General features: G+C 57.8%; 405 protein-coding genes, 2 tRNA genes and 1 riboswitch (2 of these 408 only partly in view). Of the genes, 186 read left to right on the top strand and 221 right to left on the bottom strand.

Annotation, left to right across the window (positions count from 1 at the left end):
• Window positions 1-63, bottom strand: the start of a protein-coding gene (gene panC / locus CFT68_RS18205; RefSeq protein WP_088845024.1) for a pantoate--beta-alanine ligase. Its footprint begins 792 nt before the window's first position; only the first 63 of its 855 coding nucleotides appear in the window; it begins with the start codon at window positions 61-63; the stop codon falls past the left edge of the window.
• Between the two features lie 120 nt (window positions 64-183).
• On the opposite strand from panC, the gene CFT68_RS18200 reads away from it, so the two are divergent.
• From CFT68_RS18200 to glmS, 3 genes are all read left to right on the top strand, one after another.
• Window positions 184-996, top strand: coding sequence for a glycogen/starch synthase (locus tag CFT68_RS18200; RefSeq protein ID WP_088845022.1), 813 nt, complete (start codon window positions 184-186; stop codon window positions 994-996).
• Window positions 980-2,470, top strand: a complete 1,491-nt coding sequence (locus CFT68_RS18195) for a DUF4270 family protein (RefSeq protein WP_170934852.1) — start codon at window positions 980-982, stop codon at window positions 2,468-2,470. Before CFT68_RS18200 ends, CFT68_RS18195 begins: the two co-directional genes overlap by 17 nt.
• A gap of 108 nt (window positions 2,471-2,578) precedes the next feature.
• Window positions 2,579-4,414, top strand: coding sequence for a glutamine--fructose-6-phosphate transaminase (isomerizing) (gene glmS / locus CFT68_RS18190; protein ID WP_088845018.1), 1,836 nt, complete (start codon window positions 2,579-2,581; stop codon window positions 4,412-4,414).
• A 74-nt stretch (window positions 4,415-4,488) separates the two neighbouring features.
• On the opposite strand, the gene CFT68_RS18185 is transcribed toward glmS, so the two are convergent.
• Window positions 4,489-5,154, bottom strand: coding sequence for a 3-hydroxyacyl-CoA dehydrogenase family protein (locus CFT68_RS18185; RefSeq protein ID WP_088845016.1), 666 nt, complete (start codon window positions 5,152-5,154; stop codon window positions 4,489-4,491).
• 59 nt (window positions 5,155-5,213) lie between these two features.
• On the opposite strand from CFT68_RS18185, the gene CFT68_RS18180 reads away from it, so the two are divergent.
• The 6 genes from CFT68_RS18180 to CFT68_RS18155 all read left to right on the top strand — a co-directional run bounded on the left by CFT68_RS18180 (window position 5,214) and on the right by CFT68_RS18155 (window position 9,733).
• Window positions 5,214-5,603, top strand: a complete 390-nt coding sequence (locus CFT68_RS18180; protein WP_088845014.1) for a RidA family protein — start codon at window positions 5,214-5,216, stop codon at window positions 5,601-5,603.
• Window positions 5,604-5,682: 79 nt separating this feature from the next.
• On the top strand, window positions 5,683-5,883 hold the full coding sequence (locus CFT68_RS18175) for a hypothetical protein (protein ID WP_088845012.1): 201 nt from the start codon (window positions 5,683-5,685) through the stop codon (window positions 5,881-5,883).
• A 73-nt stretch (window positions 5,884-5,956) separates the two neighbouring features.
• Entirely contained in the window at window positions 5,957-6,484 is a 528-nt protein-coding gene (locus tag CFT68_RS18170) for a pentapeptide repeat-containing protein (RefSeq protein WP_141106616.1), read from the top strand.
• A 151-nt stretch (window positions 6,485-6,635) separates the two neighbouring features.
• Complete coding sequence (gene gltX, locus CFT68_RS18165) at window positions 6,636-8,186, top strand: glutamate--tRNA ligase (RefSeq protein WP_088845010.1); 1,551 nt, start codon at window positions 6,636-6,638, stop codon at window positions 8,184-8,186.
• Window positions 8,187-8,399: 213 nt separating this feature from the next.
• Complete coding sequence (locus CFT68_RS18160; RefSeq protein ID WP_212590433.1) at window positions 8,400-8,771, top strand: hypothetical protein; 372 nt, start codon at window positions 8,400-8,402, stop codon at window positions 8,769-8,771.
• 179 nt (window positions 8,772-8,950) lie between these two features.
• Window positions 8,951-9,733 carry a TIGR00266 family protein gene (locus CFT68_RS18155; RefSeq protein WP_088845008.1) on the top strand — a complete coding sequence of 261 codons (783 nt, stop codon included), beginning with the start codon at window positions 8,951-8,953 and terminating at the stop codon, window positions 9,731-9,733.
• 94 nt (window positions 9,734-9,827) lie between these two features.
• Here CFT68_RS18155 and CFT68_RS21860 read toward each other — a convergent pair whose 3' ends face one another.
• From CFT68_RS21860 to CFT68_RS18135, 5 genes are all read right to left on the bottom strand, one after another.
• A complete protein-coding gene (locus tag CFT68_RS21860; RefSeq protein ID WP_170934851.1) occupies window positions 9,828-9,998 on the bottom strand; it encodes a hypothetical protein in 171 nt (56 codons plus the stop codon).
• A 114-nt stretch (window positions 9,999-10,112) separates the two neighbouring features.
• Complete coding sequence (locus tag CFT68_RS18150) at window positions 10,113-10,538, bottom strand: toxin-antitoxin system YwqK family antitoxin (protein WP_088845006.1); 426 nt, start codon at window positions 10,536-10,538, stop codon at window positions 10,113-10,115.
• A gap of 98 nt (window positions 10,539-10,636) precedes the next feature.
• On the bottom strand, window positions 10,637-12,163 hold the full coding sequence (locus CFT68_RS18145; protein WP_088845004.1) for a GH3 auxin-responsive promoter family protein: 1,527 nt from the start codon (window positions 12,161-12,163) through the stop codon (window positions 10,637-10,639).
• A gap of 135 nt (window positions 12,164-12,298) precedes the next feature.
• Complete coding sequence (lptB, locus tag CFT68_RS18140; RefSeq protein ID WP_088845002.1) at window positions 12,299-13,030, bottom strand: LPS export ABC transporter ATP-binding protein; 732 nt, start codon at window positions 13,028-13,030, stop codon at window positions 12,299-12,301.
• Between the two features lie 169 nt (window positions 13,031-13,199).
• Window positions 13,200-15,041, bottom strand: a complete 1,842-nt coding sequence (locus CFT68_RS18135; RefSeq protein WP_088845000.1) for a M61 family metallopeptidase — start codon at window positions 15,039-15,041, stop codon at window positions 13,200-13,202.
• Window positions 15,042-15,234: 193 nt separating this feature from the next.
• On the opposite strand from CFT68_RS18135, the gene CFT68_RS18130 reads away from it, so the two are divergent.
• A complete protein-coding gene (locus CFT68_RS18130) occupies window positions 15,235-15,612 on the top strand; it encodes a DoxX family protein (RefSeq protein ID WP_088844998.1) in 378 nt (125 codons plus the stop codon).
• A gap of 49 nt (window positions 15,613-15,661) precedes the next feature.
• Window positions 15,662-16,183, top strand: a complete 522-nt coding sequence (locus CFT68_RS18125) for a hypothetical protein (protein WP_088844997.1) — start codon at window positions 15,662-15,664, stop codon at window positions 16,181-16,183.
• 34 nt (window positions 16,184-16,217) lie between these two features.
• Here the strand turns inward: CFT68_RS18125 and recJ are convergent, their stop codons facing one another.
• The 12 genes from recJ to pdhA form a co-directional block, all read right to left on the bottom strand.
• Window positions 16,218-17,939, bottom strand: coding sequence for a single-stranded-DNA-specific exonuclease RecJ (gene recJ / locus CFT68_RS18120; protein WP_170934850.1), 1,722 nt, complete (start codon window positions 17,937-17,939; stop codon window positions 16,218-16,220).
• Between the two features lie 345 nt (window positions 17,940-18,284).
• Window positions 18,285-20,108 (bottom strand): tetratricopeptide repeat protein, encoded by a 1,824-nt coding sequence (locus tag CFT68_RS18115; protein WP_088844995.1) that lies wholly within the window; start codon window positions 20,106-20,108, stop codon window positions 18,285-18,287.
• 168 nt (window positions 20,109-20,276) lie between these two features.
• Complete coding sequence (locus tag CFT68_RS18110) at window positions 20,277-22,406, bottom strand: peptidylprolyl isomerase (RefSeq protein ID WP_088844994.1); 2,130 nt, start codon at window positions 22,404-22,406, stop codon at window positions 20,277-20,279.
• 241 nt (window positions 22,407-22,647) lie between these two features.
• On the bottom strand, window positions 22,648-22,917 hold the full coding sequence (locus CFT68_RS18105) for a hypothetical protein (protein ID WP_088844992.1): 270 nt from the start codon (window positions 22,915-22,917) through the stop codon (window positions 22,648-22,650).
• A gap of 9 nt (window positions 22,918-22,926) precedes the next feature.
• Entirely contained in the window at window positions 22,927-23,556 is a 630-nt protein-coding gene (gene lptC / locus CFT68_RS18100) for an LPS export ABC transporter periplasmic protein LptC (protein WP_245815437.1), read from the bottom strand.
• On the bottom strand, window positions 23,549-24,895 hold the full coding sequence (locus CFT68_RS18095; protein WP_088844988.1) for a porin family protein: 1,347 nt from the start codon (window positions 24,893-24,895) through the stop codon (window positions 23,549-23,551). The genes lptC and CFT68_RS18095 overlap by 8 nt, the downstream gene beginning before the upstream one ends.
• Entirely contained in the window at window positions 24,882-25,625 is a 744-nt protein-coding gene (locus CFT68_RS18090) for a type III pantothenate kinase (protein ID WP_088844986.1), read from the bottom strand. The genes CFT68_RS18095 and CFT68_RS18090 overlap by 14 nt, the downstream gene beginning before the upstream one ends.
• Window positions 25,626-25,805: 180 nt before the next feature.
• Window positions 25,806-27,740 (bottom strand): pseudouridine synthase, encoded by a 1,935-nt coding sequence (locus tag CFT68_RS21980; RefSeq protein WP_088844984.1) that lies wholly within the window; start codon window positions 27,738-27,740, stop codon window positions 25,806-25,808.
• A gap of 168 nt (window positions 27,741-27,908) precedes the next feature.
• A complete protein-coding gene (locus CFT68_RS18080; RefSeq protein WP_088844982.1) occupies window positions 27,909-28,292 on the bottom strand; it encodes a TraR/DksA family transcriptional regulator in 384 nt (127 codons plus the stop codon).
• 277 nt (window positions 28,293-28,569) lie between these two features.
• Window positions 28,570-29,046: a 6,7-dimethyl-8-ribityllumazine synthase gene (gene ribH, locus CFT68_RS18075; RefSeq protein ID WP_088844980.1), complete on the bottom strand. Its 477-nt coding sequence runs from the start codon at window positions 29,044-29,046 to the stop codon at window positions 28,570-28,572.
• A gap of 204 nt (window positions 29,047-29,250) precedes the next feature.
• Window positions 29,251-30,024, bottom strand: a complete 774-nt coding sequence (locus CFT68_RS18070) for a tetratricopeptide repeat protein (protein WP_088844978.1) — start codon at window positions 30,022-30,024, stop codon at window positions 29,251-29,253.
• Between the two features lie 49 nt (window positions 30,025-30,073).
• Entirely contained in the window at window positions 30,074-31,243 is a 1,170-nt protein-coding gene (gene pdhA / locus CFT68_RS18065) for a pyruvate dehydrogenase (acetyl-transferring) E1 component subunit alpha (RefSeq protein ID WP_088844976.1), read from the bottom strand.
• Window positions 31,244-31,309: 66 nt separating this feature from the next.
• Here pdhA and recF point away from each other — a divergent pair, with 66 nt between their 5' ends.
• Entirely contained in the window at window positions 31,310-32,422 is a 1,113-nt protein-coding gene (recF, locus tag CFT68_RS18060; protein ID WP_088844975.1) for a DNA replication/repair protein RecF, read from the top strand.
• A gap of 79 nt (window positions 32,423-32,501) precedes the next feature.
• A complete protein-coding gene (locus CFT68_RS18055) occupies window positions 32,502-32,825 on the top strand; it encodes a DUF721 domain-containing protein (RefSeq protein WP_088844973.1) in 324 nt (107 codons plus the stop codon).
• 234 nt (window positions 32,826-33,059) lie between these two features.
• Here the strand turns inward: CFT68_RS18055 and CFT68_RS18050 are convergent, their stop codons facing one another.
• The 3 genes from CFT68_RS18050 to CFT68_RS18040 form a co-directional block, all read right to left on the bottom strand.
• Window positions 33,060-33,623, bottom strand: coding sequence for an acyl-CoA thioesterase (locus CFT68_RS18050; RefSeq protein ID WP_245815436.1), 564 nt, complete (start codon window positions 33,621-33,623; stop codon window positions 33,060-33,062).
• 229 nt (window positions 33,624-33,852) lie between these two features.
• On the bottom strand, window positions 33,853-34,239 hold the full coding sequence (locus tag CFT68_RS18045) for a helix-turn-helix domain-containing protein (protein WP_088844970.1): 387 nt from the start codon (window positions 34,237-34,239) through the stop codon (window positions 33,853-33,855).
• A gap of 349 nt (window positions 34,240-34,588) precedes the next feature.
• Window positions 34,589-35,422 carry a glycerophosphodiester phosphodiesterase family protein gene (locus tag CFT68_RS18040; RefSeq protein WP_088844969.1) on the bottom strand — a complete coding sequence of 278 codons (834 nt, stop codon included), beginning with the start codon at window positions 35,420-35,422 and terminating at the stop codon, window positions 34,589-34,591.
• 117 nt (window positions 35,423-35,539) lie between these two features.
• Between CFT68_RS18040 and CFT68_RS18035 the strand changes: the two genes are divergently transcribed.
• Window positions 35,540-36,157: a DUF2939 domain-containing protein gene (locus CFT68_RS18035; protein WP_088844967.1), complete on the top strand. Its 618-nt coding sequence runs from the start codon at window positions 35,540-35,542 to the stop codon at window positions 36,155-36,157.
• A gap of 74 nt (window positions 36,158-36,231) precedes the next feature.
• Here CFT68_RS18035 and CFT68_RS18030 read toward each other — a convergent pair whose 3' ends face one another.
• The 5 genes from CFT68_RS18030 to CFT68_RS18010 all read right to left on the bottom strand — a co-directional run bounded on the left by CFT68_RS18030 (window position 36,232) and on the right by CFT68_RS18010 (window position 43,540).
• Entirely contained in the window at window positions 36,232-36,507 is a 276-nt protein-coding gene (locus CFT68_RS18030; protein WP_088844965.1) for a PLD nuclease N-terminal domain-containing protein, read from the bottom strand.
• A gap of 110 nt (window positions 36,508-36,617) precedes the next feature.
• The gene (locus tag CFT68_RS18025) at window positions 36,618-37,256 is read right to left on the bottom strand and encodes a rhomboid family intramembrane serine protease (protein WP_088844964.1); all 639 of its coding nucleotides are present in this window, start codon (window positions 37,254-37,256) and stop codon (window positions 36,618-36,620) included.
• Between the two features lie 63 nt (window positions 37,257-37,319).
• On the bottom strand, window positions 37,320-38,291 hold the full coding sequence (locus CFT68_RS18020) for a polyprenyl synthetase family protein (protein ID WP_088844963.1): 972 nt from the start codon (window positions 38,289-38,291) through the stop codon (window positions 37,320-37,322).
• Between the two features lie 285 nt (window positions 38,292-38,576).
• A complete protein-coding gene (gene rnr, locus CFT68_RS18015; protein WP_088844962.1) occupies window positions 38,577-41,093 on the bottom strand; it encodes a ribonuclease R in 2,517 nt (838 codons plus the stop codon).
• 431 nt (window positions 41,094-41,524) lie between these two features.
• On the bottom strand, window positions 41,525-43,540 hold the full coding sequence (locus tag CFT68_RS18010) for an ABC transporter ATP-binding protein (RefSeq protein WP_088844961.1): 2,016 nt from the start codon (window positions 43,538-43,540) through the stop codon (window positions 41,525-41,527).
• A gap of 343 nt (window positions 43,541-43,883) precedes the next feature.
• Between CFT68_RS18010 and CFT68_RS18005 the strand changes: the two genes are divergently transcribed.
• Window positions 43,884-44,870: an aldo/keto reductase gene (locus CFT68_RS18005; protein WP_088844960.1), complete on the top strand. Its 987-nt coding sequence runs from the start codon at window positions 43,884-43,886 to the stop codon at window positions 44,868-44,870.
• Window positions 44,871-45,232: 362 nt separating this feature from the next.
• On the opposite strand, the gene CFT68_RS18000 is transcribed toward CFT68_RS18005, so the two are convergent.
• Entirely contained in the window at window positions 45,233-45,886 is a 654-nt protein-coding gene (locus tag CFT68_RS18000) for a lipoprotein signal peptidase (RefSeq protein WP_088844959.1), read from the bottom strand.
• A gap of 380 nt (window positions 45,887-46,266) precedes the next feature.
• Here CFT68_RS18000 and CFT68_RS17995 point away from each other — a divergent pair, with 380 nt between their 5' ends.
• Window positions 46,267-48,060, top strand: a complete 1,794-nt coding sequence (locus tag CFT68_RS17995) for a hypothetical protein (RefSeq protein ID WP_141106614.1) — start codon at window positions 46,267-46,269, stop codon at window positions 48,058-48,060.
• Window positions 48,061-48,274: 214 nt separating this feature from the next.
• Here CFT68_RS17995 and ileS read toward each other — a convergent pair whose 3' ends face one another.
• Together ileS and CFT68_RS17985 are read right to left on the bottom strand one after the other, a co-directional pair.
• Window positions 48,275-51,721 (bottom strand): isoleucine--tRNA ligase, encoded by a 3,447-nt coding sequence (gene ileS / locus CFT68_RS17990; protein WP_088844957.1) that lies wholly within the window; start codon window positions 51,719-51,721, stop codon window positions 48,275-48,277.
• A gap of 152 nt (window positions 51,722-51,873) precedes the next feature.
• Window positions 51,874-54,312: an efflux RND transporter permease subunit gene (locus CFT68_RS17985; RefSeq protein WP_088844956.1), complete on the bottom strand. Its 2,439-nt coding sequence runs from the start codon at window positions 54,310-54,312 to the stop codon at window positions 51,874-51,876.
• A 238-nt stretch (window positions 54,313-54,550) separates the two neighbouring features.
• Here CFT68_RS17985 and CFT68_RS17980 point away from each other — a divergent pair, with 238 nt between their 5' ends.
• Entirely contained in the window at window positions 54,551-54,958 is a 408-nt protein-coding gene (locus CFT68_RS17980) for a hypothetical protein (RefSeq protein WP_088844955.1), read from the top strand.
• Between the two features lie 113 nt (window positions 54,959-55,071).
• On the opposite strand, the gene CFT68_RS17975 is transcribed toward CFT68_RS17980, so the two are convergent.
• A complete protein-coding gene (locus CFT68_RS17975; protein ID WP_088844953.1) occupies window positions 55,072-56,589 on the bottom strand; it encodes a glycine--tRNA ligase in 1,518 nt (505 codons plus the stop codon).
• Between the two features lie 359 nt (window positions 56,590-56,948).
• Here CFT68_RS17975 and CFT68_RS17970 point away from each other — a divergent pair, with 359 nt between their 5' ends.
• Complete coding sequence (locus CFT68_RS17970; protein ID WP_088844951.1) at window positions 56,949-58,355, top strand: inorganic phosphate transporter; 1,407 nt, start codon at window positions 56,949-56,951, stop codon at window positions 58,353-58,355.
• Window positions 58,356-58,547: 192 nt separating this feature from the next.
• On the opposite strand, the gene CFT68_RS17965 is transcribed toward CFT68_RS17970, so the two are convergent.
• The 11 genes from CFT68_RS17965 to CFT68_RS17915 form a co-directional block, all read right to left on the bottom strand.
• Window positions 58,548-59,033 carry a hypothetical protein gene (locus tag CFT68_RS17965; protein ID WP_088845134.1) on the bottom strand — a complete coding sequence of 162 codons (486 nt, stop codon included), beginning with the start codon at window positions 59,031-59,033 and terminating at the stop codon, window positions 58,548-58,550.
• 62 nt (window positions 59,034-59,095) lie between these two features.
• Window positions 59,096-59,587 carry a DUF4385 domain-containing protein gene (locus CFT68_RS17960; protein WP_088844950.1) on the bottom strand — a complete coding sequence of 164 codons (492 nt, stop codon included), beginning with the start codon at window positions 59,585-59,587 and terminating at the stop codon, window positions 59,096-59,098.
• 1,277 nt (window positions 59,588-60,864) lie between these two features.
• Window positions 60,865-62,490: an Ig-like domain-containing domain gene (locus tag CFT68_RS17955; protein ID WP_088844948.1), complete on the bottom strand. Its 1,626-nt coding sequence runs from the start codon at window positions 62,488-62,490 to the stop codon at window positions 60,865-60,867.
• A gap of 290 nt (window positions 62,491-62,780) precedes the next feature.
• Window positions 62,781-63,674 carry a class I SAM-dependent methyltransferase gene (locus tag CFT68_RS17950; RefSeq protein WP_088844946.1) on the bottom strand — a complete coding sequence of 298 codons (894 nt, stop codon included), beginning with the start codon at window positions 63,672-63,674 and terminating at the stop codon, window positions 62,781-62,783.
• 280 nt (window positions 63,675-63,954) lie between these two features.
• Window positions 63,955-65,823, bottom strand: coding sequence for a tRNA uridine-5-carboxymethylaminomethyl(34) synthesis enzyme MnmG (mnmG, locus tag CFT68_RS17945; RefSeq protein ID WP_088844944.1), 1,869 nt, complete (start codon window positions 65,821-65,823; stop codon window positions 63,955-63,957).
• Between the two features lie 307 nt (window positions 65,824-66,130).
• The gene (locus CFT68_RS17940) at window positions 66,131-66,859 is read right to left on the bottom strand and encodes a GNAT family N-acetyltransferase (RefSeq protein WP_245815435.1); all 729 of its coding nucleotides are present in this window, start codon (window positions 66,857-66,859) and stop codon (window positions 66,131-66,133) included.
• 130 nt (window positions 66,860-66,989) lie between these two features.
• Window positions 66,990-67,475 (bottom strand): rRNA maturation RNase YbeY, encoded by a 486-nt coding sequence (gene ybeY, locus CFT68_RS17935; protein ID WP_088844942.1) that lies wholly within the window; start codon window positions 67,473-67,475, stop codon window positions 66,990-66,992.
• A gap of 7 nt (window positions 67,476-67,482) precedes the next feature.
• The gene (locus CFT68_RS17930) at window positions 67,483-67,938 is read right to left on the bottom strand and encodes an ATP-binding protein (protein WP_088844940.1); all 456 of its coding nucleotides are present in this window, start codon (window positions 67,936-67,938) and stop codon (window positions 67,483-67,485) included.
• Between the two features lie 51 nt (window positions 67,939-67,989).
• Window positions 67,990-71,409, bottom strand: a complete 3,420-nt coding sequence (locus CFT68_RS17925) for a DUF4175 family protein (protein ID WP_088844938.1) — start codon at window positions 71,407-71,409, stop codon at window positions 67,990-67,992.
• 208 nt (window positions 71,410-71,617) lie between these two features.
• Entirely contained in the window at window positions 71,618-72,739 is a 1,122-nt protein-coding gene (locus CFT68_RS17920) for an MBL fold metallo-hydrolase (RefSeq protein WP_088844936.1), read from the bottom strand.
• Window positions 72,740-73,120: 381 nt separating this feature from the next.
• The gene (locus tag CFT68_RS17915; protein ID WP_088844934.1) at window positions 73,121-76,180 is read right to left on the bottom strand and encodes a M16 family metallopeptidase; all 3,060 of its coding nucleotides are present in this window, start codon (window positions 76,178-76,180) and stop codon (window positions 73,121-73,123) included.
• 487 nt (window positions 76,181-76,667) lie between these two features.
• Here CFT68_RS17915 and CFT68_RS17910 point away from each other — a divergent pair, with 487 nt between their 5' ends.
• The 3 genes from CFT68_RS17910 to katG all read left to right on the top strand — a co-directional run bounded on the left by CFT68_RS17910 (window position 76,668) and on the right by katG (window position 81,615).
• A complete protein-coding gene (locus CFT68_RS17910) occupies window positions 76,668-78,389 on the top strand; it encodes a M28 family metallopeptidase (RefSeq protein ID WP_088844932.1) in 1,722 nt (573 codons plus the stop codon).
• A 153-nt stretch (window positions 78,390-78,542) separates the two neighbouring features.
• The gene (locus CFT68_RS17905; RefSeq protein ID WP_088844931.1) at window positions 78,543-78,950 is read left to right on the top strand and encodes an STAS/SEC14 domain-containing protein; all 408 of its coding nucleotides are present in this window, start codon (window positions 78,543-78,545) and stop codon (window positions 78,948-78,950) included.
• A gap of 418 nt (window positions 78,951-79,368) precedes the next feature.
• The gene (katG, locus tag CFT68_RS17900; protein ID WP_088844929.1) at window positions 79,369-81,615 is read left to right on the top strand and encodes a catalase/peroxidase HPI; all 2,247 of its coding nucleotides are present in this window, start codon (window positions 79,369-79,371) and stop codon (window positions 81,613-81,615) included.
• A 154-nt stretch (window positions 81,616-81,769) separates the two neighbouring features.
• On the opposite strand, the gene CFT68_RS17895 is transcribed toward katG, so the two are convergent.
• From CFT68_RS17895 to CFT68_RS17870, 6 genes are all read right to left on the bottom strand, one after another.
• A complete protein-coding gene (locus CFT68_RS17895) occupies window positions 81,770-82,867 on the bottom strand; it encodes a glycosyltransferase (protein ID WP_088844928.1) in 1,098 nt (365 codons plus the stop codon).
• Between the two features lie 222 nt (window positions 82,868-83,089).
• Window positions 83,090-84,715, bottom strand: coding sequence for an MFS transporter (locus CFT68_RS17890; RefSeq protein ID WP_212590432.1), 1,626 nt, complete (start codon window positions 84,713-84,715; stop codon window positions 83,090-83,092).
• A gap of 130 nt (window positions 84,716-84,845) precedes the next feature.
• The gene (locus tag CFT68_RS17885) at window positions 84,846-86,684 is read right to left on the bottom strand and encodes an alpha-amylase family glycosyl hydrolase (protein ID WP_088844926.1); all 1,839 of its coding nucleotides are present in this window, start codon (window positions 86,682-86,684) and stop codon (window positions 84,846-84,848) included.
• A gap of 142 nt (window positions 86,685-86,826) precedes the next feature.
• On the bottom strand, window positions 86,827-87,534 hold the full coding sequence (locus CFT68_RS17880; RefSeq protein ID WP_088844923.1) for an SDR family oxidoreductase: 708 nt from the start codon (window positions 87,532-87,534) through the stop codon (window positions 86,827-86,829).
• A 98-nt stretch (window positions 87,535-87,632) separates the two neighbouring features.
• A complete protein-coding gene (locus CFT68_RS17875; RefSeq protein ID WP_088844922.1) occupies window positions 87,633-89,534 on the bottom strand; it encodes a glycoside hydrolase family 13 protein in 1,902 nt (633 codons plus the stop codon).
• A 281-nt stretch (window positions 89,535-89,815) separates the two neighbouring features.
• Entirely contained in the window at window positions 89,816-91,255 is a 1,440-nt protein-coding gene (locus tag CFT68_RS17870; protein WP_088844920.1) for a hydrolase, read from the bottom strand.
• A 423-nt stretch (window positions 91,256-91,678) separates the two neighbouring features.
• Between CFT68_RS17870 and glgP the strand changes: the two genes are divergently transcribed.
• Entirely contained in the window at window positions 91,679-93,331 is a 1,653-nt protein-coding gene (glgP, locus tag CFT68_RS17865) for an alpha-glucan family phosphorylase (RefSeq protein ID WP_088844919.1), read from the top strand.
• Between the two features lie 246 nt (window positions 93,332-93,577).
• Here the strand turns inward: glgP and CFT68_RS17860 are convergent, their stop codons facing one another.
• Both CFT68_RS17860 and CFT68_RS17855 read right to left on the bottom strand, forming a co-directional pair.
• Window positions 93,578-95,239, bottom strand: a complete 1,662-nt coding sequence (locus CFT68_RS17860) for an FAD-dependent oxidoreductase (RefSeq protein WP_088844917.1) — start codon at window positions 95,237-95,239, stop codon at window positions 93,578-93,580.
• A gap of 160 nt (window positions 95,240-95,399) precedes the next feature.
• A complete protein-coding gene (locus tag CFT68_RS17855; RefSeq protein ID WP_088844915.1) occupies window positions 95,400-96,797 on the bottom strand; it encodes a sensor histidine kinase in 1,398 nt (465 codons plus the stop codon).
• A gap of 224 nt (window positions 96,798-97,021) precedes the next feature.
• Here CFT68_RS17855 and radA point away from each other — a divergent pair, with 224 nt between their 5' ends.
• Together radA and CFT68_RS17845 are read left to right on the top strand one after the other, a co-directional pair.
• The gene (gene radA / locus CFT68_RS17850; RefSeq protein WP_088844914.1) at window positions 97,022-98,413 is read left to right on the top strand and encodes a DNA repair protein RadA; all 1,392 of its coding nucleotides are present in this window, start codon (window positions 97,022-97,024) and stop codon (window positions 98,411-98,413) included.
• A 347-nt stretch (window positions 98,414-98,760) separates the two neighbouring features.
• Complete coding sequence (locus tag CFT68_RS17845) at window positions 98,761-100,224, top strand: TlpA family protein disulfide reductase (RefSeq protein WP_088844912.1); 1,464 nt, start codon at window positions 98,761-98,763, stop codon at window positions 100,222-100,224.
• A gap of 84 nt (window positions 100,225-100,308) precedes the next feature.
• Here the strand turns inward: CFT68_RS17845 and CFT68_RS17840 are convergent, their stop codons facing one another.
• Window positions 100,309-100,671, bottom strand: a complete 363-nt coding sequence (locus CFT68_RS17840) for a hypothetical protein (RefSeq protein ID WP_088844909.1) — start codon at window positions 100,669-100,671, stop codon at window positions 100,309-100,311.
• Window positions 100,672-100,836: 165 nt separating this feature from the next.
• Between CFT68_RS17840 and CFT68_RS17835 the strand changes: the two genes are divergently transcribed.
• The 3 genes from CFT68_RS17835 to CFT68_RS17825 all read left to right on the top strand — a co-directional run bounded on the left by CFT68_RS17835 (window position 100,837) and on the right by CFT68_RS17825 (window position 103,762).
• Window positions 100,837-101,859, top strand: a complete 1,023-nt coding sequence (locus CFT68_RS17835) for an SPASM domain-containing protein (protein ID WP_088844908.1) — start codon at window positions 100,837-100,839, stop codon at window positions 101,857-101,859.
• An 87-nt stretch (window positions 101,860-101,946) separates the two neighbouring features.
• Entirely contained in the window at window positions 101,947-102,588 is a 642-nt protein-coding gene (locus tag CFT68_RS17830; RefSeq protein ID WP_088844906.1) for a helix-turn-helix domain-containing protein, read from the top strand.
• A 211-nt stretch (window positions 102,589-102,799) separates the two neighbouring features.
• The gene (locus CFT68_RS17825; protein ID WP_088844904.1) at window positions 102,800-103,762 is read left to right on the top strand and encodes a hypothetical protein; all 963 of its coding nucleotides are present in this window, start codon (window positions 102,800-102,802) and stop codon (window positions 103,760-103,762) included.
• Window positions 103,763-103,906: 144 nt separating this feature from the next.
• On the opposite strand, the gene CFT68_RS17820 is transcribed toward CFT68_RS17825, so the two are convergent.
• From CFT68_RS17820 to CFT68_RS17785, 8 genes are all read right to left on the bottom strand, one after another.
• Window positions 103,907-104,560, bottom strand: coding sequence for an outer membrane beta-barrel protein (locus CFT68_RS17820; protein ID WP_088844902.1), 654 nt, complete (start codon window positions 104,558-104,560; stop codon window positions 103,907-103,909).
• Window positions 104,561-104,766: 206 nt separating this feature from the next.
• On the bottom strand, window positions 104,767-106,062 hold the full coding sequence (locus CFT68_RS17815) for an erythromycin esterase family protein (RefSeq protein WP_088844900.1): 1,296 nt from the start codon (window positions 106,060-106,062) through the stop codon (window positions 104,767-104,769).
• A gap of 91 nt (window positions 106,063-106,153) precedes the next feature.
• Window positions 106,154-106,495 carry a hypothetical protein gene (locus CFT68_RS17810; RefSeq protein ID WP_088844899.1) on the bottom strand — a complete coding sequence of 114 codons (342 nt, stop codon included), beginning with the start codon at window positions 106,493-106,495 and terminating at the stop codon, window positions 106,154-106,156.
• 122 nt (window positions 106,496-106,617) lie between these two features.
• On the bottom strand, window positions 106,618-106,815 hold the full coding sequence (locus CFT68_RS21975; protein WP_088844897.1) for a FeoB-associated Cys-rich membrane protein: 198 nt from the start codon (window positions 106,813-106,815) through the stop codon (window positions 106,618-106,620).
• A gap of 221 nt (window positions 106,816-107,036) precedes the next feature.
• On the bottom strand, window positions 107,037-107,843 hold the full coding sequence (locus tag CFT68_RS17800) for an inositol monophosphatase family protein (protein WP_088844895.1): 807 nt from the start codon (window positions 107,841-107,843) through the stop codon (window positions 107,037-107,039).
• A 135-nt stretch (window positions 107,844-107,978) separates the two neighbouring features.
• Window positions 107,979-109,682, bottom strand: coding sequence for an apolipoprotein N-acyltransferase (gene lnt, locus CFT68_RS17795; protein ID WP_245815434.1), 1,704 nt, complete (start codon window positions 109,680-109,682; stop codon window positions 107,979-107,981).
• Complete coding sequence (gene rsmI / locus CFT68_RS17790; RefSeq protein WP_088844892.1) at window positions 109,672-110,424, bottom strand: 16S rRNA (cytidine(1402)-2'-O)-methyltransferase; 753 nt, start codon at window positions 110,422-110,424, stop codon at window positions 109,672-109,674. The genes lnt and rsmI overlap by 11 nt, the downstream gene beginning before the upstream one ends.
• Before the next feature lie 67 nt (window positions 110,425-110,491).
• The gene (locus CFT68_RS17785) at window positions 110,492-110,752 is read right to left on the bottom strand and encodes a 4a-hydroxytetrahydrobiopterin dehydratase (protein WP_088844890.1); all 261 of its coding nucleotides are present in this window, start codon (window positions 110,750-110,752) and stop codon (window positions 110,492-110,494) included.
• A gap of 113 nt (window positions 110,753-110,865) precedes the next feature.
• Here CFT68_RS17785 and CFT68_RS17780 point away from each other — a divergent pair, with 113 nt between their 5' ends.
• The 6 genes from CFT68_RS17780 (at window position 110,866) to CFT68_RS17755 (ending at window position 116,498) form a co-directional block, all read left to right on the top strand.
• Window positions 110,866-111,750 carry a GAF domain-containing protein gene (locus CFT68_RS17780; RefSeq protein WP_088844888.1) on the top strand — a complete coding sequence of 295 codons (885 nt, stop codon included), beginning with the start codon at window positions 110,866-110,868 and terminating at the stop codon, window positions 111,748-111,750.
• A gap of 297 nt (window positions 111,751-112,047) precedes the next feature.
• Window positions 112,048-113,274: a multidrug effflux MFS transporter gene (locus CFT68_RS17775; RefSeq protein ID WP_088845131.1), complete on the top strand. Its 1,227-nt coding sequence runs from the start codon at window positions 112,048-112,050 to the stop codon at window positions 113,272-113,274.
• A 306-nt stretch (window positions 113,275-113,580) separates the two neighbouring features.
• The gene (locus CFT68_RS17770; protein WP_088844886.1) at window positions 113,581-114,681 is read left to right on the top strand and encodes a 3-oxoacyl-ACP synthase III family protein; all 1,101 of its coding nucleotides are present in this window, start codon (window positions 113,581-113,583) and stop codon (window positions 114,679-114,681) included.
• Between the two features lie 248 nt (window positions 114,682-114,929).
• Window positions 114,930-115,430: a hypothetical protein gene (locus CFT68_RS17765; RefSeq protein WP_088844884.1), complete on the top strand. Its 501-nt coding sequence runs from the start codon at window positions 114,930-114,932 to the stop codon at window positions 115,428-115,430.
• 57 nt (window positions 115,431-115,487) lie between these two features.
• A complete protein-coding gene (locus CFT68_RS17760; protein WP_088844883.1) occupies window positions 115,488-115,697 on the top strand; it encodes a hypothetical protein in 210 nt (69 codons plus the stop codon).
• Between the two features lie 105 nt (window positions 115,698-115,802).
• Window positions 115,803-116,498: a metallophosphoesterase family protein gene (locus tag CFT68_RS17755; protein ID WP_170934849.1), complete on the top strand. Its 696-nt coding sequence runs from the start codon at window positions 115,803-115,805 to the stop codon at window positions 116,496-116,498.
• Here the strand turns inward: CFT68_RS17755 and CFT68_RS17750 are convergent.
• Together CFT68_RS17750 and CFT68_RS17745 are read right to left on the bottom strand one after the other, a co-directional pair.
• Window positions 116,495-117,301: a tetratricopeptide repeat protein gene (locus CFT68_RS17750; protein WP_088844879.1), complete on the bottom strand. Its 807-nt coding sequence runs from the start codon at window positions 117,299-117,301 to the stop codon at window positions 116,495-116,497. The genes CFT68_RS17755 and CFT68_RS17750 overlap by 4 nt on opposite strands.
• 93 nt (window positions 117,302-117,394) lie before the next feature.
• On the bottom strand, window positions 117,395-117,907 hold the full coding sequence (locus tag CFT68_RS17745) for a hypothetical protein (RefSeq protein WP_088844877.1): 513 nt from the start codon (window positions 117,905-117,907) through the stop codon (window positions 117,395-117,397).
• Window positions 117,908-118,051: 144 nt separating this feature from the next.
• Between CFT68_RS17745 and CFT68_RS17740 the strand changes: the two genes are divergently transcribed.
• The 3 genes from CFT68_RS17740 to rpiB all read left to right on the top strand — a co-directional run bounded on the left by CFT68_RS17740 (window position 118,052) and on the right by rpiB (window position 120,894).
• Window positions 118,052-119,344 (top strand): serine hydroxymethyltransferase, encoded by a 1,293-nt coding sequence (locus tag CFT68_RS17740; protein WP_088844875.1) that lies wholly within the window; start codon window positions 118,052-118,054, stop codon window positions 119,342-119,344.
• 152 nt (window positions 119,345-119,496) lie between these two features.
• Window positions 119,497-120,354: a twin-arginine translocase subunit TatC gene (tatC, locus tag CFT68_RS17735; protein ID WP_317044119.1), complete on the top strand. Its 858-nt coding sequence runs from the start codon at window positions 119,497-119,499 to the stop codon at window positions 120,352-120,354.
• A gap of 105 nt (window positions 120,355-120,459) precedes the next feature.
• Window positions 120,460-120,894 (top strand): ribose 5-phosphate isomerase B, encoded by a 435-nt coding sequence (rpiB, locus tag CFT68_RS17730; RefSeq protein WP_088844873.1) that lies wholly within the window; start codon window positions 120,460-120,462, stop codon window positions 120,892-120,894.
• A 256-nt stretch (window positions 120,895-121,150) separates the two neighbouring features.
• Here rpiB and CFT68_RS17725 read toward each other — a convergent pair whose 3' ends face one another.
• The gene (locus CFT68_RS17725) at window positions 121,151-122,563 is read right to left on the bottom strand and encodes a hypothetical protein (protein WP_088844871.1); all 1,413 of its coding nucleotides are present in this window, start codon (window positions 122,561-122,563) and stop codon (window positions 121,151-121,153) included.
• 224 nt (window positions 122,564-122,787) lie between these two features.
• Here CFT68_RS17725 and CFT68_RS17720 point away from each other — a divergent pair, with 224 nt between their 5' ends.
• From CFT68_RS17720 to CFT68_RS17700, 5 genes are all read left to right on the top strand, one after another.
• A complete protein-coding gene (locus CFT68_RS17720; protein WP_088844869.1) occupies window positions 122,788-123,222 on the top strand; it encodes a ribosome-binding factor A in 435 nt (144 codons plus the stop codon).
• Between the two features lie 121 nt (window positions 123,223-123,343).
• Entirely contained in the window at window positions 123,344-124,153 is an 810-nt protein-coding gene (locus CFT68_RS17715; RefSeq protein ID WP_088844867.1) for a class I SAM-dependent methyltransferase, read from the top strand.
• Between the two features lie 98 nt (window positions 124,154-124,251).
• Window positions 124,252-125,481: an FtsX-like permease family protein gene (locus tag CFT68_RS17710; protein ID WP_088844865.1), complete on the top strand. Its 1,230-nt coding sequence runs from the start codon at window positions 124,252-124,254 to the stop codon at window positions 125,479-125,481.
• 334 nt (window positions 125,482-125,815) lie between these two features.
• Window positions 125,816-128,788, top strand: coding sequence for a DEAD/DEAH box helicase (locus CFT68_RS17705; protein ID WP_088844863.1), 2,973 nt, complete (start codon window positions 125,816-125,818; stop codon window positions 128,786-128,788).
• Window positions 128,789-129,119: 331 nt separating this feature from the next.
• Window positions 129,120-129,782: a hypothetical protein gene (locus tag CFT68_RS17700; protein ID WP_088844862.1), complete on the top strand. Its 663-nt coding sequence runs from the start codon at window positions 129,120-129,122 to the stop codon at window positions 129,780-129,782.
• 28 nt (window positions 129,783-129,810) lie between these two features.
• Here CFT68_RS17700 and CFT68_RS17695 read toward each other — a convergent pair whose 3' ends face one another.
• Entirely contained in the window at window positions 129,811-130,272 is a 462-nt protein-coding gene (locus CFT68_RS17695) for a hypothetical protein (protein WP_088844860.1), read from the bottom strand.
• A 221-nt stretch (window positions 130,273-130,493) separates the two neighbouring features.
• On the opposite strand from CFT68_RS17695, the gene CFT68_RS17690 reads away from it, so the two are divergent.
• From CFT68_RS17690 to CFT68_RS17655, 7 genes are all read left to right on the top strand, one after another.
• Window positions 130,494-130,937 carry an SRPBCC family protein gene (locus CFT68_RS17690; protein ID WP_245815433.1) on the top strand — a complete coding sequence of 148 codons (444 nt, stop codon included), beginning with the start codon at window positions 130,494-130,496 and terminating at the stop codon, window positions 130,935-130,937.
• 93 nt (window positions 130,938-131,030) lie between these two features.
• Window positions 131,031-131,576 (top strand): hypothetical protein, encoded by a 546-nt coding sequence (locus tag CFT68_RS17685; RefSeq protein ID WP_141106613.1) that lies wholly within the window; start codon window positions 131,031-131,033, stop codon window positions 131,574-131,576.
• A gap of 98 nt (window positions 131,577-131,674) precedes the next feature.
• A complete protein-coding gene (locus CFT68_RS17680; RefSeq protein WP_088844856.1) occupies window positions 131,675-132,862 on the top strand; it encodes a class I SAM-dependent rRNA methyltransferase in 1,188 nt (395 codons plus the stop codon).
• Between the two features lie 467 nt (window positions 132,863-133,329).
• Window positions 133,330-134,829 (top strand): 1-hydroxycarotenoid 3,4-desaturase CrtD, encoded by a 1,500-nt coding sequence (gene crtD, locus CFT68_RS17670; RefSeq protein WP_088844853.1) that lies wholly within the window; start codon window positions 133,330-133,332, stop codon window positions 134,827-134,829.
• A gap of 107 nt (window positions 134,830-134,936) precedes the next feature.
• Window positions 134,937-135,620, top strand: coding sequence for a carotenoid biosynthesis protein (locus tag CFT68_RS17665; RefSeq protein WP_088844851.1), 684 nt, complete (start codon window positions 134,937-134,939; stop codon window positions 135,618-135,620).
• A 72-nt stretch (window positions 135,621-135,692) separates the two neighbouring features.
• Window positions 135,693-136,304 (top strand): TetR/AcrR family transcriptional regulator, encoded by a 612-nt coding sequence (locus tag CFT68_RS17660; RefSeq protein ID WP_088844849.1) that lies wholly within the window; start codon window positions 135,693-135,695, stop codon window positions 136,302-136,304.
• Window positions 136,305-136,510: 206 nt separating this feature from the next.
• Entirely contained in the window at window positions 136,511-137,125 is a 615-nt protein-coding gene (locus CFT68_RS17655; protein WP_088844848.1) for a TetR/AcrR family transcriptional regulator, read from the top strand.
• A gap of 88 nt (window positions 137,126-137,213) precedes the next feature.
• Here CFT68_RS17655 and CFT68_RS17650 read toward each other — a convergent pair whose 3' ends face one another.
• Together CFT68_RS17650 and CFT68_RS17645 are read right to left on the bottom strand one after the other, a co-directional pair.
• On the bottom strand, window positions 137,214-137,456 hold the full coding sequence (locus CFT68_RS17650) for a DUF6952 family protein (RefSeq protein WP_088844846.1): 243 nt from the start codon (window positions 137,454-137,456) through the stop codon (window positions 137,214-137,216).
• 12 nt (window positions 137,457-137,468) lie between these two features.
• Complete coding sequence (locus tag CFT68_RS17645; RefSeq protein ID WP_088844844.1) at window positions 137,469-137,792, bottom strand: thioredoxin family protein; 324 nt, start codon at window positions 137,790-137,792, stop codon at window positions 137,469-137,471.
• A 219-nt stretch (window positions 137,793-138,011) separates the two neighbouring features.
• Between CFT68_RS17645 and CFT68_RS17640 the strand changes: the two genes are divergently transcribed.
• The 5 genes from CFT68_RS17640 (at window position 138,012) to CFT68_RS17620 (ending at window position 141,886) form a co-directional block, all read left to right on the top strand.
• Window positions 138,012-138,605 (top strand): arylesterase, encoded by a 594-nt coding sequence (locus CFT68_RS17640; protein ID WP_088844842.1) that lies wholly within the window; start codon window positions 138,012-138,014, stop codon window positions 138,603-138,605.
• Between the two features lie 367 nt (window positions 138,606-138,972).
• Entirely contained in the window at window positions 138,973-139,755 is a 783-nt protein-coding gene (locus CFT68_RS17635) for a metallophosphoesterase family protein (RefSeq protein WP_245815432.1), read from the top strand.
• A complete protein-coding gene (locus CFT68_RS17630) occupies window positions 139,755-140,411 on the top strand; it encodes a hypothetical protein (protein ID WP_088844840.1) in 657 nt (218 codons plus the stop codon). Before CFT68_RS17635 ends, CFT68_RS17630 begins: the two co-directional genes overlap by 1 nt.
• Before the next feature lie 58 nt (window positions 140,412-140,469).
• The gene (locus tag CFT68_RS17625) at window positions 140,470-141,297 is read left to right on the top strand and encodes a metallophosphoesterase family protein (protein ID WP_245815431.1); all 828 of its coding nucleotides are present in this window, start codon (window positions 140,470-140,472) and stop codon (window positions 141,295-141,297) included.
• Window positions 141,281-141,886 carry a hypothetical protein gene (locus tag CFT68_RS17620; RefSeq protein ID WP_088844838.1) on the top strand — a complete coding sequence of 202 codons (606 nt, stop codon included), beginning with the start codon at window positions 141,281-141,283 and terminating at the stop codon, window positions 141,884-141,886. The genes CFT68_RS17625 and CFT68_RS17620 overlap by 17 nt, the downstream gene beginning before the upstream one ends.
• 42 nt (window positions 141,887-141,928) lie before the next feature.
• Here CFT68_RS17620 and CFT68_RS17615 read toward each other — a convergent pair whose 3' ends face one another.
• Both CFT68_RS17615 and CFT68_RS17610 read right to left on the bottom strand, forming a co-directional pair.
• Window positions 141,929-142,357: a hypothetical protein gene (locus CFT68_RS17615; protein ID WP_088844836.1), complete on the bottom strand. Its 429-nt coding sequence runs from the start codon at window positions 142,355-142,357 to the stop codon at window positions 141,929-141,931.
• A 154-nt stretch (window positions 142,358-142,511) separates the two neighbouring features.
• The gene (locus CFT68_RS17610; RefSeq protein WP_088844834.1) at window positions 142,512-143,882 is read right to left on the bottom strand and encodes a lysophospholipid acyltransferase family protein; all 1,371 of its coding nucleotides are present in this window, start codon (window positions 143,880-143,882) and stop codon (window positions 142,512-142,514) included.
• Between the two features lie 209 nt (window positions 143,883-144,091).
• Here CFT68_RS17610 and CFT68_RS17605 point away from each other — a divergent pair, with 209 nt between their 5' ends.
• A complete protein-coding gene (locus CFT68_RS17605) occupies window positions 144,092-144,904 on the top strand; it encodes a tetratricopeptide repeat protein (protein ID WP_088844833.1) in 813 nt (270 codons plus the stop codon).
• 104 nt (window positions 144,905-145,008) lie between these two features.
• Here CFT68_RS17605 and CFT68_RS17600 read toward each other — a convergent pair whose 3' ends face one another.
• The 5 genes from CFT68_RS17600 to CFT68_RS17580 form a co-directional block, all read right to left on the bottom strand.
• The gene (locus tag CFT68_RS17600) at window positions 145,009-146,085 is read right to left on the bottom strand and encodes a proline iminopeptidase-family hydrolase (protein WP_088844831.1); all 1,077 of its coding nucleotides are present in this window, start codon (window positions 146,083-146,085) and stop codon (window positions 145,009-145,011) included.
• A gap of 227 nt (window positions 146,086-146,312) precedes the next feature.
• Window positions 146,313-147,416: a chorismate mutase gene (locus tag CFT68_RS17595; protein WP_088844829.1), complete on the bottom strand. Its 1,104-nt coding sequence runs from the start codon at window positions 147,414-147,416 to the stop codon at window positions 146,313-146,315.
• Between the two features lie 189 nt (window positions 147,417-147,605).
• Entirely contained in the window at window positions 147,606-148,451 is an 846-nt protein-coding gene (locus CFT68_RS17590) for a prephenate dehydrogenase (protein ID WP_088844827.1), read from the bottom strand.
• A 128-nt stretch (window positions 148,452-148,579) separates the two neighbouring features.
• Entirely contained in the window at window positions 148,580-149,767 is a 1,188-nt protein-coding gene (locus CFT68_RS17585; RefSeq protein ID WP_088844825.1) for a pyridoxal phosphate-dependent aminotransferase, read from the bottom strand.
• A 143-nt stretch (window positions 149,768-149,910) separates the two neighbouring features.
• On the bottom strand, window positions 149,911-150,741 hold the full coding sequence (locus tag CFT68_RS17580; RefSeq protein ID WP_088844823.1) for a prephenate dehydratase: 831 nt from the start codon (window positions 150,739-150,741) through the stop codon (window positions 149,911-149,913).
• Window positions 150,742-151,378: 637 nt separating this feature from the next.
• Here CFT68_RS17580 and CFT68_RS17575 point away from each other — a divergent pair.
• Entirely contained in the window at window positions 151,379-152,164 is a 786-nt protein-coding gene (locus tag CFT68_RS17575; RefSeq protein ID WP_088844821.1) for a porin family protein, read from the top strand.
• 359 nt (window positions 152,165-152,523) lie between these two features.
• On the opposite strand, the gene CFT68_RS17570 is transcribed toward CFT68_RS17575, so the two are convergent.
• Window positions 152,524-154,488: a vWA domain-containing protein gene (locus tag CFT68_RS17570; protein WP_088844819.1), complete on the bottom strand. Its 1,965-nt coding sequence runs from the start codon at window positions 154,486-154,488 to the stop codon at window positions 152,524-152,526.
• Window positions 154,489-154,526: 38 nt separating this feature from the next.
• Window positions 154,527-154,823: a hypothetical protein gene (locus CFT68_RS17565; protein ID WP_088844818.1), complete on the bottom strand. Its 297-nt coding sequence runs from the start codon at window positions 154,821-154,823 to the stop codon at window positions 154,527-154,529.
• Window positions 154,824-155,072: 249 nt separating this feature from the next.
• Between CFT68_RS17565 and CFT68_RS17560 the strand changes: the two genes are divergently transcribed.
• Window positions 155,073-155,702 carry an RNA polymerase sigma factor gene (locus tag CFT68_RS17560; protein WP_088844817.1) on the top strand — a complete coding sequence of 210 codons (630 nt, stop codon included), beginning with the start codon at window positions 155,073-155,075 and terminating at the stop codon, window positions 155,700-155,702.
• A complete protein-coding gene (locus CFT68_RS17555) occupies window positions 155,689-157,125 on the top strand; it encodes a TonB family protein (protein ID WP_088844816.1) in 1,437 nt (478 codons plus the stop codon). Before CFT68_RS17560 ends, CFT68_RS17555 begins: the two co-directional genes overlap by 14 nt.
• A gap of 256 nt (window positions 157,126-157,381) precedes the next feature.
• Here CFT68_RS17555 and CFT68_RS21855 read toward each other — a convergent pair whose 3' ends face one another.
• Window positions 157,382-157,675 carry a hypothetical protein gene (locus CFT68_RS21855; protein ID WP_170934848.1) on the bottom strand — a complete coding sequence of 98 codons (294 nt, stop codon included), beginning with the start codon at window positions 157,673-157,675 and terminating at the stop codon, window positions 157,382-157,384.
• Between the two features lie 179 nt (window positions 157,676-157,854).
• Here CFT68_RS21855 and fumC point away from each other — a divergent pair, with 179 nt between their 5' ends.
• From fumC to CFT68_RS17515, 7 genes are all read left to right on the top strand, one after another.
• Window positions 157,855-159,261: a class II fumarate hydratase gene (gene fumC / locus CFT68_RS17545; protein WP_088844814.1), complete on the top strand. Its 1,407-nt coding sequence runs from the start codon at window positions 157,855-157,857 to the stop codon at window positions 159,259-159,261.
• Between the two features lie 104 nt (window positions 159,262-159,365).
• Window positions 159,366-159,962, top strand: a complete 597-nt coding sequence (locus CFT68_RS17540) for a GNAT family N-acetyltransferase (RefSeq protein ID WP_088844813.1) — start codon at window positions 159,366-159,368, stop codon at window positions 159,960-159,962.
• Window positions 159,955-160,347: a diacylglycerol kinase family protein gene (locus CFT68_RS17535; RefSeq protein WP_245815430.1), complete on the top strand. Its 393-nt coding sequence runs from the start codon at window positions 159,955-159,957 to the stop codon at window positions 160,345-160,347. The genes CFT68_RS17540 and CFT68_RS17535 overlap by 8 nt, the downstream gene beginning before the upstream one ends.
• Window positions 160,348-160,475: 128 nt before the next feature.
• A complete protein-coding gene (locus CFT68_RS22195; RefSeq protein ID WP_245815429.1) occupies window positions 160,476-160,952 on the top strand; it encodes a DUF6970 domain-containing protein in 477 nt (158 codons plus the stop codon).
• A gap of 87 nt (window positions 160,953-161,039) precedes the next feature.
• Window positions 161,040-161,543 carry a DinB family protein gene (locus CFT68_RS17525; RefSeq protein ID WP_088844811.1) on the top strand — a complete coding sequence of 168 codons (504 nt, stop codon included), beginning with the start codon at window positions 161,040-161,042 and terminating at the stop codon, window positions 161,541-161,543.
• Between the two features lie 99 nt (window positions 161,544-161,642).
• Complete coding sequence (locus CFT68_RS17520; protein ID WP_088844810.1) at window positions 161,643-162,263, top strand: thioredoxin family protein; 621 nt, start codon at window positions 161,643-161,645, stop codon at window positions 162,261-162,263.
• 908 nt (window positions 162,264-163,171) lie between these two features.
• The gene (locus CFT68_RS17515; protein ID WP_170934847.1) at window positions 163,172-166,126 is read left to right on the top strand and encodes an Ig-like domain-containing protein; all 2,955 of its coding nucleotides are present in this window, start codon (window positions 163,172-163,174) and stop codon (window positions 166,124-166,126) included.
• A gap of 104 nt (window positions 166,127-166,230) precedes the next feature.
• Here the strand turns inward: CFT68_RS17515 and CFT68_RS17510 are convergent, their stop codons facing one another.
• Complete coding sequence (locus CFT68_RS17510) at window positions 166,231-167,076, bottom strand: DUF4382 domain-containing protein (protein ID WP_141106610.1); 846 nt, start codon at window positions 167,074-167,076, stop codon at window positions 166,231-166,233.
• 118 nt (window positions 167,077-167,194) lie between these two features.
• On the bottom strand, window positions 167,195-170,278 hold the full coding sequence (locus tag CFT68_RS17505; RefSeq protein WP_088844807.1) for an AsmA family protein: 3,084 nt from the start codon (window positions 170,276-170,278) through the stop codon (window positions 167,195-167,197).
• 361 nt (window positions 170,279-170,639) lie between these two features.
• On the opposite strand from CFT68_RS17505, the gene CFT68_RS17500 reads away from it, so the two are divergent.
• A complete protein-coding gene (locus CFT68_RS17500; RefSeq protein WP_170934846.1) occupies window positions 170,640-171,662 on the top strand; it encodes a PorP/SprF family type IX secretion system membrane protein in 1,023 nt (340 codons plus the stop codon).
• A 67-nt stretch (window positions 171,663-171,729) separates the two neighbouring features.
• On the top strand, window positions 171,730-173,007 hold the full coding sequence (locus tag CFT68_RS17495; protein WP_170934845.1) for an SUMF1/EgtB/PvdO family nonheme iron enzyme: 1,278 nt from the start codon (window positions 171,730-171,732) through the stop codon (window positions 173,005-173,007).
• 228 nt (window positions 173,008-173,235) lie between these two features.
• On the opposite strand, the gene CFT68_RS17490 is transcribed toward CFT68_RS17495, so the two are convergent.
• Window positions 173,236-173,940: a ComF family protein gene (locus CFT68_RS17490; RefSeq protein WP_088844805.1), complete on the bottom strand. Its 705-nt coding sequence runs from the start codon at window positions 173,938-173,940 to the stop codon at window positions 173,236-173,238.
• Between the two features lie 216 nt (window positions 173,941-174,156).
• On the opposite strand from CFT68_RS17490, the gene CFT68_RS17485 reads away from it, so the two are divergent.
• The 3 genes from CFT68_RS17485 to CFT68_RS17475 all read left to right on the top strand — a co-directional run bounded on the left by CFT68_RS17485 (window position 174,157) and on the right by CFT68_RS17475 (window position 175,793).
• Window positions 174,157-174,537, top strand: a complete 381-nt coding sequence (locus tag CFT68_RS17485; RefSeq protein ID WP_088844804.1) for a carboxymuconolactone decarboxylase family protein — start codon at window positions 174,157-174,159, stop codon at window positions 174,535-174,537.
• A gap of 3 nt (window positions 174,538-174,540) precedes the next feature.
• Window positions 174,541-174,903 (top strand): hypothetical protein, encoded by a 363-nt coding sequence (locus CFT68_RS17480; protein WP_088844803.1) that lies wholly within the window; start codon window positions 174,541-174,543, stop codon window positions 174,901-174,903.
• A gap of 119 nt (window positions 174,904-175,022) precedes the next feature.
• On the top strand, window positions 175,023-175,793 hold the full coding sequence (locus CFT68_RS17475; RefSeq protein WP_088844802.1) for an exodeoxyribonuclease III: 771 nt from the start codon (window positions 175,023-175,025) through the stop codon (window positions 175,791-175,793).
• Between the two features lie 175 nt (window positions 175,794-175,968).
• On the opposite strand, the gene CFT68_RS17470 is transcribed toward CFT68_RS17475, so the two are convergent.
• From CFT68_RS17470 to thrA, 6 genes are all read right to left on the bottom strand, one after another.
• Window positions 175,969-177,231, bottom strand: a complete 1,263-nt coding sequence (locus tag CFT68_RS17470; protein WP_141106609.1) for a protoporphyrinogen/coproporphyrinogen oxidase — start codon at window positions 177,229-177,231, stop codon at window positions 175,969-175,971.
• A gap of 101 nt (window positions 177,232-177,332) precedes the next feature.
• Complete coding sequence (locus CFT68_RS17465; protein ID WP_088844801.1) at window positions 177,333-178,133, bottom strand: toxin-antitoxin system YwqK family antitoxin; 801 nt, start codon at window positions 178,131-178,133, stop codon at window positions 177,333-177,335.
• A gap of 12 nt (window positions 178,134-178,145) precedes the next feature.
• Window positions 178,146-178,823 carry a c-type heme family protein gene (locus CFT68_RS17460; RefSeq protein WP_088844800.1) on the bottom strand — a complete coding sequence of 226 codons (678 nt, stop codon included), beginning with the start codon at window positions 178,821-178,823 and terminating at the stop codon, window positions 178,146-178,148.
• A gap of 62 nt (window positions 178,824-178,885) precedes the next feature.
• Window positions 178,886-180,187: a threonine synthase gene (gene thrC, locus CFT68_RS17455; protein ID WP_088844799.1), complete on the bottom strand. Its 1,302-nt coding sequence runs from the start codon at window positions 180,185-180,187 to the stop codon at window positions 178,886-178,888.
• 19 nt (window positions 180,188-180,206) lie between these two features.
• The gene (locus CFT68_RS17450) at window positions 180,207-181,136 is read right to left on the bottom strand and encodes a homoserine kinase (protein WP_088844798.1); all 930 of its coding nucleotides are present in this window, start codon (window positions 181,134-181,136) and stop codon (window positions 180,207-180,209) included.
• A gap of 148 nt (window positions 181,137-181,284) precedes the next feature.
• A complete protein-coding gene (gene thrA / locus CFT68_RS17445; RefSeq protein WP_088844797.1) occupies window positions 181,285-183,726 on the bottom strand; it encodes a bifunctional aspartate kinase/homoserine dehydrogenase I in 2,442 nt (813 codons plus the stop codon).
• Between the two features lie 465 nt (window positions 183,727-184,191).
• On the opposite strand from thrA, the gene prfA reads away from it, so the two are divergent.
• From prfA to CFT68_RS17425, 4 genes are all read left to right on the top strand, one after another.
• A complete protein-coding gene (gene prfA / locus CFT68_RS17440) occupies window positions 184,192-185,262 on the top strand; it encodes a peptide chain release factor 1 (RefSeq protein ID WP_088844796.1) in 1,071 nt (356 codons plus the stop codon).
• Window positions 185,263-185,431: 169 nt separating this feature from the next.
• Entirely contained in the window at window positions 185,432-186,955 is a 1,524-nt protein-coding gene (locus tag CFT68_RS17435) for a hypothetical protein (RefSeq protein WP_088844795.1), read from the top strand.
• Between the two features lie 56 nt (window positions 186,956-187,011).
• Window positions 187,012-187,434, top strand: a complete 423-nt coding sequence (locus tag CFT68_RS17430) for a secondary thiamine-phosphate synthase enzyme YjbQ (protein ID WP_088844794.1) — start codon at window positions 187,012-187,014, stop codon at window positions 187,432-187,434.
• A 107-nt stretch (window positions 187,435-187,541) separates the two neighbouring features.
• Window positions 187,542-188,129: a hypothetical protein gene (locus CFT68_RS17425; protein ID WP_088844793.1), complete on the top strand. Its 588-nt coding sequence runs from the start codon at window positions 187,542-187,544 to the stop codon at window positions 188,127-188,129.
• 73 nt (window positions 188,130-188,202) lie between these two features.
• On the opposite strand, the gene CFT68_RS17420 is transcribed toward CFT68_RS17425, so the two are convergent.
• Window positions 188,203-188,790, bottom strand: coding sequence for a hypothetical protein (locus CFT68_RS17420; protein ID WP_088844792.1), 588 nt, complete (start codon window positions 188,788-188,790; stop codon window positions 188,203-188,205).
• Window positions 188,783-190,330, bottom strand: coding sequence for a 2,3-bisphosphoglycerate-independent phosphoglycerate mutase (gene gpmI, locus CFT68_RS17415; protein WP_088844791.1), 1,548 nt, complete (start codon window positions 190,328-190,330; stop codon window positions 188,783-188,785). Before gpmI ends, CFT68_RS17420 begins: the two co-directional genes overlap by 8 nt.
• 144 nt (window positions 190,331-190,474) lie before the next feature.
• Here gpmI and CFT68_RS17410 point away from each other — a divergent pair, with 144 nt between their 5' ends.
• The 8 genes from CFT68_RS17410 (at window position 190,475) to CFT68_RS17375 (ending at window position 195,836) form a co-directional block, all read left to right on the top strand.
• Window positions 190,475-190,873 (top strand): DUF4783 domain-containing protein, encoded by a 399-nt coding sequence (locus CFT68_RS17410; protein ID WP_088844790.1) that lies wholly within the window; start codon window positions 190,475-190,477, stop codon window positions 190,871-190,873.
• Window positions 190,874-191,023: 150 nt separating this feature from the next.
• On the top strand, window positions 191,024-191,884 hold the full coding sequence (gene nadC, locus CFT68_RS17405; RefSeq protein ID WP_088844789.1) for a carboxylating nicotinate-nucleotide diphosphorylase: 861 nt from the start codon (window positions 191,024-191,026) through the stop codon (window positions 191,882-191,884).
• 94 nt (window positions 191,885-191,978) lie between these two features.
• On the top strand, window positions 191,979-192,602 hold the full coding sequence (locus CFT68_RS17400; protein ID WP_088844788.1) for a hypothetical protein: 624 nt from the start codon (window positions 191,979-191,981) through the stop codon (window positions 192,600-192,602).
• A 63-nt stretch (window positions 192,603-192,665) separates the two neighbouring features.
• Window positions 192,666-193,049: a hypothetical protein gene (locus tag CFT68_RS17395; RefSeq protein ID WP_088844787.1), complete on the top strand. Its 384-nt coding sequence runs from the start codon at window positions 192,666-192,668 to the stop codon at window positions 193,047-193,049.
• Window positions 193,050-193,052: 3 nt separating this feature from the next.
• On the top strand, window positions 193,053-193,322 hold the full coding sequence (locus CFT68_RS17390) for a heavy metal-binding domain-containing protein (protein ID WP_088844786.1): 270 nt from the start codon (window positions 193,053-193,055) through the stop codon (window positions 193,320-193,322).
• A 120-nt stretch (window positions 193,323-193,442) separates the two neighbouring features.
• The gene (locus CFT68_RS17385) at window positions 193,443-194,180 is read left to right on the top strand and encodes a class I SAM-dependent methyltransferase (protein WP_088844785.1); all 738 of its coding nucleotides are present in this window, start codon (window positions 193,443-193,445) and stop codon (window positions 194,178-194,180) included.
• A gap of 81 nt (window positions 194,181-194,261) precedes the next feature.
• Window positions 194,262-194,993: a ZIP family metal transporter gene (locus CFT68_RS17380; RefSeq protein ID WP_088844784.1), complete on the top strand. Its 732-nt coding sequence runs from the start codon at window positions 194,262-194,264 to the stop codon at window positions 194,991-194,993.
• An 84-nt stretch (window positions 194,994-195,077) separates the two neighbouring features.
• A complete protein-coding gene (locus CFT68_RS17375) occupies window positions 195,078-195,836 on the top strand; it encodes a DUF2625 domain-containing protein (protein WP_212590431.1) in 759 nt (252 codons plus the stop codon).
• A 95-nt stretch (window positions 195,837-195,931) separates the two neighbouring features.
• On the opposite strand, the gene CFT68_RS17370 is transcribed toward CFT68_RS17375, so the two are convergent.
• The 4 genes from CFT68_RS17370 to CFT68_RS17355 form a co-directional block, all read right to left on the bottom strand.
• The gene (locus tag CFT68_RS17370; protein ID WP_088844783.1) at window positions 195,932-198,082 is read right to left on the bottom strand and encodes a glycoside hydrolase family 97 protein; all 2,151 of its coding nucleotides are present in this window, start codon (window positions 198,080-198,082) and stop codon (window positions 195,932-195,934) included.
• Between the two features lie 420 nt (window positions 198,083-198,502).
• Window positions 198,503-200,077, bottom strand: a complete 1,575-nt coding sequence (locus CFT68_RS22350; protein ID WP_088844782.1) for an OmpA family protein — start codon at window positions 200,075-200,077, stop codon at window positions 198,503-198,505.
• Between the two features lie 173 nt (window positions 200,078-200,250).
• A complete protein-coding gene (locus CFT68_RS17360) occupies window positions 200,251-200,583 on the bottom strand; it encodes a chaperone modulator CbpM (RefSeq protein ID WP_088844781.1) in 333 nt (110 codons plus the stop codon).
• 163 nt (window positions 200,584-200,746) lie between these two features.
• Window positions 200,747-201,673: a DnaJ C-terminal domain-containing protein gene (locus CFT68_RS17355; RefSeq protein WP_088845123.1), complete on the bottom strand. Its 927-nt coding sequence runs from the start codon at window positions 201,671-201,673 to the stop codon at window positions 200,747-200,749.
• 267 nt (window positions 201,674-201,940) lie between these two features.
• Here CFT68_RS17355 and CFT68_RS17350 point away from each other — a divergent pair, with 267 nt between their 5' ends.
• Window positions 201,941-202,357 (top strand): DUF6799 domain-containing protein, encoded by a 417-nt coding sequence (locus tag CFT68_RS17350; RefSeq protein ID WP_088844780.1) that lies wholly within the window; start codon window positions 201,941-201,943, stop codon window positions 202,355-202,357.
• A gap of 131 nt (window positions 202,358-202,488) precedes the next feature.
• Here the strand turns inward: CFT68_RS17350 and CFT68_RS17345 are convergent, their stop codons facing one another.
• The 4 genes from CFT68_RS17345 to CFT68_RS17330 form a co-directional block, all read right to left on the bottom strand.
• Window positions 202,489-202,758 carry a hypothetical protein gene (locus CFT68_RS17345; protein ID WP_088844779.1) on the bottom strand — a complete coding sequence of 90 codons (270 nt, stop codon included), beginning with the start codon at window positions 202,756-202,758 and terminating at the stop codon, window positions 202,489-202,491.
• A 126-nt stretch (window positions 202,759-202,884) separates the two neighbouring features.
• Window positions 202,885-203,082, bottom strand: a complete 198-nt coding sequence (locus CFT68_RS17340; RefSeq protein ID WP_088844778.1) for a hypothetical protein — start codon at window positions 203,080-203,082, stop codon at window positions 202,885-202,887.
• A gap of 45 nt (window positions 203,083-203,127) precedes the next feature.
• A complete protein-coding gene (locus CFT68_RS17335) occupies window positions 203,128-203,517 on the bottom strand; it encodes a septal ring lytic transglycosylase RlpA family protein (protein ID WP_088844777.1) in 390 nt (129 codons plus the stop codon).
• Between the two features lie 11 nt (window positions 203,518-203,528).
• The gene (locus CFT68_RS17330) at window positions 203,529-204,365 is read right to left on the bottom strand and encodes a glycoside hydrolase family 25 protein (protein WP_088844776.1); all 837 of its coding nucleotides are present in this window, start codon (window positions 204,363-204,365) and stop codon (window positions 203,529-203,531) included.
• A 113-nt stretch (window positions 204,366-204,478) separates the two neighbouring features.
• On the opposite strand from CFT68_RS17330, the gene CFT68_RS17325 reads away from it, so the two are divergent.
• Both CFT68_RS17325 and CFT68_RS17320 read left to right on the top strand, forming a co-directional pair.
• On the top strand, window positions 204,479-204,751 hold the full coding sequence (locus tag CFT68_RS17325) for a VF530 family protein (RefSeq protein WP_088844775.1): 273 nt from the start codon (window positions 204,479-204,481) through the stop codon (window positions 204,749-204,751).
• A 250-nt stretch (window positions 204,752-205,001) separates the two neighbouring features.
• A complete protein-coding gene (locus CFT68_RS17320; protein WP_141106608.1) occupies window positions 205,002-205,328 on the top strand; it encodes a hypothetical protein in 327 nt (108 codons plus the stop codon).
• 93 nt (window positions 205,329-205,421) lie between these two features.
• Here the strand turns inward: CFT68_RS17320 and CFT68_RS17315 are convergent, their stop codons facing one another.
• Window positions 205,422-205,802: an Hsp20/alpha crystallin family protein gene (locus CFT68_RS17315; protein WP_088844773.1), complete on the bottom strand. Its 381-nt coding sequence runs from the start codon at window positions 205,800-205,802 to the stop codon at window positions 205,422-205,424.
• Between the two features lie 237 nt (window positions 205,803-206,039).
• Here CFT68_RS17315 and CFT68_RS17310 point away from each other — a divergent pair, with 237 nt between their 5' ends.
• Both CFT68_RS17310 and CFT68_RS17305 read left to right on the top strand, forming a co-directional pair.
• Window positions 206,040-206,732 carry an alpha/beta hydrolase gene (locus CFT68_RS17310; RefSeq protein WP_088844772.1) on the top strand — a complete coding sequence of 231 codons (693 nt, stop codon included), beginning with the start codon at window positions 206,040-206,042 and terminating at the stop codon, window positions 206,730-206,732.
• A gap of 62 nt (window positions 206,733-206,794) precedes the next feature.
• Window positions 206,795-207,571 (top strand): PPK2 family polyphosphate kinase, encoded by a 777-nt coding sequence (locus CFT68_RS17305; protein ID WP_088844771.1) that lies wholly within the window; start codon window positions 206,795-206,797, stop codon window positions 207,569-207,571.
• Window positions 207,572-207,577: 6 nt separating this feature from the next.
• Here CFT68_RS17305 and CFT68_RS17300 read toward each other — a convergent pair whose 3' ends face one another.
• Window positions 207,578-208,132 carry a GNAT family N-acetyltransferase gene (locus tag CFT68_RS17300; RefSeq protein WP_088844770.1) on the bottom strand — a complete coding sequence of 185 codons (555 nt, stop codon included), beginning with the start codon at window positions 208,130-208,132 and terminating at the stop codon, window positions 207,578-207,580.
• Window positions 208,133-208,242: 110 nt separating this feature from the next.
• Between CFT68_RS17300 and CFT68_RS17295 the strand changes: the two genes are divergently transcribed.
• Both CFT68_RS17295 and CFT68_RS17290 read left to right on the top strand, forming a co-directional pair.
• Entirely contained in the window at window positions 208,243-208,677 is a 435-nt protein-coding gene (locus CFT68_RS17295; protein WP_088844769.1) for a hypothetical protein, read from the top strand.
• Between the two features lie 156 nt (window positions 208,678-208,833).
• The gene (locus CFT68_RS17290; protein WP_088844768.1) at window positions 208,834-210,726 is read left to right on the top strand and encodes a chloride channel protein; all 1,893 of its coding nucleotides are present in this window, start codon (window positions 208,834-208,836) and stop codon (window positions 210,724-210,726) included.
• A gap of 79 nt (window positions 210,727-210,805) precedes the next feature.
• On the opposite strand, the gene CFT68_RS17285 is transcribed toward CFT68_RS17290, so the two are convergent.
• From CFT68_RS17285 to CFT68_RS17270, 4 genes are all read right to left on the bottom strand, one after another.
• The gene (locus tag CFT68_RS17285) at window positions 210,806-211,057 is read right to left on the bottom strand and encodes a phosphopantetheine-binding protein (protein WP_088844767.1); all 252 of its coding nucleotides are present in this window, start codon (window positions 211,055-211,057) and stop codon (window positions 210,806-210,808) included.
• Between the two features lie 44 nt (window positions 211,058-211,101).
• Window positions 211,102-211,692: an efflux RND transporter periplasmic adaptor subunit gene (locus CFT68_RS17280; RefSeq protein ID WP_088844766.1), complete on the bottom strand. Its 591-nt coding sequence runs from the start codon at window positions 211,690-211,692 to the stop codon at window positions 211,102-211,104.
• 149 nt (window positions 211,693-211,841) lie between these two features.
• Window positions 211,842-212,291 carry an Rrf2 family transcriptional regulator gene (locus CFT68_RS17275; protein ID WP_170934843.1) on the bottom strand — a complete coding sequence of 150 codons (450 nt, stop codon included), beginning with the start codon at window positions 212,289-212,291 and terminating at the stop codon, window positions 211,842-211,844.
• Window positions 212,292-212,469: 178 nt separating this feature from the next.
• The gene (locus CFT68_RS17270) at window positions 212,470-213,324 is read right to left on the bottom strand and encodes a pirin family protein (protein WP_088844764.1); all 855 of its coding nucleotides are present in this window, start codon (window positions 213,322-213,324) and stop codon (window positions 212,470-212,472) included.
• 216 nt (window positions 213,325-213,540) lie between these two features.
• Between CFT68_RS17270 and namA the strand changes: the two genes are divergently transcribed.
• The 7 genes from namA to CFT68_RS17235 all read left to right on the top strand — a co-directional run bounded on the left by namA (window position 213,541) and on the right by CFT68_RS17235 (window position 224,189).
• Window positions 213,541-214,614, top strand: coding sequence for an NADPH dehydrogenase NamA (gene namA / locus CFT68_RS17265; RefSeq protein WP_088844763.1), 1,074 nt, complete (start codon window positions 213,541-213,543; stop codon window positions 214,612-214,614).
• A 291-nt stretch (window positions 214,615-214,905) separates the two neighbouring features.
• Entirely contained in the window at window positions 214,906-217,008 is a 2,103-nt protein-coding gene (locus CFT68_RS17260; protein WP_088844762.1) for a M13 family metallopeptidase, read from the top strand.
• Between the two features lie 120 nt (window positions 217,009-217,128).
• A complete protein-coding gene (locus CFT68_RS17255) occupies window positions 217,129-219,258 on the top strand; it encodes a M13 family metallopeptidase (protein WP_088844761.1) in 2,130 nt (709 codons plus the stop codon).
• A 307-nt stretch (window positions 219,259-219,565) separates the two neighbouring features.
• The gene (locus tag CFT68_RS17250; RefSeq protein WP_088844760.1) at window positions 219,566-221,680 is read left to right on the top strand and encodes a M13 family metallopeptidase; all 2,115 of its coding nucleotides are present in this window, start codon (window positions 219,566-219,568) and stop codon (window positions 221,678-221,680) included.
• A 147-nt stretch (window positions 221,681-221,827) separates the two neighbouring features.
• Window positions 221,828-222,253 carry a hypothetical protein gene (locus CFT68_RS17245; protein WP_088844759.1) on the top strand — a complete coding sequence of 142 codons (426 nt, stop codon included), beginning with the start codon at window positions 221,828-221,830 and terminating at the stop codon, window positions 222,251-222,253.
• Window positions 222,254-222,414: 161 nt separating this feature from the next.
• On the top strand, window positions 222,415-222,780 hold the full coding sequence (locus CFT68_RS17240; protein WP_088844758.1) for a BlaI/MecI/CopY family transcriptional regulator: 366 nt from the start codon (window positions 222,415-222,417) through the stop codon (window positions 222,778-222,780).
• Between the two features lie 2 nt (window positions 222,781-222,782).
• Window positions 222,783-224,189 carry a M56 family metallopeptidase gene (locus tag CFT68_RS17235; RefSeq protein ID WP_088844757.1) on the top strand — a complete coding sequence of 469 codons (1,407 nt, stop codon included), beginning with the start codon at window positions 222,783-222,785 and terminating at the stop codon, window positions 224,187-224,189.
• Window positions 224,190-224,299: 110 nt separating this feature from the next.
• Here CFT68_RS17235 and CFT68_RS17230 read toward each other — a convergent pair whose 3' ends face one another.
• The 3 genes from CFT68_RS17230 to CFT68_RS17220 form a co-directional block, all read right to left on the bottom strand.
• Entirely contained in the window at window positions 224,300-224,644 is a 345-nt protein-coding gene (locus CFT68_RS17230; protein ID WP_088844756.1) for a hypothetical protein, read from the bottom strand.
• Window positions 224,645-224,765: 121 nt separating this feature from the next.
• Entirely contained in the window at window positions 224,766-225,698 is a 933-nt protein-coding gene (locus CFT68_RS17225) for an alpha/beta fold hydrolase (RefSeq protein WP_245815427.1), read from the bottom strand.
• Window positions 225,699-225,836: 138 nt separating this feature from the next.
• Complete coding sequence (locus tag CFT68_RS17220; protein WP_088844755.1) at window positions 225,837-226,472, bottom strand: HAD family hydrolase; 636 nt, start codon at window positions 226,470-226,472, stop codon at window positions 225,837-225,839.
• Window positions 226,473-226,965: 493 nt separating this feature from the next.
• Between CFT68_RS17220 and CFT68_RS17215 the strand changes: the two genes are divergently transcribed.
• From CFT68_RS17215 to CFT68_RS17205, 3 genes are all read left to right on the top strand, one after another.
• Window positions 226,966-227,274 (top strand): hypothetical protein, encoded by a 309-nt coding sequence (locus tag CFT68_RS17215; RefSeq protein WP_088844754.1) that lies wholly within the window; start codon window positions 226,966-226,968, stop codon window positions 227,272-227,274.
• A 227-nt stretch (window positions 227,275-227,501) separates the two neighbouring features.
• Entirely contained in the window at window positions 227,502-229,166 is a 1,665-nt protein-coding gene (locus CFT68_RS17210; protein ID WP_088844753.1) for an MFS transporter, read from the top strand.
• A 102-nt stretch (window positions 229,167-229,268) separates the two neighbouring features.
• Window positions 229,269-229,673, top strand: a complete 405-nt coding sequence (locus tag CFT68_RS17205; RefSeq protein WP_088844752.1) for a hypothetical protein — start codon at window positions 229,269-229,271, stop codon at window positions 229,671-229,673.
• A 149-nt stretch (window positions 229,674-229,822) separates the two neighbouring features.
• Here the strand turns inward: CFT68_RS17205 and CFT68_RS17200 are convergent, their stop codons facing one another.
• Together CFT68_RS17200 and CFT68_RS17195 are read right to left on the bottom strand one after the other, a co-directional pair.
• Window positions 229,823-231,154 (bottom strand): TPM domain-containing protein, encoded by a 1,332-nt coding sequence (locus CFT68_RS17200; RefSeq protein WP_088844751.1) that lies wholly within the window; start codon window positions 231,152-231,154, stop codon window positions 229,823-229,825.
• A gap of 239 nt (window positions 231,155-231,393) precedes the next feature.
• Window positions 231,394-232,017 carry an Hsp20/alpha crystallin family protein gene (locus CFT68_RS17195; RefSeq protein ID WP_088844750.1) on the bottom strand — a complete coding sequence of 208 codons (624 nt, stop codon included), beginning with the start codon at window positions 232,015-232,017 and terminating at the stop codon, window positions 231,394-231,396.
• Between the two features lie 253 nt (window positions 232,018-232,270).
• Here CFT68_RS17195 and CFT68_RS17190 point away from each other — a divergent pair, with 253 nt between their 5' ends.
• Entirely contained in the window at window positions 232,271-232,672 is a 402-nt protein-coding gene (locus tag CFT68_RS17190) for a nuclear transport factor 2 family protein (RefSeq protein ID WP_088844749.1), read from the top strand.
• A gap of 219 nt (window positions 232,673-232,891) precedes the next feature.
• On the top strand, window positions 232,892-233,218 hold the full coding sequence (locus tag CFT68_RS17185) for a hypothetical protein (RefSeq protein ID WP_088844748.1): 327 nt from the start codon (window positions 232,892-232,894) through the stop codon (window positions 233,216-233,218).
• 118 nt (window positions 233,219-233,336) lie between these two features.
• Here the strand turns inward: CFT68_RS17185 and CFT68_RS17180 are convergent, their stop codons facing one another.
• From CFT68_RS17180 to CFT68_RS17170, 3 genes are all read right to left on the bottom strand, one after another.
• Window positions 233,337-234,005: a hypothetical protein gene (locus tag CFT68_RS17180; RefSeq protein WP_088844747.1), complete on the bottom strand. Its 669-nt coding sequence runs from the start codon at window positions 234,003-234,005 to the stop codon at window positions 233,337-233,339.
• Between the two features lie 121 nt (window positions 234,006-234,126).
• Window positions 234,127-234,708: a glycosyl-4,4'-diaponeurosporenoate acyltransferase CrtO family protein gene (locus CFT68_RS17175; protein ID WP_088844746.1), complete on the bottom strand. Its 582-nt coding sequence runs from the start codon at window positions 234,706-234,708 to the stop codon at window positions 234,127-234,129.
• Between the two features lie 70 nt (window positions 234,709-234,778).
• Window positions 234,779-235,492, bottom strand: coding sequence for a DUF1345 domain-containing protein (locus tag CFT68_RS17170; RefSeq protein ID WP_088844745.1), 714 nt, complete (start codon window positions 235,490-235,492; stop codon window positions 234,779-234,781).
• A gap of 362 nt (window positions 235,493-235,854) precedes the next feature.
• Between CFT68_RS17170 and CFT68_RS17165 the strand changes: the two genes are divergently transcribed.
• On the top strand, window positions 235,855-236,328 hold the full coding sequence (locus tag CFT68_RS17165) for a hypothetical protein (protein ID WP_088844744.1): 474 nt from the start codon (window positions 235,855-235,857) through the stop codon (window positions 236,326-236,328).
• Window positions 236,329-236,533: 205 nt separating this feature from the next.
• On the opposite strand, the gene CFT68_RS17160 is transcribed toward CFT68_RS17165, so the two are convergent.
• Together CFT68_RS17160 and CFT68_RS17155 are read right to left on the bottom strand one after the other, a co-directional pair.
• Window positions 236,534-237,217: a RibD family protein gene (locus CFT68_RS17160; RefSeq protein ID WP_088844743.1), complete on the bottom strand. Its 684-nt coding sequence runs from the start codon at window positions 237,215-237,217 to the stop codon at window positions 236,534-236,536.
• Between the two features lie 60 nt (window positions 237,218-237,277).
• Window positions 237,278-238,810: a DUF2079 domain-containing protein gene (locus CFT68_RS17155; protein WP_088844742.1), complete on the bottom strand. Its 1,533-nt coding sequence runs from the start codon at window positions 238,808-238,810 to the stop codon at window positions 237,278-237,280.
• A 380-nt stretch (window positions 238,811-239,190) separates the two neighbouring features.
• Between CFT68_RS17155 and CFT68_RS17150 the strand changes: the two genes are divergently transcribed.
• Complete coding sequence (locus CFT68_RS17150; RefSeq protein ID WP_088844741.1) at window positions 239,191-239,466, top strand: hypothetical protein; 276 nt, start codon at window positions 239,191-239,193, stop codon at window positions 239,464-239,466.
• Window positions 239,467-239,577: 111 nt separating this feature from the next.
• On the opposite strand, the gene CFT68_RS17145 is transcribed toward CFT68_RS17150, so the two are convergent.
• The 7 genes from CFT68_RS17145 to CFT68_RS17115 all read right to left on the bottom strand — a co-directional run bounded on the left by CFT68_RS17145 (window position 239,578) and on the right by CFT68_RS17115 (window position 248,518).
• On the bottom strand, window positions 239,578-240,279 hold the full coding sequence (locus CFT68_RS17145; protein ID WP_088844740.1) for a haloacid dehalogenase type II: 702 nt from the start codon (window positions 240,277-240,279) through the stop codon (window positions 239,578-239,580).
• Window positions 240,280-240,527: 248 nt separating this feature from the next.
• Complete coding sequence (locus tag CFT68_RS17140) at window positions 240,528-241,130, bottom strand: hypothetical protein (RefSeq protein ID WP_088844739.1); 603 nt, start codon at window positions 241,128-241,130, stop codon at window positions 240,528-240,530.
• An 81-nt stretch (window positions 241,131-241,211) separates the two neighbouring features.
• Window positions 241,212-242,711, bottom strand: coding sequence for a hypothetical protein (locus CFT68_RS17135; RefSeq protein ID WP_088844738.1), 1,500 nt, complete (start codon window positions 242,709-242,711; stop codon window positions 241,212-241,214).
• A gap of 93 nt (window positions 242,712-242,804) precedes the next feature.
• Complete coding sequence (locus CFT68_RS17130) at window positions 242,805-245,186, bottom strand: ribonucleoside-diphosphate reductase subunit alpha (RefSeq protein WP_088844737.1); 2,382 nt, start codon at window positions 245,184-245,186, stop codon at window positions 242,805-242,807.
• 566 nt (window positions 245,187-245,752) lie between these two features.
• Window positions 245,753-246,037 (bottom strand): GIY-YIG nuclease family protein, encoded by a 285-nt coding sequence (locus CFT68_RS17125; protein ID WP_088844736.1) that lies wholly within the window; start codon window positions 246,035-246,037, stop codon window positions 245,753-245,755.
• Between the two features lie 190 nt (window positions 246,038-246,227).
• Window positions 246,228-247,154, bottom strand: a complete 927-nt coding sequence (locus CFT68_RS17120; protein ID WP_245815426.1) for a DUF6624 domain-containing protein — start codon at window positions 247,152-247,154, stop codon at window positions 246,228-246,230.
• Window positions 247,155-247,555: 401 nt separating this feature from the next.
• A complete protein-coding gene (locus CFT68_RS17115) occupies window positions 247,556-248,518 on the bottom strand; it encodes a ribonucleoside-diphosphate reductase small subunit (protein ID WP_088844735.1) in 963 nt (320 codons plus the stop codon).
• A 464-nt stretch (window positions 248,519-248,982) separates the two neighbouring features.
• Between CFT68_RS17115 and rplU the strand changes: the two genes are divergently transcribed.
• Both rplU and rpmA read left to right on the top strand, forming a co-directional pair.
• A complete protein-coding gene (gene rplU, locus CFT68_RS17110; protein ID WP_088844734.1) occupies window positions 248,983-249,288 on the top strand; it encodes a 50S ribosomal protein L21 in 306 nt (101 codons plus the stop codon).
• A gap of 110 nt (window positions 249,289-249,398) precedes the next feature.
• Window positions 249,399-249,716, top strand: coding sequence for a 50S ribosomal protein L27 (gene rpmA, locus CFT68_RS17105; protein WP_088844733.1), 318 nt, complete (start codon window positions 249,399-249,401; stop codon window positions 249,714-249,716).
• 179 nt (window positions 249,717-249,895) lie between these two features.
• On the opposite strand, the gene CFT68_RS17100 is transcribed toward rpmA, so the two are convergent.
• From CFT68_RS17100 to hemW, 4 genes are all read right to left on the bottom strand, one after another.
• Window positions 249,896-250,669 carry a cyclase family protein gene (locus tag CFT68_RS17100; protein WP_088844732.1) on the bottom strand — a complete coding sequence of 258 codons (774 nt, stop codon included), beginning with the start codon at window positions 250,667-250,669 and terminating at the stop codon, window positions 249,896-249,898.
• Between the two features lie 10 nt (window positions 250,670-250,679).
• Window positions 250,680-251,357 (bottom strand): alpha/beta fold hydrolase, encoded by a 678-nt coding sequence (locus CFT68_RS17095; protein WP_088844731.1) that lies wholly within the window; start codon window positions 251,355-251,357, stop codon window positions 250,680-250,682.
• A 189-nt stretch (window positions 251,358-251,546) separates the two neighbouring features.
• Window positions 251,547-252,041, bottom strand: a complete 495-nt coding sequence (locus tag CFT68_RS17090; protein ID WP_141106607.1) for a hypothetical protein — start codon at window positions 252,039-252,041, stop codon at window positions 251,547-251,549.
• 274 nt (window positions 252,042-252,315) lie between these two features.
• Window positions 252,316-253,455, bottom strand: coding sequence for a radical SAM family heme chaperone HemW (gene hemW, locus CFT68_RS17085; RefSeq protein WP_088845120.1), 1,140 nt, complete (start codon window positions 253,453-253,455; stop codon window positions 252,316-252,318).
• Between the two features lie 119 nt (window positions 253,456-253,574).
• Here hemW and CFT68_RS17080 point away from each other — a divergent pair, with 119 nt between their 5' ends.
• Window positions 253,575-255,446 (top strand): BamA/TamA family outer membrane protein, encoded by a 1,872-nt coding sequence (locus CFT68_RS17080; RefSeq protein WP_088844729.1) that lies wholly within the window; start codon window positions 253,575-253,577, stop codon window positions 255,444-255,446.
• 101 nt (window positions 255,447-255,547) lie between these two features.
• Here CFT68_RS17080 and CFT68_RS17075 read toward each other — a convergent pair whose 3' ends face one another.
• Window positions 255,548-256,723 carry an alpha/beta hydrolase gene (locus CFT68_RS17075; protein WP_088844728.1) on the bottom strand — a complete coding sequence of 392 codons (1,176 nt, stop codon included), beginning with the start codon at window positions 256,721-256,723 and terminating at the stop codon, window positions 255,548-255,550.
• A gap of 226 nt (window positions 256,724-256,949) precedes the next feature.
• Between CFT68_RS17075 and CFT68_RS17070 the strand changes: the two genes are divergently transcribed.
• Both CFT68_RS17070 and CFT68_RS17065 read left to right on the top strand, forming a co-directional pair.
• Window positions 256,950-257,022, top strand: a tRNA-Met gene (locus tag CFT68_RS17070).
• A gap of 158 nt (window positions 257,023-257,180) precedes the next feature.
• The gene (locus tag CFT68_RS17065) at window positions 257,181-258,104 is read left to right on the top strand and encodes a pirin family protein (RefSeq protein WP_088844727.1); all 924 of its coding nucleotides are present in this window, start codon (window positions 257,181-257,183) and stop codon (window positions 258,102-258,104) included.
• A gap of 5 nt (window positions 258,105-258,109) precedes the next feature.
• Here the strand turns inward: CFT68_RS17065 and CFT68_RS17060 are convergent, their stop codons facing one another.
• From CFT68_RS17060 to CFT68_RS17045, 4 genes are read right to left on the bottom strand one after another with little or no spacing between them, the layout of a single operon-like run.
• Window positions 258,110-259,363 carry an ATP-binding response regulator gene (locus CFT68_RS17060; RefSeq protein WP_141106606.1) on the bottom strand — a complete coding sequence of 418 codons (1,254 nt, stop codon included), beginning with the start codon at window positions 259,361-259,363 and terminating at the stop codon, window positions 258,110-258,112.
• 12 nt (window positions 259,364-259,375) lie between these two features.
• The gene (locus CFT68_RS17055) at window positions 259,376-259,822 is read right to left on the bottom strand and encodes a response regulator (protein WP_212590430.1); all 447 of its coding nucleotides are present in this window, start codon (window positions 259,820-259,822) and stop codon (window positions 259,376-259,378) included.
• Window positions 259,823-262,138: an ATP-binding protein gene (locus CFT68_RS17050; RefSeq protein ID WP_088844725.1), complete on the bottom strand. Its 2,316-nt coding sequence runs from the start codon at window positions 262,136-262,138 to the stop codon at window positions 259,823-259,825.
• Window positions 262,120-262,683 carry a biliverdin-producing heme oxygenase gene (locus CFT68_RS17045; RefSeq protein ID WP_088844724.1) on the bottom strand — a complete coding sequence of 188 codons (564 nt, stop codon included), beginning with the start codon at window positions 262,681-262,683 and terminating at the stop codon, window positions 262,120-262,122. Before CFT68_RS17045 ends, CFT68_RS17050 begins: the two co-directional genes overlap by 19 nt.
• A gap of 667 nt (window positions 262,684-263,350) precedes the next feature.
• Here CFT68_RS17045 and CFT68_RS17040 point away from each other — a divergent pair.
• Window positions 263,351-263,686, top strand: coding sequence for an ASCH/PUA domain-containing protein (locus tag CFT68_RS17040; RefSeq protein WP_088844723.1), 336 nt, complete (start codon window positions 263,351-263,353; stop codon window positions 263,684-263,686).
• A 386-nt stretch (window positions 263,687-264,072) separates the two neighbouring features.
• Window positions 264,073-265,116 (top strand): DNA polymerase IV, encoded by a 1,044-nt coding sequence (gene dinB / locus CFT68_RS17035; RefSeq protein ID WP_245815425.1) that lies wholly within the window; start codon window positions 264,073-264,075, stop codon window positions 265,114-265,116.
• A gap of 20 nt (window positions 265,117-265,136) precedes the next feature.
• Here the strand turns inward: dinB and CFT68_RS17030 are convergent, their stop codons facing one another.
• The 4 genes from CFT68_RS17030 to CFT68_RS17015 all read right to left on the bottom strand — a co-directional run bounded on the left by CFT68_RS17030 (window position 265,137) and on the right by CFT68_RS17015 (window position 269,700).
• Complete coding sequence (locus CFT68_RS17030) at window positions 265,137-265,781, bottom strand: sce7726 family protein (RefSeq protein WP_088844721.1); 645 nt, start codon at window positions 265,779-265,781, stop codon at window positions 265,137-265,139.
• 133 nt (window positions 265,782-265,914) lie between these two features.
• On the bottom strand, window positions 265,915-266,241 hold the full coding sequence (locus tag CFT68_RS17025; protein WP_088844720.1) for a hypothetical protein: 327 nt from the start codon (window positions 266,239-266,241) through the stop codon (window positions 265,915-265,917).
• A gap of 154 nt (window positions 266,242-266,395) precedes the next feature.
• Window positions 266,396-268,999, bottom strand: coding sequence for an ABC transporter permease (locus CFT68_RS17020; protein ID WP_245815424.1), 2,604 nt, complete (start codon window positions 268,997-268,999; stop codon window positions 266,396-266,398).
• Entirely contained in the window at window positions 268,996-269,700 is a 705-nt protein-coding gene (locus CFT68_RS17015; RefSeq protein ID WP_245815423.1) for an ABC transporter ATP-binding protein, read from the bottom strand. Before CFT68_RS17015 ends, CFT68_RS17020 begins: the two co-directional genes overlap by 4 nt.
• A 158-nt stretch (window positions 269,701-269,858) precedes the next feature.
• On the opposite strand from CFT68_RS17015, the gene CFT68_RS17010 reads away from it, so the two are divergent.
• From CFT68_RS17010 to CFT68_RS16990, 5 genes are all read left to right on the top strand, one after another.
• Entirely contained in the window at window positions 269,859-270,575 is a 717-nt protein-coding gene (locus CFT68_RS17010) for an arylesterase (RefSeq protein WP_088844718.1), read from the top strand.
• Between the two features lie 144 nt (window positions 270,576-270,719).
• Entirely contained in the window at window positions 270,720-272,105 is a 1,386-nt protein-coding gene (locus CFT68_RS17005) for an ethanolamine ammonia-lyase subunit EutB (RefSeq protein ID WP_088844717.1), read from the top strand.
• Window positions 272,106-272,136: 31 nt separating this feature from the next.
• Window positions 272,137-272,502, top strand: a complete 366-nt coding sequence (locus tag CFT68_RS17000) for a VOC family protein (protein WP_088844716.1) — start codon at window positions 272,137-272,139, stop codon at window positions 272,500-272,502.
• A gap of 57 nt (window positions 272,503-272,559) precedes the next feature.
• Window positions 272,560-273,336 carry an ethanolamine ammonia-lyase subunit EutC gene (gene eutC / locus CFT68_RS16995; protein ID WP_088844715.1) on the top strand — a complete coding sequence of 259 codons (777 nt, stop codon included), beginning with the start codon at window positions 272,560-272,562 and terminating at the stop codon, window positions 273,334-273,336.
• A gap of 135 nt (window positions 273,337-273,471) precedes the next feature.
• Complete coding sequence (locus CFT68_RS16990) at window positions 273,472-274,974, top strand: M28 family metallopeptidase (RefSeq protein WP_088844714.1); 1,503 nt, start codon at window positions 273,472-273,474, stop codon at window positions 274,972-274,974.
• Between the two features lie 223 nt (window positions 274,975-275,197).
• On the opposite strand, the gene CFT68_RS16985 is transcribed toward CFT68_RS16990, so the two are convergent.
• The 5 genes from CFT68_RS16985 to CFT68_RS16965 form a co-directional block, all read right to left on the bottom strand.
• Window positions 275,198-275,473 carry a hypothetical protein gene (locus tag CFT68_RS16985; RefSeq protein WP_088844713.1) on the bottom strand — a complete coding sequence of 92 codons (276 nt, stop codon included), beginning with the start codon at window positions 275,471-275,473 and terminating at the stop codon, window positions 275,198-275,200.
• An 82-nt stretch (window positions 275,474-275,555) separates the two neighbouring features.
• Entirely contained in the window at window positions 275,556-278,063 is a 2,508-nt protein-coding gene (locus tag CFT68_RS16980; RefSeq protein WP_088844712.1) for a DUF5686 and carboxypeptidase-like regulatory domain-containing protein, read from the bottom strand.
• 212 nt (window positions 278,064-278,275) lie between these two features.
• Window positions 278,276-279,238: an NAD(P)/FAD-dependent oxidoreductase gene (locus CFT68_RS16975; RefSeq protein WP_088844711.1), complete on the bottom strand. Its 963-nt coding sequence runs from the start codon at window positions 279,236-279,238 to the stop codon at window positions 278,276-278,278.
• A gap of 139 nt (window positions 279,239-279,377) precedes the next feature.
• A complete protein-coding gene (locus tag CFT68_RS16970; RefSeq protein ID WP_088844710.1) occupies window positions 279,378-282,659 on the bottom strand; it encodes a T9SS type A sorting domain-containing protein in 3,282 nt (1,093 codons plus the stop codon).
• A gap of 314 nt (window positions 282,660-282,973) precedes the next feature.
• On the bottom strand, window positions 282,974-285,712 hold the full coding sequence (locus CFT68_RS16965) for a 4-alpha-glucanotransferase (RefSeq protein ID WP_088844709.1): 2,739 nt from the start codon (window positions 285,710-285,712) through the stop codon (window positions 282,974-282,976).
• 261 nt (window positions 285,713-285,973) lie between these two features.
• Here CFT68_RS16965 and CFT68_RS16960 point away from each other — a divergent pair, with 261 nt between their 5' ends.
• The 5 genes from CFT68_RS16960 (at window position 285,974) to CFT68_RS16940 (ending at window position 295,334) form a co-directional block, all read left to right on the top strand.
• The gene (locus tag CFT68_RS16960) at window positions 285,974-291,187 is read left to right on the top strand and encodes a translocation/assembly module TamB domain-containing protein (protein ID WP_141106605.1); all 5,214 of its coding nucleotides are present in this window, start codon (window positions 285,974-285,976) and stop codon (window positions 291,185-291,187) included.
• Between the two features lie 72 nt (window positions 291,188-291,259).
• On the top strand, window positions 291,260-293,719 hold the full coding sequence (tamL, locus tag CFT68_RS16955; RefSeq protein ID WP_088844707.1) for a translocation and assembly module lipoprotein TamL: 2,460 nt from the start codon (window positions 291,260-291,262) through the stop codon (window positions 293,717-293,719).
• 183 nt (window positions 293,720-293,902) lie between these two features.
• The gene (locus tag CFT68_RS16950) at window positions 293,903-294,154 is read left to right on the top strand and encodes a hypothetical protein (protein WP_088844706.1); all 252 of its coding nucleotides are present in this window, start codon (window positions 293,903-293,905) and stop codon (window positions 294,152-294,154) included.
• A gap of 196 nt (window positions 294,155-294,350) precedes the next feature.
• A complete protein-coding gene (locus CFT68_RS16945) occupies window positions 294,351-294,773 on the top strand; it encodes a BLUF domain-containing protein (protein ID WP_088844705.1) in 423 nt (140 codons plus the stop codon).
• 138 nt (window positions 294,774-294,911) lie between these two features.
• A complete protein-coding gene (locus tag CFT68_RS16940; RefSeq protein ID WP_088844704.1) occupies window positions 294,912-295,334 on the top strand; it encodes a hypothetical protein in 423 nt (140 codons plus the stop codon).
• An 85-nt stretch (window positions 295,335-295,419) separates the two neighbouring features.
• On the opposite strand, the gene CFT68_RS16935 is transcribed toward CFT68_RS16940, so the two are convergent.
• The 3 genes from CFT68_RS16935 to fdhD all read right to left on the bottom strand — a co-directional run bounded on the left by CFT68_RS16935 (window position 295,420) and on the right by fdhD (window position 299,303).
• Window positions 295,420-297,978 (bottom strand): FdhF/YdeP family oxidoreductase, encoded by a 2,559-nt coding sequence (locus tag CFT68_RS16935; RefSeq protein ID WP_088844703.1) that lies wholly within the window; start codon window positions 297,976-297,978, stop codon window positions 295,420-295,422.
• A 45-nt stretch (window positions 297,979-298,023) separates the two neighbouring features.
• Window positions 298,024-298,356, bottom strand: coding sequence for a DUF7009 family protein (locus CFT68_RS16930; RefSeq protein ID WP_088844702.1), 333 nt, complete (start codon window positions 298,354-298,356; stop codon window positions 298,024-298,026).
• Between the two features lie 80 nt (window positions 298,357-298,436).
• On the bottom strand, window positions 298,437-299,303 hold the full coding sequence (fdhD, locus tag CFT68_RS16925; protein WP_245815422.1) for a formate dehydrogenase accessory sulfurtransferase FdhD: 867 nt from the start codon (window positions 299,301-299,303) through the stop codon (window positions 298,437-298,439).
• Between the two features lie 157 nt (window positions 299,304-299,460).
• On the opposite strand from fdhD, the gene moeB reads away from it, so the two are divergent.
• The 3 genes from moeB to CFT68_RS16910 all read left to right on the top strand — a co-directional run bounded on the left by moeB (window position 299,461) and on the right by CFT68_RS16910 (window position 302,147).
• Window positions 299,461-300,558 (top strand): molybdopterin-synthase adenylyltransferase MoeB, encoded by a 1,098-nt coding sequence (gene moeB, locus CFT68_RS16920; protein WP_088844701.1) that lies wholly within the window; start codon window positions 299,461-299,463, stop codon window positions 300,556-300,558.
• A 90-nt stretch (window positions 300,559-300,648) separates the two neighbouring features.
• On the top strand, window positions 300,649-301,812 hold the full coding sequence (locus CFT68_RS16915; RefSeq protein ID WP_088844700.1) for a putative sulfate/molybdate transporter: 1,164 nt from the start codon (window positions 300,649-300,651) through the stop codon (window positions 301,810-301,812).
• 5 nt (window positions 301,813-301,817) lie between these two features.
• Entirely contained in the window at window positions 301,818-302,147 is a 330-nt protein-coding gene (locus tag CFT68_RS16910; protein WP_141106604.1) for a hypothetical protein, read from the top strand.
• A gap of 26 nt (window positions 302,148-302,173) precedes the next feature.
• Here CFT68_RS16910 and CFT68_RS16905 read toward each other — a convergent pair whose 3' ends face one another.
• The 4 genes from CFT68_RS16905 to moaA form a co-directional block, all read right to left on the bottom strand.
• Window positions 302,174-302,869, bottom strand: coding sequence for a ClpP family protease (locus CFT68_RS16905; RefSeq protein ID WP_088844698.1), 696 nt, complete (start codon window positions 302,867-302,869; stop codon window positions 302,174-302,176).
• A gap of 87 nt (window positions 302,870-302,956) precedes the next feature.
• On the bottom strand, window positions 302,957-303,253 hold the full coding sequence (locus CFT68_RS16900) for a nitrogen fixation protein NifQ (RefSeq protein WP_088844697.1): 297 nt from the start codon (window positions 303,251-303,253) through the stop codon (window positions 302,957-302,959).
• A 3-nt stretch (window positions 303,254-303,256) separates the two neighbouring features.
• Window positions 303,257-303,841 carry an RNA polymerase sigma factor gene (locus CFT68_RS16895; RefSeq protein ID WP_088844696.1) on the bottom strand — a complete coding sequence of 195 codons (585 nt, stop codon included), beginning with the start codon at window positions 303,839-303,841 and terminating at the stop codon, window positions 303,257-303,259.
• A 75-nt stretch (window positions 303,842-303,916) separates the two neighbouring features.
• Window positions 303,917-304,921: a GTP 3',8-cyclase MoaA gene (gene moaA, locus CFT68_RS16890; protein ID WP_088844695.1), complete on the bottom strand. Its 1,005-nt coding sequence runs from the start codon at window positions 304,919-304,921 to the stop codon at window positions 303,917-303,919.
• Between the two features lie 258 nt (window positions 304,922-305,179).
• Here moaA and moaD point away from each other — a divergent pair, with 258 nt between their 5' ends.
• Window positions 305,180-305,422, top strand: coding sequence for a molybdopterin converting factor subunit 1 (moaD, locus tag CFT68_RS16885; protein ID WP_088844694.1), 243 nt, complete (start codon window positions 305,180-305,182; stop codon window positions 305,420-305,422).
• An 82-nt stretch (window positions 305,423-305,504) separates the two neighbouring features.
• Window positions 305,505-305,921, top strand: a complete 417-nt coding sequence (locus CFT68_RS16880; RefSeq protein WP_088844693.1) for a molybdenum cofactor biosynthesis protein MoaE — start codon at window positions 305,505-305,507, stop codon at window positions 305,919-305,921.
• A 257-nt stretch (window positions 305,922-306,178) separates the two neighbouring features.
• Here CFT68_RS16880 and CFT68_RS16875 read toward each other — a convergent pair whose 3' ends face one another.
• A complete protein-coding gene (locus tag CFT68_RS16875; protein WP_088844692.1) occupies window positions 306,179-307,360 on the bottom strand; it encodes an NTP transferase domain-containing protein in 1,182 nt (393 codons plus the stop codon).
• Window positions 307,350-307,838, bottom strand: a complete 489-nt coding sequence (gene moaC / locus CFT68_RS16870) for a cyclic pyranopterin monophosphate synthase MoaC (protein ID WP_088844691.1) — start codon at window positions 307,836-307,838, stop codon at window positions 307,350-307,352. Before moaC ends, CFT68_RS16875 begins: the two co-directional genes overlap by 11 nt.
• Before the next feature lie 148 nt (window positions 307,839-307,986).
• Between moaC and CFT68_RS16865 the strand changes: the two genes are divergently transcribed.
• Together CFT68_RS16865 and CFT68_RS16860 are read left to right on the top strand one after the other, a co-directional pair.
• Entirely contained in the window at window positions 307,987-309,216 is a 1,230-nt protein-coding gene (locus CFT68_RS16865; protein WP_088844690.1) for a molybdopterin molybdotransferase MoeA, read from the top strand.
• Window positions 309,217-309,468: 252 nt separating this feature from the next.
• A complete protein-coding gene (locus CFT68_RS16860) occupies window positions 309,469-312,159 on the top strand; it encodes a glycoside hydrolase family 3 C-terminal domain-containing protein (protein ID WP_212590428.1) in 2,691 nt (896 codons plus the stop codon).
• Window positions 312,160-312,255: 96 nt separating this feature from the next.
• Here CFT68_RS16860 and CFT68_RS16855 read toward each other — a convergent pair whose 3' ends face one another.
• From CFT68_RS16855 to metH, 9 genes are all read right to left on the bottom strand, one after another.
• Window positions 312,256-312,687: a putative signal transducing protein gene (locus CFT68_RS16855; protein WP_088844688.1), complete on the bottom strand. Its 432-nt coding sequence runs from the start codon at window positions 312,685-312,687 to the stop codon at window positions 312,256-312,258.
• A 79-nt stretch (window positions 312,688-312,766) separates the two neighbouring features.
• Entirely contained in the window at window positions 312,767-312,913 is a 147-nt protein-coding gene (locus tag CFT68_RS21850) for an MFS transporter small subunit (RefSeq protein ID WP_170934842.1), read from the bottom strand.
• 27 nt (window positions 312,914-312,940) lie between these two features.
• On the bottom strand, window positions 312,941-314,344 hold the full coding sequence (locus CFT68_RS16850) for an OFA family MFS transporter (RefSeq protein ID WP_088844687.1): 1,404 nt from the start codon (window positions 314,342-314,344) through the stop codon (window positions 312,941-312,943).
• Window positions 314,345-314,687: 343 nt separating this feature from the next.
• Window positions 314,688-316,205 (bottom strand): N-acetylmuramoyl-L-alanine amidase, encoded by a 1,518-nt coding sequence (locus tag CFT68_RS16845; protein ID WP_088844686.1) that lies wholly within the window; start codon window positions 316,203-316,205, stop codon window positions 314,688-314,690.
• A 65-nt stretch (window positions 316,206-316,270) separates the two neighbouring features.
• The gene (locus tag CFT68_RS16840; RefSeq protein WP_088844685.1) at window positions 316,271-316,783 is read right to left on the bottom strand and encodes a hypothetical protein; all 513 of its coding nucleotides are present in this window, start codon (window positions 316,781-316,783) and stop codon (window positions 316,271-316,273) included.
• Between the two features lie 101 nt (window positions 316,784-316,884).
• The gene (locus CFT68_RS16835; RefSeq protein WP_088844684.1) at window positions 316,885-317,460 is read right to left on the bottom strand and encodes an energy transducer TonB; all 576 of its coding nucleotides are present in this window, start codon (window positions 317,458-317,460) and stop codon (window positions 316,885-316,887) included.
• Between the two features lie 269 nt (window positions 317,461-317,729).
• Entirely contained in the window at window positions 317,730-318,209 is a 480-nt protein-coding gene (locus CFT68_RS16830) for a tetratricopeptide repeat protein (protein WP_088844683.1), read from the bottom strand.
• A 124-nt stretch (window positions 318,210-318,333) separates the two neighbouring features.
• Complete coding sequence (gene metF, locus CFT68_RS16825) at window positions 318,334-319,290, bottom strand: methylenetetrahydrofolate reductase [NAD(P)H] (protein WP_088844682.1); 957 nt, start codon at window positions 319,288-319,290, stop codon at window positions 318,334-318,336.
• Window positions 319,291-319,474: 184 nt separating this feature from the next.
• A complete protein-coding gene (gene metH / locus CFT68_RS16820; RefSeq protein WP_088844681.1) occupies window positions 319,475-323,185 on the bottom strand; it encodes a methionine synthase in 3,711 nt (1,236 codons plus the stop codon).
• A gap of 71 nt (window positions 323,186-323,256) precedes the next feature.
• A riboswitch (SAM riboswitch) is annotated at window positions 323,257-323,370 on the bottom strand.
• A 433-nt stretch (window positions 323,371-323,803) separates the two neighbouring features.
• Here metH and CFT68_RS16815 point away from each other — a divergent pair.
• The 6 genes from CFT68_RS16815 to CFT68_RS16790 all read left to right on the top strand — a co-directional run bounded on the left by CFT68_RS16815 (window position 323,804) and on the right by CFT68_RS16790 (window position 331,610).
• Entirely contained in the window at window positions 323,804-324,925 is a 1,122-nt protein-coding gene (locus CFT68_RS16815; RefSeq protein ID WP_088844680.1) for a PA14 domain-containing protein, read from the top strand.
• 169 nt (window positions 324,926-325,094) lie between these two features.
• Window positions 325,095-326,228 carry an alkene reductase gene (locus tag CFT68_RS16810; protein WP_088844679.1) on the top strand — a complete coding sequence of 378 codons (1,134 nt, stop codon included), beginning with the start codon at window positions 325,095-325,097 and terminating at the stop codon, window positions 326,226-326,228.
• A 233-nt stretch (window positions 326,229-326,461) separates the two neighbouring features.
• The gene (locus CFT68_RS16805; RefSeq protein WP_088844678.1) at window positions 326,462-327,460 is read left to right on the top strand and encodes an SDR family oxidoreductase; all 999 of its coding nucleotides are present in this window, start codon (window positions 326,462-326,464) and stop codon (window positions 327,458-327,460) included.
• Window positions 327,461-327,746: 286 nt separating this feature from the next.
• Entirely contained in the window at window positions 327,747-328,346 is a 600-nt protein-coding gene (locus CFT68_RS16800; protein ID WP_088844677.1) for a gluconate 2-dehydrogenase subunit 3 family protein, read from the top strand.
• Between the two features lie 138 nt (window positions 328,347-328,484).
• Window positions 328,485-330,176 carry a GMC family oxidoreductase gene (locus tag CFT68_RS16795; RefSeq protein ID WP_088844676.1) on the top strand — a complete coding sequence of 564 codons (1,692 nt, stop codon included), beginning with the start codon at window positions 328,485-328,487 and terminating at the stop codon, window positions 330,174-330,176.
• Between the two features lie 96 nt (window positions 330,177-330,272).
• Window positions 330,273-331,610 (top strand): family 1 glycosylhydrolase, encoded by a 1,338-nt coding sequence (locus CFT68_RS16790; RefSeq protein WP_088844675.1) that lies wholly within the window; start codon window positions 330,273-330,275, stop codon window positions 331,608-331,610.
• A gap of 370 nt (window positions 331,611-331,980) precedes the next feature.
• On the opposite strand, the gene CFT68_RS16785 is transcribed toward CFT68_RS16790, so the two are convergent.
• From CFT68_RS16785 to CFT68_RS16765, 5 genes are all read right to left on the bottom strand, one after another.
• Window positions 331,981-333,492, bottom strand: a complete 1,512-nt coding sequence (locus CFT68_RS16785) for a catalase (protein WP_088845116.1) — start codon at window positions 333,490-333,492, stop codon at window positions 331,981-331,983.
• Window positions 333,493-333,764: 272 nt separating this feature from the next.
• Window positions 333,765-334,712: an SdiA-regulated domain-containing protein gene (locus CFT68_RS16780; protein ID WP_088844674.1), complete on the bottom strand. Its 948-nt coding sequence runs from the start codon at window positions 334,710-334,712 to the stop codon at window positions 333,765-333,767.
• 52 nt (window positions 334,713-334,764) lie between these two features.
• A complete protein-coding gene (locus tag CFT68_RS16775; RefSeq protein WP_212590427.1) occupies window positions 334,765-335,082 on the bottom strand; it encodes a hypothetical protein in 318 nt (105 codons plus the stop codon).
• Between the two features lie 73 nt (window positions 335,083-335,155).
• Entirely contained in the window at window positions 335,156-336,532 is a 1,377-nt protein-coding gene (locus CFT68_RS16770; protein ID WP_088844672.1) for an ATP-binding protein, read from the bottom strand.
• Complete coding sequence (locus CFT68_RS16765; RefSeq protein WP_088844671.1) at window positions 336,532-337,209, bottom strand: response regulator; 678 nt, start codon at window positions 337,207-337,209, stop codon at window positions 336,532-336,534. Before CFT68_RS16765 ends, CFT68_RS16770 begins: the two co-directional genes overlap by 1 nt.
• Before the next feature lie 155 nt (window positions 337,210-337,364).
• Between CFT68_RS16765 and CFT68_RS16760 the strand changes: the two genes are divergently transcribed.
• The 4 genes from CFT68_RS16760 to CFT68_RS16745 all read left to right on the top strand — a co-directional run bounded on the left by CFT68_RS16760 (window position 337,365) and on the right by CFT68_RS16745 (window position 342,083).
• Window positions 337,365-338,294 carry a LysR substrate-binding domain-containing protein gene (locus tag CFT68_RS16760; RefSeq protein WP_088844670.1) on the top strand — a complete coding sequence of 310 codons (930 nt, stop codon included), beginning with the start codon at window positions 337,365-337,367 and terminating at the stop codon, window positions 338,292-338,294.
• Window positions 338,295-338,350: 56 nt separating this feature from the next.
• Complete coding sequence (locus CFT68_RS16755; protein ID WP_088844669.1) at window positions 338,351-339,088, top strand: alpha/beta fold hydrolase; 738 nt, start codon at window positions 338,351-338,353, stop codon at window positions 339,086-339,088.
• Window positions 339,089-339,154: 66 nt separating this feature from the next.
• Window positions 339,155-341,164, top strand: coding sequence for a type I pullulanase (gene pulA, locus CFT68_RS16750; RefSeq protein WP_088844668.1), 2,010 nt, complete (start codon window positions 339,155-339,157; stop codon window positions 341,162-341,164).
• Window positions 341,165-341,243: 79 nt separating this feature from the next.
• Window positions 341,244-342,083, top strand: coding sequence for an MIP/aquaporin family protein (locus CFT68_RS16745; protein ID WP_088844667.1), 840 nt, complete (start codon window positions 341,244-341,246; stop codon window positions 342,081-342,083).
• Between the two features lie 107 nt (window positions 342,084-342,190).
• On the opposite strand, the gene CFT68_RS16740 is transcribed toward CFT68_RS16745, so the two are convergent.
• From CFT68_RS16740 to CFT68_RS16720, 5 genes are all read right to left on the bottom strand, one after another.
• Window positions 342,191-344,527, bottom strand: coding sequence for a patatin-like phospholipase family protein (locus CFT68_RS16740; protein WP_170934841.1), 2,337 nt, complete (start codon window positions 344,525-344,527; stop codon window positions 342,191-342,193).
• 201 nt (window positions 344,528-344,728) lie between these two features.
• The gene (locus CFT68_RS16735; protein ID WP_088844665.1) at window positions 344,729-345,100 is read right to left on the bottom strand and encodes a DMT family protein; all 372 of its coding nucleotides are present in this window, start codon (window positions 345,098-345,100) and stop codon (window positions 344,729-344,731) included.
• A gap of 112 nt (window positions 345,101-345,212) precedes the next feature.
• Complete coding sequence (locus tag CFT68_RS16730) at window positions 345,213-346,181, bottom strand: zinc dependent phospholipase C family protein (RefSeq protein ID WP_088844664.1); 969 nt, start codon at window positions 346,179-346,181, stop codon at window positions 345,213-345,215.
• A gap of 53 nt (window positions 346,182-346,234) precedes the next feature.
• The gene (locus CFT68_RS16725) at window positions 346,235-346,945 is read right to left on the bottom strand and encodes a LytR/AlgR family response regulator transcription factor (RefSeq protein WP_088844663.1); all 711 of its coding nucleotides are present in this window, start codon (window positions 346,943-346,945) and stop codon (window positions 346,235-346,237) included.
• 75 nt (window positions 346,946-347,020) lie between these two features.
• Window positions 347,021-348,109 (bottom strand): sensor histidine kinase, encoded by a 1,089-nt coding sequence (locus CFT68_RS16720; RefSeq protein WP_088844662.1) that lies wholly within the window; start codon window positions 348,107-348,109, stop codon window positions 347,021-347,023.
• A 212-nt stretch (window positions 348,110-348,321) separates the two neighbouring features.
• Between CFT68_RS16720 and CFT68_RS16715 the strand changes: the two genes are divergently transcribed.
• Window positions 348,322-349,425 carry a DUF5694 domain-containing protein gene (locus tag CFT68_RS16715; RefSeq protein ID WP_141106603.1) on the top strand — a complete coding sequence of 368 codons (1,104 nt, stop codon included), beginning with the start codon at window positions 348,322-348,324 and terminating at the stop codon, window positions 349,423-349,425.
• Window positions 349,426-349,557: 132 nt separating this feature from the next.
• Here the strand turns inward: CFT68_RS16715 and def are convergent, their stop codons facing one another.
• Both def and ruvX read right to left on the bottom strand, forming a co-directional pair.
• Window positions 349,558-350,157 (bottom strand): peptide deformylase, encoded by a 600-nt coding sequence (gene def, locus CFT68_RS16710; protein ID WP_088844660.1) that lies wholly within the window; start codon window positions 350,155-350,157, stop codon window positions 349,558-349,560.
• The gene (gene ruvX / locus CFT68_RS16705) at window positions 350,154-350,564 is read right to left on the bottom strand and encodes a Holliday junction resolvase RuvX (protein WP_088844659.1); all 411 of its coding nucleotides are present in this window, start codon (window positions 350,562-350,564) and stop codon (window positions 350,154-350,156) included. The genes def and ruvX overlap by 4 nt, the downstream gene beginning before the upstream one ends.
• A 419-nt stretch (window positions 350,565-350,983) precedes the next feature.
• Between ruvX and CFT68_RS16700 the strand changes: the two genes are divergently transcribed.
• Window positions 350,984-352,666, top strand: coding sequence for a S41 family peptidase (locus CFT68_RS16700; RefSeq protein WP_088844658.1), 1,683 nt, complete (start codon window positions 350,984-350,986; stop codon window positions 352,664-352,666).
• 87 nt (window positions 352,667-352,753) lie between these two features.
• Here CFT68_RS16700 and CFT68_RS16695 read toward each other — a convergent pair whose 3' ends face one another.
• Window positions 352,754-353,767 (bottom strand): transglutaminase-like domain-containing protein, encoded by a 1,014-nt coding sequence (locus tag CFT68_RS16695; protein WP_245815421.1) that lies wholly within the window; start codon window positions 353,765-353,767, stop codon window positions 352,754-352,756.
• Window positions 353,768-353,942: 175 nt separating this feature from the next.
• Between CFT68_RS16695 and CFT68_RS16690 the strand changes: the two genes are divergently transcribed.
• Together CFT68_RS16690 and CFT68_RS16685 are read left to right on the top strand one after the other, a co-directional pair.
• Complete coding sequence (locus CFT68_RS16690; RefSeq protein WP_088844657.1) at window positions 353,943-355,151, top strand: homogentisate 1,2-dioxygenase; 1,209 nt, start codon at window positions 353,943-353,945, stop codon at window positions 355,149-355,151.
• Window positions 355,152-355,327: 176 nt separating this feature from the next.
• Window positions 355,328-355,858 carry a hypothetical protein gene (locus CFT68_RS16685; RefSeq protein WP_088844656.1) on the top strand — a complete coding sequence of 177 codons (531 nt, stop codon included), beginning with the start codon at window positions 355,328-355,330 and terminating at the stop codon, window positions 355,856-355,858.
• 160 nt (window positions 355,859-356,018) lie between these two features.
• On the opposite strand, the gene CFT68_RS16680 is transcribed toward CFT68_RS16685, so the two are convergent.
• From CFT68_RS16680 to CFT68_RS16635, 11 genes are all read right to left on the bottom strand, one after another.
• Window positions 356,019-356,963, bottom strand: a complete 945-nt coding sequence (locus CFT68_RS16680) for a Rossmann-fold NAD(P)-binding domain-containing protein (RefSeq protein ID WP_088844655.1) — start codon at window positions 356,961-356,963, stop codon at window positions 356,019-356,021.
• Between the two features lie 87 nt (window positions 356,964-357,050).
• Window positions 357,051-357,341, bottom strand: coding sequence for a GIY-YIG nuclease family protein (locus CFT68_RS16675; RefSeq protein ID WP_088844654.1), 291 nt, complete (start codon window positions 357,339-357,341; stop codon window positions 357,051-357,053).
• Window positions 357,342-357,490: 149 nt separating this feature from the next.
• Window positions 357,491-360,721, bottom strand: a complete 3,231-nt coding sequence (carB, locus tag CFT68_RS16670; RefSeq protein ID WP_088844653.1) for a carbamoyl-phosphate synthase (glutamine-hydrolyzing) large subunit — start codon at window positions 360,719-360,721, stop codon at window positions 357,491-357,493.
• A gap of 93 nt (window positions 360,722-360,814) precedes the next feature.
• Window positions 360,815-361,183 carry a hypothetical protein gene (locus tag CFT68_RS16665; RefSeq protein ID WP_088844652.1) on the bottom strand — a complete coding sequence of 123 codons (369 nt, stop codon included), beginning with the start codon at window positions 361,181-361,183 and terminating at the stop codon, window positions 360,815-360,817.
• Between the two features lie 71 nt (window positions 361,184-361,254).
• On the bottom strand, window positions 361,255-361,500 hold the full coding sequence (locus tag CFT68_RS22435; protein ID WP_088844651.1) for an Imm50 family immunity protein: 246 nt from the start codon (window positions 361,498-361,500) through the stop codon (window positions 361,255-361,257).
• Between the two features lie 9 nt (window positions 361,501-361,509).
• On the bottom strand, window positions 361,510-361,668 hold the full coding sequence (locus CFT68_RS21845; protein ID WP_170934840.1) for a hypothetical protein: 159 nt from the start codon (window positions 361,666-361,668) through the stop codon (window positions 361,510-361,512).
• Window positions 361,669-361,762: 94 nt separating this feature from the next.
• Window positions 361,763-362,848 carry a glutamine-hydrolyzing carbamoyl-phosphate synthase small subunit gene (carA, locus tag CFT68_RS16655; protein WP_088844650.1) on the bottom strand — a complete coding sequence of 362 codons (1,086 nt, stop codon included), beginning with the start codon at window positions 362,846-362,848 and terminating at the stop codon, window positions 361,763-361,765.
• 524 nt (window positions 362,849-363,372) lie between these two features.
• Complete coding sequence (locus CFT68_RS16650) at window positions 363,373-364,512, bottom strand: aspartate aminotransferase family protein (protein WP_088844649.1); 1,140 nt, start codon at window positions 364,510-364,512, stop codon at window positions 363,373-363,375.
• Entirely contained in the window at window positions 364,512-365,492 is a 981-nt protein-coding gene (gene argC, locus CFT68_RS16645) for an N-acetyl-gamma-glutamyl-phosphate reductase (RefSeq protein WP_088844648.1), read from the bottom strand. The genes CFT68_RS16650 and argC overlap by 1 nt, the downstream gene beginning before the upstream one ends.
• Complete coding sequence (argG, locus tag CFT68_RS16640; protein ID WP_170934855.1) at window positions 365,482-366,672, bottom strand: argininosuccinate synthase; 1,191 nt, start codon at window positions 366,670-366,672, stop codon at window positions 365,482-365,484. Before argG ends, argC begins: the two co-directional genes overlap by 11 nt.
• Window positions 366,669-367,250: a GNAT family N-acetyltransferase gene (locus CFT68_RS16635; protein WP_088844646.1), complete on the bottom strand. Its 582-nt coding sequence runs from the start codon at window positions 367,248-367,250 to the stop codon at window positions 366,669-366,671. The genes argG and CFT68_RS16635 overlap by 4 nt, the downstream gene beginning before the upstream one ends.
• A gap of 620 nt (window positions 367,251-367,870) precedes the next feature.
• Here CFT68_RS16635 and argB point away from each other — a divergent pair.
• On the top strand, window positions 367,871-368,653 hold the full coding sequence (gene argB, locus CFT68_RS16630) for an acetylglutamate kinase (protein WP_088844645.1): 783 nt from the start codon (window positions 367,871-367,873) through the stop codon (window positions 368,651-368,653).
• Entirely contained in the window at window positions 368,641-369,711 is a 1,071-nt protein-coding gene (locus CFT68_RS16625) for a M20 family metallo-hydrolase (protein ID WP_088844644.1), read from the top strand. The genes argB and CFT68_RS16625 overlap by 13 nt, the downstream gene beginning before the upstream one ends.
• 68 nt (window positions 369,712-369,779) lie before the next feature.
• Here the strand turns inward: CFT68_RS16625 and CFT68_RS16620 are convergent, their stop codons facing one another.
• On the bottom strand, window positions 369,780-370,226 hold the full coding sequence (locus CFT68_RS16620; RefSeq protein ID WP_088844643.1) for a VOC family protein: 447 nt from the start codon (window positions 370,224-370,226) through the stop codon (window positions 369,780-369,782).
• Window positions 370,227-370,414: 188 nt separating this feature from the next.
• On the opposite strand from CFT68_RS16620, the gene argH reads away from it, so the two are divergent.
• Window positions 370,415-371,719: an argininosuccinate lyase gene (gene argH, locus CFT68_RS16615; RefSeq protein WP_088844642.1), complete on the top strand. Its 1,305-nt coding sequence runs from the start codon at window positions 370,415-370,417 to the stop codon at window positions 371,717-371,719.
• 92 nt (window positions 371,720-371,811) lie between these two features.
• Here argH and CFT68_RS16610 read toward each other — a convergent pair whose 3' ends face one another.
• The 4 genes from CFT68_RS16610 to CFT68_RS16595 form a co-directional block, all read right to left on the bottom strand.
• On the bottom strand, window positions 371,812-372,264 hold the full coding sequence (locus CFT68_RS16610) for a hypothetical protein (RefSeq protein ID WP_141106602.1): 453 nt from the start codon (window positions 372,262-372,264) through the stop codon (window positions 371,812-371,814).
• A 44-nt stretch (window positions 372,265-372,308) separates the two neighbouring features.
• Entirely contained in the window at window positions 372,309-373,865 is a 1,557-nt protein-coding gene (locus CFT68_RS16605) for a hydroxymethylglutaryl-CoA reductase (protein ID WP_088844640.1), read from the bottom strand.
• A gap of 79 nt (window positions 373,866-373,944) precedes the next feature.
• Window positions 373,945-374,484: an energy transducer TonB gene (locus tag CFT68_RS16600; RefSeq protein WP_212590426.1), complete on the bottom strand. Its 540-nt coding sequence runs from the start codon at window positions 374,482-374,484 to the stop codon at window positions 373,945-373,947.
• A gap of 331 nt (window positions 374,485-374,815) precedes the next feature.
• Entirely contained in the window at window positions 374,816-375,589 is a 774-nt protein-coding gene (locus CFT68_RS16595) for a WG repeat-containing protein (protein ID WP_170934839.1), read from the bottom strand.
• A 228-nt stretch (window positions 375,590-375,817) separates the two neighbouring features.
• Here CFT68_RS16595 and CFT68_RS16590 point away from each other — a divergent pair, with 228 nt between their 5' ends.
• Window positions 375,818-376,636 (top strand): phytanoyl-CoA dioxygenase family protein, encoded by an 819-nt coding sequence (locus CFT68_RS16590; RefSeq protein ID WP_088844637.1) that lies wholly within the window; start codon window positions 375,818-375,820, stop codon window positions 376,634-376,636.
• A gap of 138 nt (window positions 376,637-376,774) precedes the next feature.
• Window positions 376,775-377,560: an SDR family NAD(P)-dependent oxidoreductase gene (locus tag CFT68_RS16585; RefSeq protein WP_088844636.1), complete on the top strand. Its 786-nt coding sequence runs from the start codon at window positions 376,775-376,777 to the stop codon at window positions 377,558-377,560.
• 16 nt (window positions 377,561-377,576) lie between these two features.
• Here CFT68_RS16585 and CFT68_RS16580 read toward each other — a convergent pair whose 3' ends face one another.
• Complete coding sequence (locus CFT68_RS16580) at window positions 377,577-378,257, bottom strand: phosphatase PAP2-related protein (protein ID WP_170934838.1); 681 nt, start codon at window positions 378,255-378,257, stop codon at window positions 377,577-377,579.
• A 101-nt stretch (window positions 378,258-378,358) separates the two neighbouring features.
• Between CFT68_RS16580 and CFT68_RS16575 the strand changes: the two genes are divergently transcribed.
• The 3 genes from CFT68_RS16575 to CFT68_RS16565 all read left to right on the top strand — a co-directional run bounded on the left by CFT68_RS16575 (window position 378,359) and on the right by CFT68_RS16565 (window position 382,068).
• A complete protein-coding gene (locus CFT68_RS16575; RefSeq protein ID WP_088844634.1) occupies window positions 378,359-379,672 on the top strand; it encodes an amidohydrolase in 1,314 nt (437 codons plus the stop codon).
• Between the two features lie 83 nt (window positions 379,673-379,755).
• The gene (locus CFT68_RS16570; RefSeq protein WP_088844633.1) at window positions 379,756-381,069 is read left to right on the top strand and encodes an amidohydrolase; all 1,314 of its coding nucleotides are present in this window, start codon (window positions 379,756-379,758) and stop codon (window positions 381,067-381,069) included.
• A gap of 132 nt (window positions 381,070-381,201) precedes the next feature.
• Window positions 381,202-382,068 (top strand): ATP-grasp domain-containing protein, encoded by an 867-nt coding sequence (locus CFT68_RS16565; protein ID WP_088844632.1) that lies wholly within the window; start codon window positions 381,202-381,204, stop codon window positions 382,066-382,068.
• Between the two features lie 279 nt (window positions 382,069-382,347).
• Here the strand turns inward: CFT68_RS16565 and CFT68_RS16560 are convergent, their stop codons facing one another.
• Window positions 382,348-383,136, bottom strand: coding sequence for an SDR family oxidoreductase (locus CFT68_RS16560; RefSeq protein WP_088844631.1), 789 nt, complete (start codon window positions 383,134-383,136; stop codon window positions 382,348-382,350).
• Between the two features lie 306 nt (window positions 383,137-383,442).
• On the opposite strand from CFT68_RS16560, the gene CFT68_RS16555 reads away from it, so the two are divergent.
• Window positions 383,443-385,917 (top strand): M4 family metallopeptidase, encoded by a 2,475-nt coding sequence (locus tag CFT68_RS16555; RefSeq protein WP_088844630.1) that lies wholly within the window; start codon window positions 383,443-383,445, stop codon window positions 385,915-385,917.
• 134 nt (window positions 385,918-386,051) lie between these two features.
• On the opposite strand, the gene CFT68_RS16550 is transcribed toward CFT68_RS16555, so the two are convergent.
• Entirely contained in the window at window positions 386,052-386,807 is a 756-nt protein-coding gene (locus CFT68_RS16550; RefSeq protein WP_141106601.1) for a hypothetical protein, read from the bottom strand.
• 76 nt (window positions 386,808-386,883) lie between these two features.
• Window positions 386,884-387,618, bottom strand: a complete 735-nt coding sequence (locus CFT68_RS16545; protein WP_088844628.1) for a tetratricopeptide repeat protein — start codon at window positions 387,616-387,618, stop codon at window positions 386,884-386,886.
• 191 nt (window positions 387,619-387,809) lie between these two features.
• Here CFT68_RS16545 and CFT68_RS16540 point away from each other — a divergent pair, with 191 nt between their 5' ends.
• Window positions 387,810-388,715, top strand: a complete 906-nt coding sequence (locus CFT68_RS16540) for an alpha/beta hydrolase (protein ID WP_088844627.1) — start codon at window positions 387,810-387,812, stop codon at window positions 388,713-388,715.
• 1 nt (window position 388,716) lies between these two features.
• Here CFT68_RS16540 and CFT68_RS16535 read toward each other — a convergent pair whose 3' ends face one another.
• Window positions 388,717-389,265: a methylated-DNA--[protein]-cysteine S-methyltransferase gene (locus tag CFT68_RS16535; protein ID WP_088844626.1), complete on the bottom strand. Its 549-nt coding sequence runs from the start codon at window positions 389,263-389,265 to the stop codon at window positions 388,717-388,719.
• Window positions 389,266-389,526: 261 nt separating this feature from the next.
• On the opposite strand from CFT68_RS16535, the gene CFT68_RS16530 reads away from it, so the two are divergent.
• Window positions 389,527-391,080, top strand: coding sequence for a PA14 domain-containing protein (locus tag CFT68_RS16530; protein WP_088844625.1), 1,554 nt, complete (start codon window positions 389,527-389,529; stop codon window positions 391,078-391,080).
• A gap of 10 nt (window positions 391,081-391,090) precedes the next feature.
• Here CFT68_RS16530 and CFT68_RS16525 read toward each other — a convergent pair whose 3' ends face one another.
• From CFT68_RS16525 to CFT68_RS16510, 4 genes are read right to left on the bottom strand one after another with little or no spacing between them, the layout of a single operon-like run.
• The gene (locus CFT68_RS16525) at window positions 391,091-391,828 is read right to left on the bottom strand and encodes a phospholipase D-like domain-containing protein (RefSeq protein ID WP_088844624.1); all 738 of its coding nucleotides are present in this window, start codon (window positions 391,826-391,828) and stop codon (window positions 391,091-391,093) included.
• A 14-nt stretch (window positions 391,829-391,842) separates the two neighbouring features.
• Window positions 391,843-393,057 (bottom strand): glycosyltransferase family protein, encoded by a 1,215-nt coding sequence (locus tag CFT68_RS16520; RefSeq protein ID WP_088844623.1) that lies wholly within the window; start codon window positions 393,055-393,057, stop codon window positions 391,843-391,845.
• 53 nt (window positions 393,058-393,110) lie between these two features.
• Window positions 393,111-394,070 (bottom strand): cation diffusion facilitator family transporter, encoded by a 960-nt coding sequence (locus CFT68_RS16515; protein ID WP_088844622.1) that lies wholly within the window; start codon window positions 394,068-394,070, stop codon window positions 393,111-393,113.
• Between the two features lie 59 nt (window positions 394,071-394,129).
• On the bottom strand, window positions 394,130-395,050 hold the full coding sequence (locus CFT68_RS16510; protein WP_088844621.1) for a cation diffusion facilitator family transporter: 921 nt from the start codon (window positions 395,048-395,050) through the stop codon (window positions 394,130-394,132).
• A 209-nt stretch (window positions 395,051-395,259) separates the two neighbouring features.
• Here CFT68_RS16510 and CFT68_RS16505 point away from each other — a divergent pair, with 209 nt between their 5' ends.
• Complete coding sequence (locus CFT68_RS16505; RefSeq protein WP_088844620.1) at window positions 395,260-396,627, top strand: APC family permease; 1,368 nt, start codon at window positions 395,260-395,262, stop codon at window positions 396,625-396,627.
• A gap of 11 nt (window positions 396,628-396,638) precedes the next feature.
• Here CFT68_RS16505 and CFT68_RS16500 read toward each other — a convergent pair whose 3' ends face one another.
• The 8 genes from CFT68_RS16500 to CFT68_RS16475 all read right to left on the bottom strand — a co-directional run bounded on the left by CFT68_RS16500 (window position 396,639) and on the right by CFT68_RS16475 (window position 402,513).
• Window positions 396,639-397,151, bottom strand: coding sequence for a GNAT family N-acetyltransferase (locus tag CFT68_RS16500; RefSeq protein ID WP_088844619.1), 513 nt, complete (start codon window positions 397,149-397,151; stop codon window positions 396,639-396,641).
• A gap of 178 nt (window positions 397,152-397,329) precedes the next feature.
• Complete coding sequence (hemB, locus tag CFT68_RS16495; RefSeq protein WP_170934837.1) at window positions 397,330-398,322, bottom strand: porphobilinogen synthase; 993 nt, start codon at window positions 398,320-398,322, stop codon at window positions 397,330-397,332.
• A gap of 189 nt (window positions 398,323-398,511) precedes the next feature.
• Window positions 398,512-398,730: a hypothetical protein gene (locus tag CFT68_RS21560; RefSeq protein ID WP_141106600.1), complete on the bottom strand. Its 219-nt coding sequence runs from the start codon at window positions 398,728-398,730 to the stop codon at window positions 398,512-398,514.
• 164 nt (window positions 398,731-398,894) lie between these two features.
• Entirely contained in the window at window positions 398,895-399,182 is a 288-nt protein-coding gene (locus tag CFT68_RS21555) for a hypothetical protein (protein WP_141106599.1), read from the bottom strand.
• Window positions 399,183-399,521: 339 nt separating this feature from the next.
• A complete protein-coding gene (locus CFT68_RS21550) occupies window positions 399,522-399,779 on the bottom strand; it encodes a hypothetical protein (protein ID WP_141106598.1) in 258 nt (85 codons plus the stop codon).
• Between the two features lie 314 nt (window positions 399,780-400,093).
• Complete coding sequence (gene rocD, locus CFT68_RS16485; protein WP_088844617.1) at window positions 400,094-401,356, bottom strand: ornithine--oxo-acid transaminase; 1,263 nt, start codon at window positions 401,354-401,356, stop codon at window positions 400,094-400,096.
• Window positions 401,357-401,431: 75 nt separating this feature from the next.
• Window positions 401,432-401,944: a DUF2314 domain-containing protein gene (locus CFT68_RS16480; protein WP_170934836.1), complete on the bottom strand. Its 513-nt coding sequence runs from the start codon at window positions 401,942-401,944 to the stop codon at window positions 401,432-401,434.
• Window positions 401,945-402,036: 92 nt separating this feature from the next.
• Window positions 402,037-402,513 carry a hypothetical protein gene (locus CFT68_RS16475; protein WP_088844615.1) on the bottom strand — a complete coding sequence of 159 codons (477 nt, stop codon included), beginning with the start codon at window positions 402,511-402,513 and terminating at the stop codon, window positions 402,037-402,039.
• A 49-nt stretch (window positions 402,514-402,562) separates the two neighbouring features.
• Between CFT68_RS16475 and CFT68_RS22345 the strand changes: the two genes are divergently transcribed.
• The 11 genes from CFT68_RS22345 (at window position 402,563) to CFT68_RS16420 (ending at window position 413,034) form a co-directional block, all read left to right on the top strand.
• Window positions 402,563-402,838: a DUF5522 domain-containing protein gene (locus tag CFT68_RS22345; RefSeq protein ID WP_088844614.1), complete on the top strand. Its 276-nt coding sequence runs from the start codon at window positions 402,563-402,565 to the stop codon at window positions 402,836-402,838.
• Window positions 402,839-402,943: 105 nt separating this feature from the next.
• Entirely contained in the window at window positions 402,944-403,183 is a 240-nt protein-coding gene (gene rpmB, locus CFT68_RS16465) for a 50S ribosomal protein L28 (protein WP_044015540.1), read from the top strand.
• Window positions 403,184-403,419: 236 nt separating this feature from the next.
• The gene (locus CFT68_RS16460) at window positions 403,420-405,081 is read left to right on the top strand and encodes an aminopeptidase P family protein (RefSeq protein WP_088845113.1); all 1,662 of its coding nucleotides are present in this window, start codon (window positions 403,420-403,422) and stop codon (window positions 405,079-405,081) included.
• Window positions 405,082-405,319: 238 nt separating this feature from the next.
• Window positions 405,320-406,180, top strand: coding sequence for a DUF5602 domain-containing protein (locus tag CFT68_RS16455; protein ID WP_141106597.1), 861 nt, complete (start codon window positions 405,320-405,322; stop codon window positions 406,178-406,180).
• Between the two features lie 218 nt (window positions 406,181-406,398).
• The gene (gene rpmG / locus CFT68_RS16450; RefSeq protein ID WP_044510387.1) at window positions 406,399-406,581 is read left to right on the top strand and encodes a 50S ribosomal protein L33; all 183 of its coding nucleotides are present in this window, start codon (window positions 406,399-406,401) and stop codon (window positions 406,579-406,581) included.
• A 7-nt stretch (window positions 406,582-406,588) separates the two neighbouring features.
• Entirely contained in the window at window positions 406,589-406,750 is a 162-nt protein-coding gene (locus CFT68_RS16445; protein WP_088844612.1) for a DUF4295 domain-containing protein, read from the top strand.
• A gap of 186 nt (window positions 406,751-406,936) precedes the next feature.
• Window positions 406,937-407,908: a signal recognition particle-docking protein FtsY gene (gene ftsY, locus CFT68_RS16440; RefSeq protein ID WP_088844611.1), complete on the top strand. Its 972-nt coding sequence runs from the start codon at window positions 406,937-406,939 to the stop codon at window positions 407,906-407,908.
• Window positions 407,909-408,128: 220 nt separating this feature from the next.
• Window positions 408,129-409,442: a 30S ribosomal protein S12 methylthiotransferase RimO gene (gene rimO, locus CFT68_RS16435; RefSeq protein WP_088845112.1), complete on the top strand. Its 1,314-nt coding sequence runs from the start codon at window positions 408,129-408,131 to the stop codon at window positions 409,440-409,442.
• A 331-nt stretch (window positions 409,443-409,773) separates the two neighbouring features.
• Window positions 409,774-411,366, top strand: coding sequence for a bacillithiol biosynthesis cysteine-adding enzyme BshC (gene bshC / locus CFT68_RS16430; protein ID WP_088844610.1), 1,593 nt, complete (start codon window positions 409,774-409,776; stop codon window positions 411,364-411,366).
• Between the two features lie 108 nt (window positions 411,367-411,474).
• Window positions 411,475-412,371 (top strand): carboxypeptidase-like regulatory domain-containing protein, encoded by an 897-nt coding sequence (locus tag CFT68_RS16425; protein ID WP_088844609.1) that lies wholly within the window; start codon window positions 411,475-411,477, stop codon window positions 412,369-412,371.
• 84 nt (window positions 412,372-412,455) lie between these two features.
• Window positions 412,456-413,034: a 5-formyltetrahydrofolate cyclo-ligase gene (locus CFT68_RS16420; RefSeq protein WP_088844608.1), complete on the top strand. Its 579-nt coding sequence runs from the start codon at window positions 412,456-412,458 to the stop codon at window positions 413,032-413,034.
• A gap of 418 nt (window positions 413,035-413,452) precedes the next feature.
• Here CFT68_RS16420 and CFT68_RS16415 read toward each other — a convergent pair whose 3' ends face one another.
• Genes CFT68_RS16415 through mnmD form a run of 4 tightly spaced genes read right to left on the bottom strand, consistent with a single transcriptional unit; the run spans window position 413,453 to window position 416,555 of the window.
• Window positions 413,453-414,031 carry a GDYXXLXY domain-containing protein gene (locus tag CFT68_RS16415; RefSeq protein WP_088844607.1) on the bottom strand — a complete coding sequence of 193 codons (579 nt, stop codon included), beginning with the start codon at window positions 414,029-414,031 and terminating at the stop codon, window positions 413,453-413,455.
• A complete protein-coding gene (locus CFT68_RS16410; protein WP_088844606.1) occupies window positions 414,028-415,248 on the bottom strand; it encodes a DUF2157 domain-containing protein in 1,221 nt (406 codons plus the stop codon). The genes CFT68_RS16415 and CFT68_RS16410 overlap by 4 nt, the downstream gene beginning before the upstream one ends.
• Window positions 415,249-415,295: 47 nt before the next feature.
• Window positions 415,296-415,844, bottom strand: coding sequence for a hypothetical protein (locus CFT68_RS16405; RefSeq protein ID WP_212590425.1), 549 nt, complete (start codon window positions 415,842-415,844; stop codon window positions 415,296-415,298).
• 15 nt (window positions 415,845-415,859) lie between these two features.
• Window positions 415,860-416,555, bottom strand: a complete 696-nt coding sequence (gene mnmD, locus CFT68_RS16400; RefSeq protein WP_088844605.1) for a tRNA (5-methylaminomethyl-2-thiouridine)(34)-methyltransferase MnmD — start codon at window positions 416,553-416,555, stop codon at window positions 415,860-415,862.
• Window positions 416,556-416,691: 136 nt separating this feature from the next.
• Between mnmD and CFT68_RS16395 the strand changes: the two genes are divergently transcribed.
• The gene (locus CFT68_RS16395) at window positions 416,692-417,120 is read left to right on the top strand and encodes a thioesterase family protein (RefSeq protein WP_088844604.1); all 429 of its coding nucleotides are present in this window, start codon (window positions 416,692-416,694) and stop codon (window positions 417,118-417,120) included.
• A 251-nt stretch (window positions 417,121-417,371) separates the two neighbouring features.
• Entirely contained in the window at window positions 417,372-418,439 is a 1,068-nt protein-coding gene (gene rlmN / locus CFT68_RS16390; RefSeq protein ID WP_088844603.1) for a 23S rRNA (adenine(2503)-C(2))-methyltransferase RlmN, read from the top strand.
• A 95-nt stretch (window positions 418,440-418,534) separates the two neighbouring features.
• Here rlmN and CFT68_RS16385 read toward each other — a convergent pair whose 3' ends face one another.
• The 3 genes from CFT68_RS16385 to CFT68_RS16375 form a co-directional block, all read right to left on the bottom strand.
• A complete protein-coding gene (locus tag CFT68_RS16385; RefSeq protein WP_088844602.1) occupies window positions 418,535-419,113 on the bottom strand; it encodes a hypothetical protein in 579 nt (192 codons plus the stop codon).
• A gap of 183 nt (window positions 419,114-419,296) precedes the next feature.
• A complete protein-coding gene (locus tag CFT68_RS16380) occupies window positions 419,297-420,511 on the bottom strand; it encodes a hypothetical protein (RefSeq protein ID WP_141106596.1) in 1,215 nt (404 codons plus the stop codon).
• Between the two features lie 257 nt (window positions 420,512-420,768).
• A complete protein-coding gene (locus CFT68_RS16375) occupies window positions 420,769-421,737 on the bottom strand; it encodes a YihY/virulence factor BrkB family protein (RefSeq protein ID WP_088844600.1) in 969 nt (322 codons plus the stop codon).
• A gap of 139 nt (window positions 421,738-421,876) precedes the next feature.
• On the opposite strand from CFT68_RS16375, the gene CFT68_RS16370 reads away from it, so the two are divergent.
• Window positions 421,877-422,725: a hypothetical protein gene (locus CFT68_RS16370; protein WP_088844599.1), complete on the top strand. Its 849-nt coding sequence runs from the start codon at window positions 421,877-421,879 to the stop codon at window positions 422,723-422,725.
• Between the two features lie 67 nt (window positions 422,726-422,792).
• Here the strand turns inward: CFT68_RS16370 and CFT68_RS16365 are convergent, their stop codons facing one another.
• From CFT68_RS16365 to CFT68_RS16355, 3 genes are all read right to left on the bottom strand, one after another.
• Complete coding sequence (locus tag CFT68_RS16365; protein WP_088844598.1) at window positions 422,793-423,521, bottom strand: DUF3891 family protein; 729 nt, start codon at window positions 423,519-423,521, stop codon at window positions 422,793-422,795.
• 108 nt (window positions 423,522-423,629) lie between these two features.
• The gene (locus tag CFT68_RS16360; protein ID WP_088844597.1) at window positions 423,630-424,112 is read right to left on the bottom strand and encodes a hypothetical protein; all 483 of its coding nucleotides are present in this window, start codon (window positions 424,110-424,112) and stop codon (window positions 423,630-423,632) included.
• Window positions 424,113-424,140: 28 nt separating this feature from the next.
• Window positions 424,141-425,115: an NAD-dependent epimerase/dehydratase family protein gene (locus tag CFT68_RS16355; protein WP_088844596.1), complete on the bottom strand. Its 975-nt coding sequence runs from the start codon at window positions 425,113-425,115 to the stop codon at window positions 424,141-424,143.
• 207 nt (window positions 425,116-425,322) lie between these two features.
• Here CFT68_RS16355 and CFT68_RS16350 point away from each other — a divergent pair, with 207 nt between their 5' ends.
• The 3 genes from CFT68_RS16350 to kbl all read left to right on the top strand — a co-directional run bounded on the left by CFT68_RS16350 (window position 425,323) and on the right by kbl (window position 429,513).
• Window positions 425,323-426,402 (top strand): patatin-like phospholipase family protein, encoded by a 1,080-nt coding sequence (locus tag CFT68_RS16350; protein ID WP_088844595.1) that lies wholly within the window; start codon window positions 425,323-425,325, stop codon window positions 426,400-426,402.
• 514 nt (window positions 426,403-426,916) lie between these two features.
• Window positions 426,917-428,122, top strand: a complete 1,206-nt coding sequence (locus tag CFT68_RS16345; protein WP_088844594.1) for an alpha/beta hydrolase — start codon at window positions 426,917-426,919, stop codon at window positions 428,120-428,122.
• Window positions 428,123-428,265: 143 nt separating this feature from the next.
• The gene (gene kbl / locus CFT68_RS16340) at window positions 428,266-429,513 is read left to right on the top strand and encodes a glycine C-acetyltransferase (protein WP_088844593.1); all 1,248 of its coding nucleotides are present in this window, start codon (window positions 428,266-428,268) and stop codon (window positions 429,511-429,513) included.
• 185 nt (window positions 429,514-429,698) lie between these two features.
• On the opposite strand, the gene cdaA is transcribed toward kbl, so the two are convergent.
• Together cdaA and folP are read right to left on the bottom strand one after the other, a co-directional pair.
• A complete protein-coding gene (cdaA, locus tag CFT68_RS16335; protein ID WP_088844592.1) occupies window positions 429,699-430,544 on the bottom strand; it encodes a diadenylate cyclase CdaA in 846 nt (281 codons plus the stop codon).
• A complete protein-coding gene (gene folP / locus CFT68_RS16330) occupies window positions 430,541-431,377 on the bottom strand; it encodes a dihydropteroate synthase (protein WP_317044118.1) in 837 nt (278 codons plus the stop codon). The genes cdaA and folP overlap by 4 nt, the downstream gene beginning before the upstream one ends.
• A 190-nt stretch (window positions 431,378-431,567) precedes the next feature.
• Between folP and CFT68_RS16325 the strand changes: the two genes are divergently transcribed.
• From CFT68_RS16325 to CFT68_RS16305, 5 genes are all read left to right on the top strand, one after another.
• Window positions 431,568-432,122 carry a DUF1599 domain-containing protein gene (locus tag CFT68_RS16325; protein ID WP_088844591.1) on the top strand — a complete coding sequence of 185 codons (555 nt, stop codon included), beginning with the start codon at window positions 431,568-431,570 and terminating at the stop codon, window positions 432,120-432,122.
• A gap of 145 nt (window positions 432,123-432,267) precedes the next feature.
• Window positions 432,268-433,374: a BT_3928 family protein gene (locus CFT68_RS16320; protein ID WP_088844590.1), complete on the top strand. Its 1,107-nt coding sequence runs from the start codon at window positions 432,268-432,270 to the stop codon at window positions 433,372-433,374.
• On the top strand, window positions 433,371-434,435 hold the full coding sequence (locus CFT68_RS16315) for an ABC transporter permease (protein ID WP_317044117.1): 1,065 nt from the start codon (window positions 433,371-433,373) through the stop codon (window positions 434,433-434,435). Before CFT68_RS16320 ends, CFT68_RS16315 begins: the two co-directional genes overlap by 4 nt.
• Window positions 434,436-434,497: 62 nt before the next feature.
• Window positions 434,498-435,019 carry a shikimate kinase gene (locus CFT68_RS16310; protein WP_088844589.1) on the top strand — a complete coding sequence of 174 codons (522 nt, stop codon included), beginning with the start codon at window positions 434,498-434,500 and terminating at the stop codon, window positions 435,017-435,019.
• Between the two features lie 72 nt (window positions 435,020-435,091).
• Window positions 435,092-435,772 carry a sterol desaturase family protein gene (locus CFT68_RS16305; RefSeq protein WP_088844588.1) on the top strand — a complete coding sequence of 227 codons (681 nt, stop codon included), beginning with the start codon at window positions 435,092-435,094 and terminating at the stop codon, window positions 435,770-435,772.
• Window positions 435,773-435,856: 84 nt separating this feature from the next.
• Here CFT68_RS16305 and CFT68_RS21835 read toward each other — a convergent pair whose 3' ends face one another.
• From CFT68_RS21835 to pheS, 4 genes are all read right to left on the bottom strand, one after another.
• On the bottom strand, window positions 435,857-436,033 hold the full coding sequence (locus CFT68_RS21835; RefSeq protein ID WP_170934834.1) for a hypothetical protein: 177 nt from the start codon (window positions 436,031-436,033) through the stop codon (window positions 435,857-435,859).
• 149 nt (window positions 436,034-436,182) lie between these two features.
• Window positions 436,183-436,259 (bottom strand) — tRNA-Asn (locus tag CFT68_RS16300).
• A gap of 95 nt (window positions 436,260-436,354) precedes the next feature.
• Window positions 436,355-436,801, bottom strand: coding sequence for a Rieske (2Fe-2S) protein (locus tag CFT68_RS16295; protein ID WP_141106595.1), 447 nt, complete (start codon window positions 436,799-436,801; stop codon window positions 436,355-436,357).
• Window positions 436,802-436,980: 179 nt separating this feature from the next.
• Entirely contained in the window at window positions 436,981-438,018 is a 1,038-nt protein-coding gene (gene pheS, locus CFT68_RS16290) for a phenylalanine--tRNA ligase subunit alpha (protein WP_088844586.1), read from the bottom strand.
• A gap of 216 nt (window positions 438,019-438,234) precedes the next feature.
• Here pheS and CFT68_RS16285 point away from each other — a divergent pair, with 216 nt between their 5' ends.
• From CFT68_RS16285 to CFT68_RS16275, 3 genes are all read left to right on the top strand, one after another.
• Window positions 438,235-438,768: a hypothetical protein gene (locus CFT68_RS16285; protein WP_088844585.1), complete on the top strand. Its 534-nt coding sequence runs from the start codon at window positions 438,235-438,237 to the stop codon at window positions 438,766-438,768.
• Between the two features lie 113 nt (window positions 438,769-438,881).
• Window positions 438,882-439,205 carry a hypothetical protein gene (locus tag CFT68_RS16280; protein WP_088844584.1) on the top strand — a complete coding sequence of 108 codons (324 nt, stop codon included), beginning with the start codon at window positions 438,882-438,884 and terminating at the stop codon, window positions 439,203-439,205.
• Window positions 439,206-439,651: 446 nt separating this feature from the next.
• Window positions 439,652-440,290, top strand: a complete 639-nt coding sequence (locus tag CFT68_RS16275; protein WP_088844583.1) for a hypothetical protein — start codon at window positions 439,652-439,654, stop codon at window positions 440,288-440,290.
• A gap of 106 nt (window positions 440,291-440,396) precedes the next feature.
• Here CFT68_RS16275 and CFT68_RS16270 read toward each other — a convergent pair whose 3' ends face one another.
• Window positions 440,397-441,692, bottom strand: a complete 1,296-nt coding sequence (locus CFT68_RS16270) for a M16 family metallopeptidase (RefSeq protein WP_088844582.1) — start codon at window positions 441,690-441,692, stop codon at window positions 440,397-440,399.
• A 126-nt stretch (window positions 441,693-441,818) separates the two neighbouring features.
• Window positions 441,819-444,377 carry a SusC/RagA family TonB-linked outer membrane protein gene (locus tag CFT68_RS16265; RefSeq protein ID WP_170934833.1) on the bottom strand — a complete coding sequence of 853 codons (2,559 nt, stop codon included), beginning with the start codon at window positions 444,375-444,377 and terminating at the stop codon, window positions 441,819-441,821.
• Window positions 444,378-444,602: 225 nt separating this feature from the next.
• On the opposite strand from CFT68_RS16265, the gene CFT68_RS16260 reads away from it, so the two are divergent.
• The 4 genes from CFT68_RS16260 (at window position 444,603) to ytxJ (ending at window position 447,967) form a co-directional block, all read left to right on the top strand.
• Window positions 444,603-446,582 (top strand): alpha-ketoacid dehydrogenase subunit alpha/beta, encoded by a 1,980-nt coding sequence (locus tag CFT68_RS16260; RefSeq protein ID WP_088844580.1) that lies wholly within the window; start codon window positions 444,603-444,605, stop codon window positions 446,580-446,582.
• Between the two features lie 325 nt (window positions 446,583-446,907).
• Window positions 446,908-447,195: a hypothetical protein gene (locus CFT68_RS16255; RefSeq protein ID WP_088844579.1), complete on the top strand. Its 288-nt coding sequence runs from the start codon at window positions 446,908-446,910 to the stop codon at window positions 447,193-447,195.
• A 77-nt stretch (window positions 447,196-447,272) separates the two neighbouring features.
• On the top strand, window positions 447,273-447,605 hold the full coding sequence (locus CFT68_RS16250; protein WP_088844578.1) for a hypothetical protein: 333 nt from the start codon (window positions 447,273-447,275) through the stop codon (window positions 447,603-447,605).
• Window positions 447,606-447,622: 17 nt separating this feature from the next.
• Window positions 447,623-447,967: a bacillithiol system redox-active protein YtxJ gene (gene ytxJ, locus CFT68_RS16245; protein WP_088844577.1), complete on the top strand. Its 345-nt coding sequence runs from the start codon at window positions 447,623-447,625 to the stop codon at window positions 447,965-447,967.
• 122 nt (window positions 447,968-448,089) lie between these two features.
• Here ytxJ and CFT68_RS16240 read toward each other — a convergent pair whose 3' ends face one another.
• A complete protein-coding gene (locus tag CFT68_RS16240) occupies window positions 448,090-448,497 on the bottom strand; it encodes an OsmC family protein (RefSeq protein ID WP_088844576.1) in 408 nt (135 codons plus the stop codon).
• A gap of 114 nt (window positions 448,498-448,611) precedes the next feature.
• On the opposite strand from CFT68_RS16240, the gene CFT68_RS16235 reads away from it, so the two are divergent.
• From CFT68_RS16235 to CFT68_RS16225, 3 genes are all read left to right on the top strand, one after another.
• Window positions 448,612-449,409 (top strand): hypothetical protein, encoded by a 798-nt coding sequence (locus tag CFT68_RS16235; RefSeq protein ID WP_141106594.1) that lies wholly within the window; start codon window positions 448,612-448,614, stop codon window positions 449,407-449,409.
• 194 nt (window positions 449,410-449,603) lie between these two features.
• A complete protein-coding gene (gene lipA, locus CFT68_RS16230; RefSeq protein ID WP_394340118.1) occupies window positions 449,604-450,506 on the top strand; it encodes a lipoyl synthase in 903 nt (300 codons plus the stop codon).
• Between the two features lie 153 nt (window positions 450,507-450,659).
• Window positions 450,660-451,046, top strand: a complete 387-nt coding sequence (locus CFT68_RS16225) for a DUF805 domain-containing protein (RefSeq protein ID WP_170934832.1) — start codon at window positions 450,660-450,662, stop codon at window positions 451,044-451,046.
• 57 nt (window positions 451,047-451,103) lie between these two features.
• Here the strand turns inward: CFT68_RS16225 and CFT68_RS16220 are convergent, their stop codons facing one another.
• Window positions 451,104-451,712: a DUF4136 domain-containing protein gene (locus CFT68_RS16220; RefSeq protein WP_088844573.1), complete on the bottom strand. Its 609-nt coding sequence runs from the start codon at window positions 451,710-451,712 to the stop codon at window positions 451,104-451,106.
• 333 nt (window positions 451,713-452,045) lie between these two features.
• Here CFT68_RS16220 and CFT68_RS16215 point away from each other — a divergent pair, with 333 nt between their 5' ends.
• Window positions 452,046-452,240 (top strand): SH3 domain-containing protein, encoded by a 195-nt coding sequence (locus CFT68_RS16215; protein ID WP_141106593.1) that lies wholly within the window; start codon window positions 452,046-452,048, stop codon window positions 452,238-452,240.
• Window positions 452,241-452,370: 130 nt separating this feature from the next.
• Here CFT68_RS16215 and gcvP read toward each other — a convergent pair whose 3' ends face one another.
• Window positions 452,371-455,298: an aminomethyl-transferring glycine dehydrogenase gene (gcvP, locus tag CFT68_RS16210; RefSeq protein WP_088844571.1), complete on the bottom strand. Its 2,928-nt coding sequence runs from the start codon at window positions 455,296-455,298 to the stop codon at window positions 452,371-452,373.
• 264 nt (window positions 455,299-455,562) lie between these two features.
• Here gcvP and CFT68_RS16205 point away from each other — a divergent pair, with 264 nt between their 5' ends.
• Window positions 455,563-456,783, top strand: a complete 1,221-nt coding sequence (locus tag CFT68_RS16205; RefSeq protein ID WP_088844570.1) for an NAD(P)-dependent oxidoreductase — start codon at window positions 455,563-455,565, stop codon at window positions 456,781-456,783.
• Between the two features lie 130 nt (window positions 456,784-456,913).
• Here CFT68_RS16205 and CFT68_RS16200 read toward each other — a convergent pair whose 3' ends face one another.
• On the bottom strand, window positions 456,914-457,207 hold the 3' portion of the coding sequence (locus CFT68_RS16200) for a DUF1206 domain-containing protein (RefSeq protein ID WP_088844569.1). It continues 543 nt past the right edge of the window; the window shows 294 of its 837 coding nt (coding positions 544-837); the start codon falls outside the window, past its right edge; it ends in the stop codon at window positions 456,914-456,916.

The following is a 457,207-nucleotide window of genomic DNA, read 5'->3' as shown; positions in this document are numbered from 1 at the left end:
TCCTTCTCGACGCCAAGTTTCAGTTTGAGCATGCAACGCGGCAGCCGTTTGCAGTATCTGCATAAGTAGGAAGAGGCCTACCGACAGGCCGGCAGACGGATTTAGTTGAAAATTCCCTCAAAAATGTTTAATTTTGTGCATCCCAAAGTGTTGCCCTTTCCCATTCACACCAACTGACCTAGTATGTCCAAGTTGAGAATACTCTATGCTGCCACGGAAATCAACCCGTTTTTGCAGACCACCAAGGTAGCAGAGTTTTTGCGGCGCCTGCCGCAGGGAATGCAGGAAATGGGGATGGAAATCCGCATTTTCGTACCTCGTTTCGGCATTATCAATGAACGCAAGAATCGCCTTCATGAGGTAGTGCGGCTGTCCGGCATCAACATTGCCGTCGGCGAGGATGAGAAACCACTCATCATTAAGGTGGCATCTATCCCGAATGCTAAGCTACAGGTATACTTCATTGACAACGAAGATTATTTTCACCGCAAATCGGTACTGGTAGACAAGAACGACAAGTTCCACTCTGATAACGATGAGCGCGCTATCTTCTTCTGCAAAGGTGTACTTGAAACAGTAAAGAAGCTAGGCTGGGCCCCGGATATTGTGCATTGCAATGACTGGATGACTGGTTTGATTCCGATGTACCTGAAAACGACCTACAAAAAGGATCCGATTTTCAAGGACGCCAAGTCGGTATTCACCATCTATAACAATGAGTTCGACCACAAATTTGAGGGCGACATCATTGAGAAAGCGAAGATGCTGGATATTGATGATGACATGCTGAAGGCGCTGAAGTCTGCGGATTTCGGTGGCTTTATCAAAGTCGGCATGGAGTATGCCGATTCCGTTGTAAAATCCGATGAGGACTTCAGCGAGAACCTCAATACGCTATTCTCTGAGTATTCAGAGAAGAAACAACTTGGGCAGGTAGGTGCCGATGAAAACCTACTTACTTCTTACTACGCGCTTTATAATGAATTGGCCAACTAGCGCCATCCGACTAGCGTCGGTTACTCTCTTTTCCGGAGCACTCCTAGGCCTCTCTAGCTGCGAAGATGCTACTGACCTAGGCCTAGAGCTACCGGGTACTTCGCCGGTTAGCTCTGCCTTCCGCGACTTTTCGGTTTCGGCTTACACAGTCCGTCAACAGCCCGTTGAAACAATCAACGCCAGTCATTTTTTGGTTGGCCGTGTGCGCGACAGCAAAGTGGGTGTTACCACGGCTAAGTCGTTTCTGAATATGCAGATCGGGACGTCCACCGACTCCTTACCGTCTAAATACACAGAAACCAAGCTGGATTCTGTGGTCCTTAGCTTAGGGTATGATCAGGTGTATGGGACGGCTGCAAAGCCGTTGCGCTTTGATCTGTTGCAACTGCAGCAGCCCTTGGATGAGCGGACAGTGTACAACTCGCAGTCACAGGTAGCTACCAGTAGCCCACTGATTTCTGACATTGCCGGTTTTCTGAATAGGGATAAAGTTGTGCGTCAGCGTATATCGCCAAGCACGAGTGACACGTCCACGATTAAGGTTACAGTACCTGACCGCGTAGTTCGAGTCCGGTTCTTGAAATACTCGCAAACTGCGGCTTTGGCTAATAGCCTCTATGCAGCACTCGGTGATGCTAGTTTCAATCAGGCACGGCTCGATGCTATTATTCGAGGCTTGGCACTAGTGCCAACGGCTAATGCGCAGTCGGAGGATAACCTCGTGGCGTTTAACCGTAATATCGACACCCGGTTAACTTTCTATTTCCAAGGTAAAGCCACCGGGAAAACGGTAAGGCCGCACGCGTATTCGGTGTTCTTTGGTAATAACCCAACGCGTTTAGCCGCCGATGCCAAGTTCTTTACGAACATCTCTACGGAGCTGGCATCACCCTTGGCTAGCCTGAGCACTCCACTTCAGCAGGTATCTTCCAGCACGACTAACGGGGAAACGTATGTACAGGAGGGAACAGGCCTAGGCACCCGCATTGACTTTCAAGGCCTTGATGACCTGACGAAGAATGGTAACGAGCTGAACATTAACCGGGCTGAGTTGATCATTCCGATTAAGCAGTTTACCAATGGCCTCTTTCCATACGCCAGCAGCGTGTATCTACAAGAGGTGAACTCAGCTAACCAGGTACTACTACGGACCGTAGGTGCAACCGACTATGAGCGCGTAGTGCAGCTGGAAGTAGCAAAGGATGCCAACGGCAATTCTGTGTTGGTGACACCGATTGACTACCGTTATCCGGCAGCGGCTTCGCTTTATCCAAGTTACGCGGAGCCATCGGAGTATCGAGTAAGCATGACGGCGTACCTGCAGGCATACTTGCTTGACCGTTTGAATGGCGAGAAACCCTCGGGCTTGATTCTCTCGCCTACCCTGCGCAGTAGCACCGCATTATCGTTAAATCGGACCGTTCTGGATGCTAACGGCATCAAACTCCGCATTTACTTCTCTACTCTCAAGTAATATAATGCTGGCCTACAAAGGTCAGCAGCAATAGGGCGGCACGGCTTTTGCCGTTGCCGCCCGATTTTGTTTCTCATCAGATTTTTGCTCTGACACAACCAACCTGCTATGTGCGGAATTGTCGCTTACATTGGGCACCGTGAGGCTTGCCCCATTATTATCAAAGGCCTGCGCCGCCTAGAATACCGTGGCTACGACTCCGCTGGAGTAGCCCTTCTCAACGGACAGCTTAGCGTATATAAGAAGAAAGGGAAAGTAGCCGAACTGGAAGCATTCATTTCTGACAAAAACACCCACGCCAACATTGGTATGGGGCATACGCGCTGGGCTACCCACGGAGAGCCGAACGATGTAAACGCTCACCCGCACTACTCTACTTCCGAGCGGATTGCTATTATTCACAATGGCATTATTGAGAACTACGCTGCTCTGAAGACGCACTTGCAGCAGCAAGGCCACATCTTTCATTCAGATACAGACACGGAGGTATTCGTGAACCTGATTGAAGAAATTCAGAAGCAAAACAGCTGCACACTGGAAGAAGCAGTGCGCTTGGCTCTCCACGAAGTGGTGGGTGCCTACGCAATTGTGGTTTTGAGCAAAGATGAGCCTGGCCAACTGATTGCCGCCCGTAAAGGCTCGCCGTTGGTTATTGGCGTTGGCAAGGATGAGTTCTTCCTGGCTTCTGATGCTACCCCTATCATTGAGTACACCAATGAAGTAGTCTATGTAAATGACTATGAAATTGTGGTTATCAAGAACGGACAGCTGGATATCCGCACGAAAGAAGATGTGCAGCAGACGCCTTATATTCAGAAGCTGGAGCTAGAGCTCGACAGCATTGAGAAAGGTGGCTACGAGCACTTCATGCTGAAGGAGATTTTCGAGCAGCCTCGCTCAATTCTCGACTCGATGCGTGGCCGTCTGGAGCTGGAAGCTGGGCACCTGAACATGGGCGGTGTGCGTGCTTATGAGCGCAAGTTCATGAACGCCGACCGTATCATCATTGTGGCGTGTGGTACCTCTTGGCACGCTGGCCTAGTGGCTGAGTACCTGCTGGAGGATCTGGCGCGCATTCCTGTAGAAGTAGAATATGCTTCAGAATTCCGCTACCGCAACCCTATTATCACGGAGCGCGACATCGTAATTGCTATTTCGCAATCGGGTGAGACGGCTGACACGCTGGCAGCTATTGAACTGGCGAAGAGCAAAGGAGCTACCATTTTCGGTATCTGTAACGTGGTAGGCAGCAGCATTGCCCGCGCTACCGATGCGGGTGCTTATACCCACGCCGGCCCTGAGATTGGGGTAGCTTCTACCAAGGCCTTCACGGCTCAGGTAACGGTGCTTACTATCCTGGCTATGATTGTAGGCCACAAGCGCGGTGCGCTGTCTGACACTCGCCTGCGTGAGCTGATGATGGAACTCAGCAATATCCCAGCGAAAGTGGAGAAGGCGCTGTTGCTGAACACGGAGATTGAGCAAATGGCTGAGATCTTCAAGGATGTGCCTAACTTCCTATACCTAGGCCGCGGCTACAACTTCCCGGTAGCCCTAGAAGGAGCCCTGAAGCTTAAGGAAATCAGCTATATCCACGCCGAAGGTTATCCAGCGGCCGAGATGAAGCACGGTCCGATTGCCCTAATCGATGAGAACATGCCGGTGGTAGTTATTGCTACCAAAGACAGCTCATATGAGAAGGTCGTAAGCAACATCCAGGAGGTGAAAGCCCGCAAAGGCCGCATCATTGCCATCGTAACAGAAGGTGATGATGTGATTCCGCAGATGGCCGAGTTTGTGATTGAGGTGCCTGCTACGAGCGATGCCCTGATGCCATTGGTATCGGTAGTGCCGCTGCAGTTGCTCTCGTATCACATTGCGGTACTACGCGGCTGCAACGTCGATCAGCCCCGCAACCTAGCAAAGTCCGTAACAGTAGAATAATCTACTGTTCTGTATGCATAGCAAAGCCGCTTCAGGAAACTGGAGCGGCTTTTTGCATTTCCTTGCGGTGGCTTCTATAGCGTAAAGGGTTGGCCGCGCAGGTAGTAATGCTTCAGTAGCATGCATGGTTTGTAGCGGTCTTCGTGCGTTTCCTGGTATAAGGCTTCCAAGAGCAGATACACCTGGCCTAGGCCTATGGTATTGGCCCAGGCAAAAGGACCCATAGGAAGCTGCAACCACAGTTGCATAGTCTGCTCGATAGCAAGCAAAGTAGCTACACCCCCCTGAAGCAGATAGCAGGCTTCGTTGATGAAGGTACAAACCAACCGGGGCGAGAGCAGGCCTACACGGTCAGGGATAGTCAGGAATTTGGTGCCGAGAGCAGCGCAGGTTTCCGCCAGCTTATTGGTATCCTCAATCTGATATAAGCTGACCTCCAGATACTCCCGATGCAGCAGCGTTGGCAAAGCGCACAGCCCAAATACGGGCCCAAACGGAGGCGCTTCTTTATGGAACAGGTGGGCCAGACTACGGGCACCAATGGCATAAAACAAGGGCTGCCGGGGCTGCTCATAGTGTAGCTCCGGCCATTCGCGCAGATCAAACCCTACATCAGCGGCGCCAAGGCGCGTCAGCAAATCAGGTGCATCGGGTGGGCAAAAGTCGTAGGAGTGGCCTACGCCGAACTTGGCGCGCAGCTCCGCTTCCATCACTTCGCCGCCCACAATAAACAGGTGCATAGATTTTCCACTTACTTTGGCCTGAAGATAGACTTTCTGCTTTCGCAACCCACTCTCCTATGGCGCACTCCATTGTTTACTCCGATCAGGCCCCTGCTCCCATCGGCCCCTATAGCCAGGCTATTCAAGCCGGCAACACCGTGTACGTTTCCGGCCAGATTGCCCTCGACCCCAATACGGGCCAGCTCGTGGGGGATGGCGACGTAGCCCAGGAAACTCACCAGGTAATGCGTAACCTGCAGGCGGTGCTGCAAGCGGCCGGCCTGACGCTGCGCGACGTGGTGAAGTGCAGCATTTTTGTGAAGGACCTCGGCAACTTTGGCCTTATCAACGAAATCTACGGCAACTACTTTGAAGCCGACTATGCCCCGGCACGCGAAACGGTGGAAGTAAGCCGCCTGCCGAAAGATGTGCAGGTAGAAATATCCTGTATTGCAGTACAGCAGTGAACTAGTGAAATGATGCTCAGATAGGCCTACTGGCGCTAAAACGACCACTCACAACTGCAAAATTTCACCACATTAGTATATGAGGGAGATAGGCATATTCTTGTTTCTGGCCGGTTCGGTGGCCATCGTGATGCCGTTTGTGGCACCCACTAACTTTCGGTTTCCGCTGCTGGACTGGATGAACAACTGGGGCACCACAGCAGGCTGGGCTATTCGGGGTGGCATTACCCTGTTGGGACTGGTACTCTGGCTTTCTTTCAAGAACCGCGACCGTGCGTAGGCCTGCCAAGAAAGCTCTTAAGCCACTGCAGAAACCCAGCTACTTTCCGGCAGACCAGGTTCTTACGCGCACTATGCCGCCGGAGCTGGTAGGCCAGCTGGAGTTTGAGCATTATCATTTCATCGGTTTCGATCTGACGCAGGCCATTCTTTCTGGCCGCAACTTCAGCGACTGCCTGTTTGAGAACTGCAACTTGGCCGGTGCCAGCATCGGAAATACTTCTTTTCAGAATGTTGCTTTTGAGGGCTGCAAGCTGATAGGCCTACAGTTCCATGCCTGCCGCGACTTTCTCTTCGGAGTACATTTTGATAAGTGCCAGCTGGATTATGCTTCTTTTCTGGGTAAAGCCATGCCGAACACGCGCTTTGTAGGCTGCTCGCTGAAAGAAGTTGATTTCACCCAGACGGATCTTAGCCGCGCCGTATTTGCTGACTGCCAGCTGCAAGGCGCTATTTTCGAGCAAACCCGCTTGGCTGGCGCCGACTTCACTACGGCCCGCCAGGTATTGCTTGACCCGGGACAGAACGACTTGCAACAGGCACGCTTTGCGCTGAGTGGCTTACCGGGTTTGCTCACTAAGTATGAGTTGATTATCGAATAGACCTAGGCCACTTACGCGGCTGGTCTTTCCGTAAGCACAGCCCACTGTCGCAAACCTGCCGGCCCGTTTTATATCCTTTCTCCCTCCCCTCCTAATTACCTACCTTTGCGGCGCGTTTCGGACCTGAACCGGACGCGAATTTGCTGTTTGTATGGAAAGAGAAGTACGGGTACGTTTTGCACCCAGCCCTACCGGTCCGCTGCACATTGGCGGCGTGCGCACTGCGCTTTATAACTATCTGCTGGCCCGCAAGCTAGGCGGCAAAATGCTGCTACGCATTGAGGACACCGACCAGAACCGCTTCGTGCCGGGCGCCGAGGACTACATCCGTCAGAGCCTGGAATGGTGTGGCATTGTGCTCGATGAGAGCCCTTGGTCGGCTACGCCCGGCCCCCACGCGCCCTACCGCCAGAGCGAGCGGAAGCCCATGTATATGCAGTATGCGCAGCAGCTGATTGATAGCGGCCACGCGTACTACGCCTTCGATACTCCCGAGGACCTGGATGCCATGCGCGCCCGCCTGACGGCCGCCAAGGTGCCCAACCCGCAGTACAACAGTATCACGCGTGCCCAGATGCGCAACTCCCTCACGCTGCCCGCCGAGGAAGTAAAGCAGCTGCTGGAAAGCGGCGCGCCCTACGTGATTCGTCTGAAAGTGCCGCGCAAGGAGGAAATCCGCTTCAACGACCTCATCCGGGGTTGGGTAGTGGTGCACTCTTCTTCCGTGGATGACAAGGTGCTGATGAAGTCGGATGGTATGCCGACCTACCACTTGGCCAACATCGTGGATGACCACCTGATGGAAATCACCCACGTGATTCGGGGCGAAGAGTGGCTGCCCTCGGCGCCGCTGCACGTGTTGCTGTACCGCTATTTCGGCTGGGAAGACACCATGCCACAATTCGCCCACTTGCCTCTGCTGCTGAAGCCTGATGGCACTGGCAAGCTCAGCAAGCGCGACGGCGACCGACTCGGCTTCCCGGTATTTCCGCTGGAGTGGCATGGCAAAGACGCCGAAACCGGCGAGCCGACCGTGAGTAGCGGCTACCGCGAAAGTGGTTACCTGCCCGAGGCGTTCATCAACTTCCTGGCCTTTCTGGGCTGGAACCCCGGCAGCCAGCAGGAGCTCTTCACCATGGATGAGCTGATTGAGGCCTTCACCATTGAGCGCGTCAGCAAGTCGCCGGCTCGCTTCGACCAGAACAAAGTACGCTGGTACAATGAGCAGTATCTGCGCGCCAAGCCCGACCAGGAGCTAGGCCAGTACCTGCGCGATGCCCTGCAGGCGCAAGGCCTGGAAGTGCCCGCCGACAAAGCCGAGCAGATAGCTGCCCTAGTAAAAGAACGCGCTACGTTCCCCGCCGACTTAGCCAAGGAAGCCCAGCTGTTCTTTACTCGCCCCACGAGCTATGATGAGCAGGTGATCAGCAAAAAGTGGAATGCCCAGGTAGCCGGTGCTCTTGCCGAGTTTGCCAAGGAGCTTTCCACTGCCGCCGATACTACGCCCGACGCCATTAAGGCCTTGCTCACGCAGGTGCTGGAGCGCCAGGGTATCAAGATTGGGCAGGTGCTGCAAGCGTTGCGCGTAGCCGTTACGGGCGCCGCCGCTGGCCCCGATCTGATGCACATCATGAGCATTTTGGGTGCACAGGAAACAGCCGAGCGCATTGAGGCGGCTGTGAATACACTGCAAACTGCCTAAGCTGCTCAAGTGGCCTAGAAGACTTTTTTGCTCACCAAAAACGCCGGTTCAGCTCTTAGGAGTTGGGCCGGCGTTTTTGTGTTGGTGCGGAGTGGCCTACAGGCTTCTAGGCCACTATATCAACCGCTATCGGGCTAGCTTCGTACTACTGGGTTCAAGGCGACTTACCCGCGTAGGCCGCTTGCTGTTGAATCGACTTTAGCGACCTGCATCATGGCCAAGAAACCCGTTAGCCCGAAAAAGAAGAAGAACGACCCCGAGAAAAAAGCGCGCGTCCACAAGGAGCTGGAAGGCTTTGAAATCAAGGTAAACCCACTGGGCGAAATCACGTCCAACTACTCCATCGAGGACATCAACCAATTCCTGAACCGCCACGTGCGCGACAAAAAGCTCGTGAACCGCGACGGGCAGTTTGGCGAGAAAGATGAGGAGGAAGAAGACTTCCCGCTGGAGGAAGGCGCCCAGGAGCCCGAAGAGTCGGATGAGGATTTTATGCGCCGCACCAGTACCGAGGCAAAGAAGAAAGGCCCGAAAGCGGAAGCAGAACCTGAAGAGGACTTGGGGAAAGATTCGGACGACGAATAGAATTCGCGCTGGCTATTCTGATGCAGCAAGGAGCTGCTCACACAGGAAACAGCCTTTTTTAGGCCAGTAGTTCTTGTGTGAGCGGCTCCTTGCTACGTTTTAGAAGGCTTCCTCTGCTTATCAATTCATGTTTCGCTATACTTGAGGCAGCATTCCACACATCTTTCGCTTCCCTCGTTATGCAGTCACACGACGTTGATTACAAGATCCTCGGCAATGATATTCAGGTGCTCGAAGTAGAGCTGGATCCTAATGAAACCGTGATTGCGGAAGCCGGCGCCATGGTCTATATGGAAGAGGCCATTACCTTCGAAACCAAAATGGGCGACGGCTCCGAGCCAGACCAGGGCTTCATGGGCAAGCTGTTTTCGGCGGGCACGCGCCTGCTCACGGGCGAGTCGTTGTTCATGACGCATTTCACCCACCGCGGCGGCTATGGCAAAAGCAAAGTGGCTTTTTCGGCGCCTTATCCCGGCACTATTATTCCTATTGATCTGGGCACGATGCCCCAGGGCCTGATTGTGCAGAAAGATGGCTTTCTGGCGGCGGCCCGCGGTACCAAAATGGCCATTCACTTCAACCAGCGGCTGGGCACAGGCCTGTTTGCGGGCGAAGGTTTTATTCTGCAGAAGCTGACCGGCGACGGCAAAGCCTTCATTCATGCCGGCGGCACCATTATCGAGAAGCGCCTCAACAACGAGCTGCTGCGTGTAGATACCGGCTGCGTAGTAGCGTTCGAGCCCAGCATCGACTTCAGTGTGGCCCGGGCTGGCGGCCTGAAATCCATGATATTTGGGGGTGAAGGCCTGTTGCTGGCCACGTTGCGCGGTACCGGCCGCGTGTGGCTCCAGTCGATGCCCGTGAAGAAGCTGATTCAGGCTTTGGCTCCTTCTGGCGGCAATGCCCGCAAAGAAAGCGGCGGTGTATTGGGCAACCTAGTGGGCGGCATTCTCGACGAGTAGCTATATCCGCCCACAAGCAAGAGCCCCGTTCCAGCTACCACCTAAGAAGGATGTAGCTGGAACGGGGCTCTTGCATTGAAAATGAAGTAGGCCACTAACTAACCAGATTTACGGCTATGATGCCTAAACTGACTAGCAGCGTCAGGCCTAGCAGGCCTAATACGGCCATCATGACGCGGGTAGTTAAGATGGTGGGAGTTTCGGAAGATGCGCGGCGTTTACGCCGAGCCGTTGAGGGGCGGGAAGAAGCGGTTGCAGTAGACACAAGTGGGAATTGTAAAGAGAACCATCCACCAATATATGACTTTGCAAATACGTTCTATAACGTTCTGAAAAAATGTTTATATGATTTTTATCAGCTACTGTTCAGCTTCTAGTATTACCTCGCAGGGCTCTGCAGCAAGCCGTTGATATAATATTCGGAGAGCAGTGGTTTGCCAGCGTCGGTGTACTGCTTCCACTCCCCAAACCAGTAGAAACGGCCACCATCAGCGCGCAATATATAGCGGGCCTGTCCGCTTTTGGCAAGCCGGCCATTTGGGTGGTAGTAGGTAAGCTGAAGTTGATGAGCCGGGCTGCGGAGGTACCGCTCCTTGTGCTCGAGCATCCGGCCAGGAGCATAGTATCGCCACTGGCCTACGGGCTGCCCGTGCCGGTACCGGCCTTGATTGGCTACCTGGGTTTCGGCTGCATCAAAGTATTCCCGCCAGCGGCCGTGCCGCTTGCTCTCAGCATCCAGGTGGTTGCGGGGGTGGCCTAGCGGCAGCGTAGCACAGGAAGCAAGGCAGACAATCAGCCCCAACAAGTGGCATAGCCGCCAACTCCTCCTTTGTGTAGCCGGGTATATTCTTCCGTAGTTCATCAGGCAAACGCTTGATAGCTTGATACCAACGGAAGTTATAACTAATTATTTAGTTGATCTAGGATTTCCTCTAAAAACTCACGGGAATTACTGAGGCGTGGCACTTTGTGCTGGCCGCCTAATTTTCCTTTACCGGCCAGCCACCGCTCGAAAGTGCCCGCCGGAGCCACTACTAAGTGCGGCGGAGCCAAGGCAATATCGCGGTGTCGTTTAGCGTCATAGTCGGAGTTAAGCTGGCGGAGGGTCTGGTCTAATACTTCTCCGAAACGGCTGGTATCCGGCGGGGCCTGCACAAACTCCAGCACCCACTGGTGCCCACCGCGGGAAGCGCCATCCTGCGTATCGAAGTAAACAGGCGCGGCGGTAAAATCGCGGATGGTGGCGCCGGTAGCCTGACAGGCGGCGGAAATGGCGGCGTCGGCATTTTCCACTACTACTTCCTCGCCAAAAGCGTTCAGGAAGTGCTTGGTGCGCCCCGATATCCGGATGCGATACGGAGCCAAGCTCGTGAACCGCACCGTATCGCCGATTTTGTAGCGCCAGAGGCCGGCATTGGTGCTGATGATAAGCGCGTAGCTCTGGCCTAGCTGCACCTCATCCAAGCCTATGGCTTTCGGCTCCGGAGCCTCCCACTGGTCGGCGGGCAGGAACTCGTAGTACACCCCATGGTTGAGCAGTAGGAGCAAGTCCTCTGAGTTGGGCTCATCCTGGAAAGCGAAGTAGCCTTCGGAGGCGTTGTAGATTTCGAGGTAGCGCATCTGCTCCATCGGAATAAGCTGCCGGAACAGCTCCCGGTATGGCCCGAACGCCACCGCGCCGTGCAGGAACAGGCCTAGGTTGGGCCATACCTGCCCAATATGTTCGGCGCCGGCCAGCTCCACCACGTGGCGGATCAGTACAATCATCCAGGTAGGCACGCCCGCTAGCGCCCGGACATCTACCTGCAGTACGTGCTGGGCAATGCGCTCAATCTTCTCCTCCCACTCATCCAGCAAGGCCAGCTCTAGCGGCGGCGTACGGATAAACTCGGCCCAGGCCGGGAGGTTCTGCATGATGACGGCCGAGACGTCGCCCACGCGGGAAGCAGTGCTCTCAGCCCGGAACGGGTTGGCCTGGTGGGTGCCGCCCAGGGAGAGCGTTTTGCCCGCAAACACATCAATTTCCGGGTACAGATACGTGGCCACGGCCGACATATCGCGGCCGGCGCGGTAGTGGCCATCGTGCAACGATTCGCGCGTGACCGGGATAAACTTGCTGCGGGCGTTGGTAGTGCCGCTGCTTTTGGCAAACCACTGGTTGGGGCCGGGCCACAACACGTTGTTCTCGCCGCGCAGCACTCGTTCTAGGTCAGGGTACAGGTCTTCGTAGCTGCTGATGGGTACACGTTGGGCAAACTCCTGAGCCGATGGGGCATCAGCGAAGCCGTAGCGCTGCCCCCATTCCGTACCGCGAGCTGTGCGCAACAGGCCTTGCAACAGGCTCTGTTGCACATCGTGAGGGTGCTGCCGAAAGTGCTCGATGTCATCTAGTCGGCGCTGCACGGCCCACGTTAGAACGGTACTGATCACAAGGGTGGGAATAGATGGGGCTTGAGAATGGGCTTCTGTACCGTAAGCGGCGGCAGAAAGTTACCATAATTGCAACTGGCCTAGAACTGTCATTCCGCCCTGCGGTCGGAATGACAGTTCTAGGCCACCTCCTCGCTACACTTTCCGCTTCAGCTCGAAGTGCTTGCCCAGGTACACGCGGCGCACCATCTCATCTTCAGCCAGTTCTTCGGCGGTGCCGGCTTTCAGTAGCTTGCCTTCGAAGAGCAGGTAGGCCCTGTCCACGATGCTGAGCGTTTCGTTCACGTTGTGGTCGGTGATGAGGATGCCGATGTTCTTGTGCTTGAGCTTGGCCACGATGCCCTGTATTTCTTCCACGGCAATCGGGTCAACACCCGCAAACGGCTCATCCAGCAGCACAAATTTGGGGTCTACGGCCAAAGCCCGCGCAATTTCGGTGCGCCGCCGCTCGCCGCCGCTCAGCACGCGGCCCAGGTTTTTGCGCACGTGGGTCAGGCTGAATTCATTGAGCAGCTCTTCGGTTTTATCGCGCTGGGCGGTTTTCGAGAGGTTGGTCATTTCCAGCACCGACAGGATATTCTCCTCCACCGTCAGGTCCCGGAACACGCTGGCTTCCTGGGCCAGGTAGCCGATGCCTAAGCGGGCGCGCTTGTAGATAGGCAGGTGGGTAATTTCCTGATCATCCAGGAAAATGCGGCCCTCGTTAGGCTTCACCATGCCCACCGTCATATAGAACGAGGTGGTTTTGCCGGCCCCGTTCGGCCCCAACAGGCCTACGATTTCGCCCTGCTCTACTTGCAGGGACATATCGTTCACCACCGTGCGCGACTTGTACTTTTTAACCAGGTGTTCGGCTCGTAAAATCATCGTGCGGCAAAGGTAAGGGAGGAATGAGGGTATGAAGGTGATAAGGTAACTAGAACGTCATGTCGAGCTTGTCGAGACATCTCGCTCGAATCGTTGGATTACCACCACAACGTCAGCACGCGAGATGTCTCGACAAGCTCGACATGACGTTCTGGTATCGGTGTACCTTCTACCCTTTAAACAGCCCGTCCTGCAGGGCCTGCTGGGTGGGGGTGGGCGTAGGAACGGCTTCTACGAGGTTCTTCACTTCTACATCGAACTCCCGCGGTGTGGCCTGGCGCTCCTGCTCTGGCCCATTGGCACCAGTGCGGAATTTCACCCGGACCGGATCGGCCGTTTTGGGCTCTACCAACGGGCGCAGTAGCTTTTCAGCCGACTGCATATTCACGGCTTGCCCATTGATGGCCAGAATTACGTCGCCTTCGTTTAGGCCGAAGGCATTTTCCTCAGCTTTGGTTTTCATGGCCCGGAACTGGTCTTTACCCTGGTCGTAGCCGAAGCCAATATTGCCGAAGGCTTTCACCTTGGCCTGGCCTACAGGTGCATACGTCCAGCCAATTTTGCCGAAGTACTCCTGCAGCGGCAGGGGCTCCGCTCCTATCACATAGCGGTCGAAGAACTGCTGCAGCTGCGGATTCGTGAGGGCCACTACTTCCGGAATCAGCTGGCTGTCCTCGAAGGAGCGGTTAGGGCCGTATTTCTCGCGCAGGGCTAGCAGCACGTCGCGCAGAGTCTGGCGGCCCTGGCTTAGCTCCCGGATGCGGATATCCAGCAACAGGCCTAGCAGCGCGCCTTTCTCATACACGTTGTTGTACATGTCTTTGTAGGGCGCTTCCAGAATCTTGCGGCTCATTTCCGTGAACGACACATCCTTGAACTCCTGCGACTTATCGATTTTGCCCTTCATCCGCTCCCGAAACTCGTCGGGCGTAATCAGGCCGCCGCGCACCTGCACCAGCTGCGACACGTACTCCGTCACGCCCTCATACAGCCACAAGTGCTGCGACATTTTCGGGTTCTGGAAGTCGAACTCCCCTATTTCCTTGCTATGAATGTTAAGCGGGGCCAACATGTGCAGAAACTCATGCGAGGCCACTTCCAGCACCATGCTCCGCATACGGTCCTGGTCCGGAATTTCGGGCAGGAAATAGAGGGAGGAGTAGCTGTGCTCCATGGCCCCGTAGCCGCCGTTTTTGCTATTCAGCGGCGAGGTGAGGCTGGGGAAGTACATCAGAAACTGATACTTCGGCACCGGCATCTTCCCAAAAAACTTGGTCAGCGCCTCCGACATCGGCCGCAGCATTTCGCTCACCTGGGCTGCTTTTACTACGCCGCCCTCCGATAATACGGCCACCGAAATACGGGCGCCACCGGTGCTGAAGCTGGCTGTATCGGGCTTGTTGTAGAGCACCGGACCATCGGCCAGGGTTACGTAGTCGTTGGCCGAAAACACGTCTTTGGTCGGCGACTCATGGCGCACATCCAGCGCCGAGGCGCCATAGAAGTCGGCGGGTTTCTGCACGCTTACCTGGTAGGGCAGCATCTTGTAGCCTTCCAAGTAGCCATAGAAACCGTAGTGGTTCAGTGTGACGTTGCGGCCGGCTTCAATGTTGGTGCCGCCAGGCTGGAAAATGAACGAGTCGTCCTGCTTGGCGTCCCAGGTATCATCCACGAGGTACTCTAGGCGGGCCAGGTTCTTGGCGTTGTCGATAACGAACAGATTGGGGCCGTTGTTCTTTACTTTCAGCGGTTTGTCCTTCGAGTCAAATGCCTTGAAGCTGGTCACGAACCGTCCGTAGTCTTTTTTGGAGTACGAGCCCGGCACCACGGAGGGCATTACATAGGTAACCTGCGCCTCCTTTATGGGGGGCGTTTGCACCACCACTTTCACCCGGTCGTTTTGAATATTTTGCAGGTCGAGGGCAATCTGATAACCGGCTGCCGATTGCTGGGCCTGCGCCGTAGCGGCCACGGCCAGCCCCAGCCCAAGGGCCAGATAGAACGTTTTCATCAAGTGAGGTAGATAGTGAATGGAGGGCTATAACGCCCATGCCAAGGTACGCATTGTGGCGCGCCTACTGGCCTAAGGGCGCTTTCGGGCTGCGCTGCTGGTGGGCTTGTTCAACTACTCTTGCCACAGCCAGGCTCGCGCCTGAAAAGCCGTAGGGCAAACCAAACAGTGGCCTAGCTCGTCAGGTAGCTATATGACCTTATTCTGGAAGTTGAGCCGCTATCCGCTGGCTCTGTTATTTATCGGCGCCGGCATCACCCATTTCACATCCCCCGAAAAGTTCGTGCGCATCGTGCCGCCGTATTTACCGGCTCCCCTCCTGCTGGTCTATATCAGTGGGGTAGCGGAAATAGCGGGTGGCCTAGGCTTGTTGCTGCCCGCCACGCGCCGCCTGGCCGGCTGGGGCCTTATTGCGCTGCTGGTGGCCGTGTTTCCGGCAAACGTTTATATGCTGCAGGCACATGGCGCAGGCCTACCGGTGCCTCTGTGGGCGCTGTGGCTGCGGTTGCCGCTGCAACTGGTCCTGATTGCATGGGTTTGGCGGATTTCGAAGCCAACAGTGAACGGTTGAGGTAGGCTAGTATATTTGCCGCAGGTATTTATCCAACTTTCTTTATCTGATGCAAAAACAGGCTGTACTACTCTCCGTTACCTTATCCGCCCTTTTCTCGCCTTTTATTACTCAGGCGCAAATAATTACCGACGTTACGAAGGCTACTGCCGCCCGCGATTCTCTCCTGCAGTTAGCCGCCAGCACCCGGCTAGAGTTGAGTGAGAAAACCCGATTCGAGATTACCGCGCGCCGTATGGGAGCGCGCCGGCATGTGGTGCAAGGCTTCAACCCCGCCGCAAACCCCAACAAGTTGCCCCAGGACCGCGTGCAACGCATGAATATCTGGAAGCAGAAGACCGTGTACCTGCGTAATGGGCAGGTAAAAGAGACGTTCGTAGCCAAGATAAATGGCCAGAAAATCTTGCGGGAACGTCGGCTGAACGGGACTACTACCTGGCTGAGCATAGGTCGCACACAAGACCTGTACAGCCCTACCGCAGCAGGTAGCCGGAACTTCTACGGCACCTATACCCGCGACGGCTATTTCACCTGGAATGGCACGCAGTATGCGCTGCCCAAACCTCTCTAGGCCATCTGTAAGCGCGTGGAAGAGCCGCTGAGGCTTACTCCCAACGAATATCTTTCACGCGCAGCTGCAGCGTTTTCACACCCCGGTACTCGTTCATTTCCACGGTATAGCACACGTGGAATGGCTGGCCGCGCTGAATTTCCTCTAGGTACTCACCCAGCCCGAAGCCAATGGCATCCACGGTGTGGCGGCCATCTTGGGTAAGCGTGAGCTTAAGGTGAGAGTTGCCCACAATGCGTGCTGAATCGGGCGTTACGTACACCTTCTCCGACTCAAACACCGGGTTGGAGTTGCCCGGGCCGAAGGGCTCCATCTGCCGAAGCAGGTTGAAAAAGCCAAGTGTAATGTCGCTGAGCTGCAGCTTCTGATCTATTTCCACCGGCGGAATCATCTGCTCCGGTAAAATGCGGCCGGCTACAATACGCTCGAACTTCTCGCGGAAAGCGGGCACGTTCTCTACGGGCAACGTCAGGCCGGCGGCGTACATGTGCCCCCCAAATTGATCCAGCAGCTCCGAGCATTCCTCAATGGCCTGGTGTACATCGAACCCGATTACGGAGCGGGCTGAGCCAGTGGCTTTGCCGTTGCTTTCCGTGAGAATGATGGTAGGCCGGTAATACTTATCGAGGCAGCGCGAGGCCACAATGCCCACCACGCCCTTGTGCCAGTCCTGCTTAAAGAGCACGGTGGAGCTGGCCGTGCGGTGCATGTCGTCCTGCTCAATCATTTCCAACGCCTCTTTCGTGATGCTGGTATCGAAGCCACGGCGCTCCTGGTTGGTTTTATCTACTACCCCGGCCTTTTCCTTAGCTTCCTCGGTGCTTTCGGCCAACAGCATGGCTACCGAGCGCTTCGCGTCGCCCATGCGGCCGGCGGCATTAATACGCGGCGAAAACCCGAATACTAGGCTGCTGATGTTGAGCTCGGCATTCTGAATGCCGGCCAGCTCACGCAACGCATCTAGGCCAGCTCGCTGAGGGCGCATCCGGTCGTTGAGCAGGCGCAGGCCGTGGTAGGCCAGGGTGCGGTTCTCCCCCGTGATGGGTACAATATCCGCCGCAATACTCACGGCCACAAAGTCCAGCAGATCGTGCAGAGGCTCTTCCGGCAAGCCCTGATTCTGGGAGAAGGCCTGCATCAGCTTAAAGCCCACGCCACAACCCGAGAGTTCCTTAAAAGGGTATTTGCAGTCGACGCGCTTAGGGTCGAGCACGGCCACGGCGGCCGGTAACTCCGCGCCGGGTAAGTGGTGGTCGCAGATAATGAAATCGACGCTTCGCGCATTGGCGTAGGCCACTTTCTCCACGGCTTTCACACCGCAGTCGAGCGCGATGATGAGGGCATAGCCGTTTTCGGCAGCGAAATCAATACCAGCTTCCGAGATGCCGTAGCCCTCTTTATAGCGGTCCGGAATGTAGTAGTCGATGCGCTCAGGGCCGAAGAACGTGCGCAGGTAGCTATACACCAAGGCCACGGAGGTGGTACCGTCCACATCATAGTCGCCGAACACGAGCACTTTCTCGCCCATATGCAGGGCCTCCACGAGGCGGTCTACGGCGCGGTCCATGTCGCGCATCAGCAGCGGGTCGGGCAGCGTATCCAGCGCGGGGCGGAAGAAGGAACGGGCCTCCTCAAAGGTGCTCACCCGCCGCTGGCAGAGCAGGGAAATGATAGCCTCGTTGACGCGAAGAGCGTCGGCCAGGTGCCGGACTTTTTCGGCGTCGGGCGCCGGCTTGCGAATCCATCGTTTTTCCATAATTCTGCCAGAAGCCGCTAGGGGCGGTATCTTCAAAAGTACAAAGAAAAACGGCGCAGGCCGCGTTTCCTTCCGTCTTCTGGAGTCAGATTCCGTAATTTCGCTGCAGCTATTTCTCCCCTATTGTATCATGAAGAAACTCCGCGAATTCTATCAGGAATACCGCCAATACATCCTCACCGACGGCCTGATGTATCTGGCGTTTTTCGTGATTCTGGGTCTCATGTTTTTGTTCTTCGCCTGAGCGTTTTTGTGTCATTCCGAGCGCGGCGAGGAATCTGAGTTATTAACCTGGAGACTTACCTAGATTCCTCGCTACACTCGGGATGACAGTTCGGGAGTGGCCTAGAGCGCCGCGTCGCCGCGCAGCTTGCGGAAGCGCTTGCGGGCTTCGGCTACATAGATGCTACCGGGGTATTTCACCAGCACGTCGTTGTAGAGTTGCTGGGCTTTCTGCTTATCCTGTAGGTTTTCTTCCTGAATACTGGCGGCCAGAAATAGCGCATCATCGTTGAGCACATCGTATTTGGGGTTAGCCGTAATTTTATCCAGTGTGGCCAGCGCGGCGGCATAGTCACCGGTGCGGCGTTGGAGCTGAGCTTTCAGAAACCACGACTCATCTTGCAGGGCATGGCCGGGGTACTTCTGCAGCAAAGCATCTAGGCCACGTAAGGCATCCGGAATTTTATTCTGGAACACGAGCTGCTCTACGGCGGCGTAGTCGCGCAGGGCCACGCCGGCGGTGTCCATAGCGGTATTGTCGGTGATGAGCAGGCTGAGCTGCATGGCATCATTGGCAATTTCGCGGCTGGTGGCTTGCTTGAGGATGTCCAGATGGCTTTGGGCCAGCTTGAAGTCGCCGGCAAAGTAGCTTAGGCGGGCATTGCGCAGCTTGGCATCATAGCCCAGCGGCGTATCCTTATGGGTCTTTTCGACCTGCGAGTACAGCAGCGTAGCTTCCCAGGGCTCACCGCGCAACAGGAAGATATCGGCCAAGTCAATCTTGGCCTGGTCTACCACATCCAGGCTGGCGCGCGGCATATTGATGACTTCATTCAGCAGGGCAATGGCCTTGTCTTTCTGGTCGAGCTGAAAGGCCAGCAATGCCGCCATACTGCGCAGCACCGGTGCCGTTTCGGGCGTACGGCCCAGGTCGGTGAGCACCTGTTGGTACTCCTGCAACAGACCTTGCAGCTGCGCCGGATTGATGGGGTACGTATTGCGAACCTGCTCCTCACGGGTCTGCACCAGGCGCTGCCTAGCAATGGCATACCACGGTGGCGCCTTGTACTCGCGCACCACGTAGTCGTAGCCTTGGATGGCGCTTTCGTAGTCTTTGTTGCGGCGGGCTATTTCTGCCACATCCAATACGCGCTGCCCCTCGGTGTGGCCCCTACGGTCGAGGGCTTTGGCCTGCACCAGCGCCCCCGTGAAGTCGCGGCGCTGTACTTGCAGCCACAGCAGCAACTCGCTGTACACGGTACGCTCCGGGTTCTTCTGGACCTGGCCTAGCAGCTCCTTTTCCAGCGTCTCGAAGTCCTTGTCGTCCTGCAAGCTGTTCTGGAGCATATTGCGCACGAAGGGCAGCTGCCGCTCGTCATCCTGCACCAGCCGCAACGTTTCCATCACCACCTTGCTCTGTTGGCCGGCCTGGGTGTAGAGCTGGATAAGTTGCGGGGCAAACTCGGTATCGTTTTTTGAAAGCTCCCGTCCGCGCAGATAGGTTTTGGCGGCCCACTCCGGCTGGCTGGCTTTCTGAAACTCGGCTGCCACCGGTAGCACTTGCTCGGTGGTCAATTGGCCTAGCACCTTCTCAAACTGCTTTTGCGCGGCTGCATTGTCGCCGGCTTTCTGGTAGACTAGGCCTAATGTAACGCTCAAGGTCACATCAGTGGGGCGCTGGCGCAGGGCCTTTTTTACCAGTTTCTCAGCCTCCTTATGCGCGCTGGTAGCCTGTAGGGCAGCCAGATAATCGGGCAGCACATTGGGCGCTGTTTGTTGCTCGGCGCGGAGCCGGCCAAACAGGTACACGGCCTTGTCGTTTTCGCCCTTGCGCACATATTCACGGGCTAGGCTGGCGGAGCCATCGTCTGTCTCTTGCTGGGCGTGCAAGGGAGCGGAGGCAGTTAGAAGCACAAAGGAAATCAGCAGAGGACGAAGGCGGCGCATACAACAGGGAGTTTCAGCAGCAACGGGCCGGCGCCCGGATTCATTTCAAGATAAGCAGGAAATCTGTGGGAGTGGCCTACGGATACGCCCCACCTCCTCCCTATCAGTTAACAAAAAAGGACCGCACCTTGCGGCGCGGTCCTTTTAACATCTGACCTACGAAGTGGCCTAGAAGAACTTGGTGCGGTTATCTTTCACGTTGGCGTGGGCCTTCACCGCCTCAAACGTGAGGCCATCTACGCGGGCGGCGCGCTGAGCGGCCAACTGCTGACGTACGGCTTTCACGTCGGTATTGGTGGTGGGCTTCTGCACACTCACGGGCTCTACAATTAGCACGCCTTGCTCACCCTGGAAGGGAGCCGACTTCTGACCAGGCTTCAGACCGAAAGCTTTGCCCACGGCTACTGGCTCGCTGCCCAGGCCCGGAATCATGCCGGTGCCCAGAGCTACGTTATCAGCCGTTTTTACCTGCGCGTTGCTGCCGTAGGCCTGTGCTATTTGCTCCAGCGTGCCTTTCGAAGCGCTGAGCTTCTTAATGATCTGCTCAGCCTTCAGCTCGTTGCGCACCAGCGCCGATACTTCGGGTTTCACGCTGGCTACGTCGGCCACGCCCTTGCTCCGCTCGCCGGTCAGGACGGCAATTACGTACTGGTCGCCGATTTCAAACACCTCCGATACGTTGCCTACTTTCGTTTCAGCACCGCCCTCGGGATTTACGCCATAGGCCCAGCGTACCAGCTGGCGGGCACCCTGCAGGTTGTTCACTGCCTGGTCGCCGCGGCCGAGGCCTTTGGCTTCTACTTTCTGCAAGCTCTTATCCTTTGCCACTGCGGCGCGGAAGGAGGCCAGATCAGATGCCGAACCTTTCAGCTGCTGCGCCTTCTGGTACGCGGCGTCGCGGGTAACATCGGTTGGCTGAATGGTTTTCTGCACCGCGGCTACCTGATAGGTCTGGGTGGTTTTGGGAGCCGTAATCTTGATGATGTGGTAGCCAAATGAGGTCTTTACCAAGTTTGGCAACAGGCCAGCGGCAGTAGCGCCGAACACGGCTTTCTCAAACTCCGGCACCATACGGCCCTGTTGGAACCAGCCCAGGTCGCCACCGGTGGCGGTAGTACCATCGGTACCATACTGACGGGCCATGGCCGCGAAATCAGCCCCACCTTTGATTTTGTTCAGAACGTCGGTCGCCTTGGCTTTGGCCGCGGCATCGGCCTCGGGCGTAGTTCCTTCGGGCTTGATGAGGATGTGGCTGGCGCGGGCCGCAGCCTGCGTGCCGGCCTTCTGGCCCGTTACTTTGAACAGCGAGAACGTGCCGTTCTCAGCATATGGACCATATACTTTACCTACCTGCAGCGGCAACTGCGCGCGCAGCTTCTCGGGCATATCAGCGGGCGTGAGGTACGCCCCGTTGTAGGGCTGGTCAGAGTTCAGCTTCGCGAACAACGAGTCGTTGGGAGCCGTGGTGAACTGGGTAGCCAGCTCGTCTACCGTCTTGCGTACGGCGGCGCTGTCTTCTACTGAGGCCGTTACGGGAATCGTTACGTACTCAATGCTGCGGCCATCTTCTACTTTGTAGCGGCCTTTGTTCTTATCAATGTAGGCCTGGATTTGCTCATCGGTCACCTTCACGCTTGAATCGGAGATGGCGAAGTAAGGCACCAGGAGGTAGCGCAGGTTGGCTTTGGTGTTCTGGGCTTCATCAAAGCGCTTGGCTTCCGCCGACGTCACGTAAGTGCTCTGCTTGAGGAGGTTGTTGTACTTGATAGCCAGCCGCTCCGGACTCAGGTTGGTTTCGAAGTTGCGGAAGGCCTCCTGGGTCTGCGGGGGCAGCTTATCGAGGTTGCGCAGGTACTCAATCACCTTTGCACGGTCGAACTGGCCCGTCTGGGGGTCAGTGAAGGCCTGGCGGATGCTGGGGTGCGGGTTTTCGCCCTGCACCATGTCCGTCAGCTCTTCGTCAGATACTTTCAGACCCAGCTTATCAAACTCCTTCTGGAAAGCAATGCGGTACAGGATCTGGTTCCAGGCCTGGTCGCGCAAGTAGCCCATGGCATTTTCGTCGGGCTGGCGGCCTTGCTGGGCAATGAAGCCTTGCTTGGCCTGCTCCAGAGCCGCGTTGAAGTCATCGTACTCCACTTTTTCACCGGCCACTTCGCCTACTGTGCGGTCGTTGCCACCAAAAATGCTGTTGCGCCCGTAGAGAAAGTCGCCTCCCAGCATAAAGAGCAGCAGGCCGATGATGATGGCCCCGACTGCCCAGCCCGATTTTTCGCGAATCGTGTTAATTAATGCCATTACTTAAAAAAAAGCACAGGTAAAAAAGTGAATGAGGTGCAAAATAACCAGAATACCCCGGACATTCAAAGTTACGCCCCGAACGAGTGGCCTAGCGACGTCCAGTAGCGGAAACTATTGATCAGCAGATGGCAAGAATCTGGAAGCAAGCAGGATACTGAGTAAAGCAAAAAGCCTTAGCTCATGGTACTTCATGAGCGAAGGCTTTTTGCTGATTCTTGCTGGCACGCCGGCGGCTGGACTACCGTTTTTTACCTTTCGTTTTGGGCTTACTCTTGGCCTCAGCAGCAAGCCGAGCGGCTTCGGCTTCCGCCACAGCTTCTTTATGACGCTGCTTCAGATACCGGAAGTAAATGATGGCTCCGAAGGAAATCATGTAGAGCCAGTAGTTGTGGTACAGCCCATCCATATTGCCCTCTCGTAAAGTTTGGAAGGAGGCCACCACGAACGTAAAGATGGCCAATACAAACAGTAGCGTGCGCCCAATGCCTGGGTCCCAAAAGCGTTTCATACAGGTAGTTTAACGAACCGGCGCCGGGACAGCCGCTGGAGTTGCGGGCACTGGCGCCGGAGCCGATGTTGGGGCCGACGGATCGACGGCGAAGACGCCCGTAGGGGTTAGAATCTTGTAGCGCGAGAAATCCTGGTTGGCCGTGAGGCCTCGTCCTGTCAGCTTTTCCGTGGGCGTCGTGACGCGCACTTCCATGTCTTTTTCGGTGTAGATAGTGGCCTTCGACTTATCGTAGAAGGCCTCCTCCGTGTTCATGCGCTGCTGCTTTTCCACGTTGGTTACCTGCACGTTGCCGCGTACGGTGTAGAGGTTTTTGTTTTTCTCCAGCTTCCCGTAGTTGCCCGTGATGGTGTTAACCACGGTTTTCCCGTCTTCGCCGAGAAACGTGAGGTTCACGCCCTTCGCGTACACCTGGTCGCCGTTCTCATAGATCTGCTCCAGGGGCGCCGTGAGCCGTACGCGTAGTTTTGCGGAGTCGCTGATGAGCGTGAGCACCTGAGTGGTTTCGAGCATTGGGCCAGAATACGGAGTCCGTTTCTTTACTTCCTCCGCCTGCTTCTGGCAGCTCATCAACCCTACTAGCAGCAGACTGCTGCTCAGCACAACTCTCCCTAGGCCACTCATCTGTTGCTTACTCAATCTTACGCTTGATGAACCACCGGTTGTTCAGGGTCACGCCTAGCTGCATCCGTACGTAGTCTTCCTTCACGTTGCGCTCCACGTTGCCATCGGAGGTACGGGTATCGGTGTTACCACGCTGGCCATACTGGAAGCCCAGGCTGATGGTGGTAGCATCAAGAGCCGTAGCCGTTGGTAGCGGGAAGGCAAAACCCCAGCTCACTGATCGGTCGTAGAGCGTGTTGCCGCCGGGGCGGTAGGGCATCTGGGCCACGTTCAGGCCAGCCCGATACGTTACACGCTTGAAATAGCTGTCAACAGAAGTAGCATCTGGGGTCAGTTCGCCGCCCAGGCCTGCCCGATATGTGTCACTGAGCAGGACTCCGGAGGAACCACCGGCCTCACCAAAGGCCCGAAATTTAGACCACTCCTGCTTCGAGCCATCAAGGCTCAGGCTCCAGTTTTTGTTGTTATCGAAGCTGATGCCCACTTGGGTTAGCGCCGGCACTGTGGCTTTGCCCTTCACATCAGTTGTCAGGGCCTGCGAGGAAATAGCTACTCCTTCTACTGTCTCCCGGTTTAGCGAGGTGGTGCGCTCCCCGTTCAGGTTCGACTGGAAACTATATACGCCTCCCAGGTTGAAATTCACCTTGTCCTTGATCTTTCCGCGATAGTGCGCTGCTCCGCGGAACGTAAAGTCCGAGTAGTGCACATGCTGCAGGAAGATGTTGCGGTCAGAGTTAAGGTTCGTGGAGGTCGAGTTGAAGATGACCGTGCCCGCCTGCTGATCAATGCTACCAAATACGTAGCCCACCGATGCGCCCAGCGTTACGCCCTTCGCTACCCGAAGCGCCTGGCTTGCGTAGGCCTCTGCTAGGCCACCACTACCCTTGTATTGGGTTTGAGCCTGCGAGGTGGGGTCGCCCTGAATGGTGGTTATCGAGTTCGACTCGTAGTCGACGGTGCTGTAAGGCTTGAGGCCAATAGCGCCCGCTACCCGGCCTGAAATCGGAACCGACAAGGCCAGATAGCCCAGATTGCCCGAGCCCGTCCGCTGTGAGGTAACCGAGTTACGCAAGGTTTTGAACTGCCCTGTGTAGCCGGCTTCAAACGTAGTGCGGGAGGTGTAGTAGAGCAGCGCCGGGTTCAGCTCATTTACGTTCACGTTGTTGGGCGCTGCTACTCCAACTCCGCCCATGCTCATTTGCCGGACGCCGCCTTGGTTACTGGTAGCATCGCCGAGGCCTAAGCGCGAATAAGGCGAGTTGCCGAGCCCTTGGCCGTGCACCGACGAAGCTGCCGCCAGTAGGCCTAGCAGCGAAAGACCACCAGCAAGGCCGGCGAAATTAGGTTGAGACATGGTGTACTAAAATTCGGTGAAGCCCCATTAGCACGAGCTCCGGTATGACAAAGATAGAGCCTTTCAGCCGGGCATGGAAAAAAGCCGCATCGCCCCCGGCCAGGACCACCGCCAGGCCAGGATAAAGTGCCCGATATTCCTCCACAATTCCCCGGACCTCTGCTGCCGCACCGTTCAACACCCCACTCCGGATAGCCGACTGCGTGTCGTCGCCGGTGAGGGGTATGGCGGCCGCTTGGTCCGGGGGCGCCTGTACTAACGGCAAGCGTCCGGTAAACGTGTGCAGGGCCTGAAACCGCATGGCTAGGCCAGGTGAGATGCTCCCGCCTTTAAATATGCCCGCTGCTTCTACTAGGTCGCACTTGATTGCGGTGCCCGCATCCACAATCAGCACATCATGCGCCGGCAGTAGCCAGGCAGCTCCTACGGCGGCGGCCAGCCGGTCGGCGCCTAGTGTCTGAGGCGTTGCATAGGCATTCCGGATTGGCAAAGGCGTGGTAGCGGGTGCAAACTCCAGCACTAGGCCAGGTAGCAACTGGCCTAGCTCTGCCGCCCATGTTGCCGTTGATTCTGCCACGGAGGCGACAATGGCGTGCTCGGGCTGCAGACGCTTTAGGGCAGCCCGCACTTGGTCAGGCGTCTGGTGAGTGGCCGCTTCTACCAGCACATCATCCTGGAAGAAGCCATACTTCACCGCCGTGTTGCCAATATCGAGGGAAAAACTACGCAAGCCGTGAGAAAGTGAAATGACGAAATCAAAGAGCAAATGAACCCTTTTGTCCCACAAAAATGGTGAAGCTGCGTTCTGCCGAAGTAGAAGAGTCAGGGTTTTGATGAACCCCTGACTCTTCTTTTCAACATTTCACAACTTCACCACTAAGAGCCGCCCAGGAGCTGAGCGGTTGCGTGCTTACATAAAATACTTCAGGCGAATGACTTCTTTCTCGGAGAGGAAGCGCCACTTGCCACGCGGCAGGTCTTTCTTGGTCAGGCCAGCATACTGCACGCGGTCCAGCGTCACTACGTCGTAGCCAAGGTGCTCGAAGATGCGGCGCACAATGCGGTTGCGACCAACATGAATTTCGATGCCCACAAAGTGTGGGTTGCCCGCCACTACAGCCACGTCATCAACTTCCACTTTGCCATCTTCCAGCTCCAGACCATCGGCAATCTGCTTCAGGTGTTCTTCTGTCAGCGGCTTATCGAGCTCTACCTGGTAGATCTTCTTGTTGCGGTGCGAAGGGTGCGAGAGTTTTTGCGCCACTTCGCCATCATTAGTGAAGAGCAGCAGACCTGTCGTGTTGCGGTCGAGGCGGCCTACTGGGAAGATACGCTCCTTCGAGGAGTTGGCCACCAGCTCCATCACCGTCCGACGGCCCTCTGGGTCTTCTGTCGTTGTGATGAAATCCTTAGGCTTGTTGAGCAGCACATACACCAGTTTCTCGCGGTTGAGATTGGTTTTGCCGTACTGCACCGTATCGTTGGGCTTCACTTTGTAGCCCATCTCCGTAATCACTTCGCCGTTCACCTTAATCTCGCCAGCGGCAATCAGCGAGTCGGCTTCCCGACGTGAGCAGATGCCGGCGTTGGCGATATAGCGGTTGAGGCGCGTTTCATCGACGCTGGTCTCCTCTTCTTCCCGACGGCGCTTGTTGCCACGGGTTTTGTCGTCTTCGTAGAACTTCAGGTTTTTGTAGTCGGGGGCTTCGCCGGCTACTTCGCCAAACTTGCGCTTGCCAGCCTGGTTCGAGTCTAGCTCGCGGCCGGTACGCTTGTTGGTAGTGCGCTCCGGACGGTCGCCGTAGGGGCGGGCCGGACGCTCCTCGCGACGGTCATTACCGAATGCTCCGCGGTTCTCCCGCTCGCCGTAGGGGCGCGGGGCACGCTCTTCACGCCGGTCGCTGAAGTTGTTGGGCCGAGCAGGGCGCTCCTCCCGCCGGTCGCCACTGAAGCCACCGGGGCGGGCCGTGCGCTTCTCACCGAAGCTGCCACCACCGTAGCCACCTTCTTTGCGGTCAGTGAAGCTGCGCTGGCCTAGGCCACCTTCGCGGCGTGGTGCCGGGCGTTCTTCACGCGGCTCGAAGCTCTCACGGCGTGGGGCACGCTCCTCGGCATCGAGGCCATCGGGACGACCTTTGAAGTCAAACGGACGAGCTGCCCGAATTTCGCGGTCGGGGCCGCTGCCGAATTCGCGAGCTGGGGCGGTAGGCTCTGGGCGCGATGGGAAACGTTCAGCCGGAGGGGTATCAGGCTCGTTGGGGTTTTTCTTGTTGAACTTCCGATTACGTTCCCCGGCACCACCACGCGGAACTGTCGGCTGACCTTCCTGACGGTAAGGCTGACCGGGCCAGTTTGCCTTGGGCTCATAGGGCCGGGCCGGGCGCTCATCCCGACGGTCGTTGTCGCGGTCGGAGCGGCCTTCGCGGCGGTCATCAAAGCGGCGTGGGGCATCGCGGTCAAAAGAGCGCTGCGGACGGTCGTTGCCGTACTCACGGTTGCCGTATGGGCGGGCACCACCGCTGGGCCGGCCTTCGCCACCCCGGTTAAAGCCACCGCCCGTTGAACCGAATTTCTTGGGACCACCAAAGCTGGAGCCAGAGCCGCCGAACTTCTTGGGGCCACCAAAGCTGCCACCACCACGAGGGCCAGACGGCCGATCATTGGCATAGCCGCCACCGCTGCGTGGTGAGTCGCCGAAGCGAGGGTTGCCACCCGTAGGCCGGTCGTCGCGGCTACGGCCGGGGCCACCTGTTTTGCGGAAGCCCTCAGGGCTGCTGCCCGAAGGACGATAAGAAGAGCGGCCTGAGCGGCCAGGCGTGTCGCCGGAGTTGTGTTGCTTGCCCATAATGGAAGAGCGTGCGTGCCGTATCGCTACGGTACAGGTGAAAATTCAAAAAATGTGCTGCTGAACTGTTGCAACGAACAGTGGCAGAAAACAGTGCCCGGACCAGCGGCGCGGCTCTTAGCAGAGCCCCGGTCGTGGGTCCGGGCAGAAAAGTGGCCTACCGCAGGTTTAGTCGCGGCGAGCCATTTTGGCTTCAATAGAATGCTGCGTATGTGGTACTGCGCGCAACCGCTCTTTAGGGATGAGCTTGCCCGTACCGATGCAAACACCATAGGTGCCATTCTTGATGCGTACCAATGCATTTTCCAGCTGTTGGATAAACTTCATCTGGCGCGAGGCCAACTGGTTTAGGCTTTCCTTTTCAGCGGTGTCAGCACCATCTTCCAGTACCTTCGAGGAAGAAGCAGTATTGTCGGTACCTGAATCGTTCTTGCGGCTCAGCGTCTCTTTGATAAACGACACTTCTTTCCGGGCAGCTGTGAGCTTATCCTGAATGATTTGCTCGAACTCAGCCAGATCTTCCCTGGAATAGCGTAGGGATTCGTCACTCATGTTGGTGCAGGGAGCTAAGAGATTAATGATAGAAGACGATTACCATAACTGCAAAGCAGCAAATCGACCCAATGTGCTTTCAACAGCGGGCCAAGAAAATTAGTTTAGGATTTTCTTGGCCCTGCAGGTGCCGCCATGTTGCCTGGTTGCTTTCTGTCAGGTATTTCTGGCCGCAAAGCTACGCTTTTGTGGCTTATCCAACTACAGTTGAGTTTAAGTGAGCTGGTAAGCATTTTACACCCGCTAGGCCACTGCGCTCATTCTGCTAGCAATTCGCCTAGAAGCCGAGCATATGAATGGCGGCCACGGCACCCTCTACTCCTTTGTTGCCATGCTTTCCGCCGGCCCGGTCCCAGGCCTGCTCCAGCGTGTTGGTAGTTACCAACCCAAAAATAACCGGCTTGTTAAACTTGAGGCCTACGTTGGTGATACCGCTGGCCACGGCATGGCAGATGTAGTCATCGTGCTTGGTTTCTCCCTGAATAACCACACCCAGACAGATTACGGCATCAATCTCCTCGTGCTGCGCCAGCAGTTGGGCGCCTAGCGTGAGCTCGAAGCTGCCGGGCACAGTGTTTCGGAAGATGTTCTCGGGCTTAGCGCCGTGCTTGATGAGGGTTTCGTAGGCACCTCGCGCCAGCGTGTCGGTGATATCGCGGTTCCACTCGGCTACTACCAGCCCAAACCGTTTCTCGGAAATGTCGATGAAGTTATCGGAAGTGTAGTCGCTCAGGTTCTTTAGTGCGGTTGCCATGGATGAGGTATTGATGATAAGTGAAGGAGACCGATAGGCCTAGCCTGCATGAATACTGCTGCAACTAGCCTGCATGAATACTGCTGCAAAAGAAGCAACTATCTGCACACCTACTTCTCCGGCCCCACTTTGTTTGATGTGGCCCGTTTATAAACAGAAAAGGTGGCCTAGGCCACCTTTTCTGTTTGCAGTAAGCAAGTATACCTATTTACCAGTTAGTCCTTCGGCGCGGGCCTTGTACTGCTTTGCCTCAGCTGCTTCAGCGGCGGCGGGGTAATCGTTCAGGATTTTATCGTAGGCAGTGACGGCACCCGCGTAGTCCTTCGCCAGCTCCCGGGCAGTAGCTTCTTTCAGAAGATAACCCGGCGAGAAGAACTCGTTGGCGTTGTGGTTAGCCGCCTTGTTATAAAAGTCAGCTGCTTCTTTGGGCTGGTTCAGTTCCAGGTGGGCATCACCCAGCAAGGCATAAGCCCGGGCCTGTACCAGCAGGTCATCGGAGCTGAAGTCCTCCAGGTAATCAATGGCCTCTTTGTACTTGCCTTCTTTGAGCGCACCAGCACCCGCATAGAAGTTGGCCAGGTTGCCGGCAGCCGAACCGCTGTACTCAGAAGCAACGCGCTCCAGGCCCAGGTTACGACCGTCGCCCTTCATGGCTTTCTGCAGGGAGTCAGCTTCCCAATAGCTCACGGCCCGTAACATGGCCGCTTGTCCTTTCTCGTCCTGCGAGCTGCGCCACATATAATAGCCAAAGGCACCTGCTACCGCCAATATTACCACAGCCGCTAGGCCTAGCAATACGTTCTTGTTACGGCGCAGGAAATCCTCCGACTCCACCAAACGGATAGCCAACGCATCCGGGTCTTCCAACAACGGGTGCTCCGGATTGTAGGCTTCAGCGGGCTGCAGTGGATCCGTGGACGTTACCTGCTGTTGCTGGCGGGCCTGGGGACTCTTGCCTGTAAAAGGAATCTTTGACATGGGGTAGCTCAAAAGGGCAGCCGCGTGAGGCTGGTTTAATGCCCGCGTACTAGTCGCGGATGTACGGATAGTCCTGCTGTACGTACACGTCTTTGTACAGCTCGTCGGGGGTTGGGTACGGCGAGTTCTCAGCAAACTCTACGGACTCTTGTACCTGCGCCTTGATCTTCTCATCGATAGCCGCCAGATCCTCTTCCGTGGCCATGTTATGGGTCAGGATGGTGTGGCGTACCGATTCGATGGAGTCGCGGGAGCGGTAGTCTTCCAGTTCTTCCTTCGTGCGGTATTTAGCTGGGTCACTCATGGAGTGGCCTTTGTAGCGGTAGGTTTTGAACTCCAGGAACGTGGGGCCTTCGCCTGCACGCGCACGCTCAGCGGCACTGGCCACGGCGTTGTGCACATCCTCTACGTTCATGGCATTCACGGGCTCCGATGGCATGTCGTAGCTCTCACCCAAGGTGTAGAGCTCCGTCACGTTAGAAGTACGCTGCACCGAGGTACCCATGGCGTAGCCGTTGTTCTCTACCACAAAGATTACGGGTAGCTTCCACAGCATGGCCATGTTGAAGGCCTCGTGCAGGGCACCTTGGCGCACAGCACCGTCACCCATGTAGCAGATGCAGAGGTTGCCGGTCTTGTTGTACTTCTCGGCGAAGGCAATGCCAGCACCCATAGGTACCTGAGCACCCACGATACCGTGGCCACCTACGAAGTTCACGTTCTTATCGAACATGTGCATGGAGCCCCCTTTGCCTTTAGAGCAGCCGGTAGCTTTGGCAAACATCTCGGCCATGATGGCGTTAGGGGAAGTACCCAAAGCCAGCGGATGAGCGTGGTCACGATAAGCGGTAATCCACTTGTCGTCTTTCGTCAGGGCTGACACAGCACCTGCTACACAAGCCTCCTGGCCGATGTAGAGGTGACAGAAGCCTTTAATTTTTTGCTGACCATATAGCTGACCAGTCTTCTCCTCAAACTTGCGAATGAGCTGCATCTGCTGATACCACTGCAGATACGTTTCTTTCGGAAACTCAGGAGTAACGGGCTGGGTAGCCTTGGGGGCATGGGTTGCGGCGGCTGCCTCAGCATTCGCTGGCGGCAACACCGGATCAGGCTGCTTCACCGTTTTGGTGTCCTTAGAGGATGCAGCGTTAGGGGTCGACGATTTTTTCGTCGAATTGGAAGCCTTGGAGGCAGCCTTTACTTTCGTCTCCGCCATCTTGCTCTCGGTTGTTCGCGTTTGGGATGCGAAAGTACGTAAAAGGATTGCAATTCCGAACCGCGCATGATTCTAGAAACGCTGCATTTATTGTTCTTTAAGAACTACGACGAGGCAAACCTTTTACTCTCCCCTCACATCAATTGCTTTGTGGGCGACAACGGCAGCGGCAAGACCAACCTGCTAGATGCCATTCATTACTTGTCGCTCACTAAGAGTGCCTTTACCACTTCTGATGTTCAAAGCATAAAACAAGGCGAAGAGTTCTTTGTGGTGAAGGGCAAGTTTCAACTGGAAGCAGAAGCAAAAACGGAATTGATCCAGTGCAGCCTGCGTGCCGGCCAGAAGAAATCGGTGCTCCACAATAAGCAGGCCTACGACCGTATCTCCGATCATATCGGCCGCTTCCCGGTAGTTCTTATCTCTCCCTACGATACTGACCTGATCAGGCAAGGCAGCGAGGAACGGCGCAAGTATTTCGACAGCCTAATTTCGCAGCTCGATCATGAGTACCTAGAACTACTGATTAAGTACTCGCATCTGCTCAAGCAGCGCAACTCCCTGCTCAAGTTGGCCACCGACCGCCAAGTTGGCTACGACCGGGACTACCTGTTGGTATTGGATGAACAGTTGGCTCCGCTTGGTGAGGAGCTGGTTCGTAAGCGTCAGGAATTTCTACAGGAGTTTGAGCCCGTATTTCAGCGCCACTACGAGCAGCTTGCTGATGGTAGCGAGGTAGTAACGCTTACCTATAAGAGTGAGCTTCCTGGCGCCGACTTTCTTAAGCTCCTCCGACTGCAGGAACGCAAAGACCTTATGTTGCAACGCACCACCACGGGCCCTCACCGCGACGACGTGACGTTTCTTATGAATGGCCTAGCGGTTAAAGGCTATGGCTCGCAGGGCCAGCAGAAGTCGTTTGCCATTGCGCTCAAGCTGGCACAGTTCGAAATCCTGGCCGCGCGCAAGCAGCACAAGCCCCTGCTCCTTCTTGATGACATCTTTGACCGTCTGGACGAGAAGCGCATCACTCGCCTTATGCAGTTGGTAGCTAATCAAACTTTCGGGCAGATATTCCTGACGGACACTCACCTAGAGCGTACCTATCAAATCCTCTCTGCCCTCTCCGAAGATATCCGGCGTTTTCGGGTTGACTCTGGGGTCGTGACTCTGCTTTAGCCCAGCTTGGACTTATCTTTGCGCTACGCCACTTTCGACCTTTAAAAGGAGGCTTTCCTTCGCGCGTTATTTTACTAAAATGGCTTTTAAAAAACCTTATTCACCAGAAAATTCTCGTAAGTCGGATATCGTGCCGCTGAAGGATGGGATTAAGGCTTTGTTGAAAGCCTACCGTCTGCAGGGCAAATTGAATGAGGTAGTAGTAGTGGCCAGCTGGGAGAAGGTAATGGGCAAGGCAGTTGCGATGAAGACTCAGGAGGTCTATGTCAGCAACGGCAAGCTTTTCGTGCGGCTAACTTCTGCCCCGCTTAAGCATGAACTCTTCATGGCCAAGACCCGTGTGCTGGAAATCATCAATGCAGAGGTTGGCGAAGAAGTAATTAAGGAGGTTGTGTTCCTCTAGGCCTCTACCCCCTTTTGCCATTCTGTTCCTGTTTGCTCCAAGGCCCGCTAAAGCAGCTACATTCTCTGCGCTAGTTTGGCAGGACTTATTCTTTGGCAAGCTCTCAGCTCATCTTCGGTACTCGCACTCGAGTAGCTCAGTCGCATTGCGCATTGACTCTGCCCTACTTCAGCTTGGTTAACGACTTCAGGTAAGCTTTAAATCTTCATCTGACTGCTGACCTCTTGGGGCTGCTCAGTAGCCTATTTGGCACCGCTCATTTTGCAGGAGGCCCATCTGCTCCACTGCGGCTATCTGAGTCAATGCATTGTTGAACTCCTCTCGGTACTGGGCATTGAACTCCCGGCGCTTGATGGCCTCAAAGAATCGGCGGGTATCCTCGGGTGTCTCCAGCAGGAGCTTGGGGACTTGAGTGGGCTTGCCTTCATCATCCTTGGCTACCATAGTGAAGTAGGAAGTATTGGTATGCTTCACTGTTCCCGTGCGCACATCCTCGGCTATTACCTTAATGCCGACGAGCAGAGAAGTGCGTCCGACGTAGTTCACGGATGCCAGTAAGGAAACCAATTCTCCCACTTCCACCGGCTGCAGAAAATTGACTCCATCCACACTCACGGTCACGCAGTAATTACCGGCATGTTTTGAAGCTGCCGCGTAGGCCACCTTGTCCATTAGGGAGAGCAGAATACCTCCGTGGATCTTCCCGCCAAAGTTGGCATAAGAAGGAATCATCAGCTCGGTAAGGGTAACCCGTGAATACGAGACACCGCGCACTTCTGGTAGCACTTGAGAGGGCATAAAGACAGCCTGATTGGTACGTGTAATGCTTCTGTGTTTGAATAAGCAAGCAGCCTGACTAGGCCTGCTCTTTGATGAGACCAGCAGCCATGAACCACGGCTCTTATGCTGTCACCTCACCCCGTTGTGGTGATTGTTTTTCCACCTGCCCACCTGTTGTTGTAAAGCTCTTGTCAGGCGCGGCGACTACTAGACAGCAAACAAAAATGTTTCACGTGGAACAAATTTGTCACTTAGGACCATACACTCGTAACAGCAGTTCATTATATGCTTCCAACAATGCAATGTACTTCGTCTGGAGGGCCAAAAGCTGCTTGGTTAAGTCTGAATCAGGCAAAGCAGGTGTAACACTCTTAGTTGTTACACTATGAGAAACGCTACTCGATACAGATGGCGTTACAAAAGGAAGAGATGCTTGTTGTAAAGATGTAAAGTAATGTGAAAAATCATGTCCAATTACATCACCGACACGCTTTACGAAAGCGTAATCAAGTGTATCTTCTTTGAATTTACGATAGATCGTTGGACGTGTAATACCCAGCTCCTCCACGATACGCGTGATGGATATACCACTGTTTTTGATAGCTTCCTGGAGTATTTCGCCTTGATTTGGCATCTAACGAGGTTGTTACTTTATGTTATGTAAATATGTAAAAAGTGTTTCAAAATACAAAACATAGTTACGTAACAGTGAACAGTTGAAGCAGTGTAACGCATAAACAATGTTACAAATGAAACACGTTACATTATGAACAGTGTAACAATACAACAATGTAACATACATCACAAGGCGTAACAGTTACAATGAAAAACGGCTGAAATAGCTCGTGAGAGCCATTTCAGCCGCAGCAAGTCCTTCTTTACTGTTGTCGAGGCATTACACAGGGTATATACTTCCGCCCACTAACAGCACCACCATCAAACGCGACTGAGTCCGTGTAGTAAACATCATTGGAGCGAACTGTTCAGTGCCGAAGAGCAAGGAGCCTATCAGGATAGTCCGTGGTGATACCGGCAGGTTCGAACGCCAGGACGCGCACTATGTCCTCGGGGTTATTCACCGTCCAGGGCACAATGGCTACTCCTTGCTCACGCAGGAAATCTGCTAGGCCAGTAGTAAGTAAGGGATGGTGCATGCCGTAAACAGCAGGGAGAAATCCGAGCTCCTGTAGGTGCTCTTCTACTGGGCGGTCATCCTCTACTAGCAAGCAAAGCGGAAGGCCCGGTGCCTGCATTTTGGCTACCTGCAGAATGCGTTTATCAAAGCATAAAAGGGTGGTCCTCTCCCCTACCCCGGCGGCAACAATCTCAGCGTAGACCAATTCAAAAAACTCCGCCGGCAACGGGTGAAATATTCCAGCACCGGCAGGCGAGCTTTTTATCTCGATGCTATACCCCACGGGCGCCCGAGTGTGCATAGCTACGTAGTGTTCTACCTCCTCAAAAACTTCGCGCAGCAAGGGCTTATAGGCGGGCTCAGTCTGCTGCTCCGGAAAGCTTTTATGGCGCGTAAGACCGCAGTCGTATTGCCGGATGGTAGCGTAGGGCAAGGCATACAGGTTGTGCTGCAGCCCGGTCTCGAGGCTGATAGGAAGCCCATCAGGAGTGCGGCAAATAGCAGCGGAAAACCAGGGCTCATGCGATACCACAACTTGCCGATCGGCGGAGATGACAACATCCAATTCCAGAACATCTACCCCTAAAGCCAGCGCGTGGCGAAACGCTGGCAGCGTATTTTCGGGGCGTAGGCCACGGCAGCCACGGTGGCCATGTATAGCCGGGAATGTGTTTTGAGGCATAGAAGTTGAGTTTGCTATTGCCTTACTACGGAAAAAATGAACTCAGATTCACTTATCAACTCATTCCCATTAGGACCGTTAGTGTAACCGTCCTACTTCAACTTTACCATTGCTTACATGAAGAGAGTAATTCTGGTACTTATACTGCTTGGCCTGGCTGTAGGCGGCTATGTGTATTACCGCAGCCTTAGCAAAAGCCCAACCTTCTCACTAATGCAGGCAGCCAAAGCCACCCAAACGCACGACATGGCGGAGTTTGAGCGCTACGTGGATATCAGGAGCGTTACGGGGAACCTAGTGGATCAGGTAGCGGCCCAGAGCGAGGAGCTGGACAACTTTATTCCAAGAGGCTTTGCACTCAAGCACGCTCTGCCGCTGTTGAAGCCCCAGCTCACGGAAGCGGCCCGGAAGGAAGTGCAGCTGTACATTGAAACCGGCGCCGTTGCTGCTAGAGAATCGGCGCGCCCAGCGGGACTATTGAATCTGTCGGTGCTGGGTATGATGGGTACGGTGGCCGGGCCAGGGAGTCAGTTCCGAGGCATCAAATACACCCGGGAACAGGGTGATCAGGCCATCGTAGGCCTAGAGGTTAGCCAACCCCGGTACGACACTACCTTGGTAGTGGAAGTAAAAATGCGCCGGCAGGATGACCACTGGCAGGCGACGGAGATAACCAATTCTGGCGCGCTCATCAAGCAACTTGCCCGTTTAGAAAAGCAACGCCTTGTCAGGTAGAGAGCCACTTCAAAGAATACAAAAAGGCCCGTCGCAGTTTCTGCGACGGGCCTTTTTGTGGAGTGATTTAGCGGTTAGGCTTTGCCCCGACCAGCGAAGAAGTAGTAGAGGATGAGGCCACCTAGGGGGAAGAAGAAGATGATAGCGGCCCACAGGATTTTCTTGCCAATAGACCAAGACTGACGGAACACATCAAACAGCGCCAGCACGTCTAGCGCTAAGAGAACGTATCCCCAAGTAGCCAGGCTGCCATCGGCGCTATAGCGGCTGCAAGAAGATACAAGGAGAGTGAGAGCCAGCAGAGGCGCTGCAAAAAAGAGTCGGTTTAGGTAAGGTGCAAGCTTATTCATGGTTGAGGGAGAGTAGGTGAAGGGATTTTCAGAGACTCTTTACGCACATTCCCGCAAATGGATATTCAATACCATGTATTAATATAGTTAATTAACTGATAATCAGTTAATTAACTTAGAAATCCTCTGATTTGGTCCCAGAAATGCGGCCCGGCTTTGGGAATCAGCACCAGTGTCACGATCAGGCCATACAGCGCGCCATAGAAGTGGGCATCATGGTTGATATTATCGCCCCGCTTACGGCCCATGTAGTACGAATAGGCTAGGTACAGGAAACCGAAGATGAAGCCGGGAATGCCCAGGCTAGGTGGCAGAGGAAACACGCCAATTTTGGAGGTAGGGGCAAACAGAATGGCCGAGAAGATAACGGAAGCCACTCCGCCCGAAGCACCCAGACTACGGTAGCCAGGATAGTTGCGGTGGCGCAGGTAGGTAGGAATATCTGAGATTACGATACCTCCTAGATAGAGCAGCAGGAAATATAGAATGCCATTCGTGGGCCCGAAGTAGCCCACGAATACCTGTTCCACAATCATGCTAAAGGAATAAAACGCCAGCATATTGAAGAGCAGGTGGCCTAGATCGGCGTGCAGAAAGCCGGACGTAATGAACCGATACCACTCGCCACGTCGGCGCACTTCGTAGGGGTTGAGCACCCATTTATCCATCAGCTCCTGATTAGACCAGGCATAGATGGAAATACTAACGGTGAGGGCGACCAGCACCAGGGTAGGACTTAGATTGAGCATTAGAAAGAAGCTAGAAAGAAGGGAAAAGACCGACTGCTGTAGGCCACAACTGGCCTACCAAGGCTACTGCTCACGGTCCATGAGTTGGAGAGCCAGCTGATGCAGGGGCTTTTTACGCTCTGCGGGGGCCGCTACTCGCTCCAAGTGCTGCAGGGCGTCCTGGAAGTAAGTATTGATGAGAGCTTCCGTCTGAGGGCGTATTTCGAGCTCATCGTAGATAGCGCGCACGGCTTGCACCTTTGCTTCGGCATCCGTTACGGGCTGGCCTACGTGGCGAGCCAGAGTGGCCTGCTGAGCAATGTTGGCCTGGGCCTGAGCAGTGAGCAGCAGGAAGGTCTTTTTATCGGACAGGATGTCGCCGCCCACGCGCTTGCCGAAGGTGGCTGCGTCGCCATACACATCCAGCAGGTCGTCGCGGAGCTGGAAGGCTACCCCGATACCTACCCCAAACTGGCGCAGGTGGTCGGCATCTTCACGGGAAGCGCCGCCCATCAGGGCCCCCAGCTCCAGCGCGAAGCCGAGGAGTACGGCCGTTTTCAGCCGGATCATATCGAGGTATTGGGCAATAGTGACTTCCGTTTCCGTCTCGAAGTTCATATCCCACTGCTGGCCTTCGCAGACTTCGGCGGCGGTTTGGGAGAAGCGGCGCAGCACGTAGGCCAATAGCTCGGGCTTCACGTCCAGGAAAAGCTCGTAGGCGCGCACCAGCATCACGTCGCCGCTCAGGATGGCCACATTGGGGTTCCACTTCTCGTGCACGGTGGCCTTGCCCCGGCGCAGGGGCGCCTGGTCCATTAGGTCGTCGTGAAGGAGCGTGAAGTTGTGAAAGACTTCAGTGGCCAGCGCGGGCTTAACTACCGGGTCCAGATCATCGGTGAACAGGTGGGCGCCGAGCAGCGTGAGCAGCGGGCGAATGCGCTTGCCCCCGAGGGCCATGATGTAGCGAATGGGCTCGTAGAGCGCGTCGGGCGCTTCGCCGTAGCGTAGCTGGCCTAGGCCAGTGTTGAGGCGGTCGGTGAGTTGGGACAGGTCCACAGAAACGAATATGGTTCGAAAGGGAAAGGTACGGAGGAGTCGGTTGGGATGGAGGAGTGGCCTAGGGTAGTGCCATGGACAGCATCTAAGCCGCTCCTATTATTGTAAGGAGGCACGACGAAGTAATCCTTTTCTCAACGCGTGAAGCCCCTAGAAATGATAAGCCCTTACCTCCGCTAGGGAAGTAAGGGCTTTCAGATAGCCATTGTTTTGCGCTCGATGCAGGAAAGATTGACGCCGCTTAATGCGCGGAATGTCGTGCCTTCTCGCAATGACAGGGGTGGCCTAGCGGCGCTTGCCGCCGCCAGACTTTCCGCCGGGGCGGCCGCCACCGCTGCTGCGCTCAGGGCGGTAGCCGCGGGGCTTGCTGCCCATGCGGCGCTCTTCCTGCTCACGGCGCTTTAAGGCGTCGGGGCGGTTATCTACTAGTTCGAAGTCGATGGTACGGTCGAGCAGGTTGGCGGATTTTACCACGACCTGCATCTCGTCGCCGAACTGGATAATGCGCTTGGTGTTGCGGCCCACGATGCGGTAGTTGTCGCGGTCCAGCTCGAAGAAGTCGCCGGGAATCTCGTTGAGACGCACCATGCCTTCGCACTTGTTCTCCTCGATTTCCACATACAGTCCGCGCTCCGTGAGGCCCGATACCACACCGGTGAACGTCTCGCCGATAACCTCCGACATGAACTCCACCTGCTTGTACTTGATGCTCGCACGCTCAGCGGTAGCGGCTAGTTTCTCGCGCTCAGAGGAGTGCTTGCACTCTTCTTCCACCGGGCCGACCTCCACGTTCTTGCCGCCCTCCAGGTAGTGCTCCAGGAGGCGGTGCGCCATCATGTCGGGGTACCGGCGGATGGGTGAGGTGAAGTGCGAATAGTGGTCGAAGGCCAGGCCGAAGTGGCCTAGGGGCTCAGTCGTATAAATGGCCTTGCTCATGGTACGCACGGCCAGCGTCTGGATGACGTTCTGCTCCGGGCGGCCCATCACCGTCTCCGACAAATCGTTGAGCTCGGTGCTCAGCTTTTTAGGGTTGGTGAGGTCGAGGTTGTGGCCAAACTTCTTCGCGAAGAGAGCGAAGTTCTGCAGGCGGTCTGGGTCCGGGGCTTCGTGCACGCGGTACACCATCGTGAAGCGCGGCTTGCGGTTCTTGAGCTTGAACACGAACTCGGCCACCTTGCGGTTGGCCAGCAGCATGAACTCCTCAATCATCTTATGCGCGTCCTTGCGCTCCTTCACATACACGCCCTGCGGCTTGCCGTTCTCATCGAGCTTGAACTTCACCTCCTGGGTTTCGAAGCTGATAGCGCCCTGCTTGAAGCGGGCCGCGCACAGCTTCTTAGCGATGCTGTTCATCAGCTGAATTTCCTCGGTGTAATCGGCTTCCAGTCCTTCGATGCGCTCCTGAGCCTCTTCGTACGCGAAGCGACGGTCGGAGTGGATGATGGTTTTGCCGAACCACGAGTTGTAGAGCTTGCCGTTTTCGTCGAGTTCAAACACGGCCGAGAAGGTTAGCTTGTCCTCATTCGGGCGCAGGGAGCAGAGGCCGTTGGAGAGGCGCTCGGGCAGCATCGGAATCACGCGGTCCACGAGGTACACCGAGGTAGCGCGGTGCTTGGCCTCGCGCTCCAGCTCGGTACCGGGCTGCACGTAGTGGGTCACGTCGGCGATGTGCACCCCGATTTCCCAGTGGTCATTCTCCAGCTTCCGGATAGATAGGGCGTCGTCGAAGTCCTTCGCGTCGGCCGGGTCGATGGTGAACGTCGTGATGTCGCGGAAGTCGCGGCGGCGCTCAATCTCGGCATGAGCAATCACCTCCGAAATAGACTCCGACTCGGCTTCTACTTCAGATGGAAACTCGAAGGGCAAGCCGAACTCGGCCATGATGGCGTTGATCTCAGCTTCGTTTTCGCCGGCTTGTCCGAAGCTGCGCACCACCTCGCCTACGGGTGAGCGGCCAGCGCTATCCTCCGGAAACTCCGTGATGCGCACCAGCACTTTCTCGCCGTCGTTGGCATCGTGCAGCTTCTCGAAGGGCACGAACACATCGAAGTACAGCTTGCGGCTATCCGGCTTCACGAAGCCCACGCCACCCTTCACATACAGGCGGCCGACCACTTCGGGACGCACGCGCTTGAGCACTTCCACCACATCACCGACGGGGCGGCCGTCGCGGGAGCCGCGCAGGCGTAGGCGCACCAGGTCGCCGTGCATGGCAAACTTGAGGCGGTCAGTAAACACGCGCACATCGGTGCCGCTCTCCTCACTGATGACGAAAGCAAACTTGTCGGTGGCCAGGGAAACCGTACCAATGATGGTCTGCTCGCCCTCCCGACCGGGCCTACGGCGCGTGTCCGGCTCGTCGGCATCGGGGAAGTCAAAGCCGGCTTCGCGGCGACGGTGCACCACGGGGTCTTGGCCGAATTCCGTCTCGATAGGGCGGCCGCTACGGCGGGCGGGCACGGGCATGTTCTCGGGGTTGCGGGCCCGCCGGCTGCTGGCCGGAGCGGTAGCAGCTTGGGCAGCACCGGCGTCCGTGAGGCGGTACTCGTCGTTTTGGAGTAGGGTAATCAGGCCCGCTTTTTTGAGGGCTTTGAGGTGGTCGAATATCTCCTCGCGCTGCCCTTTGGTAGTGACACCGAGGCGGCGGGAGAGCTGGCGGTAGGCCAGTACTTTGGTGGGGTTGTCGCGGAAGATCCGAAACACGAGGTCTTTGGATACCGATGCGGCAGCGGTGGCTTCTTCGCCACGGGCCGCCTTCGCGCGTGGGGCGCGGGGGGCGGCGTCTTCGTCTTCTCTTTTCATCAGAAAATAAGAGCCGCCAGTGGTTGTCTTTTTCGCAGGCGGCGGGTTGATAAGTGGGAAAGCTAGTAGCAATACGAGGCTTTCCGGGGTAAGGGTAATGAGGGACTAAACGGCGCCTCTGAGAGATGATACGGAATATATCGGCAAATAACTATTTCCGCCTATCGCGGCAAGGTTATGGTTGCGTTACGCGGGGGTTTAAAGAAACAGTAGTTGTCTGTTCACCCGCACGTCATCCTGAGCTTGCCGAAGGATCTCGCGTGCTGATATTGCAACGCTAATCCAACGGAGCGGTAGAGATGCTTCGGTCCCTGGCTTGATGCGCCACATGCTCAGCATCACAATTACTGTGACAACGTCAGCACGCGAGATCCTTCGGCAAGCTCAGGATGACGTTCTGATTATTGATCCGAAGGAAGCTAGCTAGCCTGCTAGGCCACTCCTGCTTCTGCCCGGCTGGCTACGGCCGCCCGGATATCCGAGGGTTCGTCCTTCGGGATGGCGGCTAGCAGCTGCTGGGTGTACTCGTGCTGGGGGTTAGCGTAGAGGTCGGCGGCTAGGCCACTTTCTACAATCTGCCCCTGGCGCATTACCAGCAACCGGTCCGACATGAAGCGGGCCACGGAAAGGTCGTGGGTGATGAAGAGGTAAGTGATGCCGAACTCCTGCTTGAGGTCGTTGAGCAGGTTGAGCACCTGGGCCTGCACCGATACGTCGAGGGCTGATACGGACTCATCGCAGATGATGCACTTGGGTTGGAGCGCCAGGGCCCGCGCAATACAAATGCGCTGGCGCTGGCCGCCGCTGAACTCGTGCGGGTAACGGAGGTAGTGTTCTTCCTTGAGGCCTACGGTCCGGAGCAGCTCCATTACGCGGGCTTTCTGTTGCTGGCGAGTACCGCCTACGCCGTGCACCTGCATGGGCTCCTGGATGGCCTCGCCTACCGTCAGCATGGGATTGAGGGCAGCGTAGGGGTCCTGAAAAATCATCTGAAACTCGCGGCGGCGGCGGCGGAGCTCCCCGGCTGGGAGCTTGGCCAAATCCACCCCTTCGAACAGAATACTACCCGAGGTTGGTTCCACCAATCGCAACAGCGTGCGGCCAAGCGTAGTCTTGCCGCAGCCCGACTCGCCCACCAGCCCCACCGTCTCGCCGGGGTAGATGTCGAAGCTCACGCCGTCCACGGCGCGCACGAATTCGGTGGTGCGATTGAAGAAGCCCTTGCGGATGGGAAAGTGTACATTCAAGTCGCGCACCTCCAGCAGTGGCCTAGCGCCGGCAACGGGCACTGTTGGAGCTTCCGCAGCTTCGTAGGCCACTGCCGGCTCCGAGGCTACTGTAGTTGGCACGTCAATCTCGGATACGGCATCAACTCCTACGCTTGGCGTTTCCAGCAGAGGCTGGCCAGATTCTAGGCCGGGAGCCGTTTCTAGGCCAAAATGCGGGGCTCCAGGGCGTGAAACAGGATGTTCCACGGGGAACGTTTTGGTGGTTTCACTATTGTTGTGAGAGGCCAGGCCACCTTGTTCACCAATTTCATTAGCAAGCAGTTGCGCAGGGGCAGTTTCAGTAGCAATAAAGCCTCCATCGGCCGTTTCACGCATGAAATCGGCTACTACGGGCAATCTTTTTTTGCCAACTGATAATTTTGGACGGCAGGCTAGCAAACCCTTCGTGTAGGGGTGCTGGGGGTTGGTGAAGATGTCGAGCACGGGGCCCTGCTCCACTACCCGGCCGCGGTACATCACCATGATGCGGTCGGCAATTTCGGCTACCACGCCCAGGTCGTGGGTGATGAAGATGACGGCGGTATTGTGCTGGCGGCGCAGGTCGTCGATGAGGTGGAGCATGCGGGCTTGCACCGTCACGTCGAGGGCCGTGGTGGGCTCGTCGGCAATGAGGATGGCGGGGTTGCAGGCCATGGCCATGGCAATCATCACGCGCTGCTTCTGGCCGCCGCTGATTTCGTGGGGGTAGCTGCTGAAGATCTTTTCGGGGCGCGGCAGCTGAGCCATCCGGAACAGCTCTACGGTGCGGGCCTCGGCTTCCTTCGCGCTAAGCGTGGTGTGAAGGCGCAAGGCTTCCACCACCTGGCTGCCGCAGGTGTACACCGGGTTCAGGGAGGTCATGGGCTCCTGGAAGATCATCCCGATGTCGTTGCCGCGCACGCGCTGCAGCTGCTCCTCGGAGAGCTTCAGTAGGTCCACCTCCCCGAGTGCCTCCGACTGAAACCGCGCCTCGCCGGACGTGATGCGACCGGGCGGCAGCGGAATCAGTCCCATCAGCGCCAACGACGTCACGGACTTGCCCGAGCCCGACTCGCCCACAATGGCCAGCGTCTCGCCCCGCCGCAGATCAAACGAAATGTTCTCCACCGCCCGCGTGTCGCCGCGGTGGCTGGAGAAGTCGATGGTCAGGTTACGAACAGAAAGAATGGGCTGGGACACGGCGACGGGAGACGAGGCGGAAAAAAGTAAAGATAGGCAGGCGGGCAGTAGCTTGCGGCGCAAGTCTACCGTATGTCATTCCGAACGAAGTGAGGAATCTGGGAACAGGCCTAGAAGCTCAAAAGCTGCTTAGAAAGTTGAAAGAAACGTCATGCTGAGCGCAGTCGAAGCATCTCTACCTCTGGCTAACTCAACATTGGCCTAGAATAGCAACGAAGCGGTAGAGATGCTTCGACTGCGCTCAGCATGACGGTTTGTAGGGGCCTAAACAACCTCTAGGCCACTCTCCAGATTCCTCGCGGCTCTCGGAATGACAACCTAAAACTCAACCCAACCAACACATATGCAGTACCGCAAACTGGGCAAAACCGGCTTCGAGGTTTCCGAAATTAGCTTGGGCACTTGGCAGGTAGGTGGCAAATGGGGCGACCCATTCAGCCACGAAACTGCCGACGCCATCCTCAACAAAGCCGTGGATAGCGGCATCAACTTCATTGACACCGCCGACGTGTACGGCGACGGGCAGAGCGAAAAGGCCGTGGGCCGCCTCGTGCGCAACCGCTCCGAGCGCGTGTACGTGGCCACCAAGTGCGGCCGGCAGCTGCAGCCTCACGTGAATGAGGCCTATCAGCCCGAGGCAATCCGCAAGTTTGTGGAGGCCAGCCTGCGCAACATGCAGCTGGAAACCCTGGACCTGATTCAACTGCACTGCCCACCCACGGAGGTGTACTACCGCCCCGAAATCTTCGAGGTATTCGACCGACTCAAGGAGGAAGGCAAGATCCTGAACCTGGGCGTGAGCGTGGAGAAGGTGGAAGAAGGCCTCAAAGCCCTCACGTTTTCCAACGTCACCACCATTCAGCTTATCTTCAACATGTTCCGGCAGCGGCCCACAGAGCTGCTGTTTAGTGAGGCCAAGCGCCACGAGGTAGGCCTGATTGTGCGCGTGCCGCTGGCCAGTGGTCTGCTCACCGGCAAGTTCTCGCCCCAAACCACATTCTCCCCCGACGACCACCGCCAGTTCAACCGCGACGGCGCGGCCTTCGACAAAGGCGAAACCTTCGCAGGCGTCGACTACGAGACTGGCTTAGCGGCCGTGGAAGAGCTGAAAAAGGTGTTCCCTGGTCAGCCCAATCTCGCTCCTATTGCCCTACGCTGGGTACTGATGTTTGACGAAGTAAGCTGCGTAATTCCCGGCGCTTCCAAGCCCAGTCAGCTGGAGTCAAACCTCAACGCCGCAGAGATACCCGCGCTATCAGGTGAGCAAATGGACGCCGTACGCAGCATCTACGAGCAACGCATTAAGCCGCTGGTGCATAACCTGTGGTAAAACAGTGGCCTAGAACGACACATTAGCCGCTCGTCATGCTGAGCAGGTGGCGCATCAAGCCACGGACAGAAGCATATGCGTGCTGATATTGGATTAGTAATTTCCACCCTTGCACGTCATCCTGACGCAGGAAGGATCTTATCACGTGTGAACGACTGGCCTACAAGCCCGTTCACACGTGATAAGATCCTTCCTGCGTCAGGATGACGCGGTTCCGGTGAGAAACAAAGCGGTAGAGATGCTTCGGCAAGCTCAGCATGACTTTTTTTTGGTCTACAGTTGGCCATTGTAGGCCATTACATGACGTAAAAAGGCCCGCTGGAATCATTCCAGCGGGCCTTTTTTGTTGCTTTTAGGCTTCCCTAGGCCACTTCTGAGGCTTCCGCGTCGTGGTGGGCTTGGGCTGCGGCGGTATCGTCGGCGGCTACGGGGTGGGCATCATCTTCGTGGTGCGCAAAAAAGCGGTTCTGGAAGATCAAAATGAGGGCCACGCCTACGAAGATGGCGGAGTCGGCAATGTTGAAAATGGGCCACAGCGAGAGGTGGGAGCCACCTACCAGGGGCCAGGAAGCGGGCAAGATGCCTTCGTAGATATCCACATAGAGCATGTCAATCACCTGCCCGTGAAACCAGGGCGTGGGCGCCGTGATGGGGGCATTATCGTAGATGATGCCGTAGAAAATGGAGTCGATCAGGTTACCGATGGCACCGCCCAGAATCAAGGAAACGCAGGTGATAAGGCCTTTCGGGGCGTGGCGCTGCCAGAGCTTGTAGATGTAATAGGCGATGCCCGTTACGGCCACCAATCGAAAGCTGGTAAGGAGAATTTTACCGTAGGGAGGCGGCAGTTCTACCCCGAAAGCCATGCCAGGATTTAGGGTGTAATGCAGCTTAAACCAGTCGCCGATGAGATGAATCTCGTCGAAACGGTCCATGTAGGTGTGCACCGCCCACTTCGAGAGCTGATCAATGAGGATGACCAGCAAGGCCACCAGGTAATACTTCCAATACTTCATAAGCACAAAGTGACGCAGAATTTTTGACTCCGCTGCGTGGCGCCCCACCACAGCCTCTGCGCCGTTGGTATATGTTCTGAGGTGGCTTTTGTGCCGATTTAAACCCGTTTTTCGAGGATTTGTGCGGCGTTATGCCAAACGCTCTCTCAACGACAAACTTACTCCAAACAAATGTTTTTCCGGGCGCGCCACCGCATGCAGTTTCCGCAGGATTTTGACGGGCCAGATTCCGCCTAAAGCAGAAGGCCAAACCAGCCGCTACTGGCTTTGAAAAGGAACGTCTTCTGGAGAGTAGTGAGATGAGAATATCAGTTGAAGCAATACTAAACTAAATTTTTAGTTATACATTCCAGCATTATATCATTTCATCTGCTATAGCTATGTTAATCAGCCAGAATCCGCTTTCGCATCTGCCGCTCAGGGCATCCTTGGTTGCGCTGACTATAGGCCTAGGAGCCTGCGCCACGCCGCATCCGCTCACTCGCAGCAACGAGTTGCAGCACACCATGACTACCACGTTTTATAACCGCCAGCTCAACACCAGCCTGCTGCTCAACGGTGACTACGACCTGGAACTGCACCCCAAAAATAAACCCGACGACGTGACAAAGGCGCGGCTAAAGCAGCTAGGCCTGTCGCGGCGGCAGTCAGCGGTGCTGTTTACCGGCCAAACTAACCTCACGCCTACGTACCGTCTGCGCAGCCTGCGGATAACCGGAAACCCCAACTGGCGCGCTCTGGGTTTTCAGGAAAACGGCACGGGACGGTTCCAGCACACCGGCACTGTCGGCGCGGATTTACTGATGGAATACGCCGCGCCCTTGCCCGATAACCAGGGCTGGCTGTACCTCATTGCCACAGATGAAGCCAGCTCGCGCGCCGATACTTCCATAAAAGACCGCAGCTATGAGATGGACGCGGAGTTCGTGACGTTCACGTTTCCTTCGGTGCAGCAGGGGCGCTGGCCGCGGGTGGTGTCGCCGGTAAGGCTGGCGAATGATGCCTTTCTGAGTCGGCCCAACGGGGATTATCTGGCCCCGCTGTCGGCACTGGCCCAGAGCCGACACGCTCCCAGCGCGGGCAATGACCCCAGTATTGATGGCATGCTCTGGCAGATGCTGCAGCAGTATCACGCCATGGCCGGCAACACCGATTCGGTGGAATATTTCCAGCAGCAGGGCTGGAACAATGTGCGAATTCCGGCGCCCATCTCCCCCACGGATACCACCCACCGCCCCAACTCCGCCCCCACCGATACGCTGGTGAGCGTGGACGCGGTACCAGAAATCCTGCGGAAAACAGCCGGCGTGCAGGTGGTGATGCTGAATGAATCGCACACGTTTGGCCGCCACCGGGCGCTGGCCGCCGCCTTGCTGCCAGGGCTATATCAGCAAGGCTTCCGGTATCTGGCCCTGGAAACGCTGGAAGACACGGCCGCCAACACTCTCAACCCGCTGCCCCTGAAAGCCGGTTTCTATACACGCGAGGCCACGTACGCCAACATGATCCGCACGGCCCGTCGGATGGGCTTTACCCTGGTGGCCTACGAAGCTACCCGCGACCAGAAGGAACGGGAGTTAGGTGAAGCTACCAACCTGTACAACGCAGTGCGCCACGACCCGGCCGCCAAGGTGTTCGTGTACGGCGGCGGAGCCCACATCAACCGTTTGGTTATGCCCAGTCAGGTCGATAAAAAGTGGATGGCCCAGCAACTCATCGACCTCACAGGCTGGCGCATCCTGAGCGTTAATCAAGCGCGCATGAGCAACGAGGCGCGGAGTGGCCTAGCGGCAGTACCCATCGGCACGGCCCAAGTAGTGTACCAACTGCGCAAGGGTAAACGCCTCTCTCCCTATCCCGAAAACGACCTGGTAGTGCGCAATAATCTCGATCTGGCTCAGTTGCCCCTGCCCTATTCCGATGCTACCAATGCCCAGCCGGTTTCCCTGGATGTACGCCCCTTCAAGCCCACCGCCACCACCGGCCGCCGGATGCTCCAGCTATACCTACAGTCGGAGCTGGCCGTGCGCGAGGATATCTCGCCCGTTTACACCCACGAATTGCGGCCTTCTGACGACGTTCTGGCTATTCACCTGGTGCCAGGCCGGTACGTGTACCGCGTGCTCTCAGAGAAACTAAAAGAGGAGAAACGGGAGGAGCTGATGGTGAGGTGAAGTAAGATTAGGCTAAAACTAGACCGTCATTCCGAGCGCAGTCGAGGAATCTCGCGTGCTGATGTTGCAGTAGTAATTCGGACGTCAGCACGCGAGATTCCTCGACTGCGCTCGGAATGACGGTCCATCGGAATGACGTTCTAATCAAATCACAAAAATGGCCGCGCATCAGTTGATGCGCGGCCTTTTTGAGTTTTACGAGTGTCCTAGGCCACTAGCTGTTGGCTACTTCCAACTGCACGGGCACGGTGTACTCGTCGAACTCCAAGACAGAACCACCGTTCAGGTCCGGGGCGAAATTCAGGGCTAGGGCCTGCACTTCTTCGCGGATGTAGTCGCCGAAGGACTGCACGGCGGCTTGTAGATCGGGCTGGTGGCCTAGCGTCACGCGGATTTTGTCCTGCACTTCCAGGCCGCTGTCTTTGCGCAGGTTCTGGAGGCGGTTCACCAACTCGCGGGCCACGCCTTCCTGGCGTAGCTCGTCGGTCAGGGTCACGTCGAGGGCTACTGTCAGGGGGCCGTCAGTTGCAACGAGCCAGCCGGGCAGGTCTTGGGTACGGATTTCCACGTCGTCGGGAGCCAGCGTAAGGGCTTCGCCATCTACTTCTACAGCCAGTTGACCAGTCTTTTCGAGCGTGCTGATTTCCTCCGGCGTCATCTGCTGAATGCGGGCACCTACGGCCTTCAGTTTGGCACCGTACTGCTGACCTAGGCGCTTGAAGTTAGGCTTCACCGACTTCACCAACACGCCGCTGGTATCGTCGAGGAACTCCACGTGCTTCACGTTCACCTCGGCGCAGATTAGGTCTTCTACCTTGCCTACTTGCTCGCGCGTGCTCTCGTTGAACACCGGCACCAGAATGCGCTGCAGGGGCTGGCGCACCTTCAGCACCGACTTCTTCCGCAGGGAGTGCGTGAGCGAGGAGATGCGCTGGGCTAGCTCCATCCGCTCCTCCAGAGCCTTATCGATGCGGGTTTCATCGGCCTGCACCAACAGTGTGAGGTGCACCGATTCAGGGGCCAGCGGCGTGTTTTTAGCCACCGCTTCCTCGCGCATGCCGTCGGTCATGTTCTTGTACAGCCATTCTGCGAAGAAGGGCGCAATAGGAGCCATGAGCTGCGAAACCACCACCAAGCATTCCTGCAGGGTTTCGTAAGCGGCGCGCTTATCAGTGCTAAGCTCGCCTTTCCAGAAACGGCGGCGCGAGAGGCGCACGTGCCAGTTGGAGAGCTGATCAGTCACGAAATCCTGGATGGCGCGAGCAGCTTTCGTGGGGTCGTAGCCATCGTAGTAGCCGCGCACTTCCACAATCAGCGACTGCAGCTTGCTTAGAATCCAGCGGTCCAGCTCGCTTAGCTCCGTGTACGGCACACGGTCAAACTCGCGAGCCTGGAAGCCGTCGAGGTTAGCGTAGAGGGCGTAGAACGAGTAGGTATTGAACAGGGTGCCGAAGAAGCGGCGCTGCACCTCCGTAATGCCGGCGAGGTCAAACTTGAGGTTGTCCCAGGGCTGGGCGTTGGCAATCATGTACCAGCGTGTAGCGTCGGGGCCAAACTGGCTGATGGTAGCAAACGGATCCACGGCGTTGCCGAGGCGCTTGCTCATCTTGTTGCCGTTTTTGTCCAGCACCAAGCCATTGGCCATCACGTTCTTGTAGGCCACGGAGTCCTCCAGCATTACAGCCAGGGCGTGCAGGGTAAAGAACCAGCCGCGGGTCTGATCTACGCCTTCAGCAATGAAATCAGCCGGGAAGTTCTTCTCGAACTTCTCCTTGTTCTCCAGCGGGTAGTGCCACTGGGCGTAGGGCATGGCGCCGCTATCAAACCACACGTCAATGAGGTCGGTTTCGCGGTACATGGGCAGGCCGGAGGGCGATACTAGGAAGATATCGTCCACGTAGGGGCGGTGCAAGTCCATTTTCTCCCCGTTGGCGTAGAGGTTATGGGTCATGACTTCAGCCGCTACAGCCTTGTCAATCTCCTGCTTTAGCTGCTCTACAGAGCCAATGCAGATTTCCTCCGTGCCATCCTGGGTGCGCCAGATGGGTAGGGGCGTGCCCCAGTAGCGCGAGCGGCTCAGGTTCCAGTCTACCAGGTTTTCGAGCCAGTTGCCAAAGCGGCCGGTGCCAGTGCTGGCGGGCTGCCAGTTGATGGTTTTGTTGAGTTCGATGAGCCGGTCTTTCACCGCCGTGGTCTTGATAAACCAAGAGTCCAGGGGGTAGTAGAGCACAGGCTTATCGGTGCGCCAGCAGTGCGGGTAGGTGTGCTCGTACTTCTCCACTTTGAAGGCCGTGCCGTCGCCTTTCATGCGGATGGCAATGCTCTCGTCAAGGGTTTTGTAGTCGGCACCGCTCTGGTCGTGGCCATCATAGTTTTTCACCCAACGGCCCCCAAATTCGCCCATTTGCTGCACGTAGCGGCCAGTACGGTCCACGATGGGGCCTAGCTTGCCCTCATCGTCGGCTACCATCAGCGCGGGCACATCAGCCTGCTGAGCGGCCCGGAAGTCGTCGGCGCCAAATGTGGGCGAGATGTGCACGATGCCGGTACCATCCTCGGTGGTCACGAAGTCGCCAGGAATCACACGGAATGCGCGCTCCTCACCCTCGAAAGCCGGAAAGCCTTTATCCTGACCGAACAGGCGCTCGTAATTGATGCCTACTAGGTCGGAGCCTTTAAAAGTATTCTCGATGCGCCAGGGCAGTACTTTGTCGCCGGGCTTGAAGTCTTCAAACGAAGCGTTTTTGCCTTTCTCCGAGAAGTACTTTCCTACCAACGCCTCCGCCAGCACCACCCGAACGGGGGCGTAGGTGTAGGGGTTGAAGGTGCTCACCAGCACGTACGGGATGTTTTTACCAACGGCTAGGCCAGTGTTGGCCGGCAACGTCCAGGGCGTAGTCGTCCAGGCCAGGATGTACACATCCGGCTCCGACGCACTATCGCCATACAAGGCCGCCAGCGGCACCTCGTCTATCTTGACATTGCTGAACAGCACCTCCGATTTCTCGTTGCGCATTACCTTGAACTGGGCCACGATGGTCGTGTCCTTTACATCGCGGTAGGTACCGGGCTGGTTTAGCTCGTGCGAGCTTAGGCCAGTTCCGGCGGCTGGCGAGTAAGGCTGAATGGTGTAGCCTTTGTAGAGCAAGCCCTTGTCGTAGAGCTTCTTGAGCAGGGCCCAGCAGCTCTCGATGTACTCGGGCTCGAAGGTGATATAAGGGTCGTCGAGGTCAACCCAATAGCCCATTTTCTCAGTGAGGTCGTCCCACTGGGCTTTGAAGCGCATCACGGTTTCGCGGCAGCGCTGGTTGTACTCCTCAATGCTGATTTTTTTGCCGATATCCTCCTTTGTGATGCCTAGCTCCTTTTCTACCTGCAGCTCAATGGGCAGGCCGTGCGTGTCCCAGCCGCCTTTGCGGTGCACTTGCTTGCCCAGCAAGGTCTGGTAGCGGCAGAAGATATCCTTCACCGTCCGGGCCATCACGTGGTGAATGCCGGGGGCGCCGTTGGCCGAAGGCGGACCTTCATAAAACACGAACGTAGGCTGCCCCTCGCGGGTGCTCACGCTCTTCTCAAAGATGCCGTTCTGCTTCCACCACGCCAGGATATCGGTGCCGACCTGGCCATAGTTGAGCGGCTGCTTGTATTCGGGGTAGTTCATATGATCAAGGGGAGCTAAGCAAATTCTACCGTCATCCTGACGAAGGAAGGATCTTCTCACGCCGAAACGACTGGCCTAGAACAGTTCTACCGCAGGTTGTTCTAGCGTGATAAGATCCTTCCTTCGTCAGGATGACGTTCTATTTTAATGGGTTACCCGTTCAGCTTGGGCTGTACCTGAATGCGGTTCAGGTTCAGTTCCAGGTCGTCATCCTCCTCGTGGTAGTTATCATCGTAATGACGAATACTGGACTGGTCGATGACATCTTCGTCCTTGCCGTGCTCAAAGGTAACGAGCAAGCAGGGCAGCAGAATCAGGTTGGAGAAGTTGGTTATCAGCAAGCTGGCCGACATCAATAGGCCTAGGGCCTTCGTGCCGCCAAACTCCGAGAAGGCAAACACCGAGAAGCCCAAAAAGAGCACAATGCTGGTGTAAATCATGCTGGTACCCGCCTCCGAAAGCGTGGTACTGATGGCGGCTTTCACGCGGCGGCCGTTGGCGGCCATTTCCTGCCGAAACTTGGCCAGCAGGTGAATGGAATTGTCGCCATCAATACCCAGGGCAATACTGAAAATCAGGGCCGTACTGGGCTTCAGCGGAATGCCGAAGTAGCCCATAATACCGCCCGTGAGCAGCAGCGTGAAGAAGTTGGGCAGCAGGGTGAAGAATACCGCCCGGATGCTGCGGAACAAAATCAGGACCACTAGGCCCACTAGCACAAAGGCAATTACCAGGCTTTCCTTGAGCGTGCCGATGAGGTATTCGTTGCCTTTGGTGAAGATAATGGTCGTGCCCGTCAACTTCACATCAATGCCCGTACCGTTGAAAATCTTGTTGATTTCGGGCTTGATGCGGTTGTTGATGAGCGTATCGAGGTTATGCGAGCCTACATCGGCAATCTTCAGGGAGATACGGGCGCGCTGCATGGTGCTATCCGTGAAGGAGCGCAGCAGCTTGCTCGTGAGCTGGCCCTCATTGCCCTTCGTGGACTGCGAGTGGGCTAAATAGCTGAAGATGTAGTTCTTCTCGGAGTTATCGGGGAGGCGGTAATACTCAGGAGCGCCGTTGTAGAACGCCTGGGTGGAGGCTTTCAGGAACGTAACTACGCTCACTGGCGTGGTAAGTACCGGCTGGGTGCGCAGGAAGTTCTCTAGGCGGTCAATGCGCTCCAGATTCTTGAGTTTCAGCAGGCCTTTGGGCTTGCCGGTATCTACTACCATTTCCAGCGGCATCACACCGTTGAAGTGCTGCTCGAAGAACTTCAAATCGGAGTTAACCGACGAATCTTTGGGAAGATCATCGACCATATACGACACCGATTTCACCTTCGTAACCCCGAAGGAGGCCAGGATGATAAGCACCAATGCCGTCAGATAAACGGTAGTGCGGCGCTCCAGCACCAAGTAATCGAAGAACTCTAGCAGCTTGGTCAGGGGCTTGGCTTCGAGGTGCTCCAGTTGCTTGGGCGTGGGCGGAGGCAGAATCGTGAAGATGATGGGCATCAGGATGAACGACACCGCAAACGCCACGAAAATATTGAGGGTAGCCACCAGCCCGAACTGGTACAGAATGGCAATGTTGGTAAAGCAGAACACCACAAAACCGATGGCCGTGGTGGTGTTATTCATCAGCGTAACCAAGCCAATCTTGCGCACTACCCGCGCCATAGCCAGCACCTGGTTACCCGATTTACGGTAGTCGTAGTGGTATCGGCTGAGTAGGTAGGTGCAGTTCGGGATGCCAATTACGATGATAATGCTAGGAATCAGGCCCGTGAGCAGGTTGATTTTGTAGCCCAGCAGCACCATGCTTCCGATGCACCACGTCACGACGATCATGACAATGAGCAGCGGGAACACCACCGCCGACCACGTTCGGAAGAACATGAGCAGCGTTACGGCCATCATCACGATGGTGAGGCCTACAAAGAGCTTCATTTCAGAGGCTACTTTGGTGGTCATGGTGGCCCGCACATAGGGCAGACCGGCGTAGTGCATCTTGATGCCGGTCTTCTTCTGGAAGTGCTCGGCGTGGCCTAGAATCTCCTGCATCACGGCTTCGCGCCGGCTGGAGTTCAGGTACTTAGGATCCATGGTAAGGGCCAGCAGGGTGGCTCCCGTAGTGGGCGAAATCAGCTGGCCTTTGTAGAACTCCTGGGCATTTACTACCCGCATCAGAGAGTCGAGTTCTTGCTGCGTACTGGGGAAATTTCGGAAGATGGGCTCGGCCCGGAATGTCTGAGAGGCGGTATCCTTCACCAAACGCGGCAGGCGCGTGACGCCCAGCACCCCATTCACGCCTTCCACCTTGCTGAGCGTATCGGTGAGGGTGCGCAACTCGTTGAAATTGCCGAGCTTATACACGGAGCTGTCCTGCATGCCTAGCACCAGCACGTTGCCATCTTCGCCGAAAGTCCGCTTGAACTTCTGGAAGTACACCATGTCGGGGTCGTCGGGCGACACCACCTGAGCGAAGTCGTAGGTCATCTGCACCTTGCGGGCTTCCCACGCCATAAATACCGTAATGACCGCCAGCAGCCCAATAAGCAAGCGGCGGTTCTTAATGACAAACAGGGCGAGGTTTCTCCACATAGGCTGCTAAAATGCAGCAAAGGTACGCAACACCCCGCACCTATCTGGTGAAGCTAACTGACTAAACCTTACCCACTCCTCATAGTCTAAGCTGAGCAGGAAGCCACCTGAGCGAAAAATTTCTTTTCGAATATAGGCAACATTACATGCTGCCTTTTTCGTAAGACACCGCAAATCAGCATGTTGGCAACCACATAAATTGCACTTAGCAAAGCATAGGTTGTCATAATTCAGTTCAATGACTCTTTTTCTCGCCCCCGAAGCTTCCCTCACCTATAACGCGACTTCCCAAACGCTGCATCTGAATTATGATGCGACCGACTTATCCGTGTCGTTCGGACAGGCCTACCAGCGGGCTTTGGAAGAAATGCTGGAGCACAACGTGGGCAAGCTGCTCCTGGATCTGAAGCGCAACGCGCCCTCCACCGACGACGAAACCGAACAAATCCTGCAGCCCCTCGTAAACGCGCTACCTGCTCTCCAAAACCGTCCGCTCTATATTGCGGCGGTGGTTTCCGAAGGGCAATACCAGCACCAAATCAGCAACTACACCGCCAACTGTGCCGTGGCACTCACGCCGCCGCATATTGAGTTCAATTACTTCACTTCCCGCCGCGACGCTAATGCGTGGCTCAGCGAAAACTAAACAACCCGCGCTCTACCCAACTCCTTCTTTCTTTCCAAAACAAGAGGCCCCTGGAGCAATCCAGGGGCCTCTTGTTTTGTGGCTAGGCCACTTAGCTTACGTGCCGGAGTGGCCTAGAGCTTTTCGAAAATGCGGGAGAAGCTCACGGCCTCGCCGATGTAGCCGCGCAGCTCCGAGATGGGCATGCGGGTCTGCTCGCGGGAATCGCGGTGGCGCACCGTTACGGTGTTGTCTTCCAGCGTCTGGCCATCCACCACAATGCAGAAAGGTGTACCAATGAGGTCTTGGCGGGTGTAGCGCTTGCCAATGGCGTCGCGCTCCTCCATAATCACCCGGAAATCGTAGCGCAGGCTATTGAAGATTTCCTCTGCCTTTTCGGGCATACCGTCTTTTTTCACCAGCGGGAAGATGGCGGCTTTGATGGGTGCCACGGCAGGGTGCAGCTTCAGGAAGGTGCGCGTTTTGGTTTGCTCCTTCTCGCCTTCGCCTTCCGTAATGGTTTCCTCAGTGTAGGCCTGGCAGAGCGTAGCCAGGAACAGGCGGTCGGCGCCCACGGAGGTTTCTACCACGAAGGGCACGTAGTTGCCGTAGGCCTTGCCGGTTTCGGGGTCGATATCGGCATCGAAGTACTGCTGCTTTTTCTTCGAGAGGGCCTGGTGCTGCATCAAATCGAAATCGGAGCGGGAATGAATGCCCTCGATTTCCTTGAAGCCGAAGGGGAATTCAAACTCGATATCGACGGCGGCTTTGGCGTAGTGAGCCAGCTTGTCGTGGTCGTGGAAGCGGAGCTTGTCGGCGGGCAGGCCTAGGGCCTCGTGCCAGCGGCGGCGCGTCTCTTTCCAGGTGGTGTACCACTCGCCTTCGGTGCCAGGACGCACGAAAAATTGCATTTCCATCTGCTCGAACTCCCGCATGCGGAAGATGAACTGGCGGGCCACAATCTCGTTGCGGAAGGCCTTCCCGATCTGGGCAATACCAAACGGCACCTTCTGCCGCGCCGACTTCTGCACGTTCAGGAAGTTCACGAAGATGCCCTGGGCCGTTTCGGGGCGCAGGTAAATCTTACTGGAGTCATCGGCCACGGCGCCCACCTGGGTTGAGAACATCAGGTTGAACTGGCGCACGTCGGTCCAGTTGCCGGTCTTAGACACTGGGCAGAGGATCTGCTCATCGATGATAAGCTGCTTCACGCCGGCCAGGTCCTCGCTGGTGAGCAGGCGACCCATTTCAGCCAGCAGCGTTTCGGCGCGGGCTATTTCGCCGTTTTTCTCGTACTCGGCGGCCTTGTCTTCGAGCAGCACATCGGCGCGGTAGCGCTTCTTGCTGTCGAGGTTGTCAATCATAGGGTCGGAGAAGCCATCAATGTGGCCGGAGGCTTTCCACGTGAGCGGATGCATGAAGATGGCCGCATCAATGCCCACCACATTCTGGTTGAGCTGGGTCATGGCTTTCCACCAGAGCTGCTTCAGGTTATTCTTGAGCTCCACGCCATTGGGGCCGTAGTCGTACACGGCGGCCAGGCCGTCGTAGATTTCCGAAGAAGGGAATACGAAGCCGTATTCCTTGGCGTGCGACACGATATCGGCCAGGGTATTTTCGGCCGTGGCGGCGGGTTTCTGCTCGTTGCTCATAGTAGGAGAGGTGGTTGTAGGCCAGTAAGACCGGCATTCCGGCGCAGGAGGAATCTGAGTTAGCACCTAGGCCACTCCCCAGATTCCTCCTGCGTCGGAATGACAGCTACTTGCTGGCAAAAGTAGCCAAAGCTTTAGCTTATCGTTTATACCTCAGCCTGAAAAGGCTCCGCAAACGCTGTGTATTAGGAAAAACCTGTACTTGCCAGTGGCCTAGCCAACCTGGCGCGCCGGCCTACGTTTAGCGCCTCATGCCAGGGACTGTTCGGCTGTTGCGGTAACAATTTCATAATCTTGCGCCCCTTTCCGGTAATCCTACCTTTGATTACCAAAACTGAATCTTCACCAATCCCCCCCTTATGTTTGGCTTAGAGCCTCATGTGCTGCTGCTGCTGATTGCCTGCTTGGTAGCAGCCTGCGCCTTTGAATTCGTCAACGGTTTCCACGATACGGCCAACGCCGTGGCCACCGTCATTTACACCAACACGCTGCGGCCGTGGGTGGCCGTTATCTGGTCGGCCTTCTGGAACTTCATCGGGGTACTCACGGGCGGCATTGCCGTAGCCATGGGCGTGGTGTACCTGCTGCCCGTTGAAAGCCTAGTGGATCAGAACGTATATCACGGCATTGCCATGGTGGGCGCCCTGATTGTGGCCGCCATTCTCTGGAATGTGGGCACGTGGTACTACGGCATTCCGGCCTCCAGCTCGCACGCCCTGATTGGGTCTATTCTGGGTGTGGGCATTGCTTACAGCTTCCTGCCCGACTCACACAACGCGGCCGTAAACTGGGGCAAAGCCGGCGAAACGGGCATTGCCCTGCTCGTAGGCCCGCTGTTCGGCTTCTCGCTGACCATTGTGATGATGTTTCTTTTGAAGCGTTTTGTGCAGAACAAAGCCATCTTCAAGGAGCCGCACAAGCGCAAGCCCCCACCCCTCTGGATTCGCCTGATCCTGATTGTTACCTGTACGCTGGTGAGCTACTTCCACGGCTCGAACGACGGCCAGAAAGGCGTAGGCCTCATGATGCTGATTCTGATTGGCATCGTGCCTACCTACTTCGCCCTCGACCACAGCAAGAACCCGCTGGATATGCGCGACTCGCTGGTGAAGGTAGAACAGGTGATGCAGAAAGTGAACGTAAGCGAGCTGAGCGCGAAGGACCGCGAGTCGGTGGCCAGCATCAAAATGCAAACCAATGCCCTCGACAGCATCTTCGTGGGCAAAACGGAAATCGGCCAGCTGCCGCAAAGCACGCGCTTCGAGATTCGCAAAGCCATCCTGCTGCTCGGCAACGACGCTAAGAAAATCCAGGCCAGCGACAAAGTAAGCCTGAGCACCGCCGACCGCGACACCCTCAAGGGTGGCCTAGACAATATGAAAGGCTTCACGGACTATGCGCCGTGGCAAGTACTGGTAGCGGTATCTGTTTCGCTGGGCCTAGGCACCATGATCGGCTGGCAGCGCATCGTGAAAACCATTGGTGAGCGGATCGGTAAGGAACACCTGACCTATGCGCAGGGCGCTTCCTCGGAGCTGGTAGCCGCCGCCATGATTGGCGCTTCTACGGCCTACGGTTTGCCCAGCAGCACCACGCACGTACTGTCTTCGGCTATTGCGGGCTCCATGGTAGCCAACCGCGGCATCAAGAACCTGAACCCCCAGATGGTGCGCAACATTGCTTTGGCCTGGGTGCTCACGCTGCCAGTTACCATGGCACTGGCCGGTGGTCTGTTTCTGCTGTTCCGGGCTATTCTGCCTTCTTAGCCTTTCTTGAAATTGCAACAAAAAAGCCACCCCAGATCGGGGTGGCTTTTTTGTTGAGCTCTGATTATCAGGACTTGCCTAATTCCGGACTTTAAGGTTCAAATAGAGAAGAACCAGGTAGAAAGCACCGGATTATTAGATAGTTATCAACTTATCAACACAAAATTCGGGGTGATTTGTGGATAACTCGTTTTAGGCAGGCCACTGCACTTCCAAGTCTTCGTTGATGAATACCCCGAAATTCACAAATTGGAGCTGGTCTTCATCGAAGTACATATCAATCATTTCCTTCTCGTAGGAGAGGCGTACCTCGCCGGTATCCATCTTCTCCACTTCGCTCTGCTCGAAACCGTGGCGCTGCATCAGCTCCTGTATTTGCTCGGGGCTCTTGCCATGAATGGCCTCGCCGAACAGGCGGATACCCGGGTGGTCTGTCTCGATGCAGCTCAGGCGGTAGTCGTCTTCGCGGTCAAAGTAGAGCGAGTAGCCTTCTTCCAGGTAGTTCCAGGCCTGGTGCTCAAACTCGTCGTCGTCTTCCGACTCTTCAATTTCTTCGGGCTCGCCCATCAGGGCGCGGACCTCGTCCATGGAGGCACCGAACTTCAGCGGACCCATGCCAATGCCGAGGGTGATTTCGTTTTCTTCGGTACTGGAGGATTGGTTGGCGGGCGTTTGCATAGCCATATTGGTGAGGGTGGAGGTTCAGAAAATTTAGGAAAGTAAAGGTAGGTATTCGGGGGTCACTTGCCGTAGCGAGCTTCAAAATCGGCGCGCTGCTGCACGTAGTTGGGGTGCTGTTTGGCCTCGTCCCACTTGCGTTTGAAAATGGCGGCAGATTCAGCTTTTTCGGGGTCTTCGGGGGAGCGAGGAAGCTCTTCGCGGCCGTGGGCACCGCTCTGTCCTTTTTTGTCGTCGGGCACGGGCCCATCATACTTCTTGCCGCCGCGGTGATTGGCGTAGCGGCGGGCCCTAGTAAAGCCCATCTGCAGAAACTTGCGAGCCATGTCGGCGCCCACAAAGTCATTGGCCTTTAAGTAGGCCTCAAACAATCCGTAGATAGCCTCGCTAGACTCCCGGGCCACTGCAGGGGTCCGGAAGCGCCAGTGAGGCAGAATCTCGCCTTTATAGGGCTCTACCAGTAGCACGCCCTGCTCGCCTTTGCCCACGCGGTAGAACTCCGGATGTTTCCGGAAGTCTAGGGAGTGAAAATCAAGGGTGTAGTCGAAGGGCATACGGGCCGGCAGTTCTGTAAAAACAAAAGCGGTTCGGAGGTACCTATACGCCCAATCGGCTGCTTGGGGTGCTTGACGGGGCAAAACGGTTTTGCAACCGTGGAAAACCCTACAACTTTTGTGGATAACCGGCTACTTGTTAACAGGTTGACTCCGCTTCTGTATTTTATGGCTAGCTAGGTGCCGGTGCTTCGGAGTTTATCCCCAACCATGCGGCTAGGCCTGTTGACAAGTGGCTGAACTCAATATTTGTGAGCTGCCACCTCCCAGTTTGGTTTTTCTGCCGGCCTCAGGTGCTTTCCCTGAACATGCGCAAAGCTGAAGTGGCCTACGCAATACCCCGATGCTTGCCGGAGCCGATTTGCGAAACTGTTCGGGCGCTAGGCCACTCCAGAGGGCGCATCCGAAAAAACGGGGACCCGGTCCGCTTATCCACAGGTTAATAACTTTTAAAATATTTTTTCTTAAAGTCTCTTTTTAAATCTCTGTCGTTAGGGGTGTTTATAAGTGGATAAAAAGAACGGGTTATTCACATGGCTGATAACTTGTGTACAAGACCTAAGTTATGCACCGTCTATCAACAGGGTGTGTGGATATTAAAATGCTGATTATTAATTACTTGATACAGTTTTTCACAATCCACATACCTTGTCCACAAATCCACAATCCACAGGGTGGGTAGTGTGTGGATAGTAGAATTATCGGGGGATAGTTATCCACCCTTATCCACCATCAAAATCCCCTGTGTTTACCTGGGAGCAGACAAAAAAACTTGTCCTCAACTTCTCCACGCGTTATCCCCAGGTTTCCCCACCATTATCCACAGATTATGCCCTGCCGATAAACAAGAGTGGAAAACTATGTGGATAGCGTGCACACAGATCACCTAAAAGTAGCCTAGCAAGCTGGAAACCCCGATCTGGAATGTGGATAGCTTTATAGGGCCATGGATATATAGCGCGTAATAGCACTTTCCCGCGCTGGTAAGCCGCATCTAGCAAATGGAGCAAGCACAGTGCCCAACCAAGCCTCGGCAGGATCCACTACTAAGCCACGCAGTCTAGAATTGAAAGCCAGACAATGCCAAAATGCTCGCGGAAGCAGTCGTCCGTGAAACAGGGTATTGAATCAGTAAGCACCTTATGCTTAGGCAAGCGGATGACAGAGGAAGCTGTGACGACCTTTTTATAACAACTGGCATAGCCCACCCGAAGAGGGCAAAAAAAGCCCGGCCCCTGTATAGGAACCGGGCAGTAGTGGCCTAGGAGTAAACCAGTTTAGAAGCTCAGGGATTCTATGATGTCGAAGTTGGCGCGCACCTGAATGGTTTTTGGGAAGAAATAGATGGGCTCAGGTGGCACGCGGAGCTGTGGGTCGCCGCCCTGCCAGCGCCCGTCTTTGTTGGTGTCAATAAGCACCCGCATTTTGTATGTCGCCGGGGCCAGATAATCGAAACGATAAGTGCCTTTGGGGCTTTTCAGAGTAGCTATAACCTGGTTATTGGCATCGAGCAGCTGAAGCTGGAAGCTGGTGTATTTGGTGCTGATAGATCCGCTTAGCGTACCCGTGGTAGATTGGTCGGTTAGGCGGAGGCGCAGCGGCTTCAGGCCCGTAGGTTGGTCAGTTACGCTTTGCACCATGGTACTATCAAGAATAATAGTGACGGTTTTGCGGGCCTGTGTACTAAGATTAATGCTCAGCACCGTGCGTTCCGGGCTAAGAGAACCATCCTGGGGGAGCCGAAGAGGCCGTCGTTTCAGGGAGTCTTCTATAAGTGTTCCGATGGGCTTGCCCGCTACCAGGCGAATGGGCTCATTAAACACAAACTTCACCTGCCCCTGGCGGTACACATCGCGCGGGTTGCCTTCTACGCCATAGCCTGGGCCGCGCCGCGCCGGCGCCGTACCCTGGAAGCGCACATTCACGGTATCGCGGCCTACGTTGCCGGAGCTGTCGGTGGAGGCTAGCAGGAACCGGCCTTCCGTAAGTCCCGGAATGCGGTGCAGCACTACGGTGCGGCCTTTTTCGGTGAGTTGCACCGCTTCCTGAAGCGCGGGCGTAGGAGCCGCCGCACCCAGCGGAGCAACTGTCACGCTTTGCAATCCTTCGTTGTAGGCCACCCGGAACTGAGTCGGCTCGGGCTTTTGGGTAGTAACCAGGGGCCGGCGGCTATCGGGCTTGGTGAGGGCCAGGCGCAACGAATCGGAGCCTGTTCCGCCCACCGTGAACAGGTCGGGCAGGTACGCAATTCGCTCTCCTTCCTCGTAGCGGTTGCTCTGGTTTTTATCAGCCAACGCATAAAGCTGGTAGCGGCCGGCCTTCAGATACCGCAACGAGAAAGCTCCTTGCTTGTTGGTGCGGGCCAAGTAGTAGGGCCGGCCGCGCCGGATGTTAGCCGTATCGGCTTCGGGGTACAGCACCACCGAGGCCTCCGCAGCCGGAAGGCCCGTCAGCAACTCCGTGACGGTACCACGCACCGAACCGGAATCTAGTTGAGCGCCGGTGCTGAAGCTCACTTGGGCCTCGGGCGCCGGGTTGCTCTCCGTAATGTCAGAAATAGAGTTGCCGAAATTGAACGAGTAGGTCGTATTCGGCTCAAAGGGCTTATCGAAGAGCAGCGTCACGGCGTTGCGTTCCTCGCGCACTTTATACTTGTTGTCGTCGCCGATGAAGGGGGCAATAATGAGGTTCTTCTGCAGATCCTTCACCTGTACCTGCTCTGAAAACACCAGCCGCACCGACTGTCCCTGCACGTTGCGGGCTTCATTGGCCGGCTCACTGCTCACGAGTTTGGGCGGGATGGTATCCCGCTCACCACCCTGCGGAGAGCTGATAGCCGCGCAGCCGCTCAGGCCCGCGGCGGCGGCCGAAATCAGAAGAAAAGAACTAGCGCGAACAGACATGCAGAAGGGTACGGAGGTCAGAGGAAGCAGTGCTGCGGGCAAGTAGGTACACCCGGCCAGACTACTGCTGGCCTACCAACGCCCAACTACAGGCGTTGCGTGTGCACCCCATTGCCCGCGATACGCGGCACGGCGAAGGTACAACGGTCGTCGCGGATGCTGTTTATCCTAACGCGCTAGGGCCCGCAAGCCTGCTGCAAAGAGAGAAGAGGCTAGTAGGCCACTGATACAGCGCTTACTAGCCTCTCCCCTACCCTGCCGTAGGCCAGGGTAAACTATATGCCGAGCTATCAGCGCCTGGCCACTACGTAAATCAGGCTGGAATACTGGCCATCATGCTGGGCCGCGTATTGGTTTGATTTGTAGCCCGCCTTCAGGACGGTGAGCAGCCCGCCGCCCCGCTCGGCGCGGTGCTTTTCGCTGAGCATGCTCACGTAGTAGGCATCCAGCACCATAGGCAGCACTTCCCTGACCGTCATTTTGTGCTTTTTGAGCAGCTGGGTCATGGTTTTAGGACTGAAATGATAGAGGTGGCGCGGCACGTCATACGCGGCCCAATCCTGGCGGTAATGCTGAGCATCGAGGCTGTCCACGTTGGGCACCGCAATGATAAGCGTACCGTCGGGCTTCAACAACCGGATGAGCTGCTGCAGGGTATCATTCAAGGTGTGAACGTGTTCCAGTACGTGCCAGAGCGTAATGGCATCAAACGTGCCGGGCTCCAGTGCTTCCAGGTTCTCACTGCCAATCGGCTGGCCTACGCGCAGGCTGGCTTCTTCGCGGGCTCGCGGGTTGGGCTCTAGGCCACTCACCTGCCATCCGCTCGATTTGGCGGCGGCCAGAAAGTGCCCCGTGCCGCAGCCATAATCCAGCAGGTGGCCTTTGCGCGGTGCCTGCTTATTCAGCAAAGCCACCTTGCGGCGCATAGTAAAGAAGCGCGCCACCTTGTAGGCCTGGTTGATAACGCCCCCTGCCCCACTGTTGTGCGAAACGTACTCCTCCGACTCGTAGTACCGCCCAATATGCGCTTCATCGGGACGCGGATTGGTGAATTGGAACGAGCAAGCGGCGCATTGCTGAATAGCAAAGCTTTCCTTGCTGACCGATTTATCCTCTACCACGAGCTTGTTGCGAAGCTCCGTCTTGCCACACACCGGGCACTTTTCCAGACGTTCGTAAACCACTGAGTTGTGCTAATAAGATTGATTCGCGAAGCAGCCAACAACAACTAAGCCGGTCTGCCTCCGGATGCGAAGGTACAAAACGAAGCTGCCACAAATCCGAGAAGAATCTGTGGCAGCGGCAAGCTGAACCATGAGATGAAGAACGTCATTCTGAGCGCAGCCGAAGGATCTCTACCTCTAACTAACCTAATGTTAGTACAACGAAGCGGGAGAGATGCTTCGGCAAGCGGACGCCAGATCAAGCATGACGTTCTCTTTTGTTGGACCACGTTCCTATTTCCTATCGACCCAAATACACCATCAGCACCGATACATCGGCCGGTGATACGCCGCTGATGCGGCTGGCTTGGCCTAGGGTTTCGGGCTGAATCTTGAGCAGCTTTTCGCGGGCTTCGTGCGAGAGTGCGGGCATGGCTTTGTAATCAAGACGACCTTTAATAGTGAAGTTCTCCAGCTCCTGCACGCGGGCGGCTTGCTGATGTTCCTTCTCCAGATAGGCCTCGTACTTCACCAGAATCACGGCCTGCTCCAGGGCATCGGGGCGGTACTGGCCTAGGGCCAGCGTGAGACCGGGCAGCACCAGCGCTAAGTCTGGCAGCTCCACGTTGGGGCGGCGCAGCAGGTTGACGGCGCGGGTTCTTTCGTGGATAGTAGCCGAGCCCATTTCTTCCAGCCAACCATTGATTTCGGCGGGCTCAATGGCAAAGTTTTTCAGCAGTTTCACTACTTCGGCCGTTTGCTTTTCCTTCTCGCGCACGCGCTCCATACGCTCATCTGAGGCCAGGCCCAGGGAGTGGCCTAGCGGCGTAAGGCGCAGATCAGCGTTGTCCTGGCGAAGCAGGATGCGGTGCTCGGCGCGGCTCGTGAACATGCGGTAGGGCTCGTCGGTGCCTTTGTTTACGAGGTCATCGATGAGCACACCGATGTAGGCCTCGCTCCGCTTCAGGATGAAGGGCTCTTTGCCGTGGACCTTGTTGTGAGCATTGATACCCGCCATCAAACCCTGACACGCGGCCTCCTCGTAGCCCGTGGTGCCGTTGATCTGGCCCGCGAAGTACAGGTTTTGGATGCGCTTGGTTTCCAGCGTGAGGTGCAGCTGGGTCGGCGGGAAGAAGTCGTACTCAATGGCGTAGCCGGGGCGGAACATCTTGGCATTCTCGAAGCCGGCAATTTTGCGCAGGGCGCGGTACTGTACGTCCTCGGGCAGGCTGCTGCTGAAGCCGTTCACATACACCTCCACGGTGCTCCAGCCTTCGGGCTCCACAAAAATCTGGTGGCGGTCCTTATCAGCAAAGCGGTTGATTTTATCCTCCACCGAAGGGCAATAGCGCGGCCCCAGGCCCTTGATGCGGCCCTGGAACATCGGCGACTTCTCGAAACCCTCCTTCAGGATTTCGTGCACCTCGGGGTTGGTGTAGGTGATGTAGCACGGGCGCTGCTTGGTGAGCGTGGGCGTATCGAGGTAAGAGAATTTGCTCGGCTCGGCGTCGCCCGACTGCTCTTCCATTTTGGAGTAGTCGAGAGAGCGGCCGTCCACACGGGGCGGAGTACCGGTTTTCATGCGGCCGGCCTCAAAGCCCAACTCCTTCAGCTGCTCCGTGATGCCGGTGCTGCGGCTCTCGGCGGCGCGGCCCCCGCCAAACTGCTTCTCCCCGATGTGAATAAGGCCGTTCAGGAAGGTGCCGTTGGTCAGGACCACCGACTTGCCCCGGAACTCGATGCCGAGCTGGGTTTTCACTCCTACCACGGTGTCGTTTTCTACCACGATGCCCGTCACGGCCTCTTGCCAGAAGTCCACGTTCAAGGTTTGCTCCAGGGTCATGCGCCACTCCTCGGCAAAGCGCATCCGGTCACTCTGCGCGCGCGGGCTCCACATGGCGGGGCCTTTGGAGCGGTTCAGCATCCGGAACTGAATCATGGTTTTGTCGGTGATGATGCCCGACTGTCCGCCCAGCGCATCCACCTCGCGCACAATCTGCCCTTTGGCCACCCCGCCCATGGCCGGGTTGCACGACATCTGCGCGATAGTGTTCATGTTCATCGTCACGAGCAGGACCTTCGAGCCCATGTTGGCAGCCGCGGCGGCCGCCTCACATCCGGCGTGGCCGGCTCCTACTACAATAACGTCGTACTCTTCTTGCTGAAACATGGATCACGGATTTAAACGGATTTGACGGATTGCGCGGATTTCAGGGGAGAGCCTGGCGGGTTTTCGGCCGCGCCTCGTGGACCGTTGGGAGCAAACAGGAACTATGAACCGGAAGTTCGCGCCGCCTGCCAAACGGGAAACGCCCGCGTTTGGGCAGGCGCTTCTTCCGGAAATCAAGCTCAATAAGCCGCGCAACACGCTCAAAACGTGCGCAAAGATACGCACTCGTCTACTTTTTTGCGCACACCGGGCTGGTAGCTAGTGGCCTAGGCCACTCACGGGCACGCCGGCCAGCCGTTAGGCCACTTCAAATCAGCTCATCAAAGTCAAAGTCCTGCTCCGATAAATCGGCCATCAATTCCGCCGATTGGCTCGCTACCACCTCCCGTGAGTACGGCAGCCATAGGCCACTCACACAGTCGAATACCTCCGTAGCACGCGGGCAGGGAAACAGTTTGTAGTCGAACTTAGGGTAATTGTGCACGACGTAGCCGGGGTAGTAATGTGCCTTCTGGTGGCCTAGCGCATGGTTGATTTTCAGCAGCATCAGGTACTTGCCCAGGCTGCGCTTGCGGTACTCCGGGTGGTAGAAGTTCATGATGCCCGCCAGGCTCTGTAGGCCACTATCGAAGATACCAGCGGCAATTAGTAGGCCTCCATCTCGCACTTCTATCACCTCGCTGTTAAACACGTTGTGCTTTGCCCCAGCCAGCATAAAGGCCTCCACGGTTTCGGGCGCATCAAAGGTGATGGAGCTGCGGTACTGGGCATAGAGCTCTTCCAGCTCACTGGTGATTTTAAACGGACGAATGAACGTGGAAAACCGCTCATTGAGGCGCAGCAGCCGACGTTGCTCAGGGCCATACTGCATGTCGGCTAACACGAAACGCAGCCAATGCACCGTGTAGAATCCACCGTCAATGGGCAGAAACCGGCAGGTGAACAGATCCTGCTGCATCCGGTAATAGCCTTGGCTTAGGTAATAATCCAGCATGTCGCCCCTGATAATGGGCATATAGGAAGGAGTAGCGGACATGCGGCAATGAGTCAGATAGAAATATACAGTGGCCTAGCAAGCAGCGCGGCGTGCTCGGCTAGGCCACTCCAAAATAGAAAACGCCCGCATTAGGCGGGCGTTTTTCTGAACTTAACTCGGAACAACTGGCCTAGAAGGTGCGCAAGGACAGGCAGTAGTCCTCTTTCTTGCGCATGGCTGTCTGGCTAAGTAAATCCTTATCGGCGTAGCCCAGCAGGTGCAATACCCCATGGATCATCACGCGGTGCAGCTCGTCGCGGAAGGGCACGCCCAGCTTTTCGGCATTTTCCCGCACGCGCTCCACCGAGATGAAGATGTCGCCTTCGATGATATCCGAGGTATCGGCGTTGTCGAAGGTGATGACGTCGGTGTAGGTATCGTGGTCTAGGTACTCTACGTTTACCTTATGTAGGTACTCGTCGGAGCAGAAAATATAGGTCAGCTGCACGATTTCGTACTCGTGCACCTTAGCTACTTGCTCGACCCAGGATACCAACTCCTCCGCGTCGCCTAGCTCAAACTCAACGTCTTCGACCAGAAACTCTATACCGTGCACTTCGTGCTCGTGGGTGGTATCGTCCTCAAACTCGTCGTGATCCTGGGGCAAGTCGCTCATACCTTACTTAGTTGCTGGTAGCAGCAGCATTGGTGGCACCGTTCAGAGCAGTTTCCTGGGTAGCAGGCAGCAGAAAGGTGAGCTGCACATTGCGGCCGTCCTTCTGAAAGTCTACCTCATCGGCCAAGTGGCGAATCAGGAAAATACCGCGTCCGCCAGGATTCTCGATGTTTTCGGGAGCCGTCGGATCAAGCAGATTGGTATAGTCGAAGCCTTCTCCTTCGTCCTCTACCTCAAACTTCACCCGGTCCTTCTCCACCTCCAAGGACAGGAATACATTCTTGTCTTTGTCGAACTTATTGCCGTGACGGATAGCGTTGTTAACCGCCTCAGTTACAGCTACCATGATGTTGCCGTAGATGTCGTCTTCGATGTGAAATGTATCCTTCGAATTGTCGATGAAACTTTCCACTACACGGATATTTTCGACCAGCGAAGGAATCTGAATTTTAACCTGCTTCATAAAAAAAGAAAAGAGGGAAAGCGGCGAAGGGGCGGTAAAAGTAACTTAACGCTACTTCATTTTCTGAAAATATTCACTCACCTCGCGCTGATAGTAAGGCGTGAGGGCGGGCGGAACGGTTCGGAGCAGTTCCGTCTGCCGGTTTTGCTGGCGTTTGTACTTGTCAAATGCCGGCGGAAAAACAGGCGGGCGGTTCTGGGCTGTCTGTGCTTCGCGCTTATCATCCTGGTCTCGTTCCCGGGCCGATTTCTCGGCTTCCAGCAAGCGAGTCAAGATTTGGCGCTGACGCATAACAGTTTGCTCCGTCAGCCGCTTGTTTACGAGGTCGGTTTCGGTTTGTTCCATCATTTTTTTCACGTCGCCGAGCCCCCCGGCGCCGTCTTGGCCTTTACCGTCTTTGTTGGAACCGGGCTTGCCACCTGTTTTCTGCTGCATGCGCTCCAGCTCCTGCATGGCCTGCCGTAGCATTTGCTGCTGCCCGGCCAGTTTGGCTAGCTCCTCGCTGAGGGCGCGGCCCTGCTTCCCGCTTTGCTGCAGCTGCTGAATCTGCTGGTTTAGCTGCTGCTGCATTCGCCCGAGCTGGCCTTCGCCGGCTGAGCTGCCTTTTTTCTTTTTGCGGCCCGGCTTGCCCCCACCCTGCTGTTGTTGGCTCTGGCTTTGGCGCTGCTGCTCCTGCATTTGCTGCAGGGCATCGTTCAGCATCAGGGCTAGGTTGTTCATGCTGGTCATGGCCAGCTGCTGCGAGCTGGTGGCCCGGCCCACGTTTCGCTGCCGAATCTGGTCGAGGCTTTCGTCCATGCGGCCGTTCATTTCGCCCACCTCGCGGGTCACGAAGCTTTGAATCTGGAAGACTTTTTTGGCCAGCGCATATAAGGAATCCTGCACCACGCGGGCATCGTCCTTGAGCTTGCGCTGGGTCTGGCCGAGCTGCACAAAGCGCGGGTCCGACTGGTCAACAGTGCGGAACTGCTTCATCAGGCTTTCCTCATCGAAGCTCAGCTTGAGCAGGTTTTCCAAGATGTCGCGTAGGTCGTCGATGTTCTGTTGCTGCTGGTCCGACTCCTCCTCTTCCTGCTGCTCTTGCATCTTCTGGGCCATCTGCTTCATCTTGTCAGCGGCTTGCTTCTGACTCTGGCTGGCCTTCTGGTTCTGGTTTTTCGAGAGCTGCTCCTGGCTTTCCTGCTGCTGCTGGTCCACGTCCTGCTGCTCCTGCTTCATCTCGTCGGCCCCGTTCTGGTCGTCGAGCTGCTTGTCCAGCTCCTTCATATCCTTGAGGTCCTGCTTCAGCTCCTCAAACTGCTGCTTCTGCTCGGCCTGCTTTTGCTGCAGCTCCTGTTGTTTCTGCTGTTGCTGGGCTTTATCCTTGGGAGCGTCGGAGCCGTTTTTGTCGTTCTTCTGGGTTTCGTCGGCTAACTTTTCCTGGTCCTTGGCCAGCTGCTCCAGCTTTTCGAGGGCCTGGTCCTGCTTCTGCTCAAACTGTAGCTGCTTAAACATCTCGAGGGCACGCTCCAGCTCTTTCTGCAAGGTGTTTTCTTTGTTTTCAAGCTGTTGCAGGAGCTTCTGCATTTCGGGCTGGTTCTGGTCCTTTTGCTGATCCAGAAGCTTCTGTAGCTCTTCGTAGAGCTTCTTGGTTTCGGGGTCCAGGAGGGTTTCCATCAGCTTCTGCAGCTCCTTGGCTTTTTCGGCCAGCTCATCATTTTTCTCAGGGTTGAGCTCATTTTGCTGCTCCTGAAGCTGCTCAAACTGCTTTTTGAGGTCATCGAGGGCCTGGTCCATCTGCTGTTTCTGGTCGAGCATATCTTTAAGCTGCTTGCGGTCCTGAAAGTTTAAGTCGCGCTTCACCTTCAGCTTGTCCTCGGCCTTAGCCAGCTCCCGCTCCATTTTCTTGCTCTCTTCCTTCGACTGGCTTAATTGGCTCTGCACCGCTTGGCTTTGGGAGGCCATCTGCTGGCGCATTTCGGTGCGCGAGGGCAGCCGGAATTCCGCCGCGCGGCTCCTGGCCGACTTCGGCCCGTGCACCCCGTCGTTGTCCCATACCTGCACGAAATACTCCAGCCGGTCGCCGGACTTGAGGCCTAGCGGCCGGATATCCCACTGGTGAGCGTAGCTCTGGTTGGGGCCACTGCTCAGGGGCAGAGCGCGGGTCTGGTAGGCCGCGTTAGGGCGGCCCTTGCTGAGCACGCGGTAGTGCAGCTGCAACCGTGAGAGGCCGTAATCGTCGCGCACGTTGCCGGCCAAGGCCAGAAAACGGAGCGAGGTAGTGTCCTGGAAGCTTTCCAGCGTTATTTCCGGCGCCTGGTCCGGAATTACGGTGAGCTGGTACTGAATTGGGTCGCGGTTGGGGCTGAAGCTGTTCTGGAGCTTTACCGTGTAATCCTGGCTGCGCAGAACCTTGCGCGTCACCCGGAACAGCTCGTCGTTGGCCTCGGCCGTCACGGTTTCGTCGGGGTTGCGGAACTGCAGCTGCAGCTTTTCGGTAGCGGCCGTATTGAACTCCCACTGCACGGTGCTGCCTTCCGGTACCGTGAGGTTGCCGGAGTTGCGGATGGTTTCGGTGGGTTTGCCGATGTAGGATGGGTAGGCCACCCGAATGACGAAGTCGCGCAGGTTGGGCCGCTCCCGCACCTTCAGGTCGTACTCCGTAGAGGTGACATTAGCGGCCGAAAGCTGGAAATTTACATCCTGCTGTAACTGTCGGAACTGGTACTGGAATCGGTTGCCCTGGCTGCGCGAAAGGCGGCGTGTGCGTCCACCGTACTCAATGATGATTTCGTTGGGCAGGGCCTCCCCTTCCACCGCTACATCCAAGGTAAAATCTTCTCCCTTGAACGCCTTAAGGTCTTTGTTCGCCACCACAAACCGGAACGGCGCGGGCGGGCTGTACTTGTTGTTGTAGTGCAGTATGCGCTCGGTACCCTGTACGAAAAGCGCCGGGTAAATCAATAATACCAGCATGACCACGGCGGCGGGCACAGCTATGTACTTCCAGAGTGGCCTAGTCTGACTCTTGATGTTGATGCCCTGGCTGAACTCTACACCGCGCAGCTGGGCCGCGCGCTGGTCGAGGCTGGCGGCCAGCAGGGCGTTGGTCTGGGCTTGGCCCCGCAGCTGCAGGGCGTTGAGCAGGCGGTCCTGCACATTGGGGAACAGCTCACCCACGCGTCGGGCAGCCTGCTCATCCGTCAGCATGCGGCGCAGATTGGTAAGCGCGGCCAGCGGCTGCCAAATCCAGTGCACAAACGCATATACTGACAGGCCTACGAACCCAAACAGCAGTCCGGCCCGCACCCAGGTGGGCAGGTACAGGAAGTATTCGAGCAGGTTGAACACCAGAAACAAGGTGAGCAGCAGCCCGCCGGCCACCAGCGCACCTCGCACCAACAGACTCAGATAAAATTTACGCTTAAAGGCATCGAGCCGGGCCAGCACATCGTCCAGCGCCCGAGTTGTTGCAGGGTCTTGCTCCACCATAGGTCTTCAGCCAGTTTCAGGCTTGGGAAAGATACGGATTTAGGGGCGGAGGCTGCATCAGCCCATGCCGTTCTCAGAACGACGTACGGGGAGGGGTAAATTGTTCCGTAGGTCAGTCTTGTCATTCCGAACGGAGTGAGGAATCTGGGACCTTACTTGGAGGTTAACCCAGATTCCTCGCTGCACTCGGAATGACAACCGGAGTGGCCTACCGCCACCACGCCAGCTGCGGCAAGGGCTGGCCTAGCGTGATGGGTTGGCCTAGTTCGGGCGTGGTCATGGGCAGGTTGCGGCGGGCTGCTTCTGCGGAAGCTCTTTGCACGGGCTCATTCCAGGCATGATGGGCTTCCGTGAAGGCGCCCCAGTGAACGGGCAGCAACAGCTTGGCCTGCACATCCAGCGCGGCCTGCACGGTTTGCTCGGGCATCATATGAATATTGGCCCACTGCGCATCGTACTGGCCGCACTCCATTAGGGCCAGATCAAAGGGGCCGTGCTGGCGGCCGATGGTTTGGAAGTGAGGGCCGTAGCCTCCGTCGCCGCTGTAAAACACGCTCTTCGTGGCCGATTTCATCACCCAGGAGCTCCAGGAGGTGGAGTTGCGGTTGGTGAGGCCGCGGCCGGAGAAGTGACGAGCCGGCGTGCTGATGATGGTCAGGCCGGGCAGCTTCACGGAGTCGCCCCAGTCCAGCTCGTGCACTTTGGCGGGTGCTACGCCCCAGGCCAGCAGGTGGGCGCCTACTCCCAGCGGCACGTAGAAGTTGCTGGTCTTATCCTTGAGGCGCAGAATGGACTGATAATCCAGGTGGTCGTAGTGGTCGTGGGAAATCAGGACGGCGTCGATGGGCGGTAATTCTTCGGCGGTAATGGCTAGCTGCGGATTGTAGCGCTTAGGCGTCAGGAAAGGCAGCGGGCCCATCTTCACGCTCAGCATGGGGTCGAGCAGGATGTTCTTGCCCGCTATTTCCACTAAGCTGGCCGAGTGCCCAAACCACGTTACGCGCACGATTTCCGGCGTTTTCTGCTCGATGCTGGCGGCCGTGAGTGGCTGGGTAGGGAGTGGCCTAGCGGGGTTGGCGTTGGGCGTTTTTCCAAACACAAACTTCCACAGCGCCGAGAAGGTGCTGCCGCCCGTCATCATCTCAGTAGGCACCAGGTTCTTGAACTCGCCATCCTCATAATGCCCCGACTTTGCGTAGGCCACTCGCTGCTCCTTGGTGGGCTTGCTGCCTAGCTCCGGGCTCAGGTTGGCGAAGGCCACGCCTGCCACTAGCAGAACGACCACAAAACCGGCCAGTAGCCGTCCAATGAGTTTAAAGGTTTTGCGCATAGAAGAAGGAATCTGAAATGGGCTGTTTGCTTGTGTCACTGCAGCTAGTCAGTTGATAGACGGAGTTATACAACAAATACTTTACGCCTTAAGCTGAGCGAACGGTCAGGGCTCTGGCGGGGAATACGGCGAAGCATCTAGCGCGCTGACGTTATTATAAAAAGCACGTCATCCTGACAAAGGAAGGAACTTCTCATGTTGGTCTGGGTGGCCTAGTACCTCGTGCTGACGTGAGAAGATCCTTCCTTCGTCAGGATGACGTGCTAGTGGAAGTGCGCTAGGCCACTACTTCCTCAACCGAAAACAAAACCGCCCTGCCCGACTAAACGGACAGGGCGGTTTTTACGGCTTGATACGCTTTACGAAAGCGCGTAGGCCAGTCTACTTGGCGTCGGCGGTTTTAGCGTCGGCTTTTTCGTCTTTGTCTTTCTTCGACTTGCGCTTTTCCTTCTTGCCGTTGGCATCCTTGGTCTTGAGCTTCATCTTCTCATTTTCCAGGGGTGGGGTCAGGCCGGTGGGGGCAGGTACTGTTGCTGGTGCGGAGGCCGTCAGGCGGTTGCCGTCGGCGTCCATTTCTACCACTTCGTAGCCCAGGTTAGCCAAGTCGGGGAAGGCTTTGGCCCGGTCGCCAACTACCACAATGTACATGTTGTCGGCGGGCAGGTACTTCTGCGCGCTGGCCTGCACATCTTCCTTCTTCAGGTTTTTCAGGATGTCGCTCTGCTGCTTCACATAGTCCTGGGGCAGGTCGTACTCAATCAGGCGGGTAAGGAAGGCGGCTTTCTGCTGACCGGTTTCGTAGCGCAGGGCATCGCTCTGGCCTACCGACGACTGCAGGAACTGCAGCTCCTCATCCGAAATACCGTTGCGGTAGTTCTGGATTTCCTTCATGAATTCCTTCACTGAAGCGGCCGTAGCATCGGCACGCACACCAGCCGAAGCCGTGTAGGGACCTACGTAGCGGGTGCTCTGGAAGCCCGAGCGGGCGCCGTAGGTGTAGCCTTTGTCTTCGCGCAGGTTCAGGTTGATGCGTGAGTTGAAGGCGCCGCCTAGCAGGTAGTTCGAGAGGAACGCCTTGTAGTAGTCACCCGTAGCATCGTAGGTGAAGGGCGTGAGGTAACCAATCCGGATTTCCGACTGCGCCGCACCTTCCTTGTTCACAAAATAAATGCGGGTCTTATCGGGATTCGCAGCGTTATCACCGGCGGGCAGCGACACGTTTTTCTTCTCCCAGCCTTTCAGGAAGGCCAGCTGCGGCGTCAGAGCCTTCTGGTCTACGTCGCCCACGGCTACCAGGTAGCTCACGTTGGGCGCGTAGTACTGCTGGTAGAACTGCTTCACGTCGTCCAGCGTCAGGGCCGAAACCGTGGCAGCCGAGCCGCTCAGAGGCGTATTCAGGACGTTGGTAGGGCCGTAGAGCAAGCGGGCATACGCCTTGTCGGCCATCACCACCGGCTGCGTGTTCTGGTTGGCAATGCCTTCCAACGTCTGCTTCTTGATGCGGTCGAAGTCGGCCTGGTCGAAGCGTGGGTGCAAGAGGCGCTCTTCCAGCAGCTTCATGGTCGCCGGAATGTTCTTGGTCAGGCTCTGCACATATACCGTCGTGTTGTCGTCGCCGGCCGATACGCGGATGGAGCTACCGAGCTTATCCAGCTCTGAGCTGAACTGCTCTCCGGTGTACTTCTGGCTGCCTTCATTCAGCATAGCAGCCGTGAGCGAAGCAATACCGGCTTTATTGGGCATAGTCTGCTCCAGGCGGTGGCCACCCCGAATGGTCATGAGCATGGTCACCGTCGGGATTTCCTGGTTACGGGTTCCCATGATGCGCAGGCCATTGTCCATCGAGGACTGCCAGATAGCGGGTACCTGCACCACTGGGTTGGTGCCCGCAGCAGGCTGCTTGGCGCGGTCGAAGGTATCCGTAGCCTTTACGTATTTTAGGCCAGCGTACTCGTCTTTGGGAGCTACATAGCCAGCCTTCGATACAGTATAATTATCGGCCTTGGCCGGCTGAACGCCGCCTGTTTTCGGCACTACGCTCAGGATTACCGCCGATTTGCCCTTCAGGTACTGGTTGTACACGCGCTGCACATCGGCCTTGGTAACGGAACGAATGTTCTTCAGGTCCAGAGGCAGACGGTTAGGGTTGCCGAAGTAGGTCTGGTTGGCGGCCAGCTGGTTTACCTTGCCGTTTACGCTGCTCAGACCATTAATCAGGTCGGCCTCTTCCGATGCCTTGAAGCGCTGAATGTCTTCGTCGGTTACGCCACGGGTTTCAAACTCCTTGATGGTTTTGCGCACCGTCAGCTCCAGGGAGTCGAGGGTTTTGCCGGGGAAGGGCAGCGCGATGACGGCAAACTCACCGGCCAGCTCGTTGGTGCTGCTGTAGGCCGAAGCCTGTACCGCTTTCTGCGTCTTCGTCAGGTTTTTGTACATCAGGGAGTTCTTGCCCTGACCAATAATCTGGGCCAACACGGCCAGTGGAACGTCGTCGGGGTGGCCGTTGGGCACCGTCGGGAACACCATGCGCAGCATCGGGAAGCGCACGTTGTCCTGGTAGCTTACGTAGCGGTCCTGGGTCAGCTTCACGGGAGCCAGCTTCTGGCTAGCCACGGCCGGGCCGCGGTTGATGGGGCCGAAGTACTTCTCCACCATCTTCACTACCTCAGCCGTCTTCACATCGCCACCCACGGTAAGGGTCGCGTTGTTCGGGCCGTACCAGCGCAGGAAGAAGTTTTTCAGGTCGTCAACGTTCGAGCGGTCCAGGTCTTCGAGGTAGCCAATCGTTGACCATGAGTACGGGTGGCCGTAAGGGTACAGTGTCCGGATGATATATTCATTGGCCTGGCCGTAAGGGGCATTATCCACGCGCTGGCCACGCTCGTTCTTTACCGTAGAGCGCTGAATCTCAAACTTTTTCTGCGACACGGCATCCAGCAGGAAGCCCATGCGGTCGGCTTCCAGCCACAGGCCGGTTTCCAGCTGGTTGCTGGGCAGCGTCTCGTAGTAGTTGGTGCGGTCGAGGTTGGTAGAGCCGTTCAGGGTGCCACCGGCCGAGGTTACGAGCTTGAAGTGCTGCTGGTCGCCTACATGGTCGGAGCCTTGGAACATCATGTGCTCAAAGAAGTGGGCAAAGCCCGACTTGCCAATCTGCTCCCGGGCCGAGCCCACGTGGTAGGTCACGTCTACGTGCACCAACGGGTCAGAGTGGTCTTCGGTCACGATGAGCGTGAGGCCGTTAGGCAGCACGTACTTCTCGTACGGAATCACCAGCTCACTGCCCTTGCGGGTTACTTTTTCTACCAGCTTAGCGCCGCCGGCAGTAGCCACGGCCGGTTTGGTTACCGTCTGGGTTTTGGGCGTTGCCTTTTGTTGGGCCATTGCCGGATTTAGCGTCAGGGAAGCGCCAAGGCCTAGCAGTAGCAGGTGATTACGGGTCATAAAGGGAAAATAGAGAATGAGGAAAGATCGTGGTGCGGAAGTTACGCCGCGAAAGACACACTAAAAAACCGGAAGATGCAGGCAGTGGCCTAGGCCTGTTTCGGGGGCTGAGAGCTGGGTGAAATGTGTTTGTATGAACGTCATGTCGAGCTTGCCGAGACATCTCGCATGCTGATGTTGCCACACTATGCTGTCATGCTGAGCTTGCCGAAGCATCTCTACCGCTTCGTTGTTGCAATATGCCTAGGCCAGTGATTAACCAGCGGTAGAGATGCTTCGACAAGCTCAGCATGACGTTCTTTTTTCAACAACGTCAGCACGCGAGATGTCTCGACAAGCTCGACATTACAATACCTTTCCAACATGTATCCATCCAACGCACTATATAAATTCAGCGGATTTTCAGCACCTTGAGGCAGAGTGGCCTAGTAGCCGAAAAGGTATGCTAGGTCACTTCTGTTCTTCCACACTTCTCCCCTACTCCTGTATGCGTTTTCTTTCCTCCGCCGCCTTGGCGGGCCCGGTGCTGCTAGGCCTGTTGGCCGGCTGCCAAAGCAACTCTACCACTACCGAAACCACCACGGCCACCACGGAAACGGCCGCCGCTACCGACACCGCTTTTGTCTCGCCGCCCGATGGCATCAAGGCCGCTGATATCGGCGCCCACATCAAAGTGCTGGCGTCTGATGAGTTCCAGGGCCGCAAGCCGTTCACAGTAGGCGAGGAAAAAGCTACTGCATACTTGGCCGATGAATTCAAGAAGCTCGGTCTGAAGCCGGGGCCTAGTGGCTCTTATTTTCAGGATGTGCCGCTGGTCGAAATTACGGGCACGCCGTCCAACACCATGCAGGTAACCGGCAAGGCCCAGAACCTGACCTTCAATTACAAAACCGATTTCATGGCTTTCACGGAGCGCGAAGTGCCTTCTGTGGCCCTGAAAAACTCGGAGCTAGTGTTTGCGGGCTACGGGGTGGTAGCGCCTGAATATGGCTGGAACGACTATGCCGGCCTCGATGTGAAGGGCAAAACAGTGGTGGTGTTGGTGAATGACCCCGGCAACGCGGGCAACGACACCACCATGTTCCAGGGCAAGGCCATGACCTACTATGGCCGCTGGATGTACAAGTATGAGGAAGCAGCCCGCCAAGGTGCCGCCGGCCTGCTGATTGTACACGATACCAAGCCCGCCGCCTATCCGTGGTCGGTGGTGCAGAGCAGCTACTCCGGTGCCAAGCTGCGCCCCCAAACCACCGATAAAGGCGCCAGCAAGTGCGCTATTGAAGGCTGGATAACGCTGGACGCCACCAAAAAGCTGTTCCAAGCCGCCGGCCTCAACTACGACCAGCTGTATGCGGCCGCCAACAAAAAAGGCTTCAAGGCACAGCCGATGGGTCTGAACCTAAGCGTGAGTGTGCAGAACAAGCTGAGCCGCCGCAACTCCAAAAACGTGGTGGCGGTGCTGCCCGGTGCTTCCCGCCCCAATGAATATATCCTGTACTCGGCGCACTGGGACCACCTGGGCATCGGCCCCGCCATCAACGGCGACTCCATCTATAACGGAGCCGTAGACAACGCCAGCGGCTGCGCGGCGTTGCTCAGCATTGCCAAAGCCTTCAAGCAGCTGCCCCAGCCTCCCGCCCGCAGCATTGTGTTTCTGGCCGTGACCGGCGAAGAGCAGGGCCTGCTGGGCTCCGGCTACTACGCCGCTCACCCGCTGTTTCCACTCAACAAAACGGTGGCGGATATCAACATGGATGCCCTCTCCTCCTTCGGGCCTATGCGCGACCTGACGGTAGTAGGCCTAGGCCAGTCGGACCTCGACGACTATGCCCGGGAGGCCGCCAAGGAGCAGGACCGCTACATCCAGCCCGATCCGCAGTCGGAGAAGGGCTACTACTACCGCTCCGACCACTTCAACTTTGCCAAGGTGGGCGTGCCCTCGCTCTACGCCAGCGGCTCCGCCGATAGCCGGGCCAAGGGCAAGGACTATATCACGCAGCAGCACAAGGAGTTCGAGGAGAAGCAATACCACCAGCCTTCCGACGAGTACCACGCCGACTGGGATTTGCGCGGCATGGAGCAGGATGCCCGTCTGCTGTTCCGCGTAGGCCAGCGCCTCAGCAATGAAACCACGTTCCCCGGCTGGAAATCCAGCTCCGAGTTCCGGGCCATTCGGGAGAAAAGCCTGGGGCAGAAACCACAGGCCTAGGCCAGTAAGCCGTACCACAAAAAAGAGCCGCTGAACTACAGCGGCTCTTTTTTTTGAAATAGCTGAGTTCATGCAAACATCATGGTAGGCTAGTTGCTTTACTCATGCTGCTAGGCCAGGAAGGGATGCCTTACCTTACGTGCGGCTTCTCTGATGCAACTCCTCGACACCGATTACCTGCGCCTCTCCTACCGCCCCGATTTGCGGCTGCTATTTATGCGCTGGACCCGGCCCGCCTCGCCGGCCGAGCACCGCGCCGGCTACCACGCGGCCCTCACGCTGGCCCGGCAGGAGCAGGCTGGCCGCTGGCTGGTAGACCTGCGCAGCCGCGGCCTCGCCGACCCCAGTGATTTGCATTGGGTGCTGCAGGAGTTTCGCCACGATTTTCAGGCGGCCCTGCCCGGCGCTATCCGCCGACTGGCCTACCTGACCACGCCCTACCACGCCGATGTGCTGCGGCCCCGCCTCACGGAGTTCAGTATGATGCCCGATGCCGGGGCCGAAATACGCGTATTTACGGAAGAAACGCCTGCCCAACAGTGGCTGCAGGAGCAGGCGTAAGTGGCCTAGGCCTCTGCCCAACGGTGGGTTTTCTATGGCAGTGCAAGTGGTAGCAGCTAAGACTACTGCTGCGCGTTGGCGGCGGACGAATAATGGGTTATAAATCAGGTAGACAGTGTATTAGCAAGTGCGGATTCACTGGCCGGACCTGCACTTTCTGATAACCTGCCGGCACCTGCCACCATCCAATACAAGAGGGCCTTCCTGAGTTACCATATGCAGGCTTCTGCTAAGGCCACTTAGACAGGAATGGCCTTGTACGCTTTTGTGCCTGACATCATTGGCGTATTTGCCCCAACCAGGCCATTGGGTGGCCTTTATTGCTCCGCCGAGCCTTATTTTTATTTGCCTATATAGCTATGCCTAAACCTTTTGCGGCGGCATGAATTGTAAGAGCAGATTAAACCCACGTTTCAAGATGCACGAAGCCCAAAGTACCCCAGAAGATTCCATCCTCTATGACCTCAATGAGCCAGCAGCGCAATGCCCGTTTAGCAGCGGGGCACTGAAGCAAAGCGCGGGCGGCGGGCGCCAGAACCGCGACTGGTGGCCCAATCAGCTCAAATTGAACATCCTGCGTCAGCATGCTGCTTTCTCTAACCCCATGGGAAAGGATTTCAACTACGCCGAGGAATTCAAGAAGCTGGATCTGGCCGCCGTTAAGCAGGATCTGTTTGCCTTAATGACAGACTCGCAAGACTGGTGGCCGGCCGACTATGGGCACTACGGTCCGCTCTTTATCCGGCTGGCCTGGCACAGCGCGGGCACGTACCGCATTGGCGACGGGCGCGGCGGCAGCGGCTCGGGCGCCCAGCGTTTTGCGCCCCTCAACAGCTGGCCCGATAATACTAATCTCGACAAGGCTCGCCTGTTGCTGTGGCCTATCAAGCAGAAGTACGGCCAGAAAATCTCCTGGGCCGACCTGATGGTGCTGGCGGGCAACTGCGCCCTGGAATCCATGAACTTCAAGACGTTTGGCTTTGCCGGCGGCCGCGAGGACGTATGGGAACCCGAGCAGGACATTTACTGGGGACCCGAAACCGAGTGGCTCGGCGACAAGCGCTACACCGACGACCGCAAGCTGGATAACCCGCTGGCCGCCGTGCAGATGGGCCTCATCTACGTGAACCCCGAAGGGCCGAACAGCAAGCCCGATCCGGCGGCATCGGCCCACGACATCCGCGAGACCTTTGGCCGCATGGCCATGAACGACGAAGAAACCGTGGCCCTTATTGCCGGCGGCCACACCTTTGGCAAAACCCACGGCGCCGCCGACCCCAGCAAATACGTGGGCTCAGAGCCCGCTGGGGCTACCCTGGAAGAAATGGGCCTGGGCTGGCGCAATAGCTATGGCCAAGGCCACGGCGGCGACACCATTACCAGTGGCCTGGAAGGCGCCTGGACCAGCACGCCTGCCCAGTGGAGCAACGACTACTTTGATAACCTGTTCGGCTACGAGTGGGAGCTGACGAAGAGCCCGGCTGGAGCATACCAATGGCGGCCCGCGAACGGCGGCGGGGCCGGCACCATTCCTGATGCCCACGACCCGGCCAAGAAGCATGCGCCCTTCATGCTCACCACCGACCTGGCCTTGCGCGTAGACCCCACGTACGAGGTTATTTCGCGCCGCTTTCACGAAAACCCAGATGAGTTTGCCGATGCCTTCGCCCGGGCCTGGTTTAAGCTGACCCACCGCGACATGGGCCCCAAAGAGCGCTACTTGGGCCCCGAAGTGCCCACCGAAGAGCTGCTCTGGCAAGACCCGATTCCGGCCGTTACCCACCCGCTGATAGACGACCAGGATGTGGCGGCGCTGAAAGAAAAGATTCAGGCTTCTGGGCTGTCGGCGGGGCAGCTGGTTTCCACTGCCTGGGCCTCTGCCTCTACGTACCGCGATTCCGATAAGCGCGGGGGCACCAACGGGGGGCGCCTGCGCCTGGCCCCGCAGAAGCATTGGCAAGTAAACAACTCAGCTGAGCTATCAACCGTGCTGCATACACTGGGCGGCATTCAGCAGGAGTTTAACCAGGCTCAGGAGGGCGGCAAGCAGGTGTCGATGGCCGACCTGATCGTGCTGGCGGGCTGCGTGGGCGTGGAGCAAGCGTCCCAGAAGGCTGGCCACCAGGTAACGGTTCCGTTCACGGCCGGCCGCACCGACGCTTCGCAGGCACAAACTGATATGATGTCGTTTGCGGCCCTGGAGCCGGCCGCCGATGGTTTCCGCAACTACCTGAAGCCGCATCATCGGGCAGCGGCTGAGGAGCTGCTGATTGACAAGGCCCAACTTCTGACGCTGACCGCGCCCGAGCTGACGGTTCTGTTTGGTGGCCTACGGACCATCAACATCAACTTCGATCATTCGGCGCACGGCGTGTTTACCATCCGGCCGGGTGCTCTGACTAACGACTTCTTTGTGAACCTGCTCGACATGGGCACCACCTGGAAAGCCACCTCCGATGCGCAAACTACCTTCCAGGGCCTCGACCGCAAAACCGGCGCCGTGAAGTGGACTGGTACGCGTGTAGACCTGATTTTTGGCTCAAACTCCGAGCTGCGGGCCTTGGCTGAAGTATATGGCTGTACCGATGCGCAGGAGAAGTTCATCACGGACTTCGTGGCCGTATGGGCTAAGGTGATGAACCTGGGTCGTTTCGACTTGGCATAAATCACCTAACCAAGTAGGCTGCCGGAAATAAAAACTGAGTTAACAGCCGCACACAGAAAAGGCCGCCTCTGAGCAGAGGCGGCCTTTTCTGTGTGCGGTTGGTACCAGCAACTCACAGTGGCGGGTTCCTTACAGGTTATGAAAGCGAAGTGGCCTAGACTTCCGCCCAACGGTAGCGGCGCTCTTTCCAGTGGATGAAGGAGGGCCAAGCTGTGTAGGCCAGGGCCGCTACCGACATCAGCAGCAGATACACGTCGTAGAGCAGCAACACCCCCAGATTTTCCCGCCAGCCGGCCTGGCGCAGGGTAATCAGCAGGAACAGCGTCTGGCATAGCACCTTGCCGGTGTATAGGGCCGCTATTGCTGGCAGCGGCAGTAAGCTAGGCCAGCCCAGCACTGTGTAAAAGAATCCATAGGAGCTGAACAGCAGGCCTAGCTGCCACGGCAGCCGCCCGGCGCCTTTCATCCAGCGCTTGCGCTGCCGCAGTAGGTGCTGCACCGTGGGTTGCGGCACCGATACGCCCAGGGCTTGGGGCGTGATGATGTTGCGGAAGCCCCACCCCTGGCCTACTACCTGCTCAAACAGCTGCAGATCTTCCGTAATGCTGAACGCCAGCGCCTCGTAGCCCCCAATCGACTCGTAGGCCGCGCGCGTCACAAGCATGTTGTTGCCGACGGCCGTGATGGGCAGGCCCAGGTCCGTGAGCACCCGAATCAGGCTCAGGCCAAACAGCCAATCAAGCCCCTGCAAGCGGCCAAATAGATTGCCTTCGGCAGTTGTGATGCCCGTGACGATACCCACGCCCTCAGGCGCCGCGCCCAGCATAGTTTGCACCCAATCGGGAGCCAGGGCCATATCGGCATCCGTGAACAGGAAATAGTCGGAGGTGGCGGCGCGGCACAGATGCGCCAGCACGTTGCTTTTGCCCTTGGATGTGCCCAGGCGGTGCCGGATAGGCAGCAACCGAAACTGAGGCTTGTCCTGGATAAATGCCTGCACCACAGCCAGGGTGTTATCGGTGGAGGCATCATCACCGATGAGAATTTCTAGCAATTCGGCCGGGTAGTTCAGTTGCTCCAGCGCCTGCAGGCAGCGTTCAATGGTGGCTTCTTCGTTGCGGGCGGCAATCAGGATGCTGACACGGGGCCGAGCGCCGGTGTCGCGGATGGCGGGGCGGGGCAGCACCAGCAACAACAGCACCAACAGAAATACCCCAAAGAATACCCCGAAGAAGAGAATCAGAAATACCATACACTATCGGCCGGAATAAGACGCAGCGCAGGAGGTGTAAAGATCGGATTTGCTGCTGGTTATATAAAAAGCATACGGCCAGAATAGTGGGGTTCGTTGCGGGGTAAATGCGGATTTTATACCCTGGTCCTTCGTATAAATACGGAGTGGCCTAGGGCAACAAAAAAGCCGCTTCCAGATAAGGAAGCGGCTTTTTTGTTGCCCTAGGCCACTCGTGAGAACTTACACGTTTGGTACAATAGCAGTTGGAGTATCGTACCCAGGTGAGTCTACTATTTCCGCTCCGGGTTTCACATCATCATTGTCTTTCACCCACAAGGTGAGCAGACCCGCCAAAATCATGGAGCCGCCACCCAGTGCAATGGTATTCAGGGTATTGCCCTGGAAAAGATGCATCGTGAAATAGCCCAGCAGCGTAGCCGCCACAATCTGCGGAATCACAATAAAGAAGTTGAACACCCCCATGTAATAGCCCATCCGGTTGGCCGGCAACGACCCCGCCAGGATGGCATAAGGCATCGACAGAATGCTGGCCCAGGCAATACCTACCATTGCCATCGAGACCATAATAAAGTCGGGGTTGCTGATAAGCTTCAATGACAATAGGCCTAGTCCACCAATCAGCAGGCAGATCATGTGCGTTTGGCGGCGGCTAGTGCGCGCCGCAATCAGCGGAATGATAAAGGCAAAGATGGCCGCCACCCCATTGCGGACGGAGGAAGCCAGGCTGAGCCAGTCGGCGCCATCGTTGTATTGCTGCTGCACGCGCTTCAGATCGGCTTGGTCTTGGCCCGTAGGCCGGGCGTGGGTGAGGTAGTAGCCCGTGAGGTTGGTCGTGAGAATCTTGGTGGGATTTTCAGCCTGAAACTGATTGATCTCCTTGATATCGTTCTGCAAGGAGGTCAGCTCTTTCTTGTCTTTATCGGTCTGAGCTTGCGTGGCAGCCTGGTTGATGAACGTCACCATCTTGGTGTACAAGCCCTGATCTACCTTCATGTTGTAGATATTGCTCGTGATGGCGTTAGTGGAGTAGATCCACATCGAGAACAGCGCAAACCAGGTAAAGAACTGCACCAGGGCCAGTTGGCGCATAGCCACCGGCATCTGGAAGATGCCCGCAAACGATTCCTTCAGGCCGTCCCAAATGCCCACCTGGGCGTTTTCCTTCCGGAACTCCTCCATGTTTTCGGGCGGAGTTTCAGTGGAGGTAAACACCGTGTACATCACGGCCAGAATGAAGGCCACGCCCCCGGCATAGAAAGCCCATTTCACGGAAGGCGGAATCTCGCCGGCGGGGGCCGTATTGCTGAGGTTGAACCAATTGGTAAACACCCACGGCAGCGCCGCCGCAATCACCGAGCCGACCCCGATAAAGAAGCTCTGCATGGCGAAGCCGCTAGTACGCTGCTCGCTGGGCAGCTTGTCGCCCACAAAGGCCCGGAAGGGCTCCATGCTCACGTTGATGCTGGCATCCAGAATCCAGAGCATGCCGCCCGCCATCCACAGCGCCGAGGAATTAGGCATAATGAACAGGGCCAGCGTAGCCAGGATAGCTCCAATGAAGAAGTAGGGCCGCCGCCGTCCCCAATAGGGGTGCCAGGTGCGGTCAGAGAAATACCCGATGATGGGTTGCACCAGTAGGCCAGTGAGCGGGGCAGCAATCCAGAGAATCGGAATATCGTCCTTGTTGGCGCCCAGCGTTTCGAAGATGCGGCTGACGTTGGAGTTCTGCAGCTCAAAACCGAACTGGATGCCCAAAAAGCCGAAGCTCATGTTCCAGATTTGCCAGAAGCTAAGGCGGGGTTTTTCGCGGGTGCTGGTGGAAGCCGCCGCTACACTGGTTGCCATGTGGTGGGAAGTGATGAAGTGATAAGAGAGGAAGGGATGAGGTGACGGGGTAATGAAGGGACGAGGTGATAAGGTAAAAGGTGAAAGCGTTTAACCATTTACCTCGTAACATCATCACCCCATCACTATCTTACTGCTTTGGCTTGATTTCGAAGATGTAGGCGCTTTGCGGGGCCAGCGTCACGTTCAGCGTCTGCACGGTGGGAGCCTGGTTGAGGATGTCCGTGAAGGTGTAGAACTGGTTGGGGTTAAGGCCCATTAGCTGTAGCACGTTTGGCGGAATGCGGAGCGTGGGCTTGTAAGTTTTGTCGGGGCTGAAGTTGGCCACGATGAGCAGCTGCTGCTTATCGGTGTAGCGCAGGTAAGAGTACACCTGGCGCTGGTTGTACTGCTGATCGAGGTTGTTGGCGTCCTGCATCTCGTAGAACTTGCCGCGCCGGATGGCGTCGCTCTGGCTCGTGAGCGTGAGCAGGCGCGTATAGAAGTCGTGGAGTTGTTTCTGCTCGGCACTGAGCTTGCCGCCATCAAACTTGCCGCCGTTCATCCACTTCTGGTGCTCGGGCACGCCCCAATAATCGAAGATGGTTGTGCGGCCGTCTTCGCTGGAGAAACCCTCCGAGCCATGCGCCGGCTCGCCCACGTGCTGCCCAAAGTAGAGCATCACCGGGCCGGTAGCCAAGGTGGCCGAAACCGTCATGGCCGGAATGGCGGCGCGGGGGTTGCCGGCAAAGTCTTTGGAAGCAATGCGCTGCTCATCATGGTTTTCCAGGAAGCGCAGCATGTGGCTCGAGAAGCCGCGGCTTTCCTCGCTCCACACCTTCGTAATGTCTTCGGTGCTGCCCTCATTGCGCATCAGGCGGCGTAGGCCATCATAGAGGCCAACCTTGTCGTAGAGGTAGTCGAAATGGCCCTTCTCGATGTACATTTTGTACGTCTTGGCGTCGTAGGCCTCTCCCAGGAAAATCAGGCTGGGCTTGATCTTCTTGAGCTCCGGAATCACCCAGGCCCAGAACTCCACGGGCACCATCTCGGCCATGTCGCAGCGGAAGCCATCCACGTCCTTCTTGGTCCAGAAGATGAGGATGTCGCGCATTTTCAGCCACGTATTGGGCACGGGCGTGAAGTGCTGGGCGCGGCCGTTCTGGTAATCGACGCCGTAGTTAAGCTTGATGGTCTCAAACCAGTCGTCCACCTTGGGGGCTTCCGAAAACACATCGTTGCCGGTGGCCTTGGCGGGCACCTCCTGAAACTTCTTGTCTTCTTTCGGCGCCGTGAGGGGGCCTAGCGGGTTGTAGCCCATAGGCACCACAAACGACTTGCCGGGCAGGTAATAGAAGTTGTTGTTGGGCGCGAAGGCCTTGGTTTTGTCGTCCTTCTGGCCTAGGTCTATCACGCCCGCCGGGTGCGCATCCGACTTGTAGGTGCGGGCTACGTGGTTGGGAATGAAGTCGATAAGCACCTTCATGCCGTTGTCATGGGTCCGCTTGACGAGAGCCTCAAACTCCTGCATGCGGTTCTTCACGTTCACGGCCAGGTCGGGGTCTACATCATAGTAGTCCTTCACGGCATAGGGCGAGCCGGCCCGGCCCTTCACCACGTCGGCATCATCGAGGGCAATGCCGCTCTTGGTGTAGTCCGTCATGGTGGCGTGCTCAATTACGCCGGTAAACCACACGTGGCTTACGCCCATCTTCTTGATGGCCTGCAGCGCGGTGGTATTGATGTCGTTGAACTTGCCGGACCCGTTTTCCTGGAGGGTGCCGTAGTGCTTGTTTGCGGCTGTTTTGTTGCCAAACAGGCGCGTCATCAACTGGTAAATCACCAGCTTATGATCCTGGGGTACTTCGTCGGTAGTGTTGGGGTCCGAGCTGGAAATGGTTTCTGCCACGGGAGCTGGGGGTTGCTGAAAGAAAGAGAAAGAAGCGAGTCCTAGAGAAAGGACGGCAACCGGCAGTACCAGGTTTTTCATAGAGGAGCAAGATAAGGATAGGGAAATAGTGAGATGGTGAAAGAGTGAGCGGGTGAGTTTGGCATTCGACTGGCCTAGAGGTGCAAGTGGCGCAACTGGCGCTGCCAAAACATCAAACTCACCCGCTCACAATTTCACCACCTCACCACTCCTGGGTAATCGGATGAATCATGAGTTCATCCACTACCACATGCGCGGGAGCTTCCAATACATAGCGTACAGCCTGGGCAATGTCGGAGGGCTTGAGGTGGGTTTTTTCCAGCTCGGGCGAGCCGGGGTGCGACTCGTTGAAGTACGTATCGACCATACCCGGATAGATGGTGCTGACTTTCACGCCGTAAGGCCGCAGCTCCTTGCGCAACGAGCCCAGCATGGCATCCTGGGCGTATTTGCTGGCGCCATATACGGTGCCGTGCTCAAAGGTGCGCTTGCTCACATCGGAGGCAATGCCCACAATATGGCCGTGGCCCTGCGCTTTCAGATAAGGTACGGCCGCTTTGCACATCAGGAAGGTACCCTTCACATTCACATCGAAAATCCTGTCCCACTCCGCGGCTTCAAAGTTTTCAAGCAGGTTGAAGGAGCCCACACCGGCGTTGCACACCAGAATATCGAGGCGACCAAAGCGGCTGAGCGTTTCGTCCACCACATTCTGGGCGTCGGCGGCATCCGATACGTCGGCGGGAATGGCTAGGCCCTGAGTTTTAAGGGTCAGATCTTCCAACTCATCGGAAGTGCGAGCCACGGATACCACTTTGGCGCCTTGCAGAGCCAAGAGCAAGGAAATGGCTTTTCCGATGCCTCGGCTGGCACCCGTCACGATGGCTACTTGGTCGGTTAGGTCGGTCATAAGAATCAGGCTTAGTGGGCTTATGCTGAAAAAAAGCAACCAGTGCTCCACGCATAAGTTACGAGGGACTGCGGAGGTTCCCGCAGTCCCTCGCCAGACTACTTCTTCAGCTCCACCACCAGCGCCGAGTAACCAGGCACCTTAAACGACTTCAAATCGGAAACGGAAGCGCCCGAAACCACTTCAGTACCCGACGAGAAGCCAGAGGTACGCTCGGCAAAGCGGGCGCCGTCTACGGTCTTTTCCTCGGGGTTGGCGTTCATCATAATCATGACGGTTTCGCCCTGGTCGTTGTAGCGGAAGTAGGTATAGATGTTATCCTGCGGGATAAACTGCATCAGCTTACCGGTTTGCAGCACGGGGTGAGCCTTGCGGTAAGTGCCCAGCTTGCTCACGTAGGCAAAAGCCTCCTGCTCCTGGGGCGTGCGGCCGGCGGCCGTGAACTTGTTCTGCTTGTCGCCGGAGAAGCCGCCGGGGAAGTCGGCGCGCACGAGGCCATCGGGGTTCGAGAAGTTCTTCATCAGAATCTCGGTTCCGTAGTAAAGCTGCGGAATGCCGCGGGTGGTGAGCAGCCAGGCGAAGCCCATTTTCAGGCGTGGCAGGCTCTCGCCAATCACCGAGTACACGCGGCTCATGTCGTGGTTGTCCATGAACACCACGTTGCGGGTGGCGTCTTCGTAGAGCCAGTCGCCTTGCAGTCCCTCATAGAGCCGGTTGAAGCTGCCCTTCTCCTTCAGCGCGTCCTGAATGCCGCTCAGCGACTGGAAGTCGAGAACGCCGGGTAGGTTGGACTTGAACCCATCCACGGGCGGCAGAATGTTGCGGGCGAAGAACGCCTGCTGGGCCGTGCTGCCCACCCAGGCCTCTCCGAACATACCTAGCTGGGGGTACTCATCCAGCAAGGCCTTGCCCCAGTCCATCAGGAATTTAGGGTCAGAATAAGGATAGGTGTCGATGCGGTAGCCGTCTAGGCCAGTGTACTCTACCCACCAGATGAAGTTCTGAATGAGGTAGGTAGCTACCAATGGATTGCTCTGGTTCACATCGGGCATGGTGGTGTCAAACCAGCCTTTGTTGTACAGGTCCCGGTCGCGCTTGGAGCCGTAAGGGTCGTTGAGGGCCGAGGAGTTGTAGTTGCTGCGCGTAAACGTAGGCCACTGGTTGAGCCAGTCTTTGGCCGGCTGATCCAGGAACAGGTAATTGTAGCTGCCCATGTGGTTGAGCACCACATCATGAATCACTTTGAGACCATTCTTATGCGCGTTCTGCACAAACTGCGCGTACTCCTGAGTGGTGCCGTAGCGCGGGTCAGAGTTGTAATAGTCCGTTACGGCGTAGCCGTGGTAGCTAGCCTTGGGCATGTCGTTCTCCACCACCGGCGTAGGCCAGATGGCCGTTACGCCCATGCTCTTGAGGTAGTCAAAGTGCTGCTCCATGCCCTTGTAGTCGCCGCCGTGGCGGGAGTACATCGAGTCGCGGGCTACGGTGCGGGCGCGGGCAGTTTTGATGACGTCGTTCTTCGCGTCGCCGTTGGCGAAGCGGTCCGGCATCAGGAAGTAGATGAAGTCGGAGCTGTTAATGCCCTGCACGCGGCTCTTGTCGGAGGTATTGCGGGCGCGCAGCTCGTAGTCGTACTTCAGCTTGGTTTTACCGCCCGTGAAGTTGAGATTCAGCTTGCCCGGCTTGGCATCGGGCGAAATGACCAGATTGACAATAAGATAGTTGGGGCTTTCCAGTTTCTGGGTGCCTTCCAGCGTTACGCCGGGGTAGGCGGCCATATTCAGCTTGCTGTCAGCAATGCCGGGGCTGTGCACCAGCAGCTGCAGCTTAGGGTTTTTCATGCCCACCCACCAGAACGTGGGGTCGATGCGGGTGGCGGAGGCGGCTTTGGCGGCCGGCGCGGCCAGCTCTGTAACGGTAGGGGCGGTAGCGGCTACAGCTGGAGCGGCCGAAGCCAGCAGTGCGCCAGCCAGGAAAGGAAGAAATCGGGTAGAAATCATCGGAAGGTGGGAATTCAGTGACGGTATGGCAAGGTACGGCACGAAGCCACCGCCTGACTAATGCCGAAATGCGCTGAATTAATGCTGTATTAGCTGATTCTAGGCCACTCTCCTCAGCTTCGATGCCAATAGGGCTTACCCCACCCCGACCTCTCCCGGAGGATGTGGCGCCTCAAGCCAGTGTGGGCCGGGGGTGGGGTACTAAAAAGCCCCGCCGCCTGGTTGAACCAGACGACGGGGCTTTCTAGCTAAATAAGTGGCCTACCAACAGGCCTAGGCGCCTACTGCAGCTTGGCTAGCCACAAGGAGGCGTTCAGGTGGAGGCGGGCGTGACTAACATTTTCGCTCCAGCCATTATACACGGTGTTGCCTGGCGAGCCGGTGCCATCGTCGGCTGGCGAGGAGTCGCCGATGATGACCACGCGGCCGGTGCCGAAGGTGCTGCTGGCCGCCATGGCCAAGCTGTTGCCCTGGGCCGCTGAGGTACGCCAGATCAGGCCTTGCACCGTGGCGTTGGCCGTGGGGTTGAGCGTCATGGTGGCGCCGTTGTGGTACGAGAGCTGCGACACAGCGCCCTGAGAGCCATTGAGAATGGGGTTAGTGCCCGTACGCACGTTAGAGCTGTTCTCCACCACGTTATCAAGGTTCACGGAGAAGCCGAAGGGGTTGGCTTTCACGGAGTTGTTCTGCATCAGGTCGTTCCAGATGGCGGGCGAGTCCCAGCCGTCATTGTTGCGGTCCGAAATGTCGTGGTCAGAAATCATGAACAGGCCACCACCGTTCTGCACAAACTGCAGAATAGCCGTTTTCTCGGCCGCCGTGAATACCGTGTTGGGCTCATCTACCACAAACACGCTGTAGTTGCTCAGGTCCTGCGCGTTAGAGCTGTTGCCATATGTAATAGCGGTGCCAGTTGGCAGCTGCTCCACGGTGTGGCCTAGCTTGACCAGGGCCACACCCCACGCCGAAACGGCGCCCGTCCAGTAAGTTTCCGGGGTGCTGCTCGTGATGCCGCTCTGGGCCGGCGAAGGATAACGCACAGATACACCGTTGTCTACATCCAGCACCCAGTCGGCGTTGCCGGCCAGCTCACCATGCGAGCCATCAAACAGGAATTTCTTGGCGCCGGTGGTAGGCGGCGGGGTCGTGCCGCCACCATACTGCTCCATCGTCACGTTGTCGATGTTGATGCGGTTAGTGCCGCCCGAGGTTTTGCGGATCTGCAGGCGAATGTTGCCGCTCAGGTTCACCGTGAACGACGCCGTGCTCAGGGTAGAGCTGCTGGTGGTAATGGTGCTGCCTACTTTGGCATAGCTGCTGCCGCTGTTCTGGCTTACCCACAGCTCCCACTGCGAGCTGCCATCGGTGCCATACACGGCGTGCTGCACCGTTACCACACCGGCGCCGGTAGTGGCGTTGAAGTTCATCGTGAGCGAGCCGACGTTGCGGACGCGGGCCGACTGCGCGCCGGTTTTGGGGTCGGCGGTGGTGTTGCCAAGCAGGGCGTCGTTCAGCGTCCAGAAGCCGGAGCCCAGCGTAACGGAGCCGGTAGTGTAGGCCGTTTTGGTGCCCGTCTCGAAGCCCTCGGGGAAGCCAGAGGTGCTGACGTCAGCCGTGGTAACGGTAGCGGCCGGAGCGGCCGGCGAGAGGTCCTGCTTGGCGCAGGCCAGCATCATGAGACTCAGAACCGAAGCCGTGAGCCAGCGAAAAGAATGGTGCATGAAAGGAAGGTTGGTTGTGGAAAAGTGAGAAAGGATGGATTTCTGTACTACAAAGCTACCGGGTGGAAAGCCCGCAGTATGGCTGGCTAATGTTACTGATTTGTTACCAAATGATAGACGCACAGCCAATTAGTGCCCCGTGGTTGGCAGCAGACTACGCCTACTCATGGCCTAGGCCACTGTTCTGCTCAGGTAGGGTGGCTACTCGCTAACTCTTTGGGGAAGGGTGGCCTAGGCCATTTTGTCGGAGGGGTTAATGATGGTTTTTTGTCTTTTATTGGTGGCCGGTTAGCATTTCGGGCGCTTTGGTTGAGTTAGGTCCTTAGAGTCCACAGTTTTCCGCTTTTTTTGGGCTTGAATTCGTACGCGAATTCCAAGGGTAGAACTTCTGCCCGTTTCCTCACTCAGACCTATTCTGCTCTCATGGCATTTGACTTTCAGATGTACCCTACTGCCCCCGAGTTTAGCACGCCGGCAGCCTATTTTTCGATGGAATTTGCGCTGGATCAGGCGCTTAAAACCTACTCGGGTGGCCTGGGCTTCCTGGCTGGCTCCCACATGCGCTCAGCCTACGAGTTGAAGCAAAACGTAGTGGGCATCGGCATTCTGTGGTCGTTTGGCTACTACGACCAAGGCCGCAACGAGGACATGAGCATGCGCGCCGATTTCCGCATCAAGCAGTACAGCTTCCTGCAGGATACCGGCCTAGTGTTCCCCATCACCATCCACAATGCGCAGGTGCTGGTGAAGGCCCTGTACCTGGCCCCCGAGACGTTCGGGACGGTGCCCATGTTCTTCCTCACCACCGATATTCCGGAGAACGATTACCTCTCCCGCACCATCTCGCACCACCTCTATGACGCCGATACGGCGGCCCGCGTAGCCCAGAGCATTCTGCTGGGCGTGGGCGGTGGCAAGCTGCTCGATGTGCTTGGCCGCCAGACCGATGTATATCACCTCAACGAAGGCCACGGCCTGCCGCTGGCATTTTACCTCTACGATAAGCACGGCCGCAACCTCGACGAGGTAAAGAAGCGCCTGGTGTTTACGACCCACACGCCCGAACTGGCCGGCAACGAGGAGCACCCCGTGAAGCTGCTGCACAAAATGTCGTTCTTCGGCAATGTGCCGCTGGAAGAAGTAGAGCGCCTTGGCCTGGTAGAAAACGACAGCCTGAACTATACGCTCACAGCCCTGCGCTTCTCGCGCATCTCCAACGGCGTATCGAAAGTGCACGGCGAGGTAGCCAATGAAATGTGGGGCGGCAACGCGGGCATTTGCCCCATTATCGCCATCACCAACTCGCAGAACGGCACCTACTGGCGCGATAAGCAGCTGCAGGCGGCCCTGAAAACCAACGACGATAAGGCGCTGCTGGCCCGTAAAAAGGAGCTGAAGAAAGCCCTGTTCGACATTGTGGCCGACCAGACCGGCACCCTCCTCGACCCCGAGGTGCTGACTGTGGTGTGGGCCCGCCGCTTTGCCGGCTACAAGCGCGCCGACCTGATTCTGCGCCACTTCGAGCGCTTCCTGGATATCGTGAACAATGCTGACCGCCCGGTGCAGGTAATTTGGGCCGGCAAGCCGTACCCCAAGGACTACGGCGCTATCGGTCTGTTCAACGATATTATCGCTAAAACCAAGAACCTGAAGAACTGCGCCGTGCTCACGGGCTACGAGTTAGGCCTGTCGGCGGCCCTGAAGAAGGGCTCCGATGTGTGGCTGAACACCCCGCGCTACCCTCGCGAGGCCTCGGGCACCAGCGGTATGACGGCCGCTATGAACGCCTCCCTGAGCCTGAGCATTGCTGATGGCTGGATTCCGGAGTTCGTGCGCCACGGCGAAAACGGCTTCCTCATTGAGCACACTGATATCAACCAGCCCGACCACGTGAAGGACGATATCGAAGCTACCAACTTGCTGGATGTGCTCGAAAACGAGCTTGTGCCGCTGTACTACACGCAGCCCGAGAAGTTCCTGGAAGTCGCCAAAACCGGCATGCGCGAAGTAGAGCCCGAGTTCGAGTCGCACCGCATGGCCACGGAGTACTACGAGCGGATGTACAACGCAAAGTAAGAGATTGGAAAGTGGCCCTAGGCCACTTTCCAATCCACCAATATAAAAGCCCATCATCCTGAGCTCTGCATAGGATGATGGGCTTTCGTGTGTTTAAAAACTCTTGGTCGTCATGCTGAGCTTGTCGAAGCATCTCTACCGTGAGTAACCAAATGAGTTAGACAGCGGTAGAGATGCTTCGACAAGCTCAGCATGACGGTCTTTTTCTGATTCTGGCTAAGTGACGCTCCCTAGGCCACCATCCACCTACTCATCCAAGTACTGGTGCACAAACTTGATGGCCATGCTGCCTTCGCCAACGGCGGATGCTACGCGGGCCATAGCGCCGGAGCGGCTGTCGCCGGCCGCAAAAACGCCGGGCACGCAGGTTTCCAGCAGGTATGGTTCGCGGGGGTGTTTCCAGGAGTCGGCGTAGCTCGGGTCCGTTACCAGGTCGCGGCCTGTGAGCAGGTAGCCTTTGCCGTCGCAGACCACCGTGTCACAGATCCACTCGGTGCTGGGCTTGGCTCCGATGAAGATGAACAGCGCCCGCGCCGGCCGTACTTCCTCCTGCCCGTTGATGTTCAGCACCACTTCCTCCAGATGATCTTGGCCCCGAACCGCGGCTACCTGCGTGAAGGGCAGCAGCTCAATATTCGGCGTCTGGCTGATTTGTTCAATCAGGTACGCCGACATAGACGCCGCCAACGACTTGCCCCGAATCAGGATGAACACGCGGCGCGCATAGGTGGCCAGGTACATAGCCGCTTGCCCCGCCGAATTGCCGCCACCCACAATGTACACGTCCTGCTCATCGCAGGAACGGGCCTCGGTGCGCGCGGCGCCGTAGTACACGCCCGCGCCGGTTAGCTCATGAATGCCAGGCACTTCCAGCGTGCGGTAGCTCACCCCCATTGTCAGGACGACGGCGCGGGTCTTCACCTCCAGGCCATTGCTGAGGGAAAGAATTTTGTAGCCGTCCTGTACGCGTAGGCCTGTCACTTCCTGCGGCGCCAGCAGCTCAGCCCCAAGCCGTACTGCCTGCGACCAGGCCCGGTGCGTCAGTTCGCTGCCACTCAGGCCGGTCGGGAAGCCCAGGTAGTTTTCGATGCGGGAGCTGGTGCCGGCTTGTCCGCCGGGTGCCTGCCGCTCAATCACCAAGGTTCGTAATCCTTCCGAGGCGCCATACACGGCGGCGGCCAGCCCCGCCGGTCCGGCCCCAATTACTACCACATCATAGAGCTCCTGCAACGCTTTCTGCGAGAGGCCTAGCCGCTCCGCCACTACGGCACGCTCAGGATTAGAGAGGGCACTCTGGTCCTCGAACACTACTACCGGCAAGTCAGCAGGTGTAAAGCCGGAGCGGGTCAGCAGCGCCTGGGCTTCAGGGTTGGTCTCGAAATCAAGCCACTGGTAGGCCACCATATAGCCCGCCAGAAAGTCCTTGAGCTCATGCGAAAGCGGCGACCATTGAAACCCAATCAGGCGCAGCCCCTGAAAACGAGGACGATACGCCGCTTGCCACGCCGACAGCAAATCGTGCAGCGTGGGGTAGAGCAGCTCCTGCGGCGGGTCCCAGGGCTTAATGAGGTAGTAGTCGAGGCGGGCGTGGTTGATGGCCCGGATGGCGGCTTCCGTATCGGCGTAGGCCGTCAGCAGCACGCGTTTGGCATCGGGAAAAAGCTGGCGGGTTTGCTCCAGCAGCTCCACGCCCTGCAGGCCCGGCATGCGCTGGTCGGCCAGTACCAGGGCCAGGGGCTCCTCGCGCTGCTGCAGTTCCTGAATAGTAGCCAGGGCCTCTTCGCCGGAAGCAGCCCGTAGCACCCGGTAGTCGCGGCGGAACTCCTGGCGCAGGTCGCGCTCAATGGCATTCAGCACCTGAGCGTCATCATCAACAGCAAGTAGAATCGGTTTTTTGGTGGCAGCCATCTATGGTGAAGTTGTGAAGTAGTGAAGTTGTGAAGTAGTGAATTTGTGAAATAGTGAGATGGTGAAATAGCGAGATGGTGAGATGGATGTTCGAGTGGCCTAGACCGCGCCACTTGCGCAAGCTGTCAGGCCAGAATGTCAAACTCACCATTTCACCACTTCACGATTTCACCTTTGGCAGCCACACGCAAAACTCGGTGTGGCCGGGCTCCGAGCGTACTTCCAGGCGGCCGTCGTGCTGCTCAATAATACGCAGCGCAATATCGAGGCCTAGGCCAGTGCCCTCGCCAGCGGCTTTGGTGGTATAGAAGGGTTCGAGAATGTGGGGCAGCACATCGGGCGGAATGCCGGGCCCGTTGTCAATTATAAACACGCGCACAAAGTCGCCGTCCAGGCGGGTGCGCAGCGTGATTTCGCCGCCCGGCGGCAGCGCATCAATGGCATTATCAAGCAGGTTGGTCCAGACCTGGTTGAGGCTGCTGACCTGACCTTTCACGAGTGGCAGGTTGGGGGCATAGTCGCGGGTAAGCGTGACTTTTTCCTCGCGCATGCAGTAGCTCAGGATGTTCACGGTGCTCTCCAGGCCCTCCTGCACATTCAGGGGGCTGAAGTCGCCGGCGCGGTCCATGTGGCTGTACGTCTTCACGTTACCAACCAGCGTGCTGATGCGGCCGCCGGCCTCCTTTACGTCGCGCACCAGGCACAGCGTGGTCAGCTGGCCCTCCAGCCAGGCCAGCGCCGAGGGGCGGCTGAGCTCAGGCAACGCCTCAATCAAGGGCTGCAGCTGCGGCAGCGTAAGTCCCGCACTCATCAGGCCAGAGGCCAGGGTGTACCCGTCGGGCACGCCTTGGGTTTCCAGCCAGTCTGCCAGCTCATCTTCCTGATCGGCACGGTCGAGGGAGGACATGGCGGGCGGTAGCTCCGGCGTTGCGGAGGCCACGGCCGCCAGCTTGGCCAGGGCGGCGGGGTCGGGGCAGTGCTGGACCAGCTCCAGCAGCAGGGCAGGCTTGGCCCGCAGGCGGTTGTCGAGGGCTTCAGTGGCCCGCATGATGGCGGCGGCCGGGTTGTTGAGCTCGTGCGCCAGGCCCGCCGAGAGCTTACCCAGGGCACGTAGCTTGTCGTCGCGCTCCTGGCCTCTTGTCTCCTGCCGGGCGCGGTCGTTCATCAGGCCTACGAGGCGCTGTACCAGCTCAGGGCTCACCTGCTCCAAGGCCGGAAAGTGCTTCCTATGCAGCAGAAACAGCGTGGTTTCGCCGTTGGCCAGCCCTAGCCCTTGAATAACGCGGAGCCGGGAATAGGGCAACACGCCGCTCACCTGGCCAGTTTCCACCCGAAAAATCGGCTCCCGATTGCCATTGCGCACCGCGAAGAACTGTAGGCCACCTTCCAACGAGGCCATCATAAACTCGGCTTCGTCGCCGGGCTGTACTACGGGCTCGTTGGGGGCGAAGTGGCGTACTTCCCCATGCGCCAGAAGCCACTCCAGCACGTCGGGCGGCAAATCGGCGAAGGTCGCAATGCGGGTAAGGGTATCGGAGGTGAGGGCAGATGCAGGCATAGGAAGAGGGCGCCGGAAAGGCCAGAAGCGGTGCAACGGTAGCAAAGTAGTCGGCTGAGTACCGAATTTACTCTTTCCTGCTCAGCTTTATTGAGAATAAGGTTGGGCCGTGAGCTACAAGCAGCGCGCCTCAGGATACCCGGCTAAAAACCCGTTTCTTACCAAACTTTTTAGCCTTTTTGCGCATTTCATTAGTTTACCCCGCTCATTCAGGAGCTCACTATATGGCCAAAATCAAGACCCTATTTTTCTGCCAGAACTGCGGCGCACAATCCGCCAAATGGATTGGCCGCTGCCCCTCCTGTGGTGAGTGGAACACCTACGTAGAAGAGGTAATCGAGAAGAACGATAACAACGCGGCGGCCGGTGCCTGGAAAGCCTCCACCACCGTAGGCAGCACGACCAGCAAAGCCGCCAAGCCCAAGGCTCTGGGCGAAATTCTCTATGAAGAAGAATCCCGCCTCGACACCCACGACGGGGAGCTGAACCGTGTGCTGGGAGGTGGCCTAGTGCCTGGCTCTCTGGTGCTTATCGGGGGCGAGCCGGGCATTGGCAAGAGTACGCTCATGCTCCAGATTGCCATGCACATGGGCAAGCAGCGCATTCTGTACGTGTCGGGGGAAGAGAGTGAGCAGCAGATCAAGATGCGCGCCGAGCGGCTGGGCAAGCAGCACCCCGGCCTCTACATCCTCACCGAAACCAGCACTCAGAATATCTTCCGTCAGATTGATCAGCTGCAGCCCAATGTGGTGGTCATTGACTCCATCCAGACGCTGCATTCTTCCCTGGTAGAAGCCGGCGCGGGTTCCGTGAGCCAGGTGCGGGAGTGCACCACCGAGCTGCTGAAATATGCCAAGGAAACCGGAGTGCCGGTGCTGCTCATCGGTCACATTACCAAAGATGGCTCTATTGCCGGTCCCAAGATTCTGGAGCACATGGTAGATACCGTGCTGCAGTTTGAGGGCGACCGGCACCTGAGCTACCGGATTCTGCGCACTATCAAAAACCGCTTCGGTTCCACCTCAGAGCTAGGTATTTACGAGATGCAGGGCAGTGGCCTACGGCAGGTCAGCAACCCTTCCGAGATTCTGCTCAGCCAGCGCACCGAAAGCCTGAGTGGCATGGCCATCGGGGCCACGCTAGAGGGCAACCGCCCACTGCTGGTAGAAGTGCAAGCCCTCGTGACGCCGGCCACCTACGGCACGCCCCAGCGCAGCTCTACGGGCTTCGATGCCAAGCGCCTGCAAATGCTGCTGGCCGTGCTGGAAAAGCGCAGTGGCCTACGCCTGGGCCAGCACGATGTGTTCCTAAACATTGCCGGTGGCCTACGCCTTGATGACCCGGCCCTGGACCTGGCTGTATGCGCCGCCGTGGTCAGCAGCCTCAACGATGTGCCCATTGCCGGGGAAGTTTGCCTGGCGGCCGAGGTAGGCTTGAGCGGCGAAATTCGGGCCGTGAGCCGGTTGGATCAGCGCCTTTCGGAGGCTGAAAAGCTCGGTTTTGCGGAAATGTACATCTCCCAGTTCAACGCGCGGGGCCTCGATATAGCCCGCTACGGTATTCGGGTGCACCCCTCTGCCAGGCTTGATGAAGTGCTGAACGGCTTGTTTGGATAAGCACCTGCGGGCCGCTGGCGGGCTGATGCATTCTGCTGGAAGTCAGTGAAAATAGAAGCGAAAAAGCAGTTGGTGGCGAAGCCCGAAACACACGTTTGGGGGCGCTAACTGGCTGCTTTTTTCGTTTAGTCAGGGAGCAAAATTGAGCAAGCGGCCTACGTTCAAAACTTTGGCCTAGAGGCGGGGTTACGAAAAAAGGGCCTTAGCGGATTGGACTTTCTCCTACTTAATGCCGTATCTTCGATACCAAAATTGGCTTTTACCGCGAATCGACTGAATCTGATAGCCCAATCAGACCAGCGAAAATGGACGACGCCAAGTATTCACGTATGTAGTTTCCTCCTCCGATGGCCTATACACTCCGCTTTGCTGCCGTTCTGCTTTGGGCGGGCCTTTTGGCTGCCCCGCTGGCGGGTAAAGCCCAGGGCACGGTGGTCCTGACTGGCAAGGTAAGTGGGCGCACCGCCGATACCGTGGCTGTGTCCATCCGCGAAAACCCGCTCGATCCGAAAGAACAGATTACCTATGCCCGCCTCGACGACAAAGGCGAGTTTCGCATGGCCGTGAAGGTGGAAGGCCCCGTACGGGCCGACCTGGTCTACGGCGACGATGTGGCCGACCTGTTTCTGGAGCCGGGCAACCAGCTGGATATTCGCTTCAAGGGTTCTGATATGGCCAGCTCCGTGCGCTTTAAGGGGCGGGGCGCCGAAACAAATTCTTATCTCTCGGAGGTAGATGAGCGGTTTGTGGAAAACGATGGCTTTCAGGTGCTGCCTGATAACATTATGCTCTATGAGCCCGGTTTCCTGTCGTTTCTGGACTACCGCCGCAAGGAGGAGCAGAAGTTTCTGGATAATTACGCTCAAGACAACCAGCTAAGTCAGGCGTTCAAGGACTTCGCCAAGGCCGAAATCGACTACAGCTACGCCAACGACCGGCTCACGTACCAGGATTTGCGCGAGCAAGTGGTGGCCACCGAGAGCCGCCTGAAGATGTCGCCGACGTACTACGACTTCCTCAACGATAAAGCCTTGATCAACAGTTCTTCTGCCATGGGGAGCGGCATGTATCAGGAGTTTTTACTCAACTATATCCACTACCTGGCCGAAAGCAACGGCAAGCGCCGCACCGATCCGGATTTTTACCAGGTGTGCTACGACCAGGCCAAGAATAAGCTTTCCGGCCCCGTACGGCCCGTAATTATGGGCCGCGTGCTACAGGAGTCGTTCCGGTTTGGGCACGTGAAGCAGTCGGCGGCTATGCTGGCTGATTTCAAGAGCGCCGATCCGCAGAACAAGTACTACCCCGTGCTTCAGCACGATTTCGAGTCGCACAAGGCCTTCGCCATTGGCTCGCCGGCGCCTGATTTCCGACTGGTTTCCTCGAAAGGTGACACCGTGACGCTGCAGCAGCTGGCCGGCAAGCTGGTCTACATCAACTTCTGGCGCACCACCAGCGGCCTGGCCCTGCGCGATCTGCCCTACGCCGCCGACCTGGCCAAGAAGTTTGATGGCAAGAACATTGTGTTCCTCAACATTGCCCTCGATGAAAACGAAGGCGCCTGGAAACAACTGGTAGTGAGCAAGCGCCTGCCCGGCATGCACGTGCGGGCCGCCGGTGGCCTACGCGCGGCGGTAGCCAAGGCCTATGGCGTGCAGGATGTGCCCGCTTACTTCCTGCTGGCAGAAGACGGTACTTTCCTGAACACCAAGCCCAAGCGTCTCAGCAGCCGCGCCGCCGTAGATGAAATAAAGGAATCCTTCGGCAAAGCCAATACCTACAGCAGCACGCTGCCGGCTGGCGGCAAATAGACTGGCCTAGAACCCGTTTTTTGCATAAGAAAAGCGCCGCTCATGTGCATGAGTGGCGCTTTTCTTATGCGGTTATCCGTAGGCCTATGCCGTCCGGAAACCAGTGGCTTGTTTGATAGAGCGCTCATTGCCAGTAGCGGGGTCGGCGTAGCTGTGCTCCCCAATCTCCACCGACACGCGTTTGCCCAGTAGCTGCTTGGTATCGAGGTCTTTACCGGCCTCAGGGTGGATGCCCACGGCGGAGTAGAGCGACAGCAGAATGGGCATGGCAGCCGGGGAGGTATAGAATCGCTGGGTCACGAAGCCATCCTCATTTTCCATGCGAGCGGCAAAGAACGGCACGTTCTGGTGCTCACTTTGGCCCTCCTGAATATCGGTAATCTCAACGGTATGACGACCGTCGGGCAGAAACCCTTTTTCCTGTCCTTTCTCAACTGAAATTTTCATGATCTGTAGCAAGGTTGGATATAGAGAGGTATACGAAGGCTAATAATATTAGGTTATATTGCTAAAAAAAATAGTATAGTTTGGGCTGTAGCTTGTTATTTTAGAGCTCGTGCTTGGGAGGATTTCCGGCGTTGCTTGTTAGGAGCACCGTACCTTTATCCCCGCATGGCTTCCCTCCTCTCCGACGCGCTCAACTTCGTTTCCAAGACCTCGCCCCAGCGCCTCTGGAATGCCACGCAGGTTACGGGCGGCTACCTGCTCAGCAAGCTTACGGGCAAAGCCCGGCACTGGGGCCTGCCGGTGGCGCTGTCGTTTGAGCCTACCACGAGCTGCAACCTGCGCTGCCCCGAGTGCCCCAGTGGCCTACGCTCCTTCACGCGCCCCACGGGCATGTTGCCCGACGAGCTGTTCAAGAAGACCATTGATGAGGTGGCTTCGCGGCTCTGGTACCTGATTTTTTACTTCCAAGGAGAGCCGTACCTACACCCCAACTTCCTGGATCTGGTGAAGTATGCCGCCGATAAGGGCATCTATACCGCCACCAGCACCAACGCCCACTACCTCAACGATGCCAACGCCAAGCGCACCGTGGAGAGTGGCCTAGACCGCCTCATTATCTCTCTGGATGGCACTACCCAGGAGGTGTATCAGCAGTACCGGGTGGGGGGCAAAATTGATAAGGTGCTGGAAGGCACCAAAAACCTGATTAAGTGGCGGCGGGAGCTGAAGTCGCAGACGCCGCGGGTGGTGTTTCAGTTTCTGGTGGTACGCCCCAACGAGCATCAGATTGAGGAGGCCAAGCAGCTGGCCAAGGAGCTGGGCGTAGATGACGTGTGGTTCAAGACGGCCCAGATCTACGACTACCAGAACGGCTCGCCCCTCATCCCGACCATCGACTACTACTCGCGCTACGAAAACCAGGGAAACGGTACCTGGAGCATCAAGAACAAGCTGGTAAACCACTGCTGGAAGATGTGGCATTCCTGCGTGATTACGTGGGATGGCCTAGTGGTGCCCTGCTGCTTTGATAAAGATGCTGAATACCGCCTCGGCGACCTGAAAACCCAGACCTTTCGCCAGCTCTGGCACGGCACCAAGTACCAGCAGTTCCGGGCTTCCCTGCTCAAAGGCCGCGACCAGATTGAGATGTGCCGCAACTGCACCGAGGGCACCAAAGTGTGGGGATAAGTGAAGTGGTGAAGTAGTGAAATAGTGAGCTGATGTTCGGTTGGCGCTTATCTTGGAGCTGGCTTTCCTTCTATCTCTCGCTACGCTATGTTCTCCCCTGCTCGTATCTCCACTATCCGCAAGAGTAAAGGCGTTTCGCAGGAGGTGCTGGCCGAGCAATCGGGGGTGAGTTTGCGCACCATTCAGCGGGTGGAGCAGGGCGACACCGTGCCGCGGGGCTACACGCTGCAGGCGCTGGCCGCCGCGCTGGAAGTACCGCTGGAAGCATTCCGGACGGAGCCGGAAGCAGTAAAGACTGAGCCTGACCCGCAGCCGGAGCCAGCTGCACTGCCAGAGTCATCAGTTTTTGCAGGCGTGCCACAAGTCCTGCGTCCAGACCCACAGTTTCTGCAACTGCTCAACCTAAGTGCGCTGGGCTTCCTGCTATTTCCGCTACTGAATCTGGTGGTGCCGTGGGTGCTGTGGCGGAAGCACTGCTACGAAGTAGAGCACGCGGCAGAGGTCGGGCGCCGAGTGCTGGGGTTCCAGGTACTGTGGTTGGTGCTTTGCGTCCTGAGCTACGGGTTGGCGGCGGTAGCGCATCTTTGGGCGCGGCTGTATCAGCTGGTACTACCCAATTTGTTTGTAGGGGTATTCGTCAGTTCCTACCTGATAAACCTGGTGGTGGTCTGCTACTCGGGATGGCAGTTGCGAAAAGGCCAATTCGATTTCTACCGCTTCCGGCTCTAAAAATGTAGCCTGGGCTTTAGCCTGTAGCCGTGCCAGGGAGAGTGCTTTAACAGCGGCCCGGACTGAAACCCGCTCAGCATTCTTATTTTTTTAATCGATTGATTGTCTGATATTTATTTGAAGTGGCGGCAAAATGACGGGTAAATGGCGCAAGCGGTAGGGTGGCCTAGCGGGTAGTTTTGGCTCATACTCCAACCCCCATTACCGCGTCATGAAACTCTTCCGCAACATCCTGCTTGCCGTACTTGCCCTGCTTCTGGTTAGTGGCCTAGGAGGCTACTTCTATATGCGCAAGAAGTTTGAGCCAGCCGCCAATCAGCTGGTGATAACGGGCCTACCTGCTACTTTCAACTTTGCGTGGGAAGCCGATAAATTAGGGCCGCATGCTGCGCTGCTCGTGCCCGTAACGCTGCCCGGCTGTCCCCGCACCTGCTACCTCCAGTTCGATACCGGCGCGCCTACTTCTTTGCTCTACGCCAACTCCTTGGCGGCGCTGCGCAAGCAGTACCCGGCTACGGCCCAGCGCTTGCTGCCCCAAGCGGATACTGTTCGTGACTTTACGTTTACGCTAGGCCAGGCCCAGGTTAAAGCGCGCCGGCTGAAGGCCTATCAGCATGGCGCCAGTGAGCTGCCCGCTGATAGCACCGAGCATTTTATCATCGGTACCCTGGGGGCCGATATAGTGGATGGTCGGGTACTGGTTCTCGACTACGCCCACCAACGCTTCAGCCTCAGCACCCAGCTACCCGACAGCCTGGCCCGCCGAACCGAGTTCGTGCCCCTCGACTACGCCAGCCGCCGTCTCATCCTGACTGCTCAGGTACAAGGCAAATCTGAAAAGCTGCTGTTCGACTCCGGTACCAGTGCCTTCGCACTCCTCACCAGCCAGGAGACGTGGCAGCAAATGGCCCGCCCCCAAGCTCCCATCCAGACTGGAACGGGCAATGCCATGGGCAATACGATAACCACCTACACTACCGCCACCGCGGCCGCCCTGCAACTCAACAACCTGACCGTTCCTCTCGGCACAGTAACGTATGTGGAGGGCACCAGAATGATGGAGAACCTGCTGATGCGCTTCTCCGGTATGGGCGGCATGCTAGGCAACGAGCCCTTCAGCCAGCGTACGGTCGTGCTGGATTTGCAGGGTGAGCGGTTTGGCGTGGTGCGGTAATGCGGCTTTCAGCTAGTAGTATAGAAAATACATATTTGTCTAACTTACAAAGAGTAATTTCAGAGAAAGAGGCGTGCTGCTGCGCTCTTTCTCTGAAATTACTAGCTCTCCGCATGGCTTTGTTAAGAGGCCTGGGTGTTGCTGTTAGCGGCTACCAAACCGGTAGCGTAGCCCTATGGCGCCGGAGGGCGTGACAACTCGTGGAGAACGCAAATCCATATTAACAGTGCCTTCGCCTATCGCCTCTAGGCCGGAGAAAAGCCGATAGCGGAAGCTGGGGCCTATGCTCAACGCTTTGTGATAGATTTTGGAATTGCGGTTGAATGAGATAGACGCCTCTTGAATAGGGTCATAGTTATAGCCCCTGCCTTTATAGGTTTCGTAGTCTAGCGAAAAACCGCCTATTGCATCCACCTGGAAACGCTTGTTCAGATCGCGCGTCAGCGTGTAGCGCCCTAAGGCCGTTAATGCTAGGGACGTATTCCGGTACTTGTTGGAATAAAACCCGGCGATAACATTTCCATTTGCATCCCTGGGGATGACACTATACGAGCCTGGGCTGGTGCTATAGGATGCCCCTAGCTGCACCGCCCAGCGTGGATTGAGCTGATAGCCGAGCGTAAGCTGCAAGGGAGGCACTGTGCTAGGATCAATCGACCGGCTCAGGCGCTGAGAGAAGTTGGTGAAGGCCGATACGCCAACATAATATCGGGGTGTTTCGGGCTCACTAGTTTGCGCAAAGCTGAGCAATGGAAATGAGAACAAAACGGCGCCAATACCAATAGAGCGAACAAGCATAAACAGGATAGGTAGAAAATGGAAACGAGTAGATGGTATAAGAAAGAGTATCAGGAAGAATCCTAAACAATGTAAAACGTTGCACTCGGGACAGTAAAAATACACTGACCAGGTAGCTTTGAAGCCTATAAAGCGGAAAGCTACCCGGTCAGTGTATCATAGATAGGACCTGCCGTCGAGGCCTTAGAAGTAGCCAAAGGCCAGGTTTAGTAATTCCACGGATACAGGTCTGGTGGGGTGTGCGTGTCGGCTTCGGTAGGCAGGGCGTGCAGGGCACGGGTCTGGTCGAAGAACATAAAGGCATCGTAGCGCTCCGGTATCTGGGTGGGCACGTAGTTGCCGAACTGCTCAAATTCTGGCCGGTACACTACCCCAATGGCGCGGTGGCCTACGGAATGCGCTAGCAGCGGATGGCCGCGCAGCTCTTCGGAAAACAGCAGGGCGTTGTCGCCTTTGAGCTGCTGGTGCAACATGTGTTCCCAGGAGCTCCGGCGGGCTTCGGGTACAGTCATTACCTCAGGAGTGGCACCCCACTTCTTTCCAGCTACCACGGTGCCCTGGTAGGTGCCAAAGCCCACGGCAAATACGTTGTCGCGGCCGTAGGCTTCCCGGGCCAGCTGGCCTACGTTCACCATCTGGTCGTCGCGCATGTCGGTGTAGCGGGCGTCGCCGATGTGCGTGTTGTGCTCCCAGATGATGGCCTTGCTGTTGGGGCCGTGGAGGTCGAGCAGGCGCGTGAGCGTTTCCATCATATGCTGGTCGCGCACGTTCCAGGAGGCCGCTCCGCCCCGGATCATGGCCCGGTAGTAGCGCTCGGCATTCACAGCTACCAGCGCGTTCTGCTCGGCATTGAACTTCTGCTCCTGCGCTCGTAGGCCACCCGGCGGCAGGTCTCTCACTTGGCGACGCAGGGCACGCAGCATTTCGGTCACTTCATCCTCACAGTCTTCCGACACGAAAGCCACCGCCTGAGCATATTCCTGCGGATCTTCGCTGTAAGGCTCAAAGCATCGAAACGCTTTATGCGCAGCTTGCACGGCTCCATCGCCCTGCTTTTCCACGTAGTGCAGAATCTCCTGCAACGACTCCCAGAGGCTATACACATCGAGCCCGTAGAAGCCTATCTGCTTGTCATCGGCCAGCGCTTGGTTGTGCTCTCGGAGCCACTCTACTAAAGCCACAATTTCCCAGTTTCCCCACATCCAGGTAGGCCACCGGTTGAACGTGCTCAGCACGGAGCTTGCCGGCGCGTGAGTAGGTGTATTATGCTTAATGGCAGCATTCACCTCGAAACAGTCGGGCCAGTCGCCTTCCACTGCCATAAACTGAAAGCCTTTCTCCTGAATCAGGAGCTTGGTGAGGGCCGTGCGCCAAGTATAGAACTCCGAAGTACCATGCGAAGCCTCGCCCAGCAACACAACGCGAGCCTCGCCAATAGCCTCCAGCAACGGGTCGAGGTCGGAAGCACGGCGCAGCGGGTGGGTAGGAAACGTCGTTTTCATAGTCGAGTTTGCCTAGGGCGGAAACACAAGAGTGCGCCGCAGGTGGATTGCGGCGCACTCTAAAAGCAGTGCCTGAAAAGGAAGGCTGTGCTTACTTGTTCTTCTTGCTCAGGTTTTTACCGAGGTCTTCTACCTGCTTCAGGAACTCCAGCGCGTCGGAGTCGCCGTAGGTGCCGTAGGCTGAGGAAATCGTGCCCCGCACGCCATCGGTGGTTTCGAGCGCGTATAGAATCGACATATCATCGGGGTCACTTTCGCCCTCGAAACGGTAAAAGTCTACGATGGTCACTTCGCTGGGGGCGTAGCTCTTATTGCGCTCGTTGTTGAGCGTATGCAAGCGGCCTTCCGTCACGCGAAAATCTTCGGTGTAGCCCTCCTTGTTGAGCTGGCGTTCTACGTTGATGAGCGAGCGTTCTTCTTCTTTATCTTGCATGGGAGGGGCGTTTTGGAAATGGAAAGAGTACGGTTGGGAGGGGGCCAACAAAAAGCCCCGCACCGGCTATACGTAGCCACTACGGGGACAGGTTATCCGAAGTGCAGAAGAAACGCGCGCCGCTACTGCCCAGCGCCTTTCGTGGCAGCTAATTCAATGGTGCGCTGCAGGCGGTCTACATCAATAACGGAGCAGGCACCGCCGCACCCTTTGGCACAGCCCGCGGCAGTTTTATCGAAGAAAGCGCGCCAAAACAAGCGTCCGACGTAAAACGCTGCGCCCACGAAAAGCAGAGCAATGAGGAGATATTGTAGCCACATAACGAGCACAAAACTACGACGGTAACGGAAAAGTTTAGCGAAGTGGCCTAGCGGTCTGACAGGCACCCCACCCCAACCCCTCCCCACGGGGAGAGGGGCTTATTTTACTACTACAACGACTTAGCTGATATTAGCTGACAATTGCAATACTAATTCAAGCCCCTCTCCCTGTGGGGAGGGGTTGGGGTGGGGTTTCGCATCAGGATGGGCCAACCACTGGCCTAGGCCACTTCTTCCTTCCAGAACTCCCGGATGGTATCCTGCATCTCCTGGTGTACGAGGCCATTGCTGGCCACTACCTCGCGGCCGAAGAGCGGGTCACCATCTTCCAGGAACTGGGTCACGCGGCCCCCGGCTTCGCGCACCAACAGAATGCCAGCGGCAACATCGTAGGAGTTGAGGTTGAACTCGAAGAAGCCCTCAAAGCGGCCAGCGGCTACGTAGGCTAGGTCGGCGGCGGCGGAGCCTACGCGGCGCACGCCGTGCGAACGGCGCATGAAGGCACCCAGCAGCTGCAGGTAGTCGTCCATCTTGCCGAAATCGGTGTAGGGAAAGCCGGTGGCAATGAGGGAGTTATTCAGGTCAGGAACGTCGGTGACGTGGATGGGAATCTCGTTGCAGAAGGCTCCGGCGCCTTTCGCGGCCCGGAAACACTCATCGCGGACTACCTCGTACACCACGCCCGCCACCAGCTCCTCGTGATGAATGAGGCCTACGCTTACGCAGTACACCGGCAGGCCGTGCACGAAGTTGGTAGTGCCATCCAGGGGGTCAATAATCCAGTTATAGCCTTCGAGGCGGTCGGCGCCTTCGGTGCCTTCTTCGGTGATGAAGCCGGCCTCGGGCAGTATTTCGCGCAGGCCCGCTACCAGCAGCTTTTCGGTTTCCTTGTCTACATACGACACCAGGTCGTGCACGCCTTTGGTCTCGATGTGGCTGCGGTTGAAGGTCAGGGCTTCCTGCCGGATGAATTGGCCCGCGTGGCGCGTTACGGCCGCCAGCTGAAAGCTGAGTTGATTGTAATCCATAAAGGGAAAGAAATATTCGCTTAAAAAAACCTGTCATTCTGTGCTCAGCAACGGGCCATTTCACGTCAGCGCACGGCGCTAGGCAAGTCGTGCAGCGTGAGTAGATGCTGCGCTCAGCTCAGGATGACAGACAGCTTAAGCGGTCAAACGTTTTTTGTTTAGCTGGCTGAGCACGCCCGTCAGCACAATTAGCAGGAAGGCCAGCACCTGCATGGTAGGCCCAATCAGCTCGCCATAGCGGACGTAGAACGTCTCTTCGGTGTTCAGGTGCACGGTAGCGCGACTGGCCGCCTGCACCCACCAGCCAGTGCGCTGCGTGATTTCGCCTTTCTGGTTGATGAAGCCCGAAATGCCGGTGTTGGCTGAACGGGCAATGTCGCGGCGGGTTTCAATGGCGCGCAGCGTGGCGTACTGCAAATGCTGCTCGTGGCCCGGCGTGTCGGACCACCAGCCGTCGTTGGTGATGATGCCCAGCAGCGTGGCGCCGTTCTTCACGTAGTCGCGCACAAAGTCGCCGTACACCGATTCGTAGCAGATAATCGGGCCGATGCGCAAGTTCGGGTCGGCGGTTTTGTACACCGTGCGGTCAGGCTGCGAGCCTAGGCCACCGGCCGCGCCGCCCAAATCAATCACGAAGGCCGAGAGCCATGGCGGCACGCCCTCCACGCCCGGCACCAACCGCGACTTATGGTAGAACTCGGGTGGAGCTGCCGCCCCGCGCAGGTGCACAGCAGCATTGAATAGATCATAATAGCCGGTGCCTTCGCGGAAGCGCGCCGTGGGGCTGGCGGTTTCTTTAGAGTCGTAGCGTACAGCGGAGGTGAGGCCCGTAATTAGCTCTATGCCAGGATGCTGGGCCAGCCACAGCTGGAGGCGCTGGGCGTTGGGGTTGAAGCTGAATACTTCCTCAGGGTACACTTCATCCAGAGAGGTTTCGGGCCAGAACACCACTTTGGTTTGGGGCGTCAGGTTCTGTTCGGTGAGCGTGAGCAGGCGCGTAATCTGCTCCGTGTGCGGGATGAAGCGGGAGCCGCCTTCAAACTTCTCCTCAAACGGATCGACATTCGGCTGAATCACCAGCACTTCAGCCGTGGGGCCTTTCTCCTGGTATTGGCTCCCGATAAGGTAGGAGAGGCCAATCGGCAGCAGAATTGCCAGTGCGGGCCAGTACCATTTCAGGCGTAGGCCAGTAGCGGCCGGGCTGCTTCCATCAGCAAGTGGCCTAGCAGACCGAGTAAAGCCAAACCACGCCCCAAATACCAGCAGGTTCGTCGCCCAAATCCAGACGGAGCCGCCCAGGAAGCCGGTGTATTCATACCACTGCACCAGTTGGTTGGCCTGCGCGAAGCCGTTGCCGAGTGTCAGCCAGGGCCAGGTCAGGAACCAGTGCAGGTGCAGCTGCTCGAAGGCAATCCAGTAGATGGGCAGCGAGAGGTAGCCGATGAGGTGGCCTAGGCGCTTCTTGGTGTGATAAAACGCCATAACGGGCGCGCTCAGCATGAGCGCATTGCAGACTACGGCCGCAATGCCACCGCCTAACGTGCTGTAGCTCACCCAGTACGTAGTGAACAGGTTCCAGAGTACCAGCGTGAGGTAGGTGTAGCGCCACACCTTCCAGCCGCTGGCTCCGCGTTGGGTTAGTAGCTGCTCCGCGCGTAGGTACGGCACCCAGGCCACCAGCAGCACCAGCGCCAACGGCGCCGGGTGCACGGGCCAGCCCAGCCACAGCAGGAAAGCGCTCAGCATAGCCAGCAGGCTGGGGAGCCAGTAGGCCAGTCCGGAAACAGGTAAGGTCGCCGCGGCCGCTGGGGCTACGGGAGAAGTTGGTTTAGTCAGCACTACGGTCGTCGTGGTTGGCGTAACGGTCTTCTTTAACTCGCTCTTCTTTCTCGCGGCCCTGCACCACCAGCACAATCTCACCTTTAATGGCGGCGCGGCCCGCAAAGTTGGCGGCCAGCTCGGGCAGCGTGCCGTTCACGGTTTCTTCAAACAGCTTGGTCAGCTCCCGGCTTACGGAGGCCAGGCGGGCCGGGCCCAGCACTTCGGCTAGCTGCTCCAGGGTCTTCACTATCCGGTGCGGCGACTCGTAGAAAATCATAGTGCGAGTTTCCTGGGTCAGTTCCTTCAAGCGCGTCTGGCGGCCTTTCTTGACTGGCAGAAACCCCTCAAACGTAAACCGCTCGGCCCCAAACCCCGATTTCAGCAAGGCCGGCACGAAGGCTGTGGCACCTGGCAGACACTCTACCTTCAGGCCCTTCGCCAGGCACTCACGCACCAACAAAAAACCGGGGTCCGAAATTCCGGGCGTGCCCGCATCCGATACCAGCGCCATGGTTTCGCCCTTTTGCAGGCGCTCCAGCAGGCGCTGCACGGTCTGGTGCTCGTTGTGGAGGTGGTAGCTGAGCATGGGCTTTTTCAGGCCGAGGTGCTGCAGCAAGCGGCCACTGGTGCGGGTGTCTTCGGCCAACACGGTATCTACTTCGCCCAGCACCCGAATGGCGCGCAGCGTAATATCCTCCAGATTGCCAATGGGCGTGGGCACCAGGTACAGAACGGTCGGGACGGCAGAAGTATCAGACATAGACGCAAAGGTAAGGGGCTTTGGGTGCCCGCATTTCCAGGAGGAGACACTTACCGCCTAGTCCGCCTTATGCGTCCTGGGGCTGACCGTCGTAGGCCAGGGCCAGCTTATCGATGGCGGTAGCGAGCTTATGGTCTTTGTCCGTGACCTTGTAGCCCGCGCTGTGGGTGCGCAGCCGGAAGTTCACCACGTTGTACTCGTTGCTCCACCACGGGTGGTGTTCCTGGTACTCGGCCTCCTCGGCCACATCGGTCATGAAACTGAAGGCCGCCTGAAAATCCTTGAAGCGGAAGGAGCGGGTAAGCGCGTTGTCGTGTTCTGTCCACATAGTCGATAGGCCTAGAGATGGTGCGCACTAAAGCCCCAAGATAGGCGGCAGACCCCAAAGCCGCCGCTCCTAAAGCAACTGTTCAGCTTTCTGATCTAACCGCAAGTTTTTGAATGATAGACCATTGCCTGGCTATACTGCTGCTGGTTAAAGGCAATATTTCTGACTTTCTAGGCCAGTGCGCGGCGGCCCCCACTGTTTTACTGGCTACCTTTGCCGTACCAGCGCTCTACCTAATAGCGGCGTTGCCAGTTGCTATGCCTCTCCCAGATTCTTTGCTGCCCCTCAATGAAATGCAGCGCCTGGAGGCATTGCGTCCGTATCAGGTACGCGGCACGGCGCCCTTTTTTGAGGAGTTTATTCGCGTGACGGCCAAGCTGTTCGGCGTTCCTATTGCCGTTATCTCCTTAGTAGAAGCCGATGCAGTATGGTTCAAAGCCCAAACCGGCCTAGCCGGCACCGGGCAGGTTCCTCGGGCAGATAGCCTGTGCTCCGTGGCCATCCTGCAGGAAGAAACAACGGTGTACGAAGACTGGCAGCAAAACCTGTGTGCCCTAGTCAATACCGACGCCATGCACCAGCTGGAACTACAATTCTATGCCGGGCACCCTTTGCGCACAAGCGCGGGAGAGGCCATCGGGGCCCTGGCCATCATCGACCGGCAGCCGCGTCCGTTCTCGGAGGAAGAGAAGGCCGTGCTCGTCAGCCTGGCTGCCGTAGCCATGCGCCTGTTGGAGCTGCAGGTGGTGCTGGAAGATGCTACGCTACCTATCCCGGCCCTGTGGCCCGATATCTACATTGCCATTGCCGACTCTCTAACCCGCCTCGATACCCTCACGGCCCTGGCGGAGTGGGAGGAAAGTCCGCACACAGATTCTGCCCTGGCCTACCGCCGTTCTCGCTACGAGGAAATGGCTAGCGTGGCGGCCGGCATGTATGGGCACATCGGCAACGCCATTGCCCGCTTCGTGGATCAGAAAGGGCAAAGCGCGCTGTAGGCCACTCACTAGGCCTGTCCCAGGAAATTTTTTTCGTGAGGTATACAGTGTCCGGCGGTAGGCCAAGCTAACCAGTTCGCTGGCAAGTGAAGCAGTTTTTCTGTGAGTATTCTGCTGACACTGAATCCGTTGCTGCAGCTTGATGCGTGGTATAGATTTCGGGAGCCCAGGTAGTTTCTATCGGGTAGCGTGAACAATCTTGGCGCTAATTTCCTTGTAGAGCCCAATATTCTTAAGCCGGGCCTGGCAGCATTTTGCCAGCAGCCCCATCAAACTGGCGCACCTGTCGCCGCCCGCATGAGCAAGCAACGTTACTTTTTCCTGATTCTGATCCTGGGCACCCTGTCGGCGCTCGGGCCGTTTTCTATTGACATGTACCTGCCGGGCTTCCCGGCCATTGCCCAGGATCTGCACACCGATGTAGCGCAGGTTTCGCTTTCCCTCTCCAGCTTCTTTGTGGGCGTTTCGGCTGGGCAATTGCTCTATGGGCCGCTACTGGATCGTTTCGGGCGCAAAAAACCGCTTTATATAGGGCTGCTGCTCTACGTGCTGGCTTCGGTGGGCTGTTTCGCGGCCCATTCTATCGATTCTCTCATTGCCCTGCGCTTCGTGCAGGCGCTGGGCAGCTGCGCGGCCACCGTAGCCTCGGTGGCCATGGTCCGCGACCTGTTTCCGGTGAAAGACAGCGCTAAAGTGTTTGCCCTCCTCTCCCTGGTTATCAGCGTTTCGCCGATGCTGGCGCCCACCGTGGGCGGCTACATGGTGGCGGCTTTCGGCTGGCAGTCGGTGTTTCTGGTGTTGTTCGGGATGGGTTTCCTGATGCTGCTGGCCGCGTTCTTCTGGCTGCCCGAAAGCTACCCCGCCGACCCCACCTACTCCCTGCACCCCAAGCCCATCCTCACCAATTTCTGGACGGTGCTCAAGAATCCGCAGTTTTTCACCTACGCCTTCACCGGCGCCATGACGTTTGGTGGCCTACTGGCCTACGTATCCGGCTCGCCCCTTGTGTTCATGGATATTTTCGGGGTGAGCGGCCAGCACTACGGCTGGATTTTCGCCCTGCTCTCCGTGGGTTTCATCGGCTCCAGCCAGGTAAATAGCTGGGTGCTGCGCTACTACCGCAGCGAGCAGATTGTGCTGGTGGCCATGGTATGCCAGTCGGTTATTGGGTTGGTGTTTTTGCTGGGTACCACGCTCGGGTGGTTTGGCGTGGAGGCTACCGTCGGGATGCTCTTTCTGTTTCTGTGCTGCCTGGGCTTTGCCAATCCTAATGCGGCGGCCCTCTCCATTGCGCCATTTGCCAAGAACGCCGGTAGTGCGGCTGCGCTCATGGGAGCTACCCAAATGGCGGTTGGTGCCCTGGCTTCGTTGGGCGTGAGCCTGTTCAATACCCACACTGCTGTGCCCATGGTGACTATTATGGCGGCTTCTGCCCTGCTGGCCCTGCTTATTCAGGTAGTAGGCCGCCGCATCATGGGGCAGCCCGTAGCGGTGGCTGAAGACGCTGCCGTACTGGTGCATTAAGTCAGAATAAAATGCAGGAGTGGCCTACGGCTCTATTAATCCTGCTTTAATGTAAAAAGAGTTGATATTGAATAAGTGACATTTATTTTCAAAGGATAAGTTAAGGTTTATAACTGACAAGATGCTAATGCTGTGTTATTTTAAGGGTTATGATGTGTTTGATAGATTCATTGCGTTATACTCCAGGTCAGTAGTCCTATTTTGAAAAGTTTGAAATTGTAAATTGCTTCAAGCTGTTCGGGCACAAAAGGCCCTTATTATGTTACTTTTGAATTAACTGACACAAGTGCCGCACTCAAAAAGTACATGAATAACACCTCCAGGATTTATTCCGTCATCACTGGCTCAGGAAGCTATATTCCTTCTAGCATCGTCAGCAACCAGGATTTCAGCGACACTGCGTTTTATGATTCTACGGGCAAGAAGCTGGAGAAACCCAGCCAGGAGATAGTAGAGAAGTTTGAGCAAATCACGGATATCGCGGCGCGGCGCTATGTCAACGACGACCAGGTAACCTCCGATATAGCCTTTCTGGCCGCCGAAGAAGCGTTGCGCTCCTCCGGAACGGATAAAGAAACGCTGGACTATATTATTGTAGCCCACAACTTTGGCGATGTGCCGGCAAAGAACAAGCGCACGGATATGGTGCCTAGTCTGGCGGCTCGTGTCAAGCACAAGCTCGGCATCGAAAACCCGTTCACGGTGGCCTACGACTTGCCGTTTGGCTGCCCCGGCTGGCTGCAGGCCGTCATTCAGGCCGATTACTTCCTACGCTCCGGTGATGCCAAACGCATCCTCGTAATTGGGGCCGAAGTGCTGTCGCGCGTTTCTGACCCCCACGACCGGGACAGCATGCTCTACGCCGATGGGGCCGGAGCTATCCTGCTGGAAGGCGTAGAAAGCACGGAGCCCGTAGGCATCATTGCCCACACCACCCGCTCCGATACCGAGCGCGCCGCTCACCTGCTGCGGATGGGCCCCTCGTATAACGCCGACTACGTAGGCGACGACCTGTTCCTGAAGATGGACGGCCGCAAGCTCTATGAGTACGCCCTCAAAACGGTGCCCCAGGCTATTCAGTCCTGCCTCAAGAAAGCCCACGTTTCTCTCGAGAGCATTCATAAGATCCTGATTCATCAGGCCAATGGCAAGATGGATGAGGCCATCCTCAAGCGCCTCTACAGCCTCTACGAGATACAGGATGTGCCCGCCGATGTGATGCCCATGACGATTTCGTGGCTCGGTAACTCTTCGGTAGCCACCTTGCCCACGTTGCTCGACCTGATGCTGAACGATAAAATGGATCGGCACGAAATCAACGATGGCGACACGCTGGTGTTTGCCTCGGTAGGTGCCGGCATGAACATCAACGCCGTAGTTTATAAAGTACCGGAGAAGGTGGCCTAGCCGGCGCTGTTTTCTCAATCTGCAGTACGCCCGCGCTGCTCCTGAACCGGAGCAGCGCGGGCGTACTGCTTTTGGGGATTGTAGTCCAGTTGCTTGATAATTAACTAGGTAAACAAGTTGATAGAAGCTATGCGAGAGGGCAGGGCGGCAATTTTATACAGCCTTTAGACCCCTGCTATCTAAACCCAAATCCCGAAACCACAGTACATCCTAGGGTACGACCTCCCACTCTCTATCTGAGCACTACCATGGCCATCGACCCTAATAAACGCCCCGTTCGCGTCATCAACGACGACACCACTGACCAGGAGCTTGCCGCCGGACACATCATTCCCGGCGCCGACCCACCCAAGAATGAATCGGCCCGCGGCGGCTTTGGCAACCGCGACGGCAAAGAAGGCTACGGCACCGATAGTGAATCGGGCATTACGGCCGTATCAGTAAACGAAGACGCAGATAAAAGCCGGCACCCCGGCGACAACATGCGCAGCTCGGAAGAAGGCCGCGAAGACCGCCCTAACCAGGATTTGCCCCAGGACCGCGACGCTGAACTACAGCCGCGTAGGCCGGTAGATGAGCTGGATGCCGACGACGACCGGCCTGGCAAAGACGAAATGCGCAACCCCAACTCCCGCGTAGGAATGGGCCAGATGGAGCAACAACAGCCTAACAACGACGAACTGGCCCGCCAAGGCACCAACGCCGACCTAACTGACCGCAACGCGGCAGAGTCGGGCATTGAGGTATAGTGGCCTAGGCGTCAGGTTCTAATTAAGTTTTTACAGCAACCTTTACACCCTCTCATCATGGCACATCGTAGCAGCGAAGAGAATATGGAATCGAAGGAAAAGCAGGACCGGCCCGCCGACATCGGCCAACCCAAAGCCGATGCCTTGCCCGCCAACCAGCTCAGCGAAGAAACAGAGGAGCGCCTGGAGCAAGAAGCCACTGATGCTGGCTTACGGCACCCAAACCGCAATCTGCACAAGCCTGACCTCGACAAGCCTGGCTACTAACGGCCGGGTGCACAAACACAAAAAAGCATCTGCCCCCAGCAGATGCTTTTTTGTGGCCGGAGTGGCCTAGTACATCTGTTTTCATTCTTTTACCGCCCGTTCCGTATGGCCCGCTACGTCACCACCGATATTCACGGCTGTCTGCAGTCTTTCCAGCAGTTAGTTGAGCACAAGCTCATTTTCGGGCCTGAGGATGAGCTGTATGTGCTGGGCGACTACGTCAACAAAGGCCCCGATAGCCGCGGCGTGCTGGATTACCTCATGCAACTACCCCGGCGGGGTGGTCGGGTGGTATGCCTGCGCGGCAACCACGACCAGGAACTGCTGGATGCCGCCCGGGGCCTGCACCATTTGGCCTGGGCTTCCGCTGACCGAGAGCTGACGTTGCGGGGCTTTGGCGTAGGCCAGGTCGAGGACATTCCGGCCCGCTATCTGCAGTGGCTCGATGACTTGCCGTATCAGTATGAGCTACCCGATTTCGTGCTGGTGCACGCGGGGTTCGACTTCCGCCTGCCGCCCGCTGAGATGCGCCGCGACTGGCCTACAATGCTCAACATCAAGGAATTTGTGTTTGATGCTTCCCGGCTCGGTGGCAAGCGTCTGGTACACGGACACGTGCCGACTCCCACTGAAGAAGTGCAGCGCCGCGCAGACAATCATGCCCAAGCCATTGGCTTGGATACTGGCTGTGTGTACCGGCACAACCCGGAACTGAGCCATTTAGCGGCCCTGAACCTCGATACCTTTAAGTTGATGCTGCAGCCTAATATAGAAGCCGAGTACCCAATTGCGCGCCGCTAGCGGGAAATAACTTCGGCCTTCAGCATCCGGCGGGCGGCCTGCTGGTAAGGGTTGCTGGCGTCGTCGGCTACGGCCTGCAGGGTTGTCTGGGCCTGTTCGGGCTGCTGGTTGCGCCAGTAGGCCATGCCCAGGTGGTAGCGGGCTTTGGCGGCTAGTGCCGAGCCTGGTTGCTGCGCCACCCGCCTCAGATAGGTTTGGGCTTCCTGGGTTTTCTCCGCTTCTTCCTGGCCTTGGCTCAGCAGAAAAATGCCCGTGTAGTACAGCAGGGTATCCTGGCCTAGCGTGCTGGTAGGTATGCGCCGAAGGGCGTGCAGGGCATTGGGGTAGCGCCCGGCCTGGTACTGGCTCATAGCCTCCGCCAGCAACGGCTGCCTGTCTTCCCGAATAGCCGCACTAGGCAACCCTGCATCGGGCACGTAATATTGCGTCCAGGAGGCTTCCAACGAGGAGCTAGCGGGGCGGAGTACCAGCCAGAGGGCCAGCAAAACAGCGGCGGCAATACCTGCTACTAGGCCCCAGCGTATTTGCGTTTTGCGCTGCTTGCGCCGGATGCGCGCCAAAGCTTCGCTTCGCTGGTCGAGGCGGCGGTCCAGAGATTGGAGGCGCAGCCGCAGGGTTTCGTGGCCGGCTACCCAGCGCAAATCGGCCGTGAGCTGCTCGTAGGCCTGAAATGCCTGGCTCAGTACTGGTTCCTGCTCCAGGCGGTGTTCAAATGCTTCCTGTTCGGCCACGGACATCTGCCCATCGGCAAAGCGCTCTAGCTCTTCGAGATAAGGGCGTATGTCGGGAGACGATGACGTCATGCGGAACCAAGAGAATAGAAGTGCCGATACCGGCACGGAAGCAACAAGAGAGTAAATCAGGGGCTAAGCTACACAGAAGCAAGCAGCCGTGCGCTACGCAGCGGGCTGCTCTACCCGCAACCGCAGCTCGTAGAGCTTACGCAGGCACGCCGACTTCTGCAGGCGTGCCACTGTAGCATTAGCGAAGCCCATCTTGCCGGCCACTTTTTCAAAATTGTAGCCGCGGAAGTAAAAATACATGAGCACCTTCTGGCAGTCGGTGCCGAGCTGCGCGAACAGGCCTAGCAGGTCTCGGCGGCGGCTGGCCTCCGCCACGGGCAGCACAGCGGTGGTGCGGGCTACGCGCACCTGCTCATCGGCCATGCCATAAACGTAGGCCCTTAAGTCGGGAGGGAGCTTGGTGAGGCGCCCGTCCAGCACTTGGTCGTAGAACTCTACCAGCACCGTCCGGAGAAGCTCGTAGGCCTCCGCCGAATTAATGGAGTGCTGGCGCCGGGCCCAGCGCGCAAACAGGTCGCGGTTCTGCTCATAGAAGCTGATCAGAAACGACTGGTTGCCGATACGCAGGCTGGTCAGGACTTCGGCTAACTGCTGGGAAGAGTTCATGACGGCAAGATAAGCGGAACAGCGGTGAAGTTGTGAAATGGTGAGGTGGTGAGTTTGCCATTCGAGTGGCCTAGGTGCACTACGCGGGAAACTCACCACTTTACCATTTCACAACTTCACCATTGATCCCCTACCTTTGAACATATGGAAACGCAAGCCACCACCCTCGCCCTTGACACCGCCGTCTTCGACCTGATTCAGAAGGAGAAAGAGCGGCAAACCCACGGTATAGAATTGATTGCTTCGGAAAACTATGTTTCGGAGCAAGTGATGCGGGCGCAAGGCTCCATCCTCACCAACAAATACGCCGAGGGCCTGCCCGGCAAGCGCTACTACGGTGGCTGCGAAATTGTGGACCAGATTGAGCAGCTGGCCATTGACCGCGCCAAGGAGCTGTTTGGCGTGGAGTGGGTGAACGTGCAGCCGCACTCCGGCGCCCAGGCCAACGCGGCCGTAATGCTGGCCATCCTCAACCCCGGCGACAAAATTCTCGGTTTCGACCTGAGCCACGGCGGCCACCTCACCCACGGCTCGTCGGTGAACTTCTCGGGCAAGCTGTATAAGCCTTCCTTCTATGGTGTGGAGCCCGAAACCGGCCTCATCGATTGGGAGAAAGTAAAGGAAACTGCCCGCCGCGAGCAGCCCAAGCTTATCATCTGCGGTGCCTCGGCTTACTCCCGCGACTGGGACTACAAAGCCCTGCGCGAAGCCGCCGACGAAGTAGGTGCCCTGTTGCTGGCCGATATTTCGCACCCTTCCGGCCTCATTGCCAAGGGCTTGCTGAACAATCCCTTCCATCACTGTCACATCGTAACCACTACCACCCACAAAACCCTGCGCGGCCCCCGGGGCGGCCTGATTATGCTGGGTAAAGACTTCGAGAACCCCTTTGGTCTGAAAACCCCAAAAGGTGAGCTGCGCATGATGTCGGCCCTGCTGGACTCGGGCGTATTCCCTGGCACCCAGGGTGGCCCGCTGGAACACGTTATCGGCGCAAAAGCCGTGGCTTTCGGTGAAGCTCTCAGCGACGCGTATACTGACTATACCCACCAGGTTATCAAGAATGCGCAGGCCCTGGCCGGTGCGTTTGTGGAGCGCGGCTACCAGATTATTTCTGGCGGCACCGATAACCACCTGATGTTGATTGACCTGCGCAGCAAAGGCCTCACGGGCAAGCTCGCCGAGAACACGCTCATCAAGGCCGACATCACCATCAACAAAAACATGGTGCCCTTCGATGATAAGTCGCCCTTCGTGACCAGCGGCATGCGCATCGGCTCGGCCGCCGTTACCACGCGTGGTCTACGGGAGCCCGACATGGTGCGCATTGTGGAGTTCATCGACGAGGTGCTCACCCACAACGCCGATGACGCCCGTCTGGCTCGCATAAAGGGCCAAGTGCAAGAGTGGATGCAGCAGTATCCGCTTTTCGCGTAAGGTGATAAGGGCGGCCGGGTTGGCTCGCCGCACAAAACGAAAGTAAGGCGGGCAGCATCCTGGCTCGCCTTATTTTCGTTTGTCTTTCGGCGGCTTCCTAAGCACACTCACTGGCTGACCGTTTCACTACCTCACTCTTTCGCTACTTCCCCTTGAATACCGAACAACCTGTGCGGGGCGACCAGCACGAAATGTCTTTCATAGACCACCTGGAAGCGCTGCGGTGGCACATCATCCGAGCGGCTATTGCCGTGGTGGTGTTTGCTACCGGTGCCTTTTTCTCCAAGGAGTTCCTGTTTCACGACCTGATTCTGGGCCCTTCTCGCCCCGATTTCTGGACTTATAAAATGTTCTGCCGGTTCGGGGCCTGGATCGGAGCACCCGATCTGTGCATTGATAAAGTAGGCTTCGTGATTCAGAACCGCGAGATGAGCGGGCAGCTGACCATGCACATTAGCACGAGCTTCATTGTAGGCCTGGTGCTGGGCTTCCCATATCTGTTCTGGGAACTGTGGCGCTTCATCAAGCCGGGCCTGTACCCGCATGAGCGCCAGAATTCACAGGGTGCGGTGTTTTTCGTGTCGGTGTTGTTTGCGCTAGGCCTGTTGTTTGGCTACTACATTGCCGCGCCCATGAGTATCAACTTCCTGGCCGGCTACGTGGTTGACCCCACCATTGAGAACCAGATCGACATGCAGAGCTACCTCAGTACGCTCACAACCATGTCGTTATCCTGTGCATTCGTCTTTGAGTTACCCATGATTGTGTTCTTCCTGGCAAAGGCCGGTCTGATTACGCCCGAAATCATGCGTGTCTATCGCAAGCACGCTATTGTGGTGATTCTGGTGGTGGCGGCCATCATCACCCCGCCCGATGTGTCGGCTCAGATCATTGTTACCATTCCTATTATTCTGCTCTACGAGCTGAGCATCAATATTGCCCGCGTGGTAGGCCGCAAACGAACCGCTTCGCTCAACGCTCAACTGGTCGAAAACCAAGGTGTTGCTTGATTTAAACACATAATTGCTTAGCGAAAGGGCTGGTCTGGTAAACGTTTCGTTGCACGACCAGCCCTCTCGTTTGTACTTCCTCCTCATCCCAATTTTTTCTCTACCATGAGTAACCGGATTGCTATCGGCTCCGACCACGCCGGCTTCGAGTATAAGCAGATGCTAGGCCAGTGGCTGCGCGATAATGGCTACGACGTGCAGGACTTCGGCACCCATTCTCCCGCCTCCGTCGATTATCCTGACTTTGTGCATCCGCTGGCTTCAGCCATCACGCGTGGTGAGTTCGAGCGCGGCATTTTGGTGTGCGGCTCCGCTAACGGCGTGTGTATCACGGCCAACAAGCACCAGGGAATTCGGGCCGCCATTGCCTGGGAAGAAGAACTGGCCACCCTGGCCCGCCAGCACAACGACGCCAATATCATCTGCATTCCGGCCCGTTTTATCAGTGAGGAAACCGCCCGCGGCATCGTAAGCCAGTTCCTAAACACCGCCTTTGAAGGCGGCCGCCACCAAACCAGAGTAGACAAAATCAGCTGCTAAGAGGTGAAGTGGTGAAATTGTGAAGTGGGGAGTTTGCTGTTCAGCATGAGCTAGGCCACCCTGCTGTCATTGCGAGCGGAGCGAAGCAATCTTTCTTTCCGACTGCGTCACCGTCTAGTCAATTAAAAAGCCCTTACCTCCACGGTGGAAGTAAGGGCTTTTGGTTTCGTCAGGACTTGGCCAGATGTGAAGGACGGATTGTGTCACGCTGCTCGTAATGACAGGCCTAGGCCACTAGCACATTAAACTCACCTTCTCACCGCAACCGATACACCCGCGCTGTGTTGGTGGGCTGGTAGCGGCCGAAGATGGCGGGTATCTTGTACTGAAGCTCCGGCATCAGGCCCGCCTGATCGATAATGTAGCGCGGCGGAGCTTGCTCAAAATTGCGGGCGAGGCGGAAAACGGCATCGTACTCATTTAGGTGCGCGAAATCTACCTGGCCTAGCTGCCAGTCGAGGTAAGGCGAGGCCAGGCGGTTCTGCAGATACGGCCGCTGATCGGGGCCCAGCACCAGCAGGCGCTGGCCCTGCAGAAACTGGTAGGCCGGATTCGGGAGTACGGCATAGCGGCTTTCGGCCGGAATCTGCAGCACCTGCTCCAAGTGCAAAACAGTACGGTAGCGGATTACGAGTACGGTTGCTAGCACGGCCAGCAGCAGCACCTCGGGCACCCAGGCGCGGCGGGCTTTCTGCCACAAAAACAGACAGTAATACGTAATCGGGGGCAGGAACAGCACCAGCGTACCGGTGGCCATACCGCGCCCAACGGCAGCCATGGCCGCCGCCGCCAGCAGCCACACCAGCATCAGCTGCTGAAACTTAATCTGGAAAACCAGACCCAGCGGGGTAGTAAAGCTGCGCACTAGGCCCAGCAAGAGCAGCACACCCGGCAGAATCATGAGCCGCAGGAGCACCCACAGCGGCAGGCCGTCGGTTTCATTTACGAGGCCGAGCAGAGTGGGCTGCAGATGAAACTGCGCGAAGCCCGGCAAGGAATCGGTGTAGAGAAAGAACGTGCCGGCCACCGCGTACGGAAACAGGAAGCCACACACCAGCAGCAGAAAGCTCCTGAAGGAATTGGCCGCGAAGATGATAACCGCAAACAGGCCTACGAGCAGAAAGAGCGCCAGCGGCAGATAGCACAACGCGGCCAGGCCCACCAGAAAACCCGCCCGAAACAAGCGGCGGTTGTCGTAGCCCTCCCGTGAAGTCGGCAACAGGGCACTTAGGGCCGCCACAATAAAAGTGTGGCCTAGCAGCAGCGGCGACAACGTATCCAGATCGGAGGTGAGGCTGCCCAGCAGCAGATACGTAAGCGCGCCCACGTAGCCGCGCTCCGGATGCACATCGGCGCGGTTCAGCACAAAGTTGAAGCGCAGGGCCTGTAGGGTGAGTAGGGCCAGCGCCAATATGCGGTAGAGCCACAAGGGGCGGTTGCCCACAAATTCCAACAGCCCAAACAGCGCCGCCGCCAGGGGAGCCGTGCTGTCGTACAGGTCGCGGTAGGGGAGGGCGCCTTCGCGTAGCCGCTCGCCCACCAGCAGGCAGTGTAGCTCTACCGGCGTGAGAGCCACGCCCCACCACAGCAGCGGAAGCCGGATGGCCAGCAGCAGTACCACGAGGGCAAACAGCCGCGTGAGCAGCGAGCTTTTAAAAAATTGAAGCAAGGAAGATCGAAGCTAAAAAGAGACGTGAGTGGGCCGGGCTAAAGGTGGCCTAGGCCACCTTGGCCCAGCCAGAACAAGGCAAAGATAACCGCCTAGGCCACCAGCACGACCAGCCTTATCGCGGAGGTTTTGCTCGTGGCTGCTCCTAGGCCAGTCTGTCGCAACTTCCTTCCGCCAACTTCCTGCGCTGCCAAGCCCCTAACTTCCTATCTTTGCGGATTCTTATGGAAAGCAAACGACAGCAAAAAGTAGCCAGCCTGCTCCAGCAGGAACTGGCCGCCGTATTTCAGCGCGACCTCCCGCACTTGTTCCCGGGCTTACCACCGGGCATTAGCCTGGTGCGCGTTTCGCCCGACTTAGGCGTGGCCCGCGTGTACCTGAGCCTGCTATTGGCCAAAGATGCCCAGGCCCAGCAGGTATTGGTAGAGGATAACGTAAAGGTGATTCGGCAGGCCCTGGCCAAGCGTGTAGGCAAGCAGCTGCGCATTGTGCCCGACCTGCAGTTCTTCATTGATGACTCGGCGGCCTACGCGGCCCACATGGACAAAGTGTTCGGCGACCTGCACATTCCGCCGGCCCCCGCCGAAGGCGAGTCCGATACCGACACCGACGGCCAAAAGCCCCAGCGTCCCAAGCTGTTCGCCGACGAAGACGAGTAGCTAAGGTGAACTTGTGAGTTTGTGAAGTTGCGAAAGGCCAGTAAGCCAGTGTGCTGAACTTCCTCTCTACACTTCATCAATCCACAACTTCACAACTTCACAAACTCACAATTTCACCTCCTTGTACTACGACCCGATTAAGAAGTCGCTCGGCGAAGTCTTCAACCGCACTCCGCTGTTGCGGCGCATCTTCTATCATCTGCTGGATTTGTTGCTGCTCCGCACTTGGCACGTGCACCGCGAGTTGCGGAAGTGGTCGAAAGGCCGCACTGAGGAAGCCATAAGCATCCTCGACGCTGGTTCCGGCTACGGACAGTACACCTACTGGATGTCGGGCCTGAGCAAGAAGTGGGAAATTCTGGCCGTAGATGTGAAGGACGAGCAGGTGGCCGACTCCAACCGCTTCTTCCGGCAGATAGGCCGCACCAACGCCCAGTTTGCCGTGCAGGATCTGGTGCTGTATCAGCAGCCCAACACCTTCGATCTGGCCCTGTCCGTGGATGTAATGGAGCACATTCTGGAAGATGTGGAAGTGTTTCGTAACATTCACGCCTCCCTCAAGGATGGCGGCATGCTGCTCATTTCCACCCCCTCTGACCAGGGCGGCTCCGATGTGCACGCCGATGGCGAAACCAGCTTCATTGAGGAGCACGTGCGCGATGGCTACAACATCCACGAGATTCAGCAGAAGCTCCGTACGGCCGGCTTTGAGCGCATTGAGGCGCAGTACAGCTATGGTGAGCCCGGCCAGGTTTCGTGGCGCCTTAGCATGAAGTACCCTATCCTCATGCTTGGCTACTCCAAATGGTTTTTCGTGCTGCTGCCCTTCTATTATCTGGTTACGTTTCCGTTCTGCCTGTTGCTGAACTGGTTCGATGCCAATACCAAGCACGACTCCGGCACGGGCCTCATCGTGAAAGCCTGGAAATAGACCTTTTGCGTTTGGCGGCGTATCTTGGTCCAGTCTAGTTGAGTCCTATTTAGTCGTATTCCGCCTTTTCACCAGCTCCGCCTCTCCGCGCCCCGCACGTGAACGTACCCTTGCTCATTGCCCGGCGTTATTTTCTCTCGAAGAAGAAGCGCAACATTATCAGCATCATATCGAACATCTCCATGATTGGCGTGGCGGTGGGCACTATGGCGTTGATCATCGTGCTGTCCGTGTTCAATGGGCTGGAGGATCTGGTGCGCAGTCTTTACGGCAAGTCTGACCCCGATTTGGTTGTGACGGCTGTGGAGGGAAAGTCGTTTGAGGTAAAGGCCCCGCTGCTCACGCGCCTGACCACTACGCGCGGAGTGGCCCTGGTTACCCAAGTCATTGAGGACAACGCCCTGCTCCAGTACCACGACCGCCAGATGGTGGTCAAGATGAAAGGCGTTTCCGATAACTACCACTACCAAAGCAACATCGATTCGGCCATTGTGGATGGCGACCACCGCCTGCACCGCGACGGCGCCAGCTATGCCCTGCTGGGTGCGGGCGTGCAGCACGAATTGAGCATCACGCTCAACAACCGTTTCTCTCCTATGCGCCTGCTGTACCCCAACAACACGGGTAAGAAAGCGCTGTCGATGAACCCCGAAACGGCTTTCAATGAGCAAAGTATTCTGGCTGGTGGCGTTTTCTTGATTGAGCAGCACATTGATGACAGCTACATCTATGTGCCGCTTGACTTTGCGCAGGAACTGCTGAAATACGGCAACCGGCGCACCTCCCTGGAGGTGAAAGTGCGCAAAGGCAACAGCGTCAGTGACGTAAAAGGAGCGCTAAAGAAGCAGCTGGGCTCCGGCTTCAAAGTGCTTGATTCGGATGAGCAGCACGTGAGCTTACTGAAGGCCATCAAAGTAGAAAAGATGTTCGTGTTCATCACGTTCGCCTTCATTTTGCTCATTGCCTCCCTCAATATCTTCTTTTCGCTGTCGATGCTTGTGATTGACAAGCGCAAGGATATTGCCGTGCTCATGGCCATGGGTGCCAGCACCCGTACGGTGCGCAACATCTTCCTGTTTGAAGGCGCCATTGTAGCCTTAGTGGGGGCCATAACTGGCCTAGTGCTAGGCGTGAGCATATGCTGGGCCCAGCAGACTTTTGGCCTGGTGAGCATGGGTATGGCTACTAGCGTAGTCGATTCTTACCCTGTGAAGATGCAGGCGGCCGATATCGCCCTGACCGCTATTGCTATCATTATTATTACCATCTCCGTCTCTATCCGACCAGCCCTGAACGCTTCACATTTGGATGTGAGAGATAACCTATAGGCCTAGGTTACGGTTGAGCTATAACGGTTGAGCTCTACGAGCGCACCATCACTTAAGACAATTCCTAAAGAGGAGCGCATTTAGGTATAAGTGTCTATAATTCAGGCAAAAACATCTGTGTGCCCTCTCGGTTTTTATAGAAACCTTTCGGGTTGATGTGATTTTACCTAAGAAAGGCGTTTATCTTCGTCTACTCACAAGGTGTGTTAGGCTGCCTTGAGAGGTAGTTGGTCTGGATAATGTAACTATTCTTGGAATGTATTTTACTATTCGTGAAAAAATCGGCTATTTAGCGATTATTATTACTTCCATTGCCGCCCTTTAGCCGCCGACTATGAAGGTTTCGACTTCACAGCCTTTTCAAATCGTCTACTCTTTACTCGAGCATGAGTATTTAGGGTACCTGTTTGAGTCGTATGTAGTGCAGCGCAACCAGCGCGGGCAGCTCACGCTTCAGCATCAAACAGTATCCGCTAAAAATGCGCCAGAATTTGCCGATGGCCTGGATGAAATTGATTTTGAGCTAATTGCCCTTACCGATCAGGTGCAGCAGGATGCAGTTATCAAGGAGTTTTGGCCGAAAAAAGCGACACCAGCAGAGTTCTTTCTAAAGATTTACGACGCCGAAAAAGGCGATAAAGGACTACAGGAAACCATCGGTCAGTTTGTGCAGGAGCGCATGGGCCAGATTCTGGAGCGGCTCCAGGGCAAGCTGGTATTTATAACGGGCAAAGATGGTGAGCCCACCTGGCGCGAAATAAGCGTAGCACCAGAGCCGGCGTCGGTATTGTTCCATTTCCGGCGCAACGAGGATAGCACGCACTACTTTCCTACTATACAGTATCAGGGGCAGAAACTCGATTTTCAATACAAGAACGCAGTTATAATCAGTGAACAACCCGCCTGGCTGTTGCTGGGTGATGTGCTGCACAACTTCCATAAGGAGGTAGATGGCAAGAAGCTGAAGCCCTTCCTGAACAAGAAGTTCATTGTTATTCCGCGGCAGGTAGAAGACAGCTACTTCCAGCGCTTTGTGGCACCGCTGGTGGAATCGTTTGATGTGCATGCCCGCGGCTTCGATATCCGCTCGGAGCGTTACGTGGCTAGGCCACAGCTAACGTTTTCGGATGCTCCGGGCGCCACCGTCATGACGCTGGAGCCCAGCGTGAGCCGCACTCCGGTGGCTCCAGCACGTCGTGCTGCGGTAGCTACAGCCACAGCAGAATCTACCGTTTCCGACCACATTCACTTCGACCTTTCCTTCCGTTACGGCGACCATACCGTGCACACCGGCTACGATAAGCGCGTGTGCGTGAAGCTGGAGAAGCAGGACGACAGCTATATCTTCCACCGCCTCATCCGCAACCTCGACCGGGAGCAGGAAATCATTGGGGAGCTGCACGACCGGGCCCTGGAAGTGCGCAACGGGCGCGCCGTGTTAGAAAAGGCCACTGCTTTCCGCTGGCTCCACAACCACGCCGATGAGCTGGTGCGCCTGGGCTTCACGGTGCAGCAGGGAACCACCTCGGGGAAGGACTACTTCATCGGGGCCATTACGGTGCAGGTAGGCATCACGGAAACCAACGACTGGTTTGATGTGCACGGCACGGTGCAGTTTGGGGAGTTTGAAATTCCCTTCATTCGGTTGCGCCCATACATCCTCAACAAGCGCCACGAGTTCCGGCTGCCGAATGGGCAGATTGCCATCATTCCGGAAGAGTGGTTTGCGCAATATCTGGAGCTGTTTGCCTTCAGCGAGGAGCACCATCACACGCTTATGTTGCGCAAGCACCATCTGGCGCTGGTGTCAGATCTGCAGAATGGCAACCTTGCTACCGTGATGATGAGCAGGAAGCTGGAAAAGTTGCGCGAGTTTGAAACCGTGGAAGACAAGCCCATGCCGGTGGGCTTCCGGGGGCAGCTGCGGCCTTACCAGAAGGCTGGCTACAATTGGCTGCACTTTGTGCAGGATTATCACTTCGGGGGCTGCCTAGCCGATGATATGGGCCTGGGCAAAACCATCCAGACGCTGGCCTTGCTGCTGCAGCGTAAAGAAAGCGGGGCGGCCAAAGGTGCGGCGTCGTTGCTAGTAATGCCTACTTCGCTGGTATATAACTGGATGAGTGAGGCCTTTAAGTTTACGCCTGGCCTACGGCTGCTCATCTACACGGGCACTTACCGCGACAAAAACGTGGAGCAGTTCGCGGACTACGATGTGGTGCTGACCAGCTACGGCATTGTGCGCCTGGATGCCGAACTGCTGAAAAGCTACAAGTTCGACTATGTGATTCTGGATGAGTCGCAGGCCATCAAGAACCCCAGCTCCACTACCTCGCAGGCCGTGCGTGGCCTACACTCGCGCCACCGCCTGATTCTGACGGGTACGCCCGTGGAAAACAGCACCATGGACCTCTGGTCGCAGATGTCGTTCATCAACCCTGGCCTACTCGGGTCGCAGTCGTTTTTCCGAAAGGAATTCCTGAAGCCTATTGAGAAAGGGAAGGATGAAGCCAAGACGAAGCGTCTGCATGCCCTCATCAAGCCCTTTATTCTGCGCCGCCACAAGGCCCAGGTGGCCACGGAGCTGCCCGAGAAAATCGAGAACCTGAGCTACTGCCCCATGACGGAGGAGCAGCAGCACTGCTACGAGGAAACCAAGAGCTTCTACCGCAACAAGATTCTGCAGAGCATTGAGGAGCACGGCACGGCCAGCACCCAGTTTATGCTGCTGCAGGGCCTGACCAAGCTGCGCCAGATTGCCAACCACCCCCGCATGGCCGACGCCGACTATACCCACGAATCGGGGAAGCTGCGCGAGGTAATCCGGATGATTAAGAGCGTAGTATCGGAGGGGCATAAGGTGCTGATATTTAGTCAGTTTGTGAAGCACCTGGATATTGTGCGGGCTTCCCTGGATGAGCGCCAGATTGAGTACGCCTACCTCGATGGCAACACCCGAGACCGGCACAAGGAGGTAGCGCGCTTCCAGAAAACCGAGGAGCTGCGCGTGTTTCTGATTTCGCTGAAAGCGGGCGGCGTAGGCCTCAACCTCACCGCCGCCGACTACGTGTTCATCCTCGACCCGTGGTGGAACCCCGCCGTTGAGGCCCAGGCCGTAGACCGCGCCCACCGCATCGGGCAGCAGCGCACGGTATTTACCTATAAGTTCATCACGCAGAATACAGTAGAGGAGAAAATCCTGGCCCTGCAGAACAAGAAAATTCAACTCGTCACGGACCTAATAACCACCGACGAGGCCATCATCAAAAGCCTAACCAAGGAAGATATTGAGGAGTTGCTGGGATAGGTGACTATCTTAGCCGTTCCTTACTATCCAAGTTATTCTATTCTAGATGGGTTTATTTGATGCTCCCAAGCCTGTGGGAGTTGAAATAAAGGGGCAAGTACTATACTGCGTAATCTGCCGGCACAACCGATTCTGGCGGCGGCACATTCGGCTAGATCCGGCAGAACTGTTCCAATCGGACTGGTTCGACCCCACGGCAGTGGCCTACACCTGCGATAATTGCGGGTATGTGCACTGGTTTATGCCGCAGTAGGCCACTAACGGGCGCTGGGTTATGCAGGAAGAATAGTAGTTTAGGGATATATTACCAATTTCCTATTCCTGGTGTTCTATGACTTCTTCTTTTTGGCTGCGGACTGTTGCCGTGGCTGGCTGGGCAACGCTTGTGGCGAGTAGTGTTTGTGCCCAAAGTACAGCGCCGGCTTCCGGACGTTTTTCTCTGCAGGCCCATTATGGTATTAATGGCAACTTCTTCACCTCTTCGCAGGTAACGGAATTTTCGGGAGAGTATATCCGTACCAACTTCCTCGGTACAGCGGGCGGCGGACAAGTGGCCTACCATCTCACGCCCAGCAGCTCGGTGGCGCTGGAGTACACCCGAAGCGTAAACTCAAAGCCGGTTCACTTCACCCAGTATATAGGCCCGTATGGCTATGCGCAGGAAAGCGACTTGCGCATTCGCTACATCAATAATGCCTTTCAGGCAGTGTATGAGCGGCAGTTCAGCCCGCAATCCAACTGGAAATACCACGCCGGGCTGCTCTACATGACCACAGCCTCGCAGACGCTGACTACCGGGCGCTACCTGTCTGTGAGTGAAATTAACCGCCGCAATAGCTACTCCGAGGAAGCTGGGGTGGTGGCCGGTCTGGAGTACTCGCGACCGATTGACACGCACTTCCGGCTGGGCCTGCGGGCGCGCGGCTACTACCTGATTTCGGTCACTACACTGGAGATGGTCACGCTTACGCCCACGCTGACGTATCGTTTCTAGGCCAGTAGCAGCGCCGCTATCCACTTCACTAGGTGAGACGGGTTCCTTCGCAATTATAGGGGCACTTCTCGTAGCTGCCGGCTACCAGCGTCGCTACTGGCAGGTTGTCTTTGGCGCTGAGGATGTCCACGCCGTGTTCATCAACCCCGACTATGGCAATGCCGTGGAGGCCCTCGTCGTCCAGGGTGCGGTAAATCCGGATGCCATAGCAGTCGGTGGTTTGTCTGATGGCCTCAATGACCTCGATGTTGCAGTAGTTAGAACTCGTGTTGTCCTTGTATTTCTTCTTATACTTTTTGGCCAGCTTTGTTGCCTCCGAGACGGGAATGGATTGACCGGCATTGGGGTTGAATTCCTCTGTAAATCGCTTGTCGGAGTCCCCTTTGGGGAATCCTTTGGGCTTTGGGTTTCCTTTTTTGCGTGAGCCCAGCAAGTAAACAGCACCTGCTAGCAACAGGCCAGCACCAAGAAGGGTGTTCGTGTTTTTCATGGCAGAATAAAGAATTACGGTACCTGATGAGCACCCTGTTATGGAAGCCTTGTTCTATAAATATATATACAAAAAATTGGATATAATGGAAAATATCCAGTTGCTTCTTTTGCCATCCTGCATCAAGGCTCGTTAAACAAGCAAGAGCGAGCCAGACCAACAGCGGCTACCAGCTGAACAAAGAGCTTACCGCGGTGGTACTACCTCATATGTACTTCACTATGAGTACCCACGTAGCCGCGCCGCCGGCGCAGGTGTGGGCTGGCTTCACCCGAGAGCTGTTTTTGGACCTTGCCCCGCCGTTTCCGCCGTTTCGTCTGCTGCGCTTCGATGGCTGCCGACGCGGCGACGAGGTGCACCTGGAGCTAGGCGCGGGGCCCTTGCGCCAATTGTGGACCAGCCTCATTACTGGCCACGGTGTGGAGACGGATGGCACCTACTATTTCGTGGATGAAGGCCAGCAACTACCGAAGCCCTTGCGGTTCTGGCGCCACCGCCACTTGCTGCGGCCCGCGCCCGGTGGTGGTACCTACATCACCGAAGATCTGGAGTACCGGACTGGCCTAGGGCTGCTGGATACGCTAATGCGGCCCCTGATATGGGCGCAGTTTGCCTGGCGTAGGCCTATCTACCGGCGGTGGTTTGGTCGTGTGAGCCGGGGCTAGGCAAGCGCGGCATCAGTCGTACGGCGGTAGTGCCCTGATTCTCGTATACGCAGCCACGCAACCAGTATCTTGCCGCGAACCTGTCTTCTCCCTATGTCGATTTCTACTCCGTCTATCCGCCGGATGCTGCGCTCCACCGTGTATGCCGGGCTGATAACCAGCGCTCTGGCTCTGGCCAGCTGCCAAAGCACCCGGCCAGCGTATCTGTTTCAGCCATCTGCTACGGGAGCTGCCGCTACCGTAGTACCAGTCCGGTCCTCGGCTCCACCGGAGCCCCAAGCGCCGGCTACCATACCAGCCCGGCAAGAGGTAACGGCGGCGCACCTGGGCCAGTCGGAGCCACTGGCACCGGCGCGGCAGTCGGTTCGTGCACGTCTGACGCATCGGGAGGTTCTGCGGCAGCCTGTAGTGGCCTGGCAGCGCACCGTGCGGCCGGCCGCGCAAGCCGCCCGAAACGTGACCCGTCCTCGGCACAGCAAAGAAGTAGGGCTGGGTACCACGGTGCTGGGCGTGCTAGGTCTCATTGTGTTGCCGATTGCGTTGCTAGGCCTACTGATTTGGGGTGGTCCGGTATGGGCAATTCTGGCGGGGCTGGCTGCCGTGGCAGTTTTGGTGGCCTATCTCGACCCGTTTGGATAAGAACAGCGCCACGGCCTCATCGGGAACAGAACTCCGGAGGCTAGGCCACCGCCGGGCTATGGCGTACCTTTGTTGTCCGCTTTTCAATTTTTGCAGCCATGCCCGCCACTATCACGCTCAAACCCGGTAAAGATCAATCCCTTCGTCGTCGCCACCCGTGGGTGTTTTCGGGCGCCATTGGCCGCATGCAGGGCGAGGTAGTAGAAGGCGAAGTAGTGCTGGTGCAGGCCTCCAATGGTGAGCTGCTGGGTGTAGGCCACTACGCGCCCGGCTCCATTGCCGTGCGCATGCTCGATTTCGGCCCCGATGCCCAGCTGCCCGACGCGGCCTTCTGGGAAGCGCGCCTGCGCAATGCCTACCAGCTGCGCCAAGGGCTGGGCCTTACCGGCACCGGCAACACCAACGTGTACCGCCTCACCCACGCCGAGGGCGACGGCGTGCCCGGCCTCATCATTGACGTGTACGGCGACGTAGCCGTGATGCAGGCCCACAGCGCCGGCATGTACAAAGCCCGTCCGCTCATCGCAGAAGCCCTGCAGGCCGTGATACCTGGCCTACGCGCCATCTATGACAAGAGTGCCGAAACCGTGCCCGCCAAGGCCGCGCCCGGTGCCCAGAATGGCTACCTATTCGGGGAAAGCAATGGGCAGGAGCATATTGTGCACGAGAATGGCCACCCGTTTGCTGTCGATTGGGAGTCGGGCCAGAAAACCGGCTTCTTCATTGATCAGCGCGACAACCGCAGCCTGCTGGCCCGCTACGCACCGGGCCGCCGCGTGCTGAACACGTTCTGCTACACCGGCGGCTTCAGCAGCTATGCCCTGGAGGCCGGCGCCGAGTTGGTGCACTCCGTGGATAGCTCCAAAAAAGCTATTGAGCTGACCGAGCGCAACGCCGCCCTCACGGGCCTGGAGGGCAAGCACGAGGCCTTCGCGCAGGATGTGTTTACCTTCATGAAAAGCACCGAGGAGCAGTACGACCTCATCGTGCTCGACCCGCCGGCCTTCGCCAAGCACCTCTCCGCCCGCCACAACGCCCTGATGGGCTATAAGCGCCTGAATGCGGCCGGCATCAAGCACATTGCGCCGGGTGGGCTGCTGTTCACGTTCAGCTGCTCGCAGGTAGTTTCGGCCGAGCTGTTCGAGGGTGCGGTGCTGGCGGCCGCCATCGAAGCTGGCCGCCCCGCCCGTATCCTGCACCGCCTCACCCAACCCGCCGACCATCCCGTGAGCCTCTTCCACCCCGAGGGTGAATACCTGAAGGGGCTGGTGCTGGCCGTGGAATAACACAGCATGGAGCGTGCGTTGGATGATCCGTGGCGCTTCCCGGAGGCTCATTCCTGCTCCATCTCTCAGCAAAGTCTCGTTTACAGAGGCCTAGGAGAGATAGGGCAGGGAGGCCCGTTAATAGGCGTCTGCTTCTGGCATGATGCCCACGGCCAGCAAATTGAGCTGCCCGGTAGCTACGGTGGCCCACCCATATGGGAGCCTCTATGCTACCGCGTCGCTCTGCCGCTTTGGTCGAGGGGTTTGTTTGAAGACCAGCAGCTGGCTATTCTGGACACGCAACTTCGTAAGCTCGTTGTGTTCCGCCGAGGCTTTCGCGTATTACAACTGCAATCATTTGATGGGTTGCAGATAACTGGAATAGATAGCCCGATCTACAATCCTAGGCCAGTATCTTTTGATGCAGGTGTCGAAGCCATAAAGCGGGTTTTCGAGTTATAGCTGCAACACAAGTTATATACCTTTCTGTGGCTCGTCTAAAAACTTCCTCTGCTCCCAAACAACCCGTCGCCATTATTGGCGCCGGTATTGGCGGTATTGCTTCGGCGGTGCGGCTGGCGTTGGCCGGGCACAAAGTCACGGTGTTTGAGGCCCAGGAAAGCTTTGGGGGCAAGATGCACCAACTGGTGCTGCCGGGCGGCTACCGCTTTGATGGAGGTCCGTCGTTGTTTACGCTGCCGCACCTCGTTGATGAGCTGTTTCGGCTGGCTGGCCGCGACCCGCAGGACCATTTCCGTTACCAGCGCCTCGACCCCATTACGCAGTACTTCTTCCCCGATGGTACCCAGCTTACGGCTTGGGCCGATGAGGATAAGTTTGCCCAAGAGATAGAGCAAAAGCTGAGCGTGCCGGCTGCGGAGGTATTGGCCTTTCTCAAGCGCAGCCGACTGGCCTACGAAGCCACCGCCGATACATTCCTACAGAAGTCCTTGCACAAGGCTAGCACCTACCTCTCGCCGGATGTGCTTAAGGCCTTGGCGGCGTTGCCTACGTTGGGCCTCACCAGTACCATGCACCAGCGCCACGCTTCGGCTTTCCCGCAGGAGCCGCGCCTCGTGCAGCTCTTTGATCGGTTTGCGACCTACAACGGCTCCGACCCGTACCAGGCGCCGGCCACGCTCAGCATGATTCCGCACCTGGAGCATGGGCTGGGCGCGTTCTATCCCGAAGGCGGCATCTATGCCATTGCTGAAAGCCTGGTAAAGCTGGCGGAAGACCTGGGCGTGCAGTTCCGCTACAACGAGCCGGTGGAGGAAATTCTCACGGCCGCCGGCAGCGTGACTGGCCTACGGACGGTTAAGGATGTCTATGATTTTGGGCTGGTGGTCAGCAACATGGATGTGGTGCCTACGTACCGCCGTCTGCTGCACAAGGAGCCCGCACCGGAGCGTACCCTGCGGCAGCCGCGCTCCTCCTCGGCCCTGATTTTTTACTGGGGCATCGGGCAGCACTTTCCGGAGCTGGGCGTGCACAACATCTTCTTCTCGGAGGACTACAAGCGCGAGTTCGACGCAATTTTCCAGGAAAAAACCATTGCCGCTGACCCCACGGTGTACGTCAACATCACGAGCGGGCACACGCCCACCGATGCGCCAGAGGGCCACGAGAACTGGTTTGTGATGGTGAATGTACCTCACGACCAGGGCCAGGACTGGCCTACGCTGGTGGCCCGCACCCGCGCGGCAGTAGTGGCCCGCGTGAGCAAGGCCCTGGGCACCGATGTTGGCCAGCTGATTCGGGCGGAGCACGTCTGGGACCCGCCAGGCATTGAGGCGCGCACGTCCTCGTTTGGCGGGGCGCTCTACGGCAGCTCTTCCAATAACTCCATGGCGGCGTTTCTGCGGCATCCCAATTTTTCGCAACAACTAGAAGGGCTGTACTTTTGCGGGGGCTCAGTGCATCCGGGCGGTGGAATACCGCTCTGTTTGCTCTCGGCCCGTATAGTGGCTGATCTAATCAAAAAGTAACGCCCGAAATACTGGCCTAGACCACCGGGACTCGAACCAGCCGCCGACCAGCTTGTTCTGGAGTCTGCGTTTTACCTTGTGGCGCCTATATTCTCACTTCCCCTCTGATGACCGAATCAACCCAACAGCCCCAACGCCTTACCACCCTAGCGCCCGATGCTCAGCAGCGCCGGCTGCGGATGGCGCAGGGCGTGCTGCTGCTTTTCCACGTGACGGGATTTCTGGGGCTGGCGTTTGCGCAGGATAAGTCGTTCTACCTGCAGTTTGTGCCGCTCAATCTGCTGCTTACGGCGGGCCTGCTGGTGGCCTTCCAGCCCCGCCGCGATGCCAACTTCTGGAGCTTTGCGGTCGTCGTGATGCTGGTGGGCTTCTTCGTGGAGGTGGCCGGTATCCGGACGGGCGTCATTTTTGGGCAATATGAGTACGGGCCTACGCTCGGGACGCAATGGCTGGGCGTGCCCCTGATTATTGGTCTCAACTGGTTTATGCTCACCTATATGGGTGGTGTGCTGGCCAGCCACTTGCCGTTGCCGGGCTTTCTGCGGGCCGTGGTGGCCGCCCTGCTACTAGTAGGCATGGATATCTGTCTGGAGCCGGTGGCCGTGCGCTACGGCTTCTGGAACTGGCGCTATGATATTATCCCGCTGCAGAACTTCAAAGGCTGGTTTGCGGTGGCCCTGATCCTGCAGGTGTACTTCAACCGCATGGATTTCAGCAAGCGTAACTTGCTGGTACCCTTTGTGTATTTGCTTCAGTTGTTATTTTTTTTCGGCCTGAGTATGCTGGCCTAGGCCTCGGCAGCGTTAGGGCCCCGTTGGTGAGTGCAGACAGACGGGTGCCTCAATAGTTTTTGACTTATTCTTATGGAGGAAATCGTACTCCACCAGCTATTAGACCGCGCTAACCAGCTGCTCCAGCAGGTGGGGGTGGGCATTTTGCACGAGGAGCAACTGGCCGTAGCCCTCGATTTATCCCTGACCTCTTTTCGGGAGGTATTCGGCAACAAAGCCGGAATGCTCTACCTGGTAATCCAGCGCAACCTGCAGCGCCAGCGCCAGGAGCACGATGAGCTGCTGGCCAACCTGGCTACCCCCGTCGAGTGCATATTGGCACTGCTCCACCACAGCCTTCAGGAGCTGCGTCGCTCGCCTCATTACGATTACCAGGTGCTGCGGCAACAGTACCCCGACTGCTGGGTCCTGATTCAGGACTACCTCTACGACTACTCGCTGCCCCTGCTCACGCGCCTGCTGCGGGAGGGCATGCGGGAAGGCCAGTTCCGATCCGATCTGGATGTAGGCATGGTGGTACACATTATGCTGGCTCAGCTTAACCTGGTGCTCAACGAGGAGTATTTCCCGCCTGAGCACACCAACCAGGCCGATGTGTACCGCAACATGTTTGCTCCCTATGTGCGCGGCTTATGCACCGTGGAAGGCCTGCGGATGGTCGCCTCTCACTTCGACCGGATGTAAGCCTGAGGGCGGTAGAAACCTTAAAGGCCCTTCTGCTACCGCGCTGCCAGACTCCGTGCCCAGGAGCCAGCCCCTGCTGAAGGCAATGGAGCAAGCTAAACAGTGGGTATACTCTTTGCGGGGCTATGCTAACGCGACAGGAAAAGAAGTGTACTTTAGGGGTGCTCAATGTGGCACAAATACGCGCTGCCTCACCCTACCTTTCTATGAATCAAGCTGCTAAGGAGCGCCTCTTGGAACAGGCGCCCTCCCTGTTTGCCCGTGCCGGCGGAATCACTGCGTTATCGGAGGACGGCTTGCTAAGCCAGTTGGGACTGAGCGCCACAGAATTTCAGGAGACCTTCCAAAATAAAGACGAGTTTGTGACCCAAGCCGTACGGTTTGATCTGGACCGGCAGAAGCGGGAGCACCAGGAGCTGTTTGCCCGCCTGCAAAGCCCCGTAGAGCGCATGCTGGGCCTGTTGCAGCACGGCATCGGGGAGATGCAAAAGGCCCCCCAAACCGATTATGTGGTGGTACAGCAGGAGCACCCGCGCGTGTGGGAAATGCTCATGCAGCACCTAGCCAATTACTCCGCCCCCCAAATTCATTCACTGCTGAATGAAGGCATCCTGCTCCGGCAGTTTCGCGGCGACATTAATATTGAGCTGGTCACCAAAATCATTCTGGAGCAGATGAACCTGATTCTGAATACCAACGTGTTTCCGCCCAGCCGCTACAACCTGGCGGAGGTGTTCCGCAGCATCTACCTCTACTACATCCGCGGCATCTGCACCGAGGAAGGCATTCGGCTAGCCGCCGCGCACTTTGCGCGGCTCTAAAACCGGCTACCTGGTAAAGCAAAACGCCCAACGACTACTGGAGTCGTTGGGCGTTTTGCTTTACCAGGCCTAGGCCAGTACGAGTGGCCTAGCTGATGGATACACGCACTTTTTTGGTGTATTCGCGCAGGGCATCCTTGAACTGGGAGCCGTGCTCCTGCATATGGTTCAGAATGAAGATAGCCGCGAAAATGTGGGTAAGCTGCTCGCCCTCATCTTCGCCTTCCACTTCAAACGGCAGCGGCTGCTCTTCCAGCAGCGCCTCTTCAGCCAACACAAGGTTGTCCAGGGTCTGGGTTTCTACCAGACGCTTAATGGCGGGCATCTTCATGGCAGCCGGGCGTTAGTTGGCGTGCAGTTTAGAAATCAGCTCTACCACGGCCTCTTCTTTGCTGGCCGACAGCGTGTCGATCAACTCACCATTGCGGAACACCGCGAAGCAGGGCAGGTTGGTAACGCCCGCCAGCTTACGGGCCTCGGGGCTGGTTTCGGCGTTTACATCCAGGAACGCAACCTCCTGGTTTTGTTCAGCATCCGAAAGGCGCTTGAACTTAGGCGAAAACAAGCGGCAATTGCCGCACCAGTCGGCGTAGTATTTCACCACTACCTTCTCGTGCTGGTCAAGGAGCTGACGGAAATCGGTATCAGTGGCTTTGGTAACGGGCATTGCAACAACAATTGGGTGAACAACAAAACAGCCAGTCAAGAATAATTCTTAACTGGCCGCAAAGGTAAGGCGCCCATTCCGGAAAAGCCTAGGCCAGTCTGAAACTAACCGCGCCACCTGGCAGCAGAGGGGCGGGGCCACCGGCTGCCAGGTCCCGAACCTGCGCCCAAACCCGCACGTTAGCAACTTCGGCGGCCCGCACGGCTAGCCCACTTATGTATGCAGAACATTGTTTTTTTCGGCGATTCCCTCACGGCTGGGTACCAGCTCCGGGCTCCAGAGTCTTTCCCGGCCCGCATTCAGGAGAAGATAGACGCGCTAGGCCTCTCCTACAAAGCCCACAACTACGGCGTAAGCGGCGAAACCACGGCCGGTGGCCGCCAGCGCATAGCCTCTGTGCTCGGGCGCTTCCCACGGATAGAGGTGTTCGTGCTGGAGCTGGGCGCCAACGATGGCCTGCGCGGCATTCCGGTACGCGAAACCACCCAGAACCTGCAGTTTATACTGGATGAAGTGCGCCGCCAGCACCCCGAAGCCCGGTTGGTGCTGGTAGGCCTGGAGTTTCCGTTTGATTTGGGGCCGCTGGCCACGCTGGGCGGCGGCCGCTACGGGCACTATGCCCAGGAATTCAAGGCGCTGTTTCGGCAGCTGGCGGAGAAAAACGAGGTCGATTTTGTACCGTTTCTGCTGCACGGCGTCATTGGGCAGCGCCACCTCAACCTGCCCGATGGCGTGCACCCGAACGCGGCCGGCCAGCGCCTGCTCGCCGATAATGTGTGGGCTGTTCTACGGCCGGTGCTGGAGCGCGCCTAGGCCTGTTGCCGGGATTAGGTAAACGTCTACGCAGGTCAAGACCAAACCTGTGCGGCTGAGCTTATGAGGCGGCAGCGGTAGGAGGGATGCCGAGGATTTTTTTTGATGGAAACGGTCTGTTTTCTACAGAATGTCTTTAGAATCCATTTTCGGCCTTGCAAGCGTTTAAAATAGGGTGGCGATGGAAACGCTTGGCTGCTTAACCCCTGCTACGGCTGCCTTAAGGCGTTTTACAGGCAAACAAACGGACGAGCTGGCCGGTATATAGCCTCGTCCTTATTCTTTCAGGAGAAAAGGTATTCGTTGTTTCTGTGTTGAGGTATGTTCTCCTTTTTTCCGCTCTCACTCTCTCTTTACCCGGCTTTCCGTGCTGGCGGCCTTCGGGCTCAGCAGCTGCGAAATGCTGGAATTCAGTCCTAATGATCATCGCTCGCCCGATGACAAGCAAGACCTGACCAGCAAAAATCTGGCAACTTTGGCCGCGCGGCCGTTGCCTCCCGGCGATACGCTGCGGTTTGTATATACCGGCGACTCTCAGCGCTTCTACGATGATGCGATGGACCTGGTGAAAAGCGTCAATCAGCAGCCGGGAGTCCAGTTTATGCTGGTAGCCGGCGATATTTCCGATTTCGGGATGGCCCGCGAAATGTGGTGGGTGGATGATCAGCTCCGCAAACTCAAGATTCCGTACCTCACCGTGGTCGGCAACCACGACCAGGTGGGCAACGGCCGCGAAGCCTACAAAGCGGTGTTCGGGCCGCTGAACTACTCCTTCATCTACGGCGACACGAAGTTCATCATGACCGATACCAACGGCCGCGAGTACAACTTCAATGGCCGCATTCCGGATATGGGCTGGGTGAACGAGCAGCTCCGCGACAACTCTACGCGCCGCCACGTGGTCATCTCGCACGTACCGCCCCAAGATCAGGACTTTGACCCCGCCGTGAAGGATGCCTACGTGAGCGCTCTGCGCGAAGACCCGCGCCTGGTATTCGAAATGAACGCGCACCGCCACGATTTCAGCATCGGGCAGCCTTTCGGCGATGGTGTTACCTACGTCAACTCCTACGGCTTCGAGAAGCGCCGCTACCTCATCGTGACGGTGTGGGGCGACAAGGAGTTTCGGCTTAAAGAAATAGCATTCTAATGGCACCACACCTACTACTGGCGGCCTCTCTGGCCTGCCCGCTGGCGGCGGTTGCCCAACAGCAGCTTATCACCCAGGTCGCTCCTGATACTCTTACGGCTTCCCAACCGACTGGCCTAGGCCAGTCAGCCGCCGCGCCGCAGCCCTGGTACCGGCCGCGCCACCTGGTATTGCAAACCGGGGGCGGCGTGGGTATGGTGGCAGTCGGGGCTGGCTATGGCTTCTGGAAAGACCGTAGCGAGCTGGATATACTGGTGGGCTACGTGCCCGAAAAATACGCCGGCTCTCACCTTACCATCTTCACGGCCAAATACATGTACTCGCCGTGGGTAGTGCCGCTGGGCGAAAAGTGGCAGCTGCGCCCGCTCACGGTGGGGGCCTATGCGAGCTATACGCACGGCGTCATCAACGATGGCACCAGTGGCCAGTATGAGAAAGGCTACTACTGGTTCTCGCGGGATACGCGCGTGGGGCCTTTGCTGGGGAGCCGCGTTTCATTTCGGCGCCAAACACCGTCTGGGCAGTCGCGCAATGCCTCCCTGTACTACGAGCTCGGCAGCAACGACCTCTACATTCTCAGTTACGCCCTGAACCGGAAGGGACTTTCACCTACCGATATCCTGACGCTAAGCCTGGGGCTGAAATTTGATTTCTAGGCACGGATAAGACCGAAGCAGATGAGGCTTCGTATGGCTGTTGAAAGACTTGCGTACTATGCTGAATCGTTGGGGTTTATGGAGCTGGATAGTTGCGCTGGCAGGGCTAACCGGCTGTGCCTGGGTAGAATACAGCCCCAACCAAACCTACGTGCTGGCAGCAGAACGGGCCCAGACCGCGCAGGCCCTGGCTCGGCTTCAGCAGCGGCCCCGCGCCACCTCTGATACCGTCCGTTTTGCGTTCGTGGGCGACACCCAACGCTTTTATGACGAGACAGAGGCGTTTGTGGCCAGCGTAAACCAGCAGCGTGCCCTCGACTTTGTGTTCGTGGCCGGCGACATTTCCGATTTTGGCCTCACGCGGGAGTTCCGGTGGGTGCACCAGCGCCTGCAGCAGTTGCGGGTGCCCTACCTCACCGTCATCGGCAACCATGATTTGGTGGGCAACGGCCGGGCCATTTACCAGGCCTTTTATGGCCCTCTGAACTACACCTTTCAGTATGGCGGCACCCGGTTCATTTGCCTGGATACCAATGGCCGCGAGTACGGCTTTGGCGGCATGGTCCCCAACCTGACATGGCTCCGCAAGCAGCTGGCCGATACGCTTACGGCTCAGCGAACCGTGGTGCTCAGCCATGTGCCGCCCACTGATGAGGACTTTGACCCGCAGCTAGTGCCCGCCTATACCGAGGCCTTGCGGGGCTGCTCGCAACTGGTGTTTCACCTGAGCGGCCACGTGCACCGCTTTACGGCCGGCCAGCCCTTCCACGATGGCGTCACGTACCTGACCACCTATAGCCTGGAGAAGCGCCGCTACCACATCATCTCGGTGTGGGGCCAGCGGCAGTACCGCGTTGAGACCGTGACCTATGGGCCGAAAGCATAACCTGCTGCTGGGGATAGTGGCCTACGGCAGCGCTATGCTGCCAGCAAGAGTAGCGGCCCAAACGGCCCCGGTGCCAGCCGCCGGACCTTTCTTCCTGACCCTGCACGTGGCCGGAGGTATTGGCCTTGTGGCCCTGGGGGGGGGCTACCGCCTGGCTCATCAGCGCCTGGAGCCGGAGCTGCTGGTGGGCTACCTGCCGCGCCGGCTGGCCGGCCGTCCCACGGCCATCATCACCCTGAAAACCACTTACCTCCCGTTTTCTCCCCGGCTAGGCCACTCCCGTTGGGAGCTGAGCCCTGTGGCCGTTGGTGGGATGGTCAATTACACTACGGGCCGGCAGTATTTCCTCACCAATAATACTGCGGGGCGCTACCGGCCGGGCTATTACTGGTGGTCGTCGGCGGTGCGGGTTGGGGCTTTGGCCGGTATGCGCCTGACGCGCGTAGGCCACTCCGCAGCAGAATACGCGCCGCGTACGTCGCTCTATTCGGAATTCAGTACCAACGACTTACACCTGGTAAGCGCCCTCACCAATCGTTCCCTCAAACTCACCGATATACTCACGCTGGGAGCAGGAGTGAAGAGGTAATACGAAACCGGGTGAAGTGGCCTAGGACTTGGCAAAGTTGATTTACCGAACGAAAATTGTCCCGGGGGCATGCTTGCTGGGATCTGTCTTCGACGGCAAAACCAACCAGATGTCCACTCGCGTTATGGGCTGCTCAGGCGTAGGGAGCAGAACATGAAGTTGCCCAATGGCCTCTGGCGCAATTCTGAGTGTGGCTACAGCCTGCTGATCGAGCAAGTGCCCGTTGATGGCAAATTGAAGCGGTGCGCGCAGGCCTAGCTGGCGGCCAACCTGTGCAAACGACTTGCTCCGGACCCGTTTGGCGGAAGTAATGTCGATAACGCCAGTTGGGCTGAGATGCAGCAACTGTGTGTTAGCTGCCTGAGGGCCCAGACTGTCCAGGCCTTTATACACCATTACCTGCTTGATTTCCTGCGTCTCCTTTTTCGTGAACTTCGGCAGTAACCCATTGATTATAACCGTGGAGTTCAAGACATACACAGGGTCAGGAAAAGTAAGGGTTGGCCGAGTATAAGAGGTCGTTTCTTGCGCGTATCCTGTACGCGCAGCGCCACATAACCCAAGCACACCAATCAAATAGAGCCAAGAATAACGCATAGTGTTATCTGCAGTAATGGATCGAAAATTAGCGCTTAGCCAGATAGGTGGTTCGGGCTTCGCGCAGCAGAATCAGGAGCTCCTGACGCTGGCGTAGCAGATTTTCCATCAGGGGGCGCTCATGGCGGAACAGGCGCAGGGCCCTGAGGCGGCGCAGGCGGCCTGCCAGATTGCCCCAGTAGCTCAAGGCATAAAAACCAGAAAGCGGCAAGCTGATAAAATATAGCAGCGTCCAGCGCCAGTCCTGGGTGAAATGGTGTACCAGCGCCGTTTGGGCCGCGTAGGCCACCGTGAAGGTTATCATGCCCGTTACCAGCATGATGGGCGCCACAAACACGGCATCTTGGGTGGCCCGCTTCGCGATGATGGATGGGATGATATAAGGCAGGTAGTTATTGATGGCGCCATACAGATACAGCGGAGCGCCCAGCAGCAGCCGTGCCGCCGAGGATATTCCCCTGCTCGTGCGGCTTCCTTCGTTGCTACGGGCTTCCAAGGCATCGTCGGTGAGGCGGAGGCGCTGCAGCTCCTGGTGGTAGGTGCGTATCTTCTCCTGAGCCTCGCCTAGGCCACCCGCGTCGTGGGCTTCAAAAAAACGAACCGCTTTGAGCAAGGTGCGGCTTAGCTGAAAATTATCGTAGAGGGTTTCTTCGTTGTCCTGAATCAGGTGCTGCCCGAAGGTGCGCTCTACCTGCGTTATCAGCTCATCCTCTTCGTCGGTGCGGGTAATTACCAGGCAGGCCTCCATGCGGCGCCTAATTTCCTCGGTCAGCGCATCGGCCGCCGCGTCGGGGTCCTGACGGTATTGGTCGGCGTATTCGGCTACCAGAATAGGCTCGGCTAGGTTCACAAAAACATCGGAGCGGAAGCGTTGCGGATCGAAGTAATTGATGCCCATGGGCAGGATGTGCACGCCCAACGTAAAGTTATGACGCGCCTCAGCCCCCAGCGCAATGCGGGCAGCGCCGGTTTTCAGGGGCCGCAGTCGGCGCTCGGCCACGCTGGTGCCTTCCGGGAAAATCATGATGGTGCCGCCCTTATCGAAGTAGTCGTAGCAGCGCCCGAAGGCCTTTTCGTTCTGGGCTTCCAGCTGGGCCGGCGTCAGGGTTTCGGCGCCCGTGTCCAGGTCCTGCCGCCGGTAGATGGGGATGGAGTTGCCCGACTCCATGATGGCGCGCAGAATGGGGTTCTTGAAAAACGTGCTTTTGGCCAGAAACGCCACCGGCTGCTTCCGGTTGATGGCTGCCACCAGCGGGTCCATGAGCGTGTTGGGGTGGTTGCTGGCAATGAGCAGTGGGCCCTTCATCCGGAGCCGCTCGGGGTGGCGCACTTCCAACTGACGAAAAAAGACACGCAGGGCCACCTGCACGAGGGGCTTCATCACAGTATAGAAGAGCATAGCCGCAAGAAAGCAGATTTTGGTGGGTTGAGCGTGTACTGTGCCAGGGCCGGCGAAGTTGTTGAGCTTACAGCAGAAAGCAGGCTGCGGGGCAGAATGCGTTAGGCCAGTCAGGTGTTGCGCCTAGGCCAGGTAAGCGGTGCAGAAAGCTGTTGCGTCTGCAATCAGGCAAATTCCCACATCTTTGGGTGTTTCTTATCCATTTCGTCATGCGTCAGCTGCTTGTATTTCTGGGGGTATTGCTCGCGCCGGCCGTCGGCCTGGCCCAAACAAAGGCCGCTACAGAAGCGGCTGCACTGGCTACGGCTCTGCGCAAAGCCAACGATTTGGTGCTGGAGCGCCGCTACGAGTCGGCGTGGAAGCTGCTCAAAATCACCGATCAGATGAACGTGGAGCCTGCCGTGGCTCTGAAGAAAACGGAAGTGGCGCTCAATTATCATGTGGGTACCAATGAGCTGAAGCGCTTTGCCTTCCGCGACCTTCCGCTGCTGGCGCCTTCCCTCGACAGCCTGCGCCAGTTGGGCAAAGACTCCATTCGCTACTCCTTTCCGGTGCGCCGGGTGCTGGAGAAACTGAAGAACCGCTACCCCGACAACTACAAGCTCGACCGCGCTCTCGGCGACTATTATTTCGCGGTGCAGCAGTGCGACTGCGCCGAGGAGGACTTAGGTGAAGATGAGGTGTTTAAGCGCACCATCAAGCACTACCAAGAGGCCCACGACCATGGGCAGGGCGACTACCTCTCGTACTATGCGCTGGGCTACGCCTACCAGCGCCTCGGCCGGTTCAAAGAGAGCCTGGTGCCTTTTGAGCGGTCTATTCAGCTCCGTAAAAACTACCCGACCTCTCACCTCAACGTGGCCTTCGTGTATCTGGAGCTGAAGGAGTTCGAGCAAGCCCGCAACCATGCCCGCCAGGCCCTAGAGCTCTTCCCCGATAAACCCCACAAGGATGACGCCGCCTTCCTGCTAAGTGAAATAGAAGAGCGGATGAAATCTTCGTCCGCCGCAAAGGCTCCCTAGGCCTATTGACGTTACCTTCCCATACCTCATAGCACGTCATCCTGCGCAGAGCGCAGGATGACGTGCTATGAGGTATGGGCGCGCTCAGTTGCACTCGTTATCTATTACTTCAGCGTGGTACCTGCTTTGAACGTGCCGTCGTTCACGGATTTCAGGAATTTGGTAAGGCCGCGGAAGTAGGTCTGCTGGTCGTCCCACATGCTCATGTGGCTGCCTTGCGGGCAGAGCAGATAGTTGCCCTGCTTCACTTTGTGGCTCATTTCCTCCATGTCCTTAGGATTCATGGTGTCGTACTGGCCGCCAATCATGAGGGTGGGCACCGTGATTTTGTCGAGGTCGTTCCACCGGTCCCAGGTAAGCAGGCGGCCAGCGGTTTTGAACTCGTTCGGGCCCTGCATCAGCTCGTACACATGCTGATTGACGTGCTTGAAAGAGCGCGCCACTGGGTCGGGCATTTCGGCCATGCGCAGCAGGTGCTGGGAGTAGTAGTTCTTAAACACCAAGCCCTCGTACGTCGGGTTGTGGTAGTCCTTTTTCACCTCAAACTTCTCCAGCGAGTCCAGCAGACTAGGCCGTAGTTGGGCCCGAAGTGTCTTGTTGTAAGCATCATAGCGCGGAATGCTGGCCACCATGTTCGAGATGACGAGGCCGGCCAGATGGTCCTGGTGCTTGAGGGCGTACTCCAGGGCCAGAATGCCGCCCCAGGAGTGGCCTAGCACGTAGAACTTATCGATTCCCAGGGCCTGACGCACCTGCTCCACCTCATCCACGAAGCGCTCCGTGCGCCACAGATCGTCATCCTTAGGCTGGTCGGAGTAGTAGGAGCCGAGCTGGTCGTACTCGTAGAACTGGATGCCTTCCTGCGGGAAGAAGCTTTCGAAGCATTCCATGTACTCGTGCGTCATGGCCGGGCCGCCGTGCAGGAGCAGCACCTTAATTTTGCCCGTCCCAAACCGCTTCGTCCAGACGTTGAAGGTGCCCTTGGGGGTTTTAATCGGTATCAGCTGCACGCCACCGCTCCGCACACCCGTTTCAAACGGCTGCAAGTAGCCCGTGGTAACCGTGTTGGGCGACTTATCATCAGGCGCCGAAGGAGCATCGGGTTTCTGCTGGCAGCCGGCAAACAGGAAGGTGGCGGCCAGCGCTAGGCCAGTCAGGCGGGTGAGGAGAGGTGCGGGCATGAGGTGGGGCGTGTTAGTTGTTCAATAGTAGAAAGAACTGATCAAAAGCCCACTAGGCCAGTAGAGACTGTACCCGCTAAAAACCAGAACGTCATTCCGAGCGCAGCCGAGGAATCTCGCGTGCTGATGTTACAGGAGTAATCCTACATCAGCACGCGAGATTCCTCGGCTGCGCTCGGAATGACGTTCTTTCTACCTCGTCACCTCCCTGCCTTCTTACCTAAACCCTATAGGTTCTCGCGGTTCATTACGCGGTTCTGGCGGTTGATAGACTCTAGGTGAACAGCATCGAAATACTTCAGGATGAAGTCTTTGGTGAGGCCGAGCTGGTTGCCTTTCTGCACGCCGCGCTCCAGAATCTCGTTCCAGCGGTTGGTTTGCAGGATGGTGATGTCGTTCTCCTTTTTGTACGTACCGATATTCTCGGCTACCTGCATGCGGCGGCCCAGTAGGTGCAGAATCTCATCGTCGAGCTGGTTGATTTGCTCGCGAAGCTTGGTGAGCACCGTAATAAACTCCTGCTGATCAGTGGTTTCGTGGCGCCAGATCAGGCCGTCGAGCAGCTCGGCGAGGCGCTCCGGCGTCACCTGCTGCTTGGCGTCGCTCCAGGCATTGTCGGGGTCGATATGCGACTCCAGCATCAGGCCGTCGAAGTCCAGGTCAATCGACTTTTGGGCGATGCTCGCTAGGCCAGTCCGGTTGCCGCAGATGTGGCTGGGGTCACAGATGATGGGCATATCAGGCAGGCGGCGCTTCATCTCGATGGGCAGGTGCCACATGGGGGCGTTGCGGAAATCCGTGTTGCCGTAGCTCGCGAAGCCCCTATGAATCAGGCCGATGTTCTTGACGCCGGCCTTGGCCAGGCGCTCCACGGCGCCCATCCACAGCTCCAGATCGGGGTGCACGGGGTTTTTGATGAACACGGGAACATCGGTGTTGCGCAGCGCATCGGCCACGGCCTGCACCGAGAACGGGTTTACGGTGGTGCGGGCTCCAATCCAGAGCACATCTACCTCGAAGGCTAGGGCATCTTCCACGTGCTTGGGCGTGGCCACTTCCACGGTGGTCGGTAGGCCAGTCAGCTGCTTAGCTTTCTGCAGCCACGGCAGGCCCTTGGTGCCAACCCCCTCAAACAGGCCGGGCTTGGTGCGGGGTTTCCAGATGCCGGCGCGCAGCATGTCCACTTTGCCGGTGGCGGCCAGGCGGGTGCAGGTTTCAATGAGTTGCTCCTCCGTCTCGGCCGAGCAGGGGCCGGAGATGATCAGAGGCTTTTTAGCCAAGAAGGTTTTGTGTTCGGCCTGGTCGGCGGGGGAGGTGATGAGCTGTTCCATTATATAAGGTTGAGTTTTTGCTGTTGGAGTGGCCTAGCGTGAGGCCGGGAAGGAAAGTGTTTATAAGAACGTCATGCTGAGCGCAGTCGAAGCATTTCGCTCAAATCGTTGAGTTAGTTTGGCAACCTCAGCACGCGAGATGCTTCGACTGCGCTCAGCATGACGTTCTAAAGGCTGTCTAACCAGTCGTTATTTCAGAATTTTCTTGATCAGGTTGGCTTGCTGTATCTGTTGATAAACAGCCGAGTAGTCTTCCTGATTCAGCAACTCGCGGAGGTGTTGGAGCTGGTGAATATGCTCGTCCAGTACATCGAGCACGTTCACGCGGTTCTGGCGGAAGATGGGTACCCACATGTCGGGCGAGCTTTTCGCCAGACGCACCGTCGATTCAAAACCACCACTTGCCAGCGCAAAGATCTGTTGTTCTTCCTTTTCTTTCTCTAACACAGTGAGTGCCAGGGCGAAAGAAGTGATATGTGAGATGTGCGAGATGTAGGCCGTGTGCAGGTCGTGGGCCGTGGCATCCATGTACACCAGATGCATGGCCAATCGGCCAAATACCGCTTCTACCCGCGCCACGGCGTCTTCGGCGCTACGGGCGGCGTCGCAGATTACTAAGGTCTTATCTCGGAACAAGCCGGGGATGGCGGCCGAGGGTCCGGAATATTCAGTACCTGCCATGGGGTGCACCGCCACGAAACGGGCGCGGTTTGGGTGAGTTTCCACAGCGGCCAGCAACGTGGCCTTCGTGGAGCCCACGTCAATAACCACTTGGCGCTCCGTGGCGGCATCCAGCACCTGAGGCAGAACATGTAGCATCGCATCCATGGGCACGGCTACCACCACTAAGTCTGCTCGCTCCACAGCGGCGGCCAGGTCGGCTTCTATCTCATCAACTAGGCCTAGAGCTATAGCTTGCTTCTGGTTTTCAAGGCTTTGGTCTACGCCAATGATGTGGTGCGCTAGGCCAGTCTCCTTGAGGCTAAGAGCCAGTGAGCCGCCAATCAGGCCGATTCCGATTATTGTGACTACCATCGGTGAAATGGTGAGGTGGTGAAATGGTAAGTTTGCTGTTCTGGGGATTGAGCGGAACGAAGAACCTGCGGACATCAGGCATGCTCCCCGACGATACCGTTGCAGCGGGAGCAGGCCCTCCGTTCCTCTCAAACTGCTGCGGAAGTGCTGAACTGTTTGGCTTGCTTAATGCGGCCTAGCGCGGCTTGCAGCACTTCTTTGGTCTGGCACAGGCTCACCCGAATAAAGTGGTTGCCATTGCTGCCGAAGATGCCGCCGGGCGTAATGAACACGTTGGCATTGTAGAGAAGCTCGTCGCTAAGCGCGTACCCGTCGGCGTAGCCTGCCGGGATAGGCGCCCACACAAACAGGCCTACCTGGTTGCGGTCATATGTGCAGCCGATGGTATCGAGCAGCTCAAACACCAGCTCGCGGCGGGCGCGGTAGTGGGTGTTTAGCTCCTGGTACCAGCTTTCATCTAGGTTCAGGGCCTCCACGGCGGCCAGCTGCACGGGTAGGAACATACCCGAGTCGAGGTTGCTCTTGAAGCGGAGTACCTCCTGCAGCAGATCGGCGCGGCCCGCCAATAGGCCTACGCGCCAGCCCGCCATGTTGTGCGACTTGCTCAGGGAGTTCAGCTCCAACACCACTTCCCGCGCGCCCGGCACCGCCAGCAAACTCTGGGGCTGCTCGGTGTTCAGGATGAAGCTGTACGGGTTGTCATGCACCAGCAGGATGTTGTGCGCTGTGGCAAAGGCAACTAGCTTGGTGAAGAACGCGGTATCGGCGGCGGTGCCGGTGGGCATGTGCGGGTAGTTCACCCACATCAGCTTCACACGGCTCAGGTCGCGCTGGGCTAGGGCATCGAGGTCGGGGAGCCAGTGGTTCTCGGCTTTCAGGTCGTAGTCGATGGGGGTAGCGCCGCTCAGGTGGGCGGCGGCGCGGTAGGCCGGGTAGCCAGGGTTCGGAATCAGCACCTCATCGCCGGCCTCCAAAAACGTCATGCTCACATGCATGATGCCTTCCTTAGAGCCCAGCAGCGGCAGAATCTCCGATTCCGGGTCTAGGGTCACGCCGTACTGCCGCTGATACCAGCCCGCCATAGCCTGGCGCAGCGCCAGCACGCCTTTGTAGCTCTGGTAGGCGTGCGTGTTCGGCTGCTCAGCCGCGCGGGTCAGGGCCGCCACCACGTTGGGGTGGGGCGGCATATCGGGCGAGCCGATGCCCAGGTTGATAATCTGCTTGCCGGCTTTGTTCAGGCCATCAATCTCGCGCAGCTTCTGCGAGAAGTAGTATTCCTGAGTATGCTGAAGGCGGCTGGCTACGGAGACTTGCATGGGTTGCTGTGTTTGATCTGAATGTCATCCTGAGAGAGGCAAATGTCCTCGCGTGCTGACGTTGGGAGTTCTGTGTGATTAGTAGCGAGCGAGATGCTTTGACTACGCTCAGCATGACGTTCTTTTGAATCGGGGGGCTGGTATTAATGCGTGGTGCCTTTGTGGTAAACCCCCAGTACTTCCAGTTTCTCCGTCACGGGGGCAATGTCGCGGAGGGCGGCTTGCAGTTGTTCTGGCTGTTCGAACTCCAGGTCGGCGTGGAAGTAGTACTGCCAGGTGCTGCCCGGCTTTGGGCACGACTGCAGCTTGGAGAGGTTAATTCCCAGATCAGCAATGCGAACCAGCACCCGGGCCAGGCTGCCTTGGGCGTGCGAGGTATGGAAATAGAGCGAGGCTTTGTTGGGCTGCGCGACTTCCAATGCGTTTTCGGGGCGGGCTACTACCAGAAAGCGGGTGTAGTTTTTCTTCTCGGCATGGATGTCTTCGGCCACTATTTCCAGACCAAATAGCTCGGCGGCCAACGTACCCGCCACCGCGGCCACGCCCGGCCGGCCCTGCTCCCGTACGCGCTGGGCGCTCAGGGCCGTATCCTCCGATTCTACCAGCCGCCAGTGCTGGTACTGGCCTAGGAAGTCGGCGCATTGCAGCAGCGCCATGGGGTGGGAGTGCACCTCCATAATATCGGAAAGCTGCTGGCCCGGCAGTGCCATCAGGTGCTGCCGAATACGCAGGTACACCTCGCCCATCACCCGCAGCCCCGATTTGCGCAGCAGCGTGTAGTTTGGCAGAATGCTGCCGGCAATGGAGTTTTCAATAGCCATCAGGCCGGCTCCCGTGCTGCCGCTGGCTACCTGGCGCACCACCTCGCCAAACGTAGCGCAGGGCGCCGTCAGCGTTTCGGGGCCGAAGTAATGGCGGGCGGCTATCTGGTGGAAACTACCTTCAAAGCCCTGGATGGCGACGGTGGGGAGCATGTGCGGTTACTAAGAAAAAGACATTAAAAAAGGCCTCCGGAGTGCGGGGCCTTAGTTTTGCTGTGGTGGCTGCTCTTGGTCAGCTTCGGCAAATCAGGCCCTGCTTCTTCGGAAAGAAGTAATAGTAGCCGTAATAAAAGAAGCGGGAAGTGAGCATGTGAAGCGAAAGTGTGGGCGTAAAAAAAGCGCCTCCCGAGGTTGTCGAGGGGCGCTGAAGAATTTCGGTTGGGAAAGCTACAGAGGGGCCGCTCGACTACGCGTTGGCGTAGTAGAAGGTATAGCTAAAATAGAAACGGCCGGTAGTCTGAAGCATGAGTATCAAGTGCTTTGATGTTGGCAAGGTGGGGCGCGTGAGTGGTAATTCCAAATTAAACTTTCAAAAAAACAGCTAACAAACGTTCGCTAAAATTTTAAAAAACGCACCGTTTTATGCGTGGAATCAGTTCGCAAGCGCAACCATACTAACGATATAGCCCGGGGTAAAAACAGGGTTTCTGCTTCTGGTAGGCCTATAATCATTGATTGTTAAGACAGATGAAAAAAGATTGGCACGGTTTTGAAATAGTACCCTGTCAGAAGCTAGTTACCCACCCTGCGCAATGCGGCAACTGGCTCTTTCCATCCAACTCTTCCTGCCATGAATACGAAGCGACTATTCGGCCGCCTGGCCGCTGCTACCCTATTAATTTCTGCTTTTACTACCGCTTCTGAGGCTCAGGTCCAGACGCACCGTGTGCCTGCTTATACCGGCCCAGCGAAGGCTCGCTCGGTTCCCGCTACTCGCTCTTATTCTACGTCCTCCTCTTCCGCTACGGATGGCGTGAAGTTCGGTATCCGGGCTGGCGCGAACGTGTCGGACTGGTCGGGTGATGCCGTGAACAGCGTGATGGACCTGGCTGAGTACACCAACGGCGCCGTGACCAAGGAAATGAAGCCCGGCTTCTATGCTGGCCTGTATGCTACGCTGCCTCTGGGCCCGCGCTTCGCTATTGAGCCTGGCGTTGGCTATTCAGAGAAAGGTACCGTGCTCAATGGCCGCATTCCGCTGGAGCAATTCGATTTTCTGAACGCCAAAGTAACCGCTACGGCCCGCATGGCCTACCTCGATATTCCGGTGCTGGCCAAGGCCTACCTGACGGATGGACTCTATGTATATGCAGGTCCGCAGGCTTCGGTGCTACTCTCGGGTAAGGCTCGCGTAAAAGCCAGCGCCCTCGGCTTCTCGGCTTTCAATACCGATTTCGACATCAAAGACCAGTTCCGCCCTGTGGACTTTAGCGTGGTGGGTGGCCTAGGGTACCAGTTTCAGAGTGGCTTTGGCCTGAGCGCCGGCTACGACTACGGCCTGACCTCGCTGGATAAAAACAACAATTTCGATGCGCAGAACCGCGTCATCAAGGCTTCCCTGAATTACTCGTTCTAAGCTCTCTCCCAACTCCTATTCCCTGCACAAAGGCCCCGCCGAACTTTCGGCGGGGCCTTTTTCGTGCACGAGCAATAGCGCGGTAAGGATGCATCACGAAGGATGGATATAAAAAACCGAAGTCGGCCCAACGGCCCTGGCCGGCGGCGAGGCTGCAACCAGCACCGCCCAGACCGCTAGTGAGTGAAACATGGACCGACTTCGGAAGGACATTACGCTGCCTGATTCAGACAAAAGTGTTAAGGCAGAGGCTTAGCTGAATCTAGGAGTATAGCTAACTTAAATAGGTTGCATGCTGCTGATAATCTGTTTGTTAGTTTGTGGTTTGAATTCGATTGTACTTCATTAAACAGTAGCTCTTACCGCACCCCGACCTCTACCGGCGCAGGCTTTATGCCTTCTGCTAGCTTAATGAGACGGACCAGTTCCGAGCGGTAGCCCTCGGGGTCGAAGGTCTTGGCACCTTTGGCGAGGGTGGCGGTTGTTTCCCAGGTGGCAGTGCCCCGGTAGTCGCTGTGGCGCAGCAGCATCCCGAACTGCGCCACGGCCGCTGCAAAGCGCAAGTTCTCACTGGCCTCGGCGAGTGGCCTAGCTAGGCCAGTAAGGGGCTGTTCCAGCAGCTTGCTGCTAGCGCCCTGGGGCTCCTTATAGCGCAGCTTCACGGTCAGCAATTCGGCTGATGCATTAGCTACAGGAGCAGCAGGAGCCGGTTGGTACTTCAGCGCATCGATGGAGGCGCGGGCACCCACGGGTACTACCTCGTAGAGGGCCGTTACGGTATGGCCCGAGCCCAGCTCGCCGGCATCTTTGCGGTCATTATTGAAGTCTTCATCAGCCAGCAAACGGTTCTCGTAGCCCACCAGCCGGTATTCACGCACCCGGGCGGGGTTGAATTCTACCTGCAGCTTTACGTCCTTGGCCAGGGTGAACAGGGTGCCGCCAAACTGCTGCACCAGCACCCGGCGGGCCTCGTCGAGGTTGTCGAGGTAGGCGTAGTTGCCGTTGCCTTTGTCGGCCAGCAGCTCCATTTTCTTGTCCTGGTAATTGCCCTGGCCTACGCCCAGTACGGTCAGGAATACGCCGCTTTCGCGCTCTTCTTTAATGAGATTCTCCATGGCCTGGTCGCTTTGTTCGCCCACGTTGAAGTCGCCATCGGTACAGAGAATCACGCGGTTGTTGCCTGCCTTGTTGAAGTTCTGCTGCGCTACCTGGTAGGCCAGTCGGAGGCCAGCTCCGCCCGCCGTGGAGCCACCCGCTTGCAACTGTTCGATGGCCGCGAGAATATCGGAGCGGTGGGAGCCAGCCGTGGGCGGCAGTACGGTGCCGGCGGCACCGGCGTACACCACCAGCGCTACTTTGTCCTGGGGGCGCAACTCCTTGGTCAGCAGCCGCAGTGCTTGCTGGACCAGGCCCAGGCGGTCGGGGCCCTGCATGGAGCCTGATACATCTACCAGGAATACTAGATTGGCCGGCGGCAGCTTATCGGTGGGTACCTTGCGGGCCTGCAGCGCCACTTGTACCAGCTGGTGCTCGGGGTTCCAAGGGCACTGAGCCTGCTCCGTGATGACGCGGAAGGGTGTGGCCGCCGTAGGGTCGGGCTGTGGATAGTCGTACTGAAAATAGTTGATCAGCTCCTCGGTGCGCACGGCATCAGGGGGCGGCAATTGGCCTTGTTGCAGGAAGCGGCGCACATTGCTGTAGCTGGCCGCGTCCACATCAATGCTGAACGTGCTCAGCGGTTCCTTATTGGTGGTATGAAAGCCGTTTTCGGCAATGCTGGCATAGGTTTCGCCAGCGCCGGGTTCGGGCTGAGCAGGAGAGGTATAGCCATAAAGGCCGTTGGCCGCTTGGCGGCCTTGTCTTTTCAGGGTTCTACTTCCCCGTATCGTAACTCCGGCGGCTTTGCCTGAAATCACGGAGGTTACACTGCCCGTCACCTCTCTATGCTGCACTATTGGGGCGCTACCCGTAACTACCACCTCACTCAACTGCTGCGAATCGGCCGCCAGCCATACGTTAATAATTGACTGCCCGGTTAGCTTTATTTCTCGGCTGATAAACCCAATAGTGCTGAACATGAGTGCTTTCGCCTGACGAGGAACCTGAAGGGTGTAAGTTCCATCCGAGTTCGTGCTCACACTTATAGTCGTTCCTTTCACCAGCACCGTCACGCCTGGCAGTCCTTGGCCGTTGGTTCTGTCGGTTACTTGGCCCTTCACGGTATAGGTGGCGGCCGGAGCCGAGGTAGCAGCCGCAGCTGGTTGTTGCGCCACCGAGACTGACGGCACCAGCACCATCAGCGCGAAATAGAGAATCCGCTTCATGGGAGATAAGAATAGAGGTGAAAGGATAATAGGTGTTTTTAAGGTCGGCTAATGGCAGGCTCTGGGCGTTCCTGATCCCAGCGGCGCAGGGTTCGGGTGCGGCGTTTAGCTGCCTGGGGCATAGAGCGAGCTTCTTCTGCCCGAATGGTCACGCACTCCTGCGCATTGGGCAGCCACCACGGCAACACCGGCGACGGCCCGGCTTGTGGGCGCGCTGCGGGGGCGTAGGCCACTGAATCAGGGGCCGGTTCTGGTGGTAGTTCCACGGTTTGGGCCAGCGAGGTGCCCGGGAAGAGCAGAAGACCCAACGGGAGCAGAAAGTAGATGTAGCGCATAGCGGCAGCGAGTAGGCGAGTACTACTGGCTTGATGCCGCTAGGCCACTCATTCCACACGGCTTGTAGAAAAATTCTAAATTTTTTTCTACAGGCCAGTAGTCAGTTAGTGGGCCGGGTGTGGGGTGAATGGCAGGCGAGGCAGTACACTGATCTGAGGACCGATCTAGGCCAGTGGGAGTCAGCACGGGAAGAATTTTGCTGCCAATCCCGTAGCTTTCGAATCTGCCACCCTGCCCTTTCTAGCTGCATGTTTTTCCGCCGACGTCCTGCGCCTGCTGCCGAGCTCTCCGATGCGGAGTTGCTGCTGCGCTACCGCGCCGACGGCCATGTGCACGACTTGGGCGCCCTCTATGAGCGGCACATGCCGGCAGTGCTGGCTACCTGTCGGCGCTACCTGCGCGACGAGGAAGATGCCAAGGATGCCGTGATGCAGCTGTTTGAGCAACTAGTAGAAAAGCTGCGCCGGCACGAGGTGGAAAACTTTGCCCCGTGGCTGCACACTACGGCCCGCAACCACTGCCTGATGGTGCTGCGCGCCCGGCAACGGGCCGGCCCCGCGGCGGGTGGCGCACTAATAGTGCACTTTCCGGACGCTGCCGGTATGGAATCGGCGGCCAGCCGGCATCTGGTAGCTGATGACCCCGCCGAAGCCGACCTCCACGAACAGCAGCTCCAACAAATGGAACACGCCCTGGCCGAGTTGCCGCCGGGACAAAAGCAGTGTCTGGAGCTGTTTTACCTCGAAAAGAAATGCTACCGCGACATTGCGGACCTCACAGGTTTCGACCTGAATGCTGTAAAAAGCCACATCCAAAACGGTAAGCGCAACTTGCGCCGCCACCTAGAATCAACTGCTGCCTCCAATGCCTCTCCATAACGCCACTTCTGAGCCCACCACACCAGCCGGCCGGCATTTGCCGGTGGAGGTGCTGCGCCGCTACGTGGCCGGGGAGTTGGGTGCTGCTGAGCAGCACCAGGTAGAAAGCCACACCCTCGACTGTGCACAGTGCGCCGATATTCTGACGGGCCTGGAAATGCAGCCTGTTGCCACCACGGAGGCCAGCCTCCAGGAACTGCGCCAGCGCTTGGGCGCACGCGTGGCCGAGCTGGCCACAGAAAACGAGCCAATAGCTGCACCGTTTCTGGCGTGGCGCCAACTGGCTGCGGCAGCCGTTTTATTGCTGACGCTGGGAGCCGTGGCGTGGTTTACCCTCCGGCGTTCTGCCGCTCCAGAAGTTGCGTCTAACAGCCAGCGCGCAGTAGAGCGCTTGGCTATTCGGGCCCCTAGGCCACTGCCCACGCCGCAACATGAAGCCGAGTCTGCTGCAGTTCTCGATGCGCCTATGCCGCCAGATGTAGTGGCCCGCGTAGTAGCCCCGTCGAAGCCGGCGCCTATGGTGGCGCGCCGCCGCGCTAGAAGCCCACAGTACGCTAGGGTAGCGCCCAAGGCTCCCAATGGAGCTGATGTAGCACCTGCCAGCGCCGCTATGAGCATGTCGGAAGCTGTGGCGGGAAACGTTGAATCTGGCCTGGATACTACCATAAGTATTGCCAAGTCTAATGCTGGTGAGCAGAAGCAGGAATATGCCGTACAAGCTGCCTCCGCAGCAGCCGAAAAACCAGGTGCAGCATCTGCCATGCGGACTAGTGGCCTACCGGCCAAGCGCAACATGAAATCGGCAGGTGCTCCTTCTGCTGCGTTGGCGTTGCGCACCGTGTCGGGACGCATCACGGACCAGACCACCGGGCAAGGCGTGCAAGGGGCGACGGTGCTAGTGCCTGGTACTCAACAAGGAGCTTCTACCGCTGCCGATGGCTCGTTTAGTCTGACGGTCCCCGTCAACACCCCACAGCTCAGCATTAGCTCAATTGGATACGCTGCCAAAACACAACCCCTAAAACCCAACGACTCCACTCTGGCGCTGGCCCTCGCACCTGACAATAAAAGCCTCAGTGAAGTAGTGGTAGTACGCCGTGAAGCCGCGCCCACGCCTATGTCGGTAAGCGCTATGCCCGCCGGTGGCTATGGCAGCCTGAAAAAATACCTGAAAGACAGCCTAGATTATCCCGAAAAAGCCCTGGAAGCCCATACCGAAGGAACGGTGCGGCTACGCTTTGTCGTAGGCGAGGATGGTAAGGTCAGCGACATCAAAGTCATCAAGAAGGTCAGCGACGAATGCGACGCCGAAGCCGTGCGCCTGATCCAGGAAGGCCCCGCTTGGTTCCCGGCCATTTCTAACGGCCGCCGCACGGCTCGCCAGGTAGAAGTGAGTGTGCCCTTCAAAATAGAGGGGCGCTAGGCCACCCATTAGCCTCAGGAAGCAGCATAGGCCTCCTGTCATTGCGAGCGGAGAGAAGCACCCGCAGGACAGCGCAGCTAATCCTTCCTTGCTCGTATGCAGTACGTTAAAGAAACAGAAAGCCCTCACCTCCAGCGCGGAAGTAAGGGCTTTCCAATAAGCTAGCAGTCGGCGCGGCTGAAAGGAAAGATGGCGTCGCTTCGCTCGCAATGACAGGAGGCCTAGGCCACTAGCACGACAAATTCACAATTTCACCTTAGCCGCTGTAGCCGCCGCCGCTTTCGGGCTCGGTGGCGCTGCCGCCGGCTTTGTCGGGAGTGGGGAGGTCGGGCTCGGTTTTCACGTCGATGTGGCTGTAGTCGGGGGCGCCGTTGCCGGCTACGGGCACGGGCGTTTCGTCGTCGTTGGAGGCAGACGCGCCGGATACCCGGGTGGTGGTGGCTTCCTGGTTTTCTTCGTGGGGCGGCGTGATGGCGGCGCTTTGGGTGGTAGTAGGCGTGGCGGGCGAGGTGGACAGGGCGTCGGACTCGTCTTCGAAGGTCTTTTTCATGGGAAGGAATGGCTGGTTAAGTACTGGGCTATACGCAGCCGACTTGCCTAGGGCCGAGCCAATGGTGCGCAGAATTTTGGGGTAGCCGCGCACGGCGGGATGACGTTGTGTACTTTTGCGCCGTGCCGGCATGCGGCGCGCTTTCTTGTCACCTTATTCTCTTCTCACCCACTAGAAGCATGACTCAGTTCCGCACCGAGAAAGATACCATGGGCACCGTGCAGGTTCCCGCCGACGCCTATTACGGCGCCCAAACTCAGCGCAGCATCGATAACTTCCAGATTGCCCAGGACATCAACCGGATGCCCAAGGAAATCATCCGCGCCTTTGCCTACCTCAAGAAAGCCGCCGCCCTCACCAACCGCGACGCCGGCATCCTCGACGCCGACAAAGCCGAGCTGATCGGCCGCGTCTGCGACGAAATCCTGGAAGGCAAGCTGGATAAGGAGTTCCCGCTGGTGGTGTGGCAAACCGGCTCGGGCACGCAGAGCAACATGAACGTGAACGAAGTAGTGGCCTACCGCGGCCACGTGCTGCAGGGCGGCAACCTCCTGGATGAGAAGAAAGTGCTGGCTCCGAACGACGACGTGAATAAGTCGCAGAGCTCAAACGACACGTTCCCGACGGCCATGCACATTGCCGCCTACAAGATTCTGGTAGAAACCACCATTCCCGGCATCGAGAAGCTGCGCGACACGCTGAAAAGCAAGAGCGAGCAGTTCATGCACATCGTGAAAATCGGCCGCACCCACCTCATGGACGCCACGCCCCTGACCGTAGGCCAGGAGTTTTCGGGCTACGTATCGCAGCTCGACCACGGCCTGCGCGCCATCAAAAACACGCTGGCTCACCTCTCGGAGCTGGCTTTGGGCGGCACGGCGGTAGGTACCGGCATCAACACACCCGCCGGCTACTCCGAGAACGTGGCCAAGCACATTGCTGACCTGACGGGCCTCCCGTTCATCACGGCTGAAAACAAGTTTGAGGCCCTGGCCGCCCACGACGCCATCGTGGAAGCTCACGGCGCCCTGAAAACGGTAGCGGCTTCGCTGATGAAAATCGGCAATGATATCCGTCTGCTGGCTTCGGGTCCGCGTGCCGGCATTGGCGAACTGCATATTCCTGATAATGAGCCCGGTTCGAGCATCATGCCCGGCAAGGTAAACCCCACCCAGTGCGAAGCCATGACCATGGTTGCCGCGCAGGTAATGGGCAACGACGTTGCTATCAACATCGGCGGCATGAACGGCCACTTCGAGCTGAACGTGTTCAAGCCCGTGATGATCTACAACTTCCTGCACTCTGCCCGCCTGATTGGTGATGTGTGCGTGTCGTTCAATGATAAGTGCGCCGTGGGCATTGAGCCCCTGGAAGCCAACATCAAGAAGCACGTAGATAGCAGCCTGATGCTGGTAACGGCCCTGAACCCGCACATCGGCTACTACAAAGCCGCCGAAATTGCCCAGACGGCCCACAAAAACGGCTCTACTCTCAAGGAAACCGCGCTGCAGCTCGGCTACCTCACCGAGGAGCAGTTCACGGAGTGGCTGAAGCCCGAGGACATGGTAGGCGAGATTAAGAAGTAAGCCAGAACGGCCCTCAAAAAGCAAAAGCCCCCGCACTACTTCGGTGCGGGGGCTTTTGCTTTTTTCGGCATCTTTACGGCGCATTCCCCTCCGACCTGTTCCGCATGGATTTTGCCCGTTGTATTGCGCTGGAAAATAGCCGTGTTCGCCTTCGCCCACTGGAGCTTACCGATTTCGAGGACCTAAAGGCCGTTGCCTTCGACCCCGAAGTGTGGCGCTTCCTGACCACGCCCATGCCCCGGAATAGCGTGGATCTGGCCGCCTACCTTGCCCAGGCCGTCCGCGACCGGGAGGCTGGCAAGCGCTACCCCTTTGCCATTATCGATAAGGAAAGCGGCCGGGTGGTGGGCAGCACCAGCTATGGCAACATTGCGCTGGATGATAAGCGCCTGGAAATTGGCTGGACGTGGCTGGGAAGCGAGTATCAGCGGACGGGCATCAACCGGGCGGCCAAACACCTGCTGCTGAAGTATGCATTCGGGGAGCTGGGCTGCGAGCGGGTAGAGCTCAAAACCGATGCCCGCAACTGGAAATCCAGAGAGGCTATGCGCCGCATGGGCGCTACGGAAGAAGGCACGTTGCGTAGCCACTGCCTCACGCAGGGTGGCCTACGCCGCGACTCCGTGTACTTCAGCATTCTGAAATCGGAGTGGGACCAGCTCTGCCATACGGTGTTTCAGCAGTTTGATGCCCGTGGATAACACACCGTCGCCTCGCTCAGGCATGATGCGCCGCCGGGCAGCTAGCTTCGGCTTTGCCTTTCGGGGCGTGTGGGCGGCGCTGCGCTCGGAAGTGCATCTGCAGTTTCATGCCGCTGCTACGGTAGTAACTATAGGCCTAGGCCTGTATTTTGGGCTGGAGCGCTGGGAATGGGTGGCCGTGGCGGTAGCCATCGGGGCCGTGTGGAGCGCGGAGCTGGTGAATACAGCCATTGAAGCGGTGGTAAATCTGGTGTCGCCGGAGTACCACCCGCTGGCCGGGCGGGCTAAGGATGTAGCGGCCGGCGCAGTGCTGGTGATGGCCGTGGCGGCCCTGGTAGTAGGCCTCCTGATTTTCGGGCCCCGGGTATGGGCGCTCCTGGCCTAGCAAGAGTGCTGGCACGCTGCAACAACTCCTGGGGTAGCTTCGCGTAACAGGAGTTTGTGTGCATCTTTGCCGCCCGATTGCGGGGCGGCCCTCCCTTCTTTCCCGCTACTCACTTTCTAATGATACTAATGATGCGCTTTCCCGCCTTCCTGACGGCTGCTTCTCTCTGTATGCTGTTGGGCAGCTTCGCCTGCCAGCGTAACGTAGTCGTCACGACGCCTACCGATGCGCCTCCGGCCGGCACCAGTGGCATTACCTCTACCCCGGCTCCTGCCAGCGCCAATACCGTGGAGCCCACTCCCTCCCAGACCGAAGCACAGTTTGACAACACCAAGCGGCCGGCCTGGCTGGAAAAACGCATTCAGTACCACCTAAACGAGAAAAAACAGAACCCGCCTATTCAGATCATGAGCTACCTCTACAAAGGCAAGCGCGTGTATTACGAAACGGTAGGTTGCTGCGACCAGTACACCAACCTCTACACCAGCGACGGCAAGTTGCTCTGCCACCCCGATGGCGGCCTCACTGGCCGTGGCGACGGCCAGTGTACCGACTTCGCCGATGCGCGCACCGAGGAACGGGTTGTGTGGCAAGACCCCCGTTAAAAGTAAGAGGTATTGAATTGATGAAGTGACAGAACATCAGACTTCTTTACCTCATCACTTCAGTACCCATTACCTTCTTTTTTTACCATGATTAACACCAACGAAAAGCTGGGGGCCTACAATGTGTGGGCCAACGACACCCTGCTGCGTCATCTGGATGGCCTAGTGGCCACCGGCGCTACCATTCCGGCCAGCGCACTACGTCTGTTCAGTCACGTACTGAATGCGCAGGCTATTTGGCTGGGCCGCCTCACGAGCACCCCCAGCCCCGTAAAAGTATGGCAGGAGCACGATTTGGCTACGCTGCACTATTGGCACGAGCAAACCTCAGAGCGTTTCCACCAGTACGGCATCCAGGCTGATGACACGGAACTGCAGCGCCTGATTACCTACACCAACTCCATTGGAGAGGCCTACACCAGCCAGGTATCGGATATTCTGACCCATGTGCCGGTGCACGCCAACTACCACCGGGCCCAGGTAGCCCGCGACCTGCGCCAGAACGGCCTGGAGCCCATCAACACAGACTTTATTACCTACTGCCGCGAGCTATCCGCGCAGGCCGCTACTGCCGACGTGCCCAGCCTGTAAGCACTGGCCTAGGCCACTTGTCAAACCCTTTTCGAACGGCTTCGGCCATCGAAAAGGGTTTTTCGTTGTTATAGCGTCTGTCACATTTAGCTGTTTCTTATGTCTACTAACACTTTGGTTCCTGTGTTAACCCCCGACCGCTTAGCCACGGCGCATACCTACGCGAGCTACCGCCAGCTTATTGATGCGCTACAGGTAGAGGGAAAAACAACGGGTACCCAACAGTCGGAAATGCTCACGCACTACACTCACCTGAATGTGCAGCGCATGCAGCGCCTGGATAAAACCACCCACATACTCCCCGAACTGCAGGCGGCCGCGCAGAGCCTTAAACAGCAGTATGTCTGGCTGATACTCACGGAAGGGTGGTGCGGCGACGCGGCGCAGATCGTACCCGTGCTGGAGGCTGTAGGCCAAGTCAGCCAGGGCCACATCAATACGCACTACCTCCTGCGCGACGAAAACCTGGATATAATGGACCGCTACCTTACCAGCGGCAGCCGCTCCATTCCGAAGCTAGTAGTGCTCCGGGCAGATACGCTCACGGAGGTGGCGCAATGGGGCCCGCGCCCCGCCGATGCCCAAGCCCTATTCCTGAGCCTGAAAGCTAGCGGCGCCACCCACGAAGAATACGCCGAGAAAGTCCACGCCTGGTACGCCCGCGACAAAACCCAAGCTACGCAGCAAGAGCTGCTGGCATTGGTAAAAAGACTGGCCTAGCGGCTCAGTAAACACTAACATCCAAAGCGCTGATTGCCTTCATGCGAAATATTCGTCTGGAGGCAATTAGCGTTTATGTTAATATGGATTATTAAAATTATTATAAATTAACAAGGGCTTGATACAAGACATTATAACTTATACTTCATGAAGAAGTGTAAGTTAGGCATCAGCCTGTTTTCCTATTTTGCTACTCATTTACCAATTTGAGTCATTATTATGTGAATATTGTTATAAACACATCATTTTATTGTATAAGTTATAGAGGTGCAGGTTAAGCGAATGTTAAATTCGAGTAGGCGTTGAATAGTTATATATAGTGTGTTAGTTTTGACCGAGTTATCACAGGTTTTTGATTTCGATAACATCGTCTAGTTCTTTCACTCTAATCCATTTCTATGAAAACACATTTCCGCGCAGGGCTACCGATGCTGCTATGGCTCGTGCTAAGTCCGATTCTACTTTGGGCTCAGCCGACCATTTCGAGTGGTAGCAGAAGCACGTATATTCCTTCTAATTCTACCAGGGTAGGGATTACATTACCCACTTTAACCAACACCGGTGGAAGTCCTGAGTATAATATAACTGCTTATTCACCAGATAATACGTTAGGGCTGTTATACGTGGGAAACAGTACTACCCCGTTAGGGTCTGTTGCTGCCACTGGCAAAGACTATCCAGGTAACATTGCTGTTGCTGTAGCAGCCCCGCAATTGTACTTCACAACGCTGAATAAGACAGGCACTGTAACTTTCAGTTTTGTTGCTTCGGATTTGAATGGTGGAGGAAAGCGGCAATACACTGGTACGCCTATTACATTCACTATTACGATCAGCAACCCGGCCACATCCAACAACGTCCGGACGGCTATCATGCCGAGCAATGCGGAGGCTACATCTATTTCCTCTTTGTCGGCTACAATAGCTGCTAATAACACTATTAGCAGCTACACCATTAAGACAGTGCCTTCCGGTGGAAGCCTATATATAAGCACTGCTACAACCACCGCACTTGCGGCTGGAAATACACTCACACCAGACCAGATTTCCCAACTGCAATTTGACCCGAACGGTGCGCGATTCGGTGACCTCAGCTTCACGTACACTGCCACCAACAACGACGGCCTAGAGTCAAATACAGCCACCTACACTATTCCGGTGGCTAACGTACCGCCAGTAGCGGTGAATGACGTAACGGTGCCAGTAACACGCAATCAATCCGCCTCCATTTCAGTCGTGGCCAATGATACGGATACCGACAAAGACGCGGGTGGCCTAGGCGGCATAGTGAACTCCACCGTTGATCTGGACCCCGATCAGACGAGTATTCAGCAAACGCGCACCTTGGCAAACAAGGGAACGTTTACGGTTAACTCTAGTGGCGTAATCACCTTTGTGCCAGTAAATAACTACGCAGGCATCAGCACCATTACCTACACCGTGCAGGATGCCCAAGGGCTGACTTCCAACCAGGCAACTATCCGGGTGGAGGTGAAAAACGTTACGACGGCCTACGATGACAGCAACGAGGTAGAGAAGAATACGACCGTATCCGGCAACGTTATCCTCAACGATATCGACCCCCAGAATACCGGTTTCACGGTGACGGTGGTAGCAGGCAAGAACACCACCCACGGTGCCCTTATCCTCAACTCAAACGGCTCCTATACTTACACCCCCGCCACTGGCTTTTTGGGAACGGATAGCTTCACTTACCAGGCCTGCGATAAAACCGGAACTCCCCAATGCAGCCAGGCTACTGTTACGCTCAACGTCTACGACCCAGCGGTGCAGTGTATTTCAGCTACCGGCCCGAACCAACTGGTGAATTCTAGCTTCACGGACGGCAACATCGGCTTCAATACCAACTATGAATACAAAGCCAACGTGGCCGGTAACCAGGAACTGGTGCCGGAAACCACGTATGCTATTGGGGCCGATGCCAGCGAATATCACCCCAACTTCTTCGGGACCGGGCACGGAATAGGACCAGCTAGTGTGGTCGGGAACAGCTTCATGATGGTAAATGCCACCTCGGCTATCCGTACGCTGTATACCCAGACGTTTAAGGTCCAGCCGAACCGCTACTACACCTTCTCGGCCTTCTTCAATAACCTGCTGAACTCGGGCGGAGTTGATCCGGAAGTGGGCTTCGTTATCAACGGAGAATCTACTTCGGGCACTATCACAGTGGCTACCACCCCCAATGAATGGGTGAAGTATTCGGACGTATGGTACTCCGGCGACAACACGACGGCCACGTTCGAAATCCGGAACCTGACTCTGGCCGCTGGTGGCAATGACATCGGGATTGATGACCTGTATTTCGGAACGTGTAATGCCGTGCCGGTTGCGAATAACACGCTCACGACAGCTATTCCGAGCAACACAACGCCAGCCGCTGCCATTGTGAAGATGGATGCCACCGACTCCGATGGCAGCATTGTAAGCTACACCATCAAGTCGTTGCCAGTCTTCGGAACCTTGTATGTGAATGGCATTGCAGCGGTAGTTGACAAGGCCTATACGCCTGCGGAGAACGACAAGCTCACCTACTTGCCAGCAGCAGGTAATAATGGCAACTTCACGTTCACGTTCCTAGCTACGGATAACAGCACTTCCATCAGCAACGTGGCCACCTATACCATTCCGGTAGGTAACACGGCGCCGATAGCTAAGAACGTGACCACAGCGCCGGCGGTGCCTAACATTGCAGCGGCTACAGCCATCAACCCGATGAATGCGACGGATGGCGATGGCACTATTGCTAAGTATGTGATTGTGACGGTGCCCAACCCGGCTCACGGAACGCTGTATGTGGGTGGCACACGAGTAACGGCCGGCCAAGTTGAGGTGCTGCCTGCTCAGCTCGGTCAGCTCACGTTTGACCCCACCGGCTCTTACGCGGGCAATACGACCTTCACGTACTACGCTATCGATAACCAGAACAACATTTCTAACACGGCCATCTACACAGTGCCTATCAGCAATGAGTTGCCGGTAGCACAGAACAAGACCTACAACGGCATGCGCAATACGGCCAGCACCACGCCTCTGAGCGCGCTGACCGCTACGGACGCCGATGGCTTTATTGCTTCTTTCACCATTGCATCGTTGCCTGCAAGTGGCTCATTGACGCTGAATGGTGTACTAGTAAGCAAGGACCAAACGATTCAGCCGGACCAGGCCAGCGAGTTGTCGTACACGCCCGCGAAGTCGACAACGGGTAATTTCTCGTTCACTTACTACGCTACAGACAACCTGGGTGGCGTTTCCAATATCGCTACCTATAGCATTCCGGTTAGCGGACCGCTTCCTGTTGAACTGGCTGCGTTCGAGGTGAAAGCTGTGGGCAACAGCGCTCAGCTTATCTGGAATACGGCTACGGAACTGCGCAACGACCGTTTCGAGGTAGAGCGCAGCTTCACCGGCCAGGCATTTGCGACGGTTGGCACCGTGAAGGGCCATGGCACCACGAATACCGGCGCGGCTTACCGCTTCACCGATGCCAACGTGCGGGCGCAGGCTGCCAGCGGCACCGTGTACTACCGCCTCAAGCAGGTAGATACCGACGGAAAGGCTACTTACAGCTCTGTGCGCACTGTTGGCTTCAGCAAGCAAGCCGCTTCCATTAGTGTAGCACCTAACCCCGCTACTACCGAGGCTACGCTGGACCTGACGACCTTGCCCCTAGGCCAGTATCAGGTAGCTATTTTCGATGCCACGGGCCGCATCGTGTACAAAGCAGGCCACGCGGGCGGTGAGCAAGTTGGTCTTGCCATGAGCACCTGGCCTACCGGCATGTATTTGGTGGTGGTGCAGGGCGGCAACGGGAAGTTTACCCAGCGCCTCATCAAGAACTAGCGCTGAGAATTCCTTACGACACAAAAAAGCCCTGGCTACTGTAGCCAGGGCTTTTTTGTGTCGTTTCAGTTATTGATACTGGCCTAGGCCAGTGCCAACGAAAGCTAGTTTACCGATACCTGGCCTAGGTCCGTCACCTGGTCGTTGGTAACGGTTACGCCGGTGCGGGTTACCACCTTGTAGGCAGGCTGGTTGGCTGGCGCCGTAGTGCTGGGATAGAACTGCACGCGGTAGGTGCCGGAGGGCAGGCTGCTCAGCTGGAAGGCACCCGAAGCATCGGCGGCCGTGCTGAACGTATCGGGCACGGTGATGGAAGAACGGATGGCCAGTACCTGCGGCAAGGCGGCGGCTGGCGTAATGGTGCCGCGTAGGCCACCCCGGATGTCTTGGGCAAGTACCCGCACCACGGGCTTAAGCAGGTAGCGCTCCTTCTTGTCGTTGCCGGGCTTCCAGTTGCCGCGCTCTACAATCGACTTGGCCACATCGAAGTCCAGCAAGAGCTGGAAAGTTTCCTTTTCACGCAGCGTTGCCTTATCGAGCTTCAGCTTGACGCCGGACGTCTGGCCGCTAGGGGTTTTGAGGTCGTAGCGCTGGCCGTCGCGACCAATCAGGTAACTGTCGGGGCCGAGTATTAACCGAACTTCCTTCAGGTCGCCGGGAGCAAAGTCCGTATCGACTAGCAGGGCTGAGCGGCCGTTTACGTATTCCAGAATATTGATAGTCTGGGCCTGGAACGGCAGCACCTGCCAGCCATCGGGGTTGGTATCTTCCTTCAGATGCACTTCAATCTGGCGCACATCCAGTACCACCTGCTGATAGTCGCCGGGCGCATCGGTCATGCGTACTTGCAGCTTAGAGGAAGTAGCCGACGACGAGTCGTTGTCTTTGCTGCAGCTAGCTAGCGCAATAGGTGCCGCTAGCAATAGGGGAAATAAACGGGAGAGGTTCATGGGAATGGGGAGGTTGTGGAACAAAAAAACGGAGCAGTCAGCCTGTTACGCAGGCTCGACTGCTCCGTTGCGCAAGAAGTTAGCCAAACTTGCGAAGGAGAGCTAGATAGAAAAAATTCTATTCTCCGCTTTTCGTGCTATCCGCTTTGGCGGGCTCCGTAGGCTCTGCGGCCTTGGGCGTTTCGGCTGGCTTGGCCGGTTGGGTTTTGGGCTTGCCGAAGAGAATATTGTTCAGGCCTTGCTTGGCCTGGGTCTGCAGTTTGCTTTGGGCTTCCAGGCGTTTTTTGTCCAGTTCCAGCTTGGCCTTATCCGTAAACTCCTGCTGCTTGCGCTGCAGTTCGCGCTGCAAACTGTCCTGGGCTACTTTGGCCTGCGCCTGCAGCTTAAGCTTGGCATCGTCTACTTTGGCCTGCACAATGTTGCTTACCAAATCCTTGGCCTGGGCCTTCACGCTGCCGGTCGTCAGTTTCACTTGGGGGTTCGTGACGGTGCCGCCAATATTGAGGCCCAGCGTCACGCGGTCGGTGCCCTGTAGGTTCTGCACACCTGTGAGGCGCGTAAGCTGGCTGTTGAGTTGATTGCCGAGCTTGCCGGTAGGCACGTTCAGGGCCGTGATGTACTCTAGGCCACCCGAGCTGATATTGTTGGAGCCGCCTACCGTCATCTTGATCTGGCCTACGGTCAGGTCAAACGGCTTCACCACAAAGTTGCCGTTGATGATTTCCGCCGCCACATCCTTGTTATCCACGGCAAACTTCTTCAGTTCCTGAAACTGCGTGAGTGCGCTGATTTTGTCCAGCACCGCCGAGTTAGACACGGCCGCCCGCACAATTTCAAATAAGCCTTTGCCCGTGAGCGTGCTGTACTTGGGCATCATATCGGGGCCCATCTCGCCGCTCACGTTGAAGTTGGTCGAGAAAATGCCTTCCAGATTGCTCACCAGCGGCACCAGCACCTTCACCGAGTTGAAGGCCTTGAAAGCGTTCTGGAAGTTGAGGTTCTTGATGTTCAGGCCCAGATCAAACTTGGGGTGCGCCAAGTCTTTGCTGCTATAGCTGCCGTTGGTAGCAAAGCTACCGCCGAGAGTGTTGAACGTGAGGTTGTTGAGGGTGGCTACTTCGTTGCGCACCGTCACGGTACCCTTCACGTTGTCGAGCTTGAGGTTGTCATAAATCACCTGGCCTACAGTGGAGTTCAGCACCAGATCGAAGTCTTTCGGAATCTGGAGTACGCCCTGCGCCGTAGCCGGGGCCTTGCCATTGGCGGCCACGGTGGGCTTAGCCGATACTTCGTCTACCATCCACTCATTCACATTGAAGCGGCTGCTGTTCACCGTGAGGTTGCCGCGCAACGGCTGGCCTGGCACAAACAAGTAGCCCATATAGTTGGAGATAGTGCCCGACGCCGCAATGTCCGACGAACCCATGAAGCCCGTCATGTTCTGCAGCACAATCTTGTCGTTGTTGAAGGTGGCGGTGGCCTGCGTCACCTTCATTCCCTGCGGCAAGTCCTTGCTCTTGTAGGTCACGTTCTGGGCTTTCACGGTGCCCGAGGCTACCACCGTCTGGTAGCGCCCCGCCTCAATATCAGCCATGTTGCCTTTGGCGGCCACGTTGCCGCTGAGGCGGCCCGTAACCGTCATGCCTTCCAGCGGGAAAATCTTCGTGATCTTGGTGAGGTCTACTACGCCTTTCACGTCGGTATCGAAGCGCATTTTGTCTACGCCCTGCGTAGCTACGCGGCCTTCCAGCGGCTCCCCATCCAGTAGCATCCGGAACTGCGGGATGTCCACGCGGGTATCGTTGAGCTGGCCCGTAGGGTTCGTGACGGTGCCATTCAGCGTCAGGTTCTCAATCGGCGCCGGAAACTGCTTGCTCTTCACGTAGCCGTTGGTCAGGTTCATCTTGGCCTGAATCACGGGCATCTGGGTTTTGGAGTAGATGCCTCGGGCCGTGCCATCCACGAACAGCTTGCCGCGCAGCAGCAGGTCTTGCACCGGGTACACTTTCATCATCTCGGCCAAGTCCACGTTGACTTTCACGCGCCCATCTACTTTCATCGGCTCCAGGCCATCAATGGCTACATTGCCATCAATGGGGTTGCTGCCTAGGTCCAGGTGAAACTGCTTTACGTTCACCTTCATGTTGTTCGTGAAGCCCGAGGGGTTGTCCACGTTCATGTCTACGTTGATGTTGCGGGCCGCCTGGGGCAGGTTAGGGTACTGGAACATGCCGTTTTTCACCTGCAGATTCACGCCGTAGCCGGGCATCTTCAGCTCATTCTGCACGCCCTTGAAGTAGCCATCAAACGCCACGTTGCCAGTGGCTTTCATGTCCTTGAACTGTTCGGTGTAAGCGCCAGGCACCAGACTCAGAATGTTCTTGAAGTCGGTTTCCAGGGCCCTAAACGTTAGGTCGTAGATGATGTCGGTATCGTTGGGCAGGCCTACGGTGCCCTGGAACGTGGCCGGAAAGTCGTTGAGCTGCACCTTGTTGTCTTTGAAGGTGAACAGCATCTTCTCCAGATCCATGGCCATCGTCACGTCGGCCGTCAGCTTCTTTTTGCTGATATAGTCCATGCCGTCGTAGTTCATGGTGAACTGCTCGGCGGTGGTCTGGCTCACCATATCAAACACGTTGCGCTCGAAGTCGCCGGAGCCGGTGTGGTTTACGTGGCGCGCCTCCATGGCAAACGGAATGCTGCGGTCGTCGTAGCGCAGGTGGCCATCTTCAATCTTCCAGCCTTTAATGGCGAGGCTCACGGCCGTGGTATCTTGCCCCTTAGCGGCGGCCGCGGAGTCGGACACGAACACGTCCCAGTTGGCTAGGCCACTCTTGAGCACGCGCAGGCTCAGGTCGGGCTGCTGCAGCGTCACATTCTTGATCTTGATCTGGTCGCCGCTGATAACGCTCATCAGGTCCAGGCCCACATCGAGGCGGGGCAGGTAGGCCAAGGTGTCGCGCGAGAAGGAGTCCTGCCCAATGATGCGGAGCTGATCCAGGCGCAGGGAGAGGTCGGGGAAGGTGCTGAGCAGCGTCACGTCCACGTTGCCGGGGTCGTACTGCACTTTGGCTTTCACGCGCTGGGCCAGCTGCTGATCAAACGCCTGCCTGATTTTATCCTTGAACAGGAACGGTGCCGCGGCCAGCGCCGCCACCAGCACCACCACAAAAATCAGGAGGCCAAGAAAGAATTTACGCATAGGAATAGAAGGGAAAGAGACGAGGGAGGCCAAGGCGTAGGCCAGTCTGCTACTGGCCTACGGCGCACCAAGTAAACGACAAACATTGACTGAACAGTTTACTGGTCGTTTAATGGAGCAGAAAACCACTTGGCGCGTTGCACAAAAGCATCAGCAAAAATAGGGCAGAACCTGTGCGGCCACAGAGCGGCTGCCGTATGGAGGCATCGTGGGATACTACTGCCTAACGGGTTTGCACAAGTAGAAAGAAAAGATTTGCCCATTTTAGGGCAAGGAAGTGGCCTAGCGGCTGTACCAAAGCGCCGGGTTGGGCGTTAGAAAAATCTGTATGCCTCCACGTCTATTGTCCTTTTTCAGGTGTTTGTATCGTCCGTTGCCCAAGCGCTGGGCCGTGGCTTTGCTTGGGTTAGGGAGTGGTGGCGCGACGCAGGCCCAGGATCTGTACTTCGCGCAGCCCTACGCCAACCGCATGTACCAAAACCCGGCCTACGCGGGCTTGCTCGATGATTACAGCCTCACGCTCAGCTACCGCAACCAATTCCCGACCCTGGCCGGCACCTTCCAAACCAGCCAACTTGCCGCCGACTACCGCCTCCAGGACCAGCGCAGCGCCGTAGGCCTATTGGTAAATTATGACCGTACCGGCGGCATCGGGTACACTCGGTTTCAGGCCGGCGGTGTGTATGCTTACCATGCGCGCCTCACGGAGCAGCTGAGCTTGAGTGGCGGCGCCTCCGTGAGCTACGGCCTACAGCGGGTGAGCTACGGCAACCTGGTTTTCGGCGACCAACTCTCGGATGATGGAGTAGTGCGCGACCAGACCCTGGAGGTAGTAGACTACCAGCCGGTACATTATTTTACGGCCGGACTGGGTGGTTTGCTCTATACGGAACGATTTTGGCTGGGTGCTTCCGCGCACCATGTAAATCAGCCGGACCTGGGGTTTGTGACCCAGGCCAAGCTGCCGGTTCGGCTAAATTTTCAGGGAGGCTATAAATACTACTTTCTCAAGACGAACGTTAACAAGCAGTTCCGCGAAATAAGCCTCTCGCCTACGGCTTCCTACACCCAACAGGGTGGCTCCCAGAGGGCCGAAGCAGGAGTCTATTTTACGGCCACACCCATCACGTTGGGAGCTGTGTATCGGGGCATCCCGCTACCGGGCGCTCAGCACCCTCAGCAGCTGCTAACGGCCATAGCAGGACTGAGTGTAGGTGGGTTTCGGTTGGGGTACAGCTATGATGTGAGTCTGAGCCAGTTCAGTTCCGACTTAGGGGGTGCCCATGAAATCTCTTTGTGCCTTCGGGAGTTCGATTCGCTGGAAGCCGCCTGGCGACGCCTGAAACGACGGAATTACCCGTCAATTCCTTGTCCGGCGTTCTGAAAGGTTGTATTATTGCAGCAACTTGCCTTATCTAAACCCTTTTCTCACAGGTAGTTTAAACTCAATCATGAATTTCTCCAAGTACCTGCGCTTTGCTGTAGTTGGCGCCTGCGCGCTGGCGGCCTGCAAAGGCGGTCCGCCCACCGCCCAGAAACCCGGTAAGTACAGCTCCACCACGGGCATTGAGTACAATACCGAGGAAGGAATGAAAGTAGCGGACTACCAAAACATGCCGGATGGTCCCGGTCTGGTGTTTATCGAAGGTGGGCGCACGGTGTTGGGCTCGGCTGAAGAGGACGTAGCCATGACCCACGACAACCTGGAGCGTACCGTTACGCTGGCCTCGTTCTACATGGACGAAGCCGAAGTAGCGAACATCCACTGGCTCGAATACCTCCACTTCGTACGCAAAGACTCTGCTGAGGAGTTCTACCTGTCGGCGCTGCCCGACACGACGGTGTGGGCGCGTGAGCTGTCGTTCAACGACCCTTATGTAGATTACTACTTGCGTTATCCCGGCTTCCGCTATTTCCCGGTAGTGGGTGTTAGCTGGCTGCAGGCCAACGACTATTGCACCTGGCGTACAGCTAAAGTGAACGAACGTCTGGCTGGTGACAGCGAAGATGGTGGTAGCAGCAGCGGCGGTGGCCTGTTCAAGCGTAAGAAAAAGTCTGATGCCGGCGACGCCGCTGAAGGCACTTCTGATGATGGTGGCAAAGCGAAAGTGGCTATCGAAAACGGTAACACGCTCCCGAACTACCGTCTGCCCACCGAGGCTGAATGGGAGTACGCTGCTCAGGCTCTGATTGGTACTCAAGAAACTGGTAACGAAAACCAGGAGAACAAGCGCATTTACCCATGGGATGGCCGCCAGGTGCGGAATCCCTATGGCAAGAAGATGGGTCAGTTCCTGGCCAACTTCAAGCGCGGCCGCGGCGACTACGCCGGTATTGCTGGCTCGCTGAACGACGGCGCCATGATTACGGAGTATGTGTATGCCTACGCTCCAAACGATTATGGCCTGTACAACATGGCCGGCAACGTAAACGAGTGGGTGCAGGACATTTATCGTCCGCTGTCGTTTGAAGATGTGGAAGACCTGAACCCCTTCCGCCGCAACGGCTTCCTTGACCCTTCCGAGAAATACGACAAGAATCCCAACTCTTTGGGTAAAGGTGGTTACCAGTCGCTCATCGATGACCACGTTCGTGTTTACAAAGGTGGCTCTTGGCGCGATGTGGCCTACTGGCTCTCGCCTGGTACGCGCCGCTTCATGGCTGAAGACTCGGCTACCGCTACTATCGGTTTCCGTTGCGCCATGATCAACGCCGGTTCTAACCGCTAGAATCACGGATTGAAACGAATTCGTTGGATTTCACGGATTTCGTTCTTTAAATCAATAAAAAAGCCACCTTCTACGAGGTGGCTTTTTTATTGGAATATCAGCAGATACAGCAAAGGGCTAAAAGTGTTTGTCGTCAGATAGTCTGTGGATAGAAGCCTCGGACTCTGGACTGCGATCCAAGCTGCGGCGCATCCGTGAAATCCGACGAGTCCGTTTCAATCCGTGGCCCTAGCGGTCGGCGGTGGCAATGGTGGCAATGCTGACCTCGGAAGCACCAGCCGCTAGGAGCACCGCCGCGCAGGCCTCCAGGGTGGCTCCGGTAGTCAGCACATCATCCACGAGGAGCACACGCTGGCCTTGCACGGCTGCTACATCAGCCACTTCAAACACAGACGCCACATTTTGCCAGCGTTGCAGACGGTTTTTTCGGGTTTGCGAAGTAGTGTGAGCGGTACGGCGCAAAGCAGAAGCGTGCCACGGCAGGCCTAGGCCAGTCGATAGGCCTTCCGCAAAGCTATCGGCTTGGTTGTAGCCACGTTGGGCCAGCTTCCGGGCATGCAGCGGCACGGGCACAATAAGGTCAAACTCGGCCTGGAAACCGGCTTCCGTCAGCTCCTGCCCAAACCACCGGCCCAGCACCCGGCCTACGTCCTGCTGGCCCTGGTATTTGAGCTGGTGTAACAAGTGCTGCACGCGGCCTCGGCGCAGAAATCGTACGTAGCTCAGAGCATGCTTGATCGGTAGCCTGCCCCAGAAACGTCGGGCTAATGGGTTTTCGGCGGGCGGCAACTTGTGGTAGTCGGTATAAGGAAGTTGGGCCCGGCAGCTGGTACAGATATGGTTTTCGCCGCGAGCCAGCGGATCTTCGCAGGCCAAACAGACCCGCGGGAATACCAGAGAAACAAAATCAGCTAACAGAGCAGGGATAGGCATAGCGTATCAATAACAGCTGCATAAAGGCAGAAGGAGCTATATACGAGCAGCTAACGTTGGGTAGGCCAGCATCTTGTGGTTTAGCGCAAGGGTACTGGTGAACTTCTCCCTAATTTTAAGTTTTAAATACGACACCGGAAAGCTACGGCGCGGTAGCACTGGCCTAGCGCCGGACTGCTTCGCCGGCTTTCCTCCACCCGAACCTCGCTACTACTTATGAGCCTCGTCACTGAATTCAATGATTACCGCCAACGGATGAATGAAAAAATCCTGGCGGCCGATAATAAGGTCATCAAGCGCTTTTTCAACCTCGATACCAATACCTACCAGGAAGGTGCGCTGTCGGTGAAAACCAAGGAAATCGTAGGCCTGGCTTGCTCCATGGTGCTTCGCTGCGACGACTGCATCAAGTATCACCTCGGCAAATGCTACGAGGAAAAGCTCACCGACGAAGAAGTGTACGAGGTATTTGCCATTGCCAACCTCATCGGGGGCAGCATCGTGATTCCACACTTCCGTCGCGCCGTGGAGTACTGGGAGGCGCTGAAGGAAGAGTCGGCCACGCCGGCCCCGATCCACGCGGAGCACCAGGCCTAGGCTATGCTGCACCCCGACGAAACCGAAGCGCAATTTGAGCAGCGCTGGTGGGAACTGATGAACCTGATGCGCGAACGGTTCGGCAAAAAGCCCGACATGAATGCGCTGCTTCTGCTCATTGGTGTGCAGGAGCTAGGCCAGGGCGCCGGCCCTTTCACCAAAGAGCAAAAGCAGGACCTGATGCATATTGCCACCTGCAAAATCTTCAGCTACTCGGGCTTCTATGAGCTTGATAACGTGGACGAAGAAGGCTGGCCTCATTACCGCCTCGTGCGCCCCGTGCCCTTCGCCAACCTGAAAGAGCAGGAGCGTATGCTGAAGTGGCACGTGCTGGAGTATTTCGACGCCCAGGAAAACGAGGAGTAATAAAGAGCTGTCATTGCGAGCAGAGTAAAGCAATCCTTCCTTCTTGTCAGGGTGTAGTATCCTTTGCAACGAGAAGGAAGGATTGCTTTACTCTGCTCGCAATGACAGCATGTGTTTCTATGAAAATCATTTCCTACAACGTCAACGGGCTGCGCTCAGCCTTGAGCAAGAGCTTGCTGGACTGGGTGCGCGAGGCCGACCCCGATGTGCTGTGCCTGCAGGAGATTAAGGCCGGGCGGGAGCCCCTAAACGTCTCGGGTTTTGAGGCGCTGGGCTACCATGCCTACCTGCATCCGGCCCAGAAGCCAGGATATAGCGGCGTGGCTACGTTTTCGAAGCAAGTGCCCCTGAACGTGGTACACGGCTGCGGCACGGCACTCTACGATGACGAAGGCCGGGTCTTGCGCCTCGACTTCCCGGATTGCTCCGTATTGAACGTGTACATGCCTTCTGGCACGAGTGGCCCCGAGCGGCAGGCATTCAAGGTAGAGTGGCTGCACTTCTTCCGGCGCTACGTGCGGGAGCTGCAAGCCGCCGGGGCACCACCCCTGGTCATTGGAGGCGACTTCAACTGCTGCCAGCGCGACATCGATCTGCACAACCCCAAGGCCAACCAGCAAAGCCCCGGCTTCACGCCCGAGGAGCGAAAATGGTTTGCCGATTTTCTGGAGGATGGCTTCGTGGATACCTTCCGTCATCACCACGGCGACGCCGTAGGCCACTACTCCTGGTGGACGTATCGCGCCGGTGCCCGCGCCCGCAATGTGGGCTGGCGCCTGGATCATCTGTTAGTAGACAAAGATTTAGCGCCCCGCGTACAGGAGGCTCATCTGCTCCGCGACGTCATTCATTCCGATCATTGCCCGGCAGTGGTGGAGTTTATGAGCTGATTCAGCTACTAACCACGTAGGTTTGACCCAATAAGCACGCGTCATCCTGACGAAGGAAGGATCTTTTCACGTTAGAACGACTGGCCTAGAAAGCGCCGTTTCAGCATGAGAAGATCCTTCCTTCGTCAGGATGACGTGCTGTTTGCGTCGTTTGATAAACAGGTTTTTTGAAGTCCTACTCCACCAGCAGCATCTCCGCTACTTCGCGGCCGGTGGCCATAGCAGCGTTCAAGGACGGGTAAGCCGTATGGTCGCCGCAGCGGTACAGGCCTTCTACTACTTTCAACGACTGGCGGTAGGGCTGGCCGGCGGCATAGACCGGCAACGCGTGCGGAATAATGTAGGTCCGCAAATGGCGCCACTGGCCTACTACTGGCCCAAACCAATCCGTTAGCTCCTGCAGCAAGCGGGCCGTAAGTGCTTCCTCGCCTAGGCCATGCTCGCCGTGCGTGCTGACGGAAACCAGCGTCTGGCCGGTTGGGGCATAGTCAGGAGCAACATCGGAGGAGAAGCTCACGTTGTGGGCCAGCGCGTCTGGGGCCGCATTAAGGCGCAACAACTTATCCTGATGGCCCGGCGAACTGGGGGCAGCAAAGTAAGTGCAGGTGGTATGCCGCCACGTCGTTTCGGGTACTTCGGAAGCAGTCAGCAGCTTTTTGGCGGCTTCGCCATCCACGGCTACCACAATGGCGGCGGCTTCAATGGTTTCATCGGTCCAGAGGCGCACGGTGTGGCCTACGATGGCATCGACGGGCGAATTCAGGCGCACCGTGCCGGCGGGCAGGCGCTGGGCCAGCTGCTCCGGAATCTGCTGTATGCCCAGGGCCGGCACCACGGCTTCGCCTTGGGCAAACTGCTGAAATACAAACTCGAAGAAATTGGCGGCCGTGCTCAGGCCCCGATCAAGGTACACGCCGCCAAAAAACGGGCGGAAGAAGTTGTTGATGATCTGTTCGCTCCAGCCATATTCTCGCAGAAAAGTCACGGTATCCTGGGCGTTGGTGGTGTTGCGGCTGATGAGCTGCTCGCTGGAATACCGGCCTACATGATGCGTAAGGCTCAGGATGCGAAGCTTATCTTCCAGCGTGCCAATGGGCGAAAGCAGAGAGGTAAAAGCGGCCGTGGGCTTCTGCAAGGGGTTCTGCACGGTAGTTTCCCGGCCATCGACCAGCCGAATAACGGCTCCTGAGCGGAAGGCTTTTAGATTCAGGGCGCCATAGTCCATGAGCCGCTGCACCTCAGGATACTTGGTCAGGAGCACTTGGAAGCCCCGATCGAGCCGGAAGCCCTCGGGCGTTATGTCCGTCCGGACCCGACCGCCCACGGCATCACTGGCTTCCAGCACCAGTACGCGGCGGCCAGCCCGGTGGAGGTAGCAGGCGCAGGCCAGACCGGCCACGCCGGCGCCAATAATTACGATGGGAGCAGAAGAAGACATACGCATTACAATGGGGCGGGAGAGAAAATGGAGCCGCTAGGCCTATACGACATGCGAGGGCTGCCGATACAGAAGAAGGCCGTGCGGTTCAGCACCAGCCGCTATTTGGCAGATGGAGGACAGACAGGCCTGGTTTTAAACTGCTCGGCCTCGCTATAGTTGTCCCAATCGGTGATATAAATCGTGGGCTCATCGGTGTAGTACACCCCACTGCTCCTGGCAAAACCGCTGACAAACCGGCCTTTGCGGTAGTTCTCTTGTGCCACCAGAGCATTTTTGCCCGTTAGCTCCTTTACCTGCCAACGCCCATCAGGCCGACCATTAAGTACGGGTCCACCCAAGCGTACCTGCTCCTCGGTACGGTACCACGTGCCCGTGCCGTCCTTTACCAGTTGCTCGCCGGTTTCGCTCCAGAACTGTTGGATGAGGGTAAGCGTGCCATCTCCAAAGCTCAGTACCTGGCGCTTGGCACCCGATGGATACCAATAGCCCCAGTTCCCGATCTGGCGACCGTTATGGTAGGTGCCGCTGGCTGCTACGGTGCCATCAGGATGATAAATTTCAAACGGGCCTTCCTTCCGCCCTTGTGCATTGTAGGCGCCCTTCAGGGCCGGCTGGTTGTTGCTGAGCCAGTAGTCGCGCACAAACCCGAAGAACTGGCCGGCGCTGTTTATCCGAGTGTGGCGCCGGATGGTGGCGCAGCCGGGCAGGGTAAGTTCGTAGTCGGGGGTGTAGTACAGCGCTACGCTATCGGAGCCCAGCACGCAGTAGAACGCGCGTAGGCTCTGCGCCGCGGAGTCTGGCTGCTGCGCGGCTGCTGGGCTGCTCATCAATAGGCCTAGCAGACCGGCCAGGAACAGGATACTGCTGCCACGACGCTTTATACCGGGGATACTGTACATGCCGGAGCGAAGTTAAAACAGCGGCTTGCGTTTCTTCATGACTTTGCGGGTTTTCATGGTGTAAAACTCCGCTACTCCGGGCCGTTTCAGGCTTACGCGCCATACGCCCATGGCGTCGCCCACTTTGTATCCTGTGGCCTGATCCTGAGCGTATTGCTTTTTGATGAGGGCATAATCAGCCGGCGTAATATCCTGGCCTACAGTGCCGTGGCAGCGCAGGCACAGTGCATCCGTCAGTACCAGGGGGCGCTGGTACGTAAATTCCTCGGCTGATAGGCGAGCCACGCGGCGCGTGGTATCGGTTGGCACCAGCTCGGCAGGAGTCAGCTCCGCCTGTGCGGTTGGGTTGCGTGGGCGGGTGCTCACGCGCCGTAGCGACGCCTGCATGGATTTCGCCAGGGAATCAACCTGCGGGAAGGTTTCGGGGCGGCAGTAGGGCAGGGCCGCTGCCAGGCCACCTTCCTGCAGTTTTTCCGTGAGCACCCGGCGCAGTTCCCGGTCGGCGGTTTGGGTAAGGGAGTCGCCGGCCCAGCGGGTGGCCCGCAGTAAGTCGGCAGGCATGATGCGCTTCACCTGCCAGTTCTCGGCCTCCACGGCCAGCTCTTTGGTATTGCTGAGATGTTCCACCTGATCGGGGCGGCAAGCCGGGAGCAGCAGGCAGAGGAGGGCGGCGCGGAGGACGGTACGCATGGGAGTAGGGGAGAATGAAGGCGAAAAGGTAACAGCCAGCCGCCACAAATGTCAGGAGTGGCCTAGCGCTTTTCCAGCAAAAATGCCCGCAGCGCCTCATACTCAGGTTCCAGCCGGATGCTGCGCTTGGTCCTCGAAAGTAGCTCGTGCAAAGCAGCCGGCACCGGCACCACTTGACCGGTGGCGGGCTCCACGGCTTCCGGGAACTTCACGGGGTGCGCCGTTTCCAGGAAGATGCCCTGCACCTCAGGGTGCTGCTTGAGGTAATCTTCCAAAGCAAAATACGCCACTGCACCGTGCGGATCCGTCAGGTAGCCCGTGTGCGCATGCACGCGCCGGATGGTGGCCGAGGTATCCGCATCCGACACCGAGTAGCCCGTCAATAGCTCTCGAATTGTAGGGTAGTCGTGCGCAAATAGCTCCAGAATCCGCCCGAAGTTGCTTGGGTCGCCCACGTCCATGGCGTTGGAAAGTGTGGCCACGGCCGGCTGCGCGGCGTAGCTGCCCGAGCGCAGGTACGCTGGCACAGCATCGTTGGCGTTGCAGGCCGCCACAAAATGCGCCACCGGCAAACCCGAGACGTAGGCTAGTAGGCCCGCGCACAAATTGCCGAAGTTGCCGCTGGGTACCGCTACTACGGGTGGCGCCATGTGGCTAGGCCACTGCGCCAGCGCGTAGCAGTAGTACACCTGCTGAGGCAGCCAGCGCGCCACGTTGATGGAGTTGGCGGAGGTGAACCGTCGTTGGCTCATAAGCTCCTGGTCGCGAAAGGCCTGCTTCACCAGCCGCTGGCAGTCATCGAAGTTGCCGTTTACTTCCAGCGCCGTGATGTTCTGGCCTAGGGCCGTGAGCTGCTGCTCCTGCACTGGGCTTACTTTGCCGGAAGGGTAGAGGATGACTACTTCTACGCCCGGCACACCCAGAAAACCGCTGGCCACGGCCCCGCCCGTATCGCCGGAAGTAGCTACCAGCACCGTTACGGGCTTGGTTTCGTGGCGCGAGAAGTGGCCTAGGCAACGGCTCATGAACCTTGCCCCAACATCCTTAAACGCTAGTGTTGGCCCATGAAACAGCTCCAGGGTGCTGATGCGGTCCGTGACGGGCACCAGCGGAAACGGGAAGTCCACGGCCTCGGCGCAGATACGGCGCAGCTCGGCTTCCGGAATGGTAGTGCCCACGTAGGGGTGCAGCACCGTGTAGGCCACTTCGGCGGGAGCCAAAGACGGCAGCTGCTCCACAAAGCCGGCCGGAAAACGCGGAATGGTTTCGGGAAAGTAGAGGCCGCCATCAGGCGCCTGGCCGGCAATGGTAGCCGCCCGGAAATCTACGGGTTCGGTCTGGCGGTTGAGGCTATAATAGCGCATGAGTAGACGTCAATAGAAGTTATTGTATCCGGCAGCCTTGCTGGTTGATAGTGGTGAGATAGGTATGATGATCGAGGCCTAGGCCAGTATATACCTCCCGCATAACCGCCTCCACGGCTTGCGCCGTAGCCTCCTCGCGGCTGAGCATAAACAGCGACGGACCCGAGCCGGAAATGCCGCCGCCGAGGGCTCCGGCCAATCGGCTGCCTTCCTTCACTTCGGCAAAACCCGGAATCAGAATGCTACGCACGGGTTCAATAATCACGTCTTCCAAAGAGCGGCCGATGAGGTCGTAGTCTGATTGCAATAGGCCGGCCACCAGAGCCCCCACGTTGCCCCACTGCCGGATGGCGTCTTTAAGGGGTACCTGCTGCTTAAGAATCTGGCGGGCGTGGGAGGTCTTCACCTCAATCTGCGGATGCACCACCGTCACGAACAATGGCGGCGCCGATAGCGGCACGATGTCGGGGAACGGCGTGGTGGCCCGAATCAGGGTAACGCCGCCGTAAATAGCCGGCGCAATGTTATCAGCGTGGCGCACCCCGGAGGCCACTTCCTCGCCATACATGGCAAAATCTACCAGCTCCGCCTTGCTGAACCGCTCCCCCAGCAACCGGTTAGCGCCCACAACGGCGCCAGCAGCACTTGCCGCGCTGCTGCCAATACCGCTGCCCGGTCTGATGGCTTTATTGATGCGCACCTCAATGCCCACGGGCTCTGGCACCGCCCGCAATAGCGCCAGCAGAGCAGCGCCGGCTACGTTGCGCGTGGGCTCGGTCGGCAGGTCGTAGTCATCTTCGTTGATGATGGTCACGCCGGGCTGCTCGGTCAGGCGCAGGTGCATGGTGTCGTTGGGCTCATTCAGGGCAAACCCCAGCACATCAAACCCGCACACCACATTGGCTACCGTGGCCGGGGCCAGCACCGTAATCGATTCAGAAAAATTCATGTGGGGGCAAATGATAATCAAAATGCTGTCATGCTGAGCGGAGTCGAAGCATCTCTACCTCTGGCTAGCTCCTGTCGTGAGGACGAAGCGGTAGAGATGCTTCGACTCCGCTCAGCATGACGTTCTATACTTATTTAGTAGGTTAATGCTACTGCACCGCTCGCAGAATGTCCGCAAATACGCCGGAAGCCGTGACATCGGCGCCCGCGCCTGCTCCCTTAATGACGAGAGGCTGCTCGGTGTAGCGGTTAGTGAAGAACAATACGGCGTTGTCCTTGCCTTGGAGGGCGTAGAGGTCGTGGCTGGGGGCAAGGGACTGCAGGCCTACGCGGGCCTGACCGTCGTTGTAACGAGCTACAAAGCGCAGCTTCTCGCCTTTGCCGGCAGCGGCATCATACAGGGCCCGGAAATGGGGCTCGTGTACAGCAAGCTGTTCATAGAAAGCGGCCACATCACCTTCCAGGCAGGAGGCGGGCAGAAACGAGTCGTTCTCAATGTCACTCAGCTCCAGCTGTCGGCCCGACTCGCGCGCCAGAATGAGGATTTTGCGGGCTACATCTACGCCGGTTAGGTCAAGGCGCGGGTCGGGTTCCGTATAGCCTTCGTGTTGGGCCTGGCGCACCACTTCCGCAAAGGGGCGGCTGCCATCATAGTTATTGAACACAAAGTTGAGCGTGCCGGACAGTACGGCCTCGATGCGGTGCACCTCGTCGCCGCTGCGTAGCAAGTCGTTCAGCGTCCCGATGACCGGTAGGCCAGCGCCCACGTTCGTTTCAAACAAAAACTGCGTGTTGAACTCACTAGCCAACGTTTTGAGGCGGGCGTAGGCCACATATTCTGAGGAAGCGGCTACCTTGTTGCAGGCCACCACGGCCACCGAGCGGGCCAGCAGCGGCGCGTAGCAAGTGGCTACTTCGGCGCTGGCCGTCACGTCCACGAACACGGTGTTGCGCAGGTTCAGGGCCAGAAGCTGCTCCGTCAGGTTCGGCAAATCCAGGGGCTGGCCCCCGGCCAGGGCCGGCTGCCAGTTCTGCAAATCCAGGCCTTCTTCATCCAGCACAAAGCGGGAGCTGTTGGCCAAGCCTACCACGCGCAGGTTCAGGCGCAGTTTCTCGCGCAGCCAGGTTTGCTGCCGTGCCAGCTGTTCCAGCAGTTTACTGCCCACGTTGCCCACGCCGGCCACCACCAGATTCACCTGGCGCGTAGTGGCCTCAAAGAAGGTTTCGTGGAGCAAATTGATGGCCTTGCGCACATCCTGCTGCCGAATAACGGTGGAAATATTCTTCTCCGAGGAGCCCTGCGCAATGGCCCTTATGTTGATGCCGTTGGTGCCCAGTGCCCCAAACATGCGCCCACTGATGCCGGGGTGGTCTTTCATCTGCTCGCCCACCAGCGCCACAATGGCTAGGCCACCTTCCATGTCCAAGGGGTCCAGGCGCCCATTCCGGATTTCGGCGTCAAACTCGGCATCGGCGGCGTGCTTGGCGCGGGCTGCTTCTGCCTCGCTCACGGCCACGCAAATGGAGTGTTCTGAGGAGCTTTGGGTGATGAGAATCACGTTAACCAACTCCCGCGCCAGGGCCGCAAACAGCCGCCGCGAGAAGCCCGGAATGCCTACCATGCCGCTGCCTTCAAGCCGCAGCAGCGCCACCGGTCCAATGCTGGATAGCCCGCGAACAATGGAGTGGTTGGCCGGCGGCTCCACTTCCACGAGCGTGCCGGCATCCTCGGGTGCAAATGTGTTCTTGATCCAGAGCGGAATCCCCTGCTGACGAACTGGCTGAATGGTTGGTGGGTACAGTACCTTGGCGCCAAAGTGCGAAAGCTCCATGGCCTCCTGGTAGGAGATGCGCGGGATAGGCCTAGCGTGGCGCACCAGGCGTGGGTCGGCTGTCATCATACCACTCACATCAGTCCAGATTTCCAGCTGATCTGCCTCCAGTGCTCCGGCAAAAATGGCGGCCGTATAATCGGAGCCGCCGCGGCCCATCGTGGTCGTGCTACCGCCCGCTTCGGAGGCCACAAAACCCGGCGCTACCAGCAACGGCACTCCGGCCACTGCCACGGCTTCCTGAATCTGCTGGTTCGTAACGGTGAAATCTACGGCGGCGTGGCCGTAGCGGGCATCCGTACGGATGAGCTGCCGGCTATCCAGCCATTGATGCGCTGTTCCGCGCGCCTCCAGGCCTGCCGCCACCACACGCGACGACAGCAGCTCGCCGTAGCTCACCAGCCGGTCCAAGGTGCGGTCAGACAGCTCGCCCAAGGCAAATATTCCGTCGCAGAGAGTTTCCAGCTCATTGCAATGTGTTTTCACGAAGCTCAGCAGAGCGCTTTGGCCCGTAATGGGGAGTAGGCCGCGCACCATTTCCAAGTGTCGCTCCTCCAGGTGCCGCAATTGCTCGCGGTAGTGCGCGTCGCCTGCAGCGGCCCGGCGGCCGGCTTCAATTAGCGCATCGGTCACGCCACCTAGGGCCGATACCACCACCACGGTAGTAGTGCGCTGAGCAGCGGTTTCTGCCAGCGCCAAAACGCGTTGCATATTGTCGGCCGTAGCCACCGAGGAACCCCCAAATTTCAGAACCTGCATAGCGTGTAGACATGAAAAAGCCCGCATCGGCCCGGTAGCTCCCTGGTGGAGCTTTCCGGCGAGGCGGGCGGCGAAGAATCTAAAGGATAAGAGAAATCCGCGGCCCGCGTCAGCGGGTTGTTGTCGTGGTTGTCCCTGTAATAATGACTAAGCAAGTCATTATCATGCGGAGTGAAACAAAACGGGCGATCAGAGCAACCATACGTGCGGGTTTGTGGCGGTAAGCTAGGAATTATTCTGAAAGAGCAATGTTTACCAAATAGCTGTTTCTACGATTTCTACGAGGGCAGTTCACCGCTGTCATTCCGACGCAGGATGAATCTGGCTTAACCAGTAAGGGTTCGACCCATATTCCTCCTGCGTCGGAATGACAAAGTACCGCTTCTACCACAGGTAGTTTACCCGCATTTAGGGTCGGATTCGTTTGCGTACCTTTGCACTCCCAATACTATTTCTGCAGGCACGATGCTAGATAAACTGGAGGCCATCCAACAGCGTTTCAACGACGTGAGCGAGCAGCTCACGCACCCCGACGTCATGAGCGATATGAAACGCTTCAAGACGCTTAATAAAGAGTACAAGGATCTGAACAAGATCGTGGTCGAGTATAAGGCCTATCAGAATGTGCTGGCCAACATCGACAGCGCAAAGGAAGTAATTGCCACGGAAAAGGACGAGGACTTCCGCCAGATGGCCAAGGAAGAACTAGAAGCGCTCTATCCCGAGCAGGAGCGCCTGGAAGTTCTCATTAAAGACTTGCTGCTGCCCCGCGACCCCAACGATTCCAAGGATGTAATCATGGAAATCCGGGCCGGAGCCGGTGGCGACGAAGCGGCTATTTTTGCCGGCGACTTGCAGCGTATGTATATGCGCTACGCCGAAAAGCACAACCTGAAAATGGACCTGATTGACGCCACCGAAGGTACTTCGGGCGGCTACAAGGAAATTATTCTGGCCGTGAAAGGCGAGGACGTGTACGGCAAGCTCAAGTTTGAGTCGGGTGTGCACCGCGTGCAGCGCGTGCCGGCCACCGAAACCCAGGGCCGCATTCACACCTCGGTGGCTTCTATTGTGGTGATGCCGGAAGCCGAAGAACTGGACGTGCAGATTGATATGAACGACGTGCGCAAGGACCTGTTCATGTCGTCGGGCCCCGGTGGTCAGTCGGTAAACACCACCTACTCGGCCGTGCGCCTCACCCACTTGCCTACTGGCCTAGTGGCCCAGTGCCAGGACCAGAAGTCGCAGCTCAAGAACTTCGATAAGGCCCTGCAGGTACTTCGCTCGCGCCTCTATGAGATCGAGCTGGCCAAGAAAAACGAGGTAGAAGGCGCGGCTCGCAAGAGCATGATCGGGGGCGGCGACCGTTCCGACAAGATCCGCACCTACAACTACCCCCAGGGCCGCGTAACCGACCACCGCATTGGCTTCACAGTGTATAACCTGAGCAGCGTGATGGACGGCAACATCGACGACTTCGTGGAGCAGCTCCGTCTTGCGGAAAGTGCTGAGCGTCTGAAAGAAGGCGTGGCCTAGTCGTACTAAGTCGGCTGTCAATCCGTTTGTCATGCTTGATCTGGCGTCCGCTTGCTGCCGCGTCTCTACCACCACTGGCTACCCAACTGGCCTACGAAGCGGTAAAGATGCGGCAGCAAGCAGATACCAGATCAAGCATGATGCTTTTATACCCCCTGTTAATTCCTCTATGCGCTTTGTGCTTCCGCTGCTGCTTGTGTTGTGTTGCCTGATGGCCCTACTGCCAGGCTGCGAGCCGAAAGAAGACCTGCTGACCACGGACAGCAGCGCCGCGCTGGAGTTTGATCGGGATACCATCAAGTTCGATACGGTGTTTGTCTCCGTAGGCTCCGTCACGAAGCGGCTGTGGGTGTACAACCGCAACTCCCGGGCCGTGAAAGTCGAGGAAATCGGGATTCAGAGCCGGCCGGGTATCACGTTTTCCTTGCTTATTGATGGCGACGCCAGCACCATTGTCCGTGATATAACCATCCGGGGCAAAGACAGCCTGCTGGTGTTGGTGCGCGCCACCATCGACCCTACGCCCAACGACGAGAAGCCGTTTCTGGTAGAAAATGACCTGCGCTTCCGCACTAATGGCAACGACCAGCAAGTGAAAGTGGTGAGCTACGGCCAGAACGCCTACTTCCACAATGGCGAAACGCTGAAAGGCAATATGGTCTGGAAGGCCGATAAGCCGCACGTTATCTACAACTACGCGCTGGTAGACTCTTTGAGTACCCTCACCATTGAGCCCGGCGCCCGCATTTATAGCCACGCGGGTGCTTTTCTGGTGGTAGCAGGCAGCCTGCGCATCAACCCCAACTATAGGCCTACGGGCGAGCTGAAGCCCGATGACCGCAACATTGTGCGCTTCCAGGGCGACCGGCGCGAGGCACTGTACACCGAAACGCCCGGCCAGTGGGGTGGCCTGGAGTTCGAGGCCAGCAGCCACGACAACGTTATCCGGTTCACGGAAATCAAGAACGCCTCCTTTGGGCTCTTGATTTTCAATCCCTACAACCGTCAGCCGCGCCCCAAGGTGACGGTGGAAAACACGGTTATCAAAAACATATCGAGCGCGAAGCTGGCTTTTGCCAGTGATGGCCTAGCCTTGGAAGGAGCTGGAATTCTAGGCCTGTCCGGCGACTTCAGTGTGCGTAATACGCTGCTCACCAACTGCGGCGAGTTTGCTGTGTGGGGCGTGCAAGGTGGAGTGTATGAGTTCGATTACTGCACCATTGCCAACTACACGCCCGAGTTTAGGCGCGAAACACCCTCGGTGCTACTGTCCGATGGCATCAAGATTAATGGCGTTCTCAGGCCAGCCGTTGCGCCCAGGTTTACCATGCGCAACTCCATCGTCTGGTCTTCGTCGTTCCTGAATGAGGACGAGCTAATTTTTGTGAACGGCGAGCAGTACGCCAGCAACATCAGCATCTCCAACAGTGTGTTACGCACAAAACTGTACACCGCCGGGCCCCTGAGCCAGGCTAAGAATGGCAACATTCTGAATCCGGTGGAAGGGCCCAATTATCTGTTCAAGAGTACTCCCTCGCGGTTTCGGGGTAAAATGTACAGTTATGAGCTGGACACGCTTTCGCCAGCCAGCAACAAAGGCGTGCCCCTGCCCGGCCTGACTATCGACCTGCTCAACCGCCCCCGCAACCCCACCACTCCCGATATAGGGGCCTACGAGCGCAAAACCCCGTAAGAAGTAGTGCTGTAGGCCACTTTGGCTACGCCTGCCAAGAGTTTGATTTCCTAGCTATGCAATTCATCCAGAAACGTTTGCGCCTGCCGGCCGTGAGTCGGGGCTTCCATTTGATTACGGATTTGCTGGAAGCCGAACTGCCAGAGCTGGAGCAGCTTCAGATGGGAATGGCCCACTTCTTCATCCAGCATACCTCGGCCAGTCTAAGCATCAACGAAAACGCGGACCCCACCGTGCGGCATGATTTCGAGCAGTTCTTCAACCGCATGGTACCCGAAAATGCTCCTTATTTCCGCCATACCCTGGAGGGCCCCGATGATATGCCGGCGCACCTGAAAGCCAGCCTGCTAGGCCACGCCGTGAGCATCCCCATCAGCAACGGAAAACTTGCTTTAGGCACTTGGCAAGGCATTTATCTGGGAGAGCACCGTAACCATGGCGGCCGCCGATGGATACTGGCTACGTTGATGGCGCAATAATATTTTGTGGCGCAACAGCCCCTTTTTTAGCTAGTGTAGCAAGGGGAAAGCAAGCCACGCGCATCTGTTTTGCGTATAGGCCTGAAAAAGGTTTTTCGCCTGCTACTATGTTTGCCGTGCTTCTGCTTTCCTCATCCACCAAAGCCATGTCGGCAGCTTCGCTTTACGCTATGCTGCTGCTAAGTGCCTGTAGCCCCGACGATACGGGCACCGATGAGCGGAAACCTGCTGCGCCCCGGCGCCAGGTAGCCAAGGCTACCAAGCCGGCCGCTACACCCGCTCCCGCCGCCCGCGTTGTTCGCCTCACCAACGATTCTCTGGCAGGCCAGCCTTTCGGGCCGGAGCCTACGGTGCCGGAGCTGCTGAGCGCAGGAGGGCAGGTGGTCACGCGTCAGCCTTTCCGCAACTTGCATGAGGCAGGACAAATAGATACCATTCTGCTGCTCAAGCACCAGGGCAATCTGTTCGAGTTCTACCGGGCGCCCGAAAAGGATCTGCTGCGCGATGCTTCCATTACCAATTTCCAGCCGGAATATGGCCGTCGGCTCCGCTCCCGCATGGAAGCCGCCCACCGGCCGGCCGCTGGCACTAACGAGCAGGTCAAAATCGGGGATACGGAGCGCGCCAACTACGTTTCGGTTACGTACCACAGCGGCCGGATGAGTGCCGTGCACATAGAACCCTACGTCGACTAACTCCAACCCTCACACATAACAAGGCCCCGCATAAGCACTTACGCGGGGCCTTGTTGCGTAGAATAATGGTGTGTTACTGCACTCTCCCTTGGGCGGAATACCGTACCGAGTCAAATAGAATCAGCTTCTGGATGCCGTCTACCCGGTAGGCCGTCAGGTGGCCATCCTGGCACTGTAGCTCCAGCTTCTTCTGTGAGTACACCAGCGGGTTATCCTGCGCCAGCGTAGCCGTGAGGGTGCGGAGCTTATTGCCTTCCGTAAGCACAGATAGCTGCTCTACTGGAAAGTCCTGGCCTGGCTGGCGGCGGTAAGTACGCTGCGTGAGCCCTTCCGGGGTAGTCAAAGAATCGACTGCGTACGTGCCGCGCAGGGCGGGCTTGTTAATATCGGCCTGCTGAAATATCTGCAGCTCCTTGGTCCAGTCCACCTGCGGTACGCGTGTGGTTTCCAGCACACCATTCCGCAGCTTCACCTGTTTCTCTACTGCCGGGTGCTGCTGGTTGAGGCGAGCCGTTTCCTGGCCAAGAAAACCAGCAACATCGAAATACAGCGGCGGCTTGCTTGGCTGGTTGGAACTAGCCCTAACCGGCTGCTGCTCCTGCCCGCAGCCAACGGCCATGAGCAGAAGCAGCAGGAAGGAGGCTGTGGTAGCCTTATGCATTCGGTGCAGTTTCGGGCTGTAGCAGGCTCTGGCCAGTCATAGCCTCCGGCTGCGGTACGCCCATCAGCGCCAGCACAGTGGGGGCAATATCGCCCAGCTTGCCATCGGCCAGAGTGCCGTGGTAGTCATTGTCGGCCAAGATGCACGGCACCAGGTTGGTGGTGTGGGCCGTGTTGGGCGAGCCGTCGGGGTTCACCATGAACTCGGCATTGCCATGGTCAGCAATCACGATACAGGCGTAATTGCTGACCAGTGCGGCCTCTACCACGGCCTGCGTGCAGGTATCTACTGCTTCGGCGGCTCGTACGGCGGCTTCGAACACACCGGTGTGGCCTACCATGTCGGTGTTGGCAAAGTTCAGCACCACAAAGTCCGCCGATTTTGCCTGCAGCTCCGGAACCAGGGCATCGCGCAGCTCAAAGGCGCTCATCTCGGGTTTCAGATCGTAGGTAGCTACTTTGGGCGAGTTGCGCATGATGCGGGATTCGCCTTCAAATTCTTTTTCGCGGCCACCCGAGAAAAAGAACGTCACGTGCGGATACTTTTCCGTTTCGGCAATCCGGATCTGCTTCTTGTGGTTGGCTTCCAGCACAGCACCCAACGTATCCTCCAGATTATCCTTTTCGAAAATCGGGGTGACGCCCGCAAACGTGGCGTCGTAGTTGGTCATGGTGAGGTAGTGCAGATTCAGCCTATGCATGTTGAAGGCATGGAAATCCTGCTGTGTAAGCGCCTGCGTAATTTCACGGCCCCGGTCGGTGCGGAAGTTGAAGCAAATCACCACGTCGCCTTCCTGGATGGTCGCCAGGGGCAGCCCATCAGCACCTACTTTTATGATCGGCTTCAGAAATTCATCGGTCACACCCTCTTTATACGAGTCGAGCATCGACTGAATCAGGTTCTGTGAGGCAGTGCCTTTGCCGTTCACCAGCAGATCGTAGGCCACCTTCACCCGTTCCCAGCGGTTGTCGCGGTCCATGGCGTAGTAGCGGCCCACAATGGAGGCAATTTTGCCACTGGCCCCGTGCTGCAGGTGCTGCTCTAGGTCGTTTACATAGCTCACGCCACCCTTGGGGTCGGTGTCGCGGCCATCGGTGAAGGCATGGATAAAGACTTTATGCACATCGGCGTCGTGCGCAATGGTGCACAGCGCCTTCAGGTGTTCGATATGCGAGTGTACGCCGCCATCAGAAAGCAGCCCCATCAAATGAACCGGCTTGCCGTTGGTGCGGGCATAATCGAGGGCATGCGCCAAGGCTGGCATGGCGGCCAGCTTCCGCTCCCGGATAGATTTATTGATGCGCACCAGATCCTGGTAGACTACGCGGCCGGCCCCAATGTTCATGTGGCCTACCTCAGAATTTCCCATTTGCCCATCCGGCAGGCCTACGGCTTCGCCGGAAGCCTGGAGCTTGCTGTGCGGAAAGCGCTGAAACAACGAATCGACGTAGGGCGTGCGGGCCTGATCGATGGCGGATACCTGTTTGTTCTGCGCCAGACCCCAGCCGTCCAGAATCACCAACAATACCTGTTTGTTCATAGACACAAAGATACAAGCCACCCACGGAAACACGCGCATTTTCCTAACTTAGCAGCGAAGAGGAGGGCACAGGGGAAGGATTTCTTTACTGATGCCATGTTGGCATAGTTTTCGCGAATACCACTACGTATTCTTTACGCTAGCATGAAACGTAACCTCTTTTTGGCTTTTGTTCTTGTATGGGGCCTGCTGCTGTCAGTAGGTGCTCTGGCCCAAGGCGAAGCTTTCGCGCCCATTCGCAATGCCATCCGGGGAAGTTCTTCCCAGGAGCTGGCCGAGTATTTCGCTCCTACTGTGGAGCTTAGCTTCGACGGAGACAAGCAAAGCTACAGCGCCACGCAGGCCGAGTTCGTGATGAAGGACTTCTTCGCCAAGAACACGCCGGCTTCTTTCGACTTCATTCACTACGGCGGCAGCAATGAGGGTACGCCTTATGCTGTAGGTAAATACGCCGGGAAAAACAGTGCTTACCGCATGTTCGTGAAAATGAAATCGGTAGGTGGTGCCCAAAAAATAGGCACAATTGATTTCTCGAAAGAGTAGTCTTCCTTTTGCTTTTAACGCAACGCGCCGCAGATTATTCTGCGGCGCGTTTTTCTTTTATTAGGCCCTGCCGTTGGCTGGGTGAGGCAGTCGGGCTATGGCCCTATGGTGCAAGGCTGTAATCGGGCTGTTTTTTGCTATTTTTGCCCCGTGCAAACCCCGCCCTACCTCACTCCGGAAGCTCTTTCCGCTTTCATTCGTACTGCCCTGGCCGAAGATATCGGCGATGGCGACCATTCTACGCTGGCCTCTATTCCTGCCGATGCGCGCAATAGGGCTCAGTTGCTGGTGAAGGATGCCGGGGTGCTGGCCGGGGTGGAGTTGGCGCATTTCATCTTCCGGGAGGTAGATCCGGAGCTCCACGTAACGCAGCTGCTCTCCGATGGTGCCCGCGTGCAGCACGGTGATGTAGCCTTCACGGTGGAAGGCTGTGCCCGCAGCATCCTGACAGCGGAGCGCCTCGTGCTCAACTGCATGCAGCGTATGAGCGGCATTGCCACCCAAACGGCGCACCTGACTGGCCTACTAGCCGGCACCAAGGCCCGCCTGCTCGACACGCGCAAAACCACCCCCAACTTTCGGCTCTGCGAGAAGTGGGCCGTGCTTATTGGCGGCGGCGTAAACCACCGCTACGGTCTGTTTGATATGATTATGCTCAAGGATAATCATGTGGACTATGCCGGCGGCATCAGGCCCGCTATCGAAGCTACGCACCAGTATTTGGCTAAAACGGGTCGGAAGCTGGCTATTGAAGTAGAAACCCGCACTATCTCGGAGGTGCAGCAGGTACTGGAAGTAGGTGGTATAGACCGGATTATGCTCGACAATATGGGCCCGACGCAACTTCGGGAAGCCGTGGCCCTGGTAGCTGGGCGCTATCCCCTGGAGGCCAGCGGCGGCATCACGGAGCAAACCATTGCCGAAGTAGCCGCCACCGGCGTCGACTTCATCTCGGTGGGTGCCCTCACGTATTCTGTCCGGAGCCTCGACCTCAGCTTAAAAGCTTTTTAATGAGTTGCCAGGTGCCGGTTGCCAGTTGTTAGTATCGTTCTACTACTAACTCGTAACCAGCAGCCGGTAACTGACAACTGACAACTGATATATCATGCAACTCCCTAACCAACGCGGCGGCTATCGGCAGCAGCAGTCCCAGTCGGGGGCTTCACCGCTCGCCATCGTCACCAAGAAGCACCAACTCGACACCGACACTTACACCCGCATTGCGATGGGACGGGTGTGGCGCAAGGAGTGGTGGTATGCCCTCATTCCGTTTGCCGTAGGCCTGTTACCGGCCCTGATCTGGCCCTCCTGGTGGTGGCTGGCCTCGGCTCTGGTCCTGACGCTGCTGTACGTGCTATTCCGCTCCGCTCAGATTACGGGCGCTACTACCATGGAGCAAAGCAAGCCGCTGTTTGAAAAGCTCAGCTATGAGTTTGATAACAAGCAGATTGTGCTGCGACGCAATGAGCGCGAAGGCATGCGCCTGACCTGGGACATGATTGGCCATGTGAAGCGCGAGGCCGATGGCTACCTGCTCACACTGAAGGGCCCCGACGAGCTGCCGGCCGAAATTACGGGCTGGCGCCGCTGGGCTGCCAAAACCTTCGACACGCCCATCTTCCTGCAGGTGCCCGATAAAATTTTTAAAGGCGGCAACGACCAGAAGCTGTTTGAGGCCATGATGCGCCGCAAAAACCTGGTGCCCGCGCTGCCTGGCCAGGTGGCCTAGGCAACTTCTGAGGCCGGCCTTTCGTCAATTTAACTCATTTCGTATCAGCTCATTTTTCTTCTCATGACCAAGCAACTTGCGCTTTCCGCTCTGGCCCTGGCCACTCTCGCCCTGAACGCGTGCAGCAGCGAACCATCGGACTGGCGTCCGGAAAATAAGGTATCCGTGGATTTGGTAGCGCCCGGCTCCCGCTCCTCCGATAACTTCGACCAGCACACGGAAGCCGCCGCACACCAGGAAAAAGGTGCCGCCATTGAGCGTCCCATCAGCTCCGGCGTTGACCTGGAGTCGCACAATGAGCCCAAAGCCGACCAAGTGAAAACGGCCAACGCGAAAGATGCTGCCGAAACCAAGAACACGGAGGCCGTAAACAGCGTGAAGAAAAGCAACCCCACGCCCGCTCAGCAGCCCAACGCCACGAAGGAAAAGGCTGGTACTCAGGAATAAGCTATGCAAGGATTTTCCTGGAAAGCTCTGGCTACTGGCCTAGGCCTGGTAGTGACGGCCACGCTTGCCAGCTGCGAGCAAAAGACGGCTACGGAGCAGCAACCCGTTACGACGGAAACTGCGCCAGCCACTCCGGCAGTAACTGCGGCCTATATCTGTCCTATGGGCTGCGAAGGCAGTGCCAGCGATAAGCCGGGCACGTGCCCAGTCTGCCAAATGAAGCTGGAGCCAAACCCAGCTGCTAAAGCTGCCGCCGCTCCCGACTCCCTTTGATTTTACCAAACAGACGTCTATTTTTGCAACCCTGTTGCATGAGTAGGCGTCTGTCTGTTTCTGGGCTTTTTAGAAAAGGGCGTGCAAACGCCCTTTTTCGTTGTGTCTGTTTTATTGCTTATGCCCACCACTTCTCTCGAATGGTTTAGTACCTGGTTTGATTCGCCGTACTACCACTTGCTGTACCGCGACCGGAACTACGCAGAAGCACAGCGGTTTCTGGCGGCGCTGCTGCAGCGGCTACATCCTAAGCCCGAGGCCCGGCTCCTGGACCTGGCTTGCGGCAAGGGCCGGCACGCCATCTACCTCAGCCAGCAGGGCTATGACGTGACGGGCATCGATCTATCGCCCGAAAGCATTGCCCACGCCAGCGAGGCGGAGCATAGTCGGCTGCGCTTTCGGGTGCATGATATGCGTGAAGAGCTGCCCGGCGAGTTCGACTTCATTTTCAACCTGTTTACCAGCTTCGGCTATTTCAAGGAGGAAGCGGAAAATGTGGTGGCCCTTCGCCACGCGGCTGATGCCTTGAAGCCCGGCGGCAAAATGGTGATAGACTTCCTGAACACGGAGCGCACCATTCGGGAGCTGGTGGCCCACGAAACCAAGGAAGTAGCCGGTACCACGTTTCAGATCCACCGGCATCTGCAGCACGACTTCATCGTCAAGGATATCCGTTTCCAGAACCCGGCCGGGCAGGAGCAGCACTTCCAGGAGTGGGTACGCGCCCTGGACCGGGAGCGGTTCGAGGAGTACTTCCGGCTAGCTGGCTTACGGCTGGTGGAAGTGCTCGGCGATTATCAACTGAACCCTTTTGATGAGGCGACCAGTCCACGAATGATCTTCATCCTCAAAAAATAAGAATGAGTGTTCGGCTAGGCCTGTCGTAGTGGCCTAGGGCACGGCAACTCACCATTTCACCATCTCACAACTTCACCGCTCATGTGGTTTGCCGTTTTTGCGTTGTTCTGCACGGTGCTGGGAGCTGGCTGGCTCACCCGCCTGATGCCCACAGCCCGCACCACCTGGATGAAGCCGCTGCTGGCTTTTAGCGGCGCCTATCTCTTCACGCTTACCATTACGCACCTGCTGCCTGAGGCACTGGAGATGATGCCCGGTCACCGTATTGGCTACTTTGTACTGGCGGGCTTCTTTGGGCAGCTGGTGCTGGAGGTGTTCTCGCAGGGCGTGGAGCACGGCCATGTGCACCACCACACGGAGCACGCTGGCCGGGTACCGTTTCTGTTGCTGTTCTCGCTGGTGCTGCACTCGTTTCTGGAAGGCAGTATCTTGGTGAAAACCCCGGAGGCCGGCGATGTGAGCAACAACTTCTACGCTATTCTGGCGGGTGTGGCGTTGCACCACATTCCGGCGGCGTTTGCCCTGATGGCGGCACTCTTGCTACGGCTGGGCAGCTTCAACAAAGCGCTGCCGTATCTGGTACTGTTCGCGCTGGCCGGGCCGGCGGGTATCATCATGAGCAACTTCGTGGTGCTGGAAGATTTGCTACAGAACGGCCTCTACGCCTGCCTGCTAGGCCTAGTAGCCGGCAACTTCCTGCATGTTTCTACCACTATTCTCTTCGAAACCAGCCCCGACCACAGCCTCAACCTGCGCAAAGTAGTAGCCACCGTGGCTGGCTTGGCGCTGGCGCTGCTGGTGGATTTGGTGTAGGCTAGTATAGAGAGGTTTGGGGAGTATGTGCGCGCTTAATATTACGTTTAACTATCATTAGCTATAAACTCAATACGTATTCTCGTGCCAAGCAAATCGCATTCTGTTCATTGCCTTCGTTACTGCCTCAGCCTACTAATTCTATTACTGCCTGACTATGATTTGCTAGCACAGGTGCCAGCCACGCGGCCGCTATCTGAATTAGTTAATACACAAGAGCCAGGGTGGGAACTCGTGAGCCAATGGATTCGTGAGGCTAAGAACAAGGTACAAGTCTTACCAAAAACACCCGCTCGTGCCGATAGCACCTTGCTGGCTGCTCAAGTCACAACTCGGTCGCCCATGGGAGCTGTTATTTATGAGACGGGAGGGCTGCTGATTGAGGGTGGCTGGCTAAGGGTGCTGGGCTCTGGTAGCCCAAAGATGAACCGCACCCTTATGGGCTGGAACGAAGGCAAGCCCGCGGGCATGTTACTGGTTGCCGATGATGTATTAGGAGGGTTCTATGCCCTTAATGGCGGCGCATTTGGTCAGGAATCATGGGGCAAGGTTTTCTACTTCGCTCCTGATAATCTCCGTTGGGAAGCCACGAACAAATCGTATTCTGAGTTCCTGCTTTTTTGCTTTTCAGGCGACTTGCAGGCGTATTACCGCAACCTTCGCTGGAAAGGGTGGGAGCAGGAAATTAGCGCCTTAACTGGCAATCAAGGTTTGGCTTGTTATCCCTTCCTATTCACGAAAGAAGGGAAGAATGTGGGCAAGGATAAACGTGGTACGGTGCCAATTCAGGAACTGTGGACTTTTGGTCAGGATATGCAACAGCAGTTAGACGGTCCACTATGACTATTTCTTGGGTGTGATATTTATAAGCTTATCACGAAAAAGCGGCCCGCTCTACCAGAGCGGGCCGCTTTTATATAGGCCTAGGCCAGTAAAACTTACTGGCCGGCTTCCATAATGCTGATGGCGTAGCCACCGCCGGGGGCGCAGAGCTGCGAGAGTTTGGTTTTGTTGGTCACGGTCATCTTGCGGATAGCGTAGGCCTGGGGGTTCTTCTCGTAGTGGGCGTTTTTGCCGTCGGCGTAGATGGTGGCGGTGTACTTCTTGCCGGGGTCGAGGAAGCTGAAGTTGATCTTGGAGGTGCGGCCCTGCTCGTCGCAGGTGCTGCCCACGAACCAGTTGCTCTTGCCCTTGGCTTTGCGGGCAATGGTGATGTAGTCGCCGGGCTCGGCTTCCAGCACTTTCGAGTCGTCCCAGTCTACGGCTACGTCCTTGATGAACTGGAAGGCGTCGAGGTGCTTGTTGTAGGTTTCGGGCAGGTCGGCGGCCATTTGCAGGGGACTGTACATGGTCACGTAGAGGGCCAGTTGGCGCACCAGGGTGCTGTGCACGAAGGAGTTATTGCTGGGGTTGTAGGCGCTAACCTTGGTCTGGAAGATACCAGGCGTGTAGTCCATCGGGCCACCAATGAGGCGGGTGAAGGGCAGAATGGTGGTGTGGTCGGCGTTGTTGCCACCAAACGACTCATACTCGGTGCCGCGGGCGGCCTCGTTGCCGATCAGGTTGGGGAAGGTGCGGGCCAGGCCAGTCGGGCGCACGGCCTCGTGGCCGTTCACCATGATCTTGTGCTCGGCGGCTTTTTCCAACACGTACTGGTAGTGGTTGTTCACCCACTGGTCGTAGTGGTGGTGGCCTAGGGGCACGATGTCGCCCACGTAGCCGGTTTTCACGGCGTTGTAGCCGTACTTGTTCATGAACTGGAAGGCCGAATCCAGGTGGCGCTCATAGTTGCGCACCGAGCCTGAGGTTTCGTGGTGCATAATGATCTTCACGTTCTTGCTGGCGGCGTATTGCTGCAGCTCCTGCACGTTGAAGTCGGGGTAGGGGGTCACGAAGTCGAACACGTAATCCTTGTGCTTGCCGAACCAGTCTTCCCAACCCGTGTTCCAGCCTTCCACCAGCACCGCATCAAAGCCGTGCTTGGCGGCAAAGTCGATGTACTCCTTCACGTGAGCCGTGTTGGCGCCGTGGGTGCCGTTGGGCTTCACTTTGCTGTAGTCGATGGAGTCAAGCTTGATGTTCTCCTGATTGGTGTACGACCACGTGCTTTTGCCCGTAATCATCTCCCACCACACGCCCACATACTTCACGGGCTTAATCCAGGATACGTCTTTGAACTTGGTGGGCTCATTCAGGTTCAGCACCAGCTTCGATTCCAGAATATCACCGGCTTTATCGCTCACAATCACGGTGCGCCAGGGCGATACGGCAGGCGTCTGAATCAGGCCTTTGTCACCTACGGCATCGGGGGTGAGGTGCGAGGTCAGCACGAAGTTTTTGTCGTCGAGCTCCAGGTGCATAGCGGAGTAGTCGATGAGAGCGGCCTCATGGATGTTGATGTAGAGGCCGTCCTTGCTCTTGAGCATGAGCGGCGTTTGCACACCCGTAGCGGAGAAGGGCGTTTGCGAAGCGTTCGGCGTAGTAGCTTCCTTCATCAGCCCACGCACCTGCGAGAGGTTGCTCGTCACGGTGCTGTACTCCTGAGTATCGTAGTCGCCGGGCAGCCAGAACGCTTTATGGTCGCCGGCCAGCGCAAACTCCGACTTCTCTTCCTGAATGGTGAAATAGTCGAGCTTGGCCTGGCGCGGGAACTCGTAGCGGAAGCCCAGGCCATCGTTGAACACCCGGAAGTGCACAATCATGGTGCGGCTGGTGGCGGCCTGCGTGAGCGTCACGGCCAGCTCGTTGTAGTTGTTGCGGATGTTCTTGGTTTCGCCCCACACCGGCTGCCAGGTTTCATCGAAGGTGCTCTGCTTGGAGCCCGCCACGGTGAAGCCGCTGGTCAGAGCCTCGACCTTTTTCAGCTCCAGGCCTAGCTTGCTGGTTTTGATGACGGGCCGCCCTTTGTACGTCAGGCTGTAGGTCGGCACACCATTGGCCTGCAAGGTGAAGTCCAGCGTCAGTTGCTTGTTCGGCGACTTAATTTCCTCAGCGTTGGCTAGGCCACTGATGAGGCAGGCGCCCAGCAGAAGCGCATATTGGCCCAGGCTCCGGAAGGAGAGTGGCCTAGAAGCGGATAGAATATTCATGGGTGGGAAAAGAAGGTGGCGCGTTGAAACAAAGTAAGGCTTCTTCCGGCAAGTCAGCGAAAGAAAGCGAAGGCAAGTTCACTTCTTTGCCGGGAACCTGCTACCGCGCCGTTGCCGGGTTCCTGTGCGCTATTGACCAGCTAGGCCAGTTTGGGTGGGGTCGGCAAGGTAATGCAGAGTCTAGAGTGGCCTAGAGCACACTTAAGACCGTCATGCTGAGCTTGCCGAAGCATCTCTACCGCTTCGTTGATTCCCGCTAGGCCAGTATAATTAGCCAGAGGGAGAGATGCTTCGGCTCCGCTCAGCATGACGGTCTTTTTGCTGGCTGATTCTTTGTTATTCGGAAACCCACAAACAAAAAAAGCGGCCCGCTCAAGTGAGCGGGCCGCTTTTAGGAGTGGCCTAGGCCTGTCGCAGGAATTACTTCCGGCGCGGGGCAGCCTTTTTCACGGGTGCCTTTTTGGCGGGAGCTGGAGCGGCTTTCACCGGAGCAGCTGGAATTTCCGGAGCGGGACCGTACTTGGTTTCAGCGGGGTTCGGGTCGCCGGGCAGGTACACATCGAACTCTACGCGGCGGTTGAGGGCGCGGCCAGCATCGGTGTCGTTGGTAGCAATGGGCTTGCTCTCGCCGTAGCCGTGTGACACGATGCGGTTCTCAGGGATACCCTTGCGGAGCATGTAAGCGCGGGCCGAAGCAGCACGCTCATCCGAGAGACGCAGGTTGTAGGCGTCATCACCCTTGCTGTCGGCGTGGGCCGAGATGCCGAGGAAGTAGTCTGGGTAGTCGTTCAGGATCTGCACCAGCGCATCGAGGGTCGGGAACGAAATCGGCTTCAGGGTAGCCTTGTTGAACTCGAACTGGATGTACTTGGTAGCTTCCTGCAGACGCTTCTTCTCTTCCACCTTCATTTCTGGGCAGCCTTTGTTCGAGGCGGGGCCTGGGCGGTTGGGGCAGCGGTCCTGGTAATCCGGAACGCCGTCGCCGTCGGTGTCAATGGGGCAGCCGTTGGCGTCTACTTTGGTTCCGCCGGGGGTGTCGGGGCACTTGTCGTTCTGGTCGATTACACCGTCATTATCCGCGTCGGGGCAGCCTTGGAGTTCGGCTTTGCCGGGGGTGTCGGGGCACTTGTCGTCGCCATCGCGCACACCATCACCGTCGCGGTCGGGGCAGCCTTCGAGGGTAGCCAAGCCAGCCTCGGTGGGGCACTTATCCTGGTAATCCGGAACACCGTCCTTGTCGCCGTCAAGTGGGCAACCGTTCATGTCAACAGCTACGCCAGCAGGCGTGCCGGGGCACTTGTCTTTACGGTCCGAAACGCCGTCGTTGTCTTCGTCCTTGGCTTTACCCAGGTTTACGTTCAAGCCTACGGTGTGCTGCAGGAACCGGTCGTCGATTTTGTTATCGTCGCGGTTAGTCTCGCCGTCGATGTTGGCGCCCAGCGGGAAGTGCTGGCCAGTCTGCACGAACAGGCTGGCGGCATCGCCTAGGCGGAAGCTCAGACCCGCGGCCCCGAACAGATCGAAGTAGTTCTTGTCTTCGTCAGTAGAGCGAACCTGGTTGTTGCGGTTCAGGGTGCCTTCACGGCTGATGTAGGTCAGGCCGGGAGCCGCCAGCAGGTATGGCCGAATGAACGACTCTTCCTTAAACAGCTTGAATTTCAGGCCCAGGTTTACGTTCACCACGTTGGTAGCGAAATTGCTGCCGAAATAAGGCGCGCTATTCGGGGTGTTCTTCTTGAACTCTACGTAGTTACCGCTCAGCTGCAGATCCAGACCATCGGTCAGGTAGCGGCTGAAGGTGATACCGGGCGCGTACTTGTTTTCGCTCCAGTCCCAGTAGTCGGAACCGAAACTGCCTTTGTACTGCATGGCGCTAACGTTCAGGCCAATGGCGGTTTTGCGGTCCGAGGTCTGTGCGTGAGAAGCCTGCGGAGCCAAAGCCCAAGCTGTTAGCCCCAGCGCTAGCGCTTTGGAGAGGGGAATGCGTGGAAGCATATGATGAGGAAAAAGGTGGCAGAAAAAAGTCTGCAAGGCAGACAGGCCCTTTATACCCTCGTTGTCTAGAAAAGTTGTACTTCTCATATCCAACCCCGTCTCCGGATACTGCTATACCCTACAAAATCAGGCTCATTCCTGTAAGCTCAACCGTAGGCTGAAGCAAAAGAGGCCTAGCGCAAGTCAATATCCTGCAGGGGCGAGCTGCCGCGTAGAAACAGTTCCAGCTGCCGCACACGGGCTCGTTGCAGCTGCAGTTCCTGCTGGAGCAGCACGAGGCGCTGGCGCATATCCAGCACCACTTCCAGGCTGTCTTTGCTCAGGCCCAGCTCGTGGTGCAGGCGAGCCAGGCGGGCCACGTGGTCGGGCTCTTCCAGCAGGGCATCAGGCGTATCGGCGGCGGGCTGCAACAGGCCTAGCTCCACAAACTCCCGCACATCGGCCTCACTCAGGCCATAGCGGGTAGCGCAATCGTGGAAGGTGATGGTGATGATATGCGTTTCCATAAGCTGTTTTCAAGAATAAGGAAGGGCAGGAGAGTGGTTTGCAGGTGGCCTAGCGGCGCTTGTCATTCTGAGCACATGGCCATTCTGGGAGCTGCCTAACTGGCCTATAGCGGCTCCGTAGCCCAGTTTAAACCCTGGGCTAGTGAACGACTGGCCTACGGGGCTACAACTCCGGCCGCAGAGCGGCGAGCTGGCGAAACAGCTCCTTTTCGGGATCTGTCAGGTGCTGGGGCAGCGTCAGGGTCAGGCGCAGGTACAGGTCGCCGAACTGGCCGGCGTGGCGGTACACCGGGAAGCCCTTACCCCGCAGGCGCAGACGGGTGCCGTTCTGGGTTTCGGGCTTGATGTTGATTTTCACGGGGCCCGAGAGTGTTTCCACAATCTGCTCGCCACCCAGCAAGGCTTTATAAATGCTCACGGGCACATCCATCGTCAGGTCGTGGCCACTGAGGGTGTAGCGCGCATCGGGCCGGATGCGGATAGTGATGTAGAGCGAGCCGCTGGGCCCGCCGTTGCGGCCCGGCGCTCCTTGGTCGCGGAGCCGGATGGTCTGCCCGTCTTCCACCCCCGGATGAATGTTGATGCGCAGCTTTTTGTCGTTGACGGTGAGGGTGCGCGGGCCGCCCTCATAGGCATCTTCCAGCGTCAATTCCAGCTCGGCCTGGTAGTCCTGGCCGGCGCGGGCCCGGGCGCTGCCACCCTGCCCACCACCGCCGCCAAACATGGAGCTGAAGAAATCAGAGAAATCAGCCCCGCCGAATGGGTCGCCGCCCTGGCCTCCGAAGCCGGCTCCGCCACCTTGGGCATACTGCGACCAATCGAAACCGCCGCCTCCGGCACCGCGGCCGGCACCGGCCTGCTCATAGCGCTTCCAATCGGCCCCTAGCTGGTCGTATTTCTTGCGCTTCTCTTCGTCGCTGAGTACCTCATTGGCCTCGTTCACCTCCTTAAATTTCCGCTCCGACTCGGCATCGTTGGGGTTTACATCGGGGTGGTATTTGCGAGCCAACTTTCGGTATTGCTTCCGGATTTGCTCCTTCGTGGCGTTCTTATCGAGCTCGAGAATCTTATAGTAGTCTTTGTATTCCACGTTGTTGAACAAAAAGTAGAATGAACGGGCGTTACCTCCGCGGTGGCCTGCCTACTGGCTCCCTAATTCGTGTTGGGCGAGCCTATTGGCCAAAACTGTACTCAGGGTAAGGAAAGGGCAACTACAACATTTTGAAACGAACTCGGGCCACTTAGGGTTGCTTGCCGAAATGACGGCGGAATTTTGGTCCGTGGTTTGTACTTTAGGTGCCTTGAACTCTTCGCTCCCCTCGTTTTCCCTCACCCATTCCCCCAATTCCCCCAGATTATGAAGTTGTACGCTATTTTGGCCATGGCCGGGCTAGTAGGAGCCAGCGCGTTGAGCGCCCAGGCCCAGACGAAATTACCACCGCGCAAACCCGTGCAGCCCCGCGGAAAAGTGGTTATCAAAGGTGAAACCATGAAAGACGGTTTCATGATGAAGGAAGGCAAAGTAATGATGACGCGCGATGCGCACACCGATGCCCTGACTTCGGAAACCACTCTCGTGAACGGCACCAAAGTAAAAGCTGATGGCACCGTGACCATGGCCGACGGCACAACCGCCATGCTGAAAGAAGGCGACTACATGTCCCTGACCGGGCGCATGACCACGGCCGCCTACAAAGCGCAGCAAGACAGTCTCTTGCAGGTCGCCAAAGAAGGTGGCAAAGGCAAAATGAAAATGAAGAAAAAAGGGAAGTAGGCCTAGCTGCTTAAGGCTCAAGGTGCTCCCTTGTAGCAGTAACAGGAAACCCGTTTTGGTGCTCACCAAAACGGGTTTTTACTTTCTAAGTAAACCAGCAACCAAGCTATACCATGCTGGGTACTCCGCTGCTACTGCACCGGCCTGGCAGGAATCGGAACCGGAAGCGACGAAGGACGACTGGAACGGCGGAATTTCCGGTTGAACGCAGTGGTGTCTTTGATAGCGTAGGTGCCTTTCGCGGCTGGCGCTTTACTGACAGTGCCTTTCCCGGCTGATGTGCTGGCTTGTTTGGTGGGCGGCGTTTTCGGCTTAGAACCAGGAGTGGTTTGGGCCTGAGCCGCCAGGGAAAGGCCGCCCAGCGCTCCGGCGGCTATAAGGCACAAAAGATGCTTTTTCATGATAACCGGCCGATTAGTAGTATGTCAAGATAAGCATACTACACGCAAACCGCCAGAAGCGCGGGCATACTCCCGCAACTGGTAGCTGACTTGTTGTGTACTCTGCCGCTAGGCCACTGCTAGGCGTTAGCGGCGCTGGGTGTAGTCTTCCAGAATAAGCTGCACCTCGGCTTCGTCGCGGGCCTCTACCAGCTCATCAATTACAAACTGCACTTCGGCCTCAGACCAGCCTTGCTCCTCGGCGGCTTTCACGAAGGCGCCCAGACGCACAAAACGGTCGGAGCTGGCGGGGATGGTCCACTGGATTTTTTTGCGGATGCGCATATAGCTAAGAATGAGGAAATTAAACGAAGTAAGAGTGGCCTAGCCTTACTTGTGGCCCACCACTTTCAGCTCCACCGGAGCTACGCCGGCATCTACAATTCCAATCTTGCGCGCCGCTTTCTTGGAAAGGTCAATGACGCGGCCTTTGGCGTGCGGGCCCCGGTCCGTAACGGTGACCTTCACGGAGCGGTTGTTGCGCGGATTCGTGACGCGTACTACCGTGCCAAACGGCAGCGTGTTGTGGGCTGCGGTGAGCTTATTGGGGCGGTAGGTGGTGCCGCTGGCTGTTTCGCGGCCGTTAAATTTATCGGCGTAAAAAGAAGCTTTGCCTGACTGTGTGAAGGTACCCGAGCTACTCGCGCAGCCCGCCAACAGGCCTAGGCCTGTTGCCAGCACAAACGAGTGAGAAAGCCGAAGCCAGAATGAAACGCGCATAGGCCTAGAGGTTATTTAGGAGTGGGCACCGCGCTTTTTTCCGGAATGCGCAGCGCCAAAAGTCGTTGAAAATTGCCCTGAAACACGTTGAAATCGACGGTGCCGCGAATGCCGGGGATGTAGGCCTCATCGGAGTGTTGCCAGATAATCCATTTTTCGCGGGGCAGTTTGGGCTGGTCTACCTCGTAGTGCGCCAGCCACAGCGGGTACTTATCAAAGTGGCCGGCCAGATAGCGGCGGTAGAAGCTGTAGTTAGAATACAAAATGGGCCGCACGCCATAGTGGCGCTCCACTAGCCGCAGCCAGGTAGCAATGCCGCGGCGCATCTGCAGCACATCATGAAACTCGGGGTGCTCTACATCCAGCACGGGGGGCAGGTCGCCGGGCTGCAGCGGTACGGTGCGCGTAAACAGGTTGGCCTGTTGGGCGCCATCGTAGTTGGGCTGGAAGTAATGATAAGCCCCGCGGTACACGCCGGCGGCCCGGGCCTGCTCCCAGTTGCGGCGGAAGCGCGGGTCGCGTAGCGTAACGCCTTCGCAAGCCTTAATGAACGCAAACCGCACCTGATGCTCAGCTACTCTAGGCCAGTTGATTTGGCCCTGATACGCCGATACATCAATGCCGTGCACCGAGTAGCCGGCCAGCAGCGGCGTCTTCTCCAGGCCAGTCAGGTGTTGGCTGCGCCAAGTGGCGTACGCGCGCCGAGCATAGCGGTTCACTTGCCGGGAGTAGCGCCCATAAAACACAGCACTGCCTACCACCAAGGCCAGCAAAGCCAGCAGAAGCGGCCGGCGCCAGGCAGTTGCGCGGCGACGTGGGGTAGGTGGACGAGAGACTTTCGTGGGCATCGGCATCCCAAAGGTAACGTGCCCGCTCACTCTTCTCGTGTCCTCTGCCGCCAAAGAAGCGGATGGAATCGGTCTTTTCCCGACCTTCGTAGGCCACTCACTCTCTTGCCGCCATGCCCGAAGCCCAAAACTCTGCCGATGCCCGCGACGAATCTGGTCACCTGATCCGGGAGCTGCACGGCATCAAGCTGGCCCAGATTCTGGAGTATCTGGTAGGCCACTACGGCTGGCCGGAACTGGACCGCCGCATCCGCATCAACTGCTTCGCCGTGGACCCCAGCATCAAATCCAGCCTTACTTTCCTGCGCCGTACGCCCTGGGCCCGCGCCAAAGTGGAGGAGCTCTACATCCAGACCCGCACGGCCGAGGTGCTTGGGAAAAGGTGAATTTGTGAGGTGGTGAAATGGTGAGTTGACCATTCTACTGGCCTAGACCACCCGTTTGTCATTGCGAGGAAGAACAACGAAGCACCCTAAGGATAGCGCAGCCAATCTTTCCTTATCGTTGCACGGAATTGTGGTTCACTGAACAGCCTTTACTCCTGTAATGGATATGGGCGGCTTATCAGTTGGCCACGCGCGCCTCCCCAATGGCCAACTCACCACTTACATTTTACCTTTCACAACTTCACTTTCCATGGCTGAAATCACCAAGAAAACGGGTCCTTTGGCATTGCTGGTGGGGTTTGGCTTGTTTCTGCTGTTTGAGATAGTGGCCTACCAGGTACTGAAGCTGGCTACCTCGGGGCTGGGCATCCAGGATCAAATGCAGCCCGAGAATACGATTGTGAGCAACTGGGTGAAAACGGTGGTATTTCTGCTGCTGCACCTGGCCCTGGATGTGGTGGCCGTGCTGGTACTCAGCAACCGGATGCCCCGCCGCCACCGCGGGCAGCTCATGGGCTGGTTTTATCTGTCCCTGCTAACGGGGTTTCTGTTACTGTGGCCGCTGTTCAACCAGTAACCACCGCGCATGAAAAAGCCACTGCGGCTAGCAGTGGCTGGTGAAACCATGAGGTCGGTCGGTCCCGACGTTATAGAGCAGCGGCTGAGTGGCCTAGCGCTGCTTAATAGTGATTTCGCGTTGCTGAGCAGGGTCACGGAACGGAATGCGCACCTGCAGCTCCTGGCCTTCAAACACCGCATCTACCCGGCTCGCGTCGAGGTTGGCCGTGAGCTTCAGCTGGTGGCTGAACAGCGGTGCCGACAACTCGTCTTCGGGCGTGTGGCGGAAGTCGGCGTACACCGTCAGGCGGTTGTTGTTGAGAAGCACGTGGAAGTTATCGGGGCTGACCGAAGGCAGCGCCACACGTACCACGATTCCTTTCTCCTGCTGGTCCACGCGCATCACTGCCTGCGCAATACCGCCGCCCAACGTGTTGAGCAAGTCTAACTGCGGAGCAATGTTGTGAATGAAGTCCTTGCTGATAAGATTCATGGTTGGGTTCCTTTCTAAGGTTATGCCGGACTAAATGCAAACCCTGTACCAACCTGGTTCTAGGCCACTATGCGGGGAGTTGCAGACACAATGGCCGTTATTATAGCCATTCCGGTTGTTTTCAGGACATTGTGTCTGAAATAAGGGGCGTATAGGCCACTCTTCGGGCCATCTTTGGCTGGCTGCGCCGCTTTTTGGGAGGTTGCGTATAGGGAAAGGGTACCATCCTTTCTGCCTATGCAACTGCAGCACTTTACTACTACCCGCACCGCCCGCTACATCAGCCTGGGCGAGCCGGGACCTGGAATTCAGCACATCTGGATTTGCCTGCATGGCCGCGAGCAAAACCTGCTGGACTTTGCCAGTCAGCTCGTTAACCTCGACACGCCCGAACGCCTGCTTATTCTGCCCGAAGGCCTTTCGCGCTACGCCCTGCCGGCCCTCGAAACCACGCCGGAAGCCGCTGCCACCGTAGCCAGCTGGTTTGCCCCCGAATCGGTGCAGGTTGATCTGGCCGATCTGACCACGTATCTCGATGGCCTCTCGGCCCAGGTATTAGCGGCTTGCCCGCCACACACACCCGTTACGGTGCTGGGCTACGGGCACGGTGCGGCCGCGGCGTGCCGCTGGCTGGCGCACGGCCGCACGCCTTACGAACGGCTGATTCTCTACGCCTCCATCTTCCCGGCCGAAATAGACCGCCAGGCTGTGCTGGCCTCCTTGCCCAAACAGCCCGTCACGGTCGTGACCACAACTATTGACAGCTTCACGCCGGAAGTAGCCGGCGAGGGCCTGGTGCAGGACTTGCAGGCGGCCGGTCTGCCAGCGCAGTTGCGCTACGTATCGGAAGGAGGGCTTACGCTCGCGGCATTAGGGGCTGCCTCGGAAGCACCGGCCGAGCCATCGGCTGCCCGGCCTGCTACCAGCTAAGCCACATACAATATGCCCGCAAAGGCTGTGGGCTCTGGTTTGTTCCCTTTTATCTTTCACCTATGTCTTCTGCCACGTCTTCCTCCCTCAACCTGACCAAGCTTCCTACGCGGGCTCCACGTGGTATGCAGAAAGAGCACATTGCAGCGGAGCTGAAACGCCTGCGTCAGGAGCTGGCGGAACTACAGAACTGTTTCTACGCCGAAAACCGCCACAGCCTGCTCATCATTCTGCAAGGCATGGATGCCAGCGGGAAAGACGGCCTCATTCGGCGGGTGTTCAGTGGTATCAATCCGCAGGGTGTACAGGTGCATGCCTTCAAGGAGCCTACCGATGAGGAACTGGCCCACGATTTTCTGTGGCGCATTCATCAGCACACGCCCCGCCGTGGCATGATCCAGATTTTTAACCGCTCTCACTACGAGGATGTGCTGATTACGCGGGTACTAGGCCTGGTAAATGCTGAGGAAGCCCGTCGTCGCTTTTCGGCCATCAATGCCTTCGAGAAGCTGCTGCAGCAGTCGGGAACTACGGTGCTGAAGTTCTACCTTCACGTCTCGCAGGAAGAGCAGCTGGAGCGCCTCACGGAGCGCGTGACGGACCCCAGCAAGCACTGGAAATACGAGGCCGGCGACGAGCAAAAGGCCAAGCAGTGGCCGCAATATCAGGCCGTGTATGAAGACGTATTTGAGCACTGCAACCCTGCCAGCTGCCCGTGGCACATTGTGCCGGCCGACCAGAACTGGTACAAGGCCTACGTAGTAGCGCTAGCCCTGCGCGATGCACTCCTGAAACTCGACTCCAAATACCCGGAGCACAAAGCCGACCGCCCCAAATAGAGCCGCCTACTGAGCGGGCGCAGCCGGTTCTACGGGGCGCCCAAAGTGCAGATACCCTTCAATATCCAGGTCGTTGGCTTCGAAGCCATTCTGTACCAAGATTTTCTGAGAGGCTACGTTTTCGGGAGTAGTGCGGGCCACCAGCTGGTGCACCATACCGGTTTGGGCCGCGTGCGCCACCAGGCCGGCTGCCAGCTCGCTGCCCAGGCCCCGGCCCTGCCAGTCTTCGGCAATGGAAAAGCCAATTTCGGCGGTGCCATCGGGGCTGGGTGGGCCATGGAAGCCGCCCGTGCCAATGAGCGTATTGGTCTCTACCTCGGCGCCGGCGCGCAAAATAGCATACCAGGCGTACCAGCCGGCGGCATCGCGGCCACCGGCCGTAAGCTTTTCCAGGAAGTAGCGCATTGCCTCTTCATCATACTCACCGGGGGGCCAGTGGAGGGGCATGGCTGCACCTAGCAGCATCGGGAAGTAGTGCGGCTTGTCTAGCTCGGCAATAAGTAGGGCGCGGCTGGCGGCCAGCAGCGTGAGGCGGGGGGTAAAGGCAATCAGCGGAATCATACGGCAGGAATATACGGGAGTTGGCCCCGAAAGTGGTAAACAACGGCCCCTACGGCCCTGTTCCGGTGTACGAATCTCTACCTTTAGGGCGAATCCCTCTGCCTTACCTCATGCCTGACCCCGCCCCCGATTACCTGACCATCACGTATCGCCCCGATTTGGATGTGCTGGTAGGCCGCTGGATGCGCCCGGTAACCCTGCCCGAAATGCAGGCGGGTTACGACCTGATGCTGGAAGCTGCTGTAGAGCATAAGTGCCAATACTGGCTGCTGGATGTGCGTCGGCGCATCAACACCGACGGCCAAGGGGCCCACTGGATGATGACCGAGTTTCTACCAGCGGTGGGCGTGCGCCTGGGGGGGCGTACCTACCTGGCCTACCTGCTGGCTCCGCTGCTCCTGCGCGACCAAAGCGCCGATGCTGCCTTTCCTACTCCTGAATCTATGGCGGATAAGCCTTTCATGGGCCTGCGGTTCACGGATGAGCGGGAAGCCATTGAGTGGCTTTTGGAGGGGCGCCGGAATAGGCTGGCCGGGGTGGCCTAGGCCAGTACTTCACGAAAAACTCAGAACCTGGCCGGACCTTTGCGGCGAGTAGTTCGTTATACTTACCCCCAACGGACCCCAATGGCTCCGTTTGCGGTCCGATGATTCTTCCGACGCTGTGCCGGTGAGCGGGCCCCTGGGGCTTTGTCGTCGCCCATGATAGCCACCCCCTCCGACGCCGGAATCCCGGTTTCCCCTTCGCTTACTCCTACACTGGAAGCTGCCCACATGCGGCCCCAATCCGGCCCCGATAGAAAACGCTTGTTTCTGCTGAGCCTGCTGGCCGTGCTGGTGGGCGCCATTATCAGTGGCGTAGGTAAGGTGCTCGTGCTCCTGATTCATCTGGTCACCAATCTCTCGTTTTTCGGGGAGCTGTCGGTGGCCAACCTCAACCCCGCCGATAACCACCTGGGTCTTTGGGTAATAGTGGTGCCGGCCATCGGTGGCCTGCTGGTGGGCCTGATGGCCCGCTACGGGGTGCGCGGCATACAAGGGCACGGCATTCCGGAGGCCATGGAGCAGGTGCTCACCAACCAGAGCCGCATCCGGCCCATCATTACCATTCTGAAGCCCCTGTCAGCCGCCATTTCCATCGGGACGGGCGGGCCATTCGGGGCGGAAGGGCCGGTTATTGCCACTGGCGGCGCCTTTGCCTCCAACGTAGGCCAGCTGCTGCGCATCACGCACACCGAGCGCAAAATTCTGCTGGCTGCCGGCGCCACCGCTGGCATGACGGCTGTGTTCGGAACCCCGCTGGCGGGGATATTCCTGGCTATTGAGCTATTGCTGTTCGAGTTTTCACCGCGCTCCATTATTCCGGTGGCCCTGGCCTGCCTGACGGGCGCGGCCGGGCACCACGTATTGTTCGAGGCCGGCCCCGAGTTTGCCATGCCTGTCGTAGCCATGCCCAGTAATATGGCGCTGGCGGGGTATAGCGCTATCGGGTTGGTGGTAGGCCTGTTGGCTGTGGGCATCACAAAGGGACTGCACTGGCTGGAGGCGGCCTTTGCGCGCCTGCCGCTGCCGTGGGTGCTGCACCCGGCGCTGGGTGGCCTAGCCGTGGGCGTGGCCGCTTACTTTGCGCCGCGCGTGTTGGGAGTGGGCTATAGCAACATCACGGGGCTATTATCGGGCTCCTGGCCGCTGCAGGCAGTACTGCTGTTGGGCGTACTGAAGCTGGTGGCGTGGTCACTGTCCTTGGGCAGTGGCACTTCGGGCGGCACCTTGGCTCCGCTGCTTACGGTGGGTGCGGCGGCCGGCGCGCTGCTGGGTGCCCTTCTGATGCAGGTTTGGCCGGAGGCAGGTGTAGTACTGCCCCTGGCGGCGCTGGTGGGCATGTCGGCGCTGTTTGCGGGAGCTTCCAGAGCGCTGCTGACCTCGGTTATTTTCGGGATTGAGCTGACCGGCCAGCCGTTTGCGCTGGTGGCCCTGCTGGGTGCCTGCACGGCAGCCTATGTGGTATCGTACTTCCTGATGGACCATACCATCATGACCGAAAATATGGCCCGCCGGGGCGTGCACACGCCGTATTCCTACGAGCCCGATGCGCTGGAAAAGCTTTCTGTAGGCCAGGTGCTGCTGCCCGGTGGCCTTACCCTCAGCGCCGATAATACGCTGGCCGAAGTACGTGAGTGGCTGGCTCAGCAGAAAGCCCGCAAAATTCCCACTCACTTTATTGTAGTAGATGCCGATGGGCGCTTTCAGGGGCTGGTGAGCTTCGTGGAAATCTATGCCTACCACCCCGACCTATTGGTGCCGCTGCATACCATCATCCGGCAGCACCCCACGCCCGTGCTGGTTTCCGACTCGCTGCGAACCGCCGTTACCCTGATGGCCCGCGCCAACGTGGATGTGCTGCCCGTGGTAGATGCCCGCAACCGCCTGCTGGTAACGGGCGTACTTTCCTACCAGGAGGTGCTGGCGGCGTACCGCTCCCGCTTGCGCGAGGAAGAAACCCGCGTAGCCAGCATCTCCCTGAAAAACCAGGGCGTCCGGATTCTGCTGCGTGGCCAGAAGCTGCTGCAGGTCCAGAAGTTCCGGAGCCGCTAGGCCACCCCCGCATACTCCAACAAACGCCACCGGCCCCGACTTCACTGCTGAAATCGGGGCCGGTGGCGTTCTTGTTTAACTAAGCGGCGCTGACGCTGAGATGGGCATCGACGCAGTCCAGGACATCCTGCACGGTGCGCAGGGTCTCCATCTCGGGGTCGGGTATCTCAATGTGAAAGCGGTGCTCCAGGTTGATGACCAGTTCCACCAGATCGATGGAGTCTAGGCCTATATCTTCCTGCAAACGGGTGCGAGGAGTAAAAATGAGCGTCGGGATGTGGCGCTTTTTGCGGAGCATGCGCTCCACCTGCAGGCGAACAAGCTGTTCCATATCGGGTAGGAAAGCAGAGAAAAAGGGAAATAAACGCGTGAGGATTACTCAACGCTAGAAAGAAGCAAAGTGGTATCGGCGGGCATGCCTGGCACGAAAGCCGCTACCGCCTGAGCAGGCGTGAGGTAGTCGCCGGGCGCTACGCTGCGGGCCGTCACGAGGCCGTCTTCGGGCGCCGTCACGAATTCAAATGCCAAAGCAGGAGAGGTGCGGGCCAGCTTTTCCTGCAGGGTAACCAGCTGGGCACGAGCCGCCGTTAGGGCGGCGGGAGCCGTGGCAGGCTGCTGGGCAAGAGCGGCATAGCGCGCCTGCTCCTGGGCAATCTGGGTTTGCAGATGTTGCTGCTCCACCGTTTTAATAGAGTGAGCCAGCTTCAGTAGCACTTGGCCTTTGCGCACGCGCTGGCCTACACTGAAGTACACTTCCCACACGCGGCCTGCCCGCGCCGTGCGAATATCCTGGCCGGCAGGAGTCTCCTCAGCAGGTGCAATAACGCTGCCTTCAGCTACAAAATAGGTGGTTAGGGTTTGTTCCGACGCGGTGGCCGGGGTGGTGGCGGGAGCAAGCAACAGCGGCAGCCCCCAGCTACTCAACGCTACCAGCACAACGAGCAGCACGCCAAGTAATTTTTTCATGACACAAAAGGAAATAGCCTCACCGAAAGTGGCTCGTCGGTCAGCACTGGCCTGGCGGGCGCCCTGTCCGGGCGGAGGGGTAAAGAAGGGAAATAGCAGAAAATCAGTTAGTAACCATTCTGGTTACATTTTGGGGCAAATAAAAAAGCCTAACCCGTGGCTTTGGGACAGTGTTCTGGCAAGCGGGTGGCTAGCTCCTGCATCACCTGATCCAGCGTGACAGCCGCCAGGGCCGTGCGCATGGCATCAATAGCATTGCCCAGCACACCCTCCAAGGTTTGCTGCATCACGCGGCCCAGGTCGCAGTTCTCGTTGGGGTTGGTGCTGCCCACCGAGAATAAGTCGGTTTCCTTTTCCTGCGCTGCCCGAAACACATCAAGCAGCGTAATCTCGGAGGCGGGGCGTGCGAGTAGGGTTCCGCCTCCGGCCCCGCGCTGGCTTTGCACCAGGCCTGCCTCGCGCAGGTTGCCCATCAGGCGACGCACCACCACGGGGTGCGTTCCCGCGCTGCTCGCCAGCACATCCGACGACACCGGCTGCCCCGGCGAATGCGCCAGGTAAGCCAGAATGTGCGTAGCAACTGCGAAGCGAGTATTCATGAAAGGATACGTAACAGAATCGGTTACAAATGTACGAGAAGAAAAGATTGCGCACAATCTTTTCTCGTAATAAGCTACTGAAGAAGTAGAACCGTCTGTCATTGGGAAGGTTTGTGCCCCTTGAAAGCACACAACAACAGACGGTTTACCGCAGCAATTACTTTACCTGGTGCCTAAATTATTCTTCCCAGCGGCCAAACTTGCCGGCCTGATAATCCTGGTAGGCCTCCTGAATTTCCTTTTCCGTGTTCATCACGAAGGGGCCGTAGGCCACTATGGGCTCTTGGAAAGGCTTGGCGTGGCCTAGTAGCAGCACCGCGTCGCTGAGCCCTTCCACGTGCAGATAGTCGCCATCGTAGTTAAACTCTACGAGCTGGCGGGCTTCTACCTCCTGGCCATTCACGCGCAGGCGGCCCCGCACCACGTAAAAAAAGATGGTTCGCTCCGCCGTGATGTTGAGCTCCAGCGTGCCGCCTTCCAGGAAGTTGATGGTGGCCAGCTGGATATCGGCCAGGGGCTGCACGGCCCCGGCCGCCCCAGCCCAGTTGCCGGATATGGCTTTGATGGCTACCCGGCCTTCCTGCAGCACCACGCTCGGAATTTCGGGCTCCTGTAGGCCTATGTAGCGCGGTTCCACCATTTTATCTTTGGCGGGCAGGTTTACCCAGAGCTGCAGAATCTCCAGGGGGCCACCTGTCTTTTTAAATTCCGGAGAGGATATTTCGGCATGAATCAGGCCGCGGCCCGCCGTCATCCACTGAATACCGCCCGGCCCGATAATGCTCTGGTGGCCGCCGGTATCCTGGTGCATGATGTCGCCCTCCAGGATAAACGTCACCGTCTCAAAGCCGCGGTGGGGGTGGGGGCCGAACGGCAAGCCGCGGTTGTTGGCCGGGTACACCTGCGGGCCGTGGTGGTTCAGGAACAGAAACGGATCGAGGTGCTCCACCGATTGCGTGGGCAAGGCTCGGTATGTAACGAGGTCAGCAATAGGAGCACTGACGGCGCGGTGCAGGTGTTTGATGGTGCGCATGAATGAGGCTATGAGGGAGGGGGATTAGAAAGTTAGTACCCCTCCTTGCTTGATGCGCAACATCATCTGAGGAGGGGAGCTAGTAGCTATTCTGAAACTAGCATTAGCATACCACCAGTACCCCGGAATGGTTTTTCAGGGGCTCGGCTAAAACCCTGTTCACTGCCCGGCAGTTTAGAGGTCTTTGCTTCTGATTCACTTTTGCCTCTTTTATACATGGCTCAGCTTTTCACGCCGCTCACCTTGCGCGGCATCACGCTTAAGAACCGCATCGTCATTTCGCCCATGTGCCAGTACAGCGCCGAGGACGGGTTTACCAACGACTGGCACCTGGTGCACCTGGGCTCCCGGGCCGTGGGCGGCGCGGCGCTTATCCTCCTGGAAGCCACGGCCGTATCGGCGGAGGGCCGCATCACCCCCGACGACCTGGGCATCTGGAAAGACGAGCACGTACCTGGCCTACGTCGCATTACTGATTTCCTGAAAGCCCACGGCGCCGTAGCTGGCATTCAGCTGGCCCACGCCGGCCGCAAGGCCAGCCACTCCAGCCCTTGGAAAGGTGGCGCCGTAGTGCCCGCTTCAGAAGGCGGCTGGACCACCGTAAGCCCCAGTGCCGTGCCCTTCACCGAAAATGAGCCTGCCCCTCACGAACTGACGCTGGCCGAGATTCAGCAGATAATCGAAGATTTTCGGGTGGCCACGCGCCTCTCTCTGGAGGCTGGTTTCCAGGTGATTGAGCTGCACGGCGCCCACGGCTACCTGCTGCACGAGTTCTTCTCGCCCCTGAGCAACCGACGCACCGACCAGTACGGCGGTTCTTTCGAGAACCGGGTGCGGCTGCTGCTGGAAGTAACCGAAGTTACCCGCGCCGAGTGGCCTACGGAGCTGCCGCTCATCGTGCGCATCTCCGCCACCGACTGGACTGAAGGTGGCTGGACTCCCGCAGAATCGGTGCAGCTGGCGAAGCTCCTGAAAGACCGCGGCGTGGACCTCATCGACTGCTCTACCGGCGGTAACGTGCCCGCCGCCCAAATCCCGGTCGGCCCCGGCTACCAAGTGCAGTTTGCCGAGCAGGTGAAGCGCGAAGCCAGCATCCCGACCGGCGCCGTAGGCCTCATCACCGATGCCCGGCAAGCCGAAGACATCATCGCCTCCGGCCAGGCAGATGTGGTGCTACTCGCTCGCGAATCGCTCCGCGACCCATATTTTCCGTTGCACGCCGCCTTTGAGTTGGGAGTTGATGTAGCGTGGCCGCCGCAATACGAGCGTGCCAAACCGCGCCGCCGGTAGTGGCCTAGCGGGACCCTTAGCAAGTACAGAAGGTCGTCATGCTGAGCTTGTCGAAGCATCTCGCGTGCTGCTGTTGAATAGTAACTCAACGTCAGCACGCGAGATGCTTCGACAAGCCCAGCATGACAATTTGTTTAGTTATTCTAGGGTAGTCTTTCTATGGTTCGGAGCTGCTTTCCATTTGGGAAGCAGCTTTTTTTGTGCCTAGGCCAGTCCTTGGCCTGCCCTCGCGCAACCCTTGCGCCCGCGCGCGCGACCTTCACTTTACTTCTTCCGCTTCTTCCCGATTACATGAACCCAACCACTACACCACGCCGGGCAACGGCGGCCGTATTTGCGTTAGCACTGGCAGGTTGCGCCACTAGTCAGCCTTCGGCTACAACTACTCCTACTGTGGCTGCTCCCGTGACAGCAGTAGCCTCTGTACCCGGTCGCAGTATCGCGCTGGCCGATATCGACCGCTCTGTGTCGCCCTGCGACGATTTCTTTCAGTTTTCGGGTGGCAACTGGCTGAAGAACAACCCAGTGCCGGGCTACGCCTCCAGCTGGGGCCCGCGCAACCTGCTCGGCGACCGGACCCAGGCTACGCTGAAACGGATTCTGGAAGAAGCTGCGGCTAACACTACGGCGGCCAAAGGCTCAAACGCCCAGAAAGTCGGCGACTTCTACGCTTCCGGCATGGATTCCGTAGGCCTGGAAAAGGCCGGGCTGAAATATCTGCAGCCCGAGCTGGCCCGCATTGCCGCCATCAAGGACCTCAAAACGCTGCAAACCGAGCTGGCCCGCCAGCAGACCTTGGGTACCGGCGCGTTTTTCCGGGCCGGCGTGGGTCCTGACCGCAAGCAGAGCACGGTGTACGCCGTGAACTTCAGCCAGGGTGGCTTAGGCATGCCCGACCGGGATTACTACCTCAAGGACGACGCCCGCTCCAAGGCCGTGCGCACCGCTTACATAACGTACCTGACCAACACGTTCAAGCTCATGGGTGACGCGGAGGCGACGGCCGGCAAGAAAGCCGCCACCGTCGTGCGCCTCGAAACCCGCCTGGCCCAGGCCAGCAAAGACCGGGTGGCACTGCGCGACCCCTACGCCAGCTACAACAAGATGACGGTGGCCGAGGCCAATGCCCAGTTCCCCAACATCAATCTGCCGGGGATGCTGGCGCAAAACGGCTTAGGTACTGCCAAGGAAGTAATTATTGGGCAGCCCGCTTTCTTTAAGGAAGTGAGCACCATGCTCAAGCAGGAGCCCCTGGCCGACGTGAAAACCTACATGACGTGGCAGCTCGTCAGCTCCGTGCCTTCGGCCCTGCCCAAGGCCTACTCCGACGAGGCCTTCCGGTTTGCGCAGGTGCAGAGCGGCGCCAAGCAGCAGCCGGTACGCTGGAAGCGCATGCAGTCGGCTACGGACGCCACATTGGGCGAGGCCTTTGGCCAGCTCTATGTCGATAAGGCTTTCTCGCCGGCGGCCAAGCAAAAGGCTCTGGACATGGTGGCCAACATCAAAGCCAGCATGGCCGACCACATTCAGACCAACACCTGGATGAGCGACGCCACCAAGCAGGAAGCCCTGAAAAAGCTGAATGCCCTACGCGTGAAAATCGGCTACCCCGATAAGTGGAAGGACTACTCGGCCCTGAATATCTCGCGCGAGTCGTACCTGAAAAATGTGCTGGCCGCCCGCCAGTGGAACTATCAGCAGAACGTGAAGAAGTTTGGTGGGCCCATTGACCGCAACGAGTGGGGCATGACGCCGCCTACTATTAACGCCTACTACAACCCGCCGATGAACGAAATCGTGTTTCCGGCCGGGTACCTGCAGCCCCCATTCTTCGACCCCGAGGCCGATGATGCGGTGAACTACGGCGCAATTGGTGGCGTGATGGGCCACGAAATGACCCACGGCTTCGACGACCAGGGCCGGCAGTACGACTCGGAAGGCAACCTGCGCGACTGGTGGACCAAGGAAGACGGAGAGCAGTTCACGCAACGCGCCGCCGTAGTAGGCCGCCAATATGATGCCTTCTCGCCGCTGGACTCTGTGCACGTAAACGGCAAGCTGACGATGGGCGAAAACCTCGCCGATTTCGCTGGTCTGACCATTGTGCACGCGGCCCTCGAGAAGCAGCTGCAGAAGCAGTACGGCAACGGTCCGCGCCCCATCATTGACGGCTTTACGCCAGAGCAGCGCTTCTTTCTGAGCTGGGCCCAGCTGCGGCGCACCAACATCCGCCCCGAAGCCCTGCGCCAACAGATCCTCACCGACCCCCACTCGCCGGGCCAGTACCGCACCATCGGGCCGCTCATGAACATGCCGCAGTTCTATCAGGCCTTCGGGTGCCAGCAGGGCCAGAAGATGGTACGGCCCGATGCGGAGCGGGCTGTTATTTGGTAGCCTAATGAGACGGATAAATTGACAGACTTTCAATTTATCCGTCTCAAGGCCTCTCTTTTTGTAATTACGAGGTGATATTCTTGTATATTACTTCACTTTTTCCATACCTCTACTTTCCACATGTTCGCAAAGAGCTACCTATTGCTGACGCTGGGTACTGCCGCTGGCCTAGCCCTCACGGGCTGCGCCTCCAGCACCCCGGCCGCTACAGCCACCACTACAACTGCCACCACCGCTACTGCCGCTACTACGGCTGAAGCAGCGCCGAAAGGCCCCGTGATGCCGGGCATCGGTCTGGACCTGTCGGCCCGCGACCTGTCGGTTTCGCCCTGCGACAACTTTTTCGAGTACGCCAGCGGTACCTGGGTGAAGAACACGCCCATTCCGGCCGCTGAGTCGTCGTGGGGTTCCTGGAACACCCTGATTGACCAGAACAACGTGGTGCTGCGCAACATTCTGGAAACGGCGGCTGCCAACAAAACCGCCACGAAAGGCACCAACGCCCAGAAAGTCGGCGACTTCTACGCCTCCGCCATGGACACAATGGCCATTGAGAAGGCCGGCCTGAAATACCTGCAGCCCGAGCTGGCCCGCATTGCCGCCATCAAAGACCTGAAGAGCCTGCAGAGTGCGCTGGTGCGCCAGCAGATGCTCCAGACCCGCTCGGTATTTGGCGTGGGTGTGCGCCAGGATTCCAAGAAAAGCACTGAGTATGCCTTGTACATGGGCCAGGGCGGCCTCACGCTGCCCGACCGCGACTACTACCTCAAGGATGATGCGCGCTCCAAAACCATCCGGACCGCGTACACCACCTACCTCACCAACATGTTCAAGATGTTGGGTGACAACTCGGCCACCGCGTCCAAGAACGCCGCCACCGTGCTGCGCCTGGAAACCAGGCTCGCCAAAGCCAGCAAAGATCGTGTAGCCCTGCGCGACCGGTACGCCAACTACAACAAAATGACGGTAGCTGAGGCCAACGCCCAGTTCCCGAACCTGGGCCTGACCGCCATGCTGCCCCAGGTAGGCCTAGGCGCTGCCAAAGAGGTGATTGTAGGCCAGCCCGAGTTCATGAAGGAAGCCAGCGCCGCCCTGAAGCAGGAGCCCGTCGGCGACTGGAAAACCTACCTGCGTGCTCACCTGGTAAACTCCGTATCGTCGGCGCTGCCAAAGGCATACGTGGACGAGTCGTTCCGTTTCAACCAAGTGATGAGCGGTGCCAAGCAGCAGCAGCCTCGTTGGAAGCGCATGTTGCGCGCCACGGACGGTACCCTGGGCGAGGCTTTCGGTCAGATCTACGTGGAAAAAGCCTTCACCCCCGAAACCAAGAAGAAGGCCCTGGAAATGGTGGCCAACATCAAGGAAGCCATGGGGGAACACATTCAGGCCCTGGAATGGATGAGCCCCGCCACCAAAACCGAAGCCATGAAGAAGCTCAACGGCTTCACCGTGAAAATCGGCTACCCAGACAAGTGGAAGGACTACTCTGCCCTGACCATCTCGCGCGAGTCGTACCTGAAAAACGTGCTGGCTGCCCGCCAGTGGGAGTTCAAAGACAACGTAGGCCATTATGGCAAGCCGATTGACCGCACGGAGTGGGGCATGACGCCGCCCACGGTGAATGCCTACTACAACTCGTCGATGAACGAGATTGTATTCCCGGCCGGCATCATGCAGCCGCCGTTCTTCGACCCGAAAGCCGATGACGCGGTAAACTACGGCGGCATGGGCGCGGTAATCGGCCACGAAATCACGCACGGCTTTGATGACCAAGGCCGGCAGTCGGACGCGGAGGGCAACCTGCGCGACTGGTGGACCAAGGAGGATGCGGCTGAATTCTCGAAGCGCACCGACCTAGTGGGCAAGCAGTATTCAGCTTTCTCGCCGCTCGACTCGGTGTACGTGAATGGTAAGCTGACCATGGGCGAAAACCTCGCCGACTTCGGTGGTACGGCACTGGCCTACAGCGCGCTACAGAAGCAGTTGAAGAAGCAGTATGGCTCTGACCCCCGTCCGCAATACGACGGCCTGACGCCTGAGCAGCGCTTCTTCCTGGCTTGGGCTCAGGTGTGGCGCACCAGCATGCGCCCCGAGGCCCTGCGCCAGCAGGTGCTCACCGACCCGCACTCCCCAGCTCAGTACCGCACCAACGGCCCGCTGATGAACATGCCCGAGTTCTATGAGGCCTTTGGCTGTAAGGAAGATGCCAAGATGGTGCGCGCCCAGGATGTGCGGGCCCGGGTTTGGTAAGCTAGTATAAGTAAGTAATAGATTGAAAAGCGGGTTGCCTTAGGTAGCCCGCTTTTCTTCTTTTAAAGTTGAAGCTGTTTTCGCAGCTCAATGAGAACATCAGAAAGCGGCTCGTCATGCTGAGCGGAGTCGAACCGAAGGTCGCCGTAGGCAAGCATCTCTACCGCTGGCTATCTAACTGGCCTAGCGTCTCTACAACGAAGCAATAGAGATGCTTGCCTACGGCGACCTTCGGTTCGACTGCGCTCTGAAGGACGTTCCGCCTAGTCCTTGTAAATACCTCATTCTCTCACTCCTTTCCATCACTATGAAAAACCGGAATACTCTTACGCTGGCGGCTTTTTCCATGGCCGGCCTAGGCCTGTCTCTGAGTAGCTGCAGCTCCTCAAAGCCCGTAGCAACTACCGCCCCCGATACCACCATGGCTGCTCCGGCGGCTGAGGCACCCGTAGTGAAAGGTGTGGGCCTGGATGTGGCTAACATCGACCCGGCCGTGGCGCCCTGCGACGACTTCTTCCACTTTGCCAGCGGCACCTGGCTGAAGAACACACCTATTCCGGGCAGTGAGGTGCGGTGGGGTAGCTTCCAGCAGCTCGCCGACCGCAACAACGCCGTGAGCCGCCAGATTCTGGAGGAAGCTGCCGCCAATACCTCGGCCGCCAAGGGCAGCAACATGCAGAAGGTAGGCGACTACTACGGCTCGGCCATGGACTCCGTGGCCATTGAGAAGGCCGGCATTACGCCCCTGAAGCCGGAGCTGGCGCGCATTGCGGCTGCCAAAGACCTAAAGAGCCTGCAGGCAGTGGTAGCCCGCCAGCAGGCGCTGGGCACGGGCGCCTTCTTCCGGGCCGGTGTGGGCCCCGACCGCAAGCAGAGCACTGTGTATGCCGTGAATCTGGGCCAGGGTGGCCTAGGCATGCCCGACCGCGACTACTACCTCAAGGATGATGCGCGCTCCAAGAGCATCCGCAACGCCTATGTGGCCTACATGACCAACACGTTCAAGCTCATGGGCGACGCGGAGGCGACGGCTGCTAAGAAAGCGGCAGCGGTTCTCAGCATCGAGACGCGCCTAGCCCAGGCCAGTAAGAGCCGCGTGGAGCTGCGCGACCCCTACGCCAACTACAACAAGATGACGGTAGCTGAGGCCAACAAGCAGTTCCCCAACCTGGGCCTGCCTGCCATGCTGGCTCAAAACAAGCTGGGCGCCGCCAAAGAAGTAATTGTAGGCCAGCCGGCCTTCTTCAAGGAGGTAAATACCCTGATGAAGCAGGAACCGCTGGCTAACATCAAGACCTACCTCGACTGGCAGCTGGTCAGCTCCGTGAGCTCGGCCCTGCCCAAGGCGTACTCTGACGAGGCCTTCCGCTTTACGCAGGTGCTTACGGGCGCCAAGCAGCAGCAGCCCCGCTGGAAACGCATGCTGGGCGCTACCGATGCGGCCATGGGCCAGGCCTTTGGGCAACTCTACGTGGATAAAACCTTCACGCCCGAAACCAAACAAAAGGCCATGCAGATGGTCACAAACATCAAGGCCAGCATGGCCGAGCACATTCAGCAGCTCGATTGGATGAGCGACGTCACCAAGCAGGAAGCCCTGAAAAAGCTGGAAGCCTTTAAAGTGAAAATCGGCTACCCCGATAAGTGGAAGGACTATTCGGCCCTGACCATCTCGCGCGACTCCTACCTGAAGAACGTGCTGGCCGCCCGCCAGTGGGCCTACAACGACAACGTGAGCAAGTTCGGCAAGCCGATTGACCGCAACGAGTGGCGCTTCACCCCGCCCACGGTGAATGCCTCGTACAACTCCTCCATGAACGACATCACGTTCCCGGCCGGCATCATGCAGCCGCCGTTCTTCGACCCAAACGCCGACGACGCGGTTAACTACGGCGGCATGGGGGCAGTAATTGGTCACGAAATCACGCACGGCTTTGATGACCAGGGCCGGCAGTCGGACGCGGAGGGCAACCTGCGCGACTGGTGGACGAAAGAGGACGCCGCCAAGTTTGAGCAGCGCGCTACGCTGGTGGGTAATCAGTACTCAGCCTTCTCGCCCGTTGACTCGGTGTATGTGAATGGCAAGCTGACGATGGGCGAAAACCTCGCCGACTTTGGTGGCCTGAGTGTGGCCTATAGCGCCCTGCAGAAGGAATTACAGCAGAAATACGGCAACGGCCCGCGCCCCAAGTACGATGGCTACACGCCGGAGCAGCGCTTCTTCCTGGCCTGGGCCCAAATCTGGCGGACCAATGCCCGCCCCGAGTATTTGCGCCAGCAGGTCATGACCGATCCGCACTCCCCGGCGCAGTTCCGGACCAATGGCCCGCTGATGAACATGCCCGAGTTCTACGAGGCTTTTGGGTGTAAGGAAGATGCCAAAATGGTGCGCGCCCAGAATGTGCGGGCCCGCGTGTGGTAAGCTCAACAGTACCAATTGTGAGCAATCAGTAGACTATTTCCAGAAATACTAGGCCTGTAACGCTCCCGTTTGGTGGGCGTAACAGGCCTAGTTTTCGTTTGCTCTTGGGCGAGCGAGCTGCTGAGGAAACTGGCTTAACTTCGTTCTATGTCAGAGACTACGTTGAATGACTTTTTGCACCTAATGCACCGGCCCGACCTGAGTATCCTGACGGCCCGGTGGCTGCGGACTACCTCGTCGCCGGAGCTGCGCACGGGCTATCATCGCCTGCTGGAATTTGCCTCGGGCTGCACCACGTGCCTGTGGCTGATTGACTCGCGCCGCCGGGAACACCTCAACAACAGCGACGTGCACTGGCTAGTGCGCGACTTCTATCCTATGCTCCGGACCCGGCTGGGCCAGCACGTGTATCTGGCTTACCTCATCTCGCCAACCCAGCTGGAAGACACCACCGACGACGAAACGCTGCCCGCCCTGCCCTATACGCACGGCGACTATTGCTCCATTAATCAGTTTACAGATGAGGGTGAGGCGGTGCAGTGGCTTACCAAGCACCTGCACCCAACTGTGTAGAGCTACGCTGCATTAACTTTATGTTCTTCTCCTCCTTGTAAAAAGGTGGCCTACGCATGGTGTAGGCCACCTTTTTTGTGCCTGTTAAAAAATTAATTAGGGGAAGCTGTTTCTTAATTACGAAATATTCGTAGTATTACGAAACAATCGTAATTACTGACATGGAACGACTTACTCAACCCGAAGAAGAAGCCATGCGCGCCTTCTGGCAACTAGAAGGTGGCTTTATAAAGGATGTACTGGAACTGCTGCCCGAGCCTAGGCCACCGTATACCACCTTGGCCTCTACGGTCCGGAACCTGGAGCGCAAGGGCTACCTGCAGGGCGAGAAGCTCGGCAATACCTTCCGCTTCACGCCCCTGATTGCCGCCGAGGAATACCGGAAGCGCTTCATGAGCACCTTCGTGGGCGACTACTTCCGCAACTCCTACAAAGAGCTGGTTTCCTTCTTCGCCAAAGACCAGAAAATCAGTGCTGAGGAGCTGAAGGAGATTGTACGCATGATTGAGGAAGGCAAAGCCGAATAGCCATGTCGGAGCTGCTGATCTATCTGCTGAAGGTAAATGGCGCCCTGCTGCTGTTCTGCGTCACCTATTATCTGGCCCTGCGTCGCCTCACGTTCTACGGCCTCAACCGGGTGGTGCTACTGGCTGCATTGCTGTTCGCTCCGCTTTATCCGCTGGTTGATGTGGCGCGCTGGTTTGCGCCGGCTGCCCCGCTACCCGCCGAGCTACTGGCCTACACGCCCAACTGGATAGCCCTGAATGCCACCGGCACTACCACGGAGCCAGCCTTGGGCCAGTGGTTGCTAGTGGCCTACTGGATAGGGGTAGCAGCCCTGGGTGTGCGGCTGGGCCTGCAGCTACTTTCCCTCTACCGCCTGCACCGTTCCTCGCGCCCCGCCGAGTTTGAGGGGGTGGCCTACCGGGCGGTTCCGGGCCCCGTGGCGCCCTTTGCCTTCTGGCAGACGGTGTATCTGAACCCCGCGCAACATACCGCCCGGGAACTGCCTGCCATCCTGTGCCACGAGCAGGTACACGTGCGAGAGTGGCACACGCTGGATGTGCTCCTGGCCCAGGTTAGCCTGCTATTCTACTGGTTCAACCCCGGCATATGGCTCCTGCGCCAGGCGCTGCACGAAAACCTGGAGTTCAATACCGATTACCGTGTGCTGCAATCGGGCCTGCTCGACAACAAGTCTTATCAATACAGCCTGTTGCACCAGAGTGTGCAGGCCCAGCCTAATTCTATCGTCAGCCATTTCAATTTCCACCTCCTCAAAACCCGTATCGCCATGATGAACAAGCCCCGTACTACCCGCGTGCAAGCCGCCCGTTACCTGCTACTGCTACCCCTGGCCGCTGGCCTCACGCTCTGGAGCTGCGCGGAGAAAGCCTACCTGCCGGAGCCTGCTTCAGCCAATACCAACCAAAATCAGGCGGCTTCTATGGCTGAAAATGCCCTGTATTTCATAGATGGGGTTACGAGTACCTACGCGGCCATGAATCAAATGAACCCCAGCGATATCCAAAGCGTGAACGTCATTAAGGGGCGCAAATTCATGCCGGGCTTCAACGAGGACGCTTTCACGCAAGACTTTGGCGCAGTAGGGGAGAAGGGGGTAATGCTCATTATCACCAAAGCCGGCCAGAATTCGGAGGCCTTGCGTGCATTTAACACGAAATACAACATCGTATACAAAGCCGCTGACCCGGAAGCGGTAAAAATTGCGTCCGATGTAACCAAGGGTAAAAAGATGTCAGTCAGCAACCTGCAAGGCAAATTGCTAATAGTTGATGGCCAGGAAGTAGCTCCCGAAGCTGCCAAAATAGAGGATGCCCAAGTCCGAAGCGTGTTTGTGCTTGATGCCGAAAAGGCTACCGCCAAATATGGTGAGAAAGGTAAAAATGGCGCTGTTCTTATTACAACCAAATAATGCTCGTTATGAAGTTATAGTGTAGTTTATCAAGTAGTTAATAAACGAAAAGAGCGCGAGGATAATCCTCGCGCTCTTTTCGTTTATGCATACGAAGAGTGGTTCGTGGTCTACTCCTGGCGGCGGAAGGGCCGGAAGGCGGAAGAAACGTTGGCCTTCAACGCAGGCCCCATGCCTTGGTGAGAGGCAAAGAAGCCGTCTATGGCGGCTGTGAGGGCGGCGCGGTCGTGCAGGTCTACATCGGCTAGCACATCGTCCTGGTTGAGGGGAGCGGGCAGCGTGCTGAGGCGGCAGCGCGGGATGTTCAGTGGGTGCTCGGCGTAGAGCACGGTGCCATCCTGGGCGGCGTGGGTGTGGCGGTAGCGCCAAGCCGTTTCGTAGGCCACTCCTTTGCCAAAAGCGTTGGGGTCGGCATACGTCTCAAAGCCTAATTCGCGCAAATATTCTTCAGTCATTCTGTAAGTTACGCATAATCTGGGCAGGAGGTGGCCTAGGGATCATCAGAAGCCCCGCAACTCAGGAAAGCCAAGGCAGCAGGTGCCACTACTTCTTCGGCCTCCGAGCTCTGCCAGCCACCTAGGCCACTTGCCGCGACTGCCTGGCAGCCAGCCATACACCGCCCGCCAGCAGCGCCAGCACTCCACCCACTACGGCCGCCTTGTTCAGGCTCCGGGCGGGTTGTGGGCTGCGGCTGGCCGATAACTTTTCGGGAATCTGCTGGCCGCTGATGGCGCGCAAAATCAGCTGAACGGTTTCCTGCGGCTGGTCCCATTGCGGCAGGTGGCCGCACTCATCAAACCAATACAGCTGAGCATCGGGGAAGAGCTTTAGGGCGCGCTGGGCCTGATACGGGAAGCACACGCGGTCTTGGCGGCCCCAGCCGATAACGAGTGGCTCCCGGATAGTGCCCTTCGGGGCCCCCTGCTGCTTTTCGCCGTAGGCCAGGTTGTACAGGAGTTCGTCGAAGGAAGGCGAGGCGGCATACGTCCGCACCTCATCGAGCGTCGCTTTCTGCGAAAGCCGCCAGGGCTTGGCCGAAAACTGCGCAAACAGCACACTGCGGCTGATGACATTGCCGGTAAGAGCGGGCATCAGGGGTTGCAAGGCCCGTATCAGCCGAATGGATCCTGCCACCGAGTAATAAAACGCCGGAATCTCCCAGCCACGCCAGAACCCACCGGGGTCCAGGGAAACTACGGCCCCCAGCACGCCGCCTCGCCGGGCCAGCTCCAGCACCAGCCGGGCTCCCATGGAGCTACCCACAGCATCAATCCCGAGCAGGTTGTGGTGGCGCAGGAACTCAGTTACGGCATCGGCCAGGGTGCTGATGGAAACGTCGCCGGGCAGGGGCGGGGTGTCGCCGAAGCCCGGCAGATCTACCGCAATAACCTCACGCTCTTTGGCCAAATCATCGATGATAGTTTGCCAGGAGCGCCAGCTGCCCCCAATGCCGTGTAACAATAGCAGCGGCTTGCCGCTGCCATGCCGGATAAAATGCATATCGTTCATAAGCTCTACACAAAAACGCTCCGTGGCCGCAGCCCGGAGCAAGGAATGGAGTACTGCTTACGGCCTGCACACCTAAGAGGAGGTACAGAATCTGGGTTGGCTTCTGAGACCACAGGAAAACGGCCGCTACTTACAGGCCTACAGTAGCTGGCGGAGGTCAGCGAGCTGGTTGATGCGAAGGGGTGCTTCCTGGGGGCTTACCTGACCAAAACCATAAGTAGCAAAGATGAAGGGCGTGTTGCTCTGCTGGCTGGCCTCATAGTCGCCGCGGGTATCACCTATGTACACGGGCGCTTGCAGACCATACTGGCCTACCACCTCCCGAATGTTCTCCGATTTAGGTAAACCCTTGGTGCCAAAGCACTGGTGTCCCTCGAAATAGTGGCCTAGCTGGCTGTTCTCGAAGAAGGCCTCCACGTAGCCACGCTGGCAGTTGCTAACGATGAACAGCCGATAGTGTTTCTGCAGATACTGCAGGGTTTCCTCCAGGCCAGGGTAGAGCGTGCCCCCAATTTCCTGGGCGGCCGTCAGTTCCTGCACGGCGCACAGGGCCCGGAACTCCTCGCGGCGCTCCGAGGGCAAAGTCGGAAACAGGCGCTCGTACACCACCCCGTAGGGCTGGCCCGTGACGGCCTGCACCTGTTCCAGCGTAATGTCGTGCTCTATGTAGTCTACGCTGTTTTTGGCGGTTTGGAAAGCTTGGGTAATGGCTTCGGAGGCATTCCAGAGGGTGCCATCGAGGTCGAATATTACGCTGTCGAAAGACTGTTGCATGCAAAAAGCTACGTTGTTATAAGGATAGGAAACAAGGCGCGGGAGTGACCTAGCAACTCCCGGAGGCAGACTTTGCTGCTTTGCCCCGAAGCCGGCAACGAGTGGACCGGATAGCGAAGCCTGCCAGGAGTACGTATGCCGGGCTTCTCTGACTGGGAAGACCGCTAAACTGCTGCAAATGGCAAGAGGCTAGGCCAGTGCTAAGCAGAACAATGGTACAGCCCGCCCTATTGGCCCCAACGGCAGCAAGGTAGCGGCCTTATTCCAAACCAAACTAACGACCATCTACCTGCTGCAAAACCCAGTAGCTACAGTGTTTTTTGTATGATAAATACAATTTTATCTAATCTATATCGTCTTTATATTTATTTTCCAATATTATAACGTTTCTAATTTTTAAGTCTTATTTTCGTCTTGCTGGATGCCTATATCGAAGAAGAGAAGCTAGGGTAGGATCTGAGCGAAAGGAATCTCACTTTTTTATATCTTTCCTATGTCCAAAATACTACTTCTGTTCTTGTGCGCCCTCATGCTGCTGCTAGAGCCTGCCGCAGCACTGGCCTCTCCGGCAGCTGAAACGGCTGCCACAGCTACCACCGAAATGGCTGCCAGCATCAGCAGCCGCATCGGCCACCGGCCCAACTACAAGAAATACCGCGGCAACAGCCGGCACAAGCCCAAAAAGCTGGGTGTTTTTCGTCGCTGGAAACTCTATCGCAAAGCCAAGCGCAAGCGCGCTACTCGTGCTACCCAGGGCCACCCCAGCATTAAGGTGGGCAAACCCGTACGCACCATCAAGTAGCAGTTGCTGCTTCCCCGGCACCGCCGCATTTTCCTTAACCGGAGAGTGCGGCGGTGTCCGTTTGAGGCTACCTCATAGCATATGGCGCAACTGAGCTGACGGGGCCTGTTACCAGAATTTCAGTAGGACAGGGCCCATACCTATTTCTGATTAAGCGCCGTACGCAGCTTTCTGGGGGGCTTAGGTGTTATAGCTCTAACGCCCCGTTTTCTGCTCTCCGCGCTGCTATGGTTTCCTCCCCTTCACCTGCTGTACCTACTCCAGAAGTCCGCCCTACGCTGTGGTCGCCTTTCACCTATTCTGTCTTCCGGGCTATCTGGATTGCCTCCGTGGTATCGAATATTGGCACCTGGATGCAGAATGTGGCCGGCGTATGGCTCGTTACCACGCTTACTACTTCGGCTTTGCTGGTAGCCCTCATGCAAACGGCCACCAGTCTGCCGGCTTTCCTGCTGAGCATGCCCGCCGGCGCCATGGCCGACCTCATTGACCGGCGCCGGCTGCTGCTATTCACGCAGGGGTTTATGGCGGTGGTGGCGCTGCTGCTGGGCGGCCTCACTCTGCTAGGCGAAATATCAGCGTTTGGCGTGCTGGCTCTCACCTTTGTGCTGGGTATCGGGGCGGCCATCAATGCGCCCGTGTGGCAAACTGTAACGGTGGAGCTGGTGCCGCGCCAGATTCTGGGCTCGGCCATTACCCTGAATGGGGTTAGCAATAATATCGCGCGGGCTATCGGGCCGGCTATTGGGGGCGCCATCATAGCGTACTATTCGCCGGGGTGGGTATTTCTGCTTAATGCGGTGTCGTTTCTGGGCACGTTTGCCGTTATCTATGCCTGGCAACGCACGGCCGATGCCCCTACTGGCCCCGCCGAAAACTTTACGGGCGCCCTGCGGGCTGGCATGCGCTATGTGCAGTATTCGCCGGCCATTTATGCGGTGCTATTTCGCACGTTTGCCTTCTCCTTCGGGGCCAGCGCCATGTGGGGCCTGCTTTCAGTCGTAATTGCGCGGCGGCTGCACCTGAGCTCCGGCTCCTATGGCGTCATGCTCTCCTGGCTGGGCGCGGGCGCTATTGCGGGGGCGTTCCTGATGGGGCGCGCCGGCAACCGCCTCAATTTCAACCAGCGGGTGCTCCTGGGCTCCTTGGTATTCGTGGGTACCAATGTGGCCCTGGCCCTGGCCCCATCGGTGTACTGGCTCTACCCGGTGATGTTTCTGACGGGTATCGCCTGGCTGATGACCATGACCAGCTTTAGTACCACCGTGCAGCTAAACGTGCCCAAGTGGGTGCAGGCGCGGGTGGTGAGTGTGTATATGCTGGTGTTTCAGGCGGGGCTATCGTTTGGGAGCGTGGTGTGGGGCGAGCTTGCTGACCGCACCACGCTGCAGGTGGCACTGCTGGCCACGGCCGCCTGGATGCTGCTGAGCATGCTGCTGGCTGTGCCCTTCCCCATGCGCTCCGGCGAAAATCTCAACCTGGAGCCCGCCGACCACTGGCCTACGCCGACCGTAGAGGGCAGCATCGACCCCGATGATGGGCCCGTGGTGGTCATGATTGAGTATGAGGTAGCGCTGCCCGATCAGCCGGCTTTCCATCTGGCGGCGCAGCAGCTCACCCGCCTGCGCCTGCGCGATGGGTCGTTGCGGGCCGGTGTGTTCACGGACGTAGCGCATGCTACGCGCATCACGGAGTTTTTCTATGTGGCTACCTGGGGCGAGCATCAGCGCCAGCACCACCGCTTCACGAAGGAAGACCTGGCCATAGAAGCCCAGGTGCTGCAGTTTCATGCCGGCCCCGAGCCTCCGCGGGTCACGCATTTCCTGGCTTTCCCCAAGAGCATCAATATAGAAGTGCCCACCACGTATGGGGCCATGGAAAGCCCGCAGTAAGCCGCTCAAACTGGCCTAGTACTTCTCTGTATAGCCTTTTACAGGCACGCAGCCCGGAGAAATGTGCCGGTCTGTGTCAGCAGATAAGTACCTTTGCAGGGAATGAAATTATTCTTTGAAAACGCTGCCGGACGTCTGCTGGAAGATCCTGCGGGCTTTATGCGGGCCAACTGGAGCCCAGGCCTACGCAGCTTCTCAGAGTTGCAGGCGCTCTTTGCACATATGGCCCTGGGTATGCAGCGCTACGGATGGAGCCGCATGCTGATCAACCAGACACAAATGCTGCCCTTTTCGCGCGAAGAGCAGCTCTGGATAGCGGAAAAGTGGTTGCCGGGTGCCGTGCAAACCGCTGGTTACCGCACCGGGGCTGTGGTCGTGTCGCAGGATGTGCTTACGCGCTTGGCTACAGCCTACGTTACTACCCATGTACAGGGGCTGCCTCTCACGTATCGCTCCTTCGAAACCGACGCGCAGGCTCAGGCCTGGCTCTTGCAGCAGCCCAACTAGCGGCTGCATTTCTGTTTTACTCTTTACTATTGTGGCCTAGGCCACTCCTAAGCACAGAGCCCGCCAGCACCTCCGCTCCCTAATAAGGAGAAAGGTACTGGCGGGCTCTATGGTTTAAGCGTATAGGAGACTATAGGCCTACAAATGGCCTACCATTCGCCGCTGTTGCTGTTGTCGTCATTGAAGCCGCCCCCGCCAGTATCATCCGACGATGTGTCGTCGTAAGAGGAGCTTTCGTCTTCGGAGAAATAATCGGGCTCCGCGGCCGTGTTGTCTTCCGAGAAGTAGTCGGGAGCGGACTCCTGGTTTCCGCTGTTGTCTTCGTTGGTGCCGCCCAGGGCCGGGAAGCCACCGCCCGCCGTGTAGGCGCCCGCGCCAGCAGCGGCGTCAGGTGCTGCGGGGGCCGGGGTGGGGTCGTTGTTCAGGTGAGCAGGGGTGTTGGTGTCGTGGCCGGAAGCCATGCGGTTGCCCAGGTAGGCACCAGCGGCGGCGGCGGCCCCCGTCATCAGTACGCCCCCCATGCCACTGCCCATGCCCATGCCCCCGCCCGAGTTGCCCCGGTTCGGGAAGAAATCGGGACCGGAACCTTGGGCTTGCGGGTTGTTGGGGCCACGCCCGGAGCTAGGCATTGGGTTAGGCTGACTGGGAGTGTTTAGGCGGTTAGGCAGGAAGTCGGGGGCAGGGCTGTTGCCAGGGTAGCTCTGTGCCATGGGCGCATTGTCAGGGGCTTGCTTCCGCTTAAAGAAGCGCGAAATCAGCCACAACACACCTCCAATCAGGGCAGCGCCCATCAGCAGGCTGCCTATGCCAAAGGAGGAAGGCTCGTATGCTGGAATAGGGGCCGCGGCCGGATCGGGGGTAGTGGCGCGGGGTGGTAGCTCATCCGTAAGGCCGGAGCCGGTGGCGTTGGTGCCTGCATCGGGGGTAGTGCCGGCAGCACCCGCCGCAGAGGCCGACTGATTCTGGCTGGTACCCTGCGGAGCGGAGCTGGGGTCGGCCGCTACCATCAGGGCATTCAGGCCCGAGCGCAACCCGGCAAAATAGCGGCCCTCCTTGAAGCTAGGCGTCATCTGCTGGTTGATTACGCGGTTGGTCAGCTCGGGCGTAATCTGGCTACGCAGCCCCTCGCCGGCCTGAATCGTGACTTTATGTTCCTGAGCCCCGAGCAGCACCACAATGCCGTTGTTCTTGTCGCGCTTGCCCACGGCCCATGCCTGGCCTAGCGCCCGGCCATAGTCGGCTACCTCGCGGCCGCCAAGGGTGGGCACCGTTACCACAACCAGTTGAGTGCCGGTTTTATCGGCGTACCGCCGTAGGCCACCTTCCAGCGTCCGGACGTCGGCGGGGCTCATCAGCTGAGCCTGATCATTTACAAAGCGAAACGGCGAAGGGCGAGGCGGTAGCTCATCGGCAAAGGCCGCGGCCGGTCGGCCTAGCCCCACCCACGTGCATAAGAGCAAGAAGAAAAGGAAACGATACATGTGTCAGGAATTGAAGTGAGAGAGACTGTTTTCTACCCGTTTTGTACGGGCCCAAGGGCGAAGAGGCTGCTCCAAAGGCGCAAGCTGAGCCGTATGGGCCGCTTTTGGAGCAGCAACCAGAAAGTGCAGGGCGCCTCACCTTTACGAGCAGCCCCCTGCACGCAAGAAGCCTGCTCGCAGGCGGGCAGGCTTCTCATGCTGGTTGCTTAAGGGTTGTGTAGGCCACTCCTACACGGCATTCAGGAGCCCACGCCTGAGCTTTGGGGCCGGTCTTGCATTTCCTGCATGTTTCCGGCTGTTTTCTGCTCGCTCTGGCTGCCGTTGCCGTTGCTGCCACTGTCAGACTGCACCGGCACATCGGTGGCCTGCTGGCCTACCCGCTCCGACATCTGGCCGCTCTGGCCGCCGGAGGGGCTGCCCTGGGTGCCACGCACTTCTATCCGGTGGCGCATGGTTTTTTGCTGGTCTTTGGGCACCGTGATGCGAAGCACGCCGTCTTCAAAGGCCGCACTGATATGGCTGGCGTCTACTGTGTCGGGGAGCTGGAGCGAGCGGTTGAAGGAGCCGTAGGAGCTTTCAACCAGATGGTAGTGGCGCTTTTGCTCTTCATTGCGGAAGTGTCGCTCCCCGGTAACGGTCAGGCGGCCTTGGTGGAAATCGACCTTAATGTCCTCGCGCTTCATGCCCGGCAGCGAAGCTTCAATCTCGTAGGCTTTCTCAGTTTCGTACGCATCTATGTGGGGCGAAAAGGTGCTCACACGTCCGCGGGATGCTATCGAGTCGTTGAAAAAGCGGTCGAGCATGGTGCTGAAGCTCGAAGAGGACAGGTCAGAAAAAGAATCCTGATACTTCTGAATAGCCATGGCTGTGGACTTTTAGGTGGTACAACTGAATTAAACCACCTATTACTACGCGCCCAGTAAATGAGGGATTCAGTATAGAAGTAAATTTTTGCATGATATAAATCATTGAAGTTCAATGCCCAACAGTTGGTTTTGCTGCCATCTGTAACCAAACGGCGGATCTCTAACTCAGGGCCCCTGCCCAGACGAGGCCAACTAGTCGCGGGCATCTTTTAAATTGGGCTTTCATCCGCCTTATTTAGGTCTGAACAACATGAACGAATCGCTTACTATTATCAATAAGTATCTGGACTTGGTGCAAGCGTTCAGCACGGATAGTACTGCTTACGCTGTGGTGCTGCATCCTGCCATCGAGCAAACCGAGTATCCTAACCTACTAAACAGAACCATTCAGCGCCGGTCCTTCTCCGAGATTCTGGATAACGCCCGCATTGCCAGAGAGCTCCTGCGCGACCCTCATTATGAGGTGCAGAATACGCAGATCAGCCCCGATGGCACCGTGATTCTGGAATGTTCGTGGCAGGCTACCGCCATCAATGATGTGGGGGCACTGGTGCGCAATCAGCGTATATCGGCGCAGGTTTGCCTGTTTTTTGAACTGCGGGAAGGCAAAATCTATCGGATGCGCCGCTACTCTTGCTACGATATGCTATAGAGCCGCCGCCATTGGGCCTCAGTGACCAGTGTACACCCGCGGACTTTTTTCCTGCCCAAGGAAAGAAGTCCGCGGGTGTGCTTTCCGGCTGACCCCAACTTGCGCAAAGCGTAGCCGTACTTCAGAAGCAGCCTCCGCCGCCTGCTGGCAGCCCTGATCTGCTGCCTTGCCTGCCGCCCAGCGGTGCCTGATCTTCCACCCGCTTTCTTCTGTAGTTGTATGCTCCGCTTCCTTGCCCTTGGCTTATTAGTATCTAGTCTGACTCTTTCTGCCGCGCCGGCCCAAAACCGGGCACCTGTGCAGCCTACGCGCCGCAACCCCACGGAGCGCATCAGCCCCATGCCGGGCGTGACGCTGCCCGCCGGCGTAGGCCAGGGCAAAGCCGACCCCGTGCCCGCGCCAACGGACGTGAAGCCCAGCGGTACGCTGCCCCTGCCCGAAGTGCCCAGCGGCAAAGTGACAGCCGGCCCCATAGACTCGGTGCAGGCCGAGCCGACCAATCGTCGGCGGGCTACCCCTGCGCCGGCCCGCAAAAAGCGGCCTTAAGTCATACTGGTCTACCACAAAGCATCCTACCACGCTCTGGCTTTCTTGCAGGTTAATTGTCTGGAAGCTAGGGCGCGGTGGGGTGCTTTTTTAGTGCTGGCCTAGGCTACCTGATTGCTTAACGGAAGGCGTACTGCAGCCCCAACAGGCTGCTGGCACCGGGTCCTAGGCCAAATAAGTAACTTGAGGAAATTTTCTTCATATTTATATTCAATGATACTTCGGCTACGGCCTGGAGCCTACTGGTGCAGGCGTAGCGGATGCCTAGGCCACCATCGAGGTAGCCATTTACTCCTTTAGAGTGGTAAAGCACAGGTCGCCAGCCATCGGCGCTGGTGCTGCCGAGTAGCTGGTTGTAGGTGCGGGTCTGGCGCACCGCGTATAGCCGAATACCTGTCAAAGCATTTACCTGAAAACGTCGCTCGGGCTTAGATAGCCGCCAGCGCAACGACGAGGGCACCCCCCAGACGCTTTCCTTGTAGGAGTTGTTTACATATTTGGGCGTACCGTCGTCGGCATAGTTATCATCCATAGAGCCGCCCCGGCCGTGGAGCACGCCCAGCTGAAGCGTTAGGCCGGGCGCGAGGGCATAGCCGCCGTACAGCATCCCGCCCATAATATATGCGCCAATGGCTTCTCCCCTAATGGCAAACACCCTTTCTTCCAGTACTGGTGCTGCGCCTATGTACCAGCGCGGCAAGGGAGAAGAGGCCTGTTGAGCAAATCCTGCGGTGGCACCCGTCAGTAGTATGGCCGCAGCAAGGTAGCGGCGTGGGATAGTAGACATAGTGGGATTAGAAATAACACATTAGTGTATAGATGGGAGCTAATATACTAACATTACGCAGTGCCTGTGCTACCTCGCCTTTCCGGCCTGCTTCGGTGCTGGGGCCTGCAATGCACATAGGTTAAGCCGGTCTGGGCGGAGGTGGGGAGGGGGCGCAGCTGCTGGCACCGAGCCGCACCCTGATGTATTGCTGCAGCCACATCGGGTACAGGTTGTAGGCCACATTGGTGAGGAGCAGCAGCCCAGCCCAGCCTGCGCAGCCCAGTGCGGCAGCATACAGGGTAGTCAGCAGAAAAAATACCAGCCCCACCAGATGAAACCGCTCCTGGTGGTAGGTGGCACTGATAAGCGCCGGCACGGCGGCGCGGCCCCGCACATGCCGGTACTGCGGATACCAGCGCCGGAGTAGGCTGTGCACGATGTCGCCGTGCTGGGTAAAGCGGTTGACGAAGTGTACTCCCAGCCGCTGGTAGGCGGCAAGCCGGTGGCTGAGCTGCCAGCGCCCGAACCACGCTTTTGGTATGGCGTAGGCCAGTAAGCTGGCGGCCAGCAACCCATATAGCCACGGGCGCGCCATGCACTGGTAGCAGAACATGCTGATGGGCGTCAGGCCCAGCCCCGACCAGAATACGTTCGGCACGGCGTTGCAAAAGGCCAATAGGGCCGCCGAGGGCACAGCAGGTTTCTTTCCGGTGGGCAGCATTGAGGCTCAAGATACTCGCCACCGCGCCACGCTGAAAGTCGGGCTTGCCGGCTGGCCTACGAGGCCACGGCTACAGCAGACCCGAGAGAACATTGATGCTCAGGGCCACGATGGCGGTGTTGAATCCAAAGGAGAGTACGCTATGAAACAGCACCAGCCGGCGCATAGAAAGCGTGGTGATGACGACATCGGAGGTTTGCCCCGTCATGCCAATCACGAAGGCGAAATACGCGAAGTCCCAGTACGAAGCCGGCTCAGCGCCGGCAAAAACTACTCCCACGGGCTGGCCGTCGGGGCCCGGCAGCTGCTGCTGGCTGAAGTACATATGCGCGTAGTGCAGCGCAAACATGGTGTGCAGTAGGCACCACGTACTCATTACGCCCACCAACGATACCAGAATGTGCTCCAGGCGCTCTTCGAGCGGCATATCGTGGAGGCCTCGCAGCATCAGGACCACCGCCAGCAAGCTAACAGTAGTACCAATAAAGGTCAGCGCCAGCAGAATGCCCCAGGTGCGGTCGGGGTGCAGGAGCAGGGAGGCCCGACGGATATCCGGTAGGCTCGCCCGGAATATGGTCAGCCAACTCAGCACCAGCACGCTCAGCACAAAACCATCCCAGGCCATCATCAGGCGAGTGAGGGGCCGAAAATCGGGAGGGGCGAGTTGGTAGCAAAGGGTTGCCGCTCCCATTGCCAGCAGCACCCGCAACATGCGCGCGGGCATACTCAGGCCCAGTAGCCTCGGAACGGTAGAGGAAGTGGCGGTAGGAATAGAAATAGCCATGGCAGAAGCAGCTGCTGACCAACTACGGAAGATACACAAATAGCCCCGCAACTCTATGGTTTGTAGGCCAGTGTTGCTTCCCTAGGCTTCTCTTCCTAGTCTCTTGGGTTTCCTGGTAAAGCCACTTGTAGCAGTAGCCACTGGCCTAGGCCAGTACTGGGTAGCCACCGGCTCAGAAAGCGGGCCTCGCTATAACTGAACAGTGCGTCCGGTATCGGACGTATTTACCACTGTGGTTGATTGCTGGATTTGCAGTAACGTGCTTGTGTAAAGATGATTATGAAAGTGGCCTGCGCTTTGAAACTACCAGGCTGTAGTAGTTCTCATTTGTTCAAAATCGCACACATTATCAGCCGCCCCCTATGAAACGCTCTTTGTCTTCCGCTTCGCCCCTGACTCAGGTTATTGCCTTCTCCGACAGCTTTCTTCAGTTTGGAAAGCGCGCCTCACTGAGCGCCTTGTTGGGCCTGGGCCTATCCGGCGCTGCCCTGGCCGGTACTGCAGCGGGTACGCCCCAGCCCGTGTTGGTGCAGGCCGCCGATCAGCACAGCATTCGGGTGCGCATCAGCAACCCCGCGCAGCAGCTGGGGCAGGTTCAGGTAATGCGCCAGGGCAGCGGCCAGTGCCTGTTCAGCGAGGCCTACTCCGCAACGGAATACGGCCATCGTTTCGACTTTCGCCAGTTGTCGGCTGGCCGCTACGTCCTGCTCGTTACGGTAGGGCTGCAGCAGTACCGCTATGTGGTGCAGGTGCAAACCACCCACAATCAGCTCACCGTGGCCATCAGAACCATAAAAGTCCGCCTCCCCAAAACCGAAGCCCTGGCCGCCCTCTAAGGAAAGTGGCCTACTCTCGGCAAGCCTGATTTACACCTATCAGATAGCTAGAACCTAGTTCCCCTCCTCAGATGATGTTGTGCAATCAAGCAAGGAGGGGTTAGGGGTGGTTGATGTGGCCTAGAACAGCTTTTAAAATTACCACTAGTAAATGGTCAACCACCCCCAGCCCCTCCTTTCCAAGGAGGGGAGCTTTAGCTCTGGCTTAGGCCACTCCGGCCTCGTAGCGCAGCCACAGAATGCCTCCGGGGCGCTGCTCTACGCTCAAGAGCTTAAATGACCGGGGTGGCCCGGGCTGCTCGCCCTGCTCGAAGATGGTGGGGGAGGTAGCGGCGCCATCCACCACGGGGTAGTGCAGCAGGCTCAGCTCATCCACCAAGCCGGCCCGCAACAAGGAACCGTTGAGGTGGCCGCCGCCTTCCAGCAGAATCGTCCGGATGGGGAACAACTGGCCTAGCTTCTCCAGCACCGCTGCAAAGTCCAGCTCTGTGGTGCCCCCGAAGATGTACGAGACACCCTTCTCGCGCAGGTAGGCCAGGTACGCATCGGGCACTTGCTCCGTGAGCACGCTGATAACGTGGTCGTCATCAATGTACCCCGACTCCCAGCCCAGCTTGCCGTGCGCATCCACCGCCACCGCAAACGACTCGGCGCCGTGCTCGGCCACGAAATCGGAGCGGTCCAGGGGCTCGGTCACGGGCTTCAGGTCAGGCGCTAGGCCATCCGTGAAGTCTTTCTCCATGGTTACGCGGCCACATAGCCAGGCCTCGGCCTCAAAGGTGGCGGCGGTGGTTTCGTATTCTTTGGTATTGGGCTGAGCGCCCCAGCGGCTCAGAATGATGCGCCCATCCAGGGAACTCATCATGTGGCAAATCAGGCGAGGTTTCATAGTGTGGTATTTCAGAAGCAGGTAAGGGCTGCTATACGGGCAAGGAAGCGGCAGGGCGGGCTACGGCTGCGCTTTCCAGGTAATTGCCGAATCGGTAGGCGCAAACCGGCGGGCCAACACAACCAGTTGCGCGTCCTCATATACGGTGCGGTAATTTGCATCGGCCTGAAACTGAGCCAAAGCCTGCCGGGCCACCTCCGGCGAGAGGGGCCAGGCGGCGGCTTCGCCGGGCTCGCGTAGCAGGGCCACCAAGCGGGCGTTGCGCAACACCGGAAACAGATACACCGCTTGCCGATTGAGCAGATGCGGCACCAGACTGGAGCTGGCACTCAGCGGCACATCGGCCGGCACCTGCGCCAGGGCGGCGCATAGACCAGCCCGGTCGGGAACCGCGCTGGTGTAGTGCTCCGGTAGCAGCGGGTTGTTGGTGACGGGCGTGTACCACCGGCTGAAGCGCGTGGAAAAGGTATCGAGGGTAAAGAGGAGCACACTGGCCAGGGCGCCCGCCCAGGCCAGATGCCGGATGCGGCCCCATCGCCATGAGCATAGCGCGTCGGTGGCGGCCAGCGCCAGCACGGGCGCCAATTCAATGGAGTAGTGCCCATTGATGCCCCATAGTACAAAGTCGTTGGAGAGGAGCTTCTGCCCCAGAATGGGCAGGAGCATAAGCGCATACCACGGCCGCCAGACCAGCGCCCACCCGCCCGATAGCAGGATGGCCACCCACAGCTCCCGCTTGATGTGGTCGTAGAGCGGATCGGGGAGGGTATTGTGCAGTAGTACGTCCCATAAAAGCCGGGGGTGCAGCAGCACGTTGGCTACGGCAGCCGGTAGGGTAGGGCCCAGATGCGCGTAGCGCACAACCTGGGTGAAAGCCCGGTGGTTGACATCCAGCGCGGGCATCACCACCTGCGTTATCACCACAAAGTAGCCGAGCGATGCCAGTGCGCCGGCTGCCAGCCAAGCGACTACAGCCCGCTGCCGCCAGTGCTGCCACGCCAGGCCCAATAGCACAAATGCCAACCACAGGGCCATGTTCTCCTTGCTCAGCAGCACTACGAGAGCGGCCGCAACGGCTGGCCCCACCCGCCGCTGACCCACCCACAGCGCCAGCCACGGCAGCGCCATGGCACCCACTACATTATCATGATAATCGAAGCTCAGCGCTGAGTAGATGCCCCACTGGCTGGCAAAAAATGCCAGGGCCCAGTTGCATACGCCGGGGCTTGCGCCCTGGGCCTGAGCGTAGCGCCACACGCCCAAGGCGCCCAGTAGCAGCGCTCCGGTTTGCACCAGCAGCAGGGCCCACGCTCCGCCCACCACATAGTATAACGGCACCGCCAGCAGGGGCGTGAGGCTGAAATGCTGGCCTAGAAAGGGCGTGGGCGGCGAGTCGAGCAGCAGCGTGGTCTGGGGCCACCGCAGCTGCGCAACCTCTCCCACGGCCTGGGCAATCAGACCCAAATCGAGGGTGGCGGTGCGGAAGTTGTAGTGGTTGACGAAGGAGATAGATGCGTAGGCCAGTGCAAACAGCACCAGCAGCAGGGTACGCCCCCACTGGGCCTTGAGCGTGCTTAGGTATAAAACGGGCATAACAGGAAGACCACGGCGGCGAAACTTGGCCGGTAGCCAGGAGGGAAATAAAAAGGAAGATGGTTACCTGCCAGAAGGCCCGGCAACCCGCAGAACGAATACGCCCGGCAAGATGCGCCTTAATCGAAAAGAAGCCAACCTACCCATCCCACAGCCAAACTGCCAACTGGCCTAGGGAAGTAACAGAGATGCTTAGATCCGCGGCCTGATGCACTACCAGCTCCATAAGTCGGGCGTCTCTCAACCTGATCTGGAAATACTGTTGTTCTGTAACTAGGATATTTCCTCTATTTTGGCCTCATATTTGCCCCGGCTGTTGCACTGAAATTGGTTTGCTGGTTTTGGTGTCGGTTGCTTCTCTCTCCCTACTTCCCTGGTATATGCTTAAATCTTTTCTCGCGGCGGCTGGCCTCACGGTAGCTGCTCTGGCCCTGAGCCCCACCTCGGCGCACGCCCAGGTTACCATCAACATCGGCCGGCCCGCTCCCCAATATGTGGTGGTGCGCGAGGCTCATCCTGTGAAGAAATACAAGTACAAAGGACCCAAACATTACTACCGCCCCGCTGGCCCGGTGATGCTCGTGCCTGCTCGCCCCGTGTACTACGCTCCTCCAGGTCATGGGCATGGGCATGGTAAAGGCAAGGGGCGCCACTAAACAACGCGACTTAAAAAAGGCTCCTGCAAACCGCAGGGGCCTTTTTTGGCTTCAGAGTAAAGCAGAAGGCCGACAAAAGAAGCTTGTGCAAGGGTAGCCCTCTAGATAGCCTCAGCGGCCTGCTATAATTTGGCGGGCTAACGTAGGCAGGTCTTTCCCCTGATAAGTGGGCAGCGGAGCCAGCGGGTAGAGAGTTTGACCGGGCCGGGCAAGGAAGCCGCTACGCAACCCTGCGTGATGGGCCCCGGCTACGTCCCAGCCATGCGCTGCTATCAGAAGCGCCTCATCAGGACCTATATCAAGGGCTTGTAGTGCGGCCTGGTAGGCATAGCGGTGGGGCTTATAGAGCTGCTCCGTATCAATGCTTAAGCCCTGCTCGAAATAGTGAATAATACCCGCATAGCGGAGCTGCTCATCCAGTGTAGCGCGTGGGGAGTTCGTGAAGGCCACTAGCCGGAAACCGGCATCCAGTAGCATTTCTAGGCCGCGTGGTACGTCTTTGTGCGCGGGCAGCTGCTTCAGCAGGCCTACCAGCTCCTGCTTTTTGGCGGGTGGTAGGCGCTTTTCCTCCAGCATATCGGCGGTCATGTCCAGGGCTGCTTCTGCAATCTGCCCAAACGGGTGATAGGCGCCCATCACGGTATCTACCAAGGAGTATTGCAGCAGCAGGCCAAACCACTGTTTGAAGGCATGCTTGTTGCCGAATGCCTTCGGCACGGCCCGTTTGAGCTTGCTCAGGTCCAGTAAAGTTTCATTTACGTCGAAGAGCAGCACCTTGGGGCGTGGCAGGACAGAGGAAGCGGGAGCTGGCATACGAAAACAGGAGGATTGTCCGGCACCTACCGGGCTCCTACTGGTACGCAGCAACGCCCCTCACCGACGTACAGGATACTGGGTGTCATGTGCCTGCCTAGGCCACTACGCTGTTGGAGAAGCGGTGCCACGCTGGAAAAGCTCTTCACTGCAGGCAACGGGCGCCACTAAACAGCGGCTGTTTTACACAACAAAGGCTTCCACGGTTAGCGGAAGCCTTTGTTGCGTTCGGGAGTGGCCTAGGGGCGCTAGTCTACTTGCTTGAGGGGCACGTTGGCAAAGGTGCCCGTAACGGTGATGTTGCACGCGCGCTTGGGGAAGGTGCTGTAGGCCACTGTGGGGTCGCTGGCACCGGTTAGGGTGGCGGTGTAGGTGCCGCTTAGGAGCTGCCGCTTCGCATCGTAGCTGCTGATGGAGAAGCTGCCGCTGATGTGCTGTATGCTGCTGAAATATAGGATGGTACCGCCGCCCCGGCTTTCGGGCAGGTCGTAATAGTAGGTCAGGTCCGCGTCGAGGGCCCGGTCGCGGAGGGTTTTGAGGGTGTAGGTGCCGGTGAGAGCCGCGGGCAGCTTAGTGCGGTCGAAGGTGAAGTTGATGCCCTCGGTAGTGGTGGTGGGTTGCACGCCCACGACTAAGCTCTGGGTGGTCTGCGAAACAAACTCCTCCAGCTGCTTCGCCTGAAACGTGGTATCCCGGCGCTGCCCGTTGTCTTGATATACAATAGACCGGCTATAGGTAGCGGAAGCCTCCGGCAGAGGCTCGGGCGTGTCTTCCCGATCATCTTTATCGCAGCCAGCGGTAAAGGTCAGCGTTAGGCCCAGCAATAGCGAGAGAGTAGCGTTGTATTTCATAAAGAATAGAGGAGTGTAAAAACACTATATAGAAAACTGTGCCAACTAGGGGAAGCTTAGAGTTGGTGGAACTGGATTCTATCAGTTCTCCGGAAACATTCTGTAATAGGCTTCGGCATTTCTCCAGTAATGATTCCAGTTGAATACTACGCCTTGGAAGTGCTCGATTTTGCTATCCATCAGCTTTATGCTGCCTGTTGTAGTGGCATTATATTGAATAGTGCATATCAAATTCGGCTTGATTCCATTGCTTCTTAATGCTCTACCTCTCTTGTTATCTTCATACACTGAAATACATATGTATTTAATGGGTATTTGTGGATGCTTATTAACCATATTTAGCTCTTTGCTCTTTCTGCGGGTGTGAGCTAAAAGCTTAGGTAGAGAGGCTTTTATCAAATTTATGATGCGTTTTTTATCACGCTCTACACCACTATAAACATATCGAGCATCTTTTATCAACATGTAGTCATTATATGAGTTCACGTACTGATATATGTCTTTGTATAAGAATGCATCAATTAACTCTTCATTATCTAACCTATTAGCAGGGTTGACATTGTAAACAAATGCATTAGAGTCCATACTTGCTGGCATATTTTCCACAAAGCCATGAAAGAACCATTCAAGGCTGTCAGTGACAGCGGGGATAAAGTCGTCGCTACTAATCGCACCCTCGATACTGTTAAGAGCCTTAGTGTCAAACTTCACATACCCATGGTATCCATTATGAGTGATATGCAAATAAATTTCATCAAATCTCCCAGATGCTAGATGAGATGCATGTACAGCAGTTTTTATAGCTTCATCGCGCAACTCGACTTGAGATGAACAGAAAGAATTGACATTAATAGCTAGTTGCTTTTTTTCTAAAACCTGCTGATCAATGACACTCAGTACTTTCCAAGTTGGCAATGTATTGTTCAGCTTTATTTCCTGGAAAAGCATTTGACGAGGCATATTTACTTTCCGCAACCTTAGTTTTTTATGCCAAAATGCTAAGTAGGCCAACGTAAAGCCGTTTACGATATCTAAGAGCAAATCAAACTTCCTGATGAACTGATAATAATACAGAGTTGATTTATTGTTCTTTTTATCGATATAATCAGCTTTAGACTCCCAGTAGATTATTTTTCCATGGCCGATGCCGTTTCTGACTGTGTGTTCATAAACTGGCAACAGGTAATTAAATCTGGTCTTACTCAGTTTGCCAATGCACGTATATAGGTCTAAATTTTCTGTCTGTTTGTTTTCGTTTGCCAATTGTATATAGGTCGCAAGTTGAATATAGATTAGCAATACGCCATCAAGTAATTGCAGATAATTATAGTTTATATACTCGTCTATAAAGGTAGCGTCGGTATCTTTTACTTGGCATTCATGTATTGGCTTGTCATTGATAGTTTCAAGCAGTTTATATGAAATATTGATTGCCTCTTCTTTATCGGTGAGAAAGTTTAGAAGTTCTGCTTCATTCTTTCGTAAGCTTTCACTCAGAAAATCGAAGTAGGTGTTGTACGCTTCCTGGTTGTAATATTTTTCGGGAGAAGAAGTTAAAAATCTTTGTAGAAGGTTTTCCATGTTCTGCGAAAAGACTGATTAGAATTCCAACAAGCACAAAAAAAGGGGCGAAGTCTTACTTCGCCCCTTTTCAATTAGTGTATAATACTTCTCTTACGAACCGCAGGCCTCGCAGGCGTCTGGGTTATCTAGGGAGCAGGCCATGTCTGAGGCGTTCTGGGCCGATACGTTCAGCGGCTCCAGGGTCTCAGCGGCTTGTTTCTGCACCGTGAACTTGATGGCATCCACGGCGGCTTTGGTGCGCAGGTAGTACATGCCGGTTTTCAGGCCCTTCTTCCAGCTATGGAAGTGCATGCTGGTGAGCTTGCCGAAGTTCACGTTCAGCACGTGCAGGTTCAGGCTCTGGCTCTGGCAGATGTACGCACCGCGGTCAGCCGACATATCAATGATGCGGCGCTGCGAAATCTCCCACACCGTCTTGTACAGGTCCTTGATGTTCTGCGGAATGCTGGGGATGTCCTGCACCGAGCCGTTGGCGGCAATGATGGCGTTCTTCATCTGGTCGTTCCACAGGCCTAGCTTTACTAGGTCCTTGAGCAGGTGCTTGTTCACCACCATGAACTCCCCGCTCAGCACGCGGCGCACATAAATGTTGGAGGTGTAGGGCTCAAACGACTCGTTATTACCCAGAATCTGGGCCGTAGAAGCCGTAGGCATAGGTGCTACCAGCAGAGAGTTGCGTACGCCGTGCTCCATTACCTGAGCGCGCAGCGTTTCCCAATCCCAGCGGCCCGACTCAGGCGTTACGCCCCACATATCGAACTGGAACTGGCCCTTGCTTAGCGGCGAGCCAGGGAACGTCTCGTAGTGGTCGTCGCGCATGGCGAGGTCCTTAGAGGCCGTCATGGCCGCGAAGTAAATGGTCTCGAAGATGTCCTTGTTCAGGCCGCTGGCTTCGTCGCTTTCAAACGGCATGCGCAGGGCAATAAACGTATCGGCGAGGCCCTGCACACCCAGCCCGATGGGGCGGTGGCGACGGTTGCTGCGCTCCGCCTCAATTACGGGGTAGTAGTTGATGTCGATGACCTTGTTCAGGTTCATCGTGGCGTGGTACGTAACGTCGTAGAGCTTCTGGTGGTCGAAGATGAGCGCGCCCGATTCGTCGGGGCGTACGTAGCGGGGCAGGGCCAGCGAGGCGAGGTTGCACACGGCAATTTCGTTCTCGTCGGTGTACTCCATAATCTCGGTGCAGAGGTTGGAGCTCTTAATGGTACCGAGGTTCTTCTGGTTGCTCTTGTTGTTGGCAGCGTCCTTGAACAGCATGTAGGGCGTGCCGGTCTCGGTCTGGCTTTCCAGAATGGCAAACCACAGCTCCTGGGCCTTAATGGTCTTACGGCCACGGCCATCGCGCTCATACTTGGTGTAGAGCTTCTCGAACTCCTCGCCGTAGCACTCGTCTAGGCCAGGGCACTCGTTGGGGCACATCAGCGTCCAGTCGCCGTTGGCTTCCACGCGCTTCATGAACAAGTCGGGCGTCCAGAGGGCAAAGAACAAGTCGCGGGCGCGCATCTCCTCCTTGCCGTGGTTTTTCTTGAGGTCCAGGAAGTCGAAGATATCGGCGTGCCAGGGCTCCAGATAAATCGCGAAAGCGCCTTTACGCTTGCCACCGCCCTGGTCCACGTAGCGAGCCGTGTCATTGAACACCTTCAGCATCGGCGTGAGGCCGTTAGAAGTGCCGTTGGTGCCTTTGATGTACGAGCCCGTGGCGCGCACATTGTGCACAGCCAGGCCAATACCACCGGCAGACTGCGAAATCAGGGCGCAGTTCTTCAGCGTGTCATAAATGCCCTCAATGGAGTCGTCCTTCATCGTGAGCAGGAAGCACGAGCTGAGCTGGGGCTTGGGCGTACCAGCGTTGAACAGCGTAGGCGTAGCGTGCGTGAACCACCGCTCGCTCATGAGGTTGTAGGTCTCGATGGCGGCGGCAATGTCGGCTTTGTGAATGCCCACGGCCACGCGCATAATCATGTGCTGGGGCCGCTCTACTACTTTGCCATCGAGGCGCAGCAGGTAGGAACGCTCCAGCGTCTTGAAGCCGAAGTAATCGTAGTTATAATCGCGGTCATAGATAATAGCCGAGTCCAGCGTAGCGGCGTTGGCGTGCACGATTTCCCACACGTCCTGGGCAATCAGCGAAGCATTCTCGCCGGTCTTGGGGTCCTCATAGGTGTGCAGCCGCTTCATGGTGCTGCTGAACGACTTGCTGGTCACCTTGTGCAGGTTGCTTACGGCAATGCGCGCCGCCAGAATAGCGTAGTCGGGGTGCTTGGTGGTGAGCGAAGCAGCGGTTTCAGCTGCCAGGTTGTCGAGCTCTACCGTCGTCACGCCATCATAAATACCATCGATAACCTTCTTGGCTACCTCAATCGGCGAAATGAAGTTCTGATTCAGCCCGTAGCAGAGCTTTTCAATACGCGCCGTGACTTTATCAAATTTCACGGATTCGCGGCGGCCGTCGCGTTTGAGTACCAACATAAGCGTAGCAGGTTATTGAGGTGTTCGAGTATGAGGATGCCTGCTCCGTCAAGAGCCGGCAATAGTTCAGAGCTAGAGCGAAGAGAGCCTGCTTGCAGCCAAGCGACACTCATTGATAGCGGAAGATATTTCTATCTGGGCTGTAGGACAAACCTTCTTTTCAGAAGTTTTCCACATAAGCGTAAAACAGTGCAGTTCAGCGGCTTTTTGTATCCGCGAGGTCCACTATATAGTTCTGCCTTTCCTAAAAATTTTAGGTTGCTGGTTTCCGTCAGAATCGGTATTGTCGGTGGAGGTGGGGTGGCCTAGAATCGGGCAAATAAAAGGCGGAACACAAATGGCCAAGCTACCCTAGCACGTCATCCCCACCTGCACACCATTCCCTCTAACACGTCGTCCCACTTTAGCACGTCATCCTGAGCTTGCGAAGGATCTTCTCACGCATGAACGACTAGCCTAGCGCCCTGTGCTAACGTGAGAAGATCCTTCGCAAGCTCAGGATGACGTGCGGGAGTGTATGACGTGCGAAAGAAGCGCGCCACACGATAATAGCCTTCTAGGCCACCTCAGCCAGCTGTGAGAAATTCCCACTTGGGATTCTGGCTGGCTATCAGCGCTTCTTTCTTGGCTCGGGTCCAGCCCTTCAACTCTTTCTCGCGGGCAATGGCGGCCGCGTTGCTGGGGTATTCCTCAAAATAGAGCAAGTGATAACAGAAATAGCGGCCCGCAAAGGTTTGAGCGTTACCACGATTAGCATAGTGCTGGCCTAGCCGCGTAGCCAGGTTATTGGTGACACCAATGTAAAGGACGTTGCGGGCAGGATTGGTAGTGATGTAGGTATAGTAGAGCATATAGGAGAACTATAGGGCACTGAATTGCATAGCACGCCATTTCACACAAAGCACGTCATCCTGAGCTTGCGAAGGATCTTGTCACGTCAGCACAAACCGTTCTAGGCCAGTTGTTCACGCGTGACAAGATCCTTCGCAAGCTCAGGATGACGTGCTTGAGGAATGACGTGCCAGAAGCCAACAACCTGCCTTACTTAACCGGCACTTTATACTCCAGTCCGAAGCGTTTGGCGTAGCTGGCTAGGGGCTCCATCCCGATGGCGGCGCGGCGCTCATCTACGTGGGCTTCGTCTTCAATGGTATGAAACATCATTTTGCCGTTGGCGTCGCCTTTGAGCTGGCTGCCGTAGATCTGGGGCTTGCCCTGCCACATCAGCAGGCGGTCTTGCAAGAGCGCAAAAGCAGACTTGGCTAAGTCGCCGCGCTCCATGGCCTGCTTGGCCATCGGGAAGTATTTCTCCATCGTGGGCAGGTTGGAGTGCTGAATGACCAGAAAGACCGTTTGCGTGCCCGTGTTCCCGACCTCCGATTTCTTGGGCCACCCATGCGTATCCAGCAGCTTGGTAATACGCTGCAGGTTGCGGGCATCGGTAACCTCAATCTCCTTCCAGAGCGCCGTCATCTCCGTTGAGTTTGGGCCGTATTTCTTCTCCACTTCCTGAATTTTCATCCGGCCACCTTGGTCGGATGCCATAATAGAATCCAGCTGCTGCTTCAGCGGCTTGTTGTAGTTGGCTTCTACCTTGGCCACGGCCGCTTGCAGCTTCGTGAGCATGGGCAGCCAGCGCTTGTCGGCGTGCAGGGTGGTCAGGTCGGTGTCCTGCTTCACATGGGCCACGTTCTCCCAGCCGGCTACAGTGGCTTTGTCGAGGTATTGGAAGGCCTTGGTGGTATTGCCGGCCAAGGCCCAGCTGCAGGCCGCGTTGTAAAGGTCGGTGCTGGTAGGGGCTGCTTTGGCCTGCTTAAAGGCCTGGTCATACAGTTCCCCGGAGCTCTTGTAGCTTTTCGCCGCATAGGCATCGGCTGCCTGCTGATTTAGCTTTTTGAACTCGCTCTGGGCGAAGACGAGGCTGCTGCTCAGCAGGAGTACCGCCAGAAGGGTAGTGGCCTTTTTCATAGGTAAGGAAAGTATAAATCGTTGGAATAAATGGCAGTTGTCAAAAGCTTGTCTAACTCAAATTGCAGACTAGATCTAGTTCCCCTCCTCAGATGAGGAGGGGCTAGGGGTGGTTGAGGTGGCCTAGAACGAGTTTTAGAACCAGAAGCTAGTTGCTAGTAGCTGTTCAACGATTGTCAACCACCGCTAACCCCTCCTCATCTGAGGAGGGAAACTAGCTCTAGCTTCTCATTTAGCACTACTCGCCTTGGGGTAGTTGCACCTATGATGGGCAGTCAGGACGGCAATAATGCGATGTTACTATAAACGCACAAGGGGGCGCCAATCGTATGATTAGCGCCCCCTTGGTATAAGTTGCATGGAGGACTGGCCTAGGCCAGTATTGCCTCGCAGTCAGTCGATTAAAAGTCCTCGTCGAGGGAGAAGGCATTGGAAGTCCGCTCGCTCATCACGCCGGCCTTCTGGTACTCGCCCACGCGCTTCTCGAAGAAGTTGGTTTTGCCCTGCAGCGAAATCATTTCCATGAAGTCGAAGGGGTTGGTGGCACCGTAGATCTTGGTATAGCCCAGCGAGTCGAGCAGGCGGTCGGCCACAAACTCAATGTACTGGTTCATTAGCTGGGCATTCATCCCAATCAGGTTCACGGGCAGCGCATCCGTCACGAACTCCTGCTCGATCTGCACAGCATCCTGAATGATTTCGTGCACGCGGCTCTCGGGCAGCTTGTTGTTCAGGTGGTCTTTGTAGAGCAGGCAGGCGAAGTCGCAGTGCAGCCCTTCGTCGCGCGAAATCAGCTCGTTCGAGAAGGTCAGGCCGGGCATCAGGCCGCGCTTCTTCAGCCAGAAGATAGAGCAGAACGAGCCCGAGAAGAAGATACCTTCCACAGCCGCAAACGCAATCAGGCGTTCCGTGAAATTCTCCGAGTTGATCCACTTAATAGCCCAGTCGCCTTTTTTCTTCACGCACGGCACCGTTTCCAGCGCATTGAAGAGGTGGTCCTTCTGCTTGGGGTCTTTGATGAACGTATCAATCAGCAGGGAATAGGTTTCCGAGTGGATGTTTTCCATCATCACCTGGAAGCCGTAGAAGCAGCGGGCCTCGGCCATCTGCACTTCCTGCATGAAGTTCACAGCCAAGTTCTCGTTCACTATGCCATCGGAGGCCGCGAAGAACGCCAGCACGTGGCTGATGAAGTGCCGCTCGCCGTCGTTGAGGCTGTCCCAGTCCTTCTGGTCCTGGCCTAGGTCAATTTCCTCGGCGGTCCAGAACGAGGCCTCGGCCTTCTTGTACATCTGCCACACATCATTGTGTTGGATCGGGAAGAGGACGAAGCGGTTGGGGTTCTCAGTGAGCAGAGGTTCCATGGCAGCAAAGTAGAGGTAAGGTATGGTAGCTAAACCAGCCAGAAATCCGGCCGACTTTCTAACCCCAACCTGTGGAGTTTGTTCGAAGGGGCTTGCCAGAACAGTGTCTCAGGTCAGGAAGCCAAAGATAAACCCCTCTTGTGGGAAGGTCGGCGCGCTATTTACGTTTTTTGTGTGTTAATTTTTGTGTATACCGCTAGGCTACTGCTAATTGACCATAGCTCTGGAATATGCAGCCTAAACACCGGATAATTCCAGTTTCATAAAAGTTATCCACATTTTGTGTGTGGACAATCTTCGTTATCCACAAATTTGCTATTCGCGTATGCGCTGGCGTGTTCCTGCATATAGGCCTCTGGAGGCCGTGGGTGGTGGGAGCAATGAGGTTTAGTGAGTTAGGTTTGGAATTGTGAAATGATCCTTCTACTTTTGCCTTCCATTTTTCAGAAACCGCGAAGACACCGATGTACGCAATTGTCAACATAGCCGGGAAGCAGACTAAGGTCGAAGCCAATAAATTTGTATACGCCCACCGTTTGGCTGGCAATGTCGGCGACACCGTGGAGCTGGGCAAAGCCCTGCTGACCGAAAACGAAGGAACCATCTCTATCGGAGCCCCCGAACTGGACGTGACCGTAACGGGCACTATCCTCGCTCACGTAAAGGGCGACAAGGTTTTGGTGTTCAAGAAGAAGCGCCGTAAGGGCTACAAGAAGCTGAACGGCCACCGTCAGCAGTTCACCAAAGTAATGATCAACACCATCGGCTAATTGCGCTACTAGCTAATGGCTTCTCGCTGTTAGCTGGCTGTTCAAAACCGGTGTTTTCCTCAGAACATCAGCTAGTAGCGAACCGCTAGTAGTGTAAAAGTTAAAATACCATGGCACACAAGAAAGGCGTAGGTAGCTCCAACAACGGTCGTGAATCGCATTCCAAGCGTCTCGGCGTGAAAATTTTCGGTGGTCAAGGCATCATCGCCGGCAACATCATCGTTCGTCAGCGTGGCACTAAGCACCACCCCGGCCAAAACGTAGGCATCGGCAAAGACCACACCCTGTTCGCTATGATCGACGGTACGGTGCAGTTCCGCAAGGGCCGCAAAGACCGCTCGTTCGTATCGGTAGTACCCGGTGCTGTAGAAGCTGCTGAAGTACACACGTCGGCTACGGCTTCGGCTGAAGCACACGGCAACGCATAACTCTCGGTAACTCCGAAGTTTTGAGCAGAAGGGACTGTCCGCAAGGGCCGTCCCTTTTCGCGTTTGGGGACCATAGATTAACACTGCCCCATCTTCACAACACCCCGCACGTCATCCTTCACTCTGCTCAGAGTGACGTGTGGGTGGGGTGGTGATAACGAAGGCGCAAAAGAAGTGGCCTACGCGCCACCTAAACTGTAGAGCACAGGTTTGCTAGGGCTGGCATCAAGCTCTAGACTCGTGATTTGCAGATTCAGCAGGAATAAGCCATCCTCTACCTCATCGGGCACGAAGATGAGCTCGGTGATGGTGGAAGTGTGGCGCGTGGCGTGAGGGTACTGCCAAAAGCCGTGGTGGGCCAATAGGGCGCCTTCGTCCTCCTCCCGATCTACGCTGGGCAGGTCCAGCAACAAATGCTCGATGTGCTGATCGGCGAGGTACTGGCCTAGGGCGGGCTCCAGATAGGTGGGGTTGGTGCCGGAATACTGACGGGCACGCTTGGCTTTGTGGTTTGGCAGGGTGCGCAGAATAACTGCTTCGGGAGCAATGTCCGCATACGGGCCGCCTTCCAGCTCACGCCGGAAATCGTCCAGCATGACGACCAGGTCACCGTTGGGCTGAGGGCGGGGCTGCACCGAAATCAGCCGTGCCACGAACAGGAACCGGCGCAGGCAGCGGTTGAGCGTGGCCTGGGGCTCCGGCGAGATATGTCCGAAGCACTCAGTGTGGGTGCCGTTGCCGTGGGGCGTAACGTGCACGCGCTTGTAGTTGGTACTGCCGCCATCCGCCACGCTGCCCACAAAGCTACCCACCCGAATCACATCAAACTGCACAGGCTCAGCCCAGAAGCAATTCACCTGGTTCTCGCCGGGCGCCAGGGGCAGGGAAATATCCAGCGGCGCCTGTGGGTTGAAGGAATAAGTGCGGCCCTGGTAGGGATAGGTGGCAAACATAAATAGTCTGTTAAACAGCGTTTTGCTGAGAGGTTGCCGCCCTATTGGTCTGCTCGGCGGCTAGTTTATTCAAAATCTGGGCAATTTCCGGGGCGTGGCTGATGACCATGAAGTGGCCGCCGCCTCGGATCAGGTGCTCAACAGGCGTAGGGCCGGGCGGAAACACCCGGTCGTGGGTGCCCAGGATCTGGGTGCTGCGGCCGGCGATGGTGCTGTCCCAGTGCATAAGCCGGTCGATGGCCCACTTGGTATACACGGGCTCCATGTCGCGCAGAATCTCCTTGAACAGCGGATACTCTTTCTGCTTCACCCCGAAATACCACTGCCCGGCCCGCGGAAACAGCTTTAGCATCTGGGGCGGCACCAAGCGGTACACGCCGGTAGCCCGGATCAGGCGCAGCAGCGGCGGTAGGCAGCTGGAATCCGGAATGCTGGAAATAAGTACGGTGCGCATTTCCGGCCGCATCCGCGTGATTTCCAGGGCCACCATCCCACCAAACGACACGCCCACCAGCAGTCCCGACTGGCCTAGCGGAATGCGAGCGGCCATACGCGCCGCATACTGCGGCAATGTCTCATCGGGTTCGGGGGTAAGCCACTGCAACACCTGCGTTTCTCCCTGCAGCAGCGGCTGCAGGTTCTGAAATACGCGCTCATCGGCACCCAGGCCAGGAATGAGGTACATCATCGGGCAATGAAGGGGAAGTGATGAGGGGACGGAGTGAGTAGTGAAATGATAGGCCGTGATGAAGCATGACGGTCGAGAGGTAACATAGTTCTAGGCCAGTCTCGCCAGCGTGACAAGAGCCTGTGATTCCCCTCCAGACGATGTACCATTTGGCCTGTCACTTCATCACCTCGTCACTTCATTGCCCCCTCAGGGTTCGATGCGCAGGAATACTCCTTCGAGATAAAAGATGTTGTGGGGTTGGTCGGACTCGTATTCTTCCGGGTCCTCGGATTCGGCATTCAGGCTGATATCGAAGGTCTCGTCTTCCTCCTCGCCTTCATCTTCCTCATCGAAGGGGCCGTCGGCTGGATAGGTGCAGGAGAGCTTAAGGGCCACATTCGGTAGCGGGACGGGCGTGCTTTCCTCGGAGCTGTACTCCAGCAGGCAGGGCCACTCCGTAACAGTGGCCAGAGCATCGGCTACTTCTTCCTGCAAGGCCTCGGCGCGCGGGCCCGCCAGGCGCAGGAGTAGATCGAGCTGCTGGAAGGGCAGGCCTAGGTGGAAAAAATGGAGCTCATTATCGAAAAGCGTAGTGCCCCAGATGGTTACGTCATCGGAAGTATCGAACACAATAGCCGTCAGCTGCACCTGCTCGATGAAGAAATCGGTGTCGTCGGCCAGGGCATCAATCAATTTTCTCATAACAGCAGGATGGTTGCGGCATACACTCGGCAGGGCGCAGGAAGTGGCCTAGGCGGCAGTTGATAGGCCTGTGGCTTTCCTTGGCTAGCCCGAAATGGGAAAGGGAAAGTAGGACTTTTGGCGCGGCAACCAGGCGTTATTCCGGCAAAAAAGAGTGGCCTTTCGCTTAAGTGACTGAGTAGGCGGCTGCTATTTAGTAGCCGCAAGAACCAACGTGCCGATTTCTGGCTGTCTGGAATGCCAGCAGTACATACGAAACAGCTGCTTCGGGCTACTACTCGGCCTGAAACAGCTCCAGCGTAATCTGGTCGGCCAGGAGCTTGCCCTGGTTGGTGAGCGTAAGTACATGCGCCGGGCTCAGGGTGGCCCACCCGATGCGTTGCAGCTCCTGCAGATACTGGGCACGGGGGCCCAACAAATCCACGCCCAGCACATCCCGAAGGTGGCCCAGGTCGCAGCCCTGGGCCGTGCGCAGGCTGGTCATGAGGTACTCGTTGGCGCGGTCGGTGAGGGAGAGGTGCTCCACGGTGGCCGGTACCTCATGGCGCTCCAGCACGGCCTGCACATAGTGTGGGTTGTTGGCGACGTTGAACTGCCGGCTGTGCCCATTGAAAGAGTGGGCGCTGGGGCCGAGGCCCAAATACGGCACGCCGCGCCAATACGCCGAGTTGTGGCGCGACTCACGGCCGGGCTGGCAGAAGTTGCTGATTTCGTACTGCTGGTAGCCGTGGCGGTCTATTTCCTGCAGCAGCATCTCAAACTGCTGGGCCACAAACTCTTCGGGGGCCGCCAGAAACTTGCCTTTCGTCAGCTGCCGGCCAAATACGGTGTCGGGCTCAATGGTGAGGGCGTAGCAGGAAAGGTGCGGTACGCCCAGCCCAAACGCTATGGCCATATCGTGGAGCCAGATGCCGTGGCCCTCGGCGGGTACGCCGTAAATCAGATCTACCGAGATATTCTCGAAGCCGGCATCCTGCGCCAGCTGCACGCACACCCGCGACTCTTCACCGGAGTGGGCGCGGTTCATCAGGCGCAGATGCGGCTCATGAAAGGTCTGTAGGCCTATGCTCAGGCGGTTGATGGGCGAGGCGGCTAGCTCCCGCAGCTTTGGGGCCGTGAGGTCGTCGGGGTTAGCCTCCAGCGTGATTTCCGCGTCGGGGGCAACCGAGAAGTTGCGGTGTATGGCCTCGAAAAGGGTGTCCAGTTCCGCCCCCGTCAGCAGAGAAGGCGTGCCGCCTCCGAAGTAGATAGTGTTGATGTGCGCGGCGGGGCCCAGATAGTCGCGGCGCAGCTCAATTTCCCGCACCATTGCTTCTACCAAACGGCCTTTCAGCGCCATAGAGGTGCTGAAGTGGAAGTCGCAGTAGTGGCAGGCTTGTTTGCAGAAGGGAATGTGGAGGTAGAGGCCGGACATGAAGGGCGAGGCCAACCGTATTCCCCAAGGATTCTGTGAATCAGGGGAATGAGCGGGATGGAACTGGAAGAAGTAACTTTCGGGAAATTAAAAGCGCAATTCTGCGTTTCAGTTCCCAAATGTACGCCCGCCTCCTCTTTCTTGGTCTGCTGAGCTGCTGGCTCCTGAGTGGCCTAGGCCAGGCGCGCGCCCAAACCACCCCGAATACGCTGGCCCAACCCTCGCTGCAAACCTTGCCGGCGCCGGCTAGGCCAGTCCAGCGGCCCGATTCTACGGTGCGCGTGCCGTTGCCACCGCGTAGGCCAGTAGCGCTGGTGCTGGGGACGGAACCAGCTGACCAGGAGACCATACGGCGCTACCGCTACCGCAAAGTGCTGCCCGATTCTGCCGCTGCTGTTCGGGAGCTGCGCGACCTGCTGCTGGCTTTGCAGGCCGATGCCTACCTCACGGCCTCGGCCGATGAAATGCGCTGGGGCCACGACTCCTTGCGGGTGCGGCTGTACGTGGGCGAGAAATTCCAGTGGGCACAGCTGCGCAACGGCAACCTTGGCGACGGGCTGCTGACGCGGGCCGGCTACCGCGAAAAGCTGTTTCGGGGGCAGCCCTTCCAGCCCAAAGAGTGGGCGCAACTCCAGGAGAATATTCTGCACGAAGCCGAGAACCAGGGTTTCCCCTTCGCAACGGTTACGCTCGACTCGCTGGAGCTGCGCGGGGCAGAAGTGGCAGGCCGTATTGTGTTGCAGCGCGGTCCGGCCGTCGTGTTCGATTCCATCCAGATAGTTGGTAAAACCAAAACCCGCGTGGGCTTCCTGACGCGCTACCTTCAGATTTTCCCTAGCCAGCCCTACAGTCAGCAAAAAGTGCAGGAAGCGGCTCGGCGCCTGCGTCAGCTGCCGTATCTGCACCTCAAGGCCGAGCCCGAAGTGCGGTTTGCGCTCGGAAAAGCCCGCGTATATCTACTGCTCGAAGACCGCGCCGCCAGTCAGTTTGATGCCATTGTGGGCGTGCTGCCCAACCCGAACCCCGGGGTAGGCCAGAAGCGCGTGCAGATTACCGGCGATGTAACCATCAACCTGCGCAACATCAAGGGCGGCGGCAAAGGCATCGGACTGCAGTGGCGCAAGCTCGATGCTTCCTCGCAGTTGCTGGATGCGCAGTACGTGCACCCAAACTTCTTCGGGACGCCGCTGGAACTGGGTGGCACCTTCAACCTGCTCAAGCAAAACGACCAGTTCCTCACCATTCGGCCGCGCTTACAGATGACTTACCCCACGGCACGGGCCGGCCGCGTGGCCTTCTTCACGGAGCGCCGCAGCTCCCGCCTCCTCGCCGACTCGGCCGCGCTATCCGTGTACACCAGTGGCCTACCCGATAACATCGACTCCGAGTTCAACTCTTACGGCCTCGACTACAGCTGGAACACACTCGATGACCCCTACCTGCCCCGGCGGGGTTTGCTGGCGGGCGGACAGGCCTCGGTGGGTACCAAACGTATCAGCCGCAACCCCAATCTGCGCGAAAACCTCTACGAAGCGGTAGCCCTCCGCTCCACTCAAATCAGTGTGGGCGGCCGTGTAGAGCGGTACTTCCGGATGGGCCGGAATGGGGTGTTGTTCACGCGGGTGCGCGGCGAAGCGTTGGTAAACCAGCGCCTGTTCCTGAATGATTTGTTTCGGATTGGCGGCCTGGCGACGCTGCGCGGATTCAATGAGCTAAACTACTACGCCAGCCAGTACGCCATCGGAACGGCCGAGTTCCGCCAGTTCACGGGCGCCGATTCTTATGTGTTTCTCTTTGCCGATCAGGCCTGGTTGCGGCGCGACATCACCACTGAAACCACCCAGGACACGCCCACTGGCCTGGGAGCCGGCCTCAGCTTTCGTACCGCGGCCGGGCAGTTCCAGTTTGTGTACGCCCTTGGCCGCGACCAGCAGCAGAAGTTCGCACTCGGCTCCGGCAAGATTCACTTCGGCATCACAAACCGGTTCTGATAAGCTATTTGCCTACTCTAGGCCACTCGCGGCCATCATAACCGCACAAAAAAGCCCTGACACTTGTAGTGTCAGGGCTTTTTTCTGGAATAGAAGGGTGGCTACTGAGCAGCCAGGGCCTTCTTCAACTCACCGGCGGCTAAATCCTCAGCCTGCATGGCCTCAGGAATAATAGCGCCCATGCCGAAGAATTCGTGGGTTACGTTGTCGTAGAGCTGGTATTTAACCGGCACCCCGGCCGCCTGCAGCTTATCAGCGTAAGTTTTGCCTTCGCTCATCAAGGGGTCGATGCCGGCTCCAATGACAGTAGCGGGCGCCAAGCCTTTCAGGTTTGGCGCTGTTACCAGCGAAATCAAGGGGTTCTTGCCATCGGCAGCAGTGCGCAGGTATTTATCAAAGAACCACGCCATGAACGGCTTGCTCAAAGGCTTGGCATTGGCGTTTTTCTGATACGAAGGCGTATTCAAATCGTAGCCCGCAATAGGGTATACCAGCAACTGATGCTTGGGCTGCATGGCGCCTTTGTCGCGGGCCATCATGCACACAGCGGCGGCCAGGTTACCACCGGCACTTTCACCGGCCACGGCCACGCGCTTGGGGTCGCCTTTGATGGAAGCGGCGTTCTTCAGCACCCACTGGTAGGCGGCAAAGGCATCATTATGAGCCGTCGGGAACTTGTGCTCCGGCGCCTGGCGGTAGGCCACCGAAACGAAGATGGCACCGCTTTTCTCGGCCAGCGCCCGCACCGAAGAATCATAGGTATCAAGGTTAGCAATGACCCAACCGCCCCCGTGGTAGTATACCACCACCGGCAAAGGACCAGTAGCGCCTTTAGGCGTATAGATGCGCGCTTTCACGCCCGGCGCAACCTCCTTGCTCATCGTATCGAGGGGAGATGGCGGGGCCTGCACGTGAAAATCTGCCATTACGGCCATGGCGGCATCAGCCGGAGATGGCGCTTTGCGAACCTCTGCTACAGGCAGTTTTTCGGGAGGCGTAGGCCCCTGCAGCTTTTCCAGCTTTTCAATCACGGTCTGCATCTGAGGCCCGATGTTGGGCGCCCAAGCCGGGGCCGGACCAGCTGGCTTTATGGCATCGGGGCCTTGCGGCGTGGTGGCAGAGTCGGTGGTGGCCACCGTGTTAGTAGAGTCGGAGGAGGTAGCAGTTTCAGTACTGGAAGGTGAGCCGCAGGAGGCCAAGGATAGGCCTAGCGCCAATGCCGGAACGGCCCACCGAAAAGACAACGCGGCCGAGGTGGATAGAAAAGGGGAGTTCATATGATTTTGGGTAGATCAGACGTGTGTGAAAACAATGCAGCTTTATTACGCTCTGCCTTTCACAGAGATTAGGGAACGACATAATTCTATACTCAGTTACCGGCTGGCTTGCATAGGTAGAAAAATTTCCGCCTGATAATCAGGCTGAAAGAGTCATTAATAAGGTAATCAAACCCCGTGTTGTGGCTTTTCCGAAAAACCCTACTACATTTGCATCACCAAACAGTGCGGGGTGGAGCAGTTGGTAGCTCGTTGGGCTCATAACCCAAAGGTCACTGGTTCGAGTCCAGTCCCCGCTACCTACAACGACCCGGTTGCCATTACGGCGGCCGGGTCGTTTCTTTTTTTGGCACAAAGCCAGCCAGACTGCTCATTGCAGTGCTAGGCCTCTACCCGCAGGTTGTGATTCTGGCAGGTTTCCGTATACCTTGGAGGTATACCTCTCCTTCCTTGCTGTATGCTAGATCTGGTTATCGATGCGCGCCCTGCCGACTTGGGCAATGGGTTCGGAGTACGACGCATTCTGCCCTATCGGCTGCGCCGGATGCTGGGTCCCTTCATCTTTATGGACCACGCCGGCCCCGTACACGTGGCGCCCGAGCTGATGCCGGCCCTGGATGTACTACCGCATCCACATATAGGCCTATCTACCGTCAGTTATTTGTTTGGCGGCCAAGTTACGCACCGCGACAGCCTGGGCGTGGAGCAGATTATTCGACCGGGGGAGGTGAACTGGATGACGGCCGGCAGCGGAATAGCGCACTCCGAGCGATTCGAGGACCCGGCTGCGCTGGCGGGCGGCGCACTGGAAATGCTGCAAACCTGGGTGGCCCTGCCCGAAGCAGCGGAGGAAAGCGCTCCGGCCTTCACCAACTATCAGCCCCAGCAGCTGCCCATCTTCACTGAGCCGGGCGTGTGGATGCGCCTGATTGCGGGGGACGCTTTTGGCCTGCATAATGACGTCAAGACTCATTCTCCGCTATTTTACCTGCATGTGGTGTTGCAGGCGGGTGCCCGTTTTGGCCTGCCGCGCGGCTATCCGGAGCGCGGGGCTTACGTAGCCAAAGGCAGTATAGAGGTAGCGGGCCACACCTATCGGGCCGGCCAGCTGCTGGTCTTTACGCCTGGCCTAGACCCGGTACTGATAGCTCAGGAGGCCACCACGCTGATGCTATTAGGCGGGGAGCCCTTGGGCGAACGATTCATCTGGTGGAACTTCGTGTCGTCGCGGCGGGAGCGAATTGAGCAAGCCAAGGCCGATTGGCAAGCTGGGCGCATTGCGCTGCCTCCCAACGACAACCATGAGTTTGTGCCCTTGCCGCAGGACCGGTCCAGGCCGGCCGGATCTGGTGCGTCGCCGGCGCCACAGCCTTTGTCGTGAGTGGCCTAGCTGCCCAGGTACACCCGGAATGTAGTGCCCTGCTCAGGCTGACTTTCCACTTCCATACGGCCCCCTTCGGCCTGCACAATGCGGTTCACCAGGAACAGGCCTACGCCGGTTCCTTCACCGGCGTGCGGATGAAAGCGGCGAAACAGCTGAAACAGCTCGTGGCCGTGGCGGTCCAGGTCTAGGCCCAGACCATTGTCCTGAACTTCCAGCACGGGCTGTTTGCCAGCCAGCCGGCTGCGGAGCTGAACGCGAGCGGGCCGGTCGGGGTGGCGGTATTTCACGGCGTTGGCTACCAGGTTAAGCAGCACGGTGCGCAGGTTGCTGCGCACGAACTCAATCTCGGGCAGAGCCTCAAAATCCATCTGAATGTCAGCCTTGGCATCCTGCAATTGAGGGCGCAGGGTCTGCAGCACATCGGCCGTGAGGTCGGCTAGTGCTACGGGCTCGGCAGTTTGTTCCCCAGGCTTGCGGGCTTCCTGCACTACGGCCGCCAAGTCCGTAATCGTGACGGAAAGATCATTCAGAGAGTCGTCCATGAGCCGCAGCATCTGGTCGGCATCGGGGTCGTGGAAGGTGGCGGAGCGCTGAAGCTCATCGAAGAGGCCGCGCAGGTTATGCACCGGCTGGCGCAGGTCGTGGGAGGCGGCGTACACAAAGTTGTCGAGGTCGGCGTTGGTGCGGGCCAGCTGCTCGTTGGCAGTACCCAGCTCCACATTGCGGGCCTGCACTTCCTCATTGGCCAGTTTCAGCTGCGCGTTGGTCTGCTGAATCTGCTGGCGGGTTTCCGTCAGCTCCTCCAGCGACTCGCGCAACTGCTGATTGATGGTCTGCAACTGCACATGGTACCGAGAAACATACTGGCGCCACTCGTTCTTCTCGATGGCGTGCGTTACGGTCTTGTACAGCATCTCGGGGTCAAAGTGCTGCTTCACCAGATAATCAAGGGCGCCATTGTTGAGGGCGCGCACAGCCAGTGCCTCGCTGCCGCCCCCCGTAATCATCACCACGCACAGCGTATCGGGCGGTGTGAGTTGCTGCAAATCGCCGAGCAGAGTCAGACCATCCGTGTCCTGCAGGTTATGGTCGAGCAGTACACAATCGGGCCGCAAGGTGCGAAACAGCATCAGGCCCTCGGCTCCCGAGCTGGCTTCTGAAATCTCAAACCGCTCGTGGCCAATCTGTTTGCCCAGGAACCGCTTATACAGCATGCGGTCCTGTTCATTGTCGTCGATGAGTAATATCTTCTTCACGCGCAGCAATTCCTAGCTCAAATGGGGCAGCTCCGAGGCTGTTAGCCAGTAGTTCATCAGTAGGCGGGTTTTCTCTTCCAGCACAGCGTAATCAATGGGTTTGGTGAAGTAGCTGTTGGCCCCCAGGCGGTAGCATTCCTCAATATCCCGGGCATTGGTAGAAGTACTAAAAATGATAACCGGGATAGACTGCAACAGGGGGTCCTGCTTGAGCACGGCCAGTACCGTACGGCCATCGGTGCCGGGCATGTTCAGGTCCAGCAGTACAAAGGCGGGCAGCTGCTGGGGCCACCCCGTACGCTTGCCATAGCCCTGCAAATACTCCAGGGCCTGGTCGCCATCTTCGCAGCGCAACAGCGGGTTCGGGAGCGCGTGCTTGCGGAAAGCACGGCCCAGGGCCGTGAAGTCTTCCACGCTGTCTTCCACCACCAAGATGGGCTTGAGAGATAAGGCTGTCACTTACAGGTGTTTTGAGAGAGAGAAATAGAACGTAGCGCCTTGGCCTAATACGGAGCCGACCCAGATTTCGCCGTGGTGTTTTTCCACCATCTTCTTGGCAATAGATAGGCCTGCTCCCGTACCACCACCATATTTTTCCTGCGTATGGAGGCGCTTGAAAATCTTGAACACGTTTTCATGGTGTTTCGGATCAATGCCGATGCCGTTGTCCTGCACATAAAATACATGGAAATCTGCCGGGTTGCCGGTGCCGTGGGGGCCACGAACCTCAGCTGGCGCTAGGCCTATACGCACGAGGCGTTGCACCTGGTCGCTGTAGCGCATGGCATTGGTCATGAGGTTATTGAACACCTCTCTGATGCGGACCTCGTCGCAACGAATGGTAGGCAGCGGGCTGGTAATGGTAGCCGTGGTACCGGTCTGCTCGAAGCGCGGCTGCAGCATATCCAGCACGTCTTCTACCACTTCCTGCACGTTGGTTTCCACCACGGTAAGCTCCTGGCGGCCTACGCGCGAAAGCTGCAGCAACGATTCGATGAGGGACTCCATGCGCTGGCTGAGCCGAACTAGTGTCTGGAGCTTGTTTACGCCCTCAGCATCCAGCTGCTCAGCGTAGTCTTCGAGCAGGAAAATGGAGTAATTATGAATACCGCGCAGGGGCTCCTTGAGGTCGTGGGAGGCCACGTAGGCAAAGGAATCCAGCTCGTTGTTGCTGCGTTCCAGCTCGCTGTTGAGGCGGCTTAGGCTGGCGGCGCGGGTCTGCAGCTCATTGAAAATCTTGAGGCGCACATCGGAAAGGTGCAGCCGGATTTCCTGGGCCGCTTCAATTTCCATGGGTAGCCACGGGGCCGAGGTGCTATCCACGGTCTGACGCCAGGCCTCAAAGGATTGGCGGGGCGAGAGGTGCAGCTGTCCATCCTGCAGTACTTCCGCTTTCTGGGTCTGGCCCGCCCACGTAACGGTCTGAATCTGCTCCGGCCGGAACCAGATGATGTAGTCGGCCGACTCCTGCGACAGGGAAATTGCCAGTAGGCCACTCGCCGTACCCCGGATACCTACGCCCGCTGGGTTCTGCGCTACATACGAGTTGGTGTAAAACGCATCCTGCGGCACGTTCTGGTGCAGCCAAGTCGCTAGCTCCTGAATTTGAGCCTCGGTAGGCGTGGTGCCCATCGTAATGATTTCGCCCTCGAAGCAGATGGCTGCGCCACCGCAGTTGATGACATCGGCCACCGAAGGCTTGCGTTTGTAGAGCCCTTCAATGAAGTTATCGTGGCGGCTTACGAGCTCAAACAGGCGCACCTGCGTTTCCCGAATGTGCAGCTGATAGGCGAAATTATCGTGCTGCAATTTGCTGCGCAGCAGGGCCGAAAACGTTTTGCCAATGAACAAACACAGTTCGCGCAGCTCGTAGCTCACGAGGCGCGGCGTGAGGTGGTGGCAGGTAATCATGCCCCAGAGCACTCCATCGGCAATAATGGAGATGGTCATGGTGGCCGCCACGCCCATGTTGCGCAGGTACTCCAGGTGGATCGGCGAGACGCTGCGCAGCACGGCGTACGTCATGTCGGGTGGCCTAGGAGCCGTGGGGTGCAGCACCGGGTGCAGGCGCGCCGGCACGTAGGCCACATCCGGAATAAAGCGCAGCCAGTTTTTGAGGTACATGGCGCGGGCCTGCTGCGGAATATCGGTGGCGGGGTAGTGCAGGCCTAGGAAAGGTTCCAGGTCGTCGCGCTTAGCTTCGGCCACTACTTCGCCGCTGGCGTCCTCGGCAAAGCGGTACATCACCACCCGATCAAACCCCGTGATGTCGCGCACCTGGCTTACGGCGTGCTGGCAGAACTCCAGCACGGAAGTAGCACCCAGCATCTGGCCTAGGGCTACATTGAGGGAAGGCAAATCCAGGACGCTGGCGCCGGTTTCAGCCACCGGCTCAAACTCCAGCCACAGCAGTTGGTCGTGGCGGTGCAGGATAATCTTGTAGAACGGCTGGCCGGGCACCTGCTCCAGACGGGCGCCCAACAGCTTTGTGATTTCGGTGAGCGTAGGCCACAGCTGCTCCAGCTCCGCCAGGGTAGCGGGGCTCAGGAGCTGCTCTAGGCCAGTCCCGATCAGGTTTTCGGCCGCAATGCCCAGCAGCGCCAGCGTGTTTTCGCTGGCGTGTACTATCTGTTTCGTTTCCTCATCGAGGCAGAGCAAAAAGCCGTAAGGCTGCACGGAGCCCGGAATATGAATGGGCTCCCGGTCGCAGTTGGTAAGCGTGACGGGCGCATTGAGCAGGCTCTCGTCGGAATAGATTACGGCTGATTGATCCACGCGTGCAGTTTTTGGAACGTAAGGCTGGCAGACTCCACTATTTCTGCCTGGTTTTCATCGGTGCTTTCCTGGGTCAGGAGTTGGCAGAAGCTCTTCCACATAGGGCCGGTGCGCTCGGCGTAGCCCATGAAGTAGGCGCGGGTGTCGATGCCGGCCTTGGCCAACTGCCGCGCAATTACCTGCCCACCCAGGGTGGAGCCTTCCAGCACGTACATCGCACCCAACAGTTGGGCCTGAGTGACCAGAGGCGGCATGTCGGGGCACAGCGGTAGGCCAGTAGCGGGCTGCAGATCCTGCAGAATCAGGTGGGCGCGGTGGCGTTGCTCTATGTTCCACTCCGGACCGAACACGTGCCGGTCCAGCTGAGCCTCATAGGGCTTCAGAAAGCCATAGAGCTTGGCCAAAAAGTGGGTAGTAGTGTCCGGCGAGACGTTTCCGGCCAGCAACATCTGGTTGAAATCGTTTTGCTCCAGGGCATCGTGGAAGGGACGGGTTTCGCTGCGGAGGCGTTGGAGAAGGACAGGCGGATCGGGGGCAAACAACATAGAAAGAGCGCGATATACTCTTCGTAAAGATAAGGCAAGGCGAAAAGTACGAATAACGCGCTACACCGTTGGGCTGAAATCTGCCACGGATGCAGCTACGCGCAAACTGTCCCGATGGTGGCCTAGTTTCGGCGAAACGCCACATCTGCTGGGCAAAAAAGCTGGTTTCCTCGTTGTGGTCTGCTTTGCCGGAAAAAAATGCCCCAACACTTGGTGTAGCTCAACAGTTCCGCTTGCGTACCAGCCTTATCCAGTCGCCGGAAGGTGGCTAGCGCAACCTCATGCTAGGCAATCCGTTATCTGGCAAAGAGTTAACTTAGGCAAGAGCTCAACAAATCCAACAGCCATGGCACTAAACAGACCCTAAAGTGGTTAAGGAAAATGGTGCGGAAGCCAAACGGCTCGTTTTTTGTGTAGTTGAATATTGTGTGTCGGGTAAGTGTAGCCGGCAAGAATAGTACTGGCTCCTGACGAGCTTACAGAAGATGTCCGCACATTTTCTCAGTGAAAATCGGCTTATTGGGCTTCACTTCAATTCCTTAGTCGGTATTCACCCTCACCAGCGGCGGCATCCGTAGTCGCCGGGTATTGATCATTGGAAAGAATGGCCGCTAGGCCTCTGCCCTGCCACACTTGGCCCTGGCCCTTTCCTCAAACGTAATTTCTCATGCAAGCTTCTATATCAACCTTCGGCTATGTAGCCGGAAATACGCATGCCCCAACACACGAACTGAAAATCTGGCCCGCTTGCTTTACCGCTGTGGAGGCCGGGACCAAACCCTTCGATGTGCGGGAAAATGACCGCGATTTTCACGTAGGCGACGCCCTGATACTGCGCGAATACGAACCCGAAAGCGAGCAATACAGCGGCCGCAGCGTAACGCGCTGGGTGAGCTACGTGATGCACGGGGGCTCTTTCGGGCTGGAAGATGGCTGGTGTGCCCTGGGCCTCAGCGAGCATCCGCTACTGCCCGCCGGCATCCACGACACCAAGCTCTGGTAAGCCGTTAGCCTCATCTTTTCTCTTTGAGAAAAGGCGAAATTCACCTCCCGCAATCGATAGCGGAATTCTGCAAAAGCCGACCGATACTCACGCTCCGTGAAGTTGAGGCCGGCTTTCTGGTTTTTGGAGGTGTTGAGCGAGAGTTTAAATAGAAGCGGTCATGCTGAGCACAGTCGAAGCATCTCTACCGCTTCGTTGAGTCGTTGCTAGGCCAGTAAGTTAGTTAGAGGTAGAGATGCTTCGACAAGCTCAGCATGACGTTCAGGTTGTCTCTTGGATTTCGCTTCTAGGCCACTTGGGGGCGCGCTCGTCGGGTAGTATCTTCGTGAGAGTTAGGTATAGAGAAAGTGGAGCAGCAGGAAAGCCGGAAAATTATCCATCTGGATATGGACGCGTTCTACGCCTCGGTGGAGCAGCGCGATAATCCGGCCTTGCGTGGTAGGCCAGTGGCCGTAGGCGGCTCGCGGCAGCGGGGCGTGGTGGCGGCGGCCAGCTATGAAGCCCGGCAGTTTGGGGTGCGCTCGGCCATGGCATCTTCGGTAGCCAAGCGCAAATGCCCGGAACTGATCTTCGTGAAGCCGCGCTTTGAGGTGTATAAAGAAGTCTCGCTGCAGATCCGGGAGATTTTTGCGGAATACACGCCCCTGATTGAGCCCGTATCACTGGATGAGGCCTACTTGGACGTGACGCACAATCTGAAGCAGATTCAGTCGGCTACGCAGGTGGCACAGGAAATCAGGGCGAAGATCCTGGCCAAAACCCAACTGACAGCCTCGGCCGGCATCTCCTATAATAAGTTTCTGGCGAAGCTCGCCTCTGATTACCGCAAGCCCAACGGGCAGTTCGTGATAAAGCCCGCGCAGGGCCTAGCGTTTGTGGAGGCGCTAAGCGTAGGCCAGTTCCACGGCATAGGGCACGTGACGGCGGCCCGCCTGAACCAGCTGGGCATCTTTACGGGCCAAGATTTGGGCCAGCAAACCGAGGCTTTTCTGCGCCAGCACTTTGGCAAGGCGGGCTCCTATTACTTCGCCATTGCCCGCGCCCAGGACCACCGCCCCGTAGTGGCCGACCGGGTGCGCAAGTCCTATGGCTCCGAAACCACTTTCGAGCAGGATCTTACTACCCAGGAAGAACTCCTGAGTGGCCTACAGCCGGCTCTGGAATCGGTGTGGAGCTACTGCCAGCGCACCGGCATTCTGGGCCGTACGCTCACGGTGAAAGTGAAATACAACGATTTTCAACTGCTCACACGCAGCCGAACGGTGGTGGCTCCTTTCACCAGCCAAGCAATATTGGAGCAGGTAGGGCGAGAGGTGCTGGAGTCGTTGTGGCCACTACTTAAGGGTGTGCGGCTGCTGGGCGCCTCGCTTTCCAACCTCGATACGATGGGACAGGACACCCCCGGCCGCCAGCTGCTGCTGCCGCTGTAGTGGGCAGGTGGTGGGACGTGCTAAGCCGCTTTCTTAGTAGTACGTTTCCTGGCTTTGGCCTTTGCCTTATGCACGGGCTTCCGGCGGCGGCGGGCGCCGCTTCGTTGCCGCTCAGCTTTGCGCTCGGCGCGGTCGAGGAGGCGTTGGGGCAGGCGCGCAATCAGCCGCTCCCGCACGTGGCAGGCCAGGCCGGAAAGCGGCACCCGCTGGGTGGTACGCAGTAGGTTCATTACCTCGCGCTTCCGGAGGGTGCTCACGCCTGATAGGCCTAGGGCCAGTAAATACTGTTTTACTTCTTCCAGGAGCAGCAGACCTGCCAAAGGCGCATGAGCCACGGTGGCGTTGTAGGCGGCGGCGCGGTGCGTGCGCAGCTCCGGGCCCACGGCTACCAGCACGCCTACCCACTCCGGCAGCAGCGGCAGCAGTTTGGGGAGGTGCTTTTCCGTAACCACAAACGTCACGAAATCATATACTTCGCCGTAGCAGCGCAGCTGGTTGGCTACTCGCTGCAGGGTGTCGCCGTCGCCTTTTACCTCGTAGCCGTGCATGAAATCCGGCGTGATGTGCACTACATCGGCGCGGGTGGTGCCGGTGGGCAGCTCATCCACGAACACGCCCTCCGTGAAGAGCGGATAGAGCAGGGCACGGATTTCGGGGTCGTTCATGATAGGCCTAGGCCAGTAAAGCAGTCGGGTAGAAGTTGAAAAGCAGCGTTTTCAGAAGCAAGATAAAACAGAAAGCCCGGCCACACATGCGTGCGGCCGGGCTTTTGAGTGGTAAAGCGCTAAGCGCCTTGCCTTAGTTGGTTGGGTCAGCCTTTACTTTCGACTTGCGCTTCTTGTCTTTGGCCTTCACTTTGGCGCCGTCTTTCGTGTCGGTAGCGGTGCTTACGCCGGTACCCGACTGGGTCTCAACGGTAGTAGCCGGAGTCGACATGGTAGCGGCCGGAGTCGTGGTAGTAGTAGTCGACGACTTGGTGGTTTCAGTAGTAGCTGGCGTCGTCTGGAGAGTACCCTGAGTAGGGGTAGTAGTTTGCGACTGCGTGGTTGTGGTCGTGCTGGTTTGAGCGTTAGCGGCAGTAACACCACCTACGAGGAGAGCAGCAACAGCGAGTAATTTTTTCATGGGGAAAGGGGGTTAGGGGCATGAAACAATACCGAGAAACAAAACAGTTTCCTGTAGCGCTTCGGCTAGCCTTTAACGCAACAGGCAGGCAGTTGTTGCCCAAGCCGTATGAAATAATTTAGAAAATTATAAGATTACCTAGAAAAACGGCCATTCAAGCCTCTCCGCGCAGAATTTCCAAGGGTGGGCGAGTGAGTACATCCCGGCTATTGAGTAGGCCAATAAGCACCGTTAGGGCGGTAGTAAGGGCCGCCAACACCAGCAGAGGCAGCAGCGGCGGCACAAAAGCTACTTCGAATACCCAAACGGCCAACGCCCAGGCCGCCACCACGGCCAGCAGGAGCCCGGCCACGGCCGCCAATAGGCCTAGCAGGGCATATTCCACCAGCGTGATGCGCAAAATCTGGCGGCGGCTGGCCCCCAAGGTGCGCAGCAACACGCTCTCCTGCACGCGCTGGTAGCGGCTCACCATCACGGAGCTAATCAGGACCACCACGCCCGTGGCAATGCTGAACAGGGCCATAAAGCGAATCACGAAGGAAATCTTGCTGAGAATATCGTCTATAGTCTGGAGCACTAGGCCCAGGTCGATGGCCGACACGTTGGGAAAGGCCGCCACCAGGTCGCGCTGCACGGCGCCGAGCACCTGGTTGTTCGGGACGCGCGTAAGGAACACATGAAACTGCGGGGCCGGCTCCAGCACTCCGGTCGGGAATACCACCAGAAAGTTGGTTTGCACGCGGCTCCAGTCAATAGTGCGGGTGCCGCAGAGGATGGTAGTGAGCGGGGCGCCCTGCACATTGAAGACGAGCGTATCGTTGAGCTTCAGCTTGAGGCGCTGGGCAAAATACTCGTCCATGGAAATTCGCGGAATCTTATCGGCTCCCACGTAAGGTGCTTTTCCGGCGGCCAGGGTTTCGGAAGCCGGATTGAGCGTATCGCGGTAGGTGACGCGGTATTCGCGGGTGAGGCCGCGGGCCGGTGGGCCGTTGGTGGTATCCTTTTTCAGCTCCGATATGGTGCGGCCGTTGATAGACGCCAGGCGCATCGTCACGATGGGAACCTGCTGCAGAATGGGCAGCCCGCGCCGTTGCAGCAACTGGCCTACGCCCGCTTTCTGTTCGCTCTGGATATCAAATAGCACCAGGTTTGGCTGATTGCCGCTGGCCGAGAGCTGCACCCGGCTCAGCAGTAGCCCTTGCATGAGGTAGAGGGTAGCCATCAGAAACACCCCCAGGCCAATGGACACCGTAAGCAACAGCGTCTGGTTGTTGGGCCGGTACAAATTGGCGAGCCCCTGGCGCCACACATAGCTCCACGAAGCCGGAAAGAAGCGACGGACCGCATACCGCAGCCCCTGCCCTAGGCCAGCCAGCACCCCAAACGCCACCAGAATACCAACGGTAAAGCCCAGAGCCAGCTTGATATCCCGCGTCTGCAGGTAAGCAAACCCCAGCATAAACAGGGAAATCAGGCCAAACACCACCAGCCGAAGCGGGTCGGGCCGGGCCGTGTCTTCCTCATAGGAGGCCCGCAAGGTGCGCAGCGGCGATACACGCCGGATACTCAGCAGGGGCAGCAGGGCAAACAGCACCGCCACCAGCAGGCCCGTAATTACCCCTTGGCTCACCGCCTTCCACGAAATACTTGTAGCCACCACTACCGGCAGAAAACCAGCAAACACTTTAGGCAGTAATAGCTGAATGGCCGTGCCCAGGGCCGCGCCCACTATCGCGCCCACCAAGCCCATGAGGGCCGTTTGGAGCAGATATATAAATAAGGCTTGACGTCCGCTGGCCCCCAGGCAGCGCAGCACGGCCACGGCCGCCACTTTTTCGCGCACATACAGGCTCACGGAACTCGCCACGCCCACGCAACCGAGCAGCAGAGCCACAAACGCCACCAAGTTCAGGAAGCGGGTGAGGTCGGAGAAGGCGCGGCCGGTTTGCTGCTTGCGGCTGGCCACGGTCTCGGCCCGGATATTTTCCTGGCTGGGAAGATCCACTAATGGATCGCGGAGCCGCTCGGCGGGCACCCCCGGCCGCAGCTTATAATAAGCGCGGTACTGCACCCGGCTGCCGGGCTTGATGAGCTGAGTGCGGGCGAGCAGAGAAGCGGAGTCGGGCTGCCCCGAAACGGTAAGCTGATAGTCGCCGGGAATGAAGACGGTAGGTGCTACCGAAGCATTGAAGTCTGACTGGCCGGGTGTTTTTCGTACGCGGCCGGCAATCCGAAACACTACTCGGCCCACCTGAATGGAGTCGCCGACGCGGGCGGCAAACTGGATAAGCAAGGCATCATCAACCAAGGCCACGGGTAGGTTGTGGCGCCAGGCTTGTCGGAATTCCTGTACGGCCGAGGTCGGTTCCGTCAGCCAGGTGCCGTAGTAGGGAAAGTCGCCGGCCAGGGCGCGCACCTGTGCGAGGCGCACCCCATTCCCTTTAGGAAACTGAACCAGCGAGGGAAAAGCAGCTTCCGCGGTAGCCGTCTCAATGGCCGGGCCAATCATCGGCTGGAATTCCGGCTTAAGCGGCTGGCTCGCCGACAGTACCAAGTCGGCGCCCAGCAGCTCTTGCGCCTGCTCATCAATAGTGCGGGCCAGATTATCACCAAACCCATTGATGCCCACCAGCGCCGCAATACCCAGCACAATGGCCGAGATGAACAGCAGCAGGCGACTCCGGCTGCGACGGCTGTCGCGCCAGGCCATGCGCCAGAGCCAAGCCGCCCCTGGCCTAGCCGAAGGAATCTGGCTCATAGGGCAGAAGAGGAAGTAGGGGCTGAAATGGGGGCGCCGGAATCAGAAATCATGGCGCCGCCCTTAATCCTGACTACGCGCTGGGTTTTGGCCGCTAGCTCTAAGTCGTGGGTCACGAGCACGAGCGTGGTGCCGGCCTCACGGTTTAGCTCAAACAGTAGGTCTACTACCGTGGCGCTGGTTTCGGCGTCGAGGTTGCCGGTGGGCTCATCGGCAAACAGGATGGTAGGCCTATTGGCGAAGGCCCGCGCCAAGGACACGCGCTGCTGCTCTCCGCCCGAAAGCTGGGTAGGGTAGTGGTGGCCACGCCCGGCCAGGCCTACGCGCGCCAGCAACTCCTGGGCCGCCCGGGCCGAGCCTTTCTCGCCGCGCAGCTCCAGCGGCACCTGCACGTTTTCGAGGGCCGTGAGCGTGGGCAGCAGCTGGAAGTTCTGGAAGATAAAGCCCACGTACTGGTTGCGCACGGCGGCGCGCTGGTCTTCCGACAGCGTATCGAGCAGTACGCCATTGAGCCACACGCTGCCGGCTGTGGCTCTGTCGAGGCCAGCGCATAGGCCTAGCAGGGTGGTTTTGCCGCTGCCCGAAGGCCCGACGATGGAAAAGGTGTCGCCGGCGGCCAGCTCGAAGCTGACGGATTCCAGCACAGTCAGGGCCTGGCCGCCACTGGAATACGACTTAGTGAGGTTTTCTACTTTGAGCACGAAGGATGAGCTAATGATCTGTTTTCAGTTTCCTGTTGTGAGTTGCCAGCAGGAACGGTACTATCAACCGGTAACCGACAGCTGGCAACTGATATAGCAAACGAATTAACCTTCCGTTTACTTTCTTTCGTTACGCAACTAGTGAAAAGACTTCCTGCATGAAAACTGTTTTGTCCTTAGTAAGCGGCGCCCTTCTGAGCGTCCTTGTCGGCTGTACTTCCGATTCGCAAACCGCTACCCAAGCGGCCGAAGCTCCTGCCGCTGCCGCCACTCAAACGCCAGCTGCCCCGCGCAACGCAACTCCGCAAACCATCCTGTTCTTCGGAAACAGCATCACGGCGGGGCTGGGCGTGGAGCCGGATGAAGCTTTTCCGGCGCTCATCGGCCAGAAGCTCGACTCGGCCGGACTGGCCTACACCATCGTGAATGCCGGCCTGAGCGGCGAAACCACCGCTGGTGGCCGGAGCCGCGTGGGCTGGGTGCTGCGCCAGCCGGTGGCCGTGTTTGTGCTGGAACTAGGGGGGAATGATGGCCTACGGGGCCTGCCGCTCACCGACACGCGCCGCAACCTGCAAGCCATCATCGATACGGTGCGCCGCCGTAGCCCCGAGGCGCAGATTGTGCTGGCCGGCATGCAGATTCCGCCCAACCTCGGCCCCGACTACGCCACGCAGTTCAAAAAGCTCTACGCCGAAATAGCCCAGAAAAACCAGGTGAAGCTTATTCCTTTCCTGCTCGAAGGGGTAGGTGGAGTAGCCAAATTCAACCAGCGCGACGGTATTCACCCCACGCCCGCTGGCCACCGCCTAGTAGCCCGCAACGTGTGGACCGTGCTGCAGCCTATGCTCCGGCAGCCTGCAGCGGTGGCCCAGTAAGCCAGAATTTAGGCAGTTCTTCCATCGGGAGCCTCAAGGTGCGGGGCTGGGCGGAGGCGCTAGGCCTGTACTGCCTGCGGAGTAAAGAGCTGCCTGCCTCTGTGCCGTTTGTAGAAGCTGAAGCGTACTGATCAACAAGTTTCTATGGCCTACCAACACACCATTCGCAGCCGGGTCTACACCTTCCCCGATCTAAAGGCGCTGCTGGCCAAAGCCTCCCCACTTCGCTCTGGCGACGAGTTGGCTGGTGTGGCTGCCACCAGCTACGAGGAGCGCGTAGCCGCCCAGATTACCCTGGCCGATGTGCCCCTGAAAGCTTTCCTGCAGGAAGCAGTGGTGCCGTATGAGCAGGACGAAGTCACGCGCCTCATCATCGATGCGCACGATGCCCAGGCGTTTGCGCCCATCAGCCACTTCACCGTAGGCCAGCTCCGCGACTGGCTGCTGTCTGATGTTGTAGGCCAGCCGGAGCTGCAGCAGGTGGCCTACGGCCTGACGCCAGAGATGGTAGCGGCCGTGAGTAAGCTGCTGCGCAACCAGGAGTTGATTGCCGTGGCTCGCAAGTGCGAGGTCGTAACCAAGTTCCGGAATACGCTGGGGTTGCGCGGCCGCCTAGCCACGCGCCTGCAGCCCAACCACCCCACCGACGATGCCCGCGGCATTGCAGCCAGCCTCGTCGATGGCCTGCTCTACGGCAGCGGCGACGCCGTACTCGGCATCAACCCCGCCACCGACAATCTGCCCACCGTACGCAACCTGCTGGATATGCTGGATGCCGTGCGCCAGCAATACCAAATTCCCACCCAAACCTGCGTGCTCTGCCACGTCACCACCACGCTCGAACTCATCCGGCAGCAGGCCCCCGTTGATCTGACGTTTCAGTCTATCGGCGGCACTGAGACGCTCAATGCCAGCTTCGGCGTGAGCCTGGCGCTCCTGCAGGAAGCCTGGGAAGCAACCCTGAGTTTGGGCCGGGGCACCCTGGGCCAGAACGTGATGTACTTCGAAACGGGCCAGGGCAGCGCGCTTTCGGCCAACGCCCACCACGGGCTAGACCAGCAGACTTGTGAGGCGCGGGCATATGCCGTAGCCCGCCAGTTTCAACCGCTGCTGGTGAATACCGTGGTCGGTTTTATCGGCCCCGAGTATTTATATAATGGCAAGCAAATCATCCGGGCCGGACTGGAAGACCACTTCTGCGGGAAGCTGCTAGGCCTGCCCATGGGCGTTGACGTGTGCTATACCAACCACGCCGAAGCCGACCAGGATGATATGGACACCCTGCTCACGCTGCTAGGCGTGGCGGGCTGCAATTACATCATGGGCATCCCAGGCGCCGATGATATCATGCTTAACTACCAGTCTACTTCCTTCCACGATGCCCTTTACTTGCGCCGTGCCCTAGGCCTCCGCCCCGCGCCCGAGTTCGAGGCATGGCTGCAGCAGCAAGGTATTTTCAGCGAAGACAGACTGCTGCTACCAGCTCCGGACCAGCACCGGCTGCTGGGCGTGGGCGGGTTAAATAATTGAAGAAAAACGCCTACTTAAATCGCCAGACGATATGAATCAAAAAGCTATTTCCATCCGCGCCTTCATCGGCGCAAAAGACTTTGCTGTCTCGCGAAGCTTCTACCGCGCCTTCGGCTTCACCGAAACCGTCCTGTCTCCGGCCATGTCATATTTTGCCCTGCAGGGCGTTGGCTTCTACCTACAGAATGCGTACGTGCCAGACTGGGTGGATAACACTATGCTATTTCTGGAAGTCGAGGATGTGGAAAAGTACTGGGCTGAGTTAGAAGCACTTGATTTGCCCGGTCAATTCAAAGGAGTAAAGGTGTCGGCTATTCGCTACGAGCCCTGGGGCAAAGAGGGCTTCCTGCATGATCCCTCGGGGGTGCTCTGGCACATTGGCGAGTTTAAAAAATAAGGCGATTCGGCTCTCTTAGGGCTCGGTTATAGAGTTGATACCATGTAAGTTGTTGGTATGTCCCCCGATTTGCCTTCTGCCCACACTCAGCCCCCGGCCCCCGACCCCTGGAGTGGCCTACGCGCCTTCACGGCGGCCCGCATCGCGCTGGGTCGCGTTGGAACGAGCGTGCCGCTGCAGGAGGCGCTGGCGTTTCGGCTGGCCCACGCCGCTGCGCGTGATGCCGTGTACTCCGCTCTTGAGGTGGAGAAGCTCACGACTGGCCTAGCGCAACTCTCGGTGCGCGTATGTGTCGTCAGGAGCCAGGCTGAAAACCGCCCGCAGTACCTGCAACGCCCCGACCTGGGCCGCCGGCTGCACCCCGCGTCCCGGGAGCTGCTGCTAGGCCACTCGATGGCTCCTTCCGATGTGGCCGTTATTCTGGCCGATGGCTTATCGGCCGCGGCCGTGCAGCAGCATGCGTTACCAGTGTTGCAGCTCCTGCTGCCGAAGCTGCAAGCAGCCGGCTTCAGGCTGGCTCCGGTAGTAGTTGCCGAACAGGCCCGCGTGGCCATCAGCGACGAAATCGGGCAGGTACTGCAGGCGCAGCTTGCCCTTATTCTGATTGGTGAGCGGCCGGGGCTTAGCTCCCCGCACAGCCTGGGGGCCTACTTCACCTACGGCCCCCGCCCTGGCCTCACGGATGAAGCCCGCAACTGCGTCTCCAATATTCGGCCTGAAGGCTTAAGCTATGCGCTGGCCGCCGATAAGCTGTTCTTTCTGCTGCAGGAAGCCCTGCGCCGCCAGCTTTCGGGAGTACTATTGAAAGATGAAATGGGGCTGCTCGATGCCTGATACCCAGCCAGTGGGCTCGGACTTCTTTAGTCGTCTTACGTACGCACTCCTACCAATTGCTTTTGACGCTATCTTCCGGGGTCTTAAGGAGTTTGTCGTCTTCTACTGGCTCTAGGCCACTTTTCCCCTCTGCCTATGCGTTTTCTTACTCTGTTGCCGGGCGCGGCTCTTGCGCTAGGCCTATTGGGCGGCTGCGCCAAAACACCGTCGGCTAGCACCGGCGTGGCCGGTCCTACTGCCCCACCAGCCCTGGAAGCCATCCGGGAAACCGAAATCCGGCGCGACCTTTTTTCACTAGCCAGCGACAGTATGCGGGGTCGCCGTGCCGGTACCGCCGATGAGCTGCGCGCCGCCGTTTGGGTAGCTGAGCGCGCCCGCGCCGCTGGCCTAGAGCCTGCCGGCGACGATGGCACCTACTTTCAGTTCTACCCCCTGCGCCGCATCACGGTGGCTGCTACCTCGCGCATGAGCCTCAATGGCCGGACGCTGGGGCTTTGGAAGGAAGCCTGGATAACCGCCCCCATCAATGCCCGCCTCGATGGGCCCGTTGTCTGGCTGAACTCCCTGGCCGACACGGTGCGCCGTGATTTGCGCGGCAAAATTGTGGCTCTGCCGCTGGTGCCGCCCACGCCGCTGCCCGTCGCCAACATCAGCCTACGGAGCATGCGCTATGCTCTGGCCGCTATCGGTCAGCAGGGTGCTGCGCTGCGTTTGCGTGGAGTAGCGGGCATTATTCTGGTGGCCGATGCGCCTACTGAGCCCAGTTTGGAGTTTATAGGCCACCGCTACCAGGATGGGCAGTACCTGCTGCCGTCTATGCCGGTGCCGGCCGCCCCGATTCCGGTTTTGCTGGTTCGACAGAGCCTGACCGCCGCACTGCGGGCGCCCAAAGCCCGCTTTCAGGCGGAACTGGGCATGAATGATTTCGAGTATCCTTCCATTAATGTGGTAGCGCGCGTGCCGGGCACCGATCCGGAGCTGCGCAAGGAAAACGTGCTGTTCAGTGGCCACCACGACCACGACGGCATCGGGACGCCCGTGGCCGGCGACTCCATCTGGAACGGCGCCGACGACAACGCCACCGTAAGCGTGGCCCTGCTGGCCATCGGGCGGGCCTGGAAACAGCGGCCGGGCGCCCGCTCGGCGTTATTTGTGTGGCATGGCGCCGAGGAGCGTGGCCTACTGGGCTCCCGCTGGTTTGTTGATCACCCAACCGTGCCAAAGGCGTCCATTGTGGCCGTGCTCAATGGCGACATGATGGGCCGCAACGCCCCCGATTCGGCGGCGTTGCTCGGCTCCACGGCTCCGCACCGCAACTCCCAGGCGCTGGTAGATATGGCGCTGAAAGCGAATCAAGGTGTCAGCAAATTCACTCTTGACAACTCCTGGGACGACGCCAAGCACCCCGAAGGCTGGTACTTCCGTTCCGACCACCTGCCCTACGCCCGCGCCGGCATTCCGTCCCTGTTCTTCACCACACTGCTGCACCCCGACTACCACACGCCCCGCGACGAGGCCTCGCGCATTGATGTGGCAAAGCTCACCCGCATGACGCGCTGGATGTATGCCACCGGCTGGGCCGTATCGGCCACGCCCCAGCGCGTAACCCAAGACCCCGATTTCAAGCTGGAGCGCTAGGCCACTGTCTTCTGTGAAATTGATATGAAACGTCATGCTGAGCGGAGTCGAAGCATCTCTACCGCTTTCTAGGCCAGTAATTTAGCCAGAGGTAGAGATGCTTCGACTCCGCTCAGCATGACGTTATGAGGAAACAACGGTTGTATATCACCACAAAAAAGCCCGGCCTTCTCACTAGGAGAAGGCCGGGCTTTTTGCTTTAACAGTAGCTACTAGGTCAGGCTTAGTTCAGCCAAACGGTCAGCAGCATCTCGAAACGGTGAGGCGCATAGGCGTTGTAATACGGGGCTTCACCCTCGAAGCCGAGAACGTGCACCAAAGGAATGCCTTCGGTGTGAGAATCGACTACCCGAACGGGGTAGAGGTGGCCTTCTTCGGGCCAGTCGCCTACGTGGTTGTAGGGGCGCTGGCTGGCATCAACGCAACGGGCGTAATCCACGAAGGGGGCATGACGGGTGGCTTCCGCCAGAGACAGGTTGGCAACTTCGTACTTGGGCATATTGAGTCTTTCTACAAGAAAACCGCCTTTTTGATTCAATTGCGGCGCACAAAATTCGCGCCACTAGTTGGCAGTCTGATGGTTAGAGCTTGAACTGGAAACTCACTTTCACCCCAAAGGTACGCGCTCCGGGCGAGTTGCGGTACGTGAGGCGATGGATGAAATCTACGCGGGCCACCCGGAAGATGTTCTCCACGCCGTAGCCCACCTCGGCATACGGCGTGCGGCCCAACGACTGAAACGAGGGCAGCGGCCCGCCGTTCACAGGGTCTTCGGTGGGGTTGATGCGGCGGTTGGCCTCGCTCACGCTGCCCCACAGCACATTGCCGGTGGCTACCAGGCGCCAGTTGAGCTGCTTGATGGCCGGAATGGAGTTGAGCAGGAAACCATCGAACTGGTTCTCTACCCGAAACGAGACATACCGGTCGCTCACGAACTCGAAGTAGCGCATCAGGTTAAAGGCCCCGCTATTGTAGAACGGCGACTGGTTGCCGAGGTGCGACTTCAGCAGTGGGTAAGGCACCGTACTCGGAATGTAGCCCGCGTCAAGGCGGTAATCGGCGCGCCCTACCTGGCCTAGTCGAACGCTTTGGTCAATGAGTAGGTTGATTTTTTGGTAGCGGAAGTCGCTGCCCAGCAGCTTATCAAGGCCTACCGTGTAGCGCACCGTAAACACCGGCCACCGTTTCAGGCCAATGGCCGTGCGGCGGTTCTGGTTGTTAGGCAGCAGCACTTCGTCGCGGGCATACCGCGACTCCACCATAATTTCCGACAGGTCGAAGTGGTCGTCGGTGGGAGAGCCGGGTTGCTGCTCCTGGGTGTAGTAGGCAAACGGGTACAGCGGATTGAAGCTCTGGCGCCGGAACATCACGCGCTGCGTGAAGCCTCGGAACAAGTCGGTCTGCACGGCCAGCGTGGTCAGGTTGCGGCGCAGGGGGCGGCTGGAGCTGATGTTGCCCAGGCGCGCCGAGGCCTCGAACAGCGGGTTTTCCAGGGCGTAGTCATTATCGAGGAGGGCTACCTGATCGAGGTCGTGGCGGTGCTCGAAGTTCACCACCGTCCAGTGCTGGCGGTCCACAATGCGCTGCACCCGAAGGCCATACTTAAAGCGGCCGTCGCGGGTGCCGTAGGCCAGGTAGGGCCGTAGTAGCCAGTCGCGGCTGAACTCTGGCGTGGTCCGGAAGCCCACTCGGAAGCGGTTGCCTTCAATATTATTAAAGCTATAGGCCGTAAGAATTGGGCCCCAGTCAATTTTGCCCGCCCGGTAGTAGCCATTTACCGCAATATCGGCCACCTCCAACAGGTTGCGCATGGCCGGCAGCTGCCGCACCGAGTCCAGCACCTGCAGCGTGGCCTGCTCCTGCTGGCTCAGGGAGTCGGGCCGGTTTTGCTCGAAAAACCCCTGAGGCACCTCAAACGCATCGGCGGCAGTTTCCAGGGGGCGGTCGTAAAAAGCCAGCGGCTTAGGCTGGTTGGCGCTGAAGTTGGTATTGACGATGGTGAGGTGGGCCAGAATACCGGTGCTGCCTTTGGTTGGCTTGATGCCTACCACCACCGCCGTGCGCCGGGGCAGGCTCGGCCCCGCCGCCGAGGGAAGCAACTCCTGCTTCACCCGGATCTGGTCAATAAAGTTGAGGTTAGCCTCCGGGCTCACCACCAGATCTACCTGGCGCAAAGCGTATGTGTCGGCCGTAATCCAGATGGTGCCCACAAAGGCCAGGTCCTGCGGGCGGCGCGGTTTCACCCCAATCTGGTAGCAGTAATCCTGGCCTACCAACACTGAGTCCAGCAGCTCATATTCGTAGGTGAACTTCCAGCCCTCGGCAATAGGCGAAATAAAATCCTTGCCCAGCAGCTGCTGCCAGTTGGGGTAGAAATCCCAGTCCTGAAACGAGGAGCCCAGAATCTGGGAAGTAACGGAGCCTTCCCGCGGTGCCGCGCCGTGCAGCTGCGTCTTCCTGATTTCTTCGCGCTTACGCAACGGGCGGTTGAGCTGGTAGTAGTGCGAAAGCACTTCGGAGGCAAAAAAAGGCACAATGGGCTTACCACTGGCGTCGCGGGGCAGGCCCGCGCTATCGGCTACCTGCACCATCTGGCGCAGCAGCTTGCGGCGGCTAAGCTGGTCGGGCAGATTGTTGAGCGCTACCTCGGTGCGGCTGTAGCTGTCGAACTCGAAGGCCTCCAGACTGCGCTTGTTGTTTTGAGGCTTATGCTCCTGCACCCGCCGCAGAATCCGGTAGGCCGGATTCTCATACGGCCGCACCACTACCTCGCCTAATGAAACCGAGCCCGAGCCCAGCACAAAATTGACGGTTTGAGTGGTTAGGCCACTCACGCGCTTTTTTAGCGTGGTGAAGCCAATAGCCGAAGCCCCCAGCGAATCAACCGGGGCAGTGGCTTTCAGCTCGTAGCGGCCTTCCACATCGGCCGTAGCTCCCTGCCCGGAGCCCGGCACAAACACCGACGCAAACGGAACCGCTTTGCCCGTGGCAGCTTCCGTCACGCGGCCTTTAAACAGCAGTTGTTGACCTACAATAGGGTTCACGCCTACCAGCAGCAGAAGCAAAAGCAGCAGGTAAACGGTTTTCATTTCGTGAAAATTAGTGGGCCGGATAGTAGGGATATGGTAGCGAGTAAGTTACACGTTCTGACAGCAACCCTGGTTTCTCGCCGACAAATTTCCCAAAACTCTGTTCCTCGCCTCTACGAAATTCACGTTGAGAGGTGGCCTACGCCCGCCAGATTATAGCTCGCCACCTGGCAGAGCACCCAAGCTTTAAGGGCTGATCTGATGCTGAAATCCTACTTCGGGCACTCCTCGCGCGTAAGGGTCTCATTGATACAGATGGCGGCCTGACTGCCCTTGGCGGCGGCCAGCAGCGCCTGTTGCGTGCCGGGCGTAATGTCGCCGGCCGCGTAGAAGCCGCGCACGGAGGTTTGCTGGTCCTTATCAACCAATACAGCGCCTTTCTCAGAAAACTCACAGCCCAGCTGTTCGGCCAGCGGGCTACGCTGGTGCTGGTGCGCGTGTACAAACACGGCTTTGCGAGCCAGCTTCTCACCCGTTTTGAACTCGATATGCTTCAGCTCGCCACTTTGGTCGCCTACCAGCCGATCTAGCTCCTCTTCTCGTACCGAAATTCCCTGCCGCCGCAGCCGCCGCCGCGCGTTAGGCGTGAGGCCTTTCCAGCCATCAGTACACACGATGATATCCTTGCTCCAGCGGCTGACCAATAGGGCTAGGCCAGTCACGCTTTTATGTTGGCCATACACGGCCAACGGCTTGTCGCGCACTTCCCAGCCGTGGCAATACGGGCAGTGCAGCACCCCGCTGCCCCATAAGTCGCGCATGCCATCTAGCGGCGGCAACTCATCATCAACGCCCGTGGCCAGCAGTACCTTACGGGTCGTATAGGTGGTGCTGCGGCCTGTGGCCCCTTCAACGGTCAGGCGGAAGCACTTGGCCATCACCTCTACCTGCGTGACGCGCGCTTCCCGCACCTCTACTGTCTTATAAGGCGTCAGTTGTTCCCGGCCCAGGCGCAGCAGCTCATCCGGCAGAATTCCGTCGCGGGTGAGAAAGCCATGCACGGCGGGCGAAGGGGCGTTACGCGGTTTGCCGCCGTCGCACACCAACACGCGGCGCAAGCAGCGGCCCAGTACCAACGCGGCACTCAGGCCCGCACTGCCGGCCCCCACAATCATCACATCATAATCAGTAGCAGGCGTAGCAGGAGCGCGGTGACGAGGGGAGGTGGCTGGCATAAGATAGGAGGCAAGTAAGAGCTGTTGGGCTAATACCTCTAAAGTGCTTGCTTGGTTGACATATCGGCGGCGGAACTGACAATAAAAAAGGCTCCTGCAAGTGCAGGAGCCTTTTTTATTGTCAGAAAAGAGCAGCGCGCTATTCTTTGATTAAGCGCGTCGTCTGCACAGTGTTTTGTCCCTGAACGCGGATCAGGTAAACGCCGGCCGGCCACTGGCCTACGGGCAGTGCCTTTGCCTGGCCACCCTGGGCCGAAGCCTGGTATACCGAGCGTCCCGTTACATCCAGAACCATTACCTGGTACTGACCTACAGGCAGCGTGCCCAGCTCCAGCGAAGCCTCACCAGAAGCCGGGTTAGGCTTCACGCTGATAGCGACGGTAGTGGAGAACGTAAGCGCCTGCACGGAGCTATAAGAAGCCGTGCCATCTGTATCTACCTGACGCAGGCGGTAGTAGGCCACTTGGCCCTGTGCCTGCTGTCCAGCCTGCGCATCGGTGAAGCGGTAGTCGGTAGCCACGGAAGTCGTGCCCTGTCCTTTTACCTGGCCTACCGACGAGAAGCTCTTGCCGTCGAAGCTGCGCTCAATCACGAAGTAGTCATTGTTTTGCTCCTGCGCCGTGCGCCACGTCAGCTGTGCCGACTGGCCTACGGCTTTCGCCATGAAGCTGGCTAGCTGTACAGGGAGGGGAACTGCTACTGCCGATCGACGGAAGTAGGCATCTGCTAAAGCACTTGTATAGCCTGGAGCGGTAGAACTTGTCCCACTGTATGCGGGGTCGTAAATATCCACCAACCCATTGAAGTTGTCGTCATGATAATAAGTCGACTGTATATCAAGGAAGTTCGGAATATTGTCACCGTCCGAATCCTGCAAAAATGCCGATAGAGTAGTAGCAGCATACCCAGCCCCATTAGTAGTGATAGAATAATAGTTGCTTTTTAATGGATTATTAGTTGCAAAGAGTTGGGCCAATGTTACAATTTCATCGCCTGCTGCTCCACTTCCATTGGCATCAAAACCCTCAGTCCAGTCAGCAGTCTGTTTATAAATAGGCTGAGTGGTGCGGGTTGCATTATCGCCATCAGAGTCGAGGTCAAACATATCGGCTACTCCATCTAGATCGGTGTCGACTCGGGTAGTAATGGAGTTGCCGCCGTTAACGTTTCCATCGTAGGCGTCCCGAATACCATCTTTATCTGTGTCCGTGTTAAAGTTAGTTTGGGCTTTACGGGTAGCATAAGTGGCAGAAGCCAAAGCTTCTATCTCATCCGTGATTCCATCGTTATCAGAGTCTAGATCAAGGAAATTATAATTGCTGGCAGTCTGGTTATTTGCTGTAAACGTATCACCATCACTATCAGTCAATGTGTAGCGGATAGTAGATACTTCAGTGTTGTTATTTGTGCGGTTCTCTACAGCGTTTGGTAATCCATTATTACCAACTGAAGTTGATAATGAACCAAGAGTATTGGTGAAGCGCCCTTGTGCAACTGAGTAACCACTAGTAGTACCAGCAGAGCCACCACTACCAACCCACGTAAGATTAGTATTGCCAGCCTCAAATGAATCAGTGAGGCCATCACCATCTGAATCTAAGTCAAAGTGGTTAGGTATTCCATCACCATCAGTATCAAATATGTCATTAACCCCGTTATTATTCAGATCGCGGAAGGCGCCAAAGATGGGATGCACATAGTCTACGTCAAGGTAGCGAATAGGGGAGGTAGCATCAGCAAAGGCACTAGGGTCAATGCTGCTAGTGCCAGATAAAGCCTCGACTAAATCTAAAATCCCGTCGTTATCGTCGTCGATATCAGTATTATCTGGAACATTGTCACCATCGTTGTCACATACGTTTACAGTAATATAGGTTAGGCTATTTGCGGCACTAACAAACCCATAAGTCCACGTATTTACAGTTGCAGCGTTACCAGGGGTAGTAGCATCATTATTGCCCCAACTGTGAGCTGGACTGAGTGTGCCATTTAGACTGCTTGTACCTAGGGCTGTAATATTAGTATCATCCCAGTATAATGCGTCAGCTCCTGCTGCTGAGGGACGAATGTTCCGCACTACAAATCCGCCTTCATTGTTTTCTGCATCATAGAGAGGAAAATTGACTGGTGCCCCCCGATTTGTGAAGCTATAAGTGATGGTTTGTCCTGCTGGAACACGCACACCATTTACTAAACCGTCCCAGATGATTGTCGCGGATGAACCGCCTACTACATCTGTATTCAATGTACGGGTGTTACCGCCATATGTAATGTTAATATCGAAGCGCCCAGTTTCAGTGGATGAAGTGGTAAAAGCTACCTCTGTATTACCATTACGGCAATAAGGCTGGGGAGTAATAGAAGCTGTTGGGATGCTTGCACTACGCCATATAGTTGGGTCAGGGTCGTTTACGAAGCTGGGATACTGTGCATATGCAGTGTTACCATTCTGACTTTTGCGCCGATCGGCTACCGAAGTACGGCCGGTAGCGGCAGTGGAACCAAACTCATTAGTAACGAAGAAGAAAGCATACGGACGCAGACCAGCTAGCTCGATTGCTTTCACGTAATAGCTGTTTGCTGTAGAGCGACTTTCTACTAGCGGGTACAGCGTAAACTTACTAGATAGCAGATTGGTCGCAGCTAAAGAAGAAAAGGCCCAAGCCTTACTAAAAAGACGTCCGTTTTTAGTCTGATTGTCGGTACCCGTTACAGTAAAATCCCACAAGTTATAGACACTGAAAACACGGTTGCCTGTTGCACTTGCTCCGTTATTAAAAGCAGCATCTTGCGTCTTTAAGTCGTTAAAACCCGGTTGAGTGCCTTGGTCAGTGTACTCTCCTGCCTGCGTAAACTCAATAAAAAAGTCTTGGGTAGTTCCTGTATTATTGGTGTATTCTAGTGGCTGGTAGCCACCAGTAGCAGGTAAAGGACCAGCCGCCGCTTGAGTATAATCGTCAATGACTCCTGCCTGGTTTGTGCCTAGTAAATATGTGGTTGTAGGATTACGTGCGAGCGTATTTTGCTTAACAATTTTACCATCGCCAGTACCATAACGCAACGTCAAAACTAGATCCTTATAATTGCTGGTAGTAAAGTTTGGATCATTGGCTCGTTGTATACCATATGAAAGCTTCTCATTAGGCAACAAACGGATAAAAAGTCGATAATCGGGATTGAACTGAACCCCAACAGGGCTCACCCAGCTAGCAGGCTTTAAAAATCCATACGATACATCTACCTGCGCTGATTGCTGATCAGAATTGTGTACTAAATAGCCGCAACGGTCATTAGTAGCGGCGGTAAGTGCATTAGTGTTGGTGCCAGGTGTCAGGTTTTTAGACCCCTCAGCTTTTACTGATGGTCCACCTAACCCTATCCAACTAGCCAAGATGATTAATAAGCGTAAGTGTGTTTTCATTAATACTGTATGTGGATGTTTTTGAATGGTGTGTTGCTGGTCATCATTCCGAGCCTTAGAACAAAACTAAGCTGGAGCATCACTCACCTCTGGCCTTTTCGCTGAATCGGGTAGATATGTCGGCAAATGGTCGAGTTTTTAGTCTCAACTTCCCATTTGTGGATCTTGGTTCAAGACAGTTTTTTGTGGGCACAAAGGAACGTATAAACTTCTACGAAAAAGTTGTGATAGTTGGATTTGACAGAAATGATTAAAAAAAAAGGGAGCCTCACAGCATCGTGAGGCTCCCTTTTTAGGAAAATGTCCAAGTCTATTTAGTATACTTTATCTCGTGCACTTTGCTGTACTAAGTTTATTAATTCTGAGTTAAATGCAAATTTTTGTTTTAATTCTTCTAAGTTGATGTGCAGCCGGTATTTCCAGAAATGGGTCGGGTTGGAGGGTACGTTTATCTGCTCTTCCAAAGGGTCTTCGCGGCGTAGGCCACTATCCATAGCAAGCAGATCCTGCAGGGGGAAAATGGCCCACATGGCGGGTGAGGCAAGGTGCTGTTCCGTGATTTCGCGGGCAACCCAGGGCTCGCAGAACTGGGGGGCTTGCTGGCCGTAGTGGCCTAGTGTATGCTCGAAGAAGCGCTGGGCTTTCTCGCGGTCTTCTTCCCACCAGCCACGCACCGTGCTCATGTCGTGGGAGCCGGGACTCACTACGGAGAGGTAGGGGGCAGTGCCGGGGTGGCCGAACTCTACCGCAGGGTCGGAGGGCATGCGCTGGATGTTGAGGCCCAGGATGCCGAGGGCTTTCATGACGCCGGGCACTGAGGCGGGTACCATGCCGAGGTCTTCGCCGCAGATGAGCATATCGGTAGCGTAGCGGACGGGGGGTAGCTTTACCATGCCCTGCTCGCGCCAGAAATCCTCGTGGCGGCGGTAGAAGAAATCGAAGTACAACTCCTGTAGGCGCGGCTTGGTTTGCTCATCCAATTCCCGGAACGACTGGCTTAGGGGCAGCGTAATACGCGGGTGGTAGAGGTCGGGGCGTTGATCATCGGGCACGAACAGCACTTCGTTCACCAGCTTGTATAGGCCAGTGCGGATCCACTTGTAGTGGTCAGTGTTGCTAGGGTCTGCCAGAATCTGCTGGTCGAAGTAGGCCTCTATCTGACGCTGGGTGCGTAGGTGCTCTTTCAGACGGATGGCGCCATGCCAGCCGGCATCTTCCATAAATTCATCGAACACCTGCTGGGCCTGACCGTGGAAGATGCTTTGCAGCATGTGCCACCGGATGTAAGGCTCGCAGAGGCGGCCGTAGTCGAACCACCCGATGTGCTGTTCAATCTCGTGCTGGTGCAGGGGTAGAGCCGGGGAGAAGTGGCCTAGGAGGCCTTCCACGGAGTGCTCCGGAATTTCCCAGATGCGGAAGAAGCCCAGGATGTGGTCGATGCGCAGGGCGTCGAAGTAGCGGGCCAGGGTGCTCATGCGCTGTTTCCACCACGCGTAGCCGTCCTCGGCCATTCGCTCCCAGTTGTAGGTTGGGAAGCGCCAGTTCTGGCCCGTTACGGAGAAATCATCCGGCGGGGCGCCGGCCTGCTGGTGCATGTGATAGAGTTCCGGCTGGGTCCACGCATCCACGGAGTGACGGTAGATGCCGATGGGCAGGTCGCCCTTCACCACTACGCCGTGCTGGCGGGCGTAGGCCACTGCCTCGCGTAGTTGCTTATCGAGGTGGAACTGAGTAAAGAAGTGGATGCCAGCTTCGTCGAAATCGACAGCGGCTTCGTCGGTCAGCTCGGCTACGCGGGCGGGCGTCCGGAACTCTTCGGGCCACTGGCTGAAGTCGGCGGTATGGAACCGGTCGCGCAGGGCAGAGAAGGCCGCATAGGGGGCTAGCCACGACTCCTGCTCCTGGCGGAAGGCCTGAAACTCTGGATCAGCCAGGAATTTTGCCTTCTCCTGCTGATACAAAAGCTTGATGAACTTCCACTTGGCGTTCATCACCGGCTCGTAATCTACAAAGTCTTTGGCGTTGAACTCCTCGCGCAACTGCTCCAGCTCCTGGCGGGCGGCGGCATCCTGTAGCTCCGCAATGGCCTGCAGGTGCAGGTACTGCGGGTGCAGGGCAAACACCGAAATAGCGGCGTAGGGGTAGCTATCAACCCAGGTGTGGGTAGCCACGGTGTCGTTGATGGGTAATACCTGCACCATCTTCAGGCCGGTAGCTACGGCCCAGTCAACGAGCAATTTCAGATCAGGAAATTCGCCCACGCCTAGGCCACTGCGGCTGCGCATGGCAAACACGGGCAAGGCTACGCCGGCCCCGCGCCAGTTGCCGGTGGGGTAGCGGAAATTATCGTCAGCCTTTACGCGCAGGGTGCGGCGGTCGGTGGCCGGATAAATGAGGCGGTCTTCGCCAGCTTCTAGGTGTAGAATCTTTTTTTCCGTCGGCTCCCAGATACCGTACTTGTACTGCACTAGTTGCTCCGGATTTTCCAGGGTTACATCGGCGCACCAGGTAGGGTAGTCGGTATCGGAAAGCAGTACGGCCTGGCTGGCATCCCAGGCACCCAAAGCGGGGTCGGAGCCGAGCACGCAGATTACGTGGTTCGGATCGACGCGGGGGGCGGAAAGCTGGAAGCGAACTACTGCTTCACTGGTGAGGGCAGGTGTAGCCGGAGCCTCCGTAGCGGCGGGGCGGCGCATCAGAGCTTTCAGGAAGGCGGCCGTGTGCAGCTCGTTTTCGGGCTGCGCGGCGGGGCGCCAGAAGTCTTCAAGCACAATGCGCGTGAAGCGCTGCGCATCGTAGCCGATGGTGCGGTTCGGTCCCCATTCCCAGTGCTTGCCGCCGTCGCGCTCATCCAGCAGGATATACTTGTATTCTACCTGGCCTAGGTGATTGTCGGGTAGGCTGATTGCCTGGCTCCAAAGCCCAAAATCGGGGTTGTAGTGCAGGTTAAGGGCTTGGTCGAGATTCCACTGGCCTAGGCTAGGCAGGGAACCGCAAACCACCAGGCGCTGGCCCCACTCGGTACGGAAGGGCAGGGTAAAACGAAGAATCATGGAGGGCGGGCTTCGGGGATTGGAGCGAAAGATAACAGGATACGCGGGCAGGGAGAAAGTGGCCTACGGTCAAAATCATCAACATGCGCACGTAGCCCCAACATTGGGTAATGGGGTATCAGTGGAATGGGTCCCGCGCTAGGCCAGTACCTGCTTTTAGCCCGTTGAACCACGGGCAGAAAACGGCCTTTGCCAACCTAGTACCGGGGTTTTCCGTTGGGTAAAGCCGGAACACCTTCATTTCGCCGCACTATCAGCACTTTGTCACCTACCGTCCGCCGTATTCTGTATGCCCTGTTGGGCCTCGTGGTGCTCCTCCTTGTCTTAGTTGGCGGGGTCGTGCTATATCTGCAATTCCCCTCGGGCCAGGATTTCGTGGCCCGGCAGGCGGAGAAGTACCTACGGGGAAAGCTGCAAACCGAGGTGAGAATCGCCAAATTTCGCACCGACTTCAAGCACGCTATCAACCTGGATGGCGTGTATCTGGAAGACCAGAAAGGCGATACGCTCATCTCCGTAGGCCACCTCGGGCTAGACCTGGACATCTGGGCCCTGACCAAGTCGCAGATTAATGTGAAGAGCCTGGAGCTGAACGATGGTCGCCTGGCTATCAAGCGCACCGAGCCCGACAGCGTCAGCAACTACGACTTCATCGTCAATGCCTTCGCTACCGGCGACACGGCTACCACCACGCCCGCCGATACCACTGGTGCGGGCTTCCAGTACAATATCGGCGACCTGCGCCTGACCAATATCTTCCTGACCTACAACGACCAGGTGGACGGCATGAATGTGCGCACCAAGCTGGGTGAGCTGGCCGTGAACATGGACGAAGTGAACGTGGATGCCTCCACGTACCGCATAGATCAGGCCGCGCTGAAAAACACCAGCATCGGGATTGTGCAGACGAAAGTGCCGCCGGATACGCCCGCTGATACGGCCGCGCTTAAGCTGGAATTTGGCCTGAATCGGGCGCAGCTGGACAACGTGAGCCTCACCTATAAAAACGACCCGTCGGCGCAGTTTATCAGCACCCGCATTGGCGAAGCCGATATCACGGCCGACCGTATTGATCTGGTAAACAGCCGCGTAAACCTGAATACGCTGAAGCTGCGCAACACCAGCTTTGCTTATGCTCAGAACGAAAATGTGCCGGTAGAGAAACGCGTGGTGAACCCCGCGGAAGCCGTGCGCGACCTGAACAAATCAGTAGAAAACGCCACGGGTAAGGAGGCCAGCTGGGTGGTGACGCTCAAGCAGTCGGATATTGAGGGCGTAGATGTAGCCTTCGATAACTTTAACCAGCCCCGCCAGAAAACCCGGGTGCGCGGCATGGACTACAACCACCTCAAGTTCACGAACCTGGCGCTGAATACCGAGAACCTCTTCTACTCCGAAAACAGTACCACGGGCCGCATCAACCAGCTGGCCGGGCAGGAGCAGAGCGGCTTTGCCGTTACGCGCGCCCAGGCCGATGTGGAGTTCGACTCGGTAGAAACCCGCCTAGATAACCTGGACCTAGTGACGCCGCACACCCGCATCCGGCGGACGCTGGCCATGCGCTACAAGTCCCTGGATGCCATTGCCGATGACCTCCCGAACCTGGGCATTGAAGGCGACCTGCGCGACGTGCGCCTCGGCTTCCGCGACATTCTATACTTGGCTCCTGATCTGGCCAGCACCGCGCCCTTCAATACCGGGCCCAACCAGTCTATTCTGGTCAGTGGCCGCGTGAATGGCCGCGTAGGCGACCTGCGAGTGCAGAACCTGGAGCTAGTGGGATTCCGCAATACTATCATAAAAGCCAGCGGCCGCATTCAGGGCCTCCCAGAAACGGACCGCCGCCTGTATACTGACCTGAACATTCAGCAGTTTACGACTACCGATGCTGATATCCGCAGCCTGGTACCCAAGGGCACTATTCCGGCAGGCTACACGCTGCCGCCCCGCATAACGGTGGCTGGCACCTTCAAGGGTAGGCCTACGGCTATGGTGTTTGATACCGATCTGCGGGCGACTACTTCATTTGGCAATGTGGCGGCGAAGGTAGATATGGGCGCTGGCCCTGTAGGCCAGGAGCCGGTGCGTGCCACCTTCAGCACCCAGAACTTCAACGTCGGCAAGATTCTCAACGACCCCACTATTGGCGCCGTTACGGCTTCCGGCACGCTCAATGCTCGTGGCCTCGACCCCAACCAAATGCGCGGCAAGCTCACGGCGCGGGTGCAACGGGCTACTTACCAGGGCTACACCTACCGCGGCATTGTGGCCAATGTGGACATCGACCGCAACCGCTACGTGATTGATGCCAGCAGCAAAGAAGACCCCAACCTCAACCTCGACTTGCTGGCGACGGTGGACTTGCGCAATACGGCCAATCCTACTTACTCTATAGACCGCCTGAATCTGCGTGGTGCCAACCTTACGGCTCTGGGCTTCTATACCGGCGGCGACCTGCGCGTGCAAGGCGACCTGAACGCCAACCTCAGCGGCTCCGACCTGAACTCACTGAACGGTACATTTAGTGGCCGTCGCATCGTCATTGTCAATAACAATCAGCCGTTTGCACTTGACTCCCTTAGTGGGCGCATTCTGCAGCGCACTGGCCGCACCGAGGTAGACTTTGCCTCGAACGTAGCCGATGTGACCTTGCGCGGCAACACGCGCCTCGGCGACATTGCCACGGCTCTGCAGGAGCACATAGACCGGTATTTCGATTTGCCGGGCGTGCAGTATAGGGCTAGCAATGCCAATCAGCAGTTCACCTTCGAGGCCAATCTGAAGAACACGCGCATTGTGCAGCAGCTGGTGCCTGATCTGAAGTTCCTCTCGCCCTTCAACCTGACCGGAAGCTTCGATAGTCGGGCTGCTGACCTGCGCCTGAATACCCGCATTCCGCGCATTGTGTACATGGGCTATACCATGGACTCCTTGCGTTTCAATGTAAGTTCCGATCCGCAGAAGCTGGACTATGGCCTAGGCCTCCGTCAGGTGTCTCAGGATACAAGCCTGCGCTTGCCTAACCCTAGTATAAAGGGCAGCATTGCCAACAACAAAGTAGGCACCCACCTGCGCATTGCCGAAAACGACAGCTCTACGATGCTGGACCTGGCCGGCGCCCTGCAGGTCTTCAACCAAGGACAGGCCTACGGCTTCAGCTTCGACCCCAAACTGGTACTAAGCAACCAGCAGTGGACGGTAGCGCCCAACAACGAGGTGCGCTACACCACCGCCACCGGCGCCATTCGGGCCGAAAATGTGCGCTTGAGCCAGGGCGACCAGGTAGTGGCGCTGCAAACCCTCGCCGGCGCGCAGTATCCGCTGCAAGTCAACCTCACACGCCTCGATATCAATGGCCTAGCCAAAGCCGCCGGCATGACCGACTCTTTGGTGGCTGGTACGGTAAATGGACAGGCAGTAGCGTTTAGCCTAGGCCAGCCGAAGCAGGCGTTTACGGCCAATATGAACCTGACTGGCTTCGCCTACAACAAAACGCCCATCGGGGATGTGGCGCTGCAGGCCACTAACCCCACGCCCGACCGCTACAACGTAGATGCCCGCCTCACCAACAAGGAGGGCATGGATGTGCAGGCCGTGGGCTACTACCTCGCCACGCCGCCCAGCCCCATTCAGTTTGCCGTGAACGTTAACCAGCTTGATCTGAAAATTATCGAGCCTTTCTCGCTAGGCCAGTTGCAGCAGATGGGCGGTGGCGTAGCAGGCCAGCTGAACGTGACGGGCACCGTGAGCCAGCCCGATATTGCCGGCACGCTTACGACCACGCCCGACGCCACCTTCACGCTCACGCAGCTTGGAGCTCCTTACTTCCTGGTTTCGCAGCCTATTGCCTTCACCGATCAGGGCATTGGCTTCAACAACTTCGTGGTGAAAGACTCCCTGGGCAACCAGGCGGTCATCAACGGCGCCATCCGTACCCGCGACTATGTCACGGATTTCCGCTTCGATCTGGAGGCCACTACCGAGAACTTCTTGGCGGTGCAAAACGCCCAGCGCGACAACCCGCTGTTCTGGGGCAAGCTGCTGGTTGATTCCGATTCGCGCATCACTGGCAACCTGAACCTGCCCATCGTCCGGACCCGGGCGCGGGTGGCCGAGGGCTCCCACCTCTTTGTGGGCATCCCGACTGATGATCCGGTGAAGGTAGAGCGTGATGGTATTGTGGAGTTCATCGATAAGAGCGCTCCGCTCGACAGCCTGCTGGCCCGCAAGGTGCCGCTTGATACCGCCGAAACCGCCGCCGGCTACGACATTCAGGCCGTGGTGACCGTGACGGATAAAACGCCGTTTACGATTGTAGTAGATGAAGCCTCCGGCGATAACCTGCTGGTGCGCGCCAATGGCACGTTGAACACCGCCATCGACCGGACTGGCAATATTACCCTCACCGGCCGCCTTGATGTAGCCGATGGCAAGTACCAGATGTCATTATATGACTTGGCTTCCCGCGAGTTTGATATTGCGCCGGGCAGCTCCATCACCTGGAGCGGCGACCCGTACAATGCCCAAACCAACGTGACGGCCCTGTATAGGGTGCGCGCCGCCCCCGCCGAGCTGATATCGGCGCAGGGTGTGGCCGATGAAACCCAGAGTGCCCTGGCCCGCAACCCGGTGCCCTTTGTGGTAGACCTGAAAGTAACGGGCGAACTGATGAAGCCGGTAATCGGGTTTGATGTTCGTCTGCCGGAAGATTCGCGGACGGACTTGCGCGGCCCCATTGAGAACCGCCTGGCCGAGCTCCGGCAGCCCTCGCGCGAAAGCGACCTGAACAAGCAGGTGTTCTCGCTGCTGGTGCTGGGCCGCTTCCTGGCCGATGACCCTTTCCAGAGCAGCGGCGGTAACGTGGTGGCCGAGCAGCTGCGCGGTTCCGCCAGTCAGGTGCTTACCCAGCAACTCAACAACCTCACGGGCAGCTACCTCTCCAACCTGGGCGTAGAGCTAGGCGTGAACTCCTACGGCGACTTCAGCAGCGGCCAGGAGAAAACCCGCACCGACCTGAACGTGGCCGTGCGCCGGCAGCTGCTCAACAACCGCCTCACCGTGCGCCTCGGTACCGATGTGCCACTGGGCGGCGGCAACCAGGGCAGCACTGGCCAGAACGCGGGCGGCATCAGTGCCTTTGCTGGTGATGTGAGCGTGGAATACAACGTGCTGGCCAACGGACGCATCCGCCTGCGGGCCTTCCGTAATAACTCCTACAGTGATATTGATGGGCAGTTTGTGCGCAACGGTGCCTCTCTGGTCTTCCAGCGCGACTACCAGAACTTGGCCGACTTGTTCAAGGGCATCGACGACAACGTGAAGGAGGACATGAAGCTGGAGCGCCGGCGCAAAAAGCAGGACCGCCGCGCAAGCCGCGACTCTACGGCCGCTGCCCAGACGCCCGCCGTTCGTTCCGACTCTACCCGCCGCCTCACCCGCACCGATTCGTCTCGGACCAAGGCAATACCCCGCTAGGCCACTCATCAGTTGCTTTCTAGGCCAGTCAGCCTACCGGCTGCCCTCATTACTTTCCCGAAACAGTAGTTCATGTCACAGCATCAGCCCTTCTCTCCACACCATACGGAAGCCGCCGAGTTAGATCGTCTGGTTCCTCCTCTCCCGAGCCGGAGGGGGCTGGGGAACAGGGTGCGCCAGGGAGCGGCGCTGCTAGGCCTATCGGTGCTGGCGGCCTGCTCCGGCCTTAAGTACATTCCGGAAGGCAGCAAGCTCTATACCGGCAGCACCGTGAAGGTGAAGTCTGACAACCCCATTCCGCGTAAGGCTGAAATCACGACGGAGCTGGAAAGCGTGATTACGCCCAAGCCCAACGCCTCCATTCTGGGCCAGCGCCCCAAGCTGTATTTCTGGCACCTCGGCGAGGGCAAGACCAAGGGCCTAGGCCACTGGTTGGCTAATAAATATGGCGAGAAGCCCGTGCTGCTCAGTCAGGTAGATACCCAGAAGGTGAAGGGCCTGATGGTGAACCGGCTCTACAACAACGGCTACTTCAAGCCTACAGTACACAGCAAAATCCAGATCAAGGGCAATGCCGCCAGCGTCGATTACACGGCCACGGTGAACAAGCCCTACACCATCAAGGAAATCCATTTTCCGGAAGGCGACTCCCTGCTTCCCAGTGCTATTCGGGCTACGCAGCCTGCTTCGTTGCTGAAGGTGGGCGATGCGTACAACCTGCAAACCTTCACCAACGAGCGTACGCGCATTGATGCGGCCCTCAAGAACAATGGCTACTACTATTTCGCCCCCGACTATATTCTGTTTCAGGTAGACAGCACGCTGGATAACCAGGTGAATGTGTACCTGAAGGTGAAGGAAAAGACGCCGCAGCGGGCTGCCAAGCCCTATGTGATGAACCGCATCCGGCTCAACACTGATTATAGTCTCAACGATACCACGCTCAACGACCGGCCTATCCGCTACAAGGGCTATCAGTATTTCCCCAGCGAGGATGTGTTCACGGCTAAATCCATCACCAACGCCACCTTCCTCTACCCCGACAGCGTGTACCGCCGCCGTCGCCAGGATCAGACCCTGAGCCGCCTGATGAGCTTGGGCGTATTCCGGTTCGTGGACATTGGGTTCCGGCCGGCCCGCGCCAAAGCGGACTCGGCGGGCTACGGCTTCCTGAACTCCTATGTACGCATGACCCAGGTCGCCAAGAAAAGCCTGCGGGCCGAGGTACTGCTGGTTAGCAAGGAAAACGGCTTTGTCGGCCCCGGCTTCCAGGTGCAGTTCCGCAACCGCTCCGCACTGCGCGGCGCCGAGCAGCTGGTGGTGAACGTAACGGGCTCCTTTGAGAACCAGACCCGCAGCAACTCCAACACCATCGGCCTCACCAGCTACGAGCTGGGTGTGGATGCGCAGCTGCAGATTCCGAGACTGATTACACCGCCGTTGCCGTTTCTGGATGTGCGCCTGACCAACTCCGATTTCCAGCCGCGCACCTTTATTGGGGGCGGTATCAAGCGGGTAGAGCGCCGCGACGCCTTTCAGCAGGACCTGTTCAACCTGAACTACGGCTACACCTGGAAAACCAAGCTCACGAACGAGCAGACACTGCGGCCCATTGATATTCAGTACCTGAAGCTCGGCAATACGTCGGCGGCTTTTGATTCTCTCCTGGAGCAACGGCCGTTCCTGGCCAACTCCTTCCGGCAGCAGTTTATTCTGGCCAGCTCCTACCGCTATACCTACAACCAGCAGGCCCTGGAGCAGCGCCGCAACCAGGTGTACTTCAGCGGGGGCATTGAGTTGGCCGGTAACCTGGCCTACCTGTACAGCTCGCTCACCGGGCAAAAGAAAACCGAGCTGCCCACCGGCGACCAGGCCTACGCACTGGCCGGCCAGGAGTTTGCCCAGTACACCAAGGTAGATCTGGAATTCCGCAACTACTTCCGCACCAGCGCCAACCCCACCAGCGGCAACAAAATTGCTACCCGCGTCCTGATTGGGGCGGGCGTGCCTTATAAAAACTCCTCGGTGCTGCCCTACCTAAAGCAGTACGGTATTGGTGGCCCCAACAGTGTGCGGGCCTTCCCGGCGCGGGGCATAGGGCCGGGAACATACCGCACCCCCATCTCCCGGGAAGGCAGCTACTTCTACGACCAAGTAGGCGACTTGCGCTTTGAGGCCAACGCCGAATACCGCCAGGATCTGTTCCCCTACGTGAAGGGCGCCTTGTTCGTGGATGCCGGCAATATCTGGCTGGTGAATGGCGACGACAGCCGTCAGACCGCCGACACTGAAGGCAACCCCGATGGCAAAAACGGTCAGTTTGCCTTCAACTCCTTCCTGAAAGAACTGGCCGTAGGCGCCGGCGCCGGCATCAGGGTAGATGTGCAGTTCTTCGTGATTCGACTGGATTACGCGTATCCGCTGCGGTTGCCCTACAGCAATAAGGAAGTGATTCGGCCTAGCCTGAACAATACCTACCGGGTGCAGCCCACTACGGGCCGCCTCAACATTGCCATCGGCTATCCTTTCTAAGCGGCGGTGCAGAGAGAGTGGCCTAGACGGTATAACCGAGGCCGCTTTGGCGCGTATAGAATATAGCACGCCGCCCCGCAAACAGGCCTAGGCCACATTGCTAGCGCGTTTGGTAAGCTATATACAGCTTACCGCTGTTCCCTTTCCGCACCGCTGCCTTTCGGGTAGCTTACCCACCGTATCATGGCCCAAGAACCTCAGAACCCCGTTCCTCAAGACGACAGCCAGCAAACCACCAGCAACCAGCGCGGCGCCGGCGATACTTCCGTAAGCGGCCAGCGCGGCAGCCAGCAGCAAACCGACCCCGAAGCCGGCATCACGATGGGCGACGAGACCTATCATCTGCATAGCGCCGCTAAAGGCGACGAAGACTACATCAACGGCGACACGCACAAAGACGACAGCGTGCAAAAGCCCGAGCAAGACAAACTCTAACACCCCCGTACTGGCCTAGGCACCTTTAGCTGCCCGCCACTAAGGTACAAGAAGGGCCGCGCTGCCAATATCTGGTGCGCGGCCCTTTGCGTATCCTGGTATCAGCGAGTAAGTGTGCTTATGCGGTAGCGGTATGCTTGGCTAACACACTGGCAGTCTACTCTGTACTCTATTTCTGTAGTCCGTTTCCTATCCTATGCACCAGCTGATTTATATGAGTACCGCCACCCATCTGCTGACGGATGAGGAGCTACAGGAACTGCTGGAGCGGGCCCGCGCCAACAACGCCAGATTTGCGGTTACGGGCCTACTACTGTACCATGAGGGCCGGTTTATGCAGCTCATTGAAGGGCCGGTAAACAATGTAAGAACGCTCTACGAGTACATTGAGCAGGACCCGCGCCATACGGATACGGCCAAACTGGCCGATAAAGAAGTAGCGGAACGGACCTTCCCTGAGTGGGACATGGCCTTCCGGCCCATTCAGCCGCAGGATTTTGCCTCCCGGCCCGGGTTTGTATTGCCTGAACATATTGTGCTGCCCGAACAAGGCCTGAGCGGAGCTGATATGCTGCTGCTGAGAGTGATGCAGGAGCACATGCTGCGCGGGGCGGTGTAGGCCACTTTCTCCGCCTGAAAAGTGGTGCTAGGCCAGCGGTTGTTCCGCAATGATTGGCCAGTATCTTTAGCTGTAGTTTTGCTTATCTGGCCGCATGCACGGCGCGGAGGCTTTCTATTGCTGAGGTAATTCCTGTCGATGAATTCTCCCGTCAACCGCTTGTTTCTTGAGAATGCAGTAGGCCGCGTAGAGGAAGACGTGCATGGCTTTATACGGTTGCAGTACCACCCAGGGCCGCGCAATAGCAATAGCTGGCAGGCGCTCATGCAGCACGCCAAAGAGCTGCTGGCCCGGCAGGGGCGCGGCCTAATGCTGATAGACCAGCAGCGAATGGCGCCTTTCAAGCCCGCCGAGCAGACCTGGCTGCTGGAGCAATGGCTCCCCAGTGCCATTGTGGATGGAGGCTACCGATACGGCGCTATTCTACAGGCCCACGACGTATTTGCGCGGCTGGCTATGGATACCGTGCGTACCCAGGCCCGCGACTTGCACCTCACGTACCGCTACTTTACTGATGAAGCCGCGGCCGTTGCCTGGCTGCTGGCGCAGTACAAGGCCTAGCCGCTGTGGCCTAGGCCACTATACAACAGCAAAAAGCCCGTTCAGCTACAGCTGAACGGGCTTTCGGTTATTTGGCAGAAACGGACTAAGCCTCGGCAGTCATCCGGATTTCTACGGGTGCGCCCACGGTTTTGTGGGCGGGCACTACCGTCACTACCACATACTTGGAGGTAGGCGTATTACTGGTTTTGGCCACACTGGAAATAGGAACCAACGGGTTGGCCTCCGGGAAGTAAGCTGCCACGTTGCCCTTCGGAATATCATAAGGCACGGCCACGAACTTCTCCACGGTGCGCTGCTCACCCTTGAAGTGGCTCGTGATATCAATCAGGTCCTTGGCTTTGATGCTCCGCTCGGCCATGTCCTGGGCGTTCATGAACAGCACACGCCGCTCGCCCTGAATGCCCCGGTACCGGTCATTGTAATCGTAGATGGTGGTGTTGAACTGGTCGTGGGAGCGCACCGTCATCAGCACCAGTTGGTCTGGCTCCAGCTCGCGCTGGTACATCTTCAGTTCGGTCGTCGTGAAGTTCGCCATGCCGTTCTTGGTCGTGAACTTCCGCTCGCGGGGGCCATTGGGCAGGTAGAACCCGCCGGGGCGGCGCAGCTTCTCATTGAAGTTCTCGAAGCCCGGAATCACCCGCGAAATATGGTCCCGGATAACGTCGTAGTTCTCCGTCATGGCTACCCAGTCGGCGATGTTGGTCCGCTCCCCGAGGGTCGCAATGGCCACGCCCGCCAGAATGGCTACTTCGCTCATCATCTGGCCTTCCAGCGGCACCAGCACGCCTTTGTTCTGGCTGACCACGCCCATGGAGTTCTCACAGGAGGTCATCTGGTGTCCCGACTTCTGCATGTCCACATCAGCGTGCGTGAAGCAGGGCAGCAGCAGGCTGGTTTCGCCGGTGGTGAGATGGCCGCGGTTGAGCTTGGTGCCTACAAATACCGTCAGCTTCTGCTTGCGCATGCCTTCGGCAATAACCTCCGTGTCGGGGCCAGCGGCCAGCAGGTTGCCACCAAGCCCGAAGTAGACCTTGGTTTTGCCTTTGTACATGGCCTTGATGGCTTCTACCGTATCGTAGCCATGTTCATAGGGCGGCTGGAAGTTGAATTCCTTGCCCAGCGAATCCTGGAACTCCTTGGTAGGCTGCTCCCACACGCCCATGGTCCGGTCGCCTTGCACGTTGGAGTGGCCGCGTACGGGGCAGGTGCCTGCGCCGGGCTTGCCAATGGCGCCTTTCATCAAGTGCAGGTTCACAATTTCCTGGATGGTTTGCACACCCTGGCGCTGCTGCGTAACGCCCATGGCCCAGCAGGTAATGATCTTCTGCTTGGTAGCCAGCATATTGGCCGCCTCAAGCAGCTGGGCCCGCGAGATGCCGCTCAGCTCCTCAATATCCTGCCAGGATGTATTGCGGATATTCTGCTCAAACGACTCGAAGCCCGTGGTGTACTTCTCAATGAACGGGCGGTCTACTACTTGGCCGGGATTCACATCCTCGGCCTCAAACAGGTGCTTCATGATGCCGCGCAGCAGGGCCATGTCGCCATCTACACGCACCTGCAGGAACAGGTCCGTGATTTGGGTGCCGTTGCCCATGAGGGCGCCCAGGGCCCGCAGCGGGTTCATGAAATCCTGCGGGTTCTTGAAGTGGTTCAGGCCAGCTTCCAGCAGCGGATTGACGGCAATGATTTTGGCCCCGTTGCGCTTGGCTTTCTGCAGCGCCGAGAGCATGCGCGGGTGGTTGGTGCCAGGGTTCTGCCCAATAATCAGGATAACCTCCGCGTCATAAATGTCATTGAGCGTCACGGAGCCTTTGCCTAGGCCTAGCGTAGGGCTGAGGGCGGCACCGCTGCTCTCGTGGCACATGTTGGAGCAGTCGGGCAGGTTGTTGGTACCGAACTGCTTGGCGAAAAGCTGGAACAGGAACGCCGGCTCGTTCGGCACTTTGCCGGAGGTATAGAACAGGGCCTCATTAGGCGAGTCCAGCGCATTCAGCTCATCGGCAATAATCTTGAACGCCTCGGGCCAGGCAATGGGAGAATAGTGGTTGTCGCCGGGGCGCTTCACCATCGGGTGCGTGAGGCGGCCGGCGTTGTTCTGGTCGCGGTCCGTCATCTGGGAGAGCTGGGCCAGGCTATACTTGGCGAAGAACTCGGGGCCGGCGGCTTTGTCGTCGGCATCAGAAGCCGTAGCCTTGGCGCCGTTCTCGCAGAACTCGGCTACGGAGCGATGGTCGTCCGGGTCGGGCCAGGCGCAGCTGGAGCAGTCGAAGCCATCTTTCTGGTTCATGTTCAGCAGGCCGCGGGTGCCTCGGTCTAGGCCACCTTCCTTCCAGCTGAACTCCATTGATTTAAGTACAGCCGTGACGCCGGCGGCTATTTTGGCGGGCTCACTTAGCTCTAGGCCAGTGAGGGCCTCCGGCGGCTGCGCCAGAATGGGGTGCTGATATTTTGCGTTGGCCACATCGGGGGCTTTTATGTTGCTTTCGTCGCGGTCGTGCTGGGGGTCCGGGCGGTAGTGGTCGGGGGCAGGGGCATTGCCTTGGTCGCTCCTCTCACCGCTTTTCGGGACATTCGCTTCGGCGCCTTGCTGTTCAGTTTTGCCGGCTTTGCCGGGGTCAGACTTTGGTGACTCTTCCATGACGGGGTAGTGAAAATAGCGGTGGGAGTTGGGTAGAACGGGGGGCTAGTGTTTGCAGCCGAGGTCTTTCTCTACCAAAATATGTAATACTTGGTTATCAGCCACATCGGTGGTGCCACGCAGGCTTACTTCAGCCGTAGAAGTCCACTCGTCGGCTACGGCTGCCGGCACCTGTACAGCCAGCGCCCCAGCGCCGTAGCGCACCACGGGCGCGGTGCCCAAGATGGCCTCATTGCGCTCTAGGGTGTACACCAGCCGGTCCTGGGGGTTGAGGCCTAGCGGAACCACCGTTTGCAACCGGCCTAGTCGGCTAAATTCGGCAACTTCTTCTGGGGAAAGGCGCAGGCGGAGGGTGTTGTCTTCGAGACGAAGTTTCATGCAGCAAAAGCAAAAGGCAGTTACGTAAGTAGAACGGAAATGGCAGCCTTTCGGCTGAACTTTTCAGGAAATGTAAGTAGCTACATAGAAATGCGCCACTCGTGGCAGTACACGTTGTAGCGTCCCTGCCGCACGAAGCCGCAAAGCGTCATGCCAAAGTCGCGGGCCGCCGATACCGCCAGCGAGGAAGGAGCCCCCACGGCGGCCAGCACCGGAATGCCCGCCACGGCCGCCTTCTGCACCAGCTCAAACGATGCCCGCCCACTTACCAGCAGCACCGAGTTGTGCAGCGGCAGCAGCTCCTGCAGCAGCGCCGCCCCAATCACTTTGTCGAGGGCATTGTGCCGGCCTACATCTTCGCGCAGCAACAACAGCTCACCTTCCGGCGAGAACAGGGCGGCGGCGTGTAGGCCACCCGTCTGCTCAAACAGCGCCTGCGCCGCTCGTTGCCGCTCCGGCAACTGATGAATAACGGCCGCAGCTACGTGCGGCCCGTTGTTGGGCAACACCGGGCAGGAAGAAGCATGCACCGCCTCAATGCTGGTTTTGCCGCACACGCCGCAGCTGCTGCTGGTATAAAAGTGGCGCTCCAGGCGCGGCAGGTCTAGGGCCGCACCGGGGGCCAGCTCGGCGCGCACTACGTTTTCGCGCTCCTCTTCTTTCTCTACATCGGGACAATAGATGACGCCCTGCAGCTCCTGCCGATTCCGGATAATGCCTTCCGTCAGCAAGAAGCCGGCGGCCAGCTCAAAGTCGTGGCCCGGGGTGCGCATGGTGATGGAGAGCGTGCGGTGCTCTCGGTGGCCTACGGGGCCGTAGCCCACCCGTATTTCCAGGGGCTCTTCGGCGGCCAGCACATCGGAGGCTTCCGTTATTTCGGTGCCCTGCACTTTGTGCACGGTCACGTAATCGTAGCTGGTAGGAGGCAGGAAAACAGGAGCAGACACAGGCGGGACAGGAAAGGGCGGAAAGAATCGGGGGTAGGCCACTAGGTAGGGAGTGGCCTATTCCCGATTCTTTAACCTTATAGGCCGGAAGTAAGTTTGAGCAAAGGCAGCCGATGTGTCGTTTGCGCGACACCTTTTCCGCCTGCTATCTTTAAGTATGCTCACTTCCGAAGAACGCCAGATCTATCGTCGCCATCTGCAACTGCCCGAAATAGGGGAGGAAGGCCAGCTGCGTCTCAAAAATGCCCGCGTGTTGGTGGTGGGTGCCGGAGGCCTGGGCTGCCCGGTGCTGCAGTATCTGGCGGCGGCCGGAGTGGGCACGCTGGGCATTGTAGATGCCGACAAGGTGGAGGCCAGCAACCTGCAGCGCCAAATCCTGTACGGCCCCGCCGACCTGGGCCAGTTGAAAGCCGAAGCCGCCAGTCGGGCCGTGCGGCGCATCAACCCGCTGGTACACACAGAGGTGCATACGTGCCGCGCCACCCTCGGGAATGTGCGGGCCTTGGTAGAAAATTACGATGTGGTGGTAGATGGCTCCGATAACTTCCCGACCCGCTACCTGCTCAATGATGCCTGCGTAAGCCTTGGCAAGCCCTTGGTTTCGGGGGCTATCTACAAGTTTGAGGGCCAGGTTTCGGTATTCAATTTCCGGGGCGGGCCCACGTACCGCTGCCTGTTTCCGCAGCCGCCGGCGGCCGACGAAGCGCCTAACTGCGACGCAACCGGCGTGCTGGGCGTGCTGCCCGGCCTAGTAGGCACGGCCCAGGCCACCGAAGCCCTGAAGGTGGTGCTGGGCATTGGGCAGGTGCTTTCGGGAAGGCTCTGGATGCTGGATGTGCTCACGTTTCAGACCCGGTTCCTGAACTTTGCCCGCCGCCCCGACCATGCGCCTATCAACCTGGATACGGCTAACCCCGCCGACTACGCCGACTATTGTGGCGCGGGCGTGAATGCCGTATCAGTACGGGAGCTGCAGGAGATGCTGGCCTCGGAGCACCCGCCGTTTCTGCTGGATGTGCGGGAGCCCGATGAATACGCCGCCGGCCACATCTTCGGGGCTACTTTGCTGCCGCTGAGCAGCCTGGAGAAGGGCGTCGCGGCGGTGCCCCGGCATCATCCGGTGGTGGTGTATTGCCGTTCCGGCTCCCGCAGTGCCCGCGCTATCGAGCAGCTTCAAACCAAGTTCGGCTTCTCCAACCTACTCAACCTCGATGGAGGAATACTGGCCTGGGAAGAGCAGGCCGTAGATGCGTAGCAGAGCCTAGCCTCCGGTAGGGTGGCCTAGGTCTGCCAACGGGCGGCTTGCTTCTCCTACTTTTACTAGTCCATCCGCTTTCGCCTCCTAATGCCGCTTACCGCTACAACGCCCAAACGCCCCCGCATCCGCTTCGACCGCAATGAGCTGGCGGGAGCCTTCGGGGACTTGGGAACCGACCTGCCCCTGCTCATCGGCATTATTGCCGCTTCGGGGGTAGATAGCGCCGGGGTGCTCATCATGTTTGGCCTGATGCAGATGTTTTCGGGGCTGTGGTACGGCATGCCTATGCCCGTACAGCCCCTGAAGGCCTTTGCTGCCCTGGTTATTGCCCAGAAAATTCCGGGTCGGGTTATTTTCGGGGGCGGACTGGCCATTGGCATCAGCATGTTTGTGCTTTCCGTTACCGGGCTGATTGATGCTCTGGCCCGGCTGGTGCCCAAAACCGTGGTGCGCGGCATTCAGTTTGGCCTGGCCCTGCAGCTGGCTACCCTGGCTCTTAAACAGTACGTGCCTGCCGATGGCCTAGCGGGCTACGCGCTGGCCGCCGCAGGTTTTCTGATTACGGCCGTGCTATTGGGCAACCGGCGCTGGCCGGCTGCCTTGGTCGTGCTTGCGCTGGGAGTGGCCTACGGCCTCGTGTTCAAGCTCGATCTTGGTACCGCGCAGCGTGCCGTAGCCCTGCACCTGCCCAGCTGGCACGTACCCGCTTGGTCCGATGTGCTGCTGGGCGCCGTGCTGCTGGCCTTGCCCCAGATTCCGCTTTCCCTCGGCAACTCGGTGCTGGCCACCAAGCAGGTAGTGGAAGATTATTTCCCGGAACGTCCGCTCACGGTGCGGCAGATCAGCTTCACATATTCGCTCATGAACCTTATAAACCCCTTCCTGGGCGGCTTCCCGGTGTGCCACGGCTCAGGGGGCATGGTAGGCCACTATACGTTTGGGGGCCGCACGGGAGGCTCGGTGGTGCTGTATGGCGGCTTGTTTTTGGTGCTAGGCCTGTTCTTCAGCCAGGGCTTTCAGCAGATTGTACAGATATTTCCGCTGCCGGTGCTGGGCGTGCTGCTGCTGTTTGAGGCCCTCACGCTGGCCACCCTGCTGCGCGACATCAGCGGCTCCCGCGCCGATCTGCTGCTGGCCTTGCTGGTCGGGTTGCTGTGCAGTGGGCTGCCGTATGGTTACCTTGTGGGCCTAGTGGTGGGTACGGCGCTGTACTACGCCATGCAGCGCGGCTGGATAGGCCTAGGAAAGTGATTTATATGGAAGAAAATTTACTTTGTCAGGTGTGGAAAACGGTGCAGGTGGAGGCGGGCCCGCAGCCGTTTCATGGCTACTACAGCATCGGGGAAAGCATGCTCTTCGACTTTCGGTTTCTGAATAGCACCAAGCCCAACTTCGAGATTAATCCCCTGGGCAGCTGGACGCGCCACGCCGAGAAAATAGTGCATCCCGGCAACGAAACCTCGCTGTACTTACTGGTGCAGGCCGTAACCACGCGCTATCTGGTGCTGGAGCTGCACATGCTCTATGCCGAGCAGGACAGCCACACACTCACGCTCAAACTGGTACCGGAGCTTTCCGCTAACTGAGCGGCCTGCTTTCTTCGCCAATAGGCCTAGGGCTTTCGTTCCAGCACCTCATCAATAAGGCCGTACTCTTTGGCTTCATCGGCGCGGAGCCAGTAGTCGCGGTCGGAGTCGTCGTGGATTTGCTGCGGGGTTTTGCCGGTGCGCTCGGCATAAATGGCGTAGAGCTCCTGACGCAGCTTCACCACCTCACGAGCCGTAATTTCAATATCAGCCGATGGGCCCTGCACCCCGCCGCTGGGCTGGTGAATCATGACGCGGGCGTGAGGCAGCGCCGAGCGTTTGCCTAATGCCCCGCCGCACAGCAAAAAAGCGCCCATGCTCGCGGCTAGGCCAGTGCAAATGGTGGCCACGTCGGGGTTCACGTACTGCATGGTGTCGTACATGCCCAGTCCCGCATACACCGAGCCGCCGGGCGAGTTGATATAGAGCAGGATGTCCTTGCGGTTATCCACCGATTCCAGAAAGAGCAGTTGGGCATTGATGATGTTGGCTATCTGGTCATCGACGGCCTGCCCCAGAAAGATGATGCGGTCCATAATCAGGCGCGAAAACACATCGATTTCCGCGAAGCGCGTAGGCCTCTCCTCAATCACGGAGCGGGTCATGCCCATCACGTTAGGGTAGGCGGTGCCCTCCAGCTGGTGGAGGTAGCGGTCAACGGTGAGGCCGTTCAGGCCGCGGTCTTGCACCGCGAATTTTCGGAATTCGGGAGTCAACAACATAACAAATAGGGAGAAGTGAAAGGGCATGGAGAGGCCTAGGGGCTCCGAAAAGAAGCCCCTAAAGCCAGTGATGCAGAAAGGGATGTATTAGCGGCGGGCAGGCAGCCGAGGCACCCGAAGGGCCTGATGCAGGCGCGCTACGGCATTGCGCAGCCATGTGCGCCGGGGGCGGTAGAGCTGAACATGAATCTCATTCAGTTCCTGCCGAAGCTGCTGGCGACCAGCCAAGAAAAGGCCTTGGTACAGGTGCTGCTGCTGCTCTGCCTCGGCGGCCAGCGCCGGATCTAGCTGCAGTCGGGCTTGCCACTGCGCGGCTTCAGTGGGGCTGGAGTGGCCTAGCAGGTGGTACTCCAGGTGTTGCAAGTGTTCGAGCTCCGGACGCATGGCCTAGGACGCAGCTGGAAAGGCAACGGCTTGACGCACGGCTTTCCGCAGCCGCTCCAGGCACTTGAACTTCTGTACTGTGGCCGAGCGAACAGTACCGTAGTTATTCTCCGCCGCAATCTGCTCCAGCGGCTGCTGGAAATAGTAGAACGAGAGCAGAAGGCGTTGGCACTTTTCGCCGAGCTGTGCCACATATTCCAGCACCGCCAGAGCGGGCGCGGCAGACGGGGTATCAGCTGCATCAGGTAGCTGCGCATGCGCCTCATTCAGCTCCGAAAGAGGCAAACGGTTCCGGCGGCTGAGCTCCTGCTGCCACAGATTGCGGCTCACACCTACTAAGTAGGTGCTGGCTGAGCAGGTGAGAACGAGCTGGCCGCTTACCGTCTTTTCGTAAAACACGATCAACGCATCCTGAAAGACATCTTTAGCATCCTGGGTTGTGCCGCCACGCTCCAGCACATGGCGGCGCACCATTGGGAACGTGCGATGGTAGAGGCGAGTAAGCGTGCCGGTGCGGTCGGCGCGTAGTTCCTCCGCCAGGGAGGCCGCAGCTAGCGGGGCGGGCAAAAGCGAAACAGAAGAGGTCATAGGAGGTGCCATTCTGCGTATTAATCAGCTTTTCCCGCAACTATCACCCCGCCCCACAAGAAATTTAGTGCAGGACTACCCTCCAATCGTGCTCATCGACTCGAAGCTGAGCTGGTGCAGGGGGCGCTGGCGCTCGGCCTCGAACCCATCGGCGGCGCGGTTGCGGAAAGCTGACGTTAGGGCTGCTACAATGTCGGCATCGGAGGAGCCGCCGCGCAACAGTGCCCGAATATCGAGTACCCCTTGGTCGTAGAGGCAGGTTTTGAGGCCGCCTTCCGCCGTCAGGCGGATGCGGTTGCAGGTGCCACAGAAGGTGCGCGAGTAGGCCGCAATAATGCCCACCCGGCCCTGGTGGCCGGCAACGGTGTAATGCGAAGCCGTGTCGCCGGGGCGAGACACCACTGGTTCCAGCGTACCCAGGTTCAGCTCCAGGTGCTCCCGAATTCGAACGTGGTTCCAGGGGAGCGTAGCGGCATGGCTGCCTCCGTTGAAGGGCATTTCCTCAATAAAGCGCACGTCCACGGGCAAGTCGCGGGTTAGCTCGGCTAGGGGCAAAATGTCTTGGGTGTTCTGGCCGTCCATCACCACGGCATTGATTTTCACCCGGATCCCCGCCGCCAGCAAGGCGTAGAATGTTTCCATGACGCGGGGCAACTCATCGCGGCGTGTGATGCTGGTGAACCGGGCCCGGTCCATGGTGTCGAGGCTCAGGTTCACGGCCTTCACGCCCATGCGGGCCAGCTCCGGCACGTGGGGCGCCGTAAGCACGCCGTTGGTGGTCATGGTCAGCTCCTCGATGCCCGGTATTTCGGACAAGCGGCTCATGAAGGGCACCAGGTCGCGGCGCACGAAGGGCTCACCACCCGTGAGGCGCACTTTGCGCACGCCCAGGCCCGCCATGATGGCTACAAGACGCTCCATTTCCTCGTAGGTCAGCAGCTCCTGCTTCGGCATGTATTTGATGCCTTCTTCGGGCATACAGTAGAAGCAGCGCAGGTTGCAGCGGTCCGTAACGGCCAGCCGCAGGTATTCCAGCGGACGGCCATGGTTATCAAACAGAACAGACGGAGCAGCAGACATAGAATCGGAAAGATTGCGCAGATGAGGTGCAGGTACCAGAGAAGAACGATTTTTGTGCAGTAATCGTCGCTCTAAAAGTCGGAATCTGCGTAGTTGGGTCCTGTACGCATATGCGGGGCAGAAGATGTTCCGATTTTCAGGTATAGCGTTCTGTAACAACCGGCAGGCCGCTGTAGTTTACACAATACCCGCCGGGCAGAAACGAAAACAGGCGTATCTGCGCAAACCAGCAGCTTCTACCCACCAAATCAAAGAAAAATGAATCTGAAAATAGCGCTGTTTGGCATTGCCCGGGAAATCGTAGGCCAGCCAACCCTAGACCTAACGGCTCCCGAGGGGCAGTCGGTGCAGGAATTGCTGGGGCAGCTGCGCCAAGAGTATCCGGGGTTGAGCCGCCTCTCAAGCCTGGCGGTGGCCGTCAATAATGAGTACGCTCCCGACGATGCACCCCTGCATGAACGCGACGAAATTGCCCTGATTCCGCCCGTAAGCGGCGGCTAGGCCAGTGCTGGCAGCCTCCTACGCTGCGCCTTTCTCTCCCGCAATAATATAAGCCACGCCCGCCCGCTGCGGGCGTTCCTGCATGATAATCGAACTCACCGACCAGCCCATTGATGTGGCCGCCGCCCTGCAAACCGTGCAGTCCGATGGCGCCGGGGCCGTAAATACTTTCATCGGCACCGTCCGCAACAAAAGCACCGGCCGCCCCGTGGTGCGCCTGGAGTATGAGGCCTACGACAGCATGGCGCTGCACCAGCTGCGCAAAGTGGCCGAGCAAGCCCAGGAAAAGTGGCCTATGCTGGAAAAGGTAACCGTTATTCACCGCAAAGGCACCCTGTACATTGGTGATGTGGCCGTAATCGTGGCCGTTTCTACCCCGCACCGCGCCGAAAGCTTCGCCGCCTGCCAGTATATCATTGATACCCTAAAGCAGGTTGTAACCATCTGGAAGAAAGAGTTCTACGAAGATGGTGACGTGTGGGTGGCCGCCCACCCGTAGGCCTGTAGGAACAAGGCTCCCCTCCTAGGAAAGGAAGGGTTGGGGGACCAATCGTTGTTTACTCTGTAAATCAATAAAAGACCGTCATGCTGAGCGAAGTCGAAGCATCTCTACCTCTGGCTAACTAATTGGCCTAGGGCTTTTCAACGAAGCGGTAGAGATGCTTCGACAAGCTCAGCATGACAGCGATTTTGTTCTAGGCCAGTCAACCACCCCCAATTCCTCCTTTCCCAGGAGGGGAGCCTCGTTCTATAAATCTATCCCAAATCCCGCTTGGCCTGCTCTGCCTCTTCGGGCGTATTCACGTTGCGCAAATCCTGCGGGTTGGGCGTGGGCAGCAGCTCAATATCGGAGTTGATGAGCGCCTTACGGGGGCAGGAGTAGCCGAGACTCAGGAAGCGCAGCAGCGTGCCGTAGCTGCGCGGCTCCCAGATGGTGATAAGCGGCTCGGGCCACTCATTTTCAGGGCTTTGAAAAGCCGTGGCCATCTTGCCGGCATTGCGTTTCTGCAGAAGGCGGCCTAGCGTCTGCTCCGTGAGGAAGGGCAGGTCGCAGGCCACTACCAGCCAGGCCGCGTTGGGGTCAAGCTGGAAGGCGGACAGGATGCCGCCCATCGGACCCAGGCCTGCGAACGTATCGGGAAGGGGCTGAAGGCCAGCGACTTCCAGCTCCGTTGCCTGCTCTGGCCTACACGAAACCAGCACATCCTGACAAATACCTTTCAATAGGCCCGCAGCGTGAGCGCGCTGCTCCTGGCCATGGTAGGCCAGTCGGCCCTTGTCCTGGCCCATGCGTTGGCTAAGGCCACCCGCCAGCACGAGGCCGCGCAACGGCGGTAGAGCCTGCTGCCACCAGCTGCGCACAAATTCGGCAATGGCGGCGGTATCGGAGAGGGCCAGCACGGGCACTTGTGGCTGCGTGGCCAGATGTGCCTGCAGATAGCCAGGTACTTCCGTTATGCCTCCGGGGAGCAGCAGCAGTCGTACATCTGTAAGGCGTTCCAGCTTCTTTTCTACGGGCTTAGTAGGATCCAGAATCACGATTTGCTGCCGCGCCCGGAAGTGGTTGCCATTCACCAGCACCAGGCTTTGGTGCTGCAGCCATTCCTGCTGGGCAAAGGAGGAAAAGTCCCGCTTCAGATCCAGCCGCGTAAACGTGATTTTATCGGTCAGCTCGGCGGCAGCCCCGGCTTGCAGAATGGCATCCTGACCGCCGCTGCCGCCTTGGGCCGCATCGTCGCCGGCGGCGTGGTCGGCATCTACGTAGGCCACTTGCAGGGTCGGCGCAAGGTGGGGAAGCAGGCGCGCCACCAGCTCCTTGATTTTGCCGCAGGGTGCCCCGAGAATAGCCAGCTCGTGCCGACCAAACTCGCCCACATCGGGCCGCGCTATTTTGGCGTGCTTGGCATGTGGCCTAGCGGAGGCAGTGTTATCCGGCATAATGAAAGTCTTGCTTGCCGCCAGTCTTCTCAACTAGCCGCGTTTCCTGAATGATGATGTTGTGCGACAGCGCTTTGCACATATCATAAATGGTAAGCGCCGCCACCGAAGCGCCGGTCAGGGCTTCCATTTCTACGCCGGTTTTGCCCGTTACGGTGGCCGTGCATTCAATGACAACGGCATCCGGTCCATCCACTTCTATGCGCACCTGGCAATCATCGAGGCCCAACGGGTGACACAGCGGAATCAGCTCCGACGTGCGTTTGGCACCCATGATGCCGGCCAGAATAGCGGTCTGGAACACGGGGCCTTTGCGGGTGGGTAGGTCGCCTTCGCGCACCAGCGCCATGATTTCGGGGCCGAGAATCACGCGGCTGCGGGCCCGGGCTACACGGCGGGTCGGGGTTTTGGCGCCCACATCTACCATGGCGGGCTGGCCGGCGGCGTTGAGGTGGGTGAGTTTGGGAGAGTCAGACATAATACTTGTAGAGACGCATCTTTGCGGCTGGTCGTTGTGCCGCTAGTGAACAAACCGGCTAGGCCAGTACTTTGCTTTTCCGTGGCGCCATAGTGCTCCGCACCGCCAAGATGCAAAGATGCGTCTGTCCACCGTCCTTTTCCGCTCTATGCTCTCCGTCGAAGAAGCCACCCGCCTTGTAGCCGCCACCATCCGCCCCTTGTCGGTGGAGTATATCTCCCTGACCCTTGCGGCAGGCCGGGTGCTGCGGGAGCCGCTCTACGCCGACCGCGATTTTCCGCCCTTCAACCGGGTAGCCATGGATGGCATTGCGCTGCGCTATGAGGCGCTGGCAGCGGGCCAAATGGAGTTCCTGGTGGAGCACACCCAGTTTGCCGGCCAAGTTCCGCGGCCCCTCCAGGACTCTGCCGCTGCTATCGAAATCATGACGGGCGCCTCGCTGCCGGAAGGGGCCGATACGGTTATTCGGTATGAGGACGTCACGTTCCGGACGGATGAGGCGGGCCACCGGGTAGCGCAAGTACAGGTGGGGGCTCCGCGCACCGGCTTCAATGTGCACGCCCAAGGCGCCGACCGCCACAAGGACGACTTGCTGCTGCCGGCTGGTACGGTGCTAGGCCCCGCCGAGCTGGCGGTAGCGGCTACTGTAGGCGCTGCGCTGGTGGCCGTTACGCGGCGCCCCCGGGTGGCCGTGGTCAGTACCGGCGACGAGCTGGTGCCCATCACGCAGCAGCCCGAGCCCCACCAGATACGGCGCTCCAATGTGCTTATGCTGCAGGCCGCCGCCCAGCAGGCCGGGGCCGAGGCCACCGCTTTCCACTTCAACGACGACCCCGATGACCTGCGCCTAGGCCTGCCCGATTTGCTGGAAAACTACGATGCCGTGCTGCTGAGCGGGGGCGTCTCGAAAGGCAAAGCCGACTTCCTGCCCGAGGTATTGCGGGAGATAGGGGTAGAGCAGATTTTTCATGAGGTGCAGCAGCGGCCCGGCAAGCCGTTCTGGTTTGGGCAGCAGCCGGGCGGTGCCGCGGTGTTTGCCTTGCCCGGGAACCCGGTTTCTACCTTCGTCAACTTCTACCGCTACGCCCGGCCCTGGCTGCTGGCCGTGCAACAACCAGCTGACTATGAGGAGTCTGTGCTAGGTGGGTCGGTTCCTGTTGTATTGGCTCAGGAGGTGCAGTTCAAGCCCCGCCTCACGCACTTTCTGCTGGTAAGTCTGGAGCACACTCCTACTGGCTGCATACTGGCATACCCCGAGCGGGCCGGCGGCTCCGGCGACCAGGCCAGCCTGCTGGCCTGCCAAGCTTTTCTGGAACTGCCCGCCGAGCAGGAGGTCTTCCCACAAGGCACCGTACTGCCTGCCTGGCGGTTTCGGTAGGCCACTTCCGCATGCGGCTGCGGGCCACAGTGTAGGCGTGAACAGGAAATACGGCCAGTCTGCACCGCAAAAAGGGCTATCTGAAACGATTGCAGAGTTTATTTCTGGCCTAGGCCAGTCCGGTTGCTGGGCATCTGCGGGAGAGGCGCCTACTTTAGTGAGGCGTCATCAGGACATGAAGTAGCCCCTGGCCTACGGGCAGCGGTTGGTTGTCATGGGTCTGGTGGACCACGAACATTCACCTGACCATAGATGAAGAACCCACTCCTCGTCCTGGGGCTGGCTGCGCTTATGGGCGCAGTGCCCAGCCAGCCTCACCCGAGCGTCGTCCCCAGTGTGCAAGCCTCCGTAGGTATTGCCGACGACCTTCCCTTCTGCAACCCCGATCTGCCCATCGACCAGCGCGTGGATGATTTGGTGGGTCGCCTGACCCTGCCGGAGAAGGTGTCCCAGATGCTCAATGCCTCAGCCGCCATTGATCGGCTGGGGATACCGGCCTACAACTGGTGGAACGAGGCGCTGCATGGGGTGGCTCGCACCAGCATGAAAACCACGGTGTTTCCGCAAGCCATAGGCCTAGCCGCCACCTTCGACCAGGAAGCTATGCTGCGGATGGCCACCATCACGTCGGATGAGGCGCGGGCGGTGCACCAGGAATATGTGCGCCGTGGCGAACGGGGTATTTATCAGGGCCTCACCTTCTGGACGCCCAATATCAACATCTTCCGCGACCCGCGCTGGGGCCGGGGCCAGGAAACCTACGGCGAAGACCCTTACCTCACGGGCCAGCTAGGCTCGGCGCTGGTGCGCGGCTTTCAGGGCGATGATCCGAAGTACCTCAAAATCACGGCCTGTGCCAAGCACTTCGCCGTGCACAGCGGCCCCGAGTCATCGCGCCACGAGTACAACGCTCAAATCAGCGATTACGACCTCTGGGACACCTACTTGCCCGCGTTTCGCGACCTGGTGGTAGATGCCAAGGTGGCCGGCGTAATGTGCGCCTACAACGCCTACGCCGGGCAGCCCTGCTGCGGCAGCGACAAGCTGATGAACGATATTCTCTACACGAAATGGAAGTTCAAGGGCTACGTCACCTCGGACTGCGACGGACTGAACGACTTCTGGCAGCACCACAAAACCGACCCCGATGCGGCCACTGCGGCCGCCAACGCCGTGTTGCACGGCACCGATATTGAGTGCGCTACGGGCAAGCTGTTTACGTACAACTCCCTGCTGGAATCGGTGCAGAAAGGCCTGATTACGGAGAAGCAGCTGGATACATCGGTGAAGCGGCTTTACAAAATCCGGTTCCAGCTGGGCATGTTCGACCCCGTGGAGCGCGTGAAGTACGCCCGCATTCCGATGAGCGTAGTGGAAAGCGGCCCGCATCAGGCGCACGCCCTCAAGATGGCGCAGGAGTCGGTGGTACTCCTAAAGAATGAGCGCAACACCCTGCCGCTGCGCAAGGATCTGAAGAAAATCGTAGTGCTCGGCCCCAATGCCGACAACGAAAGCGTGCAGCTCGGCAACTACAATGGGTTCCCGACCCGCAACGTGACGCCGCTGATGGGCATCCGGGAGAAAGTGGGCAAAAACACGCAAGTGAACTACATACAGGGGGTTGACTATGCCAGTAACATCGTCTATGAAACCTTCGACCTGAACAGGAACCTGGCCTATGAGAGCAAGCCGGGCTTCCGGGCCGAGTACTTCCGGGGTACTAACTTGGAAGGCGCGCCCGTAGCTACCGTGCAGGAAAGTGGCCTAGACCGTTACCTGGCCAACACCAAGCAGGAAATAGTGAAGGGCTTGCCCTCGGAGAATATTTCGGCCCGCTACCTGAGCACGTTCACGCCCGAGAGGTCAGAGGAAATGGCCTTCCAGATTACCGGCGACGATGGCTACCGGCTGTTCATCAACAACCAGCTGGTGGTAGATAATTGGAACAGCCGGGGTGTGTCTACTACCCAACACACGATGAAAGTAGAAGCCGGTAAGAAACTGGATATCAGGATTGAATACTTTCAGGCCGTGAGCCGCTCCATTCTTAAGTTCACCGGCGCCCACGTAGTGCCCATGAATGCGCAGAACATTCTAGGCCAGGTGAAAGATGCCGATGCTATTGTGTTTGTGGGCGGCATCTCGCCCCGCCTCGAAGGCGAGGAAATGAAGGTGAATGTGGAAGGCTTCAGCGGCGGCGACCGAACCAGTATTGCGCTGCCCAAGGTGCAGACGGAGCTACTGAAGGTGCTGCACTCCTCGGGTAAGCCGGTGGTGTTCGTGATGATGACCGGCAGCGCCATCGGGTGCCAGTGGGAGGCCGTTAACCTGCCCGCAGTGGTCAATAGCTGGTACGGGGGCCAGGCCGCCGGCACGGCCCTGGCCGATGTGCTTTTCGGGGACTACAACCCCGCGGGCCGGCTGCCGGTCACGTTCTACAAGTCGGAAAGCCAGCTGCCGCCCTTCGATAACTACGACATGGCGGGCCGCACCTACCGCTATTTCAAGGATACGCCGCTCTATCCCTTCGGGCACGGCCTAAGCTATACCAGCTTCAAATACACCAACCTGAAAGTGGCCTCCACGGCCCAAACCGGTAAGCCCGTGACCGTAAGCGTGGAGGTACAAAATACCGGTAAGCGCCCCGGCGATGAGGTGGTGCAGCTCTACGTGCGCCACCCCGACGGCAAAGGCCGCGTGGCCTTGCACGCCCTGGAAGGCTTCCGCCGCGTGCCCCTGAAGGCCGGTGAGAAAAAGACCGTGCAGTTTACGCTCACGCCCCGACAGCTCTCCCGCCTCAATGAGCAGGCCCAGCGCCTGGAGCAACCAGGCAAGGTGCAGCTCTTCGCGGGCGGCGGCCAGCCGCTAGGCCAGTCGGTGGCAGCGGGCAACGTGCTTAAAGCTGATATGACCTTGACGGGCAAAAGCGTAGCTATTGATTAGCGAGCAGGCAGTGGCCTAGCAACTCCAAATAAAAGCCCGCGCTACCTCTAGGTGCGCGGGCTTTTGCTATTGGTAAGCAATAGAAGAGCAGGTGGCCTACTGTGTCTGCTCAAACTCGTGGCCGCAGTTGAAGCAGTGGCACTGCGGCGCTTCGGGGGCCAGCAGCCAGAGGCGGAGCTTGGTAAGCAGGCTGTCGGCGGGCTGGGGCGTGTGGCGGCATACCACGTCGTGGTGGTGGCAGCGGGGGCAGCGCGGCGCGGCAGCTTCCAGGCCCTCGGGCTGGTCGGGGAGGGCATGCATGGGCGAGTGCTGAGGCAGCAGCAGCTCATGGGCGGCAGGTGCGTCCGGCTCGCGCACGTAGAGGCGCACGCCTCCCGACAGCACCGAGCCGTACGGGCGGTTCTCATTGCTCAGAAAGCACGGAATGCCCTCCGCATCCAGCCGGTTTTTGGCAAGGTGGGCCGCAATAGTATCCGCAAAAGTCTGGAGCAAAACGATGGCCGGGCCATCGGTAGAATCAGAAAACATGGAAGCTGGGGTTTCATGCCAAACAACAGAAGCACCCAATTGGGTGCTTCTGAAGAGGGAAAATACGACAGACTGCGGTCTATTGAAACAAGGCCAGCGCTTTAACGAACGTCTGGGTTACGCCCCAGACCAGTGGAAGGCCCACAAATAGCCACGATATAGCCAGCATAGCGCCCGAGCTGGTTTCCGTGGGAGCAGGGGCTGAAGGATTTGTTTGTACACTCATGGTAAGTCAGGCTGAAGAGGTGGGGAATTAGTGGCCGCCGGCTTCTGCCGTTACAGGGCCTTTCTCGTTGTACTTCGCGTTTACGGCTGTTACGGCTAGGTTGGCCAGCAGGCCTACTACCAATAGGCCTGCCATGGTGTAGAACACCGTCTGGTAGGCCGCGGCGCCCGTAAAGCCTTCGGCTTTGCGGCTCTCGTGCAGGTAGTTCACAATGAGGGGGCCCAGCACGCCGGCCGTGCTCCAGGCAGTAAGCAGGCGGCCATGAATAGCACCCACCTGGTACTTGCCAAATAGGTCAGACAAGTACGCCGGAATGGTAGCAAAGCCCCCGCCGTACATGCTGATAATCACGCAAGCAACCACCACAAACAGCGAAAGCTGCAGATTCTGGCCTAGCGTTGGTACCAGGGCGTACAGCAGAATGCCCAAGCCAAAGTAGATGGCATATGTCACTTTGCGCCCCAGCTTATCGGAAGCTGATGACCAGAAGAAGCGGCCCAGCAGGTTAAACAAGCTCAACAGGCCTACGAAGCCAGCCGCTGCTGCTACGGTTACGCCGCGGCCCGCGCCCATGGCCTTATCCGAGAAGGTTTCCTGAATAAGCGGCGAAGCGGTTTCCAAAACGCCGATACCAGCCGTTACGTTGGTGAGCAGCACCACCCATAGCAGCCAGAACTGCGGGGTTTTGATGGCGTTGTCGGCCGATACGTTGCCGCTCGTGATAAGGGCTGAATGCTCGGCGTTGGGCACGTAGCCGGCCGGAGCCCAATCGTCGGCGGGTACCCGAATGGTCCAGACGCCGAACTGCATGAACAGGAAGTAGATGATGCCCATCACAATGAAGGTGGGCGCCACACCCTGCGGTGCAGAGTCTTTAAAGTGTGCCATCAGGGCAACGGCCAGCGGGGAGCCAATCATGGCGCCGCCTCCAAAACCCATAATCGCCATGCCGGTAGCCACGCCTTTGCGGTCGGGGAACCACTTAATCAGGGTACTTACCGGCGAGATGTAGCCGATGCCCAGGCCAATGCCACCCACAAAACCGTAGCCGAAGTACAGCAGGGCCAGGCTATGCAGATGCACGCCCAAGGAGCCAATCAGAAAGCCCCCACCAAAGCACAGCGCCGACGCCAGCATGGCCTTGCGCGGCCCAACACGCTCCAGCCACTTTCCAAAAATGGCCGCCGACAGGCCTAGGAGCACAATGGCAATGGAGAAAATCCAACCAATTTGGGCCGGGGTCCAGTCGCCGGCGGCCGGATGATCTACATCGCCGCTGAGCAAAGCGCCCAGAGGTTTTTTAAATACGCTGAAGGCGTAGGCCTGTCCAATTGCCAGGTGAATGGCCAGTGCGGCCGGCGGCACCAGCCACCGGTTGTAGCCCGGCCCGGCAATTGTACGGCTGCGGTCTAGTAGAGAAACGTTTGCCATAAGTGGTGGGGAGTTTTGGGTAAGTAGGTGAAAGAACAGGTTGCCAACTGTAGAAACCAGAAGAGTTTCCGGCTGTACGGATTGACAACCAGTAAGGTAGAAGCTTAGCTGAGCTTTTCTGTCAGTCGGCGACTATTTTTTGCTAACTAGCTATAGCCAGCTCCCAGGCTACCTAGGGTAAGCCAGCAAGTAGGCAGAAGCATTTGAGTAGGGGAATACGCACTGTGGTAATAAAGGATGTAGATACATGAATATTCTTCGTTCTTATTTATTCTCGCTTTTTCACCGGTTAGTTGGTCAGGATATAGCTTTTGCCAGAGGCTGAATCTGACCCATGCGCCCACTACCGCGCAGACTGGCCTAGCAGCCAGCCCCGAGGGCCTTTTGCGCGGCTATGCTTCAGGAACTGCTCTAGGCCAGTGCGCATGGCCCTGGCCATCCGTTGCTGAAACTCGGGTGAGGTCAGTAGCTTTTCGTCCTCGGGGTTCGAGACAAAAGCCGTTTCCACCAGCGCATTGGGGTACTCCGTAGGTCCATTCAGCCCGAAGTTGAAGCTGCCCACGTTGCCGAAGCCCGGTAGGCCAGTCTCCCGCATCTGCTCGTACAGCGCTACCGAAAGCGGCCGAAACGCCACGTAGCGGTAGTAGGTGCTGGTGCCGCGCACCGTAGCGCTGCCCGAAGAATTGACGTGGATGCTCACAAGCACATCGGGGTTGAGCCGGCGGAGTTGCCGTACCCGGTCGCCGTTATCCACAGTGGCGTCGGTTTCGCGGGTCATCAGTACCTGGGCTCCTGCCCGCTGCAGTTCTTGGCGCAGCTGCAGGGCAATGGCCAGCGTGAGGTCTTTCTCGCGGGCACCGCTAGCGCCGGTGGCACCCACATTGGTACCGCCGTGCCCGGCATCAACCGCCACCACCAAGCCACGCAAACGCAGCTTCTGCGGTGGCCGCTTCACCCGAATTTCCAATGTGTTGCCGCGGTAGCTGATGTGGTAGCCCCAGCTTTGGCGGTGGCGCAGGTGCAGCACCATCCGAAACACATCGGGCTCCAGCTGTTCATACGTCACATCGCCAAGCTCCTGCAGGCCATCCCGCTGCGTTATCCAGTTGGTGTTGGAGGTAGCCCCATAAATATCTACCACAAGTCGGCTGGGTTCCGTGAGCAGCTGCGAGCGGTAGGGCAGGCGGGCCGTGAGGGGGACCCGCACGTAGTCAACCAGCGAATCGCCTTGTACACTCCAGGAACCGGTAAGAGACGTGGGCGCGAAGCCACCCGGCGGCAACAGGCGCACCACTTCCTGCGGCACCCAGGCCGTTTGGGTCTGGCTTAGCTGCACCCGGTACTGCTTGCCCACACGGCCCGTGAGATGCAGCATCACCAACGAATCGAGGTAGCCAAGCTTGGCCCCGCCCAGCCGGTCTTCGCCCAACCCATAGTTCAGGTAAGCCAGGTCGCCTCTGGTGAGGGCCAGTTGCGGCTCATTGGGGTTCAGAAAGCGGACAAGGCTTTTGCTCTGGGCCGTTGCTATTACACTATCCGGCGTGACGAACTGAAAACGAATGGGCCGATCATGCAGGGTGTCGCCGGGCTGCACTACATAGGTAGCCTGGTAGATACCCCGTTTTCCCTGCGTCAGAGTAGGGTCCAGTTCCAGTAGAGGCTGGCCGTTGAGGAACGTAACGCGGGCCCCCGACTGGCTTACGAGGCGAACCTGCAGCCGGTCGCCGGGGCTCAGCCATTGGTCGGTGGCCGGTACCGTTTCCGCCGATTCAATCAGCGGCGCCTGCTGCCCGTGTGCGGGAGGTGCCAGCAAAAGGCCCCCCATCAGTAGGCCAGTCAGGAGCATTACACTTACATTCATTACACCACAGATAAGCAAAAAGCCCCGCGCAGGGCGGGGCTTCGAAAAAAACGGGAAAGAGTGGCCTACGGCTGCTTCACGGCCTGGCCCAAGTCCTTCACATCGCGGCCGGTTTCCAGGGCGGTAAACTCAGTCTGGAGCGCCCGGATATGCAGCTCATCGCGTCCTTTGATATCGAGCCGGATAGCGCGGAACTGCGCGTTCAGGCGGCGACTGATAGCCGTGGCGTAGTCCCAGTCGCGCTGGGTCCACTGCTTGCGGTGGGCGCGCACCTGCTGCATAAACTGCACATAGGCCGGCTCAATGGTAGTAGGGGTAAGCTGCTCAATGGTGGCGTAGGTGCCCAGTAGCTCATTAGTGAAGGTAGACTCAGCCGCTTTATCCAGTGGCTGCCGGGAGCGGGCCTTGGAAGCAGAGTCGAAGCGGGCCGCGCGGTGGCCGGCCACTTTTATCTTATCCGCGGCCCGGTCGGCCAGGGTATCCAGTCGGCGGGCACTTTGGCTTACCACTTCCTGACGCTCACGTGGGGTGCTGTCGCAGCTGGTGAGGAGGGGCGCCAGCAGTACGGTTGCGGGCAAAAGCAAGAGAATAGCTCGTTTCATGCCGTAATGTACGGGTCAAAGCCAGGAATGGCTACATAGCTGAACGCTAGGCCACTATTTCGCTGTAAGCGAGGGGCTTATTGGGCGAGGCGAAAGGTAAACGGCAGCTCGTGGCGCACCACTACTGCGCGGCTGCCAATGCGGGCCGGCAGCCACTGGTTTGGGATATTGCGGCACACGCGTAGTGCTTCTTCATCGCAGCCGCCCCCAATACCCAGCATTACTTTGTGGTCAGCGGCGCGGCCCAGCGTATCTACCACGAAGGATACCAGCACTTTCCCCTGAATGTTCTTGCTCTGCGCCTGGGTTGGGTAGTTGAGCTTACTCATGAAGGGAGACAGCGCCGCATCGCCGCCCAGGAACAGCGGCGGCTGGGTTAGATGCTCGCGGCTCCAGTCGCCGCTGGCCTTCTGGACAGCGTACGTCACGTCGTCAAAATCGCGGAAAAAGAGCAGCTTCTTAGCAGTGTGGTCGTATTTCTGGGTAATAACCTGCCGGCCGTCGCGGGTATAGGCGTAATATTCCCACACCCCAATTTTTTCGCCTTTTTCTATCTGCCCGCTTTCCCATTCGGTTTTTTTAAGCTTTTGGGCTTGGGTGGAACCAGCACTCAGCAGGGCAAGTAGTACTATCAGGGGTAAGAGTTTTTTCATGTAACGAGTGGGATTGCGGGGGAGGAAAGAGCGCGGGCAAATAACCAACTAAGAGCTAGTCGGGTAAAATGAAAAAGAAAAGAAAATATTAGTTTTGTTATAAATCTGCAAAAAGCAGATGTAACAGAAAAAAAGCAGGTGGGACCATCATACACTGGCCTAGAGCAGAAATAAAGACGCCAACAAGCCGGTGGGAGCAGCCATTGACGACACTAGGTCCGGGAAATTTACAACTATCCGCGCACTCAACAATAGTAAGTGCTTACTTTTTACCAGCTGTTCTCATCTAGCTGGTCTCCCAGGTCGCGTAGACGGGTTTGCAGGCCCGGCCAGTTGGGGCACAGGCGCTCAAGCTGTTGCAAAGCGCGTAAGGCACCTGCGGCATCGCCCAGATGCAGCAACATGGTGGCCTTGCCCGACAGCGCCCCGAAATGGCGTGGTTCTAGGCGCAGCGTTTGGCGCACATCATCGAGGGAGGCCCGGTACTCCCCGCGCATGTAATAAGCGGTGGCCCGCTTGTTCCAGCCCTCAGCATAGCTTGGGCTGCTCTCTACCAACACCGTAAACTCCTGAATAGCGAGGGTATAGTCGCCGGCTGCCAGCGCGCGCATGCCGGCCTCTAAGTGTTTATCGAGTTTGGGGTGGCCTGCCATCAGCCAGATCTGCCAGATGCCATCCTGCAACGCTTCAATTTCGGCGGGGGCCGTGGCTTCGCGCAGGCGAGCAAATAGTTCGTCGAGGGTAGACATAAGGCGAGGTTGGAAGCGCAAAGTGCCTCTATACGGATTTCTAACACAAAAGAAGGATCTGAAAACAGCTGCGGTTTCCCGGTATGTTCTCAGATCCTTCTCAAGATAAGTAGTGCAAAGTGGCCTAGAACAGCGCCGCCGCCACCCGCCGAATGCTCTCCGACTTGCCCATGCTGTAGTAGTGCAGGCAGGGCACCCCGTGGGCCATCAGCTCCTTGCTCTGGTTGATGCACCACTCAATCCCGATTTCGCGGGCCGCGTTGTTGTCCGGCGCAAGGTGCACGGCATCGGCCAGTTCTTCCGGTAGGTTAAGGTAGAAGGAGCGGGGCAGCATGCTCAGTTGGCTCTTCGTTGTGAGCGGCTTGAGGCCTGGGATGATAGGAACCGTGATGCCCGCTTCCCGACAGCTTTTCTCGAACTTGAAGAACTGCTCATTATCAAAAAACATCTGCGTCACGATGTAGTCGGCGCCGCGGTCTACCTTGTGCTTGAGGTAGCGCAAATCGGCCGCATAGTTCGGCGACTCAAAGTGCTTCTCGGGGTAGCCCGCCGTGCCAATGCAGAAGTTGGTAGCCCACGTATCGTCCTGTTCCTCATCCAAATAAGCGCCCTTGTTCAGGTCGGCTACCTGCCCAATAAGGTCGGCGGCATAGGAATGGCCATCGGGGTCGGGTTTGAAGTGACCTTCTGATTTGATTGGGTCGCCGCGCAAGGCCAGCACATTGTCGATGCCCAGGAAGTGCAGGTCGATGAGGGCGTTTTCGGTTTCTTCTTTCGAGAAGCCGCCACAGATCAGGTGCGGCACCGTGTCCACATCAAAGCGGTTTTTGATGGCCGCGCAAATACCCACCGTGCCGGGACGTTTGCGCACCGTTTTCTTCTCCAGGAACCCGTTGGGGTGTTGGCGGTACACGTACTCCTCGCGGTGGTACGTCACGTCGATAAACGGTGGCTTGAACTCCATCAAGGGCTCAATATTCGAGAACAAGTTCTGGATGTTCTCGCCCTTTTTCGGGGGCAGTACCTCGAAGGAAAACAACGTCTTGCCGTCGGCGCGGGTCAGGTGTTCGGTTACTTTCATATAGAGCACTAGCAGGTAACTAGTGAGTCGAGGGAGTAGTAATCTAAACTCCCCTCCTCAGATGAGGAGGGGTTGGGGGTAGTTGAAGTGGCCTAGAACGATAACATGTTGTAGTCTCTAGCTTTAGTTTTTCAACCACCCGTAGCCCTTCCTCATCTGAGGAGGGAAACTGGTTTTTAGTGGCCTACAGCGCCGTCACAGGTACGCTGGCCGGGTCGTAGTTCAGGTTGGGGGCCAGCCAGCGCTCCAGCTCCGGTAGTGGCATGTGCTTGCGCTCAGCAATGTCCTCTACCTGATCTTTGCCAATGCGGCCAAGACCGAAGTAGCGGGAATCAGGGTGGGCGTAGTAAAGGCCGCTGACCGAGGAGGCGGGGTACATGGCCAGGTTCTCGGTGAGACGGATGCCGGTGTTATTCTCCGCGTCGAGCAGTTCAAACAAGGTGATTTTCTCGGTGTGGTCGGGGCAGCCGGGGTAGCCGGGGGCGGGGCGCACACCTTTGTATTTCTCTTGAATGAGGTCTTCGTTCGAGAGGTTCTCGGCTGGGTCGTAACCCCAGAACTCTTCGCGCACGCGCTGGTGCATGCGTTCAGCAAACGCCTCAGCGAGGCGGTCGGCCAGGGCTTTCACCATAATGCTGGAGTAGTCGTCGTGCTCCTTTTCGTACTTTTCCAGCAGCTTCTCAATGCCTAGGCCTGCCGTCACGGCAAACCCACCAATGTAATCCTCGCGGCCGGTTTCGCGTGGAGCCACAAAGTCGGAGAAGGCCAGGTTGGGTATGCCGGGAGCCTTCTCGCTTTGCTGGCGCAGAGTGAAGAACTCCGTCTGGATTTCCTCGCGGGTGTCGTCCTTGAAAATCTGGATGGTATCGTGGCCTACAGTGTTGGCGGGCCAGAAGCCTATTACGGCGCGGGCCGTGAGCAGCTTCTCGTCGATGATTTGCTTCAGCAGCTTCTGGGCGTCGTTGAAAAGCTGGGTCGCGGCCTCGCCTACGTTCTCATCGGTGAGGATGCGGGGGTAACGGCCTTTGAGCTCCCAGGTCTGGAAGAAGGGCGTCCAGTCGATGTACTCGGCCAGCTCGGCCAGCGGGTAGTCTTCCAGGGTTTTAGTGCCTAGGAAGCTTGGCTTCACAATGCGGCTGGTTTCCCAGTCGGCCTTGAACCCGTTTTCGCGGGCGGCTTCAATGGTCAGGTAGCTTTTCTCGCGCTGGCGGCCGGCGTAATCCTCGCGGAGCTGGCGGTATTCCTCGCGCACGGTGCGGGCGTACTCCACAGCAGCAGAGCCCAGCAGGGCCGCGGCCACGCCTACTGAGCGGGATGCATCGTTCACGTGCACTATGGGGCCTGAGTAATTTGGCGCAATTTTAACGGCAGCGTGGAGGCGAGAGGTGGTGGCGCCGCCGATGAGCAGCGGCGTTTTAAGGCCGCGCTTTTCCATTTCCTGGGCCACATACACCATCTCATCTAACGAAGGCGTAATCAGACCACTCAGGCCAATCACGTCTACCTGCTGCTTGGCGGCTTCGTCCAGAATCTTCTCCAAAGGCACCATCACGCCCAAGTCCACAATGTCGAAGTTGTTGCAGGCCAGCACTACACCCACGATGTTTTTGCCGATGTCGTGCACATCGCCTTTCACCGTGGCCAGCAGGATCTTGCCGGCTGTTTGCCGGTCGCCGCTTTGTTTGTCGGCCAGTAGGTAAGGCTCTAGGTAGGCCACCGCCTTCTTCATCACACGGGCCGACTTCACTACCTGAGGCAGGAACATTTTGCCCGCGCCAAACAGGTCACCCACCACGTTCATGCCGGCCATTAGGGGGCCTTCAATCACCTCGAGTGGCCTAGCTACTTGCTGGCGCACTTCCTCAGTGTCTTGGTCGATGAACTCCGTGATGCCTTTCACCAGGGCGTGCTGCAGACGCTCTTTCACCGGCAAGCTGCGCCAGGCGTCGGCTACTACCTCCACCTTGTCCTTCTGCTTTACCGTGTCGGCAAAGTCGACGAGGCGCTCAGTGGCGTCGGGGCGGCGGTTTAGCAGCACGTCTTCCACCAGCTCCAGCAGATCTTTGGGTACTTCGTCGTACACCGCCAGCTGGCTGGGGTTCACGATGCCCATATCCAGGCCGGCCTGGATGGCGTGGTAGAGGAAGGCCGAGTGCATGGCTTCGCGCACCACGTCGTTGCCGCGGTAGCTGAAGCTGATGTTGCTGACGCCGCCGCTGGTGAGGGCGCCGGGCAGGTTCTGCTTGATCCAGCGGACAGCTTCAATGAAGTCCAGCGCATAGTTGCGGTGCTCCTCCATGCCGGTGCCTACCGTCAGGATGTTGGGGTCGAAAATGATGTCTTCGGCGGGGAAGCCTACTTCATTCACCAGAATGTCGTAGCTGCGCTGGCAGATTTCGATGCGCTTCTCCAGTGTGTCGGCCTGGCCGTTCTCATCGAAGGCCATAACCACCACGGCGGCGCCGTACTGCCGAACGGTGCGGGCGCGCTCCTTGAAGGTTTCCTCACCTTCCTTGAGCGAGATAGAGTTTACGATGCTCTTGCCCTGCACGCACTTGAGGCCGGCTTCCAGCACGCTCCACTTCGAGGAGTCAATCATAATCGGCACCCGCGAAATGTCGGGCTCCGAGGCAATGAGGTTCAGGAACGTGGTCATGGCCTGCTCCGAGTCGAGCATACCTTCGTCCATGTTCACGTCGATAACCTGGGCGCCGCCTTCCACCTGGTCGCGGGCTACCTGCAGGGCGGCTTCGTAGTTGCCGGTCCGGATGAGGCGAGCAAAGGCCCGGGAGCCAGTCACGTTGCACCGCTCACCTACGTTCACAAACAGGCTGTTTTCCGTGATGCCGAAGGGCTCTAGGCCACTCAGGCGAGTTACTTTGGGTAGCTCCGGCAGCTTGCGCGGCTCATACTTTTCTGCCAGGCGGGCCAGTTCTCCAATGTGCTGAGGCGTAGTGCCGCAACAACCACCTACCACCGTCACGAGGCCTTCTTTGAGGTAGTTTTCTACTACCCCTGCAAATTCCTGGGCCGATTCATCGTAGCCGCCAAACGCGTTCGGCAAACCGGCATTCGGGTAAGCCGATATGTGCACATCAGCAATGCGGCTCAGCTCTTTGATATACACCTGCAACTGATCGGCTCCGAGGGCACAGTTCAGGCCCACGCTCAGCAGGGGCAGGTGGCGAATCGAGTTCCAGAAGGCCTCCACCGTCTGCCCCGAGAGAGTGCGGCCGGAAGCGTCGGTAATGGTACCGGAAATCATGATGGGCACCACGCGGCCGCCTTCATCAAAGAACTTCTGCACCGCGTACAACGCCGCTTTAGCGTTCAGCGTGTCGAAGATGGTTTCGATGAGCAGAGCGTCGGATCCACCATCTACTAGGCCACGCACTTGCTCGTGGTAAGCCGTAGCCAGCTCATCAAACGTCACGGCCCGGAAGCCGGGGCGGTTCACGTCGGGGGAGAGGCTAGCGGTGCGGTTGGTGGGGCCGACGGCGCCGGCCACGAAGCGGGGCTTGCTGGGGTTCTGGGCCGTAAAATCGTCGGCTACCTCCTTGGCAATGCGCGCCGACTCGTAGTTGAGCTCGTACACGATGTGCTCCAGGGCGTAATCTGCCTGGGCGATGGTAGTGCCGCTGAACGTGTTGGTTTCCACCATGTCGGCGCCGGCCGCGAAGTAGTCGGCGTGGATGCCTTTGATGATGTCGGGGCGCGTGATGCTGAGCAGGTCGTTGTTGCCGCGCAGAGGCTTGGGATGATCCGCGAAGCGTGAGCCACGGAAGTCAGCCTCTTCCAGCTTATGACGCTGAATCATGGTGCCCATAGCACCGTCCAGAATCAGGACGCGCTTGGCAAGAATATCGTGGAGCGGGGAGTCAGTGACGGTCGGCATATCGGCTCTTCAAGTATTTCGGCAGCGAAAAAGTGCCTATCCAGAGAGAGCCGTGCGGGAAGCGCGTCCTGTTCTTATCTTCTTCCAGACCGCCGAAACGGTTTGAAAAGGGAATTAGCACCTTGTTTTATTTCAGGTTGCTAAGACGTCATAGGGCCCAATCCCTCGGTCTTTCTGGATAAGTAACACAGCGAAGATACAACGGGAATCTTCAAATTTCAATGTGGCGGGTTTTGGAGTGGCCTACGGGGCACAAATAGCTTATTAGGACAGTTAACTGTTGTCCGTCCCTCCCGCCCGTCATCCTGAGCTTGCGAAGGATCTTCTCACGGTAGCACGAGGCGCTAGGCCAGTCGGTCAGACCTGATAAGATCCTTCGCAAGCTCAGGATGACGGGCGGGAGGGCTATTACTACTGTAGCGTCAGTACGCGAAATGCTTCAGTCTCTGGCTTGATGCGCCACATGCTCAGCATGAGATTTACTTATACAAAATGGTGGAATACTATATATACTTGAGAAATCGGTTCGTTGAGCTTAAGCTCTGTACTCGTTGAATAGACTTTGCAGCACAAGGCCCGGTGTGCATCTTAAGCTCAATCTTTTATCACCTAGCTGTTATGGTTTCTTTATCTTTTTATCGTGCAGGCCTGACGACTGCTTTACTGCTAATAAGTGGCCTAGCGCTGGCGCAGCATCAGCCCGGCACTGGCCTACGCGGGCAATACTACGGGGGCAAGAACTTTGAGACGTTAGTGCTGACGCGCACTGACCCAGGTATTGACTTTAACTGGACTATCGGCCCTAACGGCGACCATTTTGTGTCGCCGGGGCCAGGCGTGCCGGGCGAGTATTTTTCGGTGCGCTGGGCCGGGCACATCTACGCGCCGGTAACGGGGCTTTACACCTTCCAGATTGCCACCGATGACGGCATGCGCGTCTGGATTGGCGGTAAGAAAGTGCTGGACTCCTGGCGCAATCAGCCCGCTACCATCTCCACGGCGCACCTCAAAATGAAAGCTGGCGGTTACTACGCGGTGCGGGTAGAGTATTATCAATCTGACCGGGACTCTAAGGCTCAACTGGCGTGGCAACTGCCAGAGGTGATGAATCAGCCCCAGCCAATTCCGAGCGCCAATCTGTATGAGAACATACCGGCCAATGTTTTAATGATGGTAGAAGCTAAGCCTAAGCCGGCGCCTGCTGTGGCGGTAGCGCCGGTTAAAACGCCTGCAGCTCCCTTAGCGCCCAGCTCCCGAAGAATGGTTGCAACACCACCTGCAGTAGCTCCACGGGTAGCACGCCGCGCTAGGCCAGTCGTTGTCCCAAAGCCTGCGCCTTTAAAATCCGTAGCGCCAGATACCACACCTGTTAACCTCCCGGACGTGGCAAGTCTCAGCAAAGGGGCGGCCGTGACGCTGCCCAACCTCTACTTCACGCAAAGCACCGCGACCTTGCTGCCCAGCTCCCGCCCCACCCTGAACGCCTTGGCCCGCACCCTGCGCGAGCAGCCCACCATGCAGCTGGAAATTGCCGGCCACACCGATAATGTGGGCGAAGCGGCCCTAAACCTGCGCCTCTCCGAGCAGCGCGCCCGCGTGGTGCGGCAGTACCTGGTGCAACAGGGCATCGACTCGGTGCGGCTTACGGCCCGCGGCTACGGCGGCGCTAGGCCAGTGGCCGATAACCGCGACCCGCAGCTACGTCCCCGCAACCGCCGCGTGGAAGTGGTAGTGCAGTAGGTAATGCCTGTCAACAGGCCTAATAAAAACAACTGGGCGCTGCTGGGCTCTCCTTCCTGGCAAAGGCGTCAGGATGAAAAAAAGTAGCGAAGACGAAAACATATATGTAGCAACACCAGTTACAGTTCGCGAATCGGCACGTAGCTGATTCCCGAAATTCGTCTTCATTATGAGCCACAACACCAAGTTATTTACGCTTGTGCAAGTGGGCGCGCTTACGTTGCCCAACCGCTTTGCTATGGCTCCCATGACCCGCAGCCGGGCCACCAACGAGGCCACCGTTCCCACCGAATCAGTGGTAAAATATTACGTGCAGCGCGCATCAGCCGGCCTGATTATCACGGAAGGTTCGCAGGTATCGCCCCAGGGCGTGGGCTATATCAACACTCCTGGTATTTACACGGAGGAGCAGGTAGCTGGTTGGAAAAAAGTAACGGATGCGGTGCACGCTGCTGGTGGCCGCATTTTCATTCAGCTCTGGCACGTAGGCCGGGTATCGCACCCATTCTTCCATAATGGGGAGCTGCCGGTAGGTCCCTCTGCCATTAAGCCCGAAGGCGCCAAGGCCTTCACCGGCCAGGGCTTTGAAGATGTACCTGCGCCGCGCTCCTTGGAGCTGAGAGAAATTCCGGGAGTAGTAGACCAGTTCCGTCAGGCAGCCCGTAACGCCAAGCTGGCCGGCTTTGATGGCGCGGAAATCCACGGCGCCAACGGTTACCTGCTCGATCAGTTCATTCAGGATGGCTCCAACCAGCGCACCGACGAGTACGGCGGTAGCGTAGAAAACCGCTCCCGCTTTGCACTGGAAGTGGTGCGAGCCGTGGTAGACGAGCTGGGTGCCGACCGCGTGGGCATCCGCCTCTCGCCGCAGGGCAGCGCCAGCATCCAGGATTCCGATCCGGTGAAAACCTTCAGCTACCTCACCGAGCAGCTGAACCAGTTCAACCTGGCCTACCTGCACGTAATTGAGGCCCTGCCCGGTCACCCAATGGCGCAACCGAAGGCGCCGGCCGTAGCGGCGCACTTGCGCAAAATTTTCAACGGTACCTTTATCCTGAACGGTGGCTACACCCAAGAAACCGCTGAAGAAGCCCTGGCCAACAACGAAGCCGACATAATTGCTTTCGGCGTGCCGTTCATCGCCAACCCCGACCTGGTAGAGCGTTTCCGCATCGGGGCCGCCCTCAACACCCCCGACCCCAGCACGTTCTACGTGCCCGGCGACAAAGGCTACATCGACTACCCCTCCCTGCAAGACCAGGGCGTAGACGTAAAAGAGCCCGTTGATTACCAGAACAACTAGCAGAACAGGCCTAGGCCTGTCTGACAATGAAAACCCGCCTCAGCGCAAGCTGGGGCGGGTTTTTGCTTATGCGGGTACCCCACCCCCGGCGCCTCACCTCCGGGAGAGGAGTACGTTCTGGAATAGCAGCCGTCTGGCTCCCCTCTCCCGGAGGTGAGGGGCCGGGGGTGGGGTTTAGCTGTCGAGGTCCGGATTTGCGTAAGCAAATTACTTCACCCTTATGCATTACGCCGATGGCCGCTAAAAAAACCTCTGCTTCTAGTTCTGCTAAGCCGGCTGCCAAGGCCGCTTCCACCAAAAAAACCTCTGCCACGCCGGCCGCTAAGAAGGCTGCGGCCTCGGCTACTGAAGCGCCCAAGCCGGTAAAGCGGCCTACGGCCAAAGAGATGAAGCAGCACGCCCAAACGCTGCCGTACCCAGCCAAGCAGGCCGATATGAAGCTGCAGCCGGCCATGAACTTCTCTACGTACCGAGCGGCCGGGAAACTGCAGGATAAGATTGCGCTGATTACGGGCGCCGATTCTGGCATCGGGCGGGCCGTGGCCGTGGCGTTTGCCATGGAAGGCGCCCACGTAGCCGTGCTCTACAACGAAAACACCGTGGACGCCGAGGAAACCAAGCGCCTCATCGAAGCCCAGAACCGTAAGTGCTTGCTGCTCCAACTGGATGTGCGCGACCCGGAGCAGTGCAAACAAGCCGTGCGCCTCACCCGCAAAGAGCTCGGCGGCCTCAACATCCTCGTCAATAATGCCGCGTTCCAGATGAGCGCCGAGAAGTTCGAGGACATATCCGAGGAGCAAATCCGCCGCACTTTCGATACCAACATCCTCGGCTACATCTGGATGGCCCAGGCCGCCATTCCGCACCTGAAAAAAGACGACTCTATCATCAACACGGGCAGCATTGTAGGCCTCACCGGCATCCCAATTCTGATTGATTACGCCAGCTCCAAATCGGCTATTCATGCTTTCACCAAGAGCCTAGCCACCTACCTCGGCGAAAGAGGCATCCGGGTGAACTGCGTAGTGCCTGGCCCCGTCTGGACGCCCAACATCCCCGGCACCATGCCCCGCGAGGAAATCGAGAAGTTCGGCTACGAAGTGGCCCTAGCGCGCCCTGGTCAGCCCGAAGAACTGGCCCCCGCCTACGTGCTGCTTGCCTCCCAAGATGGCTCCTTCATGACCGGCTCCCTGGTGCACGTAACCGGCGGCAAAATGAGCAGCGACCAGTGAACGAAGTGACGAGGTGATGGGGTGATTAGGCGAAATGCGACAGATAAAGGAACGTCATGCTGAGCTTGCCGAAGCATCTCTACCTCTGGCCAACTACTGGCCTAGAGAACTAGTAGAGATGCTTCGACATCCTCAGCATGACGGTCTTTAAACAGTAGTACTACCACGGTTAAAAGCGCCTCTTTCAGCCGGAAAAGGCGCTTTTATAGTTCAGCTAAAACATTCGACTGGCCTAGCTCGTCAGTATGCCGTAAGCCCTTGTATCTCACGGTTGATTTTACTTCCCATGGCTTCCCCTCATTATCCCGAAGGCACCGTGCGTGCCCTGCTCCAGACCGACCTCGTGACGGAAGCAACCCGCGCAGCCCTACTACCCCGCCTCGACAACGCGCTCTATACACCCCAGTTTTTCGACGAGGCTACCTACGAGCTGCTCCGCTCCGTGGCGGCCCGCATCTACCCCCAGCCCGAGCGGGAGCAGCCCATTGAGCTAGCCCCAGTACTAGATAAGCGCCTCGCCGAAGGGGACTCCGATGGTTGGCGCTACGATGTCATGCCCCCCGACCGGGAGGCCTACCGCCTAGGCCTAGGGGGTATCAACCAAGCCGCGCAGGCGCAGTTTCAGCGGTCCTTTACGGAGCTCACCGGAGCCGAGCAAGACCAGATTATCGAGGCGGTGGCCCTGGCCAATGCCCCCGGCGACAACTGGCAGCAGCTCCCCGCTACGCGCTTTTTTGAGGAGTTGCTGGCCGAGCTTACGGAAGCCTACTACTCGCACCCGCTGGCGCAGGAAGAAATCGGGTATGTGGGCATGGCCGATGTTCCCGGCTGGACCCACATCGAGCCCAACCAACTGGAGGCCCGCGAGCCGGAAGAGGTGAAATAGTGATTCAGTGACCTAGTGAGTTGATGTTCTCTCTGCGCAACATGCGCCAGTAGTGCGGTCTAGGGCAGTCGGACGTCAAACTCACTATTTCACCTTCTCACGAAGTCACTTAGTTACTATCTCCCTATTTCACCGCATATGCCCGACGAAGAAGTATTGGAAGAAGGCGTGCTGAACCCGGCAAAACCTGAAATTCAGGACCCTTTATTAAAAAGCATACTAGCCGAAAACGACGCCTCACTGGCGGAAGCACCTATTGAACTAGAGCAATCTGCCCCGCTTCCCGACCCCGATGAAGTGGTGGACTGCGTGGTGATTGGCACCGGTGCAGGTGGGGCACCGCTACTGGCGCGCCTGGCCATGGCGGGCCTGAAGGTGGTGGCGCTGGAAGCCGGCCCAAGGCGCGACCCCATAAAGGACTACGCCACCGACGAAAAGGCCCAGCATTTCCTGTTCTGGAATGATGAGCGCCTCTCAGCGGGCCAGAACCCGGTGGCCTTCGGCAACAACAACTCCGGTACCGGCGTGGGGGGCTCAACCCTGCACTACACCGCCTACACCCCCCGCGCCCACCGCGGCGACTTGCAGCTGTTCACGGATTTTGGCAAAGGAGTGGATTGGCCTTTTGGCATTGAGGAGTTGGAACCCTACTACGAGGAGCTGGAGCACTTTTTGGGAATCAGTGGGCCCACGCCGTACCCTTGGGATGCCAAACGCCGCAAGGGCTATCCGCTGGCGCCGCTGCCCCTGAATGGGGCGGCTTTGCTCATGCAGAAAGCCTGCCTAGGCCTAGGCATCAAGACATCGCCGGCGGCCAACGCGGCACTGTCGGCGCGCTATTACCAAGAAGGCATTGGCTGGCGCGAGGCCTGCACCAACCGCGGCTTCTGCCAGGCCGGCTGCAACCGCGGCGCCAAAGCCAGTATGGACGTAACCTTCCTGCCTCTGGCAGAGGCCTACGGCGCCGAAATCAGGGCTGATGCTTTCGTGACGGAGATTGAGCGCGATGCTCAAGGCCGCGTGACGGCCGTGGTCTATACCCAGCAGGGCCAGCAGAAGCGCCAGCGCTGCCGCCACCTGTTCCTGTGTGCAGGAGCCGTAGAAACTCCACGGTTGCTGCTGCTCAATGAGCTAGCTCTCACCAGCGGGCAAGTCGGCAAGAACTTTATGGCGCACCCTGGCATGCAGGTGTGGGGCACCTTCGACGAGGACATTCGGCCCTACAAAGGCATTCCCGGCGGACTCATTTCCGAAGACACGCATAGGCCTAGCGATGCTGATTTTGCGGGGGGCTACCTCTTGCAAAGCATTGGCGTGATGCCCGTTACGTTTGCCTCCCAAATGGTGCGCCAACGCAAGCTCTGGGGCCAGCCTCTGCGCGACTACATGCGCAGCTACAACCACACAGCCGGCATCAACATCCTCGGTGACTGCCTGCCTCACGAGGCCAACTTCCTGGAGCTGTCTGATGAAAAAGACGCCCGGGGCCTGCCAAAACCACGCGTGCACTTCACGGCCCAGGAAAACGAGCAGCGCATGAACGCCCACGCCGAGCGCATTATGCGCCAGATCTGGGAAGCCGCCGGTGCCCGCGACATCTGGGCTTTCGAGCGCTACGCCCACACCATCGGCACGGCCCGCATGGGCCTCTCCGGCGACGATGCCGTAGTAAATGCCGACGGTCGCGCCTTCGACGTACCCAACCTTTACATCTGCGACAACTCCGTATTCCCCAGCGCCCTCAGCGTCAATCCGGCTCTCACCATCATGGCCCTCAGCCTGCGTACCGCCGATAAATTCCTGGCCGCCCAACAGCGGCTGGATGGGTGATAAGTTGAACATCATATAGAAGAACGGCATGCTTTATTTGGCGTCCGCTTCATCAAGTATTTAGCTGTGTGACTAACGCAGCCTTTCCCTTTTACCATGGCCAAAAGCTTCCTGACCCACATTAAAGCCAACTTCGGCGACGGCCTCTATGAGGGCGACGAGTACGGCGGCGCGGCCGGCCACGACGGGAGTGGCCTACCGACCAATAGCCCAGGCAACTTCATGTTTGCCACGGGCATTGAGTGCTCGTATCCTACTATTGCCAACGGTACCATCCGGCGCGACTTATTAGCGGAAACTGACCACTACAACCGGTACAAGGAAGACCTGGGCCTAGTGAAGGAAATGGGTCTGAAGGTGTTGCGCTACAACCTCCCGTATTACCTCATCCATAAAGCGCCGGGCAAGTTTGATTGGGAGTTTGCGGATAAAGCCATGGCCGAAATCCAGCGGTTGGGCATCACGCCCATCCTGGACCTCATGCATTTTGGCGTGCCCGATTGGATTGGCAACTTCCAGAACCCCGAGCTGCCGGTGCACTTTGCCGAGTACTGCGGGGCCGTAGCCCGGCGCTACCCGTGGGTGCGCTTCTATACGCCTGTAAACGAGATATATGTAACGGCCAGGGCCTCGGCTAAAGACGGCATCTGGAACGAGCAGCTCAAGGATGACCGCGCCTTTATCACGGCCATGAAGCACATTGCGGCGGCCAGCATCATGGGCAACCAGCAGATTGCCAAGTACCGCCCCGACTGCATCATCGTGCAAAGCGAATCGGCGGAGTTTATCCATGAGATGCGCGCCGTGCCCACGCCGGAAATCTGCCTGCAAAACAAGCTGCGCTTCCTGTCCCTGGACTTGCTGTACGCGCACCCTATAGACTCGGAAGTCCTGATCTATTGTCTCGATAATGGCCTGACACGGCAGGAGCTCGACTGGTTTATGGCCGGTGAGCCGCCCGGCTACCAGATCATGGGCAACGACTACTATGGCCGCAACGAGCGGATTATCAAGCCCGATGGCAACTGGTGCGCCGCCGAAGACGTGCTGGGCTGGTACACCATGACGCGCCAGTATTATGAGCGCTACCGCAAGCCTGTGTTCCACACCGAAACCAACACCTTCAACGCCAAAGACGCCGAGTGCTGGCTCTGGAAGCAGTGGGTGAATGTGCAGCGCATCCGCCAGGATGGCGTGCCGGTAGTCGGCTTCACGTGGTACAGCCTCCTCGATCAAATCGACTGGGACATTAGCCTCGCCGAAAAGCGCATGTCCGTCAATGCCTGCGGCCTGTATGATCTGGACCGTAAGATTCGGCCGGTAGGGGAGAGCTACAAAATGATGATCCGCGAGTTCGGCCAAATCACCATCATGCCCCACGGCGAAATGTTCGAATTTACTAGCCGCCCCGCTACGCTGAAAGTGGAGAAATAGAACTGGCCTAGCAACTAGAGCTAGTAACTAAGCTTCCCTCCTCAGATGATTTCGTGCATCGAGCAGCGAGAGGCTGGGGGTAGTTGAAGTGGCCTAGAACGACACTAGCAAAACGGCTAAACCAGCCCGTTATGCTGAGCGCAGCCGAAGCATCTCTACCGCTTCGTTGAATCGTTGCTAGGCCAATTGATTAGTCAGCGGTAGAGATGCTTCCACAAGCTCAGCAGCAAGATCTTTGCAAACAACGGTGGGTCAACCACCCCTAACCCCTGCTCAGCTGAGGAGGGGAGTTAGCCCTAGCCTAAATTAAAAACAGCCGCTCCGGATATCCGGAGCGGCTGTTTTGTTGCAGTAGGTGTGTGGCTCTTACTTACACCGAAGCAGCGGCTGGAGCGTGTTCCATTGGAATCTCTGCGTCAACGCCGAGGCCTTTGGCAATGGCCATGCCTAGGCGGATATCAGCGCGGAACCAGTGGCAGAGCTGGCGCTGCGTGATGAGGTCTTTCTTGGGGCCTTCGATGCCCGACATGGCGCCTACTACGTTGTTGATCAGGTTCTTTTGGGCCTGAGCATCGAGGAGGCGGAACAGGTTGCCGGCCTGGGTGTAGTGGTCATCGTTGCCGGGGCCTTCGTTGCGGTCGTAGCGGGCGGCAAAGCCATCGAGCTCCTGGGCGGGCTCCCCCTGGGCTTTGTCTTCTACGGGGCCGTCGAAGGAGTTGGGGAAGTAGTTCGGGCCGGGGCCGCCGTTGTCGCCGAGGGCCATGCGGCCGTCGCGCTGGTAGTTGCTAAAGCCGAAGGGGCAGGCGTTTACGGGCAGGTGCTCGTAGTTGGCGCCCAGGCGGTAGCGGTGCGCGTCGGGGTAGCTCAAGATTCGGCCCTGCAGCATCTTGTCGGGCGAGTAGCCGATGCCGTCTACCACGTGGGCCGGCGCAAAGGCGGCCTGCTCTACGTGAGCGTGGTAGTTCACGGGTACCTCGTTGAGCTCCATCACGCCCACTTCCTGCAGCGGGAACTCGCCCTGGGGCCACACCTTGGTCAGGTCGAAGGGGTTCCAGCGGAAGTCGCGGGCCTGCTCCTCGGTCATGGTCTGGATGAACATGGTCCACTTTGGAAATTCACCGTTGTCGATGGCATCTAACAGGTCGTGCTGCGCGAAGTCGGCGTCCTCGGCCTTCATCAGGCGGGCTTCTTCGTCGCTGAAGTTCTTGATGCCCTGCTGGGTCCGGAAGTGAAATTTCACCCACACACGCTCATTCTCGGCGTTAATCAGCGAGAACGTGTGCGAGCCGTAGCCGTGCATATGGCGGTAGCCGTAGGGCGTGCCGCGGTCCGACATCAGAATCGTGACTTGGTGCAGACTCTCGGGGTTCAGGCTCCAGTAGTCCCACATCATCGTGGGCGACTTGCGGTTGCTGCGCGCCTCCCGCTTCTGGGTATGAATGAAATCGGTGAACTTCAGCGGGTCCTTCACGAAAAACACCGGCGTGTTGTTGCCTACCAGGTCCCAGTTGCCATCTTCGGTGTAGAATTTCAGGGCGAAGCCGCGCGGGTCACGCTCCGTATCGGCCGAGCCTTTCTCGCCGCCTACGGTGCTGAAACGAGCAAACATCTTGCACTCATTGCCCACTTTGCTGAACAGCTTGGCGCGCGTCAGGTGCGTGATATCGTGCGTAACGGTGAACTTACCGTAGGCGCCGCTACCCTTGGCGTGTACTACGCGCTCCGGAATCCGCTCCCGGTTGAAATGCGCCGATTTCTCGTGCAGGAAATAATCCTGGAGCATCAGCGGACCGCGCGGGCCTGCCGACTGGGAGTTTTGGTTATCGAAAATCGGGCGCCCAGAAGCGGTAGTCAGCTTCTTGGGTTGGGTTGATTCTTCCATAATAGTAAGAGTTAGCAGTGTAAACCGCCGGCGCATTTTAGCATCGGAGGGCTAGCAAAGGTTGAGCTTACTCTGTTATAAAGAAAATCGATTGTTTTTATATAAGTATAGTTTGTGTCTATGATGGTGGCTAGGCCACTAGGAGTACTAAATGTCGAACCCCCTCTGGCCAAAGCGACCAGAGGGGGTTCGATAGAAACCAGGCAGACGTGTATAAGCTAGGCAAGGGAAGTCAGAGTGGCATAGGGTGTTGTAGGCTGAATTTCAGATGCTTACTGCTGCGGGCGGAACAGGTGGATAGTGGCCTGGCCAGACTTCTTGCTGGCTTCCGAAGCAATGTATAGCTCACCAGTGGATGTGAAGGCTAGGCCCTCGGGCTGAGGAAATAGGTCAGTGGGCAGCGAGCTGGCCGCTACAAGCTGGCCGGCCTCATCTAGCTCCACGATGCCGTTCTGGCGCGCTGAGAGGACAAACACGTGGTGTGTGATGGGGTGCACGGCCACGGCAGAGGGCGCGAAGCCTTTCATACCTTCCTTCTTCTTGCCTTTCTTCCCCGGCTTCTTCGGGGAAGCCTCTTGGCTAGGTACACTGGCTACAATGGCTTCCACATTAAGCACGTAGGCAGGAGAGGCCTCAGCCTTGTAGGTACCAGACTGCAACCGGTATACGGCGCGCTTGGTGTCGGGGAGGCTGGCGCCGGGCTCTCCTTTGCAGGCCACTAGCAGCGTTTTTGAAGCTGCATCATACGTCAGGCCTTCAGGCTCATTGGTGAAGGTCAGGCCGGTTTCGTACTCCTGGGTAGTGGTGCCATTATAGCGGAACAGCGTACCGTCGCTGCGCAGAATAAACCAGTCGTTGCCCACGCGGGCCAGGTCCTCGTAGTCGCCGCTTTTCCCAAACTCTACCACGTGGTCTACGCGTTTCGTGGTGAGGTTGTAGTGGTACAGGTTGCCGGTTTCATCTTCCACGCCAGTAATCTGGTCGGAGCCAGTTAGGGCAATGCCCGATAATTCGGCCAGCTCAGACGGCATAGAATACGATGCGGCCGGGCGGGCAAAATCGTAGGCCATAGCCTTGGTGGCCGCTAGGCCAGTAGCCGCAGGAACCTGACCGACAGTGCGAGCAGGAACAACGGGAATACCTGCCAGCGAAGCTACGGGCGTGGTAGGCGAGCCGCACCAAGTAGTGAGCAGTAACAGCGGAAGAAACACAGTTTTCATATCAGAGTAGGAATAAGGTACAGGCAGCAACTGGCCTAGCGGCCGGTGTGCCTTAGTGAGATGTAGCGGCGGTACCAAGCTGGGCCGATTGTCCTTGGCACGCCGCCAGTTGTTGGCGCGTTTGGCGCAACTCCTCCGCTAGCGCGGCCCACGAGGCATCGTCATCATCGTCGTCATCGTCCTCCTCGGCTTCAGTCATGTTATTTAGGGAAGCCGAGGGAGTGGCGCGGGCGGAGCGGTAGCTGGGCGTGAGGCAGTACAGGTTGAGGCCCACCGAAAACAGAAGGGCCAGCGCGAGTAACCACGTCAGGAGAGAGCTGGAAGAACGGGCGGGCGTAGGCATGAGGGTAAGCACGTAAGTATGCTGCAAAGGACCGTCCTCCACATTAACATCATCTGACTACCACATTAAAATAACATGAACGCCTAGGCCACTCCGGAGCCTAAACCGCTGGCAGCCGCACCGAGGCGCGCGTACCTTTCCCCACTTCCGATTCAATCCGTAACTGGCCTGCGTGCACCTGCACAATTTTTTGGGTAATGGGCAGGCCTAAACCATATCCTGGCCTATTGTGGCCATTACTGCCCCGGTATAGCGGCTCCTGAACACGCGCCAGTTCCTCTGGGGGCAGGCCTAGGCCGGTGTCGGAAACGGTAAGCAGAATCTGCTGGGGCGTCTCGTAGGTGAGGGCTACTACCACCGCCGCTGTAGAGTATTTGCAGGCGTTATCCAGCAGGTTAAGCACGGCGGTTTGCAGGAGCTGCGCGTTGCCTTGTACTGTAAATACCGCTTCCACCGACTCGGGCCAGCTGCCAAACTCTACCTGAATGGCCCAGCCAGGGTAGCAGGCCGAACAGATGTCAACGGCCTGCAGTACCACATCATCTAGCTGCACTTGGGCGCGGTGGAAGGAGGTGTCGTCGGCTTTGGCCAGGGCGAGCAGGCCGTTGGTCAGGTCGATGATGCGCTGGATTTCTTCCACCGCCGAGTCGATGCTGCGCTTGGCGGCGGGCAGGTCGGTATCGTAGGCCGAGGCAGTTTCCAGCGTGCCCAGCACATTGGCCAGCGGTGTGCGTAGCTCGTGCGAGGCATGTGATAGAAAGCTTTTCTGGGCCTCGAATGCTTGCTCTAGGCCACTTAGCATCTCGTTAAACGTCATGGCCAACTGCGCAATTTCATCTTGGCGGTTGCCTTCGTTCACGCGCTGGCGCAGGCTAGTAGCGGTAATGCCTTTCACCTCGGCCACCATCCCCGACAAGGGCTTGAGGGAGCGGTTGGCGAAGTACCACGCGGCCCCAATGATGAGTACTAGCGCCCCCAGGTTTCCGCCTAGCAGAATGGAGCGCAGCGTCTCGAACTCCTTGCCGCCAAACTGGTCGCGGCCGGCCACGAAAATAAGGTAGGACTGCCCGTGGTGGCGGTACAACATGCCCAGCGTTTCTACCTTGCCGCGCTGAAAGCGAGCGGGTTGCTTGCGGGTAATCTGGTCAAAATACGCTGTGTCCTGGGTAGGGATGTCGGCGTCTTTCTTTTCCTGCGCAATATGAAAAACCAGGCGGCGCTGCGGGTCATAGATGCTGATGCGCTCGTTGTGCATGGTCAGCAAATCCTTCTTGCGGAAGCTGCGCAGCATCTCGGGCTGCAGGTCGAGGCGGTGAATAAGTAGGTTAGCGGTTTGTTCGGCTTTGGCCTCTAGGCGGTGATAGAAGCGCAGTTCCCGCGCCCGGGCGCTGTAGTAATAGATGAACGCGGTCAGGCAGAGCTGAATGGTCACCACCAGCGCCATAAACCGCAGTATCAGCTTGTTCCGAATCAGCATCAGCCTTCCCGCATCACATAGCCCATGCCCACTACCGTATGAATCAGCTTCGTATCGAAACCTTTATCGAGCTTGCGGCGCAAGTGGCTGATGTACACATCAATCACGTTGGTATTGGTGTCGAAATCCAGCTCCCAAACTTTCTCCGTGATATCGACGCGAGAAATAATTTTGCCCCGGTTCAAGAGTAGGTACTCCAGCAGAGCGTACTCCTTGGCCGTGAGGTCGATGCGCTGCCCACCGCGCATTACGGTTTTGCGCTCCAGGTTCAGTTCCAGGTCCGCCATCTTCAGCACACGCTTCACGGCGCTCTGGTCAGCGTTGCGCTTGGTGAGGGCGCGGGTACGCAGCAGTAACTCCTGAAACTTAAACGGCTTCACGAGATAATCGTCGGCGCCAGCCTCAAAGGCTAATACCTTGTCGTCGAGGCTGTCGAGCGCCGTCAGGAAAAGCACCGGCACGTGCGGATTATCCTCCCGAATGAGCTTACATAGTGCGAAGCCGTTGATGTAAGGTAGGTTCACGTCGAGAATAATCAGGTCGTAGGCCTGCTGCCGGAACAGGGAAAGGCCCATTTGCCCGTCGTAGGCCACATCTAGATCGTAGCCTTCATTCTGAAACCCTTTCTGAATAAAGGAAGCTAGCTTTGGCTCGTCTTCCACCAAGAGTAATTTCATAAGAACAGAGGAGTATAGCAGGTTGAACTACAAACTAGCGCCAGGGTTGCCGTAGCGCCCGGAAAGTGGAGCCGCCGCGGTTGGTCTGCTAGGCCACTGTATAGATAAAGCGCCAGATTCGGAGGTGTGCTATAGGTGCAGGCTATATTTGTGGTATGAATATTCAGCAGTTGGAATACGTGGTGGCGCTTGATACATACCGTCAGTTTGTGCTGGCAGCGGAGAAGTGCCACGTCACGCAGCCCACGCTCAGTATGCAGCTCCAGAAGCTGGAAGAGGAACTGGGCGTTCTGCTCTTCGACCGTACCACGAAAGGTGTGCAGCCTACCGCCGTAGGTGTGAAAGTGGTGCAGCAGGCTCGGCAGGTTTTGCGGGAGGTGCAGCAGCTACGCGAAGTTGTGCAGGTAGAGAAAGACGAGCTGGTGGGGGAGTTGCGCCTAGGCATCATCCCGACGCTAGCGCCCTACCTGGTGCCGCTGTTTCTGGTGGAGCTGGTGGAACGCTACCCCAAGCTGCGGGTGCAGGTGGAGGAACTGCAATCGGCCCAAATTATTCAGCAACTAAAGGATAATCAGCTGGATGTAGGCCTACTGGTAACGCCGCTGGATGATCGGCAGCTGCGAGAGCTGCCTATTTTAGAAGAACCGTTTCTGGGCTACATTTCCGAAGACCACGAGCTGTATCCGCAGGCTACCATTAGTCCCCAGGATATGGGTGCGCCGGGTTTGTGGCTGCTGCAGCAGGGGCATTGCTTCCGCCATCAGGTGCTCAACATTTGCTCCCCGGCTCCCGTTGATACCACGCGGCCCTTTGTCTATGAAAGCGGCTCCATCGAGACCCTAAAGCAGCTGGTGCGCCACAACCATGGCTACACGCTGGTGCCCGAACTCTCGGTGCTGCCGGAGCTTGGTAACCCGATGGTGAAGCGCTTCGAGGCCCCCGAGCCGGTGCGCGAAATCAGTTTAGTTGTGCATCACGGCTTCGTGCGCCTGCCACTGCTGGCTACGCTGCGCGATATTATCCTGCGCCAGGTGCCCGCGCGGCTGCATGCGGGCAAAGCCGGGCAGAAAATCCGGTGGCGCTAGGCCAGTTATAGCTCGACCGCTGGACCCGAAACGGGCAGTTCGCGTAGAAGCACTCTATGCCTGCACCCCTCACCTTTATTGGCCTGCACTACTGGGCCGGCTCCGGCCGCGAGTTTCAACAAGTTGCCGGGTTACTGGCGCCCGAATACACTTTGCTGGCGCCCGACCTTACAGGGTTCGGCGAAGCGGCCCCGCCCACTATCATCAGTGATTATTCTGTGGATGCCTATGCCGATCAGGTGGCTCACTTCATTGCTGAGAAGGGCATAGAACGCTATGTGCTGGTAGGCCACAGTATGGGCGGCAAAATTGCCTTAGCGCTGGCCGCGCGCCAGCCCAGTGGCCTGGCAGGCGTAGCCTTGCTCAGCCCCTCGCCGCCCTCGCCCGAGCCCATGACCGATGAAGACCGGATGGCGAGCATGCGCGCCTACGGCAAGCTGGCTGAAGCCGAAAAAACACTCCAGAAAATAACCGCTAGGCCACTGCCCGAAGCCATTCGGCAGCAAATTCTGCTCGATAACATGCAGAGCACGCGCCTGGCCTGGGATGCCTGGCTGCTGCACGGTTCTCGCGAGGATATCAGCGCCCGCATGGTGCTGGTGGAGGTGCCGTGCACCATTCTGGCCGGCGACCAGGATAATGTGATGTCGCCCTCGGTGCATGGGCTGGAAACCTTGCCGCTGCTGCCCACCGGAACCCACCTCGAAATAATTAGTGGTGCCGGGCACCTGCTGCCTTATGATGCCCCCGAAGAAGTAGCCAGCCTGTTGCGAGCATTTGCAGACAAGCTGTAGCTCCCGAAGTACGGCTTCCTGCTCCAGCCCAAAACCCCGAACTTGCGGCTCCATCCCTCGCCCCGCATGAAATCCTCTCTGCTGCTCGCGCTGTTCTTCGCCCTGACTACTCTCACCACCTGCCGTACCGTCCGCATCACGGATGCCTATGCGGCCTACCCTACCTACGATGGCCCCGACCTCGGCCTGACCTTCGTGCGAGGGCAAGCCCAGCTGCGCGTGTGGGCGCCTACGGCTGAAAAGCTGCAGCTCAAGCTTTACACCGAAGGAACCGGGGGCACGCCGGTGGCGGAATATGCCATGCAAAAAAGCGTAGGCGGCACCTGGGCCTACACGCTGCCGGCCCAGCCGCCGGGCCGGTTTTACGTGGTGCAGGCCACCATCAAAGGCCGCCAGATGGCCGAGGTGCCCGACCCCTACGTGCACGCCGTAGGCCTGAACGGCCAGCGTGGCGCCCTGCTCGACCCCGCCACCGTGAGCCCCGCCCGTTGGGAAGACGACCTGCGCCCCAAGCTCAAGCAAGCCACCGACATTGTAATTGGCGAAATGCACATCCGCGACCTGACCATGCACCCGCAGTCGGGCGTGCAGCACAAGGGCAAGTTTCTGGGCATAGCGGAAACTGGCACCCGCGGTCCGGAAGGAGTGAAGACTGGCCTAGACCACCTGACGGAGCTGGGTCTGACCCACGTGCACCTGCTCCCGACGAATGATTTCGCCTCCGTCGATGAAAGCCAGCTGCAGCAGAACCGCTACAACTGGGGCTACGACCCGCTGAACTACACCGTGCCGGAAGGCTCCTACGCCACCGACCCCGCTGACCCCGCCGCCCGCATTCGGGAGATGAAGCAGCTAGTACAGACAATGCACGGAAGTGGCCTACGGCTGGTGCTGGACGTGGTGTATAACCATACCGCTGATGCCGCCCGTAGCTCCTTCGAGCAGCTGGTGCCGGGCTACTACTACCGCCACAAGCCCGATGGCTCCTATTCCGATGCGGCGGCCTGCGGCAACGAAGTGGCCTCCGAGCGGCCCATGGTGCGCAAACTCATCGTAGAGTCAGTAGCCTATTGGGCCCGGGAATATCATGTCGATGGGTTCAGGTTTGATTTAATGGGCATTCTGGACATCCGGACCATGCGCGCCGCCCGCATTGCCCTGGACCAGGTAGATCATTCCATCTTTATGTATGGCGAAGGCTGGGCCGCTGGGACCAGCCCTTTGCCCGAAATGGAGCGGGCAGTGAAGGCCAACGTGCTGAAGATGGACCGTATTGCCGCATTCAGTGATGAGCTGCGTGATGGCGTAAAGGGCCACTACGCCCGCCAGACCGAACCAGGTTTTGTGAGCGGGCAGCCGGGGCTGGAGGAGAGCGTGAAATTCGGCATAGTGGCCGCCACTCAGCACCCCCAGCTCGACTACAGCAAGGTCAACTACTCCAAAGTGCCTTGGGCCACCTCGCCGGGTCAGGCCATCAACTACGTAGCCTGCCACGACGACCGGGTGCTCTGGGATAAGCTAGTGGTATCGAATCCGGGTGTGTCGGAGCAGGCGCTGATCAAGATGGATCTGCTCAGCAATACCATTGTGTTTACCTCGCAGGGCATTCCATTCTTGCCCGTGGGCGATGATTTTCTGCGCACCAAAGGCGGCTCCCACAACTCCTATAACCTTCCGGATAGTGTTAACCAGCTCGATTGGGCCCGTAAGGCGCAGTATCTCCACATCAACCTGTTATATCGGCAGCTGATAGGCCTACGCAAAGCGCACCCGGCTTTTCGGTTGGCTACTCAGGAGCAAGTGCAGCAACACCTGCAGTTTCTGCCCAATATGCCCGCCGGCACCATCGGGTATCGCCTCACCGACCATGCCGGCGGCGATACCTGGAACAATATTGTGGTGCTATTCAATGGCAACCGCCAAGCCAGCACGGCCACCATTCCGGGAGGCCGCTATACCGTAGTGCTGGAGGGTGCGCAAATCAGTCAGCAGGGAATCAGAAAGCTGGAATCGGGGCAGGAAATTATGACGGTGGATCTGCCCGCCTCCTCTGCCCTGATTCTGGTGCAGCCGTAGGCGCCGCTAGGCCACTGCGCCATAACCGTGGGCGCAGGGAAACGTTCTGTAGGCAAGCTCTTTCCTGAAACCGCTGCCTATGTCTTTTTCCGCCCGAATGCTTGCCGCCCTGCGCCGCCATTGGCCCTATTATCTGGCAGAAGCGGCTGGTATTGCGTTTTTCGTGGTGTGTGCCGGTTCCTTGACCATGCTGTTGGAGCACCCGGCCTCGCCGGTTCGGCAGGCTTTGCAAACCAACGACCTGGCCCGCCATATGCTGTTGGGAGCCGGCATGGTGCTCGTGATTGTGTGCATCGTGTACAGCCCTTGGGGCAAACGCTCGGGCGCCCACATCAACCCCGCCGTAACGCTGGCTTTCTGGCATCTGGGCAAAGTGCGCACGCCTGATGCGGTGTGGTACGTGCTAGGCCAGGTAGCAGGGGCCATTGGCGCGGGACAACTAATGAAGTTCGTTTTTGGGGAATTGTATGCGCACCCCACGGTAAACTACACCGTTACGCAGCCCGTAGGCCTGCCCCGCGGCGAAGCGCTGGCCTTCGGGGCCGAGTTTATCATCTCGTTTATTATGATGGGGGTGCTGCTTTTCGCGCTCCACTCCAAGCGCCTGAAAAACCTGACTGGCTGGCTGATCGGGGCGTTGCTGGCGGTATATATAGTGGTAGAAACCCCTTATTCCGGCATGAGCCTGAACCCGGCCCGCACGCTGGGTACGGCACTGGCCGCCGACAGCTACCGGGGGCTCTGGGTATACTGGGTGGCCCCCCCGCTGGCCATGTGGCTCGTTACGGTGCTGTTCCGTCGCTTTTACCACGGCGAGGCACTCGACTGTGCCGTGCTGGCCGGCTGCGGGCCCGGCATATCGTCCCCGCATACGCCCGAGGAGGAGCCCCCCGTGTACCCGGATGAGAACGGTGAGTAGGTGAAATAGTGAAGTGGTGAATTTGACGTTCTGCCTGCGTAGTTTTTTTTCGGTAACTTCTTGTAGGCAAGTAGAATAGCAAATTGACTGCTTCGCCCTCTCGCCTCTTACTCCAACGAACGGTCGCGGAACAGCACGTAGCCGATGTGCGCGAAAACGCCGAAACGGTGGTTGCGGTCATCGTAGTGAATGGCCTGCACCGACAGTGGACCTACGGGCGTCTGGTACACCAGGCCCGTCATGAGGGTGAGGTAGGGGCGGCTTACGCTGTTAGAGCGGCGTACCAGCACGGGGTTGTCGTAGGCCTGTTTCCAGGGGCGTACCAGCACGTGTGCAAACCCTTCTGTGCGCCATTCAACCCCCGGCAAAATGCTCCGGATATAGCGCAGGCCGGCAGCAGCGTAAGCCGTTCCGCGGTAGTTGTCCAGGAACAGCGTGCGCGAGTCGGGCAGGGGCAGGAATGAGGCCGAGGTGGTCAGGGAAGAGCGGTAGGTGGAGAAGGCGCCCTGGGTGCTGGCTACCGCGTCTACCACGTAGCCCCATGCATTGGTTTTGGAACCTACCGAGTCGGTTTTGGATAACGAGTAGTACTGCTCCGTGAATACGGAGAGCCGCACCCAGCGTTGGTTGTTGGTGCGGTCTTCCACGCCATTGGCCGTGGTGCCGGCCTCGTACTTCTCCTGCCCGGTTACGCCTCGGAAGGCAAATTTCACGCGGCGCCCTTTGGTAGCGTACTGGCGCTGATCCAGCGAGTTACGCTCGAAGCGTAGGCCAGCCGTTACGCCCTGAAACCGGTTGAGGTCTAGCACATCGGTACTGCTCAGCTCTGGGGTGTTGGCAAACCGGTCGCGGTTCGTGAAGGCTCCTACGTCCAGAATGTAGCGGCTGCGGTAGTTCGGGCTGATGCCGATCTGCAACGCCGTTTTCAGGTCGCGCTGCACCAGTTGGGTGTTGTCGGCATTAGTGCCCAGTAGAGAGCCCGTATCCTGATAATTCAGGTTGTTGAACGTAACAACGGGCTCGAAGTAGAGCGGAATCTGGCCCGGAATACTTACCCGGAAAGAGCCCTGCACGGCATTGTAAAAGCGCCCCACGGTGGCATTTCCGCGCACGGTGTAGAGGTAACGCGTGAGGTAGCGGTAGGCCCCGCCCAAGTAAAAATTACTCATGGAGCGCGACGAGAGCAGTACCCCCAGGTCGGCCGTGAGGTTGTTAGCTTGGCGAGCATCAATGCCAAGCGAGTAGCCCTTTTGCTCCTCATCGTAGCGCACCCGCGGATACACGTTGGTAAAGAAGTCGTTGCTAACCAGGCGGAAGTAGCCTTCCTCAATGTCGCTGGGGGTGTAGGTAGAGCCGCTGCGCTGGAAAAACCGGCGCACAAACTCCTGCTGCTGGCGTGGCAGGCCCTGCACCGTAATGCGGGTAAAGTCGGGCTTCGGCGCGCGGTCCTGGAACGCCCGGCGGCGTTGTTGCAGCGCCACGGTGTCTTCGCGCCGCTGAATGCGCTGCATCAGTTGGCCTAGCTTGGCTTCGGTAGCATTTTCGCCAAGCGCTACTAGCCGCCGTACCCGGCCGAAGTCGGCGGCGGTGTAGTCTGCCACATCGGGCTGGATGAATATGCCATTAGGCCCTACTGATAAGGTGTCGGCGGCGTTGGAGCCCAGGAATACCAAGGTGCTGGTTAGCAGTTGGTCGTCTTTCTCCTTGGGGTATTTGCGGAAGGCCACGTCGCCCACGTTCACCCCAATAATTACATCGGGCTTAAACTCCTCCCGGATTACGCCCGTCGGGAAGTTATCAACCACCGCACCATCAAAGAGGTAGCGGCCATCTTCCTGCCGGATAGGGCGGAAGGCCAGCGGAAAAGCCATGGAGTTGCGCACCGCATCGGAAAGAGAGCCGCTGCGCTGCACTACTTTCTGGCGGGTAAACACCTCCGAGGCCACTGCCCGGTAGGGCACAAACAGGTTATCGAAATTATACTTTGCCACGGCACTGGCCGGCGCCAGCATGGTGGCCAGCACGTAGTTGAGCGTGGCATCATTGATGATGCGCGGCGTTACGCGGGTGCGGAAAGCCGTGTCGATGGACAGGCCTAGGTGCAGCGCCGCCGGCGAAGGGTCGGCATCGTAGAAGTTAAAGACCTTGCCTTCGAGAGGGCGGTTGGCCACCCAGTTCTGGAACTCGGGCTTCAGCACAATTTCCTCAATCTCCTCGGGCGAGTAGCCGGCCGCGTACATGCCGCCCACAATGGCACCCATGCTGGTACCCACAATGTAGTCGATGGGGATGCGGTTTTTCTCCAGCACCTTCAGTACGCCCACGTGCGCCAGGCCCTTGGCACCGCCGCCACTTAGCACCAGGCCAACCCGTTGAGCCTGAGCAGTGGATATATTCAGCAGCCACAGGAAAAGCAGCGCCAGCAGAGCGTATTTTTTTGACATATAAGCAGAAACTCGAAACATGAAAAGCCCCGATAGCGGGGCGCGTTTCCGTACGCATACCAGGGTATGGAGTTGCCCCTTTTGCCCTAAACTTCACCTGTTTTTCTGCGGGTGCTGTTCAGGCTAGTTTTTGTGGCAAGCTCAACATTAGGCTGAAGGCGCCGCAGCAGGTTTTATAAGGATAGCCAGCCTACTGCTACCTCACCACTTCCGGAAAATGACGTACACCGCCGCCACCAGCAGCGCAAAGCCCACCACATGGTTCCAGGCTAGTTTATCAGTTTTGAACACGTACACGGCGCAAAAGGTAAACACCGTAAGCGACACTACCTCCTGAATGACTTTGAGCTGAAACAGGTTGAAGGGGCCACCGTTTTCCTCGAACCCAATACGGTTGGCCGGCACCTGAAACACGTACTCAAAAAAGGCCAAGCCCCAGCTAACCAGAATCACGCCGACCAGGCCTAGGCCATGCAGCCAGCTGATTTTCTTGAACTGCAGATGCCCGTACCAGGCAAACGTCATGAACAAGTTGGAAATGGTGAGCAGGGCTACTGTATAGAGGCTTTTCATGAAAGTACAGGGTAAGGAGAAGACCAGGAAGTGGCCTAGCGGCGACCGGGGTAGCGACTAGGCCACTTATCTACCTATTTCGGGCAGTTAGGTTTTCAGGCCACCGCGCTTTCTAGTCCTCGTGCCCGGGTACGGCGGCCGGCGAAGTTTGCGGAGCCTGTGCGGCCTCCCGCGCCAAACGAAGCTGCTCCGCCGCCGATACTTGGCGCGGCAGCTTATCCAGGTCGGGCTGGCCGGCATCAACCCAGGCGGTGTACCAGAAGGCACCCACGAGGCGTAGCGCCAGCCGCATCTGGCGCTCAACCTGCCCATTGAGGCGCTGATGATACTCGCGGGCGAAGTCACGGGAGTAGGCGCGCACGGTCTGGTTGCCGCGCTGCTCAAAGCCATACTTGCGGTCCTCCGGAAACTTCAGCGTCAGTTCCCGCTCAAAGCGTAGCACCGAATCAGTAGCCGCCGCCGACCGGCCTACAGCAGCCCAGATAACATCCGTAGGCCTATCCAGGTAGGGCGCGGGCCCCGTAAAGAAATCATAGCTGCTGCTCAGCAGCTCCGGCAGGCGGCTTTCCCAGAGGGCATGGATGCCGCGCTGGCCCGTAAGCTGGCCGTTGTAGTTGTGGGTGGCATGCAGGGGCACGCAGGCATCGGCAATGTAGTGGCCTAGGTCGGCGGAGATGTGCAGAATCCGGTCGGTTTCGTGGGTCCTGAAGGCCTCCGTGAGCTGGCCTTTCATGCGGGCCACTTGCCAGGGCACTATGCCGTGCCGTAGCAACGAATCTTCGCCGAGTTGGGCCACGGCATCGGCGTAGGAGCGGGGCAGCTTGTACACGGCCGAGTCGCCGTACACGTCTACATCCAGGAAGTGGCGCGGGGCCTCGCCGGGCACTACGGTGCGGCGCGAGTCGGGGCGAGTGGCGTTGTCGGTGAGGTAGTCGATGTTGGCCTTGTAGAACCCGATCATCTCGCGCGGCAGCGTGTACACGGCCAGCCGGTTGATGAGCCGGTGGCTGAAAAAGCCCCAAGCCTGGGAGCGGCTGGGCAATAGTAGAAACAGGAAAGCTATAGCGCCGATACGATTCATAAGTAGATAATAAGCGTCTGATAACTACTAGTATAGGAGGTACCAGCCAAGGCTTAGTCGCGCACCAGCCGGAACAGACTTTCCCGGTACGTTTCGCCCACCGGAATGGCCTTGTCCTGTACGTAAATGGTATTGCCGTCAATCATCGTGATTTTATCCAGTGATACCAGAAACGACTTGTGCACCCGCAAAAACGGCGGCTGCGGCAGCAGCTCAGCTAGCTCTTTCAGGGGCTGATAAGTCACGAGGCGCTGGCCCGGCACATGAATGGCGAGGTAGTTTCCCAGGGCCTCGGCATACAGAATATCGGCGTAATTCACCCGCAGGAACTTGTTTTTGCTTTCGCCCTTCACGAATAGGTAGCCGTTGCCAGGTGTGGTGGGCGTCGTGGTAATAGGCTCCGGTGCGGCTGGTACCAACGCCTGCGCTTTCTGCACGGCCCGCAAGAACCGGTCGAAGGCAATAGGCTTGAGCAGGTAGTCTACTACATCATGCTCAAAGCCTTCCAGCGCATACTCGGGGTAGGCCGTAGTGAGGATGACCTTGCAGCGGTTGCCGCAGATTTTCAGGAACTGTAAACCCGTCAGTTCCGGCATCTGAATGTCGAGAAACACCAGATCGGCGCGGCCTTCCTGCACCCATTGCAGCGCCTCAATGGGGTTGGTAGTAGTGGCCACCATTTCTAGGCCAGGTATCTTCTGCACGTAGGCCGCCAAGAGCCGGCTGGCGTAGGCCTCATCATCAACAGCAATACAGCGCAGCATAGAATACTAACCAGATAAAGAGGGGAGGGGCTACAAGTAAAGCTGCACAATCTGCCGCATACTTCCCCCATGAGGCTAGGCGGCGCTTTCGGCTAAAACTGCCCGACCCGGCGGCGTGGCCGGTGGTAGTGGCCTAGGCCCGTCTAAGGGAAGCAGCAGCCGGGTGTGGTGCACCGAGCCATCATTCTCAATGGCCAGTTCATATTGTTCGGGGTACAGCAAATCGAGGCGACGCCGTAGGTTGGCCAGGCCGATGCCAGTGGTATGGTCTTTCTGGTGGTGGCTGATGTGGTTGTGCACCTCAAATAGCAAGTGCTGGGGCGTGGGGAAGGTTAGCCGGATTTCCACGGGCTTCTCCGCCTGATGAATAATGCCGTGTTTGAGCGCATTCTCCACGAACGGAACCAGCATCAGGGCTGCCACGCGCTGTTCCTGTGGGGCGCCCTGCTGCGTAAACTCCACGAAGAACTTGTCCTCGAACCGCATCCGGTGCAGCGCCAGGTAGTTTTCCAGGTAGGCCACTTCCTGCCGTACTTCCACCTTGCCATCGGGGCTGTCGTGGAGCATGTAGCGCATCAAATCGGAGAGGCGCAACACCGCCTCCGCCAGCGGCTCCGACACGAGATAAGCTTCGGAATAGATGTAGTTGAGCGTGTTATAAAGGAAATGCGGGTTGATCTGGGTTTTGAGGAAGGCCAGCTCGGCCTGGGTTTTTTCCTGGAGTAGCTGGTGGGTTTCGCGCCGCCTTTCCTGCATAAAAGCATCCTGCACGCCCCAGGCCGTGGCGGCTACCATCATCATGGGGAGTCCCCGCTCTACGTTGTCGCGCAGGTAGTGCAGTAAATTCACCTCGCCCGTGTAGTTGCTGAAGCCAAACAGCAGCGGCAGCAGCCCTTGCTCCAGCGCGTAGCGGGTAGCCGCGAATACCACCGGCGCCAGTACTAGGCCTAGCAGCAGGTGCGGCACCCGGTTTTTGCGCAGATACCGCGGGAACAGCAGCAGGAAGCAGTAGTAGAATATGCTCATCATGCTCAGCCGGAAGGTGAACTGCAGCAGGAGCATCTGCCGAAGGTTGGAGAGGTGCTGGCCGTAGATGCCCACGAAGTCGTAGGCCACTAGCAGGCCCCAGCCCAGCAGATGATAGCGCAATGTTTGCCGATTCATGGGCCCGAAGCTAGCGGGAAGCTGCCGGTATTGCACCGCATTTTATGGCAACGCCTGCGCTGCCCGGACAAACACCCGCTTTACCGGTCCGACTGGCCTAGAAGGCGTTGCGCGGGGTTCACATCACATTCCCGAAGGTTGGTATAATAAATTTTCGGGCGGGCAGAGTGGCCTACACATTTGCAGCACTCCCTCCAGCAACCAGCTCCGCCATGAAACTACGCTTCTCTCTCCCGTTAAATTTTTTGCGGCCGCTGTGGCTGCTGGCCCTTCTGCTGGGCACGGCTTCGGTTGCCGTGGCTCAGCAGCCACTGGAGGTGCTGATAGTGGCTTCGTCGCACGTCAATATGAGCCCGGCCGAAGAGTACCGCCCCATCATTGAGAAGCTCAAGGCCTACAAACCCGAGATGGTGTTCAGCGAAAACGTGTCGGCCACCGAAATGCAGCAGATGCCCGATGATGCGTATCCGCGTGCCCTATTTCTGCCGCGCTATCGCTACGTGCAGCAGCGCAACCCCAAGGCCAAGCCCCTAACTGCCCGGGCCGTTGCCAAGGCCGATAAGTCCCTGATGGACTTTCCATACTACCACAAAACGCGCATGAATCTGGCGCTTAGTCATATACTCAGCTACGATCGGGCCAATTCGGAATACCAGCTGTACGTGCTCGACGAGCACATGAAGCCCCGGTTTGGCAAGCAGGAACTGGCCTACTACAACCAGGTTTTCGGCGGCTCCGATTCGTTGCGCCGCAAAAAGCTGGTGCGCCCCACCAGCGAGTATCAGACGATATTCTTCCCTCTGGTCTACGAGCTGCAGCAACCCCGCATCTACTCTATGGACTGCCAGCGGTATAATGAGTCCTGGGGCCAGGCCTGGCAACATGCCAGCGAAGCAGTAAAGAATCTGAAAGCCCGCGCAAAAGCCGACCCAACGCTGCCTGAAGCGGCTACCGTACAGAAAATAGCTGCTTCCTCAACCGCGTACAACAACTTCTGGAAAGACAGTGAGACAAGCTTACAGGCCTATCAGGCAATGAGCACCCCACGCTACGATACGCTCGACGAAGCCGTGAACTTCTACGGCGGCGAGGCGCTATACGGGGCACCCGGCTTTCCTACCGAGCAGATACAAGCCATGAAAGCACAGTGGAAGCTGCGCAACGAGGGCATGTGCGCCAACATCGTGCGGCAGGCCCGCGCCCAGGGAGCCCGGCGCGTGGTGGTAGCAGTAGGGGCCTCACACGGCCACACCATGCGGGATATGCTCAACCAATTGCCCGGTGTGAAGGCCGTCGGCTTCAATGACTTACCCTAACAATTTCTGCCTTTTATCTATCTGGTGTGCGGTATTGAAGTGACCATACAGGGTGTGCTATACCAAAAGAAGCCGACCGCAGTAGCTACTGCGGTCGGCTTCTTTTGGTGTGTAGTGGCCTAGGAATGTGGCCTAGCGCCGGCCCTGGCCCGCAAACCGCATGCGGTAGTCGGCACTCACGTCGCCTTTGCTGATGCGGGTTAGCTTGCCTTTCAGCAGCTGCTTCTTCAAACCCGAAACGTAGTCGGTGAAGAGTACGCCTTCCAGGTGGTCATACTCGTGCTGAATCACGCGGGCTGTCATGCCCGAGAAGGTTTCTTCGTGCTGCTGGCGGTTTTCATCCTCAAAGCGCAGCGTAACTACCGGCTTGCGGTACACCGTTTCGCGGATGCCCGGAATGCTCAGGCAGCCTTCTTCAAAGCCCCACTCCTCACCAGTTTCATTTACTATCTGTGGGTTGATGAAGGCCCGCTTCACGGGGGCCGCAGTTGGCTCCGGGATAATCGGTTTGCCATCCTCGTCCTCATCCAGCATCGGCTCCGAGTCAACTACAAACAGGCGGATGCTTTTGCCAACCTGCGGGGCTGCCAGGCCTACGCCGTGGGCATGGTACATGGTATCATACATGTCCTGGATCAGCTGCTTCAGTTCGGAGGCAGAGAAATCGGCAGGCAAGGATTTGGCCGGCGCCTTCAACACCGGGTCGCCAAAGGCAACAATGGGGTAAATCATCGGGATTCGAGGAAAGATTGCAGTATCAGGGTGGCGCTTACGCGGTCTACGGTGGCTTTATCGCGGCGGTCTTTCTTGCTTAGGCCACCGGCCAGCATAGCGGCATGGGCCATGCGGGAGGTAAACCGCTCGTCTATCTCATGCACCGGCACCTCCGGAAACTCCTTGCGTAGCCGCCGCACTACGCCCACTACAGCGCTGGTCGAGTCGGTGGCTTCGTTCTGAAGGTTTTTGGGCATGCCAATCACCAAAGCAGAAAGCGGTTCGCGCAGGTGGTAGGCCTTCAGGTAGGCCACCAAATCCTGGCTGTGCACCGTGTCGAGGGGCGTGGCAATGAGCTGGAGCGGGTCGGTTACGGCCAGCCCCACGCGCTTATTGCCGTAGTCGATGGCAAGAATTCGGCCCATCAAAAAGTAGACGTGTAAAGCGAAAATCCGGCGAGCCAAGAAGTTAGGCCCACTGTAGTACAAAGATACGGCACTCCCCGACAAAGGTGGTAGTTCTATTTCCACATCGCAATCCGATAGTGGGGCAGTGGCGTACGTTGGCCGGGTTAAACTTCTCATTCGCTGAACTTTTTAATTCTTCATAAAATGATAAAACTACGTTTGTATACTCTTAACTGTCAAGTAGTTTCGAAATTGGATTATCACCCCAAAATGGTAAGTATATTGGGTTAATTTTACAAAAAATTGCACTGTTATTCGAAAATGCCTATTCCCCTATGTAGGCCATGGCTTTCTTAGAAAAGTTTTAATAGTTTTGAAGACCTGTCTGTATTGATTTCCGCTGTATATCGCCTAAACTCTTACTCTCTCAACGCTTTATGAACACCGAGCCGAAGGACTCGCCGCTACCCGCGACGGAGCCGGCCCCGCAGAATACGCGGCGGCAGGTGCGTCTGCCGCTGCTGTTGGCGCTAGCGTTGTGCTGTGGGATTTTGTTGGGATCTAACCCGTTTAAGCCTTCCGATCAGAACCCCGACGGCACGGCCCGCGGCTATCTAAAGTTCAAAGAGATACTCAGCTACGTAGACCGCGATTACGTGGACTCCGTGAATGCGGAAGAGCTGTCGGATTACGCCATCAGCCGGATGCTGGAGCGCCTTGATCCGCACTCCGTATTTATCCCGGCCAAGCAGCAGCAGCAGGCTTCCTCCTTTCTACAGAGCGATTTTGATGGGGTAGGAGTGGAGTTCAACATCTTCCACGATACCGTAACGGTGGTTTCGCCGCTGAGCGGTGGCCCCGCCGAGCAAGCTGGCCTACAGCCCGGCGACAAGATTCTGGCCGTGAATGGCGCCCGGGTATCTGGCATGCACACTACCACGGAGCAGATGTTCAATAAGCTGCGCGGCACCCGCGGCAGCACGGTTCTGCTTCAGATCATCCGGCGCGGGATGAGCCGCGCCATGAATGTGCAGGTGACGCGCAACCGCATCCCGAACTCGTCAGTCGATGTGGCCTACATGGTCGATAACCAGACGGGCTACATCAAAGTAAGTCGTTTTGCCACGGGTACTTACGATGAGTTCAAAGCCGCCCTCGGCGACCTGCGCCGCCAGGGGCTTACCCGCCTCGTGCTGGACCTGCGCGGCAACCCCGGCGGCTACCTCGACCGCGCCACCAAAATGGCCGATGAGTTCATCGGGGGCACCAAAAAGATTGTGTACACCGATGGCAAAGGCGACCAGTACGATACCCAAACGTACTCCCGCGTAGCCGGCGAGTTTGAGGAAGGCCCGCTGGTAGTACTGGTAGACGAAGGCAGTGCCTCCGCTGCCGAAGTGGTGGCCGGCGCTCTGCAAGACCAAGACCGCGCTTTGGTAATTGGCCGTCGCACATTCGGCAAGGGCTTGGTGCAGCAGCCCATTACCCTCAACGATGGCTCGGAGCTGCGCCTGACAATTGCGCGCTACTATACGCCCTCGGGCCGGAGCATTCAAAAATCCTACAGAGGTGGCCTAGAGGCCTACGAGCAGGATCTGAAAAACCGTCAGCAACACGGCGAGTTCTTCCACGCCGATAGCATCCACTTCGCCGACTCGTTGCGCTACCGCACGGCCCACGGCCGCACCGTGTACGGCGGCGGCGGTATCATGCCCGATGTGTTTGTACCGCGCGATACCATGGCTTTTTCGGCCTACTACACGCGTTTGCAAAGCCATAACCTGGTGCGCAAATTCGCGCTCGATTATGTGCAGGCCCACAAAACAGAGTTGGAGGCTTTGCGCTTCGAGCAGTTCAGCCAAGGCTTCCGTATCAGCGATGCTCAGCTTCAACAGCTTGTTGCGCAAGGAACACAGGAAGGGGTTGCCGCTGATGCTACTGGCCTACGCCGGTGCTCCGGCTTGCTTCGCGGCCAACTGAAGGCCCTGATTGCCCGCAGCGCCTATGGCAAATCGGCATACTTCCAGGTGCTAAACGAAGAAGATGCTGAGATGCAGCAGGCGCTGCGGGTAGTAAATGATGGCAGCTCGACCCTGATGAATGGGTTGTCGATGAAATAAGAAAATTGCTTGACGCATACAAAGGCAGAGGCCGAAGCAACATGTTGCTTCGGCCTCTGCCTTTGTACTGTATACCAGTAGAATGCTCTATTTCTTAGCTATATCCTGCACCCGAAACTGCTGTTGTAGGCCACTCACCGGCTGGCCATCAGCTTCGGCGTAGGGATAGATAAAGTAGTTGAGCGCCCCACCATGCTGCCGCGGAGCCAGTAGCAGGTCGCGGCCCCGGGTGAATTCCAGGCGGTTTTCATCGTGGGCTCCGAAGAAGTAGGCACGCTTGGCCGGGTTCTTGGCTGCCTCAGAAGCATCAACAGGTACCCAGCCGGTTTCTTTGGTGTAGAACTCGGCCCAGCAGTGGTAGCCTTTCACCTCGGCGGAGCCACGCTCAGGGGGCAGTGGGAAGCCAATGCTGAAGCGGGCCGGGATACCTACTGCCCGGCAGTACCCAATGAACACGGCGTGAAAATCGGTGCAGTTGCCGCGGCGGGCGTCGCAGGCGTAGTAAATGTCGCCGCGGCCCCAACCCTGGCCAGTCTTGTCGTAGGTCACGGTGCTTACCACATGCTCATAAATGGCTTTGGCTTTCTCCAGGTCGGTTTTGGCGTGGGCCTTTGCTACTACTTCCTGCGCCCAGAGCCGGATTTTAGGATCGAGGGGGACTAGGCTGTCAGCCGCCAGCCAGCGGTTCATGTTTGGGTCGGCGGGGGCTAGCTCTTTCCGGGTTACCGTTTGGCCGGCGAGGGTGGGGTTGAGGTGCTCACGCCGGGTGGCCTGCAGCTTCATGCTCACGGTAAAGCCCTGCAGGGCCGTACCCGTGGCATGCAGGTGCAGTACGCGGTTGCCATAAGAGCTGGTCTTGACCTCGTAGGCCACTGGTGCTGTGATTTTAAGGTCGCGGATGTCCTGCGACTTATCATCGTGCGGTACGGGCAGCCAGAGGTCCACCTCCTTCACGCCAGCTGCCTGGGCCGGTACCGTAGTCGTGTATTCGAAATTGAACGTGCGCGTGCGCGGCTCCGCTGTTTTGGGCGTCGAGGCAACGGAGAACAGGCCTAGGCCAGTCAGCAGGAGCGGCAAGAGGCGGAGAGATAGAGAAGACACAGACCGAAGTAAGCAGTTGAGATAAAGCGCAAAGATACTGTAGGAGTAGAGGTTCAACTAGGATGCAGTCAGATTGGTTGCAACGTGGACCGGAGTGAGGTCAACAACCAAACCTTCTTACCTTCACGTTACCTACCTACCCACTCGTATTTCCCACCCAACTCAATTCTGCACCATGGCTTTCTACCACCGCCTCGGCCAGATTCCGCGCAAGCGCCACACCCAGTTCCGCCAGCCCGACGGCTCCTTGTACTCGGAGCAGCTGGTAGGTACGTTGGGCTTCCATGGCGTTTCGTCGCTGCTCTATCACAAGCACCCGCCCACCGAAATCCGTACGGTAGGCCAGCCCGAGCCGTTTGCGCCTAAGCTGCTCAAAGACCGCCCCCTGGAGCCGGCCCACCTGCGCACCCTGGCCCAAACTACCACCGGCGGTGACTACCTGCAGGCCCGCCAAACCATGCTCGGCAACGCCGACGTGACGCTCAGCATCTGCAACCCCACGGAGCGGCGCATGGACTACTACTACAAAAATGCCCTGGCCGACGAGGTCATCTTCGTGCACGAGGGCCGTGGCGAGCTGTGGAGCCAGCTGGGCAAAGTAGCCTTCGAGCCCGGCGACTACGTCATCATTCCGCGCACCATCATTCACCAGCTACACTTCGAGGAAGGCCCCGTGCGCCTGCTCATCATCGAGTCGTTTAGCCCCGTGGAAACGTGCCGGCGCTACCGCAACCACTTCGGGCAGCTGCTGGAGCACTCGCCCTACTGCGAGCGGGATATCCGGCCACCTTCTGAATTGGTAGAAGGCGACGAGCGGGAAGCAGGCGAGTACGTAGTCAAGATCAAGAAAGACGGCCTGCTGCACACCCTCACCTATGGCCACTCGCCCTTTGATGTAGTAGGCTGGGACGGGTACTTCTACCCCTACGCCACTAGCATTCACGACTTTGAGCCGATTACGGGCCGCCTACACCAGCCACCACCCGTGCACCAACACTTCGAGGGACACAACTTCGTCATCTGCTCCTTCGTGCCGCGCCTCTTCGACTATCACCCGCTGAGCATTCCGGCCCCATACAACCACTCCAACGTCGATTCTGATGAGGTGCTGTATTATGTGGCCGGCAACTTCATGTCGCGTAAGGGCGTGGATCTGGCCTCGTTTACCTGGCATCCTAGTGGCATTCCGCACGGCCCGCACCCCGGCACCGTGGAGGCCAGCATCGGCAAAAAGGAAACCCACGAGCTAGCCGTAATGGTGGACACTTTTCGCCCGCTCTACCTCACGGAAGCGGCTCTGCCTTACGTAGATGGCCGCTACCCCATGAGCTGGCAGCCCGGCTTCGTGCCCGACCCGCCGCGCTCCGCCGATATGATGGATTAGTAAGTGGCCTAGGCCATTACAAACCAGAAGAGGATGTCTAGCAATAGGCATCCTCTTCTGGTTTGTAATGGTTCAGCTTGCGGCTAGGCCTGTATAGGAGCGGAGTTTAAGGTGCGAGCTAGCAGGAGAACCGAGTAGAAGTAGATTTCGTAACTTCCGCTCAAACTGCAATAAACATGAAAAAAGTCCTCTTTCTAGCTCCCCTCTTAGTTCTGCTGGCTTTCCTCTCTAGCTGCGAAAAGATCAATGACTTATTGACTTTCACTATCGAGGATTCGCAATCGGTAAAAATTGCCACCGGCTTCCCGGTAAATGTAGTCACGCCGGTTTCTCCCCTGACTGTGCCCACCCGTTCCGACGAGAAGTTCAAGAACGAAAACACCAGCGCCGATTTGGTAAAGGATGTGAAGCTCGACCGCCTCACGCTTACCGTCACCGACCCCAGCTCCGAAAACTTCGACTTCCTGAGCAGCATCAGCCTCTACATTAGCACCGATGCCAACGACCGGATTCTGCTGGCCTCTATGGACAACGTGCCGATGGGCGTAAATACCATCCAGCTGACGCCCACCACAGCGAAGCTCGACAAGTACATTAAAGCCAGCAGCTACACGCTATCCACCGAAGCCCGCATCCGCAAAGCCATTAGCAAGGACATCACCATCCGTGCCGACTCGCGCTTCAAAGTAACCGCCGACCCACTCTAGGCCACTTCTAGGCCTCTGCAGCAGGCCATATTCCCTAAAGCACGTCATCCTGAGTGCAACGAAGGATCTTCTCACGCTACAACAGGCTCCTAGGCCAGTCGTTCAAACGCGAGAAGATCCTTCGCTGCACTCAGGATGACGTGCTTTTTTGGTTGAAGTTCTATTTCAACAACTCGTGCAGCACGGTTTGCATGGAGAATACCCGGTTGCCCGCCTCCTGAATCACCAGGGAATTCGGCGAATCCAGAATAGCGTCCGATACTTCCACGTTGCGGCGCACCGGCAGGCAATGCAGGAATTTGGCGTCGTTAGTGCCCGCTATATGCTCCGGTGTCAGCATCCACGAGGGGTCGTTGCTAATTACTTGCCCGTAATCTTGGTAGCTGCTCCAATTCTTGGCCTGCACAAAGTCGGCACCTTCCAAAGCCTTCTTCTGGTCGTACTCAATGCGGGCGCCTTTCGTGAACTTGGGGTCCAACTCGCAGCCCTCGGGATGGGTGATAACGAAGTCCACCCAGTCTACTTCCGAGAACCAATCACAGAAGGAGTTGGGCACGCACTGGGGCAGGGCGCGCACATGCGGGGCCCAAGTTAGTACTACTTTCACGCGCTCTTTTTCCTTGGTCTCCGCTACCGTAATCAAGTCAGCAAACGACTGCAAAGGATGCAGCGTGGCGCTTTCCAGGCTTACTACAGGCACAGTGGCGTACTTCAGAATCTTGTTGAAGACTTCCTCGCTATAGTCGGCCTCGCGGTCCTTGAGCGTGGGGAAGGTGCGCACGCCCAGCACGTCGCAGTACTGGCTCATCACGGCAATAGCTTCCTTAATGTGCTCCTGAGTGCCGCCGTTCATCACCGCGCCATCGGCCATTTCCAGCGTCCAGGAATCAGCGCCGGCGTTCAGCACCCAGGCTTGCGCACCCAGGTTGTAGGCTGCCTTCACCGAGCTAAGCCGGGTACGCAGGCTAGGGTTGAAGAAGATCAACCCTACGGTTTTGTTACGCCCAATGTGCTGGTAGCCAAACGGATTCGCCTTGATTTCTAGGGCTTGCTGCAACAGAGTTTTGTAGTCGCCCGCATCTGCGAAGGAGGTGAAGTTTTTCATTTAGTGGGTGTTGAGTGGCCTAGGCCTAAAAACTAAAAGAACGTTATGCTGAGCTTGCCGAAGCATCTCTACCGCTTCGTAGGCTAGTTAGCCGCTCCATGTTTCCAAATCGATAGTATTCCAATCGGGATTAAACGCCGTAATCAACGCATCCTTTTTACTGCGTGTCCAGCCTTTCAGCTGCTTTTCTCGCGTAATGGCTTGAGTAACATCTGGGCAAAGCTCAAAGTACACTAGCAAATCCGCCTGATACCGGCCAGTAAATTTACCAGCATCACCCCGGCCACTGCTGTGCTCGGAAAGCCGCCTCGTGAGGTCATTGGTAACACCGATGTACAGGACAGTTTTAGTCGGATTGGTCAGGATGTAGATGTACATGTATCTACGGTACGAAGAAAATCAGAACGTCATGCTGAGCTTGTCGAAGCATCTCTACCGCAGTGGTAAATGATTACTTCTACAACGAAGCGGTAGAGATGCTTCGACTTCGCTCAGCATGACGTTCTTTCGTTTTCTAACGAGACCGACTACATCGCCTTATACTCGTTCCAGCTCTTGATCTTGAGGTCCTTCATTTCCAGGCGGCAGAAGGCTTGTATGAAGGCTTTGGCCAAGCGGGCGTTGGTGAGCAGCGGGATGCCGAAGTCTACGGCCGTGCGGCGGATTTTGTAGTCGTTATCCAACTCGCCCTTCGAGAGGTTCTTGGGGATGTTGATGACCAAGTCAATTTTCTTTTCTTTGAGGTAGGTCAGTACGTTGGGCTCCTGGTAGTCATCGGGCCAGAAGAGCAGGGAGCTGGGGATGCCGTTTTCGGCGAAGAACCGGTGCGTGCCCTGGGTAGCGTAGATGGTGTAGCCCTTCTTCACCAGCAGCTCCGTAGCCGAGAGCAACGCTACTTTCGACTTGATGGGACCACCGGAAATCAGCACCGACTTCTGCGGAATCTTGTAGCCCACGCTCAGCATCGACTTTAGCAGGGCTTCATCGGCCGTGTCGCCTAGGCAACCTACTTCGCCGGTGCTCACCATGTCTACGCGCAGCACGGGGTCGGCGCCGGGTAGGCGGGTGAAGGAGAACTGCGGGGCTTTCACGCCCACGAAGGGTAGGTCGTACACCCGCTCGCTCTCGTCGCGCGCCACTTTCTTGCCTAGCAGCACCTGTGTGGCCTTCTTGATCAGGTTATTACCCGATACTTTCGACACGAAGGGGTAGCTGCGCGAGGCGCGGATGTTGCACTCAATCACCCGGATTTCGCCGGCTTTCTCCAGGAACTGGATGTTGAACGGTCCGCTGATTTCGTAGCGCTTGGCAATCTTCTCGGCAATAATTTTCAGGCGGCGAATCGTGCGCACATACACCTTCTGGGGAGGGTAGTACATGGTGGCGTCGCCGGAGTGCACGCCGGCAAACTCCACGTGCTCAGAAATGGCGTAGCTCACGATTTCGCCCTTGTCGGCTACCGCGTCCAGCTCAATTTCCTTGGCTTCCTGAATAAACTCCGATACCACCACTGGGTACTCGGCGCTTACTTCGACGGCGGCTTTCAGGAACGCCTGCATCTCAAACGCGTTGGAAACCACGTTCATAGCGGCGCCCGACAGCACGTAGCTCGGACGAATCAGCACGGGGTAGCCTACCTCGCCCACAAACTCGAACATAGCGTCCAGCGACGTCAGCTCCTTCCAGCGAGGCTGGGCAATGCCCAGCTCATCCATTATGCTGCTGAACTTGTGGCGGTTTTCGGCCTCGTCAATACGGGCCGGGGCCGTGCCCAGAATGGGCGCGTTGGCGTCGGCCAGACGGGTAGCGAGGTTGTTCGGAATCTGGCCGCCAGTGGAGAGAATCACGCCTTCCGGCTGCTCGAAGTCCAGAATGTCCATCACCCGCTCGAAGCTCAGCTCCTCGAAGTACAGCCGATCCGAAACGTCGTAGTCGGTGGAAACGGTTTCGGGGTTATAGTTGATGATGATGGTTTTGTAGCCCTCTTCGGCGGCCGTCTGCACGGCATTCACGCCGCACCAGTCGAACTCCACGGAGCTACCAATACGGTACACGCCCGAGCCCAGCACCACAATCGACTTGTCGGTTTCGCGGGTCAGGTCGTTTTCGGTGCCGTGGTAGGTGCTGTAGAGATAGTTGGTTTTGGCCGGAAATTCGGCTGCCAGCGTGTCAATCTGCTTGATGACCGGCAGCACGCCCAGGGCCTTGCGGCGGGCACGTACCAGCAACTCGTCGGCTTTCACGTCGCCTTCGCCCAATAGCTTCACGGCAATTTGCTGGTCGGAGAAACCGGCTTTCTTGGCGTCGCGCAGTAGGCCAGTTTCCAGCGCGTCTAGGCCACTGCCGCGCTGCTCGGCCAGCTTGTTGCTCAGCTCGAAGATGGTATACAGACGCTGCAGAAACCAGTGGTCAATCTTGGTCAGATCGTGCACCTGCTCCAGGGTGTAGCCTGCTTCGAACGCCAGGTTGATGGCGAAGATGCGCTCCTCGTTCGGCTCGCTCAGCAGCTTATCAATGGTAGCGTTGTCCACCTGCTCGGGCTTGTTGGCCACGAAACCGCGCTTGCCGGTGTCCAGCATGCGCAAGCCTTTCTGGATGGCCTCCTCGAAGGATTTGCCGATAGCCATTACCTCGCCTACGCTCTTCATAGCGGAGCCAATCTGCCGGTTCACACCCTCAAACTTGGCCAAATCCCAGCGGGGCAGCTTCACCACCACGTAGTCCAGCGCCGGCTCGAAGAAGGCTGAAGTGGTCTGGGTTACGCTGTTTTTCAGTTCCGACAGCGAGTAGCCCAAGCTCAGCTTAGCCGCCACAAACGCCAGCGGGTAGCCCGTAGCCTTGGAAGCCAGCGCCGAAGAGCGCGACAAGCGTGCATTCACCTCAATCACGCGGTAGTCCTCCGACACGGGGTCGAGGGCGTACTGAATGTTGCACTCGCCCACGATGCCGAGGTGGCGGATGGTCTTGATGCCGATGCTGCGCAGCTTGTGGTACTCACGGTTGCTCAAGGTCTGCGACGGGGCCACCACGATGCTCTCCCCGGTGTGAATACCGATGGGGTCGAAGTTCTCCATGTTGCAGACTGTGATGCAGTTATCATACTGGTCGCGCACCACTTCGTACTCCACTTCCTTCCAGCCCTTCAACGACTCTTCCACCAGAATCTGGTCGGACGTGGTGAAGGATTTCTGGGCTAGGGTCCGTAGTTCGTCCATGTTATTGGCGAAACCACTGCCTAGGCCACCCAGCGCAAACGCCGCCCGCACGATAATCGGGAACCCGATTTTCTCGGCGGCGGCCAGCGCGTCTTCCATGTTCGTTACGGCCACGCTGCGGGCCGAAAGCACCCCAATCTGGTCGAGCTTCTCCTTGAAGATGTCCCGGTCCTCGGTATCGATGATGCTCTGCACGGGCGTGCCCAGCACCTTCACGCCGTACTTCTCAAACACGCCGCCGCGGAACAGGGTCACGGCGCAGTTTAGGGCCGTTTGGCCACCAAACGCCACCAGAATGCCATCGGGCTGCTCCTTCTTGATGACTTCCTCCACGAAGTAGGGCGTCACGGGCAGGAAGTACACGTCGTCAGCAATATTGTCCGACGTCTGCACGGTGGCGATGTTAGGGTTGATGAGGATAGTGCGGATGCCTTCCTCTTTCAGCGCCTTAAGGGCCTGGGAGCCGGAGTAATCGAACTCACCGGCTTCGCCTATTTTGAGCGCGCCGGAACCGAGGATGAGAACTTTCTGTGGTTTTTCCATTCTAAGGGTTAGGGTAACAGGCCGCCAGGGCGGTCATGTTGAAAGGCAGTCGTGCTAGGCCGGCTGTGGCCGGTGGTTTTATGAGGTAAGGGTTTACTCGGTGTAAGTGGTGTCGCTTTTCACTATCTCCCATTCGCCCGAGGGGCGCCGGGCCATCCAGAGCCGGACAGTAGCGTCAGCTCGCTCACCATCCAGGAAAAAGCGGAAGGAGAGAGAGTCCTTTGTAGCGCCGAGTTTCTCCATTTTGAAGTTTTTGGCAGTTATCCTTCCCGTTCTATTGGTTATCCGGGGAGAAACTCTAGCCGAACTCATGGCCTTGTTGATCAGATCGGCTGGCTCACCCAGTACGGCTTTCAAAATCGTCCGCTGTCCCATGTTCTTGACGAAATAGAACCCTGCGAAAGCCAAAACACCTAACAACACATACCCCCAATTCGGAAAACCTCTACCTTTTTCTTGCATGAGAGTAGTGCGTTAAGACGTGGTGAATCAGGGGAGAAAGGGACGTCATGCTGAGCGGAGTCGAAGCGTCTTTACCGCTGTATCGGTGTTAAGCTCATCACTAGCACTTCTTCAGCAACTATGGTAGCTTCCAATCCATTTGAAGAATCAAGCCTGCATTCAATGTTGCTTCCGTTTTCTTCGAAGGCCAAATCGAAAATGACGTTTTGGTAACCGAAAGAGTCGAATTCTATTTCAGTTATACCAATGAATTGAATTTCGATTACACAATGCTTGGTTTGCTTGTAGTATCCTTGCTCGTCTAACTCATTCACCATTTCCCATACTTATATGGTGAAGGTGACAGAGTAACGTCCGGTTGGATGAGTTTCAAAAACTACTTTGAGGATTTCCGCATCATGAAAATCCGGCCAGTAGCCAAAATGCTGAAGGACAATCTCAGCATTAATGATTCGGCTAATAGCAGGTTTCTCAATTTCAGACATATCACTGATTAATGAAATCAGATGAAACGGTAGAGATGCTTCGACAAGCTCAGTATGACGTGCGGGAGTAGCGGCAGAGGTCTTCTAGGCCACTCTACTTCGATGCTTTGTACTCGGCTACTGCTTTTAGGAAGTCATCGAACAGGTACTCCGTATCCTCGGGGCCGCCGGCGGCTTCGGGGTGGAACTGGGTGGAGAAGAACGGCTTGGTCTTGTGCTTGATGCCTTCGCAGGTGCCGTCGTTAAGGTTCTCGAACAGCATGGTCCACTCGGCGGGCAGCGTGTCCGTGTCTACCGCGAAGCCGTGGTTCTGGCTGGTGATGTAGCTGCGCTTGGTGCCCGTGAGTAGTACTGGCTGGTTGTGGCTGCGGTGGCCGTACTTGAGCTTGAAGGTGTCGCCGCCCGCCGCCAGGCCCATGAGCTGGGAGCCCAGACAGATGCCGAAAATGGGCTTGTCCTGGCCTAGCGCGGTTTGCAGGTGCTGAATGGTGGGCGTGCACATCTTCGGGTCGCCGGGGCCGTTGCTGAGGAACAGGCCGTCGTAGTCGAGCTTCGTGAAGTCGTAGTCCCAGGGCACCCGAATCAGCTCCACGTCGCGCTGAAGGAAGCAGCGGATGATGTTGGTTTTGGTGCCGCAGTCGACGAGCACGATTTTGTGCTGGCCGTGGCCGTAGTGCTTTACCTCGGTGGGGCTCACCTGGGCTACCAGGTTGTCCTGGTTAGGGTCGTGGAATTCCACATTTTCTTCGGCTACAATCTTGCCCAGCATGGCACCTTTTTCCCGCAGGATTTTGGTGAGCATGCGCGTATCCACCCCGAAGATGCCGGGGATGTTATACTCCTTCAGCCAGTCGCCGAGGCTCTTGGCGGCGTTCCAGTGGCTATGCTCCTCAGAGTAGTAGTTCACCACGAGGCCAGCAATGTGAATCTTGTCCGACTCGAAAATCTTGGAAATCGACTCGTACAATTCTTCGCCGGGTACGCCGTAGTTGCCCACCATAGGGTAGGTCAGCACCAGAATCTGGCCGGCGAAGGACGGGTCCGTGAGGTTTTCGGGGTAGCCGGTCATTGCCGTGCTGAATACCACCTCGCCCGCGGCGGAGGTAAAGGCGCCGAAAGAAGTACCCTCGATTTCGGTGCCGTCTTCGAGAATGAGTTTTACCGATTTAGCGTTTTCCACTCTGTTATGCGAAAATAGGTTTACTCTGTGGTTGATTTTCTGCAGTAGTCAGGCACGCAGCTTTCTTGCTCGTTGAGGTGGGGAAAGCAGCAGGTAGGCCCATCATCCCGATCAACGCTGATCGGAATCTTGTCATGGGAAGGGAATGCAACGATTCGACGCCCCTTTTGCGAGGGCGCGGTGTAGTATCAGTCAGCTTTCGGGACCGTCCGGATACAATTTCGGCTGGAACAGAACCAAACATCAGAGGTCTATTCCAGCCGAACGAGGACTTAAGCCAAACGGGAGCGAAAGAAGGTAGTTCAATCGGTCCCGCGCCCTGCCGCTCCCAGATGTCAGGCATCGGGAAGTCTGGCGGGCACGACTGCTGGGAGGAATAGTTGATGGCTGCTCTTTCATGGAAAGAGCCAGCCGGTTGCTGCGAGACAGTGGCCAATGGCAGCGTGCAGCTAATCAGAAGGGGAGCTTGGCTCGTGAACCTCATCGTGCTACTCATTGGGGCTGCAAGTTAGGCCACAGGTTGCTTACTTTTTTACCTCGACCGGAATAAGTGTGTACAGCGCCTGCAAGAACCGGTCAACTTCGGCCTTGGTGATGTTGAGCGGCGGTAACAGACGTAGTACTCCAGGGTCAGAAGCGTTGCCCACAAAAATGTGGTGCTCAGCTAACAGCTTGTCGCGGATATCCTTGATGGGAAAGTCGTACTTAATGCCTACCATCAGACCGCGGCCGCGGATTTCCTCGGCACCAGCGTTGGCCTCCAGCTCGGAGCGGAGGTAGTGGCCTAGCTCTGTGGCGTGGTTTAGGAGGTCTTCCTGCTCAATCACTTCCAGCACTGCCAAAGCCGCAGCGCAGGCCAGGTGGTTGCCCCCGAACGTGGTGCCCAGTAATCCATAAGATGCCTTCAGTTCTGGCGCAATCAGGATGCCGCCGATGGGGAAGCCGTTGCCCATGCCTTTTGCTACCGAAATAACATCGGGGCGGATGCCAGCGTGCTGGTGGGCAAAGAACTTACCGCTACGGCCGTAGCCGCTCTGCACCTCGTCGGCAATCAGCAGGGCGCCATACTGCTTACACAGCGCGGCTAGGCCAGTCAGGAATTCATCGGAAGGCATGATGATGCCGCCTACGCCCTGAATTGGCTCGATGATGACCGCGCACACGTCGCCATTTTGCAGCACCTGCTCCACCGCCGCCAGGTCGTATTCCACAAAGGAAATGGCGTGGTCGGCGTTGAAGGGAGCTACAATTTTGGGGTTATCAGTAGCGGCTACTGCACCGGAGGTACGGCCGTGGAAGGCACCTTTAAAAGCTACCACGCGCTTTTTGCCGGTGTGAAAGGAGGCCAGCTTCAGGGCATTCTCGTTGGCCTCAGCGCCGGAGTTGCACAAGAACAGCGAGAAGTCCTCGTAGCTCGATACCTGGCCTAGCTTATGAGCCAGCTGCGCCTGAATCGGAATCTGCACCGAGTTGGAGTAGAAGCCGATGTTCTGCAGCTGCTCCGTGAGTCGCTGCACATAGTGCGGGTGGCTGTGGCCGATGGAAATAACAGCGTGTCCGCCGTAGAAATCCAGGTACTCCTGGCCTTTATCGTCCCAGAGTTTCGCTCCTAACGCCTTTACCGGCGTGATGTTAACGAGCGGATATACATTGAAAAGCTCCATTAGAAAAGCACCGATTTGAGGTGAAGTCCTGTCGTTTCGGGCAGCCCGAAGAGCAGGTTCATGTTCTGGATAGCTTGGCCCGAAGCGCCTTTCACCAGGTTGTCGATAACCGAGGTGATGAGCAGTTGCTTGCCGAATTTCTGCACGTGCAGCAGGCACTTGTTGGTATTCACTACCTGCTTGAGGTGAATCTCCTTGTCCGAAACCGTGGTGAACGGCGCATCGTCATAGAACTTTTGGTATAGCTCCCGCGCTTCCTCCTGGGTTAAGTCCGACGGCGTGTAGACGCTGGCGAAGATGCCCCGCGAGAAGTTGCCGCGGTAGGGGATGAAGTGCATGGCGCTGTCTAGCTGCGGCTGCAGCTGCGCCAGACTCTCCCCAATTTCGCCGAGGTGCTGGTGCGTGAAGGGCTTGTAGATGGACACGTTATTAGTGCGCCACGAGAAGTGCACCGTCTCAGACAAGCTCTGCCCTGCCCCCGTGCTGCCGGTAATGGCCGATACATGCACATCATCTGTCAGCTTGCCGGCTTGCGCCAGCGGCAGCAAGGCCAGCTGAATAGCTGTGGCAAAGCAACCGGGGTTGGCAATGCTTTGGGCCTGCTGGATGCGGCTCTTATTCAGCTCTGGCAACCCGTACACAAACTCCCGACCTTCAAATTCGGCATCGGCTTCTAAGCGGAAGTCGTTGCTGAGGTCGATGATATGGGTGGTTTCAGGTAGCTCGTGTTTCTCAAGCCACGCCTTGGAGTTACCGTGGCCTAGGCACAGGAATACCACGTCTTCATCACCGGCCAGCTCTGAGGCAAACACCAGATCGGTCTCGCCCACCAGGTCGTCGTGGACCTGGTAGACGGGGTTGCCGGCGTTGGAAGAGCTGACGATGGCACCCAGCTCCGCGTACTCGTGGTGCAGCAGAATGCGGACAAGCTCACCAGCCGTATAGCCAGCGCCGCCTACGATGCCAACCTTAATTTTCATCGTTGAACGAGCTATGAATCCGCAGCTGGTTGCTGAAGATTTTGATGAAACCCTTGGCGTCGCGGCCATCCCAGGCGTCGTTTTCCTCGCCGTAGGTAGCCACTTTGGAGCGCATCATGTCATATTTCGACTCGATGCCCTGCAGCTCGAACTGGTAGGGCTTCAAGGTCACGAACACCTTGCCCGATACCCGCTCCTGCGACGACGTGAGGAAAGCCTCCATGTCGCGCATCACCGGGTCGAGGTACTGTGCCTCGTGCAGCAGGGTGCCGTACCAGTTGGCGATGTAGTCTTTGTGTAGCAGCTGCCAGCGGCTGGAGGTGTGCTTCTCCAGCAGGTGATGAGCCTTCAGCAAGATCAGCGGCGCGGGAGCCTCGAAGCCTACTCGACCTTTGATACCTAGAATGGTGTCGCCCACGTGGGTGTCGCGGCCAATGGCGTAGCGGCCACCTAGGTCGTTGAGCTCCTGAATAAGCTCTACCGGGTTCATTGACTTGCCATTCAAGGCTACGGGCTCACCCTTGGCGAAGGTGATTTCCACCGTGGTTGGCTCGTTGGCAGTGAGTTGAGTAGGATACGCTGACTCGGGCAGGGCCTGGTGCGAGGTGAGGGTTTCTACACCGCCCACGCTGGTACCCCAAATACCCTTGTTGATGGAGTACTTGGCCTTTTCCCAGCTCATCTCGAAGCCATGCTGATTCAGGAAGTCAATCTCGGCCTGACGCGACAGTTTCAGGTCGCGGATGGGCGTGATAATTTCCGTATTGGGCGCGATAACCGAGAAAGCCACATCGAAACGCACTTGGTCGTTGCCGGCGCCGGTGCTACCGTGGGCGATGTAGTCGGCCTTGTGCTCCCGGGCATACTCTGCCAAGGCCAAGGACTGGAACATGCGCTCCGCGCTGACACTCAGCGGGTAGGTGTCGTTCTTGAGGATGTTGCCAAAAATGAGGTAGCGCAGGCAGTCCTGGTAGAAACGCTGGGTCACGTCGATTACCTCGTGCTTCGAGGAGCCCAGTTCGTAGGCGCGCTTCTCGATGGAGGCTAGCTCTTCCTCAGAAAAGCCGCCGGAGTTGACGATGACGGTGTGAACTTCCAGACCCAGCTCGCGGGTCAGATATACAACGCAGTAGGACGTATCCAAGCCGCCGCTGTAGGCTAAAACTACCTTTTTCATTATTGGCCTTGGGGTGTAAGAATCTCAATGGACTCCTGTACAATCTGGCCGTACTGGTCGTCGAGCTTGTCGTAGACCATGCCGGTGCACAGGCACATTTTGCGCTCGTTTTCCATCAGGATGCCGTAGTTTTTGCAGCTAGAGCAGCCCTTCCAGAAATCGTCGCTCTGGGTTAGTTCGGGGAAGGTAACGGGGCGGTAGCCCAGCTCATTGTTGATCTTCATCACGGCCGCTGAGGTCGTGATACCGAAAATTTTGGCCGCCGGGTACTTCGTGCGGGAGAGTTCAAACACGCGGTGCTTGATGGCACGACCTAAGCCTTCTTTCCGCAGCTCAGTATTTACTATCAGCCCCGAGTTCACCACAAACTTGTTGTCTTCGAAGGTCTCGATGTAGCAGAAGCCCGCCAGCTGCTCATCAATAAAAGCAATGATAGCGTCGCCCTTATCCATCTTCTTAATCAGATAGTTAGGGTCGCGCTTGGCGATACCGACTCCGCGCGATTTGGCGGATTCGGCGTACCACTGACAGAGGGTTTCCACGTACTGCGCGTCGGCAGCATTGGCGACTCGTAAAATCATGGTCGAAGCTCAGTTGGTTGCCTTGGTATACGGCAACAGACTCGGAAAGACGATAAGGGAGGAGCTAGATGCGCGGCGCGCGGCTGTACCGCTACGCTGCAACCAGCGCAGGAGCTGGCAGCAAAAAGAGCCCGGAAAAGCAAAAGGGTGCCGATTTAGCTACTCGCCGAAGCGGAACAGGTAGGCAGAAATCAGCGGGGGAGGCGCACTAGGGCTTACACTCGTGTCAATTCGTTGTTCGTAGAAACTTTCTTCAGCAGGGCCTTAGGTTGTGGGCCCGTTCGTCGGTTTTTATCGCGCTAAAAACCCAGACGAGATATTGCATGCCAGCGCTTAAGCTGGCATTGTTCGCACGACCAGGTTGGGTCGTCGCAGAAGCGCAATAGAAGAGAGACGAATCATGAAGACTGCCGTAAGGCGAGGGAAGTGTTTCTGCGGTTTAAAATGAATAGGACCGCTAAATCGTTGCAAAACTAGATGTTTTTTTTCGGAAACTTTGTCGGCCCGCGGGCAAAAATAGTTGCTGCCTAATGTATTCATTGGGTAGATAGTAGCCGAACAGAAAGTCCGTTTTGGCGCTGCGTGCCCTACTACGCCGCATTTTACCTCTTCCGAAAACCATGCGAGAAGGCCTGAAAATTTTTAAGATTGGCGGCGGCATCATCGACGATGAAGCGCAGCTAGGCCACTTCCTGACGGAGTTGGCCCGCATACCCGGCCGAAAAATTCTGGTGCACGGGGGCGGTAAAGGCGCCAGCCAGATGCTGCTGGACTTGGGCATTGAACCCCAAATGGTACAGGGCCGCCGCATCACTGATGCCGCTACCCTCGACATTGTGACCATGTTCTACGCCGGCAAAACCAACAAGCAAGTGGTAGCGCTGCTACAGGCGGCCGGCGTGAATGCGCTAGGCCTATCCGGCGCCGATGGCAACGCTATTCGGGCAGTGAAGCGCCCAGTAAAGGATATTGACTTCGGTTTTGTAGGGGATTTGCCCGAAGGCAGCATCAACACCACGCTGCTAGGCCAGTTGCTGCAGGCGGGCATCACGCCCGTGTTCTGCGCCATCACGCATGATGGCCTAGGCCAGTTGCTCAATACCAACGCCGATACCATTGCCAGCACCCTGGCCCGTGCTCTAGCAGTGGCCTACGAGGTGGAACTGCACTTCTGTTTTGAGAAGGACGGTGTGCTCTCCGACATCAACAATGAGCAGTCGGTCATTCCGCAGATCATGCCGGCTCAGTATCAGCAGTTGAAAGCCGAAGGCGTCATTGCGGCTGGCATGGTGCCGAAGCTCGATAACGCCTTTGCCGCTCTAAAAGCCGGTGTGGAGCGCGTGGTGATTGAAAACGCACTCAAGATCAACGAACCCGTGAAAACTGTGCTATGCCGGAGCTAATCGAGCAGTTGACCGAGGACGCCATTGAGTTGCTACAGGAGCTGATTCAGACGCCTTCTCTGTCTCGGGAAGAAGACCAGACGGCGGAGCTGATTTTTCGGTTCCTGACCTTCCACGGCACGCATCCAAGGCGCGATAAAAACAACGTCTGGGCCGTGTCGAAGCATTTCGACCCTAGTAAGCCCACCATCTTGCTCAACTCCCACCACGACACCGTGAAGGCCGGCAACACCTGGACCTACGACCCGCTGGGCGCCACCGTGGAAGACGACAAGCTGATTGGCCTAGGCAGCAATGACGCCGGCGCTTCGGCGGTGAGCTTGCTGGCTACATTCCTGTACTTTCACGAGCGCCCCGACCTGGCCTACAACCTAGTCTGCGCCATCACGGCAGAAGAGGAAATATCCGGCGTAAACGGCATCCGGAGTGTGCTGCCCCAGCTAGGCCACATTGACCTAGGGATAGTAGGAGAGCCCACCCAAATGGACCTCGCCGTGGCTGAAAAGGGTCTTGTAGTACTCGACTGCGTAGCCCACGGCCGCACCGGCCACGCCGCCCGTGAGGAAGGCGAAAATGCCCTCTACAAAGCCGTAGCGGACATTCGGTGGTTCGAGCAGTTTCGCTTTCCGGAAGTGTCGCCGCTGTTGGGCCCCGTGAAGATGACCGTGACGCAGATTCAGGCAGGCTCCCAGCATAACGTGGTGCCCGACCGCTGCACCTTCGTGGTAGACGTACGCACCAATGAGTGCTACTCCAACCCGGACGTGGTGGAACTGGTGCGCCGGCATGTCACCTCCGACGTTACGCCACGCTCTACCCACCTCAATTCCTCGCGCATCGAGCTAGACCACCCACTTGTGCAGCGCGGAATAGGCCTAGGCCGTCGCACGTTTGGCTCGGTTACGCTCTCCGATCAGTCGATGATGCTGTTTACCACTGTGAAGATTGGCCCCGGCGACTCCGCCCGTTCGCACACGCCGGATGAGTACATTCTGCTCAGTGAAATCAGGGCAGGCGTACGGGGCTACATCGAGCTACTTGACGGGCTGGTGCTGTGAGTTGAAACTGAGAAAAAGTCATGCCTCGACTCCGCTCCGCATGACGTTGTATTTCTGGATACTGGCTGCTAGGCCTGTTCCAGCGTGGCAATGTCAATTTTTTGCATCTGCAGCATGGCCGCCATTTTGCGTTGGGCGCGGGCCGGATCATCGCTGCGCAATAGCTGCCCCATATTGGTCGGGATTATCTGCCATGATACCCCGAACGGGTCCTTCAGCCAGCCGCACTGGCCGGGCTCGCCGCCGTTGGCCGTCAGCTTGTCCCACAGCTCATCAATTTCAGCCTGATCAGCGCAACTTACAGCTAGCGAAATACCAGTGCTGAATGTGAAACGCGGCCCACCATTCATGGCAATGTACTTTTGCCCCGCTAACTCAAATTCCACCGTCATCACGCTGCCGTTGGGCAGATTTGTCACGCTAGTGATTTTCGAACCCTTGAAAAGGCTGGTGTAAAGCGTTGCCGCTTCTTTGGCTTTATCATTGAACGTCAGGAATGTGGTGATTTTCTGCATAGCTGGTGAAATTTGACGGTTGAGCTGGGATAAAGGTAGTGGCCTACGGTACCCGATAAGGAGGCGGAAGACGACAAAAAACGAGCGTTTTGCGACACCGCTATTTCCCGCCGCTACAAGCCCGCTCAAGCAGATAACACGTAGTACCGATTTCCCGGTCTGGTGCCGGAACCATAAGCAGTTAACACATGAAAATCTGGGATAAGGGCATTGCCGTAGATAAGAAGATTGAACAGTTTACCGTGGGCCGCGACCGGGAGCTGGATATGTACCTCGCGCAGTTTGATGTGCAGGCCTCCAAGGCCCAGGCCAACATGCTGGCGAAGGCCGGATTGCTCTCCAAAGCCGAAAACCAGCAGCTCCAACAGGGCCTCACGGAGCTGGCCGCGCAACTTGAAGACGGCAGCTTCACCATTGAGGCGGAGTTCGAGGACGTGCACTCCAAGATTGAGTATTACCTGACCGAGAAGTTCGGCGACGCGGGCAAGAAAATACATACGGCCCGCTCCCGCAACGACCAAGTGCTGACGGCTATCCAGCTGTTTCTGAAGGACTACACGGAGCGCGCCGCCGCCAAAACGCTGGAGCTGGTCCAGGTGCTCTTGCAGAAAGCCGAGGCGCATAAGGAAGACCTGATGCCCGGCTACACGCATTTCCAGGCTGCTATGCCCAGCAGCTTTGGGCTGTGGTTTTCTGCTTACGCTGAGCACCTGCTGCTGGATCTGGCCCTGTTTGAGGCCGCGCACACCGTAGCCGACCAGAACCCGCTGGGCTCTGGTGCTGGCTTCGGCAGCTCATTCCCGATTGACCGCAAAATGACGACTCAGGAAATGGGGTTCAGCAACCTCGCCGTGAGCAGCGTGGGGGCCCAAATGCTGCGCGGCAAAACGGAGAAGACGGTGGCATTTGCCTTGGCTGGCATGGCGGCCACACTCGCCAAGATGGCTTACGACCTGGTGCTCTACAACGGCCAGGACATGGCCTTCGTGGAGTTGCCCAAGGAGTTTACCACTGGCTCCAGCATCATGCCCCACAAGAAGAACCCCGATGTGTTCGAGCTGATCCGGGCGCGCTGCAATGCCCTGCAGGCTCTGCCCAACACACTCATGCTGGCCACCAGCAACCTGCCCAGCGGCTACCACCGCGACTTTCAGATTCTCAAGGAGTTGCTCTTCGAGCCCATGACCCAGTTCCTGGACATCCTCGACATCGTGCTGTTTGCGCTACCGCAGCTCAAGATTAAGCCTAACCTGCTGAACCAGGAGAAGTACGACGCCGTGTTCACGGTAGAAAATATCAACCAGCTCATCCAAAGCGGCACGCCCTTCCGCACCGCCTACAAGGAGGTAGGCCTAGCCGTGGAAGATGGCAGCTACGTACCGCACAAGGAGTTCCACACCACCCACTTGGGCAGTGTGCACAACCTGGGCCTAGAGGAAATTCAGGCGAAAGTGGCGCGACTGCGCGAAAAGAGTACGTTGGTGAAGAGGTAAACCAGAGGCGCCATAAGCCTCTAAAAGCACGTCATCCTGAGCTTGCGAAGGATGACGTGCTTTTAGTTTGGTGGGTCAGTTTTACTAAGCTATTACTTCAATTGTTTGACTATCCGCATCGTCATCTGAACATCGACCGGTTTGCCATTTTGGTAGCCGGGCCTAAAGCGCCCGATGGAGCGAAAGGCACTGGCTACTTCCGAATCTGTTGCTGCCTCCGATTCTGCCGGGAACGGGCCTAAGGCAGGGCGCCGCACCCGGCCGGTCTGGTCGATAATGAAGGTTACATAAGCTCCGCTGCCGCTGGCTGAGCCGCGCACATGGGTGCTGATAAACATCTGGAGGCTATCCTTGCCTCCTTTCAAGTATATCGGCATTTTCTCTACATAGGTGTAAGGAGCTTGGGCGCCCCCCCTTTGCTGAATGCGCTGGCTGGGCGGAACGGCGTTGGGCATGGGCACCGGAGTGCTCTGCGCAACCGCTGCGATGCTGGCAAGCAATAGGCCTAGGCTCAAGGGTAATGACTTGGATAACAGGATTGGCATAAATAGCTGACAAAGAGTGAAATAATAACGTTCGGGTTGGCTCGCTACCGGTTGCGGCCGTACTGCTCGTGGGAGCTGACCCAGTCACTGCTGCTGATGGCGGAGCCTAGGCTGAGCTCTCCGGCGAGCACCACGCCGGCCACAATCTCCGCGAACTTGTTTACGGTGCCGCGGCCCACGCAGCCCAGCATCCGCAGGCATTCGTTTTGGGTGGCTAGGCCAGTGCCGCCGCCGTGGGTAGCCACAATGAGCGACGGAATAGTGATGCTCAGGTACAGGTCGCCTTCCTTCGTGACTTCGGAGTACAGCACGCCCGCGGAGGATTCTGACACGTTGGCCACGTCTTGGCCCGTGGCAATGAACATGGCCGTGATGCCGTTGGCGGAATGCGCGCCATTGTTGTTGGCCCCGGAGAGGAAGGCACCTACGTTGCTGACTTGCCCGTGGTAGGCCAGTTGCTCGGGCGTTACGCGCATGCGCTGCTGCAGCACATCGCGCTTGATTACGGCCTCGGCTACCACGCGTTTGCCGCGGGTGCGCATCACGTTGATTTGCGAGGCTTTTTTGTCGGTGGCGAAGTTTGATTCGAGGTAAAAGTGGCGGATGAGTGCGCCTTTGTAGTGCTCCAGAATCCAGGAGCAGGCGGCGAATGTGGCGCGGCCCACCATGTTCTGGCCCGCCGCGTCGCCGGTAGAAAAGTTGAAGCGCAGGTACGCGAACTTGTTGGCCAGATAGGTATCGATGTACTGCAGCTTAGCAATGCGGGAGGTGCTTTCTGCCTCGGGGCGGATCTTGTCGATTTCCTCTTCCACCCAGCGGCCAAAGTCGCGGGCCCCGCGGGCATCATCGAACACGAATACTGGCGCGCGCTGCATGGCATCGCCGATGACGGTGCACTTCACGCCCCCGCACATATTCAGGACCTGAATGCCGCGATTGTAGCTGGCTACCAGCGTGCCTTCGGTAGTGGCCATCGGAATGAGGAAGTCGCCCTGGGCATGCTCTCCGTTCACGTGCAACGGACCCGCCAGGCCTACCGGAATCTGGGCCACGCCCGTGAAATGCTCGCAGTTGCCCTGCAGGTCGTGAGCATCGAAGGAGTAGTTCTTCAAGTGCTTGAATTCCTGCCCCGAAAACTCCTCCGCGAACCGCTGGCGGGCCTGAATGGCCGCTTCCGAATAATCGTCTTCCTCGGAGCGCGGAATCTTATTGCCCTGGGCCGGCAGGTTGGCAATGGAGTCTTCTACCTCTACCGTCAGGTCGCCGAATGGGTCAGCCGAGAACTGAACCTGCACCGTGTGGAGGCCTTCGGGCAAATGCTCGGTGGCTAGGTGAAACGTGGCCGACTGGCCTACCGGCAGCGTGAAGCCTGCTCCATCGGCGTTGAAGGTGGTAGCTGGCCGCACGTCGCCCTCGCCCAGGTCCAAGGCAATCTGCTCCACGCCAATGCGGTTGCCATCCAGCACTACGGCCTCCACGCGGGTAATGCGCACGGTATCAAGGCGGTTTTTGATGCTGAAGGCTACGCCCTCGGGCGTGTTGTGCAGGCTGCCGCGGGTATAAAGCAGCTTGAGCAGCATGGGGCTGGGCGTGAAGAGCATAGGGCGGGAGAGGTTAGGTTGGAAGTGTGGGCAGGCTGGGAAGTAAGGTGCTAAATTTTCCCTGCTTAGTACGAAGGAGTTATTTCTTATGACTTGATGATGGTGCCTTCGTCTTCTGAAATGTTAAGGGGAGGACGAAGTATACATCAACCTTTTGTCCGCTCTGGCGGCCCGGCTCAAATTTTCCATTCATCAACCCGACAACCCGTAAGGCTTCGGTGTCAACACTTGGATATAACCCTTTAGCTATTTCAATAGCTTGAAGGCTGCCTGTTTTTGTCACGATAAATTTCACGAATACTCTGCCCTCAAAAGATGGATCAGTAGAAGGTATACGCAAGTGTTGAGCAATGAACTTTTGCATTGCTTCAGCGCCTCCTTTAAACTGAGGCATTTGTTCTACGTGCGTATAAGGGCTGTCAGCAGAGTGAGAAGTTGAAGATTCTGGAAGCCCTACTATGCCGATAGTATTGTCTGCCAGTGGCTGAGTAGATTGTTCAGGAACTTGGAATGCAACTTGTTTTTTGAGCCTCAAAGCGGATTGTTGTGTGCTTTTCCGCACCTGCGCCAGCACCTCCTGCCCCGACAGGCCTAGGCCACATACCAGCACCAGCGCCACCAGAAACCGCCGCAGCTTCTGGCGCAGCAGTGGCCTAGGAGCCAACTGCTCTGGCCGGAACCGCCCGCAGACGCGGCCATCGGGGGAGTTTCGGAAAGCGGCGGTTAAGTCGGCTTGGGTAGAGGTAGTGAAGTCCAGAACTAACCGGTTGCACTGGGCGCAGTGGTGGCCTAGAGCCACGGGCGTCATCTGCTGCCAGTCCTCGTGGCAGGCGTTCAGGCGAACGTTCAGGATAGGAAGCGGGAGCATAGCGGTAGCGGATACGTCCCGGAAAATACGGGTTTATCAGCTAACGTAGGCGAGTGGCCTAGGCCATACAAAGAACCGGAGCCTACTCGAAAAACTCCTGGCCGTTGGCGTCGATGTAGCCCACCTGGCCATCGGGCAGTACCACACGGGCTACGTCGCCCTGAAACGGGTCGGCCTGACGGTAGCGCAGCTCGGTGAGGGTGTTACCTTCCTCATCAAGGTAACCCCATAGGCCGCCGCGTTGCACCAGGGGCAGCACCAGGTTGCCGGAGGTCCGGACGGCATCGTAGGCCAGGGGCTGCACCAGTTTGCCTTTGCCGTTAATGATGCCCCACTTCGCGCCTTGCCGCACGAACAGCAGCCCGTTGTAATTCTCCCGAATCTCATCGTACTCGGCCGGAACGGAGGCAGAGCCCACCGTAAACCGAAAGCCAACTTTGCCATTATTACGCACCAGGTCGCCCTGTTCCAGCGGCTCTTCTTCGGGGGCTGGTGCGGCGGGTTCCGTGAGGCGGTGGCCACTGACATCGATGTCAAAGGTTTCCCCCTGGAGCTCTACCGTTGCGCGGCCCTGCTGGAAACTGGCAGCGCGGGTGTACTGCACGGGCGTTATGGGGTTGCCGCCCCCATCAATGTACCCATACAGCTGACCCTGCCGCACCCAAGCAATTTCGCCCACAAACGGGCCGGCCTCATCATAGTGCAGCGGCAGCACCAGCCGGCGAGTGCGGTCGGCGTAGCCCCATTTGGAGCCCTGCCGAAACGGCACGAGCCGGGTAGGTGCCGTTTGTGCGGAAGCCCACTTTGCTGCCAGCGCCAGCACGGCCAGCAGGACCAAAAAAGCAGGACGATTCATGGGCAACGACAACAGGAAAGCGCGGGGTATTGCAGCGAAGATACGGCGCCCAGGCAAACCTTCTGCCGATGTGGCGGTTGGTTCACTCATTCTTCACCAGCCGGTGCGAATTTTGTAGTCTTCGGGGTAACAGCTTTCAAGGATGTGGCTGGATTTTCCCGCTAGGCCACAGTTGGTGTTGTATCTTTGCCCTCCCTCAACAGGCGTTTGTTTGGCCGCCTTTGCTTTATGTCTTCTTCACTACCGGACTATCCTCGCTTCACGCTCGGCGACAGCTTAACGCCTGAGCAACTGGAGTTCTTTCGTGCATATGGTTTCCTCCATTTTCGTGCTTTTATAAACCCCGATACCGTTCAAAGTCTGCTACGCGCTTCCGAAGATGTTCAGCGCCGCTGGCTGCAGGAAGGGGTGCAGAAAGTAAACGGCGTACCTATCAAATACGGCAAGGATGTGGATGGCACGCCCATTGTGCAGCGCTTTGCCTTCGCCTCCCACCACAGCCCGGTGCTGCACGAGTTTCTGCAGGATCCGCGCTTTCGGGCGCTGTTTCCGTTGCTGGAAGCGCCGCACGGCCGCGTAGGCGAAAACGAGAAAGATGGTCTCGTTATCAACCATTATGTGAACGTGCCGGGCAGTGAATTCTCGCAGATGGGCTGGCACACCGACTCGCTGCGCGACGTGTTCTACGGCAAGAAAATCGGGCCGATGCTCAACGTGGGCGTGCACCTCGATGGTACCCCCGCCACCAACGGTGGCCTACGCGTGATACCGGGCACGCACCGCCAGGGGCTGCGCGACATTCTCTTCCGCAAGAAATACTACAAAGACACCGGCCCCGACTCGCATGAAATAGCCGTAGAAACCGAGCCCGGCGACCTGACCGTGCACGATGGCCGCATGTGGCACCGCGTGGCACAGTCGCCGCTGGTAGGGGAGGCCTCGCGCCGCCGCGTGATGTACGTGCCCATCATCTCGGGCAAGTATGAGCCTAAGCACGAAAATAGCCCCACACCCTTCTACCTGCGGTTTCTGCATTTGGTGAAGTAGCCGTAGCGCAACCGTTTGGAAGCATCTTGTTCCGCTAGGCCACTCGCTCTAGCAGAATAAGATGCTTTCTTCGTCAGGATGCCCTTTCTTTACGGGTTACTTCGGCTTTTCTCTCCCCCTCATCTTACCCACGTTCTCATGCCCTACGCGCTTATTACGGGTGCTTCCCGCGGAATTGGCCGCGCCATAGCAACCGAGCTGGCCCGCTGTGGCTACAGCCTGCTACTGGCTGCCCGCTCCGAAGATCAATTGGAACAGCTGGCCACCGAGTTGCGCCAGCGCCATGGCATAGCAGCCCATGTATACGCTGCCGACCTGGCGGCCCCTGGCGCTGCCGGGAAGCTGGCGTATTGGGCTATGGCCCAGACCTCTGAGCTGGCAGTACTCGTGAACAATGCCGGCTACGGCCTCTGGGGGCGGTTTGAAGAACTTCCGCTGGATCAGCAGCAGAACATGTTGCAGCTGAATATGCTGTTGCCTACCGAGCTCACGCACATGCTGTTGCCCCAATTGCGTCGGCAGCCTAAGGCCTACATTCTCAACGTGGCCAGCACGGCGGCTTACCAGGCGGTGCCTACACTTACGTTGTACGCGGCCAGCAAAGCCTTTTTGCTGAGCTTCTCCCGCGGTCTGCGCTACGAGCTGCGCGATACCAACGTCTCGGTCACCTGCCTCAGTCCCGGCTCCACCACCACCGATTTTGCCGACCGTGCCGGCATGAACGCGCAGCTGCAGGAAACGGCCAACAAAGTCTCGATGACGCCCCAAAAGGTAGCCCAGCAAGCCGTAGCTGCCTTGCTGACTGGTGAAGCGGAGCTCATCCCTGGCACACTCAATAAAGTGTCGGCCCACCTCACCAGCTTCGTGCCCAAGGCCCTAACCGAGAAAATTGCGGCCGGCATCTACGAAAAGCACCTGAAGTAAACATCTCTCTACTGGCCTACGCGCTGGGCAAGGTGCCGTTGCACACGCGGCCAGCCAGCGAGTAGGCCAGTAGCGTGAACGGCACGGCCGCCAGCACATCGTACGTATAGTGTGCGTGCTGCACCAATACCAAACTCCCAATCAGCCCAGTGGCAACTCCCAGCACCCAGCGCCGCCAGCCAGCCGGCACAGTCAGGGTTAGCAACAGGAGGGTGGCAGTGTGCCCGGAGAAGAGCAAATCTTTGGTGATGGGCGACGGCGCGGCGTAGAAGAAGCGCTCCACTAACGGGTCGTGTAGCACTACCAGGCCAGTCGGGGGCTCCAGCGGGACCAGCAGCAAGGTCAGGCACCGGAATACGTGCAGCAGCCAGTACGCCCACAGCGCCCGCAGCAGCCGCAGTGGCCTAGGCAGCAGCGTAATTACGCCTAGGCCTATCCCGAGGTAGATAACCGCAAACGCGTCGCCGGAAACGTCGCGGGCGGGTAGGTTGGCCAGGAGTGGGTCGGGGAGGAGGTAGCCGGGCCGGGCCTGCACCCAGGCAAAGAAGCGCGGCAGCAGCGCCGCCAAAAGCAGCAGCAGCGCCAGTGCGCTGCCCAGCAACCAACGGAACCCAGGCCACTGCCAGGCCACTTTCCAGTTGATGGAATCCGTAGTCGTGGGGGCGAAACCGGGGAGAGATGAAGTAGGAGCAGGCATAGGGTTCAGGAGGCCCCAAAAATACGGCTTCCTTCCGGGAAGGTGGTTTACTGCTAACTGCGTCGTACTTTTTGACTTCTGTTTCGCTCTGCACATTTCCGATGAAGTCATTCTACGCCGCCCTGGCGCTGGGGCTCACGCTCCCGCTGCCTTCCGCCTTCGCCCAAAACCAGGCCCTCAACGCCCGAATTGCCCAGCTCTCGGCGCAAGAAGAGAGTAAAGTCATTGCTTGGCGGCGAGACTTCCACCAGCATCCCGAGTTGGGCAATGAGGAAACGCGCACGGCCGGCATTGTGGCGGCGCACCTGAAAAAGCTGGGCCTGGAAGTACAGACCGGCGTAGGCCGCACCGGGGTAGTGGGCATTCTGCGCGGCGGCAAGCCCGGTCCGGTGGTAGCGCTGCGCGCCGATATGGATGCTCTGCCGGTTACGGAAACCTCCGGCGTGACCTTTGCCTCCACCGTCAAAACCACGTACCTAGGCCAGCCCGTGGGCGTGATGCACGCCTGCGGCCACGATGCGCACACAGCCATGCTCATGGGCGCGGCCGAGGTGCTGAGCCAAGTGAAAAAGGACCTGCCCGGCACCGTTAAGTTTATCTTTCAGCCCGCCGAGGAAGGCTCCCTGCCGGGTGTGGAGGGCGGCGCCAAGCTCATGATAAAAGAAGGTGTGCTCGAAAACCCTAAAGTGGCGGCGGTTTTCGGGCTGCACATCAATGCCCAAACCGAGGTAGGCCAGCTAGCCTACCGGCCCGGCGGCGAAATGGCCAGCTCCGACCGGTTCACCATCAAGGTTATCGGCAAAGGCTCGCACGGGGCCCGGCCCTGGAGCAGCGTCGACCCCGTAGTGACGGCTGCCCAGATCATCATGGGCCTGCAAACCATCGTGAGCCGCCAGGTAAACCTCACCGAGGATGCCGCCGTGGTAACGGTAGGCACGCTCAAGGCCGGGGTGCGCTACAACGTTATTCCAGCTGATGTGGAGCTGAGCGGCACTATCCGGGCTTTCAACCCCAAGACGCAGGAGCAAATTTGGGCCGCCATCCGCCGTACGGCCACCAACATTGCCGAAAGCGCCGGCGCCACGGCCGAAGTGAGCATTGAGCCCTACGTGCCCGTTACCTTCAACAACCTGCCCCTCACGGCGCGCATGCTGCCCACCCTCCAGAATGTGGCCGGCGGCGCAGTCAACATTAAGGAAGTGAAGCCCAATACATGGGCCGAGGATTTTTCTTTGTACCAGGAAAAAGTGCCCGGCCTGTTCGTGTTTCTGGGTGGTATGTCCAAGGGCCAGGACCCCGCCACTACTGCCGACCACCACACCGCCGGCTTCAAGCTGGATGAAAGCGGCTTCACGCTAGGCGTCAGAACGCTGGCTACGCTGGCCACTGATTATCTGGAAATGAACCAGAAATAAGCCCTAGGCCAGTCGTTGCGCCCTTCGCTTCTCCCTGGAGAATTTCTTTCTGTTTTGTCTTCTATTAAGTACTTCATTTGCTCATGAGAGTAACTCATTACGCCCTAACAGGCCTATTGGCAGCGGGTCTGGCCGCCCCTGCCGCCGCTCAAAATACCACCCTCAACGACCGGATTGCTAAGCTCGCTGCCCAGCAGGAAGCCCAGGTAGTTGCCTGGCGCCGCGATATTCATGAGCACCCCGAGCTGGGGAACATGGAAACCCGCACGGCCGGCATTGTGGCTGCTCAGCTCAAAAAGCTAGGCCTGGAGGTGCAAACGGGCGTGGCGAAAACCGGTGTAGTGGCCATTCTGCGCGGCGGCAAGCCTGGCCCGGTAGTAGCCCTACGCGCCGACATGGACGCCCTGCCCGTAACCGAAAGCGTCAATATTCCTTTCGCCTCCAAAGCCCGCACCAGCTACAACGGCCAGGAGGTAGGCGTGATGCATGCCTGCGGCCACGATACCCACGTAGCCATGTTGCTCGGGGCCGCTGAGGTCCTTTCGCAGGTGAAAAAAGACCTGCCCGGTACGGTCAAATTCATTTTCCAGCCCGCCGAGGAAGGTTCGTTGCCGGGCGAGGAAGGCGGCGCCCGTCTGATGGTGAAACAGGGGGTGCTCGATAACCCCAAGGTAGATGCCATCTTCGGCGTCCATATCAATGCCCAGACGGAAGTAGGCACGCTCAAGTACCGCCCTGGCGGCGAAATGGCCTCTTCCGATGTGTTCAGCATCAAGGTGAAAGGCAAGTCGGCACACGGTGCCTACCCCTGGCTGGCTGTGGACCCCGTAGTGACGGCTGCCCAGATTATCATGGGTCTGCAAACCATCGTGAGCCGCCAGGCTGAGCTGACCGAGGATGCCGCCGTACTCACGGTGGGCATGGTGCACGGCGGCGTGCGCAACAACATCATTCCGGAGCAGGTGGAGCTGACGGGCACCATTCGCTGCCTGAACAAGGAAATGCAGCAGAAAATATGGGCGGCGGTGCGCCGTACGGCCACCAACATTGCCGAAAGCGCGGGCGCTACGGCCGAGGTTGATATCACGAACTACGCGCCCGTAACGTTCAACGACCTGCGCCTCACGGAGCAAATGGCGCCCACGCTGCGCCGCACCGCCGGCCCCGATAAAGTAGTGGTGCAGAAGGCCGTAACCGGGGCCGAGGACTTTGCTTTTTACCAGGAAAAAATACCCGGCCTGTTCGTATTTGTAGGTGGCATGCCCAAGGGCAAGAGTCCCGCAGAAACGGCTCCGCACCACACGGCCGGCTTTTTCATTGATGAAAGCGGCCTCACGCTGGGCGTGAAAACCCTGGCTACGCTCGCCGCCGATTACCTCGGTGCCGGTAAGAAATAGCGCCTCCATACACCTGCCAGACTGGCCTAGGCAACCCTGTCGCCCAGGATACGTCTGCTAGGCCACTACCCCGCCAGTGCATAGGCCTAGCGCCTGCGTACGGCTCGTTCTTCGCATCCTTTTCCACCCATAATGAACATTGCCTTAGTTACCTGCGAAAGCCTCGCCCAATATGCCGCCCCCAACGTGGAGGACGAGGACAGCCTGCTTACCCGTTATCTGCGCGAGCAGGGCCATTCCGTAGAACCCCGCGTCTGGACCAACCCCGCTGTGGATTGGCTGCGCTATGATGTGGTGGTGGTGAAGTCGCCCTGGGATTATTTCGACCGCATAGAAGAGTTCTACCAGTGGCTAGAGCGCATGGAAAAACTGGGCGTGCGGATGCTCAACCCGGTAAAAACCATCCGCTGGAATGCCAACAAAAAGTACCTGCTGGAAATGGAGCGGGCCGGCGTAGCTATTGTGCCTACCCATTGGCTCGATAAAGGCAGCGAGGTAGTAATTGAGGAGCTGTTTGAGAAGCTGGGCAGCACGCAGCTCGTAGTGAAGCCCGCCGTAAGTGGCGGCGCCAAAAATACCTTCACGCTCACCCAACAGGAATCGGCTATTCGGCAGCCCCAACTAGCCGAACTGCTTCAGCACGAAGATTTTCTGGTGCAGCCTTTCCAGCCCCAGATTCAGGAGGAAGGGGAGTGGTCGTTGATTTACCTGGGCGGCAAGTTCAGCCACTGCGTGCTGAAAACCCCCAAATCCGGCGACTTCCGGGTGCAGCATTACCTGGGCGGCGGCATTGAGCCCCGCGAGGCCCCCGCCCACCTGCGCCAAGCCGCCGATGCCATTGTGGAGCAGTTCGCCGCCGACTGCCTCTACGCCCGCGTAGACGGCGTGGACGCAAATGGCACGTTGCTCCTGATGGAGCTGGAGCTGATTGAGCCGTTCCTGTACTTGGCTTCCTCGGAAGGCTCATTGGCCCGCTATGAGGCAGGCCTGAAGCGGTGAAATGGGGAAGTGGTGAACTGGTGAGCCGGATGTGAGACTGGCCTAGACGGCGCAAGTGGCCTAGGCCTGCCCTGTCATTGCGAGGAGGCACGACGAAGCAATCCTTCTTTGACCATGCACGACCCATTGCCTTATTCAAAAGCCCTTACTTCCATGGAGGATGTAAGGGCTTTTACTTATTCAGGGCTTGGCACGATAGCAAGGAAGGATTGCTTCGTCGTGCCTTCTCGCAATGACAGGGCAGGCCTAGGCCACTCCGCCAACTCACTATTTCTCCTCTCAGAACCCATTCACCGAGAAGCCCCCATCCACGCTCAAGGTCTGGCCCGTGATGTAGGAGGCTGCCGGCAAGCACAGGAAAGCCACGGCGGCGGCCACTTCCTCCGGTTCGCCTACCCGGCCCATTGGTGTGCGGTCAACTACCTGCTGCAAGTAGCTTTCATTCTGGAGCACTGTGTTAGCCAAGGGCGTTTTGATGTACCAGGGCGCCACGCAGTTTACCCGAATGCCCGACGACGCCCACTCCGCGGCCAGATTGCGCGTGAGCTGCACCAGCGCCGCTTTGGTCATGCCATAAATAGAACCCGTCCGAACGTGCACTAGGCCTGCCACCGACGAGATATTCACGATACTGCTGTGGCCGGCGGCTTGCAGCAGGGGCTGCGCGGCTCGGCTCAGTTCCCACGCCGAATCGAGGTTGGTGGCCAGCAGGTGGCGGTATTCCTCGGAGGTATAGTCGGTGGTGGGCTTGCGGATGTTGGTACCCACATTGTTCACCAGAATATGCAGGTGCGGCCAGCGGCTGGTCACGTCTGCCAGCAGCGCCTGCCGTTCGGCTGCCTGGCTCACATCGGCCGTGAAACCGTAGGCATCGAAGCCTTGGGCTTTCCAGTCGGCTACCTGCACCTCTAAGGCAGGCGCCTGCCGGGCTACGGCCAGCACAGTGGCCCCCAGCGCCAGCAGTTCAGTTGCCACCGCGGCCCCAATTCCTTTAGATGCTCCGGTAACCAAGGCTACTTGACCGTGCAAAGACCAGCGGCTTGAAAATTTTTCAGCAGAAAAAGACATTTTATTTTCCTTAAAATATTCTAAAATAAACCAGTTTGATTATGCAAAACCCGTTTGGTGCTAGTAACAGCTCAGGCAAATAAAGGTCTTAAATGATAAGAAGACAGTGTTTTGCCATTTCTTGATAGAATGGAGCTCATCATTGAAGATTCTGTAGTAATAGTGGCGGTTAGGCAACTTTTTTTTATAAATATCGATAAGGCATTAAAAAATATTTAATTTGGTTCCCTCTTGTTGCTCTTTTTAGTCAACTAGAGAGAATTCAAGTGCTTGTCCTCCTCCTTTTCCACAACCAACCTTTCTTTTATGAAGAAAAAGTACCCAGCGGTAGCATTAATGTTACTCGGCGGCTTGGCGGTTTCCAGCGCCTACGCCCAGGATTTGTCTCGTGCAGCGGGCAAAACGCTCAACGAGAACGGAACTCCTTACTTAGTAGAATTCAATGCCCAAACCAAAGCCTACAGCCTGAGCCAGGCCGACCAGGCGTTGAAAGAGCAGCTGCAGCTTCGTGCTGATGACCAGATGCTTCGCACGAAAACGGAGACCGATCAACTGGGCTTCGTACACGAGAAGTACAATCAGTACTACAAAGGCGTGAAGGTAGAGCATGCCTCGTACACCGTGCATGCCCGCCAGGATAAAGTAGCCAGCATCAGCGGCCAGTTTGAGCGCATTGAAGGCCTGAACACTACGCCTTCCCTGAATTCTCAGTCTGCTCTTGGTAAAGCGTTGTCTTTCGTGGGTGCCAAGAAGTACATGTGGCAGGACCCGCGCGAAGAGGCCGGCCTGCGTGCAATGGAAACCAATGACAATGCCACCTATGCCCCACAAGGCGAGCTGGTGATTGTGCGTAACCAGCTCACGACCAATGCGGAGCTGGCTGGCCAGCCTACTCTGGCCTGGAAGTTCAACATCTACGCTCAGCAGCCCGTTAGCCGCGCCTACATTTATGTAGATGCGCACACCGGCGAAGTGGTGATGCAGGACAACATCATCAAGCACGCCGCTGCTACGGCTACGTTTGCTACGGCTTACAGTGGCACCCGCTCGTTGGCTAATGGCACCACCACCGGCGGCTATTACCTGCGCGAAACTACCCGCGGCCTGGGCATTGAAACCTACAACTGCAAGAAGGGCAGCAGCTACACCGCCGCCACCGACTTCATCGACGCTGACAACAACTGGACGGCCACCGAGTACAACAACGCCAACTTCGATAACGTAGCCGGCGACGCCCACTTCGGAGCCCAGGCTACCTATGATTACTGGCAAGCCAAGCACACGCGTAATTCCTACGACAACGCCGGTGCTAAAATCAAGAGCTACGTACACTTCGATGACACCCCCGGAGACGGAGTAGGCTACGAAAATGCTTACTGGAACGGCTCCGTAATGACCTACGGCGACGGTGCCAGCACCTTCAAGCCACTGGCGGCGCTAGACGTATGCGGCCACGAAATCGGCCATGCCGTGTGCGAAAAAACGGCTAACCTGACCTACCAGAACGAGTCGGGTGCCATGAACGAAGGCTTCTCCGATATCTGGGGTGCTTGCGTAGAGGCCTACACCGCGGGTGTGTACGGCCTGGCCGGCAAGTCTACCTGGCTGATTGGCGAAGAAATTAAGAAGACCGGTGGCGCCCTGCGCTCCATGAGCAGCCCCAACACCTACGGCCAGCCCGATACCTACAAAGGCACGTACTGGAAGGCTACCACCACGTCGCCTACTTCGGCTAACGACTACGGTGGAGTACACACCAACTCGGGCGTACTAAACTACTGGTTCTACCTGCTCGCTCAGGGCGGCAGCGGCACCAACGACATCGGCAGCGCTTACTCGGTAGCAGGCATCGGCATTGATGCCGCCGCTAAAATTGCCTACCGCACCGAAAGCGTGTATCTGACGGCTTCCTCTACCTACGCTAACGCCCGCACGGGCTCTATCTCGGCCGCTACGGACCTGTACGGCGCTGGCTCGTCCCAGGTAACGGCTGTTACGAATGCTTGGTACGCAGTAGGTGTAGGCGCCGCTGCCGGTGGCACCACGCCTCCGCCCACCACTACTTACTGCACTTCGAAAGGCACGAGCGTGGCCTACGAGTGGATCGACTACGTAAAGCTGGGTACCATTGCCCGCACCTCGGGTGCTGATGGTGGCTACTACAACGGCACGGCTACTTCTACCTCGGTAGCCGCTGGCTCTTCCCAGACCATCAACTTCTCGGCTGGTTATGCCTCTACGGCCTACACCGAGTATTGGAAGATATACATCGACTACAACCAGAACGGCGTATTCACGGATGCTGGCGAAACGGTAGTATCGGGTTCTTCGTCTAGCACGGGTACCCTGAGCAGCACCTTCACGGTTCCGGCTACGGCCAAGAGCGGTGCTACCCGTATGCGTGTTATCATGAGCGACGCCTCGGCTACCACGAGCTGCAACAGCTACAGCTACGGCGAAACTGAAGACTACACCATCAATATCTCGGGTGGTACTTTGGCTCCAGAAGCCCCGGCACTGGCTGGTGGCATGACCCTGACCAACGAAGTAAGCAAGAAGCTGGAGCTCTACCCGAACCCTGCTTCCGATGTACTGAACATTTCGCTGCCCGGCGGCGCAGAGGCCAAAACGGCCACTGTGACGGACCTACGCGGTGCTAAAGTAGTCGGTGCCCGCTTCGAGAACGGCCAGCTGCACGTGGCTACCCTCGCCAAAGGCATCTACCTGCTGACGGTGAGCGACGGTCAGAAGTCGTTCCACGAGCGTTTCGTGAAGCAATAAGCTTCCCCGCGTTAAGCTGACAAGTGAAAAGAAGGCCTGCCGATTGGCGGGCCTTCTTTGTTTAGATGAAGCCAAACAAAAAAGACTGACCTTCTAGGCCAGTCTTTTTTGTGATTACGCCTATGAGAAGTGGCCTAGCGGCGCCAAGGCGCGTATTCCAGCTTCAACTCCACTAGGCCGTAGCCATCGTTGTTGGCAGAGCTGGAGCGCCCACTTACCGTACTGATGTCGTCCAGCTGATCGGTAGTGGTGAAGTAGTAGCTGCCTTCAATAGAAGCATTGAGCTTAGGCAACAGCCGCAGCGTAACGCCCACGCCTACCGGAGCTACCCCGGCAACACCCGGATAGATGTTTTCGCGCTCCGTGGCTAAGAAGGACGTGTTATCATCGGCGCGCATGGTGCCATTGTAGGCCCGTGGGCTATACACCAGAAAGCCGACTCCTGCCTTCAGGTAGGGCTTGATTAAGGAAGCGGGGCTGCGCGGATCGGCAAAAGCAGCTTCATCCGTGAAAGGCTCCCAGCGCAGGAACGCCACGCCCGAGCCATTGCGGCCCCGGAACGCCAGATTGCGCTCCGGCAGATAATCTTTGGCCCCTAGGGCAAAATATGTGGCCTCGCCACCTACCAACCAGTGCGGACGCACCTTATATAATAGGCCTAGGCTCACGCTGCCTCCCGGAAATTGGTCGGAGAGGCTGCTGGTCAGGTCGCCATTATAGAGGCCTACACCGCCGCCCAGCGTAAACCGAACCGGACCCCGGTAGTAGGGGCGGGCGTTGCTGGCATAATGTCGGCGGCGGCGCTCCGGGCCGTAGTCCTGAGCGGTAGCCTGCTCAGTGGCGGCAACGGAAAGCAACAATAGGGCAGGAAGCAGAGGGCGGAGTTTCACGAGAACAACGTTAGGTGAGAGGCTACGGCATACGCCACTAAGGCGTCGGCTGTTGTCTAACGTGCCGCCCCAGGCTTTATTTGAACTGGCCGGAAGGGTCTGGCAGCTTGGCTTGTAGCTCCGTAATCAGTTGAAAATCCAGGCTCCCGATGTTGATCTGCTGGCCCTTATGAATAGCTTCCCAGGCCTGAGGGTACTTTTCCTGATAGAAATAGACGCGGGCCATCTGCTGCCAGGTGTCGGCGTTGGTGGCATCCAGCGCGGCAGCCTGCTCCAGGTAAGTAGAGGCCGTGGTCAAGTCTTTTTTCTTTTTCGACTGCTGGTACACGATCAAGTAGCTGGCACCGAGGTCGGAGAGGAGGTTAGCATTCTTGGGGTCGACGGCCAGGCCCTGGGTCAGCAAACCGATGGAGGCTTCCGGCGTAGCTTTCTGGCTGGCAATGATGCCTAGGCCACGGTAGGCCTCCGGGTTTTTTTGGTCCAGGAGCCAGGCCAGGTTGAACCGATACTGTGCGGTATCCGCCTGGTTTTCGGTGAGGTACTCGTAGCCTTTCGTGGAGAAGAAGCGGCTCGCCTCGGCGCGCGAGGCGAAGCTGCGCTCAATGTCAGCCAGGAAAGCTTTTCCCACCAGCTGCTCGGCCTGGGCAGGGGTAAGGCCCCCAAACAACGGCAGCAACCGGTTGGCGGGGCTGATGGCCGCAGAAGCTTCCCCTTTGGTCTTGACTTTGGTTTTGCGCTGGGCGTGGGCCGGCGTGATACCCCAAACAAGCAGTGCTGCCGCCAGAAGCAGCGTAGATTTTATCGGTGTCATAGAATGAAAAAGCCGAAGAAAGTGCGGCTAGGTACCAAAGATAAGCGGCCGGCCGCAACCCTGGCCTAGGGCGGCCGTTGGGGCTAGCGGAGCCGGCAATCCGGCGGGCTGCCCCTTCAGTATATAGGCCCGATACAGGCCCTGGGCTAAGCTGTTTTTCAACGGCGGGCTTTCCCATTTCTTCCTATTGCATGCGCACTTTCTTTTTTCAGATTTTCCCGGGCGGCCTTGCCCTGCTTTTCCTTTTGGTAGTGGCCAACGAATACGCCGTGGCCCGGCCCAGCCACCGGACCCAGGATGTGGCCTACGTGCCCGCCTCTGACCCAACGTTTGATACGGAACGCCACCGCCTCGATGTGTATGCGCCCAAGGGAAAATCTGCGGAGTTGCGCCCAGTGGTAGTGTTCATTCATGGCGGCAGCTGGGACAGCGGCAACAAGGATTTTTACTCGTTTGTAGGGCGCCGGCTAGCTAAGCAGGGTGTAGTAGCGGTAGTGATAAACTACCGGCTGGCACCCGCTGTTGAGGTGCCCGCCATGGCCGATGACTGTGCCCGGGCCGTGGCCTGGACGGTGGAGCACATTCGGGAATATGGCGGCGACCCGCAGCGGCTGTTTCTGATGGGACACTCGGCCGGAGGTGGCCTAGCGGCTCTGCTCGCCTCCGATAATCAGGTGCTGGCGCGCCGGGGCCTGGCGCAAAACCCCGTGCGGGGCGTCATTCTCGATGATCCGGCTGGCCTCGATATGTACGACTATCTGCAGAAGATGCAGTACCCCGGCGACGCGCAATACTTGGTGCCCTTCGGGAAAGAGCCTGCCGTGTGGCGGCAGGTATCGGCCATGTACCATGTTACGGCCAGCACGCCTCCTTTCCTGTTGTTTGTGGGCGGCGAAACCTACCCCTCCATCAGTAGCAGCAGCGAGAAATTCCGGCAGAAGCTGGTAAGCTTGGGGCAGCAACCCGTCCTGAAAGTGCTGCCCGGTAAAAAGCACGCGCCCATGGTGCTACAGCTCTACTGGCAGCACAACGTGATTTATCAGGATCTGCTCCCCTTTGTGGGAGCCACCTCCGGGGCCAGAGCAGTTGTGCGCTGAACTAAAAAGAGTTAAGTGGTTGCGCTAGGCCACTATGTGGTTGGGAGGCAAAGGCAAACAGCTCGCCTTGTGCCGCCGGACGCTCAAAATCCAGCAGCCACTTTTTGCGCGCTAGGCCACCTGCGTAGCCTGTAAGCTGCCCATTGGCCCCGATAATTCGATGACAGGGCCACACAATGGCTAGTGGGTTCTGGCCATTGGCTGCGCCCACGGCCCGTACGGCACCGGGGTTTTGCAGCAGCCTGGCCAGATCGAGGTAGGAGGCAGTGTGCCCGAATCCTATGCGGGGCAGGATACCCCATACCCGCTGCTGAAAATCGGTGCCCTGCTCCACGGCATACGTCAGGTCGAACTCGCGCAGCTCGCGCCCGAAGTAGGCCTGTAGCTGCTGATAGGGCTCCACCAGGCAGGCCGGTACGGCCGATTTCTGCGTTTCGTACAATCCGGCAGGGGCGTTGTCCAGAAAGCGGACGGCTTGCAAACCGGCATCAGTACCCCTGATTTCCAGTAGGCCTAGCGGCGAGGATAAATAAGCGGAAGCAGCAGACATAGGCGGGCGGTAGAGACGGTAAAGATGCACATAACTAGGATAAGGCAACTATGCAACAGTAGTTAAACACAGGATATATGTGTATTAAAATACTGATTGATAGGATGATGGCAAGTATATGAGATAAATGCCAGAAGAATTGATTTATATTGTGTTGGTCTCAGTGGATTAAAACCAGATAGTCGCCTTTCACGCTTCATTTTAGAACGTCCAGCGCCCCTCTGGTTTGCTCCTCTCTGTTCACCCATCACGATAGCTACTGTGCGAAATTTACTGTTCTGTTCAATTCTTGGGTTTGGGCTCTTTGGTGGAGTATCTGCTGCTTCGGCGCAGGGGCTAGGTACCGGACTCACGGCCTCATACTTCAACAATGGCTCATTGGCCGGAGCCCCCGTGCTCAAGCGCCTCGATCCGGCCGTAGATTTCCGCTGGGCAGCCACTGCGCCCGCTCCCGAGCTTCCGGCCGATAACTTCTCAGTACGTTGGGAAGGGTTACTGGCGGCTCCTTCTACCGGCAACTACAAGTTTTCGGTGACCAGCGCGGAAGGCGTACGCCTCTGGGTGAATGGCAAAAAGGTGATTGATACCTGGAATGGTAAAGGCTCCGTGCGGCTTGATGGCAACGCCGTTAGTTTGGCGGCTGGTGAGAAAACCACCATCAAGCTGGAGTATTTTGATGAGGAAGGAGATGCTGGCCTACAGCTCCAATGGATGGCTCCCGGGCAGGCCCTCCAGACTATCCCGATGGGCAACCTGTACCCCCTAGGTTCGCCCACCACGCCTGACCCCGCTGAAGCTGTAGCAGCGGCCTTGGCTGCTGCCAAAGCAGCGTCGGCGCCCAAGGCAGCGGCGCCTAAAGCGCCAGCCGAGGTGCCGGCCGCTAAAGCTGTTGTAGCTCAGCCAGCGGCAGCCAAAGCCGCCACCAAAACGGCCGCTGCCAAAGCAGCACCTGTGAAAGCAGTTACTGCCCCCAAAACGGTGGCGGCTAAAGCAACGGAAAAGCCTGCTCCGGCGGCTAAGCCCACAGTAACCTCCGCACCGGCGGCGTCTCTGGCTGGAAACGTGTTTATGCTGAAATCCAAGGCAAACAACACGCCTTTGGAAGTAGTCGACGAAAGCCGTCCGTTCAGGGGTACCCAGGCCGCTGCAATGCCGGGCCGCAGCACTCCGGCTCAGTGGAAAATTGAAAGCGCTGGCGAAGGATTTTACCGCCTACTGGTGCAGGGCAGCAGCAAAGTGCTGGAAGTATTGGGCAGCTCTACCTCCAATGGAGCGCCCCTGAGCCTGTGGAGCTACTACAGTGGCAACAACCAGCTCTGGCAGATAGAAGACGCCGGCGACGGGTACTACAAGCTTATTGCCAAGCATAGCCGCAAAGCTCTCACCGCCAAAGACTCTGCCGATGGTGGCATTCAGCAGTGGCGCTACAAAGGCGAGCCAACGCAACAGTGGAAGCTGGAGCCTGCTACCATTGAAGTTCCCGCCACTACCCTCGCCGCCAACAACATGCCGGGTATCGGGGCCAACAAAATGAGTGTGTACCCGAACCCTTCCAACGGGGTAGTGCAGATGCACTATCAACTGGCGGAAACCATGCCGCTGGGCTGGGTGCTCTACGACCAGCGCGGCATTGTGGTGCGCGTTTCCGATTACCGCAAGCAAGCACCCGGCCAGCACAACCAAACCCTCGACTTCACCAGCCTGCCCGCCGGCGACTACAACCTGCACCTCACCGTGGGCACCGTCACGACTACGCAGCCGTTAGTAATTCGTCGGCCCAAGGCGGAACCCGCCAGCCCTACTGCCGCTCAGTAGGCCAGCAGAGCTAGGGTTTCTGAGGAGCACCAAACACGGTCATCTCTTCCCACAGGCGGTTGAACTCCTGGAGGTACTGGCCTACAATGGCTGGCTCCTGCGTGATGAGTAGGTTCTCGTGGTTGTGGGCCGCCGCTGAGCGTGTCCAGTTGTAGCTGCCGGTTAGTACCGCGCGGCCATCTGCCAAGGCAAACTTATGGTGCATATGGTACTCCGTGCGGTCAGTGCGCGTCGGGATGCCGGCCGCGTGTAGCTGTTGCACATCGGAGCCACGGTCCTGCACCTTGTCGTTATCAGTAAGCAGGCGCAGACGTACTCCCCTGTGGTGGGCGGCTAGCAAGGCATCCGTCAGGCGGTCATCAGCTACCGTGAAAACACAGATGTCCAGCGTGTGGCGCGCTTCCTGCACAAACCGCTGGATGGCTTCAACGCACGCTAGGCCAGGACTGAAATACACCTGCGACGAATACGCCATCGGAACTGCAGTGGAGTTGCTCTCCTGATGGCTTACAGTGCCATTGGGCAACAGGGCACTGGCTTCTTCCAGCCACTCCAGCACGGCTTTATCCTTGAAGGTATTGAACCGCTCGTGCGCCAAGGCAAATAGCTGATGGCGCAACGTCTCCACGGAACCTCCACTCTTGCCGAAACTTGCCAAGTTGCTACGCAGCTGGCGTGCCTCCTCCGGCGACAGGTTTACGTCGGCGAAGGCCTGTCGGAACTGCTGTAACAAGTCGGCTGAAGTCACGGGCGAGAGTGGGTTTATAGGGAAGAAGGTACGGTGGAGAAACGCCGTTTGGCGGCTTTTTGCTGAGCAAGACTCACTTGCGCCTGGGCCACGCGAAGCGCTTCCGCCGATGGCTCATGCAGCACGCGCGTCAGGCCGGGCTCGGGGTGGCCTAGGTCAACATCCCAAAGCCCGGCCCGGTGCCAGGGCGTAAGATGGTCCCAGTCGGGCCGATCGATGATGGGGTAGAGGCACACGCCCAGTAGCGGCACGCCGGCCCGGATGGCTGCTGCCGATTCTTCGGCTATCATCTTGATCCAGAACGGCCGATCAACGCCTGGATGGCTGGTTTCGGTGAGGACCACGGGGCGGCCGTAGCGCTTGTATGCCCGCTTGAGCAGGTGGCTCAGAAGGCGGAAACGGGGGTCGTTGAAGTCGTTGGCCCAAGGCAGCGTTTGATGCGGCTCCAGCTGCCACTGGTTGTCGTAGTAATAGTTGAAGCCCAGCAAATCCAGGTATTCGGGGCGGCCGCCCAATTCGGGGCAGATGCGCCCGCAGAGCATGTCTACACTCTGAAACTGGTTTACATCGAACTCCTTGGCCCGCCGCACCTCGCCGGCACTCGCCCCAAACCGCGGCACAATCCGGATGAGGGGCTCGGTGGTAAGAATACGGATGGTGGGGTCGGCTTCCTGCAGGGCCGCTACGCCCTCAATATAAGCGCGCATCAGGCCCCGTTTCACTTCCCAGCCCTGGCCTACGCAATACGGTGAGGTGCCCCGTACATCGCCCCCCAGCCAACTCATGAAGCTTACCTCGTTGATGGGCGTCACGATGAGCACATCGTCGGGGCGCTGCTGGCGGTAGAAATCCACGAAAGCCCGGCAGAGAAAGGCGAAGCGCCGCGCAAACATGGGGTGCAAAGGCGTCAGGTCGTCGGGGTAGCCGAAGTGGCACAAGTCCCAGATTTGCTGAATGCCATGGCGGCGCCCCGCATCAAGCATTACCTGCACGGTGCTCCAGTCGTAGTGGTACGGTGTTTTCTCGATCTGACTCCACCGGATACCTTCCCGGACACTACCAATACTGAATTCCTGCAAACGGCTGTAATCATCATCCAGCAGCGGGAGGTGGCCTGTGAGGGGCAGAAAGTCTACCCGGTGGCCGAAGGCGTTGAGTTGGTCGGTGCATTCGAAGCCGCCCATCCAGAAGGATTGAAAGGGGGAAGTGGCGAAAAAGTCGTTTGGCATAGCGGGTAGGGTAGGTGACACATAGCCGCCGGAAGGAGCCTGATAGAACAGGCCTAGATCTGCGGCGACACCGGCTGATCGGTAGGCAAAGGACTGCGGGACTTGCCCGATAAACCTTTGGCCTCGATGAAGATACGCTTGAATTCGGGGAACTTCGCCCGGATGGCATCCTGAAGCGCGTCTACGGTGCGCTCCACTTCCACGGCCGAGAGGTGGTCATGGAATTCCACATCGAGGGCCAGCACCACATCGTGCGGCCCCAGATACATAGTGAGGGGCCGGCGCACCTGCTCCACGCCGCGTTGCTGACGGGCCAGGGTTTCCAGCGCATCCAGGGTTTCGTCGTCTACACCTTCGCCTACTAGCAGGCCTTTGGTTTTGTAAATCAAAAAGATAGCTACCGACACCAGCAGAATGCCAATGCAGATGGAAGCGCCGCCGTCGAAGTAGGGGTTGTTAAGCAGATGCCCAAAATACACGCCAGCCAGGGCAATGACTAGGCCCAGCAGCGCGGCCAGGTCTTCCATCAGAATGGCAAAAACCGAAGGGTCTTTGCTGCGCCCGAGCGTGGCCCAGAAGCCGGAGTCGCCGCGGTCTTTGTTGAACTCGCGGAACGCTAGAAAGCAGGAAATGCCTTCAAACAGCATGGAGAGGCCCAGTACCCAGTAATTCCAGGTGGGATCGGTAATGGGCGACGGGTTGCGCAAGTGCTCCACGCCCTCGTAAAACGACATGCCGCCGCCCACGGAAAATACCAGAATGGCTACAATCAGGGACCAGAAATACAGCTCCTTGCTGCGCCCGAAGGGGTGGCGGGCATCGGCGGGCTTTTCGGCCTGCTTCACCCCAAACAAAATCAACAGGCCGTTGCCGCTGTCTACTAGGGAGTGGATGCCCTCGGAAAGCATAGCCGAGCTGCCGGTAAAGAAGGCGGCCACAAACTTGGCAATGGCAATGGCAATATTGGCGCCAATGGCCCCGTAAATGGCGATTTTAGAAGAACCCGCAGACATGCAAGAGGAAATAGGTTGAAACCGCTAAGTACAGCAGTCTGCCCGTCGTACGCAACTCACTAAACCGGGGTTGGCGGCGCGGCCGCCTCAATGAAGACGCGCCGGAACTGCGGATGCTTGGTTTGGATGCTGGCCTGGAGCCGGCTAACGGCCTGTTCTATTTCCACGGCCGAGAGGTGGTCATGAAACTCTACATCGAGGGCTAGCACCGCATCCTGGGGGCCGAGGTACATGGTGAGCGGGTTGTGCATAGAGACCACGGCGGCATCTTGGCGGGTGATGACCGAGAGATCTTGCAGCATGGTGGCATCAGCGCCTTCCCCAATCAGCAGCCCTTTGGTCTCGCGCAGCATGAATATGGCCATACCCACCAGCAGTGCCCCGATAGCCATGGAAGCTGCGCCATCGAGGTACAGGTTGTTGAGCAGGTGCCCGAAGAAAATACCCGCCAGGGCAATCAATAGGCCTACTAGCGCGGCCAGGTCTTCGAGCAGAATGGCAAATACTGCCGGGTCTTTGCTCAGGCGCAGGGCTTGCCAGAAACCGTGGTCGCCCTGGGTCTTGCGGAACTCCCGGTAGGCCAGGGTGCAGGCCACTCCTTCGAACACAATGGCCAGCCCCAGCACCCAGTAGTTCCAGGTAGGATCAGTGAGCGGAACCGGATTCTGAATGTACTGATAGCCTTTGTAAAGCGACATGCCGCCGCCCACCGCAAAAATCATAACCGCCACAATAACGGTCCAGAAGTAGATTTCCTTGCTGTAGCCGAAGGGGTGGCGAGCATCGGCGGGCCGGGCGCTGCGGTTCATGCCAAACAAAATCAGCATGCCGTTGCCGCTGTCGACCAGGGAGTGAATGCCTTCCGACATCATGGCGGCGCTGCCCGTGAAAAAGGCCGCCACGAACTTGGAAGCCGCAATAGCTAGGTTGGCGCCAATGGCCCCATACACAACTAATTTAGAGGAAGAATTGCCAGCCATAGGTGCAGGAACAGGTGAGAACGTATCCTCAGGGTACGCGGCCCCCACGATTGGGTTGGCTCATGGTCGCGCTCTAAGTGGTTACGACGCGGAACAACCGCTGCTGAGGCAGCAGTTTTGGGAAGTGACCTACGGGCAGCCGGGGCCGCATTGGGGGCCGTGCAAACTTGTGCGCTGAACAATCTGGTTTTATCCGACTTTTACGACCCATGACCCAAACTTCTACCGACTCCCCTGTTGCCGCCGCACCGCTCCAACGCCGCCTAGGCCTGGTGCAAGCCACCGCCCTCAACATGATTGATATGGTCGGCATCGGCCCCTTCGTGACCCTGCCGCTCGTGATGGGGTTCATGGGGCCGTACTTCCTGCTGGCCTGGCTGGTGGGCGCCGGCCTGAGTATCGTGGATGGCTTGGTCTGGAGTGAGCTGGGAGCCGCATATCCGGAGGCGGGCGGCTCCTACCGCTTCCTCAAACTGGCCTACGGCGAACATAAGTGGGGCCGGCTGATGTCGTTCCTGTATGTGTGGCAAACCCTGATTCAGGCGCCGCTGGTGCTGGCCTCGGGGGCCATTGGCTTCGCGCAGTACTTTGGCTATCTGGTGCCGTTTCAGGAGTGGTGGCAGCCCAAGCTGGTATCGGGTGTGGTGGTATTGCTGCTAATTGCACTGCTCTACCGCCGCATCGAGGACATTGGTAAGCTAGGCGTAATGCTTTGGGTGGGCGTGCTGGGCCTCATGGGCTGGCTGATTTTCGGGGGAATCACGCACGCCAACCACGAGGTGGCCTGGATGCCCGCCGGTGGCCTAGCGGCGCTGCCAGGCATCCTGATATCGGCGGCTATGGGGCAGGCGGCCGTCAAAACAATTTATAGCTACCTGGGCTACTACAACGTGTGCCACCTGGGCGGCGAGGTGAAGGAGCCGCACAAGCTGATTCCGCGCAGCATCTTCCTGAGTATTCTGGGCATTGCGGCGCTCTACCTGCTACTCAACTGGAGTGTGGGCACCGTGATTCCGTGGCAGGAAGCCAGCCACTCGGAGTTCATTGTAAGCACGTTTGTGGAAAGGCTCTACGGCGCGGCCGCCGCCAAAGCCGCTACGGCGCTGGTGCTGTGGGTGGCCTTTGCGTCGTTATTTGCGGTGCTGCTCGGCTACTCGCGCATTCCGTACGCCGCCGCCGCCGATGGCGAGTTTCTCCCCGTTTTCGGGCGCCTGCATCCTACCAAGCAGTTCCCGCACGTCTCGCTCCTGATTCTGGGCGGCGTAGGCTTTGTGTTCAGCTTGTTGTTCCGGCTGGGCGAGGTTATCAGCGCCATCTTGGCCATGCGCATCCTGATCCAGTTCGTAGGCCAGGCAGTAGGCCTGGTACTGTTGCGCCGCCGCCGGGGCACCAAGGACCTGCCGTTCCGGATGCCGCTCTACCCACTGCCGGTGGTGCTAGCCATTGCCGTGTGGCTGTTCATCCTCTACAGCACCGGCCCCATGCTGATTCTCTCCGCCCTGGGCGTGACGGCCGCCGGTGTGGTAGCGTTTCTGGTGTGGAGCAGAAGCCAGGGCCGCTGGCCGTTTGAGCGGTAATCCGGCCCAGGCTAGGCCAACCGTTTCTCGTAGCAGAAAAACCGCAAACCGGGCCGGAAACCCAACGTGATTTCGCCGGCGTAGCGGTAGCCCAGCCTGGGGAAGAGACGCTGGGTAGCCAGGTTCTCGGAGTTGGTGTCGACTCGCAAGGTGCGCAGGCCTAGGCCAGTAGCCAAGTTTTCGGCGTGCTGCAGCAGCGCTACCGCTAAGCCATGGCCTTGAGCCGCGGGGTCAACGGCTAAGCGGTGCGTGACGAGGGCCGGCTCCGTGGCGTCCCAGTCGGCTTGGGCGTATTCGGGGTCCTGGTCGTTGTTGGTGAGGGCCGCCACGGCTGCTACCTGGCCTTCCAGTTCAGCCACCCACAGATGCTGCCGCTCAATGTCCTTCTGAAATACCTCCTCATTGGGGTACTCCGCTGACCACTGCTGGTTGCCGCTAGCCTGCATAAGCGGCACCACGCGGCGCACTAGGCCCAGAATGGCAGGAATATCGGCAGTAGTAGCGAGGCGGATGTGAGCGGGCATAGGGTGAGGAATGAGAGTGATTCAGGACGATGTCTTACGAGCGGCCCACCAAGATGAGGTGGTGGCAAATTGCGCAATATGTTTGGCAGTATCAGCGCAAAAAAACAGGCCTAGACGAAAAAGAGCGACCTGTTAGCAGGTCGCTCTTTTTCGTCTAGGCCTATCGGAGACAGGAGAACTAGCCGCGGCGCAGTACCTCGGCGGCTTCCTTCGCAAAGTACGTCAGGATGGCATCGGCGCCGGCACGCTTGATGCTCATGAGTACTTCCATCATGGTCTTTTCGCCATCGAGCCAGCCGTTTTGGGCAGCGGCTTTCACCATGGCATACTCGCCCGATACGTTGTAGGCCGTCACGGGCAGATGCGTATTGTCGCGCACCTCCCGAATCACGTCGAGGTAACTCAGGGCCGGCTTTATCATGACCATGTCGGCGCCTTCCTGCTCATCGAGGGCCAGTTCGCGCAGGGCCTCGCGGCGGTTGGCGGGGTTCATCTGGTAGCTTTTCTTGTCGCCTTTCTTGGGGGCCGAGTCCAGCGCGTCGCGGAATGGGCCGTAGAACGCCGAGGCGTACTTGGCGGTATAGCTCATGATGCTCACGTGCGAGAAGGCGTTGCTATCGAGCACCTCCCGAATCCAGGCTACGCGGCCATCCATCATATCACTGGGCCCAATGATATCGGCGCCGGCGCGGGCTTGGGCCAGGGCCATCTGGCCGAGCACTTCCAGGGAAGCATCGTTCAGGATTTCGCCCGATTCAGCGTCCACTACGCCGTCGTGGCCGTCGGAGGAGTACGGGTCCATCGCCACATCGGTCATGATGACGATATCCGGGAACTGCCGCTTGATATCGGCTACCGTTTTGAGATACAAGCCCTCGGGGTTGGCGCTTTCCTTGGCCAGCCGGTCTTTCAGCCCATCATTAATGCTGGGAAAAGGAGCGAAGCTTTTGATGCCCAACTCCACGCAGCGCCCGATTTCATCAATCAGGCGGTCGGCGGAGAAGCGGTGAATGCCGGGCATGGAGTGAATTTCGAGCTGCTGATTTTGCCCTTCAATCAGGAAGACGGGATAAATAAAATCGTGCACCGACAAGTTGGTTTCCTGCACCATGTTGCGGATAACTTCGGACTTGCGGTTGCGGCGCGGACGATGCGTGGGGAGAATGGCCATGCGTTGTTTTCAGAAATGAGACGGAATAGAACAGCGCTGGCAAAGGTAAGGTTGCAGACCTCGCTAATTAGCCTGCACGCCAAAACGCCGCGCTACTCCCAGAAACGGGTGCGGCACGGCGAGCGGCGGTGTGTGAAAATCAGGTCGAAACCAGTGCTGGGCAGAGCGCAGCACCGGAGAAATAGTGGCCTACTGCTGGCTGAACTCAGCAGCCTGAGCTGCCGTCATGGCCACACGGGTGCCTTGCGGGCCTTGCGAATCGTGGAGCACGATAACCTTGCGGGTCGTGTCGGAGGGCATGTCTACTACGTTCTTGAACGGATGCGATACGAAAGCCGGACGGCTGGTCTGGCAGCTGGCCAGCATCGAAACAACACCACAAAATAGAATCAGTAGAAGAGCACGCATAATAGTAGGACTTTGGAGTAGTAGTGAAACAAAACTACTGCGTGCCCTATCCCTGCGCTGGCTAACTCGGCCAACCGACTAATGAGCCATGCCAGCCGAGGTATTTCATCGGTTAGCGACTGACCTACAGCTCCCAACGGGCTATTCTGCCAGGTGAAAGTGGCCTACATGTTGAAGAACTCTTGAAACACTTCCTGCCACGCGTGCTTGCCCCCAAAGGCCAGCCCCAGGAAGTAGTATCCCAGAATAACCACGGCAGCTCCCACCCCTAGGCCTAGCCAGCCGCCTAGTAGCACGCCGGCCACTACTCCCGCTGCCACGAGCGCAATGCCCATCACCAGATGCCCGGTCTCGCGCAGCTGAGCTGTGTGCGGCCGGCTAGCCGTTCCCGTCTTCGGCCGCAAAGCTTGCCAACGCACCAGCGTACGGTAGGTCACTTTACGGACAGACAAAGCGGGTTTGGTAGTAGCAGATACCTGAGCCTTGGCCTGGTGGTTCCTAATGAGCTTCGGGGTTGCTGCTGGCGCGTAGGCCACTTCAGGCTGCTGCGAGTTTGCTTCTGGGGTGGCCGGCCCTGCCAAACCCGCAGCTGGTGTAGGCCTGTTGATGGGGGCTGTTAGCTGCTCAGCGCCGGCGGCAGGCCTGAACTGAAAAGCGACCTGCTCGCTACGACAGCCGCTGAAAAGTGCGCTGGCTACTAGTAAAAAAACGGAAAGGGTCTGACGGTGCAGCCGGTAGAAGTAGGGTAGCCGAAGCGGCATTGCAGGTGCGGTAAGGGTGAATCAGATAAGCTATTCGTAACGCCAGTGAAAGTAGACAACCCCGCCCAAAACGATGAGCAGAACGCCAATCAGCGGGATAAACGACGAGGTAAGAGCCGTTGCTGCCCCAATAAGCAGCAGCGACCCAAGGGCTACCAACAGGGTTGCCATAACCAGCGGGGTATAATCGCGGGAAGGGTGCCGGGGCTGGCGTCGCGCTTTGCCGTACGCGGAGGTATGGCGAGTGGTTTCGGAGTGGCCTAGGCCACTTCTGCGCGGCGGCAGCACTCGGGTAGCTTTCGGGAGTTGAGCAGCGTACCGTTTAGCGGTACGTGCTTGCGGCTGCCTGGAAAGAAGCGGTGAAGCTGATGGCGAGATTGACGAAGCTTTAGCAGCCGTAGCATTTGTAGCTATCGGAGCTGGCACAAATAGTGGCCTAGCCGGTGCCGATGACTGAAAACTGAAAGCCGCCCGCTCACTTCGACAGCCGATAACTACTAGCAGGGATAATAAAGAGTAACGGTAATGCATAGGCCACCTAAAAAATAAACGGACTGCCTACAAGTAAGGCAGTCCGTTGTAGATATCATATAGTGAGCAGGTTAGAACTCCAGTATGGTTTGCTCAATTATGTCGCAGGCCTCGTGGAGCTGCTCTTCCGTAATGACCAGCGGCGGCGCGAAACGTATGATGTCGCCGTGGGTAGGTTTGGCCAGTACACCGCGCTCCATCAGCGTCACGCATACATCCCAGGCAGTGCGGCCGTCGGCGTGGGGCTTAATGACCACGGCATTCAGCAGGCCTTTGCCGCGCACCAGCTCCACTACTTCGGGGCGCTTGGCCTGCACGCGGCGCATACGCTCCCGGAATACCTCGCCCAGGGCGCGGGCATTTTCCGTCAGTTTTTCGTCGAGAAGCACATCCAGGGCAGCGCGCAGCACCACACTAGCCAGCGGGTTACCGCCAAACGTAGAGCCGTGCTGGCCGGGCTGAATGGTGAGCATAATTTCGTTGCGGGCCAGCACCGCCGATACCGGCAACACACCGCCGCTCAGGGCTTTGCCCAGAATCAGGATATCGGCGTGCACGCCTTCGTAGCATACTGCCAGTAGCTCGCCGGTACGGCCTAGGCCAGTCTGAATTTCGTCGGCAATGAACAGCACCTTGTGCTCTTTACACAGCGCCGCCGCTTTGGCCAGGTAGCCATCGGAAGGCACCATCACGCCGGCCTCGCCCTGAATAGGCTCTACCAGGAAACCGCATATGTGCGGATCCTGCAGAGCTTCGGTTAGGGCCTCCAGGTCATCGTAGGGCACCACTTGGTAGCCGGGGGTGTAGGGCCCGAAGCCGCCCGTAGAATCGGGGTCGGTGCTGAAGGAGATGATACCGGTAGTGCGGCCGTGGAAGTTGTGCTCGGCTACAATGATGACGGCCTGGTTCGGGGCAATGCCCTTTTCCTGATAGCCCCACTTGCGGGCCAGCTTCAGAGCCGTTTCCACCGCCTCGGCGCCTGAGTTCATCAGCAACGCCTTATCGTAGTTGAAAAGCTCACACAGCTGCTTTTCGGCGGCGCCCAACTGGTCGTTGAAGAAGGCCCGCGAGGTGAGAGTAAGCTTTTGCGCCTGCTCAGTGAGGGCCCCAATGATGCGTGGGTGGCAATGGCCCTGATTCACCGCCGAGTAGGCCGAGAGGAAATCATAATAATGCTTGCCATCAACATCCCACAGATGCACACCTTCGCCCCGGTTGAGCACTACCGGGAGCGGGTGGTAGTTGTGGGCGCCGTATTGATCTTCGAGCGCCATGAGCTCTTGGCTGCGGCCGCGCAAGGTAGGGGCGGAAGTATGGGAGGTAGTAGCAGACATAACACGAAAGGTTGGGTGGGTAAACAAAGCGGGGTATTCAAATTTACGGAAAAGCCGCCGGGCCAGGCTGCTTTCCTACTGCAAGGTATCCATCAGCTTTCCGACAAAGTTGCCTTCCTCAGAACCATCTGGCTGGCTAATTGTCCAGTCGAGCACCGCTTTTTCCGGAAACTCGATGAGTTGCCCGGTCTGGTACTGCTGCACTACCGCAAGGTCGCTGGCAATGATGCCTTTGATGGAAGATCCCTGCCATTCTCGCACCCGCACAAACACCTGCTCGAAACGGCCATCAGCATCATAAATGCGCGTAGTCAGGAAAAAGGCCTGGCCGGCCGCTAGGCCACTCTGGAAGCGCTGTTTGGCTTGGGGCAGCGTTCGGCGGGCCTGTTTCACGGCAGGGGCAATGACCTTGTCTAGCTGATGCAGACCTTTATCGTCTTCCGTCTTCAGTACCGAAAGGGGCCTGTCGGTAGGGGCGTTGGCCGAAACGGGAGCATCGTTGCGGAGCTGCTGCGCCCCGGCGGTCAGCGTGCCCAAGCAGAGCAGCGAGTTGCATAACAAGAGGCCTAGAATAGTGCGCGAAGTCATAAAACGGGAGGTGATAAAGCCACCGCCTGTCATAGGGCCGGCCCTCCGCAAGCTACTAAAAAGCCTCAGCCGCTAGGCCACTTGGCTGGCATTTAGTGGTCAGATAGGGCGGCCAGGCGCTCTTCGAGCTCCAGAAATTTACCTAAATGATTGCCCTCCTCCGAGCCATTGGGCCGCAGCAATGCCCAGTCCAGTACCGCAGCCTCTTCAAACTCTGCAGGGGCAGCGGCAACCGAGGTGCCATCTGAGTGCAGGCGCACAATATGGCCTACCACACGGCCTGCTTCCCAGGAAGCCACGCGCACCACCACAGGCTCTGGCACAGCCGCCTCGTTGAGGATTTGGGCCGTTAGGTACAATTGAGAGCCTGGCGGTAAACCACGCGAATAGCGCTGTCGGGTTTGGGCAAAGGTGCGGCGAGCTTCCTTGAGCGGCGCTTCCGGAAGCTTTTCATCGGCATTCTGTTCCAACTGCCCCACCAATGCCGCTATGGAAGCTGGCACTGGTTGCTGGCCTAGCACAGGCGTGGCAAGAAAAGCAGCAAGCAACAAGCAGAGGCAGTAGCGCATACGCAGCAGTATGAAGAAGCAGTGGCCTAGCACAAGCCAGACCTGCTAGATGGAGATACTAGCATACAAAAGAAAGGCCGCCAGAGTTTTGCCGGCGACCTATCTGCCAGACGGGTTGTATCTTGCCGCCTCATTCGCTTCTTCTGCTTTGCCAAGTTCCGCGCCTCAGCCACTTCAACCCGGCGACTTTTACTTTACCCCCGAAGGTTACATGGTTTTCACGGAGCAGTACCATCTGCGGCGGGGCTCCTGCTGCGGAAATGGCTGTCGGCATTGCCCTTGGCAGGCTGCGAAAGAAAAAAAGAAGCCCTCTACGGGCCGCTAAGTAGGCTAACGCGCTATTTTTCAGCCTCCCGGTTTGCTTCTATCCGAGAAATACCGATATTTGCGTCCCTTTTTCCAGCATTGAAACCTCTAAGCTCCTTATATCATGGCCCGAGTTTGTGATCTGACCGGCAAGCGTACCCGCGTAGGCAACAACGTTTCGCACGCCAACAACAAAACCAAGCGTAAGTTCTACCCGAACTTGCAGAAAAAGCGCTTCTACATCCCTGAAGAGGATGCTTGGGTAACGCTGAAAGTAGCTACCAGCACCATCCGGACTATCAACAAGAACGGCATCATGTCGGTCCTGAAGAAGGCCAAGGAGCAAGGCTTCATCGTTTACTAGTCTAAGCAAAAGGCTAGAAAAAGCAGCGCCACGCTTCCGCTTGGTGCATCATCGGGTCTTTTTTCGAAAAGATTTGGCTGGTGCCCAAAGCGGAAGGGTGGCGCTGCTTTTTTGCTAGGCCACCTAGCGCTTGCTTCCTGCCATTTTTTGCGGAAGTTGCAACGCCTCAGACCCCAGAAGCCATGGGCTTGCTCCCAGCGCAACGCTCGGAGTTGATGCTGGTCTTTGCGGTTGCTATGCCTTACTCTATACTTGCTCGTGCGGCCTGGCCCGCACTCCCCGCGTTCCTGCTGACTGGCCTACTGGCCCTCACCTCACCTACCACTGCGCTGGCCCAGCGCGCCGCTGGCCCCGACCGTCCCACCGATTTCCTGGACCCCGCGTTTCATAAGCAACGCCGTGAGTTGGTGCGCCAGGCGCTGCCGCCTGGTTCAGTAGCCGTGTTGTTTGCGGCTCCCATCCGGAACCGCGCCAACGATGTGGACTTTGTGTATCATCAGCATCCCGATTTTTATTACCTGACCGGGTATGAGGAGCCGGATGCTATGTTGCTGCTGTTCAAGGAGCCACAAACCATTAAGGGCCAATCGGGCATCACGGAAGCCCTCTTTGTGCAGCCCCGCGACCCGAAAGCGGAGCAGTGGACTGGTCGCCGCTTAGGCACGGAAGGCACCCGGCAGCAACTGAAGGTGCAGTACGTGGCCGACAACAAGGACTTTGCTACAGCAGGTATTCCGTGGAGCAGCTTCCAGCAGGTCAACTTTCTGGCGTTGCCTGCTGATATGCGCAACGATGCCAAAGACCCCGCCGACCTCCATGACCTGGTAGCCACCTTCCGGCAGCAGGCCGCCGTGCCGCCCAGCTTCGATCCTGGCACCGAGCAGGCCTATAAGCTCATCCAGCAATACGGCCTGAAGGCGGCTGACCGGCTAAAGGTGTATCTGCAGGATATGACTCAGGGCCAGCCTGCACTCGGCCAAGATGCGTATGTGCAAGGGTATCTGGCGGCTAAAACAACGGCTGAGCGACAGAAAGCCATAGTCAACAAACCTACCAGCCGCTATGATGGCAGCTCGCTGGATGAAATCCTCGACCAGTTGCGTGCCCTGAAAACGCCGGAGGAAATAGCCCTGCTTCGTCGGGCCGTCCGGATTAGTGCCGTAGGCCAGCAGGAGGTTATGAAGGCCACGCGGCCGGAAGTAGGCGAACGGGAGCTTCAGGGGCTGCACGAATACGTGTATCGGAAATACGGTGCCGAGTTTGAAGGCTACCCCAGTATTGTGGGGGCCGGCAACAATGCCTGCGTACTCCACTACATCGAGAATGACAAGCCGCAGGTAAAGAACGACTTACTACTGATGGACTGCGGCGCCGAGTACCACGGCTACTCGGCCGATGTAACGCGCACGATTCCGCCCTCCGGCAAGTTCAGCCCCGCGCAACGCCAGATTTACGAACTGGTGCTGGCCGCCCAAGAGGCTGCTTTCAGGGAGTGCAAGCCCGGCAAAGAATTTCAGGCGCCTCATATGGCTGCCCAGAAAGTAATTGCCGAGGGCCTCACGAAGCTGGGCATCATCAGGACGGCCGAGGAAATGCGCACGTATTTTCCGCACGGCACCAGTCACTATCTAGGCCTAGATGTGCATGACCGCGGCAGCTACGGACCGCTGCAAGCCGGGAATGTAATTACCGTAGAGCCGGGCATCTACATTCCCGAAGGCAGCCTCTGCGACAAAAAGTGGTGGAATATTGGAGTGCGTATTGAGGACGACGTCCTGATAACGCCCAAGGGCTACGAGAACCTATCCAGCGAAGCACCACGCACAGTAGCGGAGATAGAGTCCTGGATGGAAAAGCCAAGTGGCCTAGACGGGTTTAAGCTGCCAGAGTTAAAATAGTACGTCAGTATAGCTGCATATTTATGCAGCTTCCTAACTCCCTGAATTATAGCCTTGCTATAGTTCAGGGAGTTTTATATATTGTACTAACTTGATAAATAATTGGCTTAATCAGGGCTTCTGAGCAGAGGCTCACGCCAAACTCGTGCCTAAGTGGTGCCTCGAGTGAAGTAAATAGATAGAGAGGCCAAGTACTTGCCGTTCAGCCTGTTTTTCCATTAATAAACCACACCAGCTTATGGAAAGCCCTTCCTTCAGCCGCTTACTTGCGCTTATGTGTGTCGGCGCAACCGTTCTATCTACCGCCTGTAGCCGTACTGACGACCTGCCGCAACCGGCCAGTCAGTCCAGTATCGCCACCAATGATGCTATGTCGTCGGGCAATGGCTCGCCCAATGGCAACGCCAACTTTACCACCTATTCTGGTCCGGCTGTTAGCGTTGGAAACGGCACCGCGCGCAGTTTTGTGACGGTAAACAAGAAGGGGGTGCCCCAGGAAATCGGGGTGCGTATCACGGAGGCCGCGCTTACTGGCCTACCCACCGAGGATGTATTTCCGCCTACGCTGCTCTGGTATCAGATGGCACTTCCTGCTCAGGCAGCGTCGCTACCCATTCCCTTCAATCACTTATCTCTCGACTGGAATCCTCACGGCCACGAGCCCGTAACTATCTATACGCTGCCCCACTTCGACCTGCACTTCTACATGATCAGTCCAGCGGAGCGCGCCGTTATCAAGCCCAATGACCCACTAGGAGAGGTGCTTCCGGATGCAGCGTATATACCCACCGGTTATGTACCCGGCCCCGGTACGGTACCCGGTATGGGCAAGCATTGGCTTGACCCCACGGCTCCTGAATTTCAGGGCCAGACCTTTACCCAAACGTTTATTTATGGCACCTTCAATGGGAACGTAACATTCCTGGAGCCCATGTTTACCAAGGCCTTCCTAGAAAGAACCCAGCACGATAATTACAGAATCCCGCAGCCCGCTGCCGTTTCCCGCACGGGCTTGTATTACCCGACTCGCTACACGTATCGCCAGGATCATAAAAACCATGAGTACGTAGTGGTGCTCTATGATATGGTGCTGCGCTAGTGGTGCAAACAAAAGATACAGAGGTCCTTTGTTCGTCCCAGAGTACTATCTTTGGGGACAACAAAGGGCCTTCTGCATATTACAGCAGCCGGCTAGGCCACTTTTTTAGGCTCTGAGTACGAAAAATAGCGTTGTTTTAGGAGGAATGTTGCTGACTGTTTGTCAATTCCCCAAAGGTTTGTACCTTTGCAGTCCTTAATCCTAAAACCCCAGTCGAGATGGCTAAAAAAGGAAACCGGGTGCAGGTAATCCTGGAGTGCACCGAGCACAAAAACTCGGGCCAGCCGGGCACCTCGCGCTACATCACCACGAAGAACCGCAAGAACACCCCTGAGCGCATTGAGCTGAAAAAGTTCAACTCCGTGCTCAAGAAGATGACCGTTCACAAGGAAATCAAGTAATTGAGCAATGGCTAAGAAAGTAGTAGCAACCCTGAAAACCGCTGGCGGTAAGGACTGGGCTAAGGTTATTCGTGCCGTGAAATCGGACAAGACTGGTGCCTATACCTTCAAAGAGGAAATGGTGCCTGTTGATAAAGTACAGGACTATATCGCCACCGGCGTTAAGTAATTGGACGCCCCCGCGGCATTCCAACGTAAGTGAAGAAGTCCCGCCTTTGTGGGACTTTTTTGCGTTGTAGCGCGAAGCTCCAGCTTCGAGCCTCATTGAGCAGCCAGCAACTGGCCTACACAGGCCACATTGCTCATGCTCAGCCACGACGCGTGAAGCTGGAGCTTCACGCTACATCCTGACCGAATGGGACTTTTCGATTTTTTCAAGAAGGATAAGGAAAGCAAGGAGCAGCAGGAGTCGCTGGATAAAGGTCTGGAAAAGACCAAAGCCAGCTTCTTTGATCAGCTTAGTAAGGCAGTAGTCGGCAAGAACGTGGTCGATGAGGCCGTGCTGGATGACTTGGAAACGTTGCTGGTGCACGCCGATGTAGGCATTGATACCACCGTGAAGGTCATTGACCGCATTGAGAAGCGGGTGGCGCGCGACAAGTACGTAAGCACCTCGGAGCTTGACCGCATTCTGCGCGAAGAGATTGTGGCGTTGCTCTCAGATAACAACTCCGGCTCCACCGCCCTGCTGGACCGCCCCGATACTTCTGGCCAGCCCTTCGTGATTATGGTGGTGGGCGTGAATGGGGTAGGCAAAACCACCACTATTGGTAAGCTGGCGCACCGTTTTCACTCAGCTGGTAAAAAAGTAGTACTCGGTGCCGCCGATACCTTCCGGGCCGCTGCAGTCGATCAGCTGATTGTATGGGGCGACCGGGTAGGTGTACCTGTGATTTCGCACGGCATGAATACCGACCCCGCCTCAGTGGCCTACGATGCCGTGCAGAAAGGTGTGGAGATGGGCGCCGATGTGGTGATTATTGATACGGCCGGCCGCCTGCATAACAAGGTGAACCTGATGAACGAGCTCAGCAAGATCAAGCGCGTGATGCAGAAGGTGATTCCGGATGCGCCGCACGAAGTGCTGCTAGTGCTCGATGGCAGCACGGGCCAGAACGCCTTCCTGCAAGCCAAAGAATTCACCAAAGCCACCGAAGTATCTGCGCTGGCCATCACCAAGCTCGACGGCACGGCCCGTGGTGGCGTGGTTATCGGCATCAGTGACCAGTTCAACATTCCGGTGCGCTACATCGGGGTGGGCGAGAAGATGACAGACCTGCAGCTGTTTGACCGCCACACTTACGTGAACTCGCTGTTTAAGAAATAGGCCTAGGCCAATAAGCTCGTCATTCCGAGCGGAGCGAGATGCCTCGCTTCGCTCGGAATAACTGTTTCTAGCGCTATAGCCTTTCGCACAAAGGAACGTTCCCAGTAGGAAAAGGCGTTGCCGAGTTCGTACCTTTGCGGTCCGATTTTCGCCGCGGGCCGTAGCGGGCAACCTTCTCACATAGAAAGGATTGCCCGGCCGCCTGCCTACCCAATCCAGCATGAAAGTAAGAAGCCAGCAGGCCAATAAAGTCAACGTCATCACTCTAGGCTGCTCCAAGAACATCGTGGACTCCGAAGTACTCATGGGCCAGCTGCGCGCTAACCAGTTTGAGGTGACGCACGAAGCCGAGCAGAGCGACGCCAATATTGTCATCATCAATACCTGCGGCTTTATAGATAACGCCAAGCAGGAAAGCATCGACACCATTCTGCGCTACGCCGATGAGAAGGAAGCCGGCAAACTGGACAAGCTCTATGTAACTGGTTGCCTGTCACAGCGCTATAAGGACGACCTGGAGGCCGAAATTCCGCAGGTAGATGCCTATTTCGGGACGCTGGAGCTGCCGCAGCTGATGAAAACGCTGGAGGCCGACTACATGCACGAGCTGGTGGGCGAGCGGCTGCTGACGACGCCCAAGCACTACGCCTACTTCAAAATTGCAGAAGGCTGCAACCGTCCGTGCTCGTTTTGTGCCATCCCGCTGATGCGCGGCAAGCACATGGACCGCCCCATTGAAGATCTGGTGAAAGAAGCCAACCGCTTGGCCTCGATGGGCACGAAGGAGCTGATTCTAATTGCCCAGGACTTGACCTACTATGGCCTGCAGCACTACGGCGAGCGGAAACTGGCGGATTTGTTGCGCCACCTCTCGGATGTGAACGGAATCGACTGGATCCGGATGCAGTATGCCTACCCCTCGCAGTTCCCGCTGGATGCGCTGGACGTGATGAATGAGCGCGATAACATCTGCAAGTACCTAGATATGCCCCTGCAGCATATTTCGGATAACATGTTGAAAACCATGCGCCGCGGTATCAGCAAGCGCCGTACGGTGGAGCTGGTAGATACCATCCGCCAGCGCGTGCCCAATATTGCCTTGCGCACCACGCTGATTGCCGGTCACCCCGGCGAGACGCAGCAGGATTTTGAAGACCTCTACAACTTTGTGGAGGAAACCCGCTTCGACCGTCTCGGCATCTTCACCTACTCGCACGAGGACAATACGCACTCCTACTCGCTGCCCGACGATGTGCCCGCCGAAGTAAAGCAGGACCGCGCCGACCAGATTATGGAGCTGCAGCAGGGCATCTCGATGGAGCTGAACGAAGAGAAAGTAGGCCAGACCTACAAAGTGCTCTTCGACCGCAAGGAAAGCGGCTACTTCGTGGGCCGCACCGAGTTCGATTCGCCGGAAGTAGATAACGAGGTGCTGGTGCCCGCTACCAAAGACACGTATGTGCGCCTCGGCGACTTTGCCCAAGTACAAATCACGGAAGCCTCGGACTTCGATTTGTATGGCAAACTAATTTAACTGGCCTAGGCCACTCGGATAGAAACCCTGCTTTGGCTGATTGGCTGAAGCAGGGTTTTTTCGTTGTCATTCCGACCGCGGGGAGGAATCTGGGTTAGCCTCTAGGCCAGTTGGTAGATTCCCCGCGCTGCCCGAACAATGACAAATAGGTGCATAAAATTTACGGTGCTCAACAGGAGTGGCCTAGCCGTCAAAAACGGCTTTTGCACGATGCGCGTCGATATTCAGGTGGGAAACGTAAGTGGCCTACCAGCCGGCCGATGCTGGTTCCGACAAATACCCAGTTACTTTGTGGCGTCTGGCCGGTTATAGCCGAATTACTCTCCAATCCATGTCCGTTACGACCCTCCGCTACGCCGACACCGGCTCTTTCTCGTCTCTCCTCACCGACTACCTCAGCCGGCGCCCGGAACTCAGTCAGTACTACCACCGCTTTCCTGCTCTGAAGGAATTTGCGGCCCAGATAGAAGAAAAACAAGCCTCCTACACGCCCAAAGCCCGCCAGCGTCTGGTGGCAGGCCTACGGGAGCAGTATGCTGCTTTGCCCGAACTGAACCCGGCGGTGCAGGCCAACCTGGCGCTGCTGGAGAAGGACACTACCTTCACCATCACCACCGGCCACCAGCTTAACCTGCTGACCGGCCCGCTGTACTTTATCTATAAGATTGTGACGGCGCTCAAGCTGTGCCGTCAGCTCAAGGAGAAGTACCCGCAGCACGATTTTGTGCCGGTGTACTGGATGGCAACGGAAGACCACGATTTCGCCGAAATCAACCACCTAAACCTATTCGGGAAGAAGTATGAGTGGAATGCTGCCAACACCGGCGGCCCCGTAGGTCGGCTGCCGCTCGATGGGCTGGAGGAAGAACTGCTCCAACAATTGCCCGCCGATATTCCGGCCGCCTTCCGGGAGGCCTACACCAGCTCGGCTACGCTGGCCGAGGCCATGCGCAAGCTCACGCATGCCTTATTTGGCCAGTATGGGTTAGTAGCATTAGATGGCGACTCAGCCTCACTAAAGCAGGCGTTGGTGCCCGTGCTGGAAAAGGAAATTCAGCAGCAGGCCTCCAATAAAGCGGTACAGGCTACTAACCAGCAGCTTGAGGCGGCGGGCTACAAGCCCCAGGTGTACTCGCGCCCCCTGAATCTATTTTTCCTTACTGATGGCGGCAAGCGGGAGCGACTGGAATACGATGCGGCCCAGGACTGCGTGCAAATCACGGTGCGCAATACCAACCGATGTCATAGCCAGGAAGAGCTGCTGGAGCTGGCCCGCCAGCATCCGGAGCAATTCAGCCCTAATGTGGTGCTGCGGCCACTATACCAGGAGCTCCTGTTGCCCAACCTGTGCTACATTGGCGGCGCCGCCGAGGTGGCCTACTGGTTCCAGCTGAAGCAGATTTTCACTGATAACCAAGTGCCTTTCCCCATTCTGCTGTTGCGCAATTCCGGGCTGTACATTGGGAAGGCCAATGCCGGCAAGCTGCGCAAGCTGGGCCTCACCGCCACCGATATTTTCCGTCCGCTGCCGGACCTGAAGAAGCAGGTAGGTGCCTCGCTAGGCCAGGAGGAAGTAAGCCTCGCGGAGCAGCAGCAGGCGCTGGCGGCCGTGTTCAAGGAAGTATCAGACTTGGCCCAGCGCCTCGACCCGACTCTGGTAAAAACCGTGGCCGCTGAGCAGCAGAAAGTGGCTGGCAGCCTCGCAGGCCTGGAAAAACGACTGAGCAAAGCCGCCGAAGCCAAGCACGAAGTGGCCTACAGTCAGCTTACGGCCCTCAAGGAGAAGCTTTTCCCCGGCGGCTCGTTGCAGGAGCGCGAGGATAATGTGCTGAGCATCCTTATCAACAACCCGCAGTTCATCGACCAGCTGCTGGAAGCCTTTGACCCGCTGGCTCTGGAATTCACGGTGCTGGAAGAGGAGTAGCGGGTTTAGTGGGCGCAAAGGAAATACCATTTTTGTGTCGGCTTGGCAACTGTAGACGTCCAATGTGCATCAGGTAAGGGTATCTCTTCCTTATTCTTACAGTTGTCGATGTTCTCTACTCTTGTTTCGCTCCGCTATTTTCTGCTGCTTTTTACGGGGCTGGGTCTGCTGCTGACTGGTGCCGCCCACGGTCAAACCCTGACTGGCACCATTACGGCCGCTTCAGCCGCAGAGCCGATACCCTACGCTAACGTCGGTATTCCTGGTAAAAGCGTAGGTACCGTGGCCGATGAACATGGTGCTTACCAGCTTGCTTACACCGCTGCCCACCTAACCGATACGGTGCGCATTTCGAGTATCGGTTATGAGCCGCAACAGGTGCTGCTACGGGACCTGGTTGCTCGGCCAGGCGTGCGGCTTACTCGGGCCGCCGTGGGCCTGGGTGCCGTGCGGGTGCTGGCTCCGGGGCTGTACAAGCGCAACCGTACCTTGGGCTGCACCAGCAACTCCGAGGTGGTAATTTCCAAGCTCAAAGCCGATCATCTGGGGGCCGAAATGGGCATGGTCATCTCTCTGAAGCACAAGCCGACTAAGATTCTGACGGCTAGCTTTAACGTGCTCTATAGTCAGCCAGATACCCTGCGCTTTCGGGTAAATCTGTACAAGATGCTGGCCAATGGAAAGCCGTCGGAGGAGAAGCTGCTCACCCGTAACCTAGTCATAACAACCGCCAGCCGGGCAACAGGTAATTCTCCGCTGACTGTGGACCTGGCCGCCGACCAATTGGTGGTAGACGAGGACTTTCTGCTGACGTTGGAATGGATTGATGGAGGTGATGTGCAGCAAGTGAGCAAAAACCTGGCTTTCTCTAGCGCCCTCGGCTACGGCAACGGCTCCATATATTTCCGTAAAACCAGTCAGGACGATTGGGGAAACGTATCGTTAGGAGCACGTCTGGCGGGCATGCAGCCCAAGCTGGGCTTCTTCGTAACGGCTTTGGATTGACCGCTATTGTAGCTAAATCCGCTTCTCACAGGCTCAACTTGTCTGTAAGAGGCGAGTGTCATTGTCTGAAATACAAATCAATACGTGATTAAAGCTGACCTCCGTCGCGAAGCCCTGGCCCGCCGTCGCGCCCTGCCTGAGGCAGAGGTAGCGCGCCGTAGCGCTCTGTTGTGGCAACAGCTGGTGCAGGAGTTTTTGTTAGCGCAGTGGCGGTGGCTGCATGTATTTCTGCCGATTCCACAGCAGCATGAGCCGGATACTTGGCTGCTCATTCGGCACCTGTGGGCCCACCAGCAGGCGGTAAAGCTGGCTGTACCCGTAGTGCAGGCCGATGGCCGAACTTTGCGCCACTATCACCTCACGCCCGAAACGCAGTTACTGAATAACCGCTGGGGCATTCCGGAGCCAGTAGGTGCCACCGAAGTGCAGCCAGCGCAATTAGATGCGGTGCTAGTGCCGCTGCTGGCTTTCGATGAAACCGGCCACCGCGTAGGCTACGGCAAAGGCTTCTACGACCAGTTTCTAGGCCAGTGCCGGCCCGATACATTGCGCATCGGCCTGTGCCTGGAGCCCCCCGTGCCGCGCATAGCGGACGCCTGGGCTGGTGATGTACGCCTGCACGCCTGCATCACGCCGGAGCAAGTGTGGCGGTTTGACGCCTAGCGTTGTACACTATAAGCGTGCATGGACAGACAGTAAAAGAGCAACGTTCTGCTTGATCTGGCGTCCACTTGTCTAAAACTCTCTCGTACTGACGTTGCAACGCTAACTGGTCCTTAGGACTGGGTAGAAAAGGCCGAGCTTTCGGCCCGGTTGCGTCGGCGGCTTTTGGGAGGCGTGTCTTTATCGGAAGATGCGGGAGAATTGGTGCGCTGCGCGGCTAAAACCTGAGCTAGTTTGCACAATCCACTTTTCATAAGAGGGATAAATTAAGAATAGAGATAGAGCCGCCGCAGACTAATAGAGGCGGAAATTAAAGTAGCAATATATAGTGGATAAAACCGTGTAGCAACCGCTTTGAGAAAAACACCCCATAGGCCTAGCAAGCCGGCAGATAACCCACTAGGGAAACGGCAGCAGTTTAGGGGGCTACTTCTACTTTGGTGATGCGCGCCTGGCCCCAGGGCGCAATGCTCACTTGCACCCGCAACGACTGGCGTTGCTCTAATTGGCGGCCCATATTTTCGGGCACATAGTAGCGCTCCAGGCCGTAGCGCAGGCGCATACCGCGCCGCCATACATCCTGCACTGAGCCCCGCAGCACTGCCTGGTCAGGTTTGGTTTCGGGCTTTTCGGGGTACACGCCTACGGCCTCAAAGGTGCCATTGCGTGGCTCCAGGAGCACGTAGGCCGCCTGCTGCCGGCGCGGAAGCTCCTTGCCTTTCCACAGATGGCCCGGGAGCTGGCTGATGGCATAGTTCAGCCGGACATAGTCGCCGTAGAGCAGGTCGCGCGGATCTACGGGGGTGGTGCGGAGCGAGATGGTGCGGCCCAACGCTTCTGTGGCGTAGCCGGCTACTGCCACGCCCAGTACGAAGAGCACTTGCGCTGCCACCAGCCACTTCAGCCACCGCCGCAGTTGCGGCAGCGGCAGATTGGCTACCTGGCCTAGGGGGCGGGCGCCGGGCGCAGTCGGAGCGGATGTGGTCGGCTCGCTCATGACTTGGCAGTTGATTTATCGGCAAACGTGTGGTTGGCCCGACGGCGCAGGTACCAGCTCAAGCTCAACAACAGTACGCCGCCCAGCAGGAAAAACAGCGACTTATCCATGAAGCCCCATGTGAGCTTGAAGTAGGCCACTGCCGTGGTGATGATGAACAGCACGGTGCCCAGCGTTACGCGGTCGGGGTTTTGCTCCTGGTGTGCCCGGAAGAGCACCGAGCCCGAGTAAGCGTACAATACTACCAGCGTAGCCACGGCCAGTGGTAGGCCACCCGTAAAGTAAAAACCGGGTAAGAGCAGCAGCCAATCGGTGGCACTGCTGAGGCGGCCGCGCCGCTGCTTGCCCACCAACGACAGCGCCAGCACCGCGCCCATAGCCCCCAGGTAGGCCAGTAGCGGCGGCCGTAGCTCGCCTGTGTACATATCCGACTCGCCGAACAAGGCCAGACCCAGCGTAAACAGGAAAGCGGCTACCAGCGGCGGCCCCTGCATGGCCCGGCCCGCCGGACGGTCGGGCTGCCAGTCGCCGAAGGCGTAAATGAGCATGGCGGGCACAAAGAACCACGTGATTTTGATGTGCAGATGATTAATCAGCAAGGCCGCCTGCCAGAGCAGCCCGGTAGCCAGCACGCCGCCCGCCAGGGAATCGGGGCGGCGCCACCAGAAGTAGCCCAGGCCCAGCGCCGTGAAAGCGGCCGTGAGGTAGCTGAAGGCGCCCAGCTGGCCGGTGTTGTAGCCCTGCACGATGCCCCCAATCACGACCGTCATGATAAACAGCAGGCGGCTACGATAGAGCCACGTGAGGCCCATGCCAGCCACGGCCCAGGCCAGTAGGCCAGTCAGGTCATACCCAATAAGTTGATAGAGCTGGCTGGTGAGCACAATGCTGGCCCCGAACAGAATCAGGCCCAGCGCAATCAGACCCATGCCCAAGTTGGTGTTGCCTCGGCGGCGGAAATGCTCACCGGCTGCATAAGCGGCCCCCAGTGCCCCCAGCAGTACCGCCAGACGTACCCATTCCGGCAGGCCCTGCCAGTTGGCGGCCACCAGACTCAGCGCACTCAGGCCTACCAAAAAGCTGCCCAGCAGGGGCAATAGGCCTATGGCTGTGGCATCGGTGGGGTAGAGGGCCAGTAGTTTTTCCCGCTGCTCTTCCGTGATAATGCCTTGCTGCACCCACTGAGGACCGTCGGTTTCCAGGAATTTTCGACTCATAATAGCCCGAACTTACACAGGATGCAGGAAAGTTAGCAGGCGCATTATCATTCTTCCAGATGGATTCGCTTGTTGGCCCAGGCTTTCCGCTCCCGGCGGCGCTGCTCGGCTCTGTGGTTAATATGTCCACCGTGGGAGATCCGCTTGTCGGAGTCAAAGTGCATTACGTGTTCAGCAAGGCGTGCTCCTGGTCGAACCATCAGACCGTAAAAGGGACAGGTATCGTAGGGGCAGTTGTGCTTAGCGTACGTGCCAAAATTGCGGTGCTGGATGCGTTTCTCAGTCAATATGCGCTGTTGTGCCCGGATAATTTCATCCCACGCAGCCCGTTCGTCAGCCACCGTTAGCTCCTGGCCCAGCGTGTTGAGGCGCAAGTAGGTGAAAGGATCTTTCAGCTGTAAAAACTCGTAAAACTTTGGAAAAGCCTCAATAGCGGCGTCCCGCAAATGCAGTCGCTGCTCCAACGTCAACTTCTCGTTTTCTAGTAGACTGCGGAACAGTCCTAGCGAGTTAAAGTCGGTATAGCGCCGGTAGTTAACCAGCAGGTTCCGGTAGTCGGCTTCGGTAAGCTGGTTGAGGCGACGATTAAGCTTCATTATGAATATGAATGGTTACGCCGCCTTCCGGGCCCGGGTCATTTCGCGCTTGCCGGGAGGGCCGGGAATTTTCTCTACCAGCCAGCCGGCGGCTTTTAGGCTCCGGCGGAAGCTGCCTTTGGCGCAGTAGCTCACCAGCACGCCGCCGGGAGCGGTAGCGGCGTAGAGCTGCGCAAAAATCTCATCGGTCCACATGTCGGGCTGCTTTTCGGGCGCGAAGGCATCGAAGTAGATAACCTGGTAGGTGTTTTCGGATAGAGGCGTATCCTGCAGGGCGCCCGCCATCTTGAGTAGCACAAACTGCGGGGTGAGCACTACGGGGCGGTTCCAGCTGGAGGCATGCAGCTGCTGATGATAATCGAGGAGGTCTTCGTTGGTGAGGTAAGTTTCGGTGCTGAGCTGCCCGATGACGTTAGCGGGCAGGGGAAACTTCTCGATGGTATCGTAGAAGATAACCTGCGGCGCGTGCAAAGTGCGCTCCAGCGTGAGCAGCGCATTCAGGCCGGTGCCAAAGCCTACTTCCAGCACCCAAACCGGCACCGTAGCTTCCGCTGATTCTGCCAGGGCGGGCTCCAAGCCAGCGGCGAGGTACACGTGGCGGGCCTCCTGGAGGGCGCCGTGGGTGGAATGGTAGTGTTCATCGAGGGCGGGCACGTAGAGCGTGCTGGAGCCATCGGCGGTGGTGCGTACTTCGAGTAGGGGTGTAGACATGCGGGCTGTGGAATGGAATGGGGAGGACGGGAGGGGCAGAACGAACGAAACGCAGAGCGGAAAAAAAGGAAATTCAGCGGCAACTTTGTCGGCGGTACGTAGTCCTCTTACCTTCCGTTATCAACTTCACACCTACATGGCCCGCATTAAGGTAAATCTACCGGAAACTTTCCTTTTTACCACGCAATTGCCCATCCGGATTACGGACCTCAATTACGGCGCGCACCTGGGCAACGATGCCCTGCTCAGCCTGCTGCACGAAGCACGGGTGCAGTTCCTGCAACACGTTGGCCGCCAGGAAGTAGACCGTGCCACGGGCCTAGGCCACATCATGGCCGATGTAGCCATTGAGTACAAAGGCGAAGGCTTCCACGGCGACGTGCTGCACATCCAGATGGCGGCTACTGATCTGCACACCTTCGGCTTCGATATTGTGTACTGGGTGAAAAACCAGGACGGCCGCGAAATAGCCCGCGCCAAAACCGGCATGCTCGGCTTCAACTACAACACCCGCAAGCTGCTGGCCCTGGATGAAGAAGCTGTGCGCCGGTTGCGCGGAGAGTAGTGGCCTAGGCCGTTTTGGTCAAAAGGTTATAATGACCCGTCATGCTGAGCTTGTCGAAGCATCTCTACCGCTTCGTTGCTTTCGTGCTAGGCCAGTAGTTAGCCAGAGGTAGAGATGCTTCGGCAAGCTCAGCATGACGGGCTATTAGACGTAGTACGTTACGAGCGAATCACTAGCCCCAATTCCTGACTATAGGCACAATGCCAAATTTTCGGGAACCCAACTGCCTCTGGTGTTGTATCTTTGCCGCTATGATTGACTTGCCCGTACTCACCAAGCGCGATATCCGCAAACTCACCCCCGACGAGCTTAAAACCTTTATGGTAGAGCACGGCGAAAAGCCTTTCCGGGCTAAGCAGGTGAGCGAGTGGCTGTGGAAAAACACGGCCTCGTCGTTTGAGGAGATGAACAATATCTCCCTGGCTACGCGGCAGTTACTCGATCAGTATTTCACCATCAACGGGGTGAAGGTGCAGAACCAGCAGCTCTCCAACGATGGCACCATCAAGTCGGCGTTCCGGCTCTACGATGGTAACATTGTGGAAGGCGTGCTTATTCCGCACGATACCCGCATGACGGCCTGTATCAGCTCGCAGGTGGGCTGCTCGCTCACGTGTAAGTTCTGCGCCACCGGTTACATGGACCGCAAGCGTAACCTCGATGCCGCCGAAATCTACGACCAGGTAGTGCGTATCCGGGAGCAGTGCGAGGCCCAGTATGGCACGCCGCTTACCAATATCGTGTACATGGGCATGGGCGAGCCGCTGCTGAACTACGCTAACGTAGTGGAAAGCGTGCGCCGCATCACGGCCCCCGATGGTTTGAACATGGCGCCACGCCGCATCACCATCAGCACCGCCGGCATCGCCAAGATGATCAAGAAGCTGGCCGACGACGACGTGAAGGCCAATCTGGCCCTTTCGCTGCACGCCCCGAATGATGCCAAGCGCAACGAAATTATGCCCATCAACGAAGCCAACTCCCTGGCCTCGCTGAAGGAAGCCCTAAAATACTACCACCAGGCCAACGGCCGCAAGGTGACCTACGAGTACATCGTGTTCGAGAGCTTTAACGACACGCTGCAGGATGCCGAGGAGTTGTACCAGATTTCGAAGTGGATTCCCTGCAAGGTGAACCTCATCGAGTACAACCCCATCGAAAACGCCTCCTACGTCAACACCGCCGACGATAAGCTAACGGCCTTCCATAAGTACCTCGCCGACCGCGGCGTGCAAACCAACATCCGCCGCTCACGCGGTAAGGATATTGATGCTGCCTGCGGCCAGCTGGCCGTTAAGGAGAAGGCCGAAGTGGCCTAGGGCCGTGTGTGATAACTAGTAGGCAAGAGAAAGCCCCGTCGTTCTTAAGAACGACGGGGCTTTCTCTTGGCAAAACATGATCAGCTAAGTGTAAACTAGTCAGGGCTTCCAAGCAGAAGCTTCATCTGAGAGCAAGAGGTTAGCATATAACCTGACAGCAGATTGCCCAGGTACTGAACAGTTTGCTGATTATTACCAGCCGGACCGTATAGCTGCATAATTTGAGGGCCGCGGGAGTTGAGAGAACTCATAAATTCTTTCCTGAAAACTGCCGTTCGCTCCGCGGAAGTTTTTTTCTGTAAGCTGCCTTGTGTATTCAGTGCTGTAAGCCGTTGGCATAGCTCATCTCCCCAGGAAGAGATAAACGCTTTCTCAGCATCGGATGCATCTGTATTCGTACGACTAAATTTTTGGTATAGGCTGGCTGCTGGCCTACAGGTCCGAACCAGTTGTATTGCGACGGTAGTAGGAAGAGTGGTCCGCAGTTTCTCGTATGCTCCTGCCACTTGGCTACGTTGCGCGAGTTGCCGGATAGCAGGAACTTGCTCTTCTATAACATCTGATAAGGCCTGCTCAAAAGTTTGCTGAGCTTGCACCGAGCTTAACGAGGCAAATTCCACTCGTTGCTGTTGCATTGTGAGCCGCTGGCAGGTCGCATCAGAAAGCTGTTTCATGAGGCGTTGCTGCCCTGGTATAGTATCAGCTATAGTAGGCGTGGCTAGGGCGTTAAGGCTACATGAGAGTAGCCAACAGCACACTAGATAGGTGAATAGTTTCATAGGTATTGATAGCAACCTTGTATAGATATAGGCTGCCAAAGCTAACATATGCTGCCTTAACACCACTGCCCGGCTTAATTACTTCTGCGCCGTTTTGCCGAAGCGCAAGGACAGGTCCAGATACACCGGATAGATGTAGCCGAACGCACCTTCGCTCTTGAACGGAGCCACGTAGAAAGATCCAATGCCGAAGGTAGTGCGGGCCCAGTTCAGGCGCACGCCATACAGGCCCCCTAGGCCACCGCTGCCCGACGTGATAAGGTAGTTTTCCGACATCAACGACAGGCGCTTGCTCACGCGGGTGGCGCCGCTCAGCACGGCCACCGGCGACTTACCGAACCCCTGTTCCTCGGTGTTGCCGCCCGTAAAGCCATAGCCCAGCCCGAAGGTCAGGTTGTAGTCGGCGCTGCCTACGGTGGCCAGTCCGTAGGCCACTCCGGCGCCGTAGCCTGTAGCATTGGAGTTGAAATCGGGGATGCGGGCGTAGAGTACCCCCGCGCCCACACTAAGCGTTTTGCTGACCGGGAAGCTGACCTTGGGGGTAATGGCGATGAACTGGTTGCCTAGGCCTACACCCGGCAAGGCCGACGCCAGAATGCCAAAAGAAAAGTTGTCCGTGAGGCCGTAATTCACGCCCAGCAAGAACAGGTCGATGGTTTGAGCGTAGCCTTCACCGGCTTGCAGGTTGCGCGCGGTGGGGGCGAAGAATACCCGCGTACCGTTGCCCACGTAGCCCCAGGTAGGATGGCGCAGGGCATCTTTGGTTTCCGTTTGCGGTATGAGCACCATTTGCACAATCTGGTCGCGGCCCACGATGATGGCGCCCGGCTCATCAGAGGTAAACTCCAGCTCCTGAGAGCGAATGGCGCGCAGCACACCCGCAAAGGTAGTCCCCGAGCGCAGCGTGACGCGGTACGTGCGGCCCAGGGAGTCGGGCGGGAGGGCGCCGGTAGTGGGCTGCAGCGCACGGGCCTGGTCGTTTATCTTCTGGCGCATAGCCAGAAACTCTGACTGGGGCACCGGCAACAGCAGCGTGCGGCCATCGGTGAGGGTGGTGCGCAGCGTAATGGCGCTATCGGGCGCCAAGACCTGCACGAAACGGGCCTCGCTGAATTCCTTGGCCGTATAATACGGGAACAGGTGGTAGGTGGCTTTTTCCCGGCTATCGATAACCTCGCCCACAGCAGGACTTACCACCAGAACCCGAGTAGCAGGCTGCTGAGCCTGAGCGGTGTAGCTGAGTAGCAACAAGAAAATGGCCAGCAACCGGCCAAGGAGTAGAGAGGGGAACATGGAATGAGCCGAAAAGGAGTACGGCTCAAACGTATCAATTCATCTCTATATAGTAGCTATCAGAGTGCTGCCATAAAGTAGCTATATCAGACTTTTGGGAAAGCCCCGTTGCAACACAAAAAAGAGGTCTGAAAGGCTATTTCATGCCTTTCAGACCTCTTCAAATAATTCCTAGGCCAGTAGCACAGGACTTTCTGCGAGGTGCAAAATTCTGCCCAGCAGTCGATAGGTGCCGTAGGCCAGTAGGGGCCAGCTGGCTACCCCCGGAAGCGACCTACGGAACGGGGGCGGCCCGTGCTGATTTCTTCCTTGGTTTCGCCCTCGGGCACTTCGCGGGTTTCGATGCGCACGGCGTGGGCTTTGGGCTGCACTTTCTGCCCGAAGGCATCAGCAAACTCCTGCGTAAACTCGGCCCCAAAGAAGATGATGAGCGACGAGTAGTTTACCCACAACAGCAGCACAATGGCTGAGCCCGCAGCCCCGAATGCCGAGCCGGGGTCTGATTTGGCAATGTAGAAGGCTATCAAATATTTACCTATCAGAAAGAGCAGCGAGGTAATAACGGCGCCCACGCCCACATCGCGCCACCGAATAATGGCATCGGGCAGGTAGCGGTAAATCAGGGCGAAGAGTAGGGAAGTGATGAACAGGGACAGCAGGAAATCGACGATATGAATGAAGATAACGGCCACTTCCGGGAACCACGCCTGCAGCTGATCGGTGAACACGCTCAGCAAGGCGCTGATAACAAAGGAGATAAGTAAGAGCAATGCCACGCTCAAAATCAGGCCGAAGGACAGCAGCCGGTCGCGCACAAACTGCCAGATACCATTGCGCGGCTTCACCTTCAGGTTCCAGATATCATTGATGCTCTCCTGCAGCGTGACAAAGAATGTGGTGGCCGCAAATATCAGGGTACCAATGCCAATGATGGAAGCTAGGCCACTCTTCTGCTGCTTAGTAAACTCGGCAATGGAGTTTTGCAGAAAGGCGGCGGAGTCGGCCCCGAGGAAGCCGCGCATCTGCCCGTAAATCTGCCCGGTTACGGCCTCGGCTCCATACACGGCGCTGGCCGTCGTGATGACGATGAGCAGCAGCGGCGGCAGCGAGAAGATGGTGTAGTATGACAGCGCAGCGGCGTGCCGGAACGAGTTATTTACCATGAACTCGCTGGCCGTGGTTTTCAGAATATTGAGAACGTCAGAAAGGCGGTAATGCGTAGACATGGGCAAAACAAGATGGAGGATACGCCTGCTAGTACGGCGGCTATTGGTGCTGCGTTGGCTAAAGATGACGGCCTGTGCTATCTTTAGCGTACAAGCTCAGCCGCAGCCAGGTAGGCTACCGGACTCAGTATTTCCTCCTATGATGCGTGTTTACAGCCTTTCCAAGTCAGTAGTTGCTTTGGGTGTTGCCGCCCTGGCGCTCAGTTCTTCGGCCTGCCAGCAAAAAGCTCCCGCTTCCGACGCCGCCACCTCCGGTACGCCCATGGCGCCTCCCGCCGATACAGCCGCTTTCCCGGCCGCGCCCGACTTCGACCGGGCCGGCTCCGATGCCAAGGCTATGGCCCTCGCCGATAAGGTGATGCGCCAAATGGGCGGCTACCCCGCTTGGCAGCAAACCCGCCTGCTCGGCTGGGACTTCCTGGATGGCTCTTACCAGCTCTGGGACAAGCAAACCGGCGACTTTCACTGGCAGAAAGACAACCTAGTGGGTGTGTACAACATCAACTCCAAGCAAGGACAGGCCTACCGCGACGGGCAGGATATCTCGACTACTGAAGAAGGCAAGAAGCTGCTGGACCGCCTGTACCCCATCTGGGTAAACAACTCCTGGTGGCTAGTGATGCCCTTCAAGCTGAAGGATTCCGGCGTGACGCTGACCTACAAAGGCCCCGCTACCATGATGGATGGCAAGCCCGCCGAGGTGCTCAACATGACCTTCAAAAATGTGGGCGTAACGCCCGATAATAAGTACGAAGTACTCATCAACCCCGCCACCAACCTCATTGAGGAGTGGGCCTACTTCCCGAAAGCCACCGACGCGCAGCCCGCCTTCCGCCGCCGCTGGGCCGACTACCGCAAGTACGGCAGCATCCAACTCGCTTCAGACCGCACCGATGGCAAAGACGGCCGCAAACTCGACCACGTTTCTGCCTCGAACACCGTACCAGCCGGCCTGATGACCAGCAAAACGCCCGTAACGAAGCTGTAGGCTTGGGCCAGTTCAAGAGTAAGGGAAGAGCCCCAGCACTAGTTGTTGGGGCTCTTTTGGTTGATGGCTATTTCCTGAATTCCCAAGTCAACTGCTCAATAGGAGCCTCCCGCAAAGCCTTCGCCAGTTCCGCATCATCCTTAAACTGCAGCTGCTCCAGCGTCGATACTTCTACACTCACCGTGAAGCTATTAGCCAGAAAGGGCCACGGCTGCACCGTGATGGGGCCATCAGGTTCGGGGCGCACCACATCGTAGCGCTGCCCATCCTGGCCAGTATAAATTTCCAGGCTGCGGCCCATTTCGGGGAGCTCCTGCCGGCACAAGATCAGGCTCAGCCGGTCGCACCAATGCATCAGGTCGTAGTAGCGCTGCGTTTCCTTGCGTGTGAGGTGCAGCTCCTTCATCCATTGCTTCTGCTGGGCTTGCTGCTCATCAAGAAAGGCATCGGTTTGTTTGTTTTGGCCGCGTAGTTCCTCATATAATGTGCTCATGTGCAGACTAGTGAGCAGACTGCGCCACCTCCCTTGAAAGCGCGCCGCGCGCATCACGCCGGTGGCCTGCTCCAAGGCAAACTCCTTCATCGTGAAATTGGCGGGGGCCCCGGCCGGAGTCAGGCCATAGTGCCCGTTCCAGTCGGGCTGCTCATCGTCGTGTTGGGCAATGGCGGCTAATAGGCCTACCCATTTATCGGTAGGCCCGAACGGTTGCCAGTGCCAGCCGAGCTGCGTGGCTAGCAGGCCGTGGGCCTGTTGGTAAATAATCTGCCAGCCGGCGGGGGTGTGGTTGACAATCATGGAAATGGGAGGTGCCGTGTACCTGCTGAGGAACGTAAGGAAGGCGCAGAGGTTAGACAGCAAAAAGCCCCGCCGGGTTAGGCGGGGCTTTTGTAGTGGTAGATTGGCCTAGGCCACTGGCGCGGCGGCCATGTGCTTCAGCAGTTGATCAGCCCAGTAGGCGGGCAGCTCAATTTCAACGCCACCTGCTCTGAACGAACCAGGGCTAAATTCCGGCTCACTGAAGCGCGTGGCCTGAAACTGCTCTGGGGCCTGCAGCAGCTCCAGGTCTGCGTAAGGGATTCGTACTGCGGCAGAGGAAAACCCAAACCGATTGCAGAGAATCAAGGTGTTTACTTCGAATCCAATGTCCAGTACTCCTGTGAATCGGACATTGCCAATCCGGCCTATCGTTAGCGTTTCCGTGTTCGGTATAACCTGCTTGCTATCGTACCGCTGCCGTAACTGCCGCCAGCCAGGTTGAGGCAGTAGGAAGGCGTTCCCAGTCATGTTGCCGTTGCGCTGTTGCACAATACGCTTTAGCCAGAATCCTAGGCTCATCAATGCGCCCAGTACCACCAAGCGGGCCAGAGTATACAACGCTTCGGGCATGACTAACAATGCAAAGACGAAAGCTATTCTAAACCGCCAGAGTTACCATCTGCTTCAAATGCAGCAGCATGTCGTCGGTCATCTTGTCCAGGGTAAACTGCGGCTGCCATCCCCAATCCTGGCGGGCCTTGGAGTCGTCGATGCTGGCAGGCCAGGAGTTGGCAATCTGCTGGCGCGAGTCGGGCTGGTAGGTCACCCGGAAATCGGGGTAGTGGCGCTGGATGCTGCGCGTAATTTCCTCGGGCGAGAAGCTCATGGCACCCAGGTTGTAGCTGCTGCGCACTTTGATGTTATCGGCGGGGGCGTGCATCAGGTCCAGGGTGGCTTTCAGGGCATCGGGCATGTACATCATGGGCAGGTAGGTGTCCTGCTCCAGGAAGCACTCGTAGGCCTGTCCGGCCACGGCTTTGTGGTAGATGTCCACGGCATAATCGGTGGTGCCGCCGCCGGGCAGGCTCTTGTAGCCGATGAGGCCGGGGTAGCGCAGGCTGCGCACATCCAGGCCATGCTTGCGGAAATACCACTCGCACCACTGCTCGCCGGCCAGCTTGCTGATGCCATACACCGTGTTGGGGTTCATGACGGTCAGCTGGGGTGTATTCTCGCGGGGCGTATCAGGCCCGAACACGGCGATGCTGCTAGGCCAGTACACCTGCTGCACGCCCAGGTCAACGGCCGCATCCAGCACATGAAACAGGCCATCCATGTTCAGCTGCCAGCCAAACTTGGGATTTTTCTCGGCGGTAGCCGAGAGGAGCGCCGCCAGGTGGTACACCTGCTTGGGCTTGTACTGGCGCATCACTTCCTCCAGGCGCGGTTTATCCAGCACATCCAGCAGTTCAAACGGGCCGGCTTCCTGGGCATCGGCGTTTTGAGGCGCCCGCACATCGGCGGCTACTACGTTTGAGGCGCCATAGATCTGGCGAAGCTCATGGGTAAGCTCTAGGCCAAGCTGGCCGCCGGCTCCGATTACCAGAATGGTGTCGCTGGGGGTGGATTGCATGCTGCTGAATTAGGAGGAAGTGGGTGGATGGGGGACCACAAAGATAACGGGGTGAAACGGTTTGGCGCGGAGATTCTCCGGCAGGCCATCAACGCGAAAACGTGTGGTGCTGGCCGACATACAACCTCCCAGGGCCCGGTGGTATCTAGCTTCTAAATCTTCTAGGCCACTTCCTATATATCCGCGCATCTGTCTTACCTGCCTTCTATGTCCAATCCGTGCCTGACTCGTTGCCTGCTAGGCCTGTGGCTGCTTCTGTTTATGCCCATTGGTGGGCATGGGCAGCCGTCCGCGCCCATCTACCGGAATTTGGTGATGGAGGGCGGTGGCATCCGAGGCATTGCCTACGGCGGAGCGCTGGCCGAGCTGGAAAAGCAAGGCGTGTTGAGTGGCCTACAGCGGGTGGGTGGTACCTCGGCGGGCGCCATTCAGGCGGCGCTACTGGCAGTAGGCTACTCGCCGCAGGAAATCATAGATGTAGTGAACGACACGCCCATTCAGCGCCTCAACGATGGCCGGCTGATGTTTCTGGGCGGCGGCACCCGTCTCGTGAAGCAATACGGCTGGTACCGCGGCGATGAACTGGCCCGCTACCTCAACCACCTGGTAGCCCGCAAAACCCAGCAGCCCAATCTCACGCTAGGCCAGTTGCACACGCTGGCCCGGAAGCAGCCTACCCGTTACCGCGACCTGTACACCACCGGCACCAACCTTACCACCCAGCGCACCCAGGTGTTCAGCTACGAAACCCACCCCGATCTGCGCGTGGCCGATGCCGTGCGCATCAGCATGAGTATTCCGCTTTACTTCCGGGCTGTGCTGCTGGATGCGCAGGGCCACATGGTGCGCCGCCCTGCCAAAGGACAGGAGGTAAACGTGCTGGTAGATGGTGGCCTACTGGCCAATTATCCCATCTGGCTGTTTGATGAAGCGCGCTACCTGCCCGCCGCCGGAGCCCCGGAAACCCCCGACGGCCCCGTTTTCAACCCCGAAACCCTGGGCCTGCGCCTGGATAGGCCCGCTCAGCTGGCGCTGGATACCCTGCCCGATGGCCGGCAGCAGCTCGCGCCCTACCGCGTGCAGGATTTCGGCTCGTATGTTGGTGCGCTCTACACGGTGGCCATCGAATACCTCAACCCGCCGCAGCCCCGCGACTGGGAACGGACCATCAGCATCAGTACCCGCGGCTACAATCCCAAAATCAAGCGGCTCTCGGATGCGCAAAAGCAGGACCTGGTGGACAGCGGCCAGGAAGGCGTGCAGACGTTTTTCAGGAGTGAGAAATAGGCGAAAGAGCACCACCTCGCTGGACTTCAAACTGCAGGCCCAGGCCAGCGTATGCGAATCACCATACGCTCGGTAGGCCAGTGCCTAGGCTAGGCCGGAAAAGGGAAAACCCTGGCTTGATCCGGATTCTCAGGAGTTACTGGCAAAGCACAGGCAAGCCTCATGTTTATCTGAACAGTATACTTTGCATTTGAATTTTTCCATGAAACATTTTTGCTTAGGCTGCCCGCCTTCCTGGCGCTTTGCACCTGAGTGTTTACCTCGTGGCACCCGAGCATATAGCCCTGTGCATGGCTAAACCACGCCACAACTTTAGCGTGCCGGAGGATGTTTCCATCTGGTTATTAGCGGTGTACAGAGTATTGGTCAGGTGCTGTTGCTCTAGGCCAGGTAGCAGAACCAGAACACAATCAGCAGGTAAACCTATTTCTTTCTGCAACGACGAATATTAAGAAGTAGCTTTGCACCGAATACTTCTCTTCTGCTCTTTCTTACACCTGTTTGCATTTATTTTATGTCCTTGTTTCGTTTGGCTTTGCTGGGCGGCTGGCTTTTGCTGGCTCCCGTTGTGCAGGCTTCTTCTATCCCTCAGGCCCCGCCAGTAGCGCATAGCTCCCTATACAGTGCCGAAGAAGTTACATTCACCAACGGTGTGGATAAGCTTCAGCTGGCCGGCACCTTAACCGTTCCGAAAGGAGCGGGCCCGTTTCCGGCGGTAGTGCTGCTCTCCGATATGGGCACACAGAACCGTGACGGCGCCGTGAATGGCTACGCTCCGCTGCAGGTGCTGGCGGAATATCTCTCGGAGCAAGGCGTTGTGGTGCTGCGCTTTGATGACCGGGGCGTAGGCAAATCGGAAGGCGACAACAACAGCGCTAGCACGCTTGACCGGGTGAAGGATGCTCAAGCGGCCGTAGCCTATCTGCGTACCCGCCCCGAAGTAAACACCAGCCGCATTGGCGTTATTGGGCACGGCGAAGGAGGCAATGTAGGCCTATTGGCTGCCGCTCAGGCATTGCCGCCTGCTTTCGTGGTAGCCCTGGCCGCTTCCGGGCAAGTAGGCCGCGAGATGCTCGCCAACAAGCAAGCCACGTTGCGCATGATACCCGCCCCCGATACGATGTACACGCTGGGCCGGCGCCAGCAGATGGCCCAGAAGGCCATGGAACAGCAGATGGCCAATATGCGGGCATCCGGCGCTAATGCTATGCAGTTGGAGAAAGCCCTGAACCAGCATCAGCTGCAGCAGAAAACGGAGGCTCAGGCCAAGCTGGCTAAAGCCTTGTCGCGAGAGCAGTCGATGCTGGAAATTGTGCGGCAGAATCCCGACAACCTGCAGGTGCAAGCCATTTTGGCCAACATGATGCGCCAAGACGATGCCCTACTGGAGCTGAGCCGGGCGCGGGCCATTGCAGCCCGCCGCACCACCCCGTGGTACCGCAGTTACCTGAACTTCGATCCGCAGCAATACCTGGGCAACGTGAAGTGCCCCGTGCTTCTTATGCAAGGCCTCGATGACGAAGAAGTGGCCCCTACCAACCTGGCCTTGCTGGAAAAAGGATTGAAGGCCAACCGCACGGTTACGGTGCAACGGTTTGAGGGCGTCAACCACAGCTTCCAGGCCCCTGAATCGTACTGGCCTATGGTCGATAATGTGCCGAAACCCATCTTCTCGTACGTTGTCCTGACGTCTATTCGCGACTGGGTACAGAAGAAATAGGCCTAGGCCAGTAGATTGGCTCGTGCATGCATAGTCATAGAAGGACTTTATCCAGCTCGGATAAAGTCCTTCGCTTTTTGCCGGAAGCCGTACTTTTACGCACCCATCCCACCACATCAACCTCAGACCTTACCACTTCGCCGATGTACGCCACCCTTCAGCCCGACCTTGAACAGCAGCTTCAGGAAATAAAAGATGCCGGCCTTTACAAGCAGGAGCGCATCATCACCTCGCCCCAGGGCGCCGAAATCGAGACGAAAGAAGCCGGCGAAGTGCTGAACTTCTGCGCCAATAATTACCTAGGCCTGTCCTCGCACCCCGAGGTGGTAAAAGCGGCCAAAGAAGCTATTGACACGCACGGCTACGGCATGTCGTCAGTGCGCTTTATCTGCGGTACTCAGGACATCCACAAGGAGCTGGAAGCCAAGCTAGCGGAGTTCCTCGGCACCGAGGATACCATTCTGTACGCGGCAGCTTTCGACGCCAACGGCGGCGTGTTCGAGCCTTTGTTCAACGAGCAGGACGCTATTATTAGTGACGCGCTCAACCACGCTTCCATCATTGATGGCGTGCGCCTCTGCAAAGCCCAGCGCTTCCGCTATGCTCACAACGACATGGCCGACCTGGAAAAGCAGCTCCAGGATGCGCAGGCCAAAGGCACGCGCCACCGCATCATCGTGACGGATGGCTCGTTCTCCATGGACGGCACCATCGCGCAGCTCGACAAAATCTGCGACCTGGCCGATAAGTACCAGGCCTTGGTGATGATTGACGAATGCCACTCCATGGGCTTCCTCGGCAAAACCGGCCGCGGCACCCATGAGTACCGCAACGTGCTGGGCCGCGTGGATATCATCACGGGCACGCTGGGCAAAGCTCTTGGCGGCGCCATGGGCGGCTTCACCTCGGGCCGCAAAGAGGTGATTGATATGCTGCGTCAGCGCAGCCGCCCCTACCTGTTCTCCAACACGCTGGCCCCCGCCATTGTGGGCGCCAGCCTGCGGGTGCTGGAGCTGCTCACGGAGAGCACCGAGCTGCGCGACCGGCTCGAAGAAAACACCAAATACTTCCGCGAGAAGATGACTGCTGCCGGCTTCGATATCAAGCCCGGTGAGCACCCCATCGTGCCCGTCATGCTCTACGATGCCAAGCTGGCACAGGAGTTTGCCGCCAAAATGCTCGATAAAGGCATCTACGTAGTTGGCTTCTACTACCCCGTGGTGCCCAAAGGCCAGGCCCGCATCCGGGTGCAGCTCTCCGCCGCCCACACCCGAGCCCACCTCGACAAAGCCATCAACGCCTTCATTGAAGTAGGCCGCGAGGTAGGCACGCTCAAAGACCGCAGCGCACAGCAGCCTGAGGCTGGCCAGGTAGTGACGAACACGCCCTAGGCCAGTAAGGCAGTGGCCTAGAGTTGCCTTTAGGCCACTGCCACACTTATAAAAGCACGTCATCCTGACGAAGGAAGGATCTTCTCACAAGTGAATGAGGCGCTAGGCCAGTTGTTCAGGCGTGCTAAGATCCTTCCTTCGTCAGGATGACGTGCTTTTTTGCTGTTATGAAAGGATAAGGCGGCTTATGCAGCCACTTCCGCCGTTGCCGAACCTGCGGAGGCGGGTGCCGTGGGCTTGGGGGCTACATCGAACAAGAAATCGTTAAGGCGGGCGCGCAAATCAGCAGAGGCTAGGTTGCGGAAGACCTCGCCGCCGCGCACCAGGGAAATCTGGCCAGTTTCTTCGCTTACTACTAGTACAATGGCATCCGTCACTTCCGTCAGGCCGATGGCGGCGCGGTGGCGCAGGCCCATGGAGGCGGGCACATCGGGGTTTTCGCTGACGGGCAGAATGCACCGGGCGGCCTGGATGCGGCCGCGGGTGATAATGACGGCACCGTCGTGGAGGGGGCTGGTTTTGTTGAAGATACTCATGAGCAGGCGCTTGCTCACAGTGGCATCAATCAGGTCGCCGGAGTCGGCGAAGAACTTCAGGTCGGAGGCCATGGCGAAGGCGATGAGCGCGCCGGTCTGCTTGCCGGCCAAGCTCTTAGCCGCTTCCACAAACGGCGTAATGTTCATGCGCTCTGACGTCGCCTCGCGTCGCCATGGAAATACGCGCACACGGTCTAGCGCCGTAGCCTTGCCGATGGTGAGTAGGAACCGCCGGATTTCCTGCTGAAATAGAATGATGCCCGCCAGCACGCCCACGCTCATAAACTGGCCTAGGATGCTGGTAAGGAGCTCCATGCCGGTGGCTTTCACCACCAGATAGAGCAGGTAAATGGACATGAAGCCCAAGAAAATCTTCAGCGCCACGCTTCCCGTCAGCAGCTTATACAGCTGATAGAACAGCACCGTGACCAGCAGCACGTCGATGACGTCTACCCAGCCAATGCGCAGGAAGCCGACGGAGAAGGAGCCAATCACGGGAAAACGGGTGAGTAGGTGGTAGAAACGAGCTGAATGGTTTGCACAGCCTCTGCTACATCATGTACGCGCAGAATCCGGGCCCCGTTGAGCAGGGCCATGGTATTGACGGCAACGGTGCCCGGCAGCGCCGCCTCCGCCGATAGGCCTAGGGCTTTGGCTACCATGCTTTTGCGGGAGAGCCCGGCCAGAATCGGCAGGCCCAGTATCTGTAGCTCCGGCAGGCGGCGCAGTAGCTCATGACCTTGCGCGGGCGTTTTGGCAAACCCAAAGCCGGGGTCCAGCACCACATCCGAAATGCCGTGGCTGCGCAGTTCGGCTAGCTTATCCCGGAAATAGCGCACCAGCTCCAGCACCAGATCATCGTCGTAGTGCGTGAGCTGGGGCATGGTTTGGGGTGTGCCGCGCATGTGCATCAGGATGTAGGGCACTTGGAGGTGGCCTACGGTGGGCAGTAGTTCCGCATCCAACTGGCCGCCACTGATGTCGTTGAGAATGTCGGCGCCGGCGGCTACGGCCTCGGCGGCCACGCTGGCCCGAAACGTATCGACGGAAATAAATGCGTCCGGAAATGCTTGGCGCACGGCTTCTATGGCCGGCAGCACGCGGCGCTTTTCCTCATCCGCAGGAATATCCTCGGCGCCGGGGCGGGAGGAGTAGCCGCCCAAGTCCAGGATGCTGGCACCCTGGCCTAGCATCAGCTCGGCGCGGCGCAGCAACTCATCCTGGGAGCCGATGCGGTTGCCAGCAAAGAACGAATCGGGCGTCAGATTAAGGATGCCCATCACCTGCGGACGGCGCAAATCCAGCACGCGTCCGCCGGGGCAACGCAAGGTTTGCCTGGGTGAAAAACACGTATCTTGCAGGGCCTGGAGCATGGTTTTTCGGGGTAGGAGCGCGTGGCACGCGCCCGCCAGATTCAGAACTATGGGTGTGAAGCAGCACCAGTAGTTTATCACCGGACATGCTGCGGTGCGGGGGCGTAGTACGCGCTCCTCTGCTCAACAAAATAGCCTGAAAAACTTGGAGAATCAAACCCAGCACGAATACAACCAGGTGCTAGCGCACTGCCGCCAGCTGTTTCTGGCCAAAACCCACGACTACGGCACGGCCTGGCGCATCCTGCGGCTGCCGTCCGTCACGGACCAGATTTACATTAAGGCCCAGCGCATCCGCAGCATCCAGGAGAAAGGCACCCAGCTGGTAGCCGATGGGGTGGAAGAGGAGTTTGTGGCCATCATCAACTACTGCATCATTGCCCTCATGCAGCTAGGCCTGCCGCCGGAAGCGCCCATGGACCTTGACCCCGCCGCCGTGGCCCTGGCCTACGACGCGGAAGTGGAGGAAAACCGCCGTCTGCTGTTCGCCAAAAACCACGATTATGGCGAAGCCTGGCGCCAGATGCGGGTAGAAAGCATCACGGATATTATCCTGATGAAGCTGCACCGTACTAAGCAGATTGAGGATCTGCACGGGCTCACGCGCGTATCGGAGGGCGTAGATGCCAACTACCGCGACATGCTCAATTACGCCGTATTCGCCCTCATCAAGAGTGGCTTCGTAGACGTGAAAGCGTAACCTCAACCGTCACCTTCCCGAAAGAAGCATCCGTCAGGCCAGAACGATAGTCGTTTGGGCGTGAGCAGGGCTTTCCTGGGTCAGGATGAGCGCTATCTTTAGACAGCAAAGGCACCTGCGTTACGCCTCCAGAAGTAAACTCTATATGAAACAAATTACCCGTATTTGCTGGCTGTTGCTGGGTGTGGTCTTTATCTTCTCGGGGCTGGTGAAGCTCAACGACCCCGTAGGCACGGCCCTCAAGTTGGAAGAATATTTTGAGGTGTTCAGCCAGGATATTGGCTCCTTCTTTCACGTCTTCATTCCGCATTCCCGCACGCTGAGCATCTTCCTGAGCTCCCTGGAAGTGGTGCTGGGCGTGGCCGTGCTGTTGCGCTGGATGCTGCGTCAGGTGCTGCTCACGCTGCTAGGCCTCCTGATTTTCTTCGGGTTCCTGACGTTCTACTCGGCCGCCTTCAATAAGGTAACGGACTGCGGCTGCTTCGGCGACTTCATCAAGCTCACGCCCTGGACGTCGTTTGCCAAGGATATGTTCCTGCTGCTGCTTTGGGCCGTGGTATTCCTTAACCAGCGCTACCTGCGCCGGGTGTTTGCCAAGGGCACCTTGGGCGTGATGTACATCACCATTGCCTCGGCTGTGGCCATTGGTATCGGCGTGCGGGCGCTAGGCCACTTGCCGTACTTCGATTTCCTGCCTTACAAAGTGGGCAACGACATTGGGAAGCTGATGAAGCCCCAAGAGCCGGCCAAGTACCAGTACGTGATGGAGCGCAACGGCGAAAGCAAAACGTTTACGGAGTATCCCACCGATTCTACCTGGAAATACAAGAGCATGGAAGTGCTCAACCCGCTCACCTCTAAGCCCGTCATCACCGACTTCTCGGTGTTTGATGCTGATGGCAAAGACCATACGGCCGAAATACTGACGGGCAACAAGCTGGTGCTGGTGGTGCAGGATGTGACCTCCGCCGACCGCGACCGGTACAAGGAAATTAATGAGCTGCTGGAAACGGCTGCTAAATCGAAGAAGCCCCTCACGCCGCTGGTCATCACCAGCAGCAGCCCCGCCGCCTTCGACTCGTATCGCCATGATGTGAACCTGGCAGCACCCTACTACTTCGCCGATGCCACTGTGCTCAAATCCATGATTCGCTCAAACCCCGGCCTGATTCTGCTGCAGAACGGGGTGGTGAAAGGCAAGTATCACTACCATGATATCCCGACGCAGGGAGAGCTAGAGAACGAGCTGTGAGCCGCATACTAGGGTTTTTGCTGCGCCGCCTCTGGCAGGGGGCGCTGGTGCTGGTAGGCGTAGCCCTCACCGTGTTCTTTCTGTTCAATGTATTGCCCGGCGACCCGGTAGCCCTGCTGGCCGGTCAGCGCTCCGACGCGGCCACCCGTGCCGCCATTGCCGCCGACCTGGGCCTCGATCAGCCGCTGCCTGCTCAGTTGGCCGGCTACCTCAACGATGTATCGCCGCTAGGCCTGCACCCCCGCGACTCGGCCGGTGTGGCCAAGTACGGCGGCGTTACGCTGCTGCCGCTAGGCCCGAAGGCGCTGGTATTGAAAACGCCGTATTTGCGCCGTTCCTTCCAGAGCAACAAGGAAGTGCTTAGTATTCTGCTCGACCACTTCACGGGCACGCTCTGGCTAGCTGTGGCGGCTATGCTGCTGGCGGCGGTACTAGGCATAGGCCTAGGAATCGTGGCCGCGCTCAAACCGCACTCCTGGCTTGATCGGCTGCTGGTATCTACCTCCGTGCTGGGCATTTCGGTGCCGTCGTTTGTGGCGGCCATCCTCATCGCCATGACGTTTGGGTTTTACTGGAGCCGCTGGACGGGCCTCAACCTCACAGGCCAGCTCTACGAAACCGACCCCTTTACGGGCCGCCACTTGGTACTGCGCAACCTGGTGCTGCCAGCGTTTGCCTTAGGCATCCGGCCGCTAGCTGTTATTGTGCAGCTCACCCGATCCTCCATGCTCGATGTCATGAGCCAGGACTATATCCGGACGGCGCGGGCAAAGGGCCTGTCGGCGTACCATACGGTTATTGGCCATGCCCTCAAAAATGCCCTGAATCCGGTTATTACCGCCGTGTCGGGCTGGCTGGCCTCCCTCATGGCAGGTGCCTTCTTCATTGAGTATATTTTCAACTGGAAAGGCCTGGGCACCGTCACGCTACGGGCCGTGGAGAATCTGGATTTCCCGGTCGTGATGGGCGCCACCATCTTTATCGCGGCCATCTTTGTGCTGGTAAACATTGCCGTTGATGTTCTCTACGCCGTCATTGACCCTCGCGTAAAGCTTGGCTAGGCCACTCAATATGGGCCAAGCTGGCGTCTTATTTTTCCTTGTTTTCTTCTTCTGACTCTCTCATGCGCCTGTATCTGATCGGCATGCCCGGTGCGGGCAAAACTACCTTGGGCCGGGCCTTGGCCACGGCCTACGAAGTGCCCTTCCGCGACCTGGACGACGAAATTGTGCGCCGAGAGCAGCGCAGCATTCCGGAGATTTTCGCGCAGGAAGGCGAGGAGTATTTTCGGGAACAGGAAGCAGAAGTGCTGCGTGAACTGGTAGCGGAACTGCCCGAGCTGGTGTTATCAACCGGCGGCGGCACGCCTTGCTTCCATCATAACCTCGATGTGTTGCTGGAAACCGGGCTCACGTTGTACCTGGCCGTGCCCGTGCCGGAACTGGTACGGCGCTTGCTGCAGCAGGCTTCACAGCGTCCGTTGCTGGCGCCAGCTCTTGATGCAGCTGCGCTGGAAACGCGCCTGACGGAAACCTTGGCCGCCCGTCAGGGGTTTTACGACCGTGCGCCGCTGTGTTGCGCCGCTCCTATCTGTTCGGTAGAGGCGGTGCGGCAGTTGGTCGATCGATATAATGCTACCGTCTAGTTCGCGTTTAGACTTCAGCCGTCGTTTACGCGCGAGTGACTATTTTTGCGAACTCATCATTTCCGCCTTGGTATGAACACCACTTCCGAAGCTTCTGAGCCTGAAGTACACGTAACCCCGGTTAAAACGCCAGATGCCATCAAGCCTAAGCACAAGGGCTCGGCGCAGCTGTTTAAGAATCCGGTGCTGGAGCGTCTGTCGCACACGCACATTGCGCTTCCGGTCTCCATCTTCATAATTACTGCTTTCGTGAGCCTGTACTATGGCCTGACACGAGGTTTTATTACGGGTATTTCGGCCTTTGGCCTTTTCCTGATCGGCTGGTTCATGTTCACGTTTGTGGAGTACGTGATGCATCGCTACCTGTACCATATTCCGGCTACTTCGCCCGGTCGGATCAAGTTCCAGTATACCATGCACGGCGTGCACCACGAGTATCCTAAAGACAAAACGCGCCTGGCCATGCCGCCCATCATCACGGTATTCGTGGCGTCGTTGCTGTTCTTCATCTTCCGCTTCACGTTTGGAAGTGCGGCATTCGGTATTCTGGCGGGCTTTGTATTCGGGTATGCGCTCTATTTGTTTGTGCACTATGCCATTCACGTATATGCTCCCCCAAAGAACTTCCTGAAAGTGTGGTGGACTCACCACGCCCAGCATCACTACCGCCAGGATGAAATTGCTTTCGGCGTATCCAGCACCCTCTGGGACCACATCATCGGGACCATGCCCAGCAAAGCAAAACAGGCCTAGGCCACTCCTATTTCAGCAAAAAAGCCACTTCGGTTGAGGTGGCTTTTTTGTTTAGTATCAGATAAAGAGAGGCCAAGGCCAGTACTAAGGACGACGGCGCATCTTATTTACCAGTAACCACAGGAGCAGTACAACCACAAATACAGCAATGATGCCTGTGTAGGCACCAGCTTTGAAGATGGAACCAATGGCGTCGCAGCTGCTCAGCGAAAAAGTAAACAGGACGAGCAGGAAGAGTAGAGGGAGTCGCAGGTTGTTCATGGTAGCGGGGGAGAGTAGGTAGACGTGCCGCTCACAGCGGGCAGCACCAAGAAATAATACTCTGCCTCCCGCAAAAAGGTTAGAGCTACTCCGCACCCCAAAAGCGAGAAACCCCTAACCTGCAGTTGCAGATTAGGGGTTTCTTATCGTGGCGCTCCCTCCTGGGCTCGAACCAGGGACCCTCTGATTAACAGTCAGATGCTCTAACCGGCTGAGCTAAGGAAGCGGTTATGGCGGCGTGTTTTTGCCGTTGCTGGTGCAATATTAGAGCAAAGTTTCGGAAGCTCCAACTATGTGTTTCGAAAAATTTAGAAAGATTTTTTAATTCGTGATTGTCAGAAGGTTGCCGGAGAGGGCTGTGTTGTACCGACGAAGGTTTTGGTTGGCCGGGCCGCCCTGTACCTGCCCTTGCAAGCTAAACTGCGATTTGCAGCACGGGTCATAGAGCCGAATAAACGGGTCGATCTTGACTACGGCGCACGTATCAAGCGGCTGATAGGGGCAGTTGCGCTCAAAGGCTAAGTAGTTCGAGGCGTTCTGCCGCACCACAATAAGGCCTCGCACACCGCCTTTTACATACACTGCGCCATTATCAAAACGCAGGTTGCTGTTTTGCTGATCGGTCAGAACCACTAACTCATTCACGGCTGCCAACGGAATCTGGGGCTGCACATTATCCGTGTTGTTGCAGGCACCTAATAATAGCTGCGAGGCCAGCAAAGAAGCCGCACTAACAGCACGAACCAAGGGACAGGAGCGAAATGGCATAAGAAAGATGTGGTGCTTAGATAACAAGAACGGAATAGGCCTACGCTTTGATATGCGGAACGTGTAGGCCAGTCAACGGTAGCAGAAGCCAGCTTGGCTGATGGGCAGAGATGCTTGCAGTAAAAAAATAGCTCTCCTCCGGATGGAGGAGAGCTATTACAGTTTGCCCAAGGAGTGGCCTACTGCACGCTTTCGAACTGGCGCAGAAAGCGCAGGTCGTTTTCCGTGAACAGGCGCAGGTCTTTGATCTGGTACTTAAGCATCGTGATGCGCTCAATGCCCATGCCCCAGGCGTAGCCGCTGTAGCGCTCGGGGTCGATGCCAGACTGCTCCAGCACAGCGGGGTCTACCATGCCGCAACCGCCGATTTCCACCCAGCCGGTATGCTTGCAGATGTTGCATCCTTTGCCTTTGCAAATCAGGCAGGTAATGTCGATTTCGGCGCTGGGCTCGGTGAAGGGGAAGAAAGACGGGCGGAAGCGCACCTCCATATCATCGCCGAACAACTCCTGCACGAAGTGGTACACCGTCTGCTTCAGATCGGCGAAGCTCACGTTTTCATCCACGAACAGCGCTTCTACCTGATGGAACATCATGTGCGCCCTAGCCGAAATAGCCTCGTTGCGGTACACACGGCCAGGCATGATGCTGCGAATAGGCGGCTTCTGGGTTTGCATCACGCGCACCTGCACGGGGCTGGTGTGGGTGCGGAGTACCCATTCCTGCTCACCGGGCGTACGGCGCACGAAAAACGTGTCCTGCATATCACGAGCAGGGTGGTTTTCGGGGAAGTTGAGGGCAGTGAAGTTGTGCCAGTCATCCTCAATTTCGGGACCCTCCGCTACGTTGAAACCGATGCGCGCCAGAATGCGCACAATTTCCTCGCGCACCAAACTCAAGGGGTGGCGCGTGCCCAAGGCATTAGGAATGCCGGGCAGGGTATAGTCGAAAGACGGATCGGCGGGAGCATTGGCGGTGGCTGCTTCCAGCTCCTGCTGGCGCTGCTCAAACTTAGCTACTGCTGCCTGCTTAAGCTGGTTGAGCTCCTGGCCTACCGAGCGGCGCTGCTCCTGGGGCACCGTTTTCAGTTGATCAAACAGATCCGCCAACTGGCCTTTGCGGCCGGTGAAGGCAATGCGGAACTGATCCAGCTGTTCCGGGGTGGTGACGTCGTACGCTTCGATTTCGGCCCGCAGCCGCGCGATGTTATCCTGCATAATAGTGCAAAGGTAGGAGTTGCGAAGGTGACTTGCCGGGCCCTTTTCTTAAGGACCCTGGCGTGGCCTAGGCCACTCGCAAAAAACTGGTACGGTTGGTGCCTATAGCTACCTATAAGCGGCAACTGAGGCTATACGTGGGGCGCCACCCGTCGGCCAGCCGGTTTCAGGCCCGGATGTGCCGGGTAGGGTCTTACTTCTTTGCATCTCTATCATATGAAACGCTTCTTGCTTTCAGCCGCCGTTGTAGTGGCTTTCTTCAGCGCCCCCGCCGCACAGGCTCAAACTAAACTATCGACTGCTACCGCTCCCGCCAACTCCAGCGTAGCGCCCGCCACCAGGCCCGCTACCGACACCGACGGGTGGCCTACGCTGGATGTCTGGAACACGCCAGCAGACTCCAGCGGCTGGCAGACCGCGGCCACCTCTGAGGCTGATCCGATGATGCAGTCGTCGGGGGTGTTGGTGGCGCCGGGTATGAGCTCCTCGCCCTACCGCGGCACCAGCACCGACTACAACGGCCGCCCTGTGGCAAAACCGAAGTCGAAACGCCCCCGCTCGGTGGTAGTTGCCTCCGAGGACCCGATGATGCACTCCTCGGGCGTACAGATTGCGCCGGGCATGAACACGGCGCCGTACCGTGGCGTGAGCACCGACTACAACGGCCGCCCGCTGCGTAAACCTGCCAGTACCAACAACTCCATGGCCACGGAAAAAGCCTCCGACAACTCTGTGGCAGCCCAGTGGTAGAGGTTGAGGAAGAGTAGAGTGGCTTACAACGGCCCGGCCAACATCCAAGGCCGGGCCGTTGTCGTATGCAGCTGACAGGCAAGTACTCATCCGCTCATCTCTTACGGCTACCTATGAAAACCTTCCTACTTCCGCTGCTGGCTACGCTAGGCCTATTGCTTCTGGCTGAAGCGCCCGCTCAGGCGCAGCAAACCAAGAAAAAGTATAACCGGGCGCGCTCTGGCGCTTACTCACGCTATGACCGCTCTGGCCGTCGAGACGAGGAAAACCTGAAGCTGGCACCCGGGATGCGGCTTAATATGCCCAGCCCGCCCACCACCGACTACATGGGGCGCCCACTCAAAAAGAAACCGGCCCGACCATCTACCACTACCACAACCCTCTCGGCGGGCGATGCGCCCGCAAAAGCGGCTCCCAAAACTACCAGACGCCGGTAGGTACAACACTTCCGTTTGGAGTTTTCTGCCGGTGGACAGCTACACTAGCCCAGCAAAAAATAAGGGCCAGAGCTGGATTGGGACCATTTGATGTGGGTTCACTGAAAAAAGGTGTCTGGCTTTACAATGAGCTGCAGGCTCGGCAATGGATTGCCGGTGTGCCACGGCAAAGCGCTACTGGTGGGCGCGCAGGAGCAGTTTAATTTGCTGGTAAGCTCGTCAATAAGCTGTGCGTGAATGAAATATAAAAATGTGTTAGACGAAAAAAGCGTTTGTGGCATACTGAGCTTGCTTCGGCCCACGTTGTAAGACTATTCTTTTCTGTGTGCTGGGGCAAATAGGAACTTCTACTAATTCTTGACGTTGGAGGAAAATCTAGGAGACGGATTTTCCGGCCTGCCTAGGCTACTGTAACTTGCCGCTTCAATCCTCAATTTGATCTTTCGATGACTCGTTTCTTCTTTCCAATATTACTGGTAGGCGGAGTTCTGGTAGCTTCCCCCACCTTCGCCCAAACGAAGAAATCTTCTAGTGGCTGGGGTTCTTCAGACGGATGGGGCACGCCGGCTCCTGCCACGAAAAAGGCGGTTGCTCCTGCTGCTACCACCAAGAAAGCCGTAGCTCCCGCTGCTACAGCAGCGCCTATGGAGGCGGCAGCACCTGCCGCAGATCCGGCTGCTACGGCTGCAGGCGGTTGGGGTGGAGCAGCAGGTGCCGCTGGTACCGCCGCTCCGGCTACTGAAATGCAGCCCGAAGGGGCCAGCATTGCACCAGGTTTCTCCGCCGCTCCTTCGCGCCGCGTACGCTTCGACTATCGTGGCCGCCCACTGGCCCCGTACGTGCGCCGCTCTGTGCGCTCTGCTGATCCGGTTCCGCCAGCACCTGCTCCCATTCCGGTAGCTGCTCCTGCTATGGAGCCAGAACCAGCTCCGGTAGCGGCTGAGCAAGTAGCTCCAAAAGCTGCTTCGGCCTCGGCTGGCACCAAAAATGCAGGCGCTACCACTACCAAAAAGGCAGTAGTTCCGGCCAAAAAAGCTGCACCTAAAAAAGCCGCGAATGATGGCTGGGGCAGCAGCGGCTGGTAAGCCTTCTCAGGTCTTTGCTATAAACGTTTTACTACAAAAGAGCCCCAGCGCAACTGCGCTGGGGCTCTTTTGTGTTCTCAAAAACTGGCCTAGGCCACTTCGGAGGCTATTCGGCTATATGCTCTGCTACCAGCGAGGGAGTAGGTGTTTCGGTTGCGGCTGCTTTGGGCTGAGCGCGGTAGTAAAGCGTGCTGCAATTGTCGGGGCGTAGTACTTCCTGGGCCGCTGCCAGCACCAGCGCGGGCGTTACAGCCTGCACGCGGGCGCTTTCTTGGTTTACAAGGTTAGCGTCGCCGAGAAGCTTACAGTAAGCCAGGTTCATGGCGCGGTTCAGTAGCTCAATTTCACTGAACACGATGCTTGCCTCGGCCTGATTTTTTACCTTTTCCAGCTCCAGCTCCGACACCAACTCTTCGCGGAGAGTAGCTATTACGCTTTCCACGGCAGCATCGGCTTCTTCCAGCGTCACGCCCGCATTCAGCTTACCGCTCACTACCAGCAAACCGGGTTCCAAAGAACCCATAACGGAAGCCGAAATGGCATTGAACAGTGGTTGCTCCTTCACCAGCTGCTGGTACAGTCGGCTCGACTTGCCACGGCCCAGCAGATCGCTGAGCAGGTCTACATCATAGTAGCGGGCATCGTTGCGGCCGGGCATGTGGTACACTTTGTAGAGCGCCGAAACCGGTACCTCCGCCTGCACCTCCAAAAAGCGGGCTTCGGTCTGGCGGGGTTCCTGCGGGAGCTGCCGCTCATAGCGGGTGCCACTCGGAATGGGAGCAAACCACTTCTCGGCCAGACGCTTGGCCTCGGCCCGGGTTACGGCTCCTGCCACTACCAACACGGCATTGGCAGGAGAGTAGTGCTTGGCGAAAAAGTCGCGCACCTGCTGCATGGTGGCGTCTTCGATGTGGCCTACCTCTTTGCCAATAGTGGCCCATTGGTACGGGTGGTGCTGGTAGGCCAGGGGTCGTAGCTTCAGCCACACGTCGCCGTAGGGCTGGTTGAGGTAGTTCTGCTTGAACTCCTCCACTACCACCTTGCGCTGCACCTCCAGGCCATTCTCCGAGAAGGCCAGGTTCAGCATACGGTCTGACTCCAGCCAAAAGCCGGTTTCCAGATTAGCAGCGGGCAGCGTGAGGTAATAGTTGGTGATATCAGGAGACGTGAAGGCGTTGTTCTCGCCGCCCACTAGCTGCAGCGGCTCGTCGTAGCTGGGGATGTTCACGGAGCCCGAAAACATCAGGTGCTCAAAGAGGTGCGCGAAGCCTGTGTGCTCGGGGTCTTCGTCGCGGGACCCTACGTTGTACAGGATGTTGAGCACCGCCATCGGCGTGCTGCGGTCTTCGTGCACTAGGCAGCGCAGGCCGTTAGAAAGCGTGAATTCTTCGAAATGAATCATAAGGAAAGTCGGTGGAAAACTGCCTGCTAGGCCAGTAGGGAAATAACCAGCCGCCCAAAACAGAAGTTTCGGGCGGCTGATGGAGCAATTTACGGAAGTTGGCAACGGGAGGCCAATACCGTTGGGCTACAACGTAGCGCGTAGGCCTAACAGTATGGTGCAGGCAGTGGGGTAGGCGCTGGCGTCGAGGCCCGCTTGGGTTGCAGCAGCGCCTCCACTGCTGATTCCCGGATCAAAGCCCCGGTACTTGGTAAATACCAGCAGGTTCTGGCCGCCTACCCACACCGAAATGTTGCGGACATCTTTCTCCCAGACCCGATAACCACAGGTAACCGTGGAAAGACGCAGGTGGTTGCCCGATTGCAGGTAATAAGAGCTGTTCCGTTGTACCTCATTGCCGACCGCCGGCACGTTGGACGAAGGACTGGAAGCAGTCCAGCGCTGGCGAATCAGGGTGCTGCCGTTGCTACCGAACGTGGTGGGGTTATCCAGAAAAACTCCGGCTGTGTTGTATAGCTGGTGGCCAAAGGCGCCGTCGGCCTGGAGCTGAAGGCTGAAGCGATGATAGGAAAGCTGTTGTGTAACGCTTAATAGGTGGGTGGGGAGGCCAGAGCCTAGGTTTTGGTAATCCAGGAAATTAGTGGTGCCGTAGCCATTCACTTCATCGTAGCGCGGGAGGCCATCGGGGGTGGTGCCCAAGTAGCGCAAACCACGGAAGGTGGCCAACGCCGAACCATCGGTAGTGAGTTGTACCGCATTGCCAGCCCAGGGCACTTGCCCGGCGTAGCGGTTCTGCTGAGCGGCGAAAGAAAGTATGGTGCTGGCTGACAACTGCGGCTGACGAAGCCACCAACCCGTCAGGGTCAGCTCTGCCCCGCGCGCCTGCAGCTGCGTATCAGTAAAATTCGTAAGGCCGGTAGCTGCCTCTAACGTGGTATGACGCTGGTAGGCGCTGGCCTCTACTACCACTTTATCCTGCCAGAACCCCGCTGACAAACCAGCTTCCCGCTGAACAGTAGTCTCCAATAAGGGGGTATAAAAAACAGTGCCGCTACCACTAGAGTTAGGCAGAAGCGCAGTATACAAACTCTGCCCAAAGAAGCTGCCTGCGTTGGAGGTCCGTCCCTGGCCTACCCACACATTGAGATGAGAAATAGTGGAGTTCCCGCGCAGAAAGCTTTCCTGGCCGGCATGCCAGGTGAACTGCGCGGCAGGGCTCCATTGCCAGCGTTGTTCGGCCGCCAGGAAACTGCTTCCGTCGCGGCGAAGACTGGCCTGCATCTCATACCGCTCATCATAGCTGTAGCCTACTTCTCCACTGAAGCTGGCCAGTGTAGTGCGATTTTCGGCAGTACCGCGGCTGGATGCGGAGCCTACCGGAATAGTAGCGCCCAGAAGCTTGGTTTCCGAAAGAGTTCTGAAGTTCTGGACCTGCCACGCTGCCCCAAGCTGGGCCGTAAGGGCGTGGCGTTCGGCTAGAGTGCGCCGGAAGTCTAGCGCAGCCCGGTAGCTTTGCTGGCGAAAGCGCCGGCTATCGGTTTGCTGATAGGATTCGTAGAAAGGAGTAGGGCCGCTGCTTGGGTCGACGCTGAAGCGGTGGAGGTAGTTGAACTCCCAATGATTCAACAGGCTAGCAGTCAGAAATTGCCCGATGCTCTGGCGTAGTTCCACCTGGCCTAGCAACTGCCGCTGCCGGGGTTCCCGCGTCTGGAGCAGGGCTTGGCGCAGGGGATTATTAAACAGATTACCGCTGTTATTCAGCTCGCCGGTAGCAGTACGCGGTTGCACGGTTGGTTCAGCAGTTATCATATTCAGGGCCAGCAACTCGTCGGGCAGGCGGGCGTCGGCTTGGCTGGCCGCCACGCGCGCCGTAGCAGAGAGCCGCGCCGTGAGTTGCTGCTCCACGTTTGCCCGAAGAGCGTAGCGCCGCAGCTGCGAGTTTTCCACAATGCCGCTCTGGCATAGGTAGTCGGCGCTCACATAATAGCGGGTGGTATTCCGGCTACCGGTAAGCCCCAGATGGTGCTCCTGCAGGGCCGCGGTGCGTAGCACTTCCTGTTGCCAGTCGGTGCCCTGGCCTAGCGTGGCTATCTGCGCAGCGGAAAAAGGCTGAGGTTCCCGTATCCTGGAAGCTACCTCGTTCTGCCACTCGGCGTACTCATGCGCCGAGAGTAGGTCGTAACGGCGACGAACCTGCTGTACCCCGCCATAGCCGCTATAGCTTACCCGGAGCGGCTGTCCGCGTCGGCCCAGTTTTGTCTGGATGCTGATGACGCCATTCTGCCCTTGCCCTCCGTAGCGGGCCGTTGCAAGGGCACCCCGGAGTACGCTCACTGATTCAATATCCTCGTTAGGAAGATTTAGCAACGGGTTAAGGCCGTAGGGTCGTGCTGCTTCTACTGCCGAAGAGCTTCTTCCCAGTTCTTTCTCTCCCATATTCTGGAACACGGGTACACCATCTACCACATAAAGCGGATGCGCATTGCCTGAGAGCGAAGCCGCACCCCGAATCCGCACGGCCACCTGCGCTCCGGGCGCGCCGGAATAGGGTGTGGCCTGCACGCCTGCTGCTTGGCGGAGTTGCTCCTGGATGGGGAGGAGGGGAGTGAGAGGGCGGGAAGTTACTATAACTGCATCCTTGATACTTCTTGATGTACTATCGGGCTGAGTTAGCGTCGTCCTCACACGGTGCGAAGCCAGCGTATCCGGCTGTTGAGCTTGAGCTACAATAGAAAGTGGAAGTAATAAACCGAGAGGGTATAGTCGAACCATATAGTATAAGTAAGAGGAAAATCGGCCCCGAAGATAGAGGCCCTAGGCCACTGCTTTCCACAAAGCCAGCTCCATAATTTTCCTTCCGACCCAAACCCGTACTTTTGGCGCCACCCACTACTTAGTTCGCTTTCCGTTATGCACTTCGACCGCAAGGACTACTCCAACGAAACCCTGCTCCACCTCTACCGAGGCCTGCTTAAGCCCCGCCTGATTGAGGAAAAGATGCTCATTCTGCTGCGGCAGGGCAAAGTGAGCAAGTGGTTTTCGGGAATCGGGCAGGAAGCTATTTCGGTGGGCAGCACGCTGGCCCTGGAGCCCGATGAGTACATTCTGCCCCTGCACCGCAACCTGGGCGTATTCACGGGCCGTGATATTCCGCTGGACCGCCTGTTTGCGCAGTGGCAGGGTAAAACCACCGGCTTCACGAAGGGTCGCGACCGGTCGTTTCACTTCGGCACCAATGAGCACCACATTGTGGGCATGATTTCCCACCTCGGTCCGCAACTGGCCGTGGCCGGCGGCATTGCTCTGGCCGATAAGCTGGAAGACCGCCCCAAAGTAACTGTGACCTACAGCGGCGACGGCGGCGCCTCCGAGGGCGACTTTCACGAGGCCCTGAATGTGGCAGCCGTGTGGGAGCTGCCGGTTATTTTCATCATCGAAAACAACGGTTACGGCCTCAGCACTCCCTCTAACGAGCAGTTCCGCTTCAAGCAGTTCATTGACAAGGGACCGGCCTACGGCATGCAGGCCGTGCAGGTGAACGGCAACAACGTGCTGGAAGTGTACGACACGGTGCGCCGCCTAGCCGAGGATCTGCGCCAGAACCCGCGCCCCGTGCTGCTGGAGGCCCTCACGTTCCGGATGCGCGGCCATGAAGAAGCCAGTGGCACCAAATACGTGCCCCAGGAGCTGTTCACGGAGTGGGCCCAAAAAGACCCGGTAGAAAACTACGAGAAGTGGCTGATGCAGGAAGGTATTCTGGATGAAGAGGCCCGCCTGCGCTTCCGCGAAACCATCAAGCGCGAGATTGAGGAAGGCCTCCGCATTGCCGATGCCACGCCCATGCCCACCGCTGACGCCACACTGGAACTGGCCGACATGTACCGGCCCTTCGAGGCGCCCGACCAGGCCCCGGCTACCGATGCGAAAACCACCGACAAGCGCTACGTAGATGCCATTTCCGATGGCCTACGCCAGAGCATGGAGCGCTACCCGGAGTTGGTGCTGATGGGCCAGGACATTGCCGACTACGGCGGGGTGTTCAAGGTGACTGATGGCTTTGTAGGCCAGTTCGGGAAGGGCCGCGTGCGCAACACGCCTTTGTGTGAGTCCGCTATTGTGGGCGCAAGTTTGGGCCTGAGCATCAAGGGCAAGAAGAGCATGGTGGAAATGCAGTTCGCCGATTTCGTGACCTGCGGCTTCAACCAGATTGTGAATAACCTGGCCAAAAGCCACTACCGCTGGGGCCAGAACGCCGATGTGGTGGTGCGCATGCCTACCGGTGCGGGCACGGCAGCCGGCCCATTCCACAGCCAAAGCAACGAGGCCTGGTTTACGCACACGCCCGGCCTGAAAGTGGTATTCCCCAGCAACCCCGTGGATGCCAAAGGCCTTCTTTGCGCGGCCATCGAAGACCCTAACCCGGTTATCTTCTTTGAGCACAAGTTGCTATACCGCAGCATTTCGGCGCCTGTGCCCGATGTGTATTACACCACGCCCATTGGTAAGGCGGCGCTGGTGCGGGAGGGCGAGGAGATGAGCATTATTACCTATGGCGCCGGCGTACACTGGGCCACGGCCCTGGCCAATGAGCTAGGTCTATCGGCCGACATTCTGGACCTGCGCACCCTGCTGCCCTGGGATACCGAGGCCGTGCGCAAAACCGTCGAAAAAAATGGCCGCGTTATCATCTTGCACGAAGACACCCTGATAGGTGGCCTAGGAGGCGAAATTGCGGCCTGGATTGCCGAACATTGCTTCGAGCACCTTGATGCGCCGGTGCAGCGCGTAGCTTCCCTGGACACCGCCGTGCCGTTTGCGCCGCCCCTGGAAAAGGTGTTCCTGCCTCAGCAGCGCCTACGCCAAACGGTGGAAAAACTGCGCAACTACTAGTCCTAGGCCACCCTTCTGTCAGGGCGAGGAGGTACGAAGCCGCCATCTTTCCTTGTAGCATGCCGCGTAACTAACGAAACCGAACAGCCCTTACTTCCAATCTGGAGGTAAGGGCTGTTTAGTTATTCAGGCTTTTTTCAACGACAAGGAAAGATGGCGGCGTCGCACCTCCTCGCCCTGGCAGGACTGGCCTAGCCGCAAGAGCTGGCCTACGAAGTTCATAAATCTGACTACGGCTATTTGTGTATTTTGCGGGGCTTATGCTCCGCCCCGGAGCCGAATACCTCTCTGAATGAACCGCTACTTTTCTCGGGCTTTCCGCCTTATGTGTCTTCTGCTGGTGGCTGGCTGGCTGCTTTTAGGCGCTTCTGCCTGCCACAGCTACCGCATTCCTAATCCTACGGGGCCGCCACAGCCAAAAGTGAAAAAGGCCAAAAACGCCGACAATCAGGCTGCTAATGGGCAGGCGCTTTCCGTGGAAAAAGAGGCAGTTAAAACGCAGAAAAACAGCTACGACAAAAATGGCCTTCTGAAAAAGCCCAAGTATGAACGGCGGCGTGTGAAGCGCAAAGTTGGCCAGCGCAAGTTTCTCGGAATTGTATTGCCTTTTTAGCTTCCCGGTCGTTTAAGGCATACATCCTTTTCTTAACCTCTTATTGCTGTCGTGGCATCACGCTAATCCTACACTTTATGCGGCACTTATTCCTATCAACTGTTCTGCTGTGGGCCGCATGCGCCACCCAGGCGCATGCCCAGCTGGCACCTACCAGCAAAGGTCAGCAGCGTGCCGAAAGCCGGCGCGCGCTCAAGGACGCCAAGCGCTTCCCAGCCGAGTACAAGGAGTCTCATCTGGCCGTGACCAAGCCAGAACTAAAGGAAGGAAATGGGGGCCGTCTGGCGGTTCTCGAACCCAATGACGCGCGTAGTAGTTATAAGTTTGATAAGTCCGGCATGCCGCGTGTCAGCGAACCATCCCGCCTGAACCTGCGTCTGCGCAAGAAGGACAAAGCCCCCACTCAGTAACCAACCTCGCTTACTATATGACGCCCTGGCAGCCCCTCACCCAATCCGAACAACTCACGGACATCGTCCAGGAGTCTTTTGAGCAGCCCATTATCATCTTCAAGCACAGCACCACCTGCTCTATCAGTGCCGCTGCCAAAGCCAAGCTGGAGCGCCAGTGGAGTGAGGCAGGCCTCGAAACGGCCAAGCTGTACTACCTCGATCTGCTGCGCTTTCGGCCCATTTCCAACGAAATAGCCGAGAAATTCGGCATCCGTCATGAGTCGCCCCAGCTGCTCGTGATTCAGAACGGGGAGTGCCGGCACGACGCCTCCCACATGAGCATCCGACTCAGTGATGTGAAGCAGGTAGTGGCCAGCTAAAACCACTCCATGAGCCAAACGCAGAAAGGATCTGTTCACGCCAAAACGAGCCTCTAGGCCAGTCTTGCATACGTGAACAGATCCTTTTTGCGTTTAGCTGCGAGCGGTGGATTTCCGGCCCTTTAGCCTACGTACTCAAACTGAACCTCCTGCTGAATTTCCGAGTTCAGACTTAGGGCTACCGGGCAGGTGCGGGCGGCATTTTCCAGGATGGTGCGCTCTTTCTCGGTGAGTGAGGCTGGCATCCGGAAGGCCACATCAATCTGCCGGATCCGGCGCGGCTCAGCCGACATATGCTTGGTTACGTCGTAGGTTACACCGGTCAGGTCCAGCTGATGGCGCTCCGCCACGATGCCCATAATGGTCATCATGCAGGAGCCCAGGGCGGCACTTACCAGATCGGTGGGTGAAAATGCCTCTCCCCGGCCGTGATTGTCCACTGGGGCATCGGTGAGGATGATGTTTCCGGAGGCTACGTGCGTAGCTTCGGTGCGTAAATGGCCGGCGTAGCGGGCGGTGGCAGTGCTCATAATACAGAGAGAAAATTGGCAAGTCTGATGCTCGTAAATTTACGTACTTTCGATAGTGTTAGCGGTTTCCGCCCAGAGCGGCTGTCTATTCATGGTTATTTTCCCTTGTAGCCCGTGCGTCCACTTCTAATCTTCGGCGGCAGCTTGCTGCTCACCTTCCTGGGAACTGGCTTATCGGCACGGGCCCAACAGAGCCGTACTGCGTCTTTGCCTACCAGCAATGAAGATCCTTCGTATCGGAGGGAGTTCATCTATGGCATCAACTTTAACACCCGTGGTGGGCTGATTGGGGGCGCTTCAGTACGCTCTACCAAGCCCCTCAACCAGGATTGGGCCCGTTACTGGAGCATTGAGGGCGTAGAAGTAAAGCACCCCAAGGAACAAAAGGTGCCCACGTATTTGGGTGGCCAGTATGTGCCCGGCAAAGCAAACTATATGTATGTGCTCCGGCCGTCGGTAGGGGTGCAGCGCATCATTTTCCGGAAAGCACCGGAGAGTGGCGTCCAGGTAAATGCGTTATTAGGCGCCGGCCCTTCCGTGGCGCTCTTGATGCCTTATTACGTAACCTACGACTACACCCCGCGCGACAGCCGACTGCAGCCAATCGGCCCCGCGGAATACCGGAACGAGAAGTTTGATCCGGAACGGAATCAGCCCATTGCCGACCGCGCGCCGCTGTTTTCGGGCATCAGCGAAACCAAACCCAGTGTCGGGGTCCACATCCGGGGGGCATTGAGCTTTGAGTACGGCCGCTACCGCGATGCAGTGGCTGGCGTGGAAACGGGTTTTCTGTTTGAGGCCTATCCCAAGCGCCAGACGATCCTTAGATCGCTTAATGTGTCCGACGACAAGCTCAATAAGCTGTTTTTTCCTTCTGTGTACCTCACCGTATACCTAGGCCACCGGAACTAAGGAGTTTTGCTGCTTACCCGCTAAAAAGACCTTTCCGGCTGGTGAGGTCTTTTTGCATTTCAGCACTTGCGGGCTGCTGCAAGGGTTATTGCTCTGCTGTGGCGTTTGGCGGGAACATTTTTGACGCTGCGGTGTCTCACTACATAGGTAGTCTATACCCTACTACTCATTACCTTTGTTGCATGGATGACCTGTTGCTGACCTTGCCCATCATTCAGCCGGTGGCGGCTGCTCCCGCAGCGCCCGCCAAGGCGCGCAAGCCCGATTGGCTGCGCGTGAAGCTGCCCGTGGGCCCCGCTTACGCCAATGTCCGCCGTCTGGTGGATGAACATAAACTACATACCATTTGTGAGAGCGGCAACTGCCCCAATATGGGCGAGTGCTGGGGTGCCGGCACGGCTACCTTCATGATTCTGGGCAACGTATGCACGCGCTCCTGCTCGTTCTGTGCCGTGGCCACTGGCCGCCCCACCGAGTATGATACCGATGAGCCCCGCCGCGTGGCCGAAGCTATTCAGCTAATGGGTGTGAAGCACGCCGTTATCACCAGCGTGAACCGCGACGAGCTAAAGGACCGGGGCGCCAGCATCTGGTACGAAACCGTAGTGCGCGTAAAGGAGCTGAGCCCCTTTACCACCATTGAAACCCTGATTCCGGACGTAAAGGCCAACTGGGCCGCGCTGGATACCATGATTGCCGGTGGTCAGGAGGTGGTGTCGCACAACGTGGAAACTGTGGGTAGCCTCTACCGCCTCGTGCGCCCCCAAGCCAAGTACGACCGTAGCCTGGAGCAGATCCGGCGCACGAAGGATGCTGGCAAACGCACCAAGTCGGGCATTATGCTGGGCCTGGGTGAAACCAAAGAGGAAATGTACCGCGCCATGGACGACCTCGTGGCCCACGGCCTCGATATCCTGACGCTAGGCCAGTACCTGCAGCCCACCAAGCGCCACCTCGAGGTAGCCGAGTTCATACACCCCGACCTGTTTGCGCATTACCGCGAAGAAGGCCTGGCCCGTGGCCTCAAGTACGTGGAAAGCGGCCCGCTCGTCCGCTCTAGCTACCACGCTGAGCGCCACGTGAATGTGCCGATTTAACAGGCTGTAGGTACGAATTCATAAACGCCCGCTTTCCTGCCAGGAAAGCGGGCGTTTGCATTAGATAGGCCTAGAGAGTCAGCTGCCAGTTTTATATATCAGGTCAAACTAATAACTTTCCTGACTCTTAGTTTATTCTACTTCTTCTGGTTAGTGCAAGAATTCTTTACCACCCGTGGGCGGCTGCGTCGCCGAGACTACTGGGGCCGCACAATAGGTGTATACGGAGCCGTTATCCTGGCCTATGTGCTGGCAAGCCATGTGCAGTATGCCAGCCCGGATAACGAGCAGCTAGCAACTGCTGGCGTATGCCTGGTGATTTTGATAGGTGTCATACTGGCAAATATCCAAGTTATCAAGCGTCTCCACGATACCAACCTGAGCGGCTGGTGGTGGTTCTTGTTTCTGCTGCCCGTGGTAAGCTACGGCCTCAGCATAGGCATGAGCTTTGTGCCCGGTACGCGGGGCCAAAACCGATTTGGACCCGACCCGAAAGAAGAAGTGGCCTACGAGGAAGAACACCCTGGCAAAAGGGAATAAAAAAACAGCCCCACTAGTACAGTGGAGCTGTTTAAGGTACTACCAAGTGGCCTAGAACTATCGGCTGGCCTGCTGGGCCTGGGGCGGAAACGTGCCCAGAATGCTGCCCACAATACGGTACACTTCCTCTTCCGAAATGGTCTGGTTGTCTACCTGAGCCTGGCCCTGGCCGCGCCATGCCAGCTCTTTGCGCTTGGCATCCACGAAGTCGATAATCACGGTGCCGGCTTTGTATTCCGTGATCATGCCGCCACGGTTATAGAAGCCCCCGTAGCCGTAGCCATATCCGTAGGGGTAGCCGAAAGGACCATAAGGAGTGCCATTGGCGCGTTGCTTATCCTCTACCTTAGCCGAGTAGGCCACAAATACATCGGGCGCTTTGTCTACTTTGGTAAGGCCTTTCGCACTCATTTCGCGCTCAACGGCCGTGCGGATTCGTTTGTCCAGGAACGACTCATAGCCCTGCGCCGGGCCACCTTCTGAGTCACGGGGCTGTTCCGGATACCACGACCACGTTTTGTAGGCCCGGAAATTTACAGAATGATCAAAATCGTTAGTAACGCCCACACGAGCCGTGCTGGCGCAACTGCTGACGCCCAACAAGAGGGCCAGACTAAGCGCAGTGGCGGCCACCGGGCGAGTTAGAAAGCGGGTGATGAAATGCATACCGAACAGATGAGTAGTGGTTGAATAATAGCTTACTCGGCTATAAACAAACTAGCTGCGAAAAACGCCCGCCAGCCTCGTGAGTAGCTACCCCTATTTAACGTCTGGCGCTATCAGGTCGTTCCGCATTTAGCTGCGGGGCAAGGGTATTTGCATATATTATTTCAGGGAAATTTCCTTCTCACCTTGAAATATCTCTATCTTCCGCAAGCCTAATTCATTCCATTCAGCTCTATGAACCGACTTGTACTTTTTTTTGGTAGCCTTTTGCTACTAGCTTCTTGCAGTGCTACTAAAGATGATTCCCGCAGCAACCGTCCTTCTGCGGGTCCGGTGGCCCATAACACGGTAGTAGAGTGTGTGCTTTATGATGGCATGACAAAGCAGTCGAAGCAGCTTACTACGGTGGCGTCTGATGCGGAGGTGCAAGTAATGGATACCGTAGATGCGTACTTCCTGAAAGTACGGGTAACGGCCGATGGCAAAACCGAAAACGGCTATATGTACCGCAACTGCTTCGGCAAGTAAAAGGTAGCTTATTGCGGTGGCAGCGGCTTGGTAAAGCACAATTGCAGCCAACCGTAACTACCTCAACTAACATACAAAAAGGCCCGTGCTAGTTGCACGGGCCTTTTTTGGTACTTAAGAAAGCGGTCGGCTAATACGATGGGCCTTTATCAGTAGCTACCATTTTCTCCTCCTGATCGGCGTATTCCTCGATGGAAGTGCAGGAGCAGATCAGGTTACGGTCGCCGTAGGCCGAGTCGATGCGGGATACGGCGGGCCAGAACTTGAACATGCGGGCGTACTCCGTGGGGTACACGGCCTGCTCACGGGTGTAGGGGCGCGTCCACTCGTGTACCAGTACGGTAGCGGCTGTGTGCGGCGCGTGCTTCAGCATGTTGTCCTTGGCATCGGCGCGGCCGGCTTCTACCTCCGCAATTTCCTTACGGATCGAAATCATGGCCTCAATGAAGCGGTCCAGCTCTTCCTTGCTTTCTGATTCCGTAGGCTCCACCATCAGCGTACCCGCAACCGGGAACGATACGGTGGGGGCATGGAAACCGTAGTCCATGAGGCGCTTGGCAATGTCCTCTACTTCGATGCCAGCCTTCTTGAACTGGCGGCAGTCGAGGATCATTTCGTGGGCACAGCGACCATTGGAGCCGGTGTACAGCACGGGGTAGTGCTCCTCCAGCTTCGCCTTAATGTAGTTGGCGTTCAGAATGGCAATGCGCGTGGCCTGCGTCAGGCCTTCGCCACCCATCATGTTGATGTAGGCATAGCTGATGGGCAGGATGCTGGCCGAACCCCAGGGAGCCGAGGTAACCGCGCCTTCCGTGCGGCCATCAGCATCTACTACTACGTGGCCGGGCAGGTAAGGGGCCAGATCGGCAACAACCCCGATGGGGCCTACGCCAGGTCCGCCGCCGCCGTGCGGAATGCAGAACGTTTTGTGGAGGTTCAGGTGGCATACATCGGCGCCAATGGTGGCGGGCGAGGTGAGGCCTACCTGGGCGTTCATGTTGGCGCCGTCCATGTACACGCGGCCACCGTGCTGGTGAATGGTTTCGCAGATGTCGATGATGGTCTCCTCGTACACACCGTGCGTGCTGGGGTAAGTCACCATCAGGCAGCTGAGCTTGTCGGCGTACTGAGCGGCTTTGGCCTTTAGGTCTTCCACGTCGATGTTGCCTTCCTCGGTGCTCTTCACCACCACTACCTGCATGCCCGCCATAACGGCGGAAGCGGGGTTAGTGCCGTGGGCCGAAGCCGGAATCAGGGCCACATTGCGGTGCTGGTCGCCGCGGGCATCATGGTAGCCTTTGATAGCTAGCAGGCCCGCGTATTCACCCTGGGCACCCGAGTTGGGCTGAAGCGAAACAGCATCAAAACCCGTAACCTCACACAGCCAGGCTTCCAGATCCTTGAAGATTTCGGTGTAGCCCTGAGCCTGCTCACGCGGCGCGAAGGGGTGTAGGCCACCTATTTCGGGCCACGTCACCGGAATCATCTCGGCGGTGGCGTTGAGCTTCATGGTGCACGAGCCGAGCGAAATCATGGAGTGAGCCAGGCTCAGGTCCTTGTTTTCCAGCTGCTTCATGTAGCGCAGCATCTCATGCTCACTATGGTGCGAGTTGAAGATGGGGTGCGTGAGGTAGCTGCTCTTGCGGATCAGCTCCGTAGGCCAGGTCACAGAAATTTCTTCGGGCAGGCTCAATGCTTTCCGCTCGCCTTTGCCGAGTACTTTGCTGAACACGGCCACGATATCGGCCACGTCCTCAATTTCGGTGTTCTGGTGCAGCGAAATGCCCACGCGGGGCGAGCCGTGCTCCTCGAAGTAGCGGAAGTTGATGCCCGCGGACTCTGCTTCCTGCTTAATGGCGTTTTGCAGCTCCTGGCTTTCCAGCTTAATGTCCAGCGTATCGAAATACACTTGGTTGCGCTGGTCGAGGCCTAGGGCCTTCAGTTCGGTTTCCAGCACTTGCGCCAGAGCGTGCACGTTGGTCGCGAACTGCTTGATGCGCTGGGGGCCATGGTACACGGCATACATACCGGCCAGCACCGACAGCAGCACCTGGGCGGTACAGATGTTGGAGGTAGCTTTTTCGCGGCGGATGTGCTGCTCACGGGTCTGCAGGGCCATGCGGTAGGCCTTGTTGCCTGCGGCATCAATGCTCTGCCCGATGATACGGCCCGGAATTACGCGCTTAAACGCATCCTTGGTAGCCAGGAAGCCCGCGTGCGGTCCGCCGTAGCCCATGGGCACGCCAAAACGCTGCGAGTTGCCTACCACGGCATCAGCACCCATCTCGCCGGGAGGCGTGAGCAGCGTCAAGGACAGCAGGTCGGCGGCTACGGTTACGAACAGGTTGTTGTCGTGGGCCTTCGAGATGAAGTCGGTGTAGTCGTACACGGCGCCGTCGGCGGCGGGGTACTGCAGGATGGCGCCGAACAGGCTCTCGTCCGTGAGGTCGGCGGTGCGGTGGTCACCTACTACCAGCTCAATGCCCAGCGGCGTGGCGCGGGTGCGCAGCACATCAATGGTCTGGGGCAATACCTGCTCCGAAACGAAGTAGCGTGTGGCGTTCTTCTTCTTGGAGAGGGAGTGGAACATGTGCAGGGTCTCGGCGGCGGCAGTGCCTTCGTCGAGCAGGCTGGCGTTGGCAATTTCGAGGCCCGTCAGGTCCATTACCATCGTCTGGTAATTGATGAGGGCTTCGAGGCGGCCTTGGGCAATTTCGGCCTGGTAAGGCGTGTAGGCCGTGTACCAGCCTGGGTTCTCCAGAATATTGCGCTGGATTACGCCGGGCAGCTGGGTATCATGATAGCCCAGGCCGATGTAGTTTTTGAACAGGCGATTCTGGCCGGCAATCTTTTTGAACTTCGCCAAAAAAGCCCGCTCTGTGAGGGCAGCGGGCAGGTTCAGCGGCTTTTTCAGGCGGATGGCCGCCGGCACGGTTTCGTCGATGAGCTGGTCAAGCGACTCCACACCGATGGTGCGCAGCATCTCAGCCACCGCCACGTCGTCGGGGCCATTGTGGCGGTCCACGAACACATCAGCGGGCTTGGGTTGAAGCAACATAAAAGAAGGGTAGAGGTGGCGGGAAAAACCGGCCGCCGGGGCAGCCGAACCTGTAACAAAGGTAAGGCGAAAACTTCTCCGAGTGGCATACAGAAAGTGGGAGAAATCAGAGTGTTTGGTTGGAATAGCGTTGTCAGAAACCATCAAAGGCAACAAGCGCTACGGTACTGGCCTACAAGCTGCTAGGCCACATCCTCTGCCACCCCAAATAATTTTGCCAGATTTAGGGCCTCGTTCCCCATCCTTCTAGCCCCACCACCCATTATGCGTTCTGTTTCCCTCGGCATTATTCGTGAAGGCAAAACTCCGCCGGATAAGCGTGTGCCACTTACCCCCAAGAAGTGCGCGGAGGCGCTCAGCCAATACCCTGGCCTACGGCTGGTTGTAGAGGAAAGCCCGATTCGCTGCTTCTCCGATCAGGAATACCGCGACCTGGGCATTGAGGTGCGGGCTGATGTATCAGACTGTGATATTCTGCTGGGCGTAAAGGAGGTACCCGTAGGCCACCTCATCCCTAATAAAACCTATATGTTCTTCTCGCACACCGTAAAAAAGCAGCCCGCCAACCGCGAGCTGTTGCGGCAGGTGCTGGCCAAGAACATCACCCTCATCGACTATGAGCTGCTCACGAACCAAGATGGTGGGGAGCGGATTGTGGCCTTCGGGCGCTGGGCCGGTATTGTGGGTGCCTACAACGGGCTGCTTACCTATGGCCGCAAGCATGACTTGTATCAGTTGAAACCGGCCTACGAGTGCCTCGATATGGAGGACATGCAGGAAGAATTCTTTAAGGTGAAGCGCCTGCCGCCGATCAAGATGGTCGTCACGGGCTCGGGCCGCGTAGCCCAGGGCGCGGTGGAAGTGCTCGATCGGATGGGCATCCGGCGGGTGAGCGTGTATGATTACCTCTACCACGATTTCAGTGAGCCGGTGTACACGCAGCTGCGCAGCTCCGACTATAACCGCCGCCGCGACGGACGGGTGTGGGATACCGCCGACTTCCACCGCAATCCGCAGGAGTATGAATCAACGTTTCAGAACTTTCTGCCGGTTACCAATCTGCTCATTGCCTGCGCCTACTGGCACCCGGCGGCTCCCAAGCTGTTTACCGAAGAGGATACCTGCCGCGCCCACTTCCGCATCGATACCATTGCCGACGTGACCTGCGATGTGAATGGCTCCATCCCGACCACTAAGCGCTCCAGCAGTATTCAGGAGCCCGCCTTCGACTACAACTGCCAAACCGGCGAGCTGGAAGTGGCCTACTCACGCCCCACCAACATCACGGTGATGGCCGTGGATAACCTGCCCTGTGAGCTGCCCCGCAATGCCAGCCGAGATTTTGGCCGTCAGCTACTGGACAATGTGTTCCCGCACCTGCTGGGCGAGGCCGGCGCCGATGACATTGTAGAACGGGCCACCATTGCCCGCGGCGGCCACCTCATGCCCCGTTACGAGTACCTGAGCGACTACGTGGCCGACTAGCCCGCAGTCACAGGCTGAATTACTTCTCTCGGGGTGGTTAGGAAAGCCCTGGAACAAGCAAAAGCCCTTGCCTCCGCTGCGGAGGTAAGGGCTTTTTAAATTGGATTGAGGCGAAACGTGTGGGAGTGGCCTACACGCCATTGAGGACGGGGTAGCGGGCCTGCACCAGCATGTAGAGGCCGTAGGCCATCAGGCCCAGGGCTACAATGCCCAACACGGCCGGCCCCATCGTGGCCAACAGATCAAACGCTTCGTCGGTGGTGCCTACTGCCGCCGCGCGCGACTGGCGGCCTGCTTGCACAAAGAAGTAACCGATAAGCGCCATAACAATACCACGCGCCGTGTAGCCTATCTGGCCGGTGCGGTATACGGTGTTGCGCTGCGCGGCTGGCAGGTCGCTGGAATCTACGTGTTTATGAAACGA

The organism is Hymenobacter gelipurpurascens, from assembly GCF_900187375.1.
Taxonomy (GTDB): domain Bacteria; phylum Bacteroidota; class Bacteroidia; order Cytophagales; family Hymenobacteraceae; genus Hymenobacter; species Hymenobacter gelipurpurascens.
The sequence above is the reverse complement of the archived record's forward strand: the minus strand, read 5'-3'. Positions and strand labels throughout refer to the sequence as shown.

What these genes read in the sequence shown, in the direction of transcription:
- CFT68_RS16555 (WP_088844630.1), top strand. Translation starts at nt 383,443, where the DNA reads ATGAAGAAAAAGTACCCAGCGGTAGCATTAATGTTACTCGGCGGCTTG.
- ruvX (WP_088844659.1), bottom strand. Translation starts at nt 350,564, where the DNA reads ATGGGCCGAATTCTTGCCATCGACTACGGCAATAAGCGCGTGGGGCTG.
- CFT68_RS16625 (WP_088844644.1), top strand. Translation starts at nt 368,641, where the DNA reads ATGCCGGAGCTAATCGAGCAGTTGACCGAGGACGCCATTGAGTTGCTA.
- CFT68_RS16650 (WP_088844649.1), bottom strand. Translation starts at nt 364,512, where the DNA reads ATGGAGCTTTTCAATGTATATCCGCTCGTTAACATCACGCCGGTAAAG.
- CFT68_RS17220 (WP_088844755.1), bottom strand. Translation starts at nt 226,472, where the DNA reads ATGCAACAGTCTTTCGACAGCGTAATATTCGACCTCGATGGCACCCTC.
- CFT68_RS17480 (WP_088844803.1), top strand. Translation starts at nt 174,541, where the DNA reads ATGCTGCACCCCGACGAAACCGAAGCGCAATTTGAGCAGCGCTGGTGG.
- CFT68_RS16965 (WP_088844709.1), bottom strand. Translation starts at nt 285,712, where the DNA reads ATGATTCTTCGTTTTACCCTGCCCTTCCGTACCGAGTGGGGCCAGCGC.
- CFT68_RS16990 (WP_088844714.1), top strand. Translation starts at nt 273,472, where the DNA reads ATGCGTTTTCTTACTCTGTTGCCGGGCGCGGCTCTTGCGCTAGGCCTA.
- CFT68_RS17555 (WP_088844816.1), top strand. Translation starts at nt 155,689, where the DNA reads ATGCCTCTCCATAACGCCACTTCTGAGCCCACCACACCAGCCGGCCGG.
- argB (WP_088844645.1), top strand. Translation starts at nt 367,871, where the DNA reads ATGCGAGAAGGCCTGAAAATTTTTAAGATTGGCGGCGGCATCATCGAC.
- rsmI (WP_088844892.1), bottom strand. Translation starts at nt 110,424, where the DNA reads ATGTCTGATACTTCTGCCGTCCCGACCGTTCTGTACCTGGTGCCCACG.
- CFT68_RS22195 (WP_245815429.1), top strand. Translation starts at nt 160,476, where the DNA reads ATGATGCGCTTTCCCGCCTTCCTGACGGCTGCTTCTCTCTGTATGCTG.
- CFT68_RS17800 (WP_088844895.1), bottom strand. Translation starts at nt 107,843, where the DNA reads ATGGATTACAATCAACTCAGCTTTCAGCTGGCGGCCGTAACGCGCCAC.
- CFT68_RS17240 (WP_088844758.1), top strand. Translation starts at nt 222,415, where the DNA reads ATGGAACGACTTACTCAACCCGAAGAAGAAGCCATGCGCGCCTTCTGG.
- hemB (WP_170934837.1), bottom strand. Translation starts at nt 398,322, where the DNA reads ATGGCCATTCTCCCCACGCATCGTCCGCGCCGCAACCGCAAGTCCGAA.
- CFT68_RS17450 (WP_088844798.1), bottom strand. Translation starts at nt 181,136, where the DNA reads ATGAATTTTTCTGAATCGATTACGGTGCTGGCCCCGGCCACGGTAGCC.
- CFT68_RS17785 (WP_088844890.1), bottom strand. Translation starts at nt 110,752, where the DNA reads ATGTGGACAGAACACGACAACGCGCTTACCCGCTCCTTCCGCTTCAAG.
- CFT68_RS17385 (WP_088844785.1), top strand. Translation starts at nt 193,443, where the DNA reads ATGCCCACCACTTCTCTCGAATGGTTTAGTACCTGGTTTGATTCGCCG.
- gpmI (WP_088844791.1), bottom strand. Translation starts at nt 190,330, where the DNA reads ATGAACAAACAGGTATTGTTGGTGATTCTGGACGGCTGGGGTCTGGCG.
- CFT68_RS16410 (WP_088844606.1), bottom strand. Translation starts at nt 415,248, where the DNA reads ATGAGTCGAAAATTCCTGGAAACCGACGGTCCTCAGTGGGTGCAGCAA.
- CFT68_RS17465 (WP_088844801.1), bottom strand. Translation starts at nt 178,133, where the DNA reads ATGTACAGTATCCCCGGTATAAAGCGTCGTGGCAGCAGTATCCTGTTC.
- CFT68_RS16605 (WP_088844640.1), bottom strand. Translation starts at nt 373,865, where the DNA reads ATGCTCTTCACGCCCAGCCCCATGCTGCTCAAGCTGCTTTATACCCGC.
- CFT68_RS16380 (WP_141106596.1), bottom strand. Translation starts at nt 420,511, where the DNA reads ATGTTCCCCTCTCTACTCCTTGGCCGGTTGCTGGCCATTTTCTTGTTG.
- CFT68_RS18040 (WP_088844969.1), bottom strand. Translation starts at nt 35,422, where the DNA reads ATGCCTCAAAACACATTCCCGGCTATACATGGCCACCGTGGCTGCCGT.
- CFT68_RS17580 (WP_088844823.1), bottom strand. Translation starts at nt 150,741, where the DNA reads ATGCTCCCCACCGTCGCCATCCAGGGCTTTGAAGGTAGTTTCCACCAG.
- CFT68_RS17395 (WP_088844787.1), top strand. Translation starts at nt 192,666, where the DNA reads ATGACCAAGCAACTTGCGCTTTCCGCTCTGGCCCTGGCCACTCTCGCC.
- CFT68_RS16900 (WP_088844697.1), bottom strand. Translation starts at nt 303,253, where the DNA reads ATGCGTCCGGAGCTCGAACACTTGCAACACCTGGAGTACCACCTGCTA.
- CFT68_RS16610 (WP_141106602.1), bottom strand. Translation starts at nt 372,264, where the DNA reads ATGCCAATCCTGTTATCCAAGTCATTACCCTTGAGCCTAGGCCTATTG.
- CFT68_RS18170 (WP_141106616.1), top strand. Translation starts at nt 5,957, where the DNA reads ATGCCGCCGGAGCTGGTAGGCCAGCTGGAGTTTGAGCATTATCATTTC.
- CFT68_RS17320 (WP_141106608.1), top strand. Translation starts at nt 205,002, where the DNA reads ATGGCTGAAATCACCAAGAAAACGGGTCCTTTGGCATTGCTGGTGGGG.
- CFT68_RS17830 (WP_088844906.1), top strand. Translation starts at nt 101,947, where the DNA reads ATGTTCTCCCCTGCTCGTATCTCCACTATCCGCAAGAGTAAAGGCGTT.
- CFT68_RS17595 (WP_088844829.1), bottom strand. Translation starts at nt 147,416, where the DNA reads ATGGAACAGCTCATCACCTCCCCCGCCGACCAGGCCGAACACAAAACC.
- CFT68_RS17420 (WP_088844792.1), bottom strand. Translation starts at nt 188,790, where the DNA reads ATGCATAAGGCTACCACAGCCTCCTTCCTGCTGCTTCTGCTCATGGCC.
- CFT68_RS16575 (WP_088844634.1), top strand. Translation starts at nt 378,359, where the DNA reads ATGAAGTCATTCTACGCCGCCCTGGCGCTGGGGCTCACGCTCCCGCTG.
- CFT68_RS17820 (WP_088844902.1), bottom strand. Translation starts at nt 104,560, where the DNA reads ATGCTTGTTCGCTCTATTGGTATTGGCGCCGTTTTGTTCTCATTTCCA.
- CFT68_RS16595 (WP_170934839.1), bottom strand. Translation starts at nt 375,589, where the DNA reads ATGAATCGTCCTGCTTTTTTGGTCCTGCTGGCCGTGCTGGCGCTGGCA.
- CFT68_RS17885 (WP_088844926.1), bottom strand. Translation starts at nt 86,684, where the DNA reads ATGAAAAACCTGGTACTGCCGGTTGCCGTCCTTTCTCTAGGACTCGCT.
- CFT68_RS17300 (WP_088844770.1), bottom strand. Translation starts at nt 208,132, where the DNA reads ATGATTCCGCTGATTGCCTTTACCCCCCGCCTCACGCTGCTGGCCGCC.
- CFT68_RS21850 (WP_170934842.1), bottom strand. Translation starts at nt 312,913, where the DNA reads ATGAGTGTACAAACAAATCCTTCAGCCCCTGCTCCCACGGAAACCAGC.
- CFT68_RS17750 (WP_088844879.1), bottom strand. Translation starts at nt 117,301, where the DNA reads ATGACGTCATCGTCTCCCGACATACGCCCTTATCTCGAAGAGCTAGAG.
- CFT68_RS16815 (WP_088844680.1), top strand. Translation starts at nt 323,804, where the DNA reads ATGGTTTCTTTATCTTTTTATCGTGCAGGCCTGACGACTGCTTTACTG.
- CFT68_RS16765 (WP_088844671.1), bottom strand. Translation starts at nt 337,209, where the DNA reads ATGAAATTACTCTTGGTGGAAGACGAGCCAAAGCTAGCTTCCTTTATT.
- CFT68_RS17770 (WP_088844886.1), top strand. Translation starts at nt 113,581, where the DNA reads ATGAATAACACCTCCAGGATTTATTCCGTCATCACTGGCTCAGGAAGC.
- CFT68_RS16835 (WP_088844684.1), bottom strand. Translation starts at nt 317,460, where the DNA reads ATGAAAAAACTCTTACCCCTGATAGTACTACTTGCCCTGCTGAGTGCT.
- ybeY (WP_088844942.1), bottom strand. Translation starts at nt 67,475, where the DNA reads ATGAGCGACTTGCCCCAGGATCACGACGAGTTTGAGGACGATACCACC.
- CFT68_RS16520 (WP_088844623.1), bottom strand. Translation starts at nt 393,057, where the DNA reads ATGCCAAACGACTTTTTCGCCACTTCCCCCTTTCAATCCTTCTGGATG.
- CFT68_RS16935 (WP_088844703.1), bottom strand. Translation starts at nt 297,978, where the DNA reads ATGGAAGAGTCACCAAAGTCTGACCCCGGCAAAGCCGGCAAAACTGAA.
- CFT68_RS16850 (WP_088844687.1), bottom strand. Translation starts at nt 314,344, where the DNA reads ATGGCAAACGTTTCTCTACTAGACCGCAGCCGTACAATTGCCGGGCCG.
- CFT68_RS18135 (WP_088845000.1), bottom strand. Translation starts at nt 15,041, where the DNA reads ATGAAAACGTTCTATCTGGCCCTTGGGCTGGGGCTGGCCGTGGCCGCT.
- CFT68_RS17810 (WP_088844899.1), bottom strand. Translation starts at nt 106,495, where the DNA reads ATGCAAGATAAAGAAGAAGAACGCTCGCTCATCAACGTAGAACGCCAG.
- CFT68_RS17230 (WP_088844756.1), bottom strand. Translation starts at nt 224,644, where the DNA reads ATGACTGAAGAATATTTGCGCGAATTAGGCTTTGAGACGTATGCCGAC.
- CFT68_RS16970 (WP_088844710.1), bottom strand. Translation starts at nt 282,659, where the DNA reads ATGAAAACACACTTACGCTTATTAATCATCTTGGCTAGTTGGATAGGG.
- CFT68_RS18125 (WP_088844997.1), top strand. Translation starts at nt 15,662, where the DNA reads ATGCAAAAACAGGCTGTACTACTCTCCGTTACCTTATCCGCCCTTTTC.
- CFT68_RS16830 (WP_088844683.1), bottom strand. Translation starts at nt 318,209, where the DNA reads ATGTCTACCCTCGACGAACTATTTGCTCGCCTGCGCGAAGCCACGGCC.
- CFT68_RS17890 (WP_212590432.1), bottom strand. Translation starts at nt 84,715, where the DNA reads ATGGCAACCAGTGTAGCGGCGGCTTCCACCAGCACCCGCGAAAAACCC.
- CFT68_RS17225 (WP_245815427.1), bottom strand. Translation starts at nt 225,698, where the DNA reads ATGAACGATATGCATTTTATCCGGCATGGCAGCGGCAAGCCGCTGCTA.
- metF (WP_088844682.1), bottom strand. Translation starts at nt 319,290, where the DNA reads ATGAAAGTAACCGAACACCTGACCCGCGCCGACGGCAAGACGTTGTTT.
- CFT68_RS16865 (WP_088844690.1), top strand. Translation starts at nt 307,987, where the DNA reads ATGCTCTCCGTCGAAGAAGCCACCCGCCTTGTAGCCGCCACCATCCGC.
- CFT68_RS16505 (WP_088844620.1), top strand. Translation starts at nt 395,260, where the DNA reads ATGACCCAAACTTCTACCGACTCCCCTGTTGCCGCCGCACCGCTCCAA.
- CFT68_RS17975 (WP_088844953.1), bottom strand. Translation starts at nt 56,589, where the DNA reads ATGAGCAACGAGCAGAAACCCGCCGCCACGGCCGAAAATACCCTGGCC.
- CFT68_RS17765 (WP_088844884.1), top strand. Translation starts at nt 114,930, where the DNA reads ATGGCCATCGACCCTAATAAACGCCCCGTTCGCGTCATCAACGACGAC.
- CFT68_RS17020 (WP_245815424.1), bottom strand. Translation starts at nt 268,999, where the DNA reads ATGAGCCAGATTCCTTCGGCTAGGCCAGGGGCGGCTTGGCTCTGGCGC.
- CFT68_RS17285 (WP_088844767.1), bottom strand. Translation starts at nt 211,057, where the DNA reads ATGGAACAGCTTGTTCGCCTGCAGGTGGAGCGCATGCTCCGCAAAAAG.
- CFT68_RS17910 (WP_088844932.1), top strand. Translation starts at nt 76,668, where the DNA reads ATGCGTTTTCTTTCCTCCGCCGCCTTGGCGGGCCCGGTGCTGCTAGGC.
- CFT68_RS17610 (WP_088844834.1), bottom strand. Translation starts at nt 143,882, where the DNA reads ATGCTCTTCTATACTGTGATGAAGCCCCTCGTGCAGGTGGCCCTGCGT.
- gcvP (WP_088844571.1), bottom strand. Translation starts at nt 455,298, where the DNA reads ATGTTGCTTCAACCCAAGCCCGCTGATGTGTTCGTGGACCGCCACAAT.
- CFT68_RS17390 (WP_088844786.1), top strand. Translation starts at nt 193,053, where the DNA reads ATGCAAGGATTTTCCTGGAAAGCTCTGGCTACTGGCCTAGGCCTGGTA.
- CFT68_RS16795 (WP_088844676.1), top strand. Translation starts at nt 328,485, where the DNA reads ATGCCCGACGAAGAAGTATTGGAAGAAGGCGTGCTGAACCCGGCAAAA.
- moaC (WP_088844691.1), bottom strand. Translation starts at nt 307,838, where the DNA reads ATGTCTGACTCTCCCAAACTCACCCACCTCAACGCCGCCGGCCAGCCC.
- CFT68_RS16375 (WP_088844600.1), bottom strand. Translation starts at nt 421,737, where the DNA reads ATGTCTACGCATTACCGCCTTTCTGACGTTCTCAATATTCTGAAAACC.
- CFT68_RS16240 (WP_088844576.1), bottom strand. Translation starts at nt 448,497, where the DNA reads ATGAGCACTGCCACCGCCCGCTACGCCGGCCATTTACGCACCGAAGCT.
- ytxJ (WP_088844577.1), top strand. Translation starts at nt 447,623, where the DNA reads ATGACGCCCTGGCAGCCCCTCACCCAATCCGAACAACTCACGGACATC.
- CFT68_RS17845 (WP_088844912.1), top strand. Translation starts at nt 98,761, where the DNA reads ATGGCCTATACACTCCGCTTTGCTGCCGTTCTGCTTTGGGCGGGCCTT.
- CFT68_RS17630 (WP_088844840.1), top strand. Translation starts at nt 139,755, where the DNA reads ATGGCACCACACCTACTACTGGCGGCCTCTCTGGCCTGCCCGCTGGCG.
- CFT68_RS18110 (WP_088844994.1), bottom strand. Translation starts at nt 22,406, where the DNA reads ATGGCATTAATTAACACGATTCGCGAAAAATCGGGCTGGGCAGTCGGG.
- rpmA (WP_088844733.1), top strand. Translation starts at nt 249,399, where the DNA reads ATGGCACACAAGAAAGGCGTAGGTAGCTCCAACAACGGTCGTGAATCG.
- CFT68_RS18045 (WP_088844970.1), bottom strand. Translation starts at nt 34,239, where the DNA reads ATGCCAAATCAAGGCGAAATACTCCAGGAAGCTATCAAAAACAGTGGT.
- CFT68_RS16360 (WP_088844597.1), bottom strand. Translation starts at nt 424,112, where the DNA reads ATGCCCGAAGCGTTGTATACTCTGGCCCGCTTGGTGGTACTGGGCGCA.
- CFT68_RS18070 (WP_088844978.1), bottom strand. Translation starts at nt 30,024, where the DNA reads ATGTCAAAGATTCCTTTTACAGGCAAGAGTCCCCAGGCCCGCCAGCAA.
- CFT68_RS17525 (WP_088844811.1), top strand. Translation starts at nt 161,040, where the DNA reads ATGATTAACACCAACGAAAAGCTGGGGGCCTACAATGTGTGGGCCAAC.
- CFT68_RS17485 (WP_088844804.1), top strand. Translation starts at nt 174,157, where the DNA reads ATGAGCCTCGTCACTGAATTCAATGATTACCGCCAACGGATGAATGAA.
- CFT68_RS22435 (WP_088844651.1), bottom strand. Translation starts at nt 361,500, where the DNA reads ATGGTGAATGAGTTAGACGAGCAAGGATACTACAAGCAAACCAAGCAT.
- CFT68_RS17430 (WP_088844794.1), top strand. Translation starts at nt 187,012, where the DNA reads ATGCAATTCATCCAGAAACGTTTGCGCCTGCCGGCCGTGAGTCGGGGC.
- CFT68_RS17835 (WP_088844908.1), top strand. Translation starts at nt 100,837, where the DNA reads ATGGCTTCCCTCCTCTCCGACGCGCTCAACTTCGTTTCCAAGACCTCG.
- CFT68_RS17425 (WP_088844793.1), top strand. Translation starts at nt 187,542, where the DNA reads ATGTTTGCCGTGCTTCTGCTTTCCTCATCCACCAAAGCCATGTCGGCA.
- CFT68_RS17250 (WP_088844760.1), top strand. Translation starts at nt 219,566, where the DNA reads ATGAAAAACCGGAATACTCTTACGCTGGCGGCTTTTTCCATGGCCGGC.
- CFT68_RS16780 (WP_088844674.1), bottom strand. Translation starts at nt 334,712, where the DNA reads ATGAAAACTGTGTTTCTTCCGCTGTTACTGCTCACTACTTGGTGCGGC.
- ribH (WP_088844980.1), bottom strand. Translation starts at nt 29,046, where the DNA reads ATGGCAACCGCACTAAAGAACCTGAGCGACTACACTTCCGATAACTTC.
- CFT68_RS16350 (WP_088844595.1), top strand. Translation starts at nt 425,323, where the DNA reads ATGTCCAATCCGTGCCTGACTCGTTGCCTGCTAGGCCTGTGGCTGCTT.
- pulA (WP_088844668.1), top strand. Translation starts at nt 339,155, where the DNA reads ATGAAATCCTCTCTGCTGCTCGCGCTGTTCTTCGCCCTGACTACTCTC.
- CFT68_RS18175 (WP_088845012.1), top strand. Translation starts at nt 5,683, where the DNA reads ATGAGGGAGATAGGCATATTCTTGTTTCTGGCCGGTTCGGTGGCCATC.
- CFT68_RS16205 (WP_088844570.1), top strand. Translation starts at nt 455,563, where the DNA reads ATGCGTTCTGTTTCCCTCGGCATTATTCGTGAAGGCAAAACTCCGCCG.
- CFT68_RS18005 (WP_088844960.1), top strand. Translation starts at nt 43,884, where the DNA reads ATGCAGTACCGCAAACTGGGCAAAACCGGCTTCGAGGTTTCCGAAATT.
- CFT68_RS17970 (WP_088844951.1), top strand. Translation starts at nt 56,949, where the DNA reads ATGTTTGGCTTAGAGCCTCATGTGCTGCTGCTGCTGATTGCCTGCTTG.
- CFT68_RS16905 (WP_088844698.1), bottom strand. Translation starts at nt 302,869, where the DNA reads ATGTTGTTGACTCCCGAATTCCGAAAATTCGCGGTGCAAGACCGCGGC.
- CFT68_RS17045 (WP_088844724.1), bottom strand. Translation starts at nt 262,683, where the DNA reads ATGTTGTTTGCCCCCGATCCGCCTGTCCTTCTCCAACGCCTCCGCAGC.
- CFT68_RS17780 (WP_088844888.1), top strand. Translation starts at nt 110,866, where the DNA reads ATGATAGACCATTGCCTGGCTATACTGCTGCTGGTTAAAGGCAATATT.
- CFT68_RS17115 (WP_088844735.1), bottom strand. Translation starts at nt 248,518, where the DNA reads ATGGAACCTCTGCTCACTGAGAACCCCAACCGCTTCGTCCTCTTCCCG.
- CFT68_RS16220 (WP_088844573.1), bottom strand. Translation starts at nt 451,712, where the DNA reads ATGCATTTCATCACCCGCTTTCTAACTCGCCCGGTGGCCGCCACTGCG.
- CFT68_RS17090 (WP_141106607.1), bottom strand. Translation starts at nt 252,041, where the DNA reads ATGAGAAAATTGATTGATGCCCTGGCCGACGACACCGATTTCTTCATC.
- gltX (WP_088845010.1), top strand. Translation starts at nt 6,636, where the DNA reads ATGGAAAGAGAAGTACGGGTACGTTTTGCACCCAGCCCTACCGGTCCG.
- CFT68_RS17570 (WP_088844819.1), bottom strand. Translation starts at nt 154,488, where the DNA reads ATGAAGCGGATTCTCTATTTCGCGCTGATGGTGCTGGTGCCGTCAGTC.
- CFT68_RS16250 (WP_088844578.1), top strand. Translation starts at nt 447,273, where the DNA reads ATGCGGCACTTATTCCTATCAACTGTTCTGCTGTGGGCCGCATGCGCC.
- CFT68_RS18095 (WP_088844988.1), bottom strand. Translation starts at nt 24,895, where the DNA reads ATGTCTCAACCTAATTTCGCCGGCCTTGCTGGTGGTCTTTCGCTGCTA.
- CFT68_RS16800 (WP_088844677.1), top strand. Translation starts at nt 327,747, where the DNA reads ATGGCTTCCCCTCATTATCCCGAAGGCACCGTGCGTGCCCTGCTCCAG.
- CFT68_RS16260 (WP_088844580.1), top strand. Translation starts at nt 444,603, where the DNA reads ATGCACTTCGACCGCAAGGACTACTCCAACGAAACCCTGCTCCACCTC.
- recJ (WP_170934850.1), bottom strand. Translation starts at nt 17,939, where the DNA reads ATGGAAAAACGATGGATTCGCAAGCCGGCGCCCGACGCCGAAAAAGTC.
- CFT68_RS17195 (WP_088844750.1), bottom strand. Translation starts at nt 232,017, where the DNA reads ATGGCTATTCAGAAGTATCAGGATTCTTTTTCTGACCTGTCCTCTTCG.
- CFT68_RS17600 (WP_088844831.1), bottom strand. Translation starts at nt 146,085, where the DNA reads ATGCCCGCACCTCTCCTCACCCGCCTGACTGGCCTAGCGCTGGCCGCC.
- CFT68_RS17260 (WP_088844762.1), top strand. Translation starts at nt 214,906, where the DNA reads ATGAACCCAACCACTACACCACGCCGGGCAACGGCGGCCGTATTTGCG.
- katG (WP_088844929.1), top strand. Translation starts at nt 79,369, where the DNA reads ATGCACGAAGCCCAAAGTACCCCAGAAGATTCCATCCTCTATGACCTC.
- moeB (WP_088844701.1), top strand. Translation starts at nt 299,461, where the DNA reads ATGCTCACTTCCGAAGAACGCCAGATCTATCGTCGCCATCTGCAACTG.
- CFT68_RS17315 (WP_088844773.1), bottom strand. Translation starts at nt 205,802, where the DNA reads ATGAATCTTATCAGCAAGGACTTCATTCACAACATTGCTCCGCAGTTA.
- CFT68_RS16975 (WP_088844711.1), bottom strand. Translation starts at nt 279,238, where the DNA reads ATGCCAGCCACCTCCCCTCGTCACCGCGCTCCTGCTACGCCTGCTACT.
- rpmG (WP_044510387.1), top strand. Translation starts at nt 406,399, where the DNA reads ATGGCTAAAAAAGGAAACCGGGTGCAGGTAATCCTGGAGTGCACCGAG.
- CFT68_RS16370 (WP_088844599.1), top strand. Translation starts at nt 421,877, where the DNA reads ATGATGCGTGTTTACAGCCTTTCCAAGTCAGTAGTTGCTTTGGGTGTT.
- recF (WP_088844975.1), top strand. Translation starts at nt 31,310, where the DNA reads ATGATTCTAGAAACGCTGCATTTATTGTTCTTTAAGAACTACGACGAG.
- CFT68_RS16475 (WP_088844615.1), bottom strand. Translation starts at nt 402,513, where the DNA reads ATGCGCTACTGCCTCTGCTTGTTGCTTGCTGCTTTTCTTGCCACGCCT.
- CFT68_RS16785 (WP_088845116.1), bottom strand. Translation starts at nt 333,492, where the DNA reads ATGGAAGAATCAACCCAACCCAAGAAGCTGACTACCGCTTCTGGGCGC.
- CFT68_RS17490 (WP_088844805.1), bottom strand. Translation starts at nt 173,940, where the DNA reads ATGCCTATCCCTGCTCTGTTAGCTGATTTTGTTTCTCTGGTATTCCCG.
- CFT68_RS16720 (WP_088844662.1), bottom strand. Translation starts at nt 348,109, where the DNA reads ATGAATCGGCAAACATTGCGCTATCATCTGCTGGGCTGGGGCCTGCTA.
- CFT68_RS17435 (WP_088844795.1), top strand. Translation starts at nt 185,432, where the DNA reads ATGCGCTTTGTGCTTCCGCTGCTGCTTGTGTTGTGTTGCCTGATGGCC.
- CFT68_RS17370 (WP_088844783.1), bottom strand. Translation starts at nt 198,082, where the DNA reads ATGAATATTCTATCCGCTTCTAGGCCACTCTCCTTCCGGAGCCTGGGC.
- CFT68_RS17585 (WP_088844825.1), bottom strand. Translation starts at nt 149,767, where the DNA reads ATGCAAGTCTCCGTAGCCAGCCGCCTTCAGCATACTCAGGAATACTAC.
- CFT68_RS17665 (WP_088844851.1), top strand. Translation starts at nt 134,937, where the DNA reads ATGACCGAATCAACCCAACAGCCCCAACGCCTTACCACCCTAGCGCCC.
- CFT68_RS18080 (WP_088844982.1), bottom strand. Translation starts at nt 28,292, where the DNA reads ATGAGTGACGAATCCCTACGCTATTCCAGGGAAGATCTGGCTGAGTTC.
- CFT68_RS16790 (WP_088844675.1), top strand. Translation starts at nt 330,273, where the DNA reads ATGGCCAAAAGCTTCCTGACCCACATTAAAGCCAACTTCGGCGACGGC.
- CFT68_RS17720 (WP_088844869.1), top strand. Translation starts at nt 122,788, where the DNA reads ATGGAAAGCAAACGACAGCAAAAAGTAGCCAGCCTGCTCCAGCAGGAA.
- CFT68_RS17680 (WP_088844856.1), top strand. Translation starts at nt 131,675, where the DNA reads ATGCCCGCCACTATCACGCTCAAACCCGGTAAAGATCAATCCCTTCGT.
- CFT68_RS16745 (WP_088844667.1), top strand. Translation starts at nt 341,244, where the DNA reads ATGTCTTTTTCCGCCCGAATGCTTGCCGCCCTGCGCCGCCATTGGCCC.
- CFT68_RS17180 (WP_088844747.1), bottom strand. Translation starts at nt 234,005, where the DNA reads ATGTCTACTATCCCACGCCGCTACCTTGCTGCGGCCATACTACTGACG.
- radA (WP_088844914.1), top strand. Translation starts at nt 97,022, where the DNA reads ATGGCCAAAATCAAGACCCTATTTTTCTGCCAGAACTGCGGCGCACAA.
- CFT68_RS17270 (WP_088844764.1), bottom strand. Translation starts at nt 213,324, where the DNA reads ATGCGCACCATCAAACACCTGCACCGCGCCGTCAGTGCTCCTATTGCT.
- CFT68_RS17065 (WP_088844727.1), top strand. Translation starts at nt 257,181, where the DNA reads ATGCTAGATCTGGTTATCGATGCGCGCCCTGCCGACTTGGGCAATGGG.
- CFT68_RS17760 (WP_088844883.1), top strand. Translation starts at nt 115,488, where the DNA reads ATGGCACATCGTAGCAGCGAAGAGAATATGGAATCGAAGGAAAAGCAG.
- CFT68_RS17700 (WP_088844862.1), top strand. Translation starts at nt 129,120, where the DNA reads ATGACTTCTTCTTTTTGGCTGCGGACTGTTGCCGTGGCTGGCTGGGCA.
- CFT68_RS21845 (WP_170934840.1), bottom strand. Translation starts at nt 361,668, where the DNA reads ATGTCTGAAATTGAGAAACCTGCTATTAGCCGAATCATTAATGCTGAG.
- moaA (WP_088844695.1), bottom strand. Translation starts at nt 304,921, where the DNA reads ATGTCTGCTGCTCCGTCTGTTCTGTTTGATAACCATGGCCGTCCGCTG.
- argC (WP_088844648.1), bottom strand. Translation starts at nt 365,492, where the DNA reads ATGAAAATTAAGGTTGGCATCGTAGGCGGCGCTGGCTATACGGCTGGT.
- CFT68_RS16845 (WP_088844686.1), bottom strand. Translation starts at nt 316,205, where the DNA reads ATGAATGTAAGTGTAATGCTCCTGACTGGCCTACTGATGGGGGGCCTT.
- CFT68_RS16770 (WP_088844672.1), bottom strand. Translation starts at nt 336,532, where the DNA reads ATGCTGATTCGGAACAAGCTGATACTGCGGTTTATGGCGCTGGTGGTG.
- CFT68_RS16310 (WP_088844589.1), top strand. Translation starts at nt 434,498, where the DNA reads ATGCGCCTGTATCTGATCGGCATGCCCGGTGCGGGCAAAACTACCTTG.
- hemW (WP_088845120.1), bottom strand. Translation starts at nt 253,455, where the DNA reads ATGTCCGGCCTCTACCTCCACATTCCCTTCTGCAAACAAGCCTGCCAC.
- CFT68_RS16735 (WP_088844665.1), bottom strand. Translation starts at nt 345,100, where the DNA reads ATGAAAAGCCTCTATACAGTAGCCCTGCTCACCATTTCCAACTTGTTC.
- CFT68_RS16405 (WP_212590425.1), bottom strand. Translation starts at nt 415,844, where the DNA reads ATGAAGCTTAATCGTCGCCTCAACCAGCTTACCGAAGCCGACTACCGG.
- CFT68_RS16395 (WP_088844604.1), top strand. Translation starts at nt 416,692, where the DNA reads ATGGCCCGCATTAAGGTAAATCTACCGGAAACTTTCCTTTTTACCACG.
- kbl (WP_088844593.1), top strand. Translation starts at nt 428,266, where the DNA reads ATGTACGCCACCCTTCAGCCCGACCTTGAACAGCAGCTTCAGGAAATA.
- CFT68_RS16875 (WP_088844692.1), bottom strand. Translation starts at nt 307,360, where the DNA reads ATGCCGGATAACACTGCCTCCGCTAGGCCACATGCCAAGCACGCCAAA.
- CFT68_RS18185 (WP_088845016.1), bottom strand. Translation starts at nt 5,154, where the DNA reads ATGCACCTGTTTATTGTGGGCGGCGAAGTGATGGAAGCGGAGCTGCGC.
- pdhA (WP_088844976.1), bottom strand. Translation starts at nt 31,243, where the DNA reads ATGGCGGAGACGAAAGTAAAGGCTGCCTCCAAGGCTTCCAATTCGACG.
- CFT68_RS16675 (WP_088844654.1), bottom strand. Translation starts at nt 357,341, where the DNA reads ATGTACATCTACATCCTGACCAATCCGACTAAAACTGTCCTGTACATC.
- CFT68_RS17165 (WP_088844744.1), top strand. Translation starts at nt 235,855, where the DNA reads ATGAAACGCTCTTTGTCTTCCGCTTCGCCCCTGACTCAGGTTATTGCC.
- CFT68_RS16880 (WP_088844693.1), top strand. Translation starts at nt 305,505, where the DNA reads ATGATAATCGAACTCACCGACCAGCCCATTGATGTGGCCGCCGCCCTG.
- CFT68_RS17930 (WP_088844940.1), bottom strand. Translation starts at nt 67,938, where the DNA reads ATGAAGCAGGTTAAAATTCAGATTCCTTCGCTGGTCGAAAATATCCGT.
- CFT68_RS17855 (WP_088844915.1), bottom strand. Translation starts at nt 96,797, where the DNA reads ATGCCTGCATCTGCCCTCACCTCCGATACCCTTACCCGCATTGCGACC.
- def (WP_088844660.1), bottom strand. Translation starts at nt 350,157, where the DNA reads ATGATTTACCCCATTGTTGCCTTTGGCGACCCGGTGTTGAAGGCGCCG.
- CFT68_RS17775 (WP_088845131.1), top strand. Translation starts at nt 112,048, where the DNA reads ATGAGCAAGCAACGTTACTTTTTCCTGATTCTGATCCTGGGCACCCTG.
- CFT68_RS17605 (WP_088844833.1), top strand. Translation starts at nt 144,092, where the DNA reads ATGCGTCAGCTGCTTGTATTTCTGGGGGTATTGCTCGCGCCGGCCGTC.
- CFT68_RS17755 (WP_170934849.1), top strand. Translation starts at nt 115,803, where the DNA reads ATGGCCCGCTACGTCACCACCGATATTCACGGCTGTCTGCAGTCTTTC.
- CFT68_RS16930 (WP_088844702.1), bottom strand. Translation starts at nt 298,356, where the DNA reads ATGAAACTTCGTCTCGAAGACAACACCCTCCGCCTGCGCCTTTCCCCA.
- CFT68_RS16985 (WP_088844713.1), bottom strand. Translation starts at nt 275,473, where the DNA reads ATGCCCAAGTACGAAGTTGCCAACCTGTCTCTGGCGGAAGCCACCCGT.
- CFT68_RS17625 (WP_245815431.1), top strand. Translation starts at nt 140,470, where the DNA reads ATGCTGAATCGTTGGGGTTTATGGAGCTGGATAGTTGCGCTGGCAGGG.
- CFT68_RS17330 (WP_088844776.1), bottom strand. Translation starts at nt 204,365, where the DNA reads ATGCCCACGAAAGTCTCTCGTCCACCTACCCCACGTCGCCGCGCAACT.
- CFT68_RS17030 (WP_088844721.1), bottom strand. Translation starts at nt 265,781, where the DNA reads ATGAACGACCCCGAAATCCGTGCCCTGCTCTATCCGCTCTTCACGGAG.
- CFT68_RS16895 (WP_088844696.1), bottom strand. Translation starts at nt 303,841, where the DNA reads ATGACCTCTTCTGTTTCGCTTTTGCCCGCCCCGCTAGCTGCGGCCTCC.
- CFT68_RS16860 (WP_212590428.1), top strand. Translation starts at nt 309,469, where the DNA reads ATGAAGAACCCACTCCTCGTCCTGGGGCTGGCTGCGCTTATGGGCGCA.
- CFT68_RS17660 (WP_088844849.1), top strand. Translation starts at nt 135,693, where the DNA reads ATGGAGGAAATCGTACTCCACCAGCTATTAGACCGCGCTAACCAGCTG.
- CFT68_RS17245 (WP_088844759.1), top strand. Translation starts at nt 221,828, where the DNA reads ATGTCAGAGACTACGTTGAATGACTTTTTGCACCTAATGCACCGGCCC.
- CFT68_RS17340 (WP_088844778.1), bottom strand. Translation starts at nt 203,082, where the DNA reads ATGCGCATCCGCAAAAAAATCCAGTGGACCATCCCCGCCAGCTCCGAC.
- CFT68_RS16680 (WP_088844655.1), bottom strand. Translation starts at nt 356,963, where the DNA reads ATGAAAAACTTCACCTCCTTCGCAGATGCGGGCGACTACAAAACTCTG.
- CFT68_RS16455 (WP_141106597.1), top strand. Translation starts at nt 405,320, where the DNA reads ATGGAAAGCCCTTCCTTCAGCCGCTTACTTGCGCTTATGTGTGTCGGC.
- rocD (WP_088844617.1), bottom strand. Translation starts at nt 401,356, where the DNA reads ATGTCTGCTACTACCTCCCATACTTCCGCCCCTACCTTGCGCGGCCGC.
- CFT68_RS18200 (WP_088845022.1), top strand. Translation starts at nt 184, where the DNA reads ATGTCCAAGTTGAGAATACTCTATGCTGCCACGGAAATCAACCCGTTT.
- CFT68_RS17955 (WP_088844948.1), bottom strand. Translation starts at nt 62,490, where the DNA reads ATGTCTGTTCGCGCTAGTTCTTTTCTTCTGATTTCGGCCGCCGCCGCG.
- CFT68_RS21980 (WP_088844984.1), bottom strand. Translation starts at nt 27,740, where the DNA reads ATGGGCAAGCAACACAACTCCGGCGACACGCCTGGCCGCTCAGGCCGC.
- CFT68_RS16760 (WP_088844670.1), top strand. Translation starts at nt 337,365, where the DNA reads ATGAATATTCAGCAGTTGGAATACGTGGTGGCGCTTGATACATACCGT.
- CFT68_RS17040 (WP_088844723.1), top strand. Translation starts at nt 263,351, where the DNA reads ATGCAAGCTTCTATATCAACCTTCGGCTATGTAGCCGGAAATACGCAT.
- CFT68_RS17350 (WP_088844780.1), top strand. Translation starts at nt 201,941, where the DNA reads ATGAAGTTGTACGCTATTTTGGCCATGGCCGGGCTAGTAGGAGCCAGC.
- CFT68_RS17345 (WP_088844779.1), bottom strand. Translation starts at nt 202,758, where the DNA reads ATGAAAAAGCATCTTTTGTGCCTTATAGCCGCCGGAGCGCTGGGCGGC.
- ftsY (WP_088844611.1), top strand. Translation starts at nt 406,937, where the DNA reads ATGGGACTTTTCGATTTTTTCAAGAAGGATAAGGAAAGCAAGGAGCAG.
- eutC (WP_088844715.1), top strand. Translation starts at nt 272,560, where the DNA reads ATGTCCCCCGATTTGCCTTCTGCCCACACTCAGCCCCCGGCCCCCGAC.
- CFT68_RS16510 (WP_088844621.1), bottom strand. Translation starts at nt 395,050, where the DNA reads ATGGCTGGCAATTCTTCCTCTAAATTAGTTGTGTATGGGGCCATTGGC.
- CFT68_RS16355 (WP_088844596.1), bottom strand. Translation starts at nt 425,115, where the DNA reads ATGCAATCCACCCCCAGCGACACCATTCTGGTAATCGGAGCCGGCGGC.
- CFT68_RS17005 (WP_088844717.1), top strand. Translation starts at nt 270,720, where the DNA reads ATGGCCTACCAACACACCATTCGCAGCCGGGTCTACACCTTCCCCGAT.
- CFT68_RS17980 (WP_088844955.1), top strand. Translation starts at nt 54,551, where the DNA reads ATGACTCTTTTTCTCGCCCCCGAAGCTTCCCTCACCTATAACGCGACT.
- CFT68_RS17870 (WP_088844920.1), bottom strand. Translation starts at nt 91,255, where the DNA reads ATGCACCATTCTTTTCGCTGGCTCACGGCTTCGGTTCTGAGTCTCATG.
- CFT68_RS16570 (WP_088844633.1), top strand. Translation starts at nt 379,756, where the DNA reads ATGAGAGTAACTCATTACGCCCTAACAGGCCTATTGGCAGCGGGTCTG.
- CFT68_RS18160 (WP_212590433.1), top strand. Translation starts at nt 8,400, where the DNA reads ATGGCCAAGAAACCCGTTAGCCCGAAAAAGAAGAAGAACGACCCCGAG.
- CFT68_RS17655 (WP_088844848.1), top strand. Translation starts at nt 136,511, where the DNA reads ATGAATCAAGCTGCTAAGGAGCGCCTCTTGGAACAGGCGCCCTCCCTG.
- CFT68_RS17880 (WP_088844923.1), bottom strand. Translation starts at nt 87,534, where the DNA reads ATGACCGACCTAACCGACCAAGTAGCCATCGTGACGGGTGCCAGCCGA.
- CFT68_RS17565 (WP_088844818.1), bottom strand. Translation starts at nt 154,823, where the DNA reads ATGCGCTACATCTACTTTCTGCTCCCGTTGGGTCTTCTGCTCTTCCCG.
- CFT68_RS16415 (WP_088844607.1), bottom strand. Translation starts at nt 414,031, where the DNA reads ATGAGCGAGCCGACCACATCCGCTCCGACTGCGCCCGGCGCCCGCCCC.
- CFT68_RS17400 (WP_088844788.1), top strand. Translation starts at nt 191,979, where the DNA reads ATGCAACTCCCTAACCAACGCGGCGGCTATCGGCAGCAGCAGTCCCAG.
- bshC (WP_088844610.1), top strand. Translation starts at nt 409,774, where the DNA reads ATGTCCGTTACGACCCTCCGCTACGCCGACACCGGCTCTTTCTCGTCT.
- CFT68_RS16540 (WP_088844627.1), top strand. Translation starts at nt 387,810, where the DNA reads ATGCGCACTTTCTTTTTTCAGATTTTCCCGGGCGGCCTTGCCCTGCTT.
- rplU (WP_088844734.1), top strand. Translation starts at nt 248,983, where the DNA reads ATGTACGCAATTGTCAACATAGCCGGGAAGCAGACTAAGGTCGAAGCC.
- CFT68_RS16305 (WP_088844588.1), top strand. Translation starts at nt 435,092, where the DNA reads ATGAACACCACTTCCGAAGCTTCTGAGCCTGAAGTACACGTAACCCCG.
- rimO (WP_088845112.1), top strand. Translation starts at nt 408,129, where the DNA reads ATGAAAGTAAGAAGCCAGCAGGCCAATAAAGTCAACGTCATCACTCTA.
- CFT68_RS17920 (WP_088844936.1), bottom strand. Translation starts at nt 72,739, where the DNA reads ATGCGCAAAACCTTTAAACTCATTGGACGGCTACTGGCCGGTTTTGTG.
- rlmN (WP_088844603.1), top strand. Translation starts at nt 417,372, where the DNA reads ATGATTGACTTGCCCGTACTCACCAAGCGCGATATCCGCAAACTCACC.
- CFT68_RS16915 (WP_088844700.1), top strand. Translation starts at nt 300,649, where the DNA reads ATGCCGCTTACCGCTACAACGCCCAAACGCCCCCGCATCCGCTTCGAC.
- CFT68_RS16285 (WP_088844585.1), top strand. Translation starts at nt 438,235, where the DNA reads ATGAAACGCTTCTTGCTTTCAGCCGCCGTTGTAGTGGCTTTCTTCAGC.
- CFT68_RS17895 (WP_088844928.1), bottom strand. Translation starts at nt 82,867, where the DNA reads ATGGTATTTCTGATTCTCTTCTTCGGGGTATTCTTTGGGGTATTTCTG.
- CFT68_RS16385 (WP_088844602.1), bottom strand. Translation starts at nt 419,113, where the DNA reads ATGAAACAGCTTTCTGATGCGACCTGCCAGCGGCTCACAATGCAACAG.
- CFT68_RS16280 (WP_088844584.1), top strand. Translation starts at nt 438,882, where the DNA reads ATGAAAACCTTCCTACTTCCGCTGCTGGCTACGCTAGGCCTATTGCTT.
- glmS (WP_088845018.1), top strand. Translation starts at nt 2,579, where the DNA reads ATGTGCGGAATTGTCGCTTACATTGGGCACCGTGAGGCTTGCCCCATT.
- CFT68_RS17650 (WP_088844846.1), bottom strand. Translation starts at nt 137,456, where the DNA reads ATGAAGATGCCCGCCATTAAGCGTCTGGTAGAAACCCAGACCCTGGAC.
- CFT68_RS17560 (WP_088844817.1), top strand. Translation starts at nt 155,073, where the DNA reads ATGTTTTTCCGCCGACGTCCTGCGCCTGCTGCCGAGCTCTCCGATGCG.
- CFT68_RS18105 (WP_088844992.1), bottom strand. Translation starts at nt 22,917, where the DNA reads ATGAAACGCTTTTGGGACCCAGGCATTGGGCGCACGCTACTGTTTGTA.
- CFT68_RS17740 (WP_088844875.1), top strand. Translation starts at nt 118,052, where the DNA reads ATGGAAACGCAAGCCACCACCCTCGCCCTTGACACCGCCGTCTTCGAC.
- CFT68_RS16855 (WP_088844688.1), bottom strand. Translation starts at nt 312,687, where the DNA reads ATGTTTTCTGATTCTACCGATGGCCCGGCCATCGTTTTGCTCCAGACT.
- glgP (WP_088844919.1), top strand. Translation starts at nt 91,679, where the DNA reads ATGGCATTTGACTTTCAGATGTACCCTACTGCCCCCGAGTTTAGCACG.
- CFT68_RS17510 (WP_141106610.1), bottom strand. Translation starts at nt 167,076, where the DNA reads ATGAACCTCTCCCGTTTATTTCCCCTATTGCTAGCGGCACCTATTGCG.
- CFT68_RS17620 (WP_088844838.1), top strand. Translation starts at nt 141,281, where the DNA reads ATGGGCCGAAAGCATAACCTGCTGCTGGGGATAGTGGCCTACGGCAGC.
- CFT68_RS17290 (WP_088844768.1), top strand. Translation starts at nt 208,834, where the DNA reads ATGATAGCCACCCCCTCCGACGCCGGAATCCCGGTTTCCCCTTCGCTT.
- CFT68_RS16810 (WP_088844679.1), top strand. Translation starts at nt 325,095, where the DNA reads ATGAGCCACAACACCAAGTTATTTACGCTTGTGCAAGTGGGCGCGCTT.
- CFT68_RS17190 (WP_088844749.1), top strand. Translation starts at nt 232,271, where the DNA reads ATGAACGAATCGCTTACTATTATCAATAAGTATCTGGACTTGGTGCAA.
- CFT68_RS17100 (WP_088844732.1), bottom strand. Translation starts at nt 250,669, where the DNA reads ATGTTTGCCACCTATCCCTACCAGGGCCGCACTTATTCCTTCAACCCA.
- CFT68_RS16535 (WP_088844626.1), bottom strand. Translation starts at nt 389,265, where the DNA reads ATGTCTGCTGCTTCCGCTTATTTATCCTCGCCGCTAGGCCTACTGGAA.
- CFT68_RS16545 (WP_088844628.1), bottom strand. Translation starts at nt 387,618, where the DNA reads ATGACACCGATAAAATCTACGCTGCTTCTGGCGGCAGCACTGCTTGTT.
- CFT68_RS18195 (WP_170934852.1), top strand. Translation starts at nt 980, where the DNA reads ATGAATTGGCCAACTAGCGCCATCCGACTAGCGTCGGTTACTCTCTTT.
- CFT68_RS17135 (WP_088844738.1), bottom strand. Translation starts at nt 242,711, where the DNA reads ATGGAAAACCTTCTACAAAGATTTTTAACTTCTTCTCCCGAAAAATAT.
- CFT68_RS17280 (WP_088844766.1), bottom strand. Translation starts at nt 211,692, where the DNA reads ATGAAAAAATTACTTGGCGTGCTGCTCGTTGTGCTGGTAGCGTTGAGT.
- CFT68_RS18035 (WP_088844967.1), top strand. Translation starts at nt 35,540, where the DNA reads ATGAAGAGAGTAATTCTGGTACTTATACTGCTTGGCCTGGCTGTAGGC.
- CFT68_RS17475 (WP_088844802.1), top strand. Translation starts at nt 175,023, where the DNA reads ATGAAAATCATTTCCTACAACGTCAACGGGCTGCGCTCAGCCTTGAGC.
- CFT68_RS17685 (WP_141106613.1), top strand. Translation starts at nt 131,031, where the DNA reads ATGTCGATTTCTACTCCGTCTATCCGCCGGATGCTGCGCTCCACCGTG.
- CFT68_RS16585 (WP_088844636.1), top strand. Translation starts at nt 376,775, where the DNA reads ATGCCCTACGCGCTTATTACGGGTGCTTCCCGCGGAATTGGCCGCGCC.
- CFT68_RS16270 (WP_088844582.1), bottom strand. Translation starts at nt 441,692, where the DNA reads ATGATTCATTTCGAAGAATTCACGCTTTCTAACGGCCTGCGCTGCCTA.
- CFT68_RS17150 (WP_088844741.1), top strand. Translation starts at nt 239,191, where the DNA reads ATGCTTAAATCTTTTCTCGCGGCGGCTGGCCTCACGGTAGCTGCTCTG.
- CFT68_RS17985 (WP_088844956.1), bottom strand. Translation starts at nt 54,312, where the DNA reads ATGTGGAGAAACCTCGCCCTGTTTGTCATTAAGAACCGCCGCTTGCTT.
- CFT68_RS17125 (WP_088844736.1), bottom strand. Translation starts at nt 246,037, where the DNA reads ATGCTCTACTATACCTACATCACTACCAATCCTGCCCGCAACGTCCTT.
- CFT68_RS17275 (WP_170934843.1), bottom strand. Translation starts at nt 212,291, where the DNA reads ATGAATACTCGCTTCGCAGTTGCTACGCACATTCTGGCTTACCTGGCG.
- thrC (WP_088844799.1), bottom strand. Translation starts at nt 180,187, where the DNA reads ATGCGCTATTATAGCCTCAACCGCCAGACCGAACCCGTAGATTTCCGG.
- CFT68_RS17335 (WP_088844777.1), bottom strand. Translation starts at nt 203,517, where the DNA reads ATGCGCGTTTCATTCTGGCTTCGGCTTTCTCACTCGTTTGTGCTGGCA.
- CFT68_RS17905 (WP_088844931.1), top strand. Translation starts at nt 78,543, where the DNA reads ATGCAACTCCTCGACACCGATTACCTGCGCCTCTCCTACCGCCCCGAT.
- CFT68_RS17380 (WP_088844784.1), top strand. Translation starts at nt 194,262, where the DNA reads ATGTGGTTTGCCGTTTTTGCGTTGTTCTGCACGGTGCTGGGAGCTGGC.
- CFT68_RS16500 (WP_088844619.1), bottom strand. Translation starts at nt 397,151, where the DNA reads ATGCCCGCTCACATCCGCCTCGCTACTACTGCCGATATTCCTGCCATT.
- CFT68_RS17095 (WP_088844731.1), bottom strand. Translation starts at nt 251,357, where the DNA reads ATGATGTACCTCATTCCTGGCCTGGGTGCCGATGAGCGCGTATTTCAG.
- CFT68_RS17205 (WP_088844752.1), top strand. Translation starts at nt 229,269, where the DNA reads ATGAAATTATTCTTTGAAAACGCTGCCGGACGTCTGCTGGAAGATCCT.
- carB (WP_088844653.1), bottom strand. Translation starts at nt 360,721, where the DNA reads ATGGAAAAACCACAGAAAGTTCTCATCCTCGGTTCCGGCGCGCTCAAA.
- CFT68_RS17120 (WP_245815426.1), bottom strand. Translation starts at nt 247,154, where the DNA reads ATGAAAAAGGCCACTACCCTTCTGGCGGTACTCCTGCTGAGCAGCAGC.
- CFT68_RS17000 (WP_088844716.1), top strand. Translation starts at nt 272,137, where the DNA reads ATGAATCAAAAAGCTATTTCCATCCGCGCCTTCATCGGCGCAAAAGAC.
- CFT68_RS17645 (WP_088844844.1), bottom strand. Translation starts at nt 137,792, where the DNA reads ATGCCCGTTACCAAAGCCACTGATACCGATTTCCGTCAGCTCCTTGAC.
- ileS (WP_088844957.1), bottom strand. Translation starts at nt 51,721, where the DNA reads ATGAACTACCCCGAATACAAGCAGCCGCTCAACTATGGCCAGGTCGGC.
- CFT68_RS17690 (WP_245815433.1), top strand. Translation starts at nt 130,494, where the DNA reads ATGAGTACCCACGTAGCCGCGCCGCCGGCGCAGGTGTGGGCTGGCTTC.
- CFT68_RS16755 (WP_088844669.1), top strand. Translation starts at nt 338,351, where the DNA reads ATGCCTGCACCCCTCACCTTTATTGGCCTGCACTACTGGGCCGGCTCC.
- CFT68_RS17505 (WP_088844807.1), bottom strand. Translation starts at nt 170,278, where the DNA reads ATGCGTAAATTCTTTCTTGGCCTCCTGATTTTTGTGGTGGTGCTGGTG.
- CFT68_RS18130 (WP_088844998.1), top strand. Translation starts at nt 15,235, where the DNA reads ATGACCTTATTCTGGAAGTTGAGCCGCTATCCGCTGGCTCTGTTATTT.
- CFT68_RS16460 (WP_088845113.1), top strand. Translation starts at nt 403,420, where the DNA reads ATGCCTTACTCTATACTTGCTCGTGCGGCCTGGCCCGCACTCCCCGCG.
- CFT68_RS17470 (WP_141106609.1), bottom strand. Translation starts at nt 177,231, where the DNA reads ATGTCTTCTTCTGCTCCCATCGTAATTATTGGCGCCGGCGTGGCCGGT.
- CFT68_RS18050 (WP_245815436.1), bottom strand. Translation starts at nt 33,623, where the DNA reads ATGCCCTCTCAAGTGCTACCAGAAGTGCGCGGTGTCTCGTATTCACGG.
- CFT68_RS16945 (WP_088844705.1), top strand. Translation starts at nt 294,351, where the DNA reads ATGCACCAGCTGATTTATATGAGTACCGCCACCCATCTGCTGACGGAT.
- CFT68_RS16365 (WP_088844598.1), bottom strand. Translation starts at nt 423,521, where the DNA reads ATGATTGTCAACCACACCCCCGCCGGCTGGCAGATTATTTACCAACAG.
- CFT68_RS17815 (WP_088844900.1), bottom strand. Translation starts at nt 106,062, where the DNA reads ATGAAAACGACGTTTCCTACCCACCCGCTGCGCCGTGCTTCCGACCTC.
- CFT68_RS18025 (WP_088844964.1), bottom strand. Translation starts at nt 37,256, where the DNA reads ATGCTCAATCTAAGTCCTACCCTGGTGCTGGTCGCCCTCACCGTTAGT.
- CFT68_RS17160 (WP_088844743.1), bottom strand. Translation starts at nt 237,217, where the DNA reads ATGAAACCTCGCCTGATTTGCCACATGATGAGTTCCCTGGATGGGCGC.
- lptB (WP_088845002.1), bottom strand. Translation starts at nt 13,030, where the DNA reads ATGATTTTACGAGCCGAACACCTGGTTAAAAAGTACAAGTCGCGCACG.
- CFT68_RS17325 (WP_088844775.1), top strand. Translation starts at nt 204,479, where the DNA reads ATGCCCGAAGCCCAAAACTCTGCCGATGCCCGCGACGAATCTGGTCAC.
- CFT68_RS16320 (WP_088844590.1), top strand. Translation starts at nt 432,268, where the DNA reads ATGAAACAAATTACCCGTATTTGCTGGCTGTTGCTGGGTGTGGTCTTT.
- CFT68_RS16480 (WP_170934836.1), bottom strand. Translation starts at nt 401,944, where the DNA reads ATGACTTCGCGCACTATTCTAGGCCTCTTGTTATGCAACTCGCTGCTC.
- CFT68_RS17130 (WP_088844737.1), bottom strand. Translation starts at nt 245,186, where the DNA reads ATGTTGGTACTCAAACGCGACGGCCGCCGCGAATCCGTGAAATTTGAT.
- CFT68_RS16910 (WP_141106604.1), top strand. Translation starts at nt 301,818, where the DNA reads ATGGAAGAAAATTTACTTTGTCAGGTGTGGAAAACGGTGCAGGTGGAG.
- CFT68_RS17825 (WP_088844904.1), top strand. Translation starts at nt 102,800, where the DNA reads ATGAAACTCTTCCGCAACATCCTGCTTGCCGTACTTGCCCTGCTTCTG.
- CFT68_RS16425 (WP_088844609.1), top strand. Translation starts at nt 411,475, where the DNA reads ATGTTCTCTACTCTTGTTTCGCTCCGCTATTTTCTGCTGCTTTTTACG.
- CFT68_RS21975 (WP_088844897.1), bottom strand. Translation starts at nt 106,815, where the DNA reads ATGTGGCTACAATATCTCCTCATTGCTCTGCTTTTCGTGGGCGCAGCG.
- CFT68_RS17155 (WP_088844742.1), bottom strand. Translation starts at nt 238,810, where the DNA reads ATGCCCGTTTTATACCTAAGCACGCTCAAGGCCCAGTGGGGGCGTACC.
- CFT68_RS17185 (WP_088844748.1), top strand. Translation starts at nt 232,892, where the DNA reads ATGCTCCGCTTCCTTGCCCTTGGCTTATTAGTATCTAGTCTGACTCTT.
- CFT68_RS17170 (WP_088844745.1), bottom strand. Translation starts at nt 235,492, where the DNA reads ATGGCTATTTCTATTCCTACCGCCACTTCCTCTACCGTTCCGAGGCTA.
- CFT68_RS17175 (WP_088844746.1), bottom strand. Translation starts at nt 234,708, where the DNA reads ATGCTGCCCACCGGAAAGAAACCTGCTGTGCCCTCGGCGGCCCTATTG.
- CFT68_RS16685 (WP_088844656.1), top strand. Translation starts at nt 355,328, where the DNA reads ATGAAAAAAGTCCTCTTTCTAGCTCCCCTCTTAGTTCTGCTGGCTTTC.
- CFT68_RS16590 (WP_088844637.1), top strand. Translation starts at nt 375,818, where the DNA reads ATGTCTTCTTCACTACCGGACTATCCTCGCTTCACGCTCGGCGACAGC.
- CFT68_RS17495 (WP_170934845.1), top strand. Translation starts at nt 171,730, where the DNA reads ATGAATTTCTCCAAGTACCTGCGCTTTGCTGTAGTTGGCGCCTGCGCG.
- thrA (WP_088844797.1), bottom strand. Translation starts at nt 183,726, where the DNA reads ATGCAGGTTCTGAAATTTGGGGGTTCCTCGGTGGCTACGGCCGACAAT.
- CFT68_RS16560 (WP_088844631.1), bottom strand. Translation starts at nt 383,136, where the DNA reads ATGTCTTTTTCTGCTGAAAAATTTTCAAGCCGCTGGTCTTTGCACGGT.
- CFT68_RS17745 (WP_088844877.1), bottom strand. Translation starts at nt 117,907, where the DNA reads ATGAACTCTTCCCAGCAGTTAGCCGAAGTCCTGACCAGCCTGCGTATC.
- CFT68_RS18115 (WP_088844995.1), bottom strand. Translation starts at nt 20,108, where the DNA reads ATGCGCCGCCTTCGTCCTCTGCTGATTTCCTTTGTGCTTCTAACTGCC.
- argH (WP_088844642.1), top strand. Translation starts at nt 370,415, where the DNA reads ATGAAAATCTGGGATAAGGGCATTGCCGTAGATAAGAAGATTGAACAG.
- dinB (WP_245815425.1), top strand. Translation starts at nt 264,073, where the DNA reads ATGGACGCGTTCTACGCCTCGGTGGAGCAGCGCGATAATCCGGCCTTG.
- CFT68_RS17840 (WP_088844909.1), bottom strand. Translation starts at nt 100,671, where the DNA reads ATGAAAATTTCAGTTGAGAAAGGACAGGAAAAAGGGTTTCTGCCCGAC.
- CFT68_RS16665 (WP_088844652.1), bottom strand. Translation starts at nt 361,183, where the DNA reads ATGCAAGAAAAAGGTAGAGGTTTTCCGAATTGGGGGTATGTGTTGTTA.
- CFT68_RS17925 (WP_088844938.1), bottom strand. Translation starts at nt 71,409, where the DNA reads ATGGTGGAGCAAGACCCTGCAACAACTCGGGCGCTGGACGATGTGCTG.
- CFT68_RS17705 (WP_088844863.1), top strand. Translation starts at nt 125,816, where the DNA reads ATGAAGGTTTCGACTTCACAGCCTTTTCAAATCGTCTACTCTTTACTC.
- CFT68_RS17010 (WP_088844718.1), top strand. Translation starts at nt 269,859, where the DNA reads ATGAAAACTGTTTTGTCCTTAGTAAGCGGCGCCCTTCTGAGCGTCCTT.
- CFT68_RS17215 (WP_088844754.1), top strand. Translation starts at nt 226,966, where the DNA reads ATGTCCAAAATACTACTTCTGTTCTTGTGCGCCCTCATGCTGCTGCTA.
- CFT68_RS17460 (WP_088844800.1), bottom strand. Translation starts at nt 178,823, where the DNA reads ATGCGTACCGTCCTCCGCGCCGCCCTCCTCTGCCTGCTGCTCCCGGCT.
- CFT68_RS16295 (WP_141106595.1), bottom strand. Translation starts at nt 436,801, where the DNA reads ATGCCATTTCGCTCCTGTCCCTTGGTTCGTGCTGTTAGTGCGGCTTCT.
- CFT68_RS16690 (WP_088844657.1), top strand. Translation starts at nt 353,943, where the DNA reads ATGGCTTTCTACCACCGCCTCGGCCAGATTCCGCGCAAGCGCCACACC.
- CFT68_RS17695 (WP_088844860.1), bottom strand. Translation starts at nt 130,272, where the DNA reads ATGAAAAACACGAACACCCTTCTTGGTGCTGGCCTGTTGCTAGCAGGT.
- CFT68_RS17940 (WP_245815435.1), bottom strand. Translation starts at nt 66,859, where the DNA reads ATGTCCGCTACTCCTTCCTATATGCCCATTATCAGGGGCGACATGCTG.
- rnr (WP_088844962.1), bottom strand. Translation starts at nt 41,093, where the DNA reads ATGAAAAGAGAAGACGAAGACGCCGCCCCCCGCGCCCCACGCGCGAAG.
- CFT68_RS17915 (WP_088844934.1), bottom strand. Translation starts at nt 76,180, where the DNA reads ATGACCCGTAATCACCTGCTACTGCTAGGCCTTGGCGCTTCCCTGACG.
- CFT68_RS16715 (WP_141106603.1), top strand. Translation starts at nt 348,322, where the DNA reads ATGAAACTACGCTTCTCTCTCCCGTTAAATTTTTTGCGGCCGCTGTGG.
- CFT68_RS22350 (WP_088844782.1), bottom strand. Translation starts at nt 200,077, where the DNA reads ATGCTTCCACGCATTCCCCTCTCCAAAGCGCTAGCGCTGGGGCTAACA.
- CFT68_RS22345 (WP_088844614.1), top strand. Translation starts at nt 402,563, where the DNA reads ATGGAGATACTAGCATACAAAAGAAAGGCCGCCAGAGTTTTGCCGGCG.
- CFT68_RS16940 (WP_088844704.1), top strand. Translation starts at nt 294,912, where the DNA reads ATGAATTCTCCCGTCAACCGCTTGTTTCTTGAGAATGCAGTAGGCCGC.
- CFT68_RS17965 (WP_088845134.1), bottom strand. Translation starts at nt 59,033, where the DNA reads ATGCAAACGCCCGCCAACCAATCCTCCAGTACCGAAGAAAACGAAATC.
- CFT68_RS17310 (WP_088844772.1), top strand. Translation starts at nt 206,040, where the DNA reads ATGCAACTGCAGCACTTTACTACTACCCGCACCGCCCGCTACATCAGC.
- CFT68_RS18180 (WP_088845014.1), top strand. Translation starts at nt 5,214, where the DNA reads ATGGCGCACTCCATTGTTTACTCCGATCAGGCCCCTGCTCCCATCGGC.
- CFT68_RS17075 (WP_088844728.1), bottom strand. Translation starts at nt 256,723, where the DNA reads ATGAACTCCCCTTTTCTATCCACCTCGGCCGCGTTGTCTTTTCGGTGG.
- rpmB (WP_044015540.1), top strand. Translation starts at nt 402,944, where the DNA reads ATGGCCCGAGTTTGTGATCTGACCGGCAAGCGTACCCGCGTAGGCAAC.
- CFT68_RS16980 (WP_088844712.1), bottom strand. Translation starts at nt 278,063, where the DNA reads ATGAAAACCGTTTACCTGCTGCTTTTGCTTCTGCTGCTGGTAGGCGTG.
- fumC (WP_088844814.1), top strand. Translation starts at nt 157,855, where the DNA reads ATGACTCAGTTCCGCACCGAGAAAGATACCATGGGCACCGTGCAGGTT.
- tamL (WP_088844707.1), top strand. Translation starts at nt 291,260, where the DNA reads ATGTCACAGCATCAGCCCTTCTCTCCACACCATACGGAAGCCGCCGAG.
- CFT68_RS16620 (WP_088844643.1), bottom strand. Translation starts at nt 370,226, where the DNA reads ATGCAGAAAATCACCACATTCCTGACGTTCAATGATAAAGCCAAAGAA.
- CFT68_RS16580 (WP_170934838.1), bottom strand. Translation starts at nt 378,257, where the DNA reads ATGCCTGCTCCTACTTCATCTCTCCCCGGTTTCGCCCCCACGACTACG.
- pheS (WP_088844586.1), bottom strand. Translation starts at nt 438,018, where the DNA reads ATGCAGGATAACATCGCGCGGCTGCGGGCCGAAATCGAAGCGTACGAC.
- CFT68_RS17590 (WP_088844827.1), bottom strand. Translation starts at nt 148,451, where the DNA reads ATGGTAGTCACAATAATCGGAATCGGCCTGATTGGCGGCTCACTGGCT.
- CFT68_RS17235 (WP_088844757.1), top strand. Translation starts at nt 222,783, where the DNA reads ATGTCGGAGCTGCTGATCTATCTGCTGAAGGTAAATGGCGCCCTGCTG.
- CFT68_RS17360 (WP_088844781.1), bottom strand. Translation starts at nt 200,583, where the DNA reads ATGGAAACGCATATCATCACCATCACCTTCCACGATTGCGCTACCCGC.
- CFT68_RS16345 (WP_088844594.1), top strand. Translation starts at nt 426,917, where the DNA reads ATGTCCTTGTTTCGTTTGGCTTTGCTGGGCGGCTGGCTTTTGCTGGCT.
- CFT68_RS21855 (WP_170934848.1), bottom strand. Translation starts at nt 157,675, where the DNA reads ATGAAAAAGACCTTCGAAGACGAGTCCGACGCCCTGTCCACCTCGCCC.
- CFT68_RS16700 (WP_088844658.1), top strand. Translation starts at nt 350,984, where the DNA reads ATGAACACCGAGCCGAAGGACTCGCCGCTACCCGCGACGGAGCCGGCC.
- CFT68_RS18055 (WP_088844973.1), top strand. Translation starts at nt 32,502, where the DNA reads ATGGCTTTTAAAAAACCTTATTCACCAGAAAATTCTCGTAAGTCGGAT.
- CFT68_RS16515 (WP_088844622.1), bottom strand. Translation starts at nt 394,070, where the DNA reads ATGTCTGCGGGTTCTTCTAAAATCGCCATTTACGGGGCCATTGGCGCC.
- CFT68_RS17860 (WP_088844917.1), bottom strand. Translation starts at nt 95,239, where the DNA reads ATGGCTGCCACCAAAAAACCGATTCTACTTGCTGTTGATGATGACGCT.
- CFT68_RS17025 (WP_088844720.1), bottom strand. Translation starts at nt 266,241, where the DNA reads ATGAAAAAATTACTCGCTGTTGCTGCTCTCCTCGTAGGTGGTGTTACT.
- moaD (WP_088844694.1), top strand. Translation starts at nt 305,180, where the DNA reads ATGAATCTGAAAATAGCGCTGTTTGGCATTGCCCGGGAAATCGTAGGC.
- CFT68_RS17960 (WP_088844950.1), bottom strand. Translation starts at nt 59,587, where the DNA reads ATGCCCTTCGACTACACCCTTGATTTTCACTCCCTAGACTTCCGGAAA.
- CFT68_RS17640 (WP_088844842.1), top strand. Translation starts at nt 138,012, where the DNA reads ATGCAGAACATTGTTTTTTTCGGCGATTCCCTCACGGCTGGGTACCAG.
- metH (WP_088844681.1), bottom strand. Translation starts at nt 323,185, where the DNA reads ATGCCGACCGTCACTGACTCCCCGCTCCACGATATTCTTGCCAAGCGC.
- CFT68_RS16635 (WP_088844646.1), bottom strand. Translation starts at nt 367,250, where the DNA reads ATGATTTTACGAGTCGCCAATGCTGCCGACGCGCAGTACGTGGAAACC.
- CFT68_RS16725 (WP_088844663.1), bottom strand. Translation starts at nt 346,945, where the DNA reads ATGCTGCGCTGTATTGCTGTTGATGATGAGGCCTACGCCAGCCGGCTC.
- CFT68_RS17255 (WP_088844761.1), top strand. Translation starts at nt 217,129, where the DNA reads ATGTTCGCAAAGAGCTACCTATTGCTGACGCTGGGTACTGCCGCTGGC.
- CFT68_RS17200 (WP_088844751.1), bottom strand. Translation starts at nt 231,154, where the DNA reads ATGTATCGTTTCCTTTTCTTCTTGCTCTTATGCACGTGGGTGGGGCTA.
- CFT68_RS17410 (WP_088844790.1), top strand. Translation starts at nt 190,475, where the DNA reads ATGAAACGTAACCTCTTTTTGGCTTTTGTTCTTGTATGGGGCCTGCTG.
- CFT68_RS16445 (WP_088844612.1), top strand. Translation starts at nt 406,589, where the DNA reads ATGGCTAAGAAAGTAGTAGCAACCCTGAAAACCGCTGGCGGTAAGGAC.
- CFT68_RS18030 (WP_088844965.1), bottom strand. Translation starts at nt 36,507, where the DNA reads ATGAATAAGCTTGCACCTTACCTAAACCGACTCTTTTTTGCAGCGCCT.
- prfA (WP_088844796.1), top strand. Translation starts at nt 184,192, where the DNA reads ATGCTAGATAAACTGGAGGCCATCCAACAGCGTTTCAACGACGTGAGC.
- CFT68_RS17520 (WP_088844810.1), top strand. Translation starts at nt 161,643, where the DNA reads ATGTCTACTAACACTTTGGTTCCTGTGTTAACCCCCGACCGCTTAGCC.
- CFT68_RS21835 (WP_170934834.1), bottom strand. Translation starts at nt 436,033, where the DNA reads ATGAACAACCTGCGACTCCCTCTACTCTTCCTGCTCGTCCTGTTTACT.
- CFT68_RS17575 (WP_088844821.1), top strand. Translation starts at nt 151,379, where the DNA reads ATGAATACGAAGCGACTATTCGGCCGCCTGGCCGCTGCTACCCTATTA.
- CFT68_RS17295 (WP_088844769.1), top strand. Translation starts at nt 208,243, where the DNA reads ATGCCTGACCCCGCCCCCGATTACCTGACCATCACGTATCGCCCCGAT.
- CFT68_RS16950 (WP_088844706.1), top strand. Translation starts at nt 293,903, where the DNA reads ATGGCCCAAGAACCTCAGAACCCCGTTCCTCAAGACGACAGCCAGCAA.
- CFT68_RS21560 (WP_141106600.1), bottom strand. Translation starts at nt 398,730, where the DNA reads ATGCGTGCTCTTCTACTGATTCTATTTTGTGGTGTTGTTTCGATGCTG.
- mnmG (WP_088844944.1), bottom strand. Translation starts at nt 65,823, where the DNA reads ATGTTTCAGCAAGAAGAGTACGACGTTATTGTAGTAGGAGCCGGCCAC.
- CFT68_RS17540 (WP_088844813.1), top strand. Translation starts at nt 159,366, where the DNA reads ATGGATTTTGCCCGTTGTATTGCGCTGGAAAATAGCCGTGTTCGCCTT.
- CFT68_RS16275 (WP_088844583.1), top strand. Translation starts at nt 439,652, where the DNA reads ATGACTCGTTTCTTCTTTCCAATATTACTGGTAGGCGGAGTTCTGGTA.
- mnmD (WP_088844605.1), bottom strand. Translation starts at nt 416,555, where the DNA reads ATGTCTACACCCCTACTCGAAGTACGCACCACCGCCGATGGCTCCAGC.
- CFT68_RS17875 (WP_088844922.1), bottom strand. Translation starts at nt 89,534, where the DNA reads ATGATTTCTACCCGATTTCTTCCTTTCCTGGCTGGCGCACTGCTGGCT.
- CFT68_RS17305 (WP_088844771.1), top strand. Translation starts at nt 206,795, where the DNA reads ATGTCTTCTGCCACGTCTTCCTCCCTCAACCTGACCAAGCTTCCTACG.
- CFT68_RS16565 (WP_088844632.1), top strand. Translation starts at nt 381,202, where the DNA reads ATGAACATTGCCTTAGTTACCTGCGAAAGCCTCGCCCAATATGCCGCC.
- CFT68_RS16805 (WP_088844678.1), top strand. Translation starts at nt 326,462, where the DNA reads ATGGCCGCTAAAAAAACCTCTGCTTCTAGTTCTGCTAAGCCGGCTGCC.
- CFT68_RS17995 (WP_141106614.1), top strand. Translation starts at nt 46,267, where the DNA reads ATGTTAATCAGCCAGAATCCGCTTTCGCATCTGCCGCTCAGGGCATCC.
- CFT68_RS17145 (WP_088844740.1), bottom strand. Translation starts at nt 240,279, where the DNA reads ATGCCAGCTCCCGCTTCCTCTGTCCTGCCACGCCCCAAGGTGCTGCTC.
- rpiB (WP_088844873.1), top strand. Translation starts at nt 120,460, where the DNA reads ATGAGTAACCGGATTGCTATCGGCTCCGACCACGCCGGCTTCGAGTAT.
- CFT68_RS17140 (WP_088844739.1), bottom strand. Translation starts at nt 241,130, where the DNA reads ATGAAATACAACGCTACTCTCTCGCTATTGCTGGGCCTAACGCTGACC.
- CFT68_RS17210 (WP_088844753.1), top strand. Translation starts at nt 227,502, where the DNA reads ATGGTTTCCTCCCCTTCACCTGCTGTACCTACTCCAGAAGTCCGCCCT.
- CFT68_RS18155 (WP_088845008.1), top strand. Translation starts at nt 8,951, where the DNA reads ATGCAGTCACACGACGTTGATTACAAGATCCTCGGCAATGATATTCAG.
- CFT68_RS16255 (WP_088844579.1), top strand. Translation starts at nt 446,908, where the DNA reads ATGTGTCTTCTGCTGGTGGCTGGCTGGCTGCTTTTAGGCGCTTCTGCC.
- namA (WP_088844763.1), top strand. Translation starts at nt 213,541, where the DNA reads ATGGCTCAGCTTTTCACGCCGCTCACCTTGCGCGGCATCACGCTTAAG.
- CFT68_RS17080 (WP_088844729.1), top strand. Translation starts at nt 253,575, where the DNA reads ATGTACGCCCGCCTCCTCTTTCTTGGTCTGCTGAGCTGCTGGCTCCTG.
- CFT68_RS18000 (WP_088844959.1), bottom strand. Translation starts at nt 45,886, where the DNA reads ATGAAGTATTGGAAGTATTACCTGGTGGCCTTGCTGGTCATCCTCATT.
- CFT68_RS16740 (WP_170934841.1), bottom strand. Translation starts at nt 344,527, where the DNA reads ATGTCAAAAAAATACGCTCTGCTGGCGCTGCTTTTCCTGTGGCTGCTG.
- CFT68_RS16730 (WP_088844664.1), bottom strand. Translation starts at nt 346,181, where the DNA reads ATGAATCGTATCGGCGCTATAGCTTTCCTGTTTCTACTATTGCCCAGC.